Below are 461,373 nucleotides of genomic sequence, written 5' to 3'. Positions count from 1 at the left end.
CGCGTATTCTGAAATTGCTTGAAGATCGGGGTTATGAGTTCGAGGTCTATGACCCGAATGCACATTGGACAGCCAATTTTAGCGGAGATACCCGCTTGTAATTATAGACGACAATACAAATGCAAGAGAGGAGACGACCGAGTGCGTACGTGGAAAAAATCAGCACTGGCTGCCGTAGGCCTGACGCTGGCGGTGCTCACCAGTGCCTGTGGCGAGCCGCAGGAGCCGGCTGCGAATCAGGTAAACGAATTGATCCGGAATGATCAGGAGATGGCTCAGAATCTGAAGGAGCTTGCCCGTCATGAACGGGAGGAAATGGAACTGTACACGTCGATTTTGAATAAGGGGAAAAACAAAAACAGTGACCTGGAATCACTGCTGGATCAGGCAGTAGAACATATCGCCGAGCGGAGAAAACTGCTGGAGCAGGCGGAGACCTTGATGAAGCAGACACAGGAACAGACACCTGCTGTACGGGATTCCCTGGGACGATTGTCTTTTGAAAAAGAAGAGACGCTGGTTCAGGCACAAACCGTTCTGGACGAGTATGAAGCAAGAGCCCAGACATTTGAGGAATTTGTAACCTCGTATCAGCAAAGTCTGGATGCCGATGAACGGCTCTATTCCTTAATGAGAGGCAGTGTGGATCCGAATCTGGTGAAAATTAAGCGCGCTATCCGGGAACGCAACATCCAATATGCACAGCTTGCCGAGATCAGAAAGCAATTCAACAAGCAGACAAAAGCGTTTAACGGGGCCAACGCCAAGCTTGTTCAGATGGAACAAGCGAGCTAGAGATGTGCCCGATCTCCACCTATTCTAGTTATCTATCTGATTGAGCTGGCATTCAGCCGTGTAAGTACTAGTAAGCAGCCTGAAGCAACATGGACAAGCATCATTGCGTATAAGCTAACGGAGGTGTTCATATGCGAAATAAAATGAATGTTAGTGCATCACTACTCGTTTTACTCATGGGATTCTCACTTGTGGCCTGTGGTAACAGCAGTCCTGCAGCACAGCCACCAACCAATAATACAGGGGAACAGACGCCAGCACCGGAGCAGCAGCCAAATGACAGTGCGGTGATCGAAGCAGAGGGCATTTTGACGGGATGGGCAGATCCTCACACGGTAGAGATCCGTGTCAAGGAGGTCCCGATGGCTTTCCAGGTTGAAGAGAATGTGCAGAAATCCTTCGATGATATTGATGATGAAGATTCAGTACAATTCAAATATGTAGAGAGAACGATTGAGACCGGTGACAATACAACGAAGCAGCTGGTGCTCAAGGAAATCGCGAAGATCGAAGCGGATGAACCGAACGGTTCCAATGCAGGCGATAACGTGACATCGGATCGTCCCAAAACAACAGAGCTGGAAGTAACGGTGGAAGGCATGACGGAGAAACGTGCAGCTGAACTTGCTCAAGGTGAGGGGTACTCGCTGTATGTGTTTGAACCGATGGCCTTTGATGCAGAGGACGACGAATTGACCATGAAGATTGATCCTGACTACAAAGTGGAGATCGAAAAGCTTCCTTCAGACTTCAATCTGGATGCGCTGAAGATGGATGCCAAGGAAGAGCTGAGCGAAACGGGAGAGGTTAAGGAACTGAGCAAGGAAGAGCTGAGTAAAGGCCCGATGAAGGATGCAAGACTGTATATGATGGCTCAAAACGATAAAAAGACCCAGTATTTCATTGTAAAAGAACTGGACGGAAATGGTTTCATTTTCCACATTGATGCACCTGTGGGTGAACCATCCGAGGGATTCCTGCCGATGGCGTATGTATCCCTGAATTCCATTATGAATGAAGCAAACATGACAAAATAACATGAAAAGAGCCGGAAGGAGCGATGCTTGGGCATGGGTTCCTCCCGGCTTTTTTGCCGTCTCTATTCAGTTGTGCATAACCTACCGTCTTACCTGAGGTGTCAGGTTAAAATGGTTGATCCCTTGTGCCCTTTGAGTTCCTCGTATCGGGCGACAACATGCTGGTGAATGAGGTGTTCGTCGGGAATTCCCATGCGTTCACGAATGAAGGCGGAGACGCCCTCTTCACGAATCATGTGCTGGAGCTTCATGGCTTCCTCGTCCTGCTCGTGATCGAAGAGCATTGCGGCTGCCATAGCGGAAGTAAGATGGGGAATTTCAATTCCGAATTCGCTGGCCTGCATCGCGGGGCGAACAAGCCGGTCATAAGGCGATAGCTTGCGAAGGGGTGAACGTCCGACCCGGGTAACCTGATCTGTCAGGTTGGGGTTGGCAAAGCGTTCGAGAATGGTATGGATATATTGACTGTGTTTATGCGGATTAAACCCGTGTTTTCTCACAAGCATGGCTCCCGTTTCCTCCATGACCTGTTTAACCTTGGCGCGCAGGGTTGCGTTACTCATGACTTGCCTGATCGTCTTGAATCCTTCGAGATATCCGAAGTATGCAGCCACACAATGGCCTGTATTCACGGTAAACATCTTGCGTTCAATGTAAGGCTCAAGGGAGTCGACGTAGTGTACGCCTTCAATTTCCTTGAATCCATCCAGCAGCGCTGGACGGTGAACGACCCATTCGTAAAAAGGTTCTACGGTGACCTGCAGCGGATCCTTATGGTCTTGCGCCGGAACTATCCGGTCTACTGCTGCATTGGGGAACGAGATATAGCGGTCGGCTTTGGTACGGGTCTGTTCATCCAGAAACGGATATATCCGTTTCTTCAGGCGGGTGCTGCCTCCGATGGCATTCTCGCAAGCGATGATATGGAGAGGAGCCTGATTATTGTTTTTCATGCGGAGATATATGCCTTTGGCGATAGGTTCGGCAATATCCTCAAGTGCAGATACTCCGACCGCTGTCGTAATGAGATCAGCCGATGCAATCCGCTCAGCCAGGCGATCCTGTTCGCCGACATGAATGGCCGTGACGTTGCTGACCATGGTTGTGTGCTGATCCGCATTAGCGAGGGTAATGGGATACTCTTTTCTTTTTTGCAGCATGGAGATCTTCTTCGGGTTACGTGCGACAAAGCAGACTTCATAATCGGAAGCGGACAACATATGACCGATAAAACCGCGGCCTATATTGCCCGCTCCAAAATGTACAGCTTTCATGTGTGAACTCCCCCTTTTTAAAATTTGAAATGCGAAATTCGTACAGACCTAGACGGTGGTGACGAGGGGCTTCGAAATCAAATCGTTAAATTCGAGGTCGGTCAGGCATGACAGCCGTTGGTGAGGCATATCGAAATCCAGCGTTCCTGTTATGGTGTTCGAGATTACGACACAGTGAATACCAGCTGCAGCAGCTGCACGCGCGCCGTTAGGTGAATCCTCAATCGCTACGGCTTCGTCTGGAGTTACTCCAAGCGCTTCCAGAGCTTGGTTATACAGTTCCGGGTCAGGCTTCACATGGGCCACATCGTCGGCTGTTCGAATCACTTCGAAGTAATCCTTCAGTTTCAGTTGTTCCAGGTGCTGTTCGACCCACTCCCGTTTGGAGCTTGAGGCAACGGCCAGTTTTAATCCAGCCTCGCGTGCTGCTTCGAGGTAATTCTGGATGCCTGGTCTTACCTGCTCCTTGTTCATTAATGCTGCATGCTGAAGCTGAACCGATTCCCTGAACGCTTCCCGATCGATCGGAAGATTCAAATCTGTGATGAGGTACTCATAGGGATTGAATGTTTTCAGACTGGTACCGATGCATTGCGAATACATCTCCAGGGTCAAGTTCACGCCGTGTTCCTTGTAGGCATCACGAAAAGCGATATACCATGCTGTCTCCGTATCAATAATCGTTCCATCGAAATCAAAAACCAGTGCCTTAATCATAAATTTGTTCCTCCTGTTTCAGAATTTGTTTTGGGATAAAACCAAATGAAAAAATCGCAAACTTCTTCTTTTTTACATTTGCTTTTGCGGCAGATTATCTGACGCGAATGCATGTTGAAAAATATAAATATGGAAAAAATGATGCGTTGAAGCTAATAAAACCGTAACATGGGACAAAGTGAGGGGTCAAGCACGTCATGATTGTTTACATTGAAAATTTGCACATAAATGACGTGTTTTCAGAAAATGGCGAACGAGGCAAAGCGTTATGACCTATGCATGTAAGCGGTGTACTGAAAAAACGGTTTTCTCCGTTGTAAAAAAATAAAACTTTTTTTGAGATAAGGAGTGATAACAACCGTTCCCCCTTTTTCGACACATTTATAATAGAAGGGAGCCCGTTGACATTTGTACGATTCGAAGAAGCCATGCTGCATCTTTTTAAAATTCTTTACGACAGAACAGCCCCTGTGGGAGAATGGAAGAGATATGTTGGAAATAAGAACGCAGAGGAGGGACCGGCGATGCTGGATAAGGATCGGTTCAATGGATGCTTACTTGGACTAGCGGCAGGAGATGCACTGGGAACGACAGTGGAGTTTAGCAGCCCAGGCACATTTGAGCCTGTAACCGATATTGTGGGGGGCGGTGTGTTTGGCCTGGCTCCCGGACAGTGGACGGATGACACGTCAATGGCGCTATGTCTGGCCGAAAGTCTGGTGAGAAAAGAACATTTTGATCCGGCGGATCAGATGCGCAGATACACGAATTGGTATGAAGTAGGCTACATGAGCAGTACCGGAACATGCTTTGATATCGGCGGGGCTACACGAAATGCGCTGGAAAGGTTCAGGAAGACCGGAGAGCCTTACAGCGGATCTACCGATCCGATGACGGCTGGTAACGGATCAATTATGCGGCTTGCACCAGTCGCTATGGTGTATGCGGGCCATCCGCAGGATGCTGTACATTATGCGAAGCTGAGCTCCCGCACGACACACGCAGCAGCGGAAAGCGTGGAAGCTTGCGAGGTGCTTGCGGCTATTCTGGTTGCAGGGCTGCGCGGAGCAGACAAACACACCATGCTGCTGCCTGAGACATGCCGTCAGCGGAGGAGTGAGTCTTCTTTTACCCCAGCCATTGAAGAGGTCGTGCGTGGATCTTACCGCGATAAGGAACCGCCTGAAATTCAGGGAAGCGGATATGTCGTCCGTTCGTTGGAAGCCGCATTATGGGCTTTCCATAAATCTTCCACATTTGAAGAAGGTGCACTGCTAGCCGTTAATCTCGGTGATGATGCAGATACAACCGGTGCGGTGTACGGTCAGATTGCTGGTGCTTATTATGGTCGGAGCGGCATCCCGGCACAGTGGCAGAACAAGCTTGCGATGCTGGAAACGTTCGAGTCCTTGAACGAGGCGATGTGGCTAAAAGCAGCCCAAATGTGATCCTGAAATCGTAACAGGGAATAACCAAAAAAAGAGACAGAAGATGGACAGGAGAAGAGAACATCATATGAACAAGACAGAACGACGTGCTTCAAAATCGGGAAAAGGAGGGGCATTTCCGTTATCCCTTCTATGCCTGACGGTAGGAGCATTCGCTATTGGGATGACGGAGTTTATCATTATGGGATTGCTGCCGAATGTGGCTGCTGATCTGCATGTGAGCATTCCTCAAGCAGGGCAGTTGATTACGGGCTATGCCCTGGGTGTCGCGGTTGGCGCACCCATTTTGACCGTGTTTACCCATAAGATACCGCAGAAAAAACTGCTGATCCTGCTGATGTGCATTTTTATTATCGGTAATGCACTATCCGTTATTGCACCAACGTATGGCTTGCTGATTTCAGCACGCATTTTGACGGCATTTGCACATGGTACGTTTCTTGGTGTAGGTTCACTCATGGCAACCCGCCTGGTTGCACCCGAGAGAAGAGCAGGTGCTGTCTCCGTTGTACTTGCAGGACTTACGATTGCGAATATTATCGGGGTACCCTTCGGTACATTTATCGGCCAACAGCTCGGATGGAGATCATCGTTCGGAGCCATTACGATCCTGGGTATCATCTCATTGATTGGCATCATTCGATTCATTCCGGTAATTTCGCAAGGGGAGCCGGCGAACCTCGGACAGCAGTTCCGTAATCTTGTTCGTCCTCAGGTACTATTAATATTGCTCATTGGTGCCATGGGCTGTGGAAGCCTCTTCGCGGTATTTACGTATATTACACCCATGTTAGTGGATATCAGCGGTTTTGCTGAGCAGAGTGTGACGTGGATACTGGTGCTGTTCGGCGTTGGTGTGACGCTCGGGAACATGCTGGGCGGCCGGCTGGCCGACTGGAAACTGATGCCGTCCCTGATGGTCAACTTCGGCGTGCTGGCCGTACTTTTGGCTGCACTCACGTTGACGCTGGAGAATCCATATCTGGCGGTCATTACAATCTTCTGCTGGGGTGTTGCGGCGTTCGGGATTATGCCGGGTCTGCAGATTCGGATCATGAATATGACACGCGAAGCACCGCTGCTTGCGACCACATCAAGCCACTCCGCGTTTAACCTGGGGAATGCAGGTGGAGCTTATATTGGCGGGTTTGCGATTACGCATACGGGACTTATTTCCGTACCATTGTACGCTGCAGTCATTGCGGCTCTGGGCTTGCTTGGGCTTGTGATCAGTCTGGGGATGGAACGCAAACAGCGTATGCCGGAAATCCCGGACGTTGTGGAGCCTGCACCGCTCAGCTGAGTCTAGGCAGTAAGATGGAAGGAGGAAGCCTCTGCTCCGCGTAATGTGGAGCAGAGGCTTTTTTGCAGTTTTAACTAGAAAAAGACAAACCATCCTGATTGAAGTATTATTGGTATAACATAACGGACACCATACAGGCCCTGAAAGGATCATTATAGTGAGGAAAATCATTAATTTTATTCTAGTTTTGCTGATCATCTGGGTAGCGCTGCTGTATCCTTTTCGTTTGGCTTGGTTTGAAGGTGTGCTTCAGATTCCTGAAGATCTTCATGCTGTTTTCTTGGTTTTTTTGTTCTTTGGATATCTGATTTGTTCCTCGGGCACAGGACTTCTTCTGGGCAAAATGTGCTTCAGGCAAAAAAAGGAGTAGTTCAGGAAAGTTAAGTTAAGAAATGGACTATCGCAAGAAACTTGCTTCAAGGGAGGTATTTCAGCATGGAACATGGTTCCCTGAATAAAGCGAGGTTGCAGGTAAGAAAGTCGCCCAAAGATCCGATAGCGGCGGGACGCCGTCATACCGTTGGGCTTACATCTGACGGTCTGGTGATGGCTGTTGGTGATAATAAAATGGGTCAATGTGAAGTCAGCGGCTGGCGGGATATCATTACAGTCGCAGCAGGTAATGTACATATGGCTACAAATACAGGCAATGTTCACACTATAGCACTGAAATTGGATGGCACCGTGGCAGCTGTGGGTTGGAATAAGGACGGCCAGTGCGAGGTAACCAACTGGCACGATATTGTAGCTATAGCGGCAGGTTGGCGCCACACCATCGGTCTGCAGTCGGATGGTACGGTGGTCGCCGTGGGTCGGCATCAAGAAGGTCAATGCCAGGTAAGTAGTTGGAATGATATAGTGGCAGTAACTGCAGGAGACTGGCATACCCTCGGCCTGAAAGCTGACGGAACAGTGCTGGCTGTAGGGAATAACCGATATCGCCAATGTGAAGTCAGTGGCTGGCGTAATGTTGTAATGATCGCTGCGGGTTGTCTCCATTCGGCTGGTCTGCAATCAGATGGTACAGTAACGGCCGTGGGTAGTAATAAACATGGTCAATGCGATGTAGGCAGCTGGCACGGGATGGTGGCGATAGCGGTGGGGAGTAATCATACCATCGGTCTGAAAGCGGACGGTACGGTTTCCGCTGCAGGCTTGAATACGTATGGCCAGTGTAATGTAAGTGACTGGCGCAATATTGTTGCCGTAGCGGCAGGTTGTGCCCATACCGTAGGGCTTCAATCAGACGGTACGTTGGTTACTGTCGGTGATCATACATATGGACAATGTGATGTAAGTGGATGGCGCGGCATTCGTATGCCGGGGAATATTTTAACGAAATAAAAAACCGCTAACGTTATCTTTCGCTAGCGGTTTTTGTTATAAAGCAGTTAAAAATAGATATTGGAAATGATATCTTAACTGGATTCCTTACTTCAAACTTTCCAATGACTCTTTGATGGCTGGACTTAAACGATAAGTCTTCAAAATGGTTTCAATTGCTTCTGCGCGCGTTGCTCCGCCGTTGGGGTCAAAGGAACGCTCATTTTTACCTTCGAAGATTCCCAGAGCAGCTGCTTTTCGGATGGCATCTGCACCGAATGCCCCATTCAAATCAGCAAATTGTACATTGGATGTATCAATATTAAGGATAAGCGAGTTCAATACACGTGTGATGATCAGAGCCATTTCCTGACGGGAAATGGTTTTATCCGGACGGATGGAACCGTCCTCATATCCGTTCAATACGCCAACGGCTACAAGTCTCTTGAGGTCATTGGTAGACCAGCGATTGTTAATATCACGGTATGCTGCGAAATCCTCTTCATTCAGGTTAACTTCACGTGATGCCATATCCACAAACGCACGATTGATCATGGCTGCAAATTCTGCACGGGTAATCTGTTCATCAGGCTCGAACCCGCCAGTAGGGTAACCCTTGATTACGCCCAGCTTGGTCAATTTTTCGATAGACGGTATCGCCCAATGCTGTTGAACATCACCAAACTGTAAGGTTACGAAGTCATCCCCTTTGCTGAGGATCTCAGCGATTCTGGATTGAACACCGGCAATTACGTTGCTATCTGCGTTCACTACCCGGCTTCTGAAAATATCGTTGGGATCCTGATAATCCTCGGATTGTTCCGGCGTGCTTGGCTGCTCCGTTGTTGTTCCTGGTACAGCGGGTTCTTGCGGTTTAGAAGTAACAGGAGCGGTTGGGGTCGAACCTGAACCTGAACTCGAACCTGTCGTTGGACTGGATGGAGTTGTGTCGCCACCTGGTACTGATGGTGGATTGGCCGGTGTACCACTGCTTCCTTGTACAACTTGCACCATTACCTCAGAGGTACTGTCAGCTACTCCGTGTCTGGCATCGCCATAATATTTAGCCGTGATCGGGTGATCTCCGACACTTAGATCACTTGTGGTGAAATAGGCTTTGGCCACACCATTCGCAACACCGTCCGGCCACATGGCAAGTGTAGCTAATTCCGTGTCACCATCCATGAGGATTACAGATCCTGCTATATCACGGGATATTTGTGGTTTTGTTTCTGCTCTTACGTAAAAGGTTACCGCGTTTCCATACTTGGATGGGTTCAGATAACTGGTAACCTTCGTCACCGTCGGGTGTTCTGTTGCAGAAGCTGCTTCAGCTGTTATCGTTTGGGTTAGCGGAGCTGAAGTGCTGCCCTTAAAGGTGCGGTTTCCATTGTACTCCGCGGTAATTTGATGATCTCCAGCACTTAAGCTTCTTACGGAATAAAATGCGAGATCCGGTTTGGTTACGTCCGTTCCGACCTCAGCAGTACCGAGTACGATATCTCCATCTTTGAAGGTGACCGTACCTGTCGGCATGTCGTACGTATCATTATAGTTTCTGCTCACTCTCGCCATAAACGCAATGGGCTCTCCTTCTGAGGCCGGGTTGCGTGTGCTTTCAATTGTAACAGTCGTATTAAACAGGTTTTCACTGCCCTCCGGAGGAGTTGTGCCTTCTCCATTTGATGGTGTAGGGGTTGGCACTGGCGTATTTGTCCCATTTCCTTCTGCCACTTGGAGTACTATAGCTGAGACGCTATCAGCGATACCGAATCTGGTGTCACCATAATATTTAGCAGTAATGTGGTGATCTCCAGCACTTAGATCGTTTATTGTATATGATGTTCTTGCATGACCGTTGGAAACACCTTTAGGAAACATCGGAAGCGCAGCTAGTTCCTTGTCGCCGTCCATAAGGATGACGGTTCCAGCGATATCCTGGTAATATTGCGGGTTTGTTTTGGTGCTAATGTCAAGCGTAAACGGTTCCCCAGACCGGGGAGGATAGAGGTAAGTAACCTCCGTGACCGTCGGATGTTCCGAAGGAGGTGTCGCCGTAGTGGATACCGTCTGTAAAACTGGATCGGAAATGCTGCCGCCAAATGTACTGTTGCCACTATACTCGGCTGTAATCTGATGTTCACCGGCATCCAGATTTCTTACCGAAATCAGTGCTCTGCTAGGGATGGAATCATTGACTACACTGGCAGTGCCAATTACGGTGTCCCCATCCTTCAACGTCACTGTACCCGTTGGATCCTGGCGAACAGTAGAAGAACTATCCGGATGGATCGATGCTACAAAGGTTACAGGATCCGTTTCTGAAGCTGGGATGCGCGTGCTTTGAAGCGTAATGGAGGTACTAACGAGTGATGCACTGTCCCCTGGAGAATTTGTACCTGCTTCTGCGTAAACAGCAGAGGCAGAAGTAACCGTCAGTACGGTTACAAGCAGAGTGCTTACCTTTTTTTTGAACGTTGAGAACATTGGACATGATTTCCCCTTCGGAGTAATTTATCGTTTCTGCATGTATATACATGCCCACATAAGAAACATAGATATTATCGTCATAATTTGTCGAAAGTTTAGTGTTATTGTCGAAAATTCAACTAACTTCCTTTATTGAACATATTACATCCTGTAAAGTGTCTCTTTAAGAAGTAGATTTTGAGTCATTAGCGGAGAGCCGATTAGACTTATATCCAGAAGCTTAATAATCATTAATATCATTTTTTCCAGGAGAAGGTGACCGTTTGTACTACTATAAAGGCGCGTTCAGAGGCGCAGATAACTTTATTTATTTCAAAAGCGATATGCCATTAGCCGAGAATGATGTGGTGATATTGGGAGAGAAAACGTATTTCATTGAGAGTGTCCAAAAAGAATTTCTGCTCCTGCAGAAGGTTGGCTCCATTGTTGAAGTGAGTACGTAGTACTCATGCCAAGGGATGGACTGACACAGGCAAGCATTAAGCAGCAGCGTTCACCATCATAAATATCCATTCAATCATCAAGGAAACGTTCCCTTTTTCAAGTGTACGTGCACTTCTGGGCCCCCGCCTACATACAATAGATCGACCCTGTTCCTTCACGTGCTCAGGCCAGATCGTTGTAAAACTGCAGGAGGTGTCATCTGTGCCCGGATTGTTTACCGCAATTGCCCTGTTCATCAAAGAGTTAACGCTGCTCGTCTCGTATGTCAAAAATAATGCGTTTCCCCAGCCCCTGGCTGAGGACGAAGAAGCCAAACACCTGCGCCTCATGGCTGAAGGCAACGCCCACTCCCGCAACTTGCTCATTGAACACAATCTGCGCCTTGTTGCGCATATCGTCAAGAAGTTCGATAATACGGGTGAAGATCTGGAAGATCTGATCTCGATCGGAACGATCGGCTTGATCAAGGCCATCGAAAGCTTTCAGCAAGGCAAAGGAACCAAACTCGCCACATTTGCGGCCCGCTGTATAGAGAATGAAATACTAATGCACCTGCGGTCCCTGAAGAAAACACGCAAAGACGTCTCCCTTCATGATCCCATTGGAACGGACAAAGAGGGCAACGAAATTACGTTAATCGATATCCTTGGAACCGAAGCGGATGATGTCGTAGACAAGGTACAGCTTAAGATTGAAAAAAGTAAAATCTATCGCAACCTCGACATTCTCGATGACCGGGAGAAGGAAGTCGTCATTGGCCGATTCGGCCTGGAGGCTGGCGGGGAAGAACGGACCCAGCGCGAAATTGCCAAGGAACTGGGTATTTCACGCTCCTATGTATCGCGAATTGAGAAACGGGCGCTAATGAAGCTGTATCATGAGTTCTATAAGCAAAAATAACGATGACCCAAACTAGAGGGCGCCTTGTTAGAAGAGGTGGCCTCTTTGGCGTGAAAAAAATCATAAATGAAGGATATGTATTCTGGTCAGATTATTATATGATGTGTTGTATACAAGTTTCAGCAACCTAGAGAGCATGTTCAGAAAGAGAGTGGTGGTTTACCATGCAGCAAGAAACATTAACACGGGGATTAAAGAACAGACATGTCCAGCTTATGGCGATTGGAGGTGCGATTGGGACAGGCCTCTTTCTGGGAGCGGGCAAGACAATTCAACTGACAGGACCGTCGATCCTACTGGCGTATATCATCACAGGTGTGGTTTTATTTTTGATCATGCGTGCATTGGGAGAACTGTTGTTAAGCAACCTGCAGTATCACTCCTTTGTGGATTTTGTGCGTGATTACCTGGGAAATATGGCGGCGTTTATTACAGGCTGGACCTACTGGTTCTGCTGGATTTCCATCGCTATGGCGGACATTACCGCTGTCGGCATGTATACGCAGTTCTGGTTTCCGAATGTACCGCAATGGATGCCGGGTTTAATTGCATTGGTCATTTTGTTAATCATGAATCTGGCAACAGTGAAGCTGTTCGGCGAGATGGAATTTTGGTTTGCTTTAATCAAAGTGATTGCCATTCTGGCCCTAATTGTTGTCGGTCTATATATGATATTTAAAGGTTTTACCACAGATCAGGGGACGGCAAGCTTCACCAATCTGTGGAGTCATGGGGGATGGTTCCCGAATGGCATACATGGCTTCATTATATCGTTCCAGATGGTGGTGTTCGCTTTTGTCGGCATGGAGCTGGTCGGACTGACCGCAGGGGAGACGGAGAATCCGGAGAAGGTTATACCGAAGGCCATTAACCAAATTCCGATCCGTGTACTGCTTTTCTATGTGGGGGCTTTGCTGATTATTATGAGCATCTATCCGTGGAAAGCGATTGTGCCGAGTGAAAGTCCCTTTGTACAGGTGTTTGCAGCAGTAGGTATTGCGACAGCCGCCGGGATCGTGAATTTCGTGGTGCTGACATCTGCAGCTTCGGCGTGCAACAGTGCCATTTTCAGTACAAGCCGTATGGTCTTCTCCATGGCCAAAGATCGGAATGCACCGGAATCCTTTGCCCGCCTGAATGGCCGAAAGGTGCCTTCCAATGCACTCTTTTTCTCCACGCTGGTTATTCTGATTGCCATTATTCTGAATTATGTCATGCCTGAGGGCGTGTTCACACTGATCACCAGTGTATCGACCGTTTGCTTTATCTTTGTCTGGGGCATTATGGTGATCTGTCACCTGAAATACCGCCGTACCCAGCCGGAGATCGCTAGAAGGAGCCATTTCAAGCTGCCGCTTTATCCATTTTCCAACTACTTGATTTTGGCTTTCCTCGCGTTTGTGCTGGTTGTTCTGGCATTGGCAGAGGATACGCGGGTGGCGCTGTTTGTTACGCCAGTGTGGTTTATTCTCATGGCAGGGATCTATGGGTTTAAGAAAAAAAAGTGAAAACGCAAACCGTCCATCAATGATGGACGGTTGTTTTGCTTTTGTTATACCCCAGAACTTATCTCATTCCGGTTTAACCACTTCAGAATAATCTCGACTGCTTCAAAATACCTCTGACCTACGAGCAAACCGGTATGGGTGGTGTGCCATAGTCCGGCATATTCCGCGCGAAGCTGCTCTGCGGTTAATCTGCCTCGTTGGTCCTCTTCCTCACTGGACACGGCTTTGATGACGAGACTAGGACATGTAATGGACTCACCATTAATGGATACCACGTCCTCACCACCGAAGAACGCGGAGAATGTGCTGAAGGCCTGCGATGATTCCATGGCCAAGTACTTGCGCTGGAAAGCGATGTCCTCTGCCGATTCATCTATGCTGGTCAGCTCATGATGAACGGGTGCAGGAACGACGAGGCCAGGCGTTACGCGATCCACTTCAGCATACGGCACGGAGCGAAGAACTTCCTGGCTCAGACTGGAATCGATCACGACCAACCCTCGCAGAGGAGAGCTTTCAGCGAGCTTTTGACTAAGAATGCCACCCATGCTGAATCCAATGAGGATAGGCGGCTCCCCGCACTCAGTCATGATTTCCCGAATATCCTCCAGGTAATCTTCGAAGGTCACTCGGGTCATGTCCTGCACCCTGCTCTTGTAGTGACTTCTCAGATTCATCACATAACAAGTCCAGCCCTCTTGAACGAAATGAGGGATGTATTTACTCCACATCCAGCTGCCTGTGTAGGCACCGTGAACGAATAGAAGAGGGGGTCTGTGATTACTTCTCCCTTGAATTTTATCTCCCTCAAAGATCTCCAGATACAAATCCTGTTCCCCAATGTATCGTGAGGTATGGTCGGGCAGGGATTTGGTGTAGTCCTTCATGTATAATTCCTCCTCCAATTTAGTTTTATATCAAACTATTTATCCAAAAAAATTTAGAAATTGCTGTGAATTTTCATCAAAATTCGAAGCAGTTCCTCTTTCTCTGTTTCTGTGATATCCGCGTAAAAGACATTCAGCAGGTTCTGGGAGATTTCTTCAAAAACGGGCTTGAGATCCTCGCCTTTAGATGTCAGTGCTACATGAACAACACGCGCATCCTCGTCACTTCTCTCCTTGATGACGTATCCCATGCGAACCAGCTTGTCGACAAGTGCTGTGACGGTAGATTTGTCCTTGCCGATTTTTTTGGCGATCTCCGCCATGGTCATCTGAGGTCGGTGATACAGAGCATAGATAATGTCGCCATGTGAAGTGGCAATATCCTGAACCCCATGCTTGGTCATCTCGGATACGATAAAACGGTTGGAACTCTCTTTAATTTTGGATATGAGTGATATGGCATCTCTTGTTTTCATAATCCTAATATAGTTTTATATCAAACCATTGTCAAGAGAATAGTGCAGTCATGTTTTAAATTGACAAAGATAATCATTCTCAATTATAATCCGAACAAAAGCGTTGTAAAAAGCTGAATTTTTAGATCTTAACATTCTCGTGGAAGTGATGGGGGAAGAAATGGCACAAACAGTACAAATGCAGACCCAGCACGTGGGTAAACCCAAGTCTTTGATTCACAGCAAATCCGGTTTCGCATTACTTCTTGCAGCACTGGTCATATTCATGCTTGTATCGGTAGGGATAGCGGTATCCATAGGTCAGGTGCATATTCCGCTGGCCGAGTCCTATCGTATTCTGCTCTACAAAATCACGGGCTTTCAGCTTGGAGCAGCGCCAATTGAGGCCGGTTCCTTCACCGATATCATCTGGCAGATTCGTTTTCCGCGTGTATTAATGGCCATGTTTATCGGGGCAGGTCTGGCGCTCTGTGGTGCCGTCATGCAGGCTGCTGTGCAGAATCCACTCGCTGATCCTTACATATTAGGTATATCCTCAGGAGCTTCACTCGGAGCAACGTTTGCGATTTTGATCGGATTCGGTTCCATTAGCTGGTTAGGTCAAACGGGTGTAGCCTTTTGGGCTTTTGCCGGTGCCATGGGTGCATCCTTGCTGGTACTTACACTTGCAGGGATTCGTGGCAAAATGACATCCGTCAAGTTGGTACTTGCCGGGATGGTCATTAACGCACTATGCAGTGCGTTCTCGAACTTTATCATTTACTTTGCAAACAATGCTGAAGGCATTCGAACCGTCACATTCTGGACGATGGGCAGCCTCGCGGCTTCAGGCTGGAACAAGCTCCCGCTGATCAGTATTGTCGTTCTGGTAGCGATTCTGTTTTTCCTGCTGCAATCCCGTGTGCTCAATACGATGCTTCTCGGGGATGAAGCGGCTGTGACGCTGGGCATTAATCTTAGTGTATATCGCAGACTGTACATGCTGTTAACGGCACTTGTAACGGGGGTTATGGTATCGAGCTGCGGGATGATCGGTTTTGTGGGACTCATTATTCCGCATATCGTAAGAGGTATGGTTGGCTCAGACCATCGCAAAGTCATGCCCGTGTCGGTATTATTCGGAGCTATTTTCCTCATCTGGACCGATGTCATCGCAAGATCTCTGATATCCAGTGTTGAACTGCCGATTGGAATTATTACGGCCATGATTGGTGCACCGATGTTTATGTATATGCTGGTCAAAAAAGGCTACGGTTTTGGAGGGAAATAACCATGAAACTGAACGTAGAAAATGTGTCCATATCGGTGCTGAATACGGACATCATCCGAAATATTTCGTTACAGGTGAACGACAAGCAATTTGTCGGAATCATTGGACCGAACGGTTGCGGCAAGTCAACGCTGCTCAAGAGCATCTATAAAGTGATCAAGCCACAGCAGGGCAGCGTATTACTCGGCGATAAGGACATTCTGAAATCCAGTCCGAAGATCGTATCCCGGCATATGGGTGTTGTGGGACAGTTCAACGAACTGAGCTTTGATTTTACGGTACGTGAGATGGTCATGATGGGACGGACACCACACAAAAAGCTGCTGGAAACCGATAATCAGCAGGATGCCCAGATTGTGGAGCAGGCACTTGAAAAGGTACATCTGTCCGGACATGCGGACCGCAATTACGTGTCTTTGTCCGGTGGAGAGAAGCAGCGTGTCATCCTGGCCCGTGTACTGGCACAGCAGCCTGAATTCCTCATTTTGGACGAGCCGACCAATCATCTGGACATCAAGTACCAGCTTCAAATCCTTAATATTGTACGAGGCCTGGATATTAGTATCCTCGCAGCACTCCATGATCTCGAACTGGCAGCCGAATACTGCGACTATCTGTATGTGGTGAAGCGGGGACAGATCGTGGTTCATGGTAAACCTGCTGATATATTGACACGTGAGATGATCGGGGAAGTGTTTGAGGTGGATTGTGAAATTTACGAAAATCCGGTTACGGGTGGATTGGGCATAGCCTATCTGAGTACACGGTAATACCCAAAAATAAAACAAGATTAGATCTACAGATGAGTGGATAAAAAAACAGACCGTATTCTGCTTGAGCAATGTTGTGCTGCTGGCAGGAACGGTCTTTTTTGTGGAGATTATGGCCACACGCATCTGCGAGATGGATTTGCGTCCTGCAATTCGCAGCAACACCATGCTAACCAGCACAAGTAAGATTGATTTCGAGATCCAGTCCATGGTTACATTCCCTTCTCTACCAAGTCGTGTATCTTCTTTGTGCTGAGGCTGTTCGTGATATGGATGTATCTACAGTTCATTGGGATTCGCAACGGCGGGGAAAATAGTCCCAAAAACAAAAGGACCATTATACTACGTTTCAAATGAAGAAAATGACCGATGTTATTAAGGAGGTTCCTTTCTGCTAACAAACGAGGAGTGATACAACGTACGATGCATACGAAGATAATACAGGAACTTCTTTCCCAGGAAGATTCCGAAGAGCCGATACAAGATGATAGAGTTCTCGAGCCTTTAATTCAAGCGCTCATGGACCCCGGAACATCAGGAAGCAGGGCAATATTTTTATACGCTCTTGAACATTTGGATTACATATTACATATAGAGCACATCATTCCGTTTATAGGTGATACCAGCCTGGAAGTGTGTGCACAATCATTTATGCTGCTGGAGCAGCTAAAGGATAAGCTATCCGAAGAACAAAAACATACATGTGAGCAAGTCCTTGAGGAACAAATCAGACATAATGAAAGAAAGCTTCTGGTCGTAGCCTTGGATATGGTGAGGAGTTGGAAGTAAGGGTGACGGTGAACTGAACGATTGTCCATCGAGTGCTTTCATTCACCCCTTCCTTTCGATTACAATAGGGTATTGATTGCAGCAAACGAAGGAGCGGGTAACGATGGCGAAACAGAAATACTATGTCGTCTGGGAAGGCAAGAAGCCAGGTGTGTATAATACGTGGGCGGAATGCAAAGCACAGACGGATCATTTTACCGGAGCAAAATATAAATCATACGAATCCAGATCAGCAGCCGAAGAGGCATATCGTGCCGGGTGGAAAGGGAACTGGGGGACAGCCTCGAGTGGAGCAGGTGCTTCTTCCAAAAGCAAATCGGTCAGCAGCGGCAGAAGCGCAGGGATGGAGACATCGGAGGAAGTAGACTATGACAGTATTTCGGTTGACGTGGGCACACGCGGAAATCCGGGACCTGTAGAATATAAAGGTGTGGATACGCGCACGGGAGAGATTATTTTCTCCGTAGGACCGATTTCCAAGGGAACGAACAACCTTGGTGAGTTTTTGGCTATCGTGCATGCCTTGGCGCATCTCAAAAAAGAAGGAAGCAACAAGACCGTATATACCGACTCGGTGAATGCCATGAAGTGGCTGAAGCAAAAGAAAGTATCCACCACGCTGCCTCGGGATAACTCAACGGAAGAGATCTGGCTCATGATAGACCGTGCGGAACAATGGCTGCGTACGAATACGTACAGCAATAAAGTGTTGAAATGGCAGACGAAACAGTGGGGCGAAATCAAGGCGGATTACGGGCGAAAATAAGCAAAAATTCTGTACGTATGTTCCATTATATGTAGTCTATTAGAAACGATATTTACAATTTCCAATTTCCATTCTATAATCATCTGAATATGATAAGTTACACATATGGAGGAGCCTGTCATCTGCAGGCCCTCTTTATCTTTTTGGTCCATCCCTTTTTCGTCAAATTAGAGGGTAGAGTACACATTGCAGGAGGCAGACATGAGTTCCATTTATAGAAGTGAAGAAGGCAAGAGCAGTATTCTGGAGGATTATGAAGCCTATCTGGCAAATCTGGGCGAGGGCATTGAGCGGGAATATGTGGAGACACGTTTTGGTCAAACACATGTATTGCTGACAGGGCCGGAGGACGGAAAACCACTGTTTATTCTCCAAGGCGGAAACTGTGTGAATCCAATGACGTTGTCCTGGTTTTCTTCCTTATTCAAGGATTACCGAATTATTGCTCCCGATACGATCGGTCACCCCGGTTACAGTGAAGAGACACGAATCTCGGCGAGGTTTGACAGTCTGGCCTTGTGGGTTTCCGACTTGCTGGACCACTACAAGATTGAAAAAAGTGCGTTTATCGGGCCTTCTTTTGGCGGTGGAATTATCCTTAGACTGGCTACCTATATTCCGGAGCGTATTGCATGTTCCGTTTTGGTATCACCAGCAGGACTGGCTGTGGGTTCGAAATTTAAAACAGCTCAGGACATTGTTCTTCCACTTGTGAAATACCGGATGACTTCTTCGCCATCTTCTTTGCAAAAAATTACAGGCACCATGTCATGCAACTGCATGAAGGAAATGGATAAAAATATTATGGGCAAAATCTTCAAATACGTCAGCATGGAGCAGGATAACCCTAAGCTTACGGAACGGGAAGAGCTGGTGAACTATACATCGCCAACGCTGCTGCTGGTCGGAGAGAAGGATGTCTTTTTCCCTGGGGATAAGGTCATCGAACGAGCTCAGAAAATTATTCCGAATGTACAGGCCGTCAAGTACGACACGGGTCATTTTCCTTCACAGGATGTGCTCATTCAGATGAACGAGGAGATTCGCAAGTTTTTACAACAAAACTATTAATATAGCCTAGGCAGGGCGGATCAGAGGATTCAAGTCTATTAACCAAATCCGCCCCGTCTGTCGATAACAGTATGAGATAAGTAGTTTATGACTTACCTAAGCTTTTGTAATTCTATCAGGTATAGACTAGTATAGAGTAGGTATCGTAATTTATTTTATTATTTCCACATAAATGTGTTTCAAATTGATATGATTGGTTTATATAGATGGTTGGCGATGAAACGTCTGCTGATTAAGACAGAGTAATGCAACATGCGGCAAGTCTTCCGATCGACAAGGTTGAAAAGAGGGTCTGTTATGAGAAAAGACAATTACAAAGTGGCACTGCAGCGCAATGTCATTCTAAACGATACATATCAGGTGAGACAGGTACTTGCCAGCAGCGAGCTGGCTATTGTATATGCAGGTAGAGACAAAAATACAGGAGCGAAGGTCGCCATTAAGGAATTTTTCCCGCAGAGACTGGCTTCGCGGCAATCAGACAAGCGGGGAGTGTACTGTTCTTCGCGCGGTTTTGGCGGGCAGTATCAGGAGCTGCTTGCTTCCTTCCTGGTCGAAGGCGAATTGTTATCCGGCCTGAGTCATCCTCATATCATTACGTACATAGACCATTTTGAAGAAAACGATACAGGGTATCTGATTACCGAATACTGCAGCGGGATGATGCTGAACGAGTATTTGCAAGAAAATGACCATGCCCTGGACCCTGCATTTATTCAAGGGACACTGCTGCCTCTGGTGGATACGCTGGATTACATTCATAAACAGGGAATTATTCACCGGGATGTGAAGCCTTCCAACATTATGATTATGGAGGACGGAACGCCGATGCTGCTGGATTTCGGTTCGGCTGCTCGCTGGCCGATGCAATCTGGGGATAAACAGGCCATTTTCACATCTTCCGGATATTCACCGCTTGAATTCTATTCCGAGAAATCCAGTCAGGGGCCGATGTCAGACATCTATAGTCTGTCAGCTCTTCTTCACTATTGGACATGTGGGCAGCCTCCTTTGGACGTGAAAAAGCGGCTGTTCCAGGATGAATTGCCATCTGTTCGCAGCCACAATACCTATGTGAATCCATGGCTTGCCCGTGTCATTCACTGGGGACTGACGGTCCGCTCCGAGAAACGCTGTGCTTCGCTCGCCTGGGTGAGAAGATCTTTGCGGGTTCAGGCCCTCATGTGGAAATTGCGCAAACCAGGCACGTTGGAATGGACACTCGCAGAGAATGAACATACGCAAGTCTATAACCTGGAAACGGGCAAAAAGCATGAAACGGCATGATTGCGCCTATTATGATCCCTGTCTTAATCTTTGAAATGTAAACGAAAATGCATAAATAAGCCAGGCCCTATGAAAAGGGAGGTCTGGCTTATTTTTCAATGTTCAAAATATTAGTAGTGGAAAAATTTGAATATATTAAGTCAAGGAAGCTCACATGTACCGTTCTATTTAGAACAATGATGTGAGCTTTTTTACATTTCTTTTTGTGTATTTTGATATTGAATCCAATGAAAAATAGCATAAAAAGTAAATTGTTATTAAAAATACGCTTCATTTTCGAAAGTGTTTTTAGGTCTAGAGATACTTGATTGTTTAATCCCGTAGTAAATAAAAGGGTGAAGTCCTGGTTTTGTAAATTAAAACTGGCTAAATTAGATAATTCGGTCTATTTATATGTAAATATTTTAGAAGAATATCACAAGCATTCAGTCTATTAACATACTCAATTACCCCAATTTACATTCCATACACTGCGGAATACGATAATCCTAATCTATTACCGCAGGAGGTATGAAATGAAACGAAAATCAACCCGATGGTTATCCGGTCTTATAGCGGCAGGAGTCATGTTGTCCTCCATGTTCTCTATGCCTGCTTACGCAGCACCCTCTTATGGTCCTCTAGAGCAGAGTGCAAGCGCTAAATCTATTCTGCAATCTCTGACACCGGAAGAGAGACTAGCTTTAATTCAGCTTCAAATCATGGATGGGGAAGTCATTGACTCCAGGGTGAATACGAAGAGTGAAGAGTCGGTTAACGTGATTGTTCAATTTAAAAGCGAACCCGCTGTAGTGGCTTTGAAACGGGCTGCTCTGAACAATGAGAAATTATCAGAGCTTACAGCTGCAAGCAGAGTAAAACAAAACCATCAGCAATTCAAACAGCATATTAAATCTCTTCAGCAGAAGAGAAGCCTGTCTTATGATGCTTCCGCAATTCAGATTACTCAGGAGTATGATACTGCGCTAAATGGTGTAGCTCTAACGATTCCTGGTGTTGCAATAGAAGATCTAATGGAATCCGGTGTAGTGAAAAAAGTATGGGCTGATCAGGAAGTGACTCTTGATCTGCCGGAGGCAGACACGCAGAGTGAATTTGCATCCGAAGCCGGAATGCAGCCCCGGATGGCTGATAGTGTGCCGTACCTGGGGATCGACACACTTCACGAAGAGGGCATTACAGGCAAGGGAGTTAAGGTCGGCGTACTGGATACGGGAATTGATTATCATCATCCGGATTTAACGGGGCATATAAGGGGTATCGAGCCCATGACGGAGAAGATCCCAAACAAGTGGATCCGGCTACGGTCAAAGGTTGGGATTTCGTCGATAACGATGCTGACCCGATGGAGACAACTTACGCCGATTGGGAAAATTCAGGTTATAAGGAGCTGGGAGTACCCGCAGAAGACTACTATACCTCTCACGGAACCCACGTATCGGGAACTATCGCAGGACAGGCGAAAAATAATGTAGGGTATGCCGTAAAAGGGGTAGCGCCAGACGTGGATTTGTATGTATACCGTGTACTCGGTCCTGGCGGAAGTGGTGAGATGAGCGGCATTATTGCCGGGATTGACAAGGCTATTCAAGATGATATTGATGTGATCAATCTATCTCTGGGTGCTGCAACGAATGATCCGTTGGACCCTTCGTCCATTGCACTGAATAATGCGATGCTGCAGGGCGTCGTGAGTTTGGTTGCAGCAGGTAACGATGGGCCAAGCGAGGGTACACTAGGCACACCGGGAGCCAGTGCGCTGGCTATTACGGTGGGGGCTTCCGATGTCCCTTTGACCATTCCAACCGTTACCGTGACCATGGATGTATACAATAATTCAAATGAGGAAGAGGCAGCAGAAGAAACTGCACCTGAAGCCGATCCGGAGGTGCCAGCAGCCGCAGAAGAAGCTGCACCTGAGGCAGATCCAGAGGTGCCGGCAGCCGCAGAAGAAGCTGCACCTGAGGCAGATGCAGAGATGCCAGCAGCCGCAGAAGAAGCTGCACCTGAGGCAGATCCAGAGGTGCCGGCAGCCGCAGAAGAAGCTGCACCTGAGGCAGATGCAGAGATGCCGGCAGCCGCAGAAGAAGCTGCACCTGAAGCCGATGCAGAGGTACCAACAGCCGCGGAAGAAACACCTGCTCCAACGTATACCAAGGAGCTGCCTTTGTTTGGGAAGGATTTTGCGGACGATCTGAACACACTTGAGGGTAAAACCTATGAACTCGTGTATGCAGGTCTTGGGAACGTTACTGACTTTGAAGGTATTGATGTTCAAGGCAAAGTGGCCCTGATCGCTCGAGGCGAGATTGCGCTGGACGCCAAAATTGTCAATGCAAGAAAAGCAGGAGCGGCAGCTGCGTTAATTTACAATAACGTGGAAGGAACCATCCCCAACTATTTGGGTGAAATGAACGGATATATTCCGACATTCCAAATGGAAAAAGAGCTTGGAGAAAAGCTAAAGGATGCAAACGGCGTGACGGTTACCTTTGGCGCAACAGGCCAAACCGTTACAGAGGGGAACAAACTGGCTGATTTCAGTTCCCGTGGTCCAGCTGCAGTCAACAATGATATCAAACCGGATATCGTAGCTCCTGGTGTAGCTATATTTTCGACATACCCCGTATTTGTGAATGATCATGCCGGAGAGAATTATGATATTGCATACGCACGAATTTCGGGTACTTCCATGGCAACGCCGCATATGGCAGGAATTGCTGCGCTTATGCTGCAGGAACACGTGGATTATACGCCTTTTGATGTGAAGACAGCGCTAATGAATACGGCGGTAGATCTGAACGGCAATTATTCCGTATACGAAGTGGGTGCAGGCCGTGTAGATCCTTACCGTGCAGTCCACACATCCGTATTTGCCAAAGTTCAGGACAAAACCATTCATATTTCGAATGAGGAATCCATCCTGATCGACGAGATTACAGGTTCAATCGTATTTGACAGTGCATACCTGGAAGATGAAGGCGGGGAAATCCTGTCGGACAGTCGAATCGTTAAGATCGAGAATAAAGGGGACAGTGCGAAGACCTATCGGACTTCCAGCAAGCTGTTGAACGATATGAATTTAGATGTTCGGCTTCCGGAATCCATTACAGTAAATGGGGGAAGTACGGAAGAGGTGACTGTCTCTGTTGATGTACCACAGGGCACGCCAAGCGGTCGTTACGAAGGATATGTATATCTGGATACGGAAAATATCGCGGATCATATTCAGATCCCTTTCGCCATCCGCATTAGCGAGAAGGGTATTACTTCGGTCGAGTTGATTCCGCCATCCGTTACCAACGATACCCCATTCCATCAGTTCCTGAACCGGATAACCATGAGTACCATTCTTTTGGGTAGTCCCCTTGATTCTGTGGATGTGTTACTGAAGGATCGTGAGACCGGCAAGGAAATCGGGTTTGTCGGTACAATGAATTCGCAGTCCATGCTTCCGGGGATAGAATATACGATCCTGAATTTGTTTAAAGGTTACGCATTTCCGATTGAAAACGGGGAGATCTCCGACGTTGCACGATTTGTCCCTGAGGGCAGCTACACCCTTGAAATCATTGGGACGGATTCTGAATCCAGGCAGTATTCTTACGAAACATTGGTCGTTGTGGACAACACAGCCCCTGAGATTGACCTGGGTATAGAGCCTGGTGTATACGAGCTCAATGATAGTATGTTGACGGAAAGAGAAGCTGGACTTGGCGTCTGGTATGATGGCACAGCTATCGATTCAACAGTGCAAACCTTTGTTGATAATGGAATTACGGCGTATGATCAATCTTCCAATCGTATCGTTTTCTACGAGAATAGCAGTCCGTTCTATTCAGGTGAGTTACCTGTTTCCAAAGAAGGAAACATCTCTTTTGGGATTACCAAGGAAGAATATGATAATGGTTATGAACTTCGCCTCTTTGGAATGGATGTGGGTACAGCGGCCAATCCCGTCAAGGACCACCGCTATGGCTTTATTTCCGAAGGCAAACCTTATGTGACCAGTAAATATGACAAAGAACAAGTCCGTAAAGGAGATACGATTACCCAGACTATTCAATTGAACAATGTGGAGAAGTTAAACGGTATTTCGTTTATCCTGGAATCCATGTATGACTATAAACAATTCAACCGGATTGAGCCAACGCCTGAGCTGCAGGCATTACTGGATGCCACAGGTGCTGAAGTGAAGTTCAGTGATCCTGTCGTGAGCGCAAGAGAAATCAGCTTTGAGGCATCCATCTCAGGTGGGTCCTTTGAAGGAATCACAGGTGATCTTGATTTGTTCCAGGTTATCTTTGATGTACCCAAGGATGAATTTTATTTAAAGAAAAACGACATTCCATTGCTTGAAGTGAAATACACTACGGTTGGCATGAATGAGAACGAAGAGAAGTTGACATTAACCGCGTTTAACACAGACAGCTATGAAGTGATCTCCAAATCTTCAAGAACATATGGTTATGTACGTCCCGAAGCTTTTATGGTCAATGGAGAGTATCTGGATTTTGCAAATGACTATTCGGCAATGGGCATTGAAATTTATGCGGAGACGGCTTCCGGAGAGAAATATGAGGGGACGCTGCAAAAACACGGTGAATTCCTCATCGATGGCATTCCTGCAACAGGTGAAATGACGACGATCTACACACGAGTTCCCGGTCATTTACCTTCCAAGCTGGCGGTAGTTCTGAGCAGGAATATTAATGGCGAATATTATGGCATCAATCAACTGAATTCGTCTGACTTTACGTATGCAGGTGATATCAATGGAGATGGAGTCATCGATATCTATGATATGGAACTTGTAACGGAACATTATCATACTTCGGATGAAATCGCCGATATTGACCAGGATGGCTATGTAGGAGACGCCGAAGTAAATTACATTACGAATAACTTTGGAAAAACGGCTAACTATTCCACCCAGAAGCCTGTCATGCAAATTGGTGAAAAAGACTTGGGATACTTCCTGAACAAGATTCAGGAAATGAACAATGGTGGTTCCGGAAATAACGGTGGCGGTTCCGGTAATCATGGTGGTGGCGGAGGATCTGGGGCAGCGCCTGCACCGGCCCCTACACCTGCACCGACGCCAGAGTCAGAACTGAGCCAAAATCAGGTCATCACGGAAAAGGATCTGAAAGCTGTGAAAAACGGTACAGCGACTGTGGCGATGACGGTTGGGCAAAAGATTGAGCTGCCTGTTAATGCTGGAGACTTGTTAGGTTCTAATACACTTACACTATCTCAGCAAGGTTTACTATCACTCGCAATTCCTTCTGGCGTATTCAAAGAACTGCAAACCAAAGGAGGCCCTGGTGCTGCTGGTGGCAAGATTATGCTGGAAATAAAAGAAAAAGACGTGAACGTGCCAGCCGCGAAACAAGGTCTGACATGGACAATGGCAGGTGCTGCTTACGAATTCGAACTTTACCTGGAGGCTTCCGGTGAAAAGTTATCCTTGTCCACGCTTCCGGAAGATATTGCGTTGACACTTCATTACGACAAGAATCTCAATAGCAACCTGATCGGAATGTACAATGAATCTTCATCGAAGGACAACTGGACCTATGTTGGCGGGGATGTAGATAGACAAAAGGGTACCGTGACCTCCCACCTGTCGCATTTGGGGACGTTTGGAACGTTTGCTTACGACAAAGCGTTTGAAGACGTGACTCCGACGCATTGGGCAAGTGAAGCCATCAAATCTCTTGCAGCCAAGCATGTGCTGACAGGCAAGACAGAGACTGCATTTGATCCTCAGGGTCAGACAACTCGTGCTGAATTTGCCGCTTTGATTGTAAGAACCCTTGGTTTACAGGCCAAAGGAAACGAATTACCATTCGGCGATGTGAGTGAGGATGCCTGGTATGTAGAGAGCATTGCTGCAGCATATCAAGCAGGCTTGATTCAAGGAATAGCCAAAGATAAGTTCGCTCCGACCGAAACCATCTCGAGACAAGAAATGGCAGTGCTCATGATGAGAGCATATGAATATCAAACCCAATCATTGGAGACCAAGCAGACATCTGCGGGCTATTCAGATGCAGCAGACATTGCACCGTGGGCAGAGGAAGCTGTGGCCAGCGCTTCCGAACTGGGTGTAATGAAGGGTTCTGCAAAAGGAGAATTTAACCCGAAAGCCCGTGCAACTCGTGCTGAAACGGCCCAAACGATTTACAATTTAATTTCGCTAATCCAATAAGAAATATTAGAAAAAGAGGTCCCTTTAGCGGGCCTCTTTTTCTGTATGATGATACCTTACATGATCCTCGGAAACTCGATCGCAATGACCTTGGCGTATAATATATGCTGGTAGAGTCCTCATTCGATCCCTATAATTAGGGATAAAACGAAGGACAAAAAGAGGTGTAGTGATGATTGAAGGGAAGATTATTAAATTTTACCGGGAGAAAAAAAGACGAACTCAAGGAGAACTGGTGAAAGGGATCTGTTCAGTCACACATCTGAGCAAAATTGAGCGGGGCATGACAGAGTATTCACAGGAAATTATGGATATGCTCTGTGAGCGACTGCACATTGATATGGTAAGGGAAGTAACAAGATACCATCAAATGAAAGAGCTGCTGGATACATGGCAAGAGGCCATTATTATGCAGAGAACGGCGGAGGCAATTCGCCTCAAAGACAAGCTGGAAGAAGAACCATTGACAGGTATACCTGATCTGCGATTATCCTGTGACTTGCTGCGGATTCGATTTTACTTGTTTATGAATAATATAGATGAGGCCGAAAGGCATATAGACAAAGTCGAGATTCCGGATGAACTGAAGCATTCGTATGAGTATTATTTTTACCACCATTTGATGGGGATCTATTATTTCCTCACGGGACATTATGCGAAATCCATCCAAACATTAACTTCGATAGACCAATCCAAGTATACGAACCATGAATATTTTTATCATCTGTCTCTGGCATATCACTCAATATACTCGAATATCACGTCTTACTACTATGCGGAGAAGGCTATTCAGCATTTTCGCAAAACGCTCAATATGGTACGAATCATTGATACCGAAACCATCATGCTTGTTCAGCTCAACTCTCGTGAATATCATGATTTTCCGGAAACCAAACGCAGATATGAGAATCTGATTCGCATCTGTGATGATTGCGGTCTTCCTGACCGGAAAGCCAAGCTGCTGAACAATCTTGGTTATGAATATAACCGGAGAAACCAATATGAAGATGCAGCCTACTGGTACAGGGAAGCGCTTGATATCATTCCGGAAGAGCAGCCGTTATACCTGATGGTACTCAATAATTACATAGAAACGAGTAGACTGGGAAGTCTCATGCCTGCAAATAAACTGCTGGATCTATCTCTGGAAGCGCTGCGTAGATCTGATCTTGTGGAAGATGCGAGCTATATGGAACTGGAACTCCAATGTGTTATTTTACAAGGCCAGGAGAAGGCATATTATCAGATGATAGAAGAAAGAGTACTTCCTTATTATCGTGAACTGGGTTCAAAGTATCTCGCTGAGCGTTATGAAGAAATATTGTTTCAGTACTATATGGATCATGGTGAGAAGGATAAGGCGCTTCATCTTGCAAAAAATCGTTTTGAAACGCAGACGACAACGCTTATATCAGGGTAATATATAAAATACGAGAAGTGTCGCTGGATAGGGCATTTGAAACGAGCGCTATACCTCCGATACAATGTGGTCAGAGAGTCTGAGAGAATCGCTCAAATATGGCTGAGAAATGGAGAACTACAATTATGACTGATTTTATTAACGCAGAAGATATTAACGACGTCATTCTGGCAGCGGCTGCCTCCGAGCTGGAGCAGATGGTGGACCGGATTTGCGAATTGATTGGCACGCCTTTGGGGCAGACAACAGAGCTGGAGCGGCAGGTTATCGCTGCATTCGGCTTTGGGGCTGTATACGGCATTACTCATCGGGATCAACTAGCAGAGTCCCAGGCTCATGCACTGAGTATTCGTATGTTAATCAAGCCATTTAACTACAGTGAGCAGCAAGCAGTGGACTTTGCCGACGATCTGATTCGTGTGGCCTCGGACCGGGAGGCACATCCCGTAATGAACACGATTATTCATCGTGGGATTGACGGCCACCGTCAATTTAACCAGGAAGACGATGAAGGACTCGCTCGCAATATTCAGGAGATTTTGGCAGCGGTACAACCGGAGAGATAGAAGAGAGTTACTAGATTCGGGAGATGATCGTAATGGATATGATGAAACTAAGCAAAGAGCTCTCTTATGCTCTGCGGCATGCCCCCTGGGAATATGAGCTGGAGCTGGATGAAGAGGGCTGGGTGGAGATCTCGCAATTACTTGTGGCACTGCATGAAAGTCCGCAGTGGAAAGAAGTAACGGAAGCGGATCTGGAGCAGATGATCGAGGCGTCGGAGAAAAAGCGACATGAAATCCGTTCCGGCCGCATCCGGGCATTATATGGTCATTCCACTCCGCAGAAAATATCGAAAACCCCTGCGGACCCGCCGGCAATGCTGTATCATGGTACACCGGCTCGCGCGGTGGCTTCGATTATGGAGCAGGGATTGCAGCCGCGGCAGCGGCAGTATGTGCATCTGTCCGCAGATATGAATACGGCCGAACAGGTAGGACGCAGACGTGATGATCAACCTGTGATCCTGAGAATTAATGCCGCGCAGGCAGCCAAAGAGGGTATCCTCTTTTACCATGGAAACGAAAATATCTGGCTCGCTGATCACATACCTGCACGCTATATCGACCGCTGACAAGAATATTGCCCGCGAGTCCAATAGAGTATCATTTTGTTATATAAGCACATGATACAGAAAAAGGGACACATCAACATTTGTTGGTGTGTCCCTATTTGGATATCCCGATATCCAGCTAATCGAATTACGTTCTAATAGCGGTTATGGATTAAAAGACGTTTTATTTGCCCAAAATTGCTTTAATACCTTCGCTCAGTGGTTGAGCCGGACGGCCAAGCAGCTTCTCCAATGTGTCGCTCTCTACAGCCAGTGCGCCTTCACGGATGGCACTCTGCATATCAACCAGCATGGAGACTACAAAGTCAGGCAGACCTGCACCTTTCATGATGTCGGCATAAGCGGCATCGTCCACGTTTTGCACATTGATGTCCTGTCCGAGCACTTCACCAACGATAGCTGCAAGTTCAGCTTGCGTGCGGAGTTTACCAGACAACTCATATACGGAATTCTCATGTCCCTCACCTGTAAGGACTGCTGCAGCGGCATGTGCATAATCGCTGCGCGTAGCCCAGCCTACTTGACTGTCGTTGGTTGCATGAACCCATGGGGCACCTTGGGTAGTCGCTTGTACGCTGCCTGCTTCATTTTCCAGATACCAGTTGTTACGCAGGAAGGAGTAGGCAATGCCGGATTCGCGGATCGCCTGTTCTGTGGCACGGTGCACTTCAGCCAGGGAAAGGGTGTTATTCTCGGCATTTACCACGCTGGTATAAGCGATAAATCCAACACCTGCATTCTTGGCAGCCTGAACCGCAGCTTGATGCTGGCGGATACGTGTCTCATTGTCGCCATCTGTGGAGATGAGCAGCAGGCGATCCACACCAGCGAAAGCTTTAGCAAGTGTATCCGGTTGATCGAAATCACCATGACGAACGTCAACGCCTTGAGCACGCAGTGCTTCCGCTTTCTCCGGGTTTCGTACACTTACAGCCAGATCTCCGGCGGATACCGTTTTTAACAAAGCTTCTACGACCAGTGAACCCAAATGACCTGTTGCGCCAGTAACCAAAATTTTCATGAGATATTCCTCCAATGGTTTAAGTATTTTGATGATAAATGTTTGGATGTAATCAAGTCCGTTATAACAGATGTGATTACAACTGAAGGGTTAAAAAAAGCTCGCTATGAGCTTCTTTTATTCAGACACATGAACCTGATCCATCATCTGCTGTATGGTTACGCGATTCAAGCGCTGTTCCATCGCTGTCTGAGCTTCAATGAGCTCGGCACGCAAGGTACGTTCGATCATGCTGCCCACGGGACAATCCGGATTCGGATGTTTGTGGAAGTTGAATAGCTCCCCTTCCTGGACTACTTCGAGTGCCCGGTATACATCCAGAAGGGTGATGTCTGCCGGGTCCTTTAATAAGGAAGCACCGCCGACACCAGGTCTGACCTCGATCAAACGGGCTTGTTTCAGCTTGGACATGATCCGCCGGATAATCACGGGATTTGTATTTACGCTGGAAGCGATAAAATCCCCAGTGCACTCATGCGGTGCAACAGCGATCAAGGACAGGGTGTGAACCGCAATGGAAAAGCGGCTGCTGATTTGTTTCATGGATGATCACCACCGTTGTAACTATAATAGTTACAAATTATAAAGTTGTCAAATACAAGTTCCAGATCACCATCTATAACGAAAAGAAGCCATGTCCCCGGATCAGTGAACCTAGATGGCCAGCGCTGATTATTGGGACAAAGCTTCTTCGGTGATTTTGCGGATATCGAACGGGGAGCGAATGCCTTCTTCAATCATGTCAGGCAGAATGTTGTCTAAGAAGTAACGTACACAGTGAAGATCGATATTTTTGATTTTGATCAGTGCGTAGCGGTACATGACAATAAATTCTTTCTCCGTATTGCCACGCTGCAGTTCCGCAAAGGCTTCATATACCTGGTCCATTTTATCCGCCACTTCGAGAATCAGACCTTCTACGGATCGTCTTTGCCTTCGCGCAGCTGCCTGCGGAAAATGTCCTTAAATTCTTCAGGGATATTTTCATTAATAAAATGCTCTACCATCGCTTCTTCCACATGGAGCAGCATGGAACGCAGTTCCAATGAGTAATGTTTGACGGGTGTCTTAATATCACCGATGAAGATTTCACCATAGTCATGGCTGCTGGTGATTTCGTATAACTTTTTCCAATCAATGCTTACTCCGTGCAGTTCTTCAATATCGGCCAGTGTCTTGGCATACTGTACTACTTTCCAGGAATGGGCAGACACACAGTGATCTTCGAATTTGAACTTGCCAGGCGTCCGAATGATGCGTTCAAGATCGTTCAGTGACCTAAAGTACGTATGAATTCCCATCTAAGCTATCATCCTTTGTTGGTTGAGTATGATCCGACTATACTTTAATTATGTTAACCACGGATTAACGATGTATGCGAGAAAGGTAAAAATAAACCTTGAAAGGGAAAGACATAAGCATGGGGATAAAGAGACAAAAGGGATCTCCACGGACAAAACCAAAAAACCACCATGTCAACTGAACTTTTTTTCAGCTGATTGATGGTGGCTTTTTTAGATTTTTAATGATTCATGAGAATGAAAATGTGTGTGATGCCCGATCAGGCTTTCTTTCGAACCGGGGAAATAAACCAATACGCCATACCGACAAACAACGCACCACCAATAATATTGCCCAGTGTGACGGGAATCATATTGTGCAGCCAACCTGCCAGCGTGATCGTATCGGGATGGTTAGGCAGCAGCCAGGATAGGGATAAGACCGTCATATTGGCGACACTGTGCTCATATCCGCTGGCGATAAATGCGTACAGACACCACCAGATCAGTACCAGTTTGGCAATATCCTCTTTGGAACGGGCCGCCATCCAGATGGCCAGACAGACGAGCCAGTTACAGAGAATACCGCGGAAGAACAATTCGGTAACGGGTGCAGCCATCTTTTTGGCCGACACAGCGAACAGTAAGTGCTCCGGTCCAGCTGTTTTAAACAAGCCACTGCCTACAATCAGCAGACTGAGCAGAATGGCCCCGATCAGATTGCCGAGGAAAATAAGTCCCCAGTTTTTCAAGGTTTCCCGAACCGTGGTCCGGCCTGCCAGTGTACTCATGGTAAAGAACATGTTGTTGCCAGTGAACAATTCCGAGCCTGCAAAAATGACGAGCGTGAGGGCGAGCCCGAAGGACATGCCCATCAGCATCATTTGCAAGGGTGACTTGGCTGCAAGCAGCGGTGCACCGATACTAAAGATCAGAATAATTCCAAGCCCTACATATGCGCCTGCCATTAAGGCCGCCACCATGTAACGCGGCAAGCTGGCATTCATCTGATCCCGCTTTTTAACCGCAGCTTCTATAATTCCTTCAACACCTGGTGTATACATCCTGGTCTCCTCCATTATTGTGCATCTATCTCACTCCTGCTCATGGAGCTAACTATACAGCAATCCAGACCTGCCCGTTCTCGAGTTTCACCGGAAACATCTGAACCTGTCCCTGATCTGGTGCTTGTACTTGACCCGTACATAAGTCGATTTTCCAATCGTACAGCGGATCATAGAGATAATGTCCGGATACGATGCCTTCAGCGAGCGGACCACCCTTGGGGTGGGGATTATGGTTATCGGCAGCAAATACGGTACCGTCGGAGGCGCGGAAGACAGCCAGCTGTCGGCCTTCAATTTCTACTACTCTCCCGATCCGGGGGAGAAACTCTTCAATCTCTCCAGCCGGAAAATAAATGCCCGATTGTTGGGTTGTCATATGGACTTCTCCTTTTCTATGGCAGGTTCACCTGCAAATTAAATATCAAATTGATCCAGTAAAGAACGCCGTTACTATTTTAAGGATTACAGCTTAAGGGCGAGCGGACACTTCAATTCCCTGGAACAGTTTGGTCTGGCCTTCTTCGTTGCGCAGTACTTTTTTCCATGGATCTTCCACATGGCTCAGGGCAAATTCAATGCGTTCCATCAGTGCTTTGCGTTCCTCCAGATTATCCACCACAACCGAACGAATCTGCTCCAGTCCCATCCGTTCAACCCATTCCGAGGTACGCTCCAGATAGTTACCTGTTTCCCGGTAGTATTGAATTATTGCACCGCAGAGTTCGATGAGCTCTGCATCTGTTTTCACCTTGCATAAGGAGTCAGCAAGTCTGGCTTTGATACCACCGTTACCGCCAATAAACAACTCCCAGCCTCCATCGTTACCAACAATCCCGATATCTTTCGTACATGATTCAGCGCAGTTCCGCGGACAGCCATTGACCGCCATTTTGAATTTGGCAGGCAGATCAAGACGCTCGAATTTGCGTTCAAGCAGGGCACCCATCGCCATGGAATCCTGAGTACCGAAGCGGCAGAACTGGGAACCGACGCATGTTTTGACTGTACGCAGTGATTTGGCATAGGCATAACCGGAAGGCATATCCAGCTCAGCCCATACCTGTGGCAGATCCTCTTTTTTGACCCCGATCAGGTCGAGACGCTGTCCGCCGGTAACCTTAACCGCTTTTACATCGTATTTGACCGAAATGTCCGCAATACGTTTCAATTCTTCCGGTGTGGTAACGCCGCCGTACATGCGTGGTACAACCGTATACGTGCCGTCCTTCTGAATATTGGCGTTCATACGTTCATTGACAAATCGGGATTCCTTCTCATCTTCATGCGTATCCGGTGCAATCATACCGAGGTAATAGTTAATTGCCGGACGGCATTTGGAACAGCCTTCAGGCTGGCTCCAGCCCAGGACATTCATCACTTCTTTGGTCGTCTGCAATCCTTTTTGCTTGATCTCGGCTACAATTTCATCCCGGCTGAGCGAGGTGCATCCACAGATACCCTGTTTGGCACCGCTTGTGAAGCCGTCTCCCAGTACATATTGTAAAATCTGCTCTACGACCGGTTTGCATCCGCCGCATGAACGGGTTGCGCCAGTACAGGCTTTGATCTCATCAACGCTACTCAGACCCTGATTCGTAATGGCATCGACAATCGTTCCTTTGGTTACACCATTACATCCACATACGATTTCGTCCTCAGCCATCGTTTCAACAGAAGCAGCTTTTTTGTGACCACCACATCCTGTACCCATCAGCGAGGCATACAGCTCATCCGTCATCTCGGTTTTCTGTTTGATTAACTTCTGTAATTCAGCAGAATCCGTCACATCTCCAAAGAGCACAGCACCGACCATGATGTTGTCCCGCAGCAGAATTTTTTTGTAGGTTCGTTTCCAGTCATCTTTATGGCTGATCACCGTATGGTCAGGACTATCGAGAAATTCGCCTGTGGAGAAGACGTCCACACCTGAGATTTTTAATTTGGTAGATACGACAGAGCCTTCATACGGAGCCGTTTCCACGCCGCAGATATGCTTGGCAAGAATCATGCCTTGTTCGAATAATGGGGCAACGAGGCCGTAGCATACTCCCCGGTGTTCGGTACATTCCCCGACGGAATATACACCTTCGAGTGAGGTCTGCATGTAGTCATCCACGATGATCCCGCGGTTAACTTCCATGCCGCTTTCGTGGGCTACAATCGTGTTCGGTTTAATGCCTACAGCCATTACGACAAAGTCTGCAACCAGTACGGTGTCATCGGCAAATCGGAGGCCTTCCACACGTTCCCCGCCGATCAATTCAGCTGTCTGTGCGCCCATCTTGAAACGAATGCCCTGACGCTCCAGTTCAGCTTTTAGCATGGCTGAAGCTTGGGGGTCGAGCTGGCGTTCCATCAGGTCTTGCATGAGATGAACTACAGTGACGTCCATGCCGAGCTGGACCAGACCTTTGGCTGCTTCCAGTCCGAGAAGACCTCCCCCGATCACAGCCGCTTTTTTATATTGCTTTGCTGCTTCCAGCATCATATTGCAATCGGCAATGTCCCGAAATCCAACAACGCCTTCTTTATCATGACCCGGAACGGGCAGGATAAAGGAGCTGGACCCTGTAGCGATAATGACTTTGTCGTAGGGCACTCGTGTGCCTTCGTTTGTAACGACCTCCCGGGTATCTGCATCGATACGGGACACGGTTGTCCCGGTATGAAGCGTAATGCCATTGTCTTCATACCAGTGCAGATCATTGAGCACGATATCATCAATGGTTTTGCTGCCCTCCAGAACATAGGACAACATGATTCGGTTATAGTTGGGATAGGGCTCCGTGCCGAAGACCGTAATATCATAACGTGAAGTTAATTTCAGAATCTGTTCAACTGTACTCATGCCGGCCATACCGTTACCGATCACAACAAGTTTTTCTCTGTTTCCGTTCATGTGTGTAAGCCTCCTTGGTTTAACACTGGACATTATCAACATTTTTAGTGGTTTATATTTGAATCATAGCGTGGATTGCTAACACATAATGTGATTTATTTCACTAAGAAAGAGATAAGTAGCACAAATTAAAAAGTGTGAGCCCGGTCACGGAAACTTTTTTTATTGGAGCTTGAAGAATGGTATGTATTGAGGTCGGGATCTAATGTAAAATAAGAAATACGAACTATTGTTCTCTTTTTGCTTTCGTTGTAACATCGAGAATGGGATATGATGTTCCCTATTTCTTCGAAAGGAAGTTTTCGCATCATGATGGGAAGATCCCACCTGATTATTGGAACAGGCGTTTCACTTTCAGTACTGCAGCTGATGGGTGTGCAAGTCACGGCACCGGCTGTTACGGTTGCGCTCATTGGCTCGCTGCTGCCGGACATTGATGAGCCGAATTCATTGTTGGTATCCAAGGCGCTGCCCAATAGCTTGATCAGGCTGCTGCAAACCATTTTGCTGCCTACAGCCGTATTTGTGTATTTTTACGTGCAGGCGAAGCCTTGGAATCTGCTGCTGGCCATTTTGGTTGGACTTGTATCTTTCCTGCCATCACGTTCGCTCCGTAAAGTATTGATGTTCGCCATCGGACTGGGCCTTGTATTCTACGGTCACGCCCTCGCACCATGGAACCTGATTGCAGGGAGTCTGCTCATGTTATGTACTACGCTTACCCACAGAGGTTTAACCCATACGGTCTATGGAACTGCCGTTTGGGGAGGACTGCTGTACAGCACAACGCATGAGCAGGGACCGGAGATTTGGGTTGCCGGAGGAGTAGCCTATGCCATGCATCTGCTTGCAGACTCGTTGACGAATCGCGGGATTCGTCCGCTTCCGCCACTCAAGTGGAGGATCAGGGCGAATTTGATGAGCACAGGGACCAAACATGGAGCCGTGGTGGAGAATGTATGTATTGTGCTAACGCTTATTTTGGCATGGATCGCATTTTCGCCGTTATTTCTGTAACTCTTGAGCACCTGGCATTGTGGATTGAATCGGATCCTGCAAACGTGCTGAACAGCAACATGAACTTCAAAAACGCCAGTCCGGAATATATGGACTGGCGTTTTTTTATTGGCTCTCCGAATCCTGTATCAAACCTTACTCCTGTGTATAGTTCAAGGGACTAAACCAACGGGGTGCAGGATTCAGGAAGAAGAAGGGGAATCGGTAAGCTCATCAATATCCGAAGAGCCATATACAAATAACACAATAAGAATAACTACAATTATTAGCTCTGCGAATCCAGTTCCGTCAAAGTCAGACATCATTCCAGCCTCATTTCATTCCATTCATTTAGGAATTCATTCTTTTTTGGAAAGCTCGCATCACATCATCCAGAGTCAAGTCGCCCATCTCGTCAAGAAATTGGACCAGTTTATCGGCATTCGAAGGATTAATGTTTGTTAGTGTTTTATACTGTCCAACCAGCTCTACGACCAGAGTGGCCTCACGAAACAAGGTGACAGCATCAACTCTTAATTTACCGCTAACAAGCAAGGCTGCAACGATAAGTTCCAGGTTTCTACCTTTTAGATTGCCATTGAGAAGGGAGTTTGCGGCATTTGTTTTTTTGGTGCCTTTATTCGATTTTCCATTCCTTCCCACTGCCATAACAGGTCCCCCACTGCTTGGTGTTTTGTTCTCTTTCGTTGTTGTATCTTATGTGTTAATTCCTGTAATGTTCGAACTATTAATCTATTTTTACGCAAAAAAGAGACACACCAACAAAAGTCGGAATGCCTCTTTATCTGAAGGGAGGACAACGGAGTTTTTCAATCCTGTCACTCGCTCAGCATTTATGCATTTTCAATAATGGTGTTCATGGTCGTACGATCCAAACCCTTCACCAATTTGACAAGGAGTGCCTTCGCAGCATCATAGTCATCGGTGTGAATGATGGAAGATGAGGTATGGATGTAACGGGCACAGATCCCAATGACGGTTGAAGGTACGCCAATTCCGCTCAGATGAACTTGTCCTGCATCCGTGCCACCAGGTGAGATAAAGTATTGCATCTTGATCTGGTTCGAAGAAGCCGTATCCTGCACATATTCCACCATGCCGCGGTGAGTGAACATGCCTGGATCGAAAATACGAAGCAGAGCACCTTGCCCAATGTGTCCAAAGGACTGTTTGTCACCTGTCATGTCATTGGCCGCGCTGCAGTCCAGTGCGAAGAAGATGTCTGGTTCAATCAGATTGGCAGCTGTACGCGCACCACGAAGCCCCAATTCCTCCTGAACGGTTGCACCGCAATACAGCGTGTTTGGAAGCTTCTCTTGGTGGAGTGCCTCAACGAGCTCAAGGGCAAGTCCGACACCGTAGCGGTTATCCCAGGCTTTTGCCATGATTTTTTTCGGGTTAGCCATAGGAGTGAATTCACAGATCGGCACGATTTGCATGCCTGGGTGAATGCCCCAAGATTCAGCTTCTGCACGGTTATCCGCACCAATATCCAGGTACATGTGATTCAGATCAACCGGTTTGCTCCGCTGGGACTCATCCAGCAAGTGAGTAGGCGTAGAGCCTACAACGCCCGTAATACGGCGATCCGGAGTAATGATCTGCAGACGTTGGGACAGAACAGCCTGGCTCCACCAGCCGCCAAGCGGTCGGAATTTAACCATGCCCGTCTCCGTAATGCCTGTTGTCATGAAGCCCACTTCATCAAAGTGTCCGGCTACCATAACTTTCGGGCCTGATTCTTCACCGCGAAGTACACCGAAAAGGCTTCCCAGACGATCCTGGACAAATTCCTCTGTATATTGGGAGAACTGCTCCTTCATCCATCCGCGAAGCTCGCGCTCGAATCCGGAAGCGGAAGGGAATTCCGTTAACGTACGAAACATCTCCACTGTTTTTTCATTCATTTGTCGACAACTCCTCTGCTTGTATGTATGACAGTCTCGACAGAACGGCTGCGGACTGTTGTCCTCCATTCATAAAGGACATTATTAACCACTGGTCATATTATAGTATGAACCTTGAACACCTAATTGTCCATGTCTGTGTCACGTATCGACTGGAGGGTTAGTACAATGAACATGAAGTTTCTTTTGGATTGGGCTTTCCCCTCACGCCTTTCACAGCATGATTGAATAGGCAGGAGTTGAGATGCTCCTTGCGTTCCCATAACCGGGATTTTTTATTCGTTTGCTTGACGACAGGAAGGAGTTGGGACATCAGATGAAGCCACCTCATGAAGGCAATGAAGATATCCTTTTTATCGTCCTTTTTATTTTGCTCGTCATCGTACTTCTTTATTTATAGGGAAATACTTCACAGCTGACTGTTGTGCGATTAGCTCAGCTTCTATTTAATCCGGCGTATTGAATTTAAGCAGCTAAACCGTTCTCTCCCCAACTGGAAACAATTGATGCCATTCGCCGGATACATAACCTTCCCACGATTAACAAACAATGAACATAGGATTCCACACGAGATGCAGCGACAAGCTGTGCAACCCATTCGATTTCTAAGGAGGTTCTGAATCTTGCCAGCTCAAACCAAAGGATCCGGCAACGGAAAAAAATCATCATCACTGTCCATCAGCGAACAGGATTACAAGAAAGTAGCCAAAAAGCATGAGCCCGCTCGTCCGATCCTTGCGAACTGTATTAAGGCTTTTTTTGTCGGGGGATTCATTTGCATCATTGGACAGGCTATCCAGGAAGCATTCAAGGCAGGTTTCGATATGACTTCCAAGGAAGCGGCCAGTCCTACGGTTGCGGTCATGATCCTGATCTCCGTTATCCTCACCTGCCTTGGGGTCTACGATAAAATCGCCCAATGGGCCGGAGCAGGAACAGCAGTCCCGGTTACCGGCTTTGCCAACTCGATGTGCTCGGCAGCATTGGAGCACCGTGCGGAGGGACTTGTCCTTGGCGTTGGAGCCAACATGTTTAAGCTAGCCGGATCGGTTATCGTATTCGGTGTCGTGGCTGCCTTTATTATAGGTATCATTTACGCCTGCCTTGGATTAGGAGGTGGGCATCTATGAAGCTTGTCGGTCGCCAAACCTGGCAGTTTGAGAATCGCCCTCGGATTATAGGCAGGGCTGCTGTTGTTGGGCCAGAGGAGGGAGCCGGACCGCTGTCCGCCGATTTCGATTACGTCTATGACAATCTGGAGATTGGTGAGAAAACATGGGAAAAAGGGGAGCGCAAGCTGCTTGAACAAGCTACACAGCTGGCACTCATCAATGCAAACATCACTAAGGAAGAGCTGCAGTTTTTCGTTGGTGGCGATCTCCTCAACCAGATCATCAGCAGTTCCTTTTCGGCTCGCAAACTGGGAGCTCCTTACCTCGGTGTATTTGGGGCTTGTTCGACCTCCATGGAGAGTCTTGCATTAGCATCCCTTATTGTCGATTCAGGTGGAGGGGATTATGTCCTCGCCGGTACGGTTAGCCATAACTGCACAGTGGAAAAACAGTTCCGCTACCCGACCGAGTATGGCTCCCAGAAACCTCCGTATGCACAGTACACCGTGACCGGATCCGGTTGCGGCGTAGTCTCCCGCTCAGGCGAAGGCCCTGTTGTCACGCGGGCCACGATTGGACGGGTCATGGATCTTGGCATCAAGGATCCGTTTAACATGGGGGCAGCCATGGCCCCGGCAGCGGCAGATACCATCGTGTCTCATTTCCGCGATACAGGGGTAGAACCAGGGTATTACGATCTTATCGTCACTGGCGATTTGGCTTCGGTTGGACACCCTATCACGAAAGAACTGTTACAAAAGGAAGGCATCCCCATGGAACAAACGACGTTTAATGACTGTGGACTCATGATTTATGATCGCGAGAAGCAGCCATTCGTTGTAGCAGGCGGCAGCGGCTGCGGCTGCTCAGCGACTGTAACGTATGGACATATATTGAACCGGATGCAAAAAGGCGATCTCAAACGGGTATTGGTTGTGGCCACGGGTGCACTGCTGTCACCGATTTCCTACCAGCAGGGCGAGAGCATCCCGTGTATTGCACATGCCGTAGCCATTGAAAAGGAGGGGTAAACGATGCAATTTTTATGGGCATTTATTGTTGGCGGACTGATCTGTGTGGTGGGTCAGCTGCTGATGGATGGCGTCAAGCTGACGCCGGCTCACACGATGAGTACACTCGTTGTGGCAGGAGCGGTTGCGGATGCGCTCGGATGGTATGATCCACTGGTTAAGTTTGCAGGGGCTGGGGCATCCATCCCCATTACGAGTTTTGGCAATTCACTCGTGCACGGGGCATTGACCGAGCTTGAAAAGGTGGGATGGATCGGGGTTATTACCGGGATATTCGACTTGACGGCTGCAGGGATATCCGCGGCGATTATCTTCTCCTTTCTCGCAGCGCTGGTGGTTCGGCCGAAAGGCTGATGAAGCGCAGTTCAATGGGTTTAGCCATATATGTATACACGAAGAGGCTCCGGATGTTTAACATCCGGGGCTTTTTGTCGCAATCATGTGAGAATGGCGGCCAATCTGACGGCTGGAAACAAATTGTGATTCTCATCGAGTGTACTCGCGCCCGTTGTTCATGTACAATAAAAGGAAATCTGTATGCTTTTTTAGGAGGTTAGACCACATGCCTGTGCGCAAAGAGTCGATCCAAATCATTTCAGCAGTTCGTTCTAATCTAGAATCTTGCATAATGGGGAAATCCTTTGAAATTCAACTTTTGCTCACAGCTTTGCTTGCAGGCGGACACGTTCTGATCGAAGACGTACCCGGAACAGGCAAGACACAGTTGATCAAAGCACTATCGAAATCCATGCGCGGAGAATACCGCCGCATTCAATGTAATCCAGATATTTTGCCAAGTGATATTACAGGTGTATCCGTATTCCACCCGCGTGACGAGCGCTTTTATTTCCGTCCGGGTCCGGTCATGACCAACATCCTTCTGGCGGATGAGATCAACAGGGCAACAACGAAGACCCAATCAGCCCTGCTTGAAGTCATGGAAGAACGCAGTGTAACGGTAGATGGCGATACCTATGATCTGCCGCATCCCTTCATGCTCTGTGCTACACAGAACCCAATCGATTTTGAGGGAACGTATACACTGCCGGAAGCGCAGCTCGACCGGTTTATGCTGAAAATAAGTCTGGGTTATCCCGACAAGGATATTGAGAGAACATTGCTGAAGCAGCATCAGTCAGGACAGCCCGTTGACCGACTGGAGTCCGTAACTCACATGGACCAGATATCGGCGATTCAGCAGGAAATCAAGGAGGTCTTCATCGGTGATCCGGTCATGGACTATCTGCTTGATGTCGTTCGCAATACACGTTCGCATCCGTCCGTGCTGCTGGGGGCCAGCCCGCGTGCAGCCATTTCATTCATGATGGCGGTGAAGGCGTTTGCCTTCCTGCAGGAACGTGATTATGTGCTCCCGGATGACGTAAAAACGATGGCCCCGTACGTCCTTTCCCATCGGATTGTACTGCGTCCTGAAGCGAGACTGGACAGCATGAGCTCTGAAGCCGTACTCAATTCTGTACTTCAGCAGGTTCGTGTGCCCGTCTCCATGGGGCAATAATTCATGAAGCCGCTTTTGAGTAATGTCAGAAGAGGAATGCGCCACCCCCGCGTATGGAGTATCGCGGCGGTGTGGATTTGCTGCTTGGCCTATGTATTATTCCAGGGTGGGAAAACATCCATCATGCTGCTTTCGATGGTGACCCTCCTTTGTCTGTATCTGGCCATTGCCGGATTCAGTGGAGTAAGACGTGCACGCGGTGTAAGAATCCTATCATCGGGTCAGGACCATGAAGAGCTGCTGCATGCCGGTGACCAGGTTCAGGTGAAGCTTCGGCTGACCATCCCCGGATTTTTGCCGCTGCCTTACGTGGTTGTCCGTGAAATGCTGCATCGTCATAACGGGGAATCCTGGTCCTTCAGGGAGAGCCTGATTCCGAATATGCGAGGAAATGGAGAGCTGTCTTTTCAGACTCCGCCGCTGGAGCGCGGCAAATATGCATTTTCAGATACTGAATGTGCAAGCGAGGATATCTTTGGCCTGATTGAGCACCGTGGTACATTCAAGGCCCAAGGCGAGTTTAGGGTGCTACCTCGTACCGTATTCATACCGTACTGGCAGCTGTACGATCGCAAATCACGACTGTCTGGTCCACAAACCGCGCAGACGCGTTCCCGCAGGGAAACAACTCAAATCAACGGTGTTCGTGATTACGTGTATGGTGACAAGCTGTCCCGCATTCACTGGAATGCTACAGCCAAGACAGGGACATGGAAATCCAAGGAGTTTGAACATGAGTCGATACCCAAAACCATTTTGGTACTTGACGCTATGGCGGGCAGTTACGAGCAGGGGGAAACATTTGAGCTGGCGGTTTCCACGGCGGCATCGCTATTGGAGTATGGTACGAGAGAACGGATGGGTATGGGGCTGATGACGCTATCTGACCAAACGACGCTGCTTCCTCCAAGCGAAAGCCTGATGGACCGGCAGAAGATGATGCATCATCTGGTGGATGTCCAGCATGATGGTCAGGACAAAAGACTGCTCCCTGGTATTGAGAAGCTTGCTCGTCAGCTGCCGCAGGGCGCTTACTTTGTAGTCATATCTCCCCAGAAGGATGAAAAGGTACTGGAACTGCTGCGGTGGGCTGATACGCGCGGGATGACACCGTGTCATATTATCCTGGATACCAAGGATTCTCGTCAGAGTGCCGAATGGGCCGCCATGCTGCGAGGGAGAGGCACCAGATCCTTTGTTGTTTCCCATCTGCAGGAACTTCCAACGGTTATGGGGGGAGGTTCTGTATGAGTACGAGTAGTAGAGAACAGTCGATGGGAAAAAGATCCTGGTACCATGCAGCGTCGCTGCTCTGGATTTTCCTGATTGGGATGCAGTGGATTTCGTTTACACAGGAATCCTGGTATACCGAGACGACATCGCTGGTATTATGGACGCTGGCTGCGGTCAGTGTACTGGAGATTATTTTACCTTTCAAAACAATATATCGTAACATCATCAAGGCCTTTGTTCTTATTTATATTTTGCATAAAACACTCATTGATTACTCTGTCTATATTCCTTACGGTACACTGAGCGACCGCACGGAGCAATTTTTGCTGCATTTGACCCCGTACATCTGGTTCTCCCTATGCGCATGGGTCATGCTCGAAGCAGCTCTACGTCTGGTGACGACAACACGCCGTATTCTTGTTTTTCTGGGTGTGAACATCGTTTCGATGGGGATCCTGGATTCCTTCACCCAGATTCCGCTCTGGATTGAAGTGGCCTGGGTCATGTTTGCCGGGATGGGGTGGCTCGTTTGCCAGCACTTCCGCAACTTCCAATTGAACTACCCACAGGGCTGGAAACGATTGCTCCGTTATCCGTACAAAATACTTGCCAACATCGCCATTATTTTTTCTCTGATTATTGTAGCGAGTGTTAACATGCCCGAAGTACCGCCAACGCTGACGGATCCTTATACGGCATGGCGTAACTATACCGGAAGCTCTACCAGCCAGACTGGCAACGGGACGCTGGATATTCCAAGTTCCACAGAGTCCGGATACAGCCGTGAAGATAACCAGCTGGGTGGTGGATTCAACTTTGATTACACACCAGTCATGTCGGTAACGACCAATGAACGGAGTTACTGGCGGGGTGAAACCCGGGAAGAGTACACCGGTACAGGGTGGGATGACCGCAGACGGGTGTCCTCGGAAGATGTAGAGATCGGACAAACCCTTGAGAATGAGGCTGCGGGCAATGTAAATACCAAGCAAGTGACACAAAAGGTAACCATGCTGAACGATAGTGTATATCCAATCCTCTTTGGTGCGTATTCCATAACCGAAGTAAGTTCAGTCAATGGTGAGAACGAATCAGGCCGGATGCTGTGGAATGCGAATCAGGCAGAGCTGCACATTGTCACAGACCGGCAGCAGCCGCAATTTCCTAAAACGTATACGGTTGTATCCGAGGCACCAGTCATCGTGGAAGATGAGCTCCGCACCAAGACGTTTGACGATCTATATGGAAGCAATCCAGCAGACGACATGTACCTGCAGATGCCTTCCCGCTTCCCGGACCGGGTGACAGAGCTTGCGGCCGAAATAACGGCTTCGGCAAATACGCCGTATGAAAAAGTAGCATTACTGCAAAACTACTTACAACAAAACTTTAATTACACCAACAATCCTGATTTATCTCGTAAAGTAAGCAATGATTTTGTTGAAGGATTTTTGTTTGACATCCGTGAGGGGTACTGTGATTATTTCTCTACGGCGCTCGTCATGATGGCACGTTCGGAAGGTATTCCTGCCCGCTGGGTTAAAGGATATGCCCCGGGGCAAATGTCACTTAATTCCGACATGCAGGCTCCACGTCAGCCTGGTGCTGAGATCGAGACGACGTATACCGTGACCAATGCAGATGCCCATTCCTGGGCTGAGGTGTACTTTGGCGAATACGGATGGATTCCGGTTGAAGCGACTCCTGGCTTTGATATGCCTCTGTTGACGGAACAGCCTGATGTGCAGCCAGTAGACGAGCCTGAAGAACAACCCGAAGAAGAACAGGTTGTTGAAGAAGAGCAAGCACCTGCACCTGAACAAGCAGCATCCGGGATTCCCGCGTTTGTAATCTGGGCGGCGGTGGCTGTACTTGCCCTATGGGTTGCTTATATGTTCTGGCGGAATCGCTTCTCACTCCGTTTCTGGCTTCTGCGTCTGCGCACCGGCGGACCACTTACCCCCGAGCAGAAAGTTGTTGCAGAGACGGAACGCTGGATTCGCTATGTGAAACGAAAAGGATTGACCCGAAGCGGAGACGAGACCCTGCGCGAGTCCGTCAACCGGTGGAGTCAGGCCAAACCGGCTGCGGCAGCAACGCTGCAAGAACTGCTGGCGATGTTTGAACGCACGCGTTACAGCCCGGCTTCCGTTACTTCGGACGATTGGAAGGCAGTCTATGAGACAGCCTCGAAGCTGCGCAAGGAACTCAAAGCGGAACGGGCATAGAGGATGCCCGTCCCGTTTTTCCTTTTTCCCATACCAACAGGCACTGTATGCATTTTCAGGAAAGACGGATTTGTGATATAGTGTGTCGTATGAAACTGAGGTGACTTCTTTGTTTAAAATGTTAATGCCCAAGCTGCGAGTAGACACGGTTTTTGACATAAATCTGGAAGAGCTGTACGCTCAAGGCTACCGTGGAATTATAACTGATCTGGATAATACGCTTGTCGGTGCCAAAGCTCCTGATGCCACACCGGAACTGATTGAATGGTTTGCGCGTGTGAAAGAGGCGGGTTTCAAGCTGATGATCGTGTCCAATAACAATTTGAACCGTGTATCTTTGTTTGCGACTCCGCTGGATATCCAGTTTGTGCATAGTGCACGCAAACCATCGAATGCACCGTTTCGTAGAGCAATGAAGATGATGGAGCTTACTCCAGAAAAAACGATTGTGGTAGGCGATCAGATGCTTACGGATGTATATGGAGGCAACCGATTGGGACTTTATACGGTCTTGGTGCTGCCCATTTCCATCGGTGATGAAGGCTTCATGACCCGCTTCAATCGTCGCGTGGAACGGATTGCTCTAACCAGTTTGCGCAAGAAAGGCTTATGGCTCGAGGAGGAAAAGAAGAAATGACAGAAACGCATAACGGCAATCCTGCCGTAAGATGCAGTGGATGCGGAGTGCATCTGCAAACGGAAAATCCGGACAAACCGGGATTTATTCCGGAGAAGGCGCTGGATCGTGAACCGGTCATATGTCAGCGTTGTTTCCGAATCAAAAACTACAATGAGTCATCATCCGTCACGGTGGATCAGGACGAATTCCTGGCTCTTCTCAGCAAAATCGGGGATAAGGATGCACTTGTCATCCATATCGTTGATCTGTTTGACTTTGATGGCAGCATCATTTCCGGTCTGCAGCGTTTTGTAGGGAACAATCCGGTTCTGCTGGCTGTTAACAAAACGGACCTGCTTCCCAAGGTAACCAACTGGAACAAGGTTCGTAACTGGGTACAGAAGCAGGCTAAGGAGCAAGGTTTGCGTACGGTGGATATCGTGCTCTGCAGTGCCAAGCAAAATCAGGGATTTGATCGCCTGCTGGAGCTTGTGGGTACGTATCGCGAGGATCGTGACGTTTACGTGGTCGGCGGTACCAATGTAGGTAAATCGACATTGATTAACCGTCTGATCCGCGACTACAGCGATTTGGAGCAGGAGCTGACAACCTCGCGTTATCCGGGAACGACGCTGGATATGGTCAATATTCCACTGGATGATGGCAAGTTTATTATTGATACGCCGGGAATCATGTATCCATGGCGTTTCAGTGAGATCGTATCACGCAAGGATCTGTCAGCCATCATGCCGGACAAACCGCTTAAACCGGCGGTGTATCAATTGAATGCCGGACAGACGCTGTTCTTTGGTGCCATGGCTCGTTTTGATTTCATTGAAGGTGATCGTCAGTCCTTCACTTGTTATACAAGCAATGCAATCGATATTCACCGGACGAAGCTGGAGCGTGCAGATGATCTGTATCGTGACCACGCCGGAGAACTGCTGTCCCCGCCAAGCCGGGAGGATGCAGCGGATATGCCTGAATGGACACGGCATGAGTTCCGTATCAAACGCGGCAGCCAGTCCGATGTGTTCATTTCCGGTCTGGGCTGGATCAAGGTCAATGGTGAGAATGGGGCGCTTGTCGCTGTACATGCACCAAAAGGTATTCGAGTGCTGGTTCGTCCATCTTTGATCTAGTTATACGGCAAATTGATTCTCTATAGATCGGGGGCGGACGCATGTCAGAACAAAAGAATACCTGTACTTCACTTCCTGTTTTGCTTGGCGTTTTTGGGGATCCGATTGGACATTCCAAGTCACCTGCCATGCATAATGCGGCTCTGGCGACAGCGGGTGTGAACGGATTGTATATGCCGCTTCATGTTCGTCCAGAGCAGCTGGAAGCAGCTGTTAAAGGCATTGTTGCCTTGGGATATCGGGGTGTTAATGTAACGATCCCTCACAAAGAAGAAGTCATGAAATACCTCGATGTCATTGATGATAGTGCGCGGCTGATTGGTGCGGTGAACACGATTGTCAACGATAATGGTAAACTGACTGGGTACAATACCGATGGTATTGGTTATGTTCGTTCGTTGAAGGAAGAAGCAGTACCGGAGCTCGCAGGCAAGAAGATTGCAGTTCTTGGGGCAGGAGGCGCTGCAAGAGGCGTCATCTATGCTCTGGCACTGGAGAAGCCGGAACGGATTAGCATCCTGAATCGTACAGGTGAGAGAGCAGAGGCTCTTGCCTCCGATTTGAGAGGGCACGGATTGGGTAACATCACTGGCAGCGGCTTGGAAGAAGCGGCAGCAGTGTTAGCCTCGGCTGATATCGTGATTAACACTACGGCGGTAGGCATGCATCCGCATATCGATGATGTACCGGTGAATCCGGAGTTGATTCGGGAAGGTGCGGCCGTGAGTGACTTAATCTATAATCCGCTGGAGACACGCTTGCTGCGAGAAGCACGTTTGCGTGGATGCGTTGTGCACGGCGGCCTAGGCATGTTTGTGTATCAGGGCGCGGTCGCATTTGAACACTGGCTCGGCATTCCTGCGCCAGTTGAGACCATGAGACGCGCTGTATTGGATAGTTTTAATAAGTGAAAAATATCATTGAACGGTCAGGCAACAGACAGACGTAAAACGCTGTTACAGTGCCTGCCGGGCATAAGGAGTTATGGAGTAATTATGTTAAACGGTAAACAAAAGCGCTTTTTGCGCTCACAAGCACATCATCTGACCCCTGTATTTCAGATCGGCAAAGGGGGCACCAATGATCATCTGTTCCGTCATATCGAAGAGGCAATTGAGAAACGCGAACTGATGAAAGTGCAAGTGTTGAACAACTGTCTGGATGACAAAAACGAAATCGCTGAAGAAGTAGCTCGGGAAACCGGCAGCGAACTGGTGCAGATTATCGGAAGCACCATCATCCTGTACAAGGAATCACGCGACAACAAACAAATCGAACTTCCTTAGGACGGTGACACGGGTGAAGATTGGCATCATGGGCGGGACGTTTGATCCGATCCACATGGGACATCTGCTCGCAGCCGAAGCTGCAAGAGATTCACATGCCCTGGATGAGATCTGGTTTATGCCTTCCCATGTTCCGCCCCATAAACGCGGAGCAGGAGCTTCGGGACAGCAGCGCCTGGATATGACTGAGGCTGCGGTACAAGGTGTAGAACAGTATGAAGTGCTGGGCATCGAAATGGAGCTCGGCGGGGTGTCCTATACGATCGATACGATGAAGGAATTGTGGCGCCGTTATCCGGAGCATGAATTTTATTTCATTATCGGAGCGGACATGGTGAACTATCTTCCGAAGTGGGAACAGATTGAAGAACTGGCTGCGAAATTAACCTTTATTGGTGTGGGGCGGCCAGGATTTCAGCTGCATCTGGATGACCTGCCGGAGGAACTGCAGGACAGCGTGCTGCTGGCCGAGATGCCTCTGGTGGACATTTCATCCACGGCTGTTCGCAGAAGACTTGCCAAGGGGCATTCGGTACGGTTCATGATCCCTGACGCAGTTCATCAATATATTGTAAGGAGCGGTTTATATGGGGCTAAGCCGTGAAGAATTAATTAAGGCCGTTTCCGGTCAGATGCCGGAGAAGCGCTGGAAGCATACGCTTGGCGTAATGGAAAAGGCTATCCAGTTGGCAGAGAAGTATGGGGCGGATCCGGTCAAAGCCGACCTCGCAGCCATACTGCATGACGTGGCCAAGTACTGGCCTGTATCCGAGATGGAAGCGGTCATCCGTGAAAACGGATTGAACGAAGAACTTTTACAGCATGACAAGCAGCTCTGGCACTCTGAAGTAGGTGCTTTTGTGGCACAGCGGGATTATGGTGTTGATGATCCGGAAATCATTAACGCAATCCGCTGGCATACTTCCGGGCGTGTAGGTATGAGTCTGCTTGATAAGGTTGTATGTCTTGCTGACTATATTGAACCGGGAAGAGATTTCCCGGGCGTAGATCACATTCGTGAGCAGGCAGAGCGCAGCTTGGAAGAGGGACTGATTGCCGGTTTTGATTCCACGATCAGCTTGCTGATCTCGCAGCGCCGCGTCATTTACCCGCTAACGATGTTGTCGCGGAATGATCTGATTGCACACTTATAAAATATGGAGGTTGGTTCATGACAGTATCATCGAAAGAACTTATGAATATGGCGGTAACCGCCGCTGACGATAAAAAGGCATCGAACATTGTAGCACTGGACCTGAAAGGCATCTCTCTAGTTGCAGACTACTTCGTAATCTGTCACGGTAATTCCGATACACAGGTACAGTCCATTGCAACAGAAATTCGCAAACAGGCACATGCAGCTGGCGTTAACATTAAAGGGATCGAGGGCATGGATTCCGCACGTTGGGTGCTGATGGATATGGGCGACGTGGTTGTGCATATTTTCCATCGTGATGAGCGCGAATATTACAACATTGAACGGCTATGGTCTGACGCCAAAGTGGTGGGAACGGTATGAGTTTGATTGCAGGCACGGTCGTCTCCCTGCCCGTTGATCGTGAAGTATCGCCTTTTGGCTACTTTTTGACGACAGGATCGGAAGATGTACTGCTTCACTATACGGAACTCACACGGGATGTCAAAATCGGGGAGACGCTCGAGGTCTTTTTGTTCTTTGATACAGAGGACCGTTTGGCAGCAACCATGAAAAAACCATATCTCACGCTCGGCGAAATGGCCCGACTGGTTGTGGCAGATATACACCCACGCCTTGGTTGTTTCCTTGAGATGGGCCTTGGACGGCAGCTGCTGCTCCCTATCCGTGAATTGCCCGAATTGGAAGAACTGCGCCCACACGTGGGCGATGAAGTTTTTGTTATTATGGAACATGACAAGCAGGGACGTCTTCGCGCCAAATTGGCCGGGGAACGTGAGCTTGCTCCTCTGGCGTTCCACGCCCCAACATCATGGTTGAACGAATGGGTGGAAGCTACGGTGTACAAACCTTTGCAGATGGGTACTTTTGTGCTTGTAGAAGGCGGAGTACTTGGCTTCGGTGCGATCGGCATGATCCATTCATCGGAGCGCAACAGAATGCTGCGGCTGGGTGAAAAGGTGAAATGTCGGGTAACGCTGGTTCGTGAAGACGGGCGTGTAAACCTGGCCATGTCCCCTCGCAAAGAGGTGGGCCGTAACGAAGATGCGGACAAACTTCTTGCGTTTATGAAAGAGCGCCCTATGGGCGGTATGCCTTATTCGGATGCCACTCCACCGGATATCATCAAGCAGCGCTTTGGAATCAGCAAGTCTGCTTTTAAGCGTGCCTTGGGCAAGCTGATGAAAGACGGACTGGTGACGCAGAAGGAAAACTGGACGTATTTGACGGAGTCGGCTCCGAAAGATTCAGATGAAAACAAGTAATCGTTAACGACATATTGGAACGAAGGAAGGCAGGGCAAGGCTGGGTGAACTCCGGACGCCCCTGCTTTTTCTTTTGGAATCGGAAAATGAAATTGAAAGTGCGGTGCCTGACATGTCTTACCGTAAATTTGCTTATGTGTACGATGAATTAATGGAAGATATGCCTTATCCGGACTGGATAAGGTTTGCAAGAACAGCGTGGGAGCAGCACGGCATGCCGAAGAGTGTGGCTGAGCTTGGATGTGGAACAGGGTCCATTACGATCCCACTGGTCAACTCGGGGTTTGAAGTGACGGGCATTGATCTGTCTGCGGATATGTTATCTGTGGCACGAAGCAAAATGGAGGGAACTCCTCAAGGTCATCGATTGTATCGTGAAGGCAGTGTCCGCTGGGTTCAGCAGGATATGCGGGATTGGAGAGTACCCGAACCGGTAGATTCAGTAATCTCCTTCTGTGACTGCATTAATTATTTGCTGGAAAAGGAAGATGTTATTCGTACGTTCCAGCGTACCTACGAGATGCTGAAGCCGGAAGGCACATTCCTGTTTGATGTACACCATCCAGACACCTTGATTCGCTATGAAGAAGAGCAGCCTTTTGTCCTGGATGAACGCTCCGTATCCTATATCTGGACCTGCGACATGGATCGTGAACGGTGTGAGATTGAGCATCATCTCAGCATTTTCTCCCGGGTGGATGACGGCGGCAGGGACATGTACCAGCGTTTCGAAGAGGTTCACGTTCAGCGTGCGTACGATCCGGACTGGATGAAGCTGGAACTGACCAAAGCTGGATTCAGGAATGTCCGTGTATATGCTGATTTCACATGGAAAGAAGCTGGGGAAGGCGCGCAGCGGCTATTTTACGTCGCGGTGAAATAGAATTGCAGATAGGGAACCGTCCTTGCAACAGTGAGGGCGGTTTTTTCCTGTTTTTATGATGAAATGCATTGCCAGCACCAGTGAAGAGAGCCATAATGGACGAAGGTGGAAAACGTGGAAAACGCTTACCCGATCTTGATGAATAGAATTCGTATTTATAAAAAAAGGTGGTGCAGAAGTGGAAAGTACATACAAAACAAGGCTGACTTCAGAACAGCTGAATGCAATTGCCAAGCAACATTTTAATACAGGCATCCTGGAATATAGGGAAATGATTGACGGATGGGCCAACCATGCTTATTATATCTCGCTCGGCAACGGGCAAGAGGTGGTGCTCAAAATCGCTCCTTCCAAGGTTGGTAAACCATTGCGTTGTGAGCAGGATCTCCTGATGGCAGAAGTTCAGGCACTGCGTCTTGTGGGAGAGCTTCGAGATGTACCGGTCCCCCGTGTATTGGCGTGGGATACCACATGCAGTCTTGCTCCGGCGGAGTATTTTATGATGGAATATATGTCTGGCACGCCTTACAACAAGGTCAAAGATCAGTATAGTGCAGCAGAGCAGGCAGAGATTGAAGAGCAGCTTGGTGCATTCAATCGCCGGATCAACGAGATCAAAGGTGAAAAGTTTGGCTATTTTTCAGAAAAGAAACCAAAGTATAACACCTGGAAGGAAGCATTTTTGTGTCTGATGGATGATTTGCTGACCGACGGAAGAGAGGCTGGCGTAAAACTTCCTATGGATTATGATGAGCTTGCCCAATTGATTAGGGAGAAATCGGATGTGCTGAGTGATGTCAACGAGCCGGTACTCATTCACTGGGATCTGTGGGATGGCAATGTATTTGTGGAACAGGGGCGGATTACAGCCATTATTGATTTTGAGCGTTGCCTATGGGCGGATCCTCTGATGGAGCACTACTTCAGTCATTTTAATTATACAAAAGGGTTTGTGAAAGGTTACGGTAGGGCCATCACAACGGAGAGTGAACGAAAACGAAGAAGCTTGTACGATCTGTATTTTGATCTGATCCTGCGGATTGAATGCGAATATCGTCAATATGATAACCAGGAACACATTCAGTGGGCAATCCATAACTTGGAAGAAGGAATCGAGCGATTTCGAATGTCCTAGCCAGAATGGGAAAGAACTGCATTATTTATAGTCAACAAAACAAGCAATATTGACTTTAGTCGTGCTTTTTTATATAATGGTCCCGATATTGTATACATATTTCGATGATAAGGAACAGTAGTGGGTCCTGTACATGACAGAGAGTCGGCGGTTGGTGCAAGCCGATTGACAGTATTTCGCGAACTCGCCTTGGAGAAATGCGGTGATTACACCATCCTGTGCTTTGAATGTTTGGCATTCGTTCAGGAATGGAAATCCGCATCGGTTAACCGCCGTTACAGGTCCAAAGGGAGTGGATGACGAAGCACGTTCGTCCGCTAACTAGGGTGGTACCACGGGAATTCAACCTCTCGTCCCTAGCGCTGCAAACGCTATGGATGCTGAGGTTTTTTTGTTGCAATAAATGTGAATAACCAAGAGGAGGAACAATAGATGAGTGAAAATCACCAGCCGAAGCACGGCTATCAGCCGCAGGTTATGGAGAAAAGTTGGCAGCAGTATTGGGATGAGAACAAAACGTTTAAAACAGGTGAAGACCCGGGTAAACCGAAGTTTTATGCACTCGACATGTTCCCCTATCCATCCGGTTCAGGTCTGCACGTAGGCCACCCGGAAGGGTATACGGCAACAGACATCGTTTCCCGTTTCAAACGTATGCGTGGTTATAATGTGCTTCATCCGATGGGCTGGGATGCTTTCGGTTTGCCTGCTGAGCAGCACGCTCTGGACACGGGCGAGCACCCGCGGGAAATTACATTCCGCAATATCGACAATTTCCGTCGTCAAATCAAGTCCCTTGGTTTCTCGTACGACTGGGATCGTGAGATCAGTACAACAGACCCTGAATACTATAAATGGACACAATGGATCTTCATCCAGTTGTACAAAAAAGGCCTGGCATACGTAGATGAAGTGCCGGTTAACTGGTGTGAAGCGCTGGGTACGGTACTGGCTAACGAAGAGGTTATTGACGGCAAAAGTGAGCGCGGTGGTCATCCGGTTGTACGCAAACCGATGCGTCAATGGGTATTGAAAATCACGGAATATGCAGAGCGCTTGCTGGAAGATCTGGAAGAGCTGGATTGGTCCGAGAGCATCAAGGATATGCAGCGCAACTGGATTGGCAAATCCACAGGTGCAGAGGTTGTATTTGCCATTGAGGGCAGTGAAGAAGTTATCAAAGTGTTTACAACACGTGCGGATACCCTGTTCGGTGCAAGCTTCGCCGTTCTTGCTCCTGAGCATGAATTGGTCGATGCAATTACGACAGCGGAACAGCGTGAAGCCATTAAGGCTTACCAGGAGCAGGCCGCTCGCAAGAGTGATCTGGAACGTACGGATCTGGCCAAAGAAAAAACAGGCGTATTCACTGGTGCCTATGCGATCAATCCGGTTAATGGTGCAAAGCTGCCTATCTGGATTGCGGATTATGTGCTCGCAGGATACGGTACAGGAGCGGTTATGGCAGTTCCAGGTCATGATGGACGGGACTGGGAATTTGCGAAGCAGTTCGGTCTGGACATCATTGAAGTTATCCAGGGTGGGGACGTAACACAAGAGGCTTATGCCGGTGACGGACCGCATGTGAACTCGGACTTCCTGAACGGACTGAATAACGAAGAAGCGATTGCGAAAATGATCGCATGGTTGGAGGAGAATGGTAAGGGGCAAGGAAAAACAACGTATCGCCTGCGCGATTGGTTGTTCAGTCGCCAGCGTTACTGGGGTGAGCCGATTCCAATTCTGCACCTGGAAGATGGAACAATGAAGACGGTGCCGGAAGATCAACTTCCTTTGCTGCTGCCGGATATCGACCAGATCAAACCTTCAGGTACCGGGGAGTCTCCACTGGCGAACGTAACGGAGTGGGTAAATACGGTGGACCCGGAAACGGGAATGAAAGCCCGCCGCGAGACCAATACGATGCCGCAATGGGCGGGAAGCTGCTGGTATTATCTGCGCTTTATCGATCCACACAACGACAAAGAGCTGATCTCCCAGGAGAAACAGCAGCAGTGGCTGCCTGTTGACCTGTATATCGGGGGAGCCGAGCATGCCGTGCTTCACCTGCTGTATGCTCGTTTCTGGCATAAGGTGTTGTATGATCTGGGCGTGGTGAATACTAAGGAGCCATTCCACAAACTGGTGAACCAGGGTATGATTCTGGGAACCAATAATGAGAAAATGAGTAAATCCCGTGGTAATGTCATTAACCCGGATGAAATTGTGAATGAATTCGGAGCCGATACATTGCGTCTCTATGAGATGTTTATGGGACCACTGGAAGCTACAAAACCGTGGAATGCTAACGGGGTAGAGGGTATGTACCGCTTCCTGTCACGCGTATGGCGTCTCTTCATCAACGAGGATACTGGAGCAATCAACGACAAGATCACTGTGGATGGCGGAACGGAAGAATTCAAACGCACAGCTCACAAAACGATCAAAAAAGTTACGGATGATCTGGAACATCTGCGTTTCAACACAGCGATCAGCCAGTTGATGATCTTCATCAACGATGCTTACAAAGCCGATACATTGCCACGTGAAGCGATGGAAAACTTTGTACAGCTCTTGTCCCCACTGGCACCGCACATGGCGGAAGAATTGTGGAGCCGTCTTGGACACGAAGGAGGAATCTCCTACGTAGCTTGGCCGGAGTATGATGAATCCATGACAGTAGATGCTGAAGTGGAGATTGTTGTACAGGTCAACGGCAAAATCGTAACTCGTGCAACGATTGCCAAAGATCTCGATGCACAAGGCATGCAGGACTTTACAATGGAACTGGCACCTGTCAAACAGGCTCTGGAAGGCAAGACCATTCGCAAGGTCATTGCCGTTCCAGGCAAACTTGTTAATATTGTTGCCGGTTAATTTCACCGGCTCTAAATACTTCATCCAGCTTCAACAAGTCCTCTTCGTACTTGTCGTGGGTTGTATGGATTAGGCTGTCGAATACACCGTTCAGGCTGTTTTTCATTAAAGCAAGTGCCTGGGCGGTAATGCCACCGGGAACGGCAACGCGAGCCTGGAGCTCTTGGGGGGTATATCCTCCTTCCGTCAGCAGCTTGCCTGTTCCGAGGAGCATTTCACCTGCAAGAGCGCAGGCGTCTGCGCGTTTGATCCCTGTTAGTTTGACGGCACTCTCGATCCATTGTTCCAGGAAGAAGGATATGAATGCAGGTCCGCAGCTCGAAAAATCGGATGTGATCCGGGTGCAGGCTTCATCGACTTGGTAAGGTCTGCTGAAGTGACTGAGAAGTCCCTCCAGAACGGATCGGTCTTCAGTGGTCATGCGTTCGCCATGAATGCACAGGGATGCTCCGCTGCCAACCTGGTGCGTAACGCTGGGGATAACTTTGGAGACTTTGCAAGGAAGTGAAGATTCCAGATGACGCAGCTGCACGGGACTGGTAATCGAGACGATGATATGATTGGAATTTACAACAGGCAGAATGTCGTCAATAACATGCTTGAATTCGAGTGGTTTCACGCATAGAAATATGATGTTGCTTCGTATGACAGTTTCCCGATTGCTCTGTGATTCATGCAGTCCGGGATAACGGAGGGATAACTGACGCACTTTGGAAGGGGTCCGATTGCTTGCGGCGATCTGCCGGGGCTCGAGTGCTCCGGATTGAATCAAGGCATAGATCAGCAGGCTTCCCATGCTGCCGGTTCCGATAAATCCAACCTTCATTGTTTCAGGCCTCCTTTCATGCTTTACGGTACTGGCGCAGTTCGTTCCTTCTAGTCTATGCACCAGGACTTGTATGACATGACATGAAAAAAGCAAAGCTTTGATTTCACCAGCAACATTCAACGGTTCGGAAGCACCGCCCGTGTTCAGAATATTTATTTTGAAGACAGGGAGAGGTGTGGAAGCATGAAATGGAAACAGGGAGCAGCCATTGCTGCTGCGGTGATAGGAAGTATATTCATATTATGGTCGGGCAAAAGTGAACAGCCGCCTTCTGGCTGGGAACCCATGCAGCTCGGCACCGAGACGCCGACGAAAGAGCAGGATCCCTCTGCTGTGCAGTCGGCTGTTTTGGATCCAGGCGAAGCAAAGGTTACTGCTGATGATAACGCCAAGAAGGCTGCTGATGGCGCTGATTTGAAGGAAACTGAACAGGCAAAACTTGTCGTTGAAGAGACCGGTTCAAATCGCACGTCAAACGAACCGGAGGTTGCTTCGTCAATGGCTGCGGTACCTGCAGCGGAAGCTGGACAAGAAAATGTCCAAACGGCTCAGACGGTACAGGATATTGATAATGGTAAAATTGATGTTAATACTGCATCTGCTTCTAAACTTACGGAGCTTCCGGGCATAGGGGAGAAAAAAGCCCAGGCCATCATCGACTATCGAAATGCCCATGGACCATTCACCAAAGTTAGTGATCTGACAAAGGTCAAGGGAATTGGGATGAAAATGTTGGAGAAAATGGCTCCTTACGTTCAGATCCGATAATGGCTGTAATAGAATGATTACGGCAGTAAACCAAAGTTTTCTTATGTTAAGTAAATATGCATTGCACAAAGTGTAACTTATTAACGAACGGGAGAGGAAACGAACATGAGTACAGCAGACGTACGCAAAGATTGGGATACTTATTTCATGGACATCGCTTATATGGTCTCAACCCGTTCCCGCTGTTCGCGGCGCCATGTGGGGGCCGTGCTGGTTCAAGGAAAAAAATTGCTTGGAACAGCGTATAACGGTGCACCCATGGGCGTTCCCGACTGTTCCGAAGCCGGATGCATGATTTCTGAAGAGTACGAGCTGGTGGCAACGGATGGCCAGGAGGAAATGATCAAAAAGCAGCGGTGTATACGGACGATACATGCGGAGCAAAATTTGCTTTTGTTTACCGATCGGAATGATCGTGAAGGGTCTTCCGTGTACGTGACGGATGAACCTTGCTGGACGTGCTCCAATATGCTGGCGAACAGCGGCATCACGGAGATTGTGTTTCACCGCCCGTATCCGAAGGATACAGGCAAAGTGACACGCATGATGGCTCAGAAGGGGATAACCTTCCGCAGGTTAGAGAATTATCAACCGCCTCGTGAAACCATGATGACGATTAGTGATTGAAGATGACTTAATGCGACTGAATATTCATAAACATAGGCAGGATCTCTTTTGAAAAAAAGGATATTGCTCAGAGCACTGATGGGGAAGAACCCCCGGTTTAGCTGGTTCAGCTGCCGGGGGTTCTTTGCGTTCATTTATTTATGGCGGAGGGAGGAATAAGCTAGTGAAGGGTAGACCTTTGGTAGTGTTCACCGTCTGTTGGTTATGCGGCAGCGGGCTGGCATGTGCGTTGACAGGATGGACACTCTTTTGGGGGATGTTAGGTGCTATTGCCTGTTTGCCATTCCTGCTTGGGTGGATTGAGCTGCGCGGGTGGTCCGCGTTGTTGTTAATTGCGTCGCTAATAGGTGGTGCTGTGCACTGGGAGTGGAATGAGGCTCGGAATGTTAGCAGTTTGCCCGAGGTTACTCATATGGCAGTTGAGGAGTTGGACGGGTACGCTGCAACGCTTCATGCAACCTTGGATTCAGACGTTCGGATTGACGGTGACCGGGCAGACTTTCAGATTCTGCTTGCTTCCATAGAACCGCTAGGAGAGGGTCAATCCGGGACAGATTCAGAGGTTTTTCAGCTGCCTGCCAAAAAAGAACGCCTGATGGTACAGGTGCGATTGGCTGCAGAGGAAGAACAGCAGGTGGCGACAGAATGGCGACGAGGGGATGCAATCACGTTGACGGGTTCCCTGGCGCTGCCTGGAGAAGCGAGGAATTTCGGCGGTTTTGATTATCGGAATTATCTAAAGACACAGTACATCCACTGGTTGTTCAAAGTAAAGGGAGCCGGTTCGGTAACAGCCACCTCTCCTGAAGGGTTTGGGCAGTTCAATATACTCCGCTGGAATGACCTGGTCAGAAACCAATTGGGTTCAGCTGTAGACAGACTGTTTCCCGAACCACATGCAGGGTACATGAAAGGGCTTATTATCGGTATGGCAAGTGACATCGATCCCGGTACGTATGGTCAGTTTTCACAACTTGGACTTACGCATATACTGGCTATCTCGGGTACACATGTTGCAGTGTATGTGGCGTCGCTATTACTTCTGATGTCGTGGCTGAGGTTAACCCGGGAAACATCACTTACCATCGTCTTATTGTTAATCCCTGCCTATGTTCTGTTATCTGGAGGTTCACCTTCGGTAATTCGTGCAGGGATTATGTCCATGATTGGTTTGTATATGGCCAGGCGAGGACTGGCAAGGGATGGACTGCAGATGATCAGTGCAGCTGCCTTGATGATGATGTGGTGGAATCCCTATTTCTTGCTCAGCGTGAGTTTTCAGCTGTCTTTTCTCGTGACTGCAGGGCTGATGATCTATATGCCTCTTATTAATCGTTTATTTAACAGATGGCCTAAAGCCATTGCAGCGACAGCTTCAGTAACGGTAACCGCACAGCTTATTTCTTTTCCAGTTACTATTTTATATTTCAACCAGTTTTCGCTGCTTTCCTTCGTCGCCAATTTTCTGCTTGTATCTTTAATTAGCGCTGTTGTACTGCCGCTTGGGACGGTCGCACTTCTATTGTCATTCCTGTGGATGCCTCTGGCCAAACCCCTTGCCTGGGTTGCAATCTTACTCAACAAACTGACATTTGTGAGCGTGGAATGGATGAACAGCCTGCCGGGTTTTGTGCTCATCTGGGCTACACCTTCCCTGTTATGGATTGCGGCATATTATGCAGTTTTATATGTACTTTTGTACCTTCTTCATCGGGGAAAAGGAGAGATGCAGCATGCCTTGAACGTTGAAGGTGACACGGTACCATTGATTCATGCTTCCCCAGAACGTCGTTTGGTTGAAGCGGTACAGCCTGGGGGAATCGTTACACCGACGAAAAACCAAGGTAGGACTGATCAGGCTAGGAGCAATCACTCTGGATCAATGACTGCACTCAGTGCAAGCATTGCGTGGCCGGAATATACAAGTGCGTTTACGGCACGAGGTGCAGGCTACTATGGAAGTGAACGGATGACTTTGTTTCATAAATGGATGTGTGGTTTGCTGATTCTGATTCTTGCTGCAGGGTTGGGCTGGGCTTACCGGACTCCGCAGCCTCCCGGCACTGGGGTCGTTCAGTTTCTGGATATTGGCCAGGGGGATAGCACACTAATCACTACCCCTGGAGGTAAACATATTTTGGTGGATGGCGGTGGTACGGTTCATTTTGGCAATCAGGAATCCTGGAGAATTCGGCGAGATCCCTACGAAGTGGGGGCTAAAGTGGTTGTGCCTTTATTGAAAAAACGTGGTATTCACCGACTCGATGCGGTCATTCTGACGCATGCCGATCAGGATCACGCCGGCGGCTTGCAGGCCGTGCTTGAGCAGATTCCGGTTGAGCGCTTCATGTTTAACGGCACAACAAGTGGCAAAGACAATTTCGAAAAGCTGCTGGATACAGCTGTAGAACGACATATCCCTTTATACGCCATTCAACAAGGAATGTCATATGCGCCTGATGCAGACACCACGCTTCATTTTATATCACCAGATCTGGATCATTCCCTGAATGAAGGAGGCAGGCTTCCTGTGTCTGAACACCAAAATCATGATTCGGTTGTGTTTCTGCTGGATATGGCGGGGGCTTCCCTGTTATTCACAGGAGATATGGATGCGGCAGCAGAACAGAATCTATTATATATGATACAAGACGGATCTCTTGCAGCTTCATTCAAACAAGATGGGAATTCGTTCTCTTTGTCTTCCTCCACTCAAGCGGCAGTCGATGTGTTGAAGGTGGCACATCACGGCAGCAAGACTTCGTCGACCGAGGCATGGCTGCAGTATTGGAATGCCCAATCAGCAGTCATTTCCGCAGGAGCCAACAATACATACGGACATCCCAACCCGGGTGTGCTCGAACGCCTGGAAGCTGTGGGTTCGCAGATTTATCGAACAGATCAAATGGGCGAAATCCAGATGAGAATAAAGGACGGCAAGATTGACGTACGTCAAAAATTGATTATGGATGAATGATGATTTTTGCCCAGTGCAGGATAATGGTTATTTTTACCGAATAATGATGAGTCCCAGTTTTATTGGGCACCAGCGATACCGAGATACATAATAAGAAGGGGATAAGAAGCAATGGGATACGAAGCAATAGGATACGAAGAAACAACACGTAAGAACGACGGAGTAAACCAGCATATCAGAGCCAAGTGGCTCCGAATAACATTGATGTTGTGTATTGGAATTATCTTTTCCAGCTTGCTGCCCGGTCAGTCTCCTGCTGCAGCCGCATCCACTACAAGCAGTTCAATCATTTCCGTGCTGGATCGTAACCACTATCTGCTCGACAATGGTACAGTTTGGTCCAAGGGCTTGACCAGTGGAGTCTGGACGCAAAATCGAAACCTGGTTGGCATCTCCAGTGGTGATTCTCATTCCCTATATGGATGGACTACGGATGGGCAAGTCTATCGTTGGGATATGGACAACCCGCAGAAGCCTGAGATCAATCAATACAATGGCGTAGAAAAGGTGTATGGAAATGGTTTGATACTTCTACGGGATGGAACACTCCACGACGATGGCAAGCAGATTAAAGGGTTGGAATCCATTATCGACGTCGGTCCTTATCCAGTGGATCGTAATTATTCATATGGGGCATTATCTTCGTCGGGAGACGTCTATTATGCGGACTATCGTAACATTGTTCGCAAAGTAGGGAATGTAGCAGATGGAAAAGCTGTTGCCACCAATAGTGCATATGCTGCTGTTCTGAAGAGCGACGGATCCGTGGTTATTGTTAACATGATGTATGAAGAGGAGCAGGTACAGGTCGCAAGTGATGTTCAATCCCTAACCTGGCAAGGGAGTACACATAAACTGCTTACGGTGAAGAAAGATGGCACGGTATGGAGCTACGATCGTACGGCTAAATATAAGTCTGAACAATTGCCGGGGCTAATGAATGTCGACCAGCTTATATATTCGTATGAGCTGGATGAATTATATGCACGATTACAGGATGGCTCTTGGGTTGTCTACAATGAAGGGAAAATGGTACCCCTTCAAGTCCCTTCATTAACTAAAGTAACATTAACAGCATCAGCAAAGGAAGCTGGTATTGGAGATGAAATTGAACTTTCGGTTCAGCAGACATATAGCAACGGTTTTAAAACCAAACGTCAGCCGCTGCCCGCGGAAATAACATTGGAACATCCTCAAGTTGCTAAAATGCAGAGTGACGGCAAACTTAAGGTTACAGGGATTGGAACGACCAAAGTAACAGTCACAATAGAAGACCTGACTTCAAGCGTTCAGTTGGATGTTGGGGTACAGCAAAAGCTGATAGGAGCTGCGCTACTAAATGGTTCCATTTATTTGCCAGTTCAGTCGGTGTTTAAGACGTTAGGTGCCAAAGTCGATGTGAAAGGCTCGTCTTTTGTGATTCAATTTGGAGATGACCAGATCACTCTGCAAAAGGGAAGTGCAACTGCACAATTTAACAATAAAGATCTCAAGTTAAAAGGGAAAGTGCAAACTATTGGGGGACAGACGGTATTTCCAGCAAGCCTCTTGAGCCAGACTGCAGGGATTAAAGTTCGATGGGATGGGGAGCTAAAGCAGGCCGAGGTTCTGGTCGGTAAGTCATCCATTCTTATTGAATCGAAGGATACACCCGCTCTTATCAAGAAAAAAGAACTTGGAAGTCTTAGTCGATTGATCGGAAAATCATATTGGATTAATAATACCACCGAGTTGGGGCAACGTTTCAGCAAAGTAACAATAACGGATATCAAGATGGATAAGTATGATTACGGTGATAAGAGCTACTCTGTAGTATTTCGTAACGCGAAAGGTAAAACGGTTATTGCTTATGCCGGGGGCACTGCCAGCCAGGTCACAGAAATGCTGTCGGATGCGGATCAATTCTTCCCGTATGACCCTTACCAAAAATACAAATGGTCGCAGTCCACGTGGAAGAAGATTATTGCTGGTGAAGTCGCTCTCGGTATGAATACGACACAAGCAGGATTAGCTTGGGGAGATCCCACGAGCATCACCCAAGAAATGGGTTCAAAGGGGAAAATAGAAGTATGGGTCTATGCTGGACCGAATTTATTGCGTGCCTTGAGTTTTATCAATGAAAAACTGATTAGTATTTATTAATGCAAAAAGCCCGTTTCGGCTAGTCTCCCAGTTGGAGTATAGCCGAAACGGGCCATTTATTAATGAAAAATAATTATTCAACGCCGTCCTTAAAATGTTTGTTCCAATGTTTGTCACCTTTGTGCAAAAGGTCTTCCACTGTTTTTTCCAATGTGAGGAGAAGCTGCTCTCTGACATCAAGTACAGTTTCTCTGTACAGACGTTCTTCCGATCCGACGATTTTATCGCCGTATAACGCCTGTGCAGCGGTGTATTTCCGGTGTTCCTCAACCAAAGTATCAATGGATTGCAGTGCATGTTCTACAAAATGGGAAATGCTTTGATATTCCTTCGGCATTTGTTCTTTTAATAATTGAATTTTCGCAAGAGCTGGCATGCGCTCATCACCTCGTATTATGAATGTAAATTTACAATACACTATTTTCATGAAAATTGCATTAAAAAGAGCTTAAATTTGGACAAATTTCGACTTTTTTATTTTTGAAAACTTTCACGCGTTTATCTATAATGTATGCCATTGCAATTGAATTGAGTCGTGTAAGTAATGGAATGGCTGGTTGAAGCGGCGTGGTGACTCAGTATGCAATTTCTGTTATTCTAAGATAAGTTTCAGCGGCCCTTCATACATAAGCCGTTATTTTGTTGTGGTAATATTCACATCTCGTACCGTATTCTAGAATTATGCTGAGCTTAGTAAGCGATAACAAGTGTGAATGTTCCATTGTTTTACCTTTTCTGTCTAAAAAAATACTTAACTTTGCAACAATTTTATTGATGAACACGTCTGTAAGGTTGCAGGGAGAGGGGGATCCTTTGTGGTAGAGCCGGAACTCATCAGAGCCGCTCAATCGGGCGATCGCGACGCTCTAATTACCCTATTGCGGGACATAGAACAGCATGTATATCGAACCGCATATTACATCTTAAATAATGAACAGGATGCTTTGGACGCTGCTCAGGAAGCATTGATCCGAATCTATACGAAAATTAATTCCTATGAAGAAAAGGCCCAATTCAAAACATGGGTGCAGCGCATCGTAACGAATATCTGTATTGATAAATTCAGAAGAACCAAGCCCTCGGTCTCCATTGACGAGCATGAGATGGTATTTCAGGATAATCAGGATGTGGAGTTTGAAGTCATGTCCACGTATGTTGCCAAAGATATTCAGGATGCGATCAACAAGCTTCCAGAGCATCATCGAACCGTAATTGTACTCAGATATTTGCAGGATTTATCGTATAACGAAATTGCGGATTGTCTTGATCTTCCGCTGAATACAGTCAAATCATATTTATTCAGAGCCAGACAGCAATTGCAAAATCTACTTCAGGAGTATCAGAAAGGTGGTGTGACAGGATGAAATGCGAAGAGGTGGTGGAATGGATGCACCGGTATCTGGATCATGATCTGGGCGACGCGGAAACTGCGCAGATGCTACAGCACGTGGCCCAGTGCCCGGAGTGCGCCGAGAATTTTAGTTTACTTAGAGCTCTTTCCAGAGAATTAGAAGATTTGCCACAGGTGACCCCGAAATTCAGTTTGGTTGATGCCATTATGCCTCAATTGGATGCAATTGATGAAGCGCGGAGGGAACAAAGCAGTACCATACAGGAAATGACTCCTGTCCCTGCTGCATTCGAGAATTTACAACGTTCAAGTGAGCGCAAACCGAAGCAGAAGTGGCTGAACTCCATGGTCGGCCGGATGTCCATGGGTGCGGCTGCGGCGGCAGTCGTTCTAGGAGTTGCGATCTTTGGTTACGAACCTGAAAAGGTGGAGAATGCCGAGTCTATGATGATGAGTTCGGGCAGCACTCAGGAGACTGGTGCGGTTGAACAAAATGAGCTGAGTCGGGAGCTGGAGAATGACGAATCCCTACCGCCTGATAGCAATAACGGTCCATTCGTGGATGATGCTGAGAATAAGTCCTCCATGGCAGAAAAGATGGACCCAGAGATTGTTCCTGATGAAAATGAATCAGATAACCTACAGGAACCTAAGGTGACAGATAACCAAATGCCAAACCAGTCAGGCCCGACGTCTGAAACGGATAACAGGACTGAAACTCGGAATACCTCTCCTGACGCTTCCAACAGCCAGAAGAGTCCGGATCAAGGAAAGGATACGCAGCCCAAAGATCAGGATTCAAGTATGGCTGCGGTACCCCCTGCAGATGAGAATGAAAAAGAATCAACAGAAACAAGTGACGGTAGAGATTCAGAATCATATAACACACAGGGAATCGCGCCTGAGGTAGAAATGAAGGAACCGACTGAAGATAATCCATCTTCCGGTACTGATTCAGGAACTGCGGCGCCGAATGGCAGCAAAGAATTTGGTGCACCGAATCAGGGGATAACCTCTACCATGACGTCGAAGGAATGGAGTTCACCGGATGGATCTTATGTGGTCATGCTGATCGACAACCAATTAAGTGTGTATTCCAAATCAGCTGCGGATCCAGACGTTCTTAATCTGGTGGAACAGCGCAATCTGGAAGGTACATTGAAGACAGCCAGCTGGTCCAGCGACAGTACCTCGTTTAACTACGAGACAGACAAGGATGGAACCACGGTAAAGAATACATTTACTGTACCTTCAGCCTCGGCTGGAACTTCCACCAAATAATTCGGAGAATGTGAGCCTACACTCTCGAATCAGCAGAACATTTCAAGCTTGGCAAGAATATACTGAACGTATCAATAACGTCCTATCTCAGTTGTAACAACTGACGTCGTATGACCGGGGCCCAGCCATTTCTAGAATCGCTGGTGTCCTCGTTTATATAGATGTAGGACCAGGGGGCCTTCATTCGTTATTAAGGATGAAGGCCCCTTTGTTGTCTGTCCAGTTTTCTGGTAGGATAGTAGGGATAGGGGGCACCGTGATGGATGTGAAAAGTGCAACAAGGGCGATACGCAATGGGGAGACGGCTCCGATATATGTGCTGTACGGAACGGAGAAATACCAGATACAGCAATTTACGGAGATGTTAAAAGAACAGGTTATTGAGGAAGAGCATCGGGATTTTGCGATTATTCCGTATGATCTGTCCGAAACACCTGTAGAGGTGGTTATTGAGGAAGCGGAGACGGTTCCCTTTTTGGTACCTCGGAAATTAATTATTGTAAGGGATGCAAGCTTGTTTACAGCAGGTAAAGAGTCCAAAATTGATCACCAGGTGGATCGTCTGCTTACCTATATGGATAATCCGGCTGATTATAGTACCATCGTTTTCCTCGCACAGGGAGATAAGCTGGATGAGCGTAAGAAGCTGGTGAAGGCAGTCAAGAAACAGGCAGTTGTTCTGGCTTTCGCTCCACTGAGCGGAGAAGAACTACTGAATTGGATCGTGAAGCTTGCGAAGCAGCGGGATGTATCTTTTGAAGCAGGGGCTGCCGATTCACTTGTGAGTTATGCAGGGACCGGTTTGCAGACGCTGTCTGCTGAAGTAGACAAGCTGTGTCTGTACGCGGGTAACGGAGGAATCATCCGCCGTGCCGACATTGAGTCATTGGTAGCGCGCAGTACGGAGCAGAATGTATTTGCCTTGGTGGAGGAACTCGCCAACTTGCGTCTGGAGAAAGCGCTGGGACTGTTCTATGAACTGCTGAAACAGCGTGAAGAGCCTATTAAAATTGCGGCCCTGATCGCTCGTCAGTTTCGAATCATGATACAAGTAAAAGAGCTTGGGCAGCAAAGTTATTCGCAGCAGCAAATTGCCAGCCAGCTTGGTTTGCATCCGTATGCTGTTAAAATTGCCGGAGAGCAGGCTCGCAAGTTTCAGCCGGAACGGCTCAGAAACATTCTGAGTCATCTGAGCGAGCTGGATTACCAGATGAAGACAGGTGCAGTTGATAAGGTGCTTGGTTTGGAGTTGTTCTTGCTTAAACTTGGGGCTTAATGACTGCATCGTATGATTGAATTGATTCACAATAAAAGAACCCGTATCCGATCGTCAGATTGATCACCGGATACGGGTTCTTTATTCGAATACTTATTAGACCAGATACTAAAAAATCCTGAAAGCACGGTGCTGTTCAGGATTTTTCCATTGGATCGTATAAGTAACGCTTCTTACGCTTGTGCGGAAAGAGCGTTCAGTTTTTTCGCCAAGCGAGACTTTTTGCGTGCTGCAGCATTTTTATGAACCAGACCTTTAGTTACAGCCTTGTCCAGCTTTTTGGAAGCAGCTTGAATCGCAGCTTTTGCAGTATCAACTTCGTTGCTTACCAGAGCAGCATCAGCAGCTTTAACAGCTGTACGGAGTGCGGATTTCTGGGAAGCGTTGAGTGCGCGGCGCTTGTCGCTCGTTTTTACGCGTTTAACAGCGGATTTGATGTTTGGCATTACATTCACCTCCTGTAAGGCATTCGCATGAATACAAACGTTTCACAACTTAAAATATTCTAGCACGCTAGCATGTAAAATGCAACAAATATTCCTATAGTGTTCTCGGCATTGCATAAAGAACCCCTTTTCCCCACACAATATGCTCAAATGCGGTAAGGGAGGCAGGAACAGATGACGCTTGATTTACAGAACTATACCGTTCGCACTGACTTGGCAATCGACTCAAAGGAGATGGCTCAGGGTTCTAAGAAACAAACGATTCCCGGGCTGCGGGAAGACGTAGAAGAAAAAGACGGCATTACCATCACACGAATTGATGTGCTGAACGATGCTGCCGCAAAGACCATCGGACGTGTCAAAGGTCATTACGTCACACTGGAAGTTCCGTCACTACGTAACGGGGACACCGAACTTCAGGAACGCGTGGCAGCGGAGTTCACGCGGGAGATGGAGGATTTTCTGACCAAGGCTGGGGTTAACAAAACATCCAAAGTGCTTATTGTAGGTCTCGGTAATTTACATGTAACTCCTGATTCGCTTGGTCCACTGGTGGTTGAGAACTTGATGGTAACCCGTCAATACTTTGAATTGGTACCGGATCAGGTGGCTCCAGGATATCGTGAAGTTAGTGCCATTGCCCCTGGCGTGCTTGGTACTACAGGAATTGAGTCGAGCGACATTGTACAGGGGATTGTGGATCGGACCAAACCGGATGCCATTATTGCCATTGATGCACTGGCCTCTCGTTCACTTGAACGCGTCAACACCACCATTCAAGTGGCTGATATCGGGATTCATCCGGGTTCAGGTATCGGCAACAAACGGCGCGGACTTACCAAAGAGATTATGGGTGTTCCATGTATTGCCATTGGTGTACCAACCGTGTGCTACGCTTCTACTATAGTAAATAATGTCATTGAAATGATGAGTGCACACTTCCGTCAAGAGACGGATCAAACGAAGCAGATTATGGGCATGCTGGACGATATCGGTGAGCAGGATCGTTTGAGTTTGGTAAAAGAGGTGTTGGAGCCACTCGGACACGATTTGATTGTGACTCCAAAGGAAATTGATGAATTCATCGAGGGAATTGCCAACGTTATTGCGACAGGCCTGAATGCTGCCCTGCATGATGCGGTGAATCCGGATAACGTTGCAGCCTATACTCATTAAACAGTAATCCATCACAGGCAGGAAGTCCGAATCTATCGGACTTTCTTTTTTTGTCTTTCTTCTATTTTCTGTTCTATCAAATCTTGCAGGCTCATAGAGTTGAAGTATAAGAGTTGTCCAGCAGGGAAGGAGACAGAAGAATGAACAAAATATTGGCCTGGAATATCGGAAAGTGGAAAAAAAGATGTCTGCACGTGCTGGCTATGGGCCGGACGTTGCTGCTGCTTATGATTATATCCGCTCTGTTTTTTGTTGTACTCGGTCTGGGGGGCATGGCAGAGAAAAGGTTGAACAACTCGCCGGTTTCTTCCATGAAAGGTTTCGCGAGTGCTGTATCCAGCCGATTTTTTGTGGATATGCTCGGCATGGAGATGCCCCACCTAACCCAGAAGGAGCAAACTTCCGCATTCTCCGGCGAAAACTTAACTACATTTGTATTTCAACTTCTTACGAATGTTAACCCACAAGACCCCAAAAGCCTGATTGCAAGAGAGATGCCAGGCATGGGCAGCAATCAACCGGTATTGCTCCGGCCAGGTTCAGGAAACGAGAAGGCCGAAGCACCTGAAGACTATCAACCAGGACCAGGGCTGACGGATACGGCATCTGCTGGAGGAGGCAAAACAGGTGGCGAACTGCATATTCCACCAGGTCAGGATGACCCGGGCAATTCCGGAACGGACGAGCCTGAGGGCGGAGAAGTAAAAGAAGATCCGCCGCCGAAGAGCGGTGGTCAGGAAGGTGGAGCAACAACGGGTAAAAAAGCCGTGCTGATCTATCATTCCCATCCGCGTGAAGGATACAATCCGCTGCTGGGCACCAAGAGTGATAACCCTTCCTCCGGAAAAGCAACAGGTAACGTTTTTCAAGTGGGATCGTACCTTTCCGACAGCTTGCAAAAGCTTGGCGTTGGAGTGGAGCATGCAAAGGACGATTACCCGACCAAAGTGAAGGATTACAACTGGAACTATTCCTATAAATATTCACGTCAGACGGTAAAGGCTGCCCTTGCCGAAAATGATGATTTAACCTATCTCATTGATATACACCGGGATTCTCAGCGTCACAACAAAACAACCACAACCATTGATGGCAAGGGATACGCCAAAGTATATTTCATCATCGGGCATGAGAATCCTAACTGGCAACAAAATGAAGCTTTCGCTGCAAAAATACACAAGAAACTTGAAGCAAAGTATCCTGGTGTCTCCAGAGGAGTCTGGGGCAAGGATGGCGGCGGAGCCAATAATGGGGAGTACAATCAAACCCTCTCGCCCAACAGCATTCTGATTGAAATTGGTGGGATCGACAATACCGGGGCTGAGCTCAAGCGGACTTCACAAGTCCTTGCGGACATGATTGCCGAAGTATATTGGGAAGATCAGAGCGTGGATAAAGCCAGTACGGGGACCAAGTCACAGGGTAGTTGATTATTTCTAAATGTAACCTGATTGGAGGGGAAGCATGTGTCCAAATTCGGCAAAAAAATGCTAACGGTCATTGTACTCATGTTATTAGGGGTTCTGCTGGGGATGCAGCTGGCAGGAAGTAACTTTCAGGTGGGTAACATTCCAGAGGTGCCTGCCGTAGTCCAAACAGAACCAGAACCCGCTGCCGAATCGGAGCCTGCTGTTCCCGTGCAACAGGAAAAAATAGAGACTCCGATTGTTCCTGTACAAACGCCGAGTCAGGTGCTTGGGGCAGAACAGAACAAAGCCCCTGTGGATGTGCTTGCAGATAAAACCGCCGGACTGCTCCAAAATTTGTCTCATAATGGTATTAAGTGGGTCGTTTCCTTGTTTAGCGGGGTTGCTGAATAAAAAGCTGCTCGGTATAGGTAAAATAAATCCCTGGAGATTCACAAAACGGGTTGATTATTATAAAGTTGAGACAACGCGGGATTGATGCACCCTGCATCAACTGTTATAATGAAGTGATTGACACTAGGCTGTTTCTGGGGGTAAGGAATGACTGACATTCGGGCAAGACAACGTAAAATTCGTAACTTTTCAATTATTGCACATATAGATCACGGCAAATCAACGCTTGCGGACCGGATCTTGGAGTACACAGGTGCGCTCACCACTCGGGAAATGCAGGAGCAGGTACTGGACCAAATGGAGCTTGAACGCGAACGTGGGATTACGATCAAGCTGCAGGCAGTTGCCCTGAACTACAAAGCCGACGATGGTGAAGAATATTTGCTCAATCTGATTGATACGCCTGGACACGTAGACTTCACATATGAAGTATCTCGCAGCCTTGCTGCATGTGAAGGCGCTCTTCTCGTTGTGGATGCGGCTCAGGGAATTGAAGCGCAGACACTGGCAAACGTGTACCTGGCATTGGACAATGATCTTGAGATCTTGCCAGTCATCAACAAAATCGACCTTCCAAGTGCAGATCCGGATCGGGTGAAGCAGGAAGTGGAAGATGTCATTGGCTTGGACACAAGCAACGCAGTATTGGCTTCGGCCAAAGCAGGCATCGGGATCAAAGAAATCCTGGAGCAGGTGGTACAGAGCGTGCCTGCACCGCAGGGTGATCCTGACCAACCGCTGAAAGCGCTGATTTTCGATTCGCACTATGACCCGTACAAAGGCGTAATTGTATATATCCGTGTCATTGACGGTAAAATTAAGTCGGGTTCCAAAATCAAAATGATGGCAACAGGAAAATCGTTCGAGGTTATTGAAGTGGGTGCGTTCAAACCACGCATGACCATTGTGGACGAGCTGAACGTCGGCGATGTTGGTTTCGTTGTTGCAGGTATCCGTCATGTAGGTGACACCCAAGTCGGGGATACCGTAACCGATGCGAAAAATCCAACACCGGAACCTTTGCCGGGTTATCGTAAAATCAATCCCATGGTTTATTGCGGTCTCTACCCAATTGAAACTTCCGATTATGTGGATCTGCGCGAAGCGCTGGAAAAATTGCAGTTGAACGATGCGTCCCTCAGCTTCGAACCGGAGACTTCAAGTGCGCTCGGATTTGGATTCCGCTGCGGATTCCTGGGATTGCTTCATATGGATGTTATTCAGGAGCGGATTGAGCGCGAGTTCAACATTCCGCTGATTACGACGGCGCCAAGCGTAATCTATCACGTCACATTGACGAATGGTGAAGTCCTGCATATCGACAACCCATCCAACTATCCTGAGGTGGGAAGAATTGATTATGTAGAGGAACCTTACGTAAAAGCTTCCATTATCGTACCGAATGATTATGTAGGTACCATTATGGAACTTTGTCAAAACAAACGCGGCGAATACGTGAATATGGAATATCTCGATACAACTCGGGTTACCATTACGTATGAGATTCCGTTGTCCGAAATTGTATATGATTTCTTCGATCAGTTGAAATCAAGTACAAAAGGATATGCATCCTTTGATTACGAACTGTCCGGTTATCGTCAGTCCAATCTGGTGAAGATGGATATCCTGCTTAATGGTGAACAGGTCGATGCCCTTTCCTTCATCGTTCACCGTGATCGTGCATACAACCGCGGCCGCATTATCTGTGAGAAGCTCCGAGAGCTGATTCCACGGCAAATGTTCGAGGTACCGATTCAGGCATCCGTAGGTACCAAGGTCGTTGCACGTGAAACTGTAAAAGCCATGCGTAAAAACGTACTCGCCAAGTGTTACGGTGGTGACATCTCGCGGAAACGGAAACTGCTGGAGAAGCAGAAGGAAGGTAAGAAGCGGATGAAGCAGGTCGGTAACGTTGAGGTACCGCAGGAAGCGTTCATGGCGGTGCTGAAAATTGATGACTAAAACGCAATCTCTGGGTACATCAATGCGTTGCGTATCAGAGAATGCGTTAAACAATTTAATTTGAGGTACATCACAGAATGTGTGTATTCAAATTAAATTAAACAAACGCAATCTCTGGGTACAACAATACATTGCGTATCAGAGAATGCGTTAATCAATTTAATTTGAGGTGCAACACAGAGTGTGTGTATTCAAATTAAATTGCAGAATACTAAATAAACCAAGCTGAAAGGGAAGCCGGATGGCTTTCCTTTTTTCAAATAGAGGGGGACTTGCCATGACATTGGCAGCACACAGCCGGAAAACAGGTGCACCCCAAGCGGTGTACCTTCACATTCCCTTTTGTACAAATAAATGCTTCTATTGTGATTTTAACTCTTATGTACTGAAGGACCAGCCAGTTATGCAGTACCTTGAGGCATTGGAGCGGGAGATGGAACATACCGTCAAAGCCAATCCGCCAGGAGAGATCAAAACCATTTTTGTTGGCGGTGGCACACCAACGGCTCTGAAGCCGGACGAAATGGCCGTGTTCCTGCGGTCGGTTAAAACATATTTCCCGAATTGGGCGGACGATATTGAATTTTCAATGGAAGCCAATCCGGGGACAACAGATGCCGAGAAGCTAGCTGTGATGAAAGAAGGCGGAGTGAACCGCGTCAGCTTCGGCGTACAGGCTTTTCAAAATGACCTGCTGACAGGCATTGGACGAATTCATAATACGGACGACGTATACCGCAGTCTAGAGAATGCCCGCAAGGCAGGATTGACTAACTTGTCCATCGACCTGATGTTTGGCTTGCCAAATCAAACCGTGGAAATGCTGAATGAGAGTATTGATAAGGCGCTTGAGCTCGATTTGCCTCACTATTCCATATACAGTTTGAAAGTGGAAGAGAACACGCTGTTCCATACGTTGTATCAAAAAAATCAACTGCCGCTCCCTCATGAGGATGATGAGCTGCAGATGTATCTTCTATTAATGAAGCGAATGAAAGAAGCGGGATATGGCCAATACGAGATCAGTAACTTTGCCAAACCTGGATTCGAGAGTCGGCACAACATTACGTACTGGCGTAATGAGGACTATTATGGTCTTGGAGCCGGTGCACATGGATACGTGGGCCGTGAGCGTCATATGAATATTAAAGGTATAAATCCTTATGTCGAAGCTTCCCGCGCTGGACTGCCTCGCCTGGATCATTTTGAGATCAGCCGTGCGGAAGCCATGGAAGATTATCTGATGGTTGGACTTCGCATGCTGGAGGGTGCATCTGCTTCGCGGTTCAATGAACAGTTTGGAGAATCCATGGAAGACGTGTTTGCTAAGCCGCTTGGCAAAATGCTGAATGCAGGACTGCTTGAACGGACGTCAGACGGCTTCCGGCTCAGTGAACAGGGGATTCTGTTCGGAAATGACGTTTTTGCCGAGTTTATCGGGTCGATATCGCTGAATTCGTAGCTTGAAATTCCATACACTCTGTTGTATATTTATTCATATTGATTTTACAGAGCGTGTTATGGATAACAATTACGAAGTCAGCTTTCCTCTGGAAAGCTTGTATAGGAGGAGAGTGGGATGTCGGCGATATGCAGAAAAGCCGTGCCGGAAGATGTTGAACCATTGTTTGAAATGATTAAGGGATATGCTGAACGTGGGATCATGCTTCCGCGATCAAGGGAAGTACTGCATCGGCAGCTGGAACACTTTGTTGTAGCCGAAGTGAACGGTGAGGTGGTGGGCTGCGGCTCACTGTGCCGTCTCGGTAATGATCTGGTGGAAGTCAGATCGCTTGGCATCTCCGAAGGACACAAAGGCATGGGTATTGGTTCCTTGCTGCTGGACCGTTTGGTGGAGGAAGCGGAGAAGCAGCAAATCCCCAAGGTCATGGCGCTGACATACGAAGTTTCCTTTTTCCTCAAAAATGGCTTTGCCGTGGTGAACAAGGAAATCTTCCCGGAAAAAGTGTGGACAGACTGTGTTCATTGCAGCAAGCAGGACTGCTGTGATGAGATCGCGGTACTGAAGGAATTGAATGTATCTGCATAAATAATGAAGGACCACATGCTTCGGAAGAAAGTAAATTTCGTCTGAGCAGGGTCCTTTTCTTTTATCGTAATAAGTGACTGACACTGTTATGACTGGCCAGGAATAGTCTATACTATAAATAGATGGTCGCACTCATCAAACTGACTTGACAATCTTCACGTCAGTTTGGTATTTTTGTATTACCGCTTAGCACTCATCTAACCGGAGTGCTAACGACATGGGACAGTACAGTCAGAAGGAGGGAATACTCACCATGTTAACAGAGCGTCAACGTATGATTCTGAACGCTATAGTGGATGACTATATCCGTTCAGCTGAGCCCGTAGGGTCCCGAAGCATTTCCAAAAGGGGAGATGTTGGATACAGTCCGGCTACGATCCGTAATGAAATGGCGGATCTTGAAGATATGGGTTTTCTGGAACAGCCGCATACCTCGGCAGGTCGTATCCCTTCGCATAAAGGCTATCGATATTATGTCGATCATTTGGTTCCATGGAATCAGGTGGAGCCGCAAGAGCTGGATGATCTAAAGTCATTCTTTGCCGAAAAACTAAACGTCATGGAGCAAGTGATTCAGCATGCATCAGTCATCTTGTCGCACATGACCAATTATACTTCAATTCTGCTTGGACCCGAAGTGTTTCACACGTCGTTGCGCCACTTTCAACTGCTTCCGCTAAATGAAAATACGGCCGTGGCTATTATTGTGACCAACACCGGTCAAGTGGAGAACAAGACTGTTCAAATTCCTCCGGAGATCTCGGTAGCCGAGATGGAGAAAGTGGTCAACTTGCTTAACGCCAAACTGGTTGGAGTGCCAATCTACAAGCTGAAGTCCCGCCTCTATACCGAGCTGGGGCAAGAGATGGAACGGCATATTTCACGCTACGAGGAAGTTATGCAGGTGCTGAACAGTGCTTTTGACAACGAACATGATAACCGTCTTTTCCTCAGTGGTGCAACGAATATGTTAACCCAACCGGAATTTAAAGATGTCGAAAAGGTAAAAGATATTCTTGACCTGCTGGATGAGACACCAACACTCATGAAATTAATGATGCCTGTACCGGGTGGATCAGGTATTCAGGTGCGTATTGGCACCGAGAATGATCATGAAGCCTTCGCTAACTGCAGTTTGATTACAGCATCCTATTCATTGGATGGAGAAGCTCTGGGATCAATCGGGATACTGGGACCCACACGGATGGATTATGCACGTGTCATTCATATTTTAAATACATTATCTCGTGATTTAACGGCTATGCTAACGCATCGCTTCAAATAGGAACTATGCCGCAAGCCATAAGGATACGGGATTGAACGAATTCATTAGTATAAGGAGGTGAACATCTTGAAAGAGGAGCAATCATTCGCAGCAGAAGAACAGGAACAGCAGGAAACGACAGCGGCCGAGAGCCAGGAGCCTGTTAACGAAGCAGGGGCTGCAGAAGCGCAAGCTGAGGAGATGGCAGATCAGGGGCAAGATGAGCTCGCACGTTTGAAGACAGAGGTTGAGGAAACGCAGCAGCGCTTTGTCCGTGCTCAAGCTGATTTTGATAACTTCCGTCGCCGTACCCAAAAGGAAAAAGAGGAACTGGCGAAGTATGCTTCAATGAAGTTGGTCACCGAACTGGTGCCGGTTATTGATAACTTCGAACGTGCCATGGCTACTGTACCGGAGGGTACGGAGTCCGAATCTTTCTCCAAAGGCATTCAAATGATCTTCCGCCAGCTGGAAACGGTGCTGAACAATGAAGGTCTGACTGCAATGGACACGGTTGGACAGCCGTTTAATCCTGAATTCCACCAAGCAATTATGCAAGTGGAGTCCGACGAGTATGAAGAAGGTACCGTTGTGGAGGAAGTCCAAAAAGGCTATATGCTGAAGGATAAAGTACTTCGTCCTGCCATGGTTAAAGTCAGCTCATAATTTTGGTTGCAGAATTATGGGCCTCGCTCCATGGGTATGTAAGCTGTGACGAGGTTTAATATAAAGGTTTACACACATAGAGCACGATAAGGAAGAACTGCAAATAAGGATCAACCAGATCCATTTTAAATAGTTGAGGGAGGAAATTTTCCGATGAGCAAAGTAATCGGTATTGACTTAGGAACAACCAACTCTTGCGTAGCGGTAATGGAGGGCGGCGAGGCTGTCGTTATCCCTAACCCGGAAGGCGCACGTACAACCCCATCCGTAGTGGGTTTCAAAAAAGATGGAGAGCGCGTTGTTGGTGAAACAGCTAAACGCCAAGCGATCACGAATCCGGATCGTACGATCATCTCGATCAAACGTCACATGGGTACTTCCCACAAAGAAACCATCGATAGCAAAGATTATTCTCCACAAGAGATCTCTGCCATCATCCTGCAAAAATTGAAATCCGATGCTGAAGCTTACCTTGGCCAAACGGTAACACAAGCGGTTATCACGGTACCGGCTTACTTCAATGACAGCCAACGTCAAGCAACCAAAGATGCAGGTAAAATCGCAGGTTTGGAAGTTCTGCGTATCGTCAACGAGCCAACTGCAGCGGCTTTGGCATACGGTATGGAGAAATCCGAAGACCAAACGATTCTCGTATATGACTTGGGTGGCGGTACATTCGACGTATCCATCCTTGAACTGGGTGACGGCTTCTTCGAAGTTAAAGCGACTAGTGGTGACAACCAACTGGGTGGCGATGACTTTGACCAAGTCATCATCGATTATCTCGTAAGTGAATTCAAAAAAGACCAAGGCATTGACCTTAGCAAAGATAAAGCAGCGGTTCAACGTTTGAAAGATGCAGCGGAAAAAGCGAAAAAAGAACTTTCCGGCGTATTGACTACAACGATTTCCCTGCCGTTCATCACTGTAGCTGACGGCGTTCCTCAGCACTTGGAGTTGAACCTGAGCCGTGCGAAATTCGAAGAAATCTCTGCTGGTCTGGTTGAGCGTACGCTTGAACCAACTCGCCGTGCATTGAGCGATGCTGGCATGACTGCTAATGATATCGACAAAATCGTTCTGGTTGGTGGTTCCACACGTATTCCTGCAGTACAGGAAGCGATCAAGAAACTGACTGGTAAAGAGCCTCACAAAGGCGTTAACCCGGATGAAGTTGTAGCTTTGGGTGCAGCTGTACAAGCGGGCGTACTGACAGGTGACGTAAAAGACGTCGTATTGCTCGACGTAACTCCACTGTCCCTGGGTATCGAAACTGCAGGTGGCGTATTTACCAAAATGATCGAGCGCAACACAACGATCCCTACATCCAAGTCCCAAGTGTTCTCCACATATGCAGACAACCAACCAAGCGTTGAGATCCATGTCCTGCAAGGGGAACGCGAAATGGCAGCTGGCAACAAAACGCTCGGACGCTTCATGCTGGGAGATATTCCACCGGCTCCACGTGGTGTTCCGCAAATCGAAGTTAGCTTCGATATTGATGCCAACGGTATCGTTAACGTATCTGCAACTGACAAAGGTACGAACAAAACGCAAAAAATCACCATCACTTCTTCCAGCGGTCTGAGCGATGCTGAAGTTGAACAAATGATGAAAGATGCTGAGCTGCACGCTGAAGAAGACAAAAAACGCAAAGAACTCGTTGAAGCGAAAAACAGCGCAGATCAACTGATCTACTCTGTGGACAAAACGATCAAAGATCTTGGCGAAAAAGCAGATGCTGGCGAAGTTGAGAAAGCCAATGCTGCAAAAGAAAAACTGCAAGGCGTGCTGGCTTCCGACAACCTGGAAGATATCAAAGCAGCTACAGAAGAACTGACAGAGATCGTTCAACAGCTGTCCGTTAAACTGTATGAGCAAGCACAGGCACAAGAGCAAGCAGCTCAAGGTGCTGAAGAGCAACAAGGTTCCGCTAAACGTGACAACGTCGTAGACGCTGATTACGAAGTCGTGGATGAAGATAAAAAATAAAATGAATTCACGAATTTACGTGGATTAATCATCGGTGACGTTCGGATCGAGGGGAAAGTCATAGCCGGGTCTTCCGTGCTTTGACTTTCCTTTTGTCACGATGTGCGATAAGGTGAATGTTATGGGGGTGGAAGAGTGGCTGAAAAACGAGATTATTATGAGGTACTCGGCGTTGGCAAAAATGCAAGCGACGAGGAAATCAAAAAGGCCTACCGTAAGCTTGCCCGTCAGTATCACCCTGACGTAAACAAGGCAGCAGATGCGGAAGCCAAGTTTAAGGAAGTAAAAGAAGCTTATGATGTAGTCAGCGACAGCCAGAAGCGGGCTCAGTATGATCAGTATGGTCATATCGATCCGAATCAGGGTGGATTCGGCGGTGGCGGTGATTTCGGCGGCGGCGGATTTGGCGACATCTTCGATATGTTCTTTGGCGGTGGCGGCGGACGACGTGATCCGAATGCTCCGCAGCGGGGAAATGATCTGCAGTACACCATGACCATCGAATTCAAGGAAGCGGTGTTCGGCAAAGAGACCGACATTACCATTCCGCGTACCGAAAGCTGTGATACATGTCATGGTTCAGGTGCCAAACCGGGTACGAAGCCGAAGACTTGTTCGGTCTGCCAAGGTAGCGGCCAACAGGAAGTCGTGCAAAATACACCATTTGGCCGCATGGTCAATCGTCGTGCTTGCTCGAACTGTAATGGTTCAGGTCAAATCATTGAAGAAAAATGTACAACATGCAGCGGCAGCGGTAAAGTCCGCAAGCAGCGCAAAATTCACGTTCGCATCCCAGCGGGTGTGGATGACGGTGCTCAACTGCGCATGACTGGTGAAGGTGAAGGTGGTCTGCGAGGTGGACCAGCAGGAGACCTGTATATCGTCATTCGTGTGAAATCACATGATTTCTTTGAGCGTGAAGGCGATGATATCTACTGTGAAATTCCGCTTACATTTGCTCAGGCGGCATTGGGTGACGAGATTGAGATTCCAACGTTGACTGAAAAAGTGAAGTTGAAAATTCCAGCGGGTACACAAACCGGAACGTATTTCCGTCTTAAAGGCAAAGGGGTTCCGCGCCTGCGCGGCATGGGCCAAGGGGATCAACATGTAAAAGTGGTTGTGGTTACACCAAGCAAGCTGAATGATGAGCAGAAAGATCTGCTTCGTCAAATCGCTGCACTGGATGGAGAGCAAACCCATGAACATGAACAATCCTTCTTTGACCGGGTGAAACGGGCTTTCCGCGGAGACTGAGCATCAACCCTATAACATATGTAAAAGGACACTACAGCGATTATAAACTGTACCCTATAAGATAGACACTTTAAAAAAGGTCATCTTGTAGGGTCTTTTTTTGTGTACAATGAATAAAAAACGAGCGGTGGTCAAGCAAATGTCAAAAAAACACTTTACAACGCAAGAGCAAGATCAGTTGAGAAGAAATCCTTATGTGAAAAATGTTAGCGCTAAAGCCATTACGTATACGGATGCGTTCAAAGAACGATTTATTCAAGAACACAGTCAAGGTATGCTTCCTAGTGAGATCTTTCAGGAAGCAGGATTTCCCATTGACGTTTTGGGTGCAACCCGGATTCGAAAGGCTTCCAATCGATGGCGTACGGCATTTCAGGAACAAGGATCTGCTGGATTAACGGATGGTAGAAAACACGCCTCAGAACGTTCTCTGACCCGTGAATTAAGTCTTGAAGAAAAATATGCCCGTTTGGAAGCGAAAATGAAATGGCTTGAAGCGGAGAATGAATTCTTAAAAAAGCTCGATCAACTCGAAAGGCAGATGAGAAGAAAAAAATCCAACTCAGTACGCGACAAAAATTTAAACTGATTCAAGAGATGTTGCATACATACTCTTTCCAACGCAAGGTGCATGTTCTTTGTGCTATTGCTGGCGTTTCACGTTCAGGCTATTACCACTATTGTAGTGAAGATGCCAGATTACATCGTCAAAAGCAGGAACAGAATGATCAGAAGATGAAAGCGATCATCCTGAAAGCCTACCATTACCGTAGGAGGAACAAAGGCGCCCGTCAAATCAAAATGACGCTCGCACTTCAGTATGGCGTCGTATACAATCTCAAGCGAATCCGTCGGATCATGCAAAAGTACAACATCGTTTGTCCGATTCGAAAAGCAAATCCCACACGTCGTATGGCTAAAGCGACCCAAGAGCATCGAACCTGTCCCAACACGTTAAAGCGAGCGTTTAAGCCAGGGATTGCAGGCAAAGTTCTCTTAACGGACATCACATACTTAACTTATGGGATAAGTAAACGGGCCTATCTATCAACGATTAAAGATGCTGAAACGAATGAAATATTAGCCTATGAAGTCTCTGCTTCCCTTGGATTGGACATTGCGATGGAGACGTTGAAACAACTCCAAAAGCATCGGCATCTCACTTCGGATGCATTGATTCATTCGGATCAAGGATTCCACTATACAAACCCCAAGTTTCAAAAGCTTGTGAAACAAATGGGGTTAAAACAATCCATGTCACGCCGAGGAAACTGTTGGGATAACGCTCCACAAGAATCCTTCTTTGGGCATTTTAAAGATGAAACAAATTTCAAAACATGTATGACCCTGGAGGAGGTTAAGCAAGAAGTGAAGAGTTACATGATCTATTACAATTATTATCGAGGTCAATGGAACTTAAACAAGCTGCCGCCTGTACGATACAGACAGCAGCTTGAAGTAGCCTAACCTTTTTTAATTGTCCTTGACAAGGGGTACATTTTATTAATGCCGTGGTGTCCTTTTTCCATATACATAAGATTCAAGCTTGATTGCTGCTGCTTCTTTACATGACATTAGCTACCCATATAAGTGCCCCATATGGGAGATTCCTGCATAATATGAGCAATACTGCGGAAAGATAGCAAGGCGAGAACGATCATGCATAACTGTATGCGCAATCTTGGGAAGCAGGTGAACCGAATGACCGAAAAAAACATTTTGGCCTATTTTCATAGTCCGGAGCAGGCCGAGGGGGCAGCCAAAAAGTTGGAAGCCTTGCGCGTGGAAGACCTGTCCATTAATCGTTTTAGCCGTTACGCAGGTGTTGGACCCAGTGGCGCTTCCTATACTCCAGGCGTTTCCGGCAGCTTCTCATCATGGGTGCCTGGTTCGCTTGGTACGAATGCAACAGCGGGAATCATGGCCGCAGCAGATCCCTCTTCAAGTGGCATGAGTGATGGTGGACAAGAAGGTCCTACCGGCAGAGATGTATTGTTAACCGTTGTGGTTGACGAAGCGGTTCATCACCGAGCGTTATCCATTATTGAACAAGCTGGTGGAATGATCTAGAAATAAGCGGACGAAATTACTTATTCTGAGGGAGGATTATAACGATGGCTGAACACGAACGCCCAGGCAAGATTTTAACAAAAACGGAAAAGATGAAACGGATGCAATCCGCTAAAAACGAAGATGTGGAATTCAGTGCTGAGGTTGCGGACCATGATGACGTAGAGGCAATCCGGCGCAGTGAAGCGGCTGATCGTCGTCAGGGACGGGAGCTTCATGAATGAAGAACGCTCGGCTGTAACCATCGAGGCGGTATTCACCAGCTGGTCTGAAGCCGAATCTGCACGAAGGGCTCTGGCATTGCTGCATCCGAATCAGTTAAGCATCGAGAGCCTTGCGAGCGAATCGCTTGCCAGAAACACAGAACCGCAGGAGCGTACGGATGAAGCACCTACAGCTATAACAGGTGGATTCAGTGGCGAACTGAATGTGCTTGCACTCATCAGTGATGAACCTGAGATGTTGTCCAATGGCGAAGTCATGGATATGACAGAACAACGTGCATTCGTTCCTTCCGGACAAGAAATCCTACTGACCGTTTCAATACCAAGCGACTATCTTCCTCAGGCGGCAGAGATGATTACCCAGAATGGTGGGCGTTTTTGCTGAGGGTTCCCCCTTTTTGGGCACAATTCGAAACAGGATATCCGAGCAGGTAGCTGCGGATGTCCTGTTTTTTGCTTTAAATCTCAGGAACGGTTTTGTGCTCCTGCTCCCTTGTGTAGTACAATGATTGGGATGTTTGAAAAATGAGGAGGAAAAATCAAGTATGTTATGGCATGAACTAACAATACATACCACAGAAGAAGCTGTGGAAATGATCTCGAATTTTTTGCATGAAGCAGGTGCTGGAGGGGTCTCGATCGAAGAATCTGGCACATTAAATAAAGAACGTGATACGTCTTATGGCCAGTGGTATGAGCTGCCTTTGAATGATATTCCGGAAGGTTTGGCTGTGATTAAAGGGTATTTCTCGGAAGGTACGGACATGGAAGCCCTTAAAGCAGAAGTTAACCCGAGAATTAAGCAGCTCTCCGAATTTGATATTGATGCGGGTGAGATCCGGTATGAGGTTCGTACGGTGGATGAAGATGACTGGGCTAATGCCTGGAAACAGTATTTCAAGCCCGTCCGCGTATCTGATCGTTTGACGATCAAACCGACATGGGAAGACTACACACCCGAAAGTCCGGAAGAGAAGATCATCGAGCTGGATCCAGGTATGGCTTTTGGTACAGGTACACATCCGACAACCTCCCTATGCTTGCGGACACTGGAAACGGTAATTCAGGGCGGCGAGGAAGTCATTGATGTGGGTACGGGCTCAGGTATTTTGGCGATCGGTGCCATTCAGCTGGGTGCAAAGCATGTTCTGGCACTGGATCTTGATCCGGTTGCAGTATCGAGTGCGAAGGAGAACGTGCATCTGAACGGCCTGGAGGAGCAAGTTACGGTTAAAGAGAGTGATCTCCTATCTGTTCTTGGAAGCCAAGATCCTGCATTAGGTGTTCAGCTGCCTGTGAAAGTGATCGTAGCCAATATTTTGGCCGAGATTATTATGCTGTTTATTGATGATGTATACAATGCACTGGAACCAGGCGGTGTCTATATTGCTTCAGGGATCTGGAAAAACAAAGAGCAGGTTGTGCATGATGCACTCGTTGCTTCCGGTTTTGAAATTAGTGCGGTCCACCGTGACGAGGACTGGCTGGCTTATGTTGCCAGAAAGAGGTAACGAATGGACTTTCTGAATTCGTTCTTTCGTTATCCCATTGATCAGCTCCCGTTTTTCCTGCTGACGATTCTGATTGCTTTCACTGTACATGAGTTTGCCCATGCATACTTTGCCAATAAATTTGGAGATCCGACCGCCAAGCTGCTGGGTCGGGTCACCCTTAATCCGGCAGTTCACTTTGATTTGTTTGGTGTGCTGCTGCTTGTGATTGCCGGGTTCGGTTGGGCACGGCCTGTCCCGGTCAATCGTGCGAATTTTGATAAGCCTAGATTAATGGGAGTTATTGTGTCGTTTGCTGGACCGCTTAGCAATTTGCTTTTGGCTATTGTGGGAACCATTATCTATGCATCTCTTGTAGGTTCAGGAGCGTTAGGTGGGATTGAGAATGAACGGTTGTTCACGGCGATCTCCATGTTCTTCTCGATTTTCAATCTGACGAACTTTTTCCTGTTCCTCTTTAACCTGATCCCATTGCCACCACTGGATGGTTACCGAATTCTTGAAGATGTACTGCCACCTTCGATTAGTCGCAAACTGCAAGGGGTTGAACAATGGTCCATTTTTATTTTTCTCTTAATTCTGATTATTCCTCCGCTGCAGAACGCTACAATTCAGCCATTATATGAATTAGCGCAGAATATGTATGTTAATTTGGCAAAAGGAATCATTGGATTCTATCGATAATATCACTAGTCTTTTTGGACTGAAATGCTGGTCAGAAGGACATAAAAGTTGTATGATCATCTGTGGCGATTGGATTCACGCCTGCCGCAAGGCAGGGTGAATGCCAGTCATAACAGGAAAGAATAGGTGGATAAACCCATGCAGCGTTATTTTGTATCTGCAGAACAGCTTACAGAGCATTCTGTTGTCATTCTGGGAGATGATGCGCGCCATATCGGTAAAGTGATGCGTGGCAAGCCTGGAGATAAACTGATTGTCAGTGATGGACAGAGTCGTGAGGCTTTGGTGGAGATTGAGAGTATCGAAGCTGGCCAGGTAACGGCAAATATCGTGGAATCTCTGAAAATGGACCATGAAGCCCGTATTCGCGTAACGGTGGCCCAGAGCCTGCCGAAGGGTGACAAGATGGAGACGGTTATTCAGAGATGTACCGAAATCGGAGCGGTAGCCTTTGTACCTTTCCTCTCGGAACGGACGATTGTTCAATATGATGCCAAGAAAGAAGGCAAACGGTTGGAGCGGTGGCGCAAAATTGCCAAGGAAGCCGCTGAACAAAGTCATCGGAATCGCATTCCATCCGTCGAGCAGCCACTTTCCTGGAAAGGGCTGCTGTCTTCTTTTGAGGGCTACAGTTTGGTATGTTATTGTTATGAAAAGGAGAACGGCAAGCAGCTGCGCGATGCGCTGAAGCCGTTTATTGAACAGCTCGCACCTGATGCGGCTGCAGACGTGTTGATTGTGGTTGGACCTGAAGGCGGGTTCTCCGAGAGAGAAACGCTGGAAGCCGATCAGGCAGGCGCGGTATCCGTTGGGCTGGGCAAGCGAATATTGCGTGCCGAGACCGCAGGGATGGCAGCGCTGACTTGTGTTTTATATGAATCCGGAGAAATGGGGGGAATGTAATTATGCCATCCGTGGCGTTTTACACCTTGGGCTGCAAAGTTAACTTTTATGATACAGAGGCGATCTGGCAATTGTTCAAAAATGAAGGATACGATCAAGTGGACTTCGATGAACAGACAGCAGATGTATATCTGATTAATACATGTACGGTAACGAATACCGGGGACAAAAAGAGTCGTCAAATCATCCGTCGTGCCATTCGTCGCAACCCGGATGCGATTGTAGCAGTTACGGGCTGTTACGCTCAAACTTCGCCAGCAGAGATTCTCGACATTCCTGGAGTGGATCTCGTCATCGGAACGCAGGACCGGGATAAAATTTTACCTTATGTTCGCGAAATTCAGGAGTCCCGTCAGCCAGTCAATGCGGTGCGGAACATTATGAAAACTCGTGTATTTGAGGAAATGGACGTGCCGGACTTCGCGGATCGTACGCGTGCATTCCTGAAAATTCAGGACGGCTGCAACAACTTCTGCACGTTCTGCATCATTCCATGGTCACGCGGGCTCTCCCGCAGCCGGGAAGCAAACAGCATTGTTCAGCAAGCTCACCAGCTTGTACATGCCGGTTATAAGGAAATCGTCCTGACAGGCATTCACACGGGTGGATATGGTGACGATATGGAGAACTACGATCTGACTGATCTGCTATGGGATCTGGATAAAGTGGAAGGGCTGGAGCGGATCCGTATCAGTTCCATTGAAGCGAGCCAGATCGATGATCGGATGCTGGATGTCATTAAGCGTTCGGACAAGCTGGTACGCCACTTCCATATCCCGCTGCAAGCGGGTGATGACACCGTATTGAAACGGATGCGCCGCAAGTACACAACCGAAGAATTTTATAACAAAATGCTTCGCATCCGCGAAGCAATGCCAGATGTGGCTATTACAACGGACGTTATCGTAGGTTTCCCGGGTGAGACAGACGAAATGTTCCGTAATGGTTATGAATTGATGAAAAAAATCGGTTTCTCGGAAATGCACGTATTCCCGTACTCCAAGCGTACAGGAACACCGGCAGCCCGGATGGAAGATCAGGTGGATGAAGAAGTCAAAAATGCTCGTGTGCATGAACTGATCGACCTGTCTGAACAAATGCAGCTTGCTTATGCGCAGAAGTTTGTAGGCGAGGTTCTGGATGTCATTCCGGAAGGTGAAGCAAAAGGCCGTGAAGGCAGCGGAAAATTGCATGGTTATAGCGATAACTACATTCAGCTCGTATTTGATGGTTCTACAGACATGATCGGTAAAGTGTGCCGCGTCAAAGTGACCGAAGCGGGTGTAAACGAAAGCCAGGGTACACTGGTTCGTGTACTGGAAGATAATCTGAAGTCCGCAGCGATGTAATCGAGGCGTCAGTAAAACAAGGATTTCATTTCCTTGGGGAGCGTACCCGGGGAGATGAGGTCCTTGTTTTTCAACTAAAGGCAAGACATAACTGTGAACGGGGGAAATCAGAATGAACAAAAAGGAAATATCCGCAGGCGGTGTAGTCTATCGTAACGAGGAAGACGGCAGTCTTCAGATTCAGCTTATTGTGGATCGTTATGGTAAAACAACACTTGCCAAAGGCAAGATGGAAGCTGGAGAAACGGTAGAGGAAACTGCCTTGCGCGAGATTTTGGAAGAGACAGGCATGGTCGGCCGAATTGTGGAGCCTGTCGATATCATTGCCTACACATATCAGCATGCTGAGTTTGGTCCGGTAGACAAGGAAGTTCACTATTATCTGGTTGAAGCAGAAAGTGGAGACCTGCAGCCGCAGATCGAAGAGATCAAGGGAGTCGATTGGTACGCACCAGAAGAAGCCTGGTCAAGACAGCAGCAGAACGGTTACGACAACAACGATAACATTTTGCGGGTGGCACTGAACAAGCTGGGCATTAACGTGTAATAATGGCCGAATACAGCAATGCCTGGTTCCTTATCAAATAGAGGAGCCGAGCATCAAGCCGCGGGCGATTTCGCTGTTGGGGCGTGAGCCGGTGGTTTTTTGTGCCAGATGGGCAGATAGCATAGGGGCAATGCAAGCAGTGAGCTGATGATGTTAAACAGGGTCTGGGCATGCGCAATCTGTGCCCCGTAGTCCGCTGACAGCCAGGCTGAAGCTGCATGCAGCAACCCGATCAGCGGCATAAAAAGCAATGCTCCCGCAATGTTCAATACAACATGGGAGGCTGCAACGAATTTGCCTGCGGAAGCTCCTCCGGCGGCTGCAATCACAGCTGTGACACAAGTCCCGACATTGGACCCGATCACGATGGCAATACCGATCTCCACAGGCAGCACACCTGTAGCCGCCAGCGTAATCGCCACGCTGATGACAGCTGCACTGCTATGAATGAGAGCCGTAAGGCAGGCACCAGCCAGAAATCCCCACCACAGACTGTCGGCCGAGCGATCCAAAAACCACTGAAATACGCCCATGCTGCGCAGGGGGACGGCGATGGATTGCATGACTTGAATGCCGGTCATCACGAGAGCAAAACCGGCAGCTGCAAGAAAGCTATATTGTGAGTTCATTAGGAATCTTCGAGTGTGTTCGGGGGCAGCTTGATTGCGCTCACTAAGAACAACAAAGACAGCCCAACCTGTAAGAGAAATGACTAGCAAGGGCAGGGCAGCACGTCCAATCTGTAACCCAATCAACTCGGTTGTCAGGCATGTACCAATGTTCGTGCCCAGAATAATGCCTAGTGTGCGACCGTAGGTAATTAATCTTGCATTCGCGAGACCAATGGTGAGCACCGTAACGGCGGTACTGCTCTGTAATATTGCGGTGGCTCCTGCACTGAAAGCCATGCCTTTCCATGGAGCAGAGGTAGCTCGGTTAAGCCACCCGGCCAGCATTGGCCCAGCCATTCGCTGTAAGGCCGTTTCCATCAGTTTCATTCCACCAAAAAAAATAATTAGTCCATATATGAGCGGCAGCACAACATCTCTGAACATCTCGTTCCATCATTCCTTCCGTGCCTAGTCGTTATCTCATCTTATGAATAAGAGAGGACAACCATGACAGCAGGAGACAATTGGTGCGGACGGAATTGGATCAGAGGAAGCGAGCGTTCGCGTTTATCTCTGGATTTTCCCTTTGTAAAAAGGGAATCAAAAAAATCCAGGGATAACAGCGATCGGAAGACCAACCGCCCTGTAGCGGCAACATGCTCTTCACAATTTCTGTAATTAGGGTTGTTTCATAACCTACTCACCCCACCATTCAAAAGATACGGTGATTCGTGCAAACGGAGCGGAGGGGACGGAATTGAATCAGAAGAAGCGAAGCGTTCGCGTTTATCCCTGGTTTTCCCTTTGTAAGAAGGGAATCAAAAAAATCCAGGGATAACAGCGATCGGAAGACCAATCCGTCCCCGCAGCGGTCTCCCTTTGCACTAAACCTATCTTTTCAAATAACTAATACAAAGGAAGTGGATTTACCTTGCCATCGGTTACACTGGAACGCAGTCGCAAAAAGCGGCTTGAACATGCACATCCATGGATATACAACAACGAAATTGCCTCGGTTAACGGTAACCCCGAACCGGGAGATCTGGTCAACGTATTGAATCATCAAGGTCGTTATCTGGCGACAGGATACTATAATCCGGCTTCACAGATTACAGTGAGAGTCGTTTCATATCAACCGCTGGAGTTTGAGCAGATGGACACCGCCTTTTTTGCCGCTCGCTTCAGCGACTGCCTGCGTCACCGGGAACGTTTTATCCAGGATGGAGAGGCGTATCGTCTCGTATACGGAGAGGCTGATTTTCTGCCTGGCCTGATCGTGGACCGTTTTGGAAGTGTTCTCGTTGTGCAGCTGCTTACCTTGGGAATGGATCGCTGCCGTGAAGCCATCGTACAGGCTCTGATCGAAGTAATGCAGCCAGAGGGAATCTATGAGCGCAGTGATGTGCCGATTCGTGAGCTGGAAGGACTGGAGCAGACCAAAGGACCGCTGTACGGGGAGTGTCCACGTCATGTTACGGTAACCGAGAATGGCTTGCTTATTAAAGTGGATATCGTGGAAGGCCAGAAAACAGGCTACTTCTTCGACCAGCGTGAGAATCGGGCGGCAATTGAACCGCTTATGAAGGGCTGGGGTTATAAAAGCGGAATTACGGTGCAGGAAGTGGAGCAAGAGGGAAGCCATCAGCTGCTGCCTGTAAATAAAAGCGGTAAAGTGGTAACCTTCCCCTATTGGGATGGGGCTACTGTTCTGGAGTGTTTCTCACACACGGGCAGCTTCACGTTGAACGCTTGCAAATATGGTGCCAAAAAAGTCACATGCCTAGATATTTCCGAGCATGCGATTGAAAGTGCCCGCACCAACGTAGAATTGAATGGTTTTACGGATCGGGTAGAATTTGTTGTCGCTGATGCCTTCCAGTATTTACGTGAACAGGTCAAGGGAGTAGAAGAGCGTTCCGTACGTGCACGGGCAGCCGAACAGAAAGTGGATACCTCCAAAGCGCTTGCAGCTGGCGGCGGGAAAACATTTGATGTGGTCATTCTTGACCCACCTGCCTTTGCCAAAACCAAATCAGCAGTCAAAGGCGCCTGCCGTGGATACAAGGATATTAACCTGCATGGCATGAAGCTTGTGAATGAAGGTGGGTATTTGGTCACAGCGAGCTGTTCATATCATATGCGTCCGGATCTTTTCCTGGAAACGATTGCGGATGCTGCTGAAGATGCGGGCAAGGTATTGCGCCTAATTGAATGGAAAGCTGCCGGCAAGGACCACCCGCAAATTTTGGGTGTAGATGAAGGGCATTACTTGAAATTTGCCATTTTTGAAGTGCGCAGCAAAACAAACTGATCTGTCATCTTGTTAAAAGTTACGTTAAGAAACAAGTCCACGGTGTAATAAGCTGTGGGCTTGTTTTGTGTTACAGGAAATCATTTGCCATTACCGGATTGTGGCAAACGTATGTTCCGAACCAGGTCAGATATGTTATACTGGGAATTAAAATCTTGTTCGTGATGGTTTGGAGGATTAGACATGTCTGTAAGCTTTATTATTGGCCGGGCAGGCAGCGGCAAGACGACGCTGATTACCCGGGAAATTACGTCTTTGCTTCAAAAGGAACCTCAAGGCAAACCACTCATATGGTTGGTTCCGGAACAAAGCTCGTTTCGCACCGAGCAGGCTCTGGTTTCTTCTGGCGCGATCAAAGGCACTATGCGTGCAGAAGTATTGGGTTTTCGCCGATTAGCCTATCGTATCATGCAGGAAGCGGGTGGTTCTGCGCGGATTCCAATCGGAGCCGAAGGGAAAAAGATGCTGCTTTATAAAGTACTTCAGCGGCGCAAGGAAGAGCTGAAGCTTTTTGGCGCTTCGGGCAATCAATTGGGCTTTATAGGGCATTTAAATGATTTGTACAGTGAGTTTAAGCGTTATGAACTAGATCCCGGCTTGTTGGAAGAAGGCCTTTCTAATTGGAATACGTCTTCTTCAGCACCGATCCTGGGTGACAAGTTACATGATTTGCTTCTTATATATCGAGATTATGAACAGGAACTGACGGAACTCTACATCGATGATGAAGACACGCTGACAGAACTGAACGAACGTTTGGCAGAGAGTGAGCTTCTTCAGGATGCACAAATCTGGATTGACGGTTTTCAGGGCTTTACACCACAGGAAATGAGCGTAATTGGAAGACTGATGCTTCAGTCCTCTTCAGTAACCATTACGTTGACCCTGGATCGGCCATATGATCACGGGGCACTGCCTAGCGAATTGGATCTGTTCCATCCAACAGCGAGCGCATATGCGCGGCTCAAGGGTATGGCTGAGGATCTGGGAGTCATGAGCGAAACGATGGTGCTGCAGCCGGATGTTTTGCCAAGATATGAGCACAGCCCTGGTCTGGCTCATCTGGAGTCTGGGTTCGACCGACGCATTCGTTGGAGAAGTGATGGCCGCGATGCGGGCGTGAAGTTATACGCAGCCGAAAATCGCAGGGCTGAGATGGAAGGTGCACTGCGGGAAATGCGCAGGTTGGCTCAGGAGGAAGGCGTGCGTTATCGGAACATGGCCGTACTCGTTCGTCAGCTGGATGCCTATGCCGATATTGCCGAGCCCCTATTCAGGGACTATGACGTGCCCGTTTTCCTGGATCGCAGAAGAAGTGAGCTTCATCATCCGCTGTCCGAATTCATTCGTTCTGCAATTGATGTTGTTCGTCGCCGCTGGCGTTACGAAGATGTATTTCGCTGTGTCAAAACGGATCTGCTGCTTCCTCGTGATGGTTCCATCACTCGTGAAGATATGGACCAGCTCGAAAATTATATACTCGCGTGTGGAATTCACGGATACCGCTGGACCGACGGCAAGCCTTGGAAATACGTCCCGAGTCTGTCTCTGGAAGACAATGGACAGGACGCTCGAAGCCGAGGGCGGGAACAAATGCTGTCGCTGATGGAAAAATGCCGAACGGTCATTACGGATCCGATGGCTGTGTTTGAGAAGCGCATGATCAAGGCCAAGACGGCAAGAGAACAGTGTGCTGCACTATATGGACTGCTGGAAGACGCAGAAATTCCCTGGAAACTCGAAATGATGTCGGCTGAGGCAACCGCTCAGGGCGACCCGGAGCGTTCGCGGGAACATCGTCAGATGTGGGGAGCTGTCCTGGATCTGCTGGACCAGATGGTGGATATGATGGGAGCCGAACGACTGGACATCGATCTGTTTGCAGGCCTGATGGAGACGGGGTTAACTGAGCTGAAGCTAGGACTTGTTCCGCCGGCGCTGGATCAGGTGCTGGTCGGTTCCATGGACCGGACGCGGCTGCAGGATATCCAATATGTATTCATTCTGGGAGCCGTTGATGGTGAACTGCCGGCTGTGCCGCAGGAAGATGGCGTGTTAACGGAGCAGGAGCGGGAGCTGCTGACCGAGAGAGGTCTCGGTCTCGGACCTGGAACAACAAGACAAATGCTGGACGAGCGTTTCCTGATCTATACCGCCTTGACTGCTGCAAGTAAGCAGTTGTGGTTGAGTTACCCTGTGGCTGATGATGAGGGCAAAACGCTTTTGCCTTCGGAAATTGTGAGACATGTACGCAAGATGTTCGGATTGAATGAAGTGCCACTTCTTGCACAGCCGCCAGTAACGGGTTTGGAAGAAGCTCATTGGCCTTACGTTATTCATCCAGAGCAGAGTCTGTCCGTTCTGATTGGGCAGCTCCGCAGATGGCGCAGGGGTGAAGAGATTCCTGAACTCTGGTGGTCGGTCTACAACTGGCACTGCTCCAATGAGAGCCTCAGACCTCAGCTGGAACGATTGCTGGGCTCCATCTTTTATCGCAATCGGGCATTGCCTCTTCGTACTTCGACAAGCCGCCGATTGTATGGCACGGAGGTGCGGACAAGTGTTTCGCGAATGGAGCGATTCGTGGCATGTCCATTCTCCCATTTTGCCTCGCACGGGCTGCGATTGAAAGAGCGTCAGCTATATCGTCTTCAAGCTCCGGACATTGGGCAGCTGTTCCATGCTGCGCTGAGTCAGCTGGCGATACGACTGCGTGAAGAGAACCGCAGCTGGGGCAGCCTCTCTCCGGAACAATGCCGCAAGGAAGCGGAGCAAACGGTAGATCAGATTGCCCCTCAGCTTCAGGGCGAGATTCTGCTGAGCACGAAGCGTTACGGCTACATTTTCCGCAAACTGAAGGATATTGTAAGCCGGGCTTCGGTCATTTTGGGTGAGCAATCCAGACGGGGGAGTTTTGAACCTATCGGTCTGGAGCTGGACTTTGGGCCTGGCAAACCCTTGCCGCCGCTTCGTTTCGAACTGGAGAACGGGTGTGTGATGGAGATTGTGGGCCGGATTGACCGGGTTGATGTGGCCGAGGGAGAAAATGGACTTTTGCTTCGGGTTATTGACTATAAATCAAGCCAGACGGATCTCAAATTGCATGAAGTGTACTACGGACTGTCCCTGCAGATGCTTACGTATCTGGAAGTACTGCTTAGTGCTGCCGAAGAGTGGCTGGGAGAATCGGCAATGCCTGGAGGAACACTGTATTTCCATGTGCATAACCCATTGCTGCAATCTGCAAACGGCATGAGCTCAGAACAAGCGGGACAGGAATTGCTGAAACGCTTCAAAATGAAGGGTTTGCTTTTGGCAGATCGTGATGCCATCGCACAGATGGATAACACACTGGATAAAGGCTACTCGGCCATCATTCCTGTTGCACTCAAGGCGGACGGCAGCTTCTACAGCAGCGCAGCGGTAGCTACGCCAGACCAGTGGGACACGCTGCTCGCATCGGTTCGAGGCAATATCCGGGAGATCGGGACCCGCATTACGGATGGGGATGTGGCCATAGAGCCTTACCGCATTCAGCAGGAGGTTGCATGCACATTCTGTCCGTTTAAACCTGTCTGTCAATTTGATGAGAATATTGAAGGCAATGAATATAATCTGTTGTCCAAACCGGGCAAACAGCAAATCTGGGACATGCTGTCACACAACAAGGGAGGGGAGACGTCATGACGAATATGCCAAAACCGGAAGGCAGCTTCTGGAGCGATGACCAGTGGAGTGCAATTTCCCAGAGTGGTGAAGACATTCTTGTTGCAGCAGCAGCGGGGTCGGGTAAAACAGCTGTGTTGGTCGAACGGATTATTCGTAAAATAGCCGATCCTTCTCTTGGCTTCAGCGTGGACCGATTGTTGGTGGCTACCTTTACGAAGGCGGCTGCTGCTGAGATGAAGCAGCGTATTCGGGAAGCACTTGAACGTGCACTCGAGGAAGAGCCTGAGGAAGAGCATTTGCGCAAACAGTTATCGCTGCTTGGGCGAGCTTCAATTACAACGCTGCATTCATTTTGTATGGAAGTCATCCGCCGTTACTATCAGCAAATACCGCTTAATCCGGCTTTTCGGATATTGAACGAGAATGAAGCCGAAATGCTGCGTCAAGAGCTCCTGGAAGAGCTGTTTGAAGATAAATACGGGGAAGAAGGCGAAGGCAGTACATTCCGTGAGCTTGTGGACTGGTTCAGCGGTGAACGGAACGATGATGCCATGCACCGGCTTGTGCAGCGCCTGTATGATTTCTCGCGCAGTCACTCCTGGCCGGATCACTGGCTCGCGGAAATGGCGTCTGCATTTCAAGTGGAAAGTGTAGAGGCTCTTGGTCATTCAGCATGGGTACAGAGCATTCTACGTGATGCCGCACTTACCCTGAGCGGTGCAGCGGGGCTCTTGCGTCAGGGGATTGGCATTGCGTTGCAGCCGGAAGGGCCAAAACCGTACGCGGATACCTTAAAGGAAGATCTGGGCATGGTGGAGGAGCTCCTGTCTGCTGTGGAGGTTATGCCATGGGAGAGACTGCCTGAAGTATTTCAGCCCGCAGCTTTTGGCAAGCTGAAACCCTGCAAAAAGGATCAAACCGATCCGGCGCTGCAGGAACAAGTGAAGGAACTTCGGGAGGCTGCAAAAAAGGCAGTCACCGATCTGAAAGGCTCGCTCTTTGGCCGGAGTGCATTTTCCTTCTGGCAGGAGCTGGAGCAGGCGGCTCCGCTCATGCAGGAGCTGTCCAAACTTGTAAGTGAGTTCGGCGAACGTTACAAGCTGGCCAAACAAGAACGTGGACAGGTTGATTTTAGCGATCTGGAGCATTATTGCCTTCACATTTTGCGTCATGAGGATTCCACGCCAGAGCTCTCCATGCCTTCAGATGCAGCAATGGAATATAGAGCGCGTTTCGATGAAGTGCTGCTGGATGAATATCAGGATACCAATACCGTTCAGGAAGATATCGTAAAGCTAATATCCAGGGAGAATCCGGGTAATCGCTTTATGGTAGGAGATGTGAAACAGAGTATTTATCGTTTCCGCTTGGCTGAACCGGGACTATTTCTCAATAAATATCGTCAATACAGCTCTGGCACCCAAAGCATTGAAGGAGAAGGAAGCACGTTGCGTGCAGGCAGACGCATTGACCTGGCACGTAACTTCCGCAGTCGTGCTGAGGTTGTTCATTCGGTAAATATGCTGTTCCGGCAGCTCATGAATGAGGGCGTAGCTGAGATCGCTTATGACGAACGGGCCCGGCTTGCCTACGGAGCTTCGTTTCCACCAGAAACTGAGGGAGATGAGGCATACACACCGGAACTGCTTCTGATTGATCGACAAGGAGGAGGCCCGGATCTGGGTGAGAGTATAGATGAAAATGGAGATCACCTGGCGTCGGCTGAACTGGAAAGTGCCGAACTGGAAACGGCTCAACTGGAAGCACGCGCTATGGCTCGGCGCATTCGGGAGATCGTTGGCGATACCGATCAGCCTGCGCTGAATGTGTATGATAAGGCGTTAAAAACAATGCGTCCTGCTCGTTACGGCGATATTGTCATCCTGCTGCGCTCTGCCTTGATGTGGGCTCCGTTAATGATCGAAGAATTCAGGCAGCAGGGAATTCCGGCCGGAGGGGAGCAGAGCAAGGGTTATTTTCAGGCAACGGAAGTGGAGATCATGTTATCCCTGCTTCAGATCGTGGACAACCCACGACAGGATATTCCGCTCGCTTCAGTCCTTCGTTCACCGATTGTGGGATTAAATGAAGAGGATTTGGCACAAATCCGTCTGGGGGATAAAAGGCAGTCTTTCTATGATGCAGTTGTAACTGCTGCTCAGATCGAACAAGTGACCAATGATGATTCGTCTGCAGTACAGATGCAATGGCCGGAATTCTGGTCAGAACTGGAACAGGCCAAGCAAGAGGCTGCTGTTACAGCAGAGTCCTCGGTACTCGAGCAGCAATCTCTGAATGAGGGTATCGAAAAGGATGGTTATCATGATCCAGGAGAGCACTCAGCCTATGCAGGATCAGAATTAAAGCAGAAATTAATTCATTTTATGGGCCAGTTGCAGCAATGGCGGCTTGAGGCACGTCAAGGCAGTCTAAGTGAACTCATTTGGCGTATATACAGGGAGACTGGATATTTGGACTGGGTAGGTGGTCTTCCGGGAGGTATACAGCGTCAAAGCAACCTGAAAGCCCTGTATGACCGTGCGCGTCAATATGAAGAATCGACGTCGAATCGGGGGTTGTTCCGCTTTTTGACCTATGTCTCCAGACTTCGTGAGAATGGTGGGGATTTGGGAACAGTGGCGGGATCGGGCGAACAGGACAATGCGGTCCGAATCATGACCATTCACCGGAGTAAAGGGTTGGAGTTTCCGGTTGTGTTTGTGGCAGGCATCTCCAAAATGTTCAATCAGCAGGATCTGAATGCACCATTCTTGATGCACAAGGAGCTTGGATTTGGTCCGAGATTTGTAGATCGGGAAAATAGGGTGGCTTATCCCACACTGGCTAATTTAGCCATTCGACGCAGAGCCCAGTTTGAGCTGCTGGCTGAGGAGATGCGGGTACTGTATGTTGCACTGACTCGGCCCAAGGAGAAAATGATTCTGGTTGGGACGGTTAAGGATGCTGCCAAAAAGGCAGCCGCGTGGTCACAGATCAAAGACAGCTCGGAACTGATTCTGCCGGATTACCTGCTCGCGGCAGGACGAAGTTATCTGGACTGGATCGGACCATCTCTAATTCGCCATCCATCGGCCGCTCCATTACGCGAACTGGCTGGTGTACAAGACTCCTACGCTGCTTGTCTGATGGATGATGAATCATGCTGGAGCATTTCTGTCATGTCTGCCGATTGGGTATCGAGAGAGACCTTTGTGGATTCAAAACATGGTGAGGAAGACGAGTTGGCAGAAGCACGCCAAGAACGAATGAAAGCTCTACAAGCAGTGAAACCGGTGATTTTATACCCCGCCACAATCCATGGCGAGATGGATCGAGATTTGTCAGATGAGCCATCACGAGATAATGTGAAGGTTGACGGGGGCGCAACGGAAACCGAATGGATACAAAACGTAGAGCGGCGCCTATCATGGACGTATCCATATGAAACGGCAACCCAGGTGGCCGCAAGCACGTCCGTCTCAGAGTTAAAGACAATGCTTGCCATACAGGACCATCAACCTCTCCAAGTGATGGAGGAGCTGGAGAGACAAATGGAGGATTCGGAGGTTCTCGAAATCCCGCCGTCCGAACATAAGGTCAGTGAGACTCATCATGGTCGGGCGGATGGCTCGAATGAGCATTCCTTCAAATTACATTTGCGTCGCCCGAAGTTTATGGAAGAAAAGCAGTTGACGGGGGCAGAGCGGGGGACCGTTTATCATACGCTGATGCAGCATTTACCATTGGATGGAACGAAAGTGGATGCCGCGATTGTAGAACAGACGCTTGCAAGACTGACTACACTTCAGATTTTGCTGCCTCATCAGGCCGAAGTGATTGAACCTGAACATTTGGCTCAATTCTTTCAGACGGAACCAGGCACCGAGCTGCTGCGTGCTGACTGGGTAAAACGGGAGATTCCTTTTATCTATGGACTTCCAGCAGAGCATTCTCCCGCCGATTGGATGCAGCATCTGTCATCGAATGCGGGAATGCAATCCCTGGATGAAGACGGCGGACTACAGGCCTCGCTCGAGAATGAAACCGTACTTGTGCAGGGGATCATTGATTGCCTCTACGAGGTGGACGGTGAGCTTACGCTGCTGGATTACAAAACCGACCGGGTACTGGAACATCGCGGAGGATTAAACGAATTGACCAGAAACTATCGTTTTCAGCTGGAGCTGTATGGCCGGGCGATTGAAGATATTTTGGGACGCAAGGTAGATCGGAAGTGGCTGTACTTCTTTGATGGTGGACATGCTGTAGAACTTTAAAGGAGCAGCTTGGAAACGGAAGATACATTCGCTATATGTGCTTGCGATGAACGATGAAAGTCACGAAGGGGACGAATCGGTTTCTTGGAAACGATGTTGTCCCCTTTGTTTCCGCATTGGCTAGTGCCATTCAGGAATGAGAGGCCAATATTGGGTCTAGGCGCTCTTATGATTATGTTTTTGTAGGGAGAGGGGATGAACGGAATATGCGTATTTTACACACCGGGGATTGGCATTTGGGAAAAACGTTGGAAGGAAGAAGCAGGCTGCGTGAGCAGGAGGATTTCGTCGATGAACTTGTTAGACTGGCAGATGAGCAGCAGGCTGATGCCGTGTTGATGGCTGGTGACGTATATGACTCGGTCAATCCTCCTGCTTCGGCAGAGCAGCTGTTTTACGAGGCGGCGGCCAGGCTTACGGAGCGGGGAAGACCACTAGTAGTCATTGCAGGTAACCATGATCAGCCGGAACGAGTAGCCTCTGTGACACCACTTGTAAATAGACAGGGGATTACACTTGTGGGTATGCCGACGGCGGAAGCGGTGACTATTCATGCGACTAGAACAGGCGAGACTGCCAAGATTGCTGCTCTGCCCTATCCTTCAGAGGCAAGGCTCAATGAAGTTCTCGCTACGGATGGTGATGAAAACGTGCTTCGTCAAGCTTATAGCCGCCGGGTTGGCATGCTCATGCAGCGTCTGGCTAACTCATTTGGTCCGGATACGGTGAATTTGGCGATGAGTCACATTTATGTGCTGGGCGGGGTTGAAAGCGATTCGGAGCGCCCAATACAGGTGGGCGGGGCTTATACCGTAGATCCATCCTCACTCTCGATCGGTGCCCAATATACAGCACTCGGACACCTACATCGCGCTCAGGCTGTGAAGGGGGACGGCGTGATCCGGTACAGCGGATCACCGCTGGCCTACAGCTTCTCGGAAGCGGGACAGAGCAAATCCGTAACGATGGTCGATTTGGCGCCAGGCGGAACTCCGAAGATAGAAGAAGTGCTGTTATCCTGTGGACGTCCACTTGTGCGCTGGAAGGCACGCGGAGGTCTGGCCGAGGTGTATCGCTGGTTGGAAGAGGGAAGAGACGCCCAAGCATTCATTGATATGGAAGTATGGCTGGACGATGCCATGTCACTCAAAGAGATCCAGCAGCTGCGCAAGTCACATGATGGCATTATTCATATTCGTCCGGTGTATCCGGAGATGGCTGCTGCCGGATTGCTGGAGCAGCGTTCCGAGCTGCCTGTGCATGAATTGTTCCGCAAGTTCTACCAGCGTCAGACGGGCGGGGCACAGCCGGAGGACAGTTTGGTACAGTTGTTCCTTGAGCTGGTGGATGAGGACGAGCCAGGCGTGCGTGAGGAGGTCGAAGGAAGATGAAGCCGATTTTATTAAAAGTGGCCGGATTGCAAAGTTATCGTGAAGCTCAGGAGATTGATTTTACGGTACTGACCGAAACCGGATTATTCGGTATCTTCGGTCCAACGGGCAGCGGAAAGTCTTCGCTGCTGGATGCCATTACTCTTGCCATGTACGGAAAGGTGGAGCGGGCGGTTAACGGAACTCAGGGGATTATGAATCATGCTGAGGATGCCCTCGCAGTCGCCTTTACCTTCGAACTGTCGTCAGCTGAAGGAGCGCGAAGATTTCGGGTGGAACGGCGTTTTAAGCGGAATAACGAAATATCGGTAAGCAATACGATCAGCAAATTTATTGAGACCGTAAACGGGGAGGAACAGGTGCTCGCTGACAAGCTAGCCGATGTGAACCGCTGTGTGGAAGAAGTGATCGGGCTCAAAATGGATGATTTTACGCGGGCCGTAGTGCTTCCTCAAGGGAAATTCGCTGAGTTTCTATCGCTGAAAGGCAGTGAACGACGCCAAATGCTGCAGCGGCTGTTCCATTTGGAAAAGTACGGGGATCAGCTGGCCATTAAGCTCAGCCGGCGCGTGAAGGATAACGATATGGTTCATCAAGCGCTCTTGGCAGAGCAGCAGGGCCTTGGCAATGCAAGTCAAGAAACGCTGGAAGAAACCAAACGTCTTCTGCAGGAGGCCGTGAAGCATGCGGAGCTCTCCCGTCAGACACTGGATGAGGCTGCGAAGGAAGCGGAACAGCTGGGTAAAATACGTGAATTAAGTCATGAACGCCAGATGCGTCTGGATGAACAACATAAGCTCAAAGCTCTCGAACCGCAAATCGAAACCGGGGAGCAGCGCTTGAAACAGTCGAGCTCAGCAGATGCCATATTGCCCGCACTTCAGACGATGCGGGATGCAGTTACCCAGCAGAAGCTTCGACAAACTGCAGCCTTAGCTGCACATGAACAAGCCGTGGAACACGAACGATTATCCGTGCTTGAAGCAGAAAAGGCCGAAACGGCACGTGTACAGCTGGCTGAGGGCGAACCCAAGCTGCTGCTTCGGCTGGAGCAGTTGGAACAGGCCAAAGAGCTGCAGCGGGAACGAGACAGTCTTCAGGAGGACAGCGCACGTTTGAAGCAGCTTCTGGAGAAAGGACAGGCGGAGCAGGAAGTTCATGGCCAGCAGCTGGAGAAGGAAAAGGAACTGCAGCAGCGTGGACGAAAACGGCGGGAAGAATTGCAGGAAAGTCTGAAGCCAAATGAAGTCAAGTCAGAGGAGCGGAGACAACTACAAGCTGCGCTGGAGCTTCGACATCGACTGGATACGGCAGCAGAACAGCTGCGTCAAAATCAGGCCGAGATGGAGACGTACAAGCAGTCTTCCAATTTGGCAGAAAGCAAACTTCAGGCGGCAATAGGCGAAGAGGAACGCCTGGAAGAACAGCGGAAGCTGCTGATTGAACAGGCGTTGGCGGGTTTGGAGGCCATGCTTGCCTGTGAGCAGGGCATCGGCCGTGAACAAAGCCTGCTGGCCGGGGCGGAGGAGCAGCTGCGCGGCTCGATGCGCGAGCAGGAGCTGCACCGGCTCTCCTCCGCCTTGCGCGCCGAGCTGCGCGATGGCGAGCCATGCCCGGTGTGCGGCTCCGCACACCACCCGCTCCCGGCTGCGCCGCCGGGAGAAGGTCCGCACGCAGGCGATGCGGACCTGGAACTGCTGCGCAGCCTGCAGGCAGAGCTGCAGGAGCTGCGCTTCGGGCTGCGCCAGCAGCTGCATGAACGTCGCAGCCTGCTGACGCAGCTTGGCGCCGCGGCCGGCGAAGCACCGGCCGCAGCCGAGGCCGCGCCTGCGGCAGCGGAGCAAGAGCCCGCAGGTTCGCCCGCACACGGGCACTCACCTGCGGACTGGGCGACGCGTGCCGCTGCGCTGCGCGAGACCGCGCGTGCGCTGGCTGACGCCGCGACGCAAGTGCAGGCGCAAGCCGCCGCGCTGCAGCAGGCGGCTGTGGGTGCGCAGCAGCACCGCATGGAGACGGCAGCCGCGCAGGAGGCTGGCCGTGCCGGTCTCGTCCAGGCGGAGCGCAAGCTGGCCGAGAGCGAGGCAGCAGCGGCTGCATTGCAAGGCCGCTGGGCCTCAGAACTGCCTGGCATCGCCCCAGAGGAGGCTGTCGCCCTTCATCAGGCGATGCAGGAACGCGATGCACGTGCCGAAGACATCAAGGAACGGCTGAACAAGAGTGTCACGTTTTTGGAAGAAAAGGAACAGTCCGTACAGTCCCTCCAACAAAAGCTGGTTGAATTGGAAAAACAGCTGATCCAGTGGCAAACCGAGTGGCAGGGAAACCGTAAACAGCTGGCCGAGAAGGAAGAACGATTGCGCCAGTGGGTGGGCGAGCAACGTGTAGAAGAGCTCATCGCTGTCACGCAGTCACAGCTGGATGGGCTGCGAAAAGCAGCAGCCGACTCGGCCAGACGATTCAAGGAAGCGGACAACCTGAAACAGGAGTCTGCCAAGAAAGACGTCATGGCCAGACAGGCCCTAACTTCAGCATCGGAGCATTTGGAGCAGGCGCAGGCACGCTGGCAGCAATTGCTTGATCAATCTCCATTTGACTCTGAACAAGCCGTTCTGGAGGCAGCGATTCCTGCAGACAAGGCTGAGCGACTGGCAGCAGAGATTCAGCATCATCGTGAAAGGGAACGAGAGCTGGTTTCCCAGCTGCGTGAACTGGAGCAAAAGCTGGGTGGTGCAGAAGTGTCCGAAGAGCAGTGGCTAGCCTGCACAGAACGTCTGAAGTTACGACGGGCCGAGGATGAAGCTGCACTAAGTGCCAAGGCGCGTGCAGAACGGGATCTGGAAGATGTTCAGCAGCGTCACGTTCGCTGGACCGAATTGGAGAACAAACGGGTAGAAGTGAGTCATCACGGAGAGCAGCTCAGCAAACTGCAGGCAGCCTTCAGAGGCAATGCATTTGTAGAGTATATTGCAGAAGAGCAGCTCATGCAGGTTAGCCAAGCTGCGTCGCAGCGTTTGCGTTTTCTTACGAAGCAGCGCTATTCACTCGAGGTGGATTCGGGCGGTGGATTTGTCATCTGTGATGATGCCAACGGCGGAGTTAAACGTCCGGTATCCACTTTATCCGGTGGAGAGACCTTCTTGACCTCGTTGTCTCTGGCACTCGCCTTGTCCGCACAGATTCAGCTGCGCGGCCAGTACCCGCTTCAATTCTTCTTCCTGGATGAAGGGTTTGGAACATTGGACCCGGATCTGCTGGACACGGTCATTACATCACTGGAGAAATTGCATGATGACCGTTTGGCTGTCGGGGTCATCAGCCACGTACCGGAACTGCGGGCTCGTCTGCCGCGCAAACTGGTTGTTATTCCTGCGAGCGAAGCAGGAGGTGGTTCCCGGGTAGTATTGGAGAGTCTTTGATAGACAGATTTTGTTTGCCTGCTCCGAAAGCTAATAAAGCTATCTGACTTTAACAGCAGGAGAATAGAGCATTGACTGCTTCCACTGCAAAACAAGACGATATTTAAGTTGAACCTTGTGAATTGGAGTGAGTTACCTCACAGATACAGGTTCAACCAGCTGTTATACTACAGTCAAGCCGACATACCTTATGTAAAGTACCCCGGCGGACGTTTGATCAGGAAGCTTCCCGCTCAGACGTCCGCGGCAGCTGATTTCATTCGAAATCCGCTCATGGGGTGCTTCTTTTTTTGCTCTGTTCCTTTAGTGTCAATTCGCCCAGATCTGAATACCATGAAAGGGTGATGAAGCACGATAAGGGAGGCGTACCGAAGTGGAGAAGTTGGAAGCGAAGAAGATCTGTAAGGAACACATTCATCGTTATGTATGTGTACAGATGAAGGATGGAAGTCATTATGACGGTATTATGGAAAATGTGGATGACGACATGATTTATTTGGCAGTGCCTGTCGGTCCTGAAGCTGCGCATCATGCAAATTGGGGACCAAACGCGATGCCGGGAGCAGGTTATCCTGCATCTCATGCTCGTGGATTTTATCCGGGTTACGGTTACCCGTATCCATATCCCTATCCTTATCCATACTATGGTTACGGTCGCAGACGTTTTAACAGACTGGTGCTTCCATTGATCGGGCTGACTGCATTAACACTGCTGCCATACTATTAATGAAGGACTGAAGTCGGATTAGGATTTTAAACAATCATAAGGACCCTTCTCATCCTGGCAACATGCTGCTGCCTACCTGGATGTAGAAAGGTCTTTTTTATGCTATTCATCAACGAAGTGAGAATGAGAATTGTACGGGGTGTTTAATGGCATGCTAGCGTGGGCTAGCTTAATGAGTGTAACTATTTTTCATGTGAGATTGGACGTCACTTTTCACTTACGGTATGATAGAGAGGCATACATAAATCTTCAAATCAAAGGAGGGTATGAACAATGGATTGCTTGTTTTGCAAAATTGTAGAGGGCAGCATTCCCTCCAATAAAGTTTTGGAGAATGAACATGTGGTTGTCTTTCACGACATCCAGCCCGCTGCACCGACACATGTCCTCGTTATTCCGAAAAAACATATTGCTTCCATGAATGATGTGACAGCAGATGATATAGCACTGATTGGTGAGGTTCATCTGGCAGCACAGGAAGCAGCGAAACGCCTTGGGGTTGATGAGTCCGGTTATCGTTTGATTAATAACTGCGGCAAAGATGGGGAACAAACCGTCCATCACCTGCACTATCATCTGCTTGGAGGCACCAGACTCGGTGCGCTGACAAGCCTATCGGATTCACACAAATCATAATGGATCCTGTGCTCTACATCTCCTCTTGGGTGGTGAAAAAAGAAGCACTGTGATTCGCATAAATAAAGTGATCATTACGTTAAGGTTGACACCTTTATTACCTTTCGCCTATAATGAAAGGTGATGAACCGTGTTATTGCTCTTGGACGGTCTGGTCGGAGGGAGGGAAAACTGGTGTCTGAAACTAAAGTTCGCAAAAACGAGACTATTGATGCTGCACTTCGTCGCTTTAAACGTTCCATCGCTAAAGATGGCGTCTTGGCTGAGGTGAAGAAACGTAAGCATTATGAGAAGCCAAGCGTAAAGCGCAAGAAAAAGTCCGAGGCTGCTCGTAAGAGAAAGTTTTAGGAGGATTTGAACAACATGAATCTTAGCGAACGATTGAACGAAGATATGAAGCAAGCGATGAAGAGCAAGGACAAGTTCAAGCTCTCCACCATTCGGTTGATTCGTTCGACGATCAAGAATCTTGAAATAGATTTGAAAAGAACTTTGGATGACAACGAAGTGCTTGATATCCTGAGTCGTGAAATCAAACAGCGCAAAGATGCCCTCCAAGAATTTGACAAAGCGGGCCGTGAAGAACTCGCGGCAAATGCAAAAGCGGAAATTGATATAATTGGTCAGTACCTTCCCGCACAGCTTACCGAAGAAGAAATTAAAGTTATTGTACAGCAGACCATCCAGGAAACCGGTGCTTCTTCGAAAGCCGAGATGGGGAAAGTCATGGCGGCCCTTATGCCGAAAGTTAAAGGCAAAGCGGACGGCAAACTGGTTAATCAAGCAGTTCAACAATTTCTGCAATAAAGCAATCAATGAACACCTCCTGACTTGTCAGGGGGTGTTTTTTCCTGTTTGCATGTTGCTGAATTTACACTTCAGACTTCCTTGGATTTAGCATGGGAGAGAATTCGATGTACAGGACAAAGAAACAATACAATTTTCAAAACAGACAAAAAATTACTTTAAAATGGTTCTTATACATAAAATTAGATTTAATTTCTTGCAATTCCTCTGGCTTTCAAATATAATTTTAAGATTTTGAAACGAAATGTTGCATTGTACGTAATAAATACCATAAGCTGGACAGTATAACAATAATGGAAAAGGGGGGATTATTGTGAAGGGAAAGCGCCGGAAGAGGCTTGCGGGGCCATTGTTGCTCATGATGCTGCTGACGCTGCTGCTTCCTCTGTGGGTTGGATTGCCGTCTGCACATGCAGCTGAAAAGAGCGGCGCCGTATATATTATTCCGGTTGATAAACCAATCGAGCAGGGGTTAGGCAAGTTTATGGAGCGCGGCTTCAAGGAAGCTGAATCAATGAATGCTGGCCTGATTGTTCTCGATATCAATACACCGGGAGGACGGGTCGATACGGCGGAAGAGCTGGGTACCCTGATTAAGGAAAGCCCTGTTCAGACCGTTGCTTTTGTCCGCGGAGATGCTGCTTCGGCTGGAAGTTTTCTGGCCTTGAATGCAGATAAGATCGTAATGTCGCCAGGCAGCATGATTGGTGCGGCAGCGATGGTGGACAGTACGGGTAAGCATGTCGATGATCCGAAGCTGGTTGCATTCTGGAAGAGCAAAATGCAGGGAGCAGCGGAACAAGGCGGCCGTGATGGCAATATTGCAGCCGGAATGACAGATGTCAACATGGTTGTGGAAATGCCGGAGATTAACAAAACGAAGCAAAAGGGAGAAATTATTGCCTTATCAGCCGAGGAGGCGCTGAAAGTGGGATATGCGGACCACATCAGCTCAACCCCGGAAGAGGCAGCAGCATGGCTGGGTTATGGTCAGGACGATGTATTTACTGTGGAGAGAACTGCAGCAGAAAATATATCTTCTTTTCTGACGAATCCTGTGGTGATGACTATACTTTTGTTCCTGGGAATTGCAGGTGTAATCATTGAACTGATTGTGCCTGGATTCGGAGTGCCTGGTATTGTAGGGATCGTGTGTTTTGTCCTTTATTTCTCAGGGAACTACATTGCTGGATTTGCAGGAGCAGAGACATGGGTGCTGTTTACGGTTGGACTCATCATGATGATTTTGGAGATGTTCATTCCAAGCTTTGGTATCCTGGGCATATTAGGATCCATTGCACTTGTTGCCGGTGTTGTGCGTGCTGCTTACGATACAAGTGATGCTTTTGTTTCGCTGGGTATAGCCTTCGGGGCAGCGCTGGTAGTCATAGCTATCGTGGTGATTCTCTTTAAGGACAGGGGAATATGGAATCGATTCATTCTGAGCGACAGCTTGTCTTCTGATCGTGGATATTCTTCGGCTACAGAACGCAAGGAGCTTATAGGGCTGCAAGGCATTAGCCTGACGCCTCTTCGCCCATCCGGAACTGCGATGTTTGATGGTGAGCGGATTGACGTTGTGACGGACGGAGATTTTATTCCTATTGACACACCGATTATTGTGGTTAAGGCGGAAGGTACCCGGATTGTAGTTCAACAAGCCTTGCCGGTGTAAGCCGCTGTGTTGCCGGAGCTTCTTCGAGCTTCGGCAAAGTACATAACCATTACGGCAGTGCTGCCTGCCGAGTGGTCTGATTCAAAATATGCAGCATAATGTTGCTAGGTCTGTTAAAATGTATTTTTACAAAATTATAGCGCAAATGGAGGAATTTTGACTATGGAACCAACCTTGATTACGGTTTTGCTCGTTGCGGTAGTAGCCATTATCGTATTGAGCGTATTCTTCAGCTTTTTCCCGGTCATGCTCTGGATCTCGGCCATTGCATCCGGTGTACGTATCGGAATTATTACGCTGGTAGCCATGAGATTGAGACGTGTAACGCCAAGTCGTATCGTCAATCCTTTGATCAAAGCAACCAAGGCAGGACTTGGATTAACCATTAACCAGCTGGAGAGTCACTTCCTTGCCGGTGGTAATGTAGACCGTGTAGTCAACGCTTTGATCGCCGCACAGCGTGCCAACATTCCGCTCGAATTCGAACGTGCTGCAGCAATCGACCTTGCTGGTCGTGATGTATTGCAAGCCGTACAGATGAGTGTTAACCCGCGTGTTATTGAAACGCCAATTGTATCTGCGGTAGCAAAAGATGGTATTGAAGTTAAAGTTAGAGCACGGGTTACAGTTCGTGCGAACATTGATCGCCTCGTGGGTGGTGCTGGTGAAGAAACGATTATCGCCCGTGTTGGTGAGGGTATCGTAAGTACGAACGGTTCCTCCAATTCTCACAAAGACGTCCTGGAAAATCCGGATCTGATCTCCCGTACCGTATTGTCCAAGGGTCTAGATGCAGGTACAGCTTTTGAAATTCTGTCCATTGATATCGCGGATGTGGATGTAGGTAAAAACATTGGTGCCTTCTTGCAAACTGAACAGGCAGAAGCCGACAAACGAATCGCTCAGGCAAAAGCGGAAGAACGTCGTGCAATGGCCGTAGCCCAAGAGCAAGAGATGAAAGCGCGCGTAGTTGAAATGAGAGCCCGGGTGGTTGAATCCGAATCCCAAGTGCCTTTGGCGATGTCCGAAGCGCTTCGTAGCGGTAAAATCGGGGTTATGGACTACATGAACCTGAAAAATATTGAGGCTGACACTCAAATGCGCAACACATTGGGAAAACCTGGTGACAATTCAAACAACGATCAGGGTGACTCCAAAAACGGAAGATAGGCGGTGAGTGCATATGGGCCTATTTGAATGGATATTTGATAATCTGTACATTGTGGCGGTTATTGGTTTCGCACTCTTCTCCTTTCTAGGAAAAGCTGCCAAATCAGCCGACCCGAACAAAAAACGTCCGGGAAACGGGATGCCTACGTTCGGGGGAAGCGGCGAGCAGGATCGCAGGGAGCGATCCCCGTCACAATCAGCTACCCAGCAATCTGCTGGTGATACCCGTTACGATGAGTCGTATGACGATGACCGGTATGAGGACGATTCATACGATGATCGATATGATCAGCCGTATTCGGAGCCTGCGGCATCAGCTCGTCGAGAGGACGATTTTGGAAGTCAAAGCTCAATGGGGATGGAAAGTTCCCTGGAACAGCAAATGAAAGAAATGGAGCAGCAGCAGCGTCTGATTCAGGAGAGGTTGAATCGGATCTCTTCTGCGGACACACCGACTGTATCTAACACGAGTTGGGATGAGAGTGCATCGGGTGAAACCGGAACATCCCGACTTCGTCCAGAAGAAATCCGTACCGGTGTTTTATGGGCAGAAGTTCTGGGGGCTCCGCGTTCCAAACAGCCTTTTGGAACTAGAGGTAAGTTGTAGGATGCAATCCCTATCATAAAAATAAAGAGTCGTCTCTGGTGAGCAATATGTCCAGAGACGGCTTTTTTGTGTTGTTCTCCTTTTTAAAGAATTAATGATCTAACAGAAGCTGTAGTTTTCATAAAATCATGTTTCTTCGCATAAGTTGAACTGTAGAGGAAGGGGGAAGACCTTCGTATGACCCGGATCAGCCGCAAGCTGCGCAGATGGACCAGTGAGGTGCTGGATTTGCCGCAGGACGTGCTTTATGATATGCCACGGTTAACCCTGATCGGCAGCAAGCAATTATATATCGAAAATCATCGCGGTGTGATCCATTTTACGCCGAATCGCATTGTTCTGGCTTTGACCCAGGGTCAGCTCGAGATTAAAGGCGTTGATCTGATGATTCGTAATATTTTGCCGGATGAAGTGGCGGTGGAAGGAACAATTCTGGATATACATATGAATGGAGCGGAGGGAAACGGATGAAACAGCCCAGTCTGTACAAACTGCGAGGTGCAGTCCGAATAACGGTCACTGGGGGAGACATCGAAGCGCTGATCAACATGGTGGCAGAGCAGGGACTGGAAGTGTGGAACCTGCGTGCCCATGATGGACGCAAGGCAGAGATGAATATTCTGCTGCCGCATTTTTTTAGGCTGCGTCCTTTGTTGAAGCGGACAGGCTGCAGGGTGAAGGTGACGCACCGCAGCGGGATTCCTTTTTTTATGGCCAGATTAATGAAAAGGAAGTTCTTCCTTGGGGGCATGGTGCTTTTCGTGATTGCCATGTTTGCATTATCTTCGATGGTCTGGAATGTTGAGGTGAAGGGGAATGTGAAAATCCCGACTGATGTGGTGCTTGCTGCAGCCAAAAAAGAAGGGATATATCCTTTCCAGTGGGGGTTCAGACTCCAGAGTCAGGACAAGCTTTCCAGACAGCTGGCTTTGGCACTTCCCGACGTAACCTGGATTGGTGTGAGCAAAGAGGGGACAACCATTACCATTCAGGTTGTAGAATCTGCACAGCCTCAGCGTGAACCGCTGCTGAATCCAAGGCACTTGGTGAGCAAATCGGATGCAGTCGTGACTCAGATATATGCGGAACAGGGGCGTCCTGTCGTACAGAAGGATACACGTGTTAAGAAAGGTCAGGTATTAATATCGGGTATTTTGGGTGATGAAGAGAATACAGAGAATGTTGTGGCCAAAGGTGAGGTTCGTGGACTCGTATGGCGTGAATATGAGGTGGAAGTACCTCTTGTGCAGAAGTATAACACCATGACAGGAGAGAGTAAGGAACGTTTTTATGTTGTGCTTGGGGATTGGGCTGTTCAGCTCTGGGGATATGGAAAGACGCCTTTCAGTTCCTTCAATACGGCGAGTGATCATAAGCCGCTGACGTGGCGATCCTTCACGCTTCCGATGGGATGGCTGACGGAGACCGATATGGAGACCACTCAGCAGGAGGAACAAAAGACGGTGGAGTGGGCCAGAACGAAAGGGCTGGAGGGAGCCAGAAACGATATTATCGCCAAAAATGGCAAAGGAACGAAAATTTTAAGTGAAAAAATTTTGCATGAGAAGAAAGAGAATGGTAAAGTTTATATGAAAGTATTATTTGAAGTGGAAGAAAGCATTGCGGAAGAACTTCCGTTAGTCCATAGTCAAGGAGAATGAGGCTATTTGTCAGAACAAACACGCAGCATACGAATCTCCCTCCAGAGTGCGGGAGAGGGTCAATCTCTTTTTGGACCCCAAGATATTTTTCTGAAACTGATTGAATCCGAGATTCCCGCCCAGATCGCTTCACGCGAAGCGGAGATTGTGATTCACGGCAATACAAAGAATGTGGAATCGCTTGAACAATTATTCGATGTGTTACTGCAATTGGTACGAAACGGGTATGTGCTAACCGAACGAGACGTCAGCTATGCTATTGAACTGGCCAAGGATCTGCGTGCAGACCAGCTGCTTGATCTGTTCAAGGGAGAAATTACGACGACTTACCGGGGCAAACCGATTCGTGTTAAAACCATTGGACAGAAGCACTATGTAACGACAATTAAGAAACGTGATGTTGTATTCGGCATTGGTCCAGCCGGTACGGGTAAAACCTATCTGGCCGTTGTCCTGGCGGTTGCAGCTCTCAAGGAAGGCAGCGTCAAGCGTATCGTGCTTACCCGGCCTGCTGTCGAAGCGGGCGAGAGCCTGGGCTTTTTGCCTGGAGACCTGCAGGAAAAGGTTGACCCTTATCTACGGCCATTGTATGACGCCTTGTATGACGTAATGGGACAAGAGCAAACGGCCAAGGCACTGGAGCGCGGTTTGATCGAAATTGCTCCACTGGCATATATGAGGGGGCGTACACTCGATGACTCGTTCATCATTTTGGACGAAGCTCAGAATACGACGCCTGAACAAATGAAGATGTTTTTGACCCGTCTTGGTTTTGGCTCCAAAATGGTCATTACCGGAGACGTAACGCAAATTGATTTACCTCGCGGCAAAAAGTCTGGACTGGTGGAAGCAAAAACGATACTCAGTGAAGTTGAAGAAATTGGATTTGTCTATTTTGCCGAGCAAGATGTTGTACGGCATTCCCTCGTCCAAAAAATTATCGTTGCATACAACCACGCCGCAGAAAATCAAGAATAGAAGGGATTGTCTAAAGTGACCTCGAAGGAACTGTCAAAAGGCAAATCTTTTCAGAATAGAACCACAGGATGGAAGTATAGCGTGTGGGCACGCTATCTTCTGTTTTTGTTTCTGGTGATTCTCTTCTACTTCAGTCTGGCCTCCAAGCTGCTTCCCGAGCGGTACGACATTCAGGAAGGCACACGAAGCGAAGTGGATATTGCTGCGCCCATGCAGATTCCAAACACGAAGGCAACGCTGAAAGCTCAGGAAGAAGCTGCTGAGCGTGTACAGCCGATCTATCAAATTGTGCAGCTGCGAAACGAAAATTTGATGACCACCCTGCTGGATCGAATTGACCGTCTGAATCAGGATGACCAGATTTCCAGTCAGGACAAGATTGATATCTATCGTGATGAGATTCCGCAGCGGCAAAAGGATTTTGTGTCCAACTTTATCAATAACAATCGGAAAGCGGGTACATATTCCGAAACTCTTTTGGAAGAGATCAGAAACGTAGTGCAGGAGCAAAGCTACCGAATTCCGGAAGAAACCTATATCAAGATATCTCGCTTGACCTCGGAGGATATCCAGGAGATGAAGTCCGTTGGACGGGATATCGTGTCCAGATTGATGACGGATCAGATCAGTGATGCTACGACTGCAAGGGCAAAAGTTGCCGAAATGGTAAGTGTAAGTTCCCTTAGCAAGCGTACGCAGCGTGAGGTTGTTCAGGAGCTCGCCCGCCTTGTAGTAACGTCCAACCGTTTCTATGATGAAGAGGGGACCAAGGAAGCCAAGGTACAGGCTCGTGAAAATACACAGACAGTCTATATCAAGCAAGGTGATACACTGGTTGCCAAGGGCGAAATGATAACCCCCGAAATGTACGCGCTTCTTGATGAAAATGATTTGTTGAAAAATGAAGTAAACTACTGGCCGCAGTTGGGTCTTCTCATGCTGTCTTGTCTGCTGTCGGCAGCAATCCTGATGTATATTCAGCAGTTCAGCGGAACGCATTTCAAATATAATAATGCACAGCTGCTGATGCTTGTACTCATTTTCATTATTACGATTGTGCTGATGCATGTAACGGCATTCATCCAGACAGCAGACAAGTCATATGTCGGCTTTCTTGCGCCCGTTGCAGTGGGGGCGATGTTAATTGCCTTATTGCTGGATACATCGCTTGCTTTCGTTTGCTCGATCATCATTGGCATGTTGTCAAGCATCATCCTGAATACGCATCAAGGTCAGATTTTTGATTTTGAGCTTGGCTTCTTTGCGGTACTGGTGTCTTTTGTTGCGATCTTCGCGACATACCGGGCAAGCCAGCGATCCACCATCTTGAAGGGTGCCATCATGGTCTGCCTGTTTGGTTCCATTGCCGTCTTTACACTGTCGCTGATTGATACGGGGGATTGGAACCGTACAACAACGCTGTACGGCATTGGATTTGCTTTTGCAGGTGGTGTACTAACAGCGATTCTCGTCATTGGGCTTATGCCATTTTTTGAAACATCGTTTGGTATACTATCCGCACTGAAACTGGTGGAGCTGTCCAACCCGAACCACCCGTTATTGCGCAAACTGCTGACGGAAACACCGGGCACGTATCATCACAGTGTTATGGTAGGAAATCTGTCAGAAGCTGCGGCCGAGGCGATAGGAGCGAATGGTCTGCTTTGCCGAGTAGGTTCGTATTACCATGATATTGGCAAGACCAAGAGACCGATATATTTCATCGAAAATCAGAACAATATGGAGAACCCGCATGATTCCATCGATCCCAAATTGAGCAAATCAATTATCGTTGCGCACGCACGGGATGGTGTGGAGATGCAGAAGGATTATAAGCTCCCGAAACCGATCCGGGATATCGCGGAGCAGCATCACGGGACAACCTTCCTCCATTACTTCTATCACAAAGCGCTGCGTCAAGCCGAGGAAGCGGGAGTGGAGCCTGACTTTACAGAAGAAGATTTCCGTTATCCAGGTCCAAAAGCCCAATCCAAGGAATCGGCTATCGTGGGGATAGCGGACAGCGTTGAAGCAGCAGTGCGGTCCCTGCGCAAACCGACTGTGGAACAAGTGGAATCCATGATTGAGAAGATTATCAAGGGACGTCTCGATGATCATCAGTTTAACGATTGTGATCTCACCATGCGTGAATTGGATATCGTTGCAAAGACCTTGAAAGAGACGGTAATGGGAATCTTCCACTCCCGGATTGAATACCCGGAAGAGATCAAAAAACCGAAGCCGACCTCACCTGAAGCAGGTTGACTTACGAATATGAGCAGACAGGAGTTATGAAAGAATGAGTCTTAACCTGGCATGGAATAATGATCAACAGGATAAAGAAATTACAGAACAGATGGTTGCAATGCTGGAGCAATTGCTGAACCTGGCAGGAGAAGCTGAAGGCGTGGCCGATGGAGAGGTTGCTCTCACATTTGTGGATGATGCTCAGATTCACGAGCTGAACCGCGATTACCGCGGAATCGATCGTCCGACAGATGTGCTGTCATTTGCCATGAATGAAACCATGGATGAGGAACTGGACATCATCTACGAACTGGATGAGGATGAAGAGATGGAGGAGATGCCAGATGTACTCGGTGACATCATTATCTCCGTTCCTCGTACGATCCTGCAAAGTGAAGAATACGGACATTCATTTGAACGTGAGCTTGGTTTCCTGTTTGTGCACGGGTTCCTGCACCTGCTCGGATATGATCATCAGGACGAAGCAAGCGAAGCCGAAATGATGGGCAAACAGGAAGCTGTACTCGCCCAGGCCGGGTTGACACGATAATGAAAAGGCGCTCCTGGAGTCTGGTGTTCCGCAATGCGGCAGAAGGAATCGTATACGGTTTTCGGACACAGCGAAATGTAAGGGTTCATTCGGGAGTAGCCGTCATCATGTGTTCGGCAGGATTTATCTTCGGGATTTCGAGGACAGACTGGATGTTTGTGCTGACAGCCATCTTTCTGGTGCTGGTAACCGAATTAATGAATACGGCTGTAGAGGCAGCGGTAGATCTGGCACATCCGCATATTCATCCGCTTGCAAAAGCGGCGAAAGACACCGCGGCTGGCGCAGTTTTGCTGGCGGCGGTGTTCGCTGTAGTCATCGGATGTATGGTGTTCTTCAAACCGGTTTTACATTGGCTTGGTTTCTGATAAGCCCGTTATAACAAGAAGTTTATTTTAGTGATAACCTGAGGGAGAGATTTGGATTATGGATAATCAACAGCTCATGCAAGAAGCCATTAAGGCACGTGCCAAAGCGTACACACCTTATTCCCATTTTGGCGTAGGAGCAGCTCTGCTCGATAGCGAAGGCAATGTGCATCATGGATGCAATATTGAGAATGCTGCCTATACACCAAGCAACTGCGCGGAGCGAACAGCACTCTTCAGTGCGATCGCAGGGGGGCAGCAGCCTCGTAGTTTCAAGGCCATTGCCGTTGTAGGAGATACGGAAGGTCCAATCGCGCCATGTGGCGTGTGTCGCCAGGTACTGGTTGAGCTGTGTGAGCCGGATATGAAAGTCATCATGGGCAACTTGAATGGTGACCTGCAGGAAACGACGGTTGCCGAGCTGCTGCCTTGGGCTTTTGGTCCGTCTGATTTGGATTTTGCCAAAAAATAAACTATTCCAGGCCTAGGCGCCTGAGGAGGAACATATGAAGAAAAAAGCATTTAAATCAGGTTTTGTAGCTATTGTTGGACGTCCTAACGTTGGTAAATCGACTTTGATGAACCAGGTTATTGGCCAAAAAATAGCCATTATGTCGGACAAGCCGCAAACCACTCGTAATAAAATACATGGCGTTTACACATCCGAAGACAAGCAAGTTGTCTTTTTGGATACACCGGGTATTCATAAACGGCAATCCAAGCTGGGTGATTATATGAACCAGACTGCCTTGAATACACTCGGGGAAGTGGAAGCAGCTCTGTTCCTGATTGACGCTTCCGAAGGAATGGGCGGTGGTGACCGTTATATCGCCGAACAACTGAAAAATGTACGGACTCCTGTCATTTTGGTGATGAACAAAATTGATAAAATCGAACCGGAAGCGCTGCTGCCGCTGATTGAGGAGTATCGCAAGCTGCACGACTTCGCAGAAATCGTACCGGTCTCTGCCAAGCTCGGCAGCAATGTAAGTACTCTGCTCGATCAGATCGGCAAGTATTTGCCGGAAGGACCACAATACTACCCGGAAGATCAGGTTACAGACCACCCGGAACAGTTCGTTTGTGCGGAGCTGATTCGGGAGAAGATTCTGCAAATGACCCGGGAAGAGGTTCCTCACTCCATTGCTGTAACCATCGAGGATATGAAGGTTCAGGACAACGGGGTAGTATACATTTCAGCCGTTATTTTTGTAGAGCGTGACTCTCAAAAAGGGATTATTATCGGTAAACAGGGAGCCTTGTTAAAAGAAGTGGGCAAACGTGCGCGTACGGATATTCAAAACCTTTTGGGTTCGAAAATCTTTATGGATCTGTGGGTTAAGGTGAAAAAGGATTGGAGAAATCAGGATCGCGTTCTGCGTGATCTCGGCTTCCACCGTGACGTTTAATCGAGCAAGTATCCATTAATTGCAACACATAGTTTACCTTGCAAGACTCCATCCTAACTGGTAGATGCAGACGTCATTTCCGAAGAGAGGATGAAATTCTGATGCGAGATTTTTCGTGGAAGGTTTTTGCAATGACGGGGGATGTGGAGTCCTATTTGTTGTATACCGAGTCATGCGCGTCAACAGGACAGGAGTCTGATACTGCAGGGGAAGTGATAGAAGATGAAGAAGCCGAAGGTTAATTGGCTGATTCGGGAATGGTTAGGTGACGAGGCATGCTATACAGGGTGGAAGGGATTGTCATCCGCAGCATGGACTACGGCGAGGGAAACAAAATTATTACGCTTTGCACCGAAAGTGGTGGAAAAGTAGGCGTACTCGTCCGTGGTGCCAAAAAGCCCAAAAGCCGACATGCTGCGCTGGTGCAGCCGTTTACGTACGGTCAATACGTATATTTCCGTAACACGGGCCTGGGAACACTGAATGCGGGCGAAATCATGGAGTCATATCATGAGCTGCGGGAAGATTTGGTTAAAGCAGCCTATGCATCCTATGCATGTGAACTGCTGGATCGGGTCCTGCAGGATGAGGAAACAGGTGCTTTCTGGTTCAAGCAGCTTAAGGCTTGTCTTCAGGCGTTAAAGGAAGAGAAGGACCCCAGCATCATTACCAGTCTCTATGAGATGAAAATATTACAATCGGCGGGCTACGGCCCGTCGCTTGATGAATGCATTTCATGCGGCCAGGAACGGCCGGATGAACAGTTGTTTGTAAGTCCAAGGCTCGGTGGTGTGCTGTGCAGAGCCTGTAAACACTTTGATCCACCCGCGTTATCCGTAAGTCCGAAAGCTCTGAGGTTACTGCGGTTATTTGCACAGCTGGATTTGCAGCGACTGGGTAATATATCCGTTAGTGAGGCCACTAGAGATGAAATGAAGAAGATCATGAGAGCCTTCATGGATCACCAGCTGGGTCTCAATTTAAAATCCCGTTCATTTCTCGATCAGATGGAGAAATACGGGATTTAAGGTGTGTTTTCTGGGGATGACAAGATTCACTTGACTTTGCACTCTTTTTTATTTAATATGGACTATAATTTCTCTTTTTGGAGACATGCATTGAACGAGAGAGTAGGAGACCTGATTTATTATTCTCGTAGATAGGCCTGATGGTCTTGACTACGATAATTGAGCGAGCCTGGGATGGTGCAAGCCGGGATGAATGGGTCTGTGAAATGGCACTCGGGAGCATGAATGGACACGGAAAAGTGGGCTTGCGTGAACAGGTTATCCTGTTTTGTACACAAGCCAAGTAGGGTGGAACCGCGGGAGTAGCTCTCGTCCCTACGTCTGGACAACAGGCGTAGGGCGAGGGCTTTTTTTGATTGTGGAATTATTTTCCGTCAAAGCTGGTGGATAGATTCCGGGAAACTCTCGCAAAACGCGGTTTGTCCGTTGTAAGCCTGGCTTCGATCGACGCTTGTGCGATCGGAAGTATTCTAAGCTTGCCAATAAACCCATTGAAAAGGAGCATGATTATGAATTTTCAGCAGATGATTCTCACGCTGCAACAATTCTGGGCCGAGCACAACTGTATTATTGTCCAGCCATATGATACGGAAAAAGGGGCAGGTACCATGAACCCGATGACCTTTTTGCGTTCACTTGGACCAGAACCTTGGAAAGTAGCTTATGTTGAGCCTTCCCGTCGTCCTTCCGATGGACGTTATGGAGAAAACCCGAACCGTCTGTATCAGCACCATCAATTCCAAGTCATTATCAAGCCTTCACCAGACAATATTCAGGAAATTTACCTGGAAAGTCTCAAACGTTTGGGCATTGATCCACTTAAACATGATATTCGTTTTGTTGAAGACAACTGGGAGAATCCTTCTCTGGGCTGCGCAGGTCTCGGCTGGGAAGTCTGGCTCGATGGTATGGAAATCACACAGTTTACATACTTCCAGCAAGTCGGTGGAATTGAGACGAACCCGGTAGCTGTTGAAATTACGTATGGTATGGAGCGCCTTGCTTCTTACATTCAGGAAAAAGAAAATGTGTTTGATCTGGAATGGGTAGAGGGAATCACCTATGGTGATGTATTCCTGCAGCCTGAGTTTGAACACTCCAAATATACGTTTGAAGTATCCGATGTGAAGATGCTGTTTACCCTCTTCAACATGCATGAAGAAGAAGCGAATAAGGCTATGGCACAGAATCTGGTATTCCCGGCATATGACTATGTGCTGAAATGTTCCCATACGTTTAACCTGCTGGATGCTCGTGGAGCAATCAGTGTTACAGAACGTACCGGTTACATTACGCGGGTCCGTAATCTGGCACGCCAAGTGGCAGCAACATATGTGGAAGAGCGCGAGAAGCTTGGCTTCCCGCTGATCAAGAAAGGGGGAGCCGAGCATGTCTAAGGATCTGTTGTTTGAAATTGGTCTGGAAGAAGTACCTGCACGTTTCTTGCGCGCGGCGATAGAACAGCTGCAGGAACGTATCGTGAAATGGCTGGATGCATCCCGCATAACACATGGTGAGGTAAACGCTTATGCTACACCACGTCGCTTGGCTGTCATGATTCAGAATGTTGCCGAGAAACAAGAGGATGTAGAAGAAGAAGTGAAAGGCCCTTCCCGTAAAATCGCACTTGACGAGAGCGGCAACTGGAGCAAAGCAGCACTCGGATTTGCACGGAGTCAAGGTGTTGATCCGGATCAGTTTACGTTTAAGGAACTCAGCGGAGTCGAGTATATCTATGCAACCAAGAGCAGCAAAGGTGTAGAGACTTCATCTGTAATTGGTGAAGGATTGCTGTCGATTTTGCACGCCATGACATTCCCTAAATTCATGCGCTGGGCTTCATATGATTTTAAATTTGTCCGCCCGATTCGCTGGATTGTCGCTCTGCTTGGTAGTGAGGTTATTGATATTGAAGTTGCAGGTGTGAAATCCGGGAATGTAACTCGGGGACATCGTTTCCTTGGTAAGGAGACCGTGATTACTAACCCTGCTTCATACGTCGAATTGCTGCGATCCGAACATGTTATTGCAGATATCAAGGAACGGGAGCAAATGATTGTTTCCCAGATTCAGGCACTGGCTGCTGAGAAAAATTGGGATATAGCCATCAAGGAAGATTTGCTGGAGGAAGTACTGTTTTTGGTGGAAACGCCAACCGTATTGTTCGGAACATTCGATCCTTCATTCCTTAATATCCCTCAGGAAGTATTGATTACTTCGATGCGTGAGCATCAGCGTTACTTCCCTGTACTGGATAGTGCAGGACAATTGCTGCCTTACTTTGTAACCGTTCGTAACGGAGGCAGTGATTCACTTGATGTCATCGCTAAAGGTAACGAAAAAGTACTGCGTGCCCGTCTGTCCGACGCCAAGTTCTTCTACGAAGAAGACCAGAAGCTCGAGATTAAGGACGCACTGTCCAAACTGGAGAGCATTGTCTTTCAGGAGGAGCTGGGTACCGTTGGTGACAAGGTGCGCCGTATTCGCAAGATTGCGGACGGACTCGCATCCAAACTGCAGGTTTCTGCTGACGTTGCCGAATCGGTGAGCCGCTCTGCAGATATCTGCAAGTTTGACCTGGTTACGCTGATGGTTGGTGAGTTCCCTGAATTGCAAGGAGTTATGGGTGAGGATTACGCTCGCAAGGCAGGCGAGAAGGAAGAAGTGGCCAAAGCGGTATTTGAACACTATCAGCCGCGCTTTGCCGGAGACCAATCTCCTGCTTCACTCGTAGGTGCGATAGTAAGTGCTGCAGATAAAATGGATACCATCGTGGGCTGTTTCTCCATCAATATCATCCCGACAGGATCCCAGGATCCATATGCACTTCGTCGTCAGGCCGCGGGTATTGTACAAATCTTGCTGGATCATCAGCTTCCACTGACGCTCTCCGATGTGTTCGGGGTTGCGCTTCAGGTACACGCTCAGATGAACCTTTTGAAACGTGCAGATGAAGAGGTTCGTAAAGATTTGCAGGACTTCTTCGGTCTTCGTGTGAAAAAACTGTTGTCCGAGACTGTTCGTTATGATGTTGTTGATGCCGTGATCTCTGCCGGATTCGATGATATTAGTGCCATTGTTCCAAAAGGCGAGGCTTTGATGGCCGCTGTTCAAACCGGTGATGCATTCAAAACAACAGTGGAATCTTTCAACCGGGTGGGTAATCTGGCTGCCAAAGCGTCGAATGCTTCTGTTCATCCTGAACTGTTTACCGAAGAAGGTGAGAAGCAGCTGCATGAAGCTTGGAACAGAACCAATGAGGAATATCGCAAAGCTTTGTCGCAGCACGATGCAGCGGAAGCGCTGGCGATTGCATCCGCTTGGAAGGAAGCCATAACAGCATTCTTCGATTCCGTAATGGTTATGGCCGAAGATGAAGCAGTCCGTGCTAATCGCTTGGCTCTGCTCGCAGCTATCGATCGTGACTTGAAAGGATTTGCCGATTTCTCCAAATTGGTGTTAGTATAATATCCCGGCACGGACGGGTTAGAGCATACGCTTCAAATTCAGTATTAAAGAAGGATATATGAGGGTATAAATATACGGAACGGGTTGTGAAATTTTATTTTTAACAGCCGTTCCGTATTTTAGCCTTTGATTTACCTTGACTGGTCAGAAGGAATTTCGCTGACGGAAGTCGTATATAACAATATGCAGCTATTTTATGAAGCCGGGTGATCCTGAGGTTGAGTGAGTTGAATGTACGCCAGATTGTTGTGGACGGAGATGCTTGTCCGGTGAAAGCCGAGATTGCAGAAACGGCCCGCCGTTTTGATATCCCCGTATTGTTAGTATCTTCCTTTGATCATTTGCTTCAGGGAGGAGAAGGGGTGCGTACCGTGCAGGTGGACCGCAGTGATCAGAGCGCGGATCTGTACATCGCCAATCATATCAAGCCCTGTGATATCGTCATTACACAGGATTATGGACTGGCAGCACTCGCGCTTGGCAAACGTTGTTATGTTTTATCATTTCGTGGTCGCGAATTTAATGATCGTGACATTGATTTTATGCTCGATTCCCGGCATACTGCTGCCAAAGCACGGAAAAGAGGGCATTATGGGAAGGGTCCAAAGCCTTTCACAGAGCAGGATCGGGAAATTTTTCAACATAAACTGACAAAACTTTTGAAAGATTTGCAGGAGAATGTGTAAGTTTAGCGAATTATATTTACGTGCTGAAAGAGATGAAGGTGGCCAGAGATGAGTACCGGACAAGGCGGTATACCCGAAAGCATTATTGAATCGGTGTTACAGCAGCATGATATTGTCGATACGGTGAGCCGATTTGTGCATCTGACCAAGCAGGGGAAGTACATGAAAGGCCTCTGCCCTTTTCATTCCGAGAAGACGCCTTCGTTTACAGTTACACCAGAGAAACAAATTTTCTACTGCTACGGTTGCGGCACGGGTGGAAATGCCATCAAATTCAGGATGGAAATCGAAGGGTTATCCTTTCCCGAGGCTGTCAAGACGATGGCGGAAGAAAGTCACATCTCCATGGGGGACTGGCAAGGGCGTGAATCCGCTCATGTAAATCCGGAGACCGAACGTCTGCTGGAGGCGTATGAGCTAACTGCAAAGCTGTATCATTTCTTATTGAAAAATACAGAGCATGGAAAAGCAGCCATGGAGTATTTACGCTCGCGGGGCTTTAGCGACAAGCTGATTGACCAGTTCCAGATTGGTTATGCGCCGAATCGTTGGGACACGTTGGTGCAATTTCTGGAGAAACGCAACTTTCCTCTTGAAGAGATGGAAAAGGGCGGTCTTCTGTCGCAGCGGAGTGAAGGTCAGGGCTATGTGGACCGCTTCCGAGACAGGGTGATGTTCCCGATTAATGGCAGAAGCGGCAAACCGATTGCATTTGCAGGCCGCATTTTGGGAGACGGGCAGCCGAAGTACCTAAATTCACCGGAAACCCGGTTATTTAACAAAAGCCGAGTTCTCTACAATCTGCATCAGGCCAAAAATGCAATTCGAAAACAAAGACAAGCTATTTTGTTTGAAGGTTACGGCGACGTGATCTCCGCCTGGGATCAAGAGATCCAGAACGGAGTAGCGGCCATGGGTACAGCGCTGACCGAGAATCAGGCACTTATGCTCAAGGGCATGTGCGACGAGGTCATTATCTGTTATGACGGTGACCGAGCAGGGCAGGCCGCTGCACTTAAGAACTTCCCCATTCTGGAAGAGGCTGGGCTGCAGGTTAAGGTGGCTCTTATACCCGAAGGACTTGATCCGGATGATTTTATTCGGAAGTACGGTGGTGAACGGTTTCGCAACCAGATTGTAGACGGTGCTGTGACCACAACAAAATTTAAGCTTATAAACCTTAAAAAAAACCATATACTGCTAGAAGGCGGCGGTCTGATCGCCTATTCCAAGGAAGCGGTAAAGCTAATCGCGCCATTATCTTCCCCTACAGAACGCGAAGTGTATTTGCGTGAACTGGCTGCTGAAGTGGATGTGTCATTTGAGACACTGAAGCAGGAGTGTAATGAAGAGCGCCAGTCCATGAAAAATAACGAGCAGTATGGGGATAATAACCCGAAAAGGTGGAATAATGGTAGGCAACAAAATAGGCAGGTGCCTACACCCAATCTGTTGCCGGCTTACCATGCTGCTGAGCGCAAATTGCTTGCTTGGATGCTTCAGGATGACGAGGCTGCACAGTATGTGAATGAGCATCTTGGTGAAGCTTTTAACTTGGATGATCATGCAGCTATTGCTGCTTATCTATATGCCTATTATGCGCAAGGCAAATCGCCGGATACAAGCCGTTTTATGTCCTCATTGCATGATGATCGATTGGAGAAAACCGTCAGCTCGATCTCAATGATGGATGGCCCGGGTGAATGGAACGTTCAGATACTCGATGATTGTATCAGGGAAGTGCTGAAATATCCGCGCAAAAAAGAGTACGATCTAAAAAAGGAAGAAATGATTGCTGCAGAGCGTGCAGGTGATTTTGTACGCGCGGCACAAATCGCAATTGAAATGATTGCCCTAGAGAGACAGTAAATGTCCGTGTGTTGGATGTTTCTAGGGAGGAGGGAGTCGAGTTATGGCGAATGATCAGCATACTGAACTAGAAACAGAATTGACGCTGGATCAGGTTAAGGATCAACTGATTGAATCAGGCAAAAAAAGAGCTTCATTGAACTACAAGGAAATTATTGAGAAACTCTCCCCGTTTGAGCAGGATGCTGAGCAAATGGATGAGTTCTACGAACAATTAAGTGACCTGGGTATCGACGTGGTAAACGAGAATGATGAAGAGGTTACGCTTCGCCCTAGTGATGACTCAGATAACAACAACAGAGAGGGAGACGATGAGTTCCACTTTGATGATGATCTGAGCTTGCCTCCAGGTATCAAAATCAATGACCCTGTCCGGATGTATCTGAAGGAAATTGGTCGTGTACCATTGTTGTCTGCGGATGATGAAGTGGAACTGGCCAAACGGATTGAAAACGGGGATGAAGAAGCGAAGCGCCGACTGGCTGAAGCCAACCTTCGGCTCGTTGTCAGTATCGCCAAGCGATATGTGGGACGCGGCATGCTGTTCCTTGACCTGATTCAGGAAGGAAACATGGGTCTGATCAAGGCCGTAGAGAAGTTTGACCACAAAAAAGGGTATAAGTTCAGTACGTATGCGACTTGGTGGATTCGTCAAGCCATCACACGTGCGATAGCCGATCAGGCGCGTACCATTCGTATTCCGGTGCACATGGTCGAAACGATAAATAAACTGATTCGGGTATCCCGTCAGTTGTTGCAAGAACTTGGACGCGAACCAACGCCAGAAGAAATTGCAGCTGAAATGGATCTGAGCGTGGAGAAAGTGCGTGAGATCACGAAGATTGCACAGGAACCGGTTTCCCTCGAAACACCGATCGGTGAAGAGGATGACTCCCATCTGGGCGATTTTATCGAGGATCAGGAAGCTCTGGCTCCAGCAGATGCTGCTGCCTATGAATTGCTGAAAGAACAGCTTGAAGACGTACTGGATACGTTGACAGAGCGTGAAGAGAATGTACTTCGCCTTCGTTTTGGTCTGGACGATGGACGGACGAGAACGCTGGAAGAAGTGGGCAAGGTCTTTGGAGTTACGCGTGAGCGTATTCGTCAGATCGAAGCTAAGGCTCTTCGTAAACTGCGCCACCCAAGCCGCAGCAAACGGCTTAAGGATTTCCTCGAATAACAGAACCACGGGAGACTTTTCGCAAGCCGCTTAGGCGGCGGCGAGGTCTCCTTTATTTTTAAATCCAATGTCTTAATTGCTTGGTTTTGGTAATTAATCCTTGAAATGTTTGATTGGATTTCATTTTATCGCTTTTCGTTGTCCAATGCAAATCAATAAATTAAATGAATGTGCAGGTGCTTCATGAAACTTTCGAATCGATTACAACAAATACATGATCAAATTCCCGAGGGCAGCCGTCTAGCCGATATAGGCTCTGATCATGCATTGCTGCCGGTAGCTGCCGTTCGCAGTGGGAAGGCTGCAAGTGCTGTGGCAGGAGAAGTTAACCCGGGACCCTACGAGGCCGCGCGCAAACAGGTAAGTGATGCAGGGCTGCAGGAAAAAATTACCGTTCGTCGTGGAGACGGACTGGAAGTCGTCTCTGCAGGCGAGGTAGATGTCATTACGATTGCGGGAATGGGTGGAGCATTAATTGCTTCCATACTGGACCGCGGCCTATCCAAACTGGAAGAAGTGAAGATGCTTATCCTTCAACCTAATGTGGGTGAGGATATCCTCAGACGCTGGCTGCTGGATCATCAATGGGTGGTTGTGGCAGAACGATTGCTTGAGGAAGATGGCAAGATCTATGAGATTATTACAGCCATGCCGCAGGCAACCAGTCCAATTGCGAATGAGGAAGTGTACCTCGCCCGCCCGCTTGAAGGCGGAGTCGTTCTGACGCAAGATCTATTGCTGCGTATGGGTCCATATCTGGTGGACAGACCCACAGACGTATTCTTTGCAAAATGGGAAAGTGAGATCGTTAAGCTGAAGGGTGTTGTGCAGTCCATCTCAAAATCGGACCAGGACTCTTCGCGTGAAAAGGCTGCCGAGGTGGAACGTCTGATTGCAAACCTGAAGGAGGTACTCGAATGTTTGCCAAAGGTCAAACTGTAATTCAATTGATGGAGCAGCTGGCTCCCAAACATCTGGCTGTACCCGATGACCGGATCGGACTGCAGCTGGGCAGTCTGCAAAAAGAGATAAATCACGTTCTTATTGCTCTTGATGTGACTGATGAAGTTGTAGAGGAAGCTATTCGAATCGGTGCCAATCTCATTATTGCTCACCATGCTATTATTTTCCGGCCGGTAAAATCATTCAATACGGATACACCGATGGGTAAATTGTATGAGAAGCTGATTAAGCATGATATTGCCGTATATATCAGTCACACCAATCTGGACGTGGCCGAAGGCGGCATGAATGATTGGATGGCTGAAGCGATCGGCATTGAGAGCAAAGAGTCGCTGGAAGATGTACATACAGACCATCTGTACAAGCTGGCTGTATTCGTCCCGCGCACGCATCATGAACAGGTGCTTCAGGCCATTCTGGAAGCTGGAGCCGGAAGTATCGGCCAATACAGCAAATGCAGCTTCAATACCGAAGGAACAGGAACCTTTGTACCAGGAGAAGGGACACAGCCTTTTATTGGTACACAGGGCCAGCTGGAGCGAGTGGAAGAGATGCGTATTGAGACCATTGTACCGCAGAGCCTGCGGAGCAAAGTGGTACAGGCCATGCTGAAGGCTCACCCTTATGAAGAAGTGGCCTATGACCTGTATGCCATGGATTTAAAAGGCCGTACACTCGGTCTGGGGCGTCTTGGACCCCTCAAGGAACCAAAGACACTGGGTGAACTGGTAGAGGTCGTGAAGGCCCAATTAAACGTGCCATACGTTCGTGTCGTAGGGGATCTGAACCGGCAGATCAAAAAAGCGGCAGTCCTTGGCGGTTCGGGAAGCCGTTATACGCTGACAGCTCGTTTCAAAGGGGCCGATGTCATCGTAACGGGAGATATTGATTATCATACCGCTCATGATGCGCTGATGGCTGGCATGTGCATCATAGATGCGGGTCATAATGCCGAGAAGATCATGAAGTCCAAAACAGCGGACTGGCTGCGTTTGCGATTGACAGACAAGCGTTATGAGACCCAAGTGACGGCTTCGGAGGTCAATACGGAAGTATTCCAGTTTATGTAGTTAAGTGGGATCATCCGTTTCCAGTAATATTAAGCTTGTTTGTAAACTCAAATGCCTGTATACTATGTAATGTTGTTCGGAAAGCTTGACAGACAATCGCTGGTGGCCTTGTTGCCACGAGAGGAAAGTCCGGGCTCCACAGGGCAGGATGCTGGATAACGTCCAGTCAGCGCGAGTTGAAGGATAGTGCCACAGAAATGGACCGCCGATGGCCGGATTTTCCGGTACAGGCAAGGATGGAACCGAGGTGTAAGAGACCCCGAGGAACGCTGGTGACTTCGTTCCTGGTAAACCCCATCTGGAGCAAGACCTAATGGGACACAGCCGACTCTTCGGAGGAGGCAGCCTTAGCCCGAGGTGTGTCTAGGTTGGTCGCTTGAGCTGTGCAGCAATGTATGGCCTAGATAGATGATTGTCGCTTGTGGTGGGAGGGTAGTTCCCGTTTGAACCACGAAGAGCACAGAACCCGGCTTACGGTAAGCTTTCCAAACTGCAACAACATGTATTGAACGATTTACTTACCTTTAATTGTACTTCTCTTCTAAAAATTAAAACAAACATCAATAAGGCGACAGAACCCGATATCCTCGGATCTGCCGCCTTATTTTTTTACGTATTAAGTTCTGACTGGATACTAGTCATAGTACAGTTAATGACAGTTTATTACAGTGTAACCGCCGTATCGGATTGTACAGCAGCATGCCAGCGCTGAATAGCTCGGTCCATACGCTCAACGGCTTCAGGAAGCTGCTCAGGGTCTGTATGCGTGAAGTTGATACGCATCCGGTTCAGTTCAGGAGTTCCGGCATAGAAGGAATCACCAGGTACAATACATACTTTTTCCTGAATACCGTAAGTAAACAAATTGCTGGCTGCCATCGCTTCAGGCAGTTCGAGCCACAGGAACATGCCGCCTTGCGGAGAATTCCAAGAGATTCCTTCCCAAGCCTTCTCTTTCATAAGGGAAGTCATGGTATTCATTCGTTTGGCGTAGTCCTTGGAAATGCTGCGAATATGTCCATCAAGATCAAACGTTTCGAGTAAGGCATGAAGAGCTCGCTGGTCGATGCTGCTGGAATGCAGATCTGCTCCCTGTTTCGCTCGTGCAGCGATCTTAACAATATCTGCAGAAGCAAGAATCCAACCGGTACGAAGTCCTGGAGCAACGGTTTTGGAGAATGTGCTTGTATAGATGACGTTGGATGGTCCATCGTAAGACGCTGCATCCAGTTCGACAAGCGAAGGTGCATCCAGTTGTTCCGGATTGAAACGGATTTCGCCATATGGATCGTCTTCCAGAATGAGCACTCCGTATTTGCGACACAGGTCAACGGCCTGCTGTCTTCTGGAGCGGCTCCATACTTTGCCTGAAGGGTTGGAGAACGTTGGATTAATGTACACCAGTTTCGGCTGATGCTGTTTTAACTGTTCTTCAAGGGATTCAGGGAGCATGCCTTCTTCATCGCAGGCTACCCCATGGGATTCAGCCTGATAGGAATGGATAACTTGAAGAGCAGCCAGGTAGGTTGGTGATTCAACCAGTACGCGGTCACCTGGATCAAGCAGAATACGGCAGACCAGATCTATGGATTGCTGTGATCCTGTAGTCAGGAGCATATGATCGGGGGAAGCGGGAATGCCCTTGGATTCCAGACGCTCGGCAATTTTGGCGCGCAGCGGTCTGTAGCCTTCCGTTTCTGCATATTGAAGGGCAGCTGCACCGCTCATAAACACCTGTTGATACGCGTCACGTATAGCTTCAACCGGGAATGATGACTGTGCTGGCAAACCTCCGGCAAGGGATATCATTCCAGGCGCCTGTGCAGCCTGAAGCATGTCGCGAACGACAGAGGACGGGGTGTTTAAAGCCATTTTGGACCAAGGGATACTCATCGTGTTCTCATCTCCTGTTATTCACTGTTATACTGATATTATAAACTATAATAGCCGGAATGCGATATAACAGTAAAATGTGGATGATAACAGTTGGGGGAGCGGGCAGATGCACATTGAATTGAAACGGGGAAGCAGTACCAAATTGTATATTCAGATCGCGCTTACACTCGCAGATCGGATCCGTTCAGGTTTGATTGAGCCTGGAACACGTCTGCCATCTGTACGTAAAATGACCGCGGACCTGGGAGTAAGTCTCGTTACCGTGTCTAAGGCATATGCCGAACTGGAGGCTATTCAACTGATAACCTGCTCACAGGGGAAAGGATGCTATGTACGAGGGGCCCAGGAGATAGAGCAAACGGAGGGGATGGATAAAAACCAGCAAGCCGAGCGAAATCACGATAATAATACGCCGTGGAACTGGCAGATGGCACTTGTGGATTATTTGCCGCGTGCGCAGCTTTGGCGGCATTTTGATGCTTCTCCTCAGGTGCAGTATGAATTGCATATGTCAGCCATCCAGCCTGAGCTGCTGCCAACGACTGAAATTATTAATAGTGCCTACCGGTTGTCCTCCGACCACCCTGAACGCATGGCAGCGTACGGCTCTTTTCAGGGGGACCGGGAACTCCGCCAGACCTTTGCAGGCCATTTTGCCGAAAGGGGTCTGCAAGTCGCCCCAGAGCGAATGCTAATTACAAGTGGGACACAGCAGGGAATCGACTTGGTTGCCCGTACCTTCGTTGGGCCTGGAGATGTGGTCTACATGGAGGCTCCTACATACACGGGTGCAATTGATGTATTTACGAGCAGAGGAGCCAAAATCATTACCGTGCCAATGGACGGTGAAGGCATGCGTATTGATCTGTTGACACGTCTGTGCGACACGTACCCGCCAAAGTTGATTTATACCATCCCTACATACCACAATCCAACAGGTGTAACGATGAGCGCCAGAAGACGGGCACAACTATTGAATCTGGCACAGAGCTATCACTGTCTCATTTTGGAGGATGATCCATTCGCCGATCTGTATTTCCGTGATTCTCCTCCTGCGTCCATTAAATCGATGGATACTACAGGCCATGTCGTTTATATCAAAAGCTTCAGCAAGGTGCTGTCTCCCGGTTGCCGCGTAGCCTGTGCCATTGCTGAAGGGAGTGTGCTGACCCGTTTGGTCGCAGCCAAATCCACGGCAGATCTGGGCAGTCCTTTACTTACACAAAAGGCACTTCAATCCTTCATTCAGCATCAGTATAGCTCCTATATCGTTCGATTACGCAAAGAGCTGTACGCCAGACTACAGGCAGCATCCGATGTTCTGGAGGAATACCGTGTACCCGGTATGTACTGGGTCCTGCCTGAAGGTGGGTTAAACCTGTGGCTTCAGCTGCCAGATGGACTGGATATGCGGGAACTGCACCGTCAGTCACTGGCTGCAGGCGTTTCTTTTCTGCCGGGATCTGCTTGTTATGTAGGTGAGACGGATACGGCAAGTCTGCGAATTTGTTTTACGGTTACGAATGTGAAGGGGTTGTGTGAAGGGCTTCGTGTGTTGTGCGGTGTTATTCAGAGGGTGATGCCTAAGCAGGGGGGAACAGCAGCGGACAGGCTCCCGCTCATATAATTTTTTGGAACAAGGACATACATCCAATCCACTTTCGTCCTAGTGCAATACGTTATAGTATCACTTGAAAGGGAGTTGGTTTTAAATGAACCATTACTGTCCACCGCTTTGCCCGATTGTATGTGACCCGATCCAGGTTGTTGAGAATTACTACGTTCCGCAGATCGTACCTGTCATTCACCCGATTGAAGTCATCAAAAAAACGCACTGTGTGCCAGTTCATCACCATGTATATCCTGTCGTTGTCAAAGAAGAAGATCCTTGCTATGTATCCAGCTATAACAGCAAGAAAAAATCCGTGAAAAAATCCGGCAAAGCCCGCACATCGTCCCGCAAACGCTAGTCGCAGCGGGTGCCCCGGGGAAATAGAGAACAGATCAAAAAGCAGCATACGCCCCGGGGCGCAGCTGCTTTTATTTTTGTACACGAAGCAAAATTAGAGTATCCATCCACAAGGCTACTTCGTATATTTTTTCATCGTGTTATCCATCTGCTGCCTTACATGCTGAGGCCAGAACTGTAAGGGTGCACTGTTGCTTGAAGCGGACTGAAGCGCCTTGTAGACATCGACCTGACCATAACCATAATACTTGTCGTGACCGGGGTCACCAAGGTCGATGACACTCTGACGCATCAGGTCCATGACTTCTGTATTGGTCAGATCCGGATTCAACGAACGAATTAACCCAGCAAGTGCAGCGACATGGGGGCTGGCCATTGACGTTCCAGATAGGGCGGCATATTGATTATTGGGATAGGTGCTTGCAATGCTGGTGCCAGGCGCCATTACATCCACATAATCACCGTAGTTGGAATACGAAGCCTTATTCATATCTGGATCGGTAGCCGAAACGGCGAACACCTCAGGATAAGCGGCAGGATATCCAGGTCGTTCAGTGTTATCATTCCCGGTTGCAGCAATCAGGACAATATCGCGATCGAAGGCATACTTGATGGCATCATGGAGAAATTGGGCATCTGCATAATTGCCCAGACTCATGTTGATGACCTTGGCCCCGTGGTCCGCAGCCCAAATGATGCCTTCAGCCACGGCATACGTGGTTCCTGAACCCGAATTGTCCAGTACCTTCACGGGAAGAACCTTGTTATACCAACTCATTCCTGCCACGCCTTCGCTATTATTGACAATAGCGCCAATGATTCCGGCTACATGTGTACCATGGCCCACATCGTCAAGCGGCTTGCTCTTCGGATCAACGACGTTATAACCCTCCAGCAGCTTACCCTTCAGGTCCGGATGATTCAGGTCCACTCCGGTATCCACTACGGCAACAATAACGTCTTCTTTCCCTTTTGTAATATTCCAGCCCCGATTGGTTTCAATGGCGGGGAGATTCCACTGGTAATCCGTGAACAAAATATCGTTGGGAATCGTTACATCCGTATCGGTTTGTTCAGGTGCGGCTTCATTGGTTAAATACATGTAGTGGGGTTCCATATACAGCGGATTCCATTTGCGTTCAAAATAGGAATGCAGCTGCTCGTAGTTCATGTGTTCTGAACGAAAAACATAAGTGTATCCCAGCTTACGCGCAGATTGGGTTCGCAAATCGGATTTGATGATCCGCATATCCCGTTCACCCGGCTCCTGTCGGAAACGAATAACGATTTCATTTTCATAAAAATGGCTGGCATTGGCATTATCATGCCCTGTTTTTACCGTGACTTCGTTAAGGGTATCCGGGTGTACGGATTCAATTTTGAATTTGCCCTCACGCGGGTAAGGAATCATGCGCAGGTTTTTGCGCTGATGCTGTTCCACAGCATTCAAGACACTTTGGCTAAAGAGTGCAACAACCGCTTTGTTCCCATCCTTGGAGGGCAGGCCCATGACGAAATATTTTTCTTTGCCTAGAGGAAATGAGGAAGATTCGAAGCTTTGGCGTTTCATGACCGCTTTTTTCGCAAGGTTAAGGGAGTGCTCGAGTTTTTGCTGCTCGACTTTGCTTCCTTTACCGGATTCTTTCGCAAAATGTTTATGGACTGTGCCTTTGCTATCCAGCACATCAATGGAACGAATATGATCATGTGTACGCTGTAAATCCTGAACATATCGACCGAACTCGGCTTCATTCATAGTGCCGCTCTTCTCGAGCATTAAGCTGAGATGCTGCTTGGCATCCATACGTGTCAACAAATCTGTCGCTTTTACATCCTGGACTTTTAAACGCTGTTTGTTCGCATGTTCCTCATGAGGTGCATCGGGCATGGCGCTCGGCTCAGGTGCAGGACGGTTGGATGTCGGAAGGAGCAGGGTCAGTGCAAGCGCTCCTGCACCGGCGGCGATGGCCCAGTTTATCCATTTAGGTCTGGACATGGGGAATATAACCTCCTCTTGTATTTTGGACAGCAGTCATGAGTTTTCTGTTTTCATCGTTGTCCTTGGCATAGTTCTATCGTTAGGAAAAGCGGTTATTTTTATGCAGGTGAAAACGGAGCAGACTTCGCTTAATGGGTAAGGATCGTGGCGGTTATGTAAAGGATGATTAAGGGATACCGCTCGTCATCTTTTTATGGTAGGATAGTAGCTGAGAATCCAAGGTCAGGGGACAACCACCGTGGCCGACCTATATGTAAGGACTTATTTAAGGGGGAGCTACCTTTATGTCAGCAGCCAATGTACAGAAAACTTGTGAGTCAACTAGGGAAAAGTTAAAACCTGCTATCGATCGGATCGAACAATTTTTGAATGAAAATGCCTTGCCTGAACTGGATCAGAACCAGACTGAGGAATCGACAACCTTCTACAAAGGATTTCTTTCGGATCTCCGTCATTTGCTTGTTTTTTCTGAAGTTTCTTACGAAAAACTTGGCGTTGTGCTGCGTCGTGCCAATTTTGATGTCGATTTTGCCGAAAAGGCTCTCTATAATACGTATCATCAATGCGTAAACAGCTTTTTCTATCCCAAAAATGAATGCTATTCCGAAGATGGAAGATATGCGTACACAGGTCAGGATGCCATTCGCTTCCGTGACAAGCCGGTTCGTGCAGTACGCGATGTTATTCTTGAAGTTTCCAAAACGTATGAAGAGCTGCGCGATGATCTGGCCTTTTATGAAAGTGACTATTTGACCCAGCGCCGGATGCAGAATCAACGCAATCACGCATAGTTCAGCGTTTTAACAACCTATATAAATGGACGAAACCGCCAGCAATGGCGGTTTTTTGGCGTTTTCGGACAAGAAAAGAGTGGCTGAATTCATGTCATCATCTGACATCTCGGCAGAGAATAGCCGTTTTACACTGGGGAGACAATAGATGTCGAGGTGATAAATAAATGAGCCAAGACAAGCCAATTGTCAAATGCAGTGTGTCCAACTGTCATTTCTGGGGAGAAAACAATTTCTGCCACGCCGATGCCATCATGATTGACATTGACCAACATGCTACTCGTCGCTTGCATGAAGAATTTGCTGGAGAAACGTTTGATTCGGATCATCAGGATCATGCGCGTACCTCTTCGGCAACATGCTGTCACACATTCAAACCCAAATGAGCAGTCATCCCTAATTATTATGGAGGTGCTTTGAAGTGAAGAATGATAATAAAGAGGATTATCCATTTCATCGTTCCAAAACGGCCAAACCTGCCAATGTGAAAAAGCGTGAACGTGTGGATTATCCACGACGTGAACATCGTGAGGAATATGGTGCAGAGGTGGCTCCGCCGGCTTCTGTACGTACAGAGCGCACTGAACCGGCTGCAGCAGTCCCGGAAAAGCATGAAGCTGATCGCGTTATGGAGTCAACCGGTAAAGTCTCCGGTTATATTGGGTTAGCTTGCGGGATTGCGTCCTTATTTATGTGGTCTATTGTACTTGGTCCGGCTGCAGCCGTCCTTGGTTATTACGCTTATGTAAACGGGCGTAAAACGGCCGGAGCTTGGTCCATTGGACTGGGAGCACTCGCTACAATCAGTTATTTCTTCATGATTCCATTTGCCCGTTAAATTCAAGTTGACGAAATACGTGATTTAGCCAGCAATTTTGAACTGAATAGGGCATATCATAACCTTCTCCTTTCCCGTAAATACGGGATTTGGGTGAAGGTTTTTCGTATTTGCGCAAACCGAAGATTAAATGGGTTTATTTTTCTGAAAACCATGGCAGATTTTTGTAAAACGATGTAGAATATAGGCATAATATACGTTTATTTATACGGGAGTGGGAAAACAGATGCAGATTGATCCAAACGGGTCACGGCAGTTACTGGAACTTCAATTGTCCAATGCTGCCAATCAAACGAATGTGTCAGGTGAAACTGCGGGTTCATCATCAGACTTCGCCGATATGATGGACGGGCTGTTGAGTGCGAGTACAAACGCTTCGAACAGCAGCGATTCACCTTCTTCAAGTTCAATTGGCATCTCCAAAAGATCCAGTGACGGCTTGTTGTGGTTACAACTGGGCAGTTTGTATAATACGGATTCAAGTACGAGTTCTTCCAGCAGCAGTGAGAATGTGTCTTTGTCGACACATACCAATACTGTAAAAGCGGATACCAAGGGATCTGTGCCAACCGATTTTGAATCTTTGATTGCAGCGGCAAGTGCCAAGTATGGAGTGCCTGAATCTCTGATCAAGGCTGTCATTGACACGGAATCCGGATTCAATCCGAACGTGGTATCATCCGCAGGCGCCAAAGGATTAATGCAATTAATGGATGGGACTGCAGCTGGTCTCGGTGTAACGAATGCCTTTGATCCTGCTCAGAGTATTGATGCCGGAACCAAATATCTCTCCCTTCAGCTTCAGCGTTTTGGTGGCGAGGTGAAGATGGCGCTCGCCGCTTATAATGCTGGACCAGGGCGCGTTTCTCGTTTGGGCGTGTCAAACGACAGTGGACTGATGAGTGTACTTAACCTTTTGCCTGCGGAGACACAGGCGTATATTTCCAAAGTGGAAAAAGCACAGTCAAAATATTCAGTATAGCGTCAAAGATCGTTGTTTTCAGCGAGTTCAGCAGGAGATCAATTCGGGAGCATGCCTGGGAAGCCAGCCTGTTCCTGATTGGTCTTTTTGTGTTGGGGCGGGATCGTGTTACAATGCTCACTGTAGGTTTAGAGAACATCTGAAGGAGGTCTGACCTCATTTGAAATATTTTGATTATGCAGCAACAACTCCTCCTGATTCAGACGTGGTTCGAACGATGGCTGAAATTATGGAGGCACATTATGGCAATCCGTCATCCATTCATGGATACGGAGAACGAGCGGATCAACTGCTGAGGCGTGCACGCTGCGGCTGCGCAGCAGCACTTGGTGTTAAGCCAGAAGAGATCGTGTTTACTTCCGGGGCGACGGAGAGCAATAACCTCGCCATAAAAGGAGCAGCACTTAGGTATCAGACACGGGGAAAACATCTCATTACGACGGCTACCGAACATGCTTCCGTATATGAGAGTTTTTTGCAGCTGCAGCAGTGGGGCTGGGAGGTAACCTGGCTGCCCGTGGATTCGGATGGCCGTGTAAGCACTCAGCAGGTTATGGATGCGATAAGACCGGACACGGTTCTTGTCAGCCTCATGCATGTAAACAATGAAACAGGGATCATCCATCCCGTTGCAGAGATCGGCAAGCGTTTGAAAAGTGCCGCACCGCGCGTGCTTTTTCACGTGGATGGGGTACAGGGATTTGGCAAACTGGAAGCAAAGCCCGCTTCGTGGGGAGCTGATCTGTACAGTTTATCTGCTCACAAAATCCGTGGTCCAAAAGGAGCGGGACTCCTCTATGTACGAAGTGGAGTGGAACTTACCCCACTGCTCTCTGGTGGTTCGCAGGAGCAGGGCATGAGAGCAGGAACAGAGAATGTTCCCTTGCTTGTAGGTATGGCAAAAGCGATGCGTCTTGCGGCAGAACGGCAGCTCGCGTTTGCTGAACGTGCCACAGTGCTGAGAGATCGGATTATGGAAACCATTGAAACCATTCCCGGACTTAAACTGAACAGCCGGAAGGATGGGGCTCCCCACATTATTCACTTTTCCTATCCGGGGATGAAGGCTGAAGTGGCGCTCCATACGCTCGAGCAGCTTGGGATCATCGTTTCTACACAATCAGCCTGCTCCTCCCGCTCTGCGGAGCCGAGCAGAGTCCTTCTTGCGATGGGAAGAGATGCGGCGAGTGCATCAGGAGGATTGCGTATTAGTCTAGGTAACGAACACACAGAAGAGGATGTGGCCTTGTTGGAACAAGCGCTGCATCAGATGGTGGCGCAGCTGCGCCCGTTGGAAAGGCGGATGTAAAGACAAATGAAATATGATATGCTGCTTCTCCGTTTTGGAGAGTTTATGTTAAAAGGTAAAAATCGTGCACGATTCGAAAAAACCATTATTACTCAGGTGAGGGCCTTGCTCAAGCCATATCCAGGCGCAAGCTTGCGTAAGGAATTTGGACGATTGTACGTGGATCTGGGGGGACATTCCCATACAGAGCTGATCGCAGTCCTGAAACGGGTTTTTGGGGTAATGTCCATCAGTCCGGTTAAAGTAACTCCTTCTGTGCTTGAGGATATTGTGGAAACGGCTGTAGCTTTCATGGATGAGAGAGAAAACGAGTTCAAGGAAGGTACGACGTTCAAAGTGAATACTCGCCGGGTGTGGAAAGAGTATCCTCATTCTTCACACGAAATGAACCACATGGTGGGTTCCCCGATATTAAGAAAGTTCCAACAGCTTCGTGTGGATGTACGTAATCCGGACATTGAACTGCGAGTAGAGATTAGAGATCAGGGGACCTATATTTTCAATGAAGTGATTCCCGCTGTTGGCGGGTTCCCTCTCGGTACTAACGGCAAAGCGATGGCGCTGCTGTCGGGAGGAATTGATAGTCCTGTAGCGGCATGGGCTTCCATGAGGCGTGGACTGGAAGTGGAATGTGTACACTTTTACAGTTATCCGTTCACCAGCCAGCGTGCCAAGGAAAAGGTGATCGATCTGGCTCGTGCCTTGGCTGATCATGCCGGTACCATCAAACTGCACCTGGTTCCTTTTACGGAGATCCAAACGGCATTCACCCAGCTGGGTCAGGATAATCTGATCATCACCCTGATGCGCCGTTCCATGCTGCGAATTGCGACCAAGCTGGCTGAACGTGAGCGGGCACTTGCACTAATTACCGGGGATAGCCTTGGTCAAGTTGCAAGCCAGACGCTGCCGAGTATGAATGTCATCGGACGTGCGACGGAACTCCCGCTTTTGCGTCCTCTCGTCATGATGGACAAGCAGGAAATTATTACAATGTCCAAACAGATTGGAACATATGATATATCAATTCTGCCTTACGAGGATTGCTGCACCCTCTTCGTGCCGAAATCACCTACAACGAATCCGAATCTTCGCATCGTGGACAAAATTGAAGCAACGATGAGCCATTTGCCGGAATGGGTAGATGAAGCTGTCGCTCAAACGGAAACCATCGTTCTGCACGCAGGCGAAGCAGCTCCTGCAACCAGTGATAACACGGGGAATGAAATCAAGGAAGACTGGTTCTGATTCTATTCCCCTTGAATTGGTAGAATGACATAATAAGGACTATGTTACCTGTAATGGAAAAAGGACCGGCCGATGGGATAAAATGTACCCCTTGTCAAGGACAATTAAAAAAGGTTAGGCTACTTCAAGCTGCTGTCTGTATCGTACAGGCGGCAGCTTGTTTAAGTTCCATTGACCTCGATAATAATTGTAATAGATCATGTAACTCTTCACTTCTTGCTTAACCTCCTCCAGGGTCATACATGTTTTGAAATTTGTTTCATCTTTAAAATGCCCAAAGAAGGATTCTTGTGGAGCGTTATCCCAACAGTTTCCTCGGCGTGACATGGATTGTTTTAACCCCATTTGTTTCACAAGCTTTTGAAACTTGGGGTTTGTATAGTGGAATCCTTGATCCGAATGAATCAATGCATCCGAAGTGAGATGCCGATGCTTTTGGAGTTGTTTCAACGTCTCCATCGCAATGTCCAATCCAAGGGAAGCAGAGACTTCATAGGCTAATATTTCATTCGTTTCAGCATCTTTAATCGTTGATAGATAGGCCCGTTTACTTATCCCATAAGTTAAGTATGTGATGTCCGTTAAGAGAACTTTGCCTGCAATCCCTGGCTTAAACGCTCGCTTTAACGTGTTGGGACAGGTTCGATGCTCTTGGGTCGCTTTAGCCATACGACGTGTGGGATTTGCTTTTCGAATCGGACAAACGATGTTGTACTTTTGCATGATCCGACGGATTCGCTTGAGATTGTATACGACGCCATACTGAAGTGCGAGCGTCATTTTGATTTGACGGGCGCCTTTGTTCCTCCTACGGTAATGGTAGGCTTTCAGGATGATCGCTTTCATCTTCTGATCATTCTGTTCCTGCTTTTGACGATGTAATCTGGCATCTTCACTACAATAGTGGTAATAGCCTGAACGTGAAACGCCAGCAATAGCACAAAGAACATGCACCTTGCGTTGGAAAGAGTATGTATGCAACATCTCTTGAATCAGTTTAAATTTTTGTCGCGTACTGAGTTGGATTTTTTTCTTCTCATCTGCCTTTCGAGTTGATCGAGCTTTTTTAAGAATTCATTCTCCGCTTCAAGCCATTTCATTTTCGCTTCCAAACGGGCATATTTTTCTTCAAGACTTAATTCACGGGTCAGAGAACGTTCTGAGGCGTGTTTTCTACCATCCGTTAATCCAGCAGATCCTTGTTCCTGAAATGCCGTACGCCATCGATTGGAAGCCTTTCGAATCCGGGTTGCACCCAAAACGTCAATGGGAAATCCTGCTTCCTGAAAGATCTCACTAGGAAGCATACCTTGACTGTGTTCTTGAATAAATCGTTCTTTGAACGCATCCGTATACGTAATGGCTTTAGCGCTAACATTTTTCACATAAGGATTTCTTCTCAACTGATCTTGCTCTTGCGTTGTAAAGTGTTTTTTTGACATTTGCTTGACCACCGCTCGTTTTTTATTCATTGTACACAAAAAAAGACCCTACAAGATGACCTTTTTTAAAGTGTCTATCTTATAGGGTACAGTTTAGGAAATCGGCTGGTCCTTTTTTGTGTATCTTTATTTTACGAATAGGATCGCTGGTGCTCTCCACCTTGTCTGCTGCTAGAGCGTTTGCGGTATCCTGCGAATACCACACCTGCAACGACCAGCACGATAAAAAGAATGCGAAGGGCGGGATGCTCGGTGAAAAACGGCACAAGTCGGCGTTCCTCTGTAATCATGTGGGATGCGGTATAACCGAGTACAATGGCTCCCAGATATATAATCCATGGGAAGTGATTGATCAATTTGATGAACAGGGTGCTTCCCCATACGATGATCGGTACACTGATCAACAATCCGATGATAACCAGTACCAGATGCTGTTCAGCGGCGCCAGCCACTGCAATGACATTGTCAAGTCCCATGGCGGCATCTGCAATGACAATGGTGCGAACGGCAACCCATAAGGAGCTGCCTGCCTTAATATCACTATGTTCTTCACCTTGGTCAGCCAATAGTTTATAAGCAATCCAGATCAGCAAAACGCCTCCTACAAGCAGCAGCCAAGGCACCTTAAGCAGCCAGAGTACAACCACTGTGGCTACAATCCGAATCACTAGGGCACCCGCTGTCCCGTAGAGAATAGCCTTTTTCTGCACAGAAGGGTGCAAATTACGTGCAGCCAGGCCGATAACGATGGCGTTATCGCCAGCCAGCATGAGATCAATAAATACAATTTTCACCAAAGCAAGCCAAAAAACAGCGCTAAAAAGCTCCATATGCTGTCACTCCCTCTAAATGTCCGAACCTAGAAAAGCTTGTTCAATCGTTAAGAATAGCATGGACAACTTTGACATACAAGTAAGAGTGGGGGGAGGAGAAGCATGGATACATTGTGGCTGTTGACTGAAATTCTAATGATCAATCTGGTTTTGAGTGGAGATAATGCGGTAGTTATCGCGCTTGCGAGTAAGGATCTGCCGGAGAAACAGCGTAAGCAAGCCGTATGGTGGGGTGCTTTGGGTGCAGTTGTACTAAGGTGTGTGCTTACTTTTGCGGCGGTACTAATGCTCGGAATTCCTTTTATACAGGCAGCGGGCGGGATCTTACTGTTCTGGATTGCCGTGAAGCTCCTGCTTCAAAACGAAGACGAAGTACATATTCGGGAGGCTTCGACGACCTGGAAAGCGGTTCAGACCATTTTGATTGCCGATTTTGTAATGAGTCTGGACAATGTGCTTGCTATAGCAGCATTAGCTGATGGAGACCTGGCACTTATCGTCATCGGAATAGCCATCAGCATTCCCATTGTGGTGTGGGGGAGCGGCTTAATTGTCGGTTTGTTGAAACGATTCCCGATTCTGGTATTCGCGGGCTCAGGAATCCTGGCATTCACGGCAGGTGAAATGGTGATGAGTGATCCGAAGCTGGGTCAGTGGCTTGGCAGCCTGACAGCGGAAGCACACACGCTGTTACCTGTGGCAATGGCTGGTCTGGTCATAGCGGTTGGGGGAGCCCACAAGTTTGTCAGACGAAATGCGTAATTAAGTTCTGGGTATTCAGCAGAAAAATAGAGTGAAGAGGCAACCGTCTGCCGAAGGCGGTTTTTTTGTTGAATTGAATCGTCTCATGTAGTGAATATTGAGGAACAAGCGACGGATCCATACCTTTAGGGTAATACATAAAAAGAGCAGCGACGAAATGCGACATCAAGTATAGTTTTTTGCAAAAACATGGGCTACACTAGAAGCAGGTCTACAAAAGCTGGTCATCATGAAACGGCGAATTCGTTGAAGCTTATAACCTACATAGCCTAATTGATATAAGAGGTGATTGCAGATGAAGATGAGAAATGAAAAAGCGATCGGCATATTTATCGTGGCAGCAGGTATCATTATTTTGCTTGGCAAGCTTGGGGTATTTGGTTTTATTGGACGCCATTTCTGGCCATTGCTTCTATTGCTGCCAGGAATTGCGCTACACGCCCTTTACTATGCAAGAGTTACTCCTACGTGGTCACTTGTTCCCGCAGGGATATTAACGGTGTATGGTATTTTGTTCGGCATTACGAATACATGGGGCGGAGGGCTGATGAGCAGCCTCTGGCCGGCATTCTTGCTGGGCATTGCTGCCGGCTTACTCGAGTACGGGCTTGCTGAACGCTATAAACCCGAATTTGTTCTGCCTGCAGCATGGGGCATCGGTGCGGTGTCCATTGTCTTATTCGGATTCACCCTGCTTCATACCGGAATTATTTATGTGCTGGCGATCCTTTTGATTTTGGGCGGAGTCTGGTTGCTGCTTGGACGCGGGCGCGGGAGGAAGGGCTGGTAACATTGTCCGACCTTGCTCCAAGCGAAATATCTTGATTTTTAGCTATGATCAACTATAATATAAGGGATAAAGACATGCGTCGGGATATCACCGACGCTTATTTTGGGTGAGTAACCTGCAGAAATGCGGGAAGTTTAGTAGATAAGAATTGAAATTGGAAAGGATATGGATACAAACCATGCATTCAAGAGAACACATTCGCAATATTGCGATTATTGCCCACGTCGACCACGGGAAAACAACGCTAGTCGACAAGTTGCTCCAGCAATCCGGTACTTTCCGTGATCACGAAACGGTACAGGAGCGCGCAATGGACTCCAACGATTTGGAGCGTGAACGCGGTATTACGATTTTGGCCAAAAACACGGCTATAACTTATAAAGATTACCTGATCAACATTGTAGATACACCAGGACACGCCGACTTCGGTGGCGAAGTAGAACGGATCATGAAAATGGTTGATGGTGTATTGCTCGTTGTCGATGCTTATGAGGGCTGTATGCCACAAACGAAGTTCGTACTTCGTAAAGCACTGGAGCACAACCTGACTCCAATCGTTATTGTAAACAAAATTGACCGTCCAGCGGCTCGTCCGGCTGAGGTTATTGACGAAGTACTTGACCTGTTTATCGAACTGGGTGCCAGCGATGAGCAGCTTGAATTCCCTGTCGTATATGCTTCCGCATTGAACGGAACATCCAGCATGGAAGACGATCCTGCCAAACAAGATGACAACATGATGGCGATCTACGATACCATCGTAAGTCATATCCCTCATCCAACAGAGAACGTTGAAGAGCCACTGCAATTCCTCGTTACGCTGATGGACTATAATGAATATCTTGGACGTATCGCTATCGGTCGTGTAAACCGCGGTGTGATTCGTCAAGGCCAATCCGTTACGGTTATTATGCGTGATGGCAAAAGTAAAACAGCTCGTATCGAGAAACTGTTTGGTTTCCAAGGTCTGAAACGTGTTGAGACAGAGGAAGCTGGCGCAGGTGACATCGTTGCGATCGCGGGTATTAAGGATATCAACATCGGTGAAACGATTGCTGACCCGAACAACCCTGAAGCTTTGCCGGTTCTGAAAATTGATGAGCCAACACTGCAAATGACATTCCTCGTAAACAACAGTCCATTCGCAGGTCGTGAAGGTAAATGGGTAACTTCACGTAAACTTCGTGAGCGTTTGTTGAAGGAATTGGAAACAGACGTATCCCTTCGTGTTGAAGAAACAGAGAGCCCAGATGCATTTATCGTATCCGGACGTGGTGAGCTTCACCTCGGTATCCTGATTGAAAATATGCGTCGTGAAGGATATGAGCTTCAAGTATCCAAACCAGAAGTTATCGTCAAAGAAATTGACGGTAAGAAAATGGAACCTCTCGAGCGCTTGTTGATTGATATCCCTGAAGAAAGCATGGGTTCCGTCATGGAGAGCCTGGGTGCACGTAAAGCAGAGATGGTTAACATGATCAACACGGGTAGTGGACAAGTACGTCTGGAGTTCCTGATTCCTGCACGTGGTCTGATCGGATACAGCACCAACTTCCTGACATTGACTCGTGGTTATGGTGTAATGAACCATGCATTTGACAGCTACGCTCCAGTCGTATCCGGTCAAGTGGGTGGACGTCACCAAGGTGTACTGATCTCAACTGAAACGGGTACATCTACGTTCTATGGAATGATGGGTGTTGAGGATCGTGGTACGCTCTTCCTTGAGCCAGGAACAGAAATTTACGAAGGTATGATCGTTGGTGAGCATACACGTGACAATGATATCGTTGTTAACATCTGCAAAGAAAAACAACTGACTAACGTTCGTTCTTCTGGTAAAGATGATACGGTTAAAATTAAAACGCCGATTATCTTCTCGTTGGAACAGGCGCTTGAATATCTGAATGAAGATGAATATTGTGAGATTACACCGAAATCTATTCGTCTTCGTAAGAAAATCCTGAACAAATCCGAGCGTGAGCGTGCAGAGAAACAACGCAAAATGGCTCAAAATAACGCTTAATTTTAACTAACAAAAAATAGTATGTATAAGTTAACGTTTGATGTCTTCCAAATGGATTTGGGTTAATGCAGCATATGTAGTGGAGGGAACGGAATCGATTCTGAAGAAGCAAAGCGTTCGCCTTTATCTCCGGATTTTCCCATTTGAAAAAATGTTCAAAAAATCTGGAGATAACAGCGATCGAAAGAACGATCCGAACCCGAAACGGTCACTAATGCTCGCTTGAATTCCCAATTACGTGTTGTTCCATCAACCAGTTTACTTATACAAGCATGAACAACGAAAGGAGCTGACTGTGCATGCAAGCATGGTTCGCATCACACCCGATCGTAGCCTACATCGTCATCTTTGTGCTGATTACTTACGTATATAATAAGGTGTTTCGGGTACGTCAGAAATTGCCGCTCGTTAAGGAAATCTTTCTTTATCTATTGATGGCGATGGGCACATTCATGCTTCTTATTTTTCAGATCGACAAGCTCCCGATTATTCAATGTTTGCTGGTAGCTGTTGGTTTGATGCTGTTAGTGAGAGTGCGCTATTTCATCGAAGGTCGTCAAAAGAAAAAGGCGGAAGCTGCCGCCAGAAATTCATAAAATCTGTCTCTGTACAGTCCATCCGTTTTCCTTCGGGAAAGCGGTTGTCTTTTATTTGGACCAAAACAGATGTGATAAAGGTGTTGAAGATATGAACTCGAATTCGAACGGACTGCCTCCGCGTAGACAGGCACCATCCCATTCCGGAGCTTCAGGGTCTAACAACAGTAAAGGCAAGCCACCGAAAAAGAAAAAGCGGATGCGCACATTTGCCAAATTCGTTTTGAGCCTTTTGGTGATTGCCATCATTGTAGGTGGGGGATATCTCTACTGGGTGTATAATCAGGTGGCGGACACCGGCATTGACAAACCAGTGCCTCCAGGGATGTCAGCCAAGACCAAGCCCATTACCATGCTGCTGTTGGGTACAGATAACCGTCCTGAAACCGGAACGTATCTATCCGATGTTGTCATGGTAGCAGCTATGAACCCGGATACCAAAACGGCCACTATTGTTTCCTTGCCGCGTGATACGCGGATTGAACTTGAAGGATACAAGGCGAATAAACTGAATTCATACTATCCTAAGTTTAAAGCCCAAGAGAAGACCTCAGGTAAGAACGCTGAGGATCAGATGAAAGAAATGATGGGCAAGTATTTTGACGTCGATATCAATTACACAACGGTGCTTAACTTCCAGGCATTCCGCGATGCTGTTGATGCCGTAGGTGGTGTGGATGTGACGGTCGACAAAAATATGTGTTACCGGGATACGGCCGACAATACAGATATTAATCTGGTTGCGGGTGATCAGCATCTGGACGGTAAGCAAGCACTCGATTTTGTGCGCTACCGCAAATCCAACTGTGATCCCAAAACGGCTGAATCCAATGACTTTGACCGTAATAAGCGGCAAAACCAGGTACTGAACTCCATGCTGGATCAGATGAAATCGCTTGGTGGTGTGACGAAGATTAGCAAAGTCATTGGTGCAATTGATGACAATATGACAACCGACGTGGAATCCGAACAGATGAAAAACTTTATTTCGACGTATTGGAACATTTCCAAATCGGATGTGCACTATACGCCTGTGACGGGGGACTGGAGAAGCCCTTATGTTTATGTGAATGAGACGGAGCTGGCCAATGCAAAGCAAGCCTTGCAGGACACGCTCTCAGGCAAAGTAACAGCTACTCCGGCGGCAGAGTAGCTGGGGGATTGGAAGCAAGTTTCCGGGTATGTTATAATAACATCATTCATAGTATCAAGAATTGCATAAAGAAGGTTAGGGAGGGCTGGTTTAATGTCCGAAGCCGTCACACAATTGACTGAATCTCTTTTGCAGCAATTCAAGAACGAAACGTTTGTACTCCTGAATACGGTAGACATTGAATCTGGAGGCCCGACATCCACCGCAATTTCCTGGATCTATGCGGAGAATGCGTCCACGCTTCGGGTCGCTTTGGATCATCGTTCACGTCTCGTGAACAACATGAAACAAAATCCGTTGATTACCGTTACGGTATTTGGAGAAGAAACGGTTTATGCGATCAATGGACGTGCTTCTGTTCGACAGGACCCATTGCAGGATGTACCCTTTAATATGTGCTGTTTCGACATCTCCATTGAAGCGGTCAGAAATGCCCTGTTTTATGGAGCCCAGCTATCTTCTATGCCTCAATATGTCAAAATATACGATCAGCGTGCTGCTGAGAAATTAGATGAGCAGGTTTTTGCTGCCATGAAAAAAGCCTAGTGAGAAATCACTGGGCTTTTTGTTGCTTTTTGTCAGTCGTATGCTGCTGCAAATGTTGTTTATTAGGAGCTTGTTCATTCGGAGTCTGCTCATCTGGGTTTTGGCGGACCTTGACATCTTTCGGAAGCTGAGGGATAATTCGTCCCACCATGTCAGCGAGTTCAGAGGCAAAACCAGAAATGGGATGTCCTTGACGGATATGCTCTCCAATCTCTTTGATTCGTTCAGAAACATCTGCATCAGCGGTAACAATGGAATCAACACCTTCTGGATCTTTGCGCAAAGCTTCTGCAACGGAATATTTAATTGTTCCTACACGAGCACGTTCCAGTTCGCCATCTACATCAATGCCAACGACGGCTGTATTTCCGAGAATGACACAATTGGCGTCTTTGACACCTTCCACTTGCTTGGCAAGTGCCTTGAGATGATTGATTCGATTATCATTGGTCATGCGGCCTGTCTGGTTATCATCAGCAACGTTCAGTTCGTGAACTTCACCCGTATTCTCATTGAAACGGTCAAGGCGTGAAGGATTCATTCGGTCATCCTCTGTATAGAGCATGTGGGATCCGTTTTGTTGATCTTGCCGTGTTGTAACATTCCCTCCGTACCCCCTCGCATGGGTTCCTTGCTGCTCTTGAGAGGCATTACGTGTGGTGTTGTTGCAGCCTGTAAGTATAAAGATCAGAAGCAGCGTACAAACCCAATATCTCATAAATGTTCATCCTTTCTTGGAGTTTTTCAGAATGTTGCAATTATTTTGTCCGAGACGAATACATTTATGTATGGGAGCATGATTGTCCATGCCGCTGCTGAAAGATCACACGATCACAGATGAGCTCGGGAATGGAAAAAAGGACTGCTTGTGCATGGAAAAACCTATGATCTAATCCGGCATTCCCGAGTTCACGTTCCAAACCATGCCTTTAACGACGCCGCTTTGGAGGGGATTGAATGAAAAAGATTTTTGTATTGGATACCAACGTGCTTCTGCATGACCCCAATGCCATTTTTGCCTTCGAGGAACATGAGGTAATCATTCCCGCGGTTGTACTGGAGGAAATTGACTCTAAAAAAAGAAATGCGGATGAGATTGGCCGCAATGCCCGAAATGTTTCGAGATTGCTTGATGGTCTGCGTGAACTGGGTCACCTGCACAGTGGAGTTCCTCTCGCCAATGGAGGTAACCTGAAGGTCGAATTGAATCATCGCAGCTTTGTAAGGGTACAAGAAATGTTCGGTGAAATCACCAATGATAACCGAATCCTGGCGGTTGCGCTGAATTATCAAATTGAAGAAAATGAGAAAGAGGTTGTGGAACGGCAGGTTGTGTTGGTAAGCAAAGATGTACTTGTGCGGATCAAAGCAGATGTACTCGGTCTGTTCACTCAAGATTACTTGTCCGATCGGACTGCAGGGCTCAGTGAACTATATCCGGGCTATACAGCCTTGAAAGTTCATCCGTCGGTAATCGATGAGTTTTACACATATCGTTTTCTGCCAATTAAACCATTGCAGTTGTCCTATAAGCTGTATCCTAATGAATTTGTGATTCTTAAGGATGAAATGGGTACCAACAAATCAGCACTGCTGAAGGTAAATACGGAGGGAACCAAACTTGAGCCGCTGTTCCTAAGCAATGATAACGTATGGGGGATTAGTGCTCGAAATGCTCAGCAGCGTATGGCGCTGGAATTGCTTTTGAATGATGATATACCACTCGTGACCATTACGGGAAAAGCAGGCACAGGTAAAACCTTACTGGCTCTCGCAGCAGGCCTTCTTAAGGTGGAAGATGATCATAAATATAAAAAGTTATTGATTGCGAGGCCGGTGGTTCCCATGGGGAAGGATATCGGTTATCTGCCAGGGGAAAAGGAAGAGAAGCTGAGACCGTGGATGCAGCCCATATATGATAATCTAGAGTTTTTGTTTGATACCAAAAAGGCTGGAGATATCGATAAAATTTTGATGGGACTAGGCAGTATACAGGTGGAAGCATTAACGTATATACGCGGACGTTCCATTCCTGGTCAATTTATTATTGTGGATGAAGCCCAGAACCTATCACGTCATGAAGTAAAAACCATCGTTTCGCGTGTAGGTGAAGGCAGTAAAATCATACTAATGGGTGACCCTGAGCAAATCGATCATCCGTATCTGGATTCTGCGAGCAATGGTCTGACTTATGTTGTGGAACGATTCAAACAAGAGGGCATTAGTGGACATATTATGCTTGAAAAAGGGGAGCGGTCCAAACTGGCTCAATTGGCGGCGGATTTGTTATAAATTTAAGCGGATATATTTCCCGGGAAAATATAGAAAAAGATCGGCTCGCTGGAGCCGGTCTTTTTTTGCTGAATTATTTAAAAAGAGTTATTGCACAGACCTATGTATTTTCTTAGTATGCAAAATCTCAAAAATATGTTTTTTGGCAGGATAGGACAGGAGTACTACTTTTTTGTTACAATAAACTTTACAGGAAAAATATAGGGAGCGAGGTGGAGAGTTAATGAAGCGTAGACATCAGGTTGTTTTATTTGCAGTGCTGCTGCTTTCATTGACGATCCTGTCTCCGAGCTTTGATTTTAGAGGAGTACCACAGAACCAAGATCAAGATCAGGAGAATGATGCCTTCCCCAATGCTGTAACCCGTAGTGAGAATCAACAGGCGCCAGTTGAAATTGTCGTTTCGATGTCTGAAAGTGAGTTTCAGGTGTTCTCGGCAATCGCAAAACAAGTTGCTGCCGCACGGGTGGTGAAAATCAAGCTACGGAATCTAGTCTCGGATACATACAAGGAGGTACTGGATAACGAGCTTGCTGTAGGGGACAGCGGGGATATTATCCTGCTTGATAGTGAGGAAATTCAGGGTTATGCCAAAAGAGGGCATCTGTACCCTTTAAATGCAACAACGTTGTCGAAGGCGCTCGGTGACTCGGTATCTCCATTGCGGGAGAAGACAGAGTGGAATGGTTATCAATGGGGAATGCCATTTGATTTCGACCCTTACGTTCTTGCATCACGGTCCAAATCTCTAGCTGATGCAGGGTTGGAACGGTTACCACAAAGCTTGGATGAGTGGACCAGGATTATTAATCAAATGGAGAATAAGAGCCAGAAGTTACTTGCGATCAACATCGATGATGCTTATGCAGCAGATGCTTGGTTAAATGAGTTTGGGTCTGGAGTCGCTCCGAGTACGTTGAAAACGGCAACGGAGTCGCATATAACTGGGGGAAATGAACAGGCGCTGCAGGTGCTGAACCGGGTTCAGCCTTACATTCAGGTCCAAAATACCAACCCGGATTTTATTGATAAGGATATGCAGGAAGAAGCGTTAATGGTGGTGACCCCTTTTTCCCAACTGGTGAACAATGATCTGGCATTAACTGAAGATCGTCTGCCGAATCGGATTATGTTCAAACCCCTTGCACTTGTTACGTCCAGAAGTTTCGTAATTACGTCGGGTTCACATGAAGCAGAGCAGGCCAGTCGATGGATTGAGGGCATGACCTCCAATTCCGTGCAATCAGACTGGTACGAGCAAGCTCATCATTTGCCTGGCCAACAGCAGCAATTGAACACAGTGTCTCAGCAGCTCTCAGCCGAAGGGCAAATAATGAGTGGTAATGGTCGAGAATGGTTCGTGTCCAAAACATCTGAAACTCCTGTGATGGATAACCCCGAGCTTGTATTACAATATAATAAGAAAGTTCAACAGTTTATTCATGGAGAGATTTCTGCGAATCAATATGTGAGTGACATGTTAAACATACAGCAATCATCAAAATGATATAGCGAGTTTAACTTCAAGTACTCCTTTGCTTGTCGATACATCTGTAGCTTTCACGAAGGACAGAATCTTCTGCGGGTAGAATCCAAGATCAAATTCCTTTTCAAGCATACGTCTTGTCGTATCAGGTAGTTCTAACTGGTTAAAAACAAGTTTATCTACATGAAAACGGATCGAGTTCTGAGGTTCGTTTTCTACCGTATAATGACCCTCAATACTGAGCTGTAACTGATCACGCTGTCCGGAGGCTGTAATTCGGTCCTCGTCAAACTGAAAGGCGAAATCTTCGAAGATCGGGTTCTGTTCACGCAGGAATTGATTCAGATCGTCTTGTTCAATTCGAATGGTATAAGCTGTTCCGGTTGTGGAAATTCCGCCATTCTGTTCTTGTATAAACTGAGGCAGATTTTGCATGGCCGCTGCTAGTGCTCTGAAATAACGTTTGACCTCGTAAATGCCAACATTCTCCCAATAAATGGTCAATTCCTCCATTAACTTCTGAATGGCTGCCGGGTTCCCGCTTGCCGAAACTTGTCCGTCTACTTCCTTCTGCAATGCGACGACACGTTCTCGCTGACTTACCAGATTGGTCTTTAGTTCGTCCAGCTCAGCTGTAGTCTGACTTATTTTCATGGAAGTTTCCTGCATGCTGCGATAACGGTCCTGATATTTGCTTAGCACTGCCTGATCTCTGCCAATAATAATTTGGTAGTAGTCAAACAAGATAAACAAGTCTTTGAACGATCTGGCCCCCAGGACCGTCATGAGAAGGCTGTCTCGTTCTCCAGTGTAATACGACCTAACCACAGCACCTGCCCGATCTTGCTGAATATGTATTTGATCTTCCTGTTCCTGGAGCTGAACATTCAATTGTTCCTGCTGTTGATTGAGTTCCTTCTGCCTTACGGCAATACGTTCAATTTCATGATCGATTTCCACGATGGACAGACTCTTCTGCAAAATTTCGCGTGTTTCCTCAGGTGAAGGTTCCCCATAGGCATATGCCAATGTAGGTTGACCAAATAGTAGTATGCATAGGATTAGGGCGCAAATGCTATATCGACGGTTCACCGCATCATTCTCCTTTCCTTTAAGTACAATATTCATTGTACAGGCTTCTGTCTTCCAGACAATATATGAAATGAAATCTTGAAATATCCTTAGTGGTTACATAACTCTGAAAACAACCCATTAATCAGCAAGTCATAAAGGAAAAACAAAAAAGCGATACGGCATATGGCCGAATCGCTTTGATGCTGTTGGCGGATTAAAGCGGCAACCCCATTTGGAACACAGTCCAGTAGCTGAACCCTGTGAAAGTAACGATCATATAACCCCAGAAGAGCAATATGTATGTTCTTTCGGTGAATTTTAAATACCCCAAAATGACGAAAAACGCAGTCTGCAGGAAAAAGAGCAAAGCCATCTCGACCAAATCTCCCGCAAAAGCCATCAGGCCAATCGTTAGCGTGAAGAACCCGAGTACCCGAAACATGCGTGCCACGGTTAGTCCTCCTCTCTATGTACGATCATAGATTGTCTACACAACATTATACCGGGAAAGGAAAAAGGTGTAAACAGAATTGGATATGAAAGCGAATTCTTTTTTATCGAATCCGTCAGCAAATAGGTCACCTTTTCCATATGTAAGGTATGAGTGCTCGCAAATATGGACATACATTTTAGTATGAAATCAATTCTATGAACTCTATGAGAGGCATAAGAATGAATGAAGCAGCTTTTATACCTAATTCACCAACCGGGAAACCGGTAATGAGGACGGTTATTTTAGGATGTTGTTAGGAGGGTATTATAGCATGACTGCAGTGAGACAGGATGCTTGGAGTACAGAGGACGATTTGATCTTGGCTGAGGTGACTTTACGGCATATTCGGGAAGGCAGCACACAACTCGCGGCCTTCGAGGAAGTGGGCGAAAAAATAGGCAGAACATCTGCCGCTTGCGGTTTTCGCTGGAACAGCTGTGTGCGTAAAAAGTATGAGTCTGCCATCAGCAATGCGAAGGCACAGCGTCAAAAGAGAAGTTATCTCCGAAAACAGCCAGCTTTGCTTGGACCACAGGTCGCAGCTCTATCTACACTGGATACGGAAGAAAGCCTGTACAAGGCCGATGGAGTGTCAGAAGACTCCTTATCCATTGATGCAGTAATTCGCTTCTTGCGCCAGTGGAAAGGAAATGTTCAGGAAAATGGGCGTCAACTCAAAATGCTCGAAAAGGAACTTCGTGAAAAAGAAGATGAACTCCATGAGCTTCGTTGTGAAAATGACCGTTTATCCAAACAAGTGAATGAAGTACAAACCGATTACCGTGTCGTAAATGATGATTATAAGGCATTGATTCAGATCATGGATCGTGCACGCAGGCTTGCTTTTCTGGCTGAAGAAGATGAGGAACTAAAAACTCGTTTCAAAATGGATGCCAACGGCAATCTGGAACGAATTGAATAACGGAACAAATTGTAAGAATGACGATATTGGATCAGGCCCGTCACATCTCCGTTACAAACGGCAGGTAAGACGGGTTTTTTGTTTGAAATATTTGTTCTATTATATATAGAAGTAAGTATTGAGAGTGGAAGAGGGATGTCTCATGGTGATCGACATTGTAGGAGCTGGCTCACTTGGTCTTTTATATGGAGGAAAGCTTCAGGCTGCGGGTTATGCTGTGCGGTTTTGGACAAGAACGCCTGAACAAGCGGAAGAACTGCGTATACACGGACTAACGATTACAGAGCAGGGGAAGAAGATCCAATTGCTTCCTCAACATATTCAGGCCTATTCAATTAGCGAATTATCTGCTCACTGGCATGATCAACCTGGTGACTGGCTTCTCCTCATGGTTAAGCAGACAAGTATAGATGATGTTATTCATAGCATGGAGACGATGAAGGACTATATTCTTAACATTGTCTGCTTCCAGAACGGGATGGGCCATATTGAGAAGATACAAGCTGCCTTGCCGCTGTCCAGCATATACCGGGCAGTTACTACTGAAGGTGCCAAGAGGTTGCAGTACGGGGTAAAACGGGCTGGTGAGGGACATACCTGGTTTGGTAGAGATGTACATACGAAAGAACTAGAGAAAGAAGCCTCACGGAATCTGGAAGAAGTTCGGTTGCAGGCACTATTGCAGCAGGCAGGATTTAACTGTACAGCGTCGAATCAAATCGATAAGCTGATATACAGGAAGCTTCTGATCAATGCTGTCATTAATCCACTCACCGCGATATGGAGAATACCGAATGGAGGATTGCTTCAGAATGATTATCGCTTAGAGGTCATGCGCCGTTTATATGATGAAGCTTCAGCCATTTATAAGGCTAGCGATATTATGGTGGGTACAGACATGTGGGAGGAAATTCTATCCGTTTGTCGATCGACGGCTTCGAATACATCCTCAATGCTCGCAGATGTTATGCAAGGGCGGCGTACCGAAGTGGAATCCATCAGTGGGCAAATGGTACAACTGGCGCATCGGTGTGGGATGACTGCTCCGCAGCATGAATTAATGCTTCATCTGATCGAAGGAATTAGGCCGGAAGGAGTGAGTTAATGGGTTTTTTTATTGTGCTGAGCATACTACCGTTTTTTCCGTTTCTTATTGTGTACTGGGCCATGTATGGGTGGAAAAAGGATAAACGAGCTTCACTTCGCACCGCAATGGATGTCACCACAGTTTTTCTGATTTTCTCGGTTTCGGCGTTATTCAACTTAACATTTGATTCGAATTTTGGATTTTATTTAACAATGATACTCATACTAATTGCACTTGGATTGATTGGAGGGGCTCAAAATAGGCTGAAAGGAAAGGTCGATGGGGGTCGAATGTTCCGGGCCGTTTGGCGCATGGCCTTTGTAATGATGACTTTTGGGTATGTCTTGTTTACTATATTTGGCTTATTTAGATACTTAATGAAACAGATGTAAGGTTACATAACGCAAAACGGCTAAAAAATGTGTCGATTTTGTCGAAAACTGAAAAAAACATTACTTTCTGAAAAAGTAATGTAGATTTTTTTGACCGGTGGTTGTATAATCTATAAACATAAACCACATCAATTTAGGGGGAAAGTGTTAGATGAAAAGGAAAAGTCTATTAGTCCTTTTGACGCTGATTCTGGCGTTCGGTACCGTACTTGCAGCGTGCGGATCGAAAAATGAAGGCACAACAAGTAACACGGGAACTGGCTCTGCAGGCGAGGAAAGCGGTCTCGCAAAAGATCAAGTGCTGAAAATTAACCTGACAGCTGAACCTCCTACGTTGGACCCGGCTCAGGCAAAAGACAGCCAAACCAACACTGTTCTGAAATTCTTGTATGAAGGTCTTGTACGCATCGATGCTGATGGTAAAGAAGCACCAGGCGTTGCAAAAGACTGGACAATTTCCGAAGATGGTTTGAAATATGTGTTCAACCTGAACCCGGACGCTAAATGGAGCAACGGTGATGCAATCACTGCAGAAGACTTCGTTCGCTCTTGGGAACGTGCATTGAAACCGGAAACGGCTTCCCCGTACGCGTACCAATTGTACTACATCAAAGGCGCTGAAGGTTACAACCTCAGCAAAGACGAAACTTACAAAGGTACTAAAATCACAGATTTCTCCCAAGTGGGTGTAAAAGCTACTGATGAGCACACACTTGAAGTAACGTTGGAAAACCCAACACCTTACTTCTTGGGTCTGACAGCATTCTACACGTACTACCCAGTACACCAATCTGCTGACACAAACGATAAATTCTTCACAGACTACAAAAACATGATCGTTAACGGACCATTTGTAATGGATCAATACGCTAAAGGTCAAAAAATCGTAGTTAAGAAAAACGAAGGCTACCACGCAGCTTCCGACATCAAATTGTCTGAAATCAACATGTCCCTGACAAGCAGCAGTGCTTCCGAGCTGCAAGCTTACAAGTCTGGACAACTGGATTACACTGGTGCACCTAACGGTGAAATTCCATCTGACCAAATTCCTTCTGTAAAAGCGGAATTGCCGGATGAATTCAAAGCAACAGGTATTGCAAGTACGTACTACTACCAGTTCAACGTAAATGAAGCACCATTTAACAACGTTAAAATCCGTAAAGCATTTGCAATGTCCATTCAACGTCAATTGATCGTTGACAAGGTTACACAAGGTGGACAAATCCCAGCATTCGGCTTTGTACCTCCAGGTATCCGTGGTGAAAACGGCGAATTCCGTGATGAGCACAAAGACGACTACTTCACTGAAAATGTTGAAGAAGCTAAAAAATTGCTTGCTGAAGGTATGAAAGAAGAAGGATACACAACTTTGCCAGCTGTTACTTTGATCTATAACACTAGTGATGGTCACGCAAAAATTGCTTTGGCGATTGCAGATATGTGGAAACAAAATCTTGGTGTTGACGTGAAAACAGAAAACCAAGAGTGGGGCGTGTTCCTTGAGAACCGTCAAAACCAAAACTTCCAAATCGCTCGTGCAGGATGGTCTGCTGACTACAACGATCCATACAACTTCCTGGAAATGTGGACTACTGGAAACACAAACAATGATTCCAAATTCAGCAACGAACAGTACGACAAAGATGTTAAAGACACTGTAAAATCTGCTGATCCAGCTGCACGTATGGCTGCATTTGCTGACGCTGAGAAAATCCTGATTCAAGATGAAATGGGCGTAATGCCGATTTACTACTACACTAACGTATCTTTGACTAAGCCTTACCTGAAAGGCGTACAACTTGATTTCAGTGGAGCAATTGACTTCACTCGTGCATATCTGGAAGAGAAATAAGTTGTTCTGAAGTCTATATGATTACTTCGGGATATATATGTGGAATTCCATATATATCCCGATTTTTTTGTATGTGCACCGATTTTCCTTATAATTCTTGAAATTTCCGATAAATGGATTGGACTTTATTCATGTCTAATTCTACAATCGATTTGTATACAAAATATTGTTTTTGGAGGTGTGCAAGGGTTGGTTAAGTACGTGCTGAAAAAATTGCTATTTATGCTGCTATCGCTTTTCATACTCGCATCAGCAACCTTCTTCCTGATGAAGGCCATTCCGGGTGACCCTTTTACATCCGAGAAAAAAGTATCGCCTGAAATTCGGGCACTACTGGAAGAGAAGTATGGGCTGGACAAACCGATGTATGAACAATACCTGAAGTATATGGGTGGAATTCTCAAAGGTGATTTTGGTGTTTCAATGAAATATCTGAATCAAGAAGTAAGCGACATGATTACTCAAACATTTACAGCATCTCTGAAACTGGGGATCTTTGCTATTGTGATCTCTGTCGTCGTTGGGGTTTTGCTAGGACTTATCGCTGCAGTTTACCATCGTAAGCTGATCGATGATGTCACGATGATCCTGGCGGTAATTGGTATCGCGGTACCGAGCTTCTTGCTCGCATCCCTGCTTCAATACGTTTTCGCCTTCAAACTGGGCTGGTTTAACGTTATGGGATTCGACGGACCGCTTGACTATGTACTTCCGGTTGCGGCATTGTCTGCATCCCCGATTGCCTTTATCGCACGTTTGACGCGTTCCAGCATGCTCGAAGTACTGCACGCGGATTACATTAAGACAGCAAAAGCCAAAGGTCTGAAATGGCCTGCAATCATGTTTAAACACGTTATTCGTAACGGTATTCTTCCCGTTGTAACTTATGTGGGTCCGATGACAGCTAACATCATCACGGGTTCCGTCGTTATTGAGCAAATCTTTAACATCGGGGGAATTGGTAAAGTATTTGTAGAAAGTATCACGAACCGGGATTATACAATGATCATGGGGATTACGATTTTCTATGGTATCCTCCTGATGTTGGCACGTTTCCTTACAGATATCGCATATGTGCTGATTGATCCTAGAATTAAGCTGGAAAGCCGGAAGGGGGCATAACGTTGTCTGGCACGAACAATAACAATAAAGAAACGGCGAACACTGCCCTGGATAGTCAGGCAGCGGTGAAATCGCAAGAAAGTGTATCGTTATGGAAAGACGCCATGTACAGACTTGCAACCAACAAGGCCGCGATGATCAGTTTAGGCGTTCTGGTTCTTGTTGTCATTTTCTCTTTGATTGGTCCAACTTCGATATTCACAAGTTATAATTATTATTCTAATGATTTGCTTAACGCCAATGCAGCGCCAAGTGCGGAGCACTGGTTCGGAACGGACGAGCTCGGTCGTGACGTATGGGTAAGAACGTGGGTAGGTGCACGTGTATCCCTTACTGTAGGTCTTGCCGCTGCCTTGATTGACCTTGTTATCGGGGTTATCTACGGAGCGATTATGGGCTTCTACGGTGGACGTGTTGATGGTATCATGAACAAGTTCTCCGAGATTCTCTATTCCCTGCCTTACATGCTCGTTGTAATCTTGTTGCTCGTTGTTTTGGAACCAAGCCTTACGACAATCATCATTGCCCTTACAATTACAGGCTGGATCAGCATGTCCTGGATTGTACGTGGTGAGATTATGCAATTGAAAAACAGAGACTTTATTCTTGCAGCGCGCTCCATGGGGGCAAGCACAGGACGTCAATTGTTCCGTCACTTGCTGCCGAATGCAGTAGGACCAATTCTCGTAACGCTGACTCTATCTATTCCAAATGCCATCTTTGCTGAAGCGTTCTTGAGCTTCCTTGGATTGGGTGTATCTGCACCGAAATCTTCCCTGGGTTCAATGATCAATGACGCCTTGACAGGCTGGACGCTGTATCCTTGGCGGATGTGGTTCCCTGCAGGTCTGATGGTACTTACAATGCTTGCATTTAACTTGCTCGGAGACGGTCTGCGTGACGCACTCGATCCGAAATTGCGTAAATAGAAATAGGAGGTGGGATTATGGAGCCAATCTTAACAGTCAAAGACCTAAGCGTGTCATTTACAACACGTTCTGGTGAATTTGATGCCGTTAAAAATGTGAGTTTTGAACTTGGCAAAGGAGAGACGCTAGGGATTGTTGGTGAATCCGGTAGTGGTAAGAGTGTTACCGCCCAAACCATCATGAAGTTGATTCCCTCCCCGCCTTCGAAGGTTAAAAGTGGAGAGATTACTTTTCACGGGCAGAGCCTGCTCGAAAAGACAGATAAACAAATGGAAGCTATCCGCGGTAAAGATATCGGGATGATCTTCCAGGATCCAATGACTTCATTGAATCCTACAATTAAAGTCGGTAAACAAATTACCGAAGTGCTTCGCAAACACCAAAACATGTCCAAAAAAGAAGCGGAGAAACGCGCTCTGGAAATGTTGGAGCTCGTGGGTATCAAAAATGCGGCAATCCGCATGAATCACTATCCACACCAATTTTCCGGTGGTATGCGTCAGCGTGCAATGATCGCCATTGCCCTGGCATGCCGTCCATCGCTTCTGATTGCGGATGAGCCGACAACTGCACTCGACGTAACGATTCAGGCACAAATCCTGGACGTTATGAAAGATATGCAGCAAAAGCTTGGCACTTCCATCATGCTCATTACCCATGACCTTGGTGTAGTAGCAGGTATGTGTGATCGGGTTGTCGTTATGAAGGAAGGCGAAGTTGTGGAAACGGGAACAACAGCTGAAATCTTCAGCAATCCTAAGCATCCATATACGATTAAATTGTTGAACGCCTTGCCTCGTTTGGACGAGCCTAAGAAAGAAAAACCGACTCCGGCTGGTATTATCAAAGGTGCCAACAAGCCGCTAGTTGAAGTGAAGAACCTGAAACAATACTTCAATTTGGGTAAAGGAAACATTCTCAAAGCGGTTAATGATGTCAGCTTTGATATTTTTGAAGGCGAAACCCTTGGGGTTGTAGGCGAATCCGGATGTGGTAAATCCACAACAGGACGCACGATTCTTCGCCTTTATGAGCCAACGGGCGGAAATGTAAACTTTAACGGAACGGATATCTATAAGCTGTCTCCACGCAAAATGAAAGAAATGCGTAAAGACATGCAGATGATTTTCCAGGATCCATATGCATCACTGAATCCACGTTTCAACGTTATGGATATTATCGGAGAATCACTGGATATCCACGGACTGGCTTCCAGCAGTAAAGAGCGGAAGAAACGTGTAGAAGAGTTGCTGGATCTCGTAGGCTTGAATCCAAGCCATGCGCTTCGTTATCCGCATGAATTCTCCGGTGGTCAAAGACAACGGATTGGTATTGCCCGTGCGCTTGCTGTGGATCCTAAATTCATCATCTGTGACGAGCCTCTGTCAGCACTTGATGTATCCATCCAAGCTCAAGTGGTTAAGTTGCTCGAAGAGCTTCAACAGCGTCTTGGTCTGACTTACCTCTTCATTGCACATGACTTGTCGATGGTTAAGCATATCAGTGACCGTGTTGCTGTTATGTACATGGGTAAAGTGGTTGAGCTGGCAGAGAGTGAAGAGCTTTACTCTAACCCTGTTCACCCTTACACCAAAACATTGCTATCTGCTATTCCTGTACCTGATCCGGAAGTGGAAGCAAACAAACGCCGCATTTTGCTGCCAGACGAACAGTCTGGACCAATCCAAAATGGAGCAACGGGTCCGGTAAACGATCCGTATAACCTGGAAAATGCTCAATTGATTGAGATTTCCAAAGGTCACTGGGTTTCCGAACCATACGTTTAAGGAATTATATTCCTTTTGGACTTATTATGTTATTAAACCGCCGGCTTGTTCGGCGGTTTTTTGATTTTTTAGGCGACTTTCTTTTGACGAAGTGGCCTGTAGTTCGGTACAATCAAGAAAGGCTCTTTGAAGCAGAATAGGAGGCAGACCTCATGAAAGGTATTACCGAGGCACTCCGCAGCGGAACGCAACTTGCAGAAGATTATATCTGCTCACGTGATGCTGCGCGGGGCCTTTATGAGTATGACATTCACTGGGAGTCCGGACTTCATGCGCGTGCCGAATGGCTGGATCAGTCGGAGAACACACGTGTGGATCGCGAGAACCTGGTAGAGTATTTACGTATATATAACAAACGTTTGAATGATCACGAAGCAGTACATCATTCTATTGCACGTTTGGCCGAGAGAGGTACGTTTGTAGTTACGGGTGGGCAGCAGAGCGGCTTGTTGACAGGGCCGTTATTTGTCATCTACAAAGCTGCGAGTGTTGTGGCAGCTGCCCGTGAAGCTGAAGCCAAGCTCCAGCGTCCGGTCGTTCCCGTATTTTGGATCGCTGGTGAAGACCATGACTGGGATGAAGTGAATCACACCTATCTGCCTGGTCACAAGGGCGAAATGATCAAGGTTAAGCTGCATGGGCGGTTCGATGGCCGAAATTCGGTGAGCGGGGTCACGATTGAGACGGAACAATGGATGAACGTAATCGAGCAGGTGGAGCATCTTCTGCCGGATACTGTACATAAACCAGGATTAATGGAGATGCTCATCTCGATTCATCAGTCCAGCTCGAATCTTAGTGATGCTTTTGGGAGAATGGTGTCGGCATTGTTTGGCAGTACTGGACTTGTTCTAATGGATGCGGCGGATTCCGGATTAAGAGAACTGGAACGCCCTGTATTTGAACGATTGATTCGTGAGAATGGCTCATTGCGTGAAGCTTATTTGCAGGGTGCTTCTAAGGTACAGGAAGCGGGCTATCCAATGCCGGCAGAAGTCGCTGAAGACGGAGCAAATTTGTTTTATATCCATGATGAAACCCGGTTGCTCCTGTTCCTGAAGGATGGTTTGTACACGGATCGAAAAGGGCTAGTGTCTTTTACAGAAGAACGATTGCTTCAGGAGTTGAGGGAACATCCCGAGAGATTCAGTAATAATGTGCTCACCCGGCCTTTAATGCAGGATTCCGTGCTGCCTGTAGCTGCGGTGATATTGGGGCAGGGTGAGATTGCATACTGGGGACTAACCAGAACTGCATTCCGTGAGTTTGGTCTGCAAATGCCCATCTTGCTGCCGAGGTTGTCCTTCACCATATTGGAGGATGTCCATCACAAGCACATGAATCAGTACCAGCTCTCTTTCCAAGATGTGCAATATCATATGGAAGAAAAAAGAGAGAAGTGGCTCGCAGGACAGGAAACGTTCCAGGTTGAGGAGCAATTTGAGCAAGTCCAGCAATCCTTTGCTGAGCTTTATCGTCCATTGCTTGATCAGCTTGCGCAAATTCACCCTGGACTGGATCGGATCGGTGATACGAATCTGAGAAAGATCAACGAACAGATGCAATATCTGCAAAAGCAAACACAGAAGGCGATCGCGGATAAACATGAGGTTGGACTCAGACATTGGAACGGCATACAGAACTCGCTCTTCCCTATGAACAAACCACAGGAACGAGTGCACAATGCGCTCTACTACTTAAACCGTTATGGAACCAAGTGGATTCAGGAGCTCATTGAGAGCGGACGTGAATTCCGGGGTCAACATCAAGTGATTGAACTGTAACTGTGTGGTTCAGCAGACCTTTATAATAGAAGAAACACAGATAAACGAGGAGGATGGGCATGACTACACCTGCACTGCAAAACAGTATTGTTAAAGATATGGGACTTGCTTCAGAAGGACACTTGAAAATTGACTGGGTTGAAGCACATATGCCTGTATTGAACCGCATTCGTCGCCAATTTGAGCAGGATCTTCCCTTCAAAGGACTAAAGGTTGCCATTTGTCTTCACCTTGAAGCCAAAACAGCTTACCTGGCAAAAGTCATTCAGGCTGGCGGCGCAGAAGTGACTATTACACACAGTAACCCGCTGTCAACTCAAGATGATGTATGTGCGGCTCTTGTAGAAGATGGTGTTACCGTGTATGCCAAATACAATCCGGGGCCAGAAGAGTTCAAGCAGCTCCAGCTTCGTGCATTGGAAGTTAAACCCGACCTGATTATTGATGACGGCGGCGACTTTGCAACCATTATCGCTTCCGAACGTCCTGACCTTGCGGCAACGATTCGTGGAGGCGCAGAGGAAACGACAACAGGTATTATCCGTCTGAAAGCTTTGGCGAAAGAAGGACAACTGCAGTTCCCGATGGTTGCGGTTAATGACGCTTATTGCAAATACCTGTTCGACAACCGTTATGGCACAGGCCAATCAGCCTTTGATGGCATTATCCGTACAACCAACCTGGTGGTAGCTGGGAAAAATGTTGTTGTAGCAGGATACGGCTGGTGTGGTAAAGGTGTCGCGATGCGTGCCAAAGGTCTGGGCGCCAATGTCATTGTAACTGAAATTGATCCAATCAAAGCGGTTGAAGCGCATATGGACGGTTTCCGTGTCATGACGATGGTGGAAGCAGCCAAATTGGGCGATTTCTTCATCGCTGTTACTGGCAACAAAGACGTGATCACAGGTGAACATTATGACGTGATGAAAGATGGAGCAATTTTGAGCAATGCAGGGCATTTCGATGTGGAAGTGAATAAACCTGAGCTTGCCAAACGTTCAGAGTCCATCCGCACTGTGCGTCGCAATATTGAAGAGTATCGTTTCAAAGATGGACGTAAAATGTACCTTCTTGCAGAAGGACGTCTCGTGAATCTGGGTGCAGCGGATGGCCACCCTGCTGAGATTATGGATACGACGTTTGCATTGCAGGCTTTGGGCTTGCGTTACGTTAGTGAGAATTACGCTGCATTGGGTAAAACCGTTGTTAACGTACCTTATGAAATTGACCAGCAAGTTGCCAGCTACAAACTGGAGAGCCTGAATATCTCTATTGATTCATTGTCAGCTGAACAAGAAAAATATCTGGACAGCTGGAAGTTTTAGGGGAACCCAATAATTACAAGCTGATGAACTGATTCAAAGGGTTTAAAATAGTGTATTGATGATATGGCTCATTAGCGATTGCAAGTAGAATAACCGGTACCGGGGAAACGCCTTTGATCCTGAGCAAGAGGATCAAAGGCGTTTTTCTTATGAAGCAAATTGAAAAAAATCAAGCAAGCAAGAAGGGTTTTGATTTTTTAGTGCGAATCTATTATGCTTAGGTGGTGGAAAGTGGGGCAAAGTGGGAGAAACGGGTGAGGAGTGAGTGGGCCAATGTTTATGGGGGAGTTCCAACATAGCATTGATGACAAGGGTCGGGTTATTATTCCGGCCAAATTCCGCGAATCTCTGGGGCCGTCTTTCGTTGTCACACGGGGTTTGGACCAGTGTCTTTTCGTGTACCCTATGGAGGAGTGGGGGGTCATGGAACAGAAGCTCAAAGCACTGCCTTTGATGAAGTCGGATGCACGTGCGTTTACCCGCTTTTTTTTCTCGGGTGCTACCGAATGTGAATTGGACAAACAGGGTAGGGTAAATTTACCGGGCAATTTACGGGAATATGCCAAGTTGGACAAGGATTGTGTTGTTCTTGGCGTGTCGAACCGGGTGGAGATCTGGAGCAAAGGCATATGGGAGAGTTATTTCAATCAATCCGAGGAAGCATTCAACGACATTGCCGAAAAGCTGGTCGATTTTAATTTTGATCTATAAAAGTCAGGAGGGGTGCAGGTTGTTTCACCACATAACCGTACTCAAAGAAGAGGCAACAGAGGGATTAAACATCAAGCAGGACGGTATATACGTGGACTGCACTTTAGGTGGAGGAGGACATAGTTCCGTCATTGCTTCCAAGCTCGGTCCAGGGGGAAGGCTTATCGCACTGGATCAGGATGATTGGGCATTGGATAATGCACGCGAGAAGCTTGCTTCGTATGGAGATCGCATCACGCTGGTGAAGACGAATTTCCGTGATCTGGAGCAGGTTCTGAAAGAACTGGATGTCCCAATGAAGGACGGCGTGCCGCAGGTGGATGGCATTTTGTACGATTTGGGTGTGTCATCACCTCAATTCGATGAAGGAGAGCGTGGATTTAGTTACAATCACGATGCTCCGCTGGACATGAGGATGGATCAGGATGCATTTCTGACAGCCAAAGAGATTGTCAACGAATGGCCTGAAGAGGAGATTGCCCGAATTTTATATCGTTATGGTGAAGAAAAGTTTTCAAGAAGAATTGCCCGCGTCATTGTGGAAAAACGAAGCCAGGCTGTTATCGAGACCACAGGAGAGCTAGTGGAATTGATTAAGGAAGGCATCCCGGCTGCTGCTCGCCGTACAGGTGGACATCCAGCGAAGCGCAGTTTTCAGGCTTTGCGGATTGCAGTGAATGATGAGCTGGGTGCGTTTGAGGAAGCATTGCATCAGGCGGTTCGGTGTCTTGCACCAGGTGGACGTGTATCTGTTATTACCTTTCACTCGCTTGAGGATCGGATTTGCAAGCAAATATTCAGCAGTTATCTGGAGAAGTGTACGTGCCCGCCTGACTTTCCGTTATGCGTGTGCGGCGGTAAAGGTGTACTGCGTTTAGTCAACAGAAAACCGCTGATTCCGACGGATACGGAACTGGCCGAGAACTCCCGTGCACGTTCAGCTAAACTGCGCGTAGCCGAGAAACTGTAAACCAAGAGCGAAGGAGAGAGTCTTTGTATGGCATATACACGTGGTAACCTTGCAGTGAAAGAAAAAGCAACCCAAGAACGTGTGACGCAGCAGCGGTACAAGGAAACCACCAAAGTGGTGACTCGTCGTACGGGTCTTCCTGCACGAGAGAAATTCTTGTATCTGATGACATTGATCGTCTGTATCGTTATCGGTGGTGCACTGATGTGGCGCTATGCTCATATTTATGATCTGAACAAGCAGGCTCAATCAACGTTGTCCGAGACAAGAGAAGCGGAGAGAACCATTGCTGACCTGCAGGTTGAAAAGGAAAGACTGAACAATTTGGTTATTGAAAATGCACGCAAACTTGGCTATGTAGAAGCGTCCGGCAAAGACGTTATTATCGTGCCTCGTTCAACAGGTGTAACGAGCTCACAGGATACAGAGTCGTCTTCGGATACAGCAAGTAAGTAAAGAGGTGTACCGATGGTAAAAAGAATAAAGATGCGCACGCTGCTTATAGGGGGATGTATTACCCTCTTTTTTCTTGTACTGATAACCCGAATCTTTTTTATTCAAGTTGTAAACGGCAGTACCTGGCAAGGATATGCCTCCGAGCTGGTGGAACGTGAGCAGACGATTAAGGCAAGCCGGGGGTCTATTACGGATCGGAACGGCAACATTCTGGCAACGGATGCGCCAGCGTATACGGTGTCGGTCAATCCCGAGATGATCCATGAACTTGGGATTGAAGATGTCGTTACGACCAAGCTCGCAGCAATACTTGGCAAGAATGAAAGTGAAATGCGTGCTTTGGTGACAGCTAAGAAGAAAGATGGTAGTTTTTATCAACAACGTGAGGTTCGTAGTGAGGGGTACAAAATCAGCCCGGAATTGGCAGCGAAAGTAACTGCGCTGAGGGAAGAACTGAAGGAAGAGTACAAGGCTCAGAACGCCATCGTAATGGCACAGGAATCGAAGCGGTTTTACCCCGAAGAGACGCTTGCATCGCATCTTCTGGGTTACATGAGTCGTGATGGTAAAGCTGTAAACGGGCTTGAAGTTTCGTATGATGAAGAACTGACGGGCACTGATGGTTACCTGAACTACCAAAAGGATGCCAAAGGCATCAAGCTTCCAGATTCTCAGGATAACTATCTTCCACCTCAAAACGGAAATAACCTGAAGCTGACGATTGATGATACTATTCAATTTTACATTGAAGATGCCATTAAGGAAGCAGTTGCTCAGTATAATCCGCTCAGTATGACCGTCATTGCAGCGGATCCAAACACAATGGAAATCTTGGGCATGGCGAACTGGCCGAATTTTAATCCCAATACGTACTGGGAAACCCCGGATCAAAAAGATTTCATCAATCATGCGACACAGTCCATCTACGAACCAGGCTCGACATTTAAGATTGTTACACTGGCGGGTGCTGTAGAAGAGAAGCTGTTTGATCCCAACGCAACGTTTGAGTCCAAACGGATCAACATTGGGGGATTTTCGATTAGTGATAATGGCCACGCTTATGGTACGATTTCCTATCTCGAAGGCGTCAAACGTTCAAGTAACGTTGCCTTTGTTAATCTCGGTTACAACATGCTTGGCGGCGAACGTCTGCGTCATTACATAGACGAATTCGGATTCGGCCAAAAGACGGGCATTGATCTGCCGAGCGAGTCCGCTTCACCAATCAAACCGTTGGTGTACAAATCTGAAATTGCAACGGCTGCATATGGTCATGGTCTCGTACAGGTAACCCCAATCCAGCAGGTGGCAGCTATCTCGGCCATTGCCAATGGTGGGAAACTGATGGTTCCACATCTGGTGAAGGAAATCATCAATCCAAATGACGGAACAACTGAAGTGACCAAGCCAAAAGAGGTTCGTCAGGTCATCTCCAAGGAATCTGCGAAACTGGTCAGTGGCTATTTGGAACAGGTTGTAGCAGACCAGCAGATCGGTACTGGGCGCAATGCCTATATCGAAGGATACCGGGTTGCTGGTAAAACGGGAACAGCAAGAAAATGGGTGAACGGGGAATATAGTAAAACGAAAGACGTCGTTTCGTTTATCGGATTTGCCCCTGTTAACAATCCCAAAATTGCGATGCTGGTCGTCATTGACCAACCGAGTGGAACCAACATTGGTGGTGGTGCTGCAGCAGCTCCAGTATTCAAAAAAATTGTCAGTCAAACCCTGCAATACATGGGTGTTCCGAAAGATACGACAAAGACCACGGACAAAAAGGCAGCTACTATCGTTCAGACGAAGACTCCTGACTTGACTGGGAAAACAGCCAAACAGGCTAGAAGCCAGCTTCTGAATGCAGGAATTGCTTACGAGACCCTAGGGAAGGGCGAGAGTGTTATTCGCCAGTACCCTGCTGCAGGTGAATTAATGAACCCAGGTCAGCGAATCTACCTGCTTACGGAAGACAGCAGCAGTATGAAAGTGCCTGATCTGACAGGGGAATCACTTCGTGATGCCATGGAAGTTCTTTCACTCATGAAAGTAGGAGTGATTGTCAAGGGTGAGGGTTATGTCGTGAGTCAAAAGGAGCAGGTCTCCGGGGAACAGCGGACCATACAGCTCACATTGCAGACTGCCAAGGCCGCAGTAACCGGAATAGCGGATGAAGATCCTGAGTCTTCGGATGCTGCTTTGGAGGAAGAGGGGACAGCAGAAGAGTCCAGCAAGACAGAAGAAACGGGAAACTCGGATGGAACAGAGGCTCCAGCCAATGAGACGGACTCGTCTTCTGGTGCCGCGATTGATCCGGTCCTCCCATAGCCATTGAATTTATAGCTTGTTCTAACCCCCGGTTGTCCCGAATATTCATGAATGAACGAGGTCATGATTTTGGGACGAGTGGGGGGATCTTTTCGTGAAGGGTTCAAGTGTAAATCTACGGCGCAGGCTGTTATGGAGTTTGCTCATTTTGGTATTGTTATTTTCGGCCCTGGTGATCAGGCTTGCTTATGTACAACTCGGGAAAGGCCCGGAATTGTCTGCGAAAGCAGAGGAGTCCTGGCGGCGTAACATTCCATACTCAGCCAAACGGGGAGAGATCCTGGATCGCAACGGTACCTCTCTGGCCTATAATGTAACTACACCGACGATTATGGCAATTCCGGCTCAAGTGAAGGAAGCGGAGACTACAGCGAAGGCACTAGCCCCTTTACTTGGAATGACTGAAGAGAAAGTGCTGGCAACCATCAAGAAAAGAGAACTGATTGTACGACTACAACCCGGCGGCCGCAAAATTACGATGGAGAAAGCTCAGCGCATTCGTGATTTGAAGCTTCCGGGTATCGTTGTTGCAGAGGATAATAAACGATTCTATCCTTATGATGATCTGGCTGCTCACATTCTTGGTTTTACGGGGATTGATAACCAAGGATTGACCGGGGTCGAAAAAAGGTATGATGAGAAGTTGACCGGTCTAAATGGCAGTGTGTCCTACTTGTCCGATGCGGCCGGAAGGCTTATGCCGGGCTCATCTGAGAAGTATGTGGAACCAAGAGATGGTCTTAACCTGGAGCTGACGATCGACAAATCGATCCAATCCATTATGGAAAGGGAACTGGATCAGGCCATGGTCAAATTCCAGGCGAACTCCGCTCTGGCGATCGCCATGAACCCGAAGACGGGTGAAGTCCTCGGCATGGCCAGCAGACCAGGGTATGAACCAGCGGATTACCAGCAGTATCCGTCTGAAATCTATAACCGGAATTTACCGATATGGATGACATACGAACCGGGTTCAACGTTTAAAATCATTACTTTGGCGGCAGCACTGGAAGAGAAGAAGGTGAATCTTCAGCAGGATCAATTTTTTGATCCAGGATATGTTGAGGTTGGTGGTGCCCGGCTGCGCTGCTGGAAAAAAGGCGGACATGGGAGTCAAACCTTCCTGCAAGTCGTGGAAAACTCGTGCAATCCCGGGTTCGTGGCTCTAGGTCAAAAGCTGGGTAAAGAGTCCTTGTTTTCTTACATCAAAGACTTTGGATTCGGAACCAAAACAGGTATTGATCTTAGCGGTGAGGCGAGTGGTATTTTGTTCAAGCTGTCCCGAGTGGGTCCTGTGGAGCTTGCGACAACAGCCTTTGGGCAAGGCGTTTCCGTTACACCCATTCAGCAAGTGGCGGCCGTATCGGCTGCCATCAATGGAGGCAAGCTCTACAAACCTTATGTAACCAAAGCATGGGTTCATCCTGAAACGGGTGAAGTGATGGAAGAAGTCAAGCCTGAACTTGTACGACAGGTCATTTCGGAAGACACATCCAAGCAGGTTCGTGAGGCTTTGGAAAGTGTTGTTGCAAAAGGCACAGGAAGACCGGCCTTCATCGACGGCTATCGAGTAGGCGGCAAAACAGGTACAGCCCAAAAGGTAATTAACGGACGTTATTCCTCTACCGAGCATATTGTATCCTTTATTGGCTTTGCTCCGGCAGATGATCCACAGATCGTAGTATACACGGCTGTCGATAATCCAAAAGGGATTCAGTTCGGAGGTGTCGTTGCAGCTCCGATTGTACAAAATATTCTTGAAGACTCGCTGCACTATATGAATGTTCCTGTGCGCAAGGATCAGGTCGCGAAAGAATACAAGTATGGCGAAACCAAAATTGTTACGGTTCCCGATCTCACAGGTGCAACGGTAGAAGATCTGTATGAAGATCTCAACATGAACTTTATGCTGGCGAAGTCCGGCAGTGGTAAGTACGTAATTAACCAGGCTCCGAAGCCAGGAGCAAGGGTGGAGCAGGGCTCTACCATACGAATCTATATGAGTGATGTGCTGAAAGAAACACACGATCATACAGGGGAAGCAGGACAGGAGCCTTAACCGGCTCCAGGTCCTAGCGCAACAAAATTCAAAAAGTTGCGTTTCATTAAATGGTCATATGGACGATATTAATAAAAGAAATGCCTTGAGCAGAAGTAAACTTGGAGAAGTGAGGTTATTCATGTGCTTTTAAAACAATTTGCATCGAAGCTGACAACTGCCCGCCTGATTGGCGAGCCTAATACAGAATGCCAAAACTTACAGACAGATTCCCGCCAGGTTCAACCGGGAGATCTGTTTATCTGTCTTCCGGGACATACGGTAGATGGACATGATTATGCGGAAAAAGCTGTGAATGCCGGAGCGGTAGCATTGGTCGTGGAACGACAACTGGAACTACCTGTACCGCAGCTGCTGGTCAAAGACAGTCGATTTGCAATGGCAGTCCTTGCAGACTCTTTCTTTGACTCACCAAGCCATAAGATGAATATGATTGGTGTAACGGGAACGAACGGCAAGACAACCACCACCTATCTGATTGAAAAGATCATGAGTGATCATGGACAGAAGACAGGTTTGATTGGTACCATTCAAATGCGTTACGACGGTCGGACCTATCCAATGTCGGGAACTACACCAGAAGCACTCGATCTGCAGCGCAGTCTGTATGATATGGTTCAAGCGGGTACGGACTGCTGTGTAATGGAGGTCTCATCACATGCGCTGGAGCAGGGACGTGTAAAAGGAACCAATTTCCGTACTGCGGTATTTACCAACTTGACTCAAGATCATTTGGACTATCATAATTCCATGGAAGAGTACCGCGCAGCAAAAGGCCTGTTCTTTGCAAGACTTGGCAACGAGTTTGCAGAGGGTGCTTCCCGTCGCAAATTTGCGGTCATTAACGCTGACGATCCATCAGCCAATTATTTCAAATCCGTGACTGCAGCTGAAGTCATTACATATGGCATGGAAGATAATGCTGATGTACGGGCATCCAACATCTCGATTACATCGCAGGGCACGTCTTTCCATGTGGATACATTCGCAGGCAGTACAGACATTAACTTGCGTATGGTAGGGAAATTCAACGTATACAACGCCATGGCAGCTATCTCTGCTGCACTTGTTGAAGGAGTACCCTTGGAAGAGATTAAACGCAGTCTTGAGACAGTTCCTGGTGTGGATGGCCGTGTTGAAGCCGTAGACGAAGGTCAGTCATTTGCTGTTATTGTGGACTACGCTCATACACCGGACGGCTTGGAAAACGTACTGCGAACGGTAAAAGAGTTTGCCGAAGGTCGAGTCATTTGTGTATTCGGATGTGGTGGAGACCGGGATCGGACCAAACGTCCATTAATGGGTAAAATTGCAGCGAAGTATAGTGACATCGTATTTGTAACTTCTGACAATCCACGCACGGAGGATCCGGATCTGATTCTCAAGGATATTGAAGTAGGTCTGGTAGAAGAAGGCGTACCATCTGATCGTTATCTCATGGTCGTAGATCGTCGTCAGGCAATACATGAAGCTATTGAAATGGCAAGCCCAGCCGATGTAGTATTGATTGCGGGCAAGGGTCATGAGACCTATCAAATTATCGGAACAACCAAAACGGATTTCGATGATCGGATCATAGCCAAAGAGGCGATAAGGGGCAAATCCAATTGATAAAAAGAACATTAGCGCAATTGGCCGAAATGTGCGGAGGAACACTAAACGACTACACTGCTTACGGTGACATCCGCGTTGAAGGTGTATTTACGGATTCACGCAAGCCAGTAGAAGGCAGTTTGTTCATCCCGCTTGTCGGCGAGAGGTTTGACGGACACGAATTTGTGCAAGCCTGTTTAGAAAAGGGAGCCGCAGGGGCGTTATGGCAGAATGACCATGGTGTTCCCCCGCAGGGAGGAGCAGTCATCGTTGTTGAAGATACACTGGCTGCCCTGCAGGGGCTTGCATCTGCTTATTTGGCCGAGAGCCAAACTGCCGTGGTGGGCATTACCGGCAGCAATGGCAAAACAACAACCAAGGACATTGTGGATGCCATTCTATCTACCAAATTCAAGGTGCATAAGACGCAGGGAAACTTCAACAATCATATCGGACTCCCGCTTACGGTGCTAAGCATGGAACAAGATACCGAGATTGTGATTCTGGAAATGGGCATGAGCGGCCGCAGAGAAATCGAGGCATTGTCTTTGATTGCTCAGCCGGATATCGCCATCATTACGAATATTGGTGAATCCCATCTGCTGCAGCTTGGCTCCAGGCTGGAGATTGCCAGAGCAAAGGCTGAAATTGCTGCAGGCATGAAACCAGGCGGCCTGTTGATTTATAACGGAGACGAGCCGTTGATTAAGCAGGTTCTGGCTGAAACGGAAACGAAGCAGCCCGAGGGAATGAAACGATTTACATTTGGACTTCAGACAGACAATGATGATTACCCGACAGGACTCATGAATGCGCAGAACGGTGTTGTTTTCACGACAAAACAGTTGGGGGAACAAGCACTTACGCTTCCTCTGCTTGGTACACACAATGTCGTTAACTGTCTGGCTGCACTTGCAGTTGCACGTCACTTTGGTGTAACAGCCGAACAGATTGCCTCCGGGTTATCCAGCTTGAAACTGACGGGTATGCGCATAGAGGTTATTCAAGGAGTCAGCGGACTAACGATGCTTAATGATGCCTACAATGCAAGTCCAACGTCGATGAAGGCAGCTATTGATGTGTTGGATGGACTCAAAGGTTATCGTGCTCGAGTAGCCGTACTTGGAGACATGTTGGAGCTTGGACCTCAGGAAGAGGAGCTTCACCGTGGCATCGGAGAGTATATTACGCCAGGGAAAATGGACATGGTGCTAACCTATGGACCGTTATCGGTGAATATAGCTGAGGGTGCGAAGCTGCACATGCCGGCAGAAGCCGTACATGCATTTGAGAATAAGGAAGAGATGACCCGTTACCTCCTGGAAAAATTGCATCCCAGAGACGTCGTTTTGTTCAAGGCCTCCCGGGGCATGAAGCTGGAGGACGTGGTTGAATCACTAAAAATAGCATCATTACAGAATTGAGTAGACTAGAGGGGTGAACCCATGGATTTTCAGGTATTACTGTTAACAATCGGCGTTTCATTTATTTTGGCGGTGATTGCCGCACCGCTATTGATTCCATTACTTCGCCGAATGAAATTCGGACAGCAGGTTCGGGAAGACGGGCCGCAGAGCCATCTGAAAAAGAGCGGGACGCCGACGATGGGCGGGGTTGTAATCCTGCTTGCATTTACATTAGCCTTTTTGAAGTTTTCAGCAGTCAAAAATACGGATTTCTACGTCCTGCTCGTGGCTACGCTCGGTTTTGGCCTGATCGGCTTCCTGGATGACTATATCAAGATTGTATTCAAACGTTCTCTGGGACTGACCGCCAGACAAAAAATGCTGGGACAGCTGTTTTTCAGCGCCGTGATGTGTTTCTTGCTCATTCAGAATGGGCACAGCACAGCAATCTCGATCCCTGGAACATCCGTCTCCTTCGACTGGACGGGGTGGTTCTATTATCCGTTTGTCGTGTTCATGATGCTCGCGATCACCAATGCCGTTAACTTTACGGATGGTCTGGATGGTCTGCTGTCTGGTATCAGCGCTATTGCATTTGGGGCGTTTGCCATTGTAGCGATGCAGGCGACGTCTATGCCGGCAGCGGTATGTGCAGCAGCCATGATTGGCGCTGTGCTTGGTTTTCTTGTATATAATGCGCATCCGGCCAAAGTGTTTATGGGAGACACAGGCTCACTAGGTATTGGTGGTGCCATTGGTGCCGTTGCCATTGTTACGAAGACGGAGCTTCTTTTTGTAATCATTGGTGGTGTGTTCGTCATCGAGATTCTATCCGTTATTATTCAAGTGGTATCGTTCAAGACCCGGGGCAAGCGTGTATTCAAAATGAGTCCTATTCACCACCACTTTGAATTAAGCGGATGGTCAGAATGGCGGGTTGTTATTACTTTTTGGGCAGTTGGTGCTATTTTGGCTGCGCTCGGACTTTATCTCAACAAGGGGTTGTAAATCATGAACCATCCTGAATCATATCGCGGTCAACAGGTTGTTGTGCTCGGACTGGCAAAGAGTGGCGTGCAAGTTGCCAAGGTGCTGGACCGTGCGGGAGCGAAAGTCACAGTGAATGATAAAAAAGAGAGGGAACAGTGTCCCGAAGCATCCGAATTGGAGGCTTTGGGAATTTCTGTTGTATGCGGGGGCCATCCCGATGATCTGATTCATGAGGGTGTGAAGCTTGTGGTTAAAAACCCGGGCATCCCTTATCAGGCGCCACCAGTACAGCAGGCTCTTTCCCTCGGAATTGAGGTTGTTACGGAAGTGGAAGTGGCTTACCACCTTTGTGCAGCACCGATGATCGGGATTACAGGTTCCAACGGGAAAACAACGACAACCACATGGGTTGGCAACATGCTGGAGCATGCAGGCTTGAACCCGATTGTGGCTGGCAATATCGGTACACCGCTCAGCGAGGCGGCAGAACAAGCTACGGCCGATAACTGGATGGTCGTTGAACTCAGCAGTTTCCAGCTTAAGGGGACTGTGCATTTCCGTCCACGGATTGCGAGTCTGCTTAACGTTACAGAAACGCATCTGGATTATCATGGGGATATGGATGACTATGTCGCATCCAAAGCTAAAATTTTTGCCAATCAGCTTCCCGATGATGTAGCGGTACTGAACTGGGATGATCCTGTATGCCGGGAGTTGGTTCCTTATATTAAAAGCAGGCTGCTTCCGTTCTCCATGACTGAGAAGCTGGAAGCAGGCGTATACGCAGATCCTCCTTACGTGGATGGAGAAGAGGACGATGTGAAACGCCAGGTGGTATATGCCGACGGTCAAGGAAACCATCACATCGTTATAGACGTTGAAAACATTGGAATACCAGGACAATTCAATGTTGGGAATGCGCTGGCTGCGGTAGCTATTGCAGTAGCGGCAGGAGCCGATCCGGCTGTGCTTGAGGTACCCCTGTCCGAATTCAAAGGGGTTGAGCACCGATTGGAATATGTGCTGGAGCACAATGGTGCCAAGTACTATAACAATTCCAAGGCTACCAATTCGAAGGCAACCGTGATGGCATTGAATTCCTTCAAGGATCCGGTCGTGCTGATCGCTGGAGGACTGGATCGGGGTTCAGACATGATGGAGCTGCTCCCCTTGTTCCAGGAACGGGTAAAAGCGGTTGTGGCTCTCGGCGAAACACGGGAGAAAATCGCCAAGGTCGCGGAACTTGCGGGATTAAAGCAAATTAAGGTCGTCGATAATGAGGAGGATGCTGCCCAGACGTTAACCGCTGCAGTACAGGAAGCGTCGCAGTTTGCAGCGCCTGGTGATATCGTTTTGCTCTCACCGGCGTGTGCAAGTTGGGACATGTTTGCTTCTTATGAGGAGCGGGGACGCATTTTTAAAGAGGCGGCGCATAACTTGTAAGTAGGGGGGTGGAAAAGCCCCTACTTCCATGCAAGGGGTGGCCTCCTGATGAAACAGACGCGACCGGCGCCGGATATCTGGCTCCTGATTTGTATTGTGGCATTGCTTGCCATCGGCATTATTATGGTCTATAGTGCGGGCTCGGTGCTTGCTTTTCATGACTATGGGGATTCATTTTATTTTGTCAAAAGACAGTTGTTATTTGCGGGACTCGGACTGGCTGCCATGTTTGTCACAGCCAATGTGGATTACCGGGTCTGGCGGAAATATGCTAAACCGATATTGATCGCCTGTTTTATTATGCTGATTGCGGTGTTAATTCCCGGGATCGGTGTGGTCCGCGGGGGAGCACGAAGCTGGCTCGGCATTGGATCGTTTGGCATTCAGCCCTCTGAATTCATGAAGCTGGGCATGATTTTGTTTTTGGCTCACTGGCTGAGCAAGGAACCGGGGAAAATTAAAACATTCACAACCGGATTGTTGCCCCCGCTTGGATTGATAGGTCTCGCCTTCGGCATTATTATGCTGCAGCCCGATTTGGGGACAGGCACCGTCATGATGGGTGCATCCATGCTGATTATTTTTACGGCAGGCGCAAGAATGAAACATTTGCTGCTGCTTGCTCTTGGCGGAGCCATGGGATTTGCCGCGTTGATTGCAGCTGCTCCTTACCGACTAAAACGAATAACGGCTTTTCTCGACCCATGGTCTGATCCGCTGGGTGCCGGCTATCAAATCATCCAATCGTTATACGCTATCGGACCGGGTGGCCTGGCAGGTCTGGGTCTTGGGATGAGCCGGCAAAAATACAGTTATGTGCCCGAACCGCAAACGGATTTCATTTTTTCTATATTGGCTGAAGAGCTCGGGTTTATTGGCGGACTCATTGTACTTCTATTGTTCCTGGTGCTGGTCTGGAGAGGTATGCGAGTAGCGATGACAGTACCGGATGCTTTTGGCAGTTTGCTGGGGGTAGGCATTATTGGCATGGTGGCTGTACAAGTCATTATCAATATCGGCGTAGTCATCGGGCTCATGCCCGTTACCGGAATAACCCTACCGCTGATCAGTTATGGCGGATCATCTCTGACCTTGATGCTGACAGCACTAGGGATACTGTTAAACTTATCACGTTATGCGAGGTGACTATGCGATGCGAGTCGTACTAAGCGGCGGCGGTACCGGTGGACATATCTATCCGGCCGTTGCCATAGCAAGACAATGTGAGGCGGAGAATCCCGACTCGACATTTTTATATATTGGAGGAACCCGTGGACTGGAGAGCAAGTTAGTGCCACAGGAGAACATTCCTTTTCAATCCATTGATATTACAGGGTTTCGACGGAAGTTGTCCGTGGACAATCTGAAGACCGTTATGCGCTTTATTCAGGGCGTCCGAAAATCGAAGAAAATGCTGAAGGAATTCAAACCTGATGTGGTGATCGGAACTGGCGGCTATGTATGTGGACCTGTGGTTTATGCGGCTGCCAAACTGGGGATTCCAAGTGTCATTCATGAACAAAATGCAATCCCTGGCTTAACCAACAAGTTCCTTACTCGTTATGTGGATACCGTTGCAGTTAGCTTCGAAGGCTCCGAGAAGGCTTTCTCGGGAGCCAAAAGAGTAGTGTACACGGGTAATCCGAGGGCGACCACGGTTGCCAAGGCCAGCCGTGATCGAGGCTTTGCCACACTGGGCGTGCCAATGGACAGCCGGGTTGTGCTGGTTGTTGGCGGCAGCCGCGGAGCAAAGGCCATCAATAAAGCGATGGTGGACATGGCTCCCATGCTGGAGAAGCTGGAGGATGTGCACGTCGTTTATGTTACGGGTGAATCCTATTTTGACGAGACACGGGAAGCGATACGAAGTTCACTTGGAACAATGCCTAATCATCTGCATGTGCTTCCTTACGTGCATAATATGCCGGAAGTTCTCGCCTGCACCTCTTTGATTGTAAATCGAGCAGGAGCGTCATTCCTCGCCGAAATTACATCGCTTGGCATTCCGTCCATTCTGATACCGTCACCTAACGTGACAAACAATCATCAGGAAGCAAATGCGCGTACACTGGAAGGGGGCGGAGCTTCTGTCACGATGCTGGAGAAGGATCTTTCGGGAAAAGCGTTATATGAGGCCATTGCCCGCATCATGAATGATGAAGCTGCCCGCAAACGCATGGCCGCAGCGTCTCGGGAACTTGGCAAGCCGGATGCAGCCGAGGTGCTGGTGAAGGAAATTCAAAGGCTTGCTGTACGCAGGTAAAGAGTGTTCTGGGCGATTGTCACACACAAGGCAGGACTGACATAAGATACCGTATAAATTGTGACAATCGTTCCATGGCGCCGCATCACGGTTTTGTCGTTTAGCAGGAGGATGACCTCTATGGATGTTGAGCAGCATGATTTATGCGTAACGGCAGAAGCATTCCATGCTATCCAAGATGATTGTGTAAGTGCCAAAGAAGTGGGCCCTGCTGGCAGAAGTTGTGTACATTCAACGCTGGTGCTTATGGATCGGATGTGTCACGTATATTTCAATCCGCTGAGATTGTGCTGGAGACAGGCGAAAGGGTACGTTACAGCAAGGAGGACAGGGAATTTGCGCATTGCTGCTCTGTACTACATTAACGGAGAAGTGTTGTGCCAAAAGCTGTATATCCAGCTTGGCATAATGAGCGCAAAATCATTTCGGAAGTGATGGGGCTTGTCAAAAATTATAGACGTTTTGCCACTTCATAAGCGTACGCAGGCAGCGTATTCCGAAATCCGCCCAGTGCCCAAGCGGCCCCAGCTGTTTCAAACAGCAGAGCCAAAGGGTAAACACGGGAGGCCTACAGGTATCCATCTTGCATGCCAATTTGACTGTCAGTCCAGTCAAGCTACAGCAGAGGACGTTATCACCCTTATGCAGCAAATTCACAGCAACTATATCATCTCAAAACGGTATAACCTGGTACCGGAAGTCTTTCCAGTGGGTGAGCGGTAAACCCCGGAGGTGATACATTGGACAAATTGGTGATTGAAGGCGGGAAACCCCTCTCAGGATCCATACGCATCCATGGAGCAAAAAATGCCGCTTTACCAATCATGGCTGCAAGTTTGTTGGCAGATGGAGAAGTCACGCTGCACAACGTTCCACACTTGCTGGACATTGAAGTAATGCTGTATATCCTGGAACGGCTTGGATGCACGTGTCGGCATGAACAGGGAACAGTGACGATTGATACATCGTCTATCCGGTCATATGATGTACCAGAGGATCTGATGAAACAGATGCGCTCTTCCATTTTCTTGATGGGGCCATTGCTGGCTAAGTTTGGGCAAGTATCCGTATACCAGCCAGGTGGTTGTGCCATCGGAGAACGCAAGATTGATCTTCACCTCCGGGGCCTGGAAGCGCTCGGAGCATCAATTGAAGAGCTTGATCAACAGATTATCTGTCGAGGCCGTAAGCTGGTGGGCACGGATATTCATCTGGACTTCCCAAGTGTGGGTGCCACGGAAAATATCATGATGGCAGCCGTTACAGCTGAGGGCACAACGACGATATTCAATGCAGCCAGAGAACCTGAGATTCAGGACTTGCAGCATTTTCTCAACGCGATGGGTGCAAGTATAATCGGAGCCGGCACCGACACAATTACGATTAACGGTGTGGAGAAACTGAAGCCTTGTTCCTACGAGATCATACCTGATCGGATTGTGGCCGGCACCGTCATGATTGCAGCAGCAGCGACAAGAGGCAATGTTACCCTGACACACTGCAACCCGGCACACCTTACTTCCCTTATACATGTGTTGAAGCGCACTGGTGTTCAAATCACGGTCTGCAATGATATAATGACGGTGAGCTGTATGAGCCGTCCCAAATCCGTGGATCGCATTGTAACATCACCGTACCCTTCGTTTCCGACTGACCTGCAGTCGCAAATCATGGTCTTGCTCAGTTTGGCTGATGGGTTCAGTGTTATGAAGGAGACGGTATTTGAGGGGCGCTTCAAGCACGTGGATGAACTTAACGTCATGGGTGCAGATATTTCGGTTGATCTGAATGCAGCCTTTATCCGAGGAGTCCCGCGTTTGTACGGAGCTACAGTCGAAGCAACCGACCTGCGTGCAGGCGCAGCTCTGGTTATTGCTGGCCTTGCTGCCCAGGGGAAAACGGTTGTTGAGCAAGTGCATCATATTGACAGAGGGTACGACCGCATCGAAAAGTTGTTCCAGAGCCTTGGAGCTTCGGTTGAGCGACAGTCCCCCGTTTCAAAACAGCTGGATTTTGCCAATTAACGTCCTTTGAGTCCCCTTCTTCAGAATGCTGTGGGAGGGGACCGAAGGCTTTGTGGAGCGCGACCTATGCCTAAAAGTCAAATTCCGGTTCTGAAGAAGAATCGGCCTAAAGGAAACACAAGCCGTAAAATTGTTCTTATTCTGTTACTTCTTTTTATTGTATTGCTTGCCGTGCTGTTCTTCCGCTCTTCCATGAGCCGGATTTCGAGTATTGAGATTACGGGTAATGTATACACGACAACTTCCGAACTGCTGGAGAAAAGTGGTTTGAAGGAAGGCGATCAGTTCTTTGGGACAAGCTCCGCTGAGGTCATCGAGCGTTTGAAGACATTCAAAGCGGTAGCGAATGTGACAGTGGATAAGCAGTTTCCGGGGATCGTTCATATCAAGGTTCAGGAGTATCCAACCGTTGCTTACGAACTGGGTGCGGATGGTACACTCCAGGCTATCCTGGCCAGTGGGACAAGCTTGAATGTTCCGGCCAATATCGGAGTTGCTGTGGAGAAGCCTATTCTGACACAGTGGAAAGCAGACGATCCGCTCAAAGAACAATTGAGTGAGACACTTGCCAAAATCCCAAACGAATTGACAACGGATATTTCGGAGATTATTCCTAATCCTACGCCTTCGTTCCCGGATCAGATCCGTTTGTATACCAAATCACAATTTGAAGTGATTACCACGATCTCCAAGCTGCCAGATAAGGTGGAGTACCTGAATCAGGTTATTGAGACGGAACGGCCAGGGAAAATCACGATGCTTGAGGCAGACACGTACGTGCCTTTTATCGCGGATGACCCTGAAGATGGTGAAGAGCCAGGTGCAACGCCCTGATCCTCTTGCCAATCACGTATGACAGTTAATGAAAAGTCCAAGCAGGGTCGGGGTTTGACCCTGTTTCATCCGTGAAAGTTGTTCTTTCTGAGACGGAGAAAAAATGATACACTTGAACTTATGGCACATAAGTTGTCTCCTTCTTTTTTCTTCAAGGTTTTATGTCTCGCAACCAGATCTTGGCACCCAAAAAAATTGTAGAAAAAAGAGGGAAAGCCTAACGTGTGTTGAATATGTTTTAAGAGTGTTTAAACCCGAACGTATTTTACTATTGGAGTCAGGAGGTGCCACAGACTTGAGCAACAATGACATCATTGTTAGTTTGGACATCGGTACATCCAAAATTCGCGCTATTATTGGGGAAATTAATAATGGAACCTTTAATATTATTGGAGTTGGATCTGCCGACTCGGAGGGAATTCGCAAAGGTGTAATCGTAGATATCGATCAGACGGTGCAGTCAATCCGCAATGCAGTGGATCATGCTGAACGTATGGTAGGTATTCAAATATCCGAAGTATATGTTGGAATCTCAGGAAATCATATCGGACTGATGAGCAGTCACGGCGTCGTGGCAGTGTCTAACGAGGATCGTGAAATCGGAGAAGAAGACATGGAACGGGTGTTGAAAGCAGCCGAGGTGATTGCGGTTCCGCCGGAACGGGAAATTATTGATGTTGTCGCCAAGCAGTACGTTGTAGACGGCTTGGAGGGCATACAGGATCCCCGGGGTATGATTGGAGTTCGACTGGAAGTTGAGGCAACAATCATAACGGGTGCAAAAACCGCGATACATAATCTTTTGCGCTGCGTGGAAAAAGCGGGTCTGAAGGTAAGCGATCTGGTGCTCATGTCACTTGGAGCAGGCCAGCTTGCTTTATCTAAGGACGAAAAAACGATGGGATCTGTTCTTGTTGATATTGGAGCAGGTGCAACAACCATCGCTGTCTTTGAAGAAGACAGTCTTGTTGCAACGTCAACCCTGCCGATCGGTGGAGAATTTGTTACCAACGATATTGCGTATGGATTGCGTACCTTAACAGATCAAGCCGAAAAGGTGAAGCTGAAATATGGCTGCGCATGGCTTGATGATGCTGCGGCTGACGTCATGTTCAAAGTCACGCGAATCGGCAGCAATGTGGACAAGGAATTCTCGCAGGAGGACCTTGCTGCGATTATCGAACCGCGTGTTCAGGAAATATTCCAGATGATTTCCCAAGAAGTGAAGCGCCTTGGTTACACGGAGCTTCCCGGAGGTTATATACTAACGGGAGGAACCGTCTCGATGCCAGGGGTTCTGCAAGTAGCTCAGCATGAGCTTGCTGCATCGGTACGAATTGCGGTTCCGGATTACATCGGTGTTCGCGACCCGGGCTACACAAGCGGTGTCGGCATTTTGCACAGTGTAATTCGCAGTTTGCGCATTCGTCCATCGGTAAGCAGCGGCGGTGGCAGCAACAATAATAATAACAACAAGAAACCGACCAACCGTGTTAAGCCGAGTGCGTCTCCGGAATCGGAGCAAAAACCGGGTTTGTTCGAACGGCTGAAAAATATGTTCAGCGAATTTATATAACAGGTTGAATCTATTTCATACTTCTAGAAGCCGTCTGAATGCGCTGGTATTAATATATACGCCTTCGTTCGTCGATATATGAAATTGATTCGGTTCAATCAAAAATTGGACGGGCCATCCATGCACATTGAGGGGGAGATGGAATAATATGTTGGAATTTGATTTCGAGATGGAGAGCTTGGCTCAAATAAAAGTCATCGGTGTAGGCGGCGGCGGAAGCAATGCAGTCAACCGTATGATCGAAAATGGTGTACAAGGTGTAGAATTTATAACGGTGAACACGGATGCTCAAGCATTGCATCTGGCGAAATCCGAACATAAATTGCAAATCGGTGATAAACTGACCCGTGGTCTTGGTGCAGGTGCCAACCCGGATGTAGGTAAAAAAGCAGCCGAAGAATCCCGCGACTTGATTATGAACACATTGAAAGGTGCGGACATGGTATTTGTAACTGCCGGTATGGGCGGTGGTACAGGTACAGGTGCAGCTCCAGTCATCGCAGAGATTGCCAAAGAGTGCGGTGCGCTTACCGTAGGTGTGGTTACACGTCCATTCACCTTCGAAGGACGCAAACGTTCCAGCCATGCAGAGCAAGGGATTGAAGCTCTCAAGGAAAAAGTGGATACGCTGATTGTCATTCCGAACGACCGCTTGCTTGAAATCGTTGATAAAAAGACGCCGATGCTTGAAGCGTTCCGCCAAGCAGATAACGTACTGCGTCAAGCGGTACAAGGTATCTCGGATTTGATCGCTGTACCGGGTCTGATCAACCTTGACTTTGCAGACGTAAAAACCATTATGACTGAACGCGGATCTGCTTTGATGGGAATCGGAGAAGCAACAGGTGAAAATCGTGCGGCTGAGGCTGCTCGCAAAGCGATTATGAGCCCATTGCTGGAAACATCCATCGAAGGTGCTCGCGGGGTTATCATGAACATCACAGGTGGCATCAACCTGTCACTTTATGAAGTGAATGAAGCAGCCGAGATTGTTACATCTGCATCCGATCCGGAAGTGAACATGATCTTCGGTGCCATCATTGATGAAAATTTGAAAGAAGAGATCAAGGTTACGGTTATTGCTACTGGTTTTGAAGACAAGCCTGTCTCACCACCACCAGGACGCAAACCGACACCAGCGAGTGAGCCTGCTGAGAATCGCTCGCCTAATCTTCGCCCGTTCGGAAACCAGCCGAGCAGTGATCAGCTGGATATTCCGACATTTTTGCGCAATCGCTCACGCAATAACAATAACGATTAAGCAGCACTCCTATTTAATTTCAAACCCGGTTCTCCTTATGGAGAAACCGGGTTTTTCTGTTTTCTATTTACAGCATATCAAACAGAAATGAACAAATTCTGAACAAGAGTCACGAGGAAATACGACAAAAAAAGTTGAGACGACACCCCCATGATTAGACAGACTTTGAACAGGAAGCTCCTTATACTTGTGTGTATGCTCATAGAATATCGGAACAACGCTACACCGATATTTGGTACGAGGCAGGTGAAGAGTTGGTCGTTTATGTTGATCTTATTTTTTTGACAAACCTGTGTATTGACGGTGCACTCATCGGACTCACAGCCTGGATGCGTAAAACGAAGCTGGTTTGGTGGAGATGGTTACTGTCTTCCATTGTGGGCGCCCTTTATGTCGTTATGATGTTTGTACCGGAGTTTGATTTTATGTTTACCTTTTTGATCAAGTTTGTTTTGTCACTCGTGATGTTGTTTATCGCTTTTGGTTTTAAGGGTCTCCAGGTGTTTATGAGGAATCTGGGTACCTTCTATGTCATTAACTTCGTCGCTGCCGGAGGCATTTTAGGTATACACTACATGCTTCAGAGTTCGGGCGAACTGTTTAACGGAATTTGGTATACAGCTTCGGGCGGAATGTCCTTTGATCTGAAGATCGCCTTCTGGTTTACTTTTATCGTATTCTTTGCAGTGCTGTTTTTATTCAAAGCCGTGCAAAGTTCCAAGCGAAAATCAGACCGTATGACAACCTATCTGGGAGAAGTGCAGGTTTATATCGATGATGTAACGATTTCTTGTACAGGCCTTGTCGATACCGGCAATCAACTCACGGACCCTCTTTCCCGTCTGCCGGTAATGGTGATGGAGGTTTCACTTTGGCAAGACATGCTGCCAGCTTCCTGGAAAGGCCGGTTGAAGGATGAAGCACCGGACAACCTCATTATGGAGCTGGACCAGGAGGATTTTCGCTGGCAGGGTCGACTAAGACTGGTACCCTATCGTGGTATCAACAAAGGGACGGCATTTATGCTGGCAATCAAGCCTGATCTGGTGAGAGTGACATTGGATCAAATGAGCTATGAGACAACCAAAGTACTAATCGGGCTGGATGGCGGAGTGTTGTCGTCAGAAGGAAAGTACCGCGCGGTCATTCACCCTGAGCTTGTGCAAGACGCTGCCTCTGCGCAGTCTACGGCTCTCTCTGCGGGAGCAACAGAAAAGCCGCTGAATGTGGTATAGGAGGAACGTACATGCTTGTGAAATGGAAACTGGTGGCGCAGCTGCAGTATTACCGTCTGTTATTTTTGCTTGGTTTGAAAAGTGAGGAGATCTATTATATTGGAGGCAGTGAAGCCCTGCCGCCTCCACTGACGCGGGAAGAAGAGGAATTTTTGCTGCAAAAGCTCTCTTCCGGGGATGCTGCAATTCGCGCCATGCTGATTGAACGAAACCTTCGCCTAGTCGTGTACATCGCTCGCAAGTTCGAAAACACAGGCATTAACATTGAGGATCTGGTTTCCATTGGAGCCATCGGGCTCATCAAGGCTGTCAATACATTTGATCCGGAAAAGAAAATCAAGCTGGCAACCTATGCCTCGCGATGCATTGAAAATGAAATATTGATGTACCTGCGGCGTAACAGCAAAATTCGGACAGAAGTTTCTTTTGATGAGCCACTCAACATTGATTGGGATGGAAATGAGCTATTATTATCGGATGTTCTGGGTACCGAGAATGATACAATCTATCGAAATATTGAAGAGCAGGTAGATCGAAAGCTTCTGCACAAGGCCTTGGAAAAATTGACTGAACGTGAGCGGATGATTATGGAGCTTCGCTTTGGCTTGACGGACGGAGAGGAAAAGACACAAAAAGATGTTGCAGATTTGCTTGGAATCTCCCAATCCTACATCTCTCGTCTGGAAAAAAGAATCATTAAAAGACTCCGCAAGGAGTTTAATAAGATGGTCTGATCCTGTGCTTTTAATATAATGGGTATTAATGGCAAGGATGCCAGGGACGAATAAAAAAGCCTGCCCCGGAGATAATGTACATTAATGTTTCTCCTTGGGAGGTAAATCACGATGACCCGAAACAAAGTCGAGATTTGTGGCGTGGACACCGCAAAATTGCCTGTCCTCACCAACACAGAAATGCGGGAATTGTTTCATTCCCTACAGCAGCACCATGATCGCTCAGCAAGAGAGAAATTAGTGAATGGCAACCTGCGGCTTGTACTCAGTGTCATTCAGCGCTTTAACAATCGGGGGGAGTTTGTCGATGATCTGTTCCAGGTTGGTTGTATCGGCCTGATGAAAGCCATTGATAATTTTGATTTATCCCAGAATGTCAAATTTTCAACGTACGCAGTACCGATGATTATCGGTGAGATCCGTCGTTATCTGCGTGACAATAACCCGATCCGGGTATCCCGATCATTACGGGACATCGCATATAAGGCGCTGCAGGTTCGCGACAGTTTGACCAACAAAAATTCTCGTGAACCGACCATATTTGAAATTTCCGAAGCATTGAACGTGCCCAAGGAAGATGTAGTTTTTGCACTGGATGCCATTCAAGATCCGGTATCATTATTCGAACCCATCTATCATGACGGTGGAGATCCCATCTATGTGATGGATCAGATCAGTGATGACAAAAACAAGGATGTGTCGTGGATTGAGGAAATTGCACTGCGCGAGGCTATGCATCGTCTCGGACAGCGGGAGAAAATGATTCTGTCCATGCGGTTTTTTGAAGGCAAAACACAGATGGAAGTTGCCGACGAGATTGGAATTTCCCAAGCTCAGGTATCCCGACTGGAAAAATCGGCTATTCAGCAGATGCAGAAACACGTGAAGACGTAACATGACTTCATTCACAAGGACGATCTAACGGTTGTAATCCGTTGGTCGTCTTTTCTATTTTTATTGACATACGATTAGGTCTGGCGAGAACTGCGATCGATGAGCGGCTTTAAAGAGAACGCCCAGTTACGGATCAAGCTGTACTAATTTCAGGAATACCCCGAAAAATAGGACATTTTTCGCCTATAAAACATATATTGTATAGAAGCGTTGAACGGTATAAGCGGACTAGGCGGGGGGCGAGCGGCAGATGAAAGTAAGCGCAAGTGAGTCGGCACAAAGAGGGATGAAGATCTCGGATTTTCAGACAAAGGATGTCATTAACATCACGGATGGCAAACGTCTGGGGCAGATTAGTGATCTGGAATTAGATCTCAAGCAGGGACGGATCGAGGCCATCGTGGTACCCGGTTACAGCCGGTTCATGGGGTTGTTCGGGGGTGGAACGGATCTGGTTATTCCCTGGAGGAACATTGTTAAGATCGGTTCCGACGTTATTTTGGTTAAACTGGATGAAGTCAGAGAAACGAGCTACGATGAGCGAGATCGCGAAGCGAAGATGTATGATGAACAGCAAAGCAGCCGTATGGAGCGGGTTGAACGCCTGGAACGATTGGACCGAAGCCAGCGTCGAACGATATAATCAAGACAGAACGTGGCTCATTTGGTACACTGGAAGCTGTGAGGTGATAAGATGGAACCCTTTGTTCTGAATAAACAACTTTTCGAACGGACTGAAGATCAAGCGGTGAATGGAAGCCCAGATCCGTTGTTATTATATGTGGAGCCGTGGAGAGAACAGTTCAGCCGAATGACGGCAGGTTTTACCACAAGACAGGGCGGAGTGGGCAGTAAACCCTATGCCACTCTAAACTGCGCTTATCATGTTGGCGATGATCCTTCAGACGTTTTGAAGAATCGTCGTCTGGTGGCCGAAAAGCTTGGTTTCTCGGTGAGCGCCTGGACGTGTGGTGAACAGGTCCATGGCAAACAAGTGGCTGTTGTAAAAGCTGAGGATCGAGGCAGAGGTCTGATGGATCGACAGTCAGCGCTGCAGGACACGGATGGTTTGGTCACCAATGTACCTGGTGTGCTGCTTACTTCCTTTTATGCGGATTGTGTTCCACTGTATTTCTACGACCCGGTGCAACAAGCCGTCGGGCTTGCTCATGCGGGGTGGAAAGGGACTGTTGCCGGCATTGCCCAGTCAATGGTTGAAACGATGGAACGGGAATATGGAAGCCGGGCACAGGATATCCGGACAGCTATAGGCCCTTCCATTGGGGATTGCTGTTATGAAGTGGATGAGGCAGTTATGCAGCATGTACGGGTTTGGTTTGAATCTGCTCCGGGTAATGATGAATACAACAACTCTGTGCAGGGCCGAGCATATCACTCGTCTGGAAATGGAAAGACGATGTTAAACTTGAAAGAATGTAATCGACACATTATGATGAAAGCAGGAATATTGCCGGATCATATCGAATGTACAACGTGGTGTACAAGCTGCCACCCGGAACTGTTTTTCTCGTATCGGAAGGAAAATGGAACGACCGGAAGAATGGCGAGCTGGATTGGGCTGGAAGAGAGGTGACCCTCTGTGTCATTGGAGGAGCGAATTCAACAGGTAAATCAGAAGATCGAAGCTGCATGCCAGCGCAGTGGCCGTCAGCGCGAAGACGTAAATGTGATTGCGGTCACGAAGTACGTCTCCCTTGAAACGACAGGCGCTGTGCTGGAAAGTGGCCTTGAGCATATTGGAGAGAACCGCTGGCAGGATGCACAAGCCAAGTGGGAAGCATTTGGTCAGCAAGGAACATGGCATTTTATCGGTCACTTGCAGACCAACAAAGTGAAAGACGTCATAGGCAAATTCCGCTACATACATTCACTGGATCGTTTGTCTCTGGCCAAGGAGCTGGACAAAAAGGCAGCTGCAATGGGGACACAAGTGGAAACATTTTTGCAGGTGAATATTTCGGGTGAAGAGAGCAAATACGGATTGCAGCCTGAACAGGCGAGTTCATTTTTGCGTGAGATCAGCAGCTTCAGCAACCTGAAGGTTGTCGGTCTGATGACCATGGCTCCCCATGAGGAGGATCCGCAACTTACGCGTCCCGTATTTCGTGGACTGCGTGAGCTAAGAGACCATTTGAATGGACAAGCCCTGACATCGGAACCATTGACTCAGCTATCGATGGGAATGTCCAATGATTTTGAAGTGGCGATTGAAGAAGGGGCAACATGGGTACGGCTGGGATCAATTCTCGTAGGAAAAGAGGAGGGTTCACGATGGGCGTAATGAATAAATTCATGAATTTCCTTGGTCTTCAAGAAGAGGAAGAGATTGTGGAACGCGAACGTTTGGCTGCTCAAGAGGAGGCTGAATCTGAACAGCAGGAAGCTGAAACCTCCAGTCTAGATAAACGTAGAAACCAAAGGGGGAATAATGTTGTGAGCATTCATTCCCAGAAAAATGTTAAAGTTGTCCTTTATGAACCACGTTCCTATGACGAAGCTCAAGAAATTGCCGACCACCTTCGTTCACATCGTACAGTGGTTGTGAACCTGCAGCGGGTGCGCCAAGATCAGGCACTGCGCGTCATTGATTTTTTGAGTGGGACCGTTTACGCACTGGGCGGGGGCATTTCTAAAATTGGCGGCAACATTTTTCTCTGTACGCCGGATACCGTTGAAATTCAAGGCGCAATTACGGAAATACTGGCTGACAGCGAGCAAGATTACAACAGAATGAGGTGAGCCGCTTTTGTATCAACTTCAAGTCGTCGTGTTTTACCTGTTTGAGATTTATTTCTACATGATTATTGGATATGTATTGATGTCGTGGCTTCCGAACGCGCGGGAGAGCGTCATTGGTGAGTGGCTTGCCAAATTGGTGGAACCCTATCTGAGTCCTTTCAGACGTTTCATTCCGCCTTTGTTCGGTATGCTGGACATCTCACCAATCGTTGCGTTAATTACTCTTCAACTGGCGAGATCAGGTTTGCTCTCGATCATCAGCTACTTCTGATAGGGTAGGGTGAACATAGATGAGTGGTGAAATTTACGAACATTTTAGCCATGATGAGCGTGACTTCGTGGATAAAGCCTCGGATTGGGTGGAACGCGCTGGCAAGCTTCATGATATGAAGCTAACGGACTTTCTTGACCCAAGACAGGCCTTTATATTGCAAACGCTTGTCAATCGTCGCAATGACGTCCAGATTCGTCTGGACGGAGGCTACGAGGCAGCTGAACGCAAACGTGCGCTGATTGCACCAGATTATCGGTATCTCGCTGATGAAGATATGGGTATGCAGGTGCTTAGCATTACGTCAGATGATCAGAAAATTACAGAGCTGGAGCACGGGGACTACATGGGAGCCTTGCTCGGGCTTGGACTGAAACGCGGCAAGATCGGAGATATCCAAGTGCTGGATGACGGATGCCACACCGTGGTGGCAGCGGAGACCGGCGCTTTTTTATCGCTTCAATTGAACCAGGTTCATCGGGTTCATGTGTTTACAGAGCTGCTTCCTCTGCATGAGATGAAGTGGTCGGAGAGCAAACTGGATACGATGGATATCACTGTTGCATCCTTGCGTCTGGACGGAATTTGTGCGGATGTGTACCGACTGAGTCGCAGTAAAGTTCTAGTTCCCATCAAAGCGGGCCGATGCCGGGTAAATTGGAAAGTCGAGGAAGATCCGTCCAAAGCTCTGAAAGCCGGGGACGTGGTCTCCATTCAAGGTTTTGGCCGTTTCAAGGTGCTGGAACAGGATGGGATGACCAAAAAGGGACGTTGTCGTGTAAAAATCGGCAAATTTGCTTAGCGGCATTGCAGGAAAACCCGTTTTCTTGTCGAAATGTTTAAGATAAAGGTGTAAAAAACATTCGCTGTTTCCGATATACATTGAAGTGCAAAGTCGATATAACTGTATTGGAATCAGAACGTCGATTCTGCAAGTGCAAGTCGTTCATGCTGTTATATGACTTCTTGCATACGACCCTTTGGGTGATACCCATGTGCTGCAAACCTTCTCGGAACGGGAAGGAACTTTAACAGGAGGTGGACAGCATGCCATTAACGCCGCTGGACATACATAACAAGGAATTTTCCCGACGCTTGCGCGGGTATGACGAGGATGAAGTCAATGAATTCCTGGATCAAGTCATCAAAGATTACGAAGGCGTCATTCGCGAGAACAAAGAGCTGAGCAATCAGTTGCTGTCCGTTCAGGAGAAACTGGATCATTTTGCCACAATTGAAGAAACGCTCAGCAAAACGATTATCATAGCGCAGGAAGCAGCCGACGATGTGAAGAACAATGCGAAGAAGGAAGCACAGCTCATTGTGAAGGAAGCAGAGAAAAATGCTGACCGGATCGTGAACGAGTCCTTGGCGAAATCCCGCAAGATTGCTTTGGAAGTGGAGGAACTGAAGAAGCAGGCTTCGATCTACCGGGCCCGTTTCCGTACGCTTGTTGAAGCACAGCTCGAACTGCTGTCTCAGGATGGATGGGAAGCATTGGAGAGTCGCGAACAGGAAGTCCGTGATCGTGAACGGGAAATGAAGGAAATTTATTAGTCTGCCTGCCCGGTTGACTTTTGACTCTAAAGAGGCTATAACTATATTCATAATGAATAATGATTCCATGACGGGTTCAAGTACGTTATGATCTCATCCCTCAGAGAGTTGGCGTTTGGTGCAAGCCAATGGATGAGTTATAGCCGAATATCTCCCCGGAGAAGTGACGCTGAAGCGGTGATGCATGGCCGTGCGTAAGCGAAACCGTAAGCCGAACGTTATATCGGCACCCTGCTGTAGTGAAGCGGGGCACAAGTGCTGTTAATGACAAAGCATACCCATTGGATTGGATATGGTTTGTGATGAACAGAATTAGGGTGGTAACGCGAGCACAACCTCGTCCCTTTCCAGGGATGGGGTTTTTTTGTGTCCAAAAATGTGAATTGTGGACGGCCCACAATCCAATTATTGAAAGGAAGATCATGATGCAAAGAGTGGATGTCAAAGAAAAAGCACGCGCTAGAGAACTACGCATGCTAAACAAGTGGAAAACTGAGAATACGTTTAAGAAATCAATCGAGAATCGTGAAGGCAAACCGAATTTCGTGTTTTACGAAGGACCGCCAACGGCAAACGGCAAGCCGCATATCGGTCACGTGCTGGGACGCGTTATTAAGGACTTTGTAGGACGTTACAATACGATGAAAGGTTACCGTGTCGTTCGTAAAGCTGGCTGGGATACACATGGATTGCCTGTCGAACTTGGTGTACAGAAGAAGCTCGGCATTTCCCATAAGTGGGAGATCGAAGATTACGGCGTGGAAAAATTCATCAACGAATGTAAAGCGAGCGTATTTGAATATGAACAGCAATGGCGTGATCTGACAGAAGGTATTGCGTACTGGACAGATATGGATAACCCGTACATCACGCTGGACAACAATTACATTGAGAGTGTATGGAATATCCTTGCTACGATTCATGAAAAAGGACTTCTCTACCGCGGACATCGGGTGAGTCCGTACTGTCCATCTTGTCAGACTACCCTGAGTTCCCATGAAGTTGCCCAAGGGTACAAGGATGTCAAAGACCTTAGTGCCACTGCCAAATTTAAGCTGGATGACAGCGGCGAATTTGTGCTTGCCTGGACGACTACACCTTGGACACTGCCTTCACACGTTGCACTCGCGGTTAATCCGGACATGGATTATTCTCGTGTACGCCAGGGCGAAGAAGTATATATCATGGCAACTAATCTCGTGGAAAAAGTCATGAAGGACTCGAAAGGCGAATATGAAGTTATCGGTGCACTGAAAGGCTCTGATTTAGTTGGTAAAACGTATGATCCTCCATTCAACTACGTGCAGGCTGAAAAAACGAACGTCATTTTGGGTGCGAGCTATGTAACGGATGCAAGTGGTACAGGGATTGTACACATGGCTCCAGCACATGGTGAGGACGATTACCGCGTATGCCGTGAGCATGGCATCAGCTTTGTTAACATGGTGGACCTTGAAGGTAAATTTGTGGCACAGGTTACGGATTTTGCGGGACGCTTCGTTAAGGATTGCGATATTGACATCGTGAGAAGTCTGTCCGAGAAAGGCCGCCTGTTTAGCAAAGAGAAATATGAGCACAGCTACCCATTCTGCTGGCGTTGTGATACACCGCTTCTCTACTATGCAATGGACAGCTGGTTTATCCAAACCACAGCGATCAAGGATCAACTGATTGCAAACAACAGTGAAGTGGAGTGGTACCCAGGCCACGTTCGTGAAGGACGTTTCGGAAAATTCCTGGAGGATTTGGTGGATTGGAACATCAGCCGTGATCGCTACTGGGGAACACCGCTGAACATCTGGGTATGTGAAGAAACTGGCGAACAGTTCGCTCCGCACAGCATCGCTGAGCTGCGTGCACGTGCCGTTGGAGATGTACCAGAGAACCTGGAACTGCATAAACCATACGTAGACGAAGTCAAAGTACTCAGCTCCTGTGGCAAATATGAAATGAAACGTACTCCGGAAGTGATTGATGTCTGGTTTGACAGTGGTTCCATGCCATTTGCCCAGCAGCACTATCCGTTTGAAAATAAAGAAACATTTGAACAGCAATACCCTGCGGATATGATCTGCGAAGGGATTGACCAAACACGTGGCTGGTTCTACAGCTTGCTGGCTGTATCTACTCTTTTGACTGGCAAAGCACCTTACAAGGCGGTTATGGCAACAGGTCACGTATTGGATGAGAACGGACAGAAGATGTCGAAATCCAAAGGCAATGTTATTGATCCATGGGAAGTCATTGAAGAATATGGTACAGATGCGTTCCGTTGGGCCCTGTTGTCTGACAGTGCACCGTGGAACAGCAAACGTTTCTCCAAAGGCATTGTGGGCGAAGCAAAATCCAAAATGGTGGATACATTGGTTAACACGCATGCATTCCTGACGTTGTATGCGACGATTGATGGTTTTGATCCACAGGAACATCCGTTTAAACCTTCAGCGCATAAGCTGGATCGCTGGATCCTGTCCAGACTGAACAGCCTGATCATCGTTGTGGAGAAGGCGCTGTCCGTCAATGACTATCTGAATTCTTCCAAAGCGATTGAAGCCTTCGTCGATGAGCTGAGCAACTGGTACATCCGTCGTTCCCGTGACCGTTTCTGGGGAAGTGGCTTGACCGAAGATAAACTGGATGCATATCGCACACTTACCGAGGTGCTTGTGACCACAGCCAAGCTGGTTGCGCCATTCACACCGATGCTTGCGGAAGATATCTATCTGAACCTGACTGCAGGTGAAAGTGTTCATATGGAAGACTACCCGGCAGCAAATGAAGCGTTAATCGATCTGGATCTGGAACAGGATATGGAGACAGCTCGCCGAGTGGTCGAACTCGCTCGTAACGTGCGTAACGAAACAGGTATCAAGAATCGCCAGCCGCTGTCCGAGTTAATCGTTTCGCTTGATAAAGGATTTGATCTGGCGAGCTATGAAGAGATCATCAAGGATGAGATCAATGTCAAAGGTATCCGTACGGAGCATAACGATGCCGAATTCGTTGATTTCACATTGAAACTCAATCTGAAAGTAGCGGGTAAAAAATACGGCAAGAACGTAGGCTTCCTGCAAAACTTCTTCAAAGGCATGTCAGCAGAGGAGACACGCAAAGTAGTGACAGAGGGTGTGCTGAATGTGGTTTCTCCGGAAGGAGAAGAGCTGCAAGTGACAAGTGAGGAACTGCTGGTAGAGAAACAAGCCAAGTCCGGTTTTGCTTCGGCATCCGGGTACGGGTTGACGGTAGCACTCAACACCGAAATCACAACTGCTTTGGAACAGGAAGGCTGGGTACGTGAAGTTGTACGTTCCGTACAAGACACACGTAAAAAATTGGATCTGCCGATTGAGAAAAGAGTACGCCTGACACTGGATGTTGATCCCGAGCTCCAGGCGGCAATCGAGGCATTTGATGAGGTCCTGCGTGAGAATGTACTCGTTACTGAAGTCACATTTGGTACCCATGAAGGTATGGAACGCATTGAAGCTGGCGGTAAAGCAATGGGCGTTTATATCGAGGTGTAACACCATTCTTTTTCGATACAGATGAACCGATTGAACTTAAGTTACAAATGGATCCTAAATGAAGTAGAGTATCTCTATTCCATTTAGGAAAGGATATAGAGTATAGACAAACGAGCCTTAGACTCAGGGAACAATCCCTGTATCTTGGCTCGTTTGGTTTTTATGCAAATGGGCAATGATTTCTATTGTGCAGTTACTCTATGATACCAAAGGAACTGAGCGAACACATGAATGAAGACAAGCAGGCATCGTCCGCTTCACCATCCAATCCAACACGCAGCGATAATGACAAAATTGAGGAACTCCATACCCTGACGAACCGACTCGCTAACGAGCTTGAGCGTTCACGTATTGCACAATATACGGAATTGTTGAATCGGCCGTGGAAACTGATTGGGCTCAACCTGTTATCAGGCGCAGCACGGGGTGTAGGGATCGCCATTGGTTTTACTTTTTTTGCAGCCACCATCATTTATGTGTTACAGGTGCTGGGAGCCCTCAATCTGCCAATCGTAGGAGATTATATTGCAGATATCGTCCGTATCGTACAGCGTCAGCTTGAATTGAACACCTATTAGAGGTGCAGCATGTCTAGTACATGTCATATGGATCAGAATCGTTGTCAATCTCGAGCAAGCCTTCGCCCTCACGATTCTCCAAATACTGCCGGTACTGTCTGTTGCGAACAATGGATACGTCATGACCATAAATATCGGTTGCAACGAAGCTCTCATAGGCTTCGACGCAGCCCTCAACCTCATCTGTAGCTTCAATGGCCATCACATCGTAACTGTCAATATCGCGACCTTCAGCCATGGCTGGTGAGTTCGAGGTGCCCCAGCTTTCAACGATCTGCCATGCATCTTCACCATCGAAGCCGTTCTGATCATCGCGCTCATCGAGACTCGTGCGACCAAAAGCCGGAGCGAGGAACTCTTCTTCCACTGGGCGGTTATCGGATACTACAGTTTCAGGCTGATGTTTTTTGCAATACTTGGTGTAAGGAACGGCTTGCATACGCTCGTAAGGAATGGGCTGCTGACAAACTGCGCAAGTGCCGTAATGGCCTTCTTCGATGGAATGCAGGGCAGAGTCGATACGCTCTAATTGGAATTCGTCATGCTCCAAAAGGGAAATATCTTTCTCCCGATCATACATTTCGGTAGCTACATCACCGGGATGATTATCGATAGGGGATAATTCACCCGTTTGAAATCTCATGGACCCGCTGAGGCCGTAATGGTCATTTTGCTCAAGCCGATGTTCAATACCACGTTTTTCAGCCATCAATTGGGAACGCAAGGATTGGATTTGTTCTGAAGTAAGATGTGCCATCGTTTTCCCCTTTCTGTCCGTCTGGAATCCGAATTTGGTCTCTGGTCTAGGATGTGCCAATCTGCCCTTGATTACAGGAGGGAAATGTTATCGATTTTGCCATTAAGAAAGCGAAAACGCCCGTCGTGGACGACTTCCAAACAGCTGTGCTACAATGAACAAGTCTGGCGTAAAGCCTGGTATGGTTTGGAAAAGACAAGAACGGAGTGACGAACAAACGTGGTGTATTATATCCTCGCTTTTATCGTATTTTTGGTGGATCAGGGAACAAAGTATTTAATTGCGACTCAAATGGAGCTTCGGGAAGAAATTCCGGTTATAGGCAATTTCTTTGTCATCACTTCACATCGCAACTCAGGCGCAGCTTTTGGTATTTTGCAGGACCAACGCTGGTTCTTTATCGTTGTTACCGTGATCGTGGTGATTGCTTTGGTCTGGTACTTGCAAAAAGTGAAAAACTCCCCGCATAAATTGCTGCCAGTAGCACTTAGTCTGGTGCTTGGTGGAGCTATCGGGAATTTCCTGGATCGCGCTTTGACGGGTGAAGTCGTGGATTTCGTGCAGCTTAATTTTGGCAGTTATACGTTTCCGATTTTCAATATCGCCGATTCAGCCATCTGTATCGGGGTTGCACTGATTATTGTGGAGACGTTTCTTGAGGGGCGGCGCGAGAAGGCAGCCGCGAAGATTGAAGGGAATGAACATCATGAGTAAAATGCACAATGAAGAACAAACTACTGGGGATACGTCTGTACAAGACGATGACCTGATGACTAATGAACGATTGGAATGGACTGTTTCTGCTGAACATAAGAAGGAACGCGTTGACAAATATATTACTGAAGCAATGGATAATGTCTCCCGCTCTCAGGTCCAACTATGGATCGGAGATGGTCTGGTTACTGTAAACGGAGCTGGTGTAAAGTCTAATGCCAAATTGGCTGAGGGTGATCGGATTGAACTTCAGATTCCTGAACCGACAGCTGTAGAGATCATTGCCGAAGATATTCCACTTGAAGTGGTATATGAGGACAGCGATGTGATCGTCATTAACAAACCACGTGGTCTTGTAGTGCATCCGGCACCGGGACATACATCAGGTACACTTGTGAATGCGCTCATGTATCACTGTAAAGATCTTTCAGGCATTAACGGAGAGCTGCGTCCTGGAATCGTGCACCGGATTGATAAGGACACGTCAGGCCTGCTGATGGCTGCCAAAAACGACCGTGCTCACGCCTCATTAGCTGCCCAGTTGAAGGATCACAGTGTAAACCGCCGGTATATCGCACTTGTTCATGGTCATTTGAGTCATGATCAGGGGACGATCGATGCGCCTATTGGGCGCGATACGAATGATCGTAAAATGTATACCGTGACCGAACGTAACAGCAAACATGCTGTCACGCATTTTAATGTTACGGAGAGAATTAACGATTATACGCTGCTTGAACTGAAACTGGAGACAGGTCGAACGCATCAGATCCGTGTGCATATGAAGTTTATTGGTCACCCGCTTGTGGGAGATCCAATCTATGGACGTAACAAGGGGATCAAAATGAACGGACAGGCATTGCATGCCGCGGTTCTTGGTTTTGTTCATCCGGCAACAGGGGAGTACATGGAATTCTCAGCTCCGCTTCCACAAGACATGGAAGATGTCCTTGCTTCACTGCGCAGCCGCTGACCCCTCGGGAAAGTACAAATGTTCGGATACTTTGTCCATGGCTAAACATGGGCAAATGCTTCATATTAGATTGTAGAAATTTGCGTCAAATGAGGAGATGAACATGAGTATGAGTATCGATAAATATCAAGAAACATACATTCAAACCAATTTTGCCGACCGTATTGGCGGCTCCAACTATGGTAAAGACACCAACATCTATAAATTCGAGAAAATCAAACGCGCCAAAGCTTCGGCAAAGAAAGATTTTCCCAATGTTGAACTGATTGACCTTGGTGTAGGTGAACCGGATGAGATGGCTGATGCAGGCATCGTAGCTGCACTCGCGCAAGAAGCTTCCAAACCGGAGAACCGTGGTTATGCCGACAACGGGATTCCTGAATTCAAGGAAGCGGCAGCCGCTTACCTGAAAAATGTATTCAATGTTGAAGGTATTGATCCGGCAACGGAAATTGTGCACTCCATTGGGTCCAAGCCAGCTCTGGCAATGATGCCTTCGTGCTTCATTAATCCAGGTGATGTAACGATCATGACGGTTCCTGGTTATCCGGTTATGGGTACACATACCAAATACCTGGGCGGAGAAGTCTACAACATTCAGCTGACGAAGGAAAACAATTTCCTGCCTGATCTGACAACCATCCCTGAGGATATTGCAAAACGTGCAAAATTGCTGTATTTGAACTATCCAAACAACCCGACAGGTGCTGGCGCTACGGTTGAATTCTTCACTAAAGTGATTGAATGGGCGAAAAAGTACAGCGTAGTTGTTGTTCACGATGCTCCATATGCTGCACTGACGTATGACGGCAATAAACCATTCAGCTTCCTGTCCGTACCTGGAGCGAAGGATGTAGGCGTTGAGCTGCACTCCTTGTCCAAGTCTTACAACATGACAGGGTGGAGAATTGGCTTTGTTGCAGGGAATCCGCTCGTGGTTAAAGCTTTCAGTGATGTGAAGGACAACAACGATTCTGGTCAATTCATCGCGATTCAGAAGGCTGCTGCCTACGGTCTGAACCATCCGGAAATTACGGAGAAAATCGCAGAGAAATATTCCCGTCGTCATGACCTGCTGGTTGCTGCGCTGAACGAACTGGGCTTCCAGGCGGAGAAACCGAAAGGTTCCTTCTTCCTGTACGTTGAAGCTCCAAAAGGTGTAGTAGGCGGACGTCGTTTCGAGTCCGGGGAAGACTTCTCCCAATTCCTGATTCGTGAAAAGTTGATTTCTTCTGTACCTTGGGATGATGCAGGTAACTTTGTTCGTTTCTCCGTTACCTTTGAAGCCAAAGGGGAAGAAGAAGAGAAACGCGTTATCGCTGAAATCAAACGTCGTCTGAGTGACGTACAATTCGAATTCTAATGGAATTCACCAATACAAGTGAATGAAATAAATCGAGAGACCGGAGACGGTCTCTTTTTTTATGTCCGTAATTTTATAATAAATTCCGTTTTATCCCTTTACAAAATTACCCAACAAACTTATGATTAAGTCTTTACGTTATTTTTATATACATAAGTAGGTTTGGAAGGGAGTTATGGAAATTGTTGACTTCAAGAACAAATACGGTGTCCTCACATACTGCAGGAACGGGTAATACCATGACAGGGTTGTTCAAGCTGCTGCGACCGAAACAGTGGACCAAAAATTTGCTGTTATTTGCTGCATTATTGTTTTCCTTTGAGGAAATACGCACAGAGACCATTTTAACGACATTGCTAGGTTTTATTTTGTTTAGCCTTGTTGCAGGCTGTGTGTATATTTTAAATGATTACGTGGATCGGAACAGAGATCGACAGCATCCGGTGAAGCAGTTCCGGCCAATTGCCTCTGGACAGGTTCAACCTGCCTATGCTCTGCTGTTTGGCATAATCCTGTTGATTCTTTCTATAGGCATTGCTTTTGTGATAAACCCGCTTTTTGGTGGACTATGCATCGTTTATTTCCTGTTGAACGTAGCTTATTCTTTTGTGCTTAAACATCTCGTTATTGTGGACATGATGACCATTGCAGCAGGATTCGTTCTTCGTGCCATAGCCGGCGGTGTATTGATTCACGTACCTTTTACACCCTGGTTCCTGATCTGCACCATGCTGCTGTCCCTGTTTCTGGCGATTGGCAAACGGAGAAATGAGCTTACTCTGCTTGAGGGAAATACCGGTTCGCATCGTAAGGTGCTGGATAACTACTCTGTCACACTGCTGGATCAATTTAATACCATCGTGACGACAGCAACGATTATTAGCTATTCTTTGTTCACCTTCACCTCTGACCGTACAATTCACCTGATGTGGACGATTCCGCTGGTGATCTACGGCATGTTCCGATATCTGTATCTGATACATATGAAAAACCAGGGGGGCTCACCGGATCGTGTTTTGTTTGAGGACAAGCCCATTTTGGTTACCGTCATTCTATACGTGGTTAGTGTTGTGGTCATCTTTGCGATTTTTGAATAAAGAGCATATCGATAGAAAGTTTGAGGGGGATCAGGGTGAGAAGCAGTAAAATTGCCATTTTTGATATTGATAAAACGATTATACGCCGGGATTCGATGTTTCAGTTTGTGCATTACGGCGTTCGCCGTTACCCTGGGCAGGTATGGAGGCTCCCGCTTATTGCCTTTCATACCGCGATGTTCAAGGCAGGGCTTATGAGTGTGGAACAAGTCAAGCGTTCGTACTTTAAGAGTATTGAGCGCATGAGCGAACAGGATCTGGAGCATTTTTTTGATACCCGATTGCGTACCGCCATTTTTGCAGAGGCCAGTGTGGAAATGCAGCATCGCAAGGAAGCGGGTTATCATGTGTTGCTGGTGACTGCGTCTCCGCATGCGTATATGAAATATTTTACAAACTTCCCTTGGGTAGACCATGTCATTGGAACCGAACTCGTGCGCCATCAGAATGGCTATACCTGTACGATCGAAGGCGTTAACTGCAAAGGAGAAGAGAAGGTACGCCGAATACAAGCTTACCTGCGTGAGAAAAACATGGTTATTGATTATGAACAGTCCTGCTCTTACTCTGATTCACTGTCTGACCTGCCGGTGATGCAGCTGGTGGCACAGCGCTATTTTATTAACAGAAGGGTTCCGGATATGGAGGCATTATCGTGGGGGAAATGAAGGGACGTCATACGGGCAAGGGGTTAATGCTTGTCTCCGCTTTCCTCACGGCCACCGGACAGTTGTTCTGGAAATGGGGGCTGACGGAGTGGATCTATTTAGGCATCGGATTTGTGTGCTATGGGCTGGGAGCCATCTTGATGATTAAGGCTTTTGCTCTGGAAAAGTTGTCTGTAGCTTATCCGTTGATGTGTGCAAGCTATGTTTTTGCGCTCATTTACGGTCACTTTCTGCTGGGAGAAGAGCTCACGATACAGAAGTTTGCAGCCGTTGTACTGCTTGGAATCGGGGTGACATTAACCAGTGTTGATCGATAGCTGGATGGTGGTTGTACTCATAGTAATGACATTATGTGGTGCTATGGGTGGTGCTGGTTTGAAAGCCTATGCCACAAGTCGCAACAAGCTGCATGTCCTCATGGGTCTCGGTTTTTATGGTATGGGCGCGCTTCTGAACATTGTGCTGCTAAAGTTCCTTCCCTTAACCGTGGTCTTGCCGGCCAATGCGCTGACATATGTCTGGACCCTTTTCATTGCAAAGTTTGCATTCAGGGAGAAGGTAGGCCCGCTTCGCTGGCTGGGTGTGGTTTGTATTATGGGCGGCTTGTGTTTCTTGGTTTGGTAATACGGATAGGAAGTATACGGCGAATTTTGAAAAATGACATATTGGATGTGAATGCATGAAATTTCTGGACTACATATGGTATGATCGCAAAACGAATTGGACGGCACTATGCCTGTTCGCGGGATTTGCTCTTTTTTACGCACTGATGAACGTGCCTTATGTTCTGTACATGGCGGATCAGTCACAGGTACTTGGAGCATATACCCCGTTTAATACACAACATTTTCCACTGAATTTATTTAACTTTGATCCGTCCATGTACTATGGGGCCAACAGTTCTTCGGTTATTCATCCGTTAATATCATTTCTTGTCGTCACGCTTGGTGCAGTATCGCAGTTGCTGGGAGGGAATTGGTTCTTCCTCATTTTGCAATCCCTGATCAATGCTGGGTCTGTAGTGCTGGTCTTTATTTTTCTCAACCAAAAGGATAGACAGATCGCAGTACCACTGCTCTTCGCGGTGCTATTCGGATTCAGTTCATATTTGATGTTTACAGCACTTATTCCGGATTCCTATCCGTATGTGCAGTTCTTTATCCTATGGTCCGTTCTTTATTTGCAATATACACGTGAACGGGATGAAGTGCGCTATGTGCCAAATGCCCTGATTGCAACGATTAATTTTGGACTGACCTCAACGAACATTGTTCCTTTGGCTGCTGCTATGTTTTTCAATTGGCGTACCTGGCGTAAGGCTTCCTCGTGGAAAAAGTATATTGGAATCATGGCACTGGCGGTCGCCTTCATTATCGTATTGACAGGTATTCAGTATATCGCATTTGGGGGAAGAAGCTGGGTTAGCAATTGGCTGCTCGGAATTCAGAATGGAGGTACCAGCTATGCTACGCCTTTCCAGTTTGCAGCGCATTGGAAGGCACTGACTCTGCTGACGATTAATCCGATGCTTTCTCCCAAAGTTCATTTGCTGGATCCGGGGCTGGTCGCTTTTGTAACGGATTTGTCCCGCTCCAACCCGATTCATGTTCAGCTTGTCGGTATCTTGATTTTGCTGCTGGCGCTGATTGGGTTCATCAAGGGAATTCGTGAACGGGAAGTGTGGACTCTTGCACCCTATATTTTGTTTGCATTTCTGCTGCATATCGTAGTTGGATTCGGGCTGGCTGTGTTCCAATATGATATGTACCTGTATGCTGGTCACTATCTGTTTGCTTTTTTCCTGCTCGGTGGAGGGTGGGTGATTGGTCTTCGTCCAGGGATCGGCAAAAAAATAGTGCTCGGATTACTTTTAATTAGCGTACTGGTGATGGCATCGAATAATATCTACCGTCATGTAGAAACACTGACCACGATCAAACAGTCATACGAACAATTGCAGCAGGCTCAGACTGCGAATTGATGCGAATAGTAAAAGAGAGGCAAGCCATATGGATATGATATCCACTCGGCTTGTCTCTCTTTCTTTGAATTCAATGTGTAATTCAATGGGTGAATCCTGGGCAAAGCAAAAACCGTCTGCAGCACGATGCAGAGGGTTCTTTCAGTTGAATCAGGCGATGATTTTGGTCTTCTTTGCATTCTCGGCTGAACGCTTGGTGAGACTGCTAAGCGGACGTTTCAGCACCAGTGCCAGAATAAGACTAAGTGCTATAAATATACACAGCCATAGAATATCCATTAGAGCAGTCTGCCACAAAATGCCACCCACGGATTCACGAAGTAGGCTGATCGCATACGTGAAGGGCATAAACGGGTTCAATGCCTGGAAGAAGGGAGACGTCATGCTGATTGGGAAGGTTCCTCCCGAGCTTGAGAACTGAAACACCATGAATATAATCGCAATTCCTTTTCCAATGTTTCCGAAGACGGACAACAGGGTGTAAGTAATGGTGACAAACACGGCGCTTACCAACATGGCAAACAGGACAAACCATATTTTATCTGCCACATATGTTCCGAGAATCAGCATATCTCCCACCGTTACGCACACCGCCTGAAGCAACCCTATAGTCAGGAACGTACCCAAACGTCCAAGGTACAATTGGTACCCTCGGAACTTGCCTTCCGGATTTTCTGCCTCAGCCCGAAGCAGGGAAATCAGGAGCGTGGAGCCGACCCACAGGGACAGTACGCCGTAGAATGGCGACATGGCCGATCCGTAGTTAGGAATCGGGTACAATTGATTTTCCTTGATCTGAACGGGACTCGCAAGAAAGGCACTCTCTTCCTCAATATCCCCGCGTAGCAGTTTGGCAAGTTCGGCAAATTGATTATTGCCTTCGACCTCTCTGAGTTTATCTGCCGCCTTGCTGATGGCACTTTCCAGGTCCGGCAGGTCCTCTCGCACAAGTGTGGCAACGCGGTGCACGCCTTTTTCAACCTCTGGCAATTGATGTTGTACAAAGTCGGATGCTCTGCCAATCTGCTTTTCCGCCTGAGGCAGATCGTTGCGGACAAAATCGGCTGCTTCGTTCAGCTTTGACCCGACTTTGGGCAGGTCATTCTGAATGAAAGGCGCTACGGTGTTCAGTGCCTGAATGAAAGCTTCACTTTTACTTTGCAATGTCTGGGCGATTTCATGAATCTTGTTCTGTATTTGGGGCAGATCGCTTTGGATTTTTCTTAATTCCGTCTGTCCAAAAGTAATTCCTTCCTTGGTAGCTGACAGGATGTCCGCTACATCCGGTAATTTGTCTTGGGCACCTTGTAATGTATCTGCTGATGCCGAGAGAATAGATCTTAGTTTATCTGCTCCGGTAGTAAGAGCAGGCTCAATTTCAGCATCATACGCTCCAAGGATTTGGTTCACACCGCTGTTGATCTCCTCTGATAACGTGCTCAGCTGAGCAACAATATCAGCTGGTGGAGTGGTATTGCGACGTAATGCATCGCTGATGATACCGGCAAGCTTCATTTGCAGCTGTAATTTGTCCGATAGGGTATTCAATCTGGTGATTTTATCGGCTAACGGATGGTTTGGAAGAAGATTGTCCATCTTGCCCAATAGGTCGGCCATACCGTCAACCAATTTTACGGCAACGGCAAGCCGAACAGCTATGCGGTCCAGTTCGTCTGCTGTAGGGAGTGCGCTAAGGTCCGTACCTTGAAGTCGATCAAACAAATCTCCGCCAGCACTTGCAATCTGCTGCACCAGCAATAGATTTTGCCGGATCACGGGTCCGATGGTCTGAAATGCTTCTTCACTGGCATCCACGAAACGATTCATGCCTTCAGTGAGTTCTACTCCTTTTTCGGTGATGCCTGAGACAGTGACGAGTTTATCTTGAGCAGCGGTTACGATAGTAAGAGCCTTATCCGTTTTGGTTAAAGCTGTATCAATGACACCGGATACTTCACCAAAATGTTCGTCCACTTCTTGGATACGTTCGACTGCTTTTCGAATATCCGGAATTCGCTCCTGTATGGCTAGCACCTCAGCAGAAGCATTCATAATCTGTGGCCAGTATTGTTGAACCTTAAGGATATACTGTGCCGCTTCATTAATTTCAGGCAATCGTTTCTCGACTTCAACAATCTTTTGGGCTTCTTTGACGATTTCCGGCATTGCCTTTTCGACTTCCAGCACTTTTTGTCCCGCAGACTGTATGGCAGGCAGATTCTTTTCCAAGGTAAAGATTCCATTTTCCATCTTGCGCAGGGTAGGTAGCTGTGCATCGATCTCCACACCAGCTTCTTTTAATTTGGTTAATACGGCCTCGCTGACCGCTTCGGTAAAACTTTCATTAATTTGCGTTGTAATAGAAGAGACGCCTGATCCCGTGATTTTGGGAGCGATGGCATTGACTTTCTCATTCACGGTATAGACGACTTCAGGACGTTCCAGTTTCCCATCGACAATACCGGTGATTTTGGATGAAAAGTCACTTGGGATAAGCAGACTTGCATAATACTCACCCGTCTGCACACCACGGCTGGCCTTCGTCTGATCCACAAATGTCCAACCCAGCTTATGATTCTGCTTCAGGCTGGTCACTAATTCGTCTCCTATATTAACCGTCGTTCCAGCGACGGTTGCTCCCTGATCCTCCGTGGTCACCGCGATTTTGATTCCTTGAGTGTTACTGTACGGGTCCCACACCGATTTAACGTTGACCCAGTCATACACCCCGGGCAGTAAAATAATGGCTACAATTAAGAATATGCCGGTGGGTACTTTTAAAATGTGAAGCCAGTCCGTTTTGTAAATTTGCCATATGTTACGCATGATGTCCTCCTAATTCAAATCGAATTCCAGGTTTTATATCATTCCCATCTCAGGAAGATACAAATCTTTATGTATATCGGTTCCTATGTACGGAATGTGAACGGGCTTGCATTAAAGTTGTTTACCCCGTTCTTGCGTAAATAATCGATATTTCCTGTAATATAAGCAGCTATAAAACAGAAGGGTTATATTGGATCGATTCAAGTTTGCAAATACTTATGGATAAATATACAGAAATATTGTATAATTATGAGTAATGAATGAAATGTGATGTGCATGGATGTTTTTCAGCCGACCTGTTGATTCTAAAGGGAATACAGCAGGGGAGTTCGCCTGCTAAGGTGAGGTGTTGACAGGGGGTTGTCTTTCTGTCATAATTCATGAAGATAAACGAGCATATTGATCAATAGCGCCCTGTGAGGCACTTCAGTATGTTCGACATGAATAGCACCTTTAAATCAGTCCCGTGAGACTGGCAAGGTAACGTGAACGATACATCGTTTTTTGCTGCGGCAATATAACGGTGCATCCCGAGAGTAAACTTTCTTCAGAGCGGTCTGAAGTTCGGAGACTCCTTGCCAATAAACACGGCAAGGAGTCTTTTTTGTTCTCCTGTCACGGGGCCATGATCTGGAGGGAAATCCTGAGGAGGCTGAACGCATGAGCACAGAAACACATGTCATTATGGATGAAACGGCGATCCGCCGCGCATTAACACGGATTGCCCATGAGATTTTGGAAAAAAACAAAGGGATCGACGGTTGTGTGCTGGTCGGTATCCGTACGCGGGGCGTTTATCTCGCAGAACGGATCGCCGCGAAGATTGAAGAAATCGAAGGCGCCAAAGTCCCCTGGGGAGAACTGGATGTAACTCCTTATCGCGATGACCGCTTGGACGAGAACAAAGCGAATCGCAAGGAACTGTTGACGATGACACCTGAATCACTTTCGATTCATGACAAGAAAGTGATTTTGTTCGATGATGTGCTTTATACCGGTCGTACCATTCGTGCAGCGATGGATGCCCTGATGGACTGTGGAAGACCGCAGAACATTCAGCTGGCCGTACTCGCGGATCGCGGACACCGGGAACTTCCGATCCGACCTGATTTTATCGGCAAAAACGTGCCGACTTCCAAATCAGAGGAGATTGAAGTGGCACTGATGGAAACGGACGGACAGGACGAAGTCAAAATCATTCAGAACCGGGGGGAGCAAGCATGATGATTACACAGACAGCATTGAAGGACCGGAGCTTGCTTGGACTGAAAGAACTTAGTCGCAGTGAGATTGAATCGATTCTGAACAGAGCAGCCCACTGGGAAGCTCAGAAGGATAAATTGGTACCTGTACTTGAATCACGCTTTGTAGCCAACATGTTCTTCGAGAACAGTACGCGTACTCGCTTCTCATTCGAGATGGCTGAGAAACGACTGGGTGCACAAGTACTGAACTTCACCGCAGCAGCTTCAAGTGTAGAGAAGGGCGAGTCCATCTATGATACAGTACGAACACTTGAATCCATGGGCATTGATGCAGGAGTCATTCGGCTGAAACCAGCAGGTGTTCTGCAGCAGCTGGCACAGAAGGTGAATGTTCCACTGGTCAATGCGGGAGATGGAAATAACGAACATCCTACCCAGGCATTGCTGGACCTGTACACCATGCGAAAAGCCTTCGGTGAGCTGAAAGGCTTGCGTGTATCGATCATTGGTGACATCATGCACAGCCGGGTTGCACGCTCGAACCTGTGGGCGCTGCAAAAGTTCGGAGCAGATGTACGCTTCTGTGCTCCGCAAACGATGCAAGCACCGGAACTGGCAGAGCACGCTCCTTATGTAGGTCTGGATGAAGCACTGAATGCGGATGTAGTCATGATGCTGCGGGTTCAACTGGAACGCCACAAGCATGGTCTCATTACCTCGGCAGAGGATTATCGCGAACACTACGGATTGACGGAAGAACGGGCGGCACGCCTGAATCCAAACACCATTATCATGCACCCTGCTCCTGTTAACCGGAACGTTGAAATTGACGACGCGGTTGTAGAGAGTACAGCATCGCGGATTTTCCCGCAGATGGCGAACGGAGTTCCGATTCGCATGGCGGTCATGGAACGCGCATTAAAGCTGTAACAGGGTCTGGCTATGGGTCATAGGCTGACAGGGCGGATCTTCTATAGAACGGTAAAGTAAACGATTAATCCAAATCATTCGGATCCTCAGGGAATCCGGGTGAGAACCGAAGCGGAGGGCAATTATGCTACAGATTATTAAAAATGCGAATGTTTTGAATGCTCAAGGGGAACTCGAACGGAAAACGATCATTATAAATGAAGGCAAGATCCAAAAGATCGTCGGTGTGGAAGACGAAGCGGTCCTGCAAGCAGAACAATCTGCGCACAGCGTTACGGATGCTTCAGGCAAATTGGTAATTCCGGGCTTGATCGATATGCACGTGCATTTACGTGAACCTGGTTTCGAACACAAAGAGACCATCGAGACAGGTGCCAAGTCAGCGGCCCAAGGTGGTTTTACAACAATCGCCTGCATGCCAAACACAAGACCCGTAACCGATAGTCCGGATGTAGTAAAGTTGGTTCTGAATAAAGCCAAGGAAGCTGATTTGGTAAAAGTTCTGCCGTATGCGGCCATTACCAAAAACGAGCTTGGTCGCGAACTGACTGATTTTGCGGCTTTGAAAGAAGCAGGCGCCATCGGATTCACGGATGACGGCGTAGGCGTGCAGAATGCGCAGATGATGAAAGACGCCATGAGCCTCGCGGCAAGCATGGATATGCCAGTCATCGCTCACTGCGAAGACGACTCTCTGGTTGTAGGTGGATACGTGACTGAAGGAGAATTCTCCAAGCGCCATGGTATCAAAGGCATTCCGAATGAATCCGAAGCGATTCACGTTGGCCGTGATATCCTTCTTGCGGAAGCAACAGGGGTGCACTACCATGTCTGCCACGTAAGTACGGAACAATCCGTTCGCCTGATTCGTCTGGCCAAATCGATCGGCATCAAGGTTACGGCTGAGGTGTGTCCGCATCATCTGGTTCTGTCCGACGAGGACATCCCGGGCATGGATGCCAACTGGAAAATGAACCCGCCACTTCGCTCACCGCGTGATGTGCAGGCTTGCATTGAAGGCTTGCAGGACGGAACGCTGGATATGATCGTAACGGATCATGCGCCGCATAGTGAAGAGGAGAAAGCCAAAGGCATGGAACTGGCACCATTCGGAATCGTTGGATTCGAAACAGCTTTCCCGCTGCTGTACACCAAGTTTGTAGAAACAGGAATTTGGAGCCTGGACTTCCTGGTTAAACGCATGACATCCGATCCGGCACGGGTATTCCGACTGGATACAGGCAGGATGGAAGAGGGAGCACCTGCAGACTTGACCATGATTGATTTGAATCAGGAACAGGCAGTTGACCCTGCGACGTTTGCTACCAAAGGAAGAAACACACCGTTTACAGGCTGGAAGCTGAAAGGCTGGCCGGTACAGACGTGGGTGGATGGCAAGAGCGTATGGGATAACACGGTACAACAGTAAATCAGTAAACAGATGAATGATTAACTCTTTATTTTAACAAATCTTACAACGAACTTGAGGCTGCTTATGCCGAAAGTGTAAACATACGAAACAAGCAACATTGAATGTCATGCTTTTGAACTTGGGAGCCAAAGTAGCACACGCAGTGGACAGAAAAGACCCGAAGAAGCGAAGCGTTCGCCTTTATCCCCGGATTACATCCATTTAAAAAATGGATAAAGAGTAATCTGGGGATAACAGCGATCGAAGGGCTTTCTGTCCACGAAGTCACCGCTACCGTGACGTGCACCCCACGTTCAACGAAATGCATTCAACGTTGATAAACACAGAGGAGTGAAATGGGATGCAGGCACAGGCAAGATTATTGTTGGAAGACGGCACACTGTTCACCGGGAAAGCGTTCGGTGCTGAAGGTGAAACAACAGGTGAGGTCGTTTTTAATACGGGAATTACAGGCTATCAAGAGGTGCTTTCGGATCCTTCTTATTGCGGTCAAATCGTAACCATGACGTATCCGCTGATCGGTAACTACGGCATTACACGTGACGACTTCGAGTCCATCCGTCCATTCGTACATGGTTTCGTAGTTCGCCGTCATGAGACTGTACCGAGCAACTGGCGCGCTGAATACAGCCTGGATGATCTGCTGAAAGAGTACGGCATCGTTGGCATCAGCGAAATTGATACACGCATGTTGACTCGCCGGATTCGTCATCACGGCACAATGAAGGGAATTCTCACAACAGGATCGAAGCCTGTGGAAGAGCTGCTGGAGATGATGGGAGACACAAGCATCGCCGAGCTGCGCAACCAGGTACCTCTGACGTCTACGCAGCATGTGTACAACAGCCCGGGAACGGCTGAGCGTATCGTTCTTGTAGACTACGGTGCAAAAACAGGAATTCTGCGTGAACTGAGCAAGCGCAACTGTGACGTTGTTGTCGTGCCGCATGATGTAACTGCCGAAGAGATTCGCCGTCTTAACCCGGACGGAATTCAGCTGTCCAACGGTCCTGGGGATCCAAAAGATGTACCGCATGCCGTTAAAATGATCAGTGAACTGCTTGGCGAGTATCCGATCTTCGGTATTTGCCTCGGTCATCAACTCTTTGCACTGGCAGCGGGCGCGGATACAGAGAAGCTTAAGTTCGGACACCGCGGTGGTAATCACCCAGTCAAAGAACTGGAGAGCGGACGCTGCTTCATCACATCCCAGAATCACGGTTACACGGTTAACGAAGAGTCAGTGAAAAACACTGAATTGGAAGTTACACACATCAATAATAATGACAAGACCATTGAAGGTCTGAAACATAAAACATTCCCAGCGTTTTCGGTACAATACCACCCGGAAGCAGCGCCAGGTCCTTATGATAACAGCTATCTGTTCGACCGTTTCATCGAAATGATTCGTGAGCACAAAATCACTAACCCGCAAAAGCCGCGTCAAGCCGTATTGGCAGCCGCAGTGAAAGGAGCACAATAACATGCCGATTAACAAAGACCTCAAAAAAATCCTGGTGATTGGTTCCGGTCCAATCGTCATCGGTCAAGCGGCCGAGTTCGACTATGCCGGTACACAGGCTTGCCAGGCACTGAAAGAAGAAGGCGTGGAAGTTGTACTCATTAACAGCAACCCGGCAACCATCATGACCGATACCAACATGGCGGACAAAGTCTACATCGAGCCGATTACACTTGATTTCGTCACTCAGATCATTCGTCAGGAACGCCCAGACGGATTGCTGCCTACGCTTGGCGGTCAAACCGGTTTGAACATGGCGGTGGAACTGGCTCGTGCCGGTGTCCTGGAACGTGAAAATGTGAAATTGCTCGGAACACAGCTGACATCCATCGAGAAAGCGGAAGATCGTGACCTGTTCCGTGATCTGATGCGTGAATTGGAACAGCCTGTACCAGAAAGTGTTATCGTAACGACACTTGAAGAATCCCTTGAGTTTGCAGGAGAGATTGGTTATCCGATTATCGTACGTCCAGCTTATACGCTTGGCGGAACAGGCGGCGGGATCTGTGCGAATGAAGAAGAGCTTCGTGAGACCGTCGCAGCAGGACTTCGCTACAGCCCAATTGGGCAATGTCTGGTCGAGAAGAGTATTGCAGGCATGAAAGAAGTCGAGTATGAAGTTATGCGTGACAAGAACGATAACTGTATCGTAGTCTGCAACATGGAAAACTTCGATCCGGTCGGCGTTCACACAGGTGACAGTATCGTTGTGGCCCCAAGCCAGACGCTGTCTGACCGTGAATATCAGATGCTGCGTTCAGCATCCCTGAAAATCATTCGCGCCCTTAACATTGAAGGTGGATGTAACGTACAGTTCGCCCTGGATCCGCACAGCTTCCAGTACTATGTTATCGAAGTGAATCCGCGGGTAAGCCGCTCCTCGGCGCTGGCTTCCAAAGCAACTGGCTATCCGATTGCAAAAATGGCTGCCAAAATCGCCATGGGTTATACGCTTGATGAGATTGTCAACCCGGTAACAGGCCAAACCTATGCTTGCTTTGAGCCAACACTGGATTATATCGTGAGCAAAATCCCTCGCTGGCCGTTCGACAAGTTCACTTCCGCGAACCGCAAGCTGGGTACACAAATGAAAGCAACAGGCGAGGTTATGGCTATCGGCCGTACCTTTGAAGAGTCGATTCACAAGGCAGTTCGCTCACTCGAGATCGGTGTGCACCGTCTGTACTTGAAAGATGCAGAAACACTGGACGAAGCTACACTTAACGAACGTCTGGTCAAAGCCGATGATGAGCGCATGTTCCTGGTGGCTGAAGCATTCCGCAGAGGTTATACATTGCAACAACTGCAGGATCTGACGAAAATTGACTGGTGGTTCCTGGACAAAATTGAAGGTCTGGTCGGCTTCGAAGATCGTATCCGCGAGGAATCCGAGCTGTCTTCCGAAACGCTGTATCAAGCGAAGCGTCTTGGATTCACGGACCGTGCAATTGCTGAACTGCGTGCTCAAGGTCAACCTGGAAGCACACTGACAACGGAAGCAGAGGTTAGAGCGCGTCGTGACGAGGAGAACCTTCGCCCGGTTTACAAAATGGTTGATACATGTGCAGCAGAGTTTGAAGCAACAACACCATACTACTACTCGACGTACGAAACGGAGAATGAAGTTATCCCTTCGGACAAGAAAAAAGTCGTAGTGCTGGGTTCGGGTCCAATCCGGATCGGTCAAGGGATTGAGTTCGACTACTCCACAGTACACGCAGTATGGGCTTTGCAAAAGGCTGGCTACGAAGCGGTTATTATCAACAATAACCCTGAAACAGTATCCACAGACTTCAATACATCCGATCGTCTGTACTTCGAGCCACTGTTCTTCGAGGATGTCATGAACGTAATTGAGCAGGAACAGCCGGTAGGGGTTATCGTACAGTTCGGTGGTCAAACAGCCATCAACTTGGCAGCACCACTGCGTAATGCAGGTGTAACGATACTCGGAACGGATCTGGAGAGCATTGATGAGGCAGAGGATCGCAAGAAATTCGAACGCCTTCTGTCCCGTTTGGAAATTGCACAGCCGAAAGGTAAAACAGTTACATCCGTAGATGATGCGGTAGAGACGGCACAAAGCCTGGGTTACCCTGTGCTGGTTCGTCCTTCCTATGTACTCGGTGGTCGTGCCATGGAGATTGTATACTCCGATGCGGAATTGCTGACATATATGGAACAGGCGGTTAAAATCAATCCGGAGCATCCGGTACTGATCGACCGTTACATGCTGGGTAAAGAGGTTGAGGTAGACGCCATCTGTGATGGTGAAACGGTACTGGTTCCAGGTATCATGGAACATATCGAACGTGCAGGGGTGCACTCCGGTGACTCTATCGCGGTATATCCGCCACAGCACCTGTCCCAGGATTTGAAAGAAAAAATCGTCGAGATCACAATCAAAATTGCAAAAGAACTCAAAACAGTTGGTCTCGTCAACATCCAGTTCGTTATCCATGATGGCCAAGTGTATGTCATCGAGGTGAACCCGCGTTCATCCCGTACAGTACCTTTCCTGAGCAAAGTAACGAACATTCCAATGGCAAACCTGGCAACACAGGCAATCTTGGGTGTGAAGCTGAAAGACCTGGGGTATGTGGACGGTTTGTGGCCTGAGACGGATCATGTTTCGGTTAAAGTACCGGTATTCTCCTTCGCGAAGCTGCGCCGTGTAGAGCCGACCCTTGGACCAGAGATGAAATCGACAGGCGAAGTTATGGGACGTGACCCGAATTACGCCAAAGCATTGTTCAAAGGTCTCATCGGAGCAGGCATGAAAATTCCGGCTACCGGAGCAATCGTGGTTACGGTTGCCGACAAAGACAAAGAAGAAGCGGTACCATTGCTTGAAGGATTCTACCGACTCGGTTACAAAATCATGGCTACCGGAGGTACGGCAGCTGCACTTGAGGCGGCAAACATTCCGGTAACGACGGTGAAAAAACTGAGCGAAGGTTCGCCGAACATCCTCGATATGATTCGCAGCGGGGAAGCGAACTTCGTGTTCAACACACTGACCAAAGGTAAAACACCGCAGCGTGACGGTTTCCGGATTCGTCGTGAAGCGGTAGAGAACGGCATTGTATGTATGACTTCACTGGATACGATTCGTGCCCTGCTGAGAATGCTGGAAACGATCAATTTCTCCTCCGAAGCCATGCCGGCTTTTGTTGAATAAGTAATCTCTAATGAAGGACATCAGTCAGCCCTTGGGCTGACGGGATGTCCTTTATATCGGGCAAAAAACGGAAAAACAAGCATGTGGAAGGAGCGGATTGGATGAATCACCCTGATTTCAACGAAATGGCTGGCCGTTTAATGGTCGCACTCGATTATCCTAATGCAGAACAAGCGCAGGCACTGGTACAGGCGCTTGAAGGCATTCCATGTTATCTGAAGGTAGGAATGCAGCTGTTCTACGCAGCAGGTCCGGACTTTATCCGGGAGCTGAAAGCAAAAGGGTATTCGGTGTTCCTCGATGTGAAGATGCACGATATCCCCAATACCGTTCGCGGTGGTGCCGAGAGTATCACCCGCCTCGGTGTAGACATGTTCAACGTACACGCAGCAGGCGGTACAAGCATGATGCGTGCTGCACGCGAAGGAGCGGAAGCAGCGCTGGCTGCAGATTCTTCTCTGAACAGGCCGGAAATCATCGCAGTTACCCAGCTCACGAGCACCAGTCAGGAAACAATGAACAGCGAGATTGGCATTGAGGGAAGTGTGGAAGCGGCAGTGGTTCGTTATGCTGGACTGGCTCATGAAGCAGGCCTGGATGGCGTTGTGGCTTCTCCACTTGAGGTGCCGGCCATCCGGGCAGCATGCGGCAGCGATTTTCACACCGTTACTCCGGGAATTCGCCCGGCAGGCAGTGGTCTTGGTGACCAGACACGTGTCCTCACGCCAGGGGAAGCCATCGCCAGAGGCAGCCACTACATTGTTGTAGGCAGACCGATTACAGGTGCGCCCAATCCACGAGAAGCAGCAGAAACCATTTTGAAGGAGATGTTGAACGCATGATCGCACTGAACGAGATTCCTAACCATATTGCATCCCAACTTCTGAAGATTAACGCCGTGGCACTGCGCCCGCAGCAGCCTTTTACCTGGACCTCGGGGATCAAGTCCCCGATCTATTGCGACAACCGTCTGACGATGTCCTATCCAGAGATTCGCAATGACATTGCCGAAGCCTTCGCTGCCATTATTCGTGAACAGTACCCGGATGCAGAAGTCATTGCAGGTACAGCAACCGCAGGTATTCCGCATGCAGCATGGGTAGCTCAGAAGCTGAATCTGCCAATGGCCTACATTCGTGACAAGGCGAAAGGACATGGTAAGGAAAACCTGATTGAAGGCATTATTACCGAAGGCCAAAAAGTGGTTGTTATTGAGGACCTCATTTCTACAGGAGGCAGCTCAATCAAAGCCGCAGAAGCAGTGCGTGCAGCAGGGGCAACACCGCTCGCCGTGCTGGCGATTTTCAGCTATCAGCTGGATAAAGGGGTAAAAGCATTTGAAGAAGCCGGCATTCAGCTGCAAACCCTCTCCAACTATACGGCCCTAATGGACGTGGCATTGGCTCAGGGAACCATCCAGGAGAGTGATTTCGAGCTGCTCAAATCCTGGCGTGAAGATCCTTCTTCATTTGGTAAATAATATCATCTGTGCATCTTGTGCTGTTCGACTTACGAACAGTATCAAAATTGTAATGATTGGCGCTATAGAGGCAAATTCATAGATTTGGCAAGAAGCATCCCACACTCTGGGGTGCTTTTTTCGTTTGTTCATCAAAATATTAACTTTTTCCCCGCTACGTTGTAAAAAGCTTGTAACTTTTAGTTGGGACCGGTCGTTTATAATGCAGTGTAGTATGGAATAGATTTCTAATTTTAGTACCCTTAATGAAATGATTGGGATGTTAAGAAAGGATGAGCGTGATTGCTGGCATGAAGAAATTATTATCCAGGATGAAATCTGCCAAAAGCCAGTCAGGCGAGAAGCATGCAAAAGGGCACACGGAGCAGCAGAACACCGCCGGGCAGGAAGCCTCGGCATACATAAGTGACCCCGATAGTCCTTCCATCGACTCGCAATCCATAGGTGATGGAATAATCCAGGATGAGGTAGCCGTTGCCGCTGCTGAACCTGAAGCGAAGTCCCAGCCCAAGGCAAAAGCCAGCTTACTGCCTCCGTACGACGGACCTGTGCTGGAAGTTCGTAATGTACATCGCAGCTTTCAGACGGGCAGCCGGATTATCCATGTACTCAAAGGCATCGACATGGAAGTCAACCCGCAGCAGCTGGTTATGCTGAAGGGTCGATCAGGCTCGGGCAAAACGACACTGCTCAATATGCTGGGCGGACTGGATCAGCCTTCCAGTGGGGACATACTGTTTTCCGGACAGCCTTTGCAGGATTGGGGTGACCGGAAGCGGACCTCTCTGCGGCGTAAGGAAATCGGTTTTATTTTTCAGGCCTATGCACTGATGCCCTTGCTGTCGGCATGGGAAAATGTTGAGCTGTCATTGCGAATGGCAGATGTGCCTCGCTCGGAATGGAAGGATCGGGTTGGCCATTGTCTTGATCTGGTCGGACTGTCCAAGCGGGTGAAGCACCGGCCGTTCGAGATGTCCGGGGGGGAGCAGCAGCGGGTGGCGATCGCCAAGGCCATTGCGCATAGACCCAGACTGCTGCTTGCGGATGAGCCGACAGCTGAGCTGGATTCCAAAATGGGAGCACAGGTTATGTCCGTATTTCGCAATATTATTGAAGTAGAACAAGTAACCATATGTATGACTACACACGATCCTACGATTTTGGAGGTTGCGGACCATGTTTATGAAATGGCGGACGGCAGATTTATCAAGTAAAGAGGCCGCTCCGAAAAGGGGGAAACGTGCAGCGCTGATTGTAATTGGTGCAATCATGGCTGTAACGATGTCAGGCTGTTCTTTGCTGCCGGCAGAAACAGAGGAAGAAGTGCTTCCACCGATCACGCCGCCTACGATTTCCAAAAAGCCGGAATATGAAGTCCGGACAGAAACGTTGGAAAAAAAGGTTAGCGGCAGCGGTAAAATGATGAGTCAGCGGGAAGAGAAGGTGTATTTCACACTGGACGGTATGCACATCAAGGAACTGAACGTGAAACCGGGGGATAAAGTGAAGAAAGGCCAGCTCCTCGCAGAGCTCGACGTGGAGAGTGTAGAAAAGGAAATTCGGGCCAAAAAGCTGCAGATTCGCAAATCGGAAGTACAAATGAAAGAAACACTTCGTAAACGAGATGAGATGGATCCGGTGGAGTTCGAAGAGGCAACCATTGCATTTGAAGAACTGCGCCAGGAACTGGCTGATCTGGAGGAGCAGTTAGGTAAAGCGACGCTGACCGCTCCGTTCGGAGGAACGATTATTGCGGTTCAGGTGGAGAAAGGTGCAGCAGTCAAAGCCTATGATCCGATTGCAACGATCGCGGATACGTCAAATCTGGTTGTCGCAGCTACATTTGCCAAGGAAGATCTGGAGAAATTCTCGGCTGGCATGAAGGCGGATGTCGACATCAATGGAGCGGGTAAGGTATCCGGCAGAGTTAAAGTGATGCCTGTTGCTGAGGCTGCTGGAAGTGGAAGTGGAAACGGTGGAGATACAGGCGAAGGTGGCACTCCGCCAGTCAAAGAAACCCTCGACAAGTATGTTATCGTCTCCCTGACGAAAATGCCCAAGGGTGTGGAACGCGGAACTCCTCTGTCAGTATCCATTGTGACCCAGCGCACGGAGGATGCGATTGTCATTCCTGTATCGGCGCTGCGCTCCATCGGTTCAAGAACATACGTGCAGGTCGTTGAAAGTGATGGCAGCAAGCGCGAAGTGGACGTTGAAGTGGGGCAGCAGACATCCACGGATGTTGAAATTCTGAAGGGTTTGACCGTTGGACAGAAAGTGGTGGGCCGCTAATGGGGCTGCCATTGCTCAGACTGTTGTTCCGGAAAATGTGGAACACCCGTTGGATGACATTCAGTACATTGATCGGACTGATTGTGGCGGTAGCATTCACCGTCAGTATTCCGATGTATGCCGACGGTGCACTGAAGCGGGTTGTGGCACAGACCTTGCAGGATAACAGTGAGGGGCTGCCTGCAGGTTCGTTGCTTATGAGTTATCAAGCTCCGGGCGGGGTTAAGACAGACACGCTCGGATTAGAAGAAGTGGATCGCTATATTCGGGAGGATGTGCCTCGCGATATCGGTTTTCCATTTCATACGTATGTGAATTCCAGATCCATTCGGAGCACCGAGGTGAATCCGGAGGACCCCACCAAGGTGGATGCCAGCCGGGTTCGGAGCATGACGCTCGGAACGATGAGCGGGCTGGATGCGCAGGTGAATTATACTGCCGGCGTGAAGCCAGGCAATCAAGTGAAGGATGACATTGTTGAAGCGGTTATGCTGGAGGAAGGCATGTACCGGAACGATCTGCACGTCGGTGATATTTTGGAATACCCCGTGTACAGCGGGCTCGATATCACATTGCGTGTCAAAATTACCGGTTCCTTCAAGGCAGATGATCTGAACAGTCCGTATTGGGTTCAGGGATTCGATGGCATGATGAATGGGCTGTATGTGGATGAGTCCGTGTTCAATGATGTGCTGCTGAAGGAAAAAGGAATTCCTCTTCAGAATTCGCGCTGGTATTATGCGTTTGATCTGAAGGAAATCCAAACCAGTCAGCTGCCGGGTCTAACATCCATGCTGGAACGTTTGGATATCGATCTGTACCAGCGGCTCAAGGATACGAAGGTGGATATCACCTTTGGTGATCTGTTGAAGCAATTCCGCAGTCAGAGTCTGCAGCTGCAGACAATGCTGTTTACACTGGCAGCACCGATGATTGCGATGGTTTTTTATTTTATTGCAATGAATGCCAGACAGTCCCTGCAGAAGCAGGAAAGTGACATTGCGGTACTGCGAAGTCGCGGAGCTTCAGCACGGCAAATTTTCTCCCTATACCTGCTGGAGGGTATCTTTTTGGGGGCAATCGCGCTCGTGATTGGTCCAATGCTTGGCTGGTTTATGGCCAAAAGCATTGGGTCAGCCAGTGGGTTTCTGTCGTTCGTGGATCGCAAGTCGATTCCAATTGGTGTGTCCAAAGAAGCCATCCTGCTGGGCCTTGTCGCCGTACTCGTAGCCATTATTGCTTCACTTATTCCGGCAATAACCTATGCACGAGCGACGATTGTTTCGGCCAAGCGACGCCAGGCACGTACGGATCGTGCTCCCATATGGCAGCGTTGGTTCCTCGATATCCTGCTGCTGGGTCTTGCAGGATATGGATACTACCTGTTCTATGAACGTCAGATGCTGACGTTCCAGACGGGTATGACGACAGATCAGCTGCAGGTACAGCCGTTTCTATTCTTTGTACCTGCGCTAGCGATCTTTGCCTTGGGTCTGTTCTTCCTGCGGTTGTTCCCATGGATTCTGAAGCTTATTCAGTGGATTGGGCGCAAATTCCTGCCGGTTCCACTCTACTTGACCCTGACACAGCTATCGCGGTCATCATCGTCTTATTACCCGTTGATGATCCTGCTTGTTTTGACACTCGGGCTTGGTGTGTACAACTCGGCTGCAGCTCGGACCATTGATCTGAACTCCACTGAGCGTACGTTGTACCGATACGGTTCTGACGTCATTATGCAAACGGTATGGGAAGGAACACCTGAGGTCAAACCTGGCGGTTCCGGTCAGAACGGTGGTTCAGGCGGAGGTCAGCAAGGCGGTGGAAACGGTGGCGGAGGTTCTGGTGGCGGTGGTGCTGCCGGAGGCGGCAATGGCGGTGGAGGTGCTCCAGGTGGAGGCGGTGGGAATTCCCAACCATCCAAAGTCATTTACTCCGAACCTCCATTTGAAGTATTCCGCAGACTGGACGGCGTGGAACATGCAGCGAGAGTGCTGCAGACGAAAGGGAATATCATTGTATCCGGTAAATCCGGCGGCCAGGGTATGCTGGTCGGGATTGATAATGTGGATTTTGCTCAGGTGGCGTGGTTCCGTAACGACCTGTTCCCGGCACATCCATATAAGTATCTTGACTTGTTAGGCAAGTATGAAGGGGCTGTGTTGATCTCATCCAAATTTGCGGACAAGTTCAAGCTCAAAACTGGAGATCTGATCTCTATTGGCGTTCAGGGCCAGGCCATTGAATTCGTGGTTTTCGGCATTATCCCATACTGGCCTGCACAGTATCCGGACCAGACGCCATTCTTCGTGGCCAATCTGGACTATATCTATGATCAGGTACCGCTGATTCCGTATGAGGTCTGGTTGAAAATGGAACCTGATGCCAAGGTGGCTCCATTAATGGAGAAGCTTGCAGCAGAGGGCATTGAGCTATCTTCCGTACGCGATGTACGTACAGAATTGGTATCCCAAGGCAAACATCCGTCGCGTGGCGGTGTGTTCGGGATTCTGAGTCTGGGCTTCCTGGTCTCGGTCATCATATCCCTGATTGGGTACATCCTGTATTGGTTCTTTAACCTGTCAGGCCGTGTTGTCCAGTTCGGTGTATTAAGAGCCATGGGATTATCACGTGCACAGCTGAGCGGAATGCTGCTCCTGGAACAAGTCTTCACGGCAGGCCTTTCCATTTTGCTCGGCATCGGAATTGGTCAGGTATCCAGTCGTCTGTTCCTGCCATTCTTACAAACGACAGATAATGTATCTGCACAAGTACCTCCGTTCCGGATTGTATTTGAACAACAAGATATGCTGCAGCTGTACGGCGTGACTGTGGTCATGCTGATTGTTGGAGCAACGATGCTGCTGTGGCAGATTCGCAGATTGCGGGTTCACCAGGCTGTCAAAATGGGAGAGGAGAGGTAAACGTGATCCAATGCGAAGGACTCGTGAAAATTTTTAAATCCAGCGATGTGGAAGTCGTTGCCCTTCAAGGTCTCAACCTGACTGTCAATCAAGGTGAAATGATGGCGATCATCGGCAACAGCGGCAGCGGTAAATCCACATTGCTCAACATTCTGGGAGGACTGGACCGTCCAACGGCTGGTACTGCGGTTGTTGGAGACTGGGATTTGCTGAAAATGACAGACGCCCAGCTAGTAGAGTACAAACGTCATACCGTAGGCTTTATCTGGCAAAATAACGGGCGTAACCTGCTGCCTTATCTAACGGCACTGGAGAATGTGGAAACACCCATGATTCTTGGCGGCAAACGTGATCGCGCATACGCGATGCAGCTGCTGGAATGGGTTGGGCTGAAGGATCGGATGCACAACAAGCTGCATCAATTATCCGGAGGGGAGCAGCAGCGGGTGGCTATAGCCATCTCGCTCTCCAATCGTCCCAAGATTCTGCTTGCTGATGAGCCAACAGGCTCGGTCGATTCCGAGACTTGTGATACGATCATGAACATTTTTCGCAAAATGAACAAGGAACTGGGCGTCACGATCGTTATTGTTACCCATGATCTGACGCTTGCCGGCAAAGTGGACCGTATTGTAGCAATACGTGATGGCTTGACGAGCACCGAGTTTGTGAAACGGAATCCGAACCTGGATGACGAACATGGATTATCTGAAGCGGGAGCACCGGATATCCATGAGGCCTTTGTCATCATTGACCGGGCGGGACGCCTTCAGGTACCCAAAGAGTATTTGGAGGCCTTGGCTATTGACAACAGGGCAACATTGGAATTTGACGGTGAGCGTATTGTGATTACACCGCCAAGATAAATTTGAGGGGGAATTGGGAGATGAAGAACAGGTTTTGGGGAAAACGTGTGCTTGCTGTGCTGGCTACAGCCAGTCTGGCATTGCCGCTGATTGCAGGCTGTACAGCTAGTGAGGCCAAGGATACAGAGCAGCGTGTATTGCGTGTGGCTACATTGTGGGGAAGCCAGGATGACAGCTATTTCCGTCAGCAGTTTACAGATGCATTTGAATTGACACACCCGAATATAACGATTGAAGTGGTGGCTGCAGTAGATCAGGGCAGCATGTATGGCTATGGAACTCAGGAAGAACAACAGGAAATGCCAGATAGTCTGGAAAACATGAAGAAAATCATGACTGGCGATAATCCTGTGGATGTCGTTGTGGCTGACACGGCTACGCTTAAATCGCTCATCCAGGAGAATATGGTGAAACAGCTGGACCCACTGATTCAGGAGGATAAATTCGATACCAGCGATATTGTGCCAAGTGTTATTGAAGGCATCAAGGATCTGGGAGATCAGAGCATCTATGCGCTGACACCGACCTTCTCCTCGTCAGCACTGTTCTATAACAAGGCAATGTTCCAAAAAGCAGGCGTAGAGCCACCTACAGATAACATGACGTGGGATGATATTTTCAACCTGGCAACACGTCTGACCAAAGGTGAAGGAAAAGATCACGAATTCGGGTTCTCATTCTCCACGTACCAGGGTGGTTCGCCTTACTACACCATGCAGCAATATTACAGCGCTCTGCAATTGAAGATCTTTGATGACAAAGCAGAGAAAATGACCGTAGATTCGCCGCAATGGGAGAAAGTATGGAGTACCATCAGCAAGCTTGCTATTGATAAAGTGATCCCTAAAGGAGACGAACCTCAGGATCAGGATCCGAACGGACGTTATAACCCGCTTCAAGGTGATCTGTTCCTGAGCAGCAAGGCTGCTATGGTTATTGGGGATTACAGTTACATCAACCAATTAATTGACGCAAACAAAAATGCAGATAAAATGGAAGGCTTCACCAAGGTGGACTGGGACGTGGTAACCCCTCCGGTACATCCGGAAGCGCCTGAAATTGGTGGTAATATCTATCTCAGCAGTCTGATGGCGATTAATAGTTCCGCTCAAAATCCGGATGATGCCTGGGAATTGATCAAATATATGAACAGTGAAGATTGGGCTAAGATTAAGGCACGCAGCAGCTATGAGATGGTATCCCGCAAAAGCTTCATTAAACCGAAGGACGGTTTGGATTACAATATCCAGGCGTTCTATACGTTGAAGCCTGTGCCTCCTACCAATACCAATCTGGATAATCTGTATCAAAAAATGCCGAGCCTCTGGCAAGTGAGCGAGAAAGGCATGGAATACTTCACTCAGGTGCTTGAGAACAAGAAGACGCCAAAAGAAGCACTTGGTGAGTGGGCAGCCAAAGGGAATGAAATGTTAGAGAAGTTAAAGAAAGATCCCAAGGCCACGTTTTAAGCCTTAACAAGGAAGTAGGCAGTTCCGATATTGGCATAGACCAAATAGTCGCTGGAGTTTTTAACCTCTGGCGGCTATTTTTTTGGGAAATGGGGTATTCTACAATCAGCAGAGATGAATCATAACTCCGGAAAGGAAGAGAAGGATGCGCTGGGTATATTTCAGCAAGCTATATGCAACTAAATTTCAAGCAGGGTGTCTTGCTAAACGTATGGAGCAGGACGGGTGGATTTACGGTCATAATGAGCCAGCAGAAGTGGAAGTATATCGTTCAAAAAGAGGAAGATATGGCGTTCGTTTTATTCCCTGACATTACCCCTTGACTTATTAGGTTGGGATAGTGTATATTAATTAAGTCGCTGTTTTAATATTTTACTGACGCGGGGTGGAGCAGCCCGGTAGCTCGTCGGGCTCATAACCCGAAGGCCGCAGGTTCAAATCCTGCCCCCGCAATTTAGTTTTACTTGGATGATTCACAGCCATCATCTGCACGTTATACATTATGTCTAGGGCCCTTAGCTCAGTTGGTTAGAGCGGTCGGCTCATAACCGATTGGTCGGGGGTTCGAGTCCCTCAGGGCCCATTCTCTTAAAACCCTTGCGCAGCAAGGGTTTTTTTCTGTCCTATTTTGCAAGTATTGTTTTTCATGTGGCGATTAACTTATAGAAAAGGGTGGCTATTGCTAGTCAACTTCCTTCAACAGTGCTTCCGAATTGTTTTTGACATTCCCTACATCTCTGGACACCTTATAGGCCCTCATTTCGGAAGCCTTATACGGTTTCAGAAGCGCGAGCAGGGAAGGAACATCGTTATGATTTCGGTTCAGCCATTCTTCTTCATCCTGTGGGTGCAGAATAACCGGCATCCGATTGTGTATGTCTGCCATCAATTCGTTTGGTTCAGTAGTAATAATGGTGCATGTGCTCAATTTGTTGCCTTCGGAATCTTCCCAAGTGTCGTATAATCCAGCGAGAGAGAAGATCTGTTCGTCCTTCATCAGAATACGGAGAGGCTGATTATGCGTCCCTTCCTTCTTCCACTCATAAAAGCCATTCGTGGGAATAATGCAGCGTCTGGAGCTGATGAGGCGTTTAAATGAAGGCTTTGTGTCCAATGTCTCTGCCCGTGCGTTGATCATTTTATTTCCGATCTTGTCGTCTTTGGCCCACGTAGGGACGAGGCCCCAGCGGAGGGAACCCAGACGGTTTCCTTGTTTGCTTCCAATGATGGCTGGGATATACTGCATGGGTGCAGCATTATAATTGGGTTGATATTCGTAGTCATCACTTATGGATGCCATGTACCTGTCCATTAATTCCTCTAAAGGGTCCGTTATGGTAAATCTGCCGCACATAAGAGTCACCTCCTAAACTGTCATTATCATATTTAATCATACTATCAAGGGATTAAACACGGTAAAAATTAGATGAGCCGGACGGCTGTCTGGTCTTCGCTCAAAACGATCATGGAACATCCTCCTGAACCGTTTCAAATGCGGGTCTGATCAAGGTGGAAGCAGTACATGATGAGGTGCCTTTTTTTTTCAGAAATCCTTGTCTGTCCATGCCATTTCTATCATCTCGCATATACTATCCTATTCCAACCATAGGAGGTAGATTTCATGAGTCAATTTATTGATGCGAGAACCTCGCAGAATGCCAGCTTGGCTAACTCCATAGCTGTTCCTATTCTTGTGGTAAATACGCCGCAATTGTTTGGACAGATTGGTTTGGTGACGACAGCCGGCATGGGAGCGAATCCGCGTGTGCAGATGAAAGGTACGGTATCCGTGCAGCTTCCCTTGGCACTCGTTGGAATCACAATTACGGTAGTGCGTGGTACCGCACCAACGGATCCGATTGTTTACTCCGCAACGTCCACGTTCAACTTGAGCGTTCTGGCACCTCAGGTTATTACGTTCTCCGCGGATGATTACAACCCGCCAGTTCTTCCGCAACTGACGTACACCGCTTTTATCAGCTCGAACTTGCTGGGTACCATTCGTGTAGGTCCGGAGAACTTTGATGGAGCATTGTACTCCGACTAATCGTGTACCTGCTTGCTGAAGTTCAATAGAGCTTTTAAATGATGACCGAGACTGAAAAAGTTTGGGGTCATCACTGCCTGCCTGATAAGGTAGGCTTTTTTTATAAATGGGGAAGTACTGAATTTCTCGGGTTGTGTCAGGCTTATGATATAATGAAAACCAATGAATTTATGGACAGAAAGCGGGTTTTAGATGACATGATTGAAAATGATGGACAGCGCTTCCGTTTCAGTGAGGCTCCAGTATGGGAATGGCAGCGAGCGTATTATGAGCAGCAAGGGCTGCAGGCCTGGACGGATAATCAGGTTCCGCAATACATTACAAGTAATCCCATGATTGCGACTGCATACGCGGAAGTGATCTTTGGTTTCCTTCAAGACTTGGCCGCTAAGGGACAGACATCAGAGACGGTAACCATTCTTGAGCTAGGTGCTGGCGTAGGACGCTTGGCTTTTCAAATTGTGACCAAACTATGCGAGCTCAGGGACTATGCTGCAACAACGCTGCCATCCTTTCGTTATGTAATGACGGATCTTGCTGCTGACAATGTTACGGGGTGGAGGAATCATCCGTCCATGCAACCACTGATCGAGCAGGGATTGCTTGATTTTGCACAATTTGATGCCATGCAGGACACGGAATTAAATTTGACGGTAGCGGGTACGGTTATTCGCCAGGGTGAGCTGGGTCAGCCCATACTGATTATTGCCAACTACTTCTTTGATAGTATTCCTCAAGAATTGATATATGTTGGTGAAGGGCAGATCTTCGAATGTGACGTTATGATATCGAATGCCGGCGTTTCAACGAATCTTCAGCCTAATGAAATGTTGAAAAACATGGAGCTGAGTTATGTGTATCGTCCGGCACCGGAGTACAGTAAACCGGACTTTCCGTATCGAGATGTCATATCGCTATATCAGGAAGAACTGGAAGACTCCCATATTTTGTTCCCGGCCGCGGGACTTGCTTGCCTGGAACGGCTGGAGACATTATCCCAATCCGGGTTTGTGCTAATTACAGCTGATAAAGGGGATCATCGACTGGATCATTGGAAATTTGCGGAGCCGCCTGAATTTGTTCTCCATGGCAGCTTCTCGTTGACGGCGAACTATCATGCCATTCAACATGTTTTTGAGCAGCGCGGAGCGCATGTTCGTTTTACATCACATCATTACAAAGATCTGAATATCGGATGTATGTTGATGGTAGAAGAGCCAATGAGCTACGTAAATATAAGACTGGCCTATCTGCGAGAGATTGAGCGTTTTGGACCAGACGACTTTTTCAGTATAAAAGAATGGTTCGACCATCAGCTAAGCAGAATGGAACTCAAGCAGCTGTTGCCCTTTTGGCGTTTGGGCAGGTATGATGCCGAATTTTTGATACATAGTGCCCAGAGAATCTCTGATCTTCTTCCTGAGGCAAGTGATGAAGAGATGTTGGATATCCAGCATGGAATTCAGATAATGTGGTCCTCCTATTACACAATGGAACATATGGGGGATATTGCATTTCTAGCAGGGCAATTGCTGAATGAAATGGGGATGTATGAAGACGCGAAACATTTTCTTGAGCTTGCTCTGGAAGCAGATGGAGTGAAGGGCAGTTCGGCAGTATTATACGATTTGGCCGTGTGCTGTTATGAGCTGGAGCTCGAAAACGAAGCCCTGAACTACACCCGAGAAGTACTTGTGATGGAGCCTGATCATGAAGAAGCACGTTCGCTGCTTCAAAGTTTGGAAAGCTGATCGTTTATACTTTTATTCATGAATGGGGGACACGCGAGATGAAAATCCTGATTGGACAACCGAAACTGGAGCCAGCCCTTAACCAATTGGAAAGGGAACTTAGATCCAACCCTGATGTGGATATTGTGCTGTATCCAGAGGGTTATCTGAATCAGAATGTGGAAGAAGCCTGTAGGTTGGCTGCAACGTATGAAACGATGATTGTGTCCGGACACCGCAGATTGGATGAGAAACCCAAGGATCGAGCCATCATTATGAATAAGGCAGGAGACATCGTGCTTGAAAAGGCTAAATACACACCTGCCACTACGGTTGAGGAGGATGGCTGGGTTATCGGTACTCTGTTGTGTGACGAATTGGTGCGGCAGGGTTTTCGTAAGGAGTCTGATGGGCAGATTCATCTGATCATGCATTCCATCGGTGTTGGGATGTTCAGTGAGGAGCAATATGCGGAATGGCTGGAGGAGGCTAGGCAAATTGCGATTGCACAGCAGTGTGTGATCATGGGGACAAGCCATGCTGATGGAGCTTATCGGGACTCGGACATTAGCATTCCAATAGCCTACTGCATCGCTCCGAGTGGCGATATTTTGATCGAATCGAGAGACGATACTCGGACCCGAATTGTTGACCTGAAGTCAGTGAGGACGGGGCAGGACTGGATGGCAGCTGACTTGAATATCAGTGTATTTTGCCTGGAATAGTTAATTCGGATTGGGCGTAGCGGATTGGGGATATGCCCGGTCAATCGTGCTGAATTGGCATATGTTATGGCATACCTTGAAATTCAAAGGAGGCCAATCAAATGAGTCAAGTTGGATACGGTTGTAACAATGTTGGTGGAGTAGGATACGGTATGTGTACTTCTACTGCTGCAATTCTGGTACTCTTCATTCTGCTCGTCATCATCACGAAATCGTTCTGGTGTTAATTCGTACCTTGTAACAGAATGGAAGGATCATTCAAGGCCCTGCTGAGATCTCAGCGGGGCCTTTCCTAAGTAGATAAGAGAAGTCAGCAGTATCAGCGAGCCATGCATTTGACAAGCGAAAACAATGTGCTTAAAATCACATAAGAGACTAAATTTAGAGATTGAAGGGATCGTAATGCCGTTTATTCGCTTTAGAGGATTCACAGGTCATCAATTGGAGGAAACTGTCCCCCGGATTACGGAGCAGATGGCTCTCATTTGTAATATTCCCCGAGAAAGATTGAAGGCAGAGCGTTATGATGTACAAGCTCTCACCCCATCTCCAGCCTCGATTGAGATCCTGATGTTCCAGCGTGATCAGGAAATTCACAATCGCATTGCATCTTCCATCCATGGTATTCTGGCAGACGAAGGCCTTTCTGATGCACATATTTTCTTCAACATCCTGTCCCCGACTTTATATTACAAGCAAGGCAAGCCGCTCACCGATTACCCGTTAGATTAGATAATGAACCGACCAGTGCATATGGTTAAAAAGTAGGCTGTTCCGCCAATGTTCGGAACAGCCTGGGACGAGCAGAGATCTGCTCGTCTTTTAATTTATTCCCAAATGCTTACGCTCGGATCGAGCGGCGCTGCTGGCGTGCTTGAATTACTCCGGAAGAAAATATAAATGAAAGAACTAGCACGGCTCCTCCGATGAGATAGACCAGCCAGATTCCCGACTCATCCGCAACCCATTCAAACAAGAGGGCAGACACGCCGAAGGCTCCAGTCAATAACAGACCATCCCGGAGGACATTTCGTTTAGGACGTTCAAGATGTCTGAGGTCTTCCTTTTTAGCAGTGTCGTCCAATAGTAAACCGATGGCGACCATAAGCGTCAAGCTGGCCCATGACATGGCTGCAGCCGTCCAGAATGTCGTTAAAGCTCCCCAGTGACTGACAACCAAACCGGCTATCGCATATCCAACAATGGCTGCAGTTTGGCAGGAGAAGGATATCAGGCGTTTCGTTTTTACGAGCTCTTCGTCTAGTACAACAAGGCGAGGGGTAATGGTATCAAGCACCAGAGACTCCCAGCCCTCCAGTAAGGAAAGAACGGCGATAACGGCCAGTAAGACCGGGATATGTAAAGTCAGGTAAGTAAGTGATATGGCAATGCCGGTGAATATTAGCGTCTTTGCTGCAGGAATGCCAATAAGCAGTTTGGTCACCGCGAAACGTCCCACAAGCCAGGGAGAGCTTAAGGCGGATGCAATTCGTGCCATCATCTGAATGAAAGGAAATAGTGCAGCATAGAGCACAGATCCAGTCTGTCCATAGACCAGTAATGTGATCACCATGATATATAATACATCAATAAAGGATAGGAATGTCTTTGCAGCCCAGTATGGGTAGAATATGATGTTCATGCATAGATGCCCTTTCTAGGTTCATATATATTCAGTACTTGGCTGAATAACAATACTAATAGTAAAGGGATGGAGGGCAATGCACCACAAATAAAATTATCATTTTTTGTTCATTGATAGCCCAAAAAGCAGTGATCCAGATGGACAACTGCTTCATAAGTATATGCTCTTCAAGCTGATGCGAGTGTAAAAGCAATAATCAGCATAACCAAACTAGTCAAGCGGGTGAACGTCATATAAGGCTTACTGGGTTCGGACTCTCCTCTGGAAATCCATCCATAACGGAGATACCATCCGAATTTGGGAAAACAGAGATTGATAATGCAAAGTGTCATGAAAATAAAAAAGAGGGTTCTCATGCCCGATCTTCCTTCCTTGTTTGCATGACCCGGATTGAAATTAACGACGTCTGCGTCTAGTGAAGAAATATAATACCAGAATAACAATAATAACAATCAACAGAAATTTCATGATGTGTTCCTCCTGACGGATTGGTGTGAGTTAAGCGTATTTTACCCACAAACCACATCATTTGAATAATGTGTTACAATTAAATATATTGATTTCGATTGATCCAAGACCCATTTGTTATCATTCTAATTATATATTTATTTGATGCAACGGACCACAAGAAAACAGGAGGGGAAGCATGAGCATCCAAAATAAGCACTCCATACCCATTCAGTGGGAGTTTTTAATATCCAAGCTTAAATCTTCCGTAACTGTGGTCGATGCAACTTCATCAGAGCAGCCATTGATATATGTCAATGAACAGTTCACTGCTCTGACAGGATATACCTTTGAAGAAGTCGTTGGACAGAACTGCCGATTCCTTCAGGGCAGGGACACGGATCCCGAAACTGTAAGCCAAATTCGTAAGGCGCTTAATCGGCAGGAGTCCATTAAAATTGATATTTTGAACTATACCAAAAGTGGTCAACCATTCTGGAACGAATTGAACATTGATCCTATATTTGATGATGAGGGACAGTGTCTCTTCTTTGTTGGCATCCAATATGACATCTCTGAACGGAAATATGCCGAAGAGCAGCTTCGCAGGGCGGCCAGGATGGCGGAGATGAACAGCAGGGGACACCTGGAGTTTATCGGAAAATTAAATCATGAACTGCGCACACCGCTCAATGGAATTATGGGCATGATCGAGTTAACGAGCATGGGTGAAATCAGTGAGGAGCAGGAAGAATACTTGGACCTTGCCCGTCAGTCTGGTGAAGCCCTGCTCAATATTGTGAATAACAGTCTCGACATGGCGAAGCTCGGGCGCGGCAAGATGCAAGTTGAACAGATCGAATTTCAGCCCCTCAAGCTCATTCAACAGATCGTTAGAACGCACGAGCCTGCGGCTGAACAGAAGAAGGTTCAATTGCGCTGTCAGGCCGATATGCAGGTACCGGATGTTTTGGTCGGGGATCCGCTGCGTCTGCGTCAGGTACTGGATAACCTGTTGAGCAATGCGATCAAGTTCACAGAGCAAGGTGAAGTGTTACTGCAGCTTGATGTGAAGGAGCAGCACGGCGACTCCATTACCTTGTTATTTACCGTAAGTGATACGGGAATCGGGATTCCTGAGGAGAAGTTACATCAATTATTTGAGGCATTCACCCAGACAGATGTGTCTCATGCCCGCAGATTTGGTGGCAGTGGACTGGGATTGGCCATCTGTAAGGAACTGCTTGAATTGATGCAGGGGGACATTGCTGTAGAGAGTGTACCAGGGCAGGGAACGCATTTCCATGTGACACTACCCCTGTTAAGGCAGCAGGTTATCCCGCATGTGGGATAACAAGCGGTTCATAAGAATAAACGGGAAGAAGACAGTTCGTGGTATTACGGACTGTCTTTTTGGTATTGTTTCACGAACGAACGTTCTGGTATAATGCAAGAGGGAACGGGGGAGACAGCATGAAGAGGAAGCGCACAAGGAAGAAGAAAAACAAAGGCTGGAGCAATCTGAAGAAATCGTTTATTACGCTGGTAACGCTGGTGGTTCTGGCTGTCTTTGCCTGGTATGAGGGAGAATTGCCGCTGGATCTGCCATCCCCGTTTAAAGGGAGCAGTCAGGGTGTGGATCACACCATCACCTTTCCCTCTGATCGGTATCCGGAGACGGCGAAGCATATCAAGGACGCCATCAAGGCAGGGCACTCGGATGTATGCACGATTGATCGTGAGGGCGCAGAAGCCAATCGTGACCTGTCACTCAAGGGTGTACCCGTGAAGAAAGGGAAGGATCGGGATGAGTGGCCCATGGCCATGTGTGCTGAAGGCGGGTCAAATGCAGATATCGAGTACATTACGCCCAAGGACAACCGCGGAGCGGGTTCATGGGTTGGCAATCAGCTGAGTACATATCCGGATGGAACACGGGTAAAGTTTGTTGTGAAGTAGCTTAAAAATTTAGACCCATAGAACAAACCAAAAACCAGACCCGAGAGGGTCTGGTTTTTGGTTTTAATCAGCGATAGAGCTATAGATCTGCAATACTCAACTGCAGGCCCTTCATATGATGGGAACGGATACTCAGTAGGCGGGTAACCTGCTCAACCTCATCAAAAGGAATCCAAAGGTTTCCCTGGACCGTACGCAGGGTAAGAATGGATGAGTCAGCAGAACGCTCGGGAAATCCGGTCACCGTCTGACCGCTGTTATTGCGAACAACAATTTGTTGATTACGACGAATGGCAATTTCTACCTCTTTTTTCATAAGACATTGCTCCTGGTTATGAGATGGTTGCTTAATATGTCAATAATTTCAATGGTTAATTTGGCTTCTTTATCTAGTCTATCAGAACTAGGTATGGATTTCCAGAAAAGAAATAAATCTTTCAGGTTTAGGTGAATTGACTTATGAAATAGATAGTTTGATTAAAGCCTTGATGCCAAGACGGATTAACGTTTTGGGTTATAACATGTCCTAATAGGGAGGGAACGGAATGACACAATTATTGGTTGGACTGGTTCAAACGGAGAACGAAGCGATTATCATGCTTAATAAGCTCAAGGAAGCAGGGTTAGAAGCGGAAGCGATGGGGGTTGTGGCGAAGGAGCATTTGGATCTTGATTTGATCAGCGAAAAGGCAGGTCTGGACAAACCGTTGAAGGGTGCTGGTACAAATGGTGCATTCGGCGTCTTCAAGGGTGTACTCGCAGCATTGGGAAAACGCATGGATCAGACGATCTCTGCAGGCAAAGCGGTTCGCCGACTGGCTGGTAATGAAATTGGAGGAGAAACGGATGATCTCGTTCTTACTCTGGCAGAAGCCGGCATTGCTGAAGAGGATGCTCAGTATTATGAGCAGTGGCTTCTTGAGGATCACTTCCTTATCGTGGTGGAATGCAGTGAGGAGGATGCTGCCCGCATTGCACCGATTGTGAAGGGGGAAGATGCGTAGAACAAGGTTCTTGCAACTTTTTAGTTTAATTTAAGCCTGATTTTAGGTTTCTTTAATGTTGGGGCGGTATTATGATCTCACACCTCCCTTAATATAGATGGTTTATAGAAAGTCCGGGACCGCAACTCGGACTTTCTAGGCACTGCCAGCTGACGCTGGTAGTGCCTTTTCACTTTTTTTATGGTCGTATTAAAAAAAATAAATTATATGTTGCATAATGTTCAATCCTATGATAAGATATTTCTTGTCGCCTCAAGTGATGAAGTAATACATACATATGCCGGGGTGGCGGAATTGGCAGACGCACAGGACTTAAAATCCTGCGGTAGGTGACTACCGTACCGGTTCGATCCCGGTCCTCGGCATCCTTAAAAGATCGCATGACGCTTGTTGAACAAGCTGTCGGTGCGATCTTTTTTTATACCCATTTTTAGCATATTGAATAGAAATTCCCTGCCTTTCGGGTTCATAAACCGAAATTGTACATAATACATATCAGGAGATGTCTAGTTGCCTCTGGCTGTAAGTTAGGAAGACATGAAACGATGGTGTATACTATCCATAGGCATAAATTACCTTTATCTTGCGGAACTCAAGGAAGCAAAATAAATTTCTTTTGATGGAGGATCAGCATATGTTGAAACAACTTCAGCCTTACCAGGTTTTACAGGAACGCAGGATGGAGGAACTGAAATCAGATGGTTACCTGCTTGAACACAAAAAGTCAGGTGCCAGAATTGTCGTTTTATCGAGCGAGGATGACAACAAAGTATTCAGTATCGGGTTTAGAACACCTCCGAGTGACAATACAGGTGTACCTCACATATTGGAGCATTCCGTACTGTGCGGGTCCAAGAAGTTCCCGGCAAAGGACTCCTTCGTGGAGCTGTTGAAGGGTTCACTGAATACCTTTCTGAATGCAATGACGTACCCGGACAAAACGATCTACCCGATCGCCAGCCGCAATGATCATGACTTCCACAACTTGATGGATATTTATCTGGATGCGGTACTGAACACCAATATTTATGAGAATGAGAAAATATTCCTGCAAGAGGGCTGGAACTACAATCTGGCCTCGCCAGAGGATGAATTGACATATAACGGTGTGGTGTACAACGAGATGAAAGGGGCATTTTCCTCACCGGAGCGTGTTGTACGCAGAGCCGTCCTGAACTCACTTTTCCCGGATACCACCTATTCCTGCGAGTCTGGAGGCATTCCGGATGAGATCACGGATCTGACCTACCAGGGCTTGCTCGATTTCCACACGAAGTACTACCATCCTTCGAACAGCTACATATACCTGTACGGCGATATGGATATGGAAGAGAAGCTGAAATGGCTGGATGAAACCTATCTGAACCAGTACGATCGGATCGAGACAGACTCGGAGATTGGGGTACAGGAAGCCTTCAGCGAGCGGGTGGATGTGGTCAAAACCTATTCCGCGGGAAGTACGGAGTCGGAAGTGGATAACAGCTTTTTGACGTATAATGCCGTCATTGGAACCACGCTTGATCAGGAATTGAACATTGCCTTTCAAATATTGCAGTATGCGCTTCTGAGTGCGCCAGGAGCTGTTCTGAAGCAGGCATTGCTGGATAAGGGAATTGCCAAGGAAGTCTATGGCTCGTATGACGACAGCCTGTATCAGCCTGTACTAACCATCGGTTTGAAGAAGAGTAACCTGGAGAGCAAGCAGGTATTTTTGGATACTGTGCAGGAAGTGCTTCAGCGTGTGGTGAAGGAAGGGATTGATCCCAAGGCGCTGCTCGCGGGCATTAACTCTTATGAATTCAACCATCGTGAAGCTGATTTTGGAAGAATGCCGAAAGGGCTCATCTATGGCTTCTATACACTTCAGAGCTGGCTCTATGATGATCAGGCGCCATTTGCACACCTGGAGGCCAATGACGTATTTGCGACGCTGCGAACCAAAATGAATGAAGGATACTTCGAGCAGTTGATTGAGCAGTATCTATTGAAAAATACACATACCTCATTTGTTGCCGTAACTCCGGATAAAGGGCTGAACCAGCGGAAGGAAGAAGCGCTGCGTACTCGGTTGAAATCCTATCAGTCCAGTCTAAATGAAACCGAAATCGCAGAATTGGTGCAAAAAACGAAAGAGCTTGCGGATTATCAAAATGAGCCTTCGACCAAAGAACAGCAGCAGGTTATTCCGACCTTGTCGATTGAAGATATCGAACCCAAGGCATCCACCCTGTACCAAACCCTGAAGACGGTAGAGGGCACAACGATCCTGCATCACAATCTATACACCAACGGGATTGGTTATCTGAAGCTTTTATTCGATGTCAAAGAGATCCCGCAGCATCTGCTGCCTTATGCCGGTCTGCTGAAAAGTGTACTCGGTTATGTGGATACGAAGAATTTCTCGTTCAACGAGTTATCCAATGAAATCCATATCCACTCTGGCGGAATCAGTGCAAGCGTAGGTGCGAGTGCTGATGCGAAACAGTACAACGCGTACCGGGCTCACTTTGAATTCGGGGCGAAGGTTTTGTACAGCAAGCTGGGATTTGCGTTTGACATGATCAAAGAGATCATTCTGACTTCCCGCTTCGACGACTCGAAGCGCTTGTATGAGATCATTTCCCAACTGAAGGGGCAGCTGCAGCGCAGCTTGATCAATAGCGGACATTCTGCGGCCATGGGCAGATCCTCTGCCAAACATTCAGCGGTGGCTGCCTTCCGGGAAGCTGTGAGTGGAATTGCCTTTTATCAATGGCTTGAAGAGCTCCAGGCGAACTATGATGAGAGAAAAGAAGAGCTTGCTGCTCGTCTTCAAGAATTGACAGGCATGATCTTCCGACCTGAACTGCTGCTTGTCAGCTATACTGCAGATGAGAAAGGGTATGAAGGATTGGAGCAGCAGGTGTCTGACCTGAAATCCAAGCTGTATACACATGATGTGGCGAAGGAGCCTGCTCAATTCCAGGAGGTTCATCATAATGAAGGCTTCAAGTCCCCTTCGGAAGTGCAATATGTTGTTCAGACAGGCAACTTCCTCACCAAGGGCTTCCAGTATACAGGCTCGCTGCGGGTTCTTCAGGGGATCCTGTCTCTTGATTATCTGTGGACGAATATCCGGGCCAAGGGTGGTGCTTACGGCTGCATGAGTGGTTTTAGACGCAATGGGGACAGCTATCTGGCCTCATACAGAGACCCTAACCTGGAGAAAACGTACAAAGTGTATGAAGACATTCCGCAGTATTTACAAAATTTCAAAGCGGATGAACGTGAAATGACGCGGTATATTATCGGTGCCATCCAGGATCTGGATACCCCGAGAACACCGTATTCGGAAGGGAATTTCTCACTGGAATGCTACTTGTCCAACGTTACCGAAGCAGATCTGCAGCAGGAGCGCGATGAAGTGCTGAGTACAACGGAAGCCCATATCGTTGATTCGGCTGCCCTCGTAGCTGCAATTCTGGAACAAGGCAATCGCTGCGTTGTCGGCAATGAAAGCAAGATCGAGGAGCAAGGTTTCCTGTTCGACGAAACACTGGATTTGATCAAGTACTAAGCAAAAGCAGTGCATGGGCTTTCGCAAAGTGGATGCATAAATAAAAACGGGTCCCCGGTTGGTTTAGCCATCCGGGGGCTTGTTTTTTTAGTTTATAGCTCATGAAAATGGCTTATAGAATAATCAGAGGATACCAGTCAGAATCTGAGCAGACATGACCCTACAGCACATTTCTGGCCTGCTGCCCGGAGGTATGTTAAAATGATGGATAGTTTGTGAGCCTTGAATCAGGCTCAGCACAAGGGCATCCAGAGCTTTCTGGCGGCACGGGTATGTTTTCATCAGGGAAAGGAGCTCATACATATGTTTGGAAACGATTGGGACACAGTGCTTAGAGAAGAGATTGAATCGGAGTATTTTAACGATATACGTTATGCATTAGCGGGAGAATACAAAACACAAACGGTATATCCGTCCAAAGAAAATCTGTTCTCCGCGCTCAAACTTACCCCTTATCATCAGGTCAAAGCGGTCATTCTGGGTCAGGATCCATATCACGGAGCTGGACAGGCCCATGGACTGAGCTTTTCGGTTATGCCAGGTGTACGCATTCCGCCTTCACTGCTAAATATATATAAGGAACTTCATGCAGATCTGGGATTGCCAATTCCGAAACACGGGTACTTGGTGCACTGGGCGGAACAAGGTGTATTGCTGCTTAACAATGTACTTACGGTACGCGAGGGCCAGCCGAATTCTCATCAGGGGCTGGGTTGGCAGAAGTTCACTGACGCAGTGATTCGTGCGTTGAATGAACGTTCGGAACCGATGGTGTTCATGCTGTGGGGCAGTCATGCACAGAAAAAAGGAGCCTTTATTAACCGGGATAAACATCTGGTGCTGGAATCAACACACCCCAGTCCACTTGCCGCCCATCGTAGTTTTCTGGGCAGTCGGCCATTCTCCAAAGCCAATGACTTCCTGACCTCCAAAGGTATTCAACCGATTGATTGGACCATACCGGAAAACTAGATAAGCGGAGGTGAGGACATTGCGACATTGGGTTGGACGAAAAGTAGCAGTATATCGGGCAACGGGAATACGGGAGCCACTGAAGGGGACCCTGGTAGAGTGGGATGAAGAAGCGGATTGTGTTCGAATCGGACCGAAACGGATCAAGGTGTCGTTCGACAATATCGCAATGATTAGACCTCTCCCTGAAGAGAGCCTTCCTCTGAAGAAAGCACGTTCTGAGGTGCATAAGGTCGGATATGTGATGAAAAAGGCCATTCAGTTTGACAATGCGATCTATTTCAAATCACAGGTCATGATATGGCGGCGGGCCAAAATTGTAGCCCTGTCCACGACGATTCTTCGTCATGATGAAGATCAGGTCGAGCTTGCAGATGGGCGGTTGCTTCGCAAGGACAAGCATATGTTTGTTGTGCGTTCCAGACGGGGCATACGCTAAGATGACTTGTATATTTAATATTCATTTCATGTAAAGATCATATAGATTTAATCTTCGGCCTTTATATTAAACGTAACAACCCCTTCTAAATGATGTGTAATAACATGGGAACCCGGCCGGCTGCAAACGGTCGGGGTTTTTTTTGTCTCCAGACCATATGAAGGGGTAACATAGCAATGACATTCTTGTTATATACTAATGAGATAGACAACAAGAAGGAGTGAAGCCCTTTGAAACGTATATGTGTTTTTGCAGGTTCCAACCCTGGGAATCATCCAGACTATACACAGCAGGCCATCAACTTGGGCAAGCAGATTGCAGATAACGGATTCTCCCTCGTATATGGCGGGTCGTGCATGGGATTAATGGGTGCGGTGGCCGATGCAGCTCTGGAGAATGGCGGAGAAGTCATTGGCGTTATGCCAACCGGATTATTTCGTGGGGAAATTGTGCATGGAGGCCTTACACAGCTGATTGAAGTAGGGACAATGCACGAGCGGAAGGCAACGATGGCGGAACTGTCGGATGGATTTATCGCCCTTCCTGGTGGCATGGGCACCTTTGAGGAATTGTTCGAGGTGCTGTGCTGGGCTCAAATCGGTATTCACCGTAAACCAGTTGGTTTATTGAATGTAAACGGTTATTACGAACCTCTGATGAAACTGGTGGAGCACAGTGTCCATGAAGGATTTTCGAATACTTCTCATCTCAGCCTGTGGAGTCTTGAATCCGAACCGGCGGAACTGCTTGCGAAGATGTCGGCTTACGTTCCCGCACAGTTGACTCAGAAATGGACTCAGCTTAATGAACAGAAGTAAATCAGGATAGGGGTTGACCACCGGCATCTGCGGAAAACTTTCCGTTCTGCCCAGGCAAATTGCGGCCCGAGACATAGTCTATAGTGTACTTTCTTAAGAGGGGAGTGTCACTCATGAGCGAAATCAAAGGCACAGGTTACGGGTATGGATACGGAGGCTTCGGCGGCGGAGCATGGACATCTACAGGCGCGATTCTGGTATTGTTCATTCTGCTGGTTATCATCTCCCGCACCTTCATTCTGTAATTCGGTCAGCCTTTCCTAGATGGGAAGGCTTGATCTGAAGCGCACCGAATGAGGAATAAGCCTTTCCGAAGAGACGCCGGCAGCTGTCGGCGTCTCAGGGGAACGGTTTTTTTGTTTGCAAAAAAGAAAAACCCTGTTTCCCGGATAACGGTATACAGAGTTGTGAAGGGTTAAACGGCAACAACCGTATTGCTATCGCCAGGAATAAGTAGTGTTTTCCAGGCAATGTACACACCAATCACAGCGGCGATCAGAGCGAGGATCGCTGCTATTAAAGCTAACTGATCAAGTCCACGCTGTGCGTCATCCGTTGAAAATTGACTACTCGTTTTGTCAGGTACAGCCAGCCCTCGAATATATGCATGACCTGTTCGACGTTTATGCCCTGTAGAGGTTCGGTTTTTGCGACCGGGAGCATGTGAATGAGGGGGTATTACCGGTTTATGGGAAGTTATGCGCTTCAATAGTCAACCTCCTTATGGCGGAGTACGGAACTTCTATCGCTCATACTATGTTATGTCGATTTGCAGATTGAGTTCGCAAAAATGAGTGAATCCCCAATCTGAATGGACATCTCCCCCAAGCCATCTACATCCAATATGGAATCGAACACGCATTAAACGTTCTGTTAATACGGTTATGACAAACCGGTCGTATAGTGGAATTGCTAGAGTTGATGTGCGAATTCAGGAGGTGCTGAGGAATGGCGATTGAAATTATTGCGCATAGAGGAGCTTCTGCCGTCTGCCCAGAGAATACAATGGCTGCGTTTGAACATGGTCTGCAGCTTGGAGCCACGGGTATTGAGACTGATGTTCAGATGTCCAGTGATGGCAGATTGGTTTTGATTCATGATGAGACGTTGAACCGGACTGCAGGTGCATCCGGCTGGGTTAAGGATACAACATACGAGCAATTGCGTACACTTGACGCAGGTAGCTGGTTCCATGCCGATTTTGCCCAAGAGCGCATCCCTTCACTGGAAGAACTGTTTGATCTCGTGCAGGGAAAAAGGATTTTGCTTAATCTGGAACTGAAAAATGGAATTGTTGGTTACAAGGGCATGGAGGAAAAGATTGTGCAAGCCATTCGAAATTGGGATTTGGAACAGCAAGTGATCCTTTCGAGTTTCAATCATGCATCCTTGGTGAAGTGCAAACGGATTGCTCCCGAGATTCGGACGGCACTTCTTTACATGGAAAAACTCTATCGTCCATACGACTATGCAGCCAAACTGGAGGCCTCGGCACTGCATCCATATAAGCTGGCTGTAACACAGGAGGAAGTAGCTGCTGCGCAGGCTCAGGGAATCGCGACACATCCATTTACCGTAAACGATCCTGCAGAGATGCAATTATTGATCCAGATGGGTGTGGAAGCGATCATTACGGATGTTCCCGATGTACTGGCCGCACTGATTGGAGTACATAGCCGTTAACATCAAAAGAACAAGCTGCACCTGAGCCCTTATGCTCGGTGCAGCTTTTTTTGGATCTAAAACATGTTTAATGCAATAAACTTGTCCCATTTGTCCATTGCCAGCGAGAGATTGATGACATACAATGATGTATGGGAATGAGAATCAATATCATTAAAAGAACGGCAATAACAGAGAGGTGATTGTTATGTACATAGGATTGGTCTACTCCACTCATAACAAGGGTGGGCACATATGAGTTCGAAGGCTTCATCGACAAGTCATCATACGGAATCTCCGACAGCCAAAATACATACTCGTCCCTGGGCTGCTACCTTGATCCTGACGGGTGGTCTCGTACTGCTCGCCCTGGGTATGGCTTTGTCCATTTCTTTTGGTGCCGCAGATATTAAACTCGGTGTAGTCTGGCAAGCCATCTTTAACTTCAACCCGGATCTTACCCCGCATCAGATCATCTGGGAAATTCGATTGCCGCGTATTCTAGGTGGGGCGATGGTTGGTGCCTGCTTCGCTGTAGCTGGTGCAATCATGCAGGGGATGACACGCAATCCACTCGCGGATTCAGGCTTGCTTGGGCTTAATTCCGGGGCAGGATTTGCCCTGGCGGTGTGTTTCGCTTTTTTCCCTGGCATGCCGTACATGTATATCATTATGTATTCCTTTATCGGGGCAGGGCTTGGCGTACTGCTTGTATACGGATTCGGAGCAGCGTCCAGATCGGGCCTTACACCTCTTAGGCTGGTGTTGGCGGGAGCAGCGGTATCCGCCATGTTGTCCGCACTGAGTGAAGGGATCGCCTTGTATTTCAAAATTGGACAGGATCTGGCCTTCTGGACAGCGGGCGGTGTTGCCGGTACAAAATGGTCTCAACTGGAGGTCATGTTCCCCTGGGTCCTGGCTGCACTCATTGTAGGCCTGATTATATCTCGTTCTATCACACTTCTTAGTCTCGGCGAAGAGATTGCCGTCGGACTGGGACAGCGTACCGGCGTGATTAAGCTGGTTGGTCTTATCGTTGTGCTTATTCTTGCGGGTACGGCCGTATCCGTGGTTGGTGCTGTAGGTTTCGTTGGGCTTATCATCCCCCACCTTACGCGTAAAATCGTCGGGGTTGATTATCGCTGGATCATTCCGTGTTCCGCGGTCATGGGAAGCTTGCTGCTGGTGTTCGCCGATCTGGCTGCACGCATGATTAATCCGCCATACGAGACACCAATCGGTGCTCTGGTTGCCTTGATCGGGGTACCGTTCTTCCTCTATCTGGCCCGTAAAGAAAGGAGGTCTCTGTAATTATGGGATCCTCAACTCTCACTGGTGCTGAGCGCAAAAAGAGAACGAAAAGCACCATGGTCATGATTGTACTCGGTGCATTGATTATTGCAGCATTTATGATCAGCATGAACACGGGGTTCACGAAGCTGAGCCCTTTTGAAGTGCTGCGTACGTTATTTGGTGGGGGAACACCGAAGCAGGAGCTCATCCTGTTTGAGTTCCGTTTGCCTCGGATTGTAATTTCAATCTTGGTAGGTGCAGGGCTTGCCTTGTCCGGATGTATTTTGCAAGGGGTGTCCCGTAACCCACTGGCGGACCCGGGGATTCTCGGGATCAATGCAGGTGCGGGGCTCGTCGTAATGCTATTTGTATCCTTTTTCCCAACAACAACCGCGGCCCCTGTATTTCTGCTGCCGATTCTTGCCTTGCTTGGATCCAGTTTTGCCGCCTTTCTCATCTATGTGCTTTCGTATAAAAAGGGAGAGGGCATCATGCCTACCCGTATGCTTCTTACAGGAATTGGGGTAGCGGCCGGAATCAGCTCTGCTATGATTGTGCTTACACTTCGGCTCAGTCCGGAAAAGTATCAGTTTGTGGCGACATGGATGGCAGGCAGCATCTGGGGATCAAACTGGAAGTTCGTAACGGCATTGCTTCCATTTCTAATTATTCTAATTCCGGTCGTTCTATATAAAGCGCGTGTGCTGAATGTCCTGAACCTTGGGGACCAGACCGCCAGTGGACTGGGTGCATCGGTTAATCGTGAGAGACTCATCCTGCTTGCTGCTGCCGTAGGTCTAGCCGGGTCCTGCGTATCTGTCAGTGGCGGAATTGGTTTTGTAGGTTTGATCGGACCGCATCTGGCCAGACGCCTTGTGGGTCCGAAACATCAGTTTCTTTTGCCTGCATCCGCTTTGGTCGGTTCTCTTCTTGTTCTCATTGCGGACACGCTGGGCCGTGTCATTCTGCAGCCTTCCGAAATTCCGGCAGGAGTTCTGGTTGCGATCCTCGGTGCGCCATACTTCCTCTATCTCTTGAGCAGAACCAGATAGAGCAATTCACATGGTAACAGAACGTCTTCATTGGGCTCGTCTAGGGCCGGGTGAAGGCGTTTTTGTTTTAATTGATATGGATGTGATTAATGTACCGGAGAAGGGCGAAATATAATGGACAAGCAGGAAATGATTTTTTAACATGATAAGTTGGGATTATATTCGAAGGAGGCGGTCAAGATGGCACAAATTCTTGGCACGTGGCTGATATTCATTTTGCTTCTGTTCATCCTGTATAGGGGTATTAAGAAATTGTCTCAATCGCATCAAAAGCCGGTGTTCAGACGCTGGGGCGGTTTGATGGCCGTATTATTTATCGTAGGGGCGGTGCCCTTGGGCTTTGCTTTGTATACCGAATTAACTGATGAACGGCTGGATGCCAATATCGGACTGGGAATCGCCATGCTATTTGCCTGGGGCTACTGTGTTCTGTTATGTTGTGCGGGGTTGATCATTTGGGGAAGGTATGCGTATAAAAGATCCCAAAAAATTAAGCGATAATCTTGCCCCTCTTTTGCAACTTCGGGTCATGGAAAGCCGTCTATTGGAAGAGAAATAGGCTGCACTACATGTTGCCTATAGAGGGGGAATGAAAGTGGCCAGTCGTATGCTCGTTCTTATGCTGCTTATCATATTAATTCTTACAGGGTGTTCGGTACAGGTTCAGAAGGAAGGGGCACAACCGCCGCGAACAGATGCTCCAAAAGAGAAAGGGTTTACCGGCTATGTGGTGGATCGCAAAGAGAATTCCATCCTTGTTGTGAATCCTGAACATGAGGACATCGGAACGAATGGAGAAACCAGTAAGTATTATCCGGCAAAATGGTTTTCCAATGTACCCGATTCTCAGATTGGTACGTATGTAGAAGTCTGGACGGATGGAAGTCCTGAAGTTGAGCCTTATCCAGGTCGTGCAAGAGCAGAGTCCATTGCGGAGTATGCTGCGGCAACTCCCGAAGGCGCGAAGATCAGTGAGGCGGACGCCATTCGCGGCGGAATCTACTTATCCTATGGTAAGGAGATAAGTTTGCCGGTCATTGAAGACGTTGAGTTTCACGCCAACACAGGAATCTGGACGGTTCGCATGCGGGATGCCATGTCAGCGGATAATAATCAGGCCCAGATTGAACTCGAAGTTCCGGATGTGGAGCCGGTGGAATCGGTGGTGCAGGAACCAAAAAGTGAATGAAGCATAAAAAAACAAAAGCCCTCAGATCTGCTTATCTTGCAAACGAGGGCTTTATATGTTATGGCATGATTATGATCATGCTGTATCAATCCGTAATATTTCCCGCCATTTTCAGACGACGTGCAATTTCTGCGAAGTCCTCATGTGAAATGCCTGGGGCGAATTCTTCTTCCACCGCAGGGGCTTCCGGAATCGGAAAGCCTTCTGGAACACCTTGAATGACTTCAAGTGGTTGTCCATCTTCAGGGTGTGTTCCTTTCCAGATTTGGCCGATGGCATTAAAGTCTTTATCGCTATACGTGTACAGCTTGGTGTGTACGCCTTTTTCTTCATATTTTCGGGTCTCGGTGAACGCCTTGTTGTCCAATGATGGAATAGGAACCAGCTTGGTCACGTTCACGCCTGTTGCAATTTCCAGCGCTTTGGCGTAGGCCACGACGTGTACGCCGCCGCGTACTAGCAGGAACCCAACCACTTCCCGGGCAGCAGGGTGATCCGTCATTTCGTATACTTTCATTTTATGTGTACGTGCGCCGCATTCGAGGAAAAAGTTATGCAGCAGATCCTCGACCAGATTACCACTGTTGAACACATTTGCACCGGTCCACGGGTTGCCCATAGAATCAAAAGGCATGGCGCCTTGGGCACCAGCGAGGTAATGATAGGATAGACGTGCATCCTTCACGGAACCAAGTGGTGTATCATCGGGTTCCTTGTAGGCGGTTGAACCTCTGAGACATTGGTTTATCCCGTGAGACACCAGCTCCACGTGACCCAATTCTTCGGCTGTAATACTCATGACGAGGTCGTAGAAGGGCTTCAATTTTTCCTTGGAACGAAAATTAAACGACTGATAGAGGTAATTGTTCAACGTTGACATCTCTCCGAATTTGCCGCCTAGCAGTTCCTGTATGGAGGCAGCTGCATTGGGATCGGGCTTCTCGACATTGGGAATTTCAATCAAGATTTCATCCATTCGTTTGAACATTTACATATAACCTCCTCGAAATGGGTGTTCAGATCATCCTTCAGTCTATCAAGGCCTATTACACATAGAATGGGAGAATCAAACGGCATATAGCATATTTGGGGCTAAAGACGTATATATCCGATTCAGGATCTCGTTTCCAATGGGGATGTATTTGAGTTACAATCAGAGTCATGGGGATTTTGGCTAAGGGCAATAAAAAAGGAGGACAAGTTTTGCTTAAACGTTGGCTTATCGCAGTATTTACTATAGGTATACTTTTACTTCTTCATGTGGAGCATGTCTCTGCTTATGTACATCATCAAGTCGAAGTGGATCAAGAAACGAGGGAAGCCTTGAAGAAAAAGTATGGGCTGGATGAACCGTCCAATCCGGACCCAACGAATCAAGTATTGTCAGGTGACTGGGGGATAAGCTTCAATCCTCCTCTGGATCGGCATCAAACGATTCTTCAGATTGTTCGCTGGGTTCAGCAACCTGTAACATTAATCATTCGACTGATCGTGTAAAATAATCCTCCCATGGGCAGGCTAACGGAAACAAGCCCCAAGGAGTGATTGATATGAGATTACTTATCGTTACACTGATGACGATTATGCTGAGTTTGTCGGGACTAGCCACCAGTTCAGCGGCTCCCATTCCGGATTATGCGAAGTGGGGAATCATTGCCGTAAAAGAAACGCAGACCAAGTATAATGTGGACATACTGGATTACAAGCATATTGGACGTACATCACTGACAGCCAATCAATCCCGCGAGCAGTTTAAGTTATGGGTGAGGGGCAAGGATGGCAAGGAGTTTGCAGTGTATGTCAATGTAGATTTTAATCCTTCAACCCAGCAGTTAAAAAAGGTAGAGTTCAGTGAATCGGATCGACACTAAAAAATGAAAAAAGCCAGGCATCTCTGATGGATGGGATAAGCCTGGTTTTTTGCTGTATAAAAATCCTTTTTTTAGTTATTGAATAAAGAACTTATGTTCGCATATAATAAAGTATACAAACAAACGTTCTTATTGGAGGGATGATTATGCTGGGAAAATATATCGGCCAGATGGTGGAACTCGTGTACATGGATCGTGCAGGACATATTACGCAGCGTCAGATTCGTATTAACAGTGTGCGAGGTGGGAGAATCCGAGCATCCGCAGGAGCAGATGGATCACCCCGGACATTCCTGGAGCAAGGTATTCTGGCATGGCGTCCTATCCTTCATAAGGACGGGGAGGCGGGCATATGTTAAACGATTTTGAACGGAAGATTTTACGAATTATCGTTAATTATGCCGGGCAGCGACGACGTATGCCCCGAATGGAGGAGCTGGAGAACAAGACAGGGCGAAGCCGGGAGCTCATTCGCGAATCATTGCTTGAACTGGAGCGCAGACAGCATATTAACTGGGACAATAAATCCACGCTGGAAGGAATACAGATCTTGCAGGCATGGGAACAGGAACCGCAGCCGATTCGTAAGAGTCAGCCTGCCGGAGATGCTGTTAAATATTTTTTGGAATACTAGGGAAACTTTATTGCGAAATAAAAACGCCAATCCGGGATGCCGGACTGGCGCTTGCTTCGTTATTACACATCGTATATTCAGAACGTGGGGAGTTGATCCAGATTGTTGGTCGGGTCGCCGTCCGCATCACCGCGAATGTACATTTCCCCGTCCTTGCCTTTAAACACATTCACACCCGCTATGGCTCCTGCCTGTACTTCTGCCAGCGCTTGTTGATAATCCAGTATACGTCCAGATGAGGTTTGAAAGCCAGTCAGATCACCGTCACCATTTTTTTGTACAGCTGTGAAGCTCTCACGTGTCGTCTGATTCATCATGTCACACTCCTTATCTGAGGAAATGAGAATTTGAGTTCCCCTTTAGCCTGTCCGAATCGAAGAAAAGTATGCATGACATCGTAGAACAGTTGCAAGCACGTAGATTCACCGAAGGATAGGGTTTTACAGACTCTTTCTCATGCGTACGTGCAGAATGTCGGCATCATAAAAAGGTTCTTCCGAAATCACTTCATATCCAAGCTTCTCATAAAATTTCTGAGCCTGACATTGCGCATCCAGTATAGAGTATGTTAAGCCAAGCTCCCGTGCCCGTTCTTCCATGGCCAGCAGGAGTACACGTCCATAACCGAATGAACGATGGGATTGAAGCACAGCAATTCGCTGCATTTTGGCTGTATCCTTGCTGTAATAGATAAGTCGTCCTGTAGCTACAGCCTGTCCGTCCGTACTTAATAAAACATGATGTACATCAGGACTGATGACATCAAATTGATCGATTTCAATCTCGGCAGGCACCTGCTGCTCGATGACAAAAACGTCATGGCGGATGCCCAATGCTTGCTGGAGCTGTTCATCTGTCGTTACATAACTAATTTCGGCTGCCAATTCCATTCCTTCTTTCTGCTCTTGAGCGACATATCAGACTGCATTATACAAAAAAACGCTTTTCCTGTATAGTTGAGTCTGGAACATATTGGGAAAGGGGCGAAGAGAATGGGCGTGGCAGGAATTATGACCATTACACTCTTGATGTCTGCCGGAATGATTGTTTTATTATATTACGTAACCAAGAAAGCCTACTCCAGAAAGTGGGATGAGGACGAGTGATAACATGCAAGAGTGTCAGGGCAATAGCTCACTGTTTCCCTGAGGCGAATAGACCTCTTCATGGACAGATTTCGAGTAGACATCGAGCCAAACAGGCAAATCATCCGTTACATTCGGTTGCTGTAGCTGTTGGAATTGCACGGTATGTTCATCCCGTTCCAGACTGCAGCCGGAGATCACGAGAATAAGTATGGTAAGGGGAAGAATGAAGCCCCATTTTTTGCGATGGGTTTGGGATTTATGGGAGTTTGCATGTGGCATAGGAGTCACCTCTTTAATGAAATGGTAATCATTCCTTAGTGTGCTCCATTCTTCACAAAATATAACCAATAAACCATTGACATTGTACGCGTTTACTTGGTATGATACTGTTACTTCATTCGAACAGAATAGGTTATCATGATCTGTTAGCTCAGCTGGGAGAGCACTATCTTGACAGGGTAGGGGTCAGTGGTTCGAGCCCACTACAGATCATAACGAAAAGTCCTTGCGTAGCAAGGGCTTTTTTCTTGTTTGTGGAAGTAATTTTTATAGTGTCCAAGGGGTTACTTACATTTAACATTAACGTTTTCCTTAATCGGGTAGGGCTCTTTATCTAGTTCACTCATTATTTTGCTTGATCAAAGCAAATAATAAATGATACATTATGTATCAAAAGACGAGTGGATAGAGAGGTGCTGGGCAATGAAGTTGAATACCAGTGTATTGGATGGTTTGAGGTTTTTACTAGCATTATGGGTTGTTTGTGGGCACTTCTACATCATTATTGGGGGCACGAATCTCTTTAATATTCCTTTTGTTTCGAGTCTACTACAACAGCCCATAATAGCTGTAAATGGCTTCATGATCATAACTGGTTTCTTAATGACTTACCACTACATTCTCAGGGAAGAAAAAGAACCATTTCTCGAGGCGTCCACAGGAGTAAAATTTATTTTGAGAAGATTATTCAGGCTTTACCCTATATACTTTCTTGCTATAATTGCCGCCTTTTTCCTTGTTGAAAACATGTATTTGTTAAGGAAAGAAATATTGGAGTTTTTTACGGGCAGTTCGATTACTGTTTTTGGTAAAGAGAGCAAATTAGAAACGCCAACTTTGGTGGGTATGTTCTCTCATTTACTCTTTATTCATGGGCTAATACCTCACGAGGACAGTACTATACTATCTGTAGCATGGAGCTTATCACTTGAAATGCAATTTTACGTTATATTCCCGATAATTTTTGCTGTCCTGTTTAGAAAACAAGCAAGTTTGAGATTTAGTGTGATAACCGTTATTTCCGTTGTAGTATCAGTTTTATCACTTAACTATTTAAAATCATATTTTGATATGCCGGCTGCCCTTTTCTTTAGAATGCCTGTGTTCATCTTGGGTATGATGGTTGCGGCTGCAGCCTTGAAAAAACTTAGATGGAGATTTGTTGCTCTTAACGGGTGCATTATTCTTGCGGTGGAGGACAGGTTAACAATTATCTTATCTATCGGGCTCATCTTCTTAATGTTCTACGAGAACTTGAAGCTTGTTTTGCCGCGAAGTATATATTCAATTGTTTCATTAATTGGAGGACTCCTTTCGAAAAAAGTATCTAAATTCGGCGCTGACATTTCCTATTCACTTTACCTGATGCATATGATAATAATGCCTTTCATAATAAAATTCTTCATCGATTTAAATTATTCAAAGCTCCTTACAGCAGGGTTGTCTTTTGTATCATTGCTGGTTATAACAATAACTTTATCATATGTCCTTTATCTGTATATCGAAAAGCCGTTTATTGCCATGGGTAAGCGAGTGGTTGCAACATTACCAAGACCGAAACGCACGCAAGTGGAAATTTCAACTGATTTTTCAGGCACGGAGCCATTAAATTAAGAATACAAATGAAGTCGCCAAAATGGTCATAACCCTGTCAAGTAGACAGTACAAAAAAAAGACAAGATTTAAGCTGCGGCCGTTTCCCGGTATTCTACCGGGGAACGGTCGTTTAGTTTTTTCTGAAATCGGTTTTGGTTGTAAAACAGTATGTATTCATTCACTTGCTGCTCAACCTCTGCTTTGTTTGCCGCCTTATTCAAATAAATTTTCTCCGTCTTCAAATGAGAGAAAAAAGATTCAACACAGGCATTATCTAAGCAATTTCCACGCCTGGAGTGACTGCCTAGCATGCCAAGCTGGTTTAGTTTACGGTTAAATGGCTTCGACGTATATTGAAATCCTTGATCTGAGTGTAGGATTACGCCATTCAGATCCACGTGCTGACGGAGTCTATCCAGCGTGTCATGAACTAAAGCAAGGTCATTTCGTTCAGAAAGATGCCACGCTACAATTTCGTTATTGTATAAATCCTGAATAACAGACAGATACACAAAGTGTTCTCCAGCACGAATATAGGTAATGTCCGTAACCAGCTTCGTTCGTGGTGTATCCGCCTGAAACTGACGCTCCAGCCGATTTGGGTTTACCACAGAGGCTTGTTTTCCAAAGAATCGACGCTTTTTTCGAATGACAGAACAGATGCCTAATTGTTTCATTAATCGGTACACCTTTTTGTGGTTGACTCGAAGGCCTTCCCGTCGTAAAGCAACGGTCATTCGAAGATAGCCAAAGTAAGGATGCACGCGATGAATGGCAAGCAAATGGGATTCTAGTTCATGTTCTTTGTGTCTACGCTCTTTTGCGGCTGCTATGCTTTTTCTCCACTTGTAATAACCCGAGCGGGAAACCGCAGCTAACTTCAAGAGCCAAGCCAGACCATGGCGTGCTCTCAGGTCCTCAATGATTTGAAATCTGGCTGCTTTACTCGTCACTCCTTGTGTAGATTTGGATATTGCTTTTTTAAGTATTCAATCTCCGCCCGCAAATACGCCATCTCTTCTTCCATACTGGAAAACTTGGTTCTAGGGCGTCCCCGTTTGGGTGTAGCAGGTTCTAGACTCATTCCCTGTTTCGCTTTGGCTGCCCACACTTGTACCTGAGATTTATTTTGAATATCTAAACGCGTCGCTACTTCACGTATACTCATATGTTCTTCGTTGACCAGCCGGACGGCCTCCAATTTCAACTCCAAGGAGTACCGCCGGTATGTTTGTCCTTTTTTAGCCATGAAAAAATCCCCTTCGTTTACATGATTAAGTTCATCTTAACAGATGTCTTTTTTCTCATGTCTACTAAAAGGGGATAATACCAAAATGGTGGCTTCTTTTTTTATAATAAAAAAATTGTTTACAAAAGCAATTAAATTGTTTACAATCTAATTGTAAACAATAAATAAGCAAGATTAACTTATCAAATAAAATTAAATGATGAAGAGGAGAAATGACAATGAAAACTCTATATGAAACGACAGTAATCAATACAGGTGGACGTCAAGGGATCGTGCAATCACCAGATAACGTATTTATGCTGGATGTAGCTGCACCGCCGGAGCTTGGTGGTAAAGTGACTACGGCTACGAATCCGGAGCAGCTGTTTGCAGCAGGATACAGTGCATGTTTTAACTCTGCTTTGGAATTCCAATTGAAGAAACACAATGTGGAGATTGAGCGAAGCACCGTATCTGCAACGGTAATGCTTGTTACAGATCCTTCGGACAACGGAGTAAAGCTGGAAGTCGAGCTGGAAGTGAAAATCGAGGGTTTGGATGAAGAGACCGCACAGAAATTTGTCAAACTTGCTCATGACTATTGCCCATATTCCAAAGGAATCAAAGGCAATGTAAATGTAACTCTGGAGATGGCGTAATAATCAATATGAACTAAGAACACCTTCAAATGTCTGTCCCATGGCCCATTGCAAAAAGGGGATAGGACAGAGCTGAAGGTGTTTTTTTTATTATGCGGGTCTAAGGGTAAAGCTTGGAGGTTGAAGGTTGAAGGTTGAAGTATACCCACATGGGGTATATTATAGGTATCTAGATTCGTATTTCAAAGGAGAGTTGACATGAAAAAGTACGTAATGATGATGGTATCTCTACTGATCACAGGAAGTCTGATCGTAAGTGGTTGCGGTAAAAATACGGAACAGAATAGCAGCAATGGCAGCGTAGACAGCAATAACAGTCATACAGCCACTACAGGAGAAATGCATCATTCGGATTCAGGAGAGCTGCCACAAGGGCTTATGGAAAAGGTGAATCCTACATATCCGATTGGCAGCCAGGTTATCATGAGTGCCGACCATATGTCCGGTATGAAAGGGGCAACCGCCACGATTGTTGGAGCCTATGAAACGACCGTTTATGCAGTTACGTATACACCGACAACGGGGGGAGAGCCTGTGAAGAACCATAAGTGGGTGATCCAAGAGGAAATAAAGGATCATAATAATGCCCCCTATAAAGTTGGTACAAAGGTTGTATTGAACGCCGACCACATGACCGGTATGAAAGGGGCAACCGCTACCATTGATTCCGCTGAACAGACAACCGTGTATATGGTGGATTACACGCCGACAACCGGAGGAGATCCGGTGAAAAATCACAAGTGGGTTACAGAGAATGAGTTATCAGCTGAATAGACGACACTACCGATGGGGGGAGAATCATTCATCCTTTAATGCAATTCTGGGTTATAATGGAACTTGAAGGCCGGAAATTCTGCTGGAAAGGGGAATGTATATGATGGATTTTAGCAAACCACCGCATGCCTCAGAGACAGAAACGCACAGCCAGCGTCATCAAGAGCGCGAACAAGAACTTATATCTGGTGGAGGTAAAGGCATTTGGTGGGAAATCAGCAATTGGCTGATTCTTGGAGGGATTCTGGTTGTCCTATTCTTACTGTTCAAGTATGTTTTCTGAATAAATAATAGAGGGTGAGATGAAGAGTCCGTTACTTGGGCTCTTTTTTGCTGTGTGAAAAAAGTACATATCACTAGAATGACAAATGACAAAAATCAATATTTGTCATTTGTTAAAATCTGTGTTAATCTACATTTACGACGGAGGTGACCAGTGGGTGGTTCGTTTTAACCATCTTAAGGATATGAGCAAAGATAAAATTTCTGAATTTTTAACCAAAGAGCAGATTATTACAGCCACGCAGGAAACCATCAGGCGGTTTGGTGCTGCCAAAACCTCCGTTACAGATGTAGCGAAATTGCTTGGAGTCAGCCATGGTACCATTTACAGGCATTATGCCAGCAAGAAGGAACTACTTGAAGGTGTAACGGCACAGTGGTTGGAAGATGAGATTATCGCTCCACTCGCGAAGGTCGTAAGCGTACAGACCGAAGCTGGAGAAGGAATACAACATCTCAAAAAATATATCAAAACCTTAAATCACCTTAAACGGCACTATGCAGAATCAGACACAGAGTTATTTGATATGTATGCCAAGGTTACACAGGAATCGGCAGAACTCATTTACAGACATGTGGAGCAGTTAACACAGCATCTCGCCGAGATTATACAGCAGGACCAGCAGCTCCGTTTCCCGAAACCGAACAAGGTTGCTGCAGGAATCCTAAACGCAACAGCTCGCTTCCATCATCCCGCACATGCATACGAATGGCATCGTGAGACCATTGATGAGGAATTCGAGCAGGTTTGGTTGCTGATTGAGCAAGGTGTATTTCATCTGAATTCAGGGAGGAAGTAATCTCATGACCAATTTATCAGGTAAAGTTGCCATCGTCACGGGTTCATCACGCGGAATTGGACGGGCAATAGCCCTGCAGCTCGCCGATCTTGGCGCAGATGTCGTCATCAACTATGCGAGCAGTCCAGACAAGGCAGAAGAAGTGGCAGAACTAGCTCGTCAAAAGGGTGTCCGGGCGATCACGATCCACGCAGATCTGGCACAAAAGAATCATGTGGAGCACTTATTCGCAGAAACGGTGAAGCAGCTGGGCAAAGTGGATATTTTGATCAACAACGCAGGGGTGATGAAAACAACACCTTTGGCGGACGTTACCGAGGAGGAGTTTGACCAGCAATTTGCAATTAATGTGAAGGGAACGTTCTTTGCCTGTCAGCAAGCCCTGAAAACCATGGAGAACGCCGGACGAATCGTGAACTTTTCCACCTCCGTAGTTGGTCAGATGTTTCCTGGATATAGCGTGTACGCAGGTACCAAGGGTGCAGTGGAGCAATTTACCCGTCAACTCGCGAAGGAATTCGGCTCCAAACAGATTACGATTAATGCAGTGGCACCTGGTCCGGTGAATACGGAACTGTTTGCCGCGGGCAAGACAGAACAGCAGCTGGATGGGCTGCGCAAGATGAATGCATTTGGTCGCTTGGGCGAACCGGAAGACATCGCAAGTGTTATCTCTTTTCTTGTCAGCCCTGAATCGCAGTGGGTCACCGGACAGACACTGCGTGTAAACGGTGGTTTTATCTAACGAACGATTTCGCAAGAATAATCATTCGGCATTGACACCAAACCGGGCGAATCCCCATATGATGCACTACATTAGTAAGCACTTGCGGAAATGGGGAATCCGGGATGGCAAAGGCAAAAGGTAAAAAAGCACCAGCGTTGAAGAGTGACAAACTCCGTGTGTCCATGAAATTGGTCACTTCAGATGTGTGCGAGCGATGCAAGACACCCTGTACACGAGGCATGGAATACGCTGCACGTATGCGGACGGCAGGAGCCGTAGGGAAAGGCGTACCTTGCATCCTGACTCGGCACACGACTTCCTAGTCTCTTTTCAGGCTGAAGTTTCCCAGAAATAATTCGTATAAGCTCGCATTTACAATAACCATACTACAGAGGCGTTCTCGAAGGAGAAGGGCCTCTTTTTGATTGTTCCAAGGGATGGGAAATTTTCTGGATAAAAAATGAAAAATGATGAAAAACAGCGCAACTTTGTTGTTGAACCTGCAGTATAAATGTACAACAGCTTGCAGCAGGGGAGGGAATATTGACGGAATGAAATGGAAAAGAATATTGCTGTGTGTCACGGTATTCTCCTTGCTCGGCGGGTCTTTATTGTTTGCGGATTCCGTAAACGAAAAGATTCGGGTGCTCATCAACGGCAAGGAAGCAGCTGACGGAGGTTACCTGATCGATGGAACGACCTATGTACCTGTGAGAGAAGCAGGGGGGATCGCCAGATGGGATAACAGCAACAAGCGAGTAACGGTGATTAAGCCGAATGTACATATTTTTCTGTTCAAGGGAGACACCGTATTTGGCAACGTGAACGTTGGCAAATTGAAATTCAATGTGTTTTCTCAAGTGGACAGCTTAACAACGGATGTGGCTGCAGTGAAGGTGACAATTACCAATCCGAGTGGCCAGGTGAAGGATATTCAATCCCAGGAGCTCAAAACCCAGAAGGATAATTTCTGGTTCCGGACTTACGATTTTACGTATGATTTCAGTCGTGCTGGCAAATACCAGGTTGGTTTTCATATTAAAGAAAATGCAAACAGCAACTACGTTCTGGTGGCAGAGAAAATCATTACCGCACTAAACGAATGAGGCGAAAAATAACGTTGCTGAGTAAATTGACCTAGCCTTGCGAACATGTTACGATATGCAAGGTTACACAATTTCTATTTACAAAGCGAGGTATATCAATGAGCGATCACACACATGAACACGGCGATGCCTGCGGCTGCGGTCACGACCATGACCACGACCACGAGCATGAAGAAGTTCTTCTGACTCTGACAGACGAGAACGGAAATGACGTGGAGATGGTTTTGGTGGAGACGTTTGACGTGGAAAACCATGTTTATGCGCTCCTGCTGGAACGTAACAATCCTGAAGCTGACGGCATCATTCTGCGTATGGAAGAAGAAGACGAGGAAATGGTGCTCTACAATATTGAAGACGAAGCCGAGTGGAACCGCGTTGAAGCGGCTTACAACGAGCTCGTCGCAGGACAAGAGTAATTTTTCTTATGCACTAGAACAACGGGGCTCCTTGATCTCAAGGGGTCTTTTGTTTGTTTTCATGCTCTAAAAAGCAACAAAAAAGGGCCAAGCCGGAGCTTGGTCCTTCGATATCATTACCCATGGAGTAGGATCATTAGAGTAATCCCTTAGAAAATCGCATCTGCTTCCACAATGACTTTGACATTGGTAACACTGCGGTCTTCGGGGCCTTTTACAGGCAATCCAACCTCAACATGGTCGATAATGTAATCAATATTTTCTTGCGTAATAACCTCACCCGGCAGCAGAATCGGAATTCCAGGCGGGTATACGTAGATGAATTCAGAGATAATACGTCCTGCTGATTCTTTAAAAGGAATGACCTCCGTATCCCCGTAGAATGCATCACGCGGCGTGAGCATCAATTGTGGAACGTCAGGAACCTTAACCACAAGTTCATGTGCAGGGTTAACCTGATAATACGTACGGGACAGATCTTGGAGTGCGTTCAGCAAGATGTCCACCGATTCATCCGTATCGCCAGGAGTGATCAGGCACAGAATATTATACATATCACTGAGCTCGACCTCAATATTGTAATGTTCACGCAGCCAGTTCTCGGTCTCATAGCCTGTGATGCCAAGATGACGCACATGAATGGTTACTTTCGTCGGATCATAGTTAAAGGTTGCCTCCGTACCGAGCAGCTCTTTGCCGAAGCAGTACAAACCGTCAATATCGTTAATGGTACGTCTCGCGAATTGAGCCAGATCAATGGCCTTCTGTGCCATTTCGTGACCGTGCAGCGCCAGATTGCGTCTTGACGTATCAAGTGAAGCAAGCAAGATATACGAAGTAGACGTAGAAGTCAGCATACTGAGAATGGTCTGTACACGCTGCGGATTCACGAATCCGTTTTTGGTGTTCAGATTCAGCACGGAACTCTGTGTCATGGAACCGCCAAGTTTGTGTACACTTGTTGCAGCCATATCCGCTCCGGCAGCCATTGCAGACAACGGCAGTTCCTCATGGAAATGAATGAGTACGCCATGTGCTTCATCCACAAGTACAGGCACCTGGTAGCTATGGGCGAGTTCAACAATCTCTTTTAGGTCTGTACATACACCGAAGTACGTTGGATTAATAACCAGCAATGCCTTGGCGTCCGGATGACGCTCAAGCGCACGTCGTACAGCACCTGTAGTCACGCCGTGATCGATACCGAGGTTGGCATCCTGTGCGGGAGATACGAATACAGGCTTCGCTCCTGAGAAAATAATGGCAGACATGACCGATTTATGAACGTTGCGGGGCACAATAATTTTGTCACCCGGTTCGCATACCGACAGAATCATAGTCATGATTGCACTGCTTGTGCCTTGCACACTAAAATAGGTATGATCGGCTCCGAATGCATCGGCTGCCAGAATCTGCGCTTCCTCAATGACACCGGTTGGCTGATGAAGATCATCCAGCGGAGCGATGTTGATCAAATCTATGGAGAGGGCATTATCGCCGATAAATTCACGAAATTCGGTATCCGTTCCCAATCCTTTTTTATGTCCCGGGATATGAAATTGCACCGGATTGAGTGCCGCGTGGTTTTTTAAAGCGGTAAACAGCGGCGTACGGCGGTGATCCATCAGTGCTGTCACAACCTTTCCTGATAAAATGTCAAACAAAGATGAGTATAGCAAATTAGGAACCGAATGCAAGCGGTAGGCTTGACAAATTTTCAAATTGCTAAGATTTGGGCGTATCCCTGACGGTTACAGTATGGATAGGAGATGGGCCGGTGAACACCGAAAGGGGAATAAGAAATGCAGACAGACATCAAACCAGTCAAAATTTTGCGATCACCATTTTTCATCGCGATGTGGCTAACACTTTTCTTGGTTGAAGTGATTAAAGGAGCACTGCTGGTGGCCGTTCTGCCAGTGTATATGGATAATATTTTGGGCTTGTCCGCAGGGGTGATCGGTGTAGCCTTTGCCCTTCAATACCTGGGGGACAATCTGTTCAGGGCACCATCGGGCTGGGCAGCAGAACGCATCGGTTTTCGTGCGACGATGGTAACAGCCTTAATCTGTACATTGATTGCAGTAATCATGATTATCTTTTTCAAAAGTGCATTTGGACTGGCTCTGGCCTGCCTGATTCTTGGTGTGGGAACATCACCGCTCTGGCCCTGTGCCATGACGGGGGTGACTGCACTGTCAGGACCTCAAAACAAAAACGGAACAGCGATGGGGGCGCTGGAAATGGCTGCTCTGGGTGGAACGGGACTTGGACCGATCGGCATGAACTGGCTGCTTGAGCGTACCGACCATGATTATCGTACCGTATTTCTTGTCCTGCTTGGCTGTGCCGTTCTCGTTATTTTGGTCGCCATGATACTACCAGGACGGGTGGTGTTGGAAGAGCAACAGCATACAGGAGGGGAAACGACCAAAAAAGCGGTCAAATACCCACCGAAGCCTCATCTGCTTACACCGTTAATCAGGCTCAAAAACAGTGTACAGGGGACCCTGCAGAGGGTGCGCAGCACGCTTAATGTCAATCCGCTGGTATATCCTGCCCTGTTTATGCAGTCCTTTGTTATAGGCCTTCTCAGTCCGGTTATTACGTTGTATACCCGAACTGACCTTCATATTTCACCAAACCTGTATAGTCTGCTGTTAATCGCAGGCGGCGGAATAACAGTGATTGCCCTGCTTCCAGTGGGTAAAATGGTGGATCGATTCGGGACATCGATATTTCTCCATATGGGCTTTTTACTCGCCTCTGCAAGTCTGTTTGCCTTTGCGTCCATTACATCCATTCCGGTTGTTTTTGGCATCGTCATGTTGGTAGGGGTTAGTTATGCCATGATTTTACCTGCCTGGAATACCTTCGTGGCTACTCTTATACCGAAGGGGGAGCGAGGGGCTATCTGGGGATTTTTTCTCACCCTTCAGGGGTCCGGCATGGTTGTGGGTCCCATCGTTTCGGGGTTGTTATGGGATCACATCAGCCACCCGGCTCCATTTATCGGAAGTGCTGTTGTTATGGCCGGGCTCGCGGTTGTTCATTTTGTGTTATCGCGAAGACCGTATCGCACAGCCCCTGCCAAATGAACATAAAAAGGAGTTCCTATACCGGTTGAATCCGGTGTTGGAACTCCTTTTTCAATATGCAGGCGACAACATTTCGCGTCCAGTATAACATGAAATTCGGGGGCTTGCCCCTGTGCATCCGCGGAAACATCGATTCCACTGTAGGATTCGATGAAAAATAGTCAAATAACCAAGTACCCTTACATAAAATGAAGTATAAAATAGGGTAAGCCGATACGGAAGTAGCAATGAAATAAGCAATGGAAGAAGAGGACCGGTAACACATCCGGTACAAATGGAGGGGAGTGCCGTGAATAAGAGTTATGAAGTTGAATATTGCAATCTGGAGCTGCGGTTCAACCGTCGGCATATCCAAAATTTGATCAAAGACCTTATTCGTGAAGGGTATTCACTATATTGGAGCGAGGATGAATCCTATTTTATTCTGTCTGTCCGCACCGGGCGCAAGCTGGTAAAGCTCCGTTTTCAACAGACACGCAGCGGGAACTACAAGATGACAGGTGACTACATCATTAAGGACGCCAAGCTGGCAGAATGGCTCGAGAAGCTGATAGGGGATACACGCGGGCATGCTGTCGTTAAACGTTTCAAGGATCAGCAGATGACGGTAGAGAACATTTTGTTTGGTGAGGTCATACGTCTTGTGGAAGTTTCTGGATTCAAACAGCGTGTCATTTTTCAAAAGGAACCCGCGCCGACGGCGGAGGAGATGGAAGAGATGTTTCTATCGCGAGAAGGAGAGGAGCGGCTCATGCTCCTGCGGATGGAAATTGATGATGAACTGGAGCGTCTGTACGCTGCCATTCAGATGGATAATACAGAGAAGGCAGACATCTGCCGAGAGACATTAAAGCGTCTGTCCGGACACATGCTGATGCTCGAAGGTTGAGCCCGAAGACCGTATTTATGAAAATACGATGAACACCTCAGATATTTGGGGTGTTTTCTCGTTGCGCAGCAGGGGTGCGGGGTTCACTTCCATGCGTAAAACCGTTAAAATGGGGATATTGTTGAGAGTCAATTTCAATAAAATTAATTGGAGCAAAGGATGAGGACCCAGATGGCAAAACAACAGATCGGTGTCATTGGACTTGCAGTAATGGGCAAAAATTTGGCCCTTAACATTGAAAGCAGAGGCTTCACGGTGTCGGTATTTAACCGTTCCCCGGAGAAAACCAATGATCTTCTGAAAGAAGCTGAAGGTAAAAACCTCACAGGCACGTTCTCCATTGAAGAGTTCGTGGCATCCCTGGAATCCCCGCGCAAAATTCTGATCATGGTACAAGCCGGTAAAGCGACGGATGCAACCATTGAACAATTACTGCCTCACCTGGATGAGGGCGACATCATTATTGACGGAGGGAACGCCTACTTCCCTGATACCCAGCGCCGCAGCAAAGAGCTGGAGGAAAAAGGCATTCGCTTCATTGGTACCGGTGTATCCGGCGGTGAAGAAGGCGCATTGAAAGGCCCTTCCATTATGCCGGGCGGACAGGAAAGTGCGTACAAGCTGGTAGAACCGATTCTGACAGCCATCTCCGCCAAGGTTGGTGACGATCCTTGTTGTACATATATCGGACCGGATGGTGCCGGACACTACGTTAAAATGGTACACAACGGTATTGAATACGGAGATATGCAGCTGATTGGGGAAGCCTACCACCTGCTCAAATCCGTTCTGAATGTTTCCGTTGAGGAGCTGCACGAAATCTTCACAGAGTGGAACCAAGGCGAACTGGACAGCTATCTGATCGAGATTACGGCGGATATCTTCTCCAAATACGATCCGGAAACCGGCAAACCAATGGTTGACGTTATTCTGGATGCGGCCGGACAAAAAGGAACAGGTAAATGGACAAGCCAAAGCGCGCTGGATCTCGGCGTACCGTTGTCCATGATTACGGAATCCGTATTCTCCCGTTTCCTGTCTGCGATGAAGGATGAGCGTGTAGCTGCGAGCAAAATCCTGAACGGACCGAAAGCCGAAGCGTTCTCCGGCGATAAAAAAGCGTTCATCGAGAGTGTACGCAAAGCATTGTTCGCAAGTAAAATCGTATCCTATGCACAAGGCTTTGCCCAAATGCGTGCGGCTTCCGACGAGTATGGCTGGGATCTGAAATACGGTAACATCGCCATGATCTTCCGCGGCGGCTGCATTATCCGTTCACAGTTCCTGCAAAACATCAAAGAAGCATATGACAAGGATGCAGAACTCAAAAACCTGCTTCTGGACCCATATTTCCAAAACATCGTTGAATCCTATCAGGATGCGTGGCGTGAAGTGGTAGCAGCTGCTGTAAAACAAGGTATTCCGGTACCTGGTTTCTCCAGCGCGCTTTCCTACTACGACAGCTATCGTACAGAACGTTTGCCTGCAAACCTGCTGCAAGCACAGCGTGACTACTTCGGTGCTCACACCTTCAAACGTGTGGATAAAGAGGGAAACTTCCATCACAACTGGATGGAATAATATATATTTGTTCATTCGAAGCTTCAACAGCTTTAATATGAGGTTGGGTTGATCTCCCTGTTCGTTTGGGACACCCTTTCTTGAAGAATGGCCTGGAGTTCCGGTATGCCGGATGCCTCCGGGCCATTTTTCATGATATGTCTGTTTTCCAACAGACCTATTGTGGCCTTCCCCCGTTAGCAGGGCTGTGTTATGATAGGACAAAAGCGCTCATGAAATGCTTGAGATAAAGGAGTGTACACCCTTGAGCAAGTCTAACAATATTATTCTCATAGGCATGATGGGAACCGGCAAATCAACGGTAGCTGACCTGCTCGCCCGTGAGCTGGGTTACAAGCTGATCGATGTGGACACCGCGGTGGAGAAAGAGGAAGGCTGTACGATTCCGGAATTGTTCACAAGCAAAGGTGAGTCGTATTTCCGTGATGCCGAGAGCCGCATGTTATGTTCGGTCCTGGAAAAAAAGTCGCAGGTGGTCGCAACCGGAGGCGGTGTGGTACTGCGTTCTGACAATTGTGATGTAATGTCGAAGAACGGTTGGATTGTTGCGCTGACTGCTGATCCCGCAGCAATTGTACAGCGCGTAAGCGGCGATGATAAACGTCCTCTTCTGGCAGGCAATGCAGAGGAACGCATTCATACCATTATGAAGGAACGGAAGGACGCATATAAATTTGCACATTACACAGTGGATACAACCGAGTTATCCGCAGCTGAAGTGTCTCGTCTTATTTTAGCGCATTACCGCGTCTAAGCTTGTGTTCGCTGCATTTTGATGTCTATTATGACCTCAAGTAGTGGGGAAGTTACAACGGTGAAGCAGATGATAAGGGGCAATGATTATTGGGTGGGAATATAACAAAACGGGCCAAATGGCCCGTTTAAAACTGACTGTAGCGGAGCGGAATCCAAAAGCTGCAGGGTGAACTGCCTTGTTGCAATTCCCGATAACGCTGTGTTGGTTCCTGCTCCAGATCATTTAGTCTTCCTGCTGCCATTGCAGCATGCCGCCAACCATGTTGGTGCAGCCTGCATAACCAAGCTGCTGCAAGTACTCGGCGGCACGCTCGCTGCGGTAGCCGCTGCGGCAGATCAGAATGATCTCGCCGGACTTCTCGATTTCGGACAATCTGTCCGGAATTTGTCCCAGCGGGATGTGCTTGGCTCCTTCAATCATGCCTTGCGCGACTTCCTCGTCCTCACGAACGTCTATCATCTGAAGCTTCTCTCCCGCCTGCAGGCGGCGACGCAGCTCGGATGTTTCTATTTCAGCTATTTGAGTCATTATTCAGGTCCTCTTTTCTGTATGGACTTAACGCCTATAATGATACCCAAGCTAAGTGGGGGATGTCAATTTGGCAAAAGGACTTCATTTTATTTGTAACAAATATATATAGCAGATTAATCTGATCAATGAAGGAGAATTTCATCCATGGACGTAATTGTTAAACCAACCCCTACCCTGAATGGGGAAATTGGAGCCCTTTCCTCCAAAAACTACACTACCCGCTATCTGCTCGCAGCAGCACTGGCAGAAGGTACAAGTACAATTCATTATCCGGCCCACAGCGAAGACAGTGATGCGATGCGCAGATGTATCCGTGATCTTGGAGCCGTACTAGAAGAAGATGATAGCAAAATCGTCATTCAAGGCTTCGGCAGCCATCCTCGTGATGTGCGCGAGTTAAATGTAGGCAACGCAGGTGCAGTGCTTCGCTTTCTGATGGGCGTCACCGCACTCTGTCCTGAAGTTACCTTTGTGAATACCTACCCGGACTCACTCGGTAAACGTCCGCATGACGATCTGATTGATGCTCTTGGCCAGCTCGGCGTTGAAGTGCAGCATGAACAAGGACGACTGCCGATCACGATCAAAGGGGGTAATGCCAAGGGCGGACATATCCGTGTGTCCGGATCAGTGAGTTCCCAATATCTGAGCGCATTGCTTTTTGTTACTCCACTTCTTGCGGAAGACAGCACCATTGAAGTATTGAATGACCTCAAGTCCAAAGTGGTGATCGGTCAAACACTTGAAGTGCTTGAACAGGCAGGAATCATTATTCATGCGAGCGATGATTACATGTCTTTCCGCGTACCTGGTGGTCAAGCTTATCAACCGCAGACGTATACCGTTCAAGGAGACTATCCCGGTTCGGCTGCAGTTCTGGCTGCAGCGGCAGTTACTCAATCGGATGTGAAGATTCTGCGCCTGATGGAACAGAGCAAACAGGGAGAGCGTGCGATTGTCGACGTTCTGCGCATGATGGAAGTGCCGCTGACACATGAGAATGATGTGGTACATGTACAAGGTAACGGAAAATTGAAAGCCGTAGAATTTGACGGAGATGCAGCGACGGACGCTGTTTTGGCGATGGTAGCCGCGGCTGTATTTGCGGAAGGGACCTCACGGTTTTATAATGTAGAGAACCTGCGCTACAAGGAATGTGACCGAATTACGGATTACCTGAACGAGCTGCGCAAGGCTGGGGCTAACGTGGAAGAGCGTCAGGCCGAGATTATCGTTCACGGACGTCCGGAGGGCGTTGAAGGCGGCGTAGAGATTAATGCTCACTTCGATCATCGCGTTATCATGGCATTGACCGTGGTTGGCCTTCGTTCCAAGGAGCCGCTTCGTATTCGGGATGCACACCACGTAGCCAAGTCCTATCCACAATATTTCGATCATTTGCAGGCGCTTGGCGCTTCGGTTCAATGGGTAAAAGAGTAAAATAACACGTTTAAGAGGTTTCAAAAAGTCCGCTTTTGATTACGAAGGATGCCTAGCGGCATCATCAGCATCGAATATGGAATTCAGCCGAAATGTCCGTTGCTCACGTAGTTTTCCCTACGCTCCGCTACTCCATTTCTAGCTTGATCCCATCTTCTCGGTACTGAAAACTGGTCTTTTTGAACACGCACTTTAAGCAGAAAAGGATGGTGCTTGAACATGGAATTTAACAACCCAACTCGCGAAGAAATTGGGCAACTTTTACGCAAGGCAGGCAACATCGCAGTCGTCGGCTTATCGGACAAATCAGATCGGACATCCTACATGGTAGCAGAAGCCATGCAGAGCAGAGGATATCGGATCATTCCGGTTAATCCACAAGCACAGGGAGAGATCCTTGGTGAGAAAGTATATGCAACCCTCGCGGATATTCCCGAGCCCGTGGATATTGTAAATGTGTTCCGTCGCAGCGAATATACACCGGAAGTAGCTCGTGAAGCCGCAGCCATCAAAGCAAACGTCTTGTGGCTCCAGCTAGGCATTCACAATGATGAGGCTGTACAGATTGCGGCTGAGAACGGAATGACGGCCGTAACGAATCGCTGTATCAAGGTGGAGGACTCCATCGTTCTGCGCGGTGCCGGACGCGGTTAAGCGAATATGGAATAGACCTGCTCCCGTTAACTTCACGTTAACGGGATTTTTCTGTGTTTAGAGCTGCGGATGCTCCTTCGCTTTAAACTGCTTTCTTGCCTTCAGATCGTAGCTGTGGTGGGCATTTGGTCGCAAGTCTCAAGAGTTTACGGCAAATTTCCAGCAGCTTACCGTTTTGCTTTGACAAAACGTTTCGTAAAGCTTACCATCTAGGATAGAAAGGAGAGGTCGCCATGAATTGGCTCGGATCCTTGCAGCAGCTCGGACGAGCGGTAATGCTGCCTACAATGGTCCTGCCCGCAGCCGCAATTTTGCTGAGTGTTGGCAGTTTGCCCTGGGACGCCTGGGGATTGAAAGTTGTTGGTGAAGTGTCTACCGTGGCCGGACACGGTATTTTTTATTTTTTGCCGTATTTGTTTGCTGTCGGTGTAGCATTGGGACTCTCCAACCAGGCCGGACAAGCGGGACTTGCCGCTTTGGCCGGTATCGTTATATATGATCAGGTGACTCGCCATTTTGGGGATGGAACCATACAGCCAGCTTCTTTAGTTGGAATTATTCTCGGCGCTCTCGCCGGGGTGACACATAATCGGTTCAAAAGCATCAAGCTGCCTGAGATATTGCAATTTTTTGGCGGGTCCAGGTTTGTTTTGCTAATCGTTGGGCTGTGCTCGGCGCTGTTTTCCTGTTTCATGCTGTGGCTCGCCCCCATATTGCAGCATGGACTGAATGCGATCGCCGCTTGGGAATACAGTCTCGGCGGTTTTGGTTTGTTCATTTACGGAGTGCTGTACAGAGTATTGGTGGCATTTGGACTGCATCACTTGCTTAACAATGTGTTCTGGTTTCAGCTGGGGACGTATGAAACGTCAGACGGTAACATTGTGCAGGGGGATCTGCCACGCTTTTTTGCGGGTGATCCAACGGCGGGTTACTTTATGGCAGGCTTGTTTCCGATCATGATGTTTGCCATACCTGCCATTGCCTTTGCGATTATTCAGGAGGCAAGGGAAGATCTGAAACCGAAGATCAAAAAGACATTTCTCACTTCTGCGCTGGTTTGTTTTCTGACAGGTGTATCCGAGCAGATTGAATTTGCCTTTTTGTTTGCAGCGCCTTATCTGTTTATCGTACACGCCGTCATGTCCGGACTTGCGATGTGGATTGGTTATTGGCTTGATATCAGGCACGGCTTCTCTTATTCCGCCGGCATTATCGATTACATACTCAACTTCCATCTATCAGAGAATGCTTGGAAACTCATACCGATTGGCATACTATATGGACTGGTTTATTACTTCCTGTTCCGCTGGGCCATTCGTACGTTCAAGATTCCAACGCCAGGACGGGAAGAAGGCTCCATGCTGGAGGATTGGGTAGGGAATATTCCTTACCAGGCACCATTGATCCTGGAAGCATTGGGCGGTAAGGAGAACATCGTTCAGGTAGAGGCATGTATTACACGGCTTCGTCTGACGGTGCACAATGACCGCCTCATCGATACGGGAGCTATGAAGAGTATGGGGTCTGCGGGGCTGATCAAGCTCGGTGGTGGTAACGTCCAGGTCGTGTTTGGCACGTATTCCGAATTGATTCGTGAAGAGATCGCCAAGCTCCTGGAGCGGGATTTGCCGCAAGTCCTGTTCTGTGCACCGGTTCAAGGCAAAATGCTGCCGATCGAAGAGGTGCCTGATCAGATCTTTGCAGCGAAGCTGGTTGGGGATGGAGTGGCTTTTGTACCGGAAAAGGGAGAGCTGGTGTCACCAGTCTACGGAACGATTATGCACCTGTATCCGACGATGCATGCTCTGGGTATATCCACTCGGGAAGGACTTGAGGTCCTGCTTCATATCGGTATCGATACCTCGCAGCTGAAGGGGCATTTTGAAGCCTTCGTTCAGGAAGGAGATACCGTCGAGCCCGGACAGTTGTTGATCAAGTTTGATCTGGCTGTTCTGCGTGCAGAGGCAGCGTCGCTGACTACACCGATGGTGATCACGAATCCGGATCGTGTCAAATCATGGAGTTTTGCTCCATTTAAGCAAGTCAAGAAAGGTCAGGCATCCGTCATGTCCGTGGTGCTCTATGACAGGAACGTTGGAGGGGTAGAATGAAGATACAAGGCATCAATGGAGCTGCAGGCGTAGCCATCGGCAAAGCATTTGTCCTGCCCAGTTGGGAATGGGATCTGCCGGACCAGAAGATGGACTCGGTGGATCTCGCCCAGGAGTTCGAACGGCTGTACGAGGGAATACGGACATCGAAGGATGAGATCGAATTTATCAAGAATGAGTTCAAGGAAGTCGTCGGTCCGGAGGAGTCCAGCATCTTTGATGCCCATCTGGCCATTCTGGAAGATCCGGTATTCATGAACGAGATTCGCGGCATTATTGAACGGCAGTACAAAGCGGCAGAAGTGGCAGTAAAAGAAGCCATTGACCACTTTGTTACCATGTTCGATTTGCTGGATGATGAATATATGAAGGAACGGGCGATCGACATCAAGGATGTCGGCAACCGCTTGTTGAAGCATCTGCTGGGAGCCCCGGAGATCACGCTTCCTTCGGATACTCAACCTTATATACTTGTAGCCAAGGAACTGTCTCCATCACAGCTGGCCCATCTGAATCCCAGTCACGTACTGGGCATTGTGACCCTGATCGGTGGCAAGACGTCGCATTCGGCAATTATGGCCCGTGCGCTTGGCATCCCCCTCGTTTCCGGTTTGGAAGCGAGTGTTGGCATGCCAGTGGACACCGGGGATATGTTAGTGGTGGATGGTGATAACGGCTTGGTATTCACGGAACCGGATCGTAAGACAATTGAACGGTATACCATGATTCGCAGCAAACAGCTGAAGAAAAAGGAACAGCTCCAGGTACTTGCTACAGTGGATGCGATCACGAAGGACGGAGCAATGCTGCATCTGGCATCGAACATCAGCTCTGTGAAGGAGCTGGATCTGGCTCTCAAGCACGGGGCAAAGGGTGTAGGTCTGTTCCGCACGGAATTTTTGTACATGGACCGTGCTACCTTCCCAGGCGAGCAGGAACAGTATGAAGTGTATCGTTTGGTAGCAGAGAAGACGGCAGGTCATTCCGTGGTCATTCGTACACTGGATATTGGTGGTGACAAACAGCTCGATTATTTCGAATTGCCTGAAGAGGATAATCCATTTTTAGGTTATCGGGCCATCCGGATCAGCCTGGACCGCAAGGATCTGTTTAAGACACAGCTCACAGCAATTCTGCGGGCCAGTGCAGCAGGGAACGTCAAAATTATGTATCCCATGATCTCCTCGGTGGAAGAACTTAGACAGGCCAATGAGGTTCTGCGTGAAGCGATGGCCGATCTGGATGAACGTCAAATTGCTTATGATCCTCATATTAAAGTGGGAATCATGATCGAAGTGCCTGCGGCAGTCATGATTGCTGACCTGCTGGCCGAGGAAACGGATTTCTTCAGCATCGGGACAAATGATCTGGTACAGTACGTGCTGGCTGTAGACCGTATGAATGAACAGATTGCTCACATGTACCATCCGTATCATCCGGCAGTTCTGCGAATGCTGCGTGCAACGGTCGATGCGGCTCGCACCGCTGGAATTGAGGTTAGTGTGTGCGGGGAGATGGCAGGTGACGAACGTTCCATTCCACTTTGGCTGGAGCTGGGCATTCGTAATCTTAGCATGTCACCGCAATCTCTGCTGCGGGTGAAGCACAGGGTGTTGAATACAACAGCCGTGGACGCCAAAGAAGCGGCGCGTGACTGCTTTGCCCTAAGAACCAGTACAGACATTGAGCAGCGCTTGCAGAAATATAATGATTCAACAGGAAATCCTGATGAACAAAGCGGGTCCAATGCTTCTTGAATCCATTGTGCATGTAAAATACCTTTAAATTAATATATTCATTTTTATACCATTTGAGTTAATATAATACAAAAAAAAGCCCCCGCTGAGAGCAAAGGGCTTTTTTTGTATTTTTGTATTCCTGATTTACTTTTCAGCAAGGGCATCACAGAATGCTTTGCCATAGGGAGGAAGATCAGGCGGACGACGAGCCGAAATGATATGTCCATCGACAACAACGGCTTCATCCTTCCAGATTGCTCCGGCATTTTCCATGTCGTCCCGAATGCCTGGTGTGGAAGTTACAGTGACTCCATCCAGAATTTTGGCGGAGATCAGCACCCAGCCAGCATGACAGATCTGCCCAATCGGCTTGTGATCAGCATGCATCTCCTTCACCAGTTCAAGGACTTTCGGATAACGGCGAAGCTTGTCAGGTGCCCAGCCGCCTGGCACGAGAATGCCATCATATTGTGAACTGTCCAGTTCATCGAAGCTGTATTCCGCTTCAGCGGGAACACCGTATTTTCCGATGTAGACTTTACCTTTTTTCTCTCCGGCCAGATGTACCTCAGCACCTTCTTCACGCACACGATGTACCGGGTACCACAACTCCAGATCCTCAAATTCTTCATCGACCAGTGCGATGACTTTTTTTCCTGTTAATCTCACAACCATCTCTCCTTTTGCCGTGGTTAGGATGTCGCAACTTATATTGTAACAGATTCTGTATGACACTTCATGATTGTGCATTTTCCCTGTTCAGATAGCGGTTACATATATATGAAAGCTTATTTTCGACAACCTGCATTTGGGGGGAGTGGTAATTTGTACAACCTGGGGTTTGCAGCAGGATTTACGCGGAAAAAGGTCGAATGGTAACGTATACGAGTATAGAACGAATGAGGTGATGAATGTGCGCAAAACGTGCAAATGCGGACATGTAATGGAATTGGAATTGAGAACGGTAGTTTATGCGAAGAAAGTAGAGATTCGGAATGTGCCTGTTTTCGCATGCACGGATTGTATTTCATACGAAGTATTACAGCCGGTCAAGCCGGATTTGAAAGAATGTATCAGCAAATTGGGTGAACAACCCGTGAAACAGGATCTATCCTTTGGCAAGCAAAATGAACTTGCGGATCTTTTCCATGAACAACTGCTGGCCTGGCCAGATGCAAGCGATCGCGAGATGGCACATCATATGCAGCAAGCTGTAAACGAACGAATTAATCTGCTGCTTGATATTATGGGATATGCTCAGAAATCGGGCGACGAAGAATGGATAGAAACCACGGAGCGCAGGTTGAGCCAATTGTCCGGTTTTGTATGGCAGGCACATTTCTCGAATGCTGTCTAATTTTGACGTGCTAAATGCTTGTTTTCATGAAAATTGGCTTTTTCATGCGCTTTTTGTTAAGATATCCTAGAGTGAAAACGCTCAACATAGCGGTATTCCTGAAAAAGGGGGATGTATATCAAATGGCTGACATGACTAAAATGACAAGTATTGAACAGCTAAACTCCGCAGTGGAGGCTACTGAAGACCAACCCTTGCTTCTGTTTAAGCACAGCACACGCTGCCCGATCAGCGCCAATGCTTATCAGGAGATGAACCATTATTTGCAAAATAATCCTAATGAAAATGTAAACTATGGCATCATTTACGTTGTGGAAGATCGCCCTGTGTCTAATGAAGCAGCCGACAAGCTGGGAGTTAAGCACGAATCTCCGCAGGCAATTCTGGTCAAAAACGGAATCCCTGTATGGCATACTTCCCATTCGGATATTACTTCGTCCACACTCACGAATGCTCTAAGTGAGTCCTAAAGCCTATTTTAATTGATTAATGCAAAAATTTGTCGTAATATAAATCTTAATGAAAATGGTATGAAAATTTACTGGTAATGGAGAGAAGTACTGTGACGGTAACCATTTATGATGTGGCACGTGAAGCTGGTGTGTCCATGGCAACGGTATCGCGGGTGGTAAATAACAACCCGAATGTTAAGCCACAAACGCGCAAAAAAGTATATGAAGCCATCGAGCGGTTGGGATATCGTCCGAATGCGGTAGCCAGAGGTTTGGCGAGCAAGAAGACAACCACGGTCGGTGTCGTTATTCCGGACATTTCAAACTCGACTTTCGCAGAGATTGCCCGCGGAATCGAGGATATTGCGAATATGTATCACTACAACATTATTCTGTGTAATGCGGACAAGAAAAAGGAAAAGGAAATCCGTGTCATCAACACGCTGCTGGAGAAACAGGTCGATGGCCTGCTCTTCATGGGTGGAACAGTAACGGATGAACATATTCAGGCGTTTCAGTCTGCGGCAGTACCCATCGTGCTCTGTGCAACGAGTGACGAGAAGGGAACATATCCTTCCGTGGATATCGACCACGAAGCTGCGGCTTTTGATGCGGTGAACACATTGATTCGTCATGGGCACAAGGAAATTGCGATGATCAGTGGTACACTGCAGGATCCTGCGAACGGGTATGCCCGTTTCCAAGGGTACAAAAAAGCACTTGAAGCAGCGGGAATGGAATATCAGGAGGATCTGGTACGGATCGGTAACTATCGTTACGAGTCCGGTGTGGAAGCCATGAAATATTTCCTCGGACTGAAGAAAAGACCAACTGCCATCTTTGCTGCAACGGACGAAATGGCCATTGGTGCCATTCACTCCATTCAGGATGAAGGCTTGAAGGTACCGGATGACTTCTCCATCATTAGTGTGGATAACATTCGTATGGCTTCCATGGTTCGTCCTCAATTGACGACGGTGGCACAGCCGATGTACGACCTTGGCGCAGTAGCGATGCGTTTGCTCACCAAGTTGATGAAGAAGGAAAATGTGGAGAACCCACGGGTTATTTTGCCGCATGAAACGATTCTTCGTCTGTCAGTAAGCCACGCTGGTTAAGGCTAAAGCAATTCGAAAAGGGAGAAGGAATTCTCTCTACATAATCGATATACGGAAGCTCCGGAGACGGAGCTTTTGTGCTTCATGAGGATGAATCAGGCGAACCGGACAGGTCCGGAAGTGAATAGGGGGTAGCGAGATTGAAGGAAACGATTGGGATCATTGGAGCTATGGATGAAGAAGTAGAACTTTTGCTGGCTGGCATGAAGCAACTGGAGACGGTGAAGCAAACCGGCATTACGTATGTGGCGGGTGAATGGTTGGGCAAACAGATCGTGGTGTGTAAATCGGGTGTCGGCAAAGTAAACGCGGCGGTGACCACGCAAATTTTGATCGATCGTTTCCAAGTGGACCGAATTATTTTTACGGGTGTTGCGGGCGCAGTGAACCCGGAATTGAACATTGGAGATATCGTAATCTCCTCCGTATGCGTTCAGCATGACATGGACGTGACTCCGCTCGGCTTCGAACGGGGCGTAATCCCGTATCAGGAAACCTCCGCATTCCCCGCGGAACCTGCTCTGATTGCATTAGCGGAGGAAGCGTGTAAGGCACAGGGAGCCAAGTATCTGATTGGTAAGGTTTTGTCCGGAGATCAGTTTATTGCGAGCAAGGAGACCGTGAACATGCTGTATACCGAAATGGATGGAGCATGTGCGGAGATGGAGGGAGCTGCCGTCGCTCAGGTTAGTTTTATGAATCGGGTTCCTTTTGTGGTGCTGCGCGGCATGTCCGATAAAGCGGACGGGTCGGCTCATGTGAACTTTGCTGAATTTACCGTGCAATCTTCTCAGCGTTCCCATCGGATTGTCGAGCACATGCTTGAAAATATGTAATTTGAGTCTCTTTCAGAAGCTGCCATAGAAGTATAAGTCTATAAACTAAAACCGCCTTTCGTGGGCAGTTCCAGTTTGCCATCTGGAGCTGCCTAGAGAGGCGGTTTTTTAGATAAATGTATATCTCAATGTATTAGTACATGAAGCGATGACGAAACCGTACACGGTCGAATTGTTCCTCGGAGGACATGGGGACTTCACTGCCGATGCGCACCATGAGGCAGTTGGCCGGATGAGAGCAAATCTCGGGATCGTCCGTCGCGTACCACGTCATGTCCACAGTCTGCATCAGTCGCTCCATCATTTTGCGATAATCCCAAACGGAAAGGCCGCTGCCCTTCAGATCCCAATGCCAGTAATATTCCGTGGTGAAAACAATATATCTTTCCATTTGTCCATTTTCAAATGCAGTGAGCAGCATCTCGCGTCCGACCCCGAGTGAACGGTATTCGTCTGCCACTTCGATAGCTCCGAGCTCAATGAGATCCATCATGTTTCCTTCAGACCAGCGCTCACAATCATCCGCATAGTGAAATGTAACATATCCGATAATCGTCTCATTTTCACGCGCAATGATGATTCTTCCTTCAGGCAATGCCGCAATCTCAGCCAGCGCTTCCTGCTGCTCAGAAGGACGACGAAAGGCATCCAGATCGGGATGGAACGCAAGCTTGGTGATTGCCTCGGAAGGCATAGGTCCTTCTACAGTGACTCGGTGGCCGGACTTGAAGATGGAACGCATATGATACGCCTTGATATGCTCCATGGTTCATGCTCCTCTCTCCCCCTACTTATAGCAAAAAATCAAAAAATTGAAAACCCATAGACGATGATTGTGTAGATTTGCTATAATTGCGTAGACAAAAAACGTTCACAATTCAAGCAGATTTGAGTTCATTGGTTTGGCCAGACAGGTACATGATGAGAATTTCTCTCTATTAATGTAAGCGCTAACTGGAAGTTCAGTCAACACAAAGGCAATGAGAAGTAACCCATTATGGGAAATCGAAATGTCGAGTTGAAGGAGGCTGGCAAGCATGAGTCAAGCACATGGTGAGATGCTGCAAACGGTTGTGTCTGAATCTAACCTGGGCGATTACACAGAGGCCCGAAGCCGGTTTGATTGGGAATCGGTGGAGAGGCACTTTACGTGGCACGCCAGCGGAAAAGTCAACATGGCGCATGAAGCGATCGATCGTCATGTACTGGAAGGAAGAGGCGGGAGAACGGCGCTGTTATACAGTGATGCTTCGCGTGAAGAAGCGTATACTTTCGCTGATTTGAGCGAGCAATCGAACCGTTTTGGAAATGTCCTGCGCAAATATGGCATTGTCCGGGGAGACCGGGTGTTTATTTTTATGCCAAGAAGTCCTGAGTTGTATTTCAGCCTGCTTGGTGTGTTAAAAGCAGGAGCCATAGCCGGCCCGCTGTTTGAGGCGTTTATGGAGACGGCAGTCAAAGACCGGCTGGAAGACAGCGGGGCTGTAGCTCTCGTCACGACGCCAGAACTGCTGGGACGCATTAAACGTGCGGAACTGCCGGAACTGAAGCATATCTTTGTTGTGGGTGGAGGTACCCAGACCGAAGAGGGGTTAATCGACTTTGACGCAGAGATGTCTGCAGCCTCGGATGATATGGAAGTGGAATGGCTGAATCGTGAGGATGGTTTGCTTATTCACTATACATCGGGCTCTACGGGCAAGCCTAAGGGGGTCTATCACGTCCAAAATGCCATGATTCAGCATTACTATACAGGCAAGGTCGTTCTTGATTTACGGGAAAATGACGTGTACTGGTGTACGGCTGATCCGGGCTGGGTAACAGGTACCTCTTACGGAATTTTTGCTCCGTGGCTGAATGGAGTGACCAATGTTATTCGTGGGGGCCGGTTCAGCCCGCAGGATTGGTACAGCACCATTGAGAAAAATAAAGTGAGTGTCTGGTACAGTGCGCCGACCGCGTTCCGTATGCTGATGGGTGCAGGGGATGAGACTATTGCACAACATGATCTCAGCAGCTTGCGGCATGTAATGTCGGTTGGAGAACCGCTCAATCCCGAAGTAGTACGTTGGGGATGGAAAGCCTATGGTCAGCGAATTCATGATACCTGGTGGATGACAGAGACCGGAGCACAGCTGATATGTAACTATCCGGAGATGCCGATTAAGCCTGGTTCAATGGGGCGGCCGCTGCCTGGTATTGAAGCAGCCATTATCGATGACCGGGGACAGGAACTTCCTCCATACAGCATGGGGAACCTCGCCATACGTACACCTTGGCCATCCATGATGGCGAAGATTTGGAACAACCCGGCCAAATATGATGAATATTTCAGGCTGTCTGGCTGGTATGTATCCGGGGATTCGGCGTATATGGACGAAGAAGGGTATTTCTGGTTCCAGGGCCGGATTGATGATGTAATCAATTCTTCCGGAGAACGTATTGGTCCGTTTGAGGTGGAGAGTAAGCTCGTAGAGCATCCTGCCGTTGCAGAGGCCGGAGTTATCGGTAAGCCGGATGTAACACGCGGAGAGATTATCAAGGCGTTTGTAGCGCTGCGTGAGGGCTATGAAGCGACTCCTGAGTTGAAGGAAGAGATCTATCGATTTGTAAAAGAGGGCTTGTCTGCTCATGCAGCTCCGCGAGAGATCGAGTTTAAGGATAAACTGCCCAAGACTCGTTCCGGTAAAATCATGCGACGTGTGCTGAAGGCATGGGAGCTCGATTTGCCGACAGGTGACCTGTCCACCATTGAAGATTAATAACCGATGAAGATTAATTATTGAATACGCGGTGCCTGTATTTTAAGGAACAAGCCTGATTTGCGTAAGATGCAGATCAGGCTTTTTATTATGAGAAAAGCCCCCATCCTCTAATGAGAGGGTGGGGGCTTAAAAAACGTGCGTTACGGCATCCTTACGGTTGATATGGGACAGCAACAGAGGGTTCGGATTCTCCTACACTGTTGATGGCAGATACTTTGAACCATCCGCTAGCAGAGGCAGGTACACCGTAATCCATTGAGGTACCCGAAGTTGTGCCAATCTTGGTGTAAGGGGCAGAGCCCGTTTCACTGTAATAGACGGCATAGCTCTGCACACCATCGCTCTCCGGATTGGAGGCCCATTGAATGCGCAATCCTTGGGTGAGCGCTGCTACGCTAACCTGTCCAGGGGTACCTGGAACGGTGGTTGCAGCGTCAGTGTTTTCATTTTCTTCCGGCTCAACGATGGTTCCAGGAACATTGATCGGTTCTTTTACTTCCTCATCCGGGAGTGGATCTGACACTCCTGCACTGCTAACCGTAGCACTAGGAGCAGACTCTTTGCCGGCTACATCGACAGCAGTGACATAGAAGGTGAAATTCCCGCCCTGTGCGTATGCTGTAAATGATCTGGATTCACCTGTCAGGACAACTTGGCCCTGGTTCTGGAAGCCGGCACCATTTACGGAGCGATACAACCGATATCCGACAACGTCATTTTCAGGCGTAGCGTTAAATGTAATTACAGCTTTGCCATTAGCTACGGATATCCGCACATTTCCTGGTGCATCTGGTGCCTTGCCATTGTCCGATCTCGGGTCGACTTGTGTTGGCATGTCTGCATCCGCATCTTCTGGCAGGTAATAGGCAAGGGATTCGTGCCGGCTCATCCGTGAGAATGCATTTTGCAATTCCTTGATCAGATCGGAGATCGGTTTCTTGCGTTTAATAACCGTCTTCTCCTTCAGCATGTCGCTAGGTGTTTCATCACGAGGGATGTAGTTTACACCATTGTAGGTAATGTATTTTGCTTTGGCGACACCATCATCACTATCTTTGGGAATAAATTTGCTGTTGAAAATATCTGTTACAAATTTGTCAGTCAGTGATGTTGGCAATTTGCCGCTATAAGCAGATACTGTACGTGTTTCAATGCCCGATGGTTTCTTGAATGAATCCGTCACGAACAGTTCCTTGTCGGTAGCAACGACTTCATTCATAATCTGAGACCAGAGCTGCTGGGCACGTTTACGCTGAGATTTGGTTTCAAGGGTGTTCACAGGCTGTTTGTATCCAACCCACACACCAAGCGTAACATCAGGCGTATAGCCTTCAAACCAGACATCCGCATAGTTTTGCGTTGAACCGGTTTTTCCTACGACAGGTGCACTTTTCGTATATTTATACGTTTCGCGAACCTTATCCGCAGTACCTTCGGTAATTACGGTTCTTAACATATCTGTCATCAGGTACGCTGTCTGTTCGGAAAATGCCTGAACAGGTTCGGATTCATGCTTATAAACGATATTTCCTTTGGAGTCTACAATTTTGCTAATCATGTATGAGTCGTTATATACCCCATTGTTCGCAATAGCTCCGTAAGCATTCGTGAGTTCTTCCACGGTTACACCGTACTGGAGTCCCCCGAGAACACCCGTCTGAGCCTGATAGTCCTGCTGCTGAATGGTCGTTATGCCAAGCTTCTTGGAGAATGCCCAGGCTTTTTCGATCCCGACGTCTTCATTGAAGAGTTTCAGCGCAGGAACGTTCAGGGAATAGTTCAGCGCTCTACGAGCGGTTACAAGTCCCTGATAGCGATTGTTCGCATTCTTCGGAATATGGAAGCCGTTTGAGCCTCCATCCTTAAGAATGATCGGTGAATCATCAATGATGGACGCTGGTTGAACCAGTCCTTCTTCCAGAGCAGGCAGGTAGGCGGCAATAGGCTTCATTGTCGAACCTGGCTGACGCACCATCTGGGTTGCATAGTTCATCTGTTCATCCTGGAAGCTTCGGCCTTCAATCATGCCCAGGATAGCCCCGGTTTTGTGATCAATCATGATGGCTGCAGTCTGTTCTTTTCCTTTTTTGGGATCGTCTGCAGCAAAATTGCTGTCATTCTCGGCAATGGTACGCATGGTTTTGTACACACTTTTGTTAATCGTTGTGTATATGCGATAACCACCTGTACGCAATTGCTGCTGAGCTTCTTCGAGCAGAGCACTGCTTTCCTTTTGGGTTCCATCCTCGGTAGAATCTGAACCTTCGGAATTTCCTTCAGCTGCTGTGTCAGCATTCATTTGTTTCATCAAAATTTGTGCAGCCTGGCGTTCGGTTTCCATCATAAGATATGGATAAGTGTTGTAAGCCTTGACGGTTTTCGGTGCCAGTGAACTCTTGATATCAAAAGCAATAGCTTCGTCATACTCGGTTTGATTGATTTTGCCAAGCTCAAGCATACGACGTAATACCAGATGCTGGCGGTTGATTGCACGCTCAAAATTATCCTCTACAAAGTCGCCTTTTCCGTTAAAGGCTGAGTAAGAGGAGGGGAGCTGAGGCAATCCGGCAAGATAGGCTGCCTGAGCCGTGTTTATTTTCTCCAGATCATTAATGTTGAACAATCCTTTGGCAGCTGCCTTGATGCCATACACGTTATATCCACTGGAGCCGTTACCAAAAGGAACTTTATTCAGATACGCGGTCATGATCTCGTTCTTGGTCAGGAATCGTTCAAGTCGCAAGGACAGCAGTATCTCCTTGACTTTGCGGTCCTCGGTACGATCCAGATTCAAGAACACACGCCGTGCCAATTGCTGAGTCAGCGTACTTCCGCCCGTTTGCACAGACTCTTTCAGCACCTTCTGCTTCACGGCTCGGAGCGTTCCGCTCATATCTACACCTTTATGTTCGTAAAAATGATTGTCTTCAATCGATATGACAGCATCAATAACTTTCTGTGGTATCTGGTCAAAGGTGACCGGACGCCTGTCTTCTTCCGTACGTAATTGACCGATCGGGCTACCGTCGGCAAAGTAAGCAAAGCCTGTGATGGAGTTTTCGCTGACTTTTTGTTCAATCAGGGCCCTGGAGCGGACGGGCTCGTCTTTTACAATGGAACTGACGTATCCCATCAGAGCACCACCTACAAATAGCGCCCCCATAAAACCCAGGACAACCATCCATTTGGCGACACTGCCCAGTCTGCGGGCGAAGCTGCGCTTGCGGGCAGGCTGTTCATCGGGCTTTTTCTTATTAACATCAACCATTCAGTGTCTTCCTCCTTTTAACAGCACTTATTATAGCATAAAAAGGCGGGTTTGCATGCCTGAGAAATACAAGCAATGGTCGAAAATTGCCATTATTTTATGGAATTTGAAATTTTTCATGCCTACTAAATCCTGTATGCAAAAATTTGCAGACAACAAAAAAGCGATCCGAGAAAATCTCGAATCGCTTTTTGTGTGATGCTTTACCGAAATTCCAACGATTAACGGTTGTAGAACTCGACGATTTGTTTTTCGTCGATATCTTGGGACAACTCGGAACGCTCAGGCAGACGGATGTATTTACCTTCTACAGCAGCGTCGTTGAATTCAAGGTATGCTGGAAGATGCGAACGGTTTTCCAAAGCTTCCTTAACGGAAGAAAGACCGCGGCTTCTTTCACGCAGGCCGATTACATCGCCAGTGCTTACTTGGTAAGAAGCGATATCGACTTTTTTACCGTTTACTGTTACGTGACCGTGGGATACCAACTGACGTGCTCCTGCACGGGAGTTAGCAAATCCAAGACGGTAAACGAGGTTGTCAAGGCGGCACTCAAGCAAGAACATGAAGTTTTCACCGGCGATACCTTGCATTTTTTGCGCTCTAGCAAAAAGAGTGCGGAATTGTTTTTCGCCCAAACCGTACATGTGGCGAAGTTTTTGTTTTTCTTGCAACTGCATACCGTAGTTGCTCATTTTTCTGCGTTGGTTAGCTCCGTGCTGACCTGGAGGGAAAGGACGTTTCAATTCTTTGCCTGTTCCGCTCAGGGAAATGCCGAGGCGACGGCTCAATTTAAATTTAGGACCAGTGTAACGTGCCATGTTTATAGTAGCTCCTTTTTAGTTAAAGTTCATATAGGGCTCTGTTTGCGCTCCAATTTGTTGATGCGGGCTAGGCCACACATACGTCAATCAGGAAAGTTCAGCCGCTGTCCTGAAAGCAACAAAAAGAATGAGGGTGACACAACCGGTAATGCCCAAATTTAAAGACCCATTAGTAGTCTTCATCAACAATTTATATTACAGTTTAAAAGAGACAAAGTCAAGAGTAGGAGAAAGGCAAAAAAAAGTCTAAATTTGTCGATAGGTCATTAGGCCCAAAAAAATGGGACAATTTTCTGAAATATGGATGCAAAAAAGCAATAAAGAGAGTAAAATAGAATGTATCTTAACTTTAAATGATCATGTACATTAAGGTTATCGTAAGGTTTTTGCAGGTTTGCGATAACGTCTGCAGATTAATGCATCCCATTAGAGGTTGCAAAAACGGTGCAAAGGAGCGCCTGACATGTTAGAACATCTAGGAAGTTTACCAGCCAGCATGCATTCGCCAAGTTCGGGCGATTCCGCATCTTCTGCAGCTCAGCGCAATGAGCATGCGTTCTGGATGCAGCAAATGGATATTACACCTTTTGATTTCTCATATTTGAAAAACTTGCTGCAGCAAGCCTATACGGATTGGCTGACTCAGCATGATTCGAACTGGAGCGCATCATCTGCGATTTACAGCGTATGGAATACAGAAGGTAATTGTGTAGCGACGACCGCCGATGAGTCTATGGACAGGCCTGAATCAGTTCAGACGGTCATGATGTGTCTTGAAACTGGACGGGCGGAATCAATGCGGGGTTCAGATGAACACGGGGATTTCCTATACATTGCGGAGCCTCTGTTTTCCAGAATCAACAAGGATATGTTCGCCGTGTTTACAGCTTTCATTTACGAGCCTCTTCGTTATGAAAGGTCTGAAGAGATTGTTCGATCTGAGGCAGCGCATTATCGTACTTGCTTTTACCGAAGATTTGAATACATATTTATGGCAGATCTGCTAAAAGCTCATGAGCAAACGGCGCGTGAAGAGCACCGGAGGTCCATTCTTTTTCAGATCGTGCAGCGGATGCATGACAAAATGGACGTGGATGCCATATTGGACGAGGTATTTGACAGTATCGATTACTTGTATCCGACCACACGCATGAATCTGTACATGTCCCAAGATCGCAATAGTTCCAATCCGAGAATCAGACCTTTGCTTGTCCATGAACATGGGGAAGATATTTGTCTCCGTTCATTTAAAGATGGACAAACGATAGTTATTCGCTCTGATCAGGAGGATAACTCTATTGTGGAGGTCGGACTTCCGCTCAAGGGGAAGCAGGGTATCTATGGTGTGTTTCACATCGAGATGAATGACGAGCTCATGGAGGAGCCCGACTTGCAGCTTATCACCATGATGGCGGATATGGCAGGAACTGCCTTTGAGAATGCCAAATTACATGAGCAATCGAACATGTTGATTCAGGAACTTCGTCTAATCAATGATTTGACACAACGTCTAAATAGAAGTCTGCAATTGAAAGAAATTTATAAAATGGCCGAGTTGGAGTTAAAGGATATTTTTCAAGCTGAATCCTGTTGTATTCTTCAATTGAATGACACCACGAATCGTTTCGAAGTGATGTCATCCAATATTGGGGAAATGCGTCATAAATCCTTTTCGCTGGATTACGGTATCGCTGGTCTGCTGTATCAGACAGAAGAACCGCTCATTCTGTCCAATTATGCACAGTACACCAAAGTGTCTTCCGTGTTTATGGAGATTACCAGCTCAATGTCACTGATGGCTTCACCAATTCGAGTCAACGGTCAAGTGAAGGGAACCATTTTGCTGGGTCATCCCAAACCGCAGTATTTCTCATACGATAATTATCGTCTGCTGCAGATGCTGTCCATTCACGTAGGACTTGCTCTATCCAATGCAACGCTGCATGCAGAGGTTCGCCGTTTGGCCAACCTTGATATGTTAACTGGACTGTACGTCAGACATTATCTCGATAGTGTCATTCACGAAAAGCAGGCCCATGAATTCTGTGGTTCATTAATTGTGGTTGATATCGATCAGTTCAAACAGGTGAACGACACGTTTGGCCATCAAACCGGGGACCAGGTGCTGAAGCAGGTTAGTGATATTGTTAAATCCTCCGTTCGTTCCGATGATATCTGTGCCCGGTGGGGTGGCGAAGAGCTGGCCATTTACGTACCGCAGCTGGGAATCCGCCAGGCACTCGAGTATGCAGAGGTCATACGCAGCCGAGTGGCGGAAGAGACCAGGCCACCCGTGACCGTATCCAGCGGTATAGCCGAGTGGAACTGGATGGATGACAAGGTCAGTGTGGAGTCCTTATTTTACCGGGCAGACATGGCGCTCTACGAGGCGAAACATAACGGGCGCAACCGGATCGTGCTGGAAGAACAGGAAGTTACACGCTAAGAGAGAACTATTCCATGAATTGGAGTCGTTCTCTCTTTTTTCTTTTGCAGCAAAGTTTGCGTTGATGTGAAGTATAAGGGTATACAGGAGGGGCAGGCTATGGAGAACCTTGGACGGAAGGATGGATTTTAGATGATTACAAGGCAGGGTATGCGTACATTAATGCTGCTTTTGAGCGTTGTTATCCTTTCTGCACCGGGCTGTGGGCTGATACATCGTGAACGCACTCCAGAAGAGGTGTTCTCCATGGCCTTATCCGGTATTGCAGGTAAAGAGAAGCTGGATTTTGTAGGCGAAGCAGGGTTAAGAAGAGAGAGCAGCGGACTTTTTGAAAATCAGTTCAAATTTGAAGGAAAGCTGGAAAATCATGATCAGCTAACGCTGCAGACACGACTCCCTGGAGCTGTCACTGCAGCAGGTTCAAGTAAGGTAAACGGTATGCATGCTGCATCTGCTAATCTGACTACTCAACCCAGCGGATTCAGCGCCTCTTTTCAGCGAAAAAAGGGGCAATGGGAGGCATTGACCGCAGAACAAGAACCACTCCGTGGATCGCTGTCCCGTTACAACCCCATCGCCCAACTGGAGAGTATTGACCGGATGAACAAAACGATAAAATCCGAATACGGTTCTGGTCGAAGAACACGGATCCTGCGGATTGAACTGGCACCTGAAGATGCCAAGACCTGGGCCGCAGCACAGTTGAACGACGAGATGAACGCGATTAGGGCAGAATATATGCAACGGGCGAGTAAAATCAAAGGGACGAGCAAGGCGAAGCTTGAGAAGGAATTGAGCCAGGTTTGGCAGCAGGGTGAAGACAGTATGGAGCAAATGATGAAACAGGCCAAAGTACAAACGGTATATCATCTGACTGTGGATCGGAAGACCAGTTTGCCGCTGCGGCTCTCTTCGGAAAGCCAGGTGACGTACCAGGATGCAAGCAACAAAAGCAATAAAGAAGCTCTGGTTATGGATGTTAATTTTAAAACATATGATTAGACGTGGGGTCTGCCTGCTGACGGGATTGCAGTAGCGTGCTACAATAGTATCGTAATTTACCGTTGTTCAATTTTTTGAATGGCAGATGACAGGAGGATTTACGAGATGAAGGACCCACGAATTCAGAAACTTGCAGCTAACCTGGTTGGCTACTCTGTAGATGTACAGCCTGGCGAGAACGTGCTGGTTGAGATGATTGGATCGGAACGTGATCTGATCAACGCTATTATTGAAGAAGTAGGCAAAAAAGGCGGCAATGTTTTTGTACAGCTGACCGACAAGACGGTACAACGTGCGATGTTGAAAAATGCTACAGAAGAAATGATGAAAACCTGGGCAGAGATTGACCTGAACCGCATGAAACAAATGGATTGCTACATTGGTATCCGTGCAGGCGAAAATGTGAACGACCTGTCCGACGTGCCGGAAGAAAAAATGAAAATGTATAACTCCCTGTATTCCCATCCGGTACATAGCGAGCAGCGGGTTAAACATACGAAATGGGTTGTGCTTCGTTACCCGAATGCCAGCATGGCGCAGCTTGCGAATACCAGCACGGAAGCCTTCGAAGATTTCTATTTCGATGTATGCAACCTGGATTATGCCAAAATGGACAAAGCACAGGATTCCCTGGCTAACCTGATGAACCGTACGGACAAAGTTCGTATTACAGGACCAGGAACGGATCTGAGCTTCTCCATTAAAGATATCGGTGCAGTGAAATGCTCTGGTCAAAAAAATATTCCTGATGGCGAAGTTTACAGTGCACCTGTGCGTGATTCTGTAAACGGAACAATCAGTTATAATGCAGCAACCCTGTACAACGGGGTAACGTTTGAAAACATCAAGTTCACCTTCAAGGATGGCAAGATTGTTGAAGCGACAAGTAACGATACAGAACGTCTGAATGAGATTCTGAATTCCGATGACGGTGCACGTCATATTGGTGAGTTCGCGATTGGTTTCAATCCGCATATTCTGCATCCAATGAAGGATATTCTGTTTGATGAGAAAATTGCAGGCAGTCTGCACTTTACTCCTGGGCAGGCATACGAAGAAACGGATAACGGAAATCGTTCCTCCATTCACTGGGATCTGGTGCTGATTCAGCGCCCAGACTACGGCGGCGGCGAAATTTACTTTGACGATGTGCTGATTCGCAAAGACGGCATCTTTGTGATTCCAGAGCTGGAATGCCTGAATCCAGACCAATTGAAGTAACCGCGGGATTTTGCTGTTGCTAGGAAAGCGGATTCACGGTATCATGTAGTGGTAATTAATAGATGATACCAAATGTGAAAAGACGGAGGGATTCCTATGTCGAGTAATAACGCGGCTGTAGTGGAAATTGCTCAAACAGCAGGCAAGTTTACTTCTTCAATCGTGCTTCATTCGGAGAACAAGTATATTGATGTGAAAAGTATTCTCGGTTTGTTTACCACGCTGATCAGCACACACAGCTATGAACTTCACGTTCATGGACCAGATGCAGATGAAGCAAAAGCAGCCATGTCAGAAGTATTTGCGAAACATGGTCTGAATGTAAGCATCGCATCCGAGTAATCATTCCAGGAAGCATCTCCGCCTGTCTTGGCGGGGATGCTTTTTCGTATACACAAATGAACAGGTGTTTGGGTCCGCTGCCGAGGAGTTAAAATACGTGTTGTCCAAGCCTTCGTTTTGAGTGGTTATTTTGGTCAGGTTCTTGTATTAGCTCCTGATTTCGTCTAATATTAGAGGTAGAACGTCTTTACGCGATTTTTGGGACATAGGGGGGAAAAATGCATGACTTCATCTGATCTGCAGGACCAGCTGAACATGAAAGCGATCAGTCTTCTTCAAGAAGATGCAGATAAAATACAGAAGCTTATTGAAGTACAGATGGAGAATCTGGCTACCCGCTACTGCCCTCTCTATGAGGAAGTATTGGATACACAGATGTATGGGTTCTCCAAGGAAGTCGATTTTGCTGTTCGTGCAGGGCTTCTTCCTGAAGGTGCTGGTAAGCAGCTGGTAAGCGCGCTTGAGCGGAATCTGGCAATTCTATATGAAGCTTTGAACAAAAAGAATGAGCAATAGCCTGCAATCGTGCGGGTCAGAATAGAAGGCATGCAGGCATTTTGCATGCTTTTTTTGTATGTTTTAACGTGCGACAACGAGAGAGGGCTCTGTAAACCGATCATTAAAAAAACAGTCCGGAAACGAGTTTCCAGACTGTTTTTGCTATCCGCTAATCATGTCAGCAGCTAATAAGCTTATGAGGTTACACCAGGAAGAAGGATACCCCCAGAATGATGTATACAACCAGCAGCAGCAGTCCCTCATACCAGTTCGTTGAACCATCCTGGGTAATCGACTTGGCGATAAATACGGCTACACCAATGGCAAGAAGCTCAATCGTTGTGAAGACGATATCCATGGTTGTGCCCGTAAAATAACTCACAAAAATAAGCACAGGTGCAACAAAAAGTGCGATTTGCAAGCTGCTGCCGACCGCTATCTCTACAGCGGCACCGATCTTGTTTTTCATGGCAAGCATAATGGCTGCACTGTGTTCGGCCGCATTACCGATAATCGCAACCAAAAATGCACCAACGAACAGTTCACTCAGACCAAATTCTTCGGTAAATACCTCGAGAGTACCCACGAGCCATTCACTGACAAAGGCTACCATAACTGTGGCGATAACCAGGTATAGAATGGATTTTTTCTTGGACCACGCTGGCGCATGTTCATGCGGCAATTCCTCGTCTTCATCGACCGTCACATCCGCGAGGTAGTTCTTGTGTGTGACCATCGAGAATAAGAGCCAAGCGATATAGGCAATAATCAACAGCCCTGCGACGATCAGGCTGAGCGTATCTGTGTCCTTTTGAGTTATCGAATGGGTGTTGAGGAAAACAGCTGGAATGAACAGGGCAATGATTGCCACAATCATTAAGGAGCCGTTTAGTCCCGCAAGGGAGACGTTGTAATTTTGAATTTTGAATTTGAGTCCTCCGGCAAAGATGCTTAGCCCCAGCACCAGCAGCAGGTTTCCGATAATGGAACCGGTCAGGCTGGCTTTTACCATGTCGAATAGTCCTTCTTTGACCAGAAAAATGGCGATGATCAATTCGGCAGCGTTACCGAACGTAGCATTCAAGAATCCGCCAAGCCGCTGTCCGGCATAGTGAGCAACATTTTCGGTAGCTTTCCCTAAAAAACCGGCCACAAAAATAACCGAAATGGCTGAAATCACAAACTGCAGGATCGGATTCCAATGCAGATAGTGGGCAATGGCGCTGAGTACAAAGGTGACAATCAGCAAAATGGATGAAATCCGGTTTCTCACAACAAACACCTCGGTTAAAATTATTTTGTTTTAAATGACAATGAAAGCCTTATGAGATTATTTTCATATTTCAATATAACCAAATGGTGGTAGGTTGTAAACGCATGTTTTCGAGTTTAATTTGCTTTTTGGGGTGGAAAGGATTTAAAATACGAGTAACGAAGTGAAGGAGGATGTGGCATGGCAGAACAACTTCAACTAGAAGGCGGTAACATCCGGATTGCCGATGACGTGGTGGCGAAAATTGCCGGAATGGCTGCGATGGAGACACCGGGGATTGCCGCAATGTCTGGAGGATTGTCAGAGGGCTGGGCCAAACGTCTCAGCGGTAAAAACGTACAGAAAGGCGTAGGCGTTGAGGTCGGCCAACTGGAAGCAGCCATTGACCTGCGCATCATCGTCCTGTACGAGACACCGATTCATGAAGTATCCCGTATGCTTCAGCAGAATGTGAGAGAAGCGGTAGAGACCATGACCGGATTGCGCGTTGTCGAAGTGAACGTGAAGGTAGAAGGCGTATCCTTCAAAGGCGACGACCTGTAAGGTACTAACCTCCAAATTGACTGGAGAGCAGATGATCGTAGATGATGTTCTCTGAGCTCCAGTTAACCCAAAAAAGACTTCACATCCCTAGGATGCGAAGTCTTTTTTTATTCCGGTACACCGTTAACGAATGCGCCGAATGGATTTGGAATCCCGTGAACGAAGAGCGGGAGAAGTACGTGTTTGCGTTTGTACCGTTACGGATTTGGTTCTCTCTTCCTTAATGACGTCCTGGTTGTTCGTACGCGAAATACTGAGCAGAATACCCATGGCCACCATCATCACAAAGAGTGACGTACCTCCATAACTGATAAACGGAAGGGTAACCCCCGTCACCGGTATGGTCTGGGTCACGCCTCCGATATTGATGAACGCCTGAATGGCGATCAAACCCATGATTCCGATACCTACCAGCGTTCCGAACGGGTCAGGACAGCGCAGCGAGACAATAATGCCCCGCCAGATAAAGTACAGATAAACCAAAAGGAATAGCGTACTCCCCAGGAAACCAAGCTCTTCCCCGATTACGGAGAAAATGAAGTCATTATACGCATTCGGCAAATAATGCAGCTTCATCGTACCTTGTCCAATACCCGAACCGGTCATGCCGCCATCACCGATGGCCACAAGGGAGCGGAAAAGGTTGAGACTTCCTCCGGAAGGGTCGGATAACGGATTAAGGAATGCCTGAATACGCCCAATTTTGTAGTTCTGCTCCGCAGCCGCCGCAGTAGTACTGTCAATAGCGTCTGAAGGAGACATGGAGGAGAAGAGGGCATTCGCTCCGAGTGCGAGTGCCCCTCCCAGTACGACGAGCAGGATGGAACCCATAATATGCTTCATGCTTGCTCCGCCTGCATAGATGACGAGACCACAGGTGGAAACCAGAATGAAGCAGGTACCGAAGTCCGGCTGCAGCATGATTAATCCTGCAATGAATCCGACAATGACTAGGACAGGAATATAACCTGTCTTGAGGTCCCTGAAGCGTTCACCTTTTTTGGTGATAAGTGCAGAAAGGTATAGGATTATAGCAATTTTGGCAAACTCCGCAGGTTGGAGACTAAAGCCAAAGATGTGAATCCAGCTTCGTGCACCGTTCAACATTGCGCCAGTAACAAGTACGAGCACTAGCAAAACCGTGGTAAACAGGAAAAAGGGTGCGTAGAGCTTCTTGTATTTGTTAAAACGAATGTTCATGGCAAAGAACATTCCAACTAAACCGATAACCGCCCACATGAGTTGTTTTTTCGTGAAGAATAGGGGGTCATTGTTAAATTTACTGTTTGCAATTGCAATGCTGGAACTGGAGCTGAATACCATCAGCAGTCCAAAGCCCACTAACAATAAAGTGAGGATTAGCAGTTGAAAATCCGGCGTGCCTCTCTTCGTTTTCGTTTGGGCCGATTGTTGTTTCATGATTTGGCCCAGCCTATGCTTCCAGCAGTTCTTTGAGCTGCTGCAATTTTTGGGCGGCCAGCTTCACGACTGGTTGCGGAACGGTAGAGTTGTAATCGAGACCGTGCGGAAAGGTTGCTTTGCCAAGGTAAACAGCCTCGACAGAGAGCACGGTATCTGGTTTTTCAAGTTTGCCATCTACTACACGGGTGTTAATACGTACAAAGTATTCTGAGTTGGTGTTGTCATCTTCAATTTTGTAGTCATATGTAGCACGGTAATACTCCCATTGCCACCGGACAAATCCGACTTTCTCGGCGCTCTCATCCAGGTATGCCAAGTCGCTTTTCAAGCCATCCAAGCCTGTATTCTCAAAAATCATAAGCGTCTGATCCTCCTCATAGCTTCCGAGTATAATTCTCGTGCATTTCTCTAGTTCATGATAGTATGTTTCCCCTTCCCGTGCAAGCTTTCGAAAGGCCTTTCGTATCGGTTTTCTTCCAATTCTGCTACAATATACAGCAATAGGTTTGAAGAGGATGGTTCGGACTTGATGAAAGTTCCGTTCAAGATCGAAAGGATGGGGAGAAAATGACAAATAATATATGGTGGGACGATCTGCAAATCCATATGGTGGAATGGCGGCGTCATCTTCATCGCAATCCCGAGGTTTCCTTTCATGAGGAAAAGACATCTTCTTTTGTAGCGGATATGCTCGAGAGCTTTGGCGTTGAAGTGAAGCGTCATGTAGGTGGTCATGGTGTAATTGGTACGATTCGGGGGGACAAGCCCGGTCCAGTCGTCATGCTTCGGGCTGATATGGATGCACTGCCAATCCAGGATGAGAAGGACGTAGAGTACGCTTCACAGAAGGCAGGCGCAATGCATGCCTGCGGTCATGACGGACATGTTTCCATTTTACTTGGAACGGCATTGTATTTCAGTAAGCACAAGGCTGATATCCAAGGCGAGATTCGTTTTTTGTTCCAGCCTGCGGAAGAACTTCTTCCTGGCGGGGCTGTGAAAGTCATTGCGGATGGTGCGCTTGAAGGCGTGGATGTGATCTATGGCATCCATCTGTGGACGCCTCTTCCGGTCGGAGTGGCAGCCAGCAAGGAAGGACCGCTGATGGCGGCTGCTGACGACTTTTACATTGAGATCAAAGGAAAGGGCGGGCATGGTGGCATGCCGCAGTCGACCGTGGATAGTCTGGTTGCAGGCTCTGCACTTGTCATGCAGTTGCAGACGGTGGTCAGCCGTTCCGTGGATCCGCTGCGACCTGCGGTGCTGACGATTGGTACAATGCAGGCAGGATCTGCCCAGAATGTCATTGCCGAGTCCTGCAAAATGAGTGGAACCGTCCGAACGTTTGATGAAGAAACTAGAGCCGACATGAAGGAACGGGTACATCGCATCGTTTCCCAAACAGGTGGTGCCTATGGGGCACAGACGGAAGTGAACTACATCATGGGTTATCCGCCTGTAGTCAATGATAAGCAAGAAACGGACCGCTTCTTCCGCCAAGCCGTTCAGGTGTTCGGTGATGAACAGGTGCACACGTCTCCGATGCTGATGCCAGCAGAAGATTTCGCTTATTATATGCAGCAGGTTCCAGGCTGCTTCATGTTTGTCGGGGCAGGGAATCCGGACAAAGGCGCCATTTACCCACATCATCATCCCAAGTTTGATTTTGATGAAGATGCCATGCAGCATGCAGTTAAGCTCTTTATTGCCATGGCTACCGATTATATGGGTGGCCAATAGAATGTTTTGGGTATAGTTGGGCATCCTACTCATAGAAGTAGGGTGCTCTTTTTTTGCAAATTTACCGGGTAGGTGTCGGCTGTAAAGGTTCATTTCTGGGTGTGCCGGAACTGAACTTTTTGTCATGAGCATCTATCTTGAGGCACAACGTAATTGGTACCGGATCGGAGGAGTAGACATGGAGAAGACGGATGCCTGTATTGTTCAACGGGATTTTACGATTTTGCTGGAAGTGGGTCATCCGGGATTCGAGCAGGCACGGACACGACTAAGCGTATTTGCCGAACTTGTAAAGACGCCGGAGGGGTTCCATACCTATCGCATGACATCATTATCCCTGTGGAATGCTGCGGCACTCGGTTGGAGTGCAGAACAAGTCGTTAGCAGTCTCGAGTCCATTTCTCGCTGGAATGTACCCGCAGCAATTGTGCAGGATATTCGGAGAATCGTAGAACAATACGGAAAATTGAAGCTGCATTGGGAGCATGATCACCAGCACCTGCGCCTGGTTGGAGACAGTGAACAACTGCTGGATGAATTAAGTGGTCTCAAAACCATTGCGGCCTTTCGGATGGAGCGTGTTGCCCGGGATGAGCTTGTCGTTCGCGGAGAACAGCGGGGCTTGCTCAAGCAAGAATTGACGCGTCTGGGCTACCCTGTACTAGATTATGCAGGCTATCGCCCAGGAACACGTCTTCCGTTTGGTTGGAAAAATGAAAAGAATACACATCATCAAACCGATATCGATCCGAAAGCCTTTGAACTGCGTTCTTATCAGAAAGAAGCTGTAGACGCATTTGAGGGAAGTGAGGGCATGGGAGGGAGCGGGCTGCTCGTGCTGCCTTGTGGAGCTGGAAAAACAGTCATTGGCATGGCTGTGCTTGAACGTCTTCAATGTGAATGCCTCATTCTGACTTCCAATACGACCTCTGTGCGGCAGTGGATTCAGGAATTACAGGATAAAACTTCCCTTACTTCGGATCAAATTGGGGAGTACTCCGGTCAGAAAAAACAGGTTCGGCCTGTCACGGTGGCTACGTATCAGATTCTTACACATCGAAAATCCAAAGATTCTGATTTTACTCACATTAAATTGCTGAGTGAGCGGGAATGGGGACTCATTATTTATGATGAGGTGCATTTGTTACCTGCTCCTGTCTTCCGGGCAACTGCGGATATTCAAGCTACGCGAAGGCTGGGATTGACGGCAACATTGGTGAGGGAGGATGGATGTGAACAGGATGTATTCTCCCTTATTGGTCCTAAACTTTATGACATGCCGTGGAAAGACCTCGAGCGGCAAGGATGGATTGCTAATGTGCAGTGTCAAGAGATACGTGTTCCTTTTTCAACGGATCTGAAAACGACCTATCTGGAGGCAGAAGGGAAACATCAGTTTCGTCTTGCTGCGGAAAATCCTGCTAAGCTACAAGTGATCAGACGATTACTGCGTCAACATGATGGTTTGCCTGCACTTGTGATCGGTCAGTATCTGGACCAGCTCGAAACCATTGCCCGGGAAATTGACGCCCCGCTGATCTCGGGTACAATGTCACAACACGAAAGGGTAAAGTGGTTCGAATCCTTTCGGCGAGGCGAAATTAAAACCATTGTCGTTTCCAAGGTGGCGAATTTTGCTGTCGATCTTCCTGACGCTGCTGTTGCGCTTGAGATATCGGGAAGTTATGGTTCAAGGCAGGAAGAGGCTCAGCGACTGGGCAGGATTTTAAGGCCTAAGCCTGGTGACAATAGAGCCTATTTCTATGCGCTGGTATCAGAGGATAGCAAGGAACAGGAGTTTGCATTGCGCCGTCAGATGTTTTTGGTCGAGCAGGGATATGAATACTCCATAATACATGAACATACTTAAGTCACCATTAAGCGTTAGCGTGGGAAGAAGAAGGGTGGGAGCATAGTAATGCATGGACATGAAGCAGTGGATGTCGAGGAAATATTGAAACTGTCAGCCACAGAACATTCGGTACTTGGTGCTCTTTTTCACAAACATGCGTGTCAACCCTTTTCAGTCATGATGACCACCGCTGAGTCTGCGGAAGAAGGATTGAGCGGGGCGGAAGCCAGGTTAGGCTTTATGCGCCTGAGACAAAAAGGGTGGATCGAAGCGGTTCGCAAAACGTGGGGAGAGAACCTGTACTACATCCCGCTGCGTTATATCCCTGCATTAACTGTAGCCTACACAAATAGAGTCGGTAAACATCCATTTTTAATACATGAGCAGGATCAGAAGGAATCTGAAATCCAGATGGTCAGTGGTGGTCAAATTCACGTGATTCGTGAAGCAAGGCCTGATATCGCTGCCGAAATCATCCACATATTGGCCTGGATCGCAAGAGAAGGCCTCACATTGACGAATAAAGGTACGATCCACAAGAGAATGGTGCAGCGGTTGAGCGCTTTGGTTCATTTATGTCCTGATGATTTTGCATCATTGAATCTAAACTACGAGCATCCGGATATCTACCCTGTTCATGTTGCCATTATGCTGGACATGCTGCTTGCTCTGGGACTTCTCCATAAGGATCAAGAGAAAATAAGGGTACATGATGAGACTCTGGGCCACTGGTTAGAGCAGCCGTGGTCGTTCATGCATCGCGAGATATTCAAGGTGTGCATGGAGCGATATGGTGTAACCAGTCCTGCAGAACAACATTTTCGCTATCGCCTGGTCCTGCTCTGTAAAGGACAGGAGACCTGGTTCAATATTTCAGATCTGATTCCGCATTTCAAAGGAAGTGGCAGTGATCCCGGGCTTCCTGAATATGTTCAGAGCTGGCTAAACGCACTGGCTGGGTGGGGGTACGGAGAAAGTGGTGAAAATGCTTCGGGTGATTTGTTTTTTCGCTGGTTGATTGAGCCTGAGGAGCTGTTACCCTTGAAAGTACAGCAGGAACTGGACAGCGCGAAGAATGTTTTCTTTGTGCAGCCTGACTTCGAAATTATGGTCCCGGCAGAGGTGGCTCCTCAGGTCCGCTGGAAAATAGAGAATTGTGCCGAACTGCTGAGCTGTGATCGCATGAGCATCTATCGTGTGACCAAAGAACACATTGTCCATGCATCCCATAGTGGTTTTACGTCTGACAAGGTGGTGGAATTTCTGCGCCGTTATGCTGCCACGGGAGTCCCCGAGCATGTGTATCACGCGATTCATCAGTGGGGGAATGAGTGGGAGCGATTGAAGGCACAGCACGGGGGAAATGCAGAGGAAATAGAAAATATACATCCGACCGATTTCATATGCAGCGAGGGGTCGGGGGAGGATAAAAATACTGAGATTCACACGCATGAGCCAAGGGTTGGGCTTAGCGGTCTACGAGAAAGCTTTTATGTGCCTGGCAGGGCAGGCTTGATTCAAAATGAACCGGATCGGGCATCTTCATATACACACGGACAGCCGATTGCAGAGCAGTCGGTTGATGTACCCGCATTCGGCTCCATTCCCGATATGTGGCATAACGATTGGCGGCGATATCATATGTCCACGACACGTCAGATTACGGCAAAAGCAATAGAATGGCAGACCAAGCTGGGCCTGAGGAAGGAACAGTCCGAGGTATACATTATTCCGGATCAAATTCAAGGCCAGGACGATTGGACACTGACAGGATGGATTGTACCGGGGGCAGACGAGAGGGCAGTAGAACGGTGCACCATTTCTCCCATGGATTGGGACAAGATCAGATTAATCGTTCCGGAGCAGATCTGAAGCAGGAAGAGCTTATGTTCCCCTATTTTCTATTTGCAGGAAAAACTCTTCTTAACTACCGGGGGATATGCTATGATAAAGTAGTCTACGTTACGTAGAACTTTATATATAGATAGGATGAATTTCATGAGCGTAGCGGAATTGAACACGGTCGATATGGCCCAAGTGTTGACGGGCGCATATGAACTGGGCGACATGATTAACCAATCTGCCGAAGTATCGGATTATTTATATTGGAAGCAGCAAGTTGAGAGCAATCCGGAGGTTCAAGCGGGAATACGCAAGCTGGAAGCCAAAAAGGAACTTTTTGAAGAAACACAGCGTTTTGGACACTTCCACCCGGATTATCATGCTGCAAAAGACCAAGTGAAGGCTCTGGAACTGGAACTGGAACAAATTGAGGCAGTAGCTCGCTTCAAGCAGGCAGAGAGAGCGCTCGATGAAATGCTGCACCAGATGTCTGAAACCATTGCTTATGCAGTCTCAACCACAATCAAGGTTCCGAGCAATGACCCGAACCCCAAAGGTGGCGGCTGTGGAAGCGGCGGCAAGTGCAGCTGCGGTTAACTGAATTCCGAATGAATTAAAATCCATATAGACCGGACCTTCACCCCGAAGTGTCCGGTCTCCATTATAAGAAGGGCGGGGAAAATGATGTTTGCGGAAAGGACAGGATTTATTATTTGGGTTAGTGATCTAAAAGCAGCCCGCAATCTCGAAAAGTATGGTACCGTGCATTACATTTCCCGCCGTATGCATTATGTTGTTATGTATGTTAATGCAGAGCGGGCTGAAGATACGATGAAAAATGTGAAGCGGCTGTCCTATGTGCGCAAGATTGAAAGATCTTACCGTAACGAAATCAAGACAGAGTATGCCAGCAAAACGATGGACAAAACAAGTTTTTACGGGATTTAAAATATACAGGTCTTCAACGTTTAGCGATTTGAGATTTGGTGGAACTGGACATAAGCGCGGAATAATAAAACATAATTGATCAAAGGTCGCCTTCATGGCGACTTTTTCTTTTGGGGATTAGACTTTGCACTAGCCTGCAAGAACGTGGTACATATGAACATTAGGTAAATATTGACCATGAAAAATCATAAAAACGCTAACTCAAGGCAGGTTTTTGTTATTGTAGTGTTAATTAATATAACGCGAAAAGGTTGAATTTACTTAAAAAAAGTAAACGTGATGTAAAATAAATCGTATACACCCGAAATTATCAATTGGTAATTTTCCACTTTTGCAATTGTAATCGCTTTCTTTTGGTCGAAAACGACACATTTTCGAATTGTTAAAATGGAGAATAAATGATAAAAAACGTTGTTGCATCAACGTTTACGGGGCCTGACAAAATGACATATTTACGAAAAAATACGTCATCCCCTATTGTTAAACTACAGCTGCGCCAACAAAACTAACATGCAACATGAATGCTCCAACTTTTCCTGCAGCGTATGACCCAAACATGAGAAGCAACAGAAGGAGGCGATCCTGTGTGCAGGAGGTAAAAACGGCCAATCGGCAGCAGACATTATACAAGCCGAACATCAGTAGAAAGCGATGGCATAAGGTCTGGAGAAACTGGCAACTGTATTTGTTTATTGCACCCGCATTTCTGTATTTTCTCATCTTTCATTACGGACCCATGTACGGCATCCAGATTGCGTTCAAAAATTACAATCCGGTACGCGGAGTTTTTGGGAGTCCTTGGGTAGGTTTTGATCATTTTGTAAGGTTCTTTGAATCCTATTATTTCTGGGATTTGATGTGGAACACACTGGCGATCAGTTTGTATGAGCTGGCTGTCGGGTTTCCGATTCCGATCATTCTGGCTCTGGCGTTTAATGAACTGAAGCATAAACGGTTCAAAAAGCTGGTCCAAACCGTCACGTATGCACCTCATTTTATCTCGGTTGTCGTTATGGTCGGGATGGTAATTGCTTTCCTCTCTCCATCAACCGGAATCCTGATCCGTTTCGTGGAATGGATGGGAATAGATGCACCCTCATTTCTGACAAGCCCAGCATGGTTCAAGACGGTATACGTACTCTCCGGCGTATGGCAAAGCGCGGGCTGGGGAACGATCATTTACCTTGCTGCATTGTCTGGAGTGGACCCTGGCCTGCATGAAGCAGCCATTATAGACGGGGCAAACCGACTTCAGCGTATCCGGCACATTAACATTCCCGTGCTGGTACCAACCATGACGATCCTGCTCATTCTGAATATGGGGAGTCTGCTGGGGGTCGGGTTTGAGAAGATCCTCCTGATGCAGAACCCGCTGAACATGGAATCTTCCGATGTCATATCCACTTTCGTATATCGTTCAGGTCTTGAAAATGCCCAGTACAGCTTCTCTACTGCTGTCGGCTTGTTTAACTCTGTAATTAATGCGTTTTTGCTCGTTACCGTCAATCAAATCGTACGCAAGACGAGCGAGAACAGTCTGTGGTAAAGGAGGAGGCTGAATGTTAACCGGTATTCAGGAAACGAGACAAGACAAAATTTTTCTAACCTTGAATTATATCTACGTTACGATTGCTTTCCTTCTCGTGGCGTACCCGCTTGTATATATGATTAGCGCCTCCATCAGCAATCCGAAGGAAGTTGCTTCAGGTGCAATGTGGCTATTTCCGAAAGATATCACGTTTGAAGGTTATGAGCGCGTGCTTCAGGATCAACGAATCTGGTCAGGTTACGCAAACACGATTCTGTATACGGTTGTCGGTACAGCCGTGAACCTGGCGTTCACCATTCCTGCAGCCTATGCGCTCAGCAGAAGAGACCTGGTTGGCAGGGGGTTCTTTATGGGCGTCTTTATGTTCACGATGTTCTTCGGTGGAGGGCTGGTGCCGAGTTATCTGCTGATTAAGGAGCTCGGCATGATCAACAGCATGTGGGCCCTGATTTTGCCTTCCGCAGCTTCGGTGTGGAATATCATCGTCTCCCGCACCTTCTTCCAGGGAACAATCCCGAGCGAGCTTCAGGAGGCTGCACAGATTGACGGCTGTTCTAATTTCAAGCTGTTTTTCAAAATCGTACTGCCATTATCCATGCCGATCATAGCCGTTATGGCGCTATTCTACGGTGTAGGTCACTGGAACAGTTATTTCTCAGCAATGATTTATTTGAATGATTCGGCCAAATATCCGCTTCAGCTCGTGTTAAGGCAGATTCTTGTCCTGCAGGAAATGTCAGCGCAAGGCTCCGGCATGATGGATGGTTCATCGGCCTCGGCACTGAATAACAAAGCCGAAGTGGCGGCACTTGTCCGTTATGCAGTCATTATTGTATCGACACTTCCGGTCATTATCATCTATCCGTTTTTGCAGCGGTACTTCGTTCAGGGTGTCATGATCGGTTCCGTCAAGGGCTGATCTATACCAAATAAATCATCAAAAAGGGAGTTGTTGTCATGAAGAGAGCTCACAAGAAATCAACGGTTCTGTTAAGTCTGATCCTTGCTGCAAGCATGCTTGCGGCATGCGGAGCATCTCCTGATGGCGGTTCAACCGCTGAACCGGGTACACCGGAAGAGACAGGGGTGAAGCAAGAGGGCTTTCCTATTGTGGAGGAACCCATCACTTTGACCATGATGTCCCAGGATGTAGGCGTGGCTGATTGGAATACCATGCCTGTTATTCAGGAAGCAGAGAAGCTTACCAACATCAAGTTTGAATTTCAGCTTACTCCGATTGACAGCTTTGCAACCAAGAAGAACCTTGTCTTTGCAAGTGGAGATTTGCCTGATGTGCTGTACGGAGCCGATCTTACACCGGCAGAGCAGGTGACCTATGGCACCCAAGGCTCACTTCTCCCGCTGGAACCTTACATTGATGGGGGATATGCTCCGAACATAAAGAAATTGTTCGATGAGAATCCGGATATTCGCAAATCGTTCACAACGCCCGAAGGACATATTTACGCCCTGCCATTCATCGACAGTGCCGCCGTCTGGTATCGCAGCCCCATGTGGTATAACGGCAGTATGCTTGAAGCACTTGGTGTAAAAGAACTGCCAAAAACGACAGAGGAATTGTACACGCTGCTGAAGCGAGTGAAGACGGAAGATCCGAATGGCAACGGCAAGGCCGATGAAATTCCGCTGACCTCCGTGAAGCTGGATGATCTGCGCATGTATTTTCTGGGCTTCTGGGGCATATATGACCCTGTTGTTTACGTCGATAAGCAGGATAAGGTCTTTTACAGTCCGATGCAGGAAGGATATAAGGGGTATTTGGAATTCATGAATCGTTTGTGGAAGGAAGATCTGCTGGATCACGAAACCTTCTCGCAAACCCCAGAGCAGAAAAAAGCCAAAGGGGAAAACAATCAGATTGCTCTCTTTAACGACTATTACTCCTACTTTACCTTGGGTGGCGATCCGGATGCAGCAATGAAAAACCCGCTTATGACACCCGTGGCGAGCGATATTGCAGGAACGCCTGTTTACGGTATGCATCCAGGACTCTCTGCTAACGGAACATTTGCCATCACAAGTGTGAATGAGCATCCTGAAGCCACCATGCGCTGGATCGATTACTTGTATTCGATCGAGGGACAAACGCTCTTCAATCAAGGTCCTGAAGGCACACTGTGGAAATACACCAACAAAGATACGTATGAAAAAGAATGGCTGCCTGTTCCGGGAGGCGGTGATCGGGAAGAGTACAGAGGCACCATTACGCCAAACTTCGGCATGCTGACTCCGGGTCATAACTCACCGGAGCTGACGAATGGTCTGACGACCGAATTTGACGAGTGGATTGCAAAAGAGAACGAAGAGAAGCTGATCCCGATCGGTAAAGCGCCGTTTCCGAATGCGTATCTGACCAACGAACAGCAGGATGAAGCCTCCGCATTGTTATCTGATCTTGATACGTACGTGAAGCAGATGGAAGCGAAGTTTGTAACCGGGGAAGAGCCATTATCCAACTGGGACGGCTATGTTGAACAGATGAAGAAAATGGGTGGAGATCGGATTCAGGAAATTTATCAGGAAGTGTATGATACGTGGAATTCCGCAGGCAAGTAATCGGATTGTGAATCCCCGTTAAAAGCACTTTGAAATAACAGAAAAAAGCCAACATCGACGGCAATCCGGATTGTTCGTCTGTTGGCTTTCCTGTTATTAGCTGGCCGATTCAGTTCCTGCATCACTACCCGTAGTGCGATGAAGCTTGCGGTATTGTCCTGGTGTAAGCCCGGTCTCCTTCTTGAATTTGCGGATGAAATTCGGTGTATCCAGATAGCCGACTTCCTGAATGAGATCTTTCAGAGGGGTATCCGTTGTTTTCAGCTGATGAAAGACCCTGTCGAGTCGTTTTTGCCAAATATACTGAAGGAAGTTGATTCCGGTCTTCTCCTTGAAGGAGCGGCTCACATGGGAAGGTGAAACCTCGAATTCATACGCAAGCGTATCCAGGCTAAGATTGTGATCAGTAAAATGGGCATCGATATATTCAATGATGCGGTCTATCAATGTCTGCTCTTCATGCTGCGTTTCCTTTTTCACCTCGTTGCATAACTGGGAGGCAAGCAAGATCAGAACGGATTCAAGCTCTTCCAGCGAGCTGCTAAACACCATGTTGGGAGCAATCTGCTGCAGCATCTGCTGTTCTCCAAGTTCCGAGGCTGTCTTCAGGATCGTGTTCAGCAGGTCGAAGCTGATGCAGCGCACAAGCAGCGCAGGCAGCATGGAAGACTGCAAGCTGGTCACGGAAGAGCGAATCATCTGAGTAGCGATATCGATATTTCCCTGTTTCAGACTTTGAACCAGCTTCAGCTGCATATGGTTTGGAATCCAGTAGGAATGGCTCGGTGTCTTGGACATTTCTTCAAATAAAGCGGATGATCCATACTCACCGGGTACGAGCAAATCAAAAGCAGAACAGGCTTCAACGTAAGATTGGGTCAGTTCATGAAGCTGCGAATAAGCGCTTCCGGCACCAATTAACGGAGGTATGGACAAGGTTCCCAAAAGTAAGCCTCTTATCTGCTCCATGATCTGTTTTATACGTGTTACCAGATCGATTCCTTCAGCGGAATCAAAACTCATGATTAAACCGAAACGGTCCAGCTGAGGCAGCTCAACGCCATAACCGATTGCCTGCAGATCAGGCAATTCAATCTGTGCAAGACTGCTCGCAATGCGGCGGCGGAGTTCCATATCGGCATGCTTGGAATCATTCCAGCCAATGACCATGACAAACAAATAATCCTTGTTCAGTTTCAGGTCGAACAGCTGCACCAGTTCAGAAGACAATGGATCTGGATTTCCAGACTTAATTAAGGTCGACAAATACTGGTTCCGAGCATACGGTTCCTGTATATCAATGCGGGAGCTGTAATTCTGCAAGGCAGAACGAATTCGTTCCAGTTCATTGGCGCTCCCATTTCGCGACTCTCCATCAGGTTTCTTTTCCGGGAAGCGGGAAGCGGCAAATTCGACCAGGGTTGAGATGGGCTGATACTGCATTTTGGCGAGAACGAGAGCAATTGCAACTCCGACCAGCAGCACGATACCTATGATCATCATCATGAAACTGCGGACATCCAGTACACTGCTGAAAAACTGGGAGCTTGGCATTACAGTCATGTAGGTCCAGCCGTTGGTTTCCGATTGCACCGATACGATGGAATGATCTTTGCCGTCCAGCGTCCGCTCCTGGATTCCTGGAGTAATGCCTTTAATCAAGGCAGCCAATGCATCTGTGCTTAGTGTATCTCCCTGATGGTTGGCCGTTAGTACCTGACCCTCTGCATCGAGGACATAGGTCAGGCCTTGATAGTTTCCGAGTATGGAATCAATCAGATTGGTAATCTGCGACTCCTTGATAAAAACCATGACCGTGGCGTGGGGGTTCAGACTGTTTGGAGTAATGGGAATAAGGTAAGCAAGCTTGCGGTCCTGTACTCCACCAGTTTTGGTTACCACATCGGCAGGTCTTACGGTAGGATGCTTCGTTTCGTTGAGATCGTTATACAGGGATTGTTTGTCCCATCTCTCGAAGCTGAGATTGTCGGCAAACACCTCAAAATCGGTCAAACCTTTGCTGGAATAAATACGAGTATCATCGTGGAAATAAAGATAGATTTCATCAATCATGGAACTGGTGGCTTTGTACTGATCCAAGGCACGAATGGCTTCCGGGCTGGTCTGGGTATTGGTGACCCGATAGGAAGAGAGCCGATTATCGTAAGAAATGCGGGAAGCAATCTCGCTCAGCTCTTTCATTCGGCTGTCAATGGTTACGTTGGTTTGTGATAGCTGGGCCAGACGCGAGCTTTCAATCTCAGTACGGAGGGTTTTAACTGCGTTTTCATAGAGAAATACGGTCATGAACACGAGAGGAATTAGCAGAATGAACAGGTAGGACCAAATGTATTTCAGGAACAGTTTGGATTTGAAATAGTCCATTCGCAAGTGAAATGCTGCCTCCTTTCCATATGGAGAAATGCCATTTCTTTTCTTATAAATGATATCAATAAAAAAACGGTTTGGACATAGCTTTTTCGCACGTGTGCACACGGTTTCCAAATATCGCTGAGAAAAAGGTGTAGATGATGATGCAGAAATGGTTTGAGGATGCGAAGCTGGGAATTTTTATTCACTATGGAATCTATGCCGTGGACGGTGTTGCGGAGTCGTGGTCTTTTTACAATGGACCCATGACTTATGACGACTACATGAAGCAAATGGAGGGATTCACGGCCTCCAAATTCAATGCCGCGGCGTGGGCGGATCTGATCGAGAAATCGGGTGCCAAGTATGCTGTGCTGACAACCAAGCATCATGACGGAGTTGCTCTGTGGGATACACAGTACAGTGACTTGAACACGGTAAAGAAAACACAGGCTGCACGTGATATTGTCAAAGAATATGCCGATGCGATCACGGCGAAGGGACTTCGACTCGGACTCTACTACTCGTTGATCGACTGGTCCCACCCGGATTATCCGAGTGTATATGAAGGTGGCAAGGTGCCGGATGACCCCGGTTCTAGCAATCCGTTCTCCTATCCCTTGGATGGGGTTCAGGATGAAACCAAATGGCAGAGGTTTTTGGAGTTTAACAACCATCAATTGAAAGAATTACTCACCGGATTTGGCAAGGTTGACCTGCTGTGGTTTGACGGGGATTGGGAACGAAGCGAGAAGCAGTGGAATCTGCCTGAATTCAAGCAGTATTTGAAATCAATGCAGCCAGATCTCATCATCAATTCACGCCTGCAGGGACATGGGGATTACAAAACGCCAGAACAAGGGCTGCCGATTACGAGACCAGATGGGCCGTGGGAGTTTTGTACAACGATCAATTCCTCTTGGGGGTACGTCCCAACGGATCAGCATTACAAATCACTCTCTCAGATCGTTCGCATGTTCTGCGACTGCATCTCCATGGGTGGCAACATGCTGCTCGATATTGGCCCAAGAGAGGACGGAACAATTGATGAGAGGCAGGAAGCCATCCTGCTTGGACTGGGCGAGTGGATTAGACCGCATGCAGAGGCGGTATACGGGACAAGAGACGGAATTATGAGCAGATATTATGGAGATGGAAGCACGCTCTCGGCAGATGGAAAGACGCTCTATCTCTTTGTGCATGGTGATCCGAAGGAGAGCATTTGTGTGAAGGGGCTGTGCAACGAGATCAGGAAAGTATCCGTGCTGCATTCAGGCAAAGAACTGTCGTATGACATTCATGGCGGGGTTCCGTGGTTTCAAATTCCTGGTACAACCTGGATTCACCTGACGGGTGAAGACACCCATGAACTGACAACGGTAGTGAAGCTGGAGTTCGATGAAAAGGTAGACATGTATGGCGGCTCCGGAGCAGTCGTTACGCATAACTGAATGGAGGGATCAACATGATGCTAAGTGGCGTGCCTATACCACATATCGATACGTATCAGCCGAAGCACTACATTTGCCAACGTGCAGCAGGTGAATTGGAGCTTGACGGAAGGCTGGATAAGCCTTTTTGGGATCAGGCGGAATGGACGGACAAGTTCGTCGATATTGAAGGGGACCTTCGTCCTGCTCCGTCCAAGGATACAAGGGTGAAGATGCTATGGGATGATGAATATTTTTATTTTGGTGCCGAGCTTTGGGAAGATCAGATCTGGGCAACGCTGACGGAGCGGGATTCTGTCATTTTTTATGATAATGACTTTGAAATTTTTATTGATCCTGACGGGGACAGCCACGCGTATTACGAATTCGAGATCAATGCGCTAAATACGGTATGGGACCTGCTCCTCATCAAGCCATACCGGGACGGAGGGCCACCGCTGGACAGCTGGGATATAAAAGGATTGAAAACAGCCGTGTATATTGACGGCGAGCTGAACCGTCCGGAAGCGATTAACCGGAAATGGTCTGTTGAGGTTGCGATCCCGTGGACCAGTCTGAAAGAATGCGCCAAGGAAAAGCGGGCACCCCTGCCGGGTGAATTTTGGAGAGTTAATTTCTCACGGGTGGAGTGGCGGACTGAAGTGATCGATGGAAATTACCGCAAAGTAATGGATCCCGGAACCGGTAAGCCATATCCGGAGGACAACTGGGTCTGGTCGCCGATGGGACTGGTGAACATGCATTATCCCGAACTGTGGGGTTATGTTGTGTTTGCGGGTGAGTATGCTCAAGCCGATTTTGTGCTTCCACAGGATGAACGGATCAAATGGGAGCTAAGAAAGCTATATTATCTGCAGCGTAATTACAGAGAAAAGAATGGGACATTTACGCAAGATCTGTCATTGCTCGGCTGGACTTCTGATGTGAATGTTTATCCCGAGGTCTACGCTGCTCCAAGCCTATTTCAGGTTTCAGCTGCGACTGCGGATGGGACCGGAAGATGGCTCATTCGCGAAGACGGGTACCTGTGGGAAGAGAGGGATACGAGATGAGTGTACAAACGTCGGCGTTTTCGCTTACCCCCGAAGAAATGAAATCTATTGAAGATAAACTCCGTATCAAAAGGAAGCTTGTTCAGGCTCAGGCTGACGAAATCTTTTCGGTATTTAGGGAGCCGCTGTCCGTAGAAGAAGAGTGGGCGCTCAAGTTTGTGTATGCATACAGTCCGCTTCAGGATCTGGCAGATGTTCCGGGCGCACTGTTTCTTAGCCACGTAAGATCAACTCTGCGGATGAGGCGGGAGGTTCCGTGGGGGCAACGGGTACCGGATGATTTGTTCCTTCACTTTGTGCTTCCATGCAGGGTGAATACGGAGAATATTGAGGATTGCCGAGCGGTCTTCTATGCTGAACTGGCTGATCGCATCATGTCGCTCACGATGTCAGAAGCGATTCTGGAAGCCAACTACTGGTGCCATGAAAAGGCAGTCTATACCGGCAGTGACCTTAGGACGGTTTCACCGCTCACCATGATTCGGAGTGCAAGGGGGCGCTGCGGGGAAGAATCAACGCTGGCAGTAACCGCACTGCGAAGTATCGGGATCCCTGCTCGTCAGGTATACACTCCCCGATGGGCGCATTGTGACGACAATCATGCCTGGGTGGAAGCATGGGCTGACGGAACCTGGCATTATATTGGTGCCTGTGAACCGGAAGCACGGCTGAATCAGGGATGGTTTACACCTCCTGCCCGTCGGTCGATGCTGATGAATACGAGAGTGCTTGGCGCCTATCATGGTCCAGAGGATGTGACATTGGCAACCGAATGGTACACCGAGCTCAATCTTTTGGAGAATTACGCTCCAACGAAGGAGCTCACTGTAACGGTCAAGGATCTGGCCGGAGCTGCAGTTGTGGGTGCTTCCGTGCGATTTGAGCTGTATAACATGGCCGAATTCTATCCGATTGCGGAGTTACTGACGAATGAAGACGGAGAAGTGGTCTTCAAAACGGGATATGGCGATCTGCTCATCCGGGCGGTATATCAGGGACGCTGGCGAGAGCATAAGATCACGATTGACCAGACAGACCGATTGGAACTGGTGCTGGATCTGCAAAATCAACCTGAGCAGAAGAGCGGAGTGATTGATTTCGATATGGTTCCTCCGCCTGAGACGGAGGGAGAGGAACTCCCGCCATTAACAGGGGAAGCGGAGTCACTCCATCAGCAGCGTTTGTCTGAAGGGACGGACATCCGCACTGCGTTTGAAGCCACCTTTGTAACCCATAAGGAGAGCGTTGATCTATCTCGCGAACTAAGCCTTCCGGAGGCGAGGGTATGGGACGTCATGCAGAAGGCGCGTGGAAATGGCCATGAGATAGCCGCGTTTCTCAGGGAAAGCTCTCCTGAGCACGGGCAATGGCCGTTATTGCTGCTGGAGTCGCTAAATAGTAAAGATTTGATTGATACGTTCCGTCCAGTCCTGCATGAGCATTTAGATTATTCGCTTCCGCTGCGAGGTATGCTCCCGGATACCTTGTTTATTCCCTATTTGTTATGTCCGCGCGTTGCCTTTGAAATGCTTGGACCGTACAGGAAACAATTCCAATCAGCGTTTGCATCAGATGAGAGGGACGCAATGGTGAGGGAGCCTTCGCTTCTTGCTGAAGCACTCAAGGAAAAGTTCATTCCTTGGGAGGATCTGCCTAATCTGAAAGGAAAGGGTACAGCAGCAGGAACCTATCGGATCATGGCAGGAGACGAGGAATCGCTGGCTATCCTGTTTGTTGCTCTCTGTCGCAGCCTTGGCATCCCATCCCGTTTGCATCCAAGTGAACGCAAGCCGCAGTATTGGCAGAAAGGGTCCTGGATCTTCGCGGATCTTGGCATTAAAGAAAAGGGAAAGCAGCGAATGGGAAGCATTCGTCTTGTGCAAAACGAGTCAAAAGGAAACATGCCGGAGGCTTCCTACTATGAGAATATTTCTATTGCTCGTCTTGTTCAGGGGAAATACGTGACCTTGCATTTTCCTTATAAAGAGACAAAGCTGTTTGACGAGCCTCTGCCAGCAGAGGAGGGGGCTTATCGCATGACGACAGGCGTACGTTTGAAAAACGGCACGGTAAGAGCTCGGTTCACTTATTTTAATTTGAACAAGGGGGAAGAGTCTTGTGTTGCCGTAAACTTCCGCAGCTCCGATGAAGAAATTCCTGTCCTTGGAACGGTGGATAAACACACGAAACTGCGGTGGCAGGACGAGAACGTAACTACACTCGAGCATAGCGTAAGTGGAACGGCTGCAGGCATACTTCTTTCCTGGGTTGAACCGGACCGGGAACCGACCATGCATTTGCTGAAAGAACTTGCTGACTTGAGGCAAGAACTGGTAGAACGGAATATATCGGTTGTTCTAATTACTGGCTCTGCTGGTACAGGAAACTCCCTGAAGACGGAGCAGCTTGAGATGCTGCCGCCACAAGTCCGGTTAGGCGAGGCATCACCTGCCTCACTGCCCGAGGTGTTCCGTAGCTCTGGAGCGACAGAGTCGGGATACCCCCATCTGGTTGTTCTGGATGAGGCTTATCAGATTCGTTATGTCTCATCCGGATATCGGATTGGTGCTGTGAAGGAAGCCATTCAGGTAAGCTTGCAGCTGGCCGGACAGCGAAGTGAACCATTTCAACATGATGGAGGCAGCCTATGAACCCCAAATGGATTATTGGATACGTCGGACATCGTGATTTGCATAGTGTACCAGAGGTAGAGCTGAGCCGAATGACGCATATCAATATCGCTTTTGCTCATATACAGGAAGGTATCATTCAGACCAGCCATCTGCAGCATATGGACCGGATTCCAATCATCAGGAAAGCTTTCCCGGATTTGAAAATGATTTTGTCTGTGGGAGGCTGGAGTGCAGGCGGATTCTCGGAGGCAGCTGCAACTGAGCAAGGGAGACAGAAGCTCGCAGAATCCGCTGTTCTGGCCGTGACTACCTATGGCTTGGACGGGATTGATCTGGATTGGGAATATCCGTGCTATGGGGAGGCGGGTATTGCCGCCTCTGCGGAGGACAGAGTTAACTTTACCCTTTTGTTGAAAACGATGAGGGCGGCTCTGACGAAGCAAGGTGAGCAAGATGACAGGTATTACATGCTTACCATTGCAGCCGGTGCTGACCAGTACTACATTGACGGCACGGAAATGGATCAGGTACAGCAGTATCTTGATTATGTGCAGCTGATGACATATGACATGCGTGGAGGTTTTCAGGTGCTGACTGGACACCATACCAACCTCTGTACGGCGACAGGTGATTTATATCGGATTAACACGGATGCGTCCGTACGCATGTTTTTAAATGCGGGTGTACCCCGGAATAAAATCGTCATTGGTGCGGCATTTTACTCCCGAATGTGGAAGGGTGTGCCTGACCGTAACAACGGATTGCATCAGATGGCTGAGACGACCGGAGGCTACGGTCCGGAATATACAGAGCTAAGAGAGAAGTATATTGACCTTAACGGATATATCCGGTATTGGGATGAGGAAGCGAAGGCACCTTATTTGTTTAATGGAAACACGCTCATTTCATACGACGATCCGGAATCAGTAACGGCCAAATGCCGATATATCCTGGAACAGGATCTCGCGGGATTGATGTTCTGGGAATACAAATGCGATACGTCACATGAGCTGCTGAGAACGATGGATGTCGAGCTTGGCGCAGGAAGACATGTGTTATAGGTGTGAGAAACGGAATACCTTATGCGGAATCCGCCATATCGCGGGTTCCTTTTCTTTTAAAAAGAGATTAATATAGAGAGAAGGTTATTGGTTATCATAGGTTTTTGCTCACTTTTATTAAGAATTAGGCACAAAACGGATTTTGTGAAAAAATCTGAACTTACGCCTTGAGCTTGCGGGACTTATGTTGTAATATATTTGGTAATAAATAGATAGAAAGTCCTATCTGGTGGAGAGTGATTCCCATGCGTGATAAGGTGATGCAACGTTGGAGCACCTACGAGCCGTTTTTCGTAGCTCTTGGAGACAAAAAAGTGGCTGACATCGTCATTACCCATCATGCCAAAATGCGGTATGCAGACCGTATTGAGCCCACGCGTAATGATGATGACCATATTGCGGCTTGGTTATGGGAGTGTCTGAAGCAGGACCGTATTACGCCATACTACCGTAATGAGCAGGACGTCTACCTCATCGACGAGGATGTGGTAGTGGTTGCGGAATTTTCCGAGCTGGAAGGTGAATATGACATCGCCGGCAATCCTCTTCACAAGATGATTGTAGTTACCTTTTTGGGGCGAATGTCAGAGACCATTGAGCTTCGTGACCTGAAATCATATTACTCCTGGTTGAGGCATTCCAGACGAATGACTCTGGTGAAGAACAGTCGGAAGCACAGGTAATTTACAGGAAACAGTCAAGATCATTGCAATGATATATTCAAGCTACATCGCATGCAGACAAGCTGCATGCTTTTTTTGTTGGAATTCAAGAAATCGGCTACAATGAGGTAAGTGTACAGAAGAGGGGCGAAGATATGAATTTTCATCAGTTGCATATTTTTTACACCGTGGCGGAAAAGGGAAGTTTTTCAGCAGCTGCGCAAGCCTTACATATGACTCAGCCTGCGGTGACGATGCAGATTCAATCACTGGAGGACTATTTTGGCACCAAGCTGCTGCACCGTTCAACCAAGAAGATAGAATTATCCGAAGCTGGGCGCACCCTGCTGCCGCATGCCAAGCGGAGCGTGGAACTGGTCAGGCAGACCGATGAAGCCATGTCGGCATTTACACAGATGCTTCAGGGAAGATTACAGCTCGGTGCCAGCTTGACCATAGGCGAATATGTTTTACCGAGAATGCTGGGTCCCTTTGCAAGGCAATATCCCGATATCTCGATCGTAATGAAAGTGATGAATACAACGCAAATTATGGATGATATTTTGAAACACCAGTTGAACTTTGGCCTGATCGAAGCCCCGATCCATCATCCCGACATGATTGTGGAACCGGTGATGCAGGACGAATTGAAGCTGATTGTTCCGGCAGGTCACGCGCTCGCCGATCGCGGGGAAGTGGAGCTGGAAGAGGTTATGGCTTATCCGTTTGTACTGCGGGAGAAGGGCTCCGGTACAAGACAGGTCATGGAAGACCAACTGCAAAAGAAAAACATTGACCCTCAGGACATGAATGTTGTGATGGAGCTTGGAAGTACGGGTGCAGTAAAATCGGCGGTTGAAGCTGGTGTGGGTATTACTATGCTGTCTCCTTCATCCGTTCAGCATGAATTAGCACTTGGTCTCGTGCATATTGTTGAGATCCGCGGACTTGAATTCAAACGACAATTCTATGCCATTCATTTGAAGTCTTCCCTGCTCCCTCTATCCGCAGTAGCATTCTTAAACTACCTGAGACAGCAGGAGCACGCTGGAGCGGAAGAAATGATGGATAAAGGAAGTAAGGAATCGTGAACACAACCATGTAGCAAGGAGATGTTGTTAATGGATCAACCTAACGGACGCTGTGATCTTCATACGCATAGTCAGGCTTCGGATGGCATGCAGTCACCTGCTGAAAATGTAAGGCTGGCCAAACAAAAGGGACTGTCAGCCGTTGCAATCACGGATCATGATACGGTCGCAGGTGTGACAGAGGCACAGCAGACAGGTCTGGAATGTGGTATCGATGTTGTGGCCGGCGTTGAGATCAGTACCCGCGCTGGAGGCAAAGACATTCATGTGCTGGGTTATTATATGAATATAAAGGATGAACTCTTTCTGGAGCGGCTGCATGGACTTCGTGATGCACGTGAGGAACGAAATCATCGCATTATTGCCAAACTGCAGGAGCTTGGTCTTGAAATCAGCTGGGAGGAAGTCATTGAGGGGCTGGGACGTCCTCTGGAGCCGGATGAGAGCATCGGCAGACCGCACATGGCGGATGTCCTGGTCAGCAAAGGCTATGCTGTCGATATGCGGGATGCCTTTGATCGATATCTGGCCGAAGGTAAGCCGGGTTTCGTGTCGGTTCCACGTGTCGCTCCTGAAGATGCCTGCCAGTGGATTAGAGAGGCAGGGGGAGCCGCAGTCATTGCACATCCGGGTCTCTATGGAGATGATGTACTGGTTCGCCGGATCATTGAGCAGTCCCGTCTGGACGGAATTGAAGTATTTCATTCCGACCATGGCCCTGAAGAGGAACACAGGTATGCCGCATTGGCACATGAATTTAATTTAATTGTGACAGGTGGCTCCGATTACCACGGTGTGAGACAGGGGGTTGTTTTTCACGGGGATCTGGGGAGCAAGACGGTAACATTGGATGTGCTTGAACAACTACGTGCGGCAGCAAGCCGCGAATCATAACTTAGATAGAAAAGCCCCAGAACACGATATTCTCTGTTCTGGGGCTTTTTGTGTGTCACTTTGTTTGTGGTGGCACCTGCTGCCTATCCGTTTTTGATGGAGGATGGCAAGCTTTTGACCAACTTTTCATTGGGCGTCACAAACAGTGTTTTTTGATGATCGTAGATGACGAAACCTGGCTTGGCACCGCTTGGTTTCCGTACGTGACGAATATAGGTATAGTCCACAGGAACACTGCTTGATTCCTTGGCCTGACTGAAATAAGCTGCGAGCTGTGCTGCTTCCTCCAGTGTAGCTTCCCCGAAGTCCGTGCTGCGAATGACAACGTGTGAACCAGGGATGTCTTTGGTATGCAGCCATGTATCATTGGCCGACGCCAGACGGTTAGTGACATATTCATTTTGCAAGTTGTTTTTGCCCACCAGAATATCAATCCCCTCAGTCGAGGTAAACTGATGTACGGTTGGACGGTCGTTTTTCTTTTTCTTCTTGCCTTTTTTGTTGCGGTCACGAAGATATCCCTGCTGAACCAGTTCTTCACGGATCTCCTCAATATCGTTCATGGAGGCGATGGACAGCTGCTGCAACAGGTTGTCCAGGTAGACGATCTCGTCCTTGGTTTTGCCGAGCTGCTCATGAATGACCGCCAGACTGTTCTTATATTTGTTGTACCGCTTGAAGTAACGCTGCGCATTGTCCGATGGTGTAAGCAGAGGATCGAGTGCGATGGTAATGGTTGCCTGATCTTCATCATAGAAGTTTACAAGCTCCACACTTTTGTCTCCCTTGCTAATCTGGTGAAGAGAAGCAAATAACAATTCGCCCCATAATCTGTATTTTTCCGCGTCATCGGCTTCGAGCAGATCCTTGTTCAGATTGTCGAGTTTTTTGACGTTTTTGCTTCGTTCATTTTGCAGAAAACGCAGCAGATCACTTACCTTTTGCTTTACCGTATCCCGCTCGGCTTTATCCCCGTAATAATCCTCCATGCATTTGCTCATCGTGTCGTAGGTCTTCTCGGCATCCTGAATACTCTGAAGGCGGACAGCAGAGAAGATCATTTTCCCTTTGGCATTCAGTCCTGTGACAGGGGTGTAGATATTCTCTCTCACAGGTCCCATCACAGAATCAAAGGCATTCCAGAGGGCGCTCGCCTCGGCCGATGCGTCTCCATTGTCACGATTAGCGGTACGAGCAGCAATCTCGCCTGCGATCAGCGGACTCAGGCCGCTGAATGAATTCACAAGCCAGCGGGCAGCCTCTTCTTCCGTTTCAGAGTAACCCTTGAGGAATTCAGCGCTGTTCACTTCCAGCGGATTGACTTTGTGCTGTTCTGGCGGAGCTGTGTATGAAAAGCCGGGCATGATGACCCGATAGCTGCTGATGGAAGGGGTAACGTGATGTATACCGTCCAAAATCGTTCCCGTGACCGGGTCGAGCAATACGATATTGCTGTGACGCCCCATGAGCTCAATAATGATTCGTTTTACGGATACATCACCGAGTTCGTCGCGTTGACGAACGTCGATGTGGATGATCCGTTCCATGCCGATCTGACGAATCTCCTCTATAATGGCTCCCTCGCAGTGCTTGCGCAGCAGCATGCAGAACATCGGTGCTTCTGTAGGGTTTAAGAATGTCTTTTCCGTAAAATGCACGCGGGGATACGTCGGACTGGCCGATATCAGCAATTTGCTGTTCCCGCGTTGTGCACGAAGGGTGAGTACGACATCATGGCCGTTAGGCTGATGAATTTTGCTAATGCGGCCGCCTTTGCAGCCCTGCAGTTCGTGTACGATGGCTCGTGTAACAATGCCGTCCAATGCCATATTTTTCAACTTCCTCTCTATCTATAACTGAAACACACAACTGGAATATGTAAAAATCAGAACCGGTTGCAGTTCGTTCGTCACTTGCCTTCTTGCATAAGATAACTCGGCTTCTACTGCGTTATGACCGCAGACTTTTATTTTAGCCTATTCTGTCCATCAGGGAAAGGATTCACCATCCGGGTGCTAATTGGGGTCCTGTCCGAATACATATAGAGCAGGTAGTTTGTCCGGCGTGACATAGAGCTGCTGGTTAGCGATCACGAGCAGCTGTATGAACGTCTTTTACAGGAAATATAGACTGGGAGGGGAACCTTGAGGCATGGAACAGACCAAGTGGCATCAACTAAGCGTAGAAGAGCTTCGCAGCACGCTAGGCGTCAGTCTGGAGGAAGGATTGACGGATGAAGCTGTTGCGCAGAAGAGGAAGGTCGCCGGTTCAAATGAGCTGAGTGAAGGAAAACGTATATCCCCAATTACACTGCTGCTTAACCAATTTAAGGACTTTATGGTGCTCGTTTTGATGGGAGCGACACTGGTGTCCGGATTGCTCGGAGAATATTTGGATGCCGTTACTATTGTGGCGATTATTGTGTTAAATGCCATTCTGGGCTTCGTACAGGAATTTCGGGCTGAGCGTTCCCTCCGCGCATTGAAGCAGCTGTCCGCACCTCTTGCCAAAGTTCTTCGGGCTGGTCAGGAAGTGCAGCTTGCTGCCAAACAGCTGGTGCCAGGGGATATCATCCTTGTCGAGAGCGGAGATCGCATCCCGGCGGATGTAAGATGGCTGGAAACGAACAGTCTGGATGTGGAGGAATCGGCACTCACTGGAGAATCGGTCCCAGTAAGCAAGCATTGCAACCCCATTGCAGATGATGCCGTACCGCTCGGCGATCAGAAAAACATTGGATTTATGGGCACCATGGTTACCCGCGGGACGGCCAAGGGCGTTGTCATTCGGACAGGCATGGATACCGAGATGGGTAAAATTGCCGATCTAATCCAAAATACCGAGGAACAGGAAACACCGCTTCAGCATCGTTTGGAGCAATTGGGCAAAATACTCATTTTTGTTGCATTGGGACTTACCGTGATGGTTGTTGTGGCTGGTATTTTGCATGGACAACCGGCGATTGGCATGTTCCTTGCTGGTGTCAGTCTGGCGGTGGCTGCCATACCTGAAGGTTTGCCGGCGATTGTCACGATTGCACTTGCGCTGGGTGTGCAGCGAATGATTAAGCGCAAAGCCATTGTACGAAAATTACCTTCAGTCGAGACACTTGGTTGTGCCTCCGTGATCTGCTCTGACAAGACGGGGACATTAACCCAGAACAAGATGACCGTGACCGATGTATGGCTGGAAGGTCGCAGCATCCAAGTCACCGGGGACGGGTATGCACCGGAAGGACAGATGCTGGAAGACGGCCGGACGGTGGAGCTGAAGAGTGATCAAACGCTGCGAAGACTGCTTCAGATCAGTGCGTTATGTAACAATGCGAGTATTGTGGAAAGCTTCTCGGAAGAGCGCAATAAGAAAAAGGGTAAGGATGGCAAGAAGGAGGCAATCAAGGAGGATGGCGTCGTATGGGAGCTGAAAGGCGATCCAACCGAAGGCGCACTCGTCACTCTGGCCTCCAAAATGGGTCTTACTCCTGCCAGCCTCAAAGAGTTATATGCACGTCAACAGGAGTTTCCGTTCGATTCGGACCGCAAACGAATGTCTGTCCTCATTCAGCATCAGGGTGGCCGCATGGTCTACACCAAAGGTGCTCCTGATGTGTTGATCGGACAATGCAGCTATATTTTATGGGAGGGCAAAGTGGTACCCTTCACTGGAACGTTGAGACAGAAAGTGATGGCTGCAAACGAGAAGATGGCCGGAGCAGCCCTGCGTGTCTTGGGGATGGCTTATCGTGAAGTACGCCCTGAGGAAAAAGTAGATGACGAACATGCTGCCGAAAATCAGCTTGTGTTCGTTGGACTTGCTGGCATGATCGATCCTCCTCGGAGAGAAGTCCGAGATGCAATTGCAACTTGCCGCAGAGCGGGTATCCGGACGGTCATGATCACGGGTGACCACGGGACTACTGCTGAGGCGATAGCCCAGCAGCTGGGCATTCTTCCCCGGGGCGGAGGTTCGTTAAGCGGACAGCAGCTGGCCGGATTGACGGACGATGAGCTGGATAAGCAGGTCGAAGGTATTTATGTATTCTCCCGGGTGTCCCCTGAGCACAAGCTCCGGATTGTAAAATCCCTGCAGCGCAAAGGCCATGTCGTAGCCATGACAGGGGACGGTGTCAACGACGCACCAGCAATCAAAGCGGCGGACATCGGAATTGCGATGGGAATTACAGGAACGGATGTGACGAAAGAGGCATCGGCCTTGATTCTCAGTGATGATAACTTTTCTACTATTGTAGCGGCGATTGAAGAAGGGCGTAATATATATGAGAATATTCGGAAGTTTATTCGGTACTTGCTTGCTTCCAACGTAGGTGAGATTCTAACAATGTTCTTCGCGATGATGATGGGACTGCCGCTGCCGCTCGTGCCCATCCAGATTCTATGGGTGAACCTCGTGACAGATGGCCTGCCGGCCATGGCGCTAGGTGTGGATCAGCCGGAGAAAGACCTGATGGAGCACAAGCCACGCGGCGCCAAGGAAAACATTTTTGCCCGGAGACTGGGCTGGAAAATCATCAGCCGCGGTGTATTGATCGGATTATGTACATTAGGTGCGTTCTGGCTTACCCTTCAAGCCGCTCCGGATCAACCGGGTCAGCTTATCAAAGCACAGTCTGTCGCTTTTGCGACACTTGTTCTGGCTCAGCTTATTCATGTGTTTGACTGCCGGAGTTCGCGCTCCATCTTCCACCGGAATCCGCTCCAGAACAAATATCTGGTTCTTGCGGTGATCTCGTCCGTCGTGCTGATGCTGGTTGTGATGTACGTGGAGCCGCTGCAGCCGATCTTCAAAACCGTACCGCTCGGCATGCGTGAATGGGCCATTTCCATCGTTGCTGCAGGTATCCCAACGTTCCTGATGGGAGCAGGCAGTGTCTGGGGTGGCCGTCGTAACCGTCGCCGGATGGGTCCTGGAAGCTTCGTACCGAAAAGTACAAAGTTTTCGGCATAAAATCAATAGCTTTTCCTTATCGTTTTCGTTATGCTATCCTCAAAATGATTCGGGGCAAAAGCCTTGGACATTTTGCAGGATAGCTTTTTTATGTAAACAGGCAAGAATAACGCTTTGGCAGCAGACTGCCAAAAGGAGTGGGCAAGGATATGGAATTTACAAAAATGCACGGACTTGGCAACGACTTTATCGTTGTATTTGGAGAAAAACAGCTTCCGGCTGATGCAGCAGAGCTTGCTGTGAAATGGTGCAACCGTTTCTTCGGCATTGGTGCGGATGGACTCGTTTATATACTGCCTTCAGAGAAGGCGGATTTTCAGATGCGTATCATGAACTCTGATGGTTCGGAAGCGGAACAATGCGGGAACGCGATTCGCTGTGTAGCGAAGTATGTGTATGACCATGGTCATGTGACATCGGAGAACATCACTATTGAAACCATCGGCGCCGGTGTGCAGCCGGTAACCCTTAATGTACTTGACGGCAAAGTGGCAACCGTTCGTGTAGATATGGGCGAGCCTATTTTGGACGGGCTTCAGGTTCCGACAACAGTGGATGCCAACCCTGTGGTTAACCATACCATTGAAGCGAATGGACAAGAGTTCAAATTCACGGCAGTTTCGATGGGGAATCCCCACGCTGTCATTTATGTAGATGATGCAGTGAACTTTGATCTCTCCACTTGGGGGCCGGTGCTGGAAGTTCATCCGATGTTCCCGAAAAAGATCAATGTTGAGTTTGCCACTGTGCGTGATCGCGGATTCGTTGATATGCGTGTATGGGAACGTGGTGCGGGTCCAACCCTGGCTTGTGGGACCGGAGCTTGTGCAACGCTTGTATCCTCCGTATTGAACGGACACACGGATCGTACAGCAGTGATTAGCCTTAAAGGCGGAGACCTGCATATTGAGTGGAACGAAGCTGACAATCATGTGTATATGACCGGACCGGCAGAGGTTGTTTTCAAAGGAGTCACATCATAAGATGACAGTTTAAGCCAAGAGGCCTTCGGGCCTCTTTTTTTGACTGAATTTCGTGGAAATCCTGTGTTTTTCTACGTTATTGATCGGCTTTTGTGTTACATTAGTATGAAATGATCAGCTAGGCGGGGGGAAAAGGGATGAAGGCGGATTTGCGGAGTGTCTTGCAGGAACGAGTTCTCATTGGAGATGGGGCGATGGGAACATATCTGTACCAAATGGGTTTCCCGGTTGGAATTTCATACGAAGAATTAAATTTGGTCTCACCTGAAGTGGTAGCAGATGTGCATCGTCGTTATTTGGAGGCGGGTACTGAAATATTTGAGACAAATACGTACTCTGCGAACTATGACAAATTGTCCAAGTTCGGACTGGAATCGAAGGTGACGGAAGTCAATCGTGCGGGTGCACGCATTGCCAAGGAGGTCGCCGGTTCAAACGGATACGTTCTAGGGGCCGTGGGTTCCATTCGCGGAGGCAAGCGGACCAATGTATCGACAAGCGAACTGAAGCGTTTTTACGAACAACAGATTTTTGCCCTGCTTGAAGAAGGGGTTGACGGGATTCTGCTTGAAACCTTCTATGATATCGAAGAGATGGATATTGCCCTGCTGCAGGCTCGCAAGCTGAGTGATCTGCCGGTGATTGGGCAGTTTGCAGTTGAGGATATTGGACATACGCTGGATGGATACACGATGCCGGAAGCGTTCCGGATCATGCGTGAGCAGGGGGCGGACGTGATTGGGTTTAACTGCCGCTCCGGTCCAAACGGAATTATGCGTGCCATGGAAACCGTATCCGGGCGAATCGGAGTTCCGATGTCTGTTTACCCTAACGCGGGGGCGGCAGACTATGTCGATGGCCAGTTCCGATATGGTGCCACACCCGAATATTTTGGGCAGACCGCGGTGCAATTCGCCGATCTGGGCGCCCGTATTATCGGTGGATGCTGCGGTACAACGCCTGATCATATTGGGGCAATCGCACAGGCTCTTTCCGAATATACTGCAGCACCCATTGTCCTGCCTGACCCAACAGAAGCCAAACCGCGTATCGTACTGCATGAAAATGTGGATGAACGGTCCGGCCGTGGTGGACAGCCGACCATTGTGGATCTGGTCAAACAGCGCCACACGGTTATCGTTGAACTCGACCCGCCTCGTGACCTGGATATTGCCAAATTCATGAAAGGTGCCGAAACACTGAAAGCCGCTGGTGCGGATGCGCTGACACTGGCTGACAACTCTTTGGCGGTAACCCGCATGAGCAATATGGCTCTGGGACATCTCGTTCAGGATCGTACGGGCTTACGTCCGCTTGTACATATTGCTTGCCGTGACCGAAATCTGATTGGGACCCAATCACACATGATGGGTTTTGACGCTCTCGGTATCAACCACGTGCTTGCGGTTACAGGGGATCCAGCGCGTTTCGGTGATCTTCCCGGATCCAGTTCCGTATACGATCTGACTTCATTTGAAATTATACGTATGATCAAGCAATTGAACGACGGTGTAGCTTTCTCCGGCAAACCGCTTAAACAGAAGGCTGGTTTTGTCATCGGAGCAGCGTTTAACCCGAATGTGAAACATCTGGATAAGGCAGTTCAGAGACTGGAGAAAAAGATTGCCTCCGGTGCCGATTACATTATGACGCAGCCTGTCTATGACCCGCAATTAATCGTAGCTATGCATGAGGCTACCAAACATTTGGAAGTGCCTATTTTCGTTGGTGTAATGCCGCTGGCAAGTGGACGAAATGCAGAATACCTGCACAATGAAGTTCCAGGCATTCAGCTGTCGGATGAGGTACGTTCTCGCATGGCTGGTCTCGAAGGAGAAGAAGGACGGGCCATGGGCGTAAAAATTGCCAAAGAGCTGTTGGATGTTGCAACAGCCCATTTCAAGGGGATCTACCTGATGACTCCGTTTATGTTCTACGGCATGACTGCCGAACTGACCCAATATGTATGGGAGAAGTCCGAGCACCAATGTCCTACTTGTTTCAACCCTAATAATCAATTACAATAGTGTAACGGATGTGATGCCGATGTCATTCAGTATGACCGGATACGGTCAATCCGCCTTTCATTTTGGAGGCTACAAGGTACAATTGGAGATCAAATCCGTCAATCATCGTTACTGTGAAGTGATGATGCGCATGCCGAAAGAATGGACATGTTATGAAGACGGATTGAGGAAAAGAGTACAGAGCCGGCTGAAGCGCGGGCGGATTGATGTTTATGTAATGAAAGAAAAAGATGAAGATCAGGCTCTTCCTGCCGTGCTTAATGAGCAGGCAGTCAGGGCCTATCTGCAGGCAGCAGAACAGCTGGAATCCCGCTTTGGGATGCAGGGCAAACCGAGCATTATGGACATGCTTTCATTGCCGGATGTCATGGTTCATTCCGATGGAACAAGTTCAATTCCGGAGGAAGAGAAGGACGAATGGGAGCGTGTGCTGCAGCAGAGCTTGGAAGAGGCCTTGACCAGTCTGGAGCAAATGCGCGCGCGTGAGGGTCTTCATCTGGCCAGTGATCTGGAACGGCGGATTAGTCGTCTGGAGTCGCTGCATACCGAGATGCTTGCTCTTGCACCTACTGTGGTATCAGATTACCGCAACAAGTTAAGACAAAGGCTTACGGAAATGCAGGAGGAAGGCTCTTTCCCTTTTGACGAGCATAAATTGGGTATGGAAATTGCTGTGTTTGCCGATCGTTCTAACATAGAGGAGGAGCTTACGCGTCTACTCAGCCACTTCGGACAGAGCAGGGAACTGCTGAAGAGTGAAGAGCCGGTAGGCCGCAAGTTGGACTTTCTTATTCAAGAGATGAATCGGGAAGTCAATACGATTGGATCAAAAGCCAACCATTTGGCTCTGGTGAACCGTGTTGTCGAGATGAAGGCGGAGCTGGAGAAAATTCGCGAGCAGGCAGCGAATATCGAATGAACGGCCATATTTCGGCAAGAGAGTCGCATGTATAGGGGGAAGAACCTGATTATGGCAATCAAACTCATTAACATTGGATTCGGTAACATCGTATCGGCGAACCGGATTATATCCATCGTAAGTCCGGAATCGGCGCCGATCAAGAGAATTATACAAGAGGCAAGAGATCGTCATATGCTGATAGACGCAACGTACGGAAGACGTACTCGTGCCGTGATTATTACGGATAGCGATCATGTCATTCTGTCTGCGGTTCAGCCTGAGACGGTCGCCCATCGTCTTTCTTCGAAAGATGATGACAACGACGAATAAAATGGAGTGTAATATGTCTAAGGGATTACTGATAGTGTTGTCCGGCCCATCTGGGGTCGGGAAGGGTACAGTATGCAGCGCTTTGCGCAAACGTGTGCCGGAGTTGATCTATTCTGTGTCTGCAACGACTCGCCAGCCTCGTCTGGGTGAAGAGCATGGTGTGAACTACTTCTTCAGAAGTCATGAAGAGTTCCTGAACATGATTGCTGAAGACCAGCTGCTGGAGCATGCAGAATATGTAGGTAACTATTACGGAACACCACGTGACTTTGTCGAGAAAACCATTAACGAAGGCCGCGACATCATTCTTGAGATTGAAGTTCAAGGCGCGTTAAAAGTGAAAGAGAAGTTCCCGGAAGGGATTTTTGTATTTCTGCTGCCTCCTTCATTGGACGAGCTCAAAGATCGCATCCAGGGACGCGGTACGGAGAGTCAGGCAACTATTGATCACCGGATGTCCGTAGCCGTGGATGAGATTAGTCTGCTGGAGCAGTACGATTACGCTGTCGTTAATGACGAGATTGATTTGGCGTGTAAACGAATAGAAAGCATTATTATCGCCGAACATTGTAAGATCAATAAATAATTTTTTTGGCTGCCGCAGGATGCAATTATTCGGAGAACTGCTGACATATATCTATAGATAGTCGGGCGAGGTTCGGTTCATGTGAACGACGGAATGGTTGCATTCTGTTAGGCGGGTCAAAGGGATTATACTAATGCAAAGAGGTGTTTTGTAAACATGCTGTATCCTTCTATTGATGAAATGATGAACAAAGTCGACAGCAAGTATTCTCTTGTTGTTGCTGCTTCCCGCCGGGCCAGACAGCTTCGTGAAGGCGAAAAAACGGATCTGAGAAATGCAAGATCCCATAAACAGGTTGGCGTTGCACTCGAAGAAATTTATGGTGATCATCTCGTTGTCATCAAAGGACAGGACGAAGAGGAAGAAGAGTAAGCCGCCTGCGGCTGCTCTTCAACTGCATACGGCGCAAGCCGGACTTATTTGACAACCGCGAGGTTGTTATTTTTTTCTCTATTCATCGTTTATACGTCGTATATATCGGGGGAAATAACCATGTTGAACGGTAAAAAAATCGTACTTGGCGTGACTGGCGGCATAGCCGCATACAAGGCGGCTACATTATGCAGTAGACTGGTGCAAAAAGGGGCGGACGTTCACGTCATTATGACGGACTCTGCCAAACAGTTTATTACCGAATTAACGCTGCAAACGTTGACCCGAAATGTAGTCTACAGTGATACATTTGATGAGCGTGAGCCATCAGTTGTATCACATATTCATTTGGCCGATATGGCCGATCTGGTTCTGGTTGCCCCGGCAACAGCCAACGTTATTGCCAAAATGGCACATGGCATGGCCGATGACATGCTCTCCACAACACTACTGGCAACGACCGCCCCGGTAATGATCGCACCTGCCATGAATGTTCATATGTATGATCACCCTGCAGTACAGCACAATATGCGTCTGCTTTCCGAGCGAGGAACACTGATGATTGAACCAAGTGAAGGACAGCTCGCATGTGGATACGTAGGTAAAGGGCGTTTAGAAGAGCCGGAGACGATTGTTGAGGTGGTTGAACGTTTTTTTGAAGATCAGGCAGCAGCTAAACCAGGCTTGAAACAACAGTCCGCCTTGTTAAAAGGCAAAAAAGTGATCGTGACGGCGGGCGGTACGATTGAGCGTATTGATCCTGTCAGATATATTACCAATGACTCTTCCGGCAAAATGGGATTTGCCATCGCTGCAGCAGCACGTGATTTGGGGGCAGAGGTTACGCTTGTTATGGGCAGTACACAAGTTCAGCCGCCAACGAATGTGGAAGTAATTCGGGTGCAGTCTGCCCAGGATATGTACGAAGCGGTCTCGAGTCACTGGGATCGTGCTGATATCGTTGTTAAGGCTGCGGCAGTTGCCGATTACCGTCCCAAGGAAGTACATGAGGAGAAAATCAAAAAGAAAGGCGATACGCTATCGCTGGAGCTTGTTAAAAATATAGATATTCTTGAAACATTAGGTAAGCAAAAGAGTCATCAATTTCTAATTGGTTTTGCCGCAGAAACCCATTCTGTAGAGATGTACGCAAGGGAGAAGCTGGAGCGGAAAAACTGTGATCTGATCGTAGCCAATGACGTTGCCCAGCCGGGTATCGGATTTGGAGCAGATACCAATGCGGTTCATATTTATGACCGTGAAGGGTTGGTGGAAGAGCTTCAGGTGATGTCTAAGGAGGACATAGCTCACCGATTGCTTGCGATTGCGGCGGAGCGCATTGCCGGGAGGAATTAAATATGGAGATCGCCAAGGTTATTGTCGATGTTCCGGTGAAACAGACCGATCGGCCCTTTGATTATCTGGTGCCGGAATCGATGCGTGATTGGATTGAGATTGGCAGTCGGGTAGGTGTGCCGTTTGGACATCGAACCGTTCAGGGCTTTGTGGTTGATCTTGTACCGCGTACCGGAACAGAATCCTTCAAGTTGAAGCCCATTCAGGAACTGTTGGACATCGTTCCTCCCTTATTAGAAGATCTGGTGCAGCTCGCCGAGTGGATGAGTGAGCGATATGCCAGCAACCGCATTTTGTCGCTGCAGGTCATGGTGCCGACTGCACTGAAAGGTAAAGCGGAACGATATATCTCCATTGGGGATGCACTGGATGGACAGCAGACCGGAGCAAAGGCGGATGAAGATGTCCTCTTCGTGTGGGGAGAGGAGTCCACCTCGGAGAAAGTGCAGCAGGACATTATACGTTTTGTGAAAAGCCGGGGACAGGTGCCTTTGCAGCAATTGAGCCGTAAATACCCCAATCATGCCGCGTTGATCAAAAAGCTTCTGCTTGGCGGTATATTGCTGGAGAGCCAGGCAATCAAGGACAAGCTAAACAAAAAAACGATGAAGGCAGTGGATTTGGCGGTAGATGCGGCTGCGGCGGAGGAGGCACTTGCATCTTTCCCGGCGAAGGCTCAGCGGCAGAAGGAGGTTCTTGCTTTTCTGCTGGAAATGAAGGAACTGCTGCCAATGCCGATGAAAGAATTGCTGGCCACGCTTCAAGTGTCTGCGGCTACCGTCAAAGGGCTTGAGGAGAAAGGGCTGCTTGTAACGGAAGACGTGGAAGTCTTTCGTGACCCTTACCAGGGAAGGAAGTTTCGCGCCACTGAACCGCTTGCTCTTACTGCAGAGCAGCAGAACGTGTACGATAAAATTAATGGCCGATTACAGGAAAGGCGCCATGGCGTCTTTTTGTTACATGGTGTAACAGGCAGCGGTAAAACCGAAGTATATCTGCAGACGATTCAGCAATGTATTGAACAGGATCGGCAGGCGATTGTGCTTGTGCCTGAGATTGCCCTCACACCACAAATGGTTGAGCGGTTTAAAGGACGATTCGGAGACCAGGTTGCTGTTATGCACAGCCGTCTTTCGGGTGGAGAGCGTTATGATGAATGGCGCAAAATCCGGGAAGGCCAAGTAAAGGTAGCCATTGGCGCGCGTTCCGCTGTTTTTGCTCCATTTGACCGACTGGGTCTAATTATTATGGATGAGGAACATGAAACTTCTTACAAACAGGAAGAAACGCCGAAATACCATGCCCGTGATGTAGCTGTAAAAAGAGCACAGCAGCATCAGGCTGTTGTGGTTCTGGGCTCCGCGACGCCTTCGCTGGAAAGTTACTATGCCGCACGTTCGCAGAGCAATGATGATTTTGCCCCGCTGCTGCTGGAAATGCCTACTCGGGCCCTTGGCAACAATCTGCCGGATGTGCGAATCATTGATATGCGGGAAGAGTTGAAGGATGGCAACCGTTCGATGTTTAGCCGGGCTCTGCACAAGGGACTGGAGGAACGGTTGGAGCGCGGGGAGCAGACCGTTTTGCTGTTGAACCGCCGAGGCTATTCCACTTTTGTCATGTGCCGAAGCTGCGGTTATGTGGCCGGTTGTCCCGAGTGTGATATTTCACTGACGTATCACCAGCGTTCAAACAATCTTCGTTGTCACTATTGCGGGTATGCGGAAGCTGCTCCGGAGGTATGTCCTGAATGTGGCAGTGAACATATCCGTTACTTCGGTACAGGTACGCAGCGAGTGGAGGAAGAATTGGCCAAGCTGTTCCCGGGAATTCGTGTAATCCGCATGGATGTGGACACAACGACGGAGAAGGGGTCGCATGAGAAACTTCTGAAGCAGTTCCGGGAGAAAAAAGCGGATGTGCTGCTGGGTACCCAGATGGTTGCCAAAGGATTGGATTTTCCGGATGTCACCCTGGTTGGTGTCATCACGGCAGACTCGGCACTGAACCTGCCCGATTTCCGGGCTGCCGAGAAGACCTTCCAGCTGTTGACCCAGGTAGCGGGCCGTGCCGGGCGCCATCAGTTGCCTGGTGAGGTCTTTGTGCAGTCCTATACACCGGAGCACTATTCCATTGGGCATGCAAGCCAGCATGATTATGTTTCTTTTGTGCGTGAGGAACTGCTTCACCGCCGGAATCTGCAATACCCGCCGTATTGCCGCCTGATTCTGGTGACCTTTTCGCACGAGCAATTGCCTGTACTGATCCGGCTGGCCGAAAATTACACACGTCTGTTGAAAGAACGTGCCAATGCAGCGGGCTGGCTGGGAAGCCTTGACCGTTTCAGCAACGATGCCTTCGACGTGCTGGGGCCTGTAGCCTCGCCCATTCCCCGGATCAAGAATAGATACCGATTCCAATGTATGATAAAATGGCGGGGGGATGTAGACGCTATCGGAATCGCCCTGGAAACAGCTCGGCGCATGGACGATGATGTTCAGGCGCAAAAACTGCTCATTAGTTTGGATGTAGACCCGCAAATGTTAATGTAAGCATGATGCATCGTTTTCCATGGACACTTTGTGTGATAAAAATTGGGAAAATGATTAGAGCAAAATGTGGATGTGAACAAGCGGTATAAACATAGATTAGTAACAAAGCAAATGATAATCAAAAGAATGATACCCAACATGAGATTTGGGTTAGGAAGGTGCTTACAACATGTCGATTCGTATTATTGTTAAAGAACCAGATGAGGTGCTTCACAAAAGAGCCAAGGAAGTTACAAAAGTAACACCCAATGTACAAAAACTGCTGGATGATATGGCAGATACCATGTATGACGCTGAAGGCGTAGGTCTTGCTGCCCCTCAAGTAGGCATTTTGAAACGCCTGATTGTCATTGATGCTGGGGATGAACAAGGCCTCATCAAAATGATCAATCCTGAAATCATCGCAAGCGAAGGCGAACAGTTTGGACCGGAAGGCTGTCTGAGTATTCCTGGTATTAACGGCGACGTTCGCCGTTTTGAGACAGTTACCGTTAAAGGCTTGGACCGTGAAGGAAATGAACTGATTATTACGGGCAGCGGTCTGTTGTCCCGGGCATTCCAGCACGAGATTGATCACCTGGATGGTGTACTCTTCACGGATATCGCTGAGAAGGTGTACGAAATTGCAGCCGATCAGACTGGACCGCGACGTAATTAAGGAGTGATGGATTTGAATATTGTTTTTATGGGTACCCCGGAATTTGCTGTCCCTTCTCTGGATATGCTCATCGCTGAGGGTTATAACGTGGTGGGGGTAGTCACCCAGCCCGATAAACCGCAAGGCCGCAAAAAAGTGCTCACGCCAACGCCTGTTAAGGCTGCGGCTGAGCGCCATGGCCTGCCCGTATTTCAACCTGTGAAGCTGCGTGATCCTGAATCCGTGGCCAGATTGGCTGAATGGAAGCCTGATTTGATTGTGACTGCAGCATTTGGGCAGATTTTACCGAAGGCCGTATTGGATATACCTGTGCGAGGCTGTGTGAATGTGCATGGTTCTCTTTTGCCTAAATATCGTGGTGGTGCTCCTATTCAGCGCTCCATTATTAACGGGGAGTCCGTAACAGGAGTTACCTTGATGTATATGGCAGAAGGTTTGGATACCGGTGACATGATCTCTCGTGTGGAAGTTCCAATTACCGATGAGGACACCTCCGGCACCATGTTTGTGAAGCTCAGCGATGCAGGCTCCAAGCTGCTGCAAGCAGAAATGCCCCGTCTTATTGCGGGGGAAACCACGGCTGTCCCTCAGGATGAAGCCGAAGCTTCGTATGCCCGCAATCTGACTAGAGAAGACGAGAAAATAGACTGGAATCGAACATCCCGTGAAATCTATAACCAGATCCGTGGTCTTGTTCCGTTCTCTGGTGCATTTACAATGTGGGACCAGCAGGTGTTTAAAGTATGGGCTGCTGCTAATCCCAATCAGATGGAAGCTTCAGAGACTGGAGCCAAAGGACAAGCTGAACCTGGTACAGTGCTGCAGCTGAATGCATCCGGTATCGAGGTACAGACGGGCAACGGTTCACTCTGGCTGACAGAAGTTCAGCCGGCCGGCAAAAAAGCGATGAAGGCGGCTGACTTTGGCCGCGGCGGTACGCTGAAACCGGGCACGGTGTTACGATGAGTGAGAATAGATCCGGCAGATCCGTAGACAGTCCGAGCAGAGGTAACGCTAAACAGAACCGACGCCCGAATCCAGGGAAACCGGGTGGTTCCAGAACTGCTGGGGGCTCCCGAACCTCGGGAGAAGCTTCGAGCGCTCAGCGGCCCAAAACTTCTCCACGCGCACTTGCAGTGAAGGTGCTAAGTGCTGTGGAACAGGATGGAGCTTACAGTAATCTGGAGCTCAATCGTCGTCTGAAAGAGGCGGAGCTTAGTCCTGCTGATGCCGGGCTGGCAACCGAGCTGGTATACGGAACCATTGCAAGACTAAACACGCTTGATTATTTCTTGGAACGTTTTGTAGCCAAAGGAATGGCCAAGCTCCAGCCATGGGTACGAAGTCTCCTTCGGATCAGCGTCTATCAGATGCTGTATCTGGATCGGATTCCGGAACATGCTGTTGTCAGTGAAGCCGTCAATCTGGCGAAGAAACTGGGTCACCAGGGTATCTCGGGTATGGTCAATGGCGTTCTGCGCAACATGATCCGTAACCGGGATGAATTGCAGATTCCGAATGATCTGCCAGCTGCTGAACGCATCGCACTGGAACACTCTCATCCACTGTGGATGGTTGAACGCTGGATCGGCCAATACGGTGAAGAGACAGCAGAAGCGATCTGCAAGGCCAATAATGAACCACCGGCAGTGAGTGTCAGGGTAAATACGACAATGACCACACGTGAGAAACTGATGCACGAGATGGAGAGCACGGGTGCAGTGGTGGAGCCTTCCCGGATAAGTCCTGACGGCATTCTTGTACGCAGCGGTGGAAATATGGCACTAACGTCATGGTATCGGGATGGATTGTTCTCAGTACAGGACGAAAGTTCCATGCTGGTGGCAGAAGCGGTCGCACCTGAAGAAGGTCAAACCGTGCTGGATTGCTGTGCAGCTCCTGGCGGCAAGACAGCTCATATGGCCGAGAAAATGCAGGACCGTGGACGGATTATTGCCAATGACGTGCATGCACATAAGCGTCAGCTTATCATGGATCAGGCAGACCGGTTGGGTCTGAGCTGTATCGACGCAGTAACCGGAGATGCCCTGGATCTGGATGCACGTTATCCACATGCTTCGTTCGACCGGATCCTTCTGGATGCACCTTGCTCAGGTCTCGGTGTCATTCGCCGGAAGCCGGATGTCAAATGGACCAAATCGCCTGAAGACATCGAAGATATCTCGGGGCTGCAGCGAGAATTGCTGGACCGGGTTGCACCGTTGCTGAAGCCGGGCGGTGTTCTGGTATACAGCACATGTACGATTGAGCCGGCAGAGAATGAACTTATGGTCGCTGACTTCCTGAAGCGCCATCCTGAATACCAGGCCGTGGATTCTGCCTGGACCGGAACCGAGATGGAAAAGTGGAATCCGGTGAACGGGGGAGTGCAGATTCTACCCCAGTATGCACATAGTGACGGCTTTTTCATTGCAAGGCTGACTCGTGCAGCCGATGAGTAAATCCATAGCAAGCAAGGAAGGCCGCCGGGGGGAACTTCGGCGGATTTCTTTTGTAATGGGGTGCGGCTTGTGCGCCGAGGTGTTATAATGCATGAAGTGCAGGACTCTAGGGCATACATGGATGTAAAGTGGTCTTTGTGATAGAATAGGAAGAATGAAAAGAAAAGAAGGAATAGGTGTTGACAACAAAATGAAACCTTTTATATATGATTTTTCCCTGGAAGAGCTGCAGCAATGGGCTGTTGAGAATGGGGAACCCGCTTTTCGCGGTGGTCAGATTTTCGACTGGATTTATGTGAAACGAGTAAATGATTTCAGTGAGATGACGAACCTGTCCAAAGCATTGCGCGAGAAGCTGGCAGAGCAATTTGAATTTGTAACCCTTACCGAAATTACGAAGTTTGAATCCAAGGATGGAACGGTGAAGTTCCTGTTCGGTCTCCATGATGATCATGCCATCGAAACAGTTATCATGAAACACAATTACGGTAACAGCATCTGTGTAACAACACAGGTAGGCTGCCGGATCGGTTGTACATTCTGTGCATCCACACTGGGCGGACTGAAGCGTAACCTGACAGCAGGTGAGATTGTTGCTCAGGTCGTACAGGCTCAGAAGATTCTGGATGAGCGCGGCGAACGTGTAAGCAGTATTGTCATCATGGGTTCGGGCGAACCGTTTGAGAACTATGAAGCAACCATGACTTTCCTGCGCATCATGATTCACGAAAAGGGCCTGAATATCGGTCAGCGCCACATCACGGTGTCCACAAGCGGAATTGTACCAAACATCTACAAGTTTGCGGACGAAGATACACAGATTAACCTGGCGATTTCCATCCATGCACCGAATGATGCGCTGCGTTCCAAATTGATGCCGGTAAACCGTCGTTTTCCTTTTGACGATGTGATGGAATCCCTTCGGTATTACCTCGCCAAAACGGGCCGGAGAATCACATTTGAATATGCACTTATCGGTGGCGTGAACGATCAGCCGGAACATGCTGCGGAACTCGCAAGTGTACTCAAGAACATGCTCTGCCACGTGAACCTGATTCCAGTCAATCACGTACCTGAACGCAAGTATGTGAGAACATCGAGAAGCGACATTTTCAATTTCCAGAAGATTCTTTCGGAGCAGGGTGTTAATGTAACCATTCGTCGTGAACAGGGACATGATATTGCTGCCGCTTGCGGCCAGCTTCGTGCAAAGCATATGGAGTTGAGGTGAGAACGTTTTGATCAAAACAGTTCATGTGAGCCATATCGGACGTGTGCGTTCGGTTAATGAAGATTCAGCCTGGATCCGCAATCTGGAGACAGGGTATATACTGGGTATTGTCGCTGATGGCATGGGCGGGCATCTCGCTGGAGATACCGCCAGCCGTCTGGCAGTTGAGACATTGGTGCATGACCTGGGGACATTGGAACCGGGGCTGTCACATGCATCCTTGTCTGCTGCCCTCAGCGATGCTATTTTGCATGCCAACGAAGTGATATATCGGACTGCATCCGGAGACGACAAATACCATAACATGGGCACGACCGTGGTTGCTGCCTTGTTGAATGATGCAGAGGGTGTTATCGGTCATATCGGGGACAGCCGAGCTTACAAAATTGCAAACAAACAAGTGATCCAGTTAACGGAAGACCATACCCTGGTGAATGAATTGTTTAAAAATGGTCAGATCAGCAAGGAAGACGTATCTCATCATCCGCGTCGCAACGTGCTGACCCGTGCTCTTGGAACAGATGCAGAAGTCAAAGTGGATCTGGATCCGATCAAGCTGGAAACAGGTGAAGTTCTGCTGTTGTGCAGTGATGGACTTAGCAATCTGGTCAGCAATGAACAGCTCGTTCAAGTGGCAGGAAATCAGGAGCTGCCGCTGGAAGAGCGTGCGGATCGTCTGCTTCAGCTGGCTCTGCTGGCTGGCGGAGATGATAATATCACGGTTGCGCTGTTTGAAGTGCAGCAGGAAGGTTCCGTGGTGACGGAAACGGGGTGTGAGTCATGATAGGGCACCAGCTAGGCGGACGCTATGAAGTCATCGAGCGTGTTGGCGGTGGCGGCATGGCACTTGTGTACAAGGCTCAGGATCTGCTTCTGAACCGGAATGTGGCGATCAAGGTGCTGAGACAGCAATTTGTACATGATGAGGAATTCATCCGACGTTTCCGTCGCGAAGCGCAGTCAGCTGCATCCTTATCTCACCCCAACGTTGTCAGCATCTATGATGTTGGTCAAGAAGATGACGTTCATTATATTGTCATGGAGTATGTAGAAGGCAAAAACCTGAATGAGATTATAAAAGAGCGGGCTCCGCTGCAGGTGGATGAGGCTGTTCGAATTGCTTCCCAAATTGCAGACGCCCTGGATCATGCACATCATAATCAGATCATTCATCGGGATATCAAACCGCATAATATATTGATTGGCCGAAATGGCCGTGTGAAGGTTACCGATTTCGGGATTGCCCGAGCGGTTACCTCCACAACGATTACACAGACTGGTTCCGTAGTCGGATCGGTGCACTATTTTTCACCAGAGCATGCCAAAGGAATTGTTACTGGCGAGAAGTCGGATTTATATTCTCTCGGTATCGTACTCTATCAAATGCTGACTGGGCAGCTTCCGTTCCTCGGCGAGAGTCCGATCAGTGTTGCTTTGAAGCATCTGCAGGAAGAATTTGATGAACCTCGCAAATTCAACCCGCTGATTCCGCAAAGTGTGGAAAATGTGATATTGAAATCCATGCGAAAAAATCCGCAGGAGCGATATCAGTCGGCCAAGGAAATGCAGAACGATCTGGAAACCTGTTTGATGCCAGAGCGTCGCAATGAAAACAAGATCGATTTCCCGGATGAGGATGATGTGGATCAGACCCGTGTCATGCCTGCCATCAAACCGGAACCACGTGGAATTACTTCTACGGGCGCGGCTCCGGTCATGGAATCGGACGAGGAGAACCATAAAGGCAAGCCCAAGACGAAAAACTGGAAAAAACCAACACTATTGATCTCATTGACTGTCTTAATTCTAATTGCCATGGTTGGTGTTGTGTGGTACGTCAAAGGCATGCTCGTTGTGCCTGAAGTGAAAGTGCCAAATGTCGTAAACCAGACTGAAGAAAAGGCACGCCAGATGTTACAGGATGAAGGTTTGGTTGTGAGCGATGATGTCATCCGGCAGTATAAGGAAGGTGTCGATCCCGGTATCGTATTCGAACAAAGCCGAAACGAAGGTGATGTGGTCAAGGCAGGATCGGAAATTCAACTTAGTGTTGGAGCTGAAAAGGAACTGACCAAAATGATCAGCGTCGAAGGTGATTCCTACGAGGATGCGGTCAAGGATCTGACGAATCTGGGAATCAGTGAGGATCGGATCAAACGTAAAGATGAATATTCTAATGACGTTGCATCAGGCTTGGTTATTTCCCAGACCCCTGGGGCCGATCAAGAATTTGATCCGGAACAGACCGAAATTGTCTTAACCGTCAGTAGAGGCGCGGAAACTGTGAAGATGCCAGATTTGAAAAATCGCACCCGCAACGAAGCAGAGCAGATGATCAAGTCTGCCGGACTGGTTCTGGCTCAGGTTCAGGAAGAGCCGAGCTATACGGTTGATAAAGGGAAGGTCACCCAACAATGGCCTGTGGAAGCTGGAACCGATGTGAAACCTGGTGACAAAATTACCATTTTCGTCAGCACCGGATATCCGCCTGAGGCATTGGAGTATTCCTTCAATATCAATGTTTCGCCAAAAGAAGAGGGCAAGAACAGCAAAATCCGGATTACATTTGAGGATGCCCGAGGCAAGAACCAGGAATGGGGAACGCGTACCATTAACAAGTCCTATCAGGCCCTAACCATTCCGCTTGTTCTGGCTCCGAATGAAAATGGTGCTGTATCTGTATATCGGGATGGTCAATTTCTGGATACGTACGTGGTTACCTACGCTGAAGCCAAAAATGGCACCGTAGTCGTGCCATCCATTGAGCCAGAGATCAGTAATCAGCCACCACCAGCGAATGAGCCTGAAGAAGGCGGCGGCGGTGACGAAGGCAGCGTGGACGGCAACCAGGAAGGTGAACCTGATTCGACTCCTGCTGACGGTGAAGAAGATAATGAAAGTGAAGATACGTCTGCCATGAATAATGGTAAAGGTAAAGATAAAGGTCATGGAAAAGATAAGAAGAGTGAGGTCGTAAACGCAACAAGCCGTCCGTAAGGACGGCTTATTGCTGACGTTAGGTTGGAATGCACCGCAAATCAAAGGAGGGCGACGGAGCTATGCCTGAAGGTATCATCGTAAAAGCGCTAAGCGGTTACTATTATGTCATGCCACTGTTAGAAAACGGGGTGCCTTCGGTTGAAGGCTCCGCCGTTCAATGCCGAGCGAGAGGCATATTCAAAAAGAGAGGCGTATCTCCGCTTGTCGGTGATCGCGTCAGCTATATGCTGACAGAGAATGGCGAAGGAACAGTAGATGAGATTCGGGAACGGGAGACGGAGTTAATTCGTCCGCCTGTTGCGAACGTCAGTCTGGCTGTTCTTCTGTTCTCCGTTAAAGAACCGGACATGAACCTCAATCTGCTGGACAAATTTCTCGTACATATCGAGCAGGCGGGACTGGATGCTCTAATTGTATTAACGAAGCAGGACCTCGTAGATCCTGAGAAGGACACCAGGGACACTGTAGCTGAGGTTAAGGCTCTCTATGAACAGATTGGGTATGAAGTCATCTCGACCAGTTCGCGAACCGGTGAGGGCAATGAACTACTCAAAGAGCGTCTTGCAGGCAAGATCAGTGTGTTCTCGGGTCAGTCCGGTGTAGGTAAGTCATCCATGCTTAATGCCCTGATGCCAGGGCTGACACTCGAAACAAGTGAAATCAGTATGCGTCTTGGCCGCGGCAGACATACGACCAGGCACGTTGAATTGATCCCGCTGGATAACGGCGGATTTGTAGCAGATACTCCCGGATTCAGCCAACTGGACTTTCTCGAAATTGGTGTGGAGGAATTATCCACCTGTTTCCGTGAATTTGCCCAGTATGCGGATCAGTGCAAATTCCGCGGCTGTACCCATACACATGAGCCCCAGTGCCGAGTACTTGCTGCCAAGGAGGAAGGTCTAATCTCCGAAAGCCGTTACCGGCATTATGAGCAGTTCCTTACAGAAATGAAAGACAAGAAGCGGAGGTACTAATTATGATTAAAATTGCTCCATCCATCTTATCTGCAGATTTTGCACGTCTTGGTGCTGAGGTAGCTGAGGCGCAAGCTGCTGGAGGCGACTGGATTCACGTTGATGTCATGGACGGTCATTTCGTTCCGAATATTACGCTGGGCCCTGCCATTGTGAAAGCTATTGCACCACATACCAACCTGCCACTGGATGTACATCTAATGATTGAGAATCCGGAACGGTATGTTGAGGAATTTGCCAAAGCAGGAGCGGCTGTTATTACCGTTCATGCCGAGGCATGTGTACATTTGCACCGTGTGATTCATCTGATTAAGGAACAGGGAGTCAAGGCGGGAGTTGCCCTGAATCCAGGAACACCTGCCAGTGCCATTCAGGAAGTGCTGGATGACGTGGACATGGTTCTGGTCATGACCGTGAATCCTGGGTTTGGCGGACAAGCATTCATCTCGGGAACCATGAACAAGATCAGACAGATTCGCAGCTGGCTGAATGAAAAAGGACGCCATGACGTACACATCGAGGTGGACGGGGGAATTGCAGCCGATACAGCACCACTCGTTGTTGAAGCAGGAGCGGATGTACTTGTCGCAGGTAGTGCGGTATTCGGACGTGAGGACCGTGCAGCCGCTATTGCCGAAATCCGTAGCAGCTACGGAGGCTGATCTATGGGCCTTAAGGAGACGCTGTGGACAATGGCTGCGAGCCTTGTAACGGGATTAGTGCTTGCGTTATTTGCCGTCATTCAATCCCCATACAATGCGCTTACCTCACTGATTGGCGTGGGCGTTGTCATTATGTATTTTCGAAAGTTTGATCGTACACGATCGCGTGTTACCTTCGTCATATTCAGCATACTGTATTACTTGCTGAGCGTATTCATGATCGCTGTCTATCAATTTGTTCCTGCCCAAACGTAAATGAGCTGTTCTTCGGGCTCGTCATGTTGGAATAGGGACAGGTGGTTCCGCATAAATATGGTTACATGAGCAGGTTTCTCATGTAGCCTTTTTTGTCGTGTTTAAGGTGAAGAAGGCCCTGAAGCATAGGATACGGCGGATGCATGAGCATGATGGGGAGGGTGAAGTATGAAATTTTACACATTCAAACTGCCGAAGTTTTTGGGAGGGTTTGTAAAGGCGATCCTTAATACGTTTCAAAAGAACTGATAAGATCAAGGGCAGGCTCAAAAGGCGAATACCGCCGCTATGGCTTCAGGACGAATGGGGAATCCGACCTGAGAAGTGCCATGCGGCGGGCATTCACATGCTTGTGCAGGTATTTATGTACTTTTTTGAATACCAAAAAAGCACCTGCAAGGAACAAGGTGCTTTTTGCTTATCCGATTTATAGTAGCTTTGCGTGATTATACGCGAGTCACTTTACCGGCTTTCAGTGCACGGGTGCTTACGTATACACGTTTTGGTTTACCGTTCACGAGAATGCGGACCTTCTGAACGTTTACGCCCCAAGAACGACGGTTACGGTTGTTAGCGTGGGATACGTGGTTACCGGTGCCCGGTTTCTTACCTGTCACATAACATTTGCGAGACATAGATTACACCTCCTATCCTAAAATAACCAGTTGCCTTCGGAGAGACGAAAGTCATTCCTTAAAGGCTAAATTGTTCTTCCTGACCATAATGGCCAGGCTCCAGTAGCTAATGGCGTTGTTCAAGCCGGCATGGCCGGATCATTTCCATTACTTAACCTGCATAAAACAATACTTGAATATAATATCATACCCAAAAAAGCTTCGTCAACTGATCCAAAAACTTTATTTATTTCTCCTGCCTAATATAGTACAATGTTGAATAGTCCATAATACAGCGGTGAACAGGCTGTTGCCGCGAGAAAGCCGGAGATTTGACCGTCCCAAGAGGTCGGTGGTCTGCAATTTGGCAACGCTGTGCGCTGTGACATTTCCATCACTGGCACCAGTCTCCATGCGGCATTCATGCCGGCTCTCGATACCGGTGCATATCCGTATGCCCCGAACTAGGGCTTCAGCGGTTGCAAGATATCGGTGGCTCGGCCGCCCAGACCGTAGATCCGGATGACATGTTGAATTGTATGCCTTTGCCGGACAAGGTGTGGACGAAGAATGACGTAGAAGCGTCAACGCATGAACAGACCAGTTAACATCTTGGTGCAAGATGTTCGTGTATCAAGCTAGGAAGGGGAATTCTCACTTGAGTATACGTTCTTTAAATGGAACAGATTTCACCGCAATGGTACTTGCCGGCGCGGAACAACTTGGACAGCATGCAGAGCACGTCAATTCCCTGAATGTTTTCCCTGTGCCGGATGGCGACACGGGAACGAACATGAATTTGACAATGAGTGCGGGAGTTGCAGAGATTAAACGCAAGAGTTCTGCCTCCATCGGAGAAGCTGCCGGTATTTTATCGAAAGGCCTGCTTATGGGTGCCCGGGGGAATTCTGGCGTTATTTTATCGCAGTTGTTCCGTGGGTTCAGTCGTTCAGCTGCTCCTTATGAGGAACTGAATACGCTCCAATTTGCAGCAGCCCTCCAAAACGGCGTGGACGCAGCGTATAAAGCTGTCGTGAAGCCTGTCGAAGGAACCATTCTTACCGTGGCTAAGGAAGCAGCGAAACATGCCAGCTACTATGCAAGACGGACGAATGATATTACCGAATTAATGAATGAAGTATTGTTAAAAGCAAAAGAGGCACTGGCAACGACTCCGGAATTGCTGCCTGTACTAAAACAGGTTGGCGTCGTGGATTCGGGTGGACAGGGGCTTGTATATATTTACGAAGGTTTTATGGAAGTACTGCTGCAGACTGACGGTGTTAGCCGTGCATCCCTGCAAAAAGAAGTACAACCATCTGTGGCATCGTCCGCATTGAAACCGGCTGTACCGGCAGAAGAAGTGCCTACGAAGCCTGCACAGCAGGTCATTGCTCCAGAGATGCCGTTGTCTGCACAGGCTAGACTGGAAACGGAAGATATCGAATTCCTGTATGATATGGAATTCTTCATTAACCGCCAGCTTGGAGATAATGCAGGCGTGGCATTCGATGATGAGGCATTCCGGAAAGCGTTGTCAGTTAATGGAGATTCCATCATCATTATTGCTGACGACGAAGTGATCAAAGTGCATGTGCACTCCAAGACACCTGGTGATGTACTGAATCTGGCACTTCGTTACGGCGAAATTACTCAGATTCATATTTTGAACATGCGTGAACAGCATAGAGACTTGCTGACGGCGGGCATGGACATTGCGCCTTCTCCTGAATTGTTTGCAGAGATTCCGCCTGAAACGACGCGCAGTCATGAAGAGGCAGTACCTCCGGCAGATGAGATGGCTCCGTATGGTTTTATCGCTGTATCTTCAGGCGAGGGTATTGCGGAAATCTTCCAAAGCCTCGGAGTGGACGTTGTTCTCTCCGGCGGACAGACGATGAATCCAAGTACCGAGGACTTTGTGAATGCAGTTCGCTCGATCGCTGCGGAACAGGTATTTATTTTGCCGAACAATTCCAATATTGTTCTTGCTGCCGAACAGGCACGAGAACTGCTTGAAGACGAACGCCGGATCACGGTGATCCCGAGCAAAACCATTCCGCAAGGAATGGCAGCTGCGTTTGCCTTCCAAGAGGATGAGTCTGCTGATACCAACCGTGATCAGATGCTGGAAGCCATTGGCCGCGTGCAGTCGGGTCAGGTTACTCATGCCGTAAGAGACACTCAGTACGATGAGCTGGATATCAAGGCAGGCCATTACATTGGTATCCACAATTCCAAAATCGTTGCGACAGATGAAAGCATGCTGCGTGCGTGTGAAGGATTGCTGCAGCAGATGATGGAGAGTGGAGATGAAGTGGTTACCATCCTCGAAGGGGAAGAAGCTGACTCTGAGGTTACTGCTGCACTTGCGGCATGGTTGGAGTCACTATATCCTGATGCTGAGGTGGAGGTACATTCCGGAGGACAGCCCGTTTATTATTATTTGTTCTCTGTGGAGTCCTGATAGTACACTCACGCAAGGAGGAATCTCGCTTGAGCCATAAGATTGCGATAGTAACAGACAGTACCGCAGATATACCGGAAGAGCTTGTCCGTAAATACGGAATTCATGTGGTTCCACTGCGCGTGCTGTTTGGTGAAGAAAGTTATGCAGACGGCGTGGATCTGACTTCGGAACAGTTTTATGCCAAATTGGAGAAGGCTTCGGCGTTACCTACAACGTCACAGCCTTCGCCAACCGAATTCATGAACATCTACCAGACTCTGCTGGATGAAGACCCGGAACGTCCGATTGTCTCGATTCACCTGTCATCAGGCATGAGTGGAACCTATCAATCGGCACTATTGGGCAAATCCCTGCTGGAGCGCGATGGCGACATTACGGTGCTGGACTCCAAGTCGGCATCTTATGGATATGGTCTGATGGTTGTTCAGGCAGCTGAACTGGCGAGTCAGGGCAAGTCTGCAGCCGAGATTGCTGCAGCTGTGGAAGCTATGCAGAAGAGCCGCAAGCTGTTTTTCCTGGTGGATACACTGGAGTACCTGCAAAAAGGCGGGCGGATCGGGAAGGCAGCGGCTATCCTGGGCACCTTACTGAATATTAAGCCCATCTTGTCCATTGATGAGGAAGGTGTCATATACGCTGTTGAAAAAGTCAGAGGACACAAAAAAGCAATGGCACGCATCATTGAGCTGTTTCAGCAGGACCTTGCGGGTAAGCGTGTGAATGTGGCCGTAGGCCATACCGCAGATCCCGGATCAGCGATTGCTTGTGCAGAGCAGCTGCGTGGGCATTTTACACTGAATGAAGTGGTGTACACCAATATTGGAGCCGTTATTGGCAGCCATGTTGGGCCTGGCGTTATTGCCATCTTTATGTGGCCTGTTCCGGAATGAGGGATTAGACATGAAATTGGAAGAAATATCGGTTAAGCAAATTAACGGCGTGAGTGCTCTCAAAGAGGGAGAGCTTCACGCCTTTGGCATCTCTAGTGTTAAAGACCTGCTTGAATACTATCCGTTTCGTTATGAGGATTATCGTCTGCGCTCTCTTAGTGAAGTGAAAGACGGGGACAAGATTACGGTCCAGGGTAAGATCATGGGTATTCCGGTGTTGCAGCGCTATGGTAAAAAGTCCCGTCTCACCTGCAAGGTGATGACCGAAGAGTGGATGATTACGGCAACCTGGTTTAATCGGCATTTTCTAAAAGACCAGCTTACGCCGAACCGCGAAATTGTGCTTACCGGGAAGTGGGAGCAAAAGCGCATGCAGATGACCGTCTCGGATTCGGAGTTTCCGGATAAGGGAGATGGCCGTTCTGGTACGCTGCAGCCGGTCTACTCGGTAACGGGAAAGCTGACACAATCCTGGATGCGCAAGACGATTAATCAGGGGTTAATTCAATTTGGAGACATGATTCCGGAGATTTTACCTCCATCTCTTATGAAGAAATACGGGCTGATGCCTCGTAAACAGGCGATCGCGGGGATTCACCGTCCGCAGGATAATCGGGAAGGCCAGCAGGCCAGACAGCGCATGGTCTATGAAGAATTGTTTTTGTTCCAGCTGAAGATGCAGGCTTATCGTGCATTAAACCGAAACCGGATGGATGGGGTTGTGCATACAACGGATAATGCCACCATTCGCGAGTTTGTGCGCAGTCTACCGTTTGAACTGACAGATGCTCAGAAGAAGGTGGAACTGGAAATCCTCCATGATATGCGTTCACCTTATTCCATGAACCGCTTGCTGCAAGGCGACGTGGGTTCGGGTAAAACGGTGATTGCAGCCATAGCCCTGTATACCACCGTTCGTTCCGGTTTCCAGGGAGCTTTAATGGTTCCTACCGAGATCCTGGCCGAGCAGCATATGCGATCATTGCAAAAGCTGTTTGAACCTTTTGGCGTAACGGTGGGCCTTCTAACGGGCAGCGTAAATGGACGAAAACGCAAGGATCTGATCGCTTCATTGCAAATGGGGATGATTGATATCGTGGTAGGTACCCACGCATTGATTCAGGAAGATGTATTTTTCCGTGATCTTGGTCTTGTCGTGACGGACGAGCAGCATCGCTTCGGGGTGAACCAGCGCAGCATTTTGCGGCGAAAAGGATATAATCCCGATGTGTTAACGATGACGGCAACTCCCATTCCGCGGACACTGGCGATTACGGCATTTGGGGATATTGAAGTATCTACGATCTCGGAACGGCCGAAGGGACGAATTCCGATCTCCACCTATTGGGTTAAACATGACATGATGGAGCGTGTACTCGGATTCATTTCCCGTGAAGTGGATCAGGGCCGTCAGGCTTATCTCATATGCCCTCTAATTGAGGAATCCGAGAAGCTGGATGTCCAAAATGCAATTGATCTGCATGTGCAGATGCAGCAGAATTTTCCGAATTATCGTGTTGGCCTGCTGCATGGACGCATGACCGCTGGGGAGAAAGAAGAGATGATGCGTGCGTTCTACAGCAATGATATTCAGCTTCTCGTCTCCACCACGGTAGTGGAAGTCGGCGTCGATGTACCGAATGCTACGTTAATGGTTATCATGGATGCGGACCGTTTTGGCCTGTCCCAGCTGCATCAGCTTCGCGGCCGTGTGGGCCGGGGTGCCCACGCGTCCTATTGTGTACTCATCGCCGATCCCAAAACAGAGGTTGGGCAGGAGCGCATGAAGGTTATGACCGAAACGGAGGATGGCTTTGAAGTATCTCGCCGTGATCTCGATCTGCGGGGACCGGGGGATTTCTTCGGGACCAAACAGAGTGGATTACCGGAATTCCGCCTGGCGGATATGGTTGCAGACTTTGCCGTATTGGAGCAAGCGAGGGATGATGTGTCCAGTCTAATTGGCGATCCGAATTTCTGGACATCTGTGGACTATACAGCTTTGCGAGAGTATTTACAGCAGCAGCAGGTATTCCAGGGTGATCTGATCGATTGATTGTGGCCTGGATGCATGGCTTTCCTGCAATTCGTGCGAAAAAAGTCAAGTGAACAAGCCCTCCCATCATATGAATAGAAAGTGAGTTCATTTTTGGGAGGTGCTGTACGTTTTGGGTTATCAACAATATGGAATCAGTCCGCAGCTGGTGGAGCGGATCAAATTAAAGATGAAGAATCCTGCTGTCAAAGATCGCATCAAAAAGCTGATTGACGGAATTACGAAGTCCGACCTTCAGGATCGGGCCAAGGTTAGAAGATTGGTCAAGTCATCTGCTGTCATTTTGAATGAAAATTTCTCGTCAGCTCAGGAGGAGCAGTTCGTTGCCTTCGTCATCGCCCAGAAGATTGATCCCAACAATACGTTTCATTTGATTAAGTTGTGGGGGATGTTTCGGTGAGGTCGCTGTAGGTTGAGGAAATAAAATGCATGCAGGACAGCACACGTTGCCGCTACGATTGCAGTACCATCTTCCGATCGCTGTTATTCCCGGATTTTTTTGAACGCCCTCAATGGGGAAATCCGGGAATAAAGGCGAGCGCTTCGCTTCTCCAGATTCTGCACATTCACATGGAGCACTACGATGCCAGAACAACCTTCCGATCGCTGTTATCCCCAGATTTTTGGGATTTCCTTTCTCAAAGGGGAAAATCCGGGGATAAAGGCGAGCGCTTCGCTTCTTCAGGTTTATTCTGTCCTCTTCGTTTTGTGTGAATGATCTGTTTATTTTACAAAGACTCAACCTACACCGAGGGTGTAGATTGGTTGAAGAGGTGGGCAGTTCATAAGTCAGGAAAATGACTTATGGGCTGCCTTTTTTGATGTTAGACATCAGACAAGCGTCCGTGATGCATGATAAGGACAGGTTTCACGAAAAGCTAAAAGAGTTGTAGCGAACTGAACGCACGCTATCCGGGTATATTTATCAGGTTCGTGTCGTAACGAATCGTAGAGCTGTTATTTCGTCATTTCGCGAGGGTGATTGCAGTTTTTTACTTATATTGCGTGGTATAGGTTCGTTAAAGTTTTCACTCCACACTAATTCTTGTATTAAGGTGTAACGGATTCCTTAAAGTCTGTCTGGATGGAGCAAACAACTCTCCACTGCATCCTTTTACTTCTCATTTCCAGCTGATGACTTTGCTTTCTCCTTGGCAGAGCGGTAAACTGGTGCATACGAGCAAAAAGGGATGAACGCAAAATGAGCATTCATAGGATCAAGTAAAATGGAACGAAAGCCGGAGACGCAATATTAGGGCATAAGGTATAAGGCTGATTTTTGATGGATTTGGAGGAAGCGGGCTTCATGGAAATGTTTACGATGCTGCTGGGTTTATTTGAGCGGGCGGCGCTGCTAATTATCTTTTTATTCTTTTTATCGAGGGTACCTCGTTTTAGACAGATTTTACAGAAGGGGAAACTAAGGCCGCAGGAGTATGCAGCGGTGACGCTGTTGTTCTGTGCTTTTGCGATCTTTGGCACCTATACCGGGATCAATGTGGAAGGGTCACTGGTGAATGTGCGGATTATCGCCATTTTGTCAGGTGGTATTTTGTTTGGAGCACCTGTAGGGATTATCACGGGAATCGTATCGGGAGTGCACCGGTATTTGATTGATATGGATGGGATTACAGCCGTTCCGTGTCTCATAACAAGTATCATTGCCGGTCTGGTGTCGGGTTACATTCATAAATACACTCCCAAGTCGAAGCGGTGGATGGTTGGTATTGCGGCCGGGATGATCTGTGAGGCACTTACAATGCTGCTGATTCTTTTATATTCCTATCCGGACCCGCTCGGTGCGGACATCGTATCCAAGATTGCATTGCCCATGATTCTGGGTGAGGTCAATATTGGACTGATCGTACTGCTGGTGCAGAGTGTGGAAGGGGAAAAGGAAATGATCGCAGCACGCCAGGCCAAACTGGCCTTGGAAATAGCGAACAAAACACTGCCCTACTTCCGCTCCATCGATGAGGATTCCCTGCGGACCATCTGTCGCATTATTCAGGAGGATATCCAGGCTGACGCTGTTGCCATTACGGATACTCGCAATGTACTCGCCTATGTCGGGTTCGGGGAAGAACGATATCATATCGGCAATGAGATTATTAGCGAGATGACGAAACAGACGATCTCGAGCGGAGAGATTACGATCAGTAATGATGTGAAGGATGAGAAGACGCCGGATATCCATTCCCTGCTGATTATTCCGCTCAAGGAGCGGAGCGAGGTCACGGGGGCACTGAAGATATATTACCGCAAAGCATATAAAATTACGTATCCGCTGCAAACAATGGCTGTGGGACTATCCCAAATTATTTCCACTCAGATGGAAGTTTCCCGGGTCGAAGAGATTAAGGCAGCCGCCAACAAAGCGGAACTGCGGGCGTTGCAGACGACGATTCATCCTCATTTTCTCTTCAATGCGCTGAACGCGATTGCTTCTTCGATTCGAACGAAGCCTGACCGGGCACGGGAGCTGATTGTGAATTTGTCGGGTTATATGCGCTACAATCTGGAGCTGTCGGATGAGCTGATCGATATCCATAAGGAGCTGGAGCAGGTCCGCAATTATGTGGAGATTGAGAAAGCCCGTTACGGCAGCAGGCTTAACGTCATCTATGAGATTGATGAAGTGGCCGTGCATATTCCAAGTCTGGTCATTCAGCCACTTGTTGAAAATGCCATCATTCATGGTGTCCTCAAGGTCAAAGGTCCTGGAACAGTACGAATTCGGGTACAGGATTACCCTGATTTTGTACGAATAGGAGTCAGTGACACCGGTGCTGGAATTAACCCCGATATCATTGAGAAGGTCTATCATGACCGGATGCCGGGGAATCAGATTGGTCTATATAACGTTCATCGGCGGGTGAAGCTCATTTATGGGCAAGGTGTAACCATTACGCGGCTGGAGCAAGGAACGGATATTATTTTTGATGTACCCAAAGGAGATGTCGTGACAAGGTGATTGGTCTATGAGAGCCCTTATCGTGGAAGATGAAATTCCTGCAAGTGAAGAATTGAATTATTTGATCCAAGAACATAGTAAGATTGAAGTGGTTGCCTGCCTGGAAGATGGACTGGATGTCCTAAAATTTCTGCAGGAGCAGGAAGTCGACGTTATTTTTCTCGATATTAACATTCCATCTCTGGACGGCATGATGCTGGCCCATCATATCGGGAAGTTCGCCAGTAAGCCTTACATCGTCTTTACGACAGCGTATAAGGAGCATGCAGCAGAAGCATTCGAGCTGGAAGCCTTTGACTACATTTTGAAGCCATATGATGAGAAACGAATCGCAGCCATGCTGCTTAAGCTGGAGAATGCCTTCAAACGCGATCATGCGGGAGAGGGATTGGTTGAACATGGGCAGGCTCAAGTGACGGATGACACGTCCGTACAAGGATCATCGCCCAAAGCATCTGTCGCCGGAAGTGGAATACGAATTAATCTGCTGAGAAACGATAACATTATCGTAACGGATACAGCCGACATTTATTATGCGGAAGCACAAGAGAAAGTAACGAAGGTGTATACCAAAAATGGTGAGTTTACGATGCCAGTGAGCATTTCGGATTTTCATGGCCGACTGCCTCAGGAGTCCTTTTTCCGCTGTCACCGTTCTTATCTGGTTAATCTGTCTCAAATTCGTGAAATTGTACCCTGGTTTAACAATACCTATCTGCTCCGTCTGCGCGATCTGGAAGCGGAAGTGCCGGTTAGCCGGGGGAAGGTCAAGGAATTCAGGCAGCTCATGCGCATATAGAGGCATTTCATTCCGTCTCTGATGCAACTCATGCTTAAATCGGCGTTATGAATCCCCTTTCATGTATGATTAGCTTGTGAACGCATTCAAAGCAGCATTGTCATTCACCAAATGATGGACAGTGTGCTCAGACATGACATCGGCAAAGGGGAGATCACGATGAAAGCAGCTATTTCATCAGCACCTAATTCAGCATCGACATCCATAAAAATGAATCGTTGGCTTATTGTACTGGGAACCATTATTGTACAAATGGGCCTTGGAACCATCTACACCTGGAGTTTATTTAATCAACCGCTGTCTGACCGTTTCGGATGGGACGTCAGCTCGGTCGCGATAACTTTTTCAATCACGAGTTTTGCACTCGCATTTGCTACGCTGTTTGCAGGCCGATTGCAGGAGCGATGGGGACTTCAGCGTCTGATCCGTGTTGCAGGGATTGTTCTTGGTCTGGGACTGGTGCTCAGTTCGCAGGTTACTTCATTAACACTGCTCTACATTTTGGCGGGATTCGTGGTTGGGTTCGCAGACGGGACCGCATACATCACGTCGTTATCCAACTTGATCAAATGGTTCCCGGAACGCAAAGGTCTCATCTCGGGTATTTCCGTTGGTGCTTTTGGTACAGGTAGTCTGTTGTTTAAATATGTGAACTCGGCATTGATTGGTGCTGTAGGACCTGCTCAGGCATTTATGTATTGGGGTATCATCGTCCTGGTCCTGATTGTGGCCGGATCTTTCCTGATTCGTGAAGCCGTTGTTCGTGAACAGGCTCCCGTTAGCAAGACTGAAGGGGCGAAGCAGGAAGAAGTTATTCGTCATCAGTACACGGTAAAAGAAATGCTTCGCACCAAAGAAGCGTATATGCTCTTCATTATTTTCTTCACGGCTTGTATGAGCGGCTTGTATCTGATCGGTATTGTCAAAGACATCGGCGTACAGCTGGCAGGTCTTGACGTGGCTACCGCTGCGAATGCTGTAGCAATGGTTGCGATCTTCAATACGGCAGGGCGTATCATTCTGGGGGCCTTGTCGGACAAAGTAGGCCGGATGAAAGTGATTGCCGGGGCACTGCTGGTTACAGCAGTCGCCGTCATGATACTAAGCCTCGTTCCGCTGACCTATGGCGTGTTCTTCGCCTGCGTGGCTGCAGTTGCGTTCTGTTTCGGTGGTAACATTACCGTATTTCCGGCGATTGTCGCGGATTACTTCGGACTGAAAAATCAGAGCAAAAACTATGGCGTCATCTATCAGGGATTTGGAATTGGAGCCTTGGCTGGATCCTTTATCAGTGCCCTGCTGGGCGGATTCCATCTGACGTTTATCGTTATTGCCATCCTCTGTGCTGTTTCCCTGCTGCTTGCCTTGATGATTACACCTCCGGGTCAAAATCGTCGTACACGTCAGCATGAAGGTCACATGAGTCTCAAACCTTCATCCCGGGCAAGCTGAGTGAATTCGAATTTTGAATACCGTTCGTTATAATGTATTGTTTCTATATTAAATAAGTGAATGGCGGTCTCTACGGAGGCCGCTTTTTTCAATAGGGTTAGGGGTACACTACTGGTTGGTAGGAGATCGCTTGGAGGCAGCGTGCATTGTATCCTGTGCTTCTGCTATACTCTAGGTGAATTAACGGACAACAACATCTGTTCGGAGCTGGAGGAGGATTTCAATGAACTTCGTTAAATATGCTGAACCTGATTTTGCAGACTATTATGCTCTGGTTTCCAATATGGAAGTCATGAAACAAATTACGGAACGTACGCTCCCGGAGGATGAGGCGAAGAACCAATTCCGGTCCATGCTTGATTATAATCTGGGATCCAGCTGCGGATATTACCGGGTATCAAATGCAGATGGAGCTGGGCTGGCTTACGCCAAACTCATTCCGGATGAATCCGATTCGTCCCGAGCAGAGATGGGCTATATGGTTATGCCTGAATACTGGGGCCAAGGTCATGGCACGTCCATTGCGTCACGTCTCATTCTAAAAGCACAGGCGGCGGGAATAGATGTGCTCTATGCGATCATTGACCCATCCAACGTGGCATCCCGCCGAATATTAACCAGACAGAACTTTGTATCGACGTGGACAGGCGATATGGAAGGACTCCCCGGCGAGATTCTGGAATTAAACCTTAGGGTACGTGGGTAAACGATCATGCCAGAAGGGTAATGATAGATACACATTCTGCTTATACCTGGCAATGGAGCTCATGCCCGGCCGGAAATGATGCAGGATGCTGCACAGAGATATGGAGGGGATGGAGATGAGCAATACGGTAATGGAGCGTCTGAACGAATTGCTGCCGGAATGGCTGGAGACCAGTCGTCTGCATACAGGGCAGGGAAAGGTTGCTTCCTATATCCCGGAGCTGGTTAAGGCTTCACAGGATGAGCTGGGCATACATATTATGGACGCCGAAGGCAATCATGTGTCTGCCGGAGATTGCGGTGTACCCTTTACGATGCAGAGTATCTCGAAAGTGTTCACACTAATTCTCGCTTTGATGGATCATGGGGAAGAAGCGGTTTTCTTTAATGTAGGAAAAGAACCTACGGGTGATGATTACAATTCGATGATCAAGCTTGAACTGGTTGAACCGGGTATCCCGTTTAATCCGTTGATCAATGCGGGAGCTATAACGGTCTCCTCCCTGGTCGCTGGAGACTGTAAGGAAGAGAAGTCACGGCGAATTCTGGAGTTTTTCCGCAAGCTCGCGAACAATGATCGGCTGGACTATAACGAAGAGGTATTCCGGTCCGAATCGGAGACAGGTCACTTGAACCGTTCGCTGGCTTACTTTTTGAAGCATAATGGTGTAATCAAGGAAGATGTGGAAGATGTGCTCTGTGTCTATTTCCGCCACTGTTCAATCGAGGTGACTTGTGCGGATCTGGCCCGCATGGCTCTGGTGCTTGCTCATGATGGTACAGATCCGATCACGGGAAATGAGCTCATTCCCCGTCGTTATGTACAGATTGCCAAAACCTTCATGACGACCTGCGGTATGTATAATGCATCGGGTGAATTTGCCATTGAAGTCGGACTGCCTGCCAAGAGCGGTGTATCCGGCGGGATTATCACCCTTGTTCCTGGTCAATTTGGCATTGGTCTTGTAGGACCGGCACTGAATCGAAAAGGGAACAGCATTGCGGGCGTGCATTTGCTGGAGCGCCTTTCCAAGGAATTTGACTGGAGTCTTTTCTGAAGATTTCCCCATATACCCACTAAAATGGCCGATGAATCACTTATCGGTCATTTTGCTTCTTTGGGCCGAAGGCAGCTTCGGCGAGAATGGGTGTTTGGATGCCATAGAGGGCCATATTGAAGTGTAGGAAAACGGTCCTGCATGCATAATTTTGGCTGCATCTATCGCGGAATATTCGCTAATGAGAGTTGGTAAAGTGATAGTTCCTATTGCCGATATCAGTTTGAACGTTGGAACTTGCTTTCTGCTGCGTCATTCATTTGCCAGTGTCACATTGGTAATCAGATTCATCTGAACGTCCCGGGTCCCGTTTGATGTCCGCAGCCTTAGCGTACGTACAGCAGGATCCAGCTTCAGCACCTGTCCAGTAAACCGGATATCGTCATGTTCATGGAACAGGGTTATGGTCACCACATCTCCAAGCATCATTGAATTGCTGAGCAAACGTGACATTTCTTCCGCTGCCTGAGCATCCAGTGATGGACGGGTCCGGGGAGAAAGCTGTTCCTGATGAAGAATGTAAGCTTCCCGGTGCTCGGGAAGCATCATGCGTGAAGACTCAAAGAGTCCGTTTTGCTGCAGTTTTTTACTCATTTGTAATGACCTCCGATTTTATGGGAACGGTCCTGTGCCTGTGCAGACGAGCAGAGCGAGGAAGCCCGCATGATGGCGGTGTCTCCGAACTTGCGCTTGATGTCATCTGTGGCACGTTCCAGTTCTCTTTTGCGTTCACGATCATCGAACCAGGACAACTGTACTTCGGAATCAGGCACCAGCCCGGTCAGTGAGATGCTGATGCGGCGGATGGGTAATCCGTCCCAATGACGAAGGAAGAGCGCCGCGGCGGCATCGTAGACTTCATCTGTAATGTTGGTTGGCTCGTTCACCTTCATCTGGCGCGAAAAGCCAGTTGGACGGTCGTAATCCTGCCCGCGGCATCCCACCGAGACAACGTTGCCCATCAGTGATTTATCTCGTGAACGTCGGCAGACGAGCTCTGCCAGCTCAAGCAGGACAACCTTGATCTCTTCCCAAGACGCATAATCTCTAGGAAGCGTCATCTGATGTCCGATGCCCTGCTGCTGATGCGTGTATGTGCCGGGTTTCACGGGTGAATCGTCCATGCCGCGGGCAATGCGCCATATGACTTCACCATTAACTCCCCAGCGTTCCCTCAGTCGGGACAGAGGTGTCTGTGCCAGATCACCTATTGTACGAATGCCCATGTTAGAGAGATGTTTCCCCATCCGTGAACCGACCATGAACATTTCCCGGACAGGTTTGGTCCAGATTGTTTTCTCCATGTCTTCACGATTCAGTACACAGATGCCTTCGGGGACTTTTTTGGCATATAAGTCACAGGCCATTTTGCTCACCACTTTGGTATCACTGATACCAATCCGAATATATACGCCCGTCTCCTCCATGACCCGGGATTGAATGCTGCGAGCAATCGTCTCCGGGCTGCCGAACAGCTCCAGGCTTCCGGTGACATCGAGAAACTGCTCATCAATACTGTAGGGCTCAACAAGGTCAGTGTAGGACTGGAGAATCCGGGTGATGTGCAGTGACACGCGAATGTATTCTGCCATCCGGGGGCGAACGACGACAGCGTTCGGGCATTTGGCAAGGGCTTCACCGAGTCGCTCAGCCGTCGTAATTCCATAAGATTTGGCGATAGGGCATGCCGCAAGGATGATGCCGGAACGGCGCGCGGGATCTCCCGCTACGACGAGGGGACGGTCTTTGTATTCGGGATGTGCCGATTTCTCCACACTGGCATAAAATGACTGGCAGTCTGCGAGCATAATGACGCGTCCATCTTTGCGGGACATAACGGGTATCTCCTTTATTCCATGATTCGGCTGTTCACGTACAGACAGAGCTGTTCAGCCGTATTTTTTACATTTCATTTACAGTTTGGAACATGTGTTCCTGTTTTATAAGCATATCCCGAATGGTCTAAAGCGGCAACCGGAATTTTTTTGCAAATTGGACACAATTATGGAATCCGAATAATAGAGTCGGAATTTAGGAAATAAGATGTGCTTTTTTACATTTGATGTAAGAGATTCGTGACTTCAGGGTGATGACCCGGTGTTCATTTCGCTTTTTGTAAAAGTAATATAAATGGGCACAGTCCTATAAGGGGGGACTGATGTCCTTTTTTGCTTTTCTGCACTTTTCAGAAAACCTTGTCAGGCCGCGGGTTTTCACTGATGCGTTATCGGACTATAGTATCAATTTTGTAATCTTTATGGTTAATACTGTAAAAACGTCCGCAACTTTAACATATTACTTGCGTTTAAAGGGGTAAGTGTTCAAGCCGAAACAGCTGCTGCATACCGCGTTGCATATATCTTTAACGGGTAGAGAACTGCAACAGGTCAAGGCGTTTACAATTAGGTTTTAGCCATCACAAATGGTATCCATGAAGCAGAGAAGTCAGACAGGCTTTTAAAGCAAGTTCATGGCCATTTTTACGAATTATGGGCAGAATGTTGCATTCCACGTTTGCTTCCATCAGCCTAGTTACAAATGCAGAGTATTGGCGATATAGTGAGAACACACCGCTGGCATCTCTACCCGGAGCGGACATCCAAGCAGATGAATGGCTGCATATCTGTTAGCTTTAATTTCAGATTCAGACCAAAACAGGCAGGATGCAAAATAGAGAGGTGAGCAATCAGGAGCCATGAGCAGACGAAGAAGAAAGCGCTGGATGTTAACGATGTTGACGGGTGCGGTTGTACTGACCGGTGGAATATTGGCCGGCTGGCACTACATGCAGCCCCAGCTCGTTACCTACACAGCCGAGAATGGCACGGAGATGAAATTCAAGACCGAGGGAGACCGGTTCATGGAATACGGGCCCGATGGAACATGGAGGGAGATGTTCGTTAAGGGCGTCAACCTGGGTGCAACTTCGCCGGGATATTATCCGGGAGAATTTCCCCTGACCGAAGAGGATTACCTAAGGTGGTTCCAGCAGATTCAGGAGATGGGGGCCAATGTCATACGGGTTTATACGGTCCACGAACCGATTTTTTACTCGGCATTGGTCGATTATAACCGTGGCCGGGAGCAGCCGTTATATTTTATACAGGGTATATGGTCGCCGGAAGAAGAGTTGATTGAGAAGCAGGACGCTTATGCTGATCACATTGAACAGACGTTCAAGCAGGAGATTGAAAAAGCGGTAACCGCGGTATATGGGGATGCGGATATTCCCGAAAAGGCCGGAGCTTCCAGCGGCAAGTACAAGAAGAATGCTGGTAAATATCTAATGGCCTGGCATGTCGGCACCGAGTGGGATCCCACGATGGTAGACAACACGAATGAAAAACATCCCGATGTTCCGCAGTACAAGGGCGTTCATTTTTCCGGGACAGCAGATGCTTCGCCTTTCGAGAACTGGTTAGCGGAGCTGCTGGACTACACAGCCGTTCTGGAGAAGAAGTATGGATGGGAACATCCGATGACGTTCACCAATTGGGTGACAACCGATGTGCTGGAACATCCAGGTGAACCCTTGTACGAGGAGGACCTCGTCAGTGTGGATGCCCGACATATTCAGCCGGAGGAATGGCAGGGAGGATATTTTGCTGCATACCATGTGTATCCCTACTATCCGGATTTATTCCACACGGACAAGACCCTTCAAACGATCAAGGATGCAAACGGCGAGTACAACACGTACAAAAGCTATTTACGCAAGCTTAAAGCCGAGTATTCCGATATGCCTGTTATGGTTACCGAGTACGGTGTACCTTCTTCCCTAGGGATCTCTCATCTAGGAATGGGAGGAAGGGATCAGGGTGGACATAACGAGGCTGAACAAGGAGCCATCGACGCTTCACTGACTCAGGATATCTATGACGAAGGGTATGCGGGAGCAATTCTGTTCATGTGGCAGGATGAATGGTTCAAGAAAACCTGGAACACGATGCCTTTCGAAATTCCTGCTGATCGGCGGGCCTACTGGCTAAACGTGCTGACCAACGAAAAAATGTTCGGTCTGCTCGCCATGGACCCGGGCAAGCAGGAGCAGTTGACCATCGACGGGAAACTGGATGACTGGGCTGCACTGAACGAAGAAGAAGTTACGGTATGGCAGGGAAAAGTGGACGGCATTCAGGAAATGAAGCTGACCCACGACGAGGCCTACCTGTACATTGGAATGACGCTGGACCAGCCGTTTGATCCAGATAAAACGGTGCTCCGCATAGGCACGGATACACTGGCAGGTGGCAATCAGCCTGGCAAGCGGCTTCCGGAACGAACGCTAAGTGACGGTCTCGAAACGGTCATCACGCTGGGACAGGATGATGAATCCCAGGTAGAGATCGCCAAGGATTATGATTTTAACCAGCGTCTGTACGGCAAGGAAGGATACGATATGCTGCCGGACAAGCAAGGGAATGCAGCTGATCCCTTCCATCCATGGAATTTGGCAGTCAGCCTGAGGATGACGCCGCCGGATACCCGGTCTGCTCATCCGTTTATGAATGAGAAGGTGGGTATCCTCAAGCGGGGAACGACAGCTCCCGGACAATCTGACACGGATTCATTGACGACCTGGCAGTATGACGGCAATCAAGTGGAGATGCGAATTCCCTGGATGCTGCTTGGGTTTGGTGATCCAAGTTCACTGCAAGTGATCGATTATGGACCTCTGCAGGAAGGACGGGCGTTTAAAACGGTGAAGACCGAAGGCATAACGCTGGTTCCATGGTTAATGGACCGATCGACGGGCAGCGTAGCCTGGCCTGCAGGTGATCAGACCACGCTGGATTTGAAAACCCTGCCTGTGTATAGCTGGCAGCCTTGGGAACAGGTGAAATACAGTGAACGACTGAAGCTGAGTTACGAAGAAATGAAGAAAGTCTTTGAACAAATTCCTAGTTATCAGATGAATTAAATGAGTATAAAGGAGGACCTTTTCACATGTTTTCGAGTTTGGCTTTGGCCTATCTATTTTTATACATCTGTATAGCGCTCGTCGCTCTGGGTGTGATCCTGCTGTTTGCCATGAAAGTGTCCCATAACGGCAAACGTTGTAAAATTGAATTCTACAAACAAAAGCAGCGGGATTACTTCACGTATCTGCAAACGGCACTGACTGAAGGTCGTCCGCTGCGGTTGCCTCCTGGCAAGCTGGCTCCGATTGAACGACAGGTGATTCAGAGCAAGCTCATTGAGTGGATTGATCAATTCAAAGGCGAGTACCGCGAGAAATTGATTGCACTCTGCCGCGAGGCAGGATTCGTAGAGCATGATCTGAAAGAACTGGGCCGGCTGCGTTATGGTCGGCAGATCGATGCAGCTTACCGGTTGGGCGGCATGCGCTGTCCCGAAGCCGTTCCAGGTTTAATGGAATTGCTCAAGGATGAGAAGCCTGGCCCGATGGCATTCGTGATTGGACGTTCCATTGCGAGAAGCACCACCCGTCAGGGTGAATTGAAGGACATGCTTGAAGTGTTATTGACCAAAGGGAAGTCGATTCATCATCTGGCCGCGGACATTTTGCTTGAGACCAGTCTGGATACGAGCAGACTTCTGATTGAGCTGCTGGAAGACCGCAATCCGGATTTTGTGAAGGTTGGACTTGTCGCCATGTGGGGACAAGCCGTACCGGAAGTCATGCCGGCTCTCGACCGGTTGGTCGGTGCAGAGCATCAGGATGTACGGGCGGAAGCGGTGAAGCTGTACCTAAGCGCAAGTCCGGCACTTCAGGATGAGACGATTCTGAAGCTGATGAAGGATGCTGACCCGGAAGTGCGAGCAGAGGTTGTTCAGGCGCTTGGTTCGAAGCATGCGGCAGGCAGCATTCCACTGCTGCGCAAAGCGCTGCGTGATGAAGACTGGCGAGTGCGCTATAACAGTGCCGAGAGCTTGAGCATGCTGGGCGAACCCGGATTCGAAGCGTTGTGTCAGGCGGCGGTACAAGGTACCGGTGTTGAGCGTGAGATTGCCATGCAGCAAATTGAGAGCACGATGAAGCAATCCGGAGCCGATCACAAAGCGGTAGATCAGATGATTGTGCATAACAAGAGAAGACTGCTTTATGACCAATATTTTGCCCCTGTACCGGGTAACCGAACAACGAAGAGACGCACCGGAGTGGCTGCGGTAGGAGGGGATTACACTGCTTAGGGATTTGTTATTGATTTATGGCATGGTAGCCATCTACTATGTCGTTGCTGTAAATGCGCTGTATTTTTCAATTCTGGCGCTATCATTCCGTAACATCTGGACCATTTTCAGACGGTCCCATTATTCCAAATACAACACATTGTCAGGATCGGAGCTGGTGCCTTCCGTATCCCTGCTGGTACCTGCTTACAATGAAGAATTGACGATTATTGAAAATGTGAACTGTCTGATGACGCTGAATTACCCGACGTACGAAGTCATCGTGGTGAATGACGGTTCCAGTGACAGTACTTTGAACGTGCTGCTGAAGGAATTTCGTCTGAAACCCGTAACAGATACCAAGATGCGCGGCAAAATTCCTTGTCAAACCATTCGCGGGATATACCATAATCCGGAATTCCCGGATCTGTACGTGATCGATAAGGAAAATGGCGGAAAGGCAGACTCGCTGAATGCGGGAATTAACCTGTCCCACTATCCGCTGATTTCTTCCATTGATGCTGACTCTTTGCTGGAAAAGGATGCTCTGATTCGCATGGCTCGCATGTATATGGAGAATCCCGAAGAGACCGTGGCGATTGGCGGAGATGTTCGCATAGCGAATGGATGCAAAATCGAAAACGGAGCTGTACAGGATGTCTCCCTGCCGCGCAAAATGTGGCCGATGTTCCAATCCATTGAGTATCTCAAAGCCTTTCTGGGCGGACGGATTGGCTGGAGCCACATGAATGGACTGATCATCGTGTCGGGTGCCTTCGGCATGTTCCGCAAGGATGCTGTTATAGCCGTTGGCGGGTACCGGGATGGTTATCCAGGGGAAGACATGAACATTATCATCAAGCTTCATCGCTATATGCTGGAAAACAAATTGAAATACCGCGTAGCCTTCTGTCCTGAAGCCGTTTGCTGGACACAGGCACCGGATTCCTACCGCATCTTGTCCAGTCAGCGCAAGCGCTGGGGACGCGGTAATCTGAAGAACATGCTGGAGAACCGCGGCATGCTGTTCAATCCAAAATATAAGGTGATGGGCATGCTGACCATGCCGTACAACGTCATTTTTGAAGCGCTCAACCCTTATTTCCGGATTACCGGTCTGATCGCTCTTGCTGGTTATGTGCTGCTCGATATGACGCAGTGGCCGATTCTTGTTCTGTTCGGATTGCTGAACTTCGTGAGCGGATATCTGCTGAGCGTAGGGGCATTGATTCTGGAAGAAATTGCGTTCCGGAGATACAACAAGCTGTCTGACCTGGTCAAAATGCTGGTTTACTCAGCTCTGAAATTTGTGGGCTATCACCAGCTTGGCGTTCTGTGGAGATTGCAGGGACACATTCAGTTCCTGCAAAACAACAATTCATGGGGAACCATGACACGTCAGAGCTGGTCTGAGGAACAAAAGGGAAGTGAAGCTGCCTGATTCGTAACTGCACCGAGATGTGCAGGTCATTGGGCAAGATCGAATGGGACGAATGGCAATACAACAGCAACAGAATAGATAACCAATGGAGAAGGGTGGAAAAGAACATGCCTAATACGGCAACATTGCAGCGTGAAGCTGCCGTTAATGTGTACCGAAGTGTAGAACAGGGATTGAAGGATACGGGTGCCGGAACATGCGGCTTAATGTTCATCCATTGTGGAGGCGTACAGGCCCAGCCTGAGCAGCAGGTCCGGAATTATCTGGAGCAAACGAGCGAGTTTGCCTTCCAGCTGTGGAAGGATGGGGCAACTCAGACACTAGCGGTCCTGCTGCCTGGTTTGACGCTGAACGAAGTTCACTATGAAGGGCTTCGAATCAAGCATGAGCTGCAGGAGACGGTCCCTGGATCCGAGCCGCAGATTACACTTGCGAGCTTCAAGGATAGTGAGCGTCCTTCTCAGGCGACGATTCAACATATGGCTGAATCCGCGAAGCTGGTTGACCCGTCGGAGATTCATATCTATACACTGGACAAGACGGCGGACGAGCCAGGCAGAATTTTGATCGTGGATAACGATCCGACGGTTCGTGAGTTTTTGCAGCTGCGTCTGAAAATGCAAGGCTATGAGACGTATGAAGCAGTAGATGGACTGGCTGCACTTGAATTGATTGAGAAGGTGTCACCTGACCTGGTGCTGACCGAACTGAATCTGTATGGGATTGACGGCCTGCCGTTCATTCACCATATACAGAACCTGGAGGTCGAGCAGCCGCCAAAGATCGTTGTGCTGACCGAGCAGCGTGTTGAACAGACGATCAGCCAATGCTTCCGCAGCGGTGTGGACGATTATATGACGAAACCTTTCTCCCCTGTGGAGCTGGATGCACGTATTCGTCGCTGTCTGCACTAATAAGATGATCAACCGAACGGATTTACGGAAAACAACAAATACATTAACCTGGAGGGAAAATCATGGAGAATCAACAATTCCATACATTACTGAATGCCATTGAAAACAAAGAAGCGGTGCTTGGCGTGGTCGGGCTCGGATACGTAGGACTTCCGCTAGCCGTGGAAATGGTGAATCAAGGCTTTACGGTAATCGGTATCGACTTGGATGCATCCAAGGTCGACAGTATCTATAATGGGGATTCCTATATTCACGATATCTCGTCCGAGGAATTGAAAAAAGTGATGCAAACAGGCCGTTTCCAGCCTACAACGGATTACAGCATGCTGCGCGTCATTGATGCATTGAGCATTTGCGTGCCAACACCGCTCAGTGAGAATCAGGATCCGGATACTTCCTACATCGAGACTGTGGTGGATCAGATCAAGCTGCACATGAAACCGGGCATGCTGATTACACTGGAGAGCACAACCTACCCGGGTACAACGGAAGAGCTGATTCAGCAAAAGCTGGACAAAATCGGCCATGAAGCCGGCAAGGATTATTTCCTCTGCTTCTCGCCTGAACGGGTGGATCCGTCCAACGGACGTTTCACCACGTACAATACGCCGAAAGTGATCGGCGGGACAACGGAAGCTTGCCTGAAACTCGGAACGGCGCTGTACAGCAAGTATGTACAAACGGTTGTACCGGTATCTTCACCAAAAGTGGCGGAGATGTCCAAACTGCTGGAAAATACGTTCCGCAGCGTAAACATTGCGTTTGTCAATGAAATGGCGATGATGTGTGACCGTATGGGCATCGACATCTGGGAAGTCATTGATGCAGCGGCGACGAAGCCTTTCGGATTCATGCCGTTCTACCCAGGCCCAGGCATCGGTGGTCACTGCATTCCGCTTGACCCAATGTATCTGTCCTGGAAAGCGAAAGGGTTCCGCTTCTACAGCAAATTTATCGAGCTGGCACAATCGACCAATGACAACATGCCGTACTATGTTCTGAACAAAACATCAACGATTCTGAACGAATACGCAAAATCTGTTCGGAACTCCAACATCCTGCTGCTCGGCATGTCGTACAAGCCGAATATTGCAGACCTGCGTGAGTCACCGGGACTCGAAGTATATGAACTGTTTAAGGAAAGCGGAGCAAATGTCAGCTACTTCGATCCATATGCCGATTCCTTCCGTGACAAGCATGACGATACGGTGTACAGCGAAGCATTCAACCTGGAGCAGTTCAAAAAATATGACTGCATCGTGCTGATTACCAACCACAGAGATCTGCCATACAGCGATATTGCCGATTTGGGTGTGCCAATTCTGGATACACGCAATGCGTTCCGGACTTACACACAGCCGCACATCTACAAAATTGGACACTCGGTTCAGCATCCTGTGCTGGAACCAAGTGAAGCGTTGCTCGTCTGAGAAACCACATGATTCGCTGGGGCAGGATGTCGGTGAGGACAAAATGGGTACTGCTCGCGCTGACCTTTTGTTTGCTGCTGCTGCCCTGGCTGTTCAAATGGTTTTCGGCAGAGGAGAAAAAAGCGACATGGCTGTGGGATGCTTCCATCATCGCAGAACAGACCCCGGATATCATCTCCTTCTCCAAGGAGCAGGGTGTTGATGTCATTTTCCTGCAGATGCAGGATGAGGTATCGGATGAGACGTATCGCAAATTCATTGCGTCTGCCCGGCAGGCAGAGATCCAGGTACATGCCCTGAATGGTCATGCAGACTGGGCCTACAGGGACAAACAGGAAGAGGGACTCGCTTTCATCGAGCGCATTCGTGCGTACAATGCCGCTTCGGCCAAAAATGAGCGTTTTGAAGGCATTCAGTTAGATGTGGAGCCCTACCAACTGCAGCGCTGGGAGGATGAGCAGGACAGCGTCATTGCAGAGTGGAGCGAGAATATGAAGACCTGGACGAAAGCTGGTAAAGATGCTGGACTCTATATGAGTGCAGCCATACCATTCTGGCTGGATGCCCGTCAGGCATCCGAAGGCGAAGGAACGTTAAGCAGGTGGGTCATTTCCCAGTTTGATGCCGTTGCAATCATGGCTTATCGGGATAGCGGTCAGCAGATGTACGACCTGTCGAAGGAAGAGCTGGATGAAGCGGATGAGCTGCACAAGGACGTATGGATCGGAGCGGAGCTGGCCGATACACATGAGGGCGAGCATCTGACCTTTTTCCGGAAATCGATAAGTAATATGGATGAAGAGATCGCCAAGGTGTTTGACCTCGCGGGACCTCATTCCTCCTTTGCTGGAGTCGCTGTGCATCATTATGAAGCGTGGTACGCAAAGGAAAACGGACTTCCCCTGGCTCGCAAAAGTGATGAGGAGAAGTAACGGACAGCATGAAAAAGCAGGGCAGCAAAAAGGCAAGTTTCCGGTTATAAACTGTACCCCTTGTAAAGGACAAATTAAAAAAGGTTAGGCTACTTCAAGCTGCTGTCTGTATCGTGCAGGCGGCAGCTTGTTTAAGTTCCATTGACCTCGATAATGATTGTAATAGATCATGTAGCTTTTCACTTCTTGCTTAACCTCCTCCAGGGTCATACATGTTTTGAAATTCGTTTCATCTTTAAAATGCCCAAAGAAGGATTCTTGTGGAGCGTTATCCCAACAGTTTCCTCGTCGTGACATGGATTGTTTTAACCCCATTTGTTTCACAAGTTTCTGGAACTTGGGGTTTGTATAGTGAAATCCTTGATCCGAATGAATCAACGCATCTGGAGTAAGATGACGATGTTTTCTGAGTTGTTTTAACGTCTCCGTCGCAATGTTCAATCCAAGATAAGCTGAGACTTTATAGGCTAATATTTCATTCGTTTCAGCGTCTTTAATCGTTGATAGATAGGCTCGTTTGCTTGTCCCATAAGTTAAGTACGTGATGTCGGTTAGGAGAACCTTGCCTGCAATCCCTGGCTTAAAGGCTCGCTTTAACGTGTTAGGACAGGTTCGATGCTCTTGGGTCGCTTTAGCCATACGCCGTGCGGGATTTACTTTTCGAATCGTACAAACGATGTTGTACTTGTGCATGATCCGACGGATTCGCTTGAGATTATATATGACGCCATATTGAAGTGCGAGCGTCATTTTGATTTGACGGGCGCCTTTGTTCCTCCTACGGTAATGGTAGGCTTTCAGGATGATCGCTTTCATCTTCTGATCGTTCTGTTCCTGCTTTTGACGATGTAATCTGGCATCTTCACTACAATAGTGGTAATAGCCTGAACGTGAAACGCCAGCAATAGCACAAAGAACATGCACCTTGCGTTGGAAAGAGTAGGTATGCAACATCTCTTGAATCAGTTTAAATTTTTGTCGTGTACTGAGTTGGATTTTTTTCTTCTCATCTGCCTTTCGAGTTGATCGAGCTTTTTTAAGAATTCATTCTCCGCTTCAAGCCATTTCATTTTCGCTTCCAAACGGGCATATTTTTCTTCAAGACTTAATCCACGGGTCAGAGAACGTCCTGAGGCGTGTTTTCTACCATCCGTTAATCCAGCAGATCCTTGTTCCTGAAATGCCGTACGCCATCGATTGGAAGCCTTTCGAATCCGGGTTGCACCCAAAACGTCAATGGGAAATCCTGCTTCCTGAAAGATCTCACTGGGAAGCATCCCTTGACTGTGTTCTTGAATAAATCGTTCTTTGAACGCATCCGTATACGTAATGGCTTTAGCGCTAACATTTTTCACATAAGGATTTCTTCTCAACTGATCTTGCTCTTGCGTTGTAAAGTGTTTTTTTGACATTTGCTTGACCACCGCTCGTTTTTTATTCATTGTACACAAAAAAGACCCTACAAGATGACCTTTTTTAAAGTGTCTATCTTATAGGGTACAGTTTATTAATGGAGACTTGCCTTTTTCTTATGCCATTCGCTTTTTGCCGAGCTGAACCTGGCAATCAGCTTTTGCGGTTTTCGCTTGTCCGGTACCGATTGGGCGGCAGACCAACCTGTTTTTTGAACGCTTTGGAGAAGGAAAATAAATCCGGATAACCGACCGAATGAGCTACTTCCGTCAAGGTCAAAGGAGTCTGCACGAGCAGGCGCTTGGCCTGGTCCATTTTGAGCTGCTGGATGTATTGCACCGGAGACAACCCGTACGCTTTGCGAAATTGTTTGGCAAAATGGGTTCGGTCCACCCCTGCATGAGCAGACACGCCTTCTACCGTGATTCCTCCGGCAAAATGGATATCCATGTATTCCTTCCCTTTTTGCAGCCAGGGGATAGCCGCATCCGGCTGCAGTCCCTTGGCGGCAGAGGAACGGGAAACGCGATCAAACAGACCGAGAAACCGGGTGAGGCGTCCCAGGTCACTTGCTCCCCCCTGAGGTCTGCGAACTTCCTCCATAAAAGCACGCATTCCACTTGCCGTCTCCGGAGTCAGTATACCTGAACGGTGAGGAGCATCTCGCGTAAGTCCAACCCGTGAGAGAAGTTCGGTTGCATGGGTACCATCGAAAGCGATAAAGATCTTCTGGAGCGGCTCCTTGGGATCTGTCCAATACTCATGGGTCACATGCGGAAACAGACAGAATGCATCCCGGGCTCTGAGGGGATACTGTTGGCCGTTCTGTATAAATGTACCCTCTCCCTCGAGGACAAACAGCAGGTAATGATAAGGTGTTGTACGAGGACCGATATGATAATTGTTCTTGGCGATATTGCGTCCAATTCGTATGGGCCAGGCTCCACCAGCTTTCTCGAATTCGGACGGAGTAAAAAAAATAATATCCAAAAACTCGTGGTGGTCCTCCTTCATGCTCTCCGTCATCAGGAACACCTCTTTAACATAAGTTTGATTTCAATATCTGCGAGTTCTTCATATACCCTATTATACAGGTGGGTTTTGTACATATTCAAGAACAGGATGACTTATTCCTGTAAGAAGACCACAAAATGACAAAATTAAGATGTCGTAAAATGACATTGATCACAGACAAACCAATTGATATGATGTCCATACCTATTAAACCAAGTTAATTAATCGGTTTTGTGTTTTATAAATGTAAGAATGAAACGATAACGGAGGGGACAGAAAAGGGCTGGAGAAGCGAAGCGTGCGCGTTTATCACCGGATTTTCCCTTGGAAAGGGAATTCCAAAGAAATCTGGGGATAAGAGTGATCGAAAGGTTTTCTGTAACCGTAGTGGGAGAGTAACAATTCAGTAGTCCAATTTATCAACAGAGAGGAATGACTTGTATGAGCGAACACGAAGAACTGAAATTCGGATGGTTTTTGCCAACGGCTGGAGACGGAAAATATGTTGGGGTTGCCCCGGAACGGGAACCGAGTCTGGATTATTTGATACAGGTAGCACAAACGGCCGAAACGGCAGGATTTGAATTCGTATTGATCCCGACCGGTGGGGCATGTCTGGATGCTTGGGTCGTCGGTTCAGCAGTGATGAGTCATACGCAAACACTTCGTCCTCTCGTGGCCATTCGGCCAGGCCTGGTTACACCAGTGCTCGCCGCACGGATGGGAGCTGCACTCGATCAGCTCTCTGGCGGACGTGCCATGATTAATGTCGTGACGGGCAGCTCGGTCCGAGATCTGGAGGAACTGGGAGATCCGCTGGCACATGCCCATGACGAACGTTATGTACGGGCGAGCGAGTATATGGAAGTGATGAAGCGTTCGTGGACACAGTCGACCGGACTCAATCTGACCGAGTTTGCTGGCAGTGGTTCCAAATCGAATGCGGAAGCATCCAGTAATGAGAATCAGGAATTTAATGGTCAATATTACAGCTTTAAAGGCCCGGTAGGCATGCCGGAAACAGTACAGAAGCCTTACCCGCCATTTTATCTGGGTGGAAGTTCACCTATTGCCAAACGAGTGGCTGTAGAGCATGCCGATACGTTCCTTATGTGGGGTGAACCGCACGACTGGATTCAGGAGCAAATTGAGGAAATTGAAGTGATCCGCGAACAGGTGAAACAGGAAACAGGACAGGATCGCCAGCTGCGTTACGGGATGCGGGCACAGGTGCTCATTCGAGATACCGAAGAAGAAGCTTGGGCAGCAGCGTGGGAGATCATTAGCAAAGTTCCACCTGAAGCCATCGAGAAAGCAAAAGCGGCTTTTGCTGAGACAGACGCCACCAACCAGCGCAGACAGAATGAGCTCCGTGAATTGTCCGAGAAACAGCAGTTCGTGGTAGGGCCCAACTTGTGGACCGGTTTGTCCGTTGTTCGTTCAGGCGGGGCAATCCTCATTGTGGGCACGGCGGAACAAGTAGCAGAGCGTCTGATGGAATACGCGGATCTCGGCGTGACCACATTCATATTGTCAGGCTATCCGCATCTGGAGGAAGCCGAAATATTTGGCGAGAAAGTAATGCCGATCATTCGCAGCAAGTGGAGTACGAGAAATGTGAAGCATCAGCTTAGCAGCAATTAATTCAACTATCATCTAATAATCAACAAATATTACCTAATTCAACATTACTCAGGAGGTCGTCTTTCATGAGAAAAAATAAAAAATTCATCCTTCCCCTGGTCAGTATGCTGGTTATGTCCTTGCTGCTGTCCGCTTGTGGGGGCGGGGATAACTCTGCAGCAGGCGAGAACGGCTCCTCCGGTTCAGGCAAAGTCACCATCAGCTTTATGCACTGGCGCGGTGAAGATGCTGAAGCGCTGAACAAGACCATTGATGCTTTCGAAAAGGAAAATCCGAACATTCATGTGGAGATGCAGACGCTCCCTTCAGACCAGTATCAATCCACAGTTCAATCCAAAATCAGTGATGGCTCAGTGGGGGATGTATTTGCCTCCTTCCCGGGTGCACAGTTCAATGCTTTTACCAAAGCCGGATTGTTCACGGACCTGACTGGATCATCTTTTCTCTCTGCCTATAACTCCAAGCTGATCGAGGCAGGCCAGCTGGATGGCAAGCAATATGCGATTCCGTATCAGCTCGTATACAACGATCCCATTTATAATGTGAAGCTGTTTGAAAAATACGGTCTGACACCGCCGAAGGACTGGGACAGTTTCCTGGCGCTCTGCCAGACACTGAAAGACAATGGAATTATCCCGATTGCCTTTGCCGGAGCGGACATTGGTCCAGGGCAGTTCATGAACACCATGGTGATGAATAACGCACCAAGTGACGACATTTTTACCAAAGTGGAAGCAGGAGAGGCGAAACTGACAGATGAGTTCTGGGTGAAAACACTCACGCAGATTAAGGAGCTGAACGATAAAGGCTATTTCCAGCAGGATGCACTGGGTACCAAGGACCCGGCGGCAGGAGCACTGTTCATTCAGGAGAAGGCAGCCATGCTTGCAAGTGGTTCCTATCAGCTCGCTCAGAACAAGCTGCAAAATCCGAATTTGGAGCAAAAGCTGCTTGCACCTATAACAGTAAACGCAGATCAGGCAAAGTATGAAGGGGTTCATACCACGACGTTTATGCTTGCGGTAAACAGCAAGTCCAAGCATCCGGAAGAGGCGAAGAAATTTATCGAGTTTCTGAGCAAACCCGAAGTGGCTGGAGCTTATGCCAACCAGACGGGTCAGAACGTAACGGTAAATGACGTGAAGTATGATTCCGCCGAACTCCAGGTTGCAGGGGAGTGGGCAAACAAGAAGACCGTGTTCCAGCCACGGTTCACTATTCTGAACGGAGATAATCAGAAGGCAGTCACCAACTCCATTCAGGCCGTGCTTAGCGGGACTTCCCCAGAAGAAGCCGCACAGCAGGCACAAGCAATTATCGATCAGCATATCGGGAAATAAGTCATGAAGAATCGTATTCAGCTATCCCTGTTTCTGTTACCCGGGTTGCTGCTGTACGTGGGACTGTTCGTTTTTCCTACATTGACGGGGCTGTTCTACTCCTTTACGGATTGGGACGGGGTATCCCCGTCGTATGCGTTTGTAGGGCTGGATAATTATAAGGACAGTCTCAGCAGCATCGTCTTTCGCAAGGCCTTTGGCAATAACGTTGAATTCATGCTCACGGTGGTTATTGCCCAAACCTTTATTTCACTGGTGTTGGCCTTACTGCTCGTCCGAAATACCAAAACGCGGATTGTGCTTCGCGCCCTGTATTTTCTCCCGGCCATTTTGTCCTCCGTATCGGTTGGACTGATCTGGGCTTTCATGTATGATCCATCCATTGGATTGATCAACTATGGGTTAAACGGGGTAGGTATGGAGAGTCTTGCACGCAACTGGATCGGTGATCCCAAAATTGCAATCTACTCCATTGCAGCCGTGCAGGTCTGGGCTCATGCCGGGCAAATGATGATTGTGTTTATCGCAGGACTGCAAGGCATTCCGGCTGAACTGTATGAGGCCGCGCGAATGGATGGTGGCAGCAAATGGCAGGTATTCCGTACGGTGACCTGGCCGCTGCTTGCCCCTTCGGCTACCATTGTCGTTGCCTATACAACGATCCAATCGTTCAAGGCATTCGATCTTATTTTCACCATGACGGACGGAGGTCCGAACTACGCGACTGAAATTTTGACGACGTATATTTATCATACCGCCTTTGGCAGCTATTCATTTGGCCTCGCTTCTGCGGGTTCGATGATCTTCCTGGTTCTGCTGGCCTTGCTGACGTTTGTGCAGTTCAAGGCACTGCGTGCCGACCGGGTAAGCTATTGATGCCGGAACGTACTCACATAAGAGGCAGAAGGGAGTTCACATGTTTCTAAAATGGTTCAATCGCCTGATTTTGTTGGTGTACGCGCTGCTGATTATCGTACCGCTGTACTTCGTATTTGTATCCTCATTCAAAACAAGCAGCAACTTCTTCACCAGTCCATTCAGCTGGCCTGATCCGTTTACCTGGGATAACGTTACGGGCATGTTTCGCAGTCAGCCGATGTGGCAATATTTCGGCAACAGTCTTGTCGTGACACTGGGTACGGTGGTGATTGAGCTGCTGCTGAGCAGCATGATTGCCTATGCCATTGTTCGCTGGGGCGGAAGTGTGGGGAAAATTGTATTTGGGCTGTTCGTTGCTGGGCTTATTGTTCCTTCCCAGGTCAGCATGCTGCCGATCTACTCTCTTACACGCACGCTGGGCTGGTCGGACAGCCTAACGGGGCTGATCGTTGTATCGGCCGCCATGCTGATGCCTGTCTCCGTATTCATGCTGACGGGTTTCATGCGCATGCTGAATGCCGAGATTCTGGAGGCGGGCAGCATGGATGGGGCAAGCGAGTGGCGCCTCTACACACGGATTGCGCTTCCGCTTGCGGCACCTTCACTTGCGGCTACAGCTACGTTCCTGCTGGTCATGGTTTGGAATGATCTGCTCATTCCGATGCTCATGCTCAGCAGCAAGTCCAAATTGACGTTACCGCTGGCACTTATGCAGTTCCGCGGAGAGTATGTGACGAACTATCCGATGATGCTGACAGGGGTACTGGTGACGGCCATTCCGATGATTGTGCTGTTCATTTTGCTCCAGCGTTATTTTGTTGCAGGTCTGACAGCGGGTTCACTCAAGGGGTGAGCTATTGGATGGTGACGTGGAGGAGAGCGTATTTTTCATTGATTTCTGGATCATTCTGCATAATAATGGTTTAGTGTCAGAATGACTACATAGAGATCAAGGAGCTATCGTTATGACTAAACTGGAAGTGTTGCGGAATCCCAAGCAGCGCAAGCTGCTGTTCAGTGCCGGGATGAGCTGGCTGTTTGATGCAATGGAAGTCGGCATGATTTCCTTCATCGTGGCAGCTCTTGCCAAGGAATGGAGCCTCAGTCCCGGACAAGTCGGTGTGCTGACCAGTATCAACTCCATCGGTATGGCGCTCGGTGCATTGCTTGCAGGTGCACTCGCTGACCGTTTTGGCCGTAAGGCCATTTTGATGTGGACCCTGTTAATCTTCACCATTGCGAGCGGTTTGTCTGCACTGGCGACCGGCTTTGCCGTACTGTGCGTACTGCGCCTGATTGCTGGAATTGGGCTTGGTGGTGAGCTGCCTGTAGCCTCCACACTGGTATCAGAGTCCATGCCGACAGCAGAACGCGGCCGTGCCGTCGTGCTGCTGGAGAGTTTCTGGGCTGGAGGCTGGATTGTATCGGCACTCATTGCCAACTTTGTCATCCCGGAATACGGCTGGAGAATTGCATTTGCTATTGGTGCCGTTCCGGCATTCTACGCGCTGTATCTGCGCCGTGTCATTCAGGACCCGCCGCGTTACAAGCAAAACAAGACCATCCGGAAGACGACATTCGGGGAGAAAGTGGCTGCAGTCTGGTCTGCACCGCATCGCCGGACAACCATCATGCTCTGGATCTTGTGGTTTACGGTCATTTTCTCCTACTATGGCATGTTCCTGTGGCTGCCTTCCGTCGTGATGGCCAAAGGCTTCACCCTGGTCAAAAGCTTTCAGTACGTGCTGATTATGACGTTGGCACAGCTGCCTGGTTACTTTACAGCGGCTTATTTTATCGAGCGGTACGGACGTAAATTCGTCCTGGTCGTTTATCTTACACTGACGGCAGTGAGTGCGATTGCTTTTGGCTTGGCAACAACCGAAGCGGCCATTCTCACCGCAGGCATCTGTCTGTCTTTCTTCAATCTGGGGGCATGGGGCGGTCTGTACGCGTATAGTCCGGAACTATATCCAGATTCGGTTCGTTCGACAGGTGTGGGCCTTGCTACATCGGTGGGCCGCATCGGGGGCGTACTTGCTCCATTGATGGTCGGCATGCTGGTTCAGCGCGAGGTGGCCATTAGCCTGATTTTCACGATTTTCTTCGTGACGATCCTGATTGGCGCAGCGGCTGTACTCTTCCTCGGCCGGGAAACGAAGGGTCAGGAACTGGCAGAGTAGATGTAAATAAATACAAGCGCAACTTTTGTGCGGGTCTGCCTGCCTACGGAAATGGAGGCTGGACAAGCGGCATAAGGTTGATATAAGAAGAGGCATAGCCCTGACATGACCATGGGCTCATGCCTCTTTTTGCTATGTTCAAGGCCCTGTTTTTCATGCTCCATCGGTCCGATAGACGGCACTTTGGCGATATCCTATAATGACACTCGGGATGTCCATAAGGGAGGGTTCAGGGGGAAAAGTGGGGTCTGGACTCAGAATAATGGAGGTTAATCGAATCATGAAAAATAGTATTAAAATGGATCAAACGAATACAATGGCTAAAAAGCATAAGGTGAGTGGAACGAAAAGTGCCAATGAACTGATCAGGGCTTATAGGTTAGAATTAAGCAAAATTGCTGGCAACATGGAACCGATCACGGTGAGTCGGGCAGTAACTCATCGGAGGGGGAAAAAGGCTGGTAAAAGAGCAGGACGAGTCAGTTTACTTCTCAGTGCCTTTGCGATTGCTCTTGGTCTCACGATGGCAGCTCCATCTGCGGGAGCCCAGAAGCTGGAGAAGGGCGTTCAAAGTGAGCATGTGCTGCAATTGCAGGAGCAATTGCGGGATCTGGGTTACTTCAAAGCCGGATTGACCGGATATTACGGTTCCATTACCAAAAGTGCTGTACGCAAATTTCAGCAGGCTCAGGGCCTGAGCGCGGATGGAATTGCAGGCCCGGCGACACTGAATAGACTGAACAAAAAGGCCAAAGCCGAAGGTGAGACGCTGCGCCAGTTGGCGAAGCTAATTCACGGGGAGGCGCGCGGGGAATCCTTTGAAGGACAGGTTGCTGTAGGGGCGGTCGTCTTGAATCGGGTGCAATCCAGTGCATTCCCGTCATCCATCCCGCAGGTGATTTTCCAGAAAGGGCAGTTCACCGCAATTGATGATGGTCAGTTCAATACAAAGCCGACGGCTACTTCTTATAAGGCAGCGCGTAAAGCTTTGAATGGTGCTGATCCGACGAATGGTGCGCTCTATTATTACAATCCGAAGATTGCAACTTCGCTATGGAGCAAAAGCAGGCCGACTCTCCTGACGATTGGGCAGCACGATTTTACGAGATGAGACAGGTTGAGGCAGTAGCTAGAGCAAATACATTTTCTTAATAAAAACAAAGAATCCCAGCTGTGTACTCTGCTCTTCTGCAGGCACGTGGCTGGGGTTTAACAATGATGTTATCGCGGACAAATGATATCTTAGTATGGAAGCAAATATAAGCTTATAAATTTATTATTACTGTTGGACCGTGATAGGAATATTCAATGAAGTAGGCTCTACGATGGTCTCTCCGGTGTCATAGTCATAGATTCTGTTGAAAACCAATTCAATGGATTCCAGCTTGTCAGGGTCATCTGTATATACGAAACCATAGCCCATATTATCCACGACTACGCCGTCATATTGATGATAAACATAAGGCTTCCTCATGAAATTACGATCTGCTGAGATGGGTTTACCCGTATTGGGATGAATGGAATTCAACCCGTAAAATCCGATATTTTGATCCGTGGTATTTTCTACACTGTAGACGATTTTGATATAAGTCATATCAGGACCGATATCTTCTTGATTCAGAATAGAAATGTTTTTTCGGGATTCCTCAGGAATCTCAAGAGCCTCTAATAATTGAACATCCATAATATGAATCGTTAATGGCCCGAATTCAATACTTTGCTTCAGAGGCACAGCTTTTAACAATTGAAGTTGTCCGCCGTAATCAAATGTACCTGTATCTCCAGGTTCGGACAGAAGCGGTGATGGTTCACTTTCAAAAAGCTTATCCTGAAGGTCACTGGCAGCTTGCTCGAATGGATTATAATCTGGCTTAAGTCCTTTGTATGTTAGTTCGGCCCGGAAAGGCTGTAAACCGGATTCCAAGACAAGCTCAGAATCAGCAGGATGAGGCTGTAACGGAGTGATTTCCAGTGGTGTAGATGTGACGTCATTGGAGCTGCCTGAACCGCCCAAAAGTGCGAGAGCGAGCAGTAAATGAAAAACAAACATAAAAAGCGGCACCCTTTCTCTTTGAAAAATAGCAATTCAAATACATCGTATATAATCATAACAAAACAGCTCATGGTGACCATGAGAATATGGGCCTAACTTCAGCTAAGAACATATTGATAAGTTCATGATTTGGTCTAGTAGCAGGGGCCTATGCCAGACAATGTGGGTTCGATCGATTGTTCATTTTGAAATGTAACCTATACTCCATTCTTTTTGTTCCAAGTTATTCTACATAGACATGAGAGGAAAAAATGCTTCACCATTGGATTCATCTGCCTAATCCTGTACAATGGATAACGATAAAAACAACGGTAGATTAAGGATGGATCAGCACGATGAGAATTATCATATCACCTGCCAAAAAGATGAAGATCGATACCGATCTGATGACCAGCGCGCAGATGCCGCGTTTTATAAACGAGTCAGGACAGCTGTTGAGTGTGCTCCAAAAGTTATCCTATGACGAGCTCAAAGCGTTATGGAAGTGTAATGATGCAATCGCCGAACAGAATATGGAACGTATTCAAAAAATGAATCTAAAAGCCAATCTTACGCCAGCCATCTATGCCTATGAGGGCATTCAGTATCAGTATATGGCAGCGGGTGTTTTTCAGCAGGAAGAACTGTCGTATCTGGAGCAGCATTTGCGCATATTATCCGGTTTCTATGGCATGTTGCGGCCTTTCGACGGGGTTACACCTTATCGGTTGGAGATGCAGGGCAAACTGCAAGGTCCGGGCTTCAAAACGCTCTATCAATTCTGGGGCAGCAAGCTTGCAGATCAGCTTCAATCAGAAAGCAATTGTATTCTAAATTTGGCTTCCAAAGAGTACAGCAAAAATATCATTCCTTTTCTAAGCGAGGAAACCCGATTTATCAATTGTGTGTTTGGACAAATGGTCGATGGAAAGTTGGTTGAAAAGGCAACCCGCGCCAAAATGGCCAGAGGTGAGATGGTGCGGTACATGGCTGAGCGTAAGATTACAGATGTGGAGGAGATCAGAAGCTTTGATCGGTTAGATTTTGTTTTCTCCGAAGAGAAGTCGGATGAGAGTAATTATGTATTTATATATCCACAGGAGAAATAGCGAAAATTCATAGGTCAACGGGATGTTCACAGCAGCTCAAAGCCCCCTTCACCAAAACCAGCTAATTTGGCTGGTATCGTGAAGGGGGCTCTTCTTTAGACGGTTACATTTTACTCCACATGTGCACTCAATATACAGGTTTTAATCTAACTCAAAACGACATACCAACTACCTCGCCCCAATATTTGTACCGGATGGCGTACCCGAGCCAATCAGATCACTGCCTGCAGCAAGCTTCAGGAAATTACCCAGTACTGGCGTCCCATCGCTGCTGCGAGTTACAGATGGTACTAGGGAGACAAAGTCGTCTGCACTCGCGAGCAGGCCTTTGTCATTTACGCTCTTTTTGTTTTTCCACCAGACGTTGGTGCTGCTGACGTCGGTTCCGCTTGTTTTGTCACTGGCGCCGCCCTGGAAGGACAGATTATTGGTGAAAAGATGGGTGCCTACATCGAAGGCAAAATTGCTTTGGCCGTTGTTCCAGGACGTGTTGTTTTTCATCTGAATGGAACCGGGATTACTGTTGTATGTGAAGCCATGTTTTTTATTATTAAAGGCAATGCTGTTTTCCACAATATGATTCACAGCAATTTTCTCGCCGCCCAGCTTGAAGCCGTTGCCATCACTGTTGGAGGTGGATGTACCATCTAATGTTGCGCCGTTGGCATAAGCTATGCTGTTACGGATCGTTACGGCGCCAATAGCCCCCGTATCCGTTTTGCTGTAGAGATCCCATCCATCGTCCACATTATAGGCAGCGATACATGCGTCGAACAGGTTACCTGGGCCTACCGTTAATTTAGCGGCAAAACCGTCTGCATCCTCGCCATCATCCGGATCGTAGTTGTTATGGGAATAGGAGCGAATAATCTCATTGTAAGCAGGCCATTCACTCTTGGCAGCAGTCGAGGCGTACCGTCCCAGCTGGATGCCCGTATCGCGATTATGGTGAGCTTCAATCTGTTCCAGGCGATTGTAGCTACCACCGATAAAGATTCCGTTATCGCCCGCGCCTTTCACTTCAAGCCCTTTAACCAACCAATAATCCCCGAACATCTGCATACCCCGATTGGTGGATGAGAATGCTTGGGCGGAGAAATCGAAGACAGGCTTTTCCGTTCCGTAAGCGACCAGATTTTTGCGCTGTCCAGACGCGCCGCTGTTGCCTCGCTCAATCGTAACGGTTTCCGAGAAAGTGTAGGTTCCGCCCCGCAAAAAAATGGTTTTGCCCGGAGGGATTTGAGTCAGTGCATTCGCAAGTGTAGTCGGGCTTGCCAGCGTTCCCGGATTGTTTGCTGATCCGTTAGGAGCGACATATAAATCACCAGCAGCGAGTGCAGCAGGAGTTGTTGCAGCTGACTGTTCCGACGAATTTTGCACACCACTTTCCGTAAGTTCCATCGCACCAGCTAATCCACCACCTAATAGCATTAGAGGAAAAGCGGTGCTCAAACACAGATAAGCCATTTTCGATTTCCATGAACGTTCAGAGCGTACAGATGGATAATTAGAGACAGAAGGGAACCATTTCATTGTGAAACCTCCTTGGTTAATGGGATAGTGCATTTCGGTAGAGCACAGGTTCATCGTAAAACGTGTAAGCGTTATCAACAATAATCATTTCATTGGGTCACCTATACAAGCCGGTATGTCAGATGTCGAGGTCACAAGTGCTGCTATTTAAAAAGTGATGCATAATCCTTACATTGGCTGATCGCCTTCATTTAACGAGCAATCGTCTGAAATGAACGCGGGAAAGGGGGCAACAGGATGACAAAATGGCATGAAAACAAGGTTGATCCACCGAAATGAACCTCGACTACATGAAACTTGGTAAGGTCAGACTTGATTGGAAAAGTATTTGTCCATGGGTATAACTCAAAAAGCCCCGATAGCAGCTGCTTTAGGCAGCTGCTATCGGGGCAATGGCCATATATCGGTCGGATCCAAGATAATTTTCGATACGGTACTACGTGCTAATCTCTTCTATGTTGTCCTTATTTCAACTTTTAGTAAGGATCAGCTTCATGACTGCGCCGGGATGCTTCTTCCGCGCTTGGTTCATGTTTCGGCTGAACCGTGGCACTGTCATCTGTCGGCACAGACGCCAGTCCTTCAGCTACACGACGACCGTAGTCGGCATCGGCCTGAGTGAAGTGTGAGATCATGCGTTCACGAATGTCCGGTTTACATTTGGAGAGTGCACCAACCAGGTTGCTGACCAGTTCCTCTCGTTCCCAATCTTCAAACGCCCGGTATGTATCACCGGCTTGACCGAAGTCGTTAGGACGCGGAATTTTCTCCCGAACCAGTCGACCTTCAATAAGAGGTTCATGCTCCTTGCCGCGTGGAGCTGCTTCGGACAGACCACCCAGAGAAGAAGGCTCGTAGTTCACATGCGGGTTCTGTCCTGGCGCACGATCAACCTTGTACTGCATCTGACCACCGCTTTGGTTGGTAGCTACGCGATTTTTGGGAGCATTCACAGGCAACTGCAGATAGTTCGCTCCAACCCGGTGACGTTGGGTATCCGAGTAGGAGAAGGTACGCCCTTGCAGCAATTTGTCATCCGAGAAATCGAGCCCATCCACGAGAACCCCTGTGCCAAAAGCAGCTTGTTCCACTTCGTTAAAGTAATCCTCAGGATTGCGGTTCAAGGTCATTTTTCCTACAGGCAAAAACGGAAATTGCTCTGGCGGCCACAGCTTGGTCGGATCGAGTGGATCGAAGTCCAGCTCCGGATGTTCGCCGTCTTCCATGATCTGAACACACAGTTCCCATTCCGGGTAATCGCCCTGTTCAATCGCATGATACAGATCCAGGGTGGCATGGTTGAATTCCTGTCCCTGAATCTCGCTGGCGTCTTTTTGCAGCAGGTTCCGTATCCCTTGCTTCAGGGGTTCCCAGTGATATTTAATGAGCACACCCGTGCCTTCTTGGTTTACCCATTTGTATGTATTGACGCCCGATCCCTGCATTTGACGATAATTGGCCGGTATTCCCCATGGAGAGAAGAGGAACGTAATCATATGGGTAGCTTCAGGACTAAGCGAAACGAAGTCGAAAAACCGCTCCATGTCCTGTGCATTGGTCAACGGGTCCGGTTTGAAGGCATGTACCATATCCGGGAATTTCAGCGGGTCACGGATGAAAAAGATTTTCAGGTTGTTGCCAACAAGATCCCAGTTGCCGTCTTCGGTATAAAATTTCACAGCGAAGCCGCGCGGGTCACGGAGTGTCTCTGGTGAATGCCCACCATGGATTACCGTGGAAAACCGGACAAACACAGGGGTTTGTTTGCCTTTCTCCTGAAACAGACGAGCACGCGTATATTTGGATACAGGCTCATCACCGGCTGTTCCATACGCTTCGAATATGCCATGAGCACCAGCGCCGCGTGCATGGACCACCCGCTCAGGAATACGTTCGCGGTCAAAATGCGTAATCTTTTCGAGAAAATGATAATTCTCCAGCGTAGTCGGTCCCCGGCTGCCGACGGTTCGGACATTCTGATTATCCGTGATGGGGTGGCCCTGACGATCCGTTAAAGTCTCTGGTGACGTGTCTGGGGAATGCTCTGATTGTGAAGAATGATGATTCATGGAGCACCGCCTTTCCTTTTGATGGATTCGAATATATATTTTCCCTGGATCCTTGTTCTATACATTCCTTGTAGTAAAAAAAGCTTGTCACTTAACTCATAGCGTGAGATAATTAACTTTTGCCCAGCGGCCTTTTTTTGAACGAAAAATGTTAAGGGCTGCTTGTATAAGAATGGAGGCTGACCAAGGATTGTCTACACAACGTTATCCTTTTGCATATGACCCGGCAGAGCCCTTTGTATCCCGTTTGGGAGAGTGGGTGGCCGATGTTTTCTACGATATTTTGCCAGAGTCCGGCTTCGAGGTACGGGATGAACAGATTTTTATGGCGTACCAGCTCGAACGGGCCTATGGAGATAAAAAGACCATCATGGCTGAGGCCGGTGTAGGGACAGGCAAGACGTTAGTCTACCTGCTCTATGCGGTCTGTTATGCACGTTATACGGGCAAACCGGCAGTGATTGCCTGCGCCGATGAGTCATTGATTGAACAATTGGTGAAGCCGGGCGGAGATATTGCGAAGCTGGCCGAACATCTGGATCTTCAGGTGGACGCTCGTCTCGGTAAATCACCAGATCAATACGTTTGTTTGAACAAATTAAGTGCGGTAAGATTCGCGGACGAGGATGCGCCTGTCATTGAAGAAGTGCATGAGAGCCTGCCGGATTTCGTGAATACACCTGGAACGCTTCAGGCTTTCCATCCCTATGGTGACCGCAAACAGTATCCGCATTTGAACGATCGCCAGTGGAACAAGATCAACTGGGACCCATTCCAGGATTGCTTTGTTTGTCCAAAAAGACAGCGCTGCGGACTGACGTTATCACGTGATCACTATCGCCGCTCCAAGGACATCATCATCTGTTCCCATGACTACTACATGGAGCATGTGTGGACCTATGAGGCCCGCAAACGCGAAGGACAGCTGCCGCTGCTGCCTGATCACAGCTCGGTTGTCTTTGATGAAGGACATCTGCTGGAAGAGGCAGCGCTGAACGCACTCAGCTACAAGCTGAAACACCGCATCTTCGAGGAACTGGTAACTCGGCTTTTGGAAGGGGAGATTCGTGAGTCCCTTGCAGAACGTGTGGACGAAGCGATTGAGAGCAGTGAGCGACTGTTTAGACTGCTGGATACGTATACGGTGGCAATTCCAGGCTCAGAACGGAAGGAAGTTCGTGTAGAAGCGCCGCTGCTGCGTGAAATTGAACGTCTGACCAGTGTGCTGGATGCCATCGGTGAAGAGCTGGTATTTGAAAGTGGACTGTTCTCGCTGGATGGGTATCAGATGCGAGTAGTGGAAGAACATCTGGATATGATTCAGACAGCATTGTCCCTGTTCCGCAAGGAAGATGGCTACATCTGCTGGGCTGAAGAGAATGAGGACGAGACGACACTGTCCATCATGCCTCGCACGGTAAAAGAAATCCTGAACGAGCGCGTGTTCAATACCGGGATTCCCATTGTATTCTCGTCGGCAACCTTGTCAGTGGACAATTCCTTCCGTTATGTGGCAGACAGTCTGGGGATTGATGATTTTGTATCATTCTCGGTGGCTTCTCCATATGACTATGCGGATAAAATGCAGATGAAGATTACAGATCAAGCTGTACCCGGTCACCCGGAGAACGAAAATCGGATGCGAGATGCTGTGTCGATGCTTCAGGAAAGTGGCGGCCGTGCGCTTATTCTGTTCCGTACCATGGAAGAGCTGCGAACGTTTAAACAGGACATCGTTCATGTTCCGGAAGCGCAGGGTCTGCGATTCATGTACGAAGGCGACCGGGAGATCAGTGATCTGATTGCAGCGTTCCAGCAGGATGAGGAGAGTGTGCTGTGCTCCGTCAATCTGTGGGAGGGACTGGACGTTCCGGGCCCTTCATTATCCAATGTCATGATCTGGTCGCTCCCGTATCCTCCGCAGGATCCTGTATTCAATGCTAAACGCAGTGCATCTGCGGCACCGTACGAAGAGATTGATCTTCCATACATGCTGCTGCGCGTGAAGCAAGGTCTGGGACGTTTGATTCGCACAAGCAGTGACTCGGGTTCTGCGGTTATTCTCGATGAATCGCTGTATACCAAAAAGGAAGCCAAAGACCGCATTGCGGCCCTGCTTCCCAAAGGTGTGGAATGGACCACGTTGACACACTGATTGGTTTAGTTGCATGTTCTTAAAATGCTTCCTTATCGAAATAAGTTCTTGTTCTCTGCAGATGAATCATCTGTAGGTGAGCAAGAGCTTATTTTTTATTTTGATATGATATTGAGGGTGCCTGGAGTGGAGTTTCCCCTTACTCCTAGCTAAGCGTGAAGCAGGTTCATGGAGCAATTGAACGCAAATAGGCTGCCCTCGGTCAACATGATGAGTTAAGAGGCAGCCTTTTTTGGGAGTACAGATTATGTTGTGTTAAAAAATACCCATGCTCAAATAGCGTTCCCCGGTATCCGGCGCAATACAGAGCACTCGGTGGCCTGGCCCCAATTCTCGCGCAATGCGCAGTGCGGCCCAAGCCGAAGCACCAGATGAAGGGCCGAGCAGCAGCCCTTCCCGGGCAGCAAGCTGCCGCATGGTATCCAGTGCATCCTCATCGGACACCTGGATAATGGAGTCCCACACGTCGGTATTCAGAATGTCCGGTACGAACCCCGGACTTGTACCGACGAGCTTGTGGGGACCCGGCTCGCCGCCGGATAGCACGGGTGAACCTTTGGGCTCCACCGCATAGATCCGGATATCCGGCAGCTGCTTGCGCAGCTCTTCACCGGTTCCGGTGATGGTGCCGCCTGTGCCCGCTGTTGCAATAAAAGCATCCAGCTTGCCCTCCATCTGCTGCATAATCTCGGGAGCAGTCGTAACCCGGTGAATGTCCGGATTGGCCTGATTCTCGAATTGCTGAGGAATGAAGCTGCCCGGGATGTCAGCATGAAGCTCTTTCGCTTTGCGGATAGCCCCGGGCATCCGTTCAGCCGCAGGAGTGAGCACGACATCTGCGCCATAGGCTTTCAGAATGTTGATGCGCTCCTTGGACATATTGTCAGGCATGACCAGAATGGCCTTATATCCTTTGGCTGCAGCATTCATGGCGAGACCGATGCCTGTATTGCCGCTGGTGGGCTCGATGATGGTTGCGCCAGGAAGCAGCAGCCCTGCCCGTTCAGCCTGAACGATCAGATTGTAAGCGGCACGGTCCTTGACACTGCCGCTTGGATTGAAATATTCCAGTTTGACATATACGTCAGCAAAGTCACTGCCTGTGAGCCTGTTCAGTTTTACAGCCGGCGTCTGTCCGATCAACTCGGTCACATCTGCGGCAATGCCTGTATATCTGGTGGATGGTTGGTTACCCGAATTCAAATTCATGAAGTACAACTCCTTGAGTAATGAGACGTCTGAGAAAATTTTCTAATCATAGAGTCTGTTCACCTTAGTATAGACGACAGGCTTTTTTTGTTTTAGTAAGAATTCATTCCACGTCTAATATAGGTTCATCGTTGATAACGATAACGTTCCATTCCATCTTAATGAACCCGGCCGCTTCGGGTCAACCTGTATTCCGGTTCAAGCTACATGCGCTGCGTCAGATCAATATGCAGATGTCGGCTGAGTTCTTGCTTGACTTCATTACGTGCAAACGTCCAGAGCATGTAGAACCGCTGCCAATATCCCCTGCACAGGTAGACGGTTTCGATGCCATCCTGTTCACGTTTTTCCTCAAGAATTTTGACACCGCGTTTCCGCATCTGCTGCCGAACTGCCAGCATTTCTTGTAGTACCTGATTTTGAATGCGGGTCAGGGATAGAACGTACACCTCGGACATTTTCAGCAGAAGTGAATCCAGGGTGTGAATATCCCGTTCAAGCACATCCAGCAGCAGGGCATGCACGACAAGGCTTTTAACCAATCGATGGTCTTCATCCGTAGGAGATGGGGCGGAAGGGGAGGATGACATACATTCACTTCCTTAACCTTGAATTCGAACATATATATTTACAGAACATGTGTTCTTATATTATAATCAATATATGCAATGATGATACGGAATACAACAAGAAAAAATTGGGAGTGGGCATTCAGCAGGCCATGTACATTCATGATGGGGATGATTGCTCAGGACAAGCATACTCCAAATTTTAGGTATAATTTCTGGGTTATGCAGGAAACCTAAGAGCGTAAGAAATGGCCTAATGCAATTGCAGCACTGGATTCTTAAGCTTTCCGAGGTTAGTGGGGAGAGGTGTTCATTTTCGGTTGGTTGGTTTAATTGCGGGAGAATGGCCAACAAAAAAGCCCCTGCCTTGGGCGGCGGGGCCTGAACGTACTGCCGATTTCAGCGGCAGGATGAAGAACAATGCATAGAAAGTTAAGCTAAATATTGAGGTTTCTCGTACAGAGCTTCTTTTTCCAGGATGACCTTATAAGGTCGTTCCTTCCCCTTAAGCGAGGGGCCGATCGTGATTAGCGGGACGGCCGGTTTGTGGAAACGATCTTCTTCCTTAGGTTCCGGAACCGGTCGTGATGATTCGGGCGCAGAGCTGAGGCGTACCTTTTTTTCGCTGCCCCAGCGCTTGCTTATTTTTTTCATTTCCGGTTTCATTCCGGTTCGCCTCCTAACAAATCGTTGATGGCGTTGAACAGTTGACGATTCTGTAGGTCAATCTGTTGAAATACCGCCTCATCCGCTTCTATATGTCCAATAATATGAACCGTAATCACATACCTCTTGGCTACAGGATAGCATAGCAGATATTCTTTCTCAAGGTAATCGTCATACAGGTTAATCTTGATTTTATTTTCACGGTAAGAATCAATGACCAGAATGCGTTTTGGGTCATCTGGCTCTTTGTCGTCATTGGCAGACAACTCATATTTTCTCCCCGGTTCCCCTACATTACCACATAATTGCTCGATATAACCACTGTCATCTGTACGGTATATGGCTGTACCACGTACTGCGAATGGAGGATGGGACACAAATGCCGTACGAAGGGCATCACTCATTCGGTCGAGCATGACGGCATCCGCTTTGCGAACCCGCAGCAACTCTCTGAAGAACCTCAGAAGCTTTAGCAATTGCAGCCGTGCTTCTCCTTCAGTCACTTTATGCTGATTGATGATTTTCTCCAATTCTGGATCTACCCATCGTCCTTGTTCTTCTATACTGTCAGCAATTTTGGAGCATGCAACCGACACGGCTGGCGCCCACTTGCCATCAGAACGAATCTCATAGACCAGTGGATTCAAGCCAAGAAGATCAGTAGGCATACGCAAGCCCTCGATTTTTGCAGCATCCTTGATGTCTGTAATATCCTCCGGAAGAATGAAAAAAATACGCTTTCGTCCCAAACGGCCCATAAACAAACCCATTTCCAGCATTGTATTATCCCTGACAGATGCATAGTACTTCCCGCGAATTTTGGATATATCATCCGGATGAAAAATAAAAATGGCAAAGTCCGTCGTGCGCACCTCTGTTTCCAGATCGTCCATCGTATAGCTGCTTGGATTGAAAACACCGGAGTACCAAGGAGTAACTTCGGCTGAGAAACGCAAATTTTCGTGTACTGCGGCTGCAATCGGCTTCGCTTCCAGCGAGCAGCCAATAAAGACTCTTGGCTTCAACGTTTTCATCAATCCGCCTCGCTTAAACGGTAGTGGGAATCAATTGTTATATTATACCATAAAAAGCAGAGTAAGTCTGGAAAACGTCCGCGCTGGTCAAGAATGAGCCGATTTTCGTTTGCTATAGTGTATGTGAAAGCTCCCGAGGATTCCTTCGAAATTCGCACAAAAATAAAAAATAGCCCCAATTTGTCACGTTTGGGTGACTGACAGTTATATTCGCCATCATCGGTCATAGAATGAAGGAGCAGGTTGCACCATTAGTAAGCATTGATTGTCCTGGTGTGGCTGTTTGCCTGCTGGAGCCGCCCAGAGCATGCTTTATGCGCATTTTTGAAGGGTCTGCTGTTTAGACCCGTCCACGTCGGTGTTATATAATAGAAGAACAAGCAAGTTAGCTATAGAAGTTTAAACTGGATAGAGAAATTACATGTTTTTTATCAGACGGTCATTTACACGGAACGAAGAGTGCAGAACCCATCTGGAGAAGCGAAGCACTCGCGTTTATCACCGAATTTTTCCCTTAGGAGAAGGGAATCAAAAAAATTCCGGGGATAACAGCGATCGGAAGAGGGTACTGCAATCGTAGTGGTTAAGTGTAAATTTCATGAGTCAAACGTGTGATGTTCGCCAGTTTAATTGAAAGAGCTAACCACAAACAGACAGAAAGGATCAGGATACCATGAGTTCCCGAAGGACAATCTCCCCAAGGACGATCTGGAAACGTTACGATCTCTCATACACTTAGCGCCCCTTGTAGAGTAAACCAACCGTATTCACAAAAACGGCTGACTCTGCGAAAGAGGGGATTGGAATGAATATTCGAAGGACAAATACGATGATTTCTTCCAGGCTTGCCTTTTGCAGGGTACGGTCGGTCTAAAAACCAACCTACAAACTGCGAGGGAACCTGAATGAAGAGAACATCGTTAACCAAACAACACATTAAGGCTGAGGCGGGAAAACTCGCCATCATGCTGCTCGGTACTTTTATTTTGGCATTTGCTTACTATCACATTAATTTTCAGAATCATTTATCGGAGGGCGGATTTGTCGGTCTGGCCCTGCTCGGAAAATACGCGACGGGGTTATCGCCTGCCATTGGCATGCTGTTACTCGACATTCCGGTCATGATCCTGGCCTGGTTCATCAAAGGCTGGAAGTTCATGATTCAGGCGCTGATTGGCGTCGGCGCATTCTCCCTGTTCTATGACGGCTTTGAGCGATACTCGACATTGCAGATGTCATTCAACGGAAACCTGTGGATTCCTGCAGTCCTATCCGGCATATTGACGGGGGTAGGCGCAGGGATCGTGCTCCGATTCGGCGGAGCGACAGGCGGAGATGATATCCTTGCCGTGCTCGTTAGCCGCTGGAAGGGATGGAAGCTGGGAACCGTCTTCTTTGTCAGCGATGCGTTTGTGCTGGGCTTATCCCTTTTCTTTCTTCCGGTAAAAGAAACTTTATATACCATTCTGGCCGTGTGGATTGCCAGCAAAGTCATTACGTACGTGGTCAGTGTTCCGGTACGCCGGACCGTTACGACCTCAGCTGTGAAGGTATCCATACCTTCCGCAGCCAAGGCGGTGACTTCCCCTGCACCACGGACTTCAGTGGCGAGAGGAGTAACACAATAAATGAAAGGTACCAAAAAGTCCTTTTGACTGCCTGAGCGGCAGTGAAAAGGACTTTTTTTGTTGCTTTTTACACGGAGAAGCTGTTTTCATATGGTTCACTATCAGAGTGATGCACAAACCTGTCAGGGTTTAATGGAAGAAGCAATCTGTCCATCCTGGTTGTGAATAATAGCCCGAATGTTCTGCTCTCCGCTGATTTCCTTGGCGGCATCCACCGCTTCAGATTTGGTGTCAAACGTGGATACATATTGGGATTGACCCTCTTCCTTAATGGCCCAGCCCGATTCCGTAGGTACGACGTGAATATTGTCATGGCTTTTGGAAGAGGAGACAGGTTCTGAATGGCGACGTTTGGAAGCAGAACCGCTATCATCCGATGACCGGCCCGAATCCGTTGAACCCGATGCAGGGTGGTTCTCATCCCATTCTTCGGCTTTGGCAGTGGCTATTGCTATTGCGCGTCCTTCCTCATACCCGTCATCCAGCAGGGCATTGGCGATTTCAATCGCCTTATTTCGGATACGGGGCTCCAGATTTTTCATGGATACCGGATAATCATTCTTATTCCAAGGCATGTCTGAATCCCTCCTAGAGAGTAATCTTGGTTAGTTGTATATTACCCTGTGGGAGAAGGGATAAACGACAAAATGGACTGGCTGTGAAGGGGTAATGATTTGTCATACCGAGATGGCATTCCTATACTTTTGCAAGCTGGAGGGGTATAATGCTGTCACATGTACAAAAAGTCCAATACAGGAAAATAAAAGGAGTACAATCTAATGTTCAGTCTAAGTCTGGCTATTCCGATGCTGTTTACCATGCTTATTCATGCCGCAGACAGCCTGTCTTATGCGCTTCGTCTTGGCGGGCTAAGAACTCGCAGAATTGCGCTGGCCCTTTCCTTGTCGGGGATTCTGCTGCTGGTATCACGTACATCCAACATGGCCCAGGGACCGATGGTAGGGAATTTGGTGGATAACGCAACAAATGGAGGGAACTCACATTTTGCCGTGCAGCTGCACTGGCTGATGGGGGCGGCAACAGCAGGGACTGCCATGGCCATATTGTGTTTTCCAACGATGGTGAAGCTTGCGTCCAGAATGGTTGTGCATTTTGAAGCAGCGGGGTCCATTCCGACGATGGTACGCGGATTGCTGAACGGCACCAAAATCAGAAACGCAGCCTATTATATTACGCCGCCTTCCTGGAAAATGGCTAAGCGGCTAGTGCAGCATGGAATGCCGAGACGTTTGATGACGCTTAATGTAGCGGTGACAGCCATTTATACGACGGGTGTATTATCCAGTTTGTACGCAGCTTACCTGTATCCAGGGCAGGCCGTGGCTGCCTCCCAATCGACAGGGCTGATTAACGGAATTGCGACCATCTTGCTGACGATCCTGATCGATCCGCGAATTTCCCTGCTCAGTGATAAATCCCTGCGAGGCGAAATCCGTTTGGACCGAATGAATCAGATCTATGGCTGCATGCTGGTATCCCGTTTATTCGGCACGCTTGTGGCCCAGCTGCTGCTCATTCCATTTGCATACTGGATCGGCTGGGTCGTCAGCTGGTTGTGAAGAAGTAAATGGAACAGGACATCAGGGGAGTGATGCTGCGCAGAACACGTTAATCCTCTGTTGTCCTGTATTTGCGCATGTGAACCCATTCGATAAAAGGCAGCGTAACCATGGAAAGTCCGAGCAGCGATAATAGCAGGAGGCTTGGCTTTTCATGAACCCATTGATCTATGCCAACGGCCACCAGAATGAACAGGGTCAGTATAAAATATCCCACCTTCGAGCTCTGCTCCGTAATGCGTCTGCCCAGTTCCTCATCCTCACGCACCCCATCCCGATCCTCTTTGGTCCCCCAAGTCAGGGCTGACAGGAAAAGGATCGTAACTGCACCAAGTGAAGCAATATCATTTAATCCAATGTCCCTTCCTGTTGCAGTACGATAAATAACGGTAGCTAGCACAATAAATGCAGCAGCACCTGTAAGTGTCATTTTCCAATGCTTTATTTTCATTCTGAATTCTTCCTTTCGTACTGAAATAACTGCTCGATGGTGACCTCAAGCGCCTCGGAAATGGCAAAGGCGAGCGGAAGGCTGGGGTCGTATTTGTCATTCTCTATGGCGTTAATGGTTTGTCTGCTGACGTCGCACAACTCGGCGAGTTTGCCCTGGGATATGCCCAGCTCTTCACGCAGCAGCTTAATGCGGTTTTGCATGAATCAACCTCTTTTCTTGCCCCTAGGTTGTAAAGAACTCTTTACAGCTGTATTGTAAAAGGAAAAAAGTGTAGGTGTCAAGAACTCTTTACATGTCTTATCTGATTCAAATAGGAACATGAAAAAAGCAGGAGTAACGGTGATAACCCGCTGCTCCTGCTTTTTTGGACCGTGTTTTGGTTCCACGGTCAGGCAGTCGTATTTAATTTATTTGAAGAGGACTGCATACTCGCCGTATCCCTCTTTTTGCAAGTCTTCCTTCGGTACAAAGCGAAGAGCGGCGGAGTTAATGCAGTAACGCATACCACCCGCTTCGACAGGACCGTCGTTAAACAGGTGCCCCAGATGGGAATCCCCTTCACGGCTTCTGACTTCGGTACGAATCATGAAATGGCTGAGATCTGTTTTTTCCTTCACGTTGTAATCACGCAATGGACGCGTGAAGCTTGGCCAGCCGCAGCCTGAATCGTACTTGTCCGTTGAACTGAAGAGAGGCTCGCCAGAAACGATATCCACATAAATTCCGTCACCGTGGTGATCCCAGAACTCGTTGTGGAACGCTGGTTCCGTTGCATTATTCTGGGTCACTTCGTATTGCAGTGGAGTCAGACGCTCTTTCAGATTGCTTTTATCCACATTGCCGGACCAGTTGCGCTCGATGAAGTCTTCACGTCCGGAGCCTTTGCGATACCGTTTGTAGTGAGCCGGATTTTTGTGGTGGTAGTCCTGATGATGTTCTTCGGCCTCATAGAATGGTTTGGCAGGCAAAATGGGTGTGAAGATCGGTTTATCAAACCGTCCGCTCTGCTCCAGAGCTGCCTTGGAGGCTTCTGCAATCTGACGCTGTTCTTCGTTGTGGTAGAAGATAGCCGTCTGGTATGAAGATCCCCGGTCATGGAATTGTCCACCCGTATCCGTCGGATCGATTTGCTGCCAGAATAACTCGACGAGCTTCTCATAAGGGAAGATGGAAGGGTCGAACGTAATTTGAACGGCCTCTACATGTCCTGTCGTTTCCGAACAGACTTCCTCATATGTTGGATTCTCGGTATGTCCTCCTGTATAACCCGATACGATCTTGTGGATTCCGGGCAGTTCCTCAAAGGGGGATACCATACACCAGAAGCATCCGCCTGCAAATGTTGCTTTTTCGCTTGAATGTTGTTCCATGCTATAGTCACTCCATTTCTGATGAAGATTTATGAATTTGGCTTACACTTCTATTATATCCTGAATTGGCAAGCCAACCAAGCCGGACAGGGACAATTAAGCACAATAGTCATGTTAATGAATAATCATCAGGTCTTTTTTCGCGAGCGAACACGAAACAGCAGTAAGACGAGGGCCATAATGGCAAAGTATCCTACAAAAATGAGCAGACTCGTCCAGATGGAAGTTTCCGCTTGCGCGCCCGCATAGGCAAAAATTAAAATGGCAGGCATTTTGCCAATGGCCGTAGCCACCATGAACACCCAAAAAGGTGTGTAGGTAATGCCGGCATAAATATTGACCGCAGTTTGAGGTACAACGGGAAGCAGGCGAAGCGTCATAATGCCCATAAAGGGATGCGCCTCCATCCAGGTGGTAAAACGACTCAATCCACGGATGCGATCCAGGTAAGCTCTGGCCTGATTACGAAAAGCATATCTCGCTCCCGCATAAACGAGCAGTGCTGCGAGGGTGGTCCCCACCCAGCATACCCAGGCTGCTGTTGTGGTGCCGTAACTGTACCCCAAAGCTGCGATTACAAACTTGTAGGGAATCACAGGTACCAACGCAAAAAGCATTGCTATGATAATGAGAAGGGGGATGGACTGATTCTGATCGGTCCATGCCAGCAGTTCATATCTGTAAATAAACGTGACTCCGGCGAGCAAAACATACAAGAGGAGCCATAACCATTTCCGCAAATCCCCAAACGCTCCTTTCAGGTCAGGGCACTACTCTAATCTCCTGATCCTACATGCCTTTCTATCCAAGTGTACCACGTTGGACCGGGAACCGGATATTTCAATCCTTCTTGCGCTGATCAACTGGCATGTTGCTGGCTGAAGGGTTACACTATAGGTCGTGGAAACTTAGAATTCATCTGAAGGTGGAATGCTTATCATGGAAACAACGAAGCGAACCCGAGCTGGGATCATCGGACTTGGGGGTATTGCTCAAAAAGTATACTTGCCCCTGTTAACCGCGCATCCTGATGTGGAAATTGCCGGTATTATGAACCGTTCTCCAGAGCCGGTAACGGCTGCTCAGCATGCTTATAGATTAGATAACGGAACGACGGATCTGAAAGAACTATTGTCCTGGGATCTGGATGCCGTTTTTGTACATACAGCAACGGAAGCACATTTTGATATTGTCATGCAATGTTTGGAGCGGGGACTGGCTGTATATGTGGACAAACCGCTGTCCTACACCTTGCGGGAATCTGAAGAAATGACTGCTTTTGCCGAGGCGCAGGGGCTGCTCCTTGCGGTAGGTTTTAACCGAAGGTTTGCACCGATGTACCAGAAAGCGAAAGCGTGGATGCAGGGTGGGCAGGGGTTTGAATCCCTGATGTTAACGAAGCATCGGACAGGGACTCAGCATCTTCCTGCAGCAAAAACGATCTATGATGATCTGATTCATATGCTGGATCTGATGTTATGGTATTCGGATCATAATGTGGAGCTGGTTCATCAATGGATCCGCACGAATGAGTTGGACCAGCTTCTTCATGCTGCCGGATCAGCCAAGCTTGGAAGAAAGGCCATCGGCCGATTCGATATGGTGCGCGAGGCGGGGGCTGACCTGGAGAAGATCGAACTCCACGGCGGAGGCAGATCGGTGGAAGTTGTAAATATGGAAGAAGCCAGATATACCGAACGCGGAGAGCTTGAACGCAAAGAAACTTTCGGCAGCTGGGACTCCATATTAACGCGCAGAGGATTTAGCGGAGCCGTAGATCACTTCTTGGCTAACCTGGACACGCCGGACGATTGCATCATAAGCTCCAGTCACGTCATGGATAGCCATGAGCTTGCAGAGCAGCTGGTTCGTAAGTGATTTTTGTTGCAAAAGGGATAAGAACATAACTTATATGGAGGAATGACACAATGGACGAATATGAAAAGGAACGCAGAAAACAGATCGAGGAAGCGGTCGTAGAAACCTATAAACAGGAAGAAGAAATGATGATTTTGGTATTTGCCCAGTGGTGTGCCAATCATGGACTGGACCCCGAAGAAATGTACCGGCAAGCTTACCCGGATCAGCAGAGCAATGAACGGCTGCAGCAAGTGCTGCAGCTGGTCGTGCCGAAGGAAGAAGCCGGAGAGATTCCGGATGATACGGTACTGGGTGTGTTGTCCATGTTTGGCAACGAAGACTTGGCCATGGTGGTATCGGAGGCAATCGCCGCGCGCAAATAAGCAGAATGTACGTATAATACCTTACATCTGTTCCCGGTGAATGAGCCGGAATTCCTTTGGCGACATGCCGAACCGGGAACGGAATACGCGGTGGAAATACGTGTAATTGTTAAACCCCGACGATTCGGCGACATGCTCCAGCGTCATCGGACTGAAGATGATCCGTTCTCTGGCCATGTTCAGCCGTACGTCCAGGGTATACTGCATGATACTTTTGCCAAACGCTTCCTTGAACAGATGAACCCCGCGTGACACACTGATGCCCACATGGGTTGCTACATCTTCAAGTTTGAACAGGGAGGAAGCATTCTCCTCGATATAATTTTTTATTTCATACGCCACATAGTTGGTGTTGGTGATCGTCGGATGTTCAGAGAGAAGACGATCCACTTCCAGACATAAGATACGCATGTAGTAACTGGATATCTCTGGATATGGATTGGAAATTCGGCGCTGCTCCAGCACGAGTTGACGGAACAGGGTCAGCAGGCTTTCGGTCAATTCGACCTTAATCCGGTTTGGCCTTTTGTGGCGTTCCCACCATTCATCCACCCAGGAACCATTAAAAAAGATGTGGTAGTCACCGCTCTCTACGAGTCGTTCTCCCATCGGATTACGTTCATTGTCTATTTTGAGTTCATAAGGCTCGTCCGGACTGAAAAGAAGCAGATCGCCCGCATCGACGAGTGACATCTCACCGTCTATTCGTGCCCGGCAGCGACCGTCGGTCTGCAGCCTCAGAAGGTAGTTCTTAACCCCGTCGGGATGAATGCCCGCATAGGGTTTGCGGTGAAATGAGAAGCCTGCTGTAAGAACCTGGCAGGAATAATCGGTCGGCATTGGCATACTCCTTGCAATTTGAAAATTATGACCAGATAGTTCATGTTTCGATCATATTATTCATTTTAATTGAACCCAAAACGGAATACCATAGTATTAAATTCAAGGCACTAAACATTCATCACAGCTTCTCACCATGCGTAAGGAGATGAACGTCACATTGGAGAAATTAAAAGCAGGCATCATCGGGTGCGGTAACATCAGCGCCATCTATCTGGAGAATCTGAAAAATAGCCCGCTCATTGAAATTGTAGCCGTAGCGGACTTGATCCGTGAACGTGCTCAGGAACGGGCAGATGAATTTAATATCGCAAACGTTTACAATGTAGATGAGTTGCTGCAAAATAAGGAAATCGAGCTTGTGCTGAACCTGACGGTGCCTGGCAGTCATGCCATGACCGATCTGGCTGTGCTCGAATCAGGCAAGCATGTCTATGCCGAGAAGCCACTGGCCATTTCGCTTGAAGACGGCCGCAAAGTCATTGAACTTGCGGAAGAGAAGGGATTGTATGTTGGTTCCGCACCGGATACCTTCCTTGGATCAGGCATTCAGACGGCACGTCAGGCTATTACAGACGGTCTGATCGGGAAACCGATTGCGGCGACTTCTTTCTTCATGGGTGGTGGACCTGAAGCATGGCATCCCGATCCCGAGTTCTTCTACATTGCAGGAGGAGGACCTATGTTTGACATGGGACCATACTATCTGACAGCGCTGGTTACATTGCTGGGACCTATTCGGAGAATCAGCTCTTCTGCAGGCATTCAGATCACCGATCGTGTTATTGGCTCGGGACCGAAGGAAGGAACGCCTCTCCGGGTACAAACTCCGACGCATCTGGCAGGTACCATCGATTTTACCGACGGAGCTATTGCAACGATGATTACCAGCTTCGATATTCGTGGAGCTTCGGACTTGCCTCGTATTGAGATTTATGGAACCGAAGGCACGCTGAGTGTACCGGATCCTAACTATTTCAATGGGGAAGTGAAGCTGCGCAGATTCGGTCAGGATACGTGGGAGACGGTAACCCCTGTCTTCGAGAGCAGTCAGAATGAACGCGGAATTGGTGTTACCGAGATGGTCGAATCCATTCGTGCCGGACGGGAACACAAAGCCAGCGGCAAGCTCGCGTATCACGTGCTAGAAGCGATGCATGCATTCCAGCGCTCTTCTCTGGAGGGCAAGCACGTTATGCTTGAGAGTACTTACGATCCAAATGCAGCGACCAAAGCAAATGAGGATCCAACAGAAATTGTGCAATCGAATTAAGGGAATTCAACTGATTTAAGTTGAAGTTCAAGCACCACAGCAAGATGGTTTTTCCATCTGGAATAACCAGTATTGTTACGTTTAATTTCAGGATAGAAATGCTCTAGATTTTCCACACTATTAAAACAAACTTGTGATCTGAACGGTACATTTATGCAGTTCTTGGTTCATTTAATCAGCAATTATTCGATATTTAATCCAGGGAGGAATCGCACTTGAAACTCGGCGTATTTTTGGTACTATTCGGAGGACGTAAATTGGAGGATGCACTTGATTACGTAGCATCCAAGGGTTTGAAAGCAGTAGAGATCGGAACTGGAGGCCATCCAGGCAATGCACATTGCAACCCGGAGGAGCTTTTGAACAATGAAGCAGCACTGAAAAACTTTAAAAATGCAGTGGAATCACGCGGTCTGACCATCAGCGCACTGAGCTGTCACGGTAACCCGCTTCATCCGCAAAAGGATATCGCCAAAGGTTTCCACGATGATTTCGTGAAAACAGTTCAATTGGCACAAAAGCTGGAAGTTCCTGTAGTGAACACATTCTCCGGATGTCCGGGAGACCATGAAGATGCGAAGTATCCAAACTGGCCTGTTGCACCGTGGCCGAATGATTTCCAGGAAGTGTTGAAATGGCAATGGGAGAACAAAGTGATTCCGTACTGGACAGAGTGGGGCAAGTATGCAGCAGATCACAATGTAAAAGTAGGATTGGAGCTGCACGGTGGATTCTCAGTGCATACTCCAGCTACATTGTTAAGACTGCGTGAAGCTGCAGGGGAAGTTATTGGTGCCAACCTGGATCCAAGTCACATGTGGTGGCAAGGAATTGATCCGGTGCAAGCGATTCACATTCTGGGACGTGAAGGCGCGATCCATCACTTCCATGCTAAAGATACAACGATCGATCCGGTAAACGTAAACAAATATGGTTTGACAGATATGCAGGATTACACAAACATGCTTGACCGCGCTTGGCAGTTCCGCTCGGTAGGTTATGGTCATGATAACAAGACTTGGGCAGATATTATCAGTGCCCTGCGTCTCGTAGGCTACGATTATGTTGTAAGTATTGAACACGAAGACGGTCTGATGTCGGTTGAAGAAGGATTCTCTAAAGCTGTACAAAATCTCCAGCAAGTATTGATTGAGGAACCGCTGGGCGATATGTGGTGGGTTTAGAGCTATACTAGGGGGAAATTGAATATGATTAACGTCACCATTTGGAATGAGTTTGTCCATGAGAAAATTCACGATGAAGTAAGGGAAGTCTATCCGGACGGATTGCACCGGGCGCTGGCAGACGGACTCGGCGGCGAAGGATTTGCGATTCGGACAGCTACACTGGATCAGCCTGAACACGGCTTAAGTGATGAGGTGCTGAATTCCACAGATGTGCTGATATGGTGGGGACATATGGCACATGATCGTGTAAGCGACGAGGTCTCACAGAAGGTTGCACAGCGAGTACTGAACGGCATGGGACTGATTGTTCTGCATTCCGGGCATTTCTCCAAACCGTTCAAGGCCTTGATGGGCACCAGTTGTGATCTGAAATGGCGTGTAGCAGACGAGCAGGAGATCGTATGGTGCGTCAATCCTTCTCATCCGATTGCGGATGGGATTGAAGGTAAGATTGTACTTGAAAAGGAAGAAATGTACGGTGAATTCTTCGATATTCCGGTACCCGATGAGCTCGTGTTCGTAAGCAACTTCCAGGGTGGGGAAGTATTCCGAAGCGGCTGTACGTTCCGTCGCGGCGAAGGTAAAATCTTCTACTTCCGTCCAGGCCATGAAACCTATCCGACGTATTACAAGCCGGAAATTCTGAGAGTGATCAGCAATGCAGTAAAATGGGCGTATCCTGCCCGCAGCTTCAAGCCTCAATTTGGCAAGAGCGAACCTGTAAGACCATTTGGTGGCGTGCTGGTCTAGGCCGCAAAAGTAGTATCTGATGGGCAAATGAAACGGTATACCTAAGAACCCTTCTCCGAGTCAAGTATGACTGTGGCAGTTGGGTTCTTTTTGGGTAAGATAGGTACATGGGCGTTATACGATATTTGCCATGGTTCATCGAATCGTCCTGAGGTATACTTGTTGTATAGTCAAAGTACAAAAATGCCTATTTAATTTTAACTTTTTTACGGCAGACGTTTTCTTTGTGACGTAAATGTGTTATTATGAAATATACTAACTAAATGTAAGTTCAGTGATCTCTAAAGAGGTGATTAATGTGGAAGGCCAAGATTTACGGATGTGTCCGCGTTTTGAGACGGCATTCTCGTTTTTAGGCAAACGCTGGAACGGTCTGATTATTCAAACGTTGATGAGTGGGTCTAAGCGATTCAAGGATATTTCCAACCTGATTCCGTCAATGAGTGACAAGATGTTATCTGAACGGATGAAGGATCTGGAGAGTGAAGGTATTCTGATTCGTCATGTTTATCCCGAGACACCGGTTCGTATTGAATACGAGCTAACAGAAAAAGGGAAAGCTTTGCAGCCTGTCATGAATCAAATTCAGGACTGGGCAGAGCAATGGGTAGATTAAATGATTCATATGTCCAGGCTCAATGATATGACCTGACAACAGAGAGCTCTTGATTTCGCTGAAATCAGGAGTTTTTTGTCTTATAGGCTTACTTAGTCAACATCGCTTGTCTGTTCAATATACAGGAATGTAGAAAGAAACCACCTTTTTCCTGCAGTCCTTGCACATATTGACAGAAGTTATAGTATAATTTAAGAAAAATGGCCGCAGGCGGCCGGAGCGAGGAGGCCACTTGTCATGAGAGAAGAAAGCTTATCCCGTGAAGTACGCTACGGCAAACAAGATATTGCGGAACTTGAGAGCGCATCCATTCAGGTTCATCTGATTTACAAAAAAGCTGCGGAACTGTTTAAATATTATGTTAATCCCCGCACGGGGAACCACCAGGACTCAGGGGAAGCAGTTCCACTCGGAAACAGCACTGGGCAGGAACTGGCTCCGGTCGTCCTGCAAAAGTGGATTCAGACATCGTCAGGCTGGAAATGCATTGGTTGTGAGTTAAGATATCCGGGATCTGTGCAGGATAAGCTGGATGATGATTTTGAACGCGGTCAGCTTATTGGAGCTTCCGGGAAACGAAGATATGTGAAACCTGAAATGCTAATTCAAGCCATTGTATGGTCTCAATATGAAAAAATCAGGCTGCTGGCACCCTGGCTTGGTGATGAAGCTTTTTATACTACAGAAGAGCTGGATGTCATCGCCCGGTACATTGTACCGACATACTTCTCAGAACGTCCCCTGCATGAGCAGGGCAAGCTCTTCAAGATTCACCATCCGTACAGTCAGATCCCGCTGTATCAGGAATACGTAACAGCTCCTACATTCTGCGTACAGATGGATGGAGAACTGCTCGAAGGGCTACTTTTGACAGGTGTATATGTGTCCGAGGAACAGTTCCATGGGCTTAATCCGTACCTGAAAAATGGGGACGGGGGCCGGACTTATATGCAGGCTTGTGTTCAATAGAGGGTAATTAAATATAAGGGTTGAACGATCCGAACGAAGGAGCCCGCATGCGGGCTCTTTGTGCTGCAGGAAGGAATATGGAAGAAAAGTAACGGCATTGACACTTTTTTTGAATGAATATTGTGCCATAATAGAGGTTATGGACAACAGGGTGAAGATTTTACGCAGGGTGGTGTTACCGACATGATGAAGAAGTTCCCCGGTTACATCGGTTTATGTTTGCTTATCATGGCAATTCTAGCCGGATGTACAGAGACACAGCCTTCTGAACAGCCGGTGGTCAAGGAGACCGATACTTCCAATACCATTACCGTTGCTGTCGATGGAAGCACTTTTTTGCCTGATGCAACGAAGTCAATCAAGAGGGATTTTAGTGAAGGACTCACGCTTAAGAAGGCGCTATTGAACAGTGGTCTGGTTGATTTTACGGCCGACGGCAAGCGGATTCAATCCGTAGGGGAAGTTTCACTTGATTCCTCGCTAAGCTGGGCAGTTAAGCTAAACGGCAAGGATATTGATCCGGAAAATTGGGGCATGGAGCTTCATGCCAAGGATGAAGTGATCATTTACGTAAAAGCCGCCGACAGTAAAGGAGAAGGTGTTGCATATCAGACAACCCTGCTCAAGATCAGCGGCGGCAATATTATGCCAGACCTTAATCGTCAATATGCGGGTGTCTATATCCAGGAGTGCACGGTTCGGGATGTACTTAAGTCCAGCGGCATCGTCCGAATGTCGGAAAATAACAAATACGTCGTTTCGGTTGAAAATGTTGTTCCACGCATGAATCAGCGTTGGGTGATCATGGTGAATGACAAGGAACTGATGGAAAACGGTTTGGATATGAAGTTGAATCCACGGGATGCGGTTAAATTACAGTTAACGGCATCTTAAACATAATTATAAAAGCCCGGACCTCTGCAGGAGGACGGGCTTTTTTCATGTCACTTATAGATTAAGCTCATAACCGAAAGGTGATGACTTTAAGAACTTAATGCTTAGATGCGGCAGATCTCATTGGGACATAATTCACAATGGCAGATGCCTTGGAGCATTTTCAGGTCCTTGATAACAATCATGCCGTTATCATATTCAATAGCATCTTTTTTGCGCAGATCGCTAAGCATGCGGTTCACACTTTCACGGGTAGCTCCAATCATGTTGGACAGATCCGTGTGGGTAATTTTTTTATGAATAATCACGTGATCGCCGTGAGGCTCGCCATAGGAATTGGACAACCGGATCAAGGTGGAACAGAGCGCACCAGGTTTGCCGTATAACATCAGGTCACGGAATTTGGTTTGAGTTAAGCGGTGATGTATGCCCATCCATTTCATAAAATCAATGGCGAAGTCACAATGCTGACAGATCAGCATCTCCAGGTCTTTGTGCTCCAATACACCGATTTCACTGTCTTCCAGCACTTCGGCCGAGAACGTATGCTTGGAACCGAAGAATGGATCTGCCTGACCAATCATATCACCGGACTGGTACATGTACATGATAAGCTCTTTGCCTTCATCCGTTGATTTGGTGATCTGGGCACGACCCCTTTTCATATAATAAAGCTTGTCGGACACATCACCTTCCCAATACAGGTGGGTCCCTTCAGGATAGGTACGGTCTTTCATGGTTACGAGCAGATGATTGAAGTTCACTTCCGAGAAACAGTTGGTATTGCCGCGTTTTTCCATGACACTCAGTTGTTCTCTCATAAGTCTATCTCCCCTTTGTATCCACCGGAGGGGGATTACAATCATGCTGCACTCCGCGCTCCGTGGTTCGCCGCAACCGTTACCGTCCTGACTAGGGTCATCTCCGCCGGGGAGGACGGTACAAATTGCGGTGGTTCAATTTTTAAGTTCAGTATATACCTAATCTTACCGTTTGAGGGGCATGGAAAGGGGGCAAAAATGGCGAAATTTCAAACATTGTGATTAAATTCACTTTAGAGAGGGAAGGCTGCATTTGACAGCCATATAGTTTATATAGGAAGTGAAAATGACCAGTGGAAGGAACTCAAAAAACTTAAATAAAATTTGCTATACTTTGTGAAAATAATCACATAATTAACCTTTTCGACATGTTACGATGGGTACGTAAAGAAGAGAGACAAACCAAAAAAACAATACGAACCTTTAGGAGGATGAGGGAGATGGCTGTAAAGAACGAAGTCGCCCCAGCAAAAGAACCGACAGCAGGTCAGTATATTCAAACGTTAATTGACAAAGCGAACAAAGCACACGCAGCATTCATGTCCATGGATCAACAACAGATTGACCGCATCGTGCAAGCCATGGCACTGGCAGGTCTGGACAAACACATGATGCTTGCCAAAATGGCGGTGGAAGAAACCGGCCGCGGAGTGTATGAAGATAAAATCACGAAAAATATCTTTGCAACAGAATATGTGTACCACAGCATCAAATATGACAAAACCGTGGGCGTGATCGAAGATAACGAGTATGAGAGCTTCCAGAAAATAGCGGAGCCTGTCGGCATTATCATGGGGATTACACCGGTGACCAATCCGACATCCACGACGATGTTCAAAGCGTTGATTTCCATCAAAACACGTAACCCAATCATCTTTGGGTTCCACCCTTCAGCTCAGAACTGCAGCCGTGAAGCCGCCAAAATTCTGCTCGAAGCCGCGGTGAAGCATGGTGCTCCGGCCGACTGTATCCAGTGGATTGATGATCCTTCCATGGACCGCACGAATGCACTGATGAATCATAACGATGTGGCGCTCATTCTGGCGACAGGTGGATCAGCAATGGTACGTGCAGCGTACAGCTGTGGTAAACCGGCACTCGGCGTGGGACCAGGGAACGTACCTTGCTTTATCGAGAAAACGGCAGATATCAATCAGGCTGTAACGGATCTGATCTTGTCCAAGTCATTCGACAATGGTATGATCTGTGCCTCCGAGCAAGCGGTCATCATCGAAGAACCGATCTTCGATCAGGTGAAAAAGAAAATGATTGCGAACGGTTGTTATTTCGTCAATAAGGATGAAGCTGCGAAATTGACTGCAGGTGCCATCAATGCGGAGAAATGTGCGGTTAACCCGGCGATTGTCGGTCAATCGGCAGTAACCATTGCGCAAATGTGTGGTATCGAGGTTCCGGCTGGCACCAAAATTCTTGTAGCAGAGATTGAGGGCGTCGGCACCAAGTTCCCGCTGTCTGCAGAGAAATTAAGTCCGGTACTGGCTTGTTACAAAGTAAAAACGGCAGCTGAAGGGATTGAGCGTGCTGCGGAAGTGGTTGCCTTTGGCGGCATGGGTCACTCCTCCGTTATTCACTCGAATAACGAAGAAGTGATAAGCAAATTTGCGGATCGTCTGCAAACGGGACGGATTATCGTGAATTCGCCATCCACACACGGCGCCATTGGGGACATCTACAACACGAACATGCCGTCATTGACCCTGGGATGCGGTTCATATGGCCGTAACTCGACCTCATCGAATGTCACTGCCGTCAACTTAATCAACGTGAAAAGGGTGGCTCGCCGTACCGTGAATATGCAATGGTTCAAAGTGCCGAACAAAGTGTATTTCGAAAAAGGAGCAACGCAGTATCTGGCCAAAATGCCTGATATTACTCGCGTAGCCATCGTTACGGATGCCATGATGGTCAAACTGGGCTATGTGGAAAAAGTGGAGCATTACCTGCGTCAACGCCAAATGCCGGTCGCAATCGAAGTATTCTCGGATGTAGAGCCGGATCCATCAACCACAACGGTAGACCGTGGTACGGAAATGATGCGCCGCTTCCAGCCTGACTGCATTATCGCTCTTGGTGGTGGATCACCAATGGACGCTGCCAAAGCCATGTGGTTGTTCTACGAATATCCGGACACGGACTTCAACGATCTGAAGCAAAAATTCATGGATATCCGTAAACGGATCTACAAATACCCACGCCTTGGATCAAAAGCAAAATTCGTAGCGATTCCTACAACGTCGGGTACAGGATCGGAAGTAACATCGTTTGCCGTAATCACAGATAAAAATCTGGGCAACACCAAATATCCACTGGCAGACTATGAGCTGACTCCGGATGTAGCCATCGTGGACCCTGAATTCGTCTATTCACTGCCGAAAACAGCCGTTGCAGATACAGGTATGGACGTACTGACTCATGCTATCGAAGCGTATGTATCGGTTATGGCCAATGATTACACGGATGGTCTGGCGATCAAAGCCATTCAGCTGGTATTCCAATACCTGGAGCAATCGGCGCTGCAAGGGGATAAACTGGCACGTGAGAAAATGCATAATGCTTCGACGATTGCCGGTATGGCTTTCGCTAACGCGTTCCTGGGCATTAACCACAGCTTGGCGCACAAATGGGGCGGACAGTATCACACCGCACATGGACGTACCAATGCAATTCTGATGCCGCACGTCATTCGTTATAACGCGAAAAAACCGACGAAATTTGCCTCATTCCCGAAATATTCGCACTTTGTAGCAGATGAGCGGTATGCTGAAATTGCCCGGATTCTGGGATTGCCAGCACGTACTACAGAAGAAGGGGTGAACAGCCTCATCAATGCAATCCGCAAACTGAACAAAACACTCGGTATTGAGGAATCGTTCCAGGAAATCGGATTTAATGCCAAGGACTTTGAAGCTCATGTGGATTATCTGGCCGATCGTGCTTTCGAAGACCAATGTACAACCGCCAATCCGAAACTGCCGCTGGTGACTGAACTGGCGGACGTTTACCGCAATGCCTTCTACGGACGATTCGAATAAACAATTATAGCAACAGGATTTAGGCAATAGGTTGAGGGTTCCCCGGGAGGGGAGCCCCGATTGCCGTCTTTTTGTCGATGACGGAATCCTTTGAGGATCCGTTGAACGGTTTGGTATTCACACAATAACGGAGAGGGCAGAAAAAACTGAAGAAGCGAAGCGCTCGCCTTTATCACCGGATGTTCACCTTTGAAAAATTAAAAATAAAAAAATCCGGGGATAACAGCGATCGGAAGTTGTTCTGCCCGCGTAGTGACCATGTGGATTAAGCATTCGTCAATGAGACACATCAGCAGGTGGAGTGAGGAAGTTCACTAACTTTGTGATAAAAATCACAGATGGTGAAACCCGCAAGACGTATACTGAAAATGTAAGAAAAACATCCATCCCGCGGTTCCGGTTCCCATGTAGAGAGAACGTGTTCCGGCTGATATGTGAAAAAGTTCACATTAATCGCGGCTCTGGGCACAGATGAGACGATTTTGCTTGCACCCTGTCATGTGTCCGGAAATCCAAATTTGTGGAGGGATTACTATGTCGGTGATCGAAAAAGACGTAAAACAACAAACAGGCTGGAGAAACTTTACGAAAGGCACATGGACCAAATCCGTGGATGTGAATGATTTTCTGGCACACAACCTGTCTCCGTATTACGGGGATGAAGCATTTCTCGCAGGGGCAACACAGAACACCAAAGACCTGTGGGACATCGTATCTGATCTGACCAAAAAAGAACGCGATAACGGCGGTGTACTGGATGTGGACGTAAACACTCCGGGAACGATCGTGTCTCACCAACCAGGGTACCTGGATCAATCCAAAGAACAGATCGTCGGTGTGCAAACCGATGCTCCATTCAAACGTTCCATTCAGCCAACAGGCGGAATCCGCATGATGATTGATGCATGTCAGGCTTACGGCTTCGAAATGCCTCAAGAAGTCATTGATATATTTACTAATATTCGCAAAACACATAATCAGGGTGTATTCGATGCATATACATCCGAGATGCGCGCAGCGCGCAAAGCTGGCATCATTACGGGTCTGCCTGATGCTTACGGCCGCGGCCGCATCATTGGCGATTACCGCCGGGTTGCTCTGTACGGGGTGGACTTCCTGATCCGCGCCAAAAAAGGAGAGCTGAACGCTCTTGAAGTGGATGTCATTGATGAAGATGTCATCCGTCTGCGTGAAGAGTTATCCGAACAAATCCGGGCTCTGCAGGAATTGAAGCAGCTGGGCGAAATGCATGGCTTCGATATTTCCCTGCCGGCTACCACGGCAAAAGAAGCGTTCCAATGGCTGTACTTCGGTTACCTTGCTGCGATTAAAGAGCAAAACGGTGCTGCGATGTCCCTTGGACGTGTATCTTCATTCCTGGATATCTACATTGAACGTGATCTGCAGGAAGGCCTCCTGACTGAAGAACAGGCTCAGGAACTGGTTGACCATTTCGTCATGAAACTGCGGATCGTCAAATTCCTGCGTACACCGGATTACAACGAGCTCTTCAGCGGTGACCCGACATGGGTAACCGAGTCTATCGGCGGGATGTCCGTGAACGGGGAAACACGCGTAACGAAAAACAGCTTCCGTTTCCTGCACACACTGCACAATCTGGGACCTGCACCGGAACCAAACCTGACCGTACTCTGGTCTACCAAACTTCCGGAAGCATTCAAAGAGTATTGCAGCAAAGTGTCCATAGAAACGAGCTCCATCCAATATGAGAATGATGATCTGATGCGTCCAATCTACGGAGACGATTACGGGATTGCCTGCTGTGTATCGGCCATGAAGATCGGTAAACAAATGCAGTTCTTCGGCGCTCGTGCCAACCTGGCGAAAGCACTGCTGTATGCGATTAATGGTGGACGCGACGAGAAATCCGGAGCACAGGTCGGACCGGAATATCCAGCCATTACAAGCGAAGTATTGGACTACAATGAGGTCATGAAACGGTTCAAACCGATGATGGAATGGCTGGCTAAACTGTACATGAATACCCTTAACGTAATCCACTACATGCATGACAAATACAGTTATGAACGGATCGAGATGGCTCTGCATGACCGTGATATCGTACGTACCATGGCCTGTGGTATTGCCGGCCTGTCCGTTGCAGCCGACTCCCTGAGTGCAATTAAATATGCAAAAGTGAAACCGATTCGTAACGAGCAAGGAATCGCCGTTGATTTTGAAATTGAAGGAGATTTCCCTTGTTACGGTAACAATGAAGACAGCGTCGACAGCATCGCGGTTGAACTGGTAGAGAGCTTCATGGGCATGATCCGCAAACATAAAGCGTACCGCAATGCCATTCCAACCCAATCCGTACTGACCATCACATCCAATGTGGTCTACGGCAAAAAAACCGGTACAACACCGGATGGACGTAAAGCAGGCGAACCGTTTGCTCCAGGTGCTAACCCGATGCATGGACGTGACAAAAAAGGCGCACTGGCATCTCTGGGTTCTGTAGCCAAATTGCCTTACGAACACAGCCTGGACGGTATCTCCAACACATTCTCGATTGTGCCTAAAGCGCTCGGTAAAGAGTCTGATACCCGCAAATCCAATCTGGTTGCCATGATGGACGGTTATTTCGGTCAAGGTGCTCACCATCTGAACGTGAACGTGTTCGATCGTCAGCAGTTGATTGACGCCATGGAGCATCCGGAAAACTATCCACAATTGACCGTAAGGGTTTCCGGCTATGCCGTAAACTTCATCAAACTGACGCGTGAGCAGCAGCTGGATGTCATTAACCGGACCTTCCACGGTTCGATGTAATAACACGGTAAACAGGAGAAGATCACCATCATAAACGCACAGCGGATGCGGATACAGAAAGGAAGAGGCAGCATGGTTAACGGACATATTCATTCACTCGAAACTTTCGGGACGGTTGACGGCCCAGGCATCCGCTTTGTGCTTTTTATGCAGGGATGTCACCTGAAATGCCAATATTGTCACAACCCGGATACATGGGCGCTTGATGGAGGCCGGGATATGAGCGTGGAGGAAGTTCTCGCAGAGATCGAGCCATACTTGACCTATTATCGCAGTTCGGGAGGCGGACTTACGGTATCGGGAGGCGAACCGACGCTGCAGGCTCATTTCGTCGGCCAGGTCTTCAAAGAAGTGAAGCGGCGCTGGGGACTGCACACCACCCTGGACAGCAACGGCTACAATGAACCTGATCGTATTCTTGACTTGTTGGATCATACGGATCTGGTCATGCTGGATCTGAAACATATCGATGATGAAAAGCATATCAAGCTTACCGGGAAATCGAATGAGAGAACACTTCGGATGGCTCGCTGGCTATCGGATCATGGAGGGAAAATGTGGATTCGGCACGTATACGTGCCAGGCATTCATGATGATGAACAAGATCTGCTTAACCTGGGGCGTTATATCGGAACATTGAATGGTGTGGAGAAGTTTGAGATTTTACCGTATCACCAGATGGGCATATACAAATGGCAGGCACTCGGAAAAGTATATCCGCTTGACGGCGTTCCTTCTCCTACCGAAGAGGAATTGGAACGGGCTTATCGTTTAATTGAACAGGGGCGGAAAGAAACGACAGACACACTTGCTCGGGCAAAATGATCCATATCCACGGGGCCGATAGAAAATAAATATTCCATAAAATGGACCCACTCTTCAAACAGTCTTTGCGACAGACGTCGCAAGGGCTGTTTTTTGTTGCATTTTACATGAGGATTACGAAATGGCTTGTTCAGTGAAGGATTTTATCCCCTCATTGATGAATTGTCATCCTTACGATGGTAGCTCCGGCTTTTTATAATCAGAGTGTAAAACCAAATGCGCAATATCCGAGGAGGGTCAACGACGATGAAAAAAAGAATGATAATGCTGCTCTCACTGCTGCTGGTAACGTCTTGGACGCTGGCTGCATGTTCGGGCTCAGGGAACGAAAATCCGCAGGGAGCCTCAGGCGCCGAACCGGAAACGAGCAAGGAACCGGTGGAAATGCTGCTGCGTCACACCCAAGTAGGGGCGGATAAACAAAAAAGGCTGGCCATTCTGCAGGACGTCGTCGACAAAGTGGAAAGTGAGGTCCCTAATCTGACCTTTACGCTGGACGGGGTTGAATCGGATGTGAACCGGAAGGAGAAGCTTCGCGGGGAAATGGCGGCCGGCAATCCACCGGATATTTTCGAACTGTTCGGCAGCCCGGACTCCAAAGTGTATGCCAAGGAAGGCATGCTGCTGGATCTGACACCGATTTTGCAAGAGCTGGGCATTCAGGATCAGTTTACATCCCTTGAACCATTCACGTATGAAGGCAAAGTGTATGGACTGCCGATTGGTGGTTCAGGCGAAGGTTTCTTCTATAACAAAGAATATTTTGCAAAAAAGGGCTGGCAAGCACCAACGACCATGGCTGAGCTTGATAACATGCTGGCCGAGATCAAAGCCGATGGGAAAGTGCCGCTTGCTTCTGCTTCCAAGGCCGGCTGGGTCCCGCTGATGTTGACGAACCATCTGTGGTCCCGTTATGCCGGTCCCGAGATTACTGCGAAGTTTGCAACTGGTGAAGCCAAGTGGACCGATCCGGGTGTGATTCAAGGTTTTGCGAAGCATAAGGAATGGGTCGATAAAGGGTATTTCAAAAAAGGCGAGCTCGGCTTCGAATACGCAGAGTATACGACTCAATTCACAAGTGGTGAAGCGGTATTGATGTATGACGGAACATGGAAATCATCTGTATTTAAGGAAGGACAGAGCGGGGAATCATTGATCGGTAAGGTTGGATTCTTCAATATGCCGCCGGTAGAGAATGGCGTGGGAGATCAGACTTCCCTCATGCGTGATGTCAATAATGGATATGGCTTCTCGGCATCTGTAGCGGAAGATCCTCAGAAGCTGGAAGCGGTTAAAGCGTTTATCAAAAATTTCTATAATGAAGATATGCAGGTGCGTGGCCTTGTGGAAGATGGAGTCCTTCCTGCCATGAAGCTGGATGAGAAGGTATTAACGGACAGCATTACCGACGAGCTGATGAAGGAAATCGTCGCTGTCCTGAATGCATCCCAGACGTCGTTCCCAGCCTTTGATGCGCTGGTACAGGCGGATGTAACTACGGAGATCAGCAATCTGCAGATTCAAAAACTAATTGGCGGACAGACCACACCAGAGAAGATGGCGGAGGAGCTGCAGCAAGTTCAGGAGGAAGCCAACGCTTCCGTGGAATAATGAATCAACTCTATCCAAAGCTGCAACTGAAGTTACTGAAGGAGGCTGAATATGAACACTTCACTCCGCAGCCCACTCATCTACACGCTGTTTGTATTACCGGCATTGATTTTGTTTGTCATGTTTTTCCTGTATCCGATTGGCAGCTCACTGTACTATAGCTTGACCAGCTGGAATGGCGTTTCGACAGACCCACGATTTGTGGGTTTGTCGAATTACGCCAAGGCTTTAACGGATGAACGGTTTTGGATATCCACACGCAATAATGGCTTTTTTATCGGATTTTCCGTATTGATCCAGGTTCCGCTGATTGTATTATTCTCATTGCTTATTGCCAATGTCAAACGATTAAAGGGAGTCTACAAAACGGCTGTTTTTTTACCTTCCATTATGTCGACGGCAGTCATCGGTATTTTGTGGGGATTTATCTATGAGCCCAACATCGGGCTTTTGAATCAACTGCTCAATACGTTTGGCATTCCGCCGGTGTATTGGCTTTCGGATAATCGTTTCGCGATGCTGTCCATTCTTGTGACCAATGCCTGGCAGTGGACCGGATTTTACATTGTTATGGTACTGGCGGCCATTCTGGCCATTCCCCGTGACCTGGATGAAGCAGCAGCCATCGATGGTGCGACGGCAGTGCAGCGGGCCACCCGAATCACGCTGCCACTCATCAGGCCCATTATTTCGGTTGTCATCATGCTGTCCATTGCCGGAGCGATGAAGGCTGCGGACATTGTGCTTGTAATGACCAAAGGCGGACCGGCCGGCTCCACCGAGGTGCTTGCTACGTATATGATCAAATATGCGATTACCAATTTTAAATATGGGTACGGCAATACGGTAGCGGTTCTGATCTTTGCTCTGACACTTGTGCTGACGGCTGTGTACCAACTGCTCGTGGCAAGGCACAACGAAAGGGTGGAGTATTGATGGTAAAGAATATACGAGCCAGTATTCCTCATGTGTTGTTGATGTTATATTTATTGGCTATTTTATTTCCCTTTTTATTCGTTATCTTCTCTTCATTCAAACAGGATAACAATGAGATTGCTCTTCATCCATTTGGTCTGCCAACGAACTGGGTGTTCAGCAATTACGTGGAAGCCTGGGTCAACGCCAAGATTGGTACGTATTTCTGGAACAGCATGTACATTTCCGTGCTCTCTTCGGCAGGTACCATTATTCTGGGCGCCATGTTTGCTTTTGCTGTAACCCGGATGAGACACCGCAGGTGGAGCCTGTTTCTCTATAGTCTTATACTGGCCGGCATGCTTATTCCGAACAATGCGCTGATGCTGCCCATTTATTTGCTCGTCCGCAAGCTGGGCATATTGGACACGCATCTGGCTCTGATTGTTCCCTATGTAGCGAATGCAATTCCTTTTACAATTATCATACTGGCTGCTTTTATGAGATCACTTCCCGGAGAGATCGAGGAAGCAGCGGTAATGGATGGCTTGAGGGCCCCAGGGATCTTTGCTAAAATAGTGATACCTCTTACAGTTCCAGCCATCGTTACGGTATTTATCGTGAATTTCCTCGGCAACTGGAACGAATTTTTGCTCGCCAATTATTTCCTATCTACAGATAAGCTGCGCACCCTGCCTGTAGGCATGGTCCAGTTTCGTGATCAGTACCAGATGAACTATGCTCAGATGTCCGCAGGAATTGTATATAGTGTTGTGCCTGTCATTGTTATTTACGCCATACTACAGGAGAAAATCATTGAAGGTGTAACCGCAGGCGGCGTCAAGGGTTGATGGCCTACGCGGTTATTGGGGAGAACGGATATGAACTTGCGCATGAAGCTGGCCTTGGCATTTCTGCTGTTAATTATTGTACCGATGTGTGCACTGGGTATCGGGATGTTCCTGGTTACCTCACATACAATTGAGAAGAAATACAACCAACAAGCCGAATATGCCCTCCAGGCCATTAGTTACAATATCGAAAATGTTTTTCAGCAGATAAACAATGTCACGGATAACGGGATCGCCACGTCGGTATTTCAAATGGCACTCAACGCCAAAGACCCGACCAAGCAGGATCTCGGGACCGGTAATCAATTATCGCTCAATGCCAGCCAGCGCAATTTCCGATCTCTTCTATATAACTATCCGTTTATTAGCTATGCTTTCTTATATGATCTGCGTTCGTCCCAGAACAATCAGATTGTCTCCATATTTACCAAGGAAAATTTTGAAACGCTTCCTTTTCAGCAATTCAAGGTACACCCTTTATTTCAGGAAATCCATCAGCTTAACGGCGTGCCCAAATGGCTTGCCCCGCTTGAATATCCCGAACTTACCGGCAACGATCCTGTCTTTACGCAGATCAGGTTAGTGAAGGAACTCAGTTATTTTCAAAATATCGGAATTCTGGTGGTACAAATCAAAAAGGGGGAGATTGATCGCATCTTCCGGCATTTGCAGATCAGTGATTCCGCTCAAAATACGTCCTTTTTATTAATTAATGAAGAAGGTTTGGTCGTCTATGACCCATCCGGGCGGTACAGTGGGGAGAAGATGGAGAACCTCGGCGTAAACGCGGCCAGTTATGGACCCGGCTTCAGCAGCATCCGGACCGTATTTGATGGCACGGAGAGTATCCTGTCCCAGTATCATCTGAAAAACTACGGTTGGAGTTTAATCAGTGTAACCTCGTGGGAAGCGTTGTCGGCCGAAACCAATGTGTTTGCAGGCTGGTCGGTGATTATTATTCTGGTCTGTCTTCTTGCTGCGATGGTCTTCAACCTGTTTTTCATGAATCGGATAACCGGCAATATTGCGGTACTGGTCCGTTTCATGCGGCGAGTCGAGGATGGTGACTTCAACGCACGGGTTGAGGGTAAGGGATTCGATGAGATGCAGCTTCTGGCCCATGGATTCAATGAATTGCTGGACAGGATTGGAAGCCTGTTTCGCCGTGTGCGGGCAGAGCAGCAGCAAAAGGCCAAGGCTGAACTGCGTGTGCTGCAGGCTCAGATCAAGCCACACTTCCTGTTCAATACATTGGAATCTATCAACGGGCTGGCGATGCGAGGAGAGGGACGGAAAGTCAGCGAAATGGTAAACCGTCTTGGCAATATTCTTCGGATCAGTATTCAGGATCAGGAAGAAATTCCACTGGGCGAGGAAGTAAGGCATCTCCAGAGTTATCTTGAAATTCAGCAATACAGATTCAGCGAATTGTTTACGTACGAAGTGCATATTCCTACTCATTTATATGCATCCTCCGTACTTAAACTGACCTTGCAGCCTTTAGTAGAAAATAGCATTCAGCATGGCTTTGAGGGTATTGAGTACAAGGGAGTACTTCGAATCAGTGCGTTTGAGCTTCACCATAATCTGATACTGCAAGTGGAGGATAACGGACTTGGCATTCCCCAGGAAATAATGGGGAGATTCGAATACATGGCAGAAGATCCTCCGGAACATTCGCATGCAAAGGAAGGGGAGCATTCCCTATCCTCCATGGCTGAACGCCGGGGACTTGGCTTACGAAGTGTGGCGGATCGGATACGAATTCGATACGGGGCGGGATATGGCATATTCATATGTTCTGCTCCAGGACATGGGACAGTGATTCAATGCATAATTCCACGATATGAGCAGGGGGATGCCTAGATGAATCTGACGGCAATGATTGTTGATGATGAGCTGCCGATTTTGGAAAATTTGAGACTGATCCTGCCCTGGGAGGACATGGGGATTGAAATTACAGGCACGGCCAGAAGTGGAATAGAAGCACTGGATAAGGTGGCTGATTGCCATCCTGACATTATGCTGTGCGATATCCGCATGCCTACCATGGATGGTTTGGAACTTATTCGAATTCTGCGCGAGCGGGGTGAGTCATGTGAAATTATTTTGCTGACCGGATATCAGCAGTTCGAATATGCCCGAACGGCCATCCGATACAATGTACATGAATACATATGCAAACCCATTGATTATTCGGATCTGGAGAACAAATTACGTGAGCTAACTGAACAAATTATTCAGAAGCGAGTAACAAGTGAGTCTGAACGCCATCGAAGTATAGAAATGGAAAACTGGATCAGGCACAAACATGTGACCGACTTGCTGCGGGGTGAAAAGGAAAACCTGGCATGCTTCCCCGTGCAAAACTCGGAAACGTTGCCTTCTGCTGATCGCTATGTCCTGATTCTTGTGGATGCAGAAGGTTATTTCCGCCATTCCATGGGCTGGACAGCTGACCAGCATCAGCAGTGGCATGATGAAATTCATACCAATCTTAGAGATCTAACCGAAATAATCGAAGGAAGCATCATAACTCACGTCCGTAAGGGAGAATGGGGGATATTGCTCAAGGCTTCGCTTGGATGGGAGACCAGAGCAGATCAACTAGCTCAGCGTATTCAAAAGAGACTTAATGCCATCTTTGCTGTTGACTCAGCAATGAAGGCAAGGATTATTCTTGACGATACGCCCGTATGTCTGGACCACCAGATTATTGAGCGATACCGGCACTGTCAGAAACAAAGTGCCTCGCGTCCTTCAGTTTCGGAATGGATCAAGTCTGCATGTGAGTATATGGATACACATCTGGATCATGATCTTGGCATAGATGAAGTAGCGGATTGGCTTGGTATTAGTTCAAGTTATTTTTGTCAGCTGTTCAAAAGCCATGTCGGGGTTACATTTGTTGAATATATGACCCAGAAACGGATGGAAACAGCAGCGATGTTATTGAGTACAACGGAATGGAGCATTACGTCGATTGGGGAAGCCACGGGTTATAAAGAGCGGCGTTATTTCTCGAAGGTATTTCATAAACATTTTCATATGAAGCCGTCCGAATATAGGCAAAGCCATAGAATAACCACTTCATTGGAGGAGGAAATGCAGACATGAGCTCATGGGGACATTTCACACTGGAGCAAAAGGTAGGTCAGCTGTTTATGTGCGGCTTTCATGGACAGCACGTGGACGAACAGATTATGCGGTTGATACAGGACTACCATGTTGGGGGTGTTATTTACTTCAGGCGCAACGTGGAAAGTGTGGAACAATTGACCCGTTTGTCTGCCGAGCTGCAGAGCTTGGCCGCAAAAAGCAGTGAGCTGCCGCTTATGATCTCGGTAGATCAGGAAGGCGGTATGGTTGCGAGAATTGATAAGGACGGGATTACCCGAGTGCCGGGAAGCATGGCTCTTGGCGCAACGTGTAATCCGGATTACACGTATCAATGTGCACGGATCCTTGGGACCGAGCTTAAGCGGATTGGGATCGATATGAACCTTGCACCCGTTGTTGACGTGAACAATAACGTTCTTAACCCGGTGATAGGCGTGCGATCCTATGGAGAAAATGCGGAGAACGTCGCCGTCCATGGTGCGGCAGCCATTGCTGGATATCAGTCCAGTGGCATAGCTGCAACGGCGAAGCATTTTCCGGGGCATGGAGATACGGCCGTAGATTCACATCTTGGCATGGTAACGGTTCCGCATGAATGGCAAAGGCTGGAGCAGGTGGAGCTGCGGCCTTTTCGCCGGGCCATTGAGGCAGATGTGGATGCCATCATGACCGCACATGTGATTTTCCCGGCCATTGAACCTGAGCCTATTCCCGCAACGTTGTCCCGTAACGTATTACATAAATTGCTGCGCGAACAAATGGGGTTTAAAGGGATTATTATTACAGATTGTCTGGAGATGCACGCAATATCCAAACCATATGGGGTTGCGAATGCAGCTGTTCGTGCAGTTAAGGCGGGAGCAGATTTGATTCTGGTCAGTCATACCCTGGAGGAGCAAATTGCAGCTATAGATGCAGTGGTGGATGCGGTCCGCCATGGAGACATCGAAGAGCAGATCATTGACCTGGCGCTGGAGCGTGTCGTGGAATGGAAGCAAAAACGCTGCGATAGCCAATCAAGTCAACAATCAAGTGATCAATCAAGTCAACAATCAAGTGAACAATCAAGAATGCCATATTCGTTGTCATCTGTTCCGGAGAAGTTGCTGTTAGATGAAATTGCATCCAAAAGCATTACTGTAGTGCATAATGACGGTGTACTGCCATTAAAGCCGGAACAAAATGTGTTGGTTGTATGGCCTGAGGTTGTCCAGCGAACAGAGGTAGATGAACCCTGGTCCCATTCGGATTCACTTGGGATGGTGCTTGGGCAAATCAAAAATCATGTTCGTGAGCATAAGATAACAACACAGCCGTCATATGAAGAAGCAGAACGAATTACTAAAAGTGTAATGGAGGGTGAACAAGTCATTGTATGCACGTACACTTCAGCCGGGGTCCTTCCCAAAGGTCAGCGTTACTTGATTGAACGGCTGAGTGTAAACCATTCATTAATTGTCGTAGCTTTGCGTAATCCCTATGATCTGCTGGAAATGCCAAGGCCAGGAGCTTACGTATGTACTTATGAAAATACACCTGCCGTGGTACGTGCACTTTCCTTGTTAATTACGGGTGAACTGAATCCGAGTGGAAGCTTGCCCGTCCGATTAAGTTAACTTTAAAGGGATAAAGACAGCCTTACTATTATGTGGTGATATCCATCCATATAATGGTAAGGTTTTCTTTATTGAATCACCAATTGAATCTTTGAATGATGATGAAATGATAACTAACTATTTTCATAGTGTTTTCGCTCTATTAAAACTTTACATTTCTAATCTATTATTTTTAGCAACTTTTCCCGGTGACAAGCGTCTAATAGTATGACTTTTTGAGGGGGATATTAATAAAATGGGAGCAGAAGGAGCCAAAGAAAAAGAATGAATTTGAAGAGGAAATTGTCTATACTTACCGCTTTAGCTGTTTTTCAGGCGTTTGCAGCCATTCCTGCGAATGCACAGGCAGCTGATCAGAGCGATTCGACACCAGTGAATACAGCCAAAGTTAAATCCGTTGAGGTTATTAAGAAAGAACAAACCATAGCGGAATCCGAAGTTAAAGATCAATCAGGTACACAGACATCCGATAACGATACAACAGAGGAGACGAATCCTGGATCCACGGATTCATCAGGTACGGACGTTACTCCAGTTGACCCTGCAGCTCCTGCTGAGTCTGAAGATGCAGAAGGTACAGAGGAAGAAGCGCCAGCACCTACACCTGTAGAAGTTGAGCAGCCTTCCACTAGTGGTCAGTCCGGCACTGCCGGTGGAGACCTGACGCTGTACATGAACAGCAATAAAATGGTGCAAGATGGCAAGACATACCTAGCCGGACAGCCGATGGCTGTCAAAAATGGTGTATCCTATGTAGCGATCCGCGCGCTGGTTGACCGAGTTGGCTATGATGTGAAGTACGACAACACGACCAAGGAAACGATTATTATTAGCGGGGAAGATGAGCTGCGTTTCAAGACCAACAGCAAAATCTATACCGTTAATGGTGAAGCAAGAACGATGAAGGGCGCTGCTTACCAACAAAAGAATACGTTTATGGTGCCGCTGACTTCAATTACACAGGCACTCAACATTACTTATACAGTGAACCAATCCGCCAAAACGGTGGTATTGAAACTGAGTACCAAACCGGTAGCCAGTTTCACGGTACCCAAAGAAGTTTTTGCCGGTGACAACGTAACATACACAACGAAATACAGTTCTCCGAAAGGACTGGACATTGTGGATGAGCGCTGGACTGGCCGTCAGGATTCGTTCGACCAACCAGGTACATATACGGTAACGTATGCTGTCCAGGATTCAAGCGGTCAATGGAGTGATCCTTACTCTGTCACAATCCAGGTCCAAAAACCAAATCTTCCCCCTGTAGCGATGTTCACTACAGACAAGGAAGAGTACAAAATGGGTGAAAAGATCACCTACATTGATCAAAGCACAGACGACGAAAACGCGATTGAGACAACAGAGTGGGACAACAACGCACTGGCATTCTTTGTTCCAGGGCCGAAGACCATTACGATTACAGTTACAGACAAACACGGTCTGAGTGACAGCTATTCCAAAATCATCAATATCACGGGCGAAACGTTGTACACTCTCTCTGATTTCAATCAATTGTTCACACCGGTTGGTGGGAAGTTCACCTTCAATGGTGGAGAAGTCCCTGCCATGGAGAAGGTTCCATACACTTACTATGATGAGCAAAGCATTCTGATTCGCAGTAACAGTCCGGAAACGGTCAACAGCGAAGGAATTGTCTATAAGGAATCTTCGATTGGACAAACACGTTTTATGATTCACCACGTGAATAATACAGGCAAAAACGTAAAAATGTACGTTGTGGCTACCAACAACAATATGTATCCGGCAACATTGGAGCAGCAAAACATGGGCTTCGCAGGTCCATCTCCGTTTGCTACTGTAGCTGGGAAGCTATCGATTGACCGCTGGTTCAAATCCATGCAGGAAGGCACTGGCAAATTGGACGTTGTCCTGCAGCCAGGAGAGAGCAAACTGGTTCTTACGGAACTTAGTGCTCTGCCGATGAAGAAGGGCCAGGTAATCTCCCTGTACTCCGATGTATTCAGCGATTACAGACTGGATTACAACATTATTATGATTGAAGAAAACAAGGATCCGCTGGAAGTATGGTCTACGCTGCCAGTACTGGATCGTGACGGTGTTCACAACCGGGGAACTTACCCGAATGCAACACGTGTCATCACGTATGATCAAGAAGTAGGTTCGAAGCCTTCCCGTCTTCCGCTTGGTGACAATGCAAGTGATCCAAACCTGGTCGGAACAGACCCTATGGCTTACACAGATGCTTCCAACGCCGGTAACTTTGGTGTGCTTTATAAAATTACACTGAATAACGTAGCACCGCGTACGCTGATCTCGTTCAACCCTCGTGGTGGTAAATATTCAGGTGTGGCACTGGTTAACGGACAGGTTGTACAAATTTCCGAGGGTAAATCCTTGAGTGCTCCTAACGAGCAAAGTGTACTCTATCGCACAGGCTCATATGGTGAGAGTGTTACCATTCTGTTTTCAGCGGCACCAGGAAGCAATCTTCCTGTAAATCTGCTGTTCACCCCGCTTCCGGCTGAGAAGTAATCTTGACCAGGCAACAAGGAACGGACGGTTTGGAGTGAAAGCTTATATGTCATATACCCGATCACCCCAAAAGTCGCCCGAAGAAATGATCTTCTGAACCGTCAGAGAAGGACTCCATGTGAATGGGGTCCTTTTTAATGATCTGACGTGAACAGTGCGCCAGTCGTTTCGTTGACTCTAATCCGAATTTGAGGCATTATTAGAATTATAATAACAAGCATGGTATCAGCGTTGCATCATTGTAATTCCCATGAAGTCAATGGGTAACATCTGGACGAACAAACCTTAGTAATCTGGCTTTTTGCTAATTTGGATTTGCTCTCAGGATGTATGCATAATGCTTGTATGACAGGAGGTGCTTGAAGTCATGCTGTCGACAGAACAGATAATTAATACTATGTCCTCACAGGGACTTCGCATTACGGATCAGCGGAAGACACTGGCCCGGTTATTTGCCGAATCTCCTGGGTATCTTACACCCAAGGACGTCTATGAATATATGGGTAAGACTTACAGCGGACTGAGCTTTGACACGGTGTACCGGAACCTGCGCGTCATGCAGGATTTGGGTGTGCTGGAGCAGGTTATTTTTGAAGACGGTGTAAAATTCAGAGCGCATTGCAGCGAAGACCACCATCACCATCACATGATCTGTCTGAAATGTCAGAAGACCTATCCGATCGTTTTTTGTCCGATGCAGCTGGCAGATGCTCCAGAACAGTTTCAGGTTGTGGATCATAAATTCGAAGTGTTCGGATACTGCAAAGATTGTGCGGAATACGCTCCGGCGAAAGTGTCCACTGGGCATTCACACAATCACGGGAAACACTAACCATGAAGCTATCCCGCAGAGTGGCACAGGCGCCGATTCGGGTATATCGAAATTATATTTCTCCCTTGAAACCACCTACATGTCGCTTCTATCCGACTTGTTCCGCATACGCAATGGAAGCGATCGAGGTTCATGGCGCAATTAAAGGCTCGCTGCTGGCTGCCAAGCGTATCGCAAAATGCCATCCGTTTCATCCCGGTGGTGTTGATCTGGTTCCGCCAAAGACAGAAAAAACGATTATGGTACATGATGAGGGATGAAGGTGGAGTCATGAACGGCATGATCGGATGACAAGGTCGTAGTTGTACTGCTGCCGACTTGACAAAGAGGGCAGCAGTTCAGTATATTTTTCGTATAATGATTTCCAGTGAAGGGATAAGTACAGACACACCCCCAGTGCAGAGAGCCGGATAAGCTGAGAACCGGTCTGGGAGGAGGATGGAATATGGTCCCGGAGGAACCTCTTTCGAGCGTGCAGTCGTGTATGTAGACGCTGTCGTAAGGCTGAGGCGTGATCCAGCGTTAATGGGCGGTCGAAGGACCGGCAGAGCCTGTGTTTTGCAAAAAGCACGGGGAATTTGGGTGGTAACACGTGAGATCTACTCTCGTCCCATAGGGGCGGGAGTTTTTTGTGTTCTTTTTTAGCTAAGAACGCAAAAGCAAGCATGACATATGAAGGAGGAGAAGTCTTTCATGACTGATCAAAAAACATTTTATCTGACGACGCCGATTTATTATCCGAGTGACAAATTGCATATTGGGCATGCGTACACAACGGTAGCTGGAGATGCAATGGCTCGTTACAAACGTCTGCGCGGTTATGCAGTGCGTTACCTGACAGGAACCGATGAGCACGGACAGAAAATTGAACGCAAGGCTCAGGAGAAGGGGCAGACACCACAGGCATTTGTAGACGACATCGTTGTAGGCATCAAGGAGCTGTGGAACAAGCTGGATATCTCCAATGACGATTTCATTCGTACAACGGAAGAACGTCACAAAACAGTTGTACAGGATATTTTTGATCGTTTGCTTAAACAGGGAGATATCTATAAGGGTGAGTACGAGGGCTGGTACAGCATTCCAGATGAAACCTACTACACGGAAACCCAACTGGTTGATGTGGAGAAGAATGAGAAGGGTGAAATTGTCGCTGCTAAAAGTCCGGATAGTGGACACCCGGTAGAACTTGTCAAAGAAGAATCCTATTTCTTCCGCATGAGCAAGTATGCAGATCGTTTGCTGAAATATTATGAAGAGAATCCTGGTTTTATTCAGCCGGAATCCCGCAAGAACGAGATGATCAACAACTTTATCAAGCCCGGTCTGGAAGATTTGGCTGTTTCCCGTACAACGTTTGAATGGGGCGTAAAAGTCAAAGGCGATCCAAAGCACGTCGTATATGTCTGGATTGATGCATTGTCCAACTATATTACGGCTCTCGGTTACGGATCATCCGATTCATCACTGTATGACCAGTTCTGGCCTGCAGATGTTCATCTGGTAGGTAAGGAAATCGTTCGTTTCCATACCATCTACTGGCCAATCATGCTGATGGCACTAGACCTGCCTTTGCCGAAAAAAGTATTTGCGCATGGTTGGTTATTGATGAAGGACGGCAAAATGTCCAAATCGAAGGGCAATGTCGTTGATCCAGTGACCCTGATTGACCGTTACGGCCTGGATGCACTGCGTTATTATCTGCTGCGTGAAGTTCCATTTGGTTCGGATGGTACGTTCACTCCAGAGAGCTTTGTAGAGCGCGTGAACTCGGATCTGGCCAACGATCTGGGGAACCTGCTCAATCGTACCGTTGCGATGGTGGATAAATATTTTGAAGGCAAGGCACCTGCATTTACTTCAGGCGTAACGGAATTCGATGCTTCACTGGAAGAAGCTGGCCTTGCAGCGGTGGATAAAGTGGAGCAGGCGATGGAAAATCTGCAATTTTCCGTTGCACTGACTGCAATCAGTCAATTTGTTAGCCGGAGTAACAAATATATTGACGAGACACAGCCTTGGGCTCTGGCACGCGATGAAGCGAAACGGGATGAACTCGCATCCGTTATGTCTCACTTGATCGAAAGTTTGCGTATTGCTTCCATCTTGCTGCAGCCGTTCCTGACTCGTGCTCCGCATAAAATCTGGGAACAGCTCGGTATTCAGGAGGGCGAACTTACAGCTTGGGATACGTCTAAGCAATGGGGTGTAATACCAGCGGGTAATGCTCTGCAAAAGGGAGACCCAATCTTCCCACGTCTCGATTCAGAGCAGGAGGTTGCGTATATTGCTGAAGCCATGACTGGAGGCAAAAAAGCGGAACCGCAAGCGGATGGCACACAAGGTAATGCTGGCGATTCTGCGCAAGCATCCGAACCCGTGACTGCACCTGAGGGCAAGGAAGAAATCGGCATCGACGATTTTGCCAAAGTGGAACTGCGTGTAGCACAGGTTATCGCCTGTGAACCAGTCAAAAAAGCCGATAAGCTGCTGAAATTGCAGCTGGATCTCGGTTATGAGCAGCGTCAGGTCGTATCAGGCATCGCCAAGTTCTATTCCCCGGAAGAGATGGTTGGACGCAAGGTCATTTGTGTAACGAATCTCAAACCGGTAAAATTGCGCGGTGAGCTGTCCCAAGGGATGATTTTGGCGGCATCTCATGGAGACCAATTAACACTGGCTACGGTACCGGACAATATGCCTAATGGTGCTCAAGTAAAATAAATTTTGCTGAACATGTAGTCCGATGCTTGATTATATGAAGAATGAAGGTGACCCGATGCTATCGGGTCGCTTTTTTTCTTTCCTCTTGATTGCCCCGCTAATAACGTAGGAAAACAAGCATATACTGTTATGAACTCTGCGCTCCAGGGGAGAATAAATAGGACCCGACCGCTTGACAACCACGTTCAGGTTACCTATAATTCTTTCAGTAATGTTTACGATTAAGAGATGCGGAGTGAAGCAATAGTGAAATGGTATAATGAAACAACTCAAACCAGGGGTGCCCGGATACAGCATACAAGCAAACGTGGCCAAACCAGAACGAAATGGTTATGGAGCAGCTTGCTTATTCTCAGTTTGCTCATGTTGTCGGCGTGTGGACAAAGTAATTCGGAAAGTGCCAAGATCGAGGAAGGCAAAGTGAATGTGATCACGAGTTTTTATCCTGTATATGCATTTACAACAGCTATCGGCGGTGAAGACGCAAACGTTATTAATTTGCTGCCAACCGGTGTTGAACCACATGACTGGACGCCAAAGAGCCAGGACATTGTAAACACCTCCAAAGCCCAATTGTTCCTATACAACGGTGCAGGCCTTGAAGGATGGGTACCTAACTTTCTCAAATCCCTTAACAGCGATACCCAAGTGAAGTCTGTGGCTGTAAGTGATGGAGTGAGCTTGCTGACGGCTGAAGGTGATGATGGGCATAACCATGGAGAAGAGCATGAAGACGAACACGCGGAAGAAGCAGGCACAGAGGACGTTGCAGACCATCACGTGGACCCTCACACATGGGTAAGTCCCAAGTCGGCTATCGTGATGGCTCAAAATATCAAAAATAGTCTGGTCGAAGTAGATCCTGATCATCAGGATGGTTACGAACAGCGCTATGAAGAACTTCGTACCAAACTCGAAGCGCTCGATCAGCGCTTTACGGACGAATTATCCAACGTCTCCAATAAAGAAATTGTTGTGTCCCATCAAGCATTTGGATATCTTGCACGTGATTATGGTTTGACACAGCATGCCATCATGGGGCTATCTCCGGATGCCGAACCAACAGGTCAGGATATTGTGAATCTGTCCAAGCTTGTGAAGGAAGAGGGCATCAAGTACATTTTCTTCGAAGAGCTGGTCTCCGACAAATTGGCCAAAACACTCGCTGGCGAAGCCGGTGTGGAAACGATGGTGTTGAATCCGGTTGAAGGGCTTACCAAGGAACAGGCAGCCAATGGGGATGATTATTTCACCCTGATGGAGAAAAATTTGCAAAATCTGCTGATCGCATTAAAATAAGATAGACTGAAGGATTCGTTTTGCAATCCTTATATATAATGAAGGGCGGCTTTGCCATGCAGCAAATCATGCCACTATGTCATGATCCAATCATTGAGATTGAGAAGTTATCTTTCTCTTACGGTGACCAGCGAGTGATCGAAAATCTTGATTTTATGGTCAAGGAACGGGATTTTGTCGGTATTATCGGTTCAAACGGAGCGGGAAAAACGACACTGCTGCGCATGTTGGTGGGACTGCTGCCTCCAGCGCAGGGGGACATCAAATTGTTCGGACAGTCGATTCGCAGATTCAAGGATTGGGAACGGATCGGCTATGTCCCGCAAAAAAATGCATTTAACCCATTGTTCCCTGCAACCGTGCGGGAAGTGGTCATGTCTGGTTTGTACAACAATAAGAATATGTTCCGCCGGATGACGCGCAAATCACAGCAGCAGTGCACGGATGCACTGGAGGTTATGCGTATCGAGGATCTGGCAAACAAACGGATTGGACAATTGTCCGGAGGACAGCAGCAGCGTGTGTTTTTGGCACGTGCGCTTATTAATCATCCGGATTTGTTGATTTTGGACGAACCTACAGTCGGGATTGACGCCGAGTCTCAAGCAAGTTTCTTTGAGCTCATTACCCATATGCATGAACACCACCGGATGACGTTCCTGATGGTTTCACATGATATGGACCGAATGGAGAACTATCTTGGTTCAGAAGCGGCTGCAACCAACGGAAAAATCAACTTTCATGTTCGTCATTCGCATGAGGTGGAGGATTGTGCCGAGACCAATTTGCAGCATACTACTGCCCTGGTACGATAATGATATTGTACAACTAGATTAGACAAGGCTGAAGGAGTCGTGTGTTTTGGAGATTTTAATGAGTGATTTTTTTCAGCGTGCACTGGCAGGGGGATTGCTGATCGGCATTACAGCTCCACTGATCGGACTGTTTCTGGTGCTGCGGCGTTTGTCCATGATCGGGGATACGCTATCTCACGTTACGATTGCCGGGGTTGCCCTCGGCTTTTTGATTGAGGTTTATCCGATTGCGGTGGGACTTGTCTTTGCTGTGCTCGCATCCTTTGCTATAGAGAAGCTGCGCAAGGCATATAAGACTTATGCCGAGTTATCCATTGCTATAATCATGTCAGGTGGCGTCGCGCTTGCTTCGTTGTTCTTTACACTGGGCAAAGGGTACAATACGGATGTAATGAGTTACTTGTTCGGCAGCATTTATACATTGGACTCTACCGACTTGAAGTTGGTTGGAGTGGTAACGCTGATTGTAGTCATCGTTGTTGCGCTGCTACATAAGGAGTTTTTCCTGCTCAGTTTTGAGGAAGACGCTGCGGCAGTTACAGGTCTGCCTATAAAATTGCTTAACATGCTGATTACGGTGATGACGGCTCTGGTGATTAGTACTGCGATTAAGATCGTGGGGGCACTGCTGGTGTCGGCACTATTGACCATTCCTGTAGCCGTAAGTTTGCTTATGGCTCGCAGTTTCAAGTCGGCCATTATACTCTCGGTTGTTATCGGGGAGATTGCAGTAGTCATTGGTCTGGTGGTAGCGGGAATTTGGAATTTGGCTCCAGGAGCAACGATTGTATTATTGCTTATCATGATGCTCATTCTTACGATGATTGGAAAAAAAGGGTTCCGAGCCTGAAGAAATACGCGTGCAAGTGAGCCCCAGGGAAGGGAGACCACCGCTTCATGCCTGATGTTAATGTGTGGCTGGCTTTTATCGCAGGATTGGCTTCATTTATATCACCGTGCTGTCTTCCACTGTACCCTTCGTATTTATCCTACATCACGGGTATGACAGTACAAAGGTTAAAAGACGATCGCAATCAGCGTGAAGTTCGGTTTAAAACTTTAACACACACGCTGGCGTTTATTTTAGGATTCTCGGCTGTTTTTTACTCGCTTGGACTTGGAGCAGGATTGTTTGGACAATTTTTCAATGATAACCGTGATTTGATCCGTCAGTTATCTGCTATTTTAATCATGCTCATGGGTTTATTCCTGCTAGGGGTATTCAAACCGCAATTTCTGATGAGAGAGCGCAAGATGGACCTCAAATGGAAGCCAGCAGGGTACCTGGGCTCTTTTATTTTCGGAATTGGTTTCTCGGCAGGCTGGTCGCCGTGTATCGGTCCTATCCTGACAGCAATCATTGCGATGGCTGCGAGTGAACCGACAACCTGGCTGGCCTTGATCACCGGCTATACGGCAGGATTCGCATTACCTTTCTTCATCCTTGCCTTTTTCATCGGTTCAACACGCTGGATCTTGCGATATTCGAATGTGATGATGAAAGCTGGTGGAGCGCTGATGCTGTTTTTGGGTGTGCTGCTATTCACGGATCAGATGACCAAAATCACCATTTGGCTGCAGCAGATTACACCCGATTGGATGATTATCTGAGCAAAGTATCCGTTAAGGCCATTGATCAATTTAATGTAAGAAAATATGCAAAGCAGGCTACATGAAGGCCAGAGCACATTCTGTCCCATGTAACCTGCTTTTTTGATCGCCACTACCGTAGATATGATGTCAGTACTTAAGTGAAGTAATCAATGTTTGCTAACGGGAAGTGTTCAAAAATTTGCTCTGTGATGAACTCACGCAGTGCGTCCTGTTGGTCATCCTTGTACACATATTTATACTGCCCCCAACGGCCCCACTTCATTTTTCGTTTCTCAATATCCATTTCGAGTTTGGTTTTGGGGTAGCGTTTCTCAATGGTGGCTTTTGCCGTTTTGGTGAATCGATGCTGAATCATTTCAAACGTTAGATCCTTCGTGGCATCTTCCGGGAGCGTGTCGGCAAGCTTCTGTAAAAGCTCCGCATATCCTTCCTGCCATCCGTCATACCACATGATGGGAGCGATGATAAACCCTAACGGGTACCCCGCATGCGCTATTTTGCCTGCGGCTTCAATACGTTCTTCAAACCTTGAGGTAGCAGGCTCGAAGTTCTTGATGACATAATCCGAATTGACACTGAACCGGATGCGGGTATGCCCGTTATGTTTAATATTTAATAATGGGTCCACGTGATGATATTTCGTCACAAACCGCAAACGTCCGTATTCCTCGTCCGCCATAAAACGGATCAAATCACTCAAATTTTCGGTAATGTGCTCGAGTCCTACCGGATCTGAAGTACAGGCTGCTTCAAATCGGGTAATTTCAGGTGCCCGCTCATCGATATAGCCTTTGGCCGCCTGAATGATCTCTTCGGTATTTACATACACCCTGACGTAAGGCTTGGCTCCAAGCGTGGTTTGAAGATAACAATAATGACAATGGCCCATACATCCCGTGGAGATGGGGATCGCATATTCAGCGGAAGGTTTGGACTGATCAAATTTGAGTGTTTTGCGCACACCTACGACCAGGGTTCGCTTCGCCATCCGGTATTTTTCCTGCTCTGTTTCACCAGGCAGATTGGTGATCCGGTTATGGGAAGTCGTCATCTGATATGGAATTTCTTTGGAAGTAACCCATTCCATAATCCGTTTGCCCTTCTCATATTCCAGCGCACCGGGTTCAAAATAGACCAAATCGGGAATAAAGGGTTTAGTACCTTTTGCTTTGCGAACCGGGGGCTGCGCTACACTTGTACTCACGGAATCACTCCTTTCAATAGGAACTTGCTTAGTTTGCCTCACATGGGCGGAAGTCACCCTTGCCAATACTTGCGTACCGAATCAGAAGCGCCCATGTGTTACAAACGACATAGCGATTGATTCGTACAAGACTTGCCAATGCGTATTGATAACATGTATCATTATAAGATAGGGATCAGGCAAGAATATTGCCGGTCAGAGAGAAGAGAGGGAAGCAGATGCCAACGCCCAGTATGGAAGATTATTTGGAGCGTATATACAAACTGATTGATGAAAAGGGCTATGCTCGTGTGTCAGATATAGCTGAAGGATTGGAAGTGCATCCTTCATCGGTGACCAAGATGATCCAAAAGCTGGACAAAGACGAGTACCTGATTTACGAAAAGTACCGTGGGTTGGTGCTTACTCCAAAAGGGAAAAAGATGGGGAAACGTTTAATGGAACGCCATCATCTGCTTGAACAATTTTTAACGACGATCGGTGTTCAGGAAGAGAATATCTACAAGGATGTGGAAGGAATCGAACATCATCTAAGTTGGGACTCCATTACCTGCATCGAGTCTCTGGTAGAATATTTCCGTCAGGACGAGAGCCGATTGCGTGATCTGCAAAATATTCAGGAACTCATGAGCAATACCGAATCCTGAGTCAGCACAGGGCCATTCACAGGGTCCTTAAGAGCTTAAATTTTCAAAAAAGCAGAGGGTGTATCTTTGTCGTTGTAAATGGCAGAGAGACACCCTCTGTTTTTTTTGTTGTCCATAATTTGGTGAAATATCGCAACTAACCAATCCTTTCAAGCGTCTATTAAACTAGCAGAATTTGCCGAGAATTTTAATGATGATGGAGGATTGTACTGATGAAGTTTCGTAATGGTTTGATCCTGCTGCTCATTTTCGTGCTGGGTTTACAAACAGCTGGATTGAGTGCGCAGGCTGCTTCACAAAAAGAGATTGATATTTATCTGGATGGTCAACGTTTGGAATCCGATGTATCGCCCTACATTTTGCCCAAGGTGAATGTGACGATGGTTCCGCTGCGTGTAATTAGTGAAGGATTGGGAGCGTCCGTCCTTTGGTCACAAGCTTCGAGAACCGTAACGATCAAGAAATCTGAATCGGTCATCACCATGACCAGTGGACGCCAGCAAGCGACGGTAGATGGTATCGCAGTCGCTTTGGATGCATCGGTTGAACTGAAGAAGGGCCGTGTTATGGTTCCGATTCGATTCGTTAGTGAAAACCTTGGAATTACAGTGAATTGGAATCAGGCAGAACAGACGATTCGTTTGACGACAGGAGACGCTCCTACGCCAGACCCGGCTACCCCGGCAAATCCAGGAGGAACAGGCAGTACGCCAAGCACGGATGATATGCGTGGTGCATGGATCTCAACTGTGAACGGTGATTGGCCTTCCTCCAGTGCCAAAGGCAATGTGGAAAAGCAAAAGCTGGAGTATACTCAACAGCTGGATACGCTCAAAGACATGGGAATCAATGCCGTATTTGTTCAGGTTCGGGCCAATGCAGACGCCATCTATCCTTCAGGTCTTGTACCATGGAATAGTGTGCTAACAGGGACTCAGGGCAAGGATCCAGGATACGACCCACTTGCCTTCATGATTGAGGAGGCTCATAAACGGGGGCTGGAATTCCATGCCTGGTTTAACCCCTTCCGGGCAACCAACTCGGCGAGCACAACCGGACTCGCAGCCAATCATGTTTCCAAACTGCATCCGGACTGGATCGTGAATGCATCTGGTAAACTTTATATTAATCCAGGAATTCCGGAAGCCAGACAGCATATCATCGACAGCATTATGGAAGTGGTAAACCAATATGATATTGATGGTGTTCACCTCGACGATTACTTTTATCCTTCTAACGTAACGTTTAACGATGACGCTGCCTTTAAGGCCTATAACACATTGAATACCAAAGACCGTGCCGAGTGGAGACGGGATAACATCAACCAGTTTGTTAAAGAGCTGGGTGAGAGCATCCACCAAGTAAAAGCTGGCGTAGAGTATGGAATCAGCCCTTTTGGTGTATGGCGCAATAAAGCTGTCGATATCACAGGTTCCGATACCAAAGCGGGAGTAACTGCCTACGACAGCATGAATGCGGACGTGCGTACATGGATCAAACAGGAGTGGATTGACTATGTCGCACCGCAAGTATACTGGAGTATGACGTTAAGTGCAGCACGCTATGACAAGGTGGTGGACTGGTGGGCAAACGAAGTCGCTAATACGGACGTTAAACTGTATATTGGGCACTCGCCTTATAAGCTGGGCACGCCTGAAGTTGGCTGGCAGACCTCCCAGGAAATTATTGATCAGCTCGTGTACAATGAGAAATACGATACAATCAAAGGCGATATTTACTTTAGCTCGCAGTATTTGACGAAGAATCCGCTGGGCTTGATTGCGAAATTAAAAGCATATTATGGACTTTAGTTCATTTTAGCGTAATATGACCAACCCTCGTTCTCATAGAGTGGCAGTAGGAATGGACTGCCTGGAGAACGGGGGTTTTTTAATATGTTAATCAATGGGGTGTTTGAAGGCGGAGGCGTAAAGGGGATTTCGCTTGCAGGTGCCGTGCAGAGTGCACAGGACTATGGAGTCCAGTTCAATCGTGTTGCAGGGACGTCCTCCGGATCGATTGTAGCTTCATTGATTGCTGCAGGATATCGAGCGGAAGAGATGAAATCCATCATTGAGAATACGCCATTTGCCTCATTGCTGCGGCGTTCACCTATATTTGATATACGCTGGATTGGACCAGCGGCAAGACTGTTTTTAAAAAAGGGTTTATATTCAGGTGAGGCACTTGAATCATGGATTGGGAACATGCTCAAGCAAAAAGGAATCCGAACATTTGCAGACCTGCCACCAGGTAAGCTTCTGATTACTGCATCGGATATCTCCAATGGGACTATACTGGTACTTCCGGATGATATACGGCGTTTCGGTATTGATCCTAATACGTTCGAAGTAGCCAAGGCTGTAAGAATGAGCTGCAGTATTCCCTATTTTTTTGATCCTGTGGCTATACGTCGGTCACCTGTGATGTCCAAAGGCATGCGTTTTCCCGATCAGTTCGTGTATGTCGTGGACGGAGGATTGCTTAGTAATTTTCCGTTATGGCTGTTTGACGGGGAACGTACAGCGCGAGATGGAGACATCATTCCCACGATCGGTTTCAAGTTGGTTGGCAAGACGGAGGGGGAGCCCAGCAGAATCAAAGGTCCTTTGAGCATGCTTCAGGCACTGGTTGAGACAATGCTCACAGCGCATGATGAGCGATATATTGAGCAGATTAACCGTTTCCGAACGATTAAAATACCAACCCTTGGCGTTAAGCCCACTCAGTTTAATCTGTCTGTACAGGAAAGTACGGCATTGTATTTATCGGGTGTTGCCGCAGGTACGGAGTTTTTCAGTCGATGGAACACAAAGTTCTATGATGAGCAGTTGGATAAACAAAAAAGAGAAGAGCGGAAAAAGACTCAAACGCCGCCATTAACGCCTGTATAATCAAATAAAAGCACTGCTTCAATTACGAAGCAGTGCTTTTTACTTTGCATATAAGAATTAGTGAAACTTGGGAATATCGTCATCGCTTTTTCCCTTATTTCCTTGAATGACATGAAAGGGATAATCTTTCCGTTTTTTGGAGGAACCGCTGCTTTTTCTTGCTCCGGACCCGGATTGAGCCTTCATTTTAGCCATGGTGCGTGCCGAAGGTTTGATCTTGGGCTTGGTTTTGCGTGCCCAGCGCCCCGGTGGGAACTTATAGAGCAGGAATATACCGCCTAGTACTACAACAGGAATAATCAACCCGAGAAAACCTTTGTCTCCCAGTGTGCTTATTATTCCAAATGCTGCAAGAGCAATGGCCGCCCAAAAAACGATAGTCATGACCGCCTGCTTGTTCATATCAATCACCCTTTCACAGGATCGAGTGTTGCAACAGGTACTTCGGACGTAGCTGATACATTGGCAAGCTTGGCATCCAGTTCACGCATGCGGTTAAACGAAGCGATGGACACTTCCACCTGTTCGTTGGTTGGCTCTTTGGTGGTGAGCAATTGCAGCCAAAGTCCAGGATATCCGAGATAACGCAGTACGGGAATGTCACGCACCGAGTTGGTGAGCTTCAATAGTTCGAATGAAATCCCGAGGACAACAGGCAGCAACAGCAAGCGCTGTCCCATCCGTTCCCAGAGGTTGTCGTAGGTGAAAAGGGAATATAGGAAAACTCCGATAATCACCGTCAGCATGATAAAGCTGCTTCCACAGCGGTAGTGCAGTCTACTGTATTTCTGAACATTCTCAGGTGTAAGTTCCTCACCGGCTTCATAAGCACTAATGACCTTATGCTCCGCCCCGTGGTATTGGAATAGTCGTTTAATCATTGGTGTCTGTGAGATCAGCCATAGGTAGGCAAGTAGCAGAATCAGCTTAATGCCGCCTTCCAGTAAATTATGCAAAAACTGATTGTCGAATGCATTTTTAAACAAAAAATTCTCAATGACGACAGGAAGCAGTGTGAGCACAATTTTACCAAAAAGGAATGATAGAATGGCTACCGCGGTAACACCAATAATCATGCTAAGGCTCCAGCCGGAACCTTCTTTTTCTTTTTGTTTCGCCTTCTCTTCAGGTTCGAGTTCATCATCAGCATAAGCGTCAGCAGAATAATTAAGATGTTTGCTTCCTTTGACACTTGAATCTATAATGCTGACAATCCCGCGCAGTAACGGAATCCGCCGCAATTTCATGACCCAGGTCTTGTCTTGCTTGGGAACTTCCAGATACGTAATTTCGCCGTCTTTTCTTCGAACAGCTGTAACGTTGACATGTTTACCGCCAAACATTACGCCTTCAATGACAGCTTGCCCCCCGTAGCTGACAGGCTTGGATTGTTGAGGCAAATTATTCACCTTCCTATTCTGTTCTATACCCTCAGGTTCAAAGGTAGTTTGATATCCCTATTGTATCGAATTTTGAGACCGATTTCTAGTTTCAGGGACAAACCTGGAGATGTTGTTGTTAAGTTTGCCCTGTTCTGAACATACTACCCCGTAAGGAATGACAGATAAGCGGTTTTGTAGCGGCCGAGCAGAATGAGAGTGAAGGAGAATACGAATGGCAGAATATACAGACAAACATGCATCCCATCTGAATACAAGTCATGGAGATGTCAGTGATCACAGGAATCAGGGCAGAAGCTCAAAACAGCGACAAGGCCAAAAGCATTACTATACCAAGCCGTTCCCCTTTGCTGTGGAGCTTGGTTTCTTTGCGGGTTTTATATGGGGTGGCATACATTGGCTAAACTACCTGCTTCACTTCAGCATCGTTCCGTTAGGCTTTTTGGCAGAGCCCTTTTTCAAACATCAGTACATCTATACTGCTGCAGGGCATCTGACTGGCTGGCTGTTTTTTATTGTGTTCTCCATCGTGGCTGCACTAATCTACACATATACACTGAGAAAATGGAAGGGCCCCTTGCCCGGTATTGGTTACGGAATCGTTTGGTGGCTGATCATCTTTGTACTGGTTGGGCCCAAACTGGACATGGTGAAGCCGATAAACCGTCTGACCTGGGATTCCATTATCACTGAATTTTGCTTCTTTTTGCTGTGGGGGCTGTTCATCGGCTATACGGTAGCCATGGAGTACACGGACGAACGGAAACGCGAGCCCGAGAAAGCGGGAGCATAGCCGCAAAAAAGCTTCTCAATCCGGCAATAGCTGTGTTAAAATAGCAGATGGTTATTTGCAGAAAGGATGGAGCAGCTATGAAACGGATTGTTGTGATCAATGGCCCGAACCTGAACATGCTTGGTATACGTGAACCCGGCATCTATGGAACGCTTAGTCTGAAGGATATTGAGGACAAGATTCGCAGACAGGCTGAGGAGCTTGGCGTCTCCATCGCTTTTTATCAATCCAACCACGAAGGAGACATCATTGATCGTATTCATGCCGCGATGGACGATGCAGACGGAATCATGCTGAATGCCGGAGCGTTCACCCATTACAGCTATGCTATACGTGATGCGATTAATGCAGTAAAAGTGCCTACCGTGGAAGTACATCTATCCAACATTCATGCACGCGAAGCTTTCAGACATCATTCAGTGATTGCTGCAGAAACAATCGGGCAGATTGCCGGATTTGGCGAAGTAAGCTATGAACTGGGGCTGCTGGCTCTCGTGCGTCATCTGGACAAACAAACCTGAGCCGGGGACCCGGGAATGTGAGAGAAAGAAGGGTTACCGATGGAAAACAAACGAGTAAATAAGTTGCGTGAGGCCATGCGTGAGCGCGAACTCACCGCAATGCTGATTACGAACCCGATCAACCGTCGTTACATGACGGGCTTTACAGGGTCAGCGGGATATGTGCTGATTACGGAACAGGAAGCCTATCTGCTGACTGATTTTCGTTATATGACACAGGCACCGCAGCAAGCCAAAGGATCTACCGTTGTGGAGCATGGACCTAAACCGATGGAATCGGTGCGGGAACTGCTGGCATCAGCAAATATCAAAGAGGTTGGCTTCGAGCAGGATACGGTCACATTTGGCACGCACTCCGCTTATGCTGAAGCACTTCAATCTATTGAATTGAAAGCTGTATCCGGCATCGTGGAACAACTTCGCATCTTCAAGGATGAGGATGAAATCGCTGTAATGCAAAAAGCTGCTGATCTGGCCGATGCGACGTTTAGCCACGTTTTGCAGTTTGCCAAACCGGGCATGACTGAGCGTGAAGTGGATTTGGAAATGGAGTTTTTCATGCGCAAGCATGGAGCGACATCCTCTTCCTTTGACACGATTGTAGCTTCGGGTGAACGTTCCGCAATGCCACATGGCGTAGCGAGCAGCAAGGTCATCGGACAAAATGAGCTAATTACATTTGACTTCGGTGCATTGCTTGACGGATACTGTTCAGATCTGACACGCACGATTGCCACGGGTACACCTGTACCAGAGCTGCGTAAAATTTATGATATTGTACTGGAAGCCCAGTTACATACGCTTGAAAACCTGAAACCGGGCATGACCGGACGGGAAGCTGATGCGCTGGCACGTGATATCATTGCAGGATACGGATATGGAGATCAATTCGGACACAGTACAGGCCACGGCCTGGGTATGGAAGTCCATGAAGCTCCGCGCCTGTCCAAGCTAAGTGATGATGTGTTGAAACCGGGCATGGTGGTAACCGTTGAACCGGGAATCTACATCGATGGACTTGGCGGCGTACGTATTGAGGATGACGTGGTTATCACGGAAACAGGCATTCATATCTTAACGAAGTCGGACAAGAAGTTCACCGTTATCGGCTAACATTCTAGCCACTAGCGATATAAGACTTTTTTTATTTTGTAGGTACAGGTTATCTCTGATTGTTCTGGATCATTGCAAAAGTAGTGAAGGGGCGGAATCGATTCTGAAGAAGCGAAGCGTTCGCGTTTGTCTCCTCATTTTAAACCTTAGTTAAGTCTAATTAAGAAAATGAGGAGACAACAGCGATCAGAGGAACGATCCGAACCCGTAACGGCCACGTAGCACATGGTCAGCAATTCAGAGATGAATCAACCTATAAAATAAACCATCGCCTTATATCGCCTACTTTTCAACCATATCAGGAGGGATTTTTCGTGATTTCAGTAAACGATTTTAAAACAGGCTTGACCGTACAAGTGGATGGAGATATCTTCACTGTACTTGACTTCCAACACGTTAAACCAGGTAAAGGCGCTGCCTTCGTACGTTCCAAATTGAAAAACCTGCGTAACGGTAATACCGTTGAGCGTACATTCCGTGCAGGTGAAACGATTGGCCGTGCGATCATCGAAAACCGTGGCGTATCTTACCTGTATGCAAGTGGCACAGAGCACACGTTCATGGACAACGAAACATACGATCAGTTCACATTGACAAGCGACCAGCTGGAATGGGAATTGAACTTCCTGAAAGAAAACATGAACGTAAAAATCGTTAGCTACCAAGGTGAAATCCTCGGTATTGACCTGCCAACAAGCGTTGAGTTGAAAGTTATCGAGACTGAGCCAAGCGTTAAAGGTAACACTGCTCAAGGCGCTACCAAAAACGCTAAAGTGGAAACTGGCCTGAACGTACAAGTGCCATTGTTCATCAACGAAGGCGATGTACTGTTGATCGATACACGTGAAGGTAAATACTCTTCCCGCGCGTAACTTTCATGGGGTGTAAGCAAAATACACAATGATTTCAACCCTTTGCCAATGATTTGGCAGAGGGTTTTTTCGAAAAAAGATTAGCCTATCAGTCACTTTCGTAATATACTGGGTTAAAGTCATTTTTCGGAGAGATTAATGGCGATGGACATAATTATGCATACTGCACAAGGTAGGGAGTGGATTTGCGTTGTCATTGTACGTCATGAAGTTTGGGGGCAGCTCGGTCGGAGATACGGAACGCATGAAGCGTGTAGCCGGACGTGTTGTAGAGAAAGCTGATGAAGGACATCAGTGTGTGGTTGTGGTTTCGGCTATGGGAGACACGACAGATGATCTGATTGATCAGGCGAAGCTGCTGAACAGTGAATTGCCTGCGCGGGAAATGGATATGCTGCTGACCACAGGAGAGCAGATCTCGATTTCGCTTTTATCCATGGCCATTCAGGCACTGGGACGTAAGGCCATTTCGTTTACCGGATGGCAAGCAGGCTTCCGTACTGAACCCGTACATGGAAAAGCAAGAATTAATAATATCCATCCGGAACGTGTGAATGAAGCGCTTGCGGAAGGCAATATTGTAATCGTTGCAGGATTCCAGGGCATGACTGTAGATGGAGAAATTACAACACTTGGTCGCGGTGGATCGGATACAACGGCGGTAGCGCTGGCTGCAGCCATCAAGGCCGATGCGTGTGAGATCTATACGGATGTAGACGGAATCTATTCGACAGATCCCCGGATTGTCAAAGTCGCACGCAAGCTTAAGGAAATTTCGTATGACGAAATGTTGGAACTTGCAAACCTCGGGGCCGCAGTGCTGCACCCGCGTGCGGTTGAATACGCGAAGCACTCTGGTGTGCCTTTGATTGTAAGATCCAGCTTTAACCATAATGAAGGAACGGTTGTGAAGGAGGAAGCAGCAATGGAACAAGGCGTCGTGGTAAGCGGAATTGCCTATGACAAAAATGTGGCTCGTATCAGTATTTTGGGAGTTCCGGACGTACCGGGAGTTCTTGCCGAGGTGTTTGGTGCACTGGCATCTGAACAGATTGATGTCGATATTATCGTACAAAGCGGTGTAATGGACGGTAAAGCAGACTTCTCATTCTCGGTGGCACTGTCTGATCGCGAGAACGCGCTGCGTGTCCTAGAGGGCCTTCACAGCCGTTTGCCATACCGTGAAGTCACATCGGAAGATAATTTGGTTAAAGTATCCATCGTGGGTGCTGGTATGGTCAGCCATCCGGGAGTTGCAGCCAAAATGTTCCAAGTGATCTCTTCTCAAGGTGTGAGCATCAAAATGGTCAGCACATCCGAAATTAAGGTATCATGCGTCATCGATGGTGACAAACTTCATGATGTGATCAAAGCACTGCACACAGCGTATGATCTCGACACGGCAGAGCAGGCTGTCATTGGTGGTCCACAAGTTCGCAGATAATTTAATATGTATAAATGAACAAAAGGTGTTCTGTATCGCCATCCGGGCGACAGAACACCTTTTTTATGCTTTACAGCAATTTGGATATCCGTTCTCCCTCCAAGCCCCGAAACAATTCCATACGATGATCTTCTCTCATCTCTGGTACACAGTCGAGCACGTTTAATTGGGAACAGTAGGTGACATCATGCATTCTGCCCAGTTTGTCAAGCCGCCTTGCACCTGTTGATACACGGACAAGATCCGGTAAAGTGTCCTCGCACTGGGTAACAGCCTGATGCAGTACCCTGCCAAGATCGTTCAGTCTGATAGGGTAATGGGACTGACGGTACAGCTCCTCAATAATGCATCCTGCACACAATCCATCTTCCAGTGCGAATTCATCCTGATCTCCTGCACATAACAACAGAACGTCCCTTCGGAGCAGGCAGAGAGCAGCTGCAACAGCCTGCACGTTCAGAAATGAACCCGCCAGCACATGTCTTGCCCTGGCAGCTTTGATCAGCGCACGTGTCCCGTCGGTAGTGGTCAAGATCACGGTTTTACCCGCGATCTCCTGCGTCATATATTCATAGGGGGAATTGCCCACCTCGAATCCAGCGATTTTTTTGTTGAACCGCTCCCCTCCGCGAATCGAATCTTTAACGGTCATTTGCTTCGCTTGAGGAACGGTCTCCACCGGAATGACACCCGCAGCATCATAGGCCAAGGCTGTAACGATTGTACTTGTTGTACGCAGCACGTCAATTACAACGGCACTTCGCCCTGCGATATCGATTCTTCGAACTTCATTCACATTGCCTACCACGTCGACTTGCACTCCCCACAACTCCTCTCTTCATTTGGGGATAGATGGTATTGTCTTCCCTCCGGAATGGATTTCACCTGTCTGCAAGCACTATATGCATGATGATATAGACGGGTGCCTAGAAGAAGCCTGGATCTATGATATCTGACTCTCAGGCCTGTTCTGAAAGAAATGCTAGATTTCAGCGTCATAAATTGAATGTACAGGCATAGACTTGAGATAGGAACAAGCACCCGATACGCGGTAAATACGATTTTAGGGTTGGAGGGGCCTATTCATGAAGGTGAACTGGAAGGATCTCTTTCCGGAACCGATTCGAACCATTCTGGGAAGGATGCCGCCCGCTATATTGGAACAAGTGGAGGAAGTACGTATCCGCGAAGGAAGGCCGCTCGAGATCAATGCTGGGAACGCCTATCACTTCCTTACCGCAGAAGGCAGCACGACAGCGAAGCCTGAAGAAGCTTATATTCCTCAAAAAGAGGTAACACACCGGCTGCTGGATCTGATCAGCAATCATTCGCTCTATACGCTGGAGGAAGAGCTGCGCAAAGGATTCATCACCATTCCGGGAGGCCACCGAATTGGATTAGCCGGCAGAACGGTGCTCAGCGGCGGCCGAGTGGAATACTTGCGTGATATTAATGGTTTCAACGTCAGGGTAGCTCGTGAAGTACATGGGGTAGCTGATCGAATCCTGCCCCACCTGTTGGATCTGAAGAGCGGACAGGTATTCCACACGTTGATACTCTCACCGCCTCAGCAAGGAAAAACGACGCTGCTGCGAGATTTGGCCAGACAAATCAGTAGTGGAACCAAGCTAACAGGTGTCAGTGAGCTGATTCAGGGGCTAAGGCCACGTCTTAAGGTTGGCATTGTGGATGAGCGATCCGAGATCGCCGGAAGTTATAAAGGTGTACCCGGGTTTGACATCGGTCCCCGAACCGATGTCATGGATGGTTGTCCCAAAGCGGAAGGCATGATGATGATGCTTCGTTCCATGTCGCCAGACGTGCTTATTGTGGACGAGATTGGCCGTCCGGAAGATGCAGAAGCTGTGATGGAGGCACTGCATTCCGGTGTTTCGGTGATTGCAACTGCCCACGGCCGGGATCTGTCCGAGCTGTCTTCCAGGCCTGCACTCCGCACCTTAATCGGAGCACAGATGTTTCAGCGTTATGTTCAGCTGCAGCGGACGAGCCGAGGCATGAGCTTCAAGGTGGCCGATGGTAAAATGCGCGGTCTTCAGCAGACCGAGGCAGGAGGTGAAGCCTTTGGTTAACATGCTGGGTGCTGTAATGATTCTGCTTGCGAGCACACTTGCGGGCTTCTACCGTGCCAGACAGTATGCGCTCAGACCTAGGCAGCTGCGAGAATTGATTGCTGCGCTGCAGCGGTTGATGACCGAGATCAACTACGGACTGACCCCGCTTCCCGATGCGATGGGAAAAATGGGAGTTCAAACCAGAGAGCCTGTCAAAACCCTGTTTCTTCATGCAGCCAAGCAAATGGAGCCTCCGCTGGGTCACACGGCACGAGAGAGTCTGCAGTCCGGAATCGAACAAGCATGGGGAAAATCAGCGATGAAAGCAGATGAGAGGGAAGTCATGCTGCAATTAAGCTACAGCCTTGGCACCAGCGACCGTCAGGATCAGACCAAACACATTTCGCTAGCCATTCAACAACTTATGCATGAGGAATCCCGTGCTCAAGCCGATCAGATGAAATACGAACGGATGAGCCGCAGTCTCGGGATGCTTGTCGGAGCGTTAATCGTCATTCTGATCTTTTGAAATTGCCGCGATAGTGAGGTGCCAAGGTCATGAATCTAGAAGTGAACGCAATTTTCCAAATTGCGGGCATCGGAATCATCATTGCGATGATTCATACGGTGCTGAAACAAATGGGAAAGGAAGATATGGCGCACTGGGTGACCGTGATCGGATTTGTCGTTGTATTGTTTATGGTTGTTCGCATGCTGGACAGCCTGCTGCAAGAGATCAAATCGATCTTTCTGTTTCAATGAAAACGGTCATGAAGCCGGGATGGTGGTGACCTGTGGAAATTATCCAAGTCGTGGGTCTAGCCCTGATAGCAACAGTTCTTATTCTCATCGTTAAGGAACAGAAGCCGATGTTTGCCTTTCTGATTGCGGCTGCGACGAGCATTGTGATTTTCATGCTGCTCATTGGCAAGATTGGCGCTGTGATTGAGGTGCTCAAGCGGCTGGCCGAAAATTCAGGCATGGAAAATATATATCTGAAAACGGTGTTGAAAATTATTGGTATAGCATACATTGCCGAATTCGGTGCTCAGATTGTAAGAGATGCAGGGCAGGAGAGCATCGCTTCCAAGATTGAACTTGCCGGTAAGGTATTGATCCTCGTACTCGCTATTCCGATCATCAGCATTATTATTGAAACCGTCATGAAGCTGATGCCGGTCTAGAAGGAGGCGTGCATACAGCAAATGAACATGATGCAAGACAAGCAGCGATGGCGCCTTACAATCGTTCTGGTACTGTGTTTTCTGTTTGCCATAATGGGACAGGTTGCAGCAGGCTCAAGCTCACCCACGGATGAATGGATGCAGCAGCAGGCCGATCAGCTTCCCAAGGATCAGGTGGAGAAATATTGGGATCAGCTCATGCAGCAATATGGTGGCTTTTTTCCCGATGGGAAGACTCCTTCTTTCATGGATATGCTTATTCCCGGCAATGAGGGATTCAGTCTGAAATCCGTGTTTGTGGCCATTGGCACCTTCATGCTGCATGAGATTTTATATAACGGCAAACTGCTCGTCACCATTGTGATGCTGAGTGTGCTGAGCATGATTTTGGAAACACTGCAGACCGCTTTTGAGAAAAACAACATAAGTAAAATCGCCTACTCCATCTGTTACATGGTCATCATCGTTATTGCAATTAACAGCTTCAGCGTAGCCATTGGATATGCCAAGGAAGCCATTGAAGGTATGGTCAACTTTATGATGGCTATGGTGCCTTTACTGTTCACCCTACTGGCTTCCATGGGAAACATCATTACCGTATCTGTTACGCATCCGCTGATCATTTTCATGATACATCTGGTCAGCACGCTGATTCACATCGTGGTATTTCCGCTATTATTTTTCTCGGCTGTACTGCACCTTGTCAGTTCAATATCAGACAAATACAAGCTGACTCAACTGGCCGATCTGCTTCGCAATATCAGCATTGCATTACTCGGTATTCTGCTGACGATGTTTCTCGGGGTGATCTCAGTACAGGGGGCTTCAAGCTCCGTTGCAGATGGCGTAAGCCTCAAAGCCGCCAAGTATATTGCAGGCAATTTTGTCCCCATTGTGGGAAGAACATTTGCAGATGCAACAGACACGGTTATCACGGCTTCCATGCTGGTCAAAAATGCCATTGGCCTAACGGGTGTCATCATCATCCTGTTTTTATGTGCGTTTCCTGCGCTGAAAATATTGACACTTGCCCTTATCTACAACATAACGGGCGCTATCATGCAGCCGCTAGGAGATACGCCGATCGTTGGTTGCCTGCAAGCCATAGGGAAATCGATGATCTATGTCTTCGCAGCTCTGGCTGCCGTGGGATTGATGTTTTTTCTGGCCATTACGATACTGCTTACTGCGGGTAACCTGACAATCATGATGAGATGAGCAGGTGATTTCGGGAAAGGAGCTGGAAGGATGGGGTGGCTGAGCACTTGGCTCCGGGAATTGATCATGATCGTACTGCTGGCAACATTCGTGGATATGCTGTTACCCAACCGCTCCATGGAGCGTTACGTCAAGCTCGTGCTGAGCCTCCTTATCCTCCTGACGCTCCTGTCTCCCATTACCAAGCTGCTGCGGAGTGATCCGGTTGGTGAACTGAAGCGGGCCATGACAGCCATGGAATCACCATCGGATGGGAATGTCACACTGGAACAAATCTTGGCTCAAGGCAGGCAGCTGCAATCGAATGAGCAGGAACAATCCTTGCAGTGGACGGCACGGGAACTCGCGAGTGTGATGAAAGGGCAGATCGAGGAAACGACGGAAGAACGGGTGCAATCGGTTGAAGTCCAGTTGGTCATGTCCAAGCGCCAGGCCGATACAGATGCTTCTTCCGCAGGGGATCTGCCCGTGATTAAAAGTGTCGTCGTGCAAATGTCCCCTCCAGGGAGCAGTAAGCGGAATGATGCTGAACAGCAAGGTGCAGCGGTAAACTCCAGTCCGGTGTTTGGAGCTGAACAAGCTGGGGATTCTTCTGAACCAGCTTCATCTCCGAAGCCAATCGAGATTGGACAGGTACAGGTGCCTGAAGTACAGATTGAGGTGGGCAAAGAGAATGTTGATGAACCCCATGGGACCGTATCCGAACCTGTGAATGGAGCTTCGGGAGGCCATGATCAAGAAGAACAGGGGACGTCCCGCTCCGAGCGAGCTGTGCAAATTATTACACTGCTCACCGAAAAGTGGGATATTGATGCCACCAACGTACAGGTGAAGGAACAGAAAAGCGCTCAGGCGTTGTAAAAAAAGGAGGGTATCCGATGAAGCAATGGCTTAAAAAGATTGAAGGCCTGCTCGGTGGAGGCGAAGGCGGAGCCAGACGAAGCCAGACGTTCCGATGGCTCATCATTCTGGGCCTGATCGGAGTAGGAATTATGCTGTTTAACTCCTTCGTCAATGTGAAAAAGATTGATCCCGAGAACATCGGACGAGAACCCCCGGATCCGGTAGCATCGATGGCGTCTTTACCCACTGATCCGGCAGACCAAAATCCGTTTCAGGCCATAGAATTCGCATTTGAAGACAAGATCAAGGGTGTACTTGAAAACATCGTTGGTGTAGGAACGGTGGATGTCATGGTCACTGTCGACTCAACCGAGGAATTGGTCGTACAACGAAACGTAAAAGATTCGCAGCAGCTGACCGAGGAGACGGATGCAAACGGAGGCAAGAGGCACATGACCCAATATACCCGCGATGGCGAGATCATTACTTATGAAATTTCAGGGGATCAGACACCGATTGTTACGAAAAAGCTCAAACCACAGATCAGGGGGGTGCTCGTCGTTGCCAAAGGCGCCGAAAACAAGGTCGTGAAGGATTTGATAACCGATGCCGTGGAAAAAGGACTGAACGTCGCTGCATACCGAATATCGGTCGTGCCTCGTAAGCAGGACTAGTCAAGTGCAATCCAAGTGGAATGGCCCAGTTATTATGCGAATCAAGCTAATTTGAGGAGGAAGTTCTAATGAATAACAAACGCCAAACGGTATGGCTCGTTTCTATGCTGAGTCTGATGGTCATTTTGTCCGCATATTATCTGTTCACAGAGGACTCTGGTCCAGTTAATGCCCCAGTGGCGGAGAGCCAGCAAGTGGATGGTATCAATCAGGGGGAAGTCAAAGAGACAGCGGGCATTCTTGATCCTACAGAAGGTTTGGTTGTCAATGAAGTTGTGAACGAAGGCGAAGTAACCGGTTCTGATCCTGCAGGCCAGCCAGCTTCCGAAGAAACGGATAATCCTGCGGCTGCTGAAGGACAGCAGGCTGCTGAAACAGAGCAAACTCCAGCAGCAGAGTCAGGTGAGAACAAGGCTGAATCGAATGAAGAAGCAGATAAAGGAACGACCGCTACACCTGATGCGAGCAGTCAGACAGAGGGAAGTGCAACCAAAACGGATGAAGAAGTACTGAAGGAGATGGAAGAACAAAATACGGCGGCATCCGCAAGCAGTCAGTTCCAAAATTATCAATGGCAGCGTGAAGAGAGCAACAACCGCAAGTATGAGGAACTTATGACCATTGCTGGCGATCTGAGCAAAACACCTGAGGAAAATGCGAAAGCGACCGAAGAGCTCCGTGCATTGGAGGAAAAAGAAGCCAAAATTAACGGCATTGAAGAAACGCTGTCCCAACAGTTCGCCAATGCGATCGTACAAGAAGATGCCGACAAGTATAAAGTAGTCGTGCTTAGCGATAAACTGGACGTTAAGCAAGCCGTTTCTATCGTGGACCTGGTCATGAAAGAGCTCGCGGTTACGCAAAACAGAATCAGCGTGCAATACGTGACAGAACAGTAATCCGATCGATGGAGAAGTGCCCCGGGAGCTTGTTAGAGTCTCGGGCTCTTTCCATTTTTAACGATTATGATATAATACATAAAGCCATATGACCGTCCTAGTGAGACTGGCATGATGCCGAAGGAGTGAATAATGGAAATGTTTAAATTGAGTGAGATCAAAGAACTGATCAAACTGGTAGATGAAAGTTCCGTTCAGGAGTTGGAAATTGAAAATGAAGGATCACGTCTGTCGATCCGCAAACCGGGTAAAACCGAATACGTTCAGGCAGCTGCAGTTCAACCGCAAGTCATTGCTGCACCGCAGGCACAACAACCTGCTGCAGTCGTAACAGAAGCTGCTCCGCAAGTGGATACTACAAGCCATTTACATAAAATTGTATCCCCGATGGTGGGTACTTTTTACAGAGCTTCCTCACCGGAAGCGGGTCCTTTTGTAAGCGTTGGTGATAAGGTTGTTGATAAAACAACAGTATGTATCATTGAAGCGATGAAGCTGATGAACGAGCTTGATGCCGACATCAAGGGAGAAATCGTTGAAGTGCTGGTTGAGAACGGACAGCTGGTCGAGTATGGACAGCCCCTGTTCCTGGTTAAACCGGAATAACGGTAAATCGCCGGAGAGCGGCAACCGCTTGAGCTTCGAAGGAGGACAATAACGAAATGAAATTTCAAAAAATACTGATTGCGAACCGTGGAGAGATCGCGGTACGCATTATTCGTGCCTGTCGTGAGCTCGGTATTTCGACAGTTGCGGTTTATTCGGAAGCGGACAAGGACTCGCTGCATGTACGTCTTGCAGACGAAGCCTATTGTATTGGACCTACGTTGTCCAAAGACAGCTATCTGAATTTCACCAATCTGATGAGTGTGGCGACGTTAACGGAATGTGACGCAATACACCCTGGTTATGGATTCCTTGCGGAGAACGCTGATTTTGCGGAAATTTGTGATTCCTGCAACATCACCTTTATCGGTCCTTCCCCTGAAGCCATAACCAAGATGGGTGACAAAGCTGTCGCCAAGCAAACGATGAAAGACGCGGGCGTTCCTGTTATTCCGGGATCCGATGGTCTTGTCGAAAGCATGGAAGAAGCGATTATGCTTGGCCGGGATATCGGCTACCCTGTTATTATCAAAGCTACTGCAGGTGGCGGAGGTAAGGGTATTCGTATCGCGGAAGATGAAGAAGCCCTGATCAAACAGATTACGGCTGCTCAGCAGGAAGCGCAAAAGGCTTTTGGCAACGGCGGGGTGTACCTGGAGAAATTCCTGACAGGCATGAAACACGTCGAGATTCAGATCATTGCCGACAAGCATGGGAACGCAGTACACCTTGGCGAGCGTGATTGTTCTGTTCAACGCCGTCGTCAGAAGCTGGTGGAAGAAGCACCTTGTCCAGTGCTGAATGAGGAAGTACGTACACGGATGGGTGAGGCTGCAGTTCGTGCAGCACTGGCTGTGGATTACTCCGGTGCAGGAACCCTTGAGTTTTTGCTCAGTCCTAACGGTGAATTCTATTTCATGGAAATGAATACGCGTATTCAAGTGGAACACCCCGTTACCGAAATGGTGACAGGTGTGGATCTGATTCGCGAAATGATCTCGGTAGCTGAAGGCAACCCGCTCTCATTCCGTCAGGAAGATGTTGTCATCAACGGATGGTCGATCGAATGCCGTATCAATGCTGAAGATCCGGATCGCAATTTTATGCCTTCACCAGGTAAAATTGGTTTTTATCTTGCACCAGGTGGTCCAGGTGTCCGCGTGGATAGCGCAGCTTATCCGGGCTACACGATTTCTCCGTTTTACGACTCCATGATCGCTAAATTGATTGTGTGGGGTGCGAACAGGGAAGAGGCGATTGCCAAGATGAAACGTGCGCTCGCTGAGTTTGCCATTGAAGGCATCTCTACGACGATTCCTTTCCATCAGAAATTGCTGGAACATCCAACGTTCATTCGGGGCGATTTTGATATTAAATTCCTCGAGGAAAACGAGATTTAACAAGCATATTGGGCTTGTTTGTCATAATCTAGCCCAAATGATATAGTATGTAATAATAAGAGCGCATGTCTCCTGCAAGGGATAAGCCTACACGTTTCGTGGTGAAGTTTGCTTGCAGGGGTTCCGGAATAGCCCGGACCGGCAGGGTGTCCAAAGCCATCAAGCCTGTAGGACAGCGCCCTGACGGATGGCCGCAAACTTATTACGCGAAAGGTGTGTTGAACAGTTATGAGTACACTACCGACAGAATTTGAACGAACGGATATCGGTGAAATCCAGATCGCACCTGAAGTCATTGAAGTAATCGCTGGGCTGGCTACGGTAGAAGTTAAAGGAGTAGCGGGCATGAGCGGTGGTTTCGCTGGCGGATTTGCTGAATTGCTTGGTCGCAAAAACCTCTCCAAGGGCGTTAAAGTGGAAGTGGGCCAACGCGAGGCTGCAGTGGATGTATCGGTTATCATCGAGTATGGTTATCGTCTTCCCCAAGTAGCTACTGAAATCCAACAAAATGTTAAACGCTCCATTGAGAATATGACTGGATTGAATGTGAACGAAGTCAATGTGCACATTCATGACGTTCAGTTCAAAAGCACTGAAAAAGTGGAAGAGATTGACCTGAACAGTCAGCGTGTAAAATAAAAGAAGACTGATTCCCCCGGCATGACTGCCGGGGGTTATCCCGTCTTGGACATGTCTGCATCTTCCATTGGGACATATGGATAGAAGGTGTTGACACGATATGCATATGTTCAGGTTACAGCAATGTTAGTGAGCAAGGGAGGCTGTGCAGTTCGTGGCGAAAATACTGGATCGGCTTCTGTTGTTTATATACAGCATAAGCGTTGGAGCAATATCGGCAGTTGTCATTCTACTCATTAGTGGAGTACTGCCTTACGAATTGAATTACCAGCAGGAACAGAACGTCATTGTTGCAGCCGTTGTTGCAGCGGCGATCTTGTTTATCCTGAGTTTGCGCTTTTTTTACATCTCGGTACGGCGTGGGCGGGCTTCGTTGCCATCTGTAGATCAGCGTACGGAATACGGTGATGTGCAGATCTCAATGGAGACCATTGAAAATCTCTGCCTGAAAGCCACTTCCCGCTTCCGGGGAGTACGCGATGTTAAGGCACGTATTCGTGTGGTTGAGTCGGGATTGGAGATTATGATCCGTGCAGTGGTCGATGGCGAGACGCCAATTCCAACCCTGAGTTCGGATTTGCAGAAGGCCATACATGATCATGTACACGAGATTACGGGGATCCCGGTTTCGAATGTAACCGTGTATGTTGCCAATGTTACCCAGTCGCCTAACTACAAGAGTCGAGTGGAATGAGGTGAGTTTCACTGATGCTGTGGAGAGAGATTTGGGATAGTCACAGAGGCCGGATAACCGGAATTGTGGGCGGCATCTTTTTTGGATTTCTTTATTTGTTTACCGGGTTTTGGGATATGTTGTTCTTTGCACTTTTGGTGTTCATCGGTTATACATTAGGCAGACGAAGCGATTCGAAGCTGGGCTTGTTCATTCCCTGGAGGGAATGGGGACAATGGCTTGGAGAGCGCTGGCGTCCGTTTAAGTGAGCCACCTGAACCCTGCAATATGTTTCTTCCGAAAAGAGCTTAGTTTAATATGCCCGTTTTTTGGAGGAAACGTACTGCAGGTTTTTTTGTGAAAAGGGATAACAATAACCATATCGTAAAGGCCACTTCATTTCGCATCACAAACATGATGCGTGGATGGTTCTTTTATTTTAAAATAAGCATGATGACGCTCGGATGAGCGCTGCAGGAGGCAGGACATGAAAAGACGTTTGGCAAGGGAAATTGCGGTACAAAGTCTGTATCAGATGGAAATGAATGAAGTGGGTGCAGCTGAAGCTGTAAATATGCTGATTAACGAAGCGGCCGAGGAAAATGAAACGGAAGTCGTTATTCACGATGCAGATGTCATGCGCAGTTATGTAACGGAAATTGTTCAAGGAGCATGGAATCAGAAGGAAGCGATCGACGGATTGCTGGTGGATTATCTCAAGGGCTGGCAAATTAGCCGTCTGTCTCGGGTAGACCGTCAGATCTTGCGGCTGGCTGCTTATGAAATGGTATTTCGTGATGATGTTCCGGCGAAAGTATCGGTTAACGAAGCGATTGAGCTGTCCAAGCATTTTGGCACAGAAGAATCGGGGAAGTTCGTTAACGGTGTGCTTGGACGCATGATCCAGGAAGTTGACACGATCAAAGCGAAATTGTCCTAAAATAGCGAGTTACTTATTAAATGTTCACATAAGGGAGAGAGAGTACAATGACAGCATCTATTATTAACGGTAAAGAAGTGTCCCAGGAGATCCGCGCAGGCATAACTGAAGAAGTAAAGCAGCTTAGCGAACAGGGGGTTGTGCCTGGTCTGGCTGTTGTGCTCGTCGGGGAAGATCCGGCATCCCAAGTCTATGTGCGAAATAAGGAAAAAGCTTGTCACGATCTCGGTTTTTACTCTGAAGTACATCGTCTCGATGCAGGTACGTCCCAAGAGGACTTGCTGGCTCTGGTGGACAAGCTGAACAATCAGAGCTCCATTAACGGGATTCTTGTTCAACTCCCATTACCGAAGCATATTGAGGAAAAGGCTGTTATTGATGCAATAGCGGTTGAAAAAGATGTGGATGGTTTCCATCCGGTCAATGTGGGTAACCTTGTGATCGGCGATGACAGTTTGCTGCCATGTACACCTGCCGGAGTGATTGAACTGATCAAGCGGACTGGATTGGAAATGTCGGGTAAGCATGCTGTTGTGATCGGACGCAGCAATATTGTGGGCAAACCGGTATCTTTGCTGCTTCAACGTGAGAATGCAACCGTAACAATGTGTCATTCACGTACGGCAAACATGAAAGAAATTACACGTCAAGCCGACATATTGGTCGTAGCAATCGGTCGTGCAAACTTCGTGGATGCCGATTATGTGAAACCGGGTGCTGTAGTCATCGATGTGGGTATGAACCGTTTGGACAATGGTAAATTGGCTGGAGACGTGGATTTTGAAAGTGTGAAGGAAGTTTCCGGTCCGATTACTCCAGTTCCGGGTGGCGTTGGTCCAATGACGATCACCATGCTGATGCAAAATACACTGATCGCTGCCAAACGCGCTCACGGATTGGCCTAGGTACGTCTGTGGCAGATCGACAGATCTACTCCATCAAAGACCTGAATCGGTACATCCGAATGAAACTGGAATCCGATCAGGTCCTGTCGGACGTCTGGCTGCGCGGGGAGATATCCAACTTCACACATCACTCTAGCGGCCATATGTATTTTACATTGAAGGATAAAGACAGCCGTATTAAGGCTATCATGTTCGCGTCCCATAATCAGCGATTGCCCTTTGTGCCAAAGGAGGGTGCAAGGGTTATTGCTCGTGGTAATGTATCGGTTTATGAGCGGGACGGTCAATATCAATTTTACGCTACCCAGATGCAGCCTGACGGAATCGGAAGTCTCTATCTGGCTTATGAGCAATTGAAAAAGAAGCTCGAGGATGAGGGGCTTTTCTCTTCGGCCAAGAAACGTGCTATTCCGCGTTATCCCAAAACGATCGGTGTAGTTACGTCTCCTACAGGAGCAGCGGTACGGGATATCATGATTACATTGCAGCGCAGATACCCTTCTGCGAAAGTGCTTCTATATCCTGTTCTGGTTCAGGGAAAAGGCGCAGCACCTTCAATCGTAAAAGCCATTCGAAACCTGAATCTCCTTGGTGAAGCGGACGTGCTGATTGTAGGCCGGGGCGGGGGATCACTGGAGGAGCTGTGGGCTTTTAATGAAGAGATGGTTGCCAGAGCCATAGTTGATTCAGATATTCCTGTGATCTCTGCAGTCGGACACGAAACCGATTTTACCATTGCAGACTTTGCTGCAGACCTGCGGGCTGCGACGCCAACAGCGGCTGCTGAACTGGCTGTGCCAAATCGTGCAGAGCTGCTTGACCAGATTGCGCTAAGACAGCGTCAGCTGCAGCATAGTCTGCGTCAACGGGCTGCACATAACCGTGAACGACTTGCCAGATTACAGCGTTCGCCGGTACTTGTTCACCCAAGACGGACATTGATGCAGCATACAGAACGATTGGACATGCTGCATCAGCGGCTGTTAAGGACAGTGGATACACGGATGAAATGGACCGCGGAGAAACAAGAGCGTCTTCGTGCTGCTCTGCAGCGGTTCAATCCACGTGAACAGGTGAATGCGGCTCAACGGGAAAATGCCGCAGCACGGCGTCAGCTTGAACTTGCGATGAGGTCTATCGTCAGATCGAAGCAGCAGCAATGGAAATCTTCCGTGCGCCACCTCGATGCTCTAAGCCCGCTAAAAGTCATGTCTCGCGGATATAGTCTGGTGTATGACGAACAGGAGCAAAGACTGATCAAATCGTTGAAGGAAGTGCAGCCTGGAGATTCAATTAAGATTAAATTAACAGACGGACAGCTGGACTGTCAGGTTTGGGGAATGAAGGAGGATGACAACATCCATGGCGAATGAACCGGAACTGAATTTTGAAGAGGCAATGGCGGCACTTGAAGATATCGTAGCTCAGCTGGAGCATGGGGATGTTCCATTAGAACAGGCCATTGATCTGTTTCAGCGAGGAATGAAACTTTCCCAGTTATGCGGAATCAAGTTGGAACAAGTGGAACGCAAGATTGAAATGATCGTAGAAGAAGATGGGGAACTTCGGAAGAAGCCGTTCGGAGCTTCGGAAGTTGAGAGCGGTGAAGGCAATGAGTAGTCGTCCTTCCTTTGAACAGTATCTCCAACAGACAACAGATGAGGTTACGGAAGCTTTAAAAGAGATTCTCCCAGTTCACTGGGATGTACCTCAGTCTCTGCGTGATGCGATGCAGTATTCACTTATGGCTGGAGGCAAGCGCCTCCGTCCTCTTCTGGTCGTCGCTGCGGCGGAAGCCCTCGGAGCACAGCGTGCAGCTGCGCTGCCGGTAGCCTGCGCCGTGGAAATGGTACACACGTATTCTCTTATCCACGATGACCTGCCTGCAATGGATAATGATGACTATCGTCGGGGAAAATTAACGAATCACAAGGTGTATGGTGAAGCCACGGCTATTCTTGCAGGAGATGCTTTGTTGACTCATGCTTTCTATAGTGTAGTGCAAGCAGGCCGCAAGAACGGTGTGCCGGCAGAAGCCTTGCTTTCTATTGTGGAGGAGCTTTCCGAACTGGCTGGCGCCCGCGGCATGGTTGGTGGGCAAGTGGCTGATATGGAAGGTGAGCAAGGGATGACGGATCTGGAACAACTGCAGTATATCCATTTGCATAAAACCGGTGATTTGATCGTGTTCTCCTTGCTGGCTGGCGCTCGTATTGGTGGCGCAACTGAAGGACAACTTGATGCACTGCGTGTATTCGGGCGTGATCTTGGTCTTGCTTTTCAGATTCAGGACGATATCCTTGATCTGACTGGGGATGAGCAAAAAATGGGCAAGAAAACCCAAAGCGATGTCAATCAGCAAAAGGTAACTTATCCATTTTTCATAGGCATGGAAGCGTCTCAAAAACAGGTGAAGTCCTTGACCCAATCTGCAAAAGAGGCCCTTAGCAGAGCGGAGTTGTCAGATTCATCGCGATTGATGGAGATAGCAGATTATTTAATGCGCAGAGATCATTAGTCTAAAAAGTAAATGAAACGGCCCTGCGGCTGTTTCGTAAGATTCAGATCGGTGTAATAATGTTAATGTGCTTTTTGCACGGTGATTACATTTGACATAACGGATACATAATAATGGTTCAATTCATTTGTCTTGCTCGCGAAAAAGCTCGCAATCTGGAGTATGAAGCCGTAAATTATGATTCCTGTTCTTTTATGTTATAATGATTTAATGTGATTTAATAAAATTCAGTTTAAAAAGTGTTATCCACTTAATCAAACAATCTAGGAAAGCGGGGAGATTCTCGTGCTGCTTCCACAAATTAAACAACCCAGTGATCTAAAATCGATGTCTCCGGATGATCTTGTTTTATTATCCGCAGAGATTCGGCAATTTCTGATTGAGAAATTGTCCGTAACGGGGGGGCATCTGGCACCGAATTTAGGCGTGGTTGAGCTCACGGTAGCCCTGCACTACTGTTATAACAGTCCGGTAGACAAAATGATTTACGATGTAGGGCATCAAGCGTATGTGCATAAAATTCTTACAGGGCGCATGGACCGTTTTGATACATTGCGTCAGCACAATGGATTGTGCGGGTTCGTCAAGCGTAATGAGAGCGAGCATGATGTATGGGAGGCTGGACACAGCAGTACATCCTTGTCTGCTGCCATGGGTATGGCGCTTGCACGTGATTTGAAGGGTGAAGATAATCAGGTTATTGCCATGATTGGTGATGGAGCTCTTACAGGTGGTATGGCCTTTGAGGCACTTAACCACATTGGCCATGAGCAGAAAAAACTGATGGTCATTCTGAATGATAATGAAATGTCCATTGCGCCCAATGTTGGGGCGATGCATAAATACTTAAGCAAAATCCGTTCTGATCGCCATTATCTAAAAGCCAAAGATGATGTGGAAGGAATGCTCAAAAAGATTCCTGCCATTGGAGACCGTTTGGCCAAATCGGCAAGCTGGATTAAGGATAGCGTCAAATATATGATGGTTCCGGGTGTTTTGTTTGAAGAACTCGGCTTCACTTATTTGGGACCCATCGATGGACATGACATTCCCAAATTAATTGAGACGTTCAAACAAGCGGATAACGTGGAGGGACCCGTTCTCGTTCATGTTCTCACAACCAAGGGCAAAGGATACCAGCCAGCGGAGGCAGACTCACACAAATGGCATGGTATCTCACCTTATAAAATAGAATCCGGTCAGGTACTCAAGGCCGTGGGCAAACCAATGTACACCGAAATATTCGGGCAGACACTGGTTGAACTTGCGAAAGAAGACCAGCGTATCGTTGCTGTAACGCCTGCTATGCCGACAGGATCGGGGCTTATTCCATTTAGCAAGGAATTCCCGGACCGCATGATTGATGTAGGGATTGCAGAGCAGCATGCGGCAACCATGTGTGCTGCACTGGCCATGGAAGGCATGAAGCCTGTCTTTGCCGTATATTCTACGTTTATGCAGCGGGCATATGATCAGATCGTGCATGATATTTGCCGTCATAATGCCAATGTGATCTTTGCCATTGACCGTGCGGGATTTGTTGGACCTGATGGAGAGACGCATCAAGGCGTGTATGATGTGGCGTTTATGAGACACATTCCTAACATTGTACTTATGATGCCGAAGGATGAGAATGAACTGCGTCACATGATGAAAACAGCACTTGATTATAACGAAGGACCTATTGCTTACCGGTATCCTCGAAACAATGTGGTAGGCGTTCCAATGGATGAGCAGCTCGTACCGATTCCAATCGGAACTTGGGAACAGCTGCGACCATCTGAAGGTTATGCCATCATCGCTTCGGGTTCCATGGTTCAAATTGCTGAAGAAGCAGCTGAAACCGTGAAAAAGGAAGGCATTACAGCCGGAGTGATCAATGCACGTTTCCTCAAGCCACTGGATGAACAAATGCTTCGTGATCTCGCGATTCGTGGTACCAAACTGATTGTGCTTGAAGAAACTTCTCAAGCAGGCAGTATGGGCAGCGCAGTGCTTGAGTTCTATGCTGAACAGGGTCTGCATGATGTACATGTTGATCTTATGGGGATTCCGGATCGCTTCATTGAACATGGCAGCATCAATGAACAACGGGCTGAAGTTGGGCTTACGGTGGACAACGTATGTGTGCAGCTGCGCAGTTTGGCAGCTCAAACCTCTTACGGCATGTCCAGAACCCGCTTTCCTTCTTGATCAATGGAATGCTTTACCTAAATAAATGAATTAACTATATGATAGGAGAAAGACATGTCACTCCCGAAAGAACGAATTGATGTTCTGCTGGTCGAGCAGGGTTATTATGAAAGTCGTGAGAAGGCAAAAGCGGCAATCATGGCTGGACTGGTGTATGCCAACAATGAACGAATTGAAAAGGCAGGCATGAAAATACCGCGGGAAGCTGAACTAAAGGTTAAAGGCTCGGTGCATCCTTATGTGGGACGGGGTGGATTGAAGCTTGAAAAAGCGATTAAACACTTCGATCTTGACATGAACGGTCTGGTCATGCTTGATATTGGTTCGTCAACGGGTGGATTTACGGATTGTGCATTACAACATGGTGCATCGCATGTTTATGCCATTGATGTAGGATACAACCAGCTGGACTGGTCATTACGCAATGATGACCGGGTCACCGTGATGGAAAGAACCAATTTTCGTTATGTGACGCCTGAGGATTTAATTGGACCTGAGCCAAACTTTGCCAGCATTGATGTATCCTTCATATCGCTGCGAATTATACTGCCGCCCTTGCTTGCTCTTCTGAAGCAGCCGGCAGATATTGTAGCATTGATCAAGCCTCAATTTGAGGCAGGACGTGAGAAGGTAGGTAAGTCTGGTGTTGTTCGAGATCCAAAAGTGCACAAGGAAGTACTGGAAACCATGCTTCACTTCGCGAATGAACTTGATTTAAATCTTCGGGGTTTAACCTTCTCGCCTATTACCGGTGGAGAGGGCAATATCGAATTTCTCGCTCATTGGCGTCTGGAAGAACCGGATGCATCACAACAAGAGAAGGATCTGGCTTCACTCGATGCACTTGCCCATCAAGTTGCTATGGAAGCCGCTCATACTTTTACGGGAAACTCATCATAGGATGAGTTTCTTTTCGCTGGAAAGGTGATCCTATTAACAGGAGATCGACTGCCGGACCTCGAATAAGTCTTCGAGGTGAACGATGATGAATGGGCAATCCGACACAATCGTTATTGGTGTACTTGCTGTCATTTTAATCATATGGCTCTTTTACGGTTTGCGTAATTGGCTGAATCGACCGGTACCGGTAAGTTTGTCAGGCATGCAGCTGAATTCCGACATACCGCATTCCCCGGTTGTTGATCTGCTTGAAGCAGAGGGGTATGAAGTCATCGGAGGCAAAATGAAGATACCGCTCGCCTTTGAGGTCAATGAATCCGTTTATTATAGTCGGTTGTTCGTTGATTATGTTGCCGAGCGTGATGAGATCAGGTATTTGGTCAAGACGGCAAGGCGCAGACAGCCGGTGGAATTCACAGGTCCTGGCATTCGGGATCGCTTTTTGTACTATTTATTGTTGTATCCAGGTTGTGAAGGTATATTGTACGTGGATACGGAAGAATCCAGCGTAAAGATCATCCGTTTGATGGATTATGAGGAAGATGTATATGATGGGGATGATCTGAGCTAGGAATCAATGGTAACTATTTAAACTGGAGGCATGTATGAAAGGACAACGACACATTAAGATACGTGAAATTATTAGTCAGAATGAAATAGAAACCCAGGATGATCTGGTTGAAGCACTGCGTCAAGCCGGTTTTCAGGTGACACAGGCCACGGTATCCCGTGATATTAAAGAATTGCTGTTGATCAAAATTCCAATGGATGATGGTCGTTACAAGTACTCATTGCCAACCGACCAGCGTTATAATCCAATCCAGAAGTTGAAACGGGCATTAGTGGATAACTTTCTCCATATTGACCATACCAACAATCTGGTGGTAATGAAATGTCTGCCAGGAACGGCGAACTCCATTGCGGCCTTGCTGGACAACATTGAATGGACTGAAGTTATGGGGACGATCTGTGGTGACGATACGATTCTCATCATCTGCCGTACTGAAGATAATAGTGTGACGGTTATCGATCGAATTATGGGTTACATTTCTTAAAATCCGATTTTAAACATAATTGCTGAGTTTGTCATCCGGAGGTGCTTTGGCCAATGCTAGTTACATTATCGATTCGTAATCTGGCTGTTGTAGAAGAAGTGGATGTAGTATTTCACGCAGGGTTTCATGTGTTATCAGGGGAAACCGGTGCAGGTAAATCAATCATTATTGATGCGCTCGGTTTGATCGCAGGTGGTCGCAGTTCGGCCGATCTGATCCGTTACGGTTGTGACAAAGCGGAGATGGAGGCATTGTTCGAGATGGAACAGGGTCATCCGGTGTGGGAAACACTGGAGAAGCTTGGGATTCATTGTGAACCTGAAGAACACCTCGTTATTAGACGGGAGCTGAATACACAGGGTAAGAGCACATCCCGCATCAATGGTCAGTTGGTCAATCTGACGATGCTGCGTGAAGTGGGAGAGAAATTGATTAATATTCATGGTCAGCATGAGCACCAAAGTTTGCTGCGTGCTGAAAGCCATCTGGGCTTATTGGATACCTACGGAGCAGCTGTCATTGGTCCAGTGAAGTCGGAATATCAGGAAAGGTACAGCCGGTTCATTACTGCGGAGAAAGAACTGCGTGCCCTTCAGGAGTCAAGTCAGCGTGCTTATCAGCTGCTGGACATGTATCGTTTTCAGCTGGAGGAGATTGCTGCTGCCGGGTTAACAAGTGGTGAAGATGAATTACTTGGTGAAGAACGGGTCAAGCTATCCCATAGTGAGAAAATGATGGACAGCGTTGCCGGTGCATATGATCTGCTCAGTGGTCAGCGTGGACTCGAGGCAGTAAGCATCGCCCTCTCCCGGATAGAAGATATCTCCGGTTACGATAGCAAAGGACTACAGCCAATCGTGGAACAGCTGCAGTCGGCCTTTTATCAATTGGAGGATGCTACATTTCAATTAAGGGATTACCGTGAAAAAATAGAGTTTAACCCCGGTCGACTGGAGGAGGTTGAGCAGCGCTTAAACTTGATTTCTGGTCTAAGACGAAAGTACGGGGACAGTGTTGACCTTATTTTGAATTATTATGAGCAGATTAGCCATGAAACAGACCAGCTGGAAAACAAGGACGAGCGCCTGGAGAAACTGCGCGCTGAGCGTGACAAGCTTCTGGTTCTGGTGATGGATTCTGCAGAGGATCTGAGCCGGGTACGCAAGCAGTGTGCCGATGAACTTGCTGCTCAGGTGGAGAGTGAGCTGAAGGATCTTCAAATGGAGCGTACAACGCTGCGTGTACAAATTACGCCTTCAGAAGATCCGAAGGGGATTGAATGGAACGGGCGCAGGCTCCGGCTCAGTCGTCAGGGAGCCGACAATGCGGAATTTCTCATCTCCCCGAATCCGGGTGAACCGCTTCGCCCATTAGGTAAAATTGCATCAGGTGGTGAGTTATCCAGAATGATGCTTGCCATGAAGAGTATTTTCGCTCGTCACGATCGAATTCCCGTCCTCATATTTGACGAGGTTGACACAGGAGTTAGCGGACGGGCAGCACAATCCATTGCAGAGAAGCTGTTCCGTTTATCCTCAACCTGCCAAGTATTTTCGATTACACACTTGCCACAAGTCGCTTGTATGGCAGATCATCAGTACCTCATTGAAAAACATGTCGTTGACGGGCGTACAATGACGCAGGTGGAATCGCTGTCAAACGAGGGCAGAGTGAAGGAATTGGCACGTATGCTCGGCGGTGTTGAAATTACAGAAAAAACATTGCATCATGCACAGGAAATGCTGAATTTGGCGGAAGCCAAAAAAGGAGGAAACGAGCGACCGGCGTAATGATTGACAGTAATAAAAGCCTGGGGGCAAGGTTATCTTATAGGTACGCAATTGGCGACCACCTTTCGTCAAGCGAAAGAAGCAAAGGGAGTGTGACAGCCATTGAATTCCCCCCTCAGGAAGAAATTGCTAGGTCTTTTATTTGCCTTCTTTCTATGTGTAATCAGCCAGGCCATTCAGCCTGTGCAGAGTTATGCCTCCTTACCTGACGAATTGCAGGTATTTGCAGGCAGGCAAGCAGATGTACGACTCGCTGTACCGGCTTCTTCCAGCGCCGTTGTAGACCGACCGGATATTGTTGGTCTAGATGGACAGGAGCAAGCAGTGCATGTCACGAAGCAGCAGCCATTGCATCTTCATCCCCAGCAGACAGGACAAGCGAAATTAACCTTGAAGCTGTGGGGCAAAATTCCGGTCAAAACGGTTAATGTGAACGTGATTCCGGATTTGCGAGTTGTACCCGGGGGTCAAACCATTGGCGTAAAAGTAAAGTCCGCTGGGATTTTGGTTGTAGGTCATCACTTGGTCCGTGCTGAAGGAGACCAAAGAGTCTCTCCAGGAGAAACAGCAGGCATTAAACTTGGGGATCTGATAACCCATATGAATGGCAAACGTCTGGATGGCGTTGCAGGCGTTGCTGAAGCTGTAGAGCAAGCGGGTAAAAGTAAAAAAGGGATCGATGTGGTATTGCAGCGAGGGAAGGAAACCGTTAAAACACGACTTACACCAGCATACGATGCCGAAGATCAGGCCTGGAGGCTTGGATTGTACATTCGTGATTCTGCGGCTGGAGTAGGTACTTTAACGTTCTATGCACCAGACCAAGGCGTGTATGGAGCTTTGGGGCATGTGATTACGGATATGAATACTCAAACATCCATTGTTGTAGGCAGTGGACAGATTGTTCAGTCGAATGTGACATCTATATCCAAAAGTGAATCCGGAGATCCGGGTGAAAAACGTGCACATTTTCTTAAAGAAAGCAAAATATTAGGCAATATTGAGCGTAATACGGCTTTTGGCATATTTGGTAAGATGTCTGACAATCCCGATCACAGTTTATACACCAAAGGAATTCCTGTCGCTTTCTCACATGAAGTGAAGGAAGGACCGGCAGAAATTTTGACTGTTGTCGAGGGTCAGCAGGTTGAACGTTTCGCGATCGATATTGTGCATGTGGCTGATCAATCGGAGCCTGCAACCAAAGGGCTTGTGCTTCGCATTACAGATCCTAAGCTGCTTGATAAAACGGGTGGGATCGTTCAGGGAATGAGCGGCAGCCCAATCGTTCAGAATGGCAAGCTCATTGGCGCCGTGACACATGTGTTTGTTAATGATCCTAAATCAGGTTACGGCTGTTTCATCGAGTGGATGTTACAGGATGCCGGTGTGATGATCAAAAAGGAAAAAGCGAAAAATCTTAAGGCCGGGTAAACCGCCTTAAGATTTTTTGTCGAATCGAAAAGATAATTATCACATAATGAAATAAAATATTTATTATAAAGCAATGCGAAAAAAAAATAAAGAAAAATAATTTTCGACAGAAGGAATTTCCTCGCCTGTGTCGAAAATTTAACCTGTAAGGAAATGTACGAAACAGTGGTTAAACCAAAGGAGGATACCGTTTTGCAAAAAATCGAGGTATTGCTGGCTGATGATAATCGTGAATTTACGAATTTGCTTGCCGAATATATATCCGAACAGGAAGATATGGAAGTTACCGGAATTGCCTACAACGGGGAAGAAGTACTGCAGTTGTTGGAGCAAAGCCGTGATGTGCCGGATGTATTGATTCTGGATATTATTATGCCTCATCTGGATGGGCTTGGTGTATTGGAGCGTCTGCGCAACCTGAACCTGAATCCACAACCGAAAGTGATCATGCTTACGGCATTCGGTCAAGAGAACATCACACAGCGTGCCGTGCAGCTCGGAGCTTCTTATTACATCCTCAAACCTTTTGACATGGAAGTGCTCGCTAACCGGGTTCGCCAGCTTGTAGGATCCCAGACAACCGTCTCTTCAAGCACGAACAGTGGTTCATCCATGTTTATGACCAACAAATCCAATGTGGTGCCAATGGGCAAACACAAAAATTTGGATGCCAGCATCACGTCCATCATACATGAAATCGGCGTTCCTGCGCATATTAAAGGATATCAGTATTTGCGTGAAGCCATCACTATGGTATATAACAATATCGAAATTTTGGGTGCGATTACCAAAACGCTGTACCCTGCGATTGCCGAGAAATTCAAAACAACGCCGTCCCGCGTTGAACGGGCCATCCGCCATGCGATTGAAGTGGCCTGGACACGCGGAAACATCGACAGCATCAGCCACCTGTTTGGTTACACGATCAACATCAGCAAGTCGAAACCGACGAACTCCGAATTTATCGCTATGGTTGCCGACAAGCTGAGAATCGAGCATAAGGTGTCTTGAAAGCCTGGTGGATCAACGTTTCCAGACGGTGACTAGAACGATTGTTCGCGTAAACTTATCGGCCGTTGGTCGCGGGGTTCCGATAAACTATGCGGTCGTTGTTCCGTTAAACTGTTGGATTCCACGCGCTAATTTAGCGTAAACTTATCGGTCATTTAGCTGATAAACATAATAACGCAATGTGCGTACAAATACAAACAATCAGGCGGGCGTCTCTTCGGGGATGTGCGCTTTTATTTTATTATTATTTAGAATACGATAAACGATATCGAATATCTGTTGTTTAGAGAACTTTTATTAAAAGATGGAGTATATACTTTGGTAAGCTACAGAAAAGGTCTGATTTTTTGGGATGCGAATAAACAGGAGGCAGCATGGGAGACATAAGAACAGGAAAGAAGTATAAATTTGTGAGAGGTGTTAGAGGGGCTGACAAGCAGCTTGATGATTTATTTGAAATTTACCGCAACGCTAAAGCAGCGGAGGGCCGTTCATCGCGTACGTTAGAACAATACGATGAGTATTACCGCCATTTTTGCGATTACTTGGCTATGAACGACTTAGAGCGGTCATTTACCGCGATCACTACCGATGTCTTGCGTTCATACATGCATTGGATGCTACATAGTAAACCTCGATTCGAGGGCCATGCGCACAAGTCAGACGCAGAAAAGACGATCGGTCTGTCTCCGGTCACAGTTAATACGAAGATGAAGATGCTCAAAACCATGTTCACTTTTCTGCTTAGGGAGGGAGTGGTTGACTTTGACCCTACCGCGAGGATAGGTAAAATACCTGAACCAAAAAAGAAAGTGAGAATACTTACGATTGAGGAAATGCAATTACTACTGGATGCACCCAATGTGAAGACTTACGCGGGCCTCCGGGATCTTGTAGCTATGTACATACTAATTGATACATTTGGACGTGTTGGCGAATTACTGTCGATAAGGGAAACGGATATCGATTTTAAACTCGGAATGATCTACTTTGATGAGAACGTTGTTAAGACGAGGCGTGGACGCTATGTGCCCGTATCAAAGCGTACCTTACGTCTAATTAAAGAGCTAATTAAAGAGAACGCGGATTTTGATAACGAATATCTAATTCTTAATAATTATGGCTCCAGGTTAAATCCAACGAGACTGCGCGACCGTATCAAACAACACGCGAAGAAAGCAGGCCTTAACATCCGAATTACTCCCCACCTGTTCCGCTATTCCGGGGCCACATTATTTATTGAAAATGGAGGAGATCTACGCCATCTAGCTGGCATTTTAGGTCACGCAGACATGCGGATGGTTATGAAATATACAAATCCGTCTGATAAGGCGTTGAAGGCGCAGCATGAACTTTACGCGCCAATTAACGATATAATCAAGCCATTGAATAAGCCGCGAAAGACTAAGCGGAAGGGGTGACTCAATCTCTATTTGCACTATTATACATACGATATCAATCCGTTGTTTCCAGCCGTTAATGCCTTCGCAAGAATTTTAGCCTCTTTGCACTTCCCGTAAAATTCACGTGAAATTACGGCGTACATACGTCGACCCTAACGAATACCCTCGCACTCTATTTGAACGTCTAATTCCACGGTAATTTTACGGATATTCCACGAGGCGGATACGGAGGGGCTCGATGGGAGGGGCGGCGAGGCGGACCGTATTGTCTTTTTCTTTAGTTCTGCCGCGCTATTCTATGTGTGATGCCCATTGTTACGACACGATCACTTGTTATCGGGGCGTACGAAGTTATGAACGTAGTGAATAACTGAGTAAAAGATCTTAAATCTTTAAAGTCTTTAAAAGATCTTTATTATACACATGCCGAAGAAAAAGTCAATAGGGTATATCTAACTGATTGCGCGGCGCCTCGAATTGGTAATGTTTATTTGCACTATAATACATAAAAATGGATTTTCGTCAATGTCTGCGATTGTGAACACGGTTAAATCGCCCCTGAGAGTTGCGATCCGCAACCGCGCAGAAATGTTGCGTCTGGTACAGCCCCACGTGGGGAACTTTAGTCCGCTTGTATAATCCGCCGATTCCGCGCTATACTAAGAACAAACGTTCTACAAACGGAGATGAAACGGAATATGATCGATATGAATAACGAAGACCTCACGCTAATCAAATCGCATATCATCCTCCCGCGCGTATTATCCGCATTCGAACGGGATATCGCGCTCATCAACGCAACGCTCAAGACGCCCGGCCCGTATGTCGACGCAATTGCGGAGGCCCAACGCAAACTCACCGCAGACATCTACGAGGTACGCAAAGGCTTCCGCCAACGCGGCATCAAAGTTTACGAAGAGGTGACGGACGGCGACGGAGTAACTGCGCGTTATAAATGTCGCGGCTACCAAGCGGAGATGCGGATACGGTGGTCGATGATGGCGGCGGAGGCTGGCGTTTTAATGCGGAAGTATCTCGGATTGAATACGGATCAATACGTTGACCCGACGGTGCCTGAGCGGTTGCGCGGCGAGCGGCCTTTTGAGACGGTACAACCGGATTAGACAAAGAAAAGACGTAGCTACGGAATAACTACGTCTTAGGTCTTGCGTCTGTTGAGAGCAAGAGTTAAGATAATTATTGAATAGTGACTGCGGTAGCTGCTCTTGGTCGGGAGGCTACCGCTTTTTCGCGTTCATAAAAGCTAAAATTGAAATGATAAAGGCAAGTAGAGTTAGAATTAGTGACCCAAAGTTGAGCATAACCGTTAGCGACTCATATGTACTCATTTATATTCACCTCCTTCCAAGCGCGCTTATGAATTAATTTCATGGTTGAATCTTTCTTGAATCTATGCTCCATTCCCCTTTTAATTTTTTGAATTTGTTGAAGCTTTTTTCCATTAATTCAAGTGCTATTTCTAAATTTGTTATTGCTTCAACCGCCTCCGGAGAGTAATGTTTCATGTAAAAAGACTGTGTTTCTGCTAATTTTGCACGAATGCTTGAGTTTTGAATTTCAACTGATACTGCTGTTAACATACCTGATAGGTTACGTAATGAACCTATGGCTCTATCATTAACAGACTCTTCCCAAGCTTCGTCATAATCGTATTCTTCAGTTTGATCATCTCTAATAGGAAACAACTCAACGTTATTAGACGATCTCTTCACCTTCAAAACATCTCTGTGCGCCTCTAAATCCCATAATGCATTTTTAATTGTATGCTGATTCACTACATAATCAGAGTCGACTAAAAATGTTTCCACTTCACGCCACAGGTCTGATTGCTTTATGCCCATTTCAAAATCACGTAGGATAGAAACAGCTACGTCTCTTATATAATCAGGTGTAGGTTTATTCATTTAATAACACTCCGTTTAAAAAAATTAATAAGAAGGCTTAAAAGATATCTATAAAGAAATCTAAAAAGAAATCTTTTTATGGATTATACTATTCTTATTAGTCCTAAGTCAAATGAATACTCTACTGATGTGCTACAAACCTAGAATCTAGACCAATGTTCTTAACAGATTTGCAGGAAATTTCCGCCATTTTGTCGAAGTATTTACGTAATCCACAACGAAAGGACTACGTCTATATGCGCACTAACAAACGTTTCATACGCTCCAAGTCGCGGCTCTTACGTCCGCTAGCCTCCGATATCCAACTTTATACCGCGCAAATGGACCGGACGCCCATCGTTATATTTATCGGCGCGGAGCTCGTTGGCAGCGGTGTGATCGAGGATATTACGGAAATGAGCGTTGCGGTAAAGGGTGAACGTTATATGCGCGGAGTCTGTACGTTTAAATATGCGGGAGGTGCGAAGTGAGACGTTCGATAGCTGATGCAATTGTATTATTAAAAAGAGCTGAGAAACAATTGAAGACTGTCTCAGAAAGGTATAATTCCTCGCTTAAGTCTGGTTTGATTGACCCGGAGCTTCCAGGAGACACAAATGACTTCCTGAACAGTTGTCGCTCAGCACTCGATTATTTAGCATGGGATATCTTTACCGAAAAATGTAAACCAGGACTCTCTGAAGACAGAGTAAAAGACCTGGAGCACAAAGTTCAATTTCCCTCCAAACCCACGAGAAAAAGCTTCAACAAAGCTGTGAAGGATACCTTTCCGGATTTGAAAAAGAATTCTCCTGATATTGTTGATGTTCTGAGAGACGCACAGTGCTTCAGTACCCCGTACAACAAAACATGGATATACGCGCTACGTAATCTTAATAATGGGAGCAAGCATCGACATCTTACAGTGCAATCAAACCAGGAAACTTTGTACGCGAAAGACCTTCATGTCAAATTTGGAGGAACTTCAATTATCATGAAGGACTCTACCTTTGTAATGCCAAAAGGTACTGTTCTGTTCGATTTAGGTGGGAGTCAAATTACGAGCGAAGATCTAGATAACCACCCAGCAGTTATAAATATGGAAATCAATCTCTCCAATGACATAGTTTTCGTCGACATTAGAAGACCTGTACTAAGTACTCTAGAGGAGATTTACGAAGGTTCCTCCAATGTCACGAAGAGACTAATACCTCTGCTTAGTTGATCTAGGGGACACTTAAAAAGACCGTAATAACTCCGGCCTCTTCCGCTAAACTATAAACTCGCAGAATACCGGAGTCCGCAGCATTCCCGCTTTGGTCCAGTTCCGCATCTTAACGCGAGCTCTAATCCGTGGCTCAACGTACACAAACTCGCTGTCCTCGCCGGATACGATCGATTTGCTCACGCCATAGAACGCCTTCTTATGCGTTGGTGACGCGCCGAACTCGATAATGCCGGCAGGACGTACTTTAGCGGATTCGTCCGCCACTCCCGCAAGCCATCCGAACTCACCTTTCCGATATCCCGTAATGAATACGTCGGCATACGTCCAGTTAATAATCTTGCGCCAATCCGGAGAGCGGCGACTTACATACGCGCTGTCCTTGCGTTTGGCGACTACGCCCTCCATTTCGCGCGCTTCAATTTGCGTAAATAGCGCTTCGCCGGCGCCCTCAACGTAAGGAACTACTCCCATGCTTGCGTTAGGCATCGTCAGACCCGCGAGAATGTCCTTGCGCTCGATTAGCGGTAAGCTCCGTACATCAGCGTCTTTATACCGTAGCACGTCGAATACGGCGAATGTGGCCGGGTTTGTTACGGTGAGATTGCGTATCTTATCGGCTTTACGCGCGGAGAAGCGGGACATTACCGCCTCAAAGTCCGAGACGCCATTCGCCGGGTTAACACACGCGATTTCACCGTCAAGGATAACGTCGTGATCGAAGCGGGCTGCAGCAATTTCGGGATACTGCCGCGTGCAATCGTTATTGTGACGCGTATATAAACGGACTTCTCCGTCAGTTTGCGAAAATATTAGGCGGTGGCCGTCGATTTTCGGCTCGAACAGATAGCGCGAATCCGAAAACGGTGCGTCCGCCTTTTCGAGTAACATCGGACTAATAAACATAAAAACACCTCACTCCGATTATAGCGCGTGGCTAAGCCGAGGTGAGGCGGTAAGTGTTGGCAGGTCAGATTCTATTTTTCTTGAATGATTTTTATTAGGTCTTCTCCACTGGTTATTCTCATGTACGTCTTTCTCAAGTAAATATAAAACCAGGCATGCGTCTGTTTCTTCCGTTTTCGATATTTATTGAGTATTTCTTCGAATAAAGTAAAGCTCCAAGTCAAGGCCCAAGTGCTCACAGTTTTTAAAGATTCAGGTGTTCTTAGTGGCTTGGTGTATCCCGTCGAGAATACACTATGTATTGCTGAGTTCGCATGTGCTTTTGCCGACCAAGTTCTATAAAGTAATTCGTATTCTGGTAATTTTTTTAAATGGGCAGCTAATTCGTACAGTGTTTTTGGTCCGTTGAATAGTGAGTACCAATTAGGGGTCTTTCCTCCGCTTTTTTCTTTTTTGTTTCTTTTGCGAGTCTCCTCCCATTCATCATTTATTCTTTTGTATTTGCCCATTAAAAGAGTATTTAAGTTTTGAATTTGTTCTGTCGCGTCTACTTCGGTTAGAGTGAATGAGTAATCACTATCTTTTAGCATTTTTTGAAATTTTCCGATCTCTTCTTTGGAAAACTGTTTGTGCAGCTTTATTCTGGATTTTATGTGTGCTACATGGTAGGAAGCTGCTCGATCAGCCGAATGCTTACTAAGAATGAATCTTATTGATAAAAAATGCTCAAACATAGAGCGAATAATAGGGATTGCTGCCTCCGTATTTCCACCTCTAACTAGAATTGAAATTCCGTCAAGATACTCTAAATAATCTCTCAGCAGCAAGTAGACAGTTGAATCAGTGTACTCGTTTATGGGGTGTTTTTGGATCGTCTCTAAAACCGTACCCCCAAAGTCCACACATTGTTCGATTACTCTGCTGATTTCCTTTAATAAGGCTTCATACTCAGGATTTACAATTGTCCGATTCAGCATAGTAAAAATTCCTTTCTTATTCTTCAATATAAAATCGGAGATGGTAGATGAAAGGACCGCAGTATTAACGGTCCTCTTCGTTATCTTCCTCTATGTATTCAATTAAATCACCGGGCAGTACGCCGAGCTTTACGCATAATGTATTTAATGTCGGAAAGTCAATCCTCGCGTTAGCATTCAATGCAAGAGCTTTCACTGTGTTTCGGTTTATTCCAGTAATTTGAACCACGTCTTTTTGCTCAAGTCCGCGTTCTTTCATTATCTTATCTAGCGAGAACCGAATAGCCACAAAAATTCCTCCAAAAAAATAATGTAGTAAACTAGTTGACAAGATTAACGTGTGGATGTATATTTGTAATCAAGTAAACTAGTTGACAAGATAACAAGATAACCTGTTAACAACTTATACGTATTATCGTACCAAACGGTTTCATGTTAAGCAATAACATTCACGCAAGGAGGAACGCAAGCATGCCGAAAATCACCGTAGTCACTAAAATCGCAGACGGCGACGACAACTATCGCATCGAATACGAAGGCACCTTAATCGACGATCGCCACGCGCTATACGTTGACCCTACATATAATCTCGTCATACTGGAGCGCGTTGGTTTTGACGGAGTAGAATACGTCACTACTGGCGGCAGTGGCTCCATAATATTCGATCTTCCGATAAATGACGTCAGCCTTATCGATAATATCCGCGACATGAGCGCAATGGAACTACTAAATAAACTAATCCGCAGGGAGGAAACGTAACATGCAACTTACTGTTAACAATACGCAAACTACGTCTAACAACATCGAATCGAACGCCTATGGTCGGAGGTTTTTGAAGCTACTCCGCGCAGTCTATTGTCTGATTCTAATCACAAAGGAGATCGTAGCATGATGCGCCAGCTCGTCCACATCTACCGTTGTGTCGTTGGTATCGCGAGCACCACACGGACGTTTTACCTCAACAGTCCGCAACCGCTTCCGGATAGCACCGTTCACTCCCGCGCAGTTGAGAAGGCGGTTAGTAACGCGAGCCTGTCGGGACTTAACGTAACGGCTTCCGACGTTGTTTCAGTAGACTTTGAATATCGCGGGGTGATGTGATGAGCGCGCCGATCAGTCTTGAATTGGCTTCTATGGTACTCGGCCCTTTTGATGAGGAGCACCAATACGCGCTATACGAAGGTTATGTATTAAACGGTCGCCACATTTTCATTCTTGACGATGGTCAACTTTGGCTCAGACACGTTCATAAGACGCCGCACATGGAGCACCTGTATATCGATGGAGATTCAGGCGGCATGATAATCGCCAATAACGTCGAAGGTACGGACGTCCGCGAACTTATCGAAACAATCATAACCGAGCTGTGCGGAATGGATGGTCTACAATTTCTGCTCGATGTCTTGCTGTGGACTCCAGATCGCGGAGATCTGAACCTTAAACTTGAATCTCTTCGGTAACATACCGCCTGATGAGCGCCTGTTTTAGCGGAACAGGGCGAAACCAACGGGCCTTTCGGCTCGGACGGTCGCGGGTATCCGCATAAATAATAGTCGTGCAGACTTTAAATGCAGGAGGTACAGATATGGCAAATACGAATGGGACTCTCACGTCTTACCCAACTTGCACGGTAAATCACATCATTATCCCCGAAGATCCTTACACCTTTCCCGCAATCCTCGCCACGCCTGATACTGCTGTCCTTTATGATCCTGAAAGACCTGGTTACGTAGAAATCGCCCGCGTCAAACCTACGCAGGCTCCCAACGTTTACCTCTGTAACGACGCTACGATCGTCTTTCAATGGAACGAAACCCCTGCTGAATTTGTTGATAAAATCCGCAATATGAGCGCTTTTGAATATATGGCCTACGTTTTCTATACTTCTTTCGACGTACCCGAGGTTATGCCGTCACCAACTGCGGTAGCCTAATGACGCGCTATGTCTGTGGTAAACGCATCGATAAACGTTTATATGTTCGAACTGCAGGTGGTAACTGGATTGATATACGACTGCTAATCGCTTAATTTGTTTTGTCCGTATCTCCCGACGCCGATCGGAGAATCGCTATGCGGACGCTTAATCGCTGAGTAACGCCAATTGCTCGGTACATCTCGCCGGTCTAGCGCCAACTATTCCGGCATTTCCTTTGAATATTCCGCGGCACGAAGGCGGCAACCTTCGTTCAGGCAGCGCGTTCACATATATCGAGTGTAAGCGGAGGGAGCGGCGATTGGCTATCGCATAGGCGCGCTCTCTTCCGTTGTTATATCCAGTAATACGCAAGATAACGGACAAGGTTTCGTTTTTCTGCAGAAATAATTTGAAAATTAATTATTGTACGTACATTTATATGACGTGGTATTATTGTATATACATCAATCAAGGTTAGATAATATTGTATGTACAGTAGTGGGAGGTGAGTCTATTGGATTTAATTGAGAATGTTGTGCGCCAGTTCTTTGCAGGAAAGAGCTTAGAGAGCATACACAAGGAAACAGGTGAAGAGAAAAAGACCATATTAGAGATATTACGTGATAATCCAGCTACGTCAGCAACTCTAACAAAAGAGTGGGAAGCGTATCGTGATCGGGGATACACGCCTTTCTTCTATAGTAGTAAAGCTGGCAGACCAACCCTTCCGGAAAAGAGAAAAAGGAAGGTACGACAAATCAGAATATCGGACGATGAAATGGAGATTTTAGGCAACCCGACAACATCCCGTATGAGAGAAACTCTAATCTATGTCAGTAAGTTGAGAGAGTTTATGAGATATTTAGACTCGAAGGGAGTAGTTATTATCCCCGAAGAAATTTTACATGACACTTTGAATCCAAATGATCCTTTTTGGCAAGGTCAAGTGTATGGAAGTAACTTTAATGTTATGAAGAATGTCGTAGAGAGCAGGTACTTGTGGGAGCGTGTGGCCGAAATGATGGGGGACTTAGGGGAGGAGGGAGTTTCACGGTGAAAAGGGTGAGGGGCGTAGTAACTTACGTCCTTTGAAAAAAAAACAAAAAAAAATAGACAAATCCCCTTGCACATCAAAAAAAGTGTGTTATACTGAGGATTAGACTCTATTTTTTATCTAATAATCCGATCTTTTCACTTGTCACCTTAATTATATCGTGTTTCTAATCAAAAGTCAACCCCAATCACTAATTTAGATTGCCGGCCATCGCGCCGTTAACATATAGCACTACGTCAACACCAAACTAATTGAATGGGAGAGATGTACATGTTAGCAAATCAACAATTGGTGTTTATCGAGAACAGGATGCTGGTGACAGACAGTTTAACGATCGCAGACGTATTTGGTAAGAGACATGACAACGTTATTCAAGATATCAGGGGAATGGAATGTAGCCCAGAATTCTCACTCCTTAATTTTCAGGAGTCAACTTACACAAATGAGAGGGGGCGGACCTATCCAAAATACATCATTACTCAAGACGGGTTTTCCTTTTTAGTAATGGGGTACACAGGCCGGGAAGCCGCGCGATTTAAGGAAACGTACATCGGAGAGTTTAATCGCATGCGGGAACAACTCCGCCAACTCTCCACGCCTTCCTACGCGATCGACGATCCTATTGCGCGGGCCAAACGTTGGATTCAGGAGCGCGAAGAAACGGAGCGTATCGAGAAAGAGCGATCGTTACTTGCGGAAAAGGTAACGGAGCAAGGGGAGCAATTAACCATAATGCAGCCTAAAGCGGATAAGTACGATGCATTTCTTGACTCGGACGGTTGCGCTTCCTACTCAACAGTTGGGAAGCAGTTTTTAGGCGGAATGTCTGCCATAGGATTACGCAGATGGCTCCAGGATAATGATATTTTATCTAAAAAGAAAGTAGACGATGTCTTTTTACCGCGAAAAGGATACGAAAGCTACTTTAAGGTGTATCCTGCATTCCAAAACGAGAGTGTCTCAAGATTAGGAGTGAAGGTGACACCCTTGGGGATTGATGCCTTGATCGAGTTTTTCTACGGAGGAGTCAAGCCAGAACGTAAATCTCCACTCAAACCACAAGCGCAGGTGGTTTCGCTATTTCCAGAAGCTCAGGCACCACGGAAACTTCCAAAACTCATATTAAACCCTAAAGCGCAGTAATCCGTATTCCGGCCGTACTTTCATCGTGCGGCCCCGTTTTTCCTACTATAGAGGAGGCGCAGTATGAATCTAAAAGACGGAATCACAGCGTACCAGCACAACGGAGATATCGCGATCGTTGAACGCATTATGAAAGACGCGGATGAGACGGACTTCCTCGAAAATCCAACGCGACGTTACCGATTTGTAGAGGGAAACGATGTCTCCATAGAGCTCGCGTATCCCCATCAGTATATATCATACCGAATACGTGCGATCCGGGAAAAAGCGGTTAAACACGCATGGTACGTTCGGGAGCCTATTAGGTGGGCATATGACGAACTCAACCGGCAGCTTTCTATTTTATACATCGATTTGGGCTTAAATATACCTTTCGAGCCCGTCGACTGGGAGAAACACATCTACAAGTACGACATTAATGCGGAGCTACTGGAGTGGTTGCGCATATCAGACGATGCGATCACGCGTACGTACAACGAGCTCGGATCAGTTGCAAATCTACGCCTATACAGCCTCGTATTATCGCTGATTGTGCCGACAGAAGAGGCCGCTCGCCGCGAAGAGTCGCAGATCAGATCCGAGGTGATGGTCGATATGGAGGCGGCGCTGAAACACGTTCTCCGGTACGTAGACGTCACGCGCTCCGACCAGGAGATTGTTAAATACGTCAATCAATCGTTAATGACGCGCTATTATGACGCGCAGGCCAAAAGAAACGGATTGCGTAGATTCCGGAAAGGTGGCGCGGATCGCATGGTACGTCCCAATTTTATGACGCCGCTCGGAACAGTTCTGGGCGCAGAGATTGCGGAAGAGACCGTATGGCAACGGGTAGGTGGGCGCCAGGCTGAGTTCTTACGGAAACTGGCCGAAGTTGCGGAAAAGGATATGATAGCGGGTGAGATGACAAAGTACGGATTGACGAAGGAAAAATGCTATGTGATGTCCGGAGAGAGGGCAAAAGAGATTAGTGAGCTTTCTTATGATGCTGCGAGGAGGAGATTGACGCGGATTAGAAAAAAAGTTTTCAATCGTGGCTCTTTACATGTCGCACGTTGACGGTATATTTAGAACTTACAGAGGGATGTATTTAGGGTTACCCATTATTGATTTTACATCATAAGTTCAATCAAGTAAAGCCAAGCCAATGCCGCGCTAACAAAGGCGGTATACCCTTTGGGTAAATTTTCTACTGATATAGGTTGTAAAAAGCCCCCCGTCAAACCAATACATTATGAAGGGAAATCCGCAAGATACCCTATATTTTGTTCATTCTCCGGACCTAGAGTATAGAGAGTAAATTATTTTCTAGCAAGGTTGTTTTTTGTGCAGTTTCATGACTATATACATCGAGGAAGTGAAAACACGATAATTCACCTGAGTTCGCGGGCAATAAGGGGAAAGTAATTATGTGGACTACCTTGTATTTTGAGTCGTTTTGCGGCTATACGTTACAAGGGAAGAAAATAATTCAATAGAAAACGTACCAAAACGCCTTACTTTACGGGCAATAAGGGGAGAGTACTTTTCCACCACGCTAAGGCTACGAATGATGCGGGTATACTCCGCACGCCCTTACGTTAATCCAACGCTAAGGAGACGATAACATGGCCGATATCAGACGATTGTGGATGCACATTGAGTTTTACGTTAAGAAACGCGTAGATTTCGCAACGCTGGACCGGTTGAGTCCGGAGAGCTACGAGAAGTTTCTCACAAAAGCCGCGATCGAGGTATCGCGCGAAACGTTCCCCGCTAAAGTCTTCGGTATCTCACGTGATGAGCTCCGGGAGATGGTTCGCGATGTTATCGTGGATATTAGAGCGGAAAAGCGAGTTCGCCCCGCGGCTGATAAAGTTTATTCGTATATTAATAGCATCGGAGAGACGATCGTAGTATACGCGAAGACTAAGAAGGAAGCTGGCGAGCTTATGGCGCTGGCATCGTACGTTAATCCGCTCTATTGGGGTAAGAAGAGCACGATTAAACGTATACTGCAGGTTTCCGAAAGCGGTCAGGCCGAGCTAGACAACGGAGAATATCGTCAGATTCCGCACAGCGGACAATTCATAAATCTATACGGTCACGGAGGTGTAGCGAGTGCATAACGATTTCGTAGTGATATCGCAACGTGTCGCGGGCTACTTGATGATGCGCGGTTTCGTCCTGAAAAGGCTAGGCCAAAATCGCAATTATCCGGAACGGAACGTGTTTATCTTCAATAATACGGAATCCCTTCGCCAAGCGATCACGGAATACACCACAACAAATGGAGGACAAACAAATGACAACGGAGCAGAGAAACGGGCGGAAGCCGTTTGAACCTACGCGAGATTTTACGATTGTTCCTAACTCAATATTTCGACTGTACACGCGTCTGCCGGACTTCAAAGCGGAGCACGCGCTTCTCTATGCGTACCTCTGCTCTCAGTACAACGTAGACTACGGTTACGCATTTCCGTCATCTGAGGACATAGCGGCCGCTCTCAACTGCAGCGAGCGTACTGTTACGAAGGTGAAGGCGGTCCTTGCTGAACGGGAATTGGTCGAGATAGCGCGCCATCCCACGCACGGTAATGATGTGTATATCGTTAAGCCTGCGATAACGGACGAGGATACGTTCTTTGAGCGGTTCCCAGAAGCGAGAGAGCACGTAGAGATGAGACAGAAAGCGACCAGTCAACGGAGAGAAGCGAGTGCCTTACGCAAGCGACTATTCGAGGAACGAGTACGTAACGGAAAAAGTTGCGGTTCGTAACGGAAATAATTGCGGACCGGTATCGGCAAATATTGCGTTGTATATATACTTACGGTATTAAGACTTACCGATACAGATTTATAAAACATTACCGCTTCGGTTGATTTTGCTTCGCAAACTAAACCTCGCGGGACGAATAGGATTGTATACCTTTATGCGCGTTATCAATTCAATAAGATACAAAGTACTGACAAGCAGGTGCGATCATCGAAAGATGTGAGCGCGAGGGCGGAAGCCTGAGCTTGTCTTTTTGTTTGTGCTTATACATGAAGATAACTCGAAGAAGAGACT

At 47.8% G+C, this 461,373-nt stretch carries 422 protein-coding genes, 4 tRNA genes, 1 other RNA gene, 2 pseudogenes and 2 other annotated features (1 of these 431 cut by a window edge); of the genes and pseudogenes, 354 read left to right on the top strand and 75 right to left on the bottom strand.

From position 1 onward, the window contains the following. The 3 genes from F4V51_RS21300 to F4V51_RS21290 all read left to right on the top strand — a co-directional run. On the top strand, positions 1-101 hold the 3' end of the coding sequence (locus tag F4V51_RS21300; protein ID WP_236146610.1) for a polysaccharide deacetylase family protein. Its footprint begins 802 nt before the window's first position; only the last 101 of its 903 coding nucleotides appear in the window; the start codon falls outside the window, past its left edge; its stop codon occupies positions 99-101. Positions 102-141: 40 nt separating this feature from the next. After that, on the top strand, positions 142-795 hold the full coding sequence (locus tag F4V51_RS21295; protein ID WP_162009963.1) for a YkyA family protein: 654 nt from the start codon (positions 142-144) through the stop codon (positions 793-795). A 131-nt stretch (positions 796-926) separates the two neighbouring features. Further along, a complete protein-coding gene (locus F4V51_RS21290; protein ID WP_153979521.1) occupies positions 927-1,832 on the top strand; it encodes a hypothetical protein in 906 nt (301 codons plus the stop codon). Between the two features lie 101 nt (positions 1,833-1,933). Here F4V51_RS21290 and F4V51_RS21285 read toward each other — a convergent pair whose 3' ends face one another. Then, positions 1,934-3,106 carry a mannitol-1-phosphate 5-dehydrogenase gene (locus F4V51_RS21285; RefSeq protein ID WP_153979520.1) on the bottom strand — a complete coding sequence of 391 codons (1,173 nt, stop codon included), beginning with the start codon at positions 3,104-3,106 and terminating at the stop codon, positions 1,934-1,936. A 48-nt stretch (positions 3,107-3,154) separates the two neighbouring features. Continuing rightward, on the bottom strand, positions 3,155-3,823 hold the full coding sequence (locus F4V51_RS21280) for an HAD family hydrolase (RefSeq protein ID WP_153979519.1): 669 nt from the start codon (positions 3,821-3,823) through the stop codon (positions 3,155-3,157). Between the two features lie 524 nt (positions 3,824-4,347). Here F4V51_RS21280 and F4V51_RS21275 point away from each other — a divergent pair. From F4V51_RS21275 to F4V51_RS21265, 3 genes are all read left to right on the top strand, one after another. After that, complete coding sequence (locus F4V51_RS21275) at positions 4,348-5,271, top strand: ADP-ribosylglycohydrolase family protein (protein WP_153979518.1); 924 nt, start codon at positions 4,348-4,350, stop codon at positions 5,269-5,271. Positions 5,272-5,338: 67 nt separating this feature from the next. Then, positions 5,339-6,574 (top strand): MFS transporter, encoded by a 1,236-nt coding sequence (locus F4V51_RS21270; protein WP_153979517.1) that lies wholly within the window; start codon positions 5,339-5,341, stop codon positions 6,572-6,574. A 435-nt stretch (positions 6,575-7,009) separates the two neighbouring features. After that, positions 7,010-7,918: an RCC1 domain-containing protein gene (locus F4V51_RS21265; protein ID WP_153979516.1), complete on the top strand. Its 909-nt coding sequence runs from the start codon at positions 7,010-7,012 to the stop codon at positions 7,916-7,918. 87 nt (positions 7,919-8,005) lie between these two features. On the opposite strand, the gene F4V51_RS21260 is transcribed toward F4V51_RS21265, so the two are convergent. Beyond that, positions 8,006-10,384 carry an Ig-like domain repeat protein gene (locus F4V51_RS21260; protein WP_153979515.1) on the bottom strand — a complete coding sequence of 793 codons (2,379 nt, stop codon included), beginning with the start codon at positions 10,382-10,384 and terminating at the stop codon, positions 8,006-8,008. Positions 10,385-10,650: 266 nt separating this feature from the next. Between F4V51_RS21260 and F4V51_RS21255 the strand changes: the two genes are divergently transcribed. The 3 genes from F4V51_RS21255 (at position 10,651) to F4V51_RS21245 (ending at position 13,239) form a co-directional block, all read left to right on the top strand. Further along, positions 10,651-10,830, top strand: coding sequence for a hypothetical protein (locus F4V51_RS21255; RefSeq protein ID WP_153979514.1), 180 nt, complete (start codon positions 10,651-10,653; stop codon positions 10,828-10,830). Positions 10,831-11,032: 202 nt separating this feature from the next. Next, positions 11,033-11,731 carry an RNA polymerase sporulation sigma factor SigK gene (gene sigK / locus F4V51_RS21250; protein ID WP_095289757.1) on the top strand — a complete coding sequence of 233 codons (699 nt, stop codon included), beginning with the start codon at positions 11,033-11,035 and terminating at the stop codon, positions 11,729-11,731. A 164-nt stretch (positions 11,732-11,895) separates the two neighbouring features. Next, on the top strand, positions 11,896-13,239 hold the full coding sequence (locus F4V51_RS21245) for an amino acid permease (RefSeq protein ID WP_153979513.1): 1,344 nt from the start codon (positions 11,896-11,898) through the stop codon (positions 13,237-13,239). 44 nt (positions 13,240-13,283) lie between these two features. Here F4V51_RS21245 and F4V51_RS21240 read toward each other — a convergent pair whose 3' ends face one another. Together F4V51_RS21240 and F4V51_RS21235 are read right to left on the bottom strand one after the other, a co-directional pair. Beyond that, on the bottom strand, positions 13,284-14,126 hold the full coding sequence (locus F4V51_RS21240) for an alpha/beta hydrolase (RefSeq protein WP_153979512.1): 843 nt from the start codon (positions 14,124-14,126) through the stop codon (positions 13,284-13,286). A 53-nt stretch (positions 14,127-14,179) separates the two neighbouring features. Then, complete coding sequence (locus tag F4V51_RS21235; RefSeq protein ID WP_153979511.1) at positions 14,180-14,602, bottom strand: MarR family winged helix-turn-helix transcriptional regulator; 423 nt, start codon at positions 14,600-14,602, stop codon at positions 14,180-14,182. Between the two features lie 160 nt (positions 14,603-14,762). Here F4V51_RS21235 and F4V51_RS21230 point away from each other — a divergent pair, with 160 nt between their 5' ends. The 12 genes from F4V51_RS21230 to F4V51_RS21175 all read left to right on the top strand — a co-directional run bounded on the left by F4V51_RS21230 (position 14,763) and on the right by F4V51_RS21175 (position 29,324). After that, a complete protein-coding gene (locus F4V51_RS21230) occupies positions 14,763-15,872 on the top strand; it encodes a FecCD family ABC transporter permease (RefSeq protein WP_153979510.1) in 1,110 nt (369 codons plus the stop codon). A 2-nt stretch (positions 15,873-15,874) separates the two neighbouring features. Next, positions 15,875-16,642, top strand: coding sequence for an ABC transporter ATP-binding protein (locus F4V51_RS21225; RefSeq protein ID WP_153979509.1), 768 nt, complete (start codon positions 15,875-15,877; stop codon positions 16,640-16,642). Between the two features lie 64 nt (positions 16,643-16,706). Beyond that, positions 16,707-16,898, top strand: coding sequence for a hypothetical protein (locus F4V51_RS21220; protein ID WP_153979508.1), 192 nt, complete (start codon positions 16,707-16,709; stop codon positions 16,896-16,898). A gap of 167 nt (positions 16,899-17,065) precedes the next feature. Beyond that, positions 17,066-17,431, top strand: coding sequence for a hypothetical protein (locus F4V51_RS21215; protein ID WP_153979507.1), 366 nt, complete (start codon positions 17,066-17,068; stop codon positions 17,429-17,431). Between the two features lie 103 nt (positions 17,432-17,534). Further along, positions 17,535-18,197 carry a ribonuclease H gene (gene rnhA, locus F4V51_RS21210; RefSeq protein ID WP_153979506.1) on the top strand — a complete coding sequence of 221 codons (663 nt, stop codon included), beginning with the start codon at positions 17,535-17,537 and terminating at the stop codon, positions 18,195-18,197. A 201-nt stretch (positions 18,198-18,398) separates the two neighbouring features. Further along, positions 18,399-19,268 (top strand): alpha/beta fold hydrolase, encoded by an 870-nt coding sequence (locus F4V51_RS21205; RefSeq protein ID WP_153979505.1) that lies wholly within the window; start codon positions 18,399-18,401, stop codon positions 19,266-19,268. A gap of 297 nt (positions 19,269-19,565) precedes the next feature. Then, positions 19,566-20,555, top strand: coding sequence for a serine/threonine protein kinase (locus F4V51_RS21200; RefSeq protein ID WP_153979504.1), 990 nt, complete (start codon positions 19,566-19,568; stop codon positions 20,553-20,555). Positions 20,556-21,070: 515 nt separating this feature from the next. Continuing rightward, positions 21,071-22,030 (top strand): protease inhibitor I9 family protein, encoded by a 960-nt coding sequence (locus F4V51_RS29410; protein WP_323131782.1) that lies wholly within the window; start codon positions 21,071-21,073, stop codon positions 22,028-22,030. Next, complete coding sequence (locus F4V51_RS29305) at positions 21,946-26,769, top strand: S8 family serine peptidase (protein ID WP_323131820.1); 4,824 nt, start codon at positions 21,946-21,948, stop codon at positions 26,767-26,769. The genes F4V51_RS29410 and F4V51_RS29305 overlap by 85 nt, the downstream gene beginning before the upstream one ends. 172 nt (positions 26,770-26,941) lie before the next feature. After that, a complete protein-coding gene (locus tag F4V51_RS21185; RefSeq protein WP_153979502.1) occupies positions 26,942-28,189 on the top strand; it encodes a transcriptional regulator in 1,248 nt (415 codons plus the stop codon). Between the two features lie 125 nt (positions 28,190-28,314). Beyond that, positions 28,315-28,755, top strand: coding sequence for an Imm48 family immunity protein (gene imm48 / locus F4V51_RS21180; RefSeq protein ID WP_153979501.1), 441 nt, complete (start codon positions 28,315-28,317; stop codon positions 28,753-28,755). Between the two features lie 32 nt (positions 28,756-28,787). Beyond that, positions 28,788-29,324, top strand: coding sequence for an RNA 2'-phosphotransferase (locus tag F4V51_RS21175; RefSeq protein WP_153979500.1), 537 nt, complete (start codon positions 28,788-28,790; stop codon positions 29,322-29,324). 163 nt (positions 29,325-29,487) lie between these two features. Here F4V51_RS21175 and F4V51_RS21170 read toward each other — a convergent pair whose 3' ends face one another. From F4V51_RS21170 to nirB, 6 genes and pseudogenes are all read right to left on the bottom strand, one after another. Beyond that, on the bottom strand, positions 29,488-30,345 hold the full coding sequence (locus tag F4V51_RS21170; protein ID WP_153979499.1) for an SDR family oxidoreductase: 858 nt from the start codon (positions 30,343-30,345) through the stop codon (positions 29,488-29,490). Between the two features lie 117 nt (positions 30,346-30,462). Further along, the gene (locus F4V51_RS21165) at positions 30,463-30,888 is read right to left on the bottom strand and encodes an Rrf2 family transcriptional regulator (protein WP_095289779.1); all 426 of its coding nucleotides are present in this window, start codon (positions 30,886-30,888) and stop codon (positions 30,463-30,465) included. Positions 30,889-31,017: 129 nt separating this feature from the next. After that, positions 31,018-31,646 (bottom strand): annotated as a pseudogene (locus tag F4V51_RS21160) (YfbR-like 5'-deoxynucleotidase). 260 nt (positions 31,647-31,906) lie between these two features. Then, positions 31,907-32,689 carry a formate/nitrite transporter family protein gene (locus F4V51_RS21155; RefSeq protein ID WP_153979498.1) on the bottom strand — a complete coding sequence of 261 codons (783 nt, stop codon included), beginning with the start codon at positions 32,687-32,689 and terminating at the stop codon, positions 31,907-31,909. A 52-nt stretch (positions 32,690-32,741) separates the two neighbouring features. Next, complete coding sequence (nirD, locus tag F4V51_RS21150; RefSeq protein ID WP_153979497.1) at positions 32,742-33,068, bottom strand: nitrite reductase small subunit NirD; 327 nt, start codon at positions 33,066-33,068, stop codon at positions 32,742-32,744. A gap of 93 nt (positions 33,069-33,161) precedes the next feature. Next, positions 33,162-35,591, bottom strand: a complete 2,430-nt coding sequence (nirB, locus tag F4V51_RS21145) for a nitrite reductase large subunit NirB (RefSeq protein WP_153979496.1) — start codon at positions 35,589-35,591, stop codon at positions 33,162-33,164. A gap of 309 nt (positions 35,592-35,900) precedes the next feature. Between nirB and F4V51_RS21140 the strand changes: the two genes are divergently transcribed. Further along, entirely contained in the window at positions 35,901-36,608 is a 708-nt protein-coding gene (locus tag F4V51_RS21140; protein WP_095359546.1) for a metal-dependent hydrolase, read from the top strand. A gap of 330 nt (positions 36,609-36,938) precedes the next feature. On the opposite strand, the gene F4V51_RS21135 is transcribed toward F4V51_RS21140, so the two are convergent. Both F4V51_RS21135 and F4V51_RS21130 read right to left on the bottom strand, forming a co-directional pair. Continuing rightward, entirely contained in the window at positions 36,939-37,256 is a 318-nt protein-coding gene (locus tag F4V51_RS21135; RefSeq protein WP_153979495.1) for a hypothetical protein, read from the bottom strand. Between the two features lie 185 nt (positions 37,257-37,441). Then, positions 37,442-38,515: a M42 family metallopeptidase gene (locus tag F4V51_RS21130; RefSeq protein ID WP_153979494.1), complete on the bottom strand. Its 1,074-nt coding sequence runs from the start codon at positions 38,513-38,515 to the stop codon at positions 37,442-37,444. Positions 38,516-39,138: 623 nt separating this feature from the next. Here F4V51_RS21130 and spoVAC point away from each other — a divergent pair. The 17 genes from spoVAC to leuS all read left to right on the top strand — a co-directional run bounded on the left by spoVAC (position 39,139) and on the right by leuS (position 56,001). Further along, on the top strand, positions 39,139-39,645 hold the full coding sequence (gene spoVAC / locus F4V51_RS21125) for a stage V sporulation protein AC (RefSeq protein WP_193723918.1): 507 nt from the start codon (positions 39,139-39,141) through the stop codon (positions 39,643-39,645). Next, positions 39,642-40,658, top strand: coding sequence for a stage V sporulation protein AD (spoVAD, locus tag F4V51_RS21120; protein WP_153979492.1), 1,017 nt, complete (start codon positions 39,642-39,644; stop codon positions 40,656-40,658). Before spoVAC ends, spoVAD begins: the two co-directional genes overlap by 4 nt. Before the next feature lie 3 nt (positions 40,659-40,661). After that, positions 40,662-41,012: a stage V sporulation protein AE gene (gene spoVAE / locus F4V51_RS21115; protein WP_095289795.1), complete on the top strand. Its 351-nt coding sequence runs from the start codon at positions 40,662-40,664 to the stop codon at positions 41,010-41,012. Between the two features lie 208 nt (positions 41,013-41,220). Then, entirely contained in the window at positions 41,221-42,177 is a 957-nt protein-coding gene (locus tag F4V51_RS21110; protein WP_095289796.1) for an AAA family ATPase, read from the top strand. Positions 42,178-42,180: 3 nt separating this feature from the next. Beyond that, entirely contained in the window at positions 42,181-43,428 is a 1,248-nt protein-coding gene (locus tag F4V51_RS21105; protein WP_153979491.1) for a DUF58 domain-containing protein, read from the top strand. Beyond that, positions 43,425-45,638, top strand: a complete 2,214-nt coding sequence (locus F4V51_RS21100; protein WP_153979490.1) for a transglutaminase TgpA family protein — start codon at positions 43,425-43,427, stop codon at positions 45,636-45,638. The genes F4V51_RS21105 and F4V51_RS21100 overlap by 4 nt, the downstream gene beginning before the upstream one ends. Positions 45,639-45,747: 109 nt before the next feature. Next, positions 45,748-46,275: a YqeG family HAD IIIA-type phosphatase gene (locus F4V51_RS21095; RefSeq protein ID WP_095359536.1), complete on the top strand. Its 528-nt coding sequence runs from the start codon at positions 45,748-45,750 to the stop codon at positions 46,273-46,275. After that, a complete protein-coding gene (gene yqeH / locus F4V51_RS21090) occupies positions 46,272-47,399 on the top strand; it encodes a ribosome biogenesis GTPase YqeH (RefSeq protein WP_153979489.1) in 1,128 nt (375 codons plus the stop codon). The genes F4V51_RS21095 and yqeH overlap by 4 nt, the downstream gene beginning before the upstream one ends. A gap of 41 nt (positions 47,400-47,440) precedes the next feature. Next, positions 47,441-48,310, top strand: a complete 870-nt coding sequence (aroE, locus tag F4V51_RS21085; RefSeq protein WP_153979488.1) for a shikimate dehydrogenase — start codon at positions 47,441-47,443, stop codon at positions 48,308-48,310. A gap of 84 nt (positions 48,311-48,394) precedes the next feature. Then, on the top strand, positions 48,395-48,685 hold the full coding sequence (gene yhbY, locus F4V51_RS21080) for a ribosome assembly RNA-binding protein YhbY (RefSeq protein ID WP_095289806.1): 291 nt from the start codon (positions 48,395-48,397) through the stop codon (positions 48,683-48,685). A 13-nt stretch (positions 48,686-48,698) separates the two neighbouring features. Continuing rightward, positions 48,699-49,289, top strand: coding sequence for a nicotinate-nucleotide adenylyltransferase (locus F4V51_RS21075; RefSeq protein WP_095289808.1), 591 nt, complete (start codon positions 48,699-48,701; stop codon positions 49,287-49,289). Beyond that, positions 49,273-49,839 (top strand): bis(5'-nucleosyl)-tetraphosphatase (symmetrical) YqeK, encoded by a 567-nt coding sequence (gene yqeK, locus F4V51_RS21070; protein WP_153979487.1) that lies wholly within the window; start codon positions 49,273-49,275, stop codon positions 49,837-49,839. The genes F4V51_RS21075 and yqeK overlap by 17 nt, the downstream gene beginning before the upstream one ends. A gap of 17 nt (positions 49,840-49,856) precedes the next feature. Next, positions 49,857-50,204 (top strand): ribosome silencing factor, encoded by a 348-nt coding sequence (gene rsfS / locus F4V51_RS21065; RefSeq protein ID WP_153979486.1) that lies wholly within the window; start codon positions 49,857-49,859, stop codon positions 50,202-50,204. Next, positions 50,201-51,106, top strand: a complete 906-nt coding sequence (locus F4V51_RS21060; protein WP_153979485.1) for a CvfB family protein — start codon at positions 50,201-50,203, stop codon at positions 51,104-51,106. Before rsfS ends, F4V51_RS21060 begins: the two co-directional genes overlap by 4 nt. A gap of 112 nt (positions 51,107-51,218) precedes the next feature. Continuing rightward, positions 51,219-51,989 (top strand): class I SAM-dependent DNA methyltransferase, encoded by a 771-nt coding sequence (locus F4V51_RS21055; RefSeq protein WP_153979484.1) that lies wholly within the window; start codon positions 51,219-51,221, stop codon positions 51,987-51,989. 178 nt (positions 51,990-52,167) lie between these two features. Next, entirely contained in the window at positions 52,168-53,124 is a 957-nt protein-coding gene (locus F4V51_RS21050; RefSeq protein ID WP_162009961.1) for a phosphotransferase family protein, read from the top strand. A gap of 95 nt (positions 53,125-53,219) precedes the next feature. Then, positions 53,220-53,485, top strand: a binding site (T-box leader). A 71-nt stretch (positions 53,486-53,556) separates the two neighbouring features. After that, complete coding sequence (leuS, locus tag F4V51_RS21045; RefSeq protein WP_153979482.1) at positions 53,557-56,001, top strand: leucine--tRNA ligase; 2,445 nt, start codon at positions 53,557-53,559, stop codon at positions 55,999-56,001. Here leuS and comER read toward each other — a convergent pair. Then, positions 55,982-56,827 (bottom strand): late competence protein ComER, encoded by an 846-nt coding sequence (gene comER, locus F4V51_RS21040; RefSeq protein ID WP_153979481.1) that lies wholly within the window; start codon positions 56,825-56,827, stop codon positions 55,982-55,984. The genes leuS and comER overlap by 20 nt on opposite strands. A gap of 186 nt (positions 56,828-57,013) precedes the next feature. Between comER and F4V51_RS21035 the strand changes: the two genes are divergently transcribed. The 4 genes from F4V51_RS21035 (at position 57,014) to F4V51_RS21020 (ending at position 63,344) form a co-directional block, all read left to right on the top strand. After that, positions 57,014-57,598, top strand: coding sequence for a ComEA family DNA-binding protein (locus F4V51_RS21035; protein ID WP_236146609.1), 585 nt, complete (start codon positions 57,014-57,016; stop codon positions 57,596-57,598). Positions 57,599-57,703: 105 nt separating this feature from the next. Further along, positions 57,704-58,225 carry a deoxycytidylate deaminase gene (locus F4V51_RS21030; protein WP_153979480.1) on the top strand — a complete coding sequence of 174 codons (522 nt, stop codon included), beginning with the start codon at positions 57,704-57,706 and terminating at the stop codon, positions 58,223-58,225. Between the two features lie 163 nt (positions 58,226-58,388). Then, entirely contained in the window at positions 58,389-61,202 is a 2,814-nt protein-coding gene (locus F4V51_RS21025; RefSeq protein ID WP_236146608.1) for a ComEC/Rec2 family competence protein, read from the top strand. A 111-nt stretch (positions 61,203-61,313) separates the two neighbouring features. Beyond that, the gene (locus F4V51_RS21020; RefSeq protein WP_153979479.1) at positions 61,314-63,344 is read left to right on the top strand and encodes a copper amine oxidase N-terminal domain-containing protein; all 2,031 of its coding nucleotides are present in this window, start codon (positions 61,314-61,316) and stop codon (positions 63,342-63,344) included. 73 nt (positions 63,345-63,417) lie between these two features. On the opposite strand, the gene F4V51_RS21015 is transcribed toward F4V51_RS21020, so the two are convergent. Further along, a complete protein-coding gene (locus F4V51_RS21015) occupies positions 63,418-63,720 on the bottom strand; it encodes a hypothetical protein (RefSeq protein ID WP_153979478.1) in 303 nt (100 codons plus the stop codon). Between the two features lie 439 nt (positions 63,721-64,159). Here F4V51_RS21015 and F4V51_RS21010 point away from each other — a divergent pair, with 439 nt between their 5' ends. The 3 genes from F4V51_RS21010 (at position 64,160) to holA (ending at position 67,252) form a co-directional block, all read left to right on the top strand. Further along, entirely contained in the window at positions 64,160-64,708 is a 549-nt protein-coding gene (locus tag F4V51_RS21010) for an RNA polymerase sigma factor (RefSeq protein ID WP_095289827.1), read from the top strand. Further along, positions 64,705-65,976 carry an anti-sigma factor gene (locus F4V51_RS21005; RefSeq protein WP_153979477.1) on the top strand — a complete coding sequence of 424 codons (1,272 nt, stop codon included), beginning with the start codon at positions 64,705-64,707 and terminating at the stop codon, positions 65,974-65,976. The genes F4V51_RS21010 and F4V51_RS21005 overlap by 4 nt, the downstream gene beginning before the upstream one ends. Positions 65,977-66,235: 259 nt before the next feature. Beyond that, entirely contained in the window at positions 66,236-67,252 is a 1,017-nt protein-coding gene (gene holA / locus F4V51_RS21000; protein WP_153979476.1) for a DNA polymerase III subunit delta, read from the top strand. A 173-nt stretch (positions 67,253-67,425) separates the two neighbouring features. On the opposite strand, the gene rpsT is transcribed toward holA, so the two are convergent. Beyond that, positions 67,426-67,698, bottom strand: a complete 273-nt coding sequence (gene rpsT / locus F4V51_RS20995; RefSeq protein WP_024628504.1) for a 30S ribosomal protein S20 — start codon at positions 67,696-67,698, stop codon at positions 67,426-67,428. 174 nt (positions 67,699-67,872) lie between these two features. On the opposite strand from rpsT, the gene gpr reads away from it, so the two are divergent. From gpr to F4V51_RS20900, 19 genes are all read left to right on the top strand, one after another. Beyond that, the gene (gene gpr, locus F4V51_RS20990) at positions 67,873-68,874 is read left to right on the top strand and encodes a GPR endopeptidase (RefSeq protein WP_095289832.1); all 1,002 of its coding nucleotides are present in this window, start codon (positions 67,873-67,875) and stop codon (positions 68,872-68,874) included. Positions 68,875-69,014: 140 nt separating this feature from the next. Beyond that, positions 69,015-70,304 carry a stage II sporulation protein P gene (locus F4V51_RS20985; protein WP_153979475.1) on the top strand — a complete coding sequence of 430 codons (1,290 nt, stop codon included), beginning with the start codon at positions 69,015-69,017 and terminating at the stop codon, positions 70,302-70,304. A gap of 36 nt (positions 70,305-70,340) precedes the next feature. Then, entirely contained in the window at positions 70,341-70,694 is a 354-nt protein-coding gene (locus F4V51_RS20980) for a hypothetical protein (RefSeq protein ID WP_153979474.1), read from the top strand. A 147-nt stretch (positions 70,695-70,841) separates the two neighbouring features. Then, positions 70,842-72,656 carry a translation elongation factor 4 gene (gene lepA, locus F4V51_RS20975; protein ID WP_095289836.1) on the top strand — a complete coding sequence of 605 codons (1,815 nt, stop codon included), beginning with the start codon at positions 70,842-70,844 and terminating at the stop codon, positions 72,654-72,656. Positions 72,657-72,933: 277 nt separating this feature from the next. After that, positions 72,934-74,118 (top strand): radical SAM family heme chaperone HemW, encoded by a 1,185-nt coding sequence (gene hemW, locus F4V51_RS20970; RefSeq protein WP_153979473.1) that lies wholly within the window; start codon positions 72,934-72,936, stop codon positions 74,116-74,118. Positions 74,119-74,235: 117 nt separating this feature from the next. Further along, on the top strand, positions 74,236-74,706 hold the full coding sequence (locus tag F4V51_RS20965; protein ID WP_095289839.1) for an N-acetyltransferase: 471 nt from the start codon (positions 74,236-74,238) through the stop codon (positions 74,704-74,706). A 253-nt stretch (positions 74,707-74,959) separates the two neighbouring features. Then, a complete protein-coding gene (gene hrcA, locus F4V51_RS20960) occupies positions 74,960-75,991 on the top strand; it encodes a heat-inducible transcriptional repressor HrcA (RefSeq protein WP_095289841.1) in 1,032 nt (343 codons plus the stop codon). A 66-nt stretch (positions 75,992-76,057) separates the two neighbouring features. Next, positions 76,058-76,636, top strand: coding sequence for a nucleotide exchange factor GrpE (gene grpE, locus F4V51_RS20955; protein ID WP_095289843.1), 579 nt, complete (start codon positions 76,058-76,060; stop codon positions 76,634-76,636). Between the two features lie 153 nt (positions 76,637-76,789). Then, positions 76,790-78,628, top strand: a complete 1,839-nt coding sequence (gene dnaK, locus F4V51_RS20950; protein WP_095289845.1) for a molecular chaperone DnaK — start codon at positions 76,790-76,792, stop codon at positions 78,626-78,628. A gap of 135 nt (positions 78,629-78,763) precedes the next feature. After that, positions 78,764-79,885: a molecular chaperone DnaJ gene (dnaJ, locus tag F4V51_RS20945; protein WP_095359516.1), complete on the top strand. Its 1,122-nt coding sequence runs from the start codon at positions 78,764-78,766 to the stop codon at positions 79,883-79,885. Between the two features lie 139 nt (positions 79,886-80,024). Continuing rightward, positions 80,025-81,352, top strand: a protein-coding gene (locus F4V51_RS20940) for an IS3 family transposase (protein WP_416226486.1) whose coding sequence is annotated in 2 segments (ribosomal slippage) — positions 80,025-80,394 and positions 80,394-81,352 — 1,329 coding nt in all. Because the reading frame shifts where the segments join, the coding sequence is not laid out codon by codon here. Between the two features lie 234 nt (positions 81,353-81,586). Then, positions 81,587-81,955, top strand: coding sequence for a hypothetical protein (locus F4V51_RS20935; protein WP_153979472.1), 369 nt, complete (start codon positions 81,587-81,589; stop codon positions 81,953-81,955). Between the two features lie 44 nt (positions 81,956-81,999). Further along, positions 82,000-82,179: a YfhD family protein gene (locus F4V51_RS20930; RefSeq protein WP_110821281.1), complete on the top strand. Its 180-nt coding sequence runs from the start codon at positions 82,000-82,002 to the stop codon at positions 82,177-82,179. Continuing rightward, positions 82,172-82,564, top strand: coding sequence for a hypothetical protein (locus F4V51_RS20925; protein WP_153979471.1), 393 nt, complete (start codon positions 82,172-82,174; stop codon positions 82,562-82,564). Before F4V51_RS20930 ends, F4V51_RS20925 begins: the two co-directional genes overlap by 8 nt. Before the next feature lie 160 nt (positions 82,565-82,724). Further along, on the top strand, positions 82,725-83,690 hold the full coding sequence (gene prmA, locus F4V51_RS20920; RefSeq protein WP_153979470.1) for a 50S ribosomal protein L11 methyltransferase: 966 nt from the start codon (positions 82,725-82,727) through the stop codon (positions 83,688-83,690). 3 nt (positions 83,691-83,693) lie between these two features. Continuing rightward, positions 83,694-84,374 carry a site-2 protease family protein gene (locus F4V51_RS20915; protein ID WP_153979469.1) on the top strand — a complete coding sequence of 227 codons (681 nt, stop codon included), beginning with the start codon at positions 83,694-83,696 and terminating at the stop codon, positions 84,372-84,374. Positions 84,375-84,512: 138 nt separating this feature from the next. Then, entirely contained in the window at positions 84,513-85,277 is a 765-nt protein-coding gene (locus tag F4V51_RS20910) for an RsmE family RNA methyltransferase (protein WP_095359510.1), read from the top strand. Between the two features lie 2 nt (positions 85,278-85,279). Then, the gene (gene mtaB / locus F4V51_RS20905; protein WP_153979468.1) at positions 85,280-86,626 is read left to right on the top strand and encodes a tRNA (N(6)-L-threonylcarbamoyladenosine(37)-C(2))-methylthiotransferase MtaB; all 1,347 of its coding nucleotides are present in this window, start codon (positions 85,280-85,282) and stop codon (positions 86,624-86,626) included. Positions 86,627-86,738: 112 nt separating this feature from the next. After that, entirely contained in the window at positions 86,739-87,173 is a 435-nt protein-coding gene (locus tag F4V51_RS20900; RefSeq protein ID WP_153979467.1) for an NUDIX hydrolase, read from the top strand. A 53-nt stretch (positions 87,174-87,226) separates the two neighbouring features. On the opposite strand, the gene F4V51_RS20895 is transcribed toward F4V51_RS20900, so the two are convergent. Further along, positions 87,227-88,228: a Na/Pi cotransporter family protein gene (locus F4V51_RS20895; RefSeq protein WP_153979466.1), complete on the bottom strand. Its 1,002-nt coding sequence runs from the start codon at positions 88,226-88,228 to the stop codon at positions 87,227-87,229. Positions 88,229-88,715: 487 nt separating this feature from the next. Between F4V51_RS20895 and F4V51_RS20890 the strand changes: the two genes are divergently transcribed. From F4V51_RS20890 to rnpB, 31 genes are all read left to right on the top strand, one after another. Further along, a complete protein-coding gene (locus F4V51_RS20890; protein ID WP_153979465.1) occupies positions 88,716-90,095 on the top strand; it encodes a class I SAM-dependent rRNA methyltransferase in 1,380 nt (459 codons plus the stop codon). 183 nt (positions 90,096-90,278) lie between these two features. Beyond that, complete coding sequence (gene addB / locus F4V51_RS20885; RefSeq protein ID WP_153979464.1) at positions 90,279-93,782, top strand: helicase-exonuclease AddAB subunit AddB; 3,504 nt, start codon at positions 90,279-90,281, stop codon at positions 93,780-93,782. Further along, complete coding sequence (gene addA, locus F4V51_RS20880; RefSeq protein ID WP_153979463.1) at positions 93,779-98,041, top strand: helicase-exonuclease AddAB subunit AddA; 4,263 nt, start codon at positions 93,779-93,781, stop codon at positions 98,039-98,041. The genes addB and addA overlap by 4 nt, the downstream gene beginning before the upstream one ends. A gap of 206 nt (positions 98,042-98,247) precedes the next feature. Next, positions 98,248-99,432: an exonuclease SbcCD subunit D gene (locus F4V51_RS20875; protein WP_153979462.1), complete on the top strand. Its 1,185-nt coding sequence runs from the start codon at positions 98,248-98,250 to the stop codon at positions 99,430-99,432. Next, complete coding sequence (locus F4V51_RS20870) at positions 99,429-102,848, top strand: AAA family ATPase (protein ID WP_153979461.1); 3,420 nt, start codon at positions 99,429-99,431, stop codon at positions 102,846-102,848. Before F4V51_RS20875 ends, F4V51_RS20870 begins: the two co-directional genes overlap by 4 nt. Positions 102,849-103,221: 373 nt before the next feature. Then, positions 103,222-103,575 (top strand): hypothetical protein, encoded by a 354-nt coding sequence (locus tag F4V51_RS20865; RefSeq protein WP_095289874.1) that lies wholly within the window; start codon positions 103,222-103,224, stop codon positions 103,573-103,575. A 273-nt stretch (positions 103,576-103,848) separates the two neighbouring features. Further along, positions 103,849-104,211: a histidine triad nucleotide-binding protein gene (locus F4V51_RS20860; RefSeq protein WP_095289876.1), complete on the top strand. Its 363-nt coding sequence runs from the start codon at positions 103,849-103,851 to the stop codon at positions 104,209-104,211. A 174-nt stretch (positions 104,212-104,385) separates the two neighbouring features. Next, the gene (rpsU, locus tag F4V51_RS20855; protein ID WP_005547957.1) at positions 104,386-104,559 is read left to right on the top strand and encodes a 30S ribosomal protein S21; all 174 of its coding nucleotides are present in this window, start codon (positions 104,386-104,388) and stop codon (positions 104,557-104,559) included. 15 nt (positions 104,560-104,574) lie between these two features. Then, a complete protein-coding gene (locus F4V51_RS20850; RefSeq protein ID WP_095289878.1) occupies positions 104,575-105,018 on the top strand; it encodes a GatB/YqeY domain-containing protein in 444 nt (147 codons plus the stop codon). Positions 105,019-105,376: 358 nt separating this feature from the next. After that, positions 105,377-106,693, top strand: coding sequence for an NfeD family protein (locus F4V51_RS20845; RefSeq protein WP_153980795.1), 1,317 nt, complete (start codon positions 105,377-105,379; stop codon positions 106,691-106,693). 162 nt (positions 106,694-106,855) lie between these two features. After that, positions 106,856-107,863: a flotillin-like protein FloA gene (floA, locus tag F4V51_RS20840; RefSeq protein WP_153979460.1), complete on the top strand. Its 1,008-nt coding sequence runs from the start codon at positions 106,856-106,858 to the stop codon at positions 107,861-107,863. Positions 107,864-107,876: 13 nt separating this feature from the next. Further along, entirely contained in the window at positions 107,877-108,470 is a 594-nt protein-coding gene (locus tag F4V51_RS20835; RefSeq protein ID WP_153979459.1) for a hypothetical protein, read from the top strand. 177 nt (positions 108,471-108,647) lie between these two features. Then, on the top strand, positions 108,648-108,941 hold the full coding sequence (gene yqfC / locus F4V51_RS20830; RefSeq protein ID WP_095289883.1) for a sporulation protein YqfC: 294 nt from the start codon (positions 108,648-108,650) through the stop codon (positions 108,939-108,941). Next, complete coding sequence (yqfD, locus tag F4V51_RS20825; protein WP_153979458.1) at positions 108,938-110,131, top strand: sporulation protein YqfD; 1,194 nt, start codon at positions 108,938-108,940, stop codon at positions 110,129-110,131. The genes yqfC and yqfD overlap by 4 nt, the downstream gene beginning before the upstream one ends. A 6-nt stretch (positions 110,132-110,137) precedes the next feature. Next, the gene (locus F4V51_RS20820) at positions 110,138-111,109 is read left to right on the top strand and encodes a PhoH family protein (protein WP_095289887.1); all 972 of its coding nucleotides are present in this window, start codon (positions 110,138-110,140) and stop codon (positions 111,107-111,109) included. A gap of 15 nt (positions 111,110-111,124) precedes the next feature. Then, entirely contained in the window at positions 111,125-113,374 is a 2,250-nt protein-coding gene (locus tag F4V51_RS20815; protein WP_153979457.1) for an HD family phosphohydrolase, read from the top strand. Between the two features lie 34 nt (positions 113,375-113,408). Then, positions 113,409-113,906, top strand: a complete 498-nt coding sequence (gene ybeY / locus F4V51_RS20810) for an rRNA maturation RNase YbeY (RefSeq protein ID WP_153979456.1) — start codon at positions 113,409-113,411, stop codon at positions 113,904-113,906. Then, the gene (locus F4V51_RS20805) at positions 113,906-114,274 is read left to right on the top strand and encodes a diacylglycerol kinase family protein (RefSeq protein WP_095289893.1); all 369 of its coding nucleotides are present in this window, start codon (positions 113,906-113,908) and stop codon (positions 114,272-114,274) included. Before ybeY ends, F4V51_RS20805 begins: the two co-directional genes overlap by 1 nt. 58 nt (positions 114,275-114,332) lie before the next feature. Next, a complete protein-coding gene (locus tag F4V51_RS20800) occupies positions 114,333-114,746 on the top strand; it encodes a cytidine deaminase (RefSeq protein ID WP_153979455.1) in 414 nt (137 codons plus the stop codon). A gap of 34 nt (positions 114,747-114,780) precedes the next feature. Next, positions 114,781-115,683 carry a GTPase Era gene (era, locus tag F4V51_RS20795; protein WP_095289897.1) on the top strand — a complete coding sequence of 301 codons (903 nt, stop codon included), beginning with the start codon at positions 114,781-114,783 and terminating at the stop codon, positions 115,681-115,683. Between the two features lie 101 nt (positions 115,684-115,784). Then, entirely contained in the window at positions 115,785-115,925 is a 141-nt protein-coding gene (locus F4V51_RS20790) for a YqzL family protein (RefSeq protein ID WP_095289899.1), read from the top strand. Positions 115,926-115,958: 33 nt separating this feature from the next. Further along, complete coding sequence (gene recO, locus F4V51_RS20785) at positions 115,959-116,711, top strand: DNA repair protein RecO (protein ID WP_153979454.1); 753 nt, start codon at positions 115,959-115,961, stop codon at positions 116,709-116,711. A 146-nt stretch (positions 116,712-116,857) separates the two neighbouring features. Continuing rightward, the gene (locus F4V51_RS20780) at positions 116,858-116,998 is read left to right on the top strand and encodes a hypothetical protein (RefSeq protein WP_153979453.1); all 141 of its coding nucleotides are present in this window, start codon (positions 116,858-116,860) and stop codon (positions 116,996-116,998) included. 222 nt (positions 116,999-117,220) lie between these two features. Next, on the top strand, positions 117,221-118,108 hold the full coding sequence (gene glyQ, locus F4V51_RS20775; RefSeq protein ID WP_095289904.1) for a glycine--tRNA ligase subunit alpha: 888 nt from the start codon (positions 117,221-117,223) through the stop codon (positions 118,106-118,108). Continuing rightward, positions 118,101-120,179: a glycine--tRNA ligase subunit beta gene (gene glyS / locus F4V51_RS20770; protein WP_153979452.1), complete on the top strand. Its 2,079-nt coding sequence runs from the start codon at positions 118,101-118,103 to the stop codon at positions 120,177-120,179. The genes glyQ and glyS overlap by 8 nt, the downstream gene beginning before the upstream one ends. A gap of 218 nt (positions 120,180-120,397) precedes the next feature. After that, on the top strand, positions 120,398-120,865 hold the full coding sequence (locus F4V51_RS20765) for a YaiI/YqxD family protein (protein ID WP_371859954.1): 468 nt from the start codon (positions 120,398-120,400) through the stop codon (positions 120,863-120,865). Between the two features lie 48 nt (positions 120,866-120,913). Continuing rightward, positions 120,914-122,734, top strand: a complete 1,821-nt coding sequence (gene dnaG, locus F4V51_RS20760; protein WP_095289907.1) for a DNA primase — start codon at positions 120,914-120,916, stop codon at positions 122,732-122,734. A 43-nt stretch (positions 122,735-122,777) separates the two neighbouring features. Further along, positions 122,778-123,917, top strand: coding sequence for an RNA polymerase sigma factor RpoD (gene rpoD / locus F4V51_RS20755; protein ID WP_153979451.1), 1,140 nt, complete (start codon positions 122,778-122,780; stop codon positions 123,915-123,917). Between the two features lie 183 nt (positions 123,918-124,100). Further along, complete coding sequence (locus F4V51_RS20750) at positions 124,101-124,859, top strand: tRNA (adenine(22)-N(1))-methyltransferase (RefSeq protein ID WP_153979450.1); 759 nt, start codon at positions 124,101-124,103, stop codon at positions 124,857-124,859. After that, the gene (locus F4V51_RS20745; RefSeq protein WP_153979449.1) at positions 124,835-125,950 is read left to right on the top strand and encodes a Nif3-like dinuclear metal center hexameric protein; all 1,116 of its coding nucleotides are present in this window, start codon (positions 124,835-124,837) and stop codon (positions 125,948-125,950) included. Before F4V51_RS20750 ends, F4V51_RS20745 begins: the two co-directional genes overlap by 25 nt. Positions 125,951-126,030: 80 nt before the next feature. Further along, positions 126,031-126,439: RNase P RNA component class A (gene rnpB, locus F4V51_RS20740), an RNA gene on the top strand. Positions 126,440-126,613: 174 nt separating this feature from the next. On the opposite strand, the gene F4V51_RS20735 is transcribed toward rnpB, so the two are convergent. Next, complete coding sequence (locus F4V51_RS20735) at positions 126,614-127,843, bottom strand: aminotransferase-like domain-containing protein (protein WP_153979448.1); 1,230 nt, start codon at positions 127,841-127,843, stop codon at positions 126,614-126,616. A gap of 109 nt (positions 127,844-127,952) precedes the next feature. Between F4V51_RS20735 and F4V51_RS20730 the strand changes: the two genes are divergently transcribed. Both F4V51_RS20730 and F4V51_RS20725 read left to right on the top strand, forming a co-directional pair. Beyond that, positions 127,953-129,473, top strand: a complete 1,521-nt coding sequence (locus F4V51_RS20730; protein ID WP_153979447.1) for a MocR-like pyridoxine biosynthesis transcription factor PdxR — start codon at positions 127,953-127,955, stop codon at positions 129,471-129,473. An 85-nt stretch (positions 129,474-129,558) separates the two neighbouring features. Then, complete coding sequence (locus F4V51_RS20725) at positions 129,559-129,816, top strand: hypothetical protein (protein WP_153979446.1); 258 nt, start codon at positions 129,559-129,561, stop codon at positions 129,814-129,816. A 114-nt stretch (positions 129,817-129,930) separates the two neighbouring features. Here the strand turns inward: F4V51_RS20725 and F4V51_RS20720 are convergent, their stop codons facing one another. Beyond that, on the bottom strand, positions 129,931-131,811 hold the full coding sequence (locus F4V51_RS20720) for a S8 family peptidase (RefSeq protein WP_153979445.1): 1,881 nt from the start codon (positions 131,809-131,811) through the stop codon (positions 129,931-129,933). A 287-nt stretch (positions 131,812-132,098) separates the two neighbouring features. Here F4V51_RS20720 and F4V51_RS20715 point away from each other — a divergent pair, with 287 nt between their 5' ends. The 6 genes from F4V51_RS20715 to thiI all read left to right on the top strand — a co-directional run bounded on the left by F4V51_RS20715 (position 132,099) and on the right by thiI (position 136,982). Then, positions 132,099-132,605: a YpuI family protein gene (locus F4V51_RS20715; protein ID WP_095289915.1), complete on the top strand. Its 507-nt coding sequence runs from the start codon at positions 132,099-132,101 to the stop codon at positions 132,603-132,605. Between the two features lie 167 nt (positions 132,606-132,772). Next, entirely contained in the window at positions 132,773-132,991 is a 219-nt protein-coding gene (locus tag F4V51_RS20710; RefSeq protein WP_095289916.1) for a DUF1540 domain-containing protein, read from the top strand. Positions 132,992-133,089: 98 nt separating this feature from the next. Next, complete coding sequence (locus F4V51_RS20705) at positions 133,090-133,443, top strand: hypothetical protein (protein ID WP_153980794.1); 354 nt, start codon at positions 133,090-133,092, stop codon at positions 133,441-133,443. Between the two features lie 226 nt (positions 133,444-133,669). Further along, positions 133,670-134,425 carry a lytic transglycosylase domain-containing protein gene (locus F4V51_RS20700; RefSeq protein WP_153979444.1) on the top strand — a complete coding sequence of 252 codons (756 nt, stop codon included), beginning with the start codon at positions 133,670-133,672 and terminating at the stop codon, positions 134,423-134,425. A 160-nt stretch (positions 134,426-134,585) separates the two neighbouring features. Further along, positions 134,586-135,734: a cysteine desulfurase family protein gene (locus F4V51_RS20695; RefSeq protein ID WP_153979443.1), complete on the top strand. Its 1,149-nt coding sequence runs from the start codon at positions 134,586-134,588 to the stop codon at positions 135,732-135,734. Positions 135,735-135,740: 6 nt separating this feature from the next. Beyond that, positions 135,741-136,982, top strand: a complete 1,242-nt coding sequence (gene thiI, locus F4V51_RS20690; RefSeq protein ID WP_153979442.1) for a tRNA uracil 4-sulfurtransferase ThiI — start codon at positions 135,741-135,743, stop codon at positions 136,980-136,982. A 114-nt stretch (positions 136,983-137,096) separates the two neighbouring features. Here thiI and F4V51_RS20685 read toward each other — a convergent pair. Both F4V51_RS20685 and F4V51_RS20680 read right to left on the bottom strand, forming a co-directional pair. Further along, positions 137,097-138,424 (bottom strand): IS3 family transposase gene (locus F4V51_RS20685; RefSeq protein ID WP_416226486.1). Its coding sequence is split into 2 segments (ribosomal slippage): positions 137,097-138,055 and positions 138,055-138,424, totalling 1,329 coding nucleotides; the frame shifts between segments, so codons are not numbered across the junction. A 131-nt stretch (positions 138,425-138,555) separates the two neighbouring features. Then, positions 138,556-139,254: a TerC family protein gene (locus F4V51_RS20680; RefSeq protein ID WP_095289922.1), complete on the bottom strand. Its 699-nt coding sequence runs from the start codon at positions 139,252-139,254 to the stop codon at positions 138,556-138,558. A gap of 105 nt (positions 139,255-139,359) precedes the next feature. On the opposite strand from F4V51_RS20680, the gene F4V51_RS20675 reads away from it, so the two are divergent. From F4V51_RS20675 to F4V51_RS20650, 6 genes are all read left to right on the top strand, one after another. Further along, on the top strand, positions 139,360-140,019 hold the full coding sequence (locus tag F4V51_RS20675; RefSeq protein WP_153979441.1) for a TerC family protein: 660 nt from the start codon (positions 139,360-139,362) through the stop codon (positions 140,017-140,019). Positions 140,020-140,314: 295 nt separating this feature from the next. Further along, positions 140,315-140,809 carry a hypothetical protein gene (locus tag F4V51_RS20670; RefSeq protein ID WP_153979440.1) on the top strand — a complete coding sequence of 165 codons (495 nt, stop codon included), beginning with the start codon at positions 140,315-140,317 and terminating at the stop codon, positions 140,807-140,809. 178 nt (positions 140,810-140,987) lie between these two features. After that, entirely contained in the window at positions 140,988-142,835 is a 1,848-nt protein-coding gene (gene typA / locus F4V51_RS20665; protein WP_153979439.1) for a translational GTPase TypA, read from the top strand. A gap of 299 nt (positions 142,836-143,134) precedes the next feature. Then, positions 143,135-143,431: a YlaH-like family protein gene (locus F4V51_RS20660; protein ID WP_095289928.1), complete on the top strand. Its 297-nt coding sequence runs from the start codon at positions 143,135-143,137 to the stop codon at positions 143,429-143,431. 91 nt (positions 143,432-143,522) lie between these two features. Next, positions 143,523-144,584, top strand: coding sequence for an LCP family protein (locus F4V51_RS20655; protein ID WP_153979438.1), 1,062 nt, complete (start codon positions 143,523-143,525; stop codon positions 144,582-144,584). A 93-nt stretch (positions 144,585-144,677) separates the two neighbouring features. Beyond that, entirely contained in the window at positions 144,678-145,130 is a 453-nt protein-coding gene (locus tag F4V51_RS20650; RefSeq protein WP_095289932.1) for a pyridoxamine 5'-phosphate oxidase family protein, read from the top strand. Between the two features lie 7 nt (positions 145,131-145,137). Here the strand turns inward: F4V51_RS20650 and F4V51_RS20645 are convergent, their stop codons facing one another. Further along, positions 145,138-145,848 (bottom strand): YhcN/YlaJ family sporulation lipoprotein, encoded by a 711-nt coding sequence (locus F4V51_RS20645; protein WP_153979437.1) that lies wholly within the window; start codon positions 145,846-145,848, stop codon positions 145,138-145,140. Positions 145,849-146,087: 239 nt separating this feature from the next. On the opposite strand from F4V51_RS20645, the gene F4V51_RS20640 reads away from it, so the two are divergent. Both F4V51_RS20640 and F4V51_RS20635 read left to right on the top strand, forming a co-directional pair. Beyond that, positions 146,088-147,422: a PhoH family protein gene (locus tag F4V51_RS20640; RefSeq protein WP_095289936.1), complete on the top strand. Its 1,335-nt coding sequence runs from the start codon at positions 146,088-146,090 to the stop codon at positions 147,420-147,422. 223 nt (positions 147,423-147,645) lie between these two features. Further along, positions 147,646-148,929: an extracellular solute-binding protein gene (locus tag F4V51_RS20635; RefSeq protein WP_153979436.1), complete on the top strand. Its 1,284-nt coding sequence runs from the start codon at positions 147,646-147,648 to the stop codon at positions 148,927-148,929. Here F4V51_RS20635 and F4V51_RS20630 read toward each other — a convergent pair. Beyond that, entirely contained in the window at positions 148,921-150,000 is a 1,080-nt protein-coding gene (locus tag F4V51_RS20630) for a coiled-coil domain-containing protein (RefSeq protein ID WP_167301704.1), read from the bottom strand. The two genes, F4V51_RS20635 and F4V51_RS20630, sit on opposite strands and share 9 nt — an antisense overlap. Positions 150,001-150,196: 196 nt before the next feature. After that, positions 150,197-150,433 (bottom strand): DUF2626 domain-containing protein, encoded by a 237-nt coding sequence (locus tag F4V51_RS20625; RefSeq protein ID WP_095289941.1) that lies wholly within the window; start codon positions 150,431-150,433, stop codon positions 150,197-150,199. A 313-nt stretch (positions 150,434-150,746) separates the two neighbouring features. Here F4V51_RS20625 and F4V51_RS20620 point away from each other — a divergent pair, with 313 nt between their 5' ends. The 37 genes from F4V51_RS20620 to F4V51_RS20440 all read left to right on the top strand — a co-directional run bounded on the left by F4V51_RS20620 (position 150,747) and on the right by F4V51_RS20440 (position 193,139). After that, complete coding sequence (locus tag F4V51_RS20620; protein ID WP_153979434.1) at positions 150,747-151,397, top strand: RsfA family transcriptional regulator; 651 nt, start codon at positions 150,747-150,749, stop codon at positions 151,395-151,397. Between the two features lie 142 nt (positions 151,398-151,539). Beyond that, positions 151,540-152,502 carry a ketopantoate reductase family protein gene (locus F4V51_RS20615; RefSeq protein WP_153979433.1) on the top strand — a complete coding sequence of 321 codons (963 nt, stop codon included), beginning with the start codon at positions 151,540-151,542 and terminating at the stop codon, positions 152,500-152,502. Next, positions 152,502-152,876, top strand: a complete 375-nt coding sequence (locus F4V51_RS20610) for a DUF3397 domain-containing protein (protein WP_153979432.1) — start codon at positions 152,502-152,504, stop codon at positions 152,874-152,876. Before F4V51_RS20615 ends, F4V51_RS20610 begins: the two co-directional genes overlap by 1 nt. Before the next feature lie 151 nt (positions 152,877-153,027). After that, a complete protein-coding gene (locus F4V51_RS20605; RefSeq protein WP_153979431.1) occupies positions 153,028-154,728 on the top strand; it encodes a peptide ABC transporter substrate-binding protein in 1,701 nt (566 codons plus the stop codon). 189 nt (positions 154,729-154,917) lie between these two features. Continuing rightward, entirely contained in the window at positions 154,918-155,850 is a 933-nt protein-coding gene (locus tag F4V51_RS20600; RefSeq protein WP_153979430.1) for an ABC transporter permease, read from the top strand. 47 nt (positions 155,851-155,897) lie between these two features. Next, positions 155,898-156,779, top strand: coding sequence for an ABC transporter permease (locus F4V51_RS20595; RefSeq protein WP_390583035.1), 882 nt, complete (start codon positions 155,898-155,900; stop codon positions 156,777-156,779). Between the two features lie 17 nt (positions 156,780-156,796). Then, positions 156,797-158,566 (top strand): ABC transporter ATP-binding protein, encoded by a 1,770-nt coding sequence (locus tag F4V51_RS29405; RefSeq protein WP_153979428.1) that lies wholly within the window; start codon positions 156,797-156,799, stop codon positions 158,564-158,566. Positions 158,567-158,718: 152 nt separating this feature from the next. Beyond that, a complete protein-coding gene (bshC, locus tag F4V51_RS20585) occupies positions 158,719-160,350 on the top strand; it encodes a bacillithiol biosynthesis cysteine-adding enzyme BshC (RefSeq protein ID WP_153979427.1) in 1,632 nt (543 codons plus the stop codon). Between the two features lie 59 nt (positions 160,351-160,409). Next, positions 160,410-161,675, top strand: a complete 1,266-nt coding sequence (locus F4V51_RS20580; protein ID WP_095289956.1) for an adenosylhomocysteinase — start codon at positions 160,410-160,412, stop codon at positions 161,673-161,675. Between the two features lie 273 nt (positions 161,676-161,948). Continuing rightward, complete coding sequence (mraZ, locus tag F4V51_RS20575) at positions 161,949-162,386, top strand: division/cell wall cluster transcriptional repressor MraZ (RefSeq protein WP_017687291.1); 438 nt, start codon at positions 161,949-161,951, stop codon at positions 162,384-162,386. Positions 162,387-162,405: 19 nt separating this feature from the next. After that, positions 162,406-163,356, top strand: a complete 951-nt coding sequence (rsmH, locus tag F4V51_RS20570; protein WP_095289960.1) for a 16S rRNA (cytosine(1402)-N(4))-methyltransferase RsmH — start codon at positions 162,406-162,408, stop codon at positions 163,354-163,356. Between the two features lie 27 nt (positions 163,357-163,383). Next, positions 163,384-163,812 carry a hypothetical protein gene (locus F4V51_RS20565; protein ID WP_153979426.1) on the top strand — a complete coding sequence of 143 codons (429 nt, stop codon included), beginning with the start codon at positions 163,384-163,386 and terminating at the stop codon, positions 163,810-163,812. Positions 163,813-163,824: 12 nt separating this feature from the next. Further along, positions 163,825-166,137 (top strand): penicillin-binding transpeptidase domain-containing protein, encoded by a 2,313-nt coding sequence (locus F4V51_RS20560; RefSeq protein ID WP_153979425.1) that lies wholly within the window; start codon positions 163,825-163,827, stop codon positions 166,135-166,137. Positions 166,138-166,231: 94 nt separating this feature from the next. Continuing rightward, positions 166,232-168,196, top strand: coding sequence for a stage V sporulation protein D (locus F4V51_RS20555; protein ID WP_153979424.1), 1,965 nt, complete (start codon positions 166,232-166,234; stop codon positions 168,194-168,196). A gap of 123 nt (positions 168,197-168,319) precedes the next feature. Continuing rightward, positions 168,320-169,807: a UDP-N-acetylmuramoyl-L-alanyl-D-glutamate--2,6-diaminopimelate ligase gene (locus F4V51_RS20550; RefSeq protein ID WP_153979423.1), complete on the top strand. Its 1,488-nt coding sequence runs from the start codon at positions 168,320-168,322 to the stop codon at positions 169,805-169,807. Continuing rightward, positions 169,807-171,213: a UDP-N-acetylmuramoyl-tripeptide--D-alanyl-D-alanine ligase gene (locus tag F4V51_RS20545; protein WP_153980793.1), complete on the top strand. Its 1,407-nt coding sequence runs from the start codon at positions 169,807-169,809 to the stop codon at positions 171,211-171,213. Before F4V51_RS20550 ends, F4V51_RS20545 begins: the two co-directional genes overlap by 1 nt. Positions 171,214-171,234: 21 nt before the next feature. After that, a complete protein-coding gene (gene mraY / locus F4V51_RS20540) occupies positions 171,235-172,203 on the top strand; it encodes a phospho-N-acetylmuramoyl-pentapeptide-transferase (protein ID WP_095289967.1) in 969 nt (322 codons plus the stop codon). 3 nt (positions 172,204-172,206) lie between these two features. Further along, entirely contained in the window at positions 172,207-173,628 is a 1,422-nt protein-coding gene (gene murD, locus F4V51_RS20535; protein ID WP_153979422.1) for a UDP-N-acetylmuramoyl-L-alanine--D-glutamate ligase, read from the top strand. Positions 173,629-173,676: 48 nt separating this feature from the next. Continuing rightward, complete coding sequence (gene spoVE / locus F4V51_RS20530) at positions 173,677-174,774, top strand: stage V sporulation protein E (protein WP_095359456.1); 1,098 nt, start codon at positions 173,677-173,679, stop codon at positions 174,772-174,774. Positions 174,775-174,781: 7 nt separating this feature from the next. Next, entirely contained in the window at positions 174,782-175,891 is a 1,110-nt protein-coding gene (gene murG / locus F4V51_RS20525) for an undecaprenyldiphospho-muramoylpentapeptide beta-N-acetylglucosaminyltransferase (RefSeq protein WP_153979421.1), read from the top strand. Positions 175,892-176,011: 120 nt separating this feature from the next. After that, complete coding sequence (locus F4V51_RS20520; protein WP_153979420.1) at positions 176,012-176,326, top strand: hypothetical protein; 315 nt, start codon at positions 176,012-176,014, stop codon at positions 176,324-176,326. 305 nt (positions 176,327-176,631) lie between these two features. After that, complete coding sequence (gene murA / locus F4V51_RS20515; RefSeq protein WP_095359454.1) at positions 176,632-177,915, top strand: UDP-N-acetylglucosamine 1-carboxyvinyltransferase; 1,284 nt, start codon at positions 176,632-176,634, stop codon at positions 177,913-177,915. 66 nt (positions 177,916-177,981) lie between these two features. Continuing rightward, entirely contained in the window at positions 177,982-178,749 is a 768-nt protein-coding gene (locus F4V51_RS20510; protein ID WP_153979419.1) for a cell division protein FtsQ/DivIB, read from the top strand. 295 nt (positions 178,750-179,044) lie between these two features. Beyond that, on the top strand, positions 179,045-180,325 hold the full coding sequence (gene ftsA, locus F4V51_RS20505) for a cell division protein FtsA (protein ID WP_127537786.1): 1,281 nt from the start codon (positions 179,045-179,047) through the stop codon (positions 180,323-180,325). Positions 180,326-180,473: 148 nt separating this feature from the next. Next, a complete protein-coding gene (gene ftsZ / locus F4V51_RS20500; RefSeq protein WP_153979418.1) occupies positions 180,474-181,586 on the top strand; it encodes a cell division protein FtsZ in 1,113 nt (370 codons plus the stop codon). 254 nt (positions 181,587-181,840) lie between these two features. After that, positions 181,841-182,821, top strand: a complete 981-nt coding sequence (spoIIGA, locus tag F4V51_RS20495; RefSeq protein WP_153980792.1) for a sigma-E processing peptidase SpoIIGA — start codon at positions 181,841-181,843, stop codon at positions 182,819-182,821. An 11-nt stretch (positions 182,822-182,832) separates the two neighbouring features. Beyond that, positions 182,833-183,555, top strand: a complete 723-nt coding sequence (sigE, locus tag F4V51_RS20490; protein ID WP_095289983.1) for an RNA polymerase sporulation sigma factor SigE — start codon at positions 182,833-182,835, stop codon at positions 183,553-183,555. 111 nt (positions 183,556-183,666) lie between these two features. Next, the gene (sigG, locus tag F4V51_RS20485; protein ID WP_095289985.1) at positions 183,667-184,449 is read left to right on the top strand and encodes an RNA polymerase sporulation sigma factor SigG; all 783 of its coding nucleotides are present in this window, start codon (positions 183,667-183,669) and stop codon (positions 184,447-184,449) included. 250 nt (positions 184,450-184,699) lie between these two features. Then, positions 184,700-185,092, top strand: coding sequence for a YlmC/YmxH family sporulation protein (locus F4V51_RS20480; protein WP_167301703.1), 393 nt, complete (start codon positions 184,700-184,702; stop codon positions 185,090-185,092). A gap of 51 nt (positions 185,093-185,143) precedes the next feature. Continuing rightward, on the top strand, positions 185,144-186,043 hold the full coding sequence (gene pgeF / locus F4V51_RS20475) for a peptidoglycan editing factor PgeF (RefSeq protein WP_153979417.1): 900 nt from the start codon (positions 185,144-185,146) through the stop codon (positions 186,041-186,043). Between the two features lie 6 nt (positions 186,044-186,049). Beyond that, positions 186,050-186,751, top strand: coding sequence for a YggS family pyridoxal phosphate-dependent enzyme (locus F4V51_RS20470; protein ID WP_153979416.1), 702 nt, complete (start codon positions 186,050-186,052; stop codon positions 186,749-186,751). Then, positions 186,742-187,209, top strand: a complete 468-nt coding sequence (locus F4V51_RS20465) for a cell division protein SepF (protein ID WP_095289991.1) — start codon at positions 186,742-186,744, stop codon at positions 187,207-187,209. The genes F4V51_RS20470 and F4V51_RS20465 overlap by 10 nt, the downstream gene beginning before the upstream one ends. A 7-nt stretch (positions 187,210-187,216) precedes the next feature. Then, a complete protein-coding gene (locus F4V51_RS20460) occupies positions 187,217-187,480 on the top strand; it encodes a YggT family protein (RefSeq protein ID WP_227779725.1) in 264 nt (87 codons plus the stop codon). Between the two features lie 19 nt (positions 187,481-187,499). Next, complete coding sequence (locus F4V51_RS20455; RefSeq protein ID WP_153979415.1) at positions 187,500-188,282, top strand: YlmH family RNA-binding protein; 783 nt, start codon at positions 187,500-187,502, stop codon at positions 188,280-188,282. 245 nt (positions 188,283-188,527) lie between these two features. After that, a complete protein-coding gene (locus F4V51_RS20450) occupies positions 188,528-189,037 on the top strand; it encodes a DivIVA domain-containing protein (protein WP_056696170.1) in 510 nt (169 codons plus the stop codon). A gap of 58 nt (positions 189,038-189,095) precedes the next feature. Then, positions 189,096-189,385 (top strand) — a binding site (T-box leader). A gap of 77 nt (positions 189,386-189,462) precedes the next feature. After that, the gene (gene ileS / locus F4V51_RS20445) at positions 189,463-192,561 is read left to right on the top strand and encodes an isoleucine--tRNA ligase (RefSeq protein ID WP_153980790.1); all 3,099 of its coding nucleotides are present in this window, start codon (positions 189,463-189,465) and stop codon (positions 192,559-192,561) included. Positions 192,562-192,788: 227 nt separating this feature from the next. Further along, entirely contained in the window at positions 192,789-193,139 is a 351-nt protein-coding gene (locus F4V51_RS20440; protein WP_153979414.1) for a DUF5665 domain-containing protein, read from the top strand. Between the two features lie 13 nt (positions 193,140-193,152). Here the strand turns inward: F4V51_RS20440 and F4V51_RS20435 are convergent, their stop codons facing one another. Next, positions 193,153-193,896 (bottom strand): TraR/DksA C4-type zinc finger protein, encoded by a 744-nt coding sequence (locus F4V51_RS20435; RefSeq protein WP_153979413.1) that lies wholly within the window; start codon positions 193,894-193,896, stop codon positions 193,153-193,155. A gap of 219 nt (positions 193,897-194,115) precedes the next feature. Here F4V51_RS20435 and lspA point away from each other — a divergent pair, with 219 nt between their 5' ends. The 8 genes from lspA to F4V51_RS20395 all read left to right on the top strand — a co-directional run bounded on the left by lspA (position 194,116) and on the right by F4V51_RS20395 (position 200,692). After that, positions 194,116-194,610 (top strand): signal peptidase II, encoded by a 495-nt coding sequence (gene lspA / locus F4V51_RS20430; RefSeq protein ID WP_127537794.1) that lies wholly within the window; start codon positions 194,116-194,118, stop codon positions 194,608-194,610. Positions 194,611-194,665: 55 nt separating this feature from the next. Then, positions 194,666-195,583 (top strand): RluA family pseudouridine synthase, encoded by a 918-nt coding sequence (locus F4V51_RS20425; RefSeq protein ID WP_371859957.1) that lies wholly within the window; start codon positions 194,666-194,668, stop codon positions 195,581-195,583. 109 nt (positions 195,584-195,692) lie between these two features. Beyond that, complete coding sequence (locus tag F4V51_RS20420) at positions 195,693-196,946, top strand: LL-diaminopimelate aminotransferase (protein ID WP_110821237.1); 1,254 nt, start codon at positions 195,693-195,695, stop codon at positions 196,944-196,946. Positions 196,947-197,131: 185 nt separating this feature from the next. Next, positions 197,132-198,043: a decaprenyl-phosphate phosphoribosyltransferase gene (locus tag F4V51_RS20415; protein ID WP_416226485.1), complete on the top strand. Its 912-nt coding sequence runs from the start codon at positions 197,132-197,134 to the stop codon at positions 198,041-198,043. Between the two features lie 35 nt (positions 198,044-198,078). Beyond that, a complete protein-coding gene (locus tag F4V51_RS20410) occupies positions 198,079-198,711 on the top strand; it encodes an HAD family hydrolase (protein WP_153979411.1) in 633 nt (210 codons plus the stop codon). Further along, positions 198,708-199,028: an EamA family transporter gene (locus F4V51_RS20405; protein WP_095359818.1), complete on the top strand. Its 321-nt coding sequence runs from the start codon at positions 198,708-198,710 to the stop codon at positions 199,026-199,028. Before F4V51_RS20410 ends, F4V51_RS20405 begins: the two co-directional genes overlap by 4 nt. Then, positions 199,015-199,335, top strand: a complete 321-nt coding sequence (locus tag F4V51_RS20400; protein WP_236146607.1) for a DMT family transporter — start codon at positions 199,015-199,017, stop codon at positions 199,333-199,335. Before F4V51_RS20405 ends, F4V51_RS20400 begins: the two co-directional genes overlap by 14 nt. 55 nt (positions 199,336-199,390) lie before the next feature. Then, on the top strand, positions 199,391-200,692 hold the full coding sequence (locus F4V51_RS20395; protein ID WP_153979410.1) for a DUF6080 domain-containing protein: 1,302 nt from the start codon (positions 199,391-199,393) through the stop codon (positions 200,690-200,692). Positions 200,693-200,842: 150 nt separating this feature from the next. Here F4V51_RS20395 and F4V51_RS20390 read toward each other — a convergent pair whose 3' ends face one another. Continuing rightward, positions 200,843-203,518: a YhgE/Pip domain-containing protein gene (locus F4V51_RS20390; protein ID WP_153979409.1), complete on the bottom strand. Its 2,676-nt coding sequence runs from the start codon at positions 203,516-203,518 to the stop codon at positions 200,843-200,845. 660 nt (positions 203,519-204,178) lie between these two features. Here F4V51_RS20390 and pyrR point away from each other — a divergent pair. From pyrR to F4V51_RS20320, 14 genes are all read left to right on the top strand, one after another. Next, positions 204,179-204,742 carry a bifunctional pyr operon transcriptional regulator/uracil phosphoribosyltransferase PyrR gene (pyrR, locus tag F4V51_RS20385; RefSeq protein ID WP_095290017.1) on the top strand — a complete coding sequence of 188 codons (564 nt, stop codon included), beginning with the start codon at positions 204,179-204,181 and terminating at the stop codon, positions 204,740-204,742. After that, a complete protein-coding gene (locus F4V51_RS20380) occupies positions 204,742-205,653 on the top strand; it encodes an aspartate carbamoyltransferase catalytic subunit (RefSeq protein WP_416226542.1) in 912 nt (303 codons plus the stop codon). The genes pyrR and F4V51_RS20380 overlap by 1 nt, the downstream gene beginning before the upstream one ends. 124 nt (positions 205,654-205,777) lie before the next feature. Further along, positions 205,778-207,082, top strand: a complete 1,305-nt coding sequence (locus tag F4V51_RS20375; protein WP_153979407.1) for a dihydroorotase — start codon at positions 205,778-205,780, stop codon at positions 207,080-207,082. A gap of 343 nt (positions 207,083-207,425) precedes the next feature. Beyond that, the gene (gene carA / locus F4V51_RS20370) at positions 207,426-208,568 is read left to right on the top strand and encodes a glutamine-hydrolyzing carbamoyl-phosphate synthase small subunit (protein WP_095359436.1); all 1,143 of its coding nucleotides are present in this window, start codon (positions 207,426-207,428) and stop codon (positions 208,566-208,568) included. Position 208,569: 1 nt separating this feature from the next. Next, positions 208,570-211,788, top strand: a complete 3,219-nt coding sequence (gene carB / locus F4V51_RS20365) for a carbamoyl-phosphate synthase large subunit (protein WP_153979406.1) — start codon at positions 208,570-208,572, stop codon at positions 211,786-211,788. A gap of 101 nt (positions 211,789-211,889) precedes the next feature. Beyond that, positions 211,890-212,630: an orotidine-5'-phosphate decarboxylase gene (gene pyrF / locus F4V51_RS20360; protein ID WP_153979405.1), complete on the top strand. Its 741-nt coding sequence runs from the start codon at positions 211,890-211,892 to the stop codon at positions 212,628-212,630. Further along, the gene (pyrE, locus tag F4V51_RS20355) at positions 212,627-213,268 is read left to right on the top strand and encodes an orotate phosphoribosyltransferase (protein ID WP_110821230.1); all 642 of its coding nucleotides are present in this window, start codon (positions 212,627-212,629) and stop codon (positions 213,266-213,268) included. The genes pyrF and pyrE overlap by 4 nt, the downstream gene beginning before the upstream one ends. Positions 213,269-213,540: 272 nt before the next feature. After that, positions 213,541-214,482, top strand: coding sequence for an ABC transporter ATP-binding protein (locus F4V51_RS20350; RefSeq protein ID WP_236146606.1), 942 nt, complete (start codon positions 213,541-213,543; stop codon positions 214,480-214,482). Then, positions 214,445-215,560 carry an efflux RND transporter periplasmic adaptor subunit gene (locus F4V51_RS20345; RefSeq protein ID WP_153979404.1) on the top strand — a complete coding sequence of 372 codons (1,116 nt, stop codon included), beginning with the start codon at positions 214,445-214,447 and terminating at the stop codon, positions 215,558-215,560. Before F4V51_RS20350 ends, F4V51_RS20345 begins: the two co-directional genes overlap by 38 nt. Further along, entirely contained in the window at positions 215,560-218,484 is a 2,925-nt protein-coding gene (locus F4V51_RS20340; protein ID WP_153979403.1) for an ABC transporter permease, read from the top strand. Before F4V51_RS20345 ends, F4V51_RS20340 begins: the two co-directional genes overlap by 1 nt. A gap of 2 nt (positions 218,485-218,486) precedes the next feature. Next, positions 218,487-219,350 (top strand): ABC transporter ATP-binding protein, encoded by an 864-nt coding sequence (locus tag F4V51_RS20335; protein ID WP_127537808.1) that lies wholly within the window; start codon positions 218,487-218,489, stop codon positions 219,348-219,350. 20 nt (positions 219,351-219,370) lie between these two features. Beyond that, complete coding sequence (locus tag F4V51_RS20330) at positions 219,371-220,819, top strand: ABC transporter substrate-binding protein (RefSeq protein ID WP_153979402.1); 1,449 nt, start codon at positions 219,371-219,373, stop codon at positions 220,817-220,819. Between the two features lie 379 nt (positions 220,820-221,198). Next, positions 221,199-221,272: transfer RNA gene (locus F4V51_RS20325), tRNA-Met, on the top strand. 56 nt (positions 221,273-221,328) lie between these two features. Further along, positions 221,329-221,402: transfer RNA gene (locus tag F4V51_RS20320), tRNA-Ile, on the top strand. Positions 221,403-221,501: 99 nt separating this feature from the next. Here F4V51_RS20320 and F4V51_RS20315 read toward each other — a convergent pair. Further along, on the bottom strand, positions 221,502-222,173 hold the full coding sequence (locus F4V51_RS20315) for an SOS response-associated peptidase (RefSeq protein ID WP_153979401.1): 672 nt from the start codon (positions 222,171-222,173) through the stop codon (positions 221,502-221,504). A 267-nt stretch (positions 222,174-222,440) separates the two neighbouring features. On the opposite strand from F4V51_RS20315, the gene F4V51_RS20310 reads away from it, so the two are divergent. From F4V51_RS20310 to F4V51_RS20290, 5 genes are all read left to right on the top strand, one after another. Beyond that, positions 222,441-222,866 (top strand): hypothetical protein, encoded by a 426-nt coding sequence (locus tag F4V51_RS20310; RefSeq protein WP_153979400.1) that lies wholly within the window; start codon positions 222,441-222,443, stop codon positions 222,864-222,866. Positions 222,867-223,063: 197 nt separating this feature from the next. Beyond that, positions 223,064-224,617: a tetratricopeptide repeat protein gene (locus F4V51_RS20305; RefSeq protein ID WP_153979399.1), complete on the top strand. Its 1,554-nt coding sequence runs from the start codon at positions 223,064-223,066 to the stop codon at positions 224,615-224,617. Between the two features lie 38 nt (positions 224,618-224,655). Continuing rightward, complete coding sequence (locus F4V51_RS20300; protein WP_201281165.1) at positions 224,656-225,321, top strand: carbon-nitrogen hydrolase family protein; 666 nt, start codon at positions 224,656-224,658, stop codon at positions 225,319-225,321. Between the two features lie 101 nt (positions 225,322-225,422). Next, positions 225,423-225,548 (top strand): sporulation protein YjcZ, encoded by a 126-nt coding sequence (locus tag F4V51_RS20295; RefSeq protein ID WP_095359426.1) that lies wholly within the window; start codon positions 225,423-225,425, stop codon positions 225,546-225,548. A 175-nt stretch (positions 225,549-225,723) separates the two neighbouring features. Beyond that, positions 225,724-226,053, top strand: coding sequence for a DUF1904 family protein (locus F4V51_RS20290; protein ID WP_095359425.1), 330 nt, complete (start codon positions 225,724-225,726; stop codon positions 226,051-226,053). Positions 226,054-226,162: 109 nt separating this feature from the next. Here F4V51_RS20290 and F4V51_RS20285 read toward each other — a convergent pair whose 3' ends face one another. Further along, on the bottom strand, positions 226,163-226,963 hold the full coding sequence (locus tag F4V51_RS20285; protein ID WP_153979398.1) for an MFS transporter: 801 nt from the start codon (positions 226,961-226,963) through the stop codon (positions 226,163-226,165). A 170-nt stretch (positions 226,964-227,133) separates the two neighbouring features. Then, entirely contained in the window at positions 227,134-227,322 is a 189-nt protein-coding gene (locus F4V51_RS29400) for a DUF6199 family natural product biosynthesis protein (RefSeq protein WP_095290179.1), read from the bottom strand. A 290-nt stretch (positions 227,323-227,612) separates the two neighbouring features. Here F4V51_RS29400 and F4V51_RS20280 point away from each other — a divergent pair, with 290 nt between their 5' ends. Both F4V51_RS20280 and F4V51_RS20275 read left to right on the top strand, forming a co-directional pair. Then, on the top strand, positions 227,613-228,767 hold the full coding sequence (locus F4V51_RS20280; RefSeq protein WP_153979397.1) for a sensor histidine kinase: 1,155 nt from the start codon (positions 227,613-227,615) through the stop codon (positions 228,765-228,767). Between the two features lie 119 nt (positions 228,768-228,886). Further along, a complete protein-coding gene (locus tag F4V51_RS20275) occupies positions 228,887-229,372 on the top strand; it encodes a NucA/NucB deoxyribonuclease domain-containing protein (protein WP_153979396.1) in 486 nt (161 codons plus the stop codon). A gap of 79 nt (positions 229,373-229,451) precedes the next feature. Here the strand turns inward: F4V51_RS20275 and F4V51_RS20270 are convergent, their stop codons facing one another. Further along, on the bottom strand, positions 229,452-229,688 hold the full coding sequence (locus F4V51_RS20270; protein ID WP_153979395.1) for a hypothetical protein: 237 nt from the start codon (positions 229,686-229,688) through the stop codon (positions 229,452-229,454). Positions 229,689-229,917: 229 nt separating this feature from the next. Between F4V51_RS20270 and F4V51_RS20265 the strand changes: the two genes are divergently transcribed. The 7 genes from F4V51_RS20265 (at position 229,918) to F4V51_RS29145 (ending at position 236,406) form a co-directional block, all read left to right on the top strand. Then, a complete protein-coding gene (locus tag F4V51_RS20265) occupies positions 229,918-230,376 on the top strand; it encodes a general stress protein (RefSeq protein WP_153979394.1) in 459 nt (152 codons plus the stop codon). 279 nt (positions 230,377-230,655) lie between these two features. Continuing rightward, positions 230,656-230,741, top strand: a tRNA-Leu gene (locus F4V51_RS20260). A 269-nt stretch (positions 230,742-231,010) separates the two neighbouring features. Continuing rightward, a complete protein-coding gene (locus F4V51_RS20255; protein WP_153979393.1) occupies positions 231,011-233,932 on the top strand; it encodes an insulinase family protein in 2,922 nt (973 codons plus the stop codon). A 297-nt stretch (positions 233,933-234,229) separates the two neighbouring features. After that, a complete protein-coding gene (ung, locus tag F4V51_RS20250; protein ID WP_268893550.1) occupies positions 234,230-234,904 on the top strand; it encodes a uracil-DNA glycosylase in 675 nt (224 codons plus the stop codon). A gap of 19 nt (positions 234,905-234,923) precedes the next feature. Next, positions 234,924-235,343: a hypothetical protein gene (locus tag F4V51_RS20245; RefSeq protein WP_095290057.1), complete on the top strand. Its 420-nt coding sequence runs from the start codon at positions 234,924-234,926 to the stop codon at positions 235,341-235,343. Between the two features lie 230 nt (positions 235,344-235,573). Continuing rightward, entirely contained in the window at positions 235,574-236,161 is a 588-nt protein-coding gene (locus F4V51_RS20240) for an LOG family protein (RefSeq protein ID WP_127537821.1), read from the top strand. 113 nt (positions 236,162-236,274) lie between these two features. Further along, positions 236,275-236,406 (top strand): YjcZ family sporulation protein, encoded by a 132-nt coding sequence (locus F4V51_RS29145; RefSeq protein WP_217506391.1) that lies wholly within the window; start codon positions 236,275-236,277, stop codon positions 236,404-236,406. Between the two features lie 170 nt (positions 236,407-236,576). Here F4V51_RS29145 and F4V51_RS20235 read toward each other — a convergent pair whose 3' ends face one another. Further along, positions 236,577-236,870 carry a hypothetical protein gene (locus tag F4V51_RS20235; RefSeq protein ID WP_153979391.1) on the bottom strand — a complete coding sequence of 98 codons (294 nt, stop codon included), beginning with the start codon at positions 236,868-236,870 and terminating at the stop codon, positions 236,577-236,579. A 239-nt stretch (positions 236,871-237,109) separates the two neighbouring features. Here F4V51_RS20235 and F4V51_RS20230 point away from each other — a divergent pair, with 239 nt between their 5' ends. From F4V51_RS20230 to F4V51_RS20210, 5 genes are all read left to right on the top strand, one after another. Then, positions 237,110-237,844 (top strand): glycerophosphodiester phosphodiesterase, encoded by a 735-nt coding sequence (locus F4V51_RS20230; RefSeq protein ID WP_153979390.1) that lies wholly within the window; start codon positions 237,110-237,112, stop codon positions 237,842-237,844. Positions 237,845-238,078: 234 nt separating this feature from the next. Next, a complete protein-coding gene (locus F4V51_RS20225; RefSeq protein WP_153979389.1) occupies positions 238,079-239,134 on the top strand; it encodes a FecCD family ABC transporter permease in 1,056 nt (351 codons plus the stop codon). A 2-nt stretch (positions 239,135-239,136) separates the two neighbouring features. Beyond that, positions 239,137-240,168: a FecCD family ABC transporter permease gene (locus F4V51_RS20220; protein WP_153979388.1), complete on the top strand. Its 1,032-nt coding sequence runs from the start codon at positions 239,137-239,139 to the stop codon at positions 240,166-240,168. A 180-nt stretch (positions 240,169-240,348) separates the two neighbouring features. After that, positions 240,349-240,669: a hypothetical protein gene (locus tag F4V51_RS20215; protein ID WP_153979387.1), complete on the top strand. Its 321-nt coding sequence runs from the start codon at positions 240,349-240,351 to the stop codon at positions 240,667-240,669. A gap of 94 nt (positions 240,670-240,763) precedes the next feature. Beyond that, complete coding sequence (locus tag F4V51_RS20210; protein ID WP_153979386.1) at positions 240,764-241,357, top strand: DUF3221 domain-containing protein; 594 nt, start codon at positions 240,764-240,766, stop codon at positions 241,355-241,357. Between the two features lie 85 nt (positions 241,358-241,442). On the opposite strand, the gene F4V51_RS20205 is transcribed toward F4V51_RS20210, so the two are convergent. After that, a complete protein-coding gene (locus tag F4V51_RS20205; RefSeq protein ID WP_153979385.1) occupies positions 241,443-242,345 on the bottom strand; it encodes a manganese catalase family protein in 903 nt (300 codons plus the stop codon). A gap of 215 nt (positions 242,346-242,560) precedes the next feature. On the opposite strand from F4V51_RS20205, the gene F4V51_RS20200 reads away from it, so the two are divergent. From F4V51_RS20200 to F4V51_RS20185, 4 genes are all read left to right on the top strand, one after another. Continuing rightward, a complete protein-coding gene (locus F4V51_RS20200) occupies positions 242,561-242,854 on the top strand; it encodes a hypothetical protein (protein WP_153979384.1) in 294 nt (97 codons plus the stop codon). A gap of 53 nt (positions 242,855-242,907) precedes the next feature. After that, on the top strand, positions 242,908-243,228 hold the full coding sequence (locus F4V51_RS20195; RefSeq protein WP_153979383.1) for a DUF3889 domain-containing protein: 321 nt from the start codon (positions 242,908-242,910) through the stop codon (positions 243,226-243,228). 146 nt (positions 243,229-243,374) lie between these two features. Further along, a complete protein-coding gene (locus F4V51_RS20190) occupies positions 243,375-243,587 on the top strand; it encodes a hypothetical protein (protein ID WP_095290075.1) in 213 nt (70 codons plus the stop codon). Then, complete coding sequence (locus tag F4V51_RS20185) at positions 243,581-243,862, top strand: hypothetical protein (RefSeq protein WP_193723748.1); 282 nt, start codon at positions 243,581-243,583, stop codon at positions 243,860-243,862. Before F4V51_RS20190 ends, F4V51_RS20185 begins: the two co-directional genes overlap by 7 nt. Before the next feature lie 77 nt (positions 243,863-243,939). On the opposite strand, the gene F4V51_RS20180 is transcribed toward F4V51_RS20185, so the two are convergent. The 3 genes from F4V51_RS20180 to F4V51_RS20170 all read right to left on the bottom strand — a co-directional run bounded on the left by F4V51_RS20180 (position 243,940) and on the right by F4V51_RS20170 (position 245,229). Then, on the bottom strand, positions 243,940-244,176 hold the full coding sequence (locus tag F4V51_RS20180; RefSeq protein ID WP_095359408.1) for a DUF3892 domain-containing protein: 237 nt from the start codon (positions 244,174-244,176) through the stop codon (positions 243,940-243,942). A 126-nt stretch (positions 244,177-244,302) separates the two neighbouring features. After that, the gene (locus F4V51_RS20175) at positions 244,303-244,746 is read right to left on the bottom strand and encodes a GNAT family N-acetyltransferase (RefSeq protein ID WP_110821573.1); all 444 of its coding nucleotides are present in this window, start codon (positions 244,744-244,746) and stop codon (positions 244,303-244,305) included. A 237-nt stretch (positions 244,747-244,983) separates the two neighbouring features. Then, the gene (locus F4V51_RS20170) at positions 244,984-245,229 is read right to left on the bottom strand and encodes a hypothetical protein (protein ID WP_153979382.1); all 246 of its coding nucleotides are present in this window, start codon (positions 245,227-245,229) and stop codon (positions 244,984-244,986) included. 140 nt (positions 245,230-245,369) lie between these two features. Between F4V51_RS20170 and F4V51_RS20165 the strand changes: the two genes are divergently transcribed. Both F4V51_RS20165 and F4V51_RS20160 read left to right on the top strand, forming a co-directional pair. Next, a tRNA-Val gene (locus F4V51_RS20165) sits at positions 245,370-245,442 on the top strand. A 210-nt stretch (positions 245,443-245,652) separates the two neighbouring features. After that, positions 245,653-246,843: an acyltransferase family protein gene (locus F4V51_RS20160; RefSeq protein ID WP_162009960.1), complete on the top strand. Its 1,191-nt coding sequence runs from the start codon at positions 245,653-245,655 to the stop codon at positions 246,841-246,843. Positions 246,844-246,911: 68 nt separating this feature from the next. On the opposite strand, the gene F4V51_RS20155 is transcribed toward F4V51_RS20160, so the two are convergent. After that, positions 246,912-248,074 (bottom strand): IS3 family transposase gene (locus tag F4V51_RS20155; protein ID WP_416226484.1). Its coding sequence is split into 2 segments (ribosomal slippage): positions 246,912-247,810 and positions 247,810-248,074, totalling 1,164 coding nucleotides; the frame shifts between segments, so codons are not numbered across the junction. 218 nt (positions 248,075-248,292) lie between these two features. Here F4V51_RS20155 and F4V51_RS20150 point away from each other — a divergent pair. From F4V51_RS20150 to F4V51_RS20115, 8 genes are all read left to right on the top strand, one after another. Further along, on the top strand, positions 248,293-248,712 hold the full coding sequence (locus F4V51_RS20150; protein ID WP_153979380.1) for an organic hydroperoxide resistance protein: 420 nt from the start codon (positions 248,293-248,295) through the stop codon (positions 248,710-248,712). A gap of 198 nt (positions 248,713-248,910) precedes the next feature. Next, a complete protein-coding gene (locus tag F4V51_RS20145) occupies positions 248,911-249,486 on the top strand; it encodes a YdhK family protein (RefSeq protein ID WP_153979379.1) in 576 nt (191 codons plus the stop codon). A 100-nt stretch (positions 249,487-249,586) separates the two neighbouring features. Further along, on the top strand, positions 249,587-249,769 hold the full coding sequence (locus tag F4V51_RS20140; protein ID WP_153979378.1) for a hypothetical protein: 183 nt from the start codon (positions 249,587-249,589) through the stop codon (positions 249,767-249,769). 184 nt (positions 249,770-249,953) lie between these two features. Then, positions 249,954-250,568 carry a TetR/AcrR family transcriptional regulator gene (locus F4V51_RS20135; protein WP_153980787.1) on the top strand — a complete coding sequence of 205 codons (615 nt, stop codon included), beginning with the start codon at positions 249,954-249,956 and terminating at the stop codon, positions 250,566-250,568. 4 nt (positions 250,569-250,572) lie between these two features. Continuing rightward, positions 250,573-251,313 carry an SDR family oxidoreductase gene (locus F4V51_RS20130; protein WP_153979377.1) on the top strand — a complete coding sequence of 247 codons (741 nt, stop codon included), beginning with the start codon at positions 250,573-250,575 and terminating at the stop codon, positions 251,311-251,313. A 104-nt stretch (positions 251,314-251,417) separates the two neighbouring features. Continuing rightward, positions 251,418-251,618 (top strand): hypothetical protein, encoded by a 201-nt coding sequence (locus tag F4V51_RS20125; RefSeq protein WP_095359404.1) that lies wholly within the window; start codon positions 251,418-251,420, stop codon positions 251,616-251,618. A gap of 228 nt (positions 251,619-251,846) precedes the next feature. Continuing rightward, positions 251,847-252,401 carry a stalk domain-containing protein gene (locus F4V51_RS20120; protein WP_153979376.1) on the top strand — a complete coding sequence of 185 codons (555 nt, stop codon included), beginning with the start codon at positions 251,847-251,849 and terminating at the stop codon, positions 252,399-252,401. Positions 252,402-252,499: 98 nt separating this feature from the next. Beyond that, complete coding sequence (locus F4V51_RS20115; protein ID WP_095290091.1) at positions 252,500-252,817, top strand: DUF1292 domain-containing protein; 318 nt, start codon at positions 252,500-252,502, stop codon at positions 252,815-252,817. Positions 252,818-252,966: 149 nt separating this feature from the next. On the opposite strand, the gene F4V51_RS20110 is transcribed toward F4V51_RS20115, so the two are convergent. Then, on the bottom strand, positions 252,967-254,442 hold the full coding sequence (locus F4V51_RS20110; RefSeq protein WP_095290184.1) for an aminotransferase class I/II-fold pyridoxal phosphate-dependent enzyme: 1,476 nt from the start codon (positions 254,440-254,442) through the stop codon (positions 252,967-252,969). A gap of 177 nt (positions 254,443-254,619) precedes the next feature. On the opposite strand from F4V51_RS20110, the gene F4V51_RS20105 reads away from it, so the two are divergent. From F4V51_RS20105 to F4V51_RS20090, 4 genes are all read left to right on the top strand, one after another. Further along, positions 254,620-255,915 (top strand): MFS transporter, encoded by a 1,296-nt coding sequence (locus F4V51_RS20105; protein WP_153979375.1) that lies wholly within the window; start codon positions 254,620-254,622, stop codon positions 255,913-255,915. 289 nt (positions 255,916-256,204) lie between these two features. Then, entirely contained in the window at positions 256,205-256,804 is a 600-nt protein-coding gene (locus tag F4V51_RS20100; protein WP_095359401.1) for a hypothetical protein, read from the top strand. A 171-nt stretch (positions 256,805-256,975) separates the two neighbouring features. Continuing rightward, a complete protein-coding gene (gene gndA / locus F4V51_RS20095) occupies positions 256,976-258,385 on the top strand; it encodes an NADP-dependent phosphogluconate dehydrogenase (RefSeq protein ID WP_153979374.1) in 1,410 nt (469 codons plus the stop codon). 244 nt (positions 258,386-258,629) lie between these two features. Then, positions 258,630-259,139 carry a shikimate kinase gene (locus tag F4V51_RS20090; RefSeq protein ID WP_227779834.1) on the top strand — a complete coding sequence of 170 codons (510 nt, stop codon included), beginning with the start codon at positions 258,630-258,632 and terminating at the stop codon, positions 259,137-259,139. A gap of 225 nt (positions 259,140-259,364) precedes the next feature. Here the strand turns inward: F4V51_RS20090 and F4V51_RS20085 are convergent, their stop codons facing one another. Beyond that, positions 259,365-259,670 carry a rhodanese-like domain-containing protein gene (locus F4V51_RS20085; RefSeq protein ID WP_095290189.1) on the bottom strand — a complete coding sequence of 102 codons (306 nt, stop codon included), beginning with the start codon at positions 259,668-259,670 and terminating at the stop codon, positions 259,365-259,367. Positions 259,671-259,817: 147 nt separating this feature from the next. On the opposite strand from F4V51_RS20085, the gene aroA reads away from it, so the two are divergent. The 4 genes from aroA (at position 259,818) to ptsP (ending at position 265,638) form a co-directional block, all read left to right on the top strand. After that, positions 259,818-261,113: a 3-phosphoshikimate 1-carboxyvinyltransferase gene (gene aroA / locus F4V51_RS20080; RefSeq protein WP_095359385.1), complete on the top strand. Its 1,296-nt coding sequence runs from the start codon at positions 259,818-259,820 to the stop codon at positions 261,111-261,113. 219 nt (positions 261,114-261,332) lie between these two features. After that, positions 261,333-261,767 carry a CoA-binding protein gene (locus F4V51_RS20075; RefSeq protein WP_095290193.1) on the top strand — a complete coding sequence of 145 codons (435 nt, stop codon included), beginning with the start codon at positions 261,333-261,335 and terminating at the stop codon, positions 261,765-261,767. Between the two features lie 233 nt (positions 261,768-262,000). Beyond that, positions 262,001-263,881: a glucose PTS transporter subunit IIA gene (locus F4V51_RS20070; RefSeq protein ID WP_095290194.1), complete on the top strand. Its 1,881-nt coding sequence runs from the start codon at positions 262,001-262,003 to the stop codon at positions 263,879-263,881. Beyond that, positions 263,878-265,638 carry a phosphoenolpyruvate--protein phosphotransferase gene (gene ptsP / locus F4V51_RS20065; RefSeq protein WP_153979372.1) on the top strand — a complete coding sequence of 587 codons (1,761 nt, stop codon included), beginning with the start codon at positions 263,878-263,880 and terminating at the stop codon, positions 265,636-265,638. Before F4V51_RS20070 ends, ptsP begins: the two co-directional genes overlap by 4 nt. A gap of 126 nt (positions 265,639-265,764) precedes the next feature. Here the strand turns inward: ptsP and F4V51_RS20060 are convergent, their stop codons facing one another. Continuing rightward, positions 265,765-266,295 (bottom strand): type 1 glutamine amidotransferase domain-containing protein, encoded by a 531-nt coding sequence (locus F4V51_RS20060; protein WP_153979371.1) that lies wholly within the window; start codon positions 266,293-266,295, stop codon positions 265,765-265,767. Between the two features lie 268 nt (positions 266,296-266,563). Between F4V51_RS20060 and F4V51_RS20055 the strand changes: the two genes are divergently transcribed. From F4V51_RS20055 to F4V51_RS20040, 4 genes are all read left to right on the top strand, one after another. After that, on the top strand, positions 266,564-266,977 hold the full coding sequence (locus F4V51_RS20055) for a hypothetical protein (protein ID WP_153979370.1): 414 nt from the start codon (positions 266,564-266,566) through the stop codon (positions 266,975-266,977). Between the two features lie 122 nt (positions 266,978-267,099). Further along, positions 267,100-267,447 (top strand): bacillithiol system redox-active protein YtxJ, encoded by a 348-nt coding sequence (gene ytxJ / locus F4V51_RS20050; RefSeq protein ID WP_153979369.1) that lies wholly within the window; start codon positions 267,100-267,102, stop codon positions 267,445-267,447. Positions 267,448-267,539: 92 nt separating this feature from the next. Beyond that, complete coding sequence (ccpA, locus tag F4V51_RS20045; protein WP_127537845.1) at positions 267,540-268,547, top strand: catabolite control protein A; 1,008 nt, start codon at positions 267,540-267,542, stop codon at positions 268,545-268,547. Between the two features lie 140 nt (positions 268,548-268,687). Next, a complete protein-coding gene (locus F4V51_RS20040; RefSeq protein WP_095290206.1) occupies positions 268,688-269,383 on the top strand; it encodes a 5'-methylthioadenosine/adenosylhomocysteine nucleosidase in 696 nt (231 codons plus the stop codon). Positions 269,384-269,516: 133 nt separating this feature from the next. Here the strand turns inward: F4V51_RS20040 and F4V51_RS20035 are convergent, their stop codons facing one another. Further along, positions 269,517-270,149, bottom strand: a complete 633-nt coding sequence (locus tag F4V51_RS20035) for a GNAT family N-acetyltransferase (protein ID WP_153979368.1) — start codon at positions 270,147-270,149, stop codon at positions 269,517-269,519. Positions 270,150-270,420: 271 nt separating this feature from the next. Between F4V51_RS20035 and acsA the strand changes: the two genes are divergently transcribed. Next, positions 270,421-272,145 carry an acetate--CoA ligase gene (gene acsA, locus F4V51_RS20030; protein WP_095290209.1) on the top strand — a complete coding sequence of 575 codons (1,725 nt, stop codon included), beginning with the start codon at positions 270,421-270,423 and terminating at the stop codon, positions 272,143-272,145. Positions 272,146-272,299: 154 nt separating this feature from the next. On the opposite strand, the gene F4V51_RS20025 is transcribed toward acsA, so the two are convergent. Both F4V51_RS20025 and rpsD read right to left on the bottom strand, forming a co-directional pair. Continuing rightward, positions 272,300-275,416, bottom strand: a complete 3,117-nt coding sequence (locus tag F4V51_RS20025) for a penicillin-binding protein 1A (RefSeq protein WP_153979367.1) — start codon at positions 275,414-275,416, stop codon at positions 272,300-272,302. A 221-nt stretch (positions 275,417-275,637) separates the two neighbouring features. Then, the gene (gene rpsD / locus F4V51_RS20020; protein WP_095290216.1) at positions 275,638-276,237 is read right to left on the bottom strand and encodes a 30S ribosomal protein S4; all 600 of its coding nucleotides are present in this window, start codon (positions 276,235-276,237) and stop codon (positions 275,638-275,640) included. Between the two features lie 466 nt (positions 276,238-276,703). Here rpsD and F4V51_RS20015 point away from each other — a divergent pair, with 466 nt between their 5' ends. The 5 genes from F4V51_RS20015 (at position 276,704) to F4V51_RS19995 (ending at position 281,767) form a co-directional block, all read left to right on the top strand. Continuing rightward, a complete protein-coding gene (locus F4V51_RS20015) occupies positions 276,704-278,686 on the top strand; it encodes a sensor domain-containing diguanylate cyclase (RefSeq protein ID WP_153979366.1) in 1,983 nt (660 codons plus the stop codon). A gap of 132 nt (positions 278,687-278,818) precedes the next feature. Beyond that, positions 278,819-279,688 carry a V-type ATP synthase subunit E family protein gene (locus F4V51_RS20010; protein ID WP_153979365.1) on the top strand — a complete coding sequence of 290 codons (870 nt, stop codon included), beginning with the start codon at positions 278,819-278,821 and terminating at the stop codon, positions 279,686-279,688. A 105-nt stretch (positions 279,689-279,793) separates the two neighbouring features. Next, positions 279,794-280,909, top strand: a complete 1,116-nt coding sequence (locus F4V51_RS20005) for an aminopeptidase (RefSeq protein WP_095359374.1) — start codon at positions 279,794-279,796, stop codon at positions 280,907-280,909. Between the two features lie 96 nt (positions 280,910-281,005). Continuing rightward, the gene (locus F4V51_RS20000) at positions 281,006-281,251 is read left to right on the top strand and encodes an HPr family phosphocarrier protein (protein ID WP_095290222.1); all 246 of its coding nucleotides are present in this window, start codon (positions 281,006-281,008) and stop codon (positions 281,249-281,251) included. A 222-nt stretch (positions 281,252-281,473) separates the two neighbouring features. Further along, positions 281,474-281,767 carry an Fpa/YlaN family protein gene (locus F4V51_RS19995; RefSeq protein WP_095290224.1) on the top strand — a complete coding sequence of 98 codons (294 nt, stop codon included), beginning with the start codon at positions 281,474-281,476 and terminating at the stop codon, positions 281,765-281,767. Positions 281,768-281,951: 184 nt separating this feature from the next. On the opposite strand, the gene cax is transcribed toward F4V51_RS19995, so the two are convergent. Beyond that, a complete protein-coding gene (gene cax / locus F4V51_RS19990; protein ID WP_153979364.1) occupies positions 281,952-283,022 on the bottom strand; it encodes a calcium/proton exchanger in 1,071 nt (356 codons plus the stop codon). Between the two features lie 180 nt (positions 283,023-283,202). Here cax and F4V51_RS19985 point away from each other — a divergent pair, with 180 nt between their 5' ends. Further along, a complete protein-coding gene (locus F4V51_RS19985; protein ID WP_095290227.1) occupies positions 283,203-283,565 on the top strand; it encodes an Asp23/Gls24 family envelope stress response protein in 363 nt (120 codons plus the stop codon). A 123-nt stretch (positions 283,566-283,688) separates the two neighbouring features. Here F4V51_RS19985 and ftsW read toward each other — a convergent pair whose 3' ends face one another. Next, on the bottom strand, positions 283,689-284,984 hold the full coding sequence (gene ftsW / locus F4V51_RS19980) for a putative lipid II flippase FtsW (RefSeq protein WP_095290229.1): 1,296 nt from the start codon (positions 284,982-284,984) through the stop codon (positions 283,689-283,691). Positions 284,985-284,997: 13 nt separating this feature from the next. Beyond that, positions 284,998-285,345, bottom strand: a complete 348-nt coding sequence (locus F4V51_RS19975; protein ID WP_095290231.1) for a YugN family protein — start codon at positions 285,343-285,345, stop codon at positions 284,998-285,000. A 209-nt stretch (positions 285,346-285,554) separates the two neighbouring features. Here F4V51_RS19975 and F4V51_RS19970 point away from each other — a divergent pair, with 209 nt between their 5' ends. The 8 genes from F4V51_RS19970 (at position 285,555) to F4V51_RS19935 (ending at position 295,495) form a co-directional block, all read left to right on the top strand. After that, on the top strand, positions 285,555-286,727 hold the full coding sequence (locus tag F4V51_RS19970; protein WP_153979363.1) for a M20 family metallopeptidase: 1,173 nt from the start codon (positions 285,555-285,557) through the stop codon (positions 286,725-286,727). Between the two features lie 178 nt (positions 286,728-286,905). Beyond that, a complete protein-coding gene (locus tag F4V51_RS19965) occupies positions 286,906-288,597 on the top strand; it encodes a DNA repair helicase XPB (protein ID WP_153979362.1) in 1,692 nt (563 codons plus the stop codon). Positions 288,598-288,645: 48 nt separating this feature from the next. Beyond that, positions 288,646-290,451, top strand: a complete 1,806-nt coding sequence (locus F4V51_RS19960) for a helicase-associated domain-containing protein (protein ID WP_153979361.1) — start codon at positions 288,646-288,648, stop codon at positions 290,449-290,451. 126 nt (positions 290,452-290,577) lie between these two features. Further along, entirely contained in the window at positions 290,578-291,018 is a 441-nt protein-coding gene (locus tag F4V51_RS19955) for a YlbF/YmcA family competence regulator (protein ID WP_153979360.1), read from the top strand. Positions 291,019-291,105: 87 nt separating this feature from the next. Then, positions 291,106-291,369 (top strand): YlbG family protein, encoded by a 264-nt coding sequence (locus tag F4V51_RS19950; RefSeq protein WP_095290540.1) that lies wholly within the window; start codon positions 291,106-291,108, stop codon positions 291,367-291,369. Positions 291,370-291,925: 556 nt separating this feature from the next. Beyond that, positions 291,926-292,915 carry an ABC transporter permease gene (locus F4V51_RS19945; protein ID WP_153979359.1) on the top strand — a complete coding sequence of 330 codons (990 nt, stop codon included), beginning with the start codon at positions 291,926-291,928 and terminating at the stop codon, positions 292,913-292,915. Between the two features lie 13 nt (positions 292,916-292,928). After that, entirely contained in the window at positions 292,929-293,837 is a 909-nt protein-coding gene (locus F4V51_RS19940) for a carbohydrate ABC transporter permease (RefSeq protein WP_095290241.1), read from the top strand. Between the two features lie 38 nt (positions 293,838-293,875). After that, the gene (locus F4V51_RS19935) at positions 293,876-295,495 is read left to right on the top strand and encodes an extracellular solute-binding protein (RefSeq protein WP_153979358.1); all 1,620 of its coding nucleotides are present in this window, start codon (positions 293,876-293,878) and stop codon (positions 295,493-295,495) included. A 96-nt stretch (positions 295,496-295,591) separates the two neighbouring features. On the opposite strand, the gene F4V51_RS19930 is transcribed toward F4V51_RS19935, so the two are convergent. After that, positions 295,592-297,880 (bottom strand): helix-turn-helix domain-containing protein, encoded by a 2,289-nt coding sequence (locus F4V51_RS19930; protein WP_236146828.1) that lies wholly within the window; start codon positions 297,878-297,880, stop codon positions 295,592-295,594. Between the two features lie 149 nt (positions 297,881-298,029). Between F4V51_RS19930 and F4V51_RS19925 the strand changes: the two genes are divergently transcribed. From F4V51_RS19925 to F4V51_RS19895, 7 genes are all read left to right on the top strand, one after another. Further along, positions 298,030-299,316 carry an alpha-L-fucosidase gene (locus F4V51_RS19925; protein ID WP_193724177.1) on the top strand — a complete coding sequence of 429 codons (1,287 nt, stop codon included), beginning with the start codon at positions 298,030-298,032 and terminating at the stop codon, positions 299,314-299,316. A gap of 14 nt (positions 299,317-299,330) precedes the next feature. Further along, entirely contained in the window at positions 299,331-300,368 is a 1,038-nt protein-coding gene (locus tag F4V51_RS19920) for a carbohydrate-binding family 9-like protein (protein ID WP_153979356.1), read from the top strand. Next, on the top strand, positions 300,365-303,019 hold the full coding sequence (locus F4V51_RS19915) for a transglutaminase-like domain-containing protein (protein WP_153979355.1): 2,655 nt from the start codon (positions 300,365-300,367) through the stop codon (positions 303,017-303,019). The genes F4V51_RS19920 and F4V51_RS19915 overlap by 4 nt, the downstream gene beginning before the upstream one ends. Next, the gene (locus F4V51_RS19910) at positions 303,016-304,062 is read left to right on the top strand and encodes a glycoside hydrolase family 18 protein (protein ID WP_153979354.1); all 1,047 of its coding nucleotides are present in this window, start codon (positions 303,016-303,018) and stop codon (positions 304,060-304,062) included. The genes F4V51_RS19915 and F4V51_RS19910 overlap by 4 nt, the downstream gene beginning before the upstream one ends. Before the next feature lie 245 nt (positions 304,063-304,307). Beyond that, positions 304,308-304,745: a hypothetical protein gene (locus F4V51_RS19905; RefSeq protein ID WP_095290252.1), complete on the top strand. Its 438-nt coding sequence runs from the start codon at positions 304,308-304,310 to the stop codon at positions 304,743-304,745. A gap of 134 nt (positions 304,746-304,879) precedes the next feature. Next, a complete protein-coding gene (locus tag F4V51_RS19900; RefSeq protein ID WP_153979353.1) occupies positions 304,880-305,815 on the top strand; it encodes a selenium metabolism-associated LysR family transcriptional regulator in 936 nt (311 codons plus the stop codon). A gap of 30 nt (positions 305,816-305,845) precedes the next feature. Beyond that, positions 305,846-306,709, top strand: coding sequence for a PHP domain-containing protein (locus F4V51_RS19895; protein WP_153979352.1), 864 nt, complete (start codon positions 305,846-305,848; stop codon positions 306,707-306,709). 83 nt (positions 306,710-306,792) lie between these two features. Here the strand turns inward: F4V51_RS19895 and F4V51_RS19890 are convergent, their stop codons facing one another. After that, positions 306,793-308,538 carry an Rqc2 family fibronectin-binding protein gene (locus F4V51_RS19890; protein ID WP_153979351.1) on the bottom strand — a complete coding sequence of 582 codons (1,746 nt, stop codon included), beginning with the start codon at positions 308,536-308,538 and terminating at the stop codon, positions 306,793-306,795. A gap of 322 nt (positions 308,539-308,860) precedes the next feature. Here F4V51_RS19890 and F4V51_RS19885 point away from each other — a divergent pair, with 322 nt between their 5' ends. From F4V51_RS19885 to spoVM, 19 genes are all read left to right on the top strand, one after another. After that, complete coding sequence (locus F4V51_RS19885; RefSeq protein WP_153979350.1) at positions 308,861-311,674, top strand: calcium-translocating P-type ATPase, SERCA-type; 2,814 nt, start codon at positions 308,861-308,863, stop codon at positions 311,672-311,674. Between the two features lie 149 nt (positions 311,675-311,823). Beyond that, positions 311,824-312,657: a diaminopimelate epimerase gene (gene dapF, locus F4V51_RS19880; protein WP_153979349.1), complete on the top strand. Its 834-nt coding sequence runs from the start codon at positions 311,824-311,826 to the stop codon at positions 312,655-312,657. Between the two features lie 137 nt (positions 312,658-312,794). Further along, the gene (locus tag F4V51_RS19875) at positions 312,795-314,684 is read left to right on the top strand and encodes a bifunctional homocysteine S-methyltransferase/methylenetetrahydrofolate reductase (RefSeq protein WP_153979348.1); all 1,890 of its coding nucleotides are present in this window, start codon (positions 312,795-312,797) and stop codon (positions 314,682-314,684) included. A gap of 19 nt (positions 314,685-314,703) precedes the next feature. After that, a complete protein-coding gene (locus tag F4V51_RS19870; RefSeq protein WP_153979347.1) occupies positions 314,704-315,603 on the top strand; it encodes a YicC/YloC family endoribonuclease in 900 nt (299 codons plus the stop codon). Between the two features lie 51 nt (positions 315,604-315,654). Then, positions 315,655-315,915 carry an extracellular matrix/biofilm regulator RemA gene (gene remA, locus F4V51_RS19865; protein WP_006209218.1) on the top strand — a complete coding sequence of 87 codons (261 nt, stop codon included), beginning with the start codon at positions 315,655-315,657 and terminating at the stop codon, positions 315,913-315,915. A gap of 13 nt (positions 315,916-315,928) precedes the next feature. Further along, positions 315,929-316,501: a guanylate kinase gene (gmk, locus tag F4V51_RS19860; protein WP_090901057.1), complete on the top strand. Its 573-nt coding sequence runs from the start codon at positions 315,929-315,931 to the stop codon at positions 316,499-316,501. Between the two features lie 156 nt (positions 316,502-316,657). Beyond that, entirely contained in the window at positions 316,658-316,873 is a 216-nt protein-coding gene (gene rpoZ / locus F4V51_RS19855; protein ID WP_095290265.1) for a DNA-directed RNA polymerase subunit omega, read from the top strand. 120 nt (positions 316,874-316,993) lie between these two features. Continuing rightward, complete coding sequence (coaBC, locus tag F4V51_RS19850) at positions 316,994-318,229, top strand: bifunctional phosphopantothenoylcysteine decarboxylase/phosphopantothenate--cysteine ligase CoaBC (RefSeq protein ID WP_153979346.1); 1,236 nt, start codon at positions 316,994-316,996, stop codon at positions 318,227-318,229. A 2-nt stretch (positions 318,230-318,231) separates the two neighbouring features. After that, positions 318,232-320,781, top strand: coding sequence for a primosomal protein N' (priA, locus tag F4V51_RS19845; protein ID WP_153979345.1), 2,550 nt, complete (start codon positions 318,232-318,234; stop codon positions 320,779-320,781). Positions 320,782-320,950: 169 nt separating this feature from the next. Then, a complete protein-coding gene (gene def, locus F4V51_RS19840; protein WP_095290270.1) occupies positions 320,951-321,439 on the top strand; it encodes a peptide deformylase in 489 nt (162 codons plus the stop codon). 6 nt (positions 321,440-321,445) lie between these two features. Further along, positions 321,446-322,405, top strand: coding sequence for a methionyl-tRNA formyltransferase (gene fmt / locus F4V51_RS19835; RefSeq protein WP_201281164.1), 960 nt, complete (start codon positions 321,446-321,448; stop codon positions 322,403-322,405). Continuing rightward, positions 322,402-323,901 carry a 16S rRNA (cytosine(967)-C(5))-methyltransferase RsmB gene (gene rsmB / locus F4V51_RS19830; RefSeq protein ID WP_153979343.1) on the top strand — a complete coding sequence of 500 codons (1,500 nt, stop codon included), beginning with the start codon at positions 322,402-322,404 and terminating at the stop codon, positions 323,899-323,901. Before fmt ends, rsmB begins: the two co-directional genes overlap by 4 nt. A 190-nt stretch (positions 323,902-324,091) precedes the next feature. Next, a complete protein-coding gene (gene rlmN, locus F4V51_RS19825; protein WP_095290542.1) occupies positions 324,092-325,132 on the top strand; it encodes a dual-specificity RNA methyltransferase RlmN in 1,041 nt (346 codons plus the stop codon). Positions 325,133-325,139: 7 nt separating this feature from the next. Continuing rightward, on the top strand, positions 325,140-325,916 hold the full coding sequence (locus tag F4V51_RS19820) for a Stp1/IreP family PP2C-type Ser/Thr phosphatase (protein WP_127537872.1): 777 nt from the start codon (positions 325,140-325,142) through the stop codon (positions 325,914-325,916). After that, complete coding sequence (gene pknB / locus F4V51_RS19815; RefSeq protein WP_153979342.1) at positions 325,913-328,129, top strand: Stk1 family PASTA domain-containing Ser/Thr kinase; 2,217 nt, start codon at positions 325,913-325,915, stop codon at positions 328,127-328,129. The genes F4V51_RS19820 and pknB overlap by 4 nt, the downstream gene beginning before the upstream one ends. Positions 328,130-328,191: 62 nt before the next feature. Further along, on the top strand, positions 328,192-329,109 hold the full coding sequence (gene rsgA, locus F4V51_RS19810; protein WP_153979341.1) for a ribosome small subunit-dependent GTPase A: 918 nt from the start codon (positions 328,192-328,194) through the stop codon (positions 329,107-329,109). A 2-nt stretch (positions 329,110-329,111) separates the two neighbouring features. Next, positions 329,112-329,771 carry a ribulose-phosphate 3-epimerase gene (gene rpe, locus F4V51_RS19805; RefSeq protein ID WP_095290279.1) on the top strand — a complete coding sequence of 220 codons (660 nt, stop codon included), beginning with the start codon at positions 329,112-329,114 and terminating at the stop codon, positions 329,769-329,771. A 3-nt stretch (positions 329,772-329,774) separates the two neighbouring features. Further along, a complete protein-coding gene (locus F4V51_RS19800; RefSeq protein ID WP_095359346.1) occupies positions 329,775-330,026 on the top strand; it encodes a hypothetical protein in 252 nt (83 codons plus the stop codon). A gap of 168 nt (positions 330,027-330,194) precedes the next feature. Then, positions 330,195-330,275: a stage V sporulation protein SpoVM gene (gene spoVM, locus F4V51_RS19795; protein WP_019424875.1), complete on the top strand. Its 81-nt coding sequence runs from the start codon at positions 330,195-330,197 to the stop codon at positions 330,273-330,275. A 197-nt stretch (positions 330,276-330,472) separates the two neighbouring features. Here spoVM and rpmB read toward each other — a convergent pair whose 3' ends face one another. Further along, positions 330,473-330,661, bottom strand: a complete 189-nt coding sequence (gene rpmB / locus F4V51_RS19790; protein WP_024631107.1) for a 50S ribosomal protein L28 — start codon at positions 330,659-330,661, stop codon at positions 330,473-330,475. Between the two features lie 458 nt (positions 330,662-331,119). On the opposite strand from rpmB, the gene F4V51_RS29290 reads away from it, so the two are divergent. The 10 genes from F4V51_RS29290 (at position 331,120) to glsA (ending at position 343,044) form a co-directional block, all read left to right on the top strand. Beyond that, positions 331,120-331,248, top strand: a complete 129-nt coding sequence (locus tag F4V51_RS29290) for a hypothetical protein (RefSeq protein WP_268893516.1) — start codon at positions 331,120-331,122, stop codon at positions 331,246-331,248. A gap of 50 nt (positions 331,249-331,298) precedes the next feature. Next, positions 331,299-333,107 (top strand): DAK2 domain-containing protein, encoded by a 1,809-nt coding sequence (locus tag F4V51_RS19785; RefSeq protein WP_153979340.1) that lies wholly within the window; start codon positions 331,299-331,301, stop codon positions 333,105-333,107. Positions 333,108-333,136: 29 nt separating this feature from the next. Further along, complete coding sequence (locus F4V51_RS19780; RefSeq protein WP_153979339.1) at positions 333,137-334,000, top strand: DegV family protein; 864 nt, start codon at positions 333,137-333,139, stop codon at positions 333,998-334,000. A 10-nt stretch (positions 334,001-334,010) separates the two neighbouring features. Then, positions 334,011-336,056: an ATP-dependent DNA helicase RecG gene (gene recG / locus F4V51_RS19775; RefSeq protein ID WP_153979338.1), complete on the top strand. Its 2,046-nt coding sequence runs from the start codon at positions 334,011-334,013 to the stop codon at positions 336,054-336,056. Positions 336,057-336,168: 112 nt separating this feature from the next. After that, positions 336,169-336,456, top strand: a complete 288-nt coding sequence (locus F4V51_RS19770) for a stage VI sporulation protein F (RefSeq protein ID WP_095359342.1) — start codon at positions 336,169-336,171, stop codon at positions 336,454-336,456. A 906-nt stretch (positions 336,457-337,362) separates the two neighbouring features. Beyond that, positions 337,363-339,030, top strand: a complete 1,668-nt coding sequence (locus F4V51_RS19765; RefSeq protein WP_201281163.1) for a sensor histidine kinase — start codon at positions 337,363-337,365, stop codon at positions 339,028-339,030. Between the two features lie 7 nt (positions 339,031-339,037). Beyond that, on the top strand, positions 339,038-339,829 hold the full coding sequence (locus F4V51_RS19760; RefSeq protein ID WP_153979337.1) for a LytR/AlgR family response regulator transcription factor: 792 nt from the start codon (positions 339,038-339,040) through the stop codon (positions 339,827-339,829). Positions 339,830-339,988: 159 nt separating this feature from the next. Then, positions 339,989-341,281, top strand: coding sequence for an L-lactate MFS transporter (locus tag F4V51_RS19755; RefSeq protein ID WP_201281162.1), 1,293 nt, complete (start codon positions 339,989-339,991; stop codon positions 341,279-341,281). 223 nt (positions 341,282-341,504) lie between these two features. Beyond that, positions 341,505-341,987 (top strand): GNAT family N-acetyltransferase, encoded by a 483-nt coding sequence (locus F4V51_RS19750; protein WP_153979336.1) that lies wholly within the window; start codon positions 341,505-341,507, stop codon positions 341,985-341,987. Positions 341,988-342,102: 115 nt separating this feature from the next. Next, on the top strand, positions 342,103-343,044 hold the full coding sequence (gene glsA, locus F4V51_RS19745; protein ID WP_110759196.1) for a glutaminase A: 942 nt from the start codon (positions 342,103-342,105) through the stop codon (positions 343,042-343,044). Positions 343,045-343,296: 252 nt separating this feature from the next. Here glsA and F4V51_RS19740 read toward each other — a convergent pair whose 3' ends face one another. Both F4V51_RS19740 and F4V51_RS19735 read right to left on the bottom strand, forming a co-directional pair. Further along, positions 343,297-343,638, bottom strand: coding sequence for a YolD-like family protein (locus tag F4V51_RS19740; protein WP_153979335.1), 342 nt, complete (start codon positions 343,636-343,638; stop codon positions 343,297-343,299). After that, on the bottom strand, positions 343,635-344,879 hold the full coding sequence (locus F4V51_RS19735; protein WP_153979334.1) for a DNA polymerase IV: 1,245 nt from the start codon (positions 344,877-344,879) through the stop codon (positions 343,635-343,637). The genes F4V51_RS19740 and F4V51_RS19735 overlap by 4 nt, the downstream gene beginning before the upstream one ends. Before the next feature lie 860 nt (positions 344,880-345,739). Between F4V51_RS19735 and F4V51_RS19730 the strand changes: the two genes are divergently transcribed. The 6 genes from F4V51_RS19730 (at position 345,740) to F4V51_RS19705 (ending at position 353,896) form a co-directional block, all read left to right on the top strand. Beyond that, a complete protein-coding gene (locus F4V51_RS19730) occupies positions 345,740-347,965 on the top strand; it encodes a hypothetical protein (protein WP_153979333.1) in 2,226 nt (741 codons plus the stop codon). A 26-nt stretch (positions 347,966-347,991) separates the two neighbouring features. Next, a complete protein-coding gene (locus tag F4V51_RS19725; protein ID WP_153979332.1) occupies positions 347,992-349,200 on the top strand; it encodes a HEAT repeat domain-containing protein in 1,209 nt (402 codons plus the stop codon). A 22-nt stretch (positions 349,201-349,222) separates the two neighbouring features. Next, the gene (locus F4V51_RS19720; RefSeq protein ID WP_193724197.1) at positions 349,223-350,620 is read left to right on the top strand and encodes a glycosyltransferase family 2 protein; all 1,398 of its coding nucleotides are present in this window, start codon (positions 349,223-349,225) and stop codon (positions 350,618-350,620) included. Between the two features lie 107 nt (positions 350,621-350,727). Continuing rightward, the gene (locus tag F4V51_RS19715) at positions 350,728-351,534 is read left to right on the top strand and encodes a response regulator (protein ID WP_153979331.1); all 807 of its coding nucleotides are present in this window, start codon (positions 350,728-350,730) and stop codon (positions 351,532-351,534) included. A 62-nt stretch (positions 351,535-351,596) separates the two neighbouring features. After that, positions 351,597-352,964 carry a nucleotide sugar dehydrogenase gene (locus F4V51_RS19710; RefSeq protein WP_127537886.1) on the top strand — a complete coding sequence of 456 codons (1,368 nt, stop codon included), beginning with the start codon at positions 351,597-351,599 and terminating at the stop codon, positions 352,962-352,964. Between the two features lie 26 nt (positions 352,965-352,990). Next, entirely contained in the window at positions 352,991-353,896 is a 906-nt protein-coding gene (locus tag F4V51_RS19705; RefSeq protein WP_236146604.1) for a hypothetical protein, read from the top strand. Positions 353,897-353,980: 84 nt separating this feature from the next. On the opposite strand, the gene F4V51_RS19700 is transcribed toward F4V51_RS19705, so the two are convergent. Both F4V51_RS19700 and F4V51_RS19695 read right to left on the bottom strand, forming a co-directional pair. Then, a protein-coding gene (locus F4V51_RS19700; RefSeq protein WP_416226483.1) for an IS3 family transposase occupies positions 353,981-355,308 on the bottom strand; the annotation gives its coding sequence in 2 pieces (ribosomal slippage) (positions 353,981-354,939 and positions 354,939-355,308; 1,329 coding nt in all). Between the two features lie 154 nt (positions 355,309-355,462). Next, positions 355,463-356,335 carry a helix-turn-helix transcriptional regulator gene (locus F4V51_RS19695; protein WP_153979329.1) on the bottom strand — a complete coding sequence of 291 codons (873 nt, stop codon included), beginning with the start codon at positions 356,333-356,335 and terminating at the stop codon, positions 355,463-355,465. A gap of 429 nt (positions 356,336-356,764) precedes the next feature. Between F4V51_RS19695 and F4V51_RS19690 the strand changes: the two genes are divergently transcribed. The 6 genes from F4V51_RS19690 to F4V51_RS19665 all read left to right on the top strand — a co-directional run bounded on the left by F4V51_RS19690 (position 356,765) and on the right by F4V51_RS19665 (position 363,480). Continuing rightward, the gene (locus tag F4V51_RS19690; RefSeq protein ID WP_153979328.1) at positions 356,765-357,967 is read left to right on the top strand and encodes an LLM class flavin-dependent oxidoreductase; all 1,203 of its coding nucleotides are present in this window, start codon (positions 356,765-356,767) and stop codon (positions 357,965-357,967) included. A 65-nt stretch (positions 357,968-358,032) separates the two neighbouring features. Then, complete coding sequence (locus F4V51_RS19685; protein WP_153979327.1) at positions 358,033-359,307, top strand: ABC transporter substrate-binding protein; 1,275 nt, start codon at positions 358,033-358,035, stop codon at positions 359,305-359,307. Positions 359,308-359,310: 3 nt separating this feature from the next. Then, entirely contained in the window at positions 359,311-360,183 is an 873-nt protein-coding gene (locus F4V51_RS19680; RefSeq protein ID WP_201281161.1) for a carbohydrate ABC transporter permease, read from the top strand. 40 nt (positions 360,184-360,223) lie between these two features. Beyond that, positions 360,224-361,039 carry a carbohydrate ABC transporter permease gene (locus F4V51_RS19675; RefSeq protein ID WP_153979326.1) on the top strand — a complete coding sequence of 272 codons (816 nt, stop codon included), beginning with the start codon at positions 360,224-360,226 and terminating at the stop codon, positions 361,037-361,039. 112 nt (positions 361,040-361,151) lie between these two features. Continuing rightward, positions 361,152-362,369, top strand: coding sequence for an MFS transporter (locus tag F4V51_RS19670; protein WP_153979325.1), 1,218 nt, complete (start codon positions 361,152-361,154; stop codon positions 362,367-362,369). A gap of 280 nt (positions 362,370-362,649) precedes the next feature. Further along, a complete protein-coding gene (locus tag F4V51_RS19665) occupies positions 362,650-363,480 on the top strand; it encodes a cell wall hydrolase (protein WP_227779827.1) in 831 nt (276 codons plus the stop codon). A 168-nt stretch (positions 363,481-363,648) separates the two neighbouring features. Here the strand turns inward: F4V51_RS19665 and F4V51_RS19660 are convergent, their stop codons facing one another. After that, on the bottom strand, positions 363,649-364,419 hold the full coding sequence (locus F4V51_RS19660; RefSeq protein ID WP_153979324.1) for a hypothetical protein: 771 nt from the start codon (positions 364,417-364,419) through the stop codon (positions 363,649-363,651). Positions 364,420-364,757: 338 nt separating this feature from the next. Between F4V51_RS19660 and yaaA the strand changes: the two genes are divergently transcribed. Further along, positions 364,758-365,510 (top strand): peroxide stress protein YaaA, encoded by a 753-nt coding sequence (yaaA, locus tag F4V51_RS19655; RefSeq protein WP_153979323.1) that lies wholly within the window; start codon positions 364,758-364,760, stop codon positions 365,508-365,510. Between the two features lie 168 nt (positions 365,511-365,678). Here the strand turns inward: yaaA and F4V51_RS19650 are convergent, their stop codons facing one another. Both F4V51_RS19650 and F4V51_RS19645 read right to left on the bottom strand, forming a co-directional pair. Then, complete coding sequence (locus tag F4V51_RS19650) at positions 365,679-366,911, bottom strand: right-handed parallel beta-helix repeat-containing protein (protein ID WP_236146827.1); 1,233 nt, start codon at positions 366,909-366,911, stop codon at positions 365,679-365,681. 707 nt (positions 366,912-367,618) lie between these two features. Next, positions 367,619-369,112: pseudogene (locus F4V51_RS19645) on the bottom strand (catalase); the annotation flags it as partial. A 172-nt stretch (positions 369,113-369,284) separates the two neighbouring features. On the opposite strand from F4V51_RS19645, the gene F4V51_RS19640 reads away from it, so the two are divergent. After that, positions 369,285-371,267 (top strand): ATP-dependent DNA helicase, encoded by a 1,983-nt coding sequence (locus tag F4V51_RS19640; protein WP_153979321.1) that lies wholly within the window; start codon positions 369,285-369,287, stop codon positions 371,265-371,267. A 255-nt stretch (positions 371,268-371,522) separates the two neighbouring features. On the opposite strand, the gene cysK is transcribed toward F4V51_RS19640, so the two are convergent. The 4 genes from cysK to F4V51_RS19620 all read right to left on the bottom strand — a co-directional run bounded on the left by cysK (position 371,523) and on the right by F4V51_RS19620 (position 374,745). Next, positions 371,523-372,476, bottom strand: coding sequence for a cysteine synthase A (cysK, locus tag F4V51_RS19635; RefSeq protein WP_153979320.1), 954 nt, complete (start codon positions 372,474-372,476; stop codon positions 371,523-371,525). A 203-nt stretch (positions 372,477-372,679) separates the two neighbouring features. Continuing rightward, positions 372,680-373,066, bottom strand: a complete 387-nt coding sequence (locus tag F4V51_RS19630; RefSeq protein WP_153979319.1) for a YhjD family protein — start codon at positions 373,064-373,066, stop codon at positions 372,680-372,682. Between the two features lie 411 nt (positions 373,067-373,477). Then, positions 373,478-373,711, bottom strand: a complete 234-nt coding sequence (locus F4V51_RS19625; RefSeq protein ID WP_095290332.1) for a hypothetical protein — start codon at positions 373,709-373,711, stop codon at positions 373,478-373,480. Continuing rightward, on the bottom strand, positions 373,708-374,745 hold the full coding sequence (locus tag F4V51_RS19620; protein ID WP_095290334.1) for a nucleotide-binding protein: 1,038 nt from the start codon (positions 374,743-374,745) through the stop codon (positions 373,708-373,710). The genes F4V51_RS19625 and F4V51_RS19620 overlap by 4 nt, the downstream gene beginning before the upstream one ends. A gap of 905 nt (positions 374,746-375,650) precedes the next feature. On the opposite strand from F4V51_RS19620, the gene F4V51_RS19615 reads away from it, so the two are divergent. Next, positions 375,651-376,373 carry a YitT family protein gene (locus tag F4V51_RS19615; protein WP_153979318.1) on the top strand — a complete coding sequence of 241 codons (723 nt, stop codon included), beginning with the start codon at positions 375,651-375,653 and terminating at the stop codon, positions 376,371-376,373. A gap of 122 nt (positions 376,374-376,495) precedes the next feature. Here F4V51_RS19615 and F4V51_RS19610 read toward each other — a convergent pair whose 3' ends face one another. Further along, complete coding sequence (locus F4V51_RS19610; RefSeq protein ID WP_153979317.1) at positions 376,496-376,948, bottom strand: DUF2188 domain-containing protein; 453 nt, start codon at positions 376,946-376,948, stop codon at positions 376,496-376,498. A gap of 204 nt (positions 376,949-377,152) precedes the next feature. Between F4V51_RS19610 and F4V51_RS19605 the strand changes: the two genes are divergently transcribed. Continuing rightward, complete coding sequence (locus F4V51_RS19605) at positions 377,153-377,953, top strand: lipid II flippase family protein (RefSeq protein ID WP_153979316.1); 801 nt, start codon at positions 377,153-377,155, stop codon at positions 377,951-377,953. Between the two features lie 49 nt (positions 377,954-378,002). On the opposite strand, the gene F4V51_RS19600 is transcribed toward F4V51_RS19605, so the two are convergent. From F4V51_RS19600 to F4V51_RS19585, 4 genes are all read right to left on the bottom strand, one after another. Next, positions 378,003-378,404 (bottom strand): hypothetical protein, encoded by a 402-nt coding sequence (locus F4V51_RS19600; RefSeq protein ID WP_153979315.1) that lies wholly within the window; start codon positions 378,402-378,404, stop codon positions 378,003-378,005. Then, a complete protein-coding gene (locus tag F4V51_RS19595) occupies positions 378,401-378,607 on the bottom strand; it encodes a helix-turn-helix transcriptional regulator (protein ID WP_095290343.1) in 207 nt (68 codons plus the stop codon). Before F4V51_RS19595 ends, F4V51_RS19600 begins: the two co-directional genes overlap by 4 nt. Positions 378,608-378,814: 207 nt before the next feature. Further along, positions 378,815-379,777: a peptide-methionine (S)-S-oxide reductase MsrA gene (gene msrA, locus F4V51_RS19590; protein ID WP_095290345.1), complete on the bottom strand. Its 963-nt coding sequence runs from the start codon at positions 379,775-379,777 to the stop codon at positions 378,815-378,817. 128 nt (positions 379,778-379,905) lie between these two features. Continuing rightward, positions 379,906-380,517, bottom strand: coding sequence for a TVP38/TMEM64 family protein (locus F4V51_RS19585; protein ID WP_153979314.1), 612 nt, complete (start codon positions 380,515-380,517; stop codon positions 379,906-379,908). Positions 380,518-380,716: 199 nt separating this feature from the next. Here F4V51_RS19585 and F4V51_RS19580 point away from each other — a divergent pair, with 199 nt between their 5' ends. Together F4V51_RS19580 and F4V51_RS19575 are read left to right on the top strand one after the other, a co-directional pair. Continuing rightward, the gene (locus tag F4V51_RS19580; protein ID WP_153979313.1) at positions 380,717-381,655 is read left to right on the top strand and encodes a Gfo/Idh/MocA family protein; all 939 of its coding nucleotides are present in this window, start codon (positions 380,717-380,719) and stop codon (positions 381,653-381,655) included. Positions 381,656-381,705: 50 nt separating this feature from the next. Then, the gene (locus F4V51_RS19575) at positions 381,706-382,020 is read left to right on the top strand and encodes a hypothetical protein (protein WP_095290350.1); all 315 of its coding nucleotides are present in this window, start codon (positions 381,706-381,708) and stop codon (positions 382,018-382,020) included. Positions 382,021-382,041: 21 nt separating this feature from the next. Here the strand turns inward: F4V51_RS19575 and F4V51_RS19570 are convergent, their stop codons facing one another. Beyond that, positions 382,042-382,860 (bottom strand): helix-turn-helix domain-containing protein, encoded by an 819-nt coding sequence (locus F4V51_RS19570; RefSeq protein ID WP_095290352.1) that lies wholly within the window; start codon positions 382,858-382,860, stop codon positions 382,042-382,044. Between the two features lie 160 nt (positions 382,861-383,020). Between F4V51_RS19570 and F4V51_RS19565 the strand changes: the two genes are divergently transcribed. The 6 genes from F4V51_RS19565 to F4V51_RS19540 all read left to right on the top strand — a co-directional run bounded on the left by F4V51_RS19565 (position 383,021) and on the right by F4V51_RS19540 (position 388,549). Further along, positions 383,021-384,133, top strand: coding sequence for a Gfo/Idh/MocA family protein (locus tag F4V51_RS19565; RefSeq protein WP_153979312.1), 1,113 nt, complete (start codon positions 383,021-383,023; stop codon positions 384,131-384,133). A gap of 215 nt (positions 384,134-384,348) precedes the next feature. After that, positions 384,349-385,317 carry a sugar phosphate isomerase/epimerase family protein gene (locus F4V51_RS19560; protein WP_153979311.1) on the top strand — a complete coding sequence of 323 codons (969 nt, stop codon included), beginning with the start codon at positions 384,349-384,351 and terminating at the stop codon, positions 385,315-385,317. 24 nt (positions 385,318-385,341) lie between these two features. Next, complete coding sequence (locus F4V51_RS19555) at positions 385,342-386,070, top strand: ThuA domain-containing protein (protein ID WP_127537906.1); 729 nt, start codon at positions 385,342-385,344, stop codon at positions 386,068-386,070. Positions 386,071-386,389: 319 nt separating this feature from the next. Next, positions 386,390-386,686, top strand: a complete 297-nt coding sequence (locus F4V51_RS19550) for a winged helix-turn-helix transcriptional regulator (RefSeq protein WP_148565210.1) — start codon at positions 386,390-386,392, stop codon at positions 386,684-386,686. Positions 386,687-386,923: 237 nt separating this feature from the next. Next, the gene (locus F4V51_RS19545; RefSeq protein ID WP_153979310.1) at positions 386,924-387,655 is read left to right on the top strand and encodes a hypothetical protein; all 732 of its coding nucleotides are present in this window, start codon (positions 386,924-386,926) and stop codon (positions 387,653-387,655) included. Positions 387,656-387,838: 183 nt separating this feature from the next. Then, positions 387,839-388,549, top strand: a complete 711-nt coding sequence (locus tag F4V51_RS19540; RefSeq protein WP_095290362.1) for a hypothetical protein — start codon at positions 387,839-387,841, stop codon at positions 388,547-388,549. Positions 388,550-388,653: 104 nt separating this feature from the next. Here F4V51_RS19540 and F4V51_RS19535 read toward each other — a convergent pair whose 3' ends face one another. Further along, positions 388,654-389,370 (bottom strand): Crp/Fnr family transcriptional regulator, encoded by a 717-nt coding sequence (locus F4V51_RS19535; RefSeq protein ID WP_095290364.1) that lies wholly within the window; start codon positions 389,368-389,370, stop codon positions 388,654-388,656. Positions 389,371-389,810: 440 nt separating this feature from the next. On the opposite strand from F4V51_RS19535, the gene adhE reads away from it, so the two are divergent. From adhE to F4V51_RS19450, 17 genes are all read left to right on the top strand, one after another. Next, a complete protein-coding gene (adhE, locus tag F4V51_RS19530; RefSeq protein ID WP_153979309.1) occupies positions 389,811-392,423 on the top strand; it encodes a bifunctional acetaldehyde-CoA/alcohol dehydrogenase in 2,613 nt (870 codons plus the stop codon). A 534-nt stretch (positions 392,424-392,957) separates the two neighbouring features. Further along, a complete protein-coding gene (pflB, locus tag F4V51_RS19525; protein WP_095359306.1) occupies positions 392,958-395,216 on the top strand; it encodes a formate C-acetyltransferase in 2,259 nt (752 codons plus the stop codon). A 72-nt stretch (positions 395,217-395,288) separates the two neighbouring features. Continuing rightward, positions 395,289-396,041: a pyruvate formate-lyase-activating protein gene (gene pflA, locus F4V51_RS19520; protein WP_153979308.1), complete on the top strand. Its 753-nt coding sequence runs from the start codon at positions 395,289-395,291 to the stop codon at positions 396,039-396,041. 246 nt (positions 396,042-396,287) lie between these two features. Further along, positions 396,288-397,652: an ABC transporter substrate-binding protein gene (locus F4V51_RS19515; RefSeq protein WP_153979307.1), complete on the top strand. Its 1,365-nt coding sequence runs from the start codon at positions 396,288-396,290 to the stop codon at positions 397,650-397,652. A 51-nt stretch (positions 397,653-397,703) separates the two neighbouring features. Further along, a complete protein-coding gene (locus F4V51_RS19510; RefSeq protein WP_095359303.1) occupies positions 397,704-398,588 on the top strand; it encodes a carbohydrate ABC transporter permease in 885 nt (294 codons plus the stop codon). Further along, a complete protein-coding gene (locus F4V51_RS19505) occupies positions 398,588-399,418 on the top strand; it encodes a carbohydrate ABC transporter permease (protein WP_153979306.1) in 831 nt (276 codons plus the stop codon). The genes F4V51_RS19510 and F4V51_RS19505 overlap by 1 nt, the downstream gene beginning before the upstream one ends. A gap of 30 nt (positions 399,419-399,448) precedes the next feature. Beyond that, positions 399,449-401,284 (top strand): cache domain-containing sensor histidine kinase, encoded by a 1,836-nt coding sequence (locus tag F4V51_RS19500; RefSeq protein ID WP_153979305.1) that lies wholly within the window; start codon positions 399,449-399,451, stop codon positions 401,282-401,284. Then, positions 401,285-402,535 carry a response regulator gene (locus F4V51_RS19495; RefSeq protein WP_153979304.1) on the top strand — a complete coding sequence of 417 codons (1,251 nt, stop codon included), beginning with the start codon at positions 401,285-401,287 and terminating at the stop codon, positions 402,533-402,535. Beyond that, entirely contained in the window at positions 402,532-404,154 is a 1,623-nt protein-coding gene (gene nagZ, locus F4V51_RS19490) for a beta-N-acetylhexosaminidase (protein ID WP_153979303.1), read from the top strand. The genes F4V51_RS19495 and nagZ overlap by 4 nt, the downstream gene beginning before the upstream one ends. 264 nt (positions 404,155-404,418) lie before the next feature. Further along, a complete protein-coding gene (locus F4V51_RS19485) occupies positions 404,419-406,671 on the top strand; it encodes a stalk domain-containing protein (RefSeq protein ID WP_153979302.1) in 2,253 nt (750 codons plus the stop codon). 367 nt (positions 406,672-407,038) lie between these two features. Further along, positions 407,039-407,503 carry a Fur family transcriptional regulator gene (locus F4V51_RS19480; protein ID WP_095290387.1) on the top strand — a complete coding sequence of 155 codons (465 nt, stop codon included), beginning with the start codon at positions 407,039-407,041 and terminating at the stop codon, positions 407,501-407,503. A gap of 2 nt (positions 407,504-407,505) precedes the next feature. Then, a complete protein-coding gene (yidD, locus tag F4V51_RS19475) occupies positions 407,506-407,763 on the top strand; it encodes a membrane protein insertion efficiency factor YidD (protein WP_095290389.1) in 258 nt (85 codons plus the stop codon). A 433-nt stretch (positions 407,764-408,196) separates the two neighbouring features. Beyond that, entirely contained in the window at positions 408,197-410,227 is a 2,031-nt protein-coding gene (metG, locus tag F4V51_RS19470) for a methionine--tRNA ligase (protein WP_153979301.1), read from the top strand. Between the two features lie 363 nt (positions 410,228-410,590). After that, entirely contained in the window at positions 410,591-411,526 is a 936-nt protein-coding gene (locus F4V51_RS19465; protein WP_236146826.1) for a metal ABC transporter solute-binding protein, Zn/Mn family, read from the top strand. 56 nt (positions 411,527-411,582) lie between these two features. Then, on the top strand, positions 411,583-412,341 hold the full coding sequence (locus tag F4V51_RS19460) for a metal ABC transporter ATP-binding protein (RefSeq protein ID WP_095290554.1): 759 nt from the start codon (positions 411,583-411,585) through the stop codon (positions 412,339-412,341). 46 nt (positions 412,342-412,387) lie between these two features. Then, positions 412,388-413,191 carry a metal ABC transporter permease gene (locus F4V51_RS19455; RefSeq protein WP_153979299.1) on the top strand — a complete coding sequence of 268 codons (804 nt, stop codon included), beginning with the start codon at positions 412,388-412,390 and terminating at the stop codon, positions 413,189-413,191. Positions 413,192-413,238: 47 nt separating this feature from the next. Beyond that, entirely contained in the window at positions 413,239-413,952 is a 714-nt protein-coding gene (locus tag F4V51_RS19450) for a cytochrome c biogenesis CcdA family protein (protein WP_153979298.1), read from the top strand. Positions 413,953-414,088: 136 nt separating this feature from the next. Here the strand turns inward: F4V51_RS19450 and splB are convergent, their stop codons facing one another. Then, entirely contained in the window at positions 414,089-415,159 is a 1,071-nt protein-coding gene (gene splB / locus F4V51_RS19445) for a spore photoproduct lyase (RefSeq protein ID WP_095290398.1), read from the bottom strand. A 218-nt stretch (positions 415,160-415,377) separates the two neighbouring features. Here splB and mntR point away from each other — a divergent pair, with 218 nt between their 5' ends. The 3 genes from mntR (at position 415,378) to F4V51_RS19430 (ending at position 418,700) form a co-directional block, all read left to right on the top strand. Then, complete coding sequence (mntR, locus tag F4V51_RS19440) at positions 415,378-415,806, top strand: transcriptional regulator MntR (protein WP_095290400.1); 429 nt, start codon at positions 415,378-415,380, stop codon at positions 415,804-415,806. A 212-nt stretch (positions 415,807-416,018) separates the two neighbouring features. After that, positions 416,019-417,617 carry a family 10 glycosylhydrolase gene (locus F4V51_RS19435; protein ID WP_153979297.1) on the top strand — a complete coding sequence of 533 codons (1,599 nt, stop codon included), beginning with the start codon at positions 416,019-416,021 and terminating at the stop codon, positions 417,615-417,617. An 84-nt stretch (positions 417,618-417,701) separates the two neighbouring features. Further along, positions 417,702-418,700, top strand: coding sequence for a patatin-like phospholipase family protein (locus tag F4V51_RS19430; RefSeq protein ID WP_153979296.1), 999 nt, complete (start codon positions 417,702-417,704; stop codon positions 418,698-418,700). Positions 418,701-418,757: 57 nt separating this feature from the next. Here F4V51_RS19430 and F4V51_RS19425 read toward each other — a convergent pair whose 3' ends face one another. Continuing rightward, positions 418,758-419,102, bottom strand: a complete 345-nt coding sequence (locus tag F4V51_RS19425; RefSeq protein WP_153979295.1) for a hypothetical protein — start codon at positions 419,100-419,102, stop codon at positions 418,758-418,760. A 5-nt stretch (positions 419,103-419,107) separates the two neighbouring features. Further along, complete coding sequence (locus F4V51_RS19420) at positions 419,108-420,100, bottom strand: DUF1385 domain-containing protein (RefSeq protein WP_153979294.1); 993 nt, start codon at positions 420,098-420,100, stop codon at positions 419,108-419,110. A gap of 214 nt (positions 420,101-420,314) precedes the next feature. Between F4V51_RS19420 and F4V51_RS19415 the strand changes: the two genes are divergently transcribed. From F4V51_RS19415 to F4V51_RS19395, 5 genes are all read left to right on the top strand, one after another. Continuing rightward, positions 420,315-420,893 carry a YqhR family membrane protein gene (locus tag F4V51_RS19415; protein WP_153979293.1) on the top strand — a complete coding sequence of 193 codons (579 nt, stop codon included), beginning with the start codon at positions 420,315-420,317 and terminating at the stop codon, positions 420,891-420,893. A 77-nt stretch (positions 420,894-420,970) separates the two neighbouring features. Continuing rightward, the gene (gene aroQ / locus F4V51_RS19410) at positions 420,971-421,414 is read left to right on the top strand and encodes a type II 3-dehydroquinate dehydratase (RefSeq protein ID WP_095290410.1); all 444 of its coding nucleotides are present in this window, start codon (positions 420,971-420,973) and stop codon (positions 421,412-421,414) included. Positions 421,415-421,453: 39 nt separating this feature from the next. Further along, a complete protein-coding gene (locus F4V51_RS19405) occupies positions 421,454-422,527 on the top strand; it encodes a M24 family metallopeptidase (protein ID WP_153979292.1) in 1,074 nt (357 codons plus the stop codon). 314 nt (positions 422,528-422,841) lie between these two features. Next, positions 422,842-423,399, top strand: a complete 558-nt coding sequence (efp, locus tag F4V51_RS19400) for an elongation factor P (protein ID WP_095290413.1) — start codon at positions 422,842-422,844, stop codon at positions 423,397-423,399. A gap of 190 nt (positions 423,400-423,589) precedes the next feature. Further along, on the top strand, positions 423,590-424,843 hold the full coding sequence (locus F4V51_RS19395; RefSeq protein WP_153979291.1) for an aspartate kinase: 1,254 nt from the start codon (positions 423,590-423,592) through the stop codon (positions 424,841-424,843). Between the two features lie 70 nt (positions 424,844-424,913). On the opposite strand, the gene F4V51_RS19390 is transcribed toward F4V51_RS19395, so the two are convergent. After that, positions 424,914-425,663, bottom strand: coding sequence for a 2-phosphosulfolactate phosphatase (locus tag F4V51_RS19390; protein WP_153979290.1), 750 nt, complete (start codon positions 425,661-425,663; stop codon positions 424,914-424,916). A 265-nt stretch (positions 425,664-425,928) separates the two neighbouring features. Here F4V51_RS19390 and spoIIIAA point away from each other — a divergent pair, with 265 nt between their 5' ends. The 27 genes from spoIIIAA (at position 425,929) to F4V51_RS19255 (ending at position 450,324) form a co-directional block, all read left to right on the top strand. Next, on the top strand, positions 425,929-426,933 hold the full coding sequence (gene spoIIIAA / locus F4V51_RS19385) for a stage III sporulation protein AA (RefSeq protein ID WP_153979289.1): 1,005 nt from the start codon (positions 425,929-425,931) through the stop codon (positions 426,931-426,933). Beyond that, positions 426,926-427,444, top strand: a complete 519-nt coding sequence (gene spoIIIAB / locus F4V51_RS19380) for a stage III sporulation protein SpoIIIAB (RefSeq protein ID WP_153979288.1) — start codon at positions 426,926-426,928, stop codon at positions 427,442-427,444. The genes spoIIIAA and spoIIIAB overlap by 8 nt, the downstream gene beginning before the upstream one ends. Before the next feature lie 29 nt (positions 427,445-427,473). Then, positions 427,474-427,677: a stage III sporulation protein AC gene (spoIIIAC, locus tag F4V51_RS19375; protein ID WP_017687585.1), complete on the top strand. Its 204-nt coding sequence runs from the start codon at positions 427,474-427,476 to the stop codon at positions 427,675-427,677. Between the two features lie 32 nt (positions 427,678-427,709). Next, positions 427,710-428,099, top strand: coding sequence for a stage III sporulation protein AD (gene spoIIIAD / locus F4V51_RS19370; protein WP_153979287.1), 390 nt, complete (start codon positions 427,710-427,712; stop codon positions 428,097-428,099). Between the two features lie 21 nt (positions 428,100-428,120). Next, positions 428,121-429,317 carry a stage III sporulation protein AE gene (gene spoIIIAE, locus F4V51_RS19365; RefSeq protein WP_193724124.1) on the top strand — a complete coding sequence of 399 codons (1,197 nt, stop codon included), beginning with the start codon at positions 428,121-428,123 and terminating at the stop codon, positions 429,315-429,317. 30 nt (positions 429,318-429,347) lie between these two features. Continuing rightward, on the top strand, positions 429,348-430,178 hold the full coding sequence (gene spoIIIAF, locus F4V51_RS19360) for a stage III sporulation protein AF (protein ID WP_153979286.1): 831 nt from the start codon (positions 429,348-429,350) through the stop codon (positions 430,176-430,178). 17 nt (positions 430,179-430,195) lie between these two features. Further along, complete coding sequence (spoIIIAG, locus tag F4V51_RS19355; RefSeq protein WP_153979285.1) at positions 430,196-430,834, top strand: stage III sporulation protein AG; 639 nt, start codon at positions 430,196-430,198, stop codon at positions 430,832-430,834. Positions 430,835-430,902: 68 nt separating this feature from the next. Beyond that, complete coding sequence (locus F4V51_RS19350; RefSeq protein WP_153979284.1) at positions 430,903-431,733, top strand: SpoIIIAH-like family protein; 831 nt, start codon at positions 430,903-430,905, stop codon at positions 431,731-431,733. A 138-nt stretch (positions 431,734-431,871) separates the two neighbouring features. Next, positions 431,872-432,339: an acetyl-CoA carboxylase biotin carboxyl carrier protein gene (gene accB / locus F4V51_RS19345; protein WP_095359390.1), complete on the top strand. Its 468-nt coding sequence runs from the start codon at positions 431,872-431,874 to the stop codon at positions 432,337-432,339. Positions 432,340-432,395: 56 nt separating this feature from the next. Next, positions 432,396-433,739 (top strand): acetyl-CoA carboxylase biotin carboxylase subunit, encoded by a 1,344-nt coding sequence (gene accC, locus F4V51_RS19340; protein WP_095359280.1) that lies wholly within the window; start codon positions 432,396-432,398, stop codon positions 433,737-433,739. Positions 433,740-433,967: 228 nt separating this feature from the next. Next, positions 433,968-434,378 (top strand): Asp23/Gls24 family envelope stress response protein, encoded by a 411-nt coding sequence (locus F4V51_RS19335; protein ID WP_024630996.1) that lies wholly within the window; start codon positions 433,968-433,970, stop codon positions 434,376-434,378. Between the two features lie 154 nt (positions 434,379-434,532). After that, on the top strand, positions 434,533-435,072 hold the full coding sequence (gene amaP, locus F4V51_RS19330; protein ID WP_095290430.1) for an alkaline shock response membrane anchor protein AmaP: 540 nt from the start codon (positions 434,533-434,535) through the stop codon (positions 435,070-435,072). 14 nt (positions 435,073-435,086) lie between these two features. Continuing rightward, positions 435,087-435,320: a DUF2273 domain-containing protein gene (locus tag F4V51_RS19325; RefSeq protein ID WP_095290432.1), complete on the top strand. Its 234-nt coding sequence runs from the start codon at positions 435,087-435,089 to the stop codon at positions 435,318-435,320. 218 nt (positions 435,321-435,538) lie between these two features. Continuing rightward, positions 435,539-435,991 (top strand): transcription antitermination factor NusB, encoded by a 453-nt coding sequence (gene nusB / locus F4V51_RS19320; RefSeq protein WP_153979283.1) that lies wholly within the window; start codon positions 435,539-435,541, stop codon positions 435,989-435,991. A 47-nt stretch (positions 435,992-436,038) separates the two neighbouring features. Beyond that, the gene (gene folD / locus F4V51_RS19315; RefSeq protein WP_095359278.1) at positions 436,039-436,896 is read left to right on the top strand and encodes a bifunctional methylenetetrahydrofolate dehydrogenase/methenyltetrahydrofolate cyclohydrolase FolD; all 858 of its coding nucleotides are present in this window, start codon (positions 436,039-436,041) and stop codon (positions 436,894-436,896) included. Positions 436,897-436,904: 8 nt separating this feature from the next. Continuing rightward, positions 436,905-438,269 carry an exodeoxyribonuclease VII large subunit gene (xseA, locus tag F4V51_RS19310; RefSeq protein WP_153979282.1) on the top strand — a complete coding sequence of 455 codons (1,365 nt, stop codon included), beginning with the start codon at positions 436,905-436,907 and terminating at the stop codon, positions 438,267-438,269. Next, positions 438,259-438,516, top strand: a complete 258-nt coding sequence (gene xseB / locus F4V51_RS19305; RefSeq protein WP_095290439.1) for an exodeoxyribonuclease VII small subunit — start codon at positions 438,259-438,261, stop codon at positions 438,514-438,516. The genes xseA and xseB overlap by 11 nt, the downstream gene beginning before the upstream one ends. Further along, on the top strand, positions 438,509-439,414 hold the full coding sequence (locus tag F4V51_RS19300; RefSeq protein ID WP_153980778.1) for a polyprenyl synthetase family protein: 906 nt from the start codon (positions 438,509-438,511) through the stop codon (positions 439,412-439,414). The genes xseB and F4V51_RS19300 overlap by 8 nt, the downstream gene beginning before the upstream one ends. Positions 439,415-439,699: 285 nt before the next feature. Further along, the gene (gene dxs / locus F4V51_RS19295; protein WP_153979281.1) at positions 439,700-441,607 is read left to right on the top strand and encodes a 1-deoxy-D-xylulose-5-phosphate synthase; all 1,908 of its coding nucleotides are present in this window, start codon (positions 439,700-439,702) and stop codon (positions 441,605-441,607) included. A gap of 54 nt (positions 441,608-441,661) precedes the next feature. After that, on the top strand, positions 441,662-442,507 hold the full coding sequence (locus F4V51_RS19290; RefSeq protein WP_153979280.1) for a TlyA family RNA methyltransferase: 846 nt from the start codon (positions 441,662-441,664) through the stop codon (positions 442,505-442,507). An 82-nt stretch (positions 442,508-442,589) separates the two neighbouring features. Next, entirely contained in the window at positions 442,590-443,078 is a 489-nt protein-coding gene (locus F4V51_RS19285) for a hypothetical protein (RefSeq protein ID WP_236146601.1), read from the top strand. A 34-nt stretch (positions 443,079-443,112) separates the two neighbouring features. Next, entirely contained in the window at positions 443,113-443,562 is a 450-nt protein-coding gene (gene ahrC / locus F4V51_RS19280; RefSeq protein WP_095290448.1) for a transcriptional regulator AhrC/ArgR, read from the top strand. A gap of 53 nt (positions 443,563-443,615) precedes the next feature. Further along, positions 443,616-445,352: a DNA repair protein RecN gene (recN, locus tag F4V51_RS19275; protein ID WP_153979279.1), complete on the top strand. Its 1,737-nt coding sequence runs from the start codon at positions 443,616-443,618 to the stop codon at positions 445,350-445,352. A 102-nt stretch (positions 445,353-445,454) separates the two neighbouring features. Then, positions 445,455-446,786 carry a SpoIVB peptidase gene (gene spoIVB, locus F4V51_RS19270; protein WP_153979278.1) on the top strand — a complete coding sequence of 444 codons (1,332 nt, stop codon included), beginning with the start codon at positions 445,455-445,457 and terminating at the stop codon, positions 446,784-446,786. 192 nt (positions 446,787-446,978) lie between these two features. After that, the gene (spo0A, locus tag F4V51_RS19265) at positions 446,979-447,797 is read left to right on the top strand and encodes a sporulation transcription factor Spo0A (protein WP_095290453.1); all 819 of its coding nucleotides are present in this window, start codon (positions 446,979-446,981) and stop codon (positions 447,795-447,797) included. A gap of 374 nt (positions 447,798-448,171) precedes the next feature. Further along, complete coding sequence (locus F4V51_RS19260) at positions 448,172-449,218, top strand: tyrosine-type recombinase/integrase (RefSeq protein ID WP_153979277.1); 1,047 nt, start codon at positions 448,172-448,174, stop codon at positions 449,216-449,218. Positions 449,219-449,898: 680 nt separating this feature from the next. Next, positions 449,899-450,324 carry a YhjD family protein gene (locus F4V51_RS19255; protein WP_153979276.1) on the top strand — a complete coding sequence of 142 codons (426 nt, stop codon included), beginning with the start codon at positions 449,899-449,901 and terminating at the stop codon, positions 450,322-450,324. A 114-nt stretch (positions 450,325-450,438) separates the two neighbouring features. Here F4V51_RS19255 and F4V51_RS29140 read toward each other — a convergent pair whose 3' ends face one another. Both F4V51_RS29140 and F4V51_RS19245 read right to left on the bottom strand, forming a co-directional pair. Continuing rightward, positions 450,439-450,549: a putative holin-like toxin gene (locus F4V51_RS29140; RefSeq protein WP_143023579.1), complete on the bottom strand. Its 111-nt coding sequence runs from the start codon at positions 450,547-450,549 to the stop codon at positions 450,439-450,441. Positions 450,550-450,588: 39 nt separating this feature from the next. Beyond that, positions 450,589-451,125, bottom strand: coding sequence for a hypothetical protein (locus F4V51_RS19245; RefSeq protein ID WP_153979275.1), 537 nt, complete (start codon positions 451,123-451,125; stop codon positions 450,589-450,591). Positions 451,126-451,361: 236 nt separating this feature from the next. Between F4V51_RS19245 and F4V51_RS19240 the strand changes: the two genes are divergently transcribed. Further along, positions 451,362-451,595: a hypothetical protein gene (locus F4V51_RS19240; protein ID WP_153979274.1), complete on the top strand. Its 234-nt coding sequence runs from the start codon at positions 451,362-451,364 to the stop codon at positions 451,593-451,595. Beyond that, positions 451,592-452,329: a hypothetical protein gene (locus F4V51_RS19235; RefSeq protein ID WP_153979273.1), complete on the top strand. Its 738-nt coding sequence runs from the start codon at positions 451,592-451,594 to the stop codon at positions 452,327-452,329. The genes F4V51_RS19240 and F4V51_RS19235 overlap by 4 nt, the downstream gene beginning before the upstream one ends. A 45-nt stretch (positions 452,330-452,374) precedes the next feature. Here the strand turns inward: F4V51_RS19235 and F4V51_RS19230 are convergent, their stop codons facing one another. The 3 genes from F4V51_RS19230 to F4V51_RS19220 form a co-directional block, all read right to left on the bottom strand. Further along, positions 452,375-453,235, bottom strand: coding sequence for an ATP-dependent DNA ligase (locus F4V51_RS19230; RefSeq protein WP_153979272.1), 861 nt, complete (start codon positions 453,233-453,235; stop codon positions 452,375-452,377). Positions 453,236-453,306: 71 nt separating this feature from the next. Further along, positions 453,307-454,212 carry a DUF5677 domain-containing protein gene (locus F4V51_RS19225; protein WP_153979271.1) on the bottom strand — a complete coding sequence of 302 codons (906 nt, stop codon included), beginning with the start codon at positions 454,210-454,212 and terminating at the stop codon, positions 453,307-453,309. A 64-nt stretch (positions 454,213-454,276) separates the two neighbouring features. Continuing rightward, positions 454,277-454,501, bottom strand: coding sequence for a helix-turn-helix domain-containing protein (locus F4V51_RS19220; RefSeq protein WP_236146600.1), 225 nt, complete (start codon positions 454,499-454,501; stop codon positions 454,277-454,279). A 182-nt stretch (positions 454,502-454,683) separates the two neighbouring features. Here F4V51_RS19220 and F4V51_RS19215 point away from each other — a divergent pair, with 182 nt between their 5' ends. From F4V51_RS19215 to F4V51_RS19180, 9 genes are all read left to right on the top strand, one after another. Further along, positions 454,684-454,971, top strand: coding sequence for a hypothetical protein (locus tag F4V51_RS19215; RefSeq protein ID WP_153979270.1), 288 nt, complete (start codon positions 454,684-454,686; stop codon positions 454,969-454,971). 341 nt (positions 454,972-455,312) lie between these two features. Continuing rightward, complete coding sequence (locus tag F4V51_RS19210; RefSeq protein WP_153979269.1) at positions 455,313-455,672, top strand: hypothetical protein; 360 nt, start codon at positions 455,313-455,315, stop codon at positions 455,670-455,672. A 125-nt stretch (positions 455,673-455,797) separates the two neighbouring features. Continuing rightward, positions 455,798-456,145, top strand: coding sequence for a hypothetical protein (locus F4V51_RS19205; protein ID WP_153979268.1), 348 nt, complete (start codon positions 455,798-455,800; stop codon positions 456,143-456,145). A 496-nt stretch (positions 456,146-456,641) separates the two neighbouring features. After that, on the top strand, positions 456,642-457,184 hold the full coding sequence (locus F4V51_RS19200) for a hypothetical protein (protein ID WP_153979267.1): 543 nt from the start codon (positions 456,642-456,644) through the stop codon (positions 457,182-457,184). Between the two features lie 267 nt (positions 457,185-457,451). Then, positions 457,452-458,324, top strand: coding sequence for a Rha family transcriptional regulator (locus tag F4V51_RS19195; protein WP_236146599.1), 873 nt, complete (start codon positions 457,452-457,454; stop codon positions 458,322-458,324). A gap of 63 nt (positions 458,325-458,387) precedes the next feature. Next, a complete protein-coding gene (locus tag F4V51_RS19190) occupies positions 458,388-459,383 on the top strand; it encodes a hypothetical protein (RefSeq protein ID WP_153979265.1) in 996 nt (331 codons plus the stop codon). A gap of 548 nt (positions 459,384-459,931) precedes the next feature. Then, positions 459,932-460,432, top strand: a complete 501-nt coding sequence (locus F4V51_RS19185) for a hypothetical protein (RefSeq protein WP_153979264.1) — start codon at positions 459,932-459,934, stop codon at positions 460,430-460,432. Beyond that, on the top strand, positions 460,425-460,646 hold the full coding sequence (locus F4V51_RS28755) for a DUF5659 domain-containing protein (RefSeq protein ID WP_162009959.1): 222 nt from the start codon (positions 460,425-460,427) through the stop codon (positions 460,644-460,646). Before F4V51_RS19185 ends, F4V51_RS28755 begins: the two co-directional genes overlap by 8 nt. Then, a complete protein-coding gene (locus F4V51_RS19180; RefSeq protein ID WP_162009958.1) occupies positions 460,609-461,082 on the top strand; it encodes a helix-turn-helix domain-containing protein in 474 nt (157 codons plus the stop codon). Before F4V51_RS28755 ends, F4V51_RS19180 begins: the two co-directional genes overlap by 38 nt. Positions 461,083-461,373 lie beyond the last annotated feature (291 nt).

Origin of the sequence: Paenibacillus xylanilyticus (assembly GCF_009664365.1) — a bacterium.
Taxonomy (GTDB): domain Bacteria; phylum Bacillota; class Bacilli; order Paenibacillales; family Paenibacillaceae; genus Paenibacillus; species Paenibacillus xylanilyticus_A.
This window is presented reverse-complemented; position numbering and strand designations above follow the sequence as displayed.

What these genes read in the sequence shown, in the direction of transcription:
- F4V51_RS20730 (WP_153979447.1), top strand. Translation starts at nt 127,953, where the DNA reads ATGCACATTGAATTGAAACGGGGAAGCAGTACCAAATTGTATATTCAG.
- F4V51_RS19545 (WP_153979310.1), top strand. Translation starts at nt 386,924, where the DNA reads ATGAGAGAAGAAAGCTTATCCCGTGAAGTACGCTACGGCAAACAAGAT.
- yqeH (WP_153979489.1), top strand. Translation starts at nt 46,272, where the DNA reads ATGACAGAAACGCATAACGGCAATCCTGCCGTAAGATGCAGTGGATGC.
- aroA (WP_095359385.1), top strand. Translation starts at nt 259,818, where the DNA reads ATGGACGTAATTGTTAAACCAACCCCTACCCTGAATGGGGAAATTGGA.
- F4V51_RS19215 (WP_153979270.1), top strand. Translation starts at nt 454,684, where the DNA reads ATGCCGAAAATCACCGTAGTCACTAAAATCGCAGACGGCGACGACAAC.
- F4V51_RS20015 (WP_153979366.1), top strand. Translation starts at nt 276,704, where the DNA reads ATGTTAGAACATCTAGGAAGTTTACCAGCCAGCATGCATTCGCCAAGT.
- aroQ (WP_095290410.1), top strand. Translation starts at nt 420,971, where the DNA reads ATGAAACGGATTGTTGTGATCAATGGCCCGAACCTGAACATGCTTGGT.
- F4V51_RS19705 (WP_236146604.1), top strand. Translation starts at nt 352,991, where the DNA reads ATGTCGGTGAGGACAAAATGGGTACTGCTCGCGCTGACCTTTTGTTTG.
- F4V51_RS20120 (WP_153979376.1), top strand. Translation starts at nt 251,847, where the DNA reads ATGAAATGGAAAAGAATATTGCTGTGTGTCACGGTATTCTCCTTGCTC.
- F4V51_RS20180 (WP_095359408.1), bottom strand. Translation starts at nt 244,176, where the DNA reads ATGAATCAGACGACACGTGAGAGCTTCACAGCTGTACAAAAAAATGGT.
- F4V51_RS20735 (WP_153979448.1), bottom strand. Translation starts at nt 127,843, where the DNA reads ATGAGTATCCCTTGGTCCAAAATGGCTTTAAACACCCCGTCCTCTGTC.
- F4V51_RS19260 (WP_153979277.1), top strand. Translation starts at nt 448,172, where the DNA reads ATGGGAGACATAAGAACAGGAAAGAAGTATAAATTTGTGAGAGGTGTT.
- F4V51_RS21110 (WP_095289796.1), top strand. Translation starts at nt 41,221, where the DNA reads ATGCCTGTGCGCAAAGAGTCGATCCAAATCATTTCAGCAGTTCGTTCT.
- F4V51_RS19620 (WP_095290334.1), bottom strand. Translation starts at nt 374,745, where the DNA reads ATGAAAACGTTGAAGCCAAGAGTCTTTATTGGCTGCTCGCTGGAAGCG.
- F4V51_RS19675 (WP_153979326.1), top strand. Translation starts at nt 360,224, where the DNA reads ATGTTTCTAAAATGGTTCAATCGCCTGATTTTGTTGGTGTACGCGCTG.
- F4V51_RS19480 (WP_095290387.1), top strand. Translation starts at nt 407,039, where the DNA reads ATGCTGTCGACAGAACAGATAATTAATACTATGTCCTCACAGGGACTT.
- F4V51_RS21185 (WP_153979502.1), top strand. Translation starts at nt 26,942, where the DNA reads ATGATTGAAGGGAAGATTATTAAATTTTACCGGGAGAAAAAAAGACGA.
- F4V51_RS20845 (WP_153980795.1), top strand. Translation starts at nt 105,377, where the DNA reads ATGATGCTGCTGACGCTGCTGCTTCCTCTGTGGGTTGGATTGCCGTCT.
- F4V51_RS19285 (WP_236146601.1), top strand. Translation starts at nt 442,590, where the DNA reads ATGATGAATGGGCAATCCGACACAATCGTTATTGGTGTACTTGCTGTC.
- F4V51_RS20925 (WP_153979471.1), top strand. Translation starts at nt 82,172, where the DNA reads ATGAATGAAGAACGCTCGGCTGTAACCATCGAGGCGGTATTCACCAGC.
- F4V51_RS20305 (WP_153979399.1), top strand. Translation starts at nt 223,064, where the DNA reads ATGATTGAAAATGATGGACAGCGCTTCCGTTTCAGTGAGGCTCCAGTA.
- F4V51_RS20075 (WP_095290193.1), top strand. Translation starts at nt 261,333, where the DNA reads ATGGAATTTAACAACCCAACTCGCGAAGAAATTGGGCAACTTTTACGC.
- rsgA (WP_153979341.1), top strand. Translation starts at nt 328,192, where the DNA reads ATGCCTGAAGGTATCATCGTAAAAGCGCTAAGCGGTTACTATTATGTC.
- F4V51_RS19730 (WP_153979333.1), top strand. Translation starts at nt 345,740, where the DNA reads ATGAGCAGACGAAGAAGAAAGCGCTGGATGTTAACGATGTTGACGGGT.
- F4V51_RS21055 (WP_153979484.1), top strand. Translation starts at nt 51,219, where the DNA reads ATGTCTTACCGTAAATTTGCTTATGTGTACGATGAATTAATGGAAGAT.
- F4V51_RS21215 (WP_153979507.1), top strand. Translation starts at nt 17,066, where the DNA reads ATGCATACGAAGATAATACAGGAACTTCTTTCCCAGGAAGATTCCGAA.
- typA (WP_153979439.1), top strand. Translation starts at nt 140,988, where the DNA reads ATGCATTCAAGAGAACACATTCGCAATATTGCGATTATTGCCCACGTC.
- acsA (WP_095290209.1), top strand. Translation starts at nt 270,421, where the DNA reads ATGAGTCAAGCACATGGTGAGATGCTGCAAACGGTTGTGTCTGAATCT.
- F4V51_RS19975 (WP_095290231.1), bottom strand. Translation starts at nt 285,345, where the DNA reads ATGATTTTTGAGAATACAGGCTTGGATGGCTTGAAAAGCGACTTGGCA.
- recN (WP_153979279.1), top strand. Translation starts at nt 443,616, where the DNA reads ATGCTAGTTACATTATCGATTCGTAATCTGGCTGTTGTAGAAGAAGTG.
- ptsP (WP_153979372.1), top strand. Translation starts at nt 263,878, where the DNA reads ATGAAGATACAAGGCATCAATGGAGCTGCAGGCGTAGCCATCGGCAAA.
- F4V51_RS20635 (WP_153979436.1), top strand. Translation starts at nt 147,646, where the DNA reads ATGAAGCGTAGACATCAGGTTGTTTTATTTGCAGTGCTGCTGCTTTCA.
- murG (WP_153979421.1), top strand. Translation starts at nt 174,782, where the DNA reads ATGCGAGTCGTACTAAGCGGCGGCGGTACCGGTGGACATATCTATCCG.
- F4V51_RS20285 (WP_153979398.1), bottom strand. Translation starts at nt 226,963, where the DNA reads ATGAACATCATATTCTACCCATACTGGGCTGCAAAGACATTCCTATCC.
- glyQ (WP_095289904.1), top strand. Translation starts at nt 117,221, where the DNA reads ATGAATTTTCAGCAGATGATTCTCACGCTGCAACAATTCTGGGCCGAG.
- rpoZ (WP_095290265.1), top strand. Translation starts at nt 316,658, where the DNA reads ATGCTGTATCCTTCTATTGATGAAATGATGAACAAAGTCGACAGCAAG.
- xseB (WP_095290439.1), top strand. Translation starts at nt 438,259, where the DNA reads ATGGCGAATGAACCGGAACTGAATTTTGAAGAGGCAATGGCGGCACTT.
- F4V51_RS20715 (WP_095289915.1), top strand. Translation starts at nt 132,099, where the DNA reads ATGTCAGCAGCCAATGTACAGAAAACTTGTGAGTCAACTAGGGAAAAG.
- F4V51_RS20345 (WP_153979404.1), top strand. Translation starts at nt 214,445, where the DNA reads ATGTTTATGAAATGGCGGACGGCAGATTTATCAAGTAAAGAGGCCGCT.
- spoVAD (WP_153979492.1), top strand. Translation starts at nt 39,642, where the DNA reads ATGAAGCTTGTCGGTCGCCAAACCTGGCAGTTTGAGAATCGCCCTCGG.
- F4V51_RS19555 (WP_127537906.1), top strand. Translation starts at nt 385,342, where the DNA reads ATGATTAACGTCACCATTTGGAATGAGTTTGTCCATGAGAAAATTCAC.
- F4V51_RS20425 (WP_371859957.1), top strand. Translation starts at nt 194,666, where the DNA reads ATGACTAATGAACGATTGGAATGGACTGTTTCTGCTGAACATAAGAAG.
- F4V51_RS20455 (WP_153979415.1), top strand. Translation starts at nt 187,500, where the DNA reads ATGAGTGGTGAAATTTACGAACATTTTAGCCATGATGAGCGTGACTTC.
- F4V51_RS19985 (WP_095290227.1), top strand. Translation starts at nt 283,203, where the DNA reads ATGGCAGAACAACTTCAACTAGAAGGCGGTAACATCCGGATTGCCGAT.
- F4V51_RS19960 (WP_153979361.1), top strand. Translation starts at nt 288,646, where the DNA reads ATGCATGGACATGAAGCAGTGGATGTCGAGGAAATATTGAAACTGTCA.
- F4V51_RS21030 (WP_153979480.1), top strand. Translation starts at nt 57,704, where the DNA reads ATGAGTACAGCAGACGTACGCAAAGATTGGGATACTTATTTCATGGAC.
- F4V51_RS20300 (WP_201281165.1), top strand. Translation starts at nt 224,656, where the DNA reads ATGAAAATCCTGATTGGACAACCGAAACTGGAGCCAGCCCTTAACCAA.
- spoIIIAF (WP_153979286.1), top strand. Translation starts at nt 429,348, where the DNA reads ATGGGGTGGCTGAGCACTTGGCTCCGGGAATTGATCATGATCGTACTG.
- F4V51_RS19915 (WP_153979355.1), top strand. Translation starts at nt 300,365, where the DNA reads ATGAGTGTACAAACGTCGGCGTTTTCGCTTACCCCCGAAGAAATGAAA.
- cysK (WP_153979320.1), bottom strand. Translation starts at nt 372,476, where the DNA reads ATGAATTTGAATTCGGGTAACCAACCATCCACCAGATATACAGGCATT.
- F4V51_RS19665 (WP_227779827.1), top strand. Translation starts at nt 362,650, where the DNA reads ATGAAAAATAGTATTAAAATGGATCAAACGAATACAATGGCTAAAAAG.
- F4V51_RS19225 (WP_153979271.1), bottom strand. Translation starts at nt 454,212, where the DNA reads ATGCTGAATCGGACAATTGTAAATCCTGAGTATGAAGCCTTATTAAAG.
- yhbY (WP_095289806.1), top strand. Translation starts at nt 48,395, where the DNA reads ATGTTAAACGGTAAACAAAAGCGCTTTTTGCGCTCACAAGCACATCAT.
- F4V51_RS19240 (WP_153979274.1), top strand. Translation starts at nt 451,362, where the DNA reads ATGCGCACTAACAAACGTTTCATACGCTCCAAGTCGCGGCTCTTACGT.
- rsmB (WP_153979343.1), top strand. Translation starts at nt 322,402, where the DNA reads ATGAGTGAGAATAGATCCGGCAGATCCGTAGACAGTCCGAGCAGAGGT.
- yqfC (WP_095289883.1), top strand. Translation starts at nt 108,648, where the DNA reads ATGACCCGGATCAGCCGCAAGCTGCGCAGATGGACCAGTGAGGTGCTG.
- F4V51_RS19900 (WP_153979353.1), top strand. Translation starts at nt 304,880, where the DNA reads ATGAATTTTCATCAGTTGCATATTTTTTACACCGTGGCGGAAAAGGGA.
- F4V51_RS19715 (WP_153979331.1), top strand. Translation starts at nt 350,728, where the DNA reads ATGCCTAATACGGCAACATTGCAGCGTGAAGCTGCCGTTAATGTGTAC.
- F4V51_RS20150 (WP_153979380.1), top strand. Translation starts at nt 248,293, where the DNA reads ATGAAAACTCTATATGAAACGACAGTAATCAATACAGGTGGACGTCAA.
- pyrE (WP_110821230.1), top strand. Translation starts at nt 212,627, where the DNA reads ATGATCGCACTGAACGAGATTCCTAACCATATTGCATCCCAACTTCTG.
- nusB (WP_153979283.1), top strand. Translation starts at nt 435,539, where the DNA reads ATGAAAAGACGTTTGGCAAGGGAAATTGCGGTACAAAGTCTGTATCAG.
- F4V51_RS20340 (WP_153979403.1), top strand. Translation starts at nt 215,560, where the DNA reads ATGGGGCTGCCATTGCTCAGACTGTTGTTCCGGAAAATGTGGAACACC.
- mraZ (WP_017687291.1), top strand. Translation starts at nt 161,949, where the DNA reads ATGTTTATGGGGGAGTTCCAACATAGCATTGATGACAAGGGTCGGGTT.
- F4V51_RS20850 (WP_095289878.1), top strand. Translation starts at nt 104,575, where the DNA reads ATGAATCTTAGCGAACGATTGAACGAAGATATGAAGCAAGCGATGAAG.
- spoIIIAG (WP_153979285.1), top strand. Translation starts at nt 430,196, where the DNA reads ATGAAGCAATGGCTTAAAAAGATTGAAGGCCTGCTCGGTGGAGGCGAA.
- F4V51_RS19920 (WP_153979356.1), top strand. Translation starts at nt 299,331, where the DNA reads ATGATGCTAAGTGGCGTGCCTATACCACATATCGATACGTATCAGCCG.
- nirB (WP_153979496.1), bottom strand. Translation starts at nt 35,591, where the DNA reads ATGAACGGAAACAGAGAAAAACTTGTTGTGATCGGTAACGGTATGGCC.
- F4V51_RS19580 (WP_153979313.1), top strand. Translation starts at nt 380,717, where the DNA reads ATGGAAACAACGAAGCGAACCCGAGCTGGGATCATCGGACTTGGGGGT.
- F4V51_RS19335 (WP_024630996.1), top strand. Translation starts at nt 433,968, where the DNA reads ATGAGTACACTACCGACAGAATTTGAACGAACGGATATCGGTGAAATC.
- F4V51_RS29405 (WP_153979428.1), top strand. Translation starts at nt 156,797, where the DNA reads ATGGAGCCAATCTTAACAGTCAAAGACCTAAGCGTGTCATTTACAACA.
- F4V51_RS20270 (WP_153979395.1), bottom strand. Translation starts at nt 229,688, where the DNA reads ATGAAAAAAGAGGTAGAAATTGCCATTCGTCGTAATCAACAAATTGTT.
- F4V51_RS20060 (WP_153979371.1), bottom strand. Translation starts at nt 266,295, where the DNA reads ATGGTTGTGAGATTAACAGGAAAAAAAGTCATCGCACTGGTCGATGAA.
- spoVAE (WP_095289795.1), top strand. Translation starts at nt 40,662, where the DNA reads ATGCAATTTTTATGGGCATTTATTGTTGGCGGACTGATCTGTGTGGTG.
- F4V51_RS21165 (WP_095289779.1), bottom strand. Translation starts at nt 30,888, where the DNA reads ATGAAACAAATCAGCAGCCGCTTTTCCATTGCGGTTCACACCCTGTCC.
- F4V51_RS20935 (WP_153979472.1), top strand. Translation starts at nt 81,587, where the DNA reads ATGACCGAAAAAAACATTTTGGCCTATTTTCATAGTCCGGAGCAGGCC.
- F4V51_RS20205 (WP_153979385.1), bottom strand. Translation starts at nt 242,345, where the DNA reads ATGTTCAAACGAATGGATGAAATCTTGATTGAAATTCCCAATGTCGAG.
- F4V51_RS21060 (WP_153979485.1), top strand. Translation starts at nt 50,201, where the DNA reads ATGAGTTTGATTGCAGGCACGGTCGTCTCCCTGCCCGTTGATCGTGAA.
- F4V51_RS20195 (WP_153979383.1), top strand. Translation starts at nt 242,908, where the DNA reads ATGAGATTACTTATCGTTACACTGATGACGATTATGCTGAGTTTGTCG.
- yaaA (WP_153979323.1), top strand. Translation starts at nt 364,758, where the DNA reads ATGAGAATTATCATATCACCTGCCAAAAAGATGAAGATCGATACCGAT.
- hemW (WP_153979473.1), top strand. Translation starts at nt 72,934, where the DNA reads ATGACATTGGCAGCACACAGCCGGAAAACAGGTGCACCCCAAGCGGTG.
- F4V51_RS19435 (WP_153979297.1), top strand. Translation starts at nt 416,019, where the DNA reads ATGAAGTTTCGTAATGGTTTGATCCTGCTGCTCATTTTCGTGCTGGGT.
- thiI (WP_153979442.1), top strand. Translation starts at nt 135,741, where the DNA reads ATGAAATATGATATGCTGCTTCTCCGTTTTGGAGAGTTTATGTTAAAA.
- F4V51_RS20295 (WP_095359426.1), top strand. Translation starts at nt 225,423, where the DNA reads ATGAGTCAAGTTGGATACGGTTGTAACAATGTTGGTGGAGTAGGATAC.
- F4V51_RS19350 (WP_153979284.1), top strand. Translation starts at nt 430,903, where the DNA reads ATGAATAACAAACGCCAAACGGTATGGCTCGTTTCTATGCTGAGTCTG.
- F4V51_RS19575 (WP_095290350.1), top strand. Translation starts at nt 381,706, where the DNA reads ATGGACGAATATGAAAAGGAACGCAGAAAACAGATCGAGGAAGCGGTC.
- F4V51_RS20405 (WP_095359818.1), top strand. Translation starts at nt 198,708, where the DNA reads ATGAAGGGACGTCATACGGGCAAGGGGTTAATGCTTGTCTCCGCTTTC.
- remA (WP_006209218.1), top strand. Translation starts at nt 315,655, where the DNA reads ATGGCAATCAAACTCATTAACATTGGATTCGGTAACATCGTATCGGCG.
- glsA (WP_110759196.1), top strand. Translation starts at nt 342,103, where the DNA reads ATGAGCAATACGGTAATGGAGCGTCTGAACGAATTGCTGCCGGAATGG.
- F4V51_RS19935 (WP_153979358.1), top strand. Translation starts at nt 293,876, where the DNA reads ATGAAGAGAGCTCACAAGAAATCAACGGTTCTGTTAAGTCTGATCCTT.
- bshC (WP_153979427.1), top strand. Translation starts at nt 158,719, where the DNA reads ATGAAAGGTATTACCGAGGCACTCCGCAGCGGAACGCAACTTGCAGAA.
- ybeY (WP_153979456.1), top strand. Translation starts at nt 113,409, where the DNA reads ATGAGTCTTAACCTGGCATGGAATAATGATCAACAGGATAAAGAAATT.
- dnaG (WP_095289907.1), top strand. Translation starts at nt 120,914, where the DNA reads ATGAGTACCGGACAAGGCGGTATACCCGAAAGCATTATTGAATCGGTG.
- F4V51_RS20645 (WP_153979437.1), bottom strand. Translation starts at nt 145,848, where the DNA reads ATGAGATATTGGGTTTGTACGCTGCTTCTGATCTTTATACTTACAGGC.
- F4V51_RS19945 (WP_153979359.1), top strand. Translation starts at nt 291,926, where the DNA reads ATGAGAAGCAACAGAAGGAGGCGATCCTGTGTGCAGGAGGTAAAAACG.
- F4V51_RS20010 (WP_153979365.1), top strand. Translation starts at nt 278,819, where the DNA reads ATGATTACAAGGCAGGGTATGCGTACATTAATGCTGCTTTTGAGCGTT.
- F4V51_RS19720 (WP_193724197.1), top strand. Translation starts at nt 349,223, where the DNA reads ATGGTAGCCATCTACTATGTCGTTGCTGTAAATGCGCTGTATTTTTCA.
- floA (WP_153979460.1), top strand. Translation starts at nt 106,856, where the DNA reads ATGGAACCAACCTTGATTACGGTTTTGCTCGTTGCGGTAGTAGCCATT.
- recG (WP_153979338.1), top strand. Translation starts at nt 334,011, where the DNA reads ATGAAATTGGAAGAAATATCGGTTAAGCAAATTAACGGCGTGAGTGCT.
- F4V51_RS19600 (WP_153979315.1), bottom strand. Translation starts at nt 378,404, where the DNA reads ATGAAAATAAAGCATTGGAAAATGACACTTACAGGTGCTGCTGCATTT.
- F4V51_RS19550 (WP_148565210.1), top strand. Translation starts at nt 386,390, where the DNA reads ATGTGTCCGCGTTTTGAGACGGCATTCTCGTTTTTAGGCAAACGCTGG.
- F4V51_RS19885 (WP_153979350.1), top strand. Translation starts at nt 308,861, where the DNA reads ATGGAACAGACCAAGTGGCATCAACTAAGCGTAGAAGAGCTTCGCAGC.
- F4V51_RS20710 (WP_095289916.1), top strand. Translation starts at nt 132,773, where the DNA reads ATGAGCCAAGACAAGCCAATTGTCAAATGCAGTGTGTCCAACTGTCAT.
- F4V51_RS19890 (WP_153979351.1), bottom strand. Translation starts at nt 308,538, where the DNA reads ATGGCATTGGACGGCATTGTTACACGAGCCATCGTACACGAACTGCAG.
- F4V51_RS19185 (WP_153979264.1), top strand. Translation starts at nt 459,932, where the DNA reads ATGGCCGATATCAGACGATTGTGGATGCACATTGAGTTTTACGTTAAG.
- F4V51_RS20450 (WP_056696170.1), top strand. Translation starts at nt 188,528, where the DNA reads ATGCCATTAACGCCGCTGGACATACATAACAAGGAATTTTCCCGACGC.
- F4V51_RS20860 (WP_095289876.1), top strand. Translation starts at nt 103,849, where the DNA reads ATGGATTGCTTGTTTTGCAAAATTGTAGAGGGCAGCATTCCCTCCAAT.
- F4V51_RS21200 (WP_153979504.1), top strand. Translation starts at nt 19,566, where the DNA reads ATGAGAAAAGACAATTACAAAGTGGCACTGCAGCGCAATGTCATTCTA.
- F4V51_RS20670 (WP_153979440.1), top strand. Translation starts at nt 140,315, where the DNA reads ATGAAGATGAGAAATGAAAAAGCGATCGGCATATTTATCGTGGCAGCA.
- pflA (WP_153979308.1), top strand. Translation starts at nt 395,289, where the DNA reads ATGGTTAACGGACATATTCATTCACTCGAAACTTTCGGGACGGTTGAC.
- F4V51_RS20190 (WP_095290075.1), top strand. Translation starts at nt 243,375, where the DNA reads ATGCTGGGAAAATATATCGGCCAGATGGTGGAACTCGTGTACATGGAT.
- F4V51_RS20895 (WP_153979466.1), bottom strand. Translation starts at nt 88,228, where the DNA reads ATGTTCAGAGATGTTGTGCTGCCGCTCATATATGGACTAATTATTTTT.
- F4V51_RS19255 (WP_153979276.1), top strand. Translation starts at nt 449,899, where the DNA reads ATGATCGATATGAATAACGAAGACCTCACGCTAATCAAATCGCATATC.
- F4V51_RS20605 (WP_153979431.1), top strand. Translation starts at nt 153,028, where the DNA reads ATGAAAAGGAAAAGTCTATTAGTCCTTTTGACGCTGATTCTGGCGTTC.
- F4V51_RS20910 (WP_095359510.1), top strand. Translation starts at nt 84,513, where the DNA reads ATGCAGCGTTATTTTGTATCTGCAGAACAGCTTACAGAGCATTCTGTT.
- F4V51_RS20255 (WP_153979393.1), top strand. Translation starts at nt 231,011, where the DNA reads ATGTTGAAACAACTTCAGCCTTACCAGGTTTTACAGGAACGCAGGATG.
- F4V51_RS20965 (WP_095289839.1), top strand. Translation starts at nt 74,236, where the DNA reads ATGTCGGCGATATGCAGAAAAGCCGTGCCGGAAGATGTTGAACCATTG.
- F4V51_RS19210 (WP_153979269.1), top strand. Translation starts at nt 455,313, where the DNA reads ATGAGCGCGCCGATCAGTCTTGAATTGGCTTCTATGGTACTCGGCCCT.
- F4V51_RS21225 (WP_153979509.1), top strand. Translation starts at nt 15,875, where the DNA reads ATGAAACTGAACGTAGAAAATGTGTCCATATCGGTGCTGAATACGGAC.
- msrA (WP_095290345.1), bottom strand. Translation starts at nt 379,777, where the DNA reads ATGGAACAACATTCAAGCGAAAAAGCAACATTTGCAGGCGGATGCTTC.
- F4V51_RS20085 (WP_095290189.1), bottom strand. Translation starts at nt 259,670, where the DNA reads ATGACTCAAATAGCTGAAATAGAAACATCCGAGCTGCGTCGCCGCCTG.
- spoIIIAC (WP_017687585.1), top strand. Translation starts at nt 427,474, where the DNA reads ATGAATCTAGAAGTGAACGCAATTTTCCAAATTGCGGGCATCGGAATC.
- F4V51_RS19685 (WP_153979327.1), top strand. Translation starts at nt 358,033, where the DNA reads ATGAGAAAAAATAAAAAATTCATCCTTCCCCTGGTCAGTATGCTGGTT.
- F4V51_RS19735 (WP_153979334.1), bottom strand. Translation starts at nt 344,879, where the DNA reads ATGTCCCGCAAAGATGGACGCGTCATTATGCTCGCAGACTGCCAGTCA.
- F4V51_RS19970 (WP_153979363.1), top strand. Translation starts at nt 285,555, where the DNA reads ATGACAAATAATATATGGTGGGACGATCTGCAAATCCATATGGTGGAA.
- F4V51_RS20315 (WP_153979401.1), bottom strand. Translation starts at nt 222,173, where the DNA reads ATGTGCGGCAGATTTACCATAACGGACCCTTTAGAGGAATTAATGGAC.
- spoVM (WP_019424875.1), top strand. Translation starts at nt 330,195, where the DNA reads ATGAAATTTTACACATTCAAACTGCCGAAGTTTTTGGGAGGGTTTGTA.
- carA (WP_095359436.1), top strand. Translation starts at nt 207,426, where the DNA reads ATGCAGGCACAGGCAAGATTATTGTTGGAAGACGGCACACTGTTCACC.
- F4V51_RS19510 (WP_095359303.1), top strand. Translation starts at nt 397,704, where the DNA reads ATGAACACTTCACTCCGCAGCCCACTCATCTACACGCTGTTTGTATTA.
- F4V51_RS21020 (WP_153979479.1), top strand. Translation starts at nt 61,314, where the DNA reads ATGGGATACGAAGCAATAGGATACGAAGAAACAACACGTAAGAACGAC.
- F4V51_RS21135 (WP_153979495.1), bottom strand. Translation starts at nt 37,256, where the DNA reads ATGGCAGTGGGAAGGAATGGAAAATCGAATAAAGGCACCAAAAAAACA.
- F4V51_RS19230 (WP_153979272.1), bottom strand. Translation starts at nt 453,235, where the DNA reads ATGTTTATTAGTCCGATGTTACTCGAAAAGGCGGACGCACCGTTTTCG.
- F4V51_RS19905 (WP_095290252.1), top strand. Translation starts at nt 304,308, where the DNA reads ATGCGTGATAAGGTGATGCAACGTTGGAGCACCTACGAGCCGTTTTTC.
- F4V51_RS21005 (WP_153979477.1), top strand. Translation starts at nt 64,705, where the DNA reads ATGAAATGCGAAGAGGTGGTGGAATGGATGCACCGGTATCTGGATCAT.
- F4V51_RS20225 (WP_153979389.1), top strand. Translation starts at nt 238,079, where the DNA reads ATGAGTTCGAAGGCTTCATCGACAAGTCATCATACGGAATCTCCGACA.
- F4V51_RS19895 (WP_153979352.1), top strand. Translation starts at nt 305,846, where the DNA reads ATGGATCAACCTAACGGACGCTGTGATCTTCATACGCATAGTCAGGCT.
- ileS (WP_153980790.1), top strand. Translation starts at nt 189,463, where the DNA reads ATGCAAAGAGTGGATGTCAAAGAAAAAGCACGCGCTAGAGAACTACGC.
- rsfS (WP_153979486.1), top strand. Translation starts at nt 49,857, where the DNA reads ATGACAGTATCATCGAAAGAACTTATGAATATGGCGGTAACCGCCGCT.
- F4V51_RS19290 (WP_153979280.1), top strand. Translation starts at nt 441,662, where the DNA reads ATGTCACTCCCGAAAGAACGAATTGATGTTCTGCTGGTCGAGCAGGGT.
- F4V51_RS20390 (WP_153979409.1), bottom strand. Translation starts at nt 203,518, where the DNA reads ATGCGTAACATATGGCAAATTTACAAAACGGACTGGCTTCACATTTTA.
- F4V51_RS20930 (WP_110821281.1), top strand. Translation starts at nt 82,000, where the DNA reads ATGGCTGAACACGAACGCCCAGGCAAGATTTTAACAAAAACGGAAAAG.
- F4V51_RS20560 (WP_153979425.1), top strand. Translation starts at nt 163,825, where the DNA reads ATGGTAAAAAGAATAAAGATGCGCACGCTGCTTATAGGGGGATGTATT.
- F4V51_RS20135 (WP_153980787.1), top strand. Translation starts at nt 249,954, where the DNA reads ATGAGCAAAGATAAAATTTCTGAATTTTTAACCAAAGAGCAGATTATT.
- F4V51_RS19870 (WP_153979347.1), top strand. Translation starts at nt 314,704, where the DNA reads ATGTCATTCAGTATGACCGGATACGGTCAATCCGCCTTTCATTTTGGA.
- F4V51_RS21130 (WP_153979494.1), bottom strand. Translation starts at nt 38,515, where the DNA reads ATGAATGAAAAAACAGTGGAGATGTTTCGTACGTTAACGGAATTCCCT.
- F4V51_RS19515 (WP_153979307.1), top strand. Translation starts at nt 396,288, where the DNA reads ATGAAAAAAAGAATGATAATGCTGCTCTCACTGCTGCTGGTAACGTCT.
- F4V51_RS20520 (WP_153979420.1), top strand. Translation starts at nt 176,012, where the DNA reads ATGGATGTTGAGCAGCATGATTTATGCGTAACGGCAGAAGCATTCCAT.
- F4V51_RS20290 (WP_095359425.1), top strand. Translation starts at nt 225,724, where the DNA reads ATGCCGTTTATTCGCTTTAGAGGATTCACAGGTCATCAATTGGAGGAA.
- F4V51_RS20720 (WP_153979445.1), bottom strand. Translation starts at nt 131,811, where the DNA reads ATGTCCAGACCTAAATGGATAAACTGGGCCATCGCCGCCGGTGCAGGA.
- F4V51_RS19995 (WP_095290224.1), top strand. Translation starts at nt 281,474, where the DNA reads ATGACTTCATCTGATCTGCAGGACCAGCTGAACATGAAAGCGATCAGT.
- F4V51_RS21230 (WP_153979510.1), top strand. Translation starts at nt 14,763, where the DNA reads ATGGCACAAACAGTACAAATGCAGACCCAGCACGTGGGTAAACCCAAG.
- F4V51_RS21245 (WP_153979513.1), top strand. Translation starts at nt 11,896, where the DNA reads ATGCAGCAAGAAACATTAACACGGGGATTAAAGAACAGACATGTCCAG.
- F4V51_RS19300 (WP_153980778.1), top strand. Translation starts at nt 438,509, where the DNA reads ATGAGTAGTCGTCCTTCCTTTGAACAGTATCTCCAACAGACAACAGAT.
- F4V51_RS21140 (WP_095359546.1), top strand. Translation starts at nt 35,901, where the DNA reads ATGATGGGAAGATCCCACCTGATTATTGGAACAGGCGTTTCACTTTCA.
- F4V51_RS21100 (WP_153979490.1), top strand. Translation starts at nt 43,425, where the DNA reads ATGAGTACGAGTAGTAGAGAACAGTCGATGGGAAAAAGATCCTGGTAC.
- gmk (WP_090901057.1), top strand. Translation starts at nt 315,929, where the DNA reads ATGTCTAAGGGATTACTGATAGTGTTGTCCGGCCCATCTGGGGTCGGG.
- ftsZ (WP_153979418.1), top strand. Translation starts at nt 180,474, where the DNA reads ATGTTGGAATTTGATTTCGAGATGGAGAGCTTGGCTCAAATAAAAGTC.
- F4V51_RS21175 (WP_153979500.1), top strand. Translation starts at nt 28,788, where the DNA reads ATGGATATGATGAAACTAAGCAAAGAGCTCTCTTATGCTCTGCGGCAT.
- F4V51_RS19460 (WP_095290554.1), top strand. Translation starts at nt 411,583, where the DNA reads ATGCAGCAAATCATGCCACTATGTCATGATCCAATCATTGAGATTGAG.
- F4V51_RS19405 (WP_153979292.1), top strand. Translation starts at nt 421,454, where the DNA reads ATGGAAAACAAACGAGTAAATAAGTTGCGTGAGGCCATGCGTGAGCGC.
- F4V51_RS20310 (WP_153979400.1), top strand. Translation starts at nt 222,441, where the DNA reads ATGAGTCAATTTATTGATGCGAGAACCTCGCAGAATGCCAGCTTGGCT.
- F4V51_RS19540 (WP_095290362.1), top strand. Translation starts at nt 387,839, where the DNA reads ATGATGAAGAAGTTCCCCGGTTACATCGGTTTATGTTTGCTTATCATG.
- F4V51_RS20800 (WP_153979455.1), top strand. Translation starts at nt 114,333, where the DNA reads ATGGATAATCAACAGCTCATGCAAGAAGCCATTAAGGCACGTGCCAAA.
- nirD (WP_153979497.1), bottom strand. Translation starts at nt 33,068, where the DNA reads ATGACAACCCAACAATCGGGCATTTATTTTCCGGCTGGAGAGATTGAA.
- F4V51_RS19955 (WP_153979360.1), top strand. Translation starts at nt 290,578, where the DNA reads ATGAGCGTAGCGGAATTGAACACGGTCGATATGGCCCAAGTGTTGACG.
- F4V51_RS20185 (WP_193723748.1), top strand. Translation starts at nt 243,581, where the DNA reads ATGTTAAACGATTTTGAACGGAAGATTTTACGAATTATCGTTAATTAT.
- nagZ (WP_153979303.1), top strand. Translation starts at nt 402,532, where the DNA reads ATGAGCTCATGGGGACATTTCACACTGGAGCAAAAGGTAGGTCAGCTG.
- F4V51_RS19965 (WP_153979362.1), top strand. Translation starts at nt 286,906, where the DNA reads ATGGAGAAGACGGATGCCTGTATTGTTCAACGGGATTTTACGATTTTG.
- dapF (WP_153979349.1), top strand. Translation starts at nt 311,824, where the DNA reads ATGGAATTTACAAAAATGCACGGACTTGGCAACGACTTTATCGTTGTA.
- F4V51_RS20435 (WP_153979413.1), bottom strand. Translation starts at nt 193,896, where the DNA reads ATGGCACATCTTACTTCAGAACAAATCCAATCCTTGCGTTCCCAATTG.
- dnaK (WP_095289845.1), top strand. Translation starts at nt 76,790, where the DNA reads ATGAGCAAAGTAATCGGTATTGACTTAGGAACAACCAACTCTTGCGTA.
- F4V51_RS21105 (WP_153979491.1), top strand. Translation starts at nt 42,181, where the DNA reads ATGAAGCCGCTTTTGAGTAATGTCAGAAGAGGAATGCGCCACCCCCGC.
- F4V51_RS20000 (WP_095290222.1), top strand. Translation starts at nt 281,006, where the DNA reads ATGTCGAGTAATAACGCGGCTGTAGTGGAAATTGCTCAAACAGCAGGC.
- yqeK (WP_153979487.1), top strand. Translation starts at nt 49,273, where the DNA reads ATGGGGCTAAGCCGTGAAGAATTAATTAAGGCCGTTTCCGGTCAGATG.
- era (WP_095289897.1), top strand. Translation starts at nt 114,781, where the DNA reads ATGAAGAAAAAAGCATTTAAATCAGGTTTTGTAGCTATTGTTGGACGT.
- F4V51_RS20025 (WP_153979367.1), bottom strand. Translation starts at nt 275,416, where the DNA reads ATGGTTGATGTTAATAAGAAAAAGCCCGATGAACAGCCTGCCCGCAAG.
- F4V51_RS19325 (WP_095290432.1), top strand. Translation starts at nt 435,087, where the DNA reads ATGCTGTGGAGAGAGATTTGGGATAGTCACAGAGGCCGGATAACCGGA.
- F4V51_RS19640 (WP_153979321.1), top strand. Translation starts at nt 369,285, where the DNA reads ATGGAGGCTGACCAAGGATTGTCTACACAACGTTATCCTTTTGCATAT.
- glyS (WP_153979452.1), top strand. Translation starts at nt 118,101, where the DNA reads ATGTCTAAGGATCTGTTGTTTGAAATTGGTCTGGAAGAAGTACCTGCA.
- addA (WP_153979463.1), top strand. Translation starts at nt 93,779, where the DNA reads ATGACGAATATGCCAAAACCGGAAGGCAGCTTCTGGAGCGATGACCAG.
- F4V51_RS19875 (WP_153979348.1), top strand. Translation starts at nt 312,795, where the DNA reads ATGAAGGCGGATTTGCGGAGTGTCTTGCAGGAACGAGTTCTCATTGGA.
- prmA (WP_153979470.1), top strand. Translation starts at nt 82,725, where the DNA reads ATGTTATGGCATGAACTAACAATACATACCACAGAAGAAGCTGTGGAA.
- adhE (WP_153979309.1), top strand. Translation starts at nt 389,811, where the DNA reads ATGGCTGTAAAGAACGAAGTCGCCCCAGCAAAAGAACCGACAGCAGGT.
- F4V51_RS20280 (WP_153979397.1), top strand. Translation starts at nt 227,613, where the DNA reads ATGAGCATCCAAAATAAGCACTCCATACCCATTCAGTGGGAGTTTTTA.
- F4V51_RS19725 (WP_153979332.1), top strand. Translation starts at nt 347,992, where the DNA reads ATGTTTTCGAGTTTGGCTTTGGCCTATCTATTTTTATACATCTGTATA.
- F4V51_RS21235 (WP_153979511.1), bottom strand. Translation starts at nt 14,602, where the DNA reads ATGAAAACAAGAGATGCCATATCACTCATATCCAAAATTAAAGAGAGT.
- mtaB (WP_153979468.1), top strand. Translation starts at nt 85,280, where the DNA reads ATGCCATCCGTGGCGTTTTACACCTTGGGCTGCAAAGTTAACTTTTAT.
- F4V51_RS20750 (WP_153979450.1), top strand. Translation starts at nt 124,101, where the DNA reads ATGAAACTTTCGAATCGATTACAACAAATACATGATCAAATTCCCGAG.
- F4V51_RS19245 (WP_153979275.1), bottom strand. Translation starts at nt 451,125, where the DNA reads ATGAATAAACCTACACCTGATTATATAAGAGACGTAGCTGTTTCTATC.
- F4V51_RS20070 (WP_095290194.1), top strand. Translation starts at nt 262,001, where the DNA reads ATGAATTGGCTCGGATCCTTGCAGCAGCTCGGACGAGCGGTAATGCTG.
- F4V51_RS20620 (WP_153979434.1), top strand. Translation starts at nt 150,747, where the DNA reads ATGACTGCAGTGAGACAGGATGCTTGGAGTACAGAGGACGATTTGATC.
- F4V51_RS20350 (WP_236146606.1), top strand. Translation starts at nt 213,541, where the DNA reads ATGAGCGTGATTGCTGGCATGAAGAAATTATTATCCAGGATGAAATCT.
- F4V51_RS19800 (WP_095359346.1), top strand. Translation starts at nt 329,775, where the DNA reads ATGGGCCTTAAGGAGACGCTGTGGACAATGGCTGCGAGCCTTGTAACG.
- F4V51_RS20680 (WP_095289922.1), bottom strand. Translation starts at nt 139,254, where the DNA reads ATGGAGCTTTTTAGCGCTGTTTTTTGGCTTGCTTTGGTGAAAATTGTA.
- F4V51_RS19535 (WP_095290364.1), bottom strand. Translation starts at nt 389,370, where the DNA reads ATGAGAGAACAACTGAGTGTCATGGAAAAACGCGGCAATACCAACTGT.
- F4V51_RS19605 (WP_153979316.1), top strand. Translation starts at nt 377,153, where the DNA reads ATGTTCAGTCTAAGTCTGGCTATTCCGATGCTGTTTACCATGCTTATT.
- F4V51_RS20835 (WP_153979459.1), top strand. Translation starts at nt 107,877, where the DNA reads ATGGGCCTATTTGAATGGATATTTGATAATCTGTACATTGTGGCGGTT.
- F4V51_RS19910 (WP_153979354.1), top strand. Translation starts at nt 303,016, where the DNA reads ATGAACCCCAAATGGATTATTGGATACGTCGGACATCGTGATTTGCAT.
- F4V51_RS20640 (WP_095289936.1), top strand. Translation starts at nt 146,088, where the DNA reads ATGAAAAAGATTTTTGTATTGGATACCAACGTGCTTCTGCATGACCCC.
- F4V51_RS20035 (WP_153979368.1), bottom strand. Translation starts at nt 270,149, where the DNA reads ATGGAGCATATCAAGGCGTATCATATGCGTTCCATCTTCAAGTCCGGC.
- F4V51_RS19625 (WP_095290332.1), bottom strand. Translation starts at nt 373,711, where the DNA reads ATGAAACCGGAAATGAAAAAAATAAGCAAGCGCTGGGGCAGCGAAAAA.
- F4V51_RS20615 (WP_153979433.1), top strand. Translation starts at nt 151,540, where the DNA reads ATGGTGATCGACATTGTAGGAGCTGGCTCACTTGGTCTTTTATATGGA.
- F4V51_RS20055 (WP_153979370.1), top strand. Translation starts at nt 266,564, where the DNA reads ATGGAATTGGAATTGAGAACGGTAGTTTATGCGAAGAAAGTAGAGATT.
- F4V51_RS19765 (WP_201281163.1), top strand. Translation starts at nt 337,363, where the DNA reads ATGGAAATGTTTACGATGCTGCTGGGTTTATTTGAGCGGGCGGCGCTG.
- F4V51_RS20580 (WP_095289956.1), top strand. Translation starts at nt 160,410, where the DNA reads ATGACTACACCTGCACTGCAAAACAGTATTGTTAAAGATATGGGACTT.
- F4V51_RS19695 (WP_153979329.1), bottom strand. Translation starts at nt 356,335, where the DNA reads ATGACGGAGAGCATGAAGGAGGACCACCACGAGTTTTTGGATATTATT.
- F4V51_RS20440 (WP_153979414.1), top strand. Translation starts at nt 192,789, where the DNA reads ATGAATGAAGACAAGCAGGCATCGTCCGCTTCACCATCCAATCCAACA.
- F4V51_RS21280 (WP_153979519.1), bottom strand. Translation starts at nt 3,823, where the DNA reads ATGATTAAGGCACTGGTTTTTGATTTCGATGGAACGATTATTGATACG.
- ytxJ (WP_153979369.1), top strand. Translation starts at nt 267,100, where the DNA reads ATGGCTGACATGACTAAAATGACAAGTATTGAACAGCTAAACTCCGCA.
- folD (WP_095359278.1), top strand. Translation starts at nt 436,039, where the DNA reads ATGACAGCATCTATTATTAACGGTAAAGAAGTGTCCCAGGAGATCCGC.
- F4V51_RS19500 (WP_153979305.1), top strand. Translation starts at nt 399,449, where the DNA reads ATGAACTTGCGCATGAAGCTGGCCTTGGCATTTCTGCTGTTAATTATT.
- rlmN (WP_095290542.1), top strand. Translation starts at nt 324,092, where the DNA reads ATGAAACCTTTTATATATGATTTTTCCCTGGAAGAGCTGCAGCAATGG.
- F4V51_RS20480 (WP_167301703.1), top strand. Translation starts at nt 184,700, where the DNA reads ATGAAAGTAAGCGCAAGTGAGTCGGCACAAAGAGGGATGAAGATCTCG.
- F4V51_RS19690 (WP_153979328.1), top strand. Translation starts at nt 356,765, where the DNA reads ATGAGCGAACACGAAGAACTGAAATTCGGATGGTTTTTGCCAACGGCT.
- accB (WP_095359390.1), top strand. Translation starts at nt 431,872, where the DNA reads ATGTTTAAATTGAGTGAGATCAAAGAACTGATCAAACTGGTAGATGAA.
- spoVE (WP_095359456.1), top strand. Translation starts at nt 173,677, where the DNA reads ATGAAACAGACGCGACCGGCGCCGGATATCTGGCTCCTGATTTGTATT.
- gndA (WP_153979374.1), top strand. Translation starts at nt 256,976, where the DNA reads ATGGCAAAACAACAGATCGGTGTCATTGGACTTGCAGTAATGGGCAAA.
- hrcA (WP_095289841.1), top strand. Translation starts at nt 74,960, where the DNA reads ATGTTAACAGAGCGTCAACGTATGATTCTGAACGCTATAGTGGATGAC.
- F4V51_RS20915 (WP_153979469.1), top strand. Translation starts at nt 83,694, where the DNA reads ATGGACTTTCTGAATTCGTTCTTTCGTTATCCCATTGATCAGCTCCCG.
- spoIIIAA (WP_153979289.1), top strand. Translation starts at nt 425,929, where the DNA reads ATGAAGGTGAACTGGAAGGATCTCTTTCCGGAACCGATTCGAACCATT.
- mntR (WP_095290400.1), top strand. Translation starts at nt 415,378, where the DNA reads ATGCCAACGCCCAGTATGGAAGATTATTTGGAGCGTATATACAAACTG.
- F4V51_RS20140 (WP_153979378.1), top strand. Translation starts at nt 249,587, where the DNA reads ATGATGGATTTTAGCAAACCACCGCATGCCTCAGAGACAGAAACGCAC.
- F4V51_RS20115 (WP_095290091.1), top strand. Translation starts at nt 252,500, where the DNA reads ATGAGCGATCACACACATGAACACGGCGATGCCTGCGGCTGCGGTCAC.
- recO (WP_153979454.1), top strand. Translation starts at nt 115,959, where the DNA reads ATGCTATACAGGGTGGAAGGGATTGTCATCCGCAGCATGGACTACGGC.
- priA (WP_153979345.1), top strand. Translation starts at nt 318,232, where the DNA reads ATGGAGATCGCCAAGGTTATTGTCGATGTTCCGGTGAAACAGACCGAT.
- pgeF (WP_153979417.1), top strand. Translation starts at nt 185,144, where the DNA reads ATGGAACCCTTTGTTCTGAATAAACAACTTTTCGAACGGACTGAAGAT.
- rpsT (WP_024628504.1), bottom strand. Translation starts at nt 67,698, where the DNA reads ATGCCAAACATCAAATCCGCTGTTAAACGCGTAAAAACGAGCGACAAG.
- F4V51_RS19430 (WP_153979296.1), top strand. Translation starts at nt 417,702, where the DNA reads ATGTTAATCAATGGGGTGTTTGAAGGCGGAGGCGTAAAGGGGATTTCG.
- F4V51_RS20650 (WP_095289932.1), top strand. Translation starts at nt 144,678, where the DNA reads ATGTCCGAAGCCGTCACACAATTGACTGAATCTCTTTTGCAGCAATTC.
- murD (WP_153979422.1), top strand. Translation starts at nt 172,207, where the DNA reads ATGAACCATCCTGAATCATATCGCGGTCAACAGGTTGTTGTGCTCGGA.
- F4V51_RS19670 (WP_153979325.1), top strand. Translation starts at nt 361,152, where the DNA reads ATGACTAAACTGGAAGTGTTGCGGAATCCCAAGCAGCGCAAGCTGCTG.
- pknB (WP_153979342.1), top strand. Translation starts at nt 325,913, where the DNA reads ATGATAGGGCACCAGCTAGGCGGACGCTATGAAGTCATCGAGCGTGTT.
- accC (WP_095359280.1), top strand. Translation starts at nt 432,396, where the DNA reads ATGAAATTTCAAAAAATACTGATTGCGAACCGTGGAGAGATCGCGGTA.
- fmt (WP_201281164.1), top strand. Translation starts at nt 321,446, where the DNA reads ATGGATTTGAATATTGTTTTTATGGGTACCCCGGAATTTGCTGTCCCT.
- F4V51_RS20275 (WP_153979396.1), top strand. Translation starts at nt 228,887, where the DNA reads ATGAAGAGGAAGCGCACAAGGAAGAAGAAAAACAAAGGCTGGAGCAAT.
- F4V51_RS20145 (WP_153979379.1), top strand. Translation starts at nt 248,911, where the DNA reads ATGAAAAAGTACGTAATGATGATGGTATCTCTACTGATCACAGGAAGT.
- F4V51_RS20005 (WP_095359374.1), top strand. Translation starts at nt 279,794, where the DNA reads ATGAAGGACCCACGAATTCAGAAACTTGCAGCTAACCTGGTTGGCTAC.
- F4V51_RS19205 (WP_153979268.1), top strand. Translation starts at nt 455,798, where the DNA reads ATGGCAAATACGAATGGGACTCTCACGTCTTACCCAACTTGCACGGTA.
- ahrC (WP_095290448.1), top strand. Translation starts at nt 443,113, where the DNA reads ATGAAAGGACAACGACACATTAAGATACGTGAAATTATTAGTCAGAAT.
- F4V51_RS19660 (WP_153979324.1), bottom strand. Translation starts at nt 364,419, where the DNA reads ATGTTTGTTTTTCATTTACTGCTCGCTCTCGCACTTTTGGGCGGTTCA.
- F4V51_RS21285 (WP_153979520.1), bottom strand. Translation starts at nt 3,106, where the DNA reads ATGAAAGCTGTACATTTTGGAGCGGGCAATATAGGCCGCGGTTTTATC.
- sigE (WP_095289983.1), top strand. Translation starts at nt 182,833, where the DNA reads ATGCTTGTGAAATGGAAACTGGTGGCGCAGCTGCAGTATTACCGTCTG.
- F4V51_RS19505 (WP_153979306.1), top strand. Translation starts at nt 398,588, where the DNA reads ATGGTAAAGAATATACGAGCCAGTATTCCTCATGTGTTGTTGATGTTA.
- F4V51_RS20230 (WP_153979390.1), top strand. Translation starts at nt 237,110, where the DNA reads ATGGCGATTGAAATTATTGCGCATAGAGGAGCTTCTGCCGTCTGCCCA.
- F4V51_RS20675 (WP_153979441.1), top strand. Translation starts at nt 139,360, where the DNA reads ATGGATACATTGTGGCTGTTGACTGAAATTCTAATGATCAATCTGGTT.
- F4V51_RS19450 (WP_153979298.1), top strand. Translation starts at nt 413,239, where the DNA reads ATGCCTGATGTTAATGTGTGGCTGGCTTTTATCGCAGGATTGGCTTCA.
- F4V51_RS20510 (WP_153979419.1), top strand. Translation starts at nt 177,982, where the DNA reads ATGCCTAAAAGTCAAATTCCGGTTCTGAAGAAGAATCGGCCTAAAGGA.
- lepA (WP_095289836.1), top strand. Translation starts at nt 70,842, where the DNA reads ATGACTGACATTCGGGCAAGACAACGTAAAATTCGTAACTTTTCAATT.
- F4V51_RS20330 (WP_153979402.1), top strand. Translation starts at nt 219,371, where the DNA reads ATGAAGAACAGGTTTTGGGGAAAACGTGTGCTTGCTGTGCTGGCTACA.
- F4V51_RS29400 (WP_095290179.1), bottom strand. Translation starts at nt 227,322, where the DNA reads ATGAGAACCCTCTTTTTTATTTTCATGACACTTTGCATTATCAATCTC.
- F4V51_RS19680 (WP_201281161.1), top strand. Translation starts at nt 359,311, where the DNA reads ATGAAGAATCGTATTCAGCTATCCCTGTTTCTGTTACCCGGGTTGCTG.
- F4V51_RS20380 (WP_416226542.1), top strand. Translation starts at nt 204,742, where the DNA reads ATGATTACACAGACAGCATTGAAGGACCGGAGCTTGCTTGGACTGAAA.
- F4V51_RS20125 (WP_095359404.1), top strand. Translation starts at nt 251,418, where the DNA reads ATGGCAAAGGCAAAAGGTAAAAAAGCACCAGCGTTGAAGAGTGACAAA.
- F4V51_RS20160 (WP_162009960.1), top strand. Translation starts at nt 245,653, where the DNA reads ATGAAGTTGAATACCAGTGTATTGGATGGTTTGAGGTTTTTACTAGCA.
- F4V51_RS21205 (WP_153979505.1), top strand. Translation starts at nt 18,399, where the DNA reads ATGAGTTCCATTTATAGAAGTGAAGAAGGCAAGAGCAGTATTCTGGAG.
- F4V51_RS21265 (WP_153979516.1), top strand. Translation starts at nt 7,010, where the DNA reads ATGGAACATGGTTCCCTGAATAAAGCGAGGTTGCAGGTAAGAAAGTCG.
- F4V51_RS19180 (WP_162009958.1), top strand. Translation starts at nt 460,609, where the DNA reads ATGACAACGGAGCAGAGAAACGGGCGGAAGCCGTTTGAACCTACGCGA.
- F4V51_RS20875 (WP_153979462.1), top strand. Translation starts at nt 98,248, where the DNA reads ATGCGTATTTTACACACCGGGGATTGGCATTTGGGAAAAACGTTGGAA.
- F4V51_RS19570 (WP_095290352.1), bottom strand. Translation starts at nt 382,860, where the DNA reads ATGCCGACCGATTATTCCTGCCAGGTTCTTACAGCAGGCTTCTCATTT.
- def (WP_095290270.1), top strand. Translation starts at nt 320,951, where the DNA reads ATGTCGATTCGTATTATTGTTAAAGAACCAGATGAGGTGCTTCACAAA.
- F4V51_RS19615 (WP_153979318.1), top strand. Translation starts at nt 375,651, where the DNA reads ATGAAGAGAACATCGTTAACCAAACAACACATTAAGGCTGAGGCGGGA.
- F4V51_RS21035 (WP_236146609.1), top strand. Translation starts at nt 57,014, where the DNA reads ATGAAATGGAAACAGGGAGCAGCCATTGCTGCTGCGGTGATAGGAAGT.
- F4V51_RS19495 (WP_153979304.1), top strand. Translation starts at nt 401,285, where the DNA reads ATGAATCTGACGGCAATGATTGTTGATGATGAGCTGCCGATTTTGGAA.
- F4V51_RS19195 (WP_236146599.1), top strand. Translation starts at nt 457,452, where the DNA reads ATGTTAGCAAATCAACAATTGGTGTTTATCGAGAACAGGATGCTGGTG.
- metG (WP_153979301.1), top strand. Translation starts at nt 408,197, where the DNA reads ATGACTGATCAAAAAACATTTTATCTGACGACGCCGATTTATTATCCG.
- F4V51_RS20610 (WP_153979432.1), top strand. Translation starts at nt 152,502, where the DNA reads ATGGGTTTTTTTATTGTGCTGAGCATACTACCGTTTTTTCCGTTTCTT.
- coaBC (WP_153979346.1), top strand. Translation starts at nt 316,994, where the DNA reads ATGTTGAACGGTAAAAAAATCGTACTTGGCGTGACTGGCGGCATAGCC.
- F4V51_RS19950 (WP_095290540.1), top strand. Translation starts at nt 291,106, where the DNA reads ATGTTTGCGGAAAGGACAGGATTTATTATTTGGGTTAGTGATCTAAAA.
- rpoD (WP_153979451.1), top strand. Translation starts at nt 122,778, where the DNA reads ATGGCGAATGATCAGCATACTGAACTAGAAACAGAATTGACGCTGGAT.
- comER (WP_153979481.1), bottom strand. Translation starts at nt 56,827, where the DNA reads ATGAAGGTTGGATTTATCGGAACCGGCAGCATGGGAAGCCTGCTGATC.
- pyrR (WP_095290017.1), top strand. Translation starts at nt 204,179, where the DNA reads ATGAGCACAGAAACACATGTCATTATGGATGAAACGGCGATCCGCCGC.
- F4V51_RS19465 (WP_236146826.1), top strand. Translation starts at nt 410,591, where the DNA reads ATGTTGTCGGCGTGTGGACAAAGTAATTCGGAAAGTGCCAAGATCGAG.
- F4V51_RS20395 (WP_153979410.1), top strand. Translation starts at nt 199,391, where the DNA reads ATGAAATTTCTGGACTACATATGGTATGATCGCAAAACGAATTGGACG.
- F4V51_RS20375 (WP_153979407.1), top strand. Translation starts at nt 205,778, where the DNA reads ATGCTACAGATTATTAAAAATGCGAATGTTTTGAATGCTCAAGGGGAA.
- mraY (WP_095289967.1), top strand. Translation starts at nt 171,235, where the DNA reads ATGGATTTTCAGGTATTACTGTTAACAATCGGCGTTTCATTTATTTTG.
- addB (WP_153979464.1), top strand. Translation starts at nt 90,279, where the DNA reads ATGTCTGTAAGCTTTATTATTGGCCGGGCAGGCAGCGGCAAGACGACG.
- F4V51_RS19650 (WP_236146827.1), bottom strand. Translation starts at nt 366,911, where the DNA reads ATGGAACTTACGGAAAGTGGTGTGCAAAATTCGTCGGAACAGTCAGCT.
- F4V51_RS19930 (WP_236146828.1), bottom strand. Translation starts at nt 297,880, where the DNA reads ATGGACTATTTCAAATCCAAACTGTTCCTGAAATACATTTGGTCCTAC.
- F4V51_RS21260 (WP_153979515.1), bottom strand. Translation starts at nt 10,384, where the DNA reads ATGTTCTCAACGTTCAAAAAAAAGGTAAGCACTCTGCTTGTAACCGTA.
- yidD (WP_095290389.1), top strand. Translation starts at nt 407,506, where the DNA reads ATGAAGCTATCCCGCAGAGTGGCACAGGCGCCGATTCGGGTATATCGA.
- F4V51_RS19610 (WP_153979317.1), bottom strand. Translation starts at nt 376,948, where the DNA reads ATGCCTTGGAATAAGAATGATTATCCGGTATCCATGAAAAATCTGGAG.
- F4V51_RS21015 (WP_153979478.1), bottom strand. Translation starts at nt 63,720, where the DNA reads ATGCCAGCTCTTGCGAAAATTCAATTATTAAAAGAACAAATGCCGAAG.
- F4V51_RS20220 (WP_153979388.1), top strand. Translation starts at nt 239,137, where the DNA reads ATGGGATCCTCAACTCTCACTGGTGCTGAGCGCAAAAAGAGAACGAAA.
- rpsD (WP_095290216.1), bottom strand. Translation starts at nt 276,237, where the DNA reads ATGGCACGTTACACTGGTCCTAAATTTAAATTGAGCCGTCGCCTCGGC.
- rpe (WP_095290279.1), top strand. Translation starts at nt 329,112, where the DNA reads ATGATTAAAATTGCTCCATCCATCTTATCTGCAGATTTTGCACGTCTT.
- F4V51_RS20170 (WP_153979382.1), bottom strand. Translation starts at nt 245,229, where the DNA reads ATGCCACATGCAAACTCCCATAAATCCCAAACCCATCGCAAAAAATGG.
- F4V51_RS20900 (WP_153979467.1), top strand. Translation starts at nt 86,739, where the DNA reads ATGAACAAAAAGGAAATATCCGCAGGCGGTGTAGTCTATCGTAACGAG.
- aroE (WP_153979488.1), top strand. Translation starts at nt 47,441, where the DNA reads ATGTCAGAACAAAAGAATACCTGTACTTCACTTCCTGTTTTGCTTGGC.
- F4V51_RS20790 (WP_095289899.1), top strand. Translation starts at nt 115,785, where the DNA reads ATGCGAGATTTTTCGTGGAAGGTTTTTGCAATGACGGGGGATGTGGAG.
- F4V51_RS20130 (WP_153979377.1), top strand. Translation starts at nt 250,573, where the DNA reads ATGACCAATTTATCAGGTAAAGTTGCCATCGTCACGGGTTCATCACGC.
- leuS (WP_153979482.1), top strand. Translation starts at nt 53,557, where the DNA reads ATGAGTGAAAATCACCAGCCGAAGCACGGCTATCAGCCGCAGGTTATG.
- pflB (WP_095359306.1), top strand. Translation starts at nt 392,958, where the DNA reads ATGTCGGTGATCGAAAAAGACGTAAAACAACAAACAGGCTGGAGAAAC.
- yqfD (WP_153979458.1), top strand. Translation starts at nt 108,938, where the DNA reads ATGAAACAGCCCAGTCTGTACAAACTGCGAGGTGCAGTCCGAATAACG.
- F4V51_RS19925 (WP_193724177.1), top strand. Translation starts at nt 298,030, where the DNA reads ATGCAGAAATGGTTTGAGGATGCGAAGCTGGGAATTTTTATTCACTAT.
- F4V51_RS20465 (WP_095289991.1), top strand. Translation starts at nt 186,742, where the DNA reads ATGGGCGTAATGAATAAATTCATGAATTTCCTTGGTCTTCAAGAAGAG.
- F4V51_RS20700 (WP_153979444.1), top strand. Translation starts at nt 133,670, where the DNA reads ATGCAGATTGATCCAAACGGGTCACGGCAGTTACTGGAACTTCAATTG.
- F4V51_RS20985 (WP_153979475.1), top strand. Translation starts at nt 69,015, where the DNA reads ATGAACAAAATATTGGCCTGGAATATCGGAAAGTGGAAAAAAAGATGT.
- F4V51_RS20655 (WP_153979438.1), top strand. Translation starts at nt 143,523, where the DNA reads ATGAACTCGAATTCGAACGGACTGCCTCCGCGTAGACAGGCACCATCC.
- F4V51_RS19710 (WP_127537886.1), top strand. Translation starts at nt 351,597, where the DNA reads ATGGAGAATCAACAATTCCATACATTACTGAATGCCATTGAAAACAAA.
- ftsW (WP_095290229.1), bottom strand. Translation starts at nt 284,984, where the DNA reads ATGAAACAACAATCGGCCCAAACGAAAACGAAGAGAGGCACGCCGGAT.
- carB (WP_153979406.1), top strand. Translation starts at nt 208,570, where the DNA reads ATGCCGATTAACAAAGACCTCAAAAAAATCCTGGTGATTGGTTCCGGT.
- F4V51_RS21290 (WP_153979521.1), top strand. Translation starts at nt 927, where the DNA reads ATGCGAAATAAAATGAATGTTAGTGCATCACTACTCGTTTTACTCATG.
- F4V51_RS21275 (WP_153979518.1), top strand. Translation starts at nt 4,348, where the DNA reads ATGCTGGATAAGGATCGGTTCAATGGATGCTTACTTGGACTAGCGGCA.
- F4V51_RS19630 (WP_153979319.1), bottom strand. Translation starts at nt 373,066, where the DNA reads ATGTCATCCTCCCCTTCCGCCCCATCTCCTACGGATGAAGACCATCGA.
- spoIIIAE (WP_193724124.1), top strand. Translation starts at nt 428,121, where the DNA reads ATGAACATGATGCAAGACAAGCAGCGATGGCGCCTTACAATCGTTCTG.
- F4V51_RS21240 (WP_153979512.1), bottom strand. Translation starts at nt 14,126, where the DNA reads ATGAAGGACTACACCAAATCCCTGCCCGACCATACCTCACGATACATT.
- F4V51_RS20420 (WP_110821237.1), top strand. Translation starts at nt 195,693, where the DNA reads ATGAGTATCGATAAATATCAAGAAACATACATTCAAACCAATTTTGCC.
- F4V51_RS21170 (WP_153979499.1), bottom strand. Translation starts at nt 30,345, where the DNA reads ATGAAAATTTTGGTTACTGGCGCAACAGGTCATTTGGGTTCACTGGTC.
- F4V51_RS20725 (WP_153979446.1), top strand. Translation starts at nt 129,559, where the DNA reads ATGAACCATTACTGTCCACCGCTTTGCCCGATTGTATGTGACCCGATC.
- F4V51_RS20565 (WP_153979426.1), top strand. Translation starts at nt 163,384, where the DNA reads ATGGCATATACACGTGGTAACCTTGCAGTGAAAGAAAAAGCAACCCAA.
- imm48 (WP_153979501.1), top strand. Translation starts at nt 28,315, where the DNA reads ATGACTGATTTTATTAACGCAGAAGATATTAACGACGTCATTCTGGCA.
- F4V51_RS20870 (WP_153979461.1), top strand. Translation starts at nt 99,429, where the DNA reads ATGAAGCCGATTTTATTAAAAGTGGCCGGATTGCAAAGTTATCGTGAA.
- pyrF (WP_153979405.1), top strand. Translation starts at nt 211,890, where the DNA reads ATGAATCACCCTGATTTCAACGAAATGGCTGGCCGTTTAATGGTCGCA.
- F4V51_RS19415 (WP_153979293.1), top strand. Translation starts at nt 420,315, where the DNA reads ATGGCAGAATATACAGACAAACATGCATCCCATCTGAATACAAGTCAT.
- F4V51_RS20805 (WP_095289893.1), top strand. Translation starts at nt 113,906, where the DNA reads ATGAAAAGGCGCTCCTGGAGTCTGGTGTTCCGCAATGCGGCAGAAGGA.
- sigG (WP_095289985.1), top strand. Translation starts at nt 183,667, where the DNA reads ATGACCCGAAACAAAGTCGAGATTTGTGGCGTGGACACCGCAAAATTG.
- F4V51_RS19190 (WP_153979265.1), top strand. Translation starts at nt 458,388, where the DNA reads ATGAATCTAAAAGACGGAATCACAGCGTACCAGCACAACGGAGATATC.
- gpr (WP_095289832.1), top strand. Translation starts at nt 67,873, where the DNA reads ATGACGCTTGATTTACAGAACTATACCGTTCGCACTGACTTGGCAATC.
- F4V51_RS19750 (WP_153979336.1), top strand. Translation starts at nt 341,505, where the DNA reads ATGAACTTCGTTAAATATGCTGAACCTGATTTTGCAGACTATTATGCT.
- F4V51_RS19760 (WP_153979337.1), top strand. Translation starts at nt 339,038, where the DNA reads ATGAGAGCCCTTATCGTGGAAGATGAAATTCCTGCAAGTGAAGAATTG.
- F4V51_RS20745 (WP_153979449.1), top strand. Translation starts at nt 124,835, where the DNA reads ATGTTTGCCAAAGGTCAAACTGTAATTCAATTGATGGAGCAGCTGGCT.
- F4V51_RS20215 (WP_153979387.1), top strand. Translation starts at nt 240,349, where the DNA reads ATGGCACAAATTCTTGGCACGTGGCTGATATTCATTTTGCTTCTGTTC.
- rnhA (WP_153979506.1), top strand. Translation starts at nt 17,535, where the DNA reads ATGGCGAAACAGAAATACTATGTCGTCTGGGAAGGCAAGAAGCCAGGT.
- F4V51_RS29145 (WP_217506391.1), top strand. Translation starts at nt 236,275, where the DNA reads ATGAGCGAAATCAAAGGCACAGGTTACGGGTATGGATACGGAGGCTTC.
- F4V51_RS21270 (WP_153979517.1), top strand. Translation starts at nt 5,339, where the DNA reads ATGAACAAGACAGAACGACGTGCTTCAAAATCGGGAAAAGGAGGGGCA.
- F4V51_RS20105 (WP_153979375.1), top strand. Translation starts at nt 254,620, where the DNA reads ATGCAGACAGACATCAAACCAGTCAAAATTTTGCGATCACCATTTTTC.
- F4V51_RS19940 (WP_095290241.1), top strand. Translation starts at nt 292,929, where the DNA reads ATGTTAACCGGTATTCAGGAAACGAGACAAGACAAAATTTTTCTAACC.
- F4V51_RS19740 (WP_153979335.1), bottom strand. Translation starts at nt 343,638, where the DNA reads ATGAGTAAAAAACTGCAGCAAAACGGACTCTTTGAGTCTTCACGCATG.
- F4V51_RS19755 (WP_201281162.1), top strand. Translation starts at nt 339,989, where the DNA reads ATGAAAGCAGCTATTTCATCAGCACCTAATTCAGCATCGACATCCATA.
- F4V51_RS19595 (WP_095290343.1), bottom strand. Translation starts at nt 378,607, where the DNA reads ATGCAAAACCGCATTAAGCTGCTGCGTGAAGAGCTGGGCATATCCCAG.
- F4V51_RS29140 (WP_143023579.1), bottom strand. Translation starts at nt 450,549, where the DNA reads ATGAGTACATATGAGTCGCTAACGGTTATGCTCAACTTTGGGTCACTA.
- F4V51_RS20110 (WP_095290184.1), bottom strand. Translation starts at nt 254,442, where the DNA reads ATGGATCACCGCCGTACGCCGCTGTTTACCGCTTTAAAAAACCACGCG.
- F4V51_RS20265 (WP_153979394.1), top strand. Translation starts at nt 229,918, where the DNA reads ATGACACAATTATTGGTTGGACTGGTTCAAACGGAGAACGAAGCGATT.
- F4V51_RS19485 (WP_153979302.1), top strand. Translation starts at nt 404,419, where the DNA reads ATGAATTTGAAGAGGAAATTGTCTATACTTACCGCTTTAGCTGTTTTT.
- F4V51_RS21155 (WP_153979498.1), bottom strand. Translation starts at nt 32,689, where the DNA reads ATGTATACACCAGGTGTTGAAGGAATTATAGAAGCTGCGGTTAAAAAG.
- holA (WP_153979476.1), top strand. Translation starts at nt 66,236, where the DNA reads ATGGATGTGAAAAGTGCAACAAGGGCGATACGCAATGGGGAGACGGCT.
- rpmB (WP_024631107.1), bottom strand. Translation starts at nt 330,661, where the DNA reads ATGTCTCGCAAATGTTATGTGACAGGTAAGAAACCGGGCACCGGTAAC.
- F4V51_RS29410 (WP_323131782.1), top strand. Translation starts at nt 21,071, where the DNA reads ATGAAACGAAAATCAACCCGATGGTTATCCGGTCTTATAGCGGCAGGA.
- F4V51_RS20660 (WP_095289928.1), top strand. Translation starts at nt 143,135, where the DNA reads ATGCAAGCATGGTTCGCATCACACCCGATCGTAGCCTACATCGTCATC.
- F4V51_RS19425 (WP_153979295.1), bottom strand. Translation starts at nt 419,102, where the DNA reads ATGAACAAGCAGGCGGTCATGACTATCGTTTTTTGGGCGGCCATTGCT.